A 461,373-nucleotide genomic window follows, 5' to 3' on the forward strand; every position below is an offset into this window, starting at 1 on the left:
GCGCACAGCACCAGCACGGCCGACCTGGCGCGCCTGAACGCCGCCATCACGCGCCTGGAACAGCGCGGCGTGCTGGCGGCGATACGCGCCCGCTACGACGCGCCGTAAGGCGCTCAGCCCTTGCTGGCCGCTTCCAGGATTTCCAGCTTCGTCTCACGGCCATTCTTTTGCACGCCCTGCGCCTTGTCATAGCTTTCGATCAGGGCGCGGTAGGGCGGCACGATGTGGTCCGTCATGATGGCGGCGAAATCCATCGCGTTGGCGCGGTTCCAGGTGCTCATCACTTCAGCCAGCACGGCATACGTGTCGATCGGCACGGCGCCGGCCTGCGCGACGCGCGCCATGGTGATGTCGGTGGCCATCTTCGACCAGTTGCCGGAGGCATCGATGATGGCGAACACCTTGTAGCCGGCCGCCAGCGCGCTGATGGTGGGGAAAGCCATGCACACGCTGGTGAGCGTGCCGGCGATCAGCAGGGTCTTGCGGCCCGTCTTTTCGATGGCTTCGACCCAGGCAGGATTGTCCCAGGCGTTGATCTGGCCCGTGCGCGGGATGTAGACGGCGTCCGGGTTGAAATGGTGGATCTCCGGGATCAAGGGGCCGTTCGGGCCGTCCGGCACGGAAGCGGTGGTGAACGTCGGCATGTTGGCCAGGCGCGACAGCTTGGCCAGCGCCGTCACGTGGCCGCGCAGCACGTGCTGCTCGATGTCGCGCACCAGCTGGAACAAGCCGCTCTGGTGGTCGATCAGCAGCATGACGGCGTCGTCGGGATCGATCATCGGTGGCAAACCTTGGAAATTGGCGGGGGTGCTCATGGTGGTCTCCTGAAAAGCCGTGCCGCGGGATGCGGCACGGGTACTGCACAAATTAATGACACAAACTACGTCGCGATACGGGCGAAGCGGCCGCTGTTGAAATCCTCGAACGCCTGCGCGATTTCCGCTTCGGTGTTCATGACGAAGGGACCATGGCCGACGATGGCCTCATCGATCGGCTCGCCGCTCAGCAGCAGCACCACGGCGTCGCTGTTCGCCTCGACGGTGATGCTGTCGCCGTCGCGCCCGAACAGCGCCATCTGCGCTTCGCGCACCACGCTCTCGCCATTCACCAGCACCGTGCCATGCAAAACGATCAGCGCCGTGCTCCAGCCGGCGTGCACCGGCAGCGCCGTCAGCTTGCCCTGGGCCAGGCGCACATCCCACACCCGCATCGGCGAGAACGTGCGGGCCGGGCCATGCTGGCCGGCGAAGTCGCCGGCGATCACGCGCACGGAACCTGCGCCGTCGGGCAGCGCCACCGCGGGAATCGTCTCGCTGGTGATGGCCTGGTAGCCGGGCGCCGTCATCTTGTTTTTCGCCGGCAGGTTCACCCACAGCTGCACCATTTCCAGCGTGCCGCCCGACTGCGTGAAGGCAGGCGAGTGAAACTCTTCATGCAGGATGCCGGCGCCGGCCGTCATCCACTGCACGTCGCCGGGACCGATCACGCCGCCCTGGCCCGTCGAATCGCGGTGCGCCACTTCGCCCTTGTAGACGATGGTCACCGTCTCGAAGCCGCGGTGCGGGTGCGAACCGACGCCGGGCGGACGCGTGCCGGGCGCAAATTCGGCGGGGCCGGCGTAGTCGAGCAGCAGGAATGGGCTCAGCTGCCTGCCATGGCCGCTGTACGAAAACATCGAGCGCACGGGAAAACCATCGCCGACCCAGTGCTGGCGCGGTGCGCTGTAGATACCTGTGACTGTGTTCATCTCGATCTCCTGTTCGGGTTTGCATTACGATGGAGACAGGTTACGCTTGCAACGATGAAGGCGGTAGACGGTAAAATATGCCATCAGCGTTCCGAAAATAGAACGATAAAGGAGGCGGCATGCAGGATTTGAACGATTTGTATTACTTTGTGCAGGTGGTCGACCATGGCGGCTTCGCGCCGGCCGGGCGCGCGCTGGGCATGCCGAAGTCCAAACTGAGCCGGCGCATCGCGCTGCTGGAAGAGCGCCTGGGCGCGCGCCTGCTGCAGCGCACGACGCGGCATTTTTCCGTCACCGACGTGGGGCAGACGTTTTACGAGCATTGCAAGGCGATGCTGGTGGAAGCGGAGGCGGCGCAGGAAGCGATCGACCTGACGCGGGCCGCGCCGCGCGGCACGGTGCGCCTGTCCTGCCCCATCGCCCTGCTGCATTCCCTGGTCGCGCCCATGCTGGCCGGCTTCATGCGCGACCATCCGCAGGTGACCCTGCTGCTGGAAGCGAGCAACCGCCGCGTCGACCTGGTTGCCGAAGGCATCGACGTGGCCATCCGCGTGCGCCCGCCGCCGCTGCCCGACAGCGATCTGGTGCTGCGCGTGCTGGCCGAACGCAGCCAGTGCATGGTGGGCAGCCCCCTGCTGTTCGGCGACGCCCCCAGGCCAACCGCGCCAGCCGACCTGGCCGACTGGCCCAGCCTGGCCCTGGGCATGCCGCAACAGCACTATCAGTGGGATTTGCACGGCCCCGATGGCGCGCGCGCCCAGCTGCGCCACGTGCCGCGCTTCGTCACGGGCGACATGCTGACCCTGCGCGACGCGGCCGTGGCCGGCGTGGGCGTGGTGCAGCTGCCGACCATGATGATCACCGAACAGGTAGCCAACGGCAGCCTGCTGCCGCTGATGGGACAATGGCGGCCTCAGCGCGAAATCATCCACGCCGTCTTCCCGTCGCGGCGCGGCCTGCTGCCGGCCGTGCGTGCGCTGATCGACTACCTGGCGCACAGCTTCGCCGCGCTGGGGGAGGAGTGACGGTTTTCAGGTACGATGGCGTACTCCCGAATCGTCTGGATACCGCATGCGTTTATTGATTCTGTCGGACCTGCACCATGAGTTATGGCGCGACGAAGCGCCGCAGGGCGACCTCGCGCTCAGCCGCCCCGACGCCGTGATTCTGGCCGGCGACATCGATACGGGTTCACGCGCCGTCGCCTGGGCCGCCACCGCGTTTGCGGGCCTGCCCGTGCTGTACGTGCATGGCAACCACGAAGGCTATGGCCACCACCTCGACAAGGTGCGCCAGGAGTTGCGCGCGGCCTGCGCCGCCACGCCGAACGTGCATTTTCTCGACGCCGACACCCATGTCATCACCGACCCGGCAGGCAACAGGGTGCGCTTCCTGGGCGCCACCCTGTGGACGGATTTCCGCCTGCTGGGCGACGACACGCGGCAAGCGGCCATGCGCGACGCGGAAGCCGTCATGAACGACTACAAGCGCATCCGCCTGGCCAACATGGGCTTTCGCAAGCTGCGCGCGGCCGATACGGCCATGTTCCACGCGCAGCAAAAAGCCTGGCTGGCGCGCGAACTGGCGCAGCCCTTCGATGGCGCAACCGTCGTCGTCAGCCACATGGCGCCGTCGCTGCGCTCGGTCGATGATGCCTACGGCAGCGAGGGCTGCTCGCCCGCCTACGCCTCGCGCCTGGACGACCTGGTCGCGCAGGCGGACCTGTGGGTGCATGGCCACCTCCACGTCTCGCGCGACTACCGCATCGGCCCATGCCGTGTCGTGGCCAACCCCTGCGGCTACAAGACGCGCAGCGGCACGCCGCAAAATCCCCAGTTCAACCCGAACTTCATCGTCGAACTGGGCACAAACTAATCGTCCGGCTTCAGACGCCCCGCCAGCCATTGCTGCAGGCGGTGCTTGCCGGCCCGCCGCGCCGCGCGCGGCGAGGCCTCCGACTGGTGCACGCCGGCGCCGCCGCGCAGCCTGGCGGCCGCCACCAGCGGATTGCGCGGCTTGGACGGGGCTTTCACTTTGATCTTCATGGTTTCTCCTTTCAGCCCTTGATGCAGACGACCTGGCGCAAGGTATGCACCACTTCCACCAGGTCGCTCTGATGCGCCATGACGGCGTCGATATTTTTATAGGCGGCGGGGATTTCGTCGATCACGCCGCCATCCTTGCGGCACTCGATGCCAGCCGTCTGCTCGGCCAGGTCGAAGCGGTTGAAGCGGCGCTTCGCCTCGCTGCGGCTCATGCTGCGCCCCGCCCCGTGCGAGCAGGAGCAGAACGATTCCGGCTTGCCCTTGCCACGCACGATGAAGCTGCGCGCGCCCATGCTGCCGGGGATGATGCCCAGCTCGCCCTGCCGCGCCGAAATGGCGCCCTTGCGCGTCACATATAAATCCTCATTGCCATGCGTTTCGCGCGCGATGTAGTTGTGATGGCAGTTGATCGCTTCGCCATCCAGCCGGAACGGCGGAGCAAACTTCGCCAGCACGTCGAGCACGCGGCGCATCATTTCACTGCGGTTGAGCAGCGCATAATCCTGCGCCCAGTCCACCGCCTCCACGTAGTCGTCGAAGACCGTGGAACCTTCGCTGAAGTACGCCAGGTCGGCGTCCGGCAGCTGCAGCTGGTGGCGCCGCATGTCCTTCTGCGCGGCAGCGATAAAGTAACGGCCGATCACGTTGCCGATGCCGCGCGAACCCGAATGCAGCATGATCCACACGCGCTGTTCCTCGTCCAGGCAGATTTCGATGAAGTGATTGCCGCCGCCCAGGGTGCCTGCCTGGCAGATCCACGTACGCTCGAACTGGCGCAGCATCTTGGCGATGCCGCGGTGGCGCTCGACGATGCGCGCCAGGCGGTCGCCGAGGGGCCGCACGGCGCGCGCCTGGCGCGAGCCTTGCACGCGGCTCCATTCGTGCTGCTCGAAGCCGACGGGTACTTCCGCTTCGATGGCACTGCGCAGGCGCGCCAGGTTGTCGGGCAGGTCGCTGGCCGTCAGGGTCGTGCGCACTGCATTCATGCCGCAGCCGATGTCGACGCCGACGGCGGCCGGGATGATGGCGCCGCGCGTGGGAATCACGCTGCCGACGGTGGCACCGATGCCGGCATGCACGTCGGGCATGGCCGCCACATGCGGATGGACGATGGGCAGGCTGGCGATATTGTGCAGCTGGCGCAGCGCCTGCGCGTCGATATCGTCGGTAAAAATATGCACGGGCACCTGGGCGCCGTGCAATGTCTGATGGATGGGCATAACGTCTTCCTTGGTCTTGTCGTTATGCCGGGGCCCCTATGAAACAAAAAACCCCGGCGAGTTTCCTCACCGGGGTTTTGAAGGACACCGGCTCGGGATCGGCAATGTGCCGATGGCCCCGAGCGTCATGCACGGGGCTAGTGGTCGTACTTGCTGCCAGCCTGCTCGAACATGGGTTTCCTTTCTTTTGTCTGGTTAATCTGAACTGCGGACGATGATTCTGCACCTTATGCTGCAGTGCGTCAACCGCTTTTCATGGCGAAGACGCCAACGTTGTTATTTTGTCGCAGCCGCTTTTTCCTTCGCGATGCGGGCATCGAGCTTGACTTCATTTTTGGCCGCGTAATTGCGGCACGCCTGCGCATCGATGAAAGGATTCGGCGTGACGCCTTCCAGCAATTGCGTCAGCTTCTGGTCGCCGCCCGAGTGGTCGGGGTGGGCCGAGATCAGGATGTCGCACGGCAGCCTGGCGAAGTCCTGCATGACGCGGCGGAAGGCCGGCGTCAGATCCCCATGGCGGTCATCGCCCAGGTAGTGAAAATCGTCGGCCGCCACCGGCGTGAGGCTGGCGCCGAACACCACGTTCAGGCAGTCCTGACGCTCTGCATCCTCGCACGACACCCAGGTCCAGCTGGTGCTGCCCGGCGTATGGCCGGGCGTGTAGCGCGCCGTGATGGTCACCTCGCCCAGTTGCAGGGTTTCGCCATCGGCGATTTCGCGCACGTTCTCCACGGCCGGCATGGGATCGATTTCGCCCGCCTGCGGGTCCATGGCGAGCACCGAGCCCGCGCGCAGCGCCTGCGCACCGAGCGGACTGGCGACCACTTGCGCGCCGCTGTCGCGCGCCAGCGCGGCGATGCCGCCCGAATGGTCGAAATGCGCTTCCGTATTCAGGATGAACTTGATGTCTTCCAGGCGAAAGCCCAGCTCGAGGATATGTTCCTTGATGGCGGCCACCGATTGCGGCAGCGCGCCATCGATGAGGATCAAGCCTTCGCGCGTGTCGATCAGCACCACGCTCAAGCCGCCCACGCCCACGTAATACGTGTCGCCGTGGATGCGCGCCGGCTGCTGCGGGCGGTTCCACTGCGCCGCATATGGCGAGGCGATCGGCTGTGTCAGGGGATCGATGGCGGGCGCGGCGGCATGCGCGGCAAATGGCAGCGCCAGGGCGGCCAGCGCAATGCTGAACAGGGTCTTGGGAAGGCAGAAAGGCGGCATGCGGCTCCAGTAATGAGTGTGCAGTAATCGATGCCACAGAGTAACGTCGCTACCCTCGCGCGGTCAAGCGGACGGGCGCAGCGACTTGCGCTACGATAGAGGTCCATTCACTGCCGCGCACCCTGCCGCCTTCTTGCCATGCGTTTGCTGATCCTGTCCGACCTGCACCTGGAAGTCTGGGGTGATGACACACCCGCCATCAACCTTGCCGCCAGCCGCCCCGACGTGGTGATCCTGGCCGGCGACATCGACACGGGCAGCCATGCCATCGCCTGGGCCGCGCGCACCTTCGGCGCCCTGCCCGTGCTGTACGTGCACGGCAATCACGAAGGTTATGGCCACCAGCTCGAACACATGCAGGACGCCGTGCGCGACGCCTGCGCCAGCGCCAATGCGCACGGTGCCGATATCCGCCTGCTCGACGGCGACGCCGTGACGCTCGATGGCGTGCGCTTCCTCGGCGTCACGCTATGGACGGATTTCCTGCTGTTCGGCGCGGAGCGCCAGGAAGAAGCCATGCAGGCGGCGCAAGCCTACATGCCCGACTACAAGCGCATCAGCACGGGCGGCGATGCGCCGCGCCTGCTGTGCGCCAGCGACACGGCGCAGCTGCACGCGCAGCACCGCTCGTGGCTGGAACGGCAGCTGGCGCAGCCGTTCGATGGCAAGACGGTCGTCATCACGCACATGGCGCCGTCGATGCTGTCGGTGGAAGAGCAATACGCGACGAACCTGGGTTCGCCCGCCTTCGCCTCGCAGCTGGACGAGCTGGTAGCCCAGGCCGACCTGTGGGTGCATGGCCACATGCACGCCTCGCTCGACTACCGCGTCCAGGACTGCCGCGTCGTCTGCAATCCCTGCGGCTACAAGCGCCCCGATGGCACGCCGGAAAACGAGCGTTTTGACACAGGCTTCATCGTCGAAATCGCCGGCACGGTTTAATTTTTCGATAGCGCAGCTGCACCACGCCGCTGGGCAGCTGGCGCGTGCCGTCCAGGCGCCAGCCGCTGCGCGGCAAGCCGTCCTCGAACAGGCGCACGCCCTTGCCCAGCACCACGGGCAGCATGGACAGGGTCAGGCTGTCGACGACGCCCTCGCGCAAGCCCGCGCGGATGATGGCGCCGCCGTCGAGATACACGTGGCGGCAGCCGTCTTCGGCCAGCCCCTCCAGTACTTCACGCACGGCGCCTTCGCGGCGCTGCTCGCCATGGCGCGGCGCGAAGTCGCGGTGGCTCAATACCACCACGCGCTTGCCCGCATACGGCCACGGCTCGAATCCCAGCACGGCGTCATACGTGGTGCGGCCGATCAGCAAGGTATCGACCTGCTCCATCAAGGCCGTGTAGCCGGTGGCGTCGGGCGAGTCGGGCGCCAGCTCGGCCAGCCAGGACAGGTCGCCGTTTTCTCCGGCGATGCAGCCGTCGATGCTGATGCCGAGAAATACGCTGACAACAGTCTTTTTCATGGATGTTCCTTTAGTTAATTCTACAGTGTAGAATTATGCCCATGCAAACCGTAAAACTTCAAGACCTGGAATCTCCCGTGCGCCGCGCCGGACGTCCGCGCCGCGCCGCACCCGCGCTGGACAGCGCCGCCATCCTGCAAGCGGCCTTGGCCCTGCTGGAAGAGCAAGGCGAAGCGTTTTCCATGCGCGCGCTGGCGCAGCGGCTGGGCGTCGACGCCATGGCCCTGTATCACTATTACGCGGGAAAAGAGGAATTATTGCTGGCCCTGATGGCGCAGCGTTTTGCCGCGCTCGATCCGCGCCAGCCGCCGTTTACGCAACGCCAGGGGCCGCAGCGCCGCCTGCTCGCGCTGTGCGCGCTGTACCTGGAACTGGTCAGCGCCACACCGTATTTCGTGCGCCTGATGGCACGCGGACTCGTGACGCAAGCCGATGTGGCTGAGCGCTTTACGGCGCTGTTCGAACTGGCCCTGGACGGCCTTGATCTGCCGCAAAAGATGCGTCTGCGCGGGCGCGACGCGCTCGTCGATTTCCTGCACGGCTATGCGCTGGCGGGCAGGCCGTCCGGCGAAACGCAATGGCACGCGTCGGTCGGCCTGATCCTGGCGGGCATGGCCGCCGGTCACTCGCCGGGCATCAGGCCAGCAGCTTGAGCAGCGCCTGGGCGGCCGCTTCCGACGAGGCGGGATTCTGGCCCGTGACCAGCAAGCCATCGGTGACGGCGTACGGCTGCCAGTCGCCCAGCTTGGAGTAGACGCCGCCGTTTTGCTTGAGCATGTCCTCGACGAGGAAGGGCACGATGGCCGTCAAGCCGACGGCGTCTTCCTCGGTATTCGTAAAGCCCGTCACCTGCTTGCCGCGCACCAGCGGCGAGCCGTCGGCCGCCTTCACGTGGCGCAGCACGCCAGGCGCGTGGCAGACGGCGGCGACGGGCTTGCCGGCGGCGATCATCTGCTCGATCAGCGCGATCGAGTGCGGGTCTTCAGCCAGGTCCCACAGCGGGCCATGGCCGCCCGGGTAGAACACGGCGTCAAAGTCGGCCGCCTTCACGTCGGCCAGCTTGCCCGTGCTGGCCAGCACGGCTTGCGCAGCGGCGTCCTGCTTGAAGCGGCGCGTGGCGTCCGTCTGCGAATCGGGCTCGTCGCTTTTCGGGTCCAGCGGCGGCTGGCCACCGTTGGGCGAAACGACCGTCAGCTGCGCGCCCGCTGCCTGCAAGGCATAGTAGGGCGCGGCGAATTCTTCCAGCCAGAAGCCGGTCTTCTTGCCCGTGTCGCCCAGTTGATCGTGCGAGGTCAGTACCATCAGGATGTTCATGTTGTTTCCTTTTATGTCAGGGTTACAGTGCTGCTTCGAGGATACGGCGGCTGCGCGCGAGGTCGATATCGCGGTGTTCGCCGAGGGAGGTCATGCCATGTGCTTCCAGTTGCGTCAAAACCGCTTGCACCGCTTCCTGGCCCAGCTGATAGGCCGACAAACGGGTCGGGATGCCCAGCCCTTCAAAGAAGGCGCGGGTGCGGGCGATGGCCGCGGCGATACGCTCGTCGTCGCTGCCCTGCGTGATGTTCCAGACACGTTCGCCATATTGCAGCAATTTGCCGCGTTTCTGCTCGCGCTGCACGTCCAGCAGTGCGGGCAGCACCAGGGCCAGGGTGCGCGCATGGTCGATGTCGTACAGGGCCGTCAGTTCGTGGCCGATCATGTGGGTGGCCCAGTCCTGCGGCACGCCGGCGCCGATCAGGCCATTCAGGGCCAGGGTGGCCGTCCACATCAGGTTGGCGCGGGTGGCGTAATCGTCGGGCGAGGCGACCGCCTGCGGCGCGATCTCGATCAAGGTCTGCAGCAAGCCTTCGGCAAAGCGGTCCTGCACCTTCGCCTGCGCCGGATAGGTCAGATACTGTTCCGTGGTGTGGACAAAGGCGTCGACCAGGCCATTAGCCACCTGCGTGGCCGGCAAGGTAAACGTTTTACTGGGGTCGAGCACGGAAAACTGCGGGTACAGCAGCGGGTTGCGAAAACTCAGCTTGTCCTGCGTGGCTTTTTCGTCACCACGCCGCCGCTGTTCATTTCCGACCCCGTGGCCGGCAAGGTCAGCACCGTGCCGAACGGCAGGGCGCGCTGCACGTTGACGCCGCCGCGTTCGGCGATTTCCCACGGCTCGCCGTCGTACAGGGCGGCTGCGGCGACGAACTTGGTGCCGTCGATCACGGAGCCGCCGCCAACGGCCAGCAGGAAGTCCAGCTTCTCGCCGCGCACCTGGGCCACGGCGCGCATCAGGGTTTCATAGCTGGGATTGGGTTCGATGCCGCCAAACTCCCGCACCGTGCGCTGGCCCAGCGCAAGAGCAGTACGCACTTCGGCGAGGGTACCGGTCTTTTCCGCGCTGGCGCCGCCGTACAAGATCAGCACGCGCGCATCGTGCGGCACCAGGGTGGACAAGTTGGCGACGGTATCAAGACCGAAGACGATACGGGTCGGGTTGTGGAAGTCAAAATTCTTCATGCTGCAACTCCTTTTATTATTAGACTGGTCGTCTAGAATACTGTTCAAAAAAACGCGGACGCTCGTCATCCGCGTATCTGGCGCCCTTATTGATCCGGCGGCAGCTGCAACATGGCCAGGGTCGCCCGCCAGGCCGTTCGCAAGGCGCTGGCGTCGCGCCGCAGCTTGGTCAGCATGGCCGCGCCCAGCCACAGCTGGTACAAGGTGGCGGCCATCTGCGCCGGATCGGCCACCGATGGCAGGGAATCGTCCACCCTGCCCCGCGCGATGGCCAGGGCCAGCCTGGCGATGATGCGGCGGGTGCCGTCGAGCAGCGCCACGCGCATCGGTTCGGACATGTCCGCCACTTCGCTGCTGAGCTTGACCACCAGGCAGCGGCAGTCGCAGCCGCTGCCATCGAGGCTCTCGCTGGTCCAGCTGGCCCAGTAATCCATCAGCGACTGCGCCGCGCTCCGGCCGGGCTGCTCCAGCACGCGTTCCATTTCGTCCAGGTAGCGCGTCACGTAGTCTTCCAGCATCGCTACGCCAAACAGTTCCTTGGACTTGAAGTAATGGTAGAACGAGCCCTTGGGCACATCGGCGGCCGACAGGATCTCGTTCAGCCCCACGCCGGCAAAACCCTTGCGCGTGATGATGGCCTTGCCCTGGTCGATAATGTGCTGGCGCACGTCGGTGTATTCAGCTTTCATGCGACGATTGTAGCACAATTAGACCAGTCGTCTAGTTCAAATTGCACCCAGAGAAAAATTCTGGGGTCAGACCCTCAAGGCCGCCAACGCAGAGGCTTGCGCTAACGGGTACGGGGGTCTGACCCCGGTATGCAGCTTAGGCGAACTTCTTGAAATCCGGCTTCCTCTTTTCAAAGAAGGCCGTAAACGCTTCCTTCGCCTCCGCGCCGCCCAGCATGGCGCTGAACAGCTTGTTTTCGTCGGCGATGGCCGCCTTCATCGGCTCCATGCGGCTTTGCTTCATCAGGCGCTTGGTGGCGCGGATCGACGCGGCTGGCAATGCCACCAGCTTGGCGGCCTGGCCTTGCGCGAAGGTCATCAGGTCATACAGGGGCACGACTTTCGACACGAGACCCATTTCCAGCGCTTCGCTGGCGGGGAAGGACTCGCCCAGCATCAGCTTTTCCGCCGCGCGCGGGTAGCCGGCCAGTTGCGTGAGCAGCAGGCTGGAACCGAATTCCGGGCACAGGCCCAGCTGCGTGAACGGCATCGAGAAGCTGGCGTTGTCGGCCGCGTAGACGAGGTCGCAGTGCATCAGCAAGGTCGTGCCGATGCCGATGGCGGGGCCGGAGACGGCAGCCACCACGGGCTTGCTGCTGCCGTACAGGGCGCGCATGAACTGGAACACGGGACGGTCATGGTCGAGCGAGCCATCCTTCGGGCGCGCCGTCTTCATGAAGTCGTCGAGGTCGTTGCCGGCCGTGAAAATCTCGCGCTTGCCGCAGATCAGGATGGCGCGTACTGCATCGTCCGTCTCGGCCGCCACCAGCGCGTCGGCCAGGGTCTGGTACATGGCGCCCGTGATCGCATTCTTGCGTTCCAGGCGGTTGAATTCCAGGGTCAGGATGCCCTCGCTCTTACTGCACAAAATATCCATGTCGTCTCCAAAAGATAAAGGGCGCCGAGGTATCCCCAGCGCCCAAGTTTTGACTAATCTTATCTGACCACTGACGTCACGACGCCTGGCAGAAGCGTAGCGAGCGGCAGCGAGTTGTGGCCGGGACGCGCAACTGTGCGAAGGCACAGTGAGCATCGCAGGCCGCGAATCGCAACGCGCAGTAGCTTATGCCAGGTGTCATCAGACGCGCTCGAAGATGCCTGCTGCACCCATGCCGGCGCCCACGCACATCGTCACCATGCCGTACTTCTGCTTGGTGCGCTGCAGCGCGTGGATCACGGTGGCGGCGCGGATGGCACCGGTGGCGCCCAGCGGGTGGCCCAGGGCGATCGCGCCGCCCATCGGGTTGACCTTCGATGGGTCCAGGCCCAGGTCGCCGATCACGGCCAATGCCTGTGCGGCAAACGCTTCGTTCAGCTCGATCCAGTCCAGCTGGTCTTGCGTGATGCCGGCGGCGGCGCAGGCGGCTGGAATGGCGAATTTCGGACCGATGCCCATGATTTCCGGCGGCACGCCGCGCACGGCGAACGAGGAGAATTTCGCCAGCGGGGTCAGGTTATGCTCACGCAGGATTTTTTCGCTGACGATCAGCAGCGCGCCGGCGCCGTCGGACATCTGCGAGCTGTTGGCGGCCGTGACGCTGCCCTTGGCGGCGAACACGGGCTTCAGTTTTGCCAGCGACTCCATCGACGAATCGGCGCGCGCGCCTTCGTCGGTGTCGACGGTGCGGCGCGATACGTCCACCTGGCCGGTGGCCAGGTTCGGCGTGCGCGTGATGATTTCCACGGGTGTCGTTTCCGCCTTGAAGAAACCGGCTTGCTGCGCGGCGATGGCGCGGCGGTGCGATTCGACGGAGAACGCGTCCTGCTGTTCGCGCGACACTTTCCATTGCTGCGCCACTTTCTCGGCCGTCAGGCCCATGCCGTAGGCCATGCCGATGTTCTCGTCGCTGAACATGTCCAGGTTCATTGATGGATGGTGGCCCATCATCGGCACCATCGACATCGACTCGATGCCGCCGGCGATCATGACGTCGGCTTCGCCCACGCGGATGCGGTCGGCCGCCATGGCGATGGCCGTGATGCCCGAGGCGCAGTAGCGGTTGACAGTGACGCCACCGACGGTTTTCGGCAAGCCGGCCAGCAGCACCGAGTTACGCGCGATATTGAAGCCCTGCTCCGCTTCCGGGAACGAGCAGCCGATGATGGCGTCGGTGATCAATGCCGGGTCCAGGCCAGGCGCTTGCGCCAGGGCCGATTGCAGCACGCGCACCAGCAGGTCGTCCGGGCGGGTGTTTCTGAACATGCCGCGCGGCGCCTTGCCGATCGGGGTGCGGGTTGCAGAGACGATGTACGCGTCTTGAAGTTGTTTGCTCATTTTGTTCTTTCAAAGATGTTGAACGAGGTTCGTGTTCTGTCGAATGTCCTGGGTGGCGGTCTATCGCTTCTGCGACAGATACCAGTCCACCGTCACCTGTGCCGCCAGCGTGCCTTCGGCATCGAAAATATCGACTGCCACGGGAAACGCCACCTTGCCGTCCTGCGCCAGCTGCGCCTTCAAGGCAGCCAGGTCGCCTGGTACCCTGCCTTCGGCGCGCGTCGCGCCCCGGGCCACCTTCTGGTACTGAATGCGCGACTCCTTGGCCACCGGGCGCAAGCCCAGTATCAGCTCGGCGAAGCCGCCAGCCATGGCCGCGCCGGAAGCCGTTTCGGCCAGGGTAAACAAGGCGCCCGCATGCTGCGTGCCCAGGTGATTATGCAGTTTGGGATCGTCCGGCAGCGACACCTTCGAGGTGCCGGCGCCGATCTCGTCGATGCTGATCCCCAGCAGCCGCACGAAGGGCAAGGTGTCCATCATCTGCTGTTTGATACGGTCATACACCATGCTTGGCCTCACGCGCAGCAGTACTTTAAAAACAAGGGACAGGATCGTCATCGACGTTGTGCTTAGTTGCGTACCGGCTTACCGGTCTGCATCATGCCCATGATCCGTTCCTGGGTTTTCGGATGGTTCAACAGCTCCAGGAATGCCTTGCGTTCCATATCCAGCAGCCACTGTTCGCTGACGAAACTGCCCTGGTCCACGTCGCCGCCCGATACGATCTCGGCGATCATCTCGCCCAGCTTGAAATCGTGCGCCGAAATGAAGCCGCCGTCGCGCATGTTGACCAGCTGCGCCTTGATGGTGCCCCAGCCGTAACGGCCCGTCACCTGGATCAGCGAAGGCAGTTGCGGACGGAAGCCCGCGTCGAACATGGCGCGCGCTTCGACCTTGGCCACGTGCAGCAGCTCGTAGGCGTTGAACACGATCACGTCGTCTTCCTTCAGGTAGCCCATTTTTTTCGCTTCCAGCGCCGATTTCGACACGTTGGCGGTGGCCGCATTGGTGAAGCCCGTTTTCAGGAATTGCAGGATATCGTTGCCCTTGGCTTCCTTGTAGGCGCGCTGCGCCGCTTCCTTCAAGCCGCCGCCGGCTGGAATCAGGCCCACGCCCACTTCCACCAGGCCGATATACGACTCGATCGAGGCCACGCGCTTCGATGCGTGCAGGGCCAGCTCGCAACCGCCGCCCAGTGCCAGGCCGGCGACCGCGGCGATCACCGGCACGTTCGCGTATTTCAGCGACATGAAGGTGTTCTGCAGTTCGGCGATGATCGGATCGACGGCTTTCACGCCGCCTTGCATGAAGGCCGGCAGGGCCGATTGCAGGTCGGCGCCGGCCGAGAAGGCGCCGCCTTCGGCCGCGTCGGCGTGCCAGATCACCAGGCCCTTGAAGTTTTTCTCCGCTTCGGCCAATGCCAGTTTCAGGCCGTTGATCACGCCTTCGCCGATCACGTGCATCTTGGTCTTGAACGAGATGATCAGCACATCGTCGCCCGTATGCCAGACGCGCACGGATTCGTCTTCGAAGACGGTGGTGCCGGCGGTCTTGCCGTCGATGGCGCCGCTGCCCAGCACGGGCGCGCGGAACTGCTGGCGGTCGTAGACGGACAGGTTAGAGCGTGGCACGAAGCTGTTCGACACGGCGGAATACGAACCTTCCGGCGTGTGCACGCCGCCTTTTTCAGCGACCGGGCCTTCGAATACCCAGGCAGGCAAAGGCGCGTTGCACAGCGCGTGGCCGGCGTCGATGTCTTCCTTGACCCAGTTGGCCACTTGCAGCCAGTTCGATGCCTGCCACGTTTCAAACGGACCCACGTTCCAGCCGAAGCCCCAACGCATGGCGAAGTCGATGTCGCGCGCATTGTCGGCCACGGTGTCCAGATGGATGGCGATGTAGTGGAAGGCGTCGCGGAAGATCGCCCACAGGAACTGGCCTTGCGGATTCGTCGATTCGCGCAGCGCCTTCATCTTCTTGACCGGATCCTTTTCCTTCAGGATGCGGGCGATGATGTCGGCCGCCTTGGCGCCGCCAGCGACGTATTCACCGGTGGCGAAGTCCAGGCGTTGGATTTCCTTGCCGACCTTCTTGTAGAAGCCCGCGCCGCTCTTCTGGCCCAGCGCGCCTTTTTCCACCAGCTGCGCCAGCACGGCCGGCGTCTTGTAGACGGCGGCGAACGGATCGTTCGGCAGGTAGTCCTGCATGGTCTTGATCACATGGCCCATGGTATCCAGGCCGACCACGTCCGCCGTGCGGAAGGTACCCGACTTGGCGCGGCCCAGCTTGGCGCCGGTCAGGTCATCGACAACGTCCACGGACAGGCCGAATTTTTCCGCTTCATGCACGATGGCCAGGATGCCGAACACGCCCACGCGGTTGGCGATGAAGTTCGGCGTATCCTTGGCGCGGACCACGCCCTTGCCCAGGGTGGTGGTCAGGAAGCCTTCCAGCTGGTCGGCGATTTCTGGCTTGGTGAACGCGGTCGGGATGATCTCGACCAGGTGCATATAGCGCGGCGGGTTGAAGAAGTGCACGCCGCAGTAGCGCGATTTCAGGTCGGCGTCGAAGCCTTCGGCCAGCTTGGTGATCGACAGGCCCGAGGTGTTCGAGGCGAAGATCGCGTTCGGGCCGATGTGCGGGGCCACCTTCTGGTACAGGTCGTGTTTCCAGTCCATGCGCTCGGCGATGGCTTCGATGATCAGGTCGCAACCGGCCAGCAGGTCCAGGTTGTCTTCGTAGTTGGCTACCTGGATCAGCGCGGCGTCATCCTTGTTGCCCAACGGCGCAGGCGACAGCTTCTTCAGGTTCTCGATGGCGCGCAGCACGATGCCATTCTTCGGGCCTTCCTTTGCGGGCAGGTCGAACAGCACGACCGGCACTTTCGCGTTGATGCAGTGGGCGGCGATCTGCGCGCCCATCACGCCGGCGCCGAGGACGGCTACTTTTTTAACGATGAAATTGGTCATATTTTCCTCAAGTCTTAGAACAGGTCTGCGTCGAGTGCCATCAGGTTGGCCGAACCGGAACGCGCCTGACGGATCAGGGTTGCCGTTTCGGGCTGCAAGCGGGCGAAGTAGAAACGTGCGGTAGCCAGTTTGGCGGTGTAGAACTTGTCGCCGCTGGATTCTTTTTCGAGGGCGATCTTGGCCATCTGCGCGAACAGATAGCTGTAGATCATGTGGCCGACGACGCGCAGGTAAGGCACGCAGGCCGCGCCCACTTCGTCCGGATTCTGGAAGGCCTTCATGCCGATTTCCATGGTCAGCTTGGTGACTTTGTCGCCCAGGTCGCCCAGTGGGGTGACGAATTCGCTCATCGCCTCATCGGTGCCATTGTCTTCGACGAAGGCCTTGATCTTTTCGCCGAACTTGCGCAGCTTGGCGCCGTTGTCGCCCAGGATCTTGCGGCCCAACAGGTCCAGCGACTGGATCGTGTTCGTGCCTTCGTAGATCATGTTGATGCGCGCGTCGCGCACATACTGCTCCATGCCCCACTCCGAGATGTAGCCGTGGCCGCCGAACACTTGCATCGCGTCCGAGGTGGCGATCCAGGCGTTATCGGTGATGAATGCCTTGATGACGGGCGTCAGCAGCGCCACTTCGTCGGCAGCGTCCTTGCGCACGTCGGCGTCCGGGTGGTGCAGTTCGCGGTCGATCTGCAGCGCCACGTACGAAGTGAAGGCGCGCGCGCCTTCGGCGTAGGCTTTGCCCGTCAACAGCATGCGGCGCACGTCAGGGTGCACGATGATGCGGTCGGCCGGCAGTTCCGGGTTCTTGATGCCGGACAGCGAACGCATTTGCGTGCGGTCCTTGGCATAGATCAGCGCGTTCTGGTAGGCGATTTCCGTCAGGCCCAGCGACTGCATGCCCACGCCCAGGCGGGCCGCGTTCATGAAGACGAACATGGCGTTGAGGCCCTTGTTCGGCTGGCCGATGATCCAGCCTTTCGCGCCGTCCAGGTTCATCTGGCAGGTCGAGTTGCCGTGGATGCCCATCTTTTCTTCGATGGCGCCGCAGGTGATCGGGTTGCGCTCGCCGACCGTGCCATCCGCGTTCGGCAGGAATTTCGGCACCAGGAACAGCGAAATGCCTTTCGAGCCTTCCGGTGCGTCCGGCACGCGGGCCAGCACCAGGTGCAGGATGTTTTCCGCCATGTCGTGCTCGCCGGCCGAGATGAAGATCTTGTTGCCGGTGATGGTCCAGGAACCGTCCGCCTCAGGCAGCGCTTTCGAGCGCAACAGGCCCAGGTCGGTGCCGCAGTGCGGTTCGGTCAGGCACATGGTGCCCGTCCATTCGCCCGACACCAGCTTCGGCAGGTAGACTTCCTTCTGGTGGTCGGTGCCGTGTTCCTTCAGGCACTCGTAGGCGCCGTGCGACAGGCCAGGGTACATGGACCAGGCCTGGTTAGACGAGTTCAGCATTTCATAGAACGAATTGTTCAGCACGACAGGCAAGCCCTGGCCGCCGTATTCCGGATCGCAAGCCAAGGCAGCCCAGCCGCCTTCGACGTACTGCTTGTAGGCTTCCTTGAAACCTTTCGGCGTGGTCACGCTTTTCGTGACGGGGTCGTGGTGGCAGCCTTCACGGTCGCCGGAGTGGTTCAGCGGGAACAATACTTCGGAGGTGAATTTACCGCCCTCTTCCAGCACCTGGTTGATGATGTCGGCGTCGACGTCGGCGTACGACGGCATTTGCTTCAGTTCTTCTTCCACTTGCAGGAACTCATGCAGGACGAATTGCATATCCCGGATTGGCGCGACGTATTGACCCATAATTTTCTCCTGAAGGCGATTAGCTAAAGTGTTGTACTTGTAGTGCGTGTGCGTTTGTTGCGGATACTGCCTGACGGCTTATTTGCTTGTGACGCAATTCTGGTACGACGCCAGCAGGCGGATAAAGCCCGCTTGCGCCCGTTCGATGCTGCCCGGCACGCGCAGGAAGCGCGCGTCGTGATGCAGGGCCAGGATCAGGCCATACATCTCGTACACCAGCTGCTGGGCGTCCGTGTCCGCTTTCAGGTCGCCCGTGGCGATCGATTGCTCGACACAGCGCAGCAGCGCGCCCTGCCAGGCCCGCACCATGGCCACCAGGGCCTCGCGGATGGGACCGGGACGGTCGTCATACTCGACGGCGCCGCTGATATAGATGCAGCCGGAAGCGATTTCCACGCTGACCCGCTTGACCCAGCGCGCAAACATCGATTGCAGGCGCTGGATGCCGCGCGGCTCTTTCATGCTTGGAAAAAAGACTTCTTGCTCGAAACGATAGTGGTAGAGCTTCAGCACTTCCATCTGCAAGTCTTCGCGCGAGCCGAAGTGGGCAAACACGCCCGACTTGCTCATGTTCATTTTGTCCGCAAGCAGCCCAATGGTCAGGCCTTCCAGGCCGTCGCGGCTGGACAGGTCCAGCGCCACGTCGAGGATGGCTGCACGGGTCAGTTCGCCCTTGCGCATGAATTTGACTGAAGTATTCAAGATGTCCGTTCTAAAAATGATGTTGCCGATTTGGCGGACTGAAGCGAGGGTAAAAAAGCACGCCTCGAAAAAATCCGAACGCTCGTACTATTATCCACTACCACGTAAAAGTCAAACGGGAACTTTAGAGCCGGCGTTCTATTGGTGCAGCGCAGCATTTTTTGGCCGCGTGTTTGGATCGGTTTAAGGCGGCAAAAGCGCCCCGCGCCTTTGCCTTGCAGCAACAAGCACGCCTCAGTCGAGGCCGCCTGCCTTGCTCAGTTGACGGCGGTCGCGCTTGGTCGGCCGCCCCTTGATGGTGCTGCCCGGCTCACGGAACAGCTTGCGCTCCTCGGCCAACTGCTCGCGGCGGGCGATGCTGGCCGGCGTTTCGCCGTACAGCAGGCGCGCCACGCTTGCCGCGCCGCGCTTGTCGGACAGGCCCAGCACGGCCACTTCCCACGTTTCCGCGCCATTGTCGATGGCCAGCTCGTCGCCCACGCGCAGACTGCGCGCCGGTTTCACGCGCTCGCCGCCCACCTTGACCTTGCCCGTGTCGACCGCTTCGCTGGCCAGCGAGCGCGTCTTGAAGAAGCGCGCCGCCCACAGCCATTTGTCCAGCCTGACCGTTGTCATATCACTCATGCATACTTGCCTACTGAAAAAATGCGCATCACCAGCCGGTACGCGAGGAACGCGGCTTCGTAGCCGATGCGCCGGAAGCGGCCGATGTGCTTGAAATCGTCCTGGTGGATCACGATGCCGTCGGCCACGCCCTGCTCGATGTGCTGGCGCAGGCTTTGTGCGAAGGCCACGTCCTTGATCACCACGTTCGCTTCCTGGTTCAAAAACAGGCTCAGCGCGTCAATATTGCTCGACCCCACCGTCGCCCAGTCATCGTCGACGACGGCCACCTTGGCGTGCAGCTGCGTCTTGCGGTATTCGACGATTTTCACGCCGGCGGCCAGCAGCTTCGGATAAAACGAGTGCGCCACGGCATCCTGCATGCGGAATTCGCCCACGCCGATCAGCAACACCACGTCGACGCCCCGCTGGGCCGCCTGGGCCAGGGCGTGGCGCAGCTTGTGCCCGGGCGCGAAATACGGATTGGCCAGCATCACGCTTTTCCTCGCCTGGCCCAGCGCCTGCAGGTAGGCGCGCTGGATGGTGCGGCGGTTGCGCAGGTTGTCGCGCACGACAAAGCCGGCCACGACAGGGTTCTTCGCCAGCTCCTTGCTGACGACGCGCATCTTGCGGTACAGCTTGATACGCCGCACCAGGTTCATCTTGCCCAGACGCGCCCACTGCGCCTGCACCTCTTCATGGATGGCGTCCACCAGCGGGCCCTTGACCTGCACGGCGAAATCCCAGCGCGGCGCTTCCAGGCTGATGTTGTGGTCGTAGTCGCAAAACATGTCGTCGTTGATATTGATGCCGCCCACCAGGGCGATCTCGCCATCGGCCACGCAGATCTTGCGGTGCGTGCGCGTGATGCCGCGCCGGAACCACGGGTTGAAGATACGGTGGTGCACGCCGGCCGCTTCCAGCTGCGCATGCATGGCATTGACCCGGCGGTTGCCCGTGCCGAACCAGTCCGTGATCATGCACACCAGCACGCCGCGCGCGGCCGCCCGCTTCAGCGCGTCGAGCACCAGGGTGCCCGTGGCGTCGTCGGCAAAGATATACGTCTCGAAATACACTTCCGAGCGCGCGCCATCGATGGCCGCAATCAGGGCAGGAAAGTAATCGGTGCCGCAATACAGCAGCTGGATGTCGTTGTGGGCGATGAAGTTGACTGTGCGCATGCCGGCAGTCTACGCGAGTTTCAAAGCAGCAACTATCGGCGCGTGGTCCGACAATTTCGCCCACAGGGTGCCATGCATCACTTGCGCGCCTTCCACGTGGAAACCGCGCACATAGATGCGATCCAGGCGGAACCACGGCAAGGCGGCGGGAAAGGTGCGCGCCGGCACGGGTGTCGGCGTTTTCGTCTGCCGCCGCGCCAGGGTGCGCACGAGGTCGCCCAGGGCCGAGTTCGACGCCCGCTGGTCGAACACTTCCACCACGCCCAGCGCATTGCGCAGCTTGTCGCTGAGCGTATTGCGCCAGTCATTGAAGTCGCCCGCGATGATGACGGGTTCGCCGTTCGGCGCCGATTCCATGACGGCGTCGATCAGCGCCTGCGTCTGCCGGCCCCGTCCCGACTCGAACAGGCCCAGATGGACCACGTAGCAGTGCACCTCGGCCTGCGGCGTCTTGAGCACGCAATGCAGGATGCCGCGCTGCTCGTAGGCATGGTCGGACACGTCGTGGTTGGTTTGCGAGGCGATGGGGAACTTGCTCAGCAAGGCGTTGCCATGGTGGCCATGGTCGTACACGGCATTCATGCCGTAGGCGGAATGGTGCTCGGCGCCGGCAAAGAACTCGTGCTGCGACGCTTCCGGCCAATGCTTGTGGCCGTTTTTCTCGGCGCCAAAGCGGGCCGCATTGCGGTCGTGCTTGCCTTGCACCTCTTGCAGGAACACGACATCGGCATGGAACAGGGCGATCGCCTGCTTCAATGCGTGGACTCTGGGCAAGCCCCGCACGGAAGAGACGCCCTTGTGGATATTATAAGTTGCTACGCGGATTTTCATGCATGGATTCTACTCCCAGACGGGCCCCGCGCGGCGCCTGCGTAGGTGCGCGTGCGCACCTAATGCAGACTTTTTCCGGCGGCCAAGGCTTGCCACGCTCAGGCCAGAAAACTATCGAGGGCGCTGATGCTGCCAACGAGGATGCCGACAAGCCACAACACCCTGACCGCGATGGGTGCGCTGCTCCAGCTGAAGGCGCCCCGTCCACCCGCAAACAGGCGCGGATGCAAGAGAAAGCCCAGCATCAGCAAAGGCAAGCCCGCCTGCGGCAAGGTGGCAGGCGGATGGTCGGGGAAGCATACGGCAGACAGGGCAACAAAGACCCACGACAGAAATAGCGCCCCCAGCATGCGCTTCGATAAAGAAAGTCGAGTCCAATTGAGCATATCAACAAACCTTTCGTCCACACGTGACATCATTAACTAGATAGTAACATCACGGACGATGGCTTGCGATCTGTCAAGCCAGCATGCGTCCCACGCCCGCCGTCACGCTGACGATCAGCGCGGTAATGCCGGCCGCCCAGACGATCTTGACCAGCAAGGGCGCGCCGCGCCAGGCCACCGTGCGCTTGCCCTTGGCAAACGCACCCGGATGCAGCAGCCAGCCGATCGCCATCAGCGGCATGCCGATGGGTGGCGTGCGGCCGGGTACGGTGGAGCTAAACAGCAGGAAGATAAAGCACAGGCAAAAAACGATGCCCAGGGTGCCCAGCAGTTTTTGCTGTGCAGTCAAATGTAACCAGTTCAACATGGCTTGCTTTCTAAAAAAATCAGGTGGGGCGCGCCAGGCCCGTCATGGCCGGCAATTGCAGAATCGCTTCCGCGTTAGATGACGAGAAACAGCGGTCGGCCGCCGCCAGGTAGGGCAGCCACGCGTATTGCAGGTGTTCGCGGGGGCTCAGCGTGATGGCGACGTCGCGCGGCACTTGCACGCTGAACACGTGTTCCGTGTTGCGCGTCACGCCGGGCGCATAGCGGTGGCGCCAGATCGGATAGATCTCGTACACATTCGACAAGTTCCAGTCGCGCAGCACGATATCGCGCCCGTCGGCAACGATGCCGGTTTCCTCGCACAGTTCGCGCGCGGCCGTCTGCAGCAGCGGTTCGTCGACGGCATCGACGGAACCCGTCACCGATTGCCAGAAGCCGGGCTGGCCCGCGCGTTCGATCAGCAAGACGTCAAGGTCAGCCGTATGAATGACGACCAGCACGGAAACAGGGATTTTATGAGTCATATCAACAATGAAAAAGGCGCCACAACAGCGCCTTTTTTTGCATAGTGGATCAAACAGCGGCCACCTGGGCAGCCGCATGCTTCATTACACTACTTTAGGCTCGGCGCTGCGCAAACGGATGTGCAGTTCACGCAATTGCTTCTCGTCCACTTCCGACGGCGCATGGGTCAGCAAGTCTTGCGCGCGCTGGGTTTTCGGGAAGGCGATCACGTCGCGGATCGATTCGGAACCCGTCATCATGGTCACGATACGGTCCAGGCCGAATGCCAGGCCGCCATGCGGTGGCGCGCCGTATTGCAGGGCGTCGAGCAGGAAGCCGAACTTCAGCTGCGCTTCTTCGGCGTCGATCTTCAACGCGCGGAACACTTTCGACTGCACTTCTTCGCGGTGGATACGGATCGAACCGCCGCCCAGTTCCCAGCCGTTCAAGACCATGTCGTAGGCCTTGGCGATGCAGGCGCCCGGATCGCTTTCCAGCATGTCTTCATGGCCGTCTTTCGGTGCCGTGAATGGATGGTGGGTCGCCGTCCAGCGGTCCGCTTCTTCGTCGTGCTCGAACATCGGGAAGTCGACCACCCACAATGGCTTCCACACGTCTTCGAACAGGCCGGCTTTCTTGCCGAACTCGCTGTGACCGATCTTCACGCGCAGCGCGCCGATGGCGTCGTTGACGACTTTCGCCTTGTCGGCGCCGAAGAAGATCAGGTCGCCGTCTTGCGCGCCCGTCTGCTCGAGGATCGTGGCCAGCACGTCGGCAGGCAGGAACTTGACGATCGGCGACTGCAGACCTTCAGGACCCTTGGCTTTCTCGTTGACCTTGATGTAAGCGAGGCCCTTGGCGCCGTAGATGGCGACGAATTGCGTGTAGGCATCGATTTCCGAACGGGGCATGCTGCCGCCTTGCGGTACGCGCAGGGCCACCACACGGCCGCCTTTCATGTTGGCGGCGCCGTTGAAGACCTTGAACTCGACCGACTTCATGACTTCGGTCAAGTCCGTGAAGGCCAGCTTGACGCGCATGTCCGGCTTGTCGGAACCGTACAGGCCCATCGCTTCGGCGAAATCCATCACCGGGAACGGGTTCGGCAGATCGATGTTCAGGGTGTTCTTGAAGACGACGCGGATCATGTCTTCGAACAGATCGCGGATTTCCTGTTCCGTCAGGAACGAGGTTTCGCAATCGATCTGCGTGAATTCAGGCTGGCGGTCGGCGCGCAAGTCTTCGTCGCGGAAGCACTTGGTGATCTGGTAGTAACGGTCGAAGTTAGCGACCATCAACAGTTGCTTGAACAACTGTGGCGATTGCGGCAAGGCGAAGAAGCTGCCCGCGTTCACGCGCGACGGCACCAGGTAATCGCGCGCGCCTTCTGGCGTGGACTTGGTCAGCATCGGCGTTTCGATGTCGATGAAGCCCAGCGCGTCGAGGTACTTGCGCACTTCCATCGTCACCTTGTAGCGCAGGCGCAGGTTGTTCTGCATTTGCGGGCGGCGCAGGTCCAGCACGCGGTGCGTCAGGCGCGTCGTTTCCGACAGGTTGTCGTCGTCCAGCTGGAACGGCACGGGCACGGAAGGGTTCAGCACTTCCAGCTCCGAGCAGACCACTTCGATCTTGCCCGACTTCAGGTTGTTGTTGATCGTGCCTTCGATACGGTTGGTCACGACGCCCGTCACGCGCAGGCAGAATTCGTTGCGCACGGCTTCGGCGACCTTGAACATCTCCGCTTGTTCCGGGTTGCAGACGATTTGCACCAGGCCTTCACGGTCGCGCAAGTCGATGAAAATCAGGCTGCCGTGGTCGCGGCGGCGATGTACCCAGCCGCACAGGCTGACGGTTTGTCCCAGCATGGCTTCGGTAACGAGGCCGCAGTATTCAGTACGCATAGACATAAAATTCTCAGTTCAGGTTAGTGAGTGTTCAATCCGGCCACGTCCCGCATGGGACGCCTGCCTTTATTCTTTGGCTGCCGGGGCCGGTACAGCAACAACTTCCGCAGGCGCCACCACGCCCATCGAGACGATATATTTGAGCGCCGCATCGACGCTCATGTCGAGTTCGACGACATCGCTGCGCTTCATCATCAGGAAAAAGCCTGAGGTCGGGTTCGGCGTCGTCGGCACGTACACGCTGACATAGTCGCCCACCAGGTGGTTCGCCGCATCGCCGCCCGGCACGCCCGTCAGGAAAGCGATGGTCCAGGAGTTCTGGTGCGGATACGGTACCAGCACGGCCTTGCGGAAGGCATTGCCCGACGGGGAAAACAGGGTATCGGACACTTGCTTGACGCTCGAGTACAGGGAATTGACGATGGGTATGCGTTGCAGCAATTTTTCCCACAGTTTCACCACGTAATTGCCGACCAGGTTATTCGTCAGCAAGCCCGTGAAGAACACGATCAGCACCGTCAATACCGTGCCCAGGCCGGGAATGGTGCTCAGTGCGGGAACATTGTGGCCGAACCAGACGCTGGGCTGCGTACTGCCGGGCACCAGCAACAGCGACTGGTCCATCGTGCTGATCACCAGATTCAGCACCCAGGCCGTAATGGCCAGGGGCACCAAAATCAGTAATCCGGTAATAAAGTATTTACGCATCGGTTTCTCGGTAATGGATCGTATCGGCGCGGCGCGCTTTTCAGTCCGCTTTCGGCGCAGCGGCAGCCGGGGCGGGCGCAGGCGCAGCGGCAGGCGCGCCCTCGGCGGCCGGGGCGGGCTTGGCGTTATCGGCCGGGCCCGTCGGAATGGCCGTGGTGGGCGCCGTGCCGCCGCGGAAATCGGTCGCGTACCAGCCAGTGCCCTTCAATTGGAAACCGGCGGCCGTCAATTGTTTCTTGAAACTGGGCTTGCCGCACGACAGGCACACCGTCAGTACTGGATCGGAGATCTTTTGCAAGACATCCTTGGCAAAACCACACTCGTCACAACGGTAAGCGTAAATCGGCATCTCTACTCCGAGAAAATCATCAAAAACCCTGAATTATAAAGCTTTTCCGCCATTCCCAGCGGAAAATGCCCGCCCGCTCGGCCTGTCAGGCTCAGTCCGCCCGGCGGCGCCAGCTCATCCAGCGCTCCTTGCCCGCGAAGACGGCGATGGAATCGTCCACGGCTTCGTCGGCCAGGCAGTCGAAATGCGGCGCCAGCAATTCCTGTAGTTTCTCACGTGAAATACCAAATGGCGGCCCCTTGGCATTATCGTCAAAGAAAAAGTAGCCTGCCAGCATGGCGCCCGGCGCCAGCAACTGCGCCCAGCGGGCCGCCACTTGCGGCCACATGGCGCGCGGCATGGCGCACAGAAACGCCCGTTCATAGATCAGGTCCAAGGGCGCGGCTGGCTGCCAGGCAAAGAAATCCGCTTCCACGACATGCCCTGCCCGCTCGCCCAGCTGTACGCGCGCGGCGGCCACGGCGGCCGGCGCAAAGTCGATGGCCGTGGCATCCCAGCCGTGATCGAGCATGAAAACCAGTTCATACGCGGAGCCGCAGCCGGGAATCAGGCAGCGCAGCGGCGCCGGACTGCCGGCCACGAAGCTGCGCAGGCGGGACGGCACGCCGCCATGGTCCCAGGGCGTGAATTGCTTCTCGAAACGCTCGTCCCAGAAGGCGGGCGAGAGCGGGTCGCGGTTGTGGAAGTCAGCCATCACTTACGTCCTGATCCAGTTAAAACGGCAGTTGATGCCAGCGCATGAACACTTGCAAGCCCAGCGCGCCGAGGGCGAAGGCGCCGACAAAGTACACGATAAAGCTCAGCAAGCGGTTCGTCTGGCGTTGTTCCGCCAGCAAGGTTTTCATCAATTCCACGTCGTTTTCACGCGGTTCGCCATGCACGGTCAAGGCCTGGTGCAACAAGCGCGGCAGTTGCGGGAAGATGTGCGCGTAACGGGGCGCCTCGGCGCGCAAACGCTCCATGAAGCCTTGCGGCCCCACCTGGTTGCTCATCCATTTTTCCAGGTAGGGCTTGGCCGTTTGCCACAGGTCCAGTTCCGGGTCCAGCTGGCGGCCCAGGCCTTCGATATTGAGCAGGGTCTTTTGCAGCAGCACCAGTTGCGGCTGCACTTCCACGTTGAAGCGGCGCGAGGTCTGGAACAGCCGCAGCAACACTTGCCCAAAAGAAATATCTTTCAGCGGACGGTCGAAGATCGGCTCGCAGCAGGCGCGCACGGCCGCTTCCAGTTCATCGACGCGCGTGTCTTTCGGCGCCCAGCCCGATTCGATGTGCGCCTCGGCCACGCGCTTGTAGTCGCGGCGGAAGAAGGCGAGGAAGTTTTGCGACAGATAATCCTTGTCGTAGTCGTTCAAGGTACCCACGATGCCGAAGTCGAGCGCGATGTAGCGGCCGAACGAGTCGGGCGCGATCGATACGAGAATATTACCCGGGTGCATATCTGCATGGAAAAAGCCGTCGCGGAACACTTGCGTGAAGAAAATTTCCACGCCATCGCTGGAGAGCTTGCGCAAATCCACGCCGGCCGCCACCAGGCGGTCCGTCTGCGACACGGGAATACCAACCATGCGCTCCATGACAATGACGCTGCTGGAACAGTAATCCCAGTGCATTTCCGGCACCAGCAGCAAGTCCGAGTTGGCGAAATTGCGGCGCAGCTGGCTGGCGTTGGCCGCCTCGCGCATCAGGTCCAGTTCGTCGTGCAGGTATTTGTCGAACTCGCCCACCACCTCTTTCGGTTTCAGGCGTTTGCTGTCGGCCCACAGGCGGCTGATCCAGTCGGCGGCGATGTGCATCAGGGCCACGTCTTCGTCGATCAGCTTTTTCATGCCTGGACGCAAGACCTTCACGGCCACCGCGCGGCCATCTTTGAGGGTGGCGAAGTGCACCTGGGCAATCGAGGCGGACGCCACCGGTTCGCGCTCGAAGCTGGCAAACAATTGATCCGGGTGCGCACCGAGCGACTTGGTGATTTGCGCGATGGCCAGGTCGGAATCGAAGGGCGGTACCCTGTCTTGCAGGCGCGCCAGTTCTTCGGCGATATCGGGCGGCATCAGGTCGCGCCGGGTCGACAGCACCTGGCCGAACTTGACGAAGATCGGGCCCAGCTCTTCCAGCGCCAGGCGCAGGCGCAAGCCCCGTGGCGACGACAGGTCGCGCCAGAAAATCAGGGTGTCGATCAATTTGGCGGTGCGGGGAACTTGCAGACCAGAAATCGCTATCTCATCCAGGCCGTACTTGATGGAAACACGGATGATTTTAAACAGGCGCAGGAATTTCAATATCATGTAGACAAATCCGGTGAGGAGGACTGCGGCTGAACGGCGGCGGCCGCCTTTTCCAGCCGGGCAAGGCGCTTGGCCAGGCGTTCGACGTCATCGCGTACGCGCGTCACGCCAGCGGAATACTCTTGCAGGGTAGCAGGACGGATCAGCATGGGCTGTTCGTCGAGAAAATATTCGGCCACGTTTTCCGCCAGCTTTTGCTGGCCCGTGCGCACAAAGGCGGCGGCATCTTTCGCACCGGCAACAAGGCGCGTGGCCAGCATGGGGCCGACGATCTTTTCCAGGTCGTGCTCGGCTTCCCAGCGCAAGCCCTGGCTCAATTGCGAAATCGCATTGGCAAACTCGGCATCGCCTTCGATCTTGACGTAGGAAAACGCCCGCTCGCGGTTTTGCAGGATCAGCGGCACATCGGACAATTTGACGCGGATGGTCACATTGGCAACTACGTCCGCCGGTGCCGCTTCCAGCATGCCGGCGCTGTCGACGCGCAGGCGCAAGGCCACGGCGCCCGTGTCGATGCAGGCCAGCTTGCCGGCGTGCACGGCCAGCTGCTGGCGCGCCCACGGCTCCTGCGCCAGTAAATGGTTGATAGTCGCGATGACGGGCGTCATCAGGGAGAGATCGGAAAGTGGTGCCATCGTGTGCCTGCGCGCCAAACGCGCCCCTAAAAATGAAAAACCGCCCGTACAACAACGCGGGCGGTTTCGATCTTACCAGTTCAGCAGGAAATATCTGTCAAGCATCATGCATTCCGCATGGACTTAAGCCATTATTCAGCAAGTTTTGACAATTAATTCAATTGCTGGATGCCTGCCAGGACCCAGCCGCTGTTGCCGCTGACGGGTTTCGACATATTCCACACTTCCGCGAACGGTTCGGCCGCGGCGCCCGGCGCCGAACGGATCAGGCCCGTAAACTTGACGCTGGCCAGGTAATCGTTGACGCTCGTCTCGATACCGAGCAGTTCGGCATCGATGGTGACGACGTCCGTAAAGTCCGGCTGCGCACCCCGTTCCTGGATTTGCATGCGCAGTTCCGCATACACTTCCGGCGACGTGAATTCGCGGATATCGTTGACGTCAGCCTTGTCCCAGGCCGCCTGCAGGCGAATGAAATTGCTTTTCGCGTGGCGCAGGAAGGCATCCTTGTCGAAGTCGCCTGGCACGCCCCATGGCGCGGCAGCCGGTGCCGGCTTGTCCAGGCCGACGCCGGACGAGACGGGTTGCAGCGGCGGCAGCGGCGGGATGCGCGAACCGATGTCGGGCACGTTGCCGGCCGGCGCAGGCTGGTTGCCGAAGCCGGCGAACGGCGCATTGCCGGCGTTGCTGTCGCGCTTGCCGCGCACCATGCGGTAGATGAAGAAGGCCACGCCGGCCAGCAAGGCCACCATCAGCAGGGTGCTGATCATGCTGGCCAGGGCGCCGCCCAGGCCAAAATGCGACAGCAGCGCGCCCAGACCCAGGCCCAGCAGTGCGCCGCCCAGCAAGCCTTTCCAGCGGCTCGGCGCCTTGGCGGCCGGTGCCGGTGCGGGAGCCGGCGCAGGTTGCGCCTGGCGTGGCGCGGCGGCCGGCGCCGGGGTTGGTGCCGGTGCGGGCGCCTGGCGGCCCACGTTTTGCGACTGACGGCCAAACGAACGGCCACCGCCCATGGGACGGGCCAGCGCCTCGCCCAGCATGGATACCGTGGTCGCGGCCAGCATCATGCCGACCATAAATTTCTTCAATTTCATTCCATCTCCTAAAATCACCAACGTTGATGCATTACATCTTGATACCGGTGTGCAAAGCGGCAATGCCTGCCGTCAAATTGTAGTACTGCACGCGCTCCAGGCCCGCCGTTTCCATCATGGTCTTCAAGGTTTCCTGGTCCGGATGCATGCGGATCGATTCGGCCAGGTAGCGATAGCTTTCCGCGTCGCCGGCGATTTTCTGTCCAAACCACGGCAAGACGGAGAACGAATACAGGTCGTACGGCTTTTGCAGGGGCGCCGCCACCTTGGAAAACTCCAGCACCAGCAGCTTGCCGCCCGGCTTCAGCACGCGGCGCATTTCCGCCAGCGCCACGTCCTTGTGCGTCATGTTGCGCAGGCCAAAGGCCACGCTGACGCGGTCGAAATAGTTATCGGGGAATGGCAGTTTTTCCGCGTCACACAATAAGGTGGGGGTGAGCAAGCCGCGATTCAAGAGGCGGTCGCGGCCCACGCGCAACATCGATTCATTGATATCGGTCAACCAGACTTCGCCGGTAGGGCCCGCCTGCTTGGCGAATGCCTTCGACAGGTCGCCCGTGCCGCCGGCGATGTCGAGCACCTTGAAACCGGGGCGCACGCCCGCGTTGGCGATGGTGAACGTCTTCCACAGACGGTGCAGCCCGCCCGACATCAAGTCGTTCATCACGTCGTATTTGGCAGCGACGGAATGGAACACCTTGGCGACTTCGCGCACTTTGTCGTCTTCTGCAACTGTTTTGTATCCGAAATGGGTCGTATTGGTCATGGTAGGCAGTCTGTTTGAACTTGCATGCATTATACAAGCGGCAGGCGCATTTCCCCGTGACGCCGGAGAAGGTATTGCCTTTCCACCGCATTCGAAGCCAGCATTGCTGCCCGCGCATACGCGGCCAGCGCCCCGGGCCGGTCGCCCTGGCGGCGCAGCAGGTCGGCCCGGGCCGCGTGCAGGTAATGCGAGTTGACAAGGCTGGGCACGGCTTCCAGCCGCGCCAGCCACGCCAGGCCGTGTTCGGCGCCATGCGCCATGGCACAGGCAATCACGGCATTGAGCAAGATCATGGGTTCCGGCTTATGCCGCAGCAAGGCGCCGTACAGGGCGTGGATCTGGCGCCAGTCCGTCTGACTGGCCGTGGGAGCCTGGGCGTGCAAGGCGGCAATGGCGGCCTGCAGCTGATATACCCCTGGCGCGCGCGCCGGCAAGGCCTGTTCCAGCAACGCCAGTCCCTCAGCAATGAGGACCGCATCCCACAGGCCGCGGTCCTGCTCTTCCAACGTTAGCAAGTTACCTTCCGGCGACAGGCGGGCAGGACCGCGCGACGCCTGCAGCAGCATCAGGGCCAATAGCCCCTGCACTTCCGGCTGGCCGGACTGCAGGCTGTCAAGCAGCCGCCCCAGGCGCAGCGCTTCCACGCACAGGTCCGCGCGCAGCAGGGTGCCGCCGCCGCTGGCGCAATAGCCTTCGCTGAAGACCAAATAAATCACGTGCATGACTTGTGCCAGCCGGGGCTGCAATTCTTGCTCCGGCGGCAAATCGAAGGGAATGCGCGCTTCGGCGATCTTGCGTTTGGCGCGCAACAGGCGCTGCGACAGGGCCGCTTCCGCCACGCCGAAGGCGCGCGCGATCTCAGCAGTGGACAGGCCACACAGGGTGCGCAAAGCCAGCGCCACCTGCGCCTCGGGCGCCAGCGCGGGATGGCAGCAGATGAACAGCAGGCGCAGGCGGTCGTCCTCGATGGCTTGCGTTTCATCAAGCATGGCGGCCGGCAGGCAGGACAGCACGGCCTCGGCCTCGCTGACGCTCTTGCCCGCGCGGCGCACATGGTCGAGGCCCGCATTGCGCGCCACCGAGCTGAGCCAGGCGGCGGGATTGGACGGGATGCCCGCCTGCGGCCATAGTTCCAGCGCCTTGCGGCACGCTTCCTGCAACACATCTTCCGCCAGGCCCAGGTCGCCGAAGCGCCGCATCAGGCCGGCCAACACCCTGCCCTTTTCCTGGCGAAAGACATGCTCGACGGCCGCAATGGCGTCGCCGCCCATGCTCACGCCATGACGGGCCGCACTTCGATGGTGCCCAGGGATGCCACTGGGCAACGCCCGGCCCAGGCCAGCGCCTCGTCCAGATTGGCGCAGTCCAGCAGATAGTAGCCGCCCAGCTGCTCCTTGGTTTCCGCGAACGGCCCATCCGTGATGACAGGCTTGCCATTGCGCACACGCACGCTGGTGGCGCTGCGCACGGGCGCCAGCTCGGCGCCGCCGCGCAGCACGCCGGCCGCGTCCAGTGCCTGCGTGTAACTTGCGAACTCGGCCATCAGGCTGGCCATCTGCCCTTCCTCCATCGCTTCAAAACGCGCCTCGTCGGCGTAGAGCAGGATCATGTATTCCATAGTCTGTTCTCCAAAGAAAAATGCCCGCAAGCGCGGGCATCCATACGACGAACGGGGCGGCGGCAATCCGACAAGATTACAGCATTATTTTTTTAGCTTAATGTTTATGCCCGCAGCTGGGGCCATGGACGTGGCCGGAAGATTGCTTGACCGTCATGTCGGCCTTGGCGTCGCGGCCGCTGTCGCCCGGGTAGCCGGCCGCCGCCAGCTGGTCAAGGTAGGCTTGCCACAGTTTGTCCTTTTCCGCGCCCAGCTTGTACAGATAGGCCCAGGTGTACAGGCCGGAATTGTGGCCATCGCTGAAAGTGGGCTGCACGGCGTAGTTGCCGACCGGCTCCAGGCTGGTGATACCGACCAGGCGTTTTCCTAACTGCAAGGTTTCCTGGCCCTTGCCATGGCCCTGCACTTCGGCCGACGGCGAATACACCCGCAGGTATTCGAACGGCAGCGCAAATGTGCTGCCGTCGTCGAAAGCCACGTCGAGCACGCGCGACTGGTTGTGCACGGTCAAGCCGGTGGGTTGGGGTGTTGCTGCTTTTTCAGTCATGACAATACTTTATGCGGATAAACGTTGAAGGATGGCGGTGCGCAAGGCCGGCAACAGGGCGCGGCGCGCGGCCAGCACCTCGGGCGCCGTCTCGCGCTGCACCACGGCCCAGCTGGGGTTCGGGAAATGCGCGTCGTCGCGGTAGCGGGGAATCACGTGCCAGTGCACGTGCGGCGTCATGTTGCCGAAACTGGCGACATTCACCTTTTCCGGCGCCATCACTTCCCGCACGGCCAGTTCGACCTGCCACACGACTTCCATCACGTAATTGCGCTCGCCCGGCGTGAGATCCGTCATTTCCTTCACGTGTTTGTTCCAGATCACGCGGCAAAAGCCGGGATATGCAGGGTCGTCGACGGCCACCACGGACAGGCGCTCGCTGCGCCACAGCAAGGCCTCACAGCCCTGCTTGTTGGCAAAGCCATCGAGCAAGTTGCACAGATCACAGGTCGAGGACGTCACACCAGCACCCGTTCGATGCCGCCGTCATTGGCGCGTTTCACGTAATCCGGCATCCAGTTCTCTCCCAGCAAGTGTTTGGCGATCTCGACGACGATGTAGTCGGCCGTCGTGCCCGAATCATCATTGTAGCGCGACAAGCCTTGCAGGCACGACGGGCAGCTGGTGAGGATCTTCACGTCGCCCGTGAAACCGTCGCCGCGCAGCTTGTCAGCGCCCTTGACCATCTCTTCTTCCTTGCGGAAACGCACTTGCGTGGAAATGTCGGGGCGCGTGACGGCCAGCGAACCCGATTCGCCGCAGCAACGGTCATTCTTCTCGATCTTCACGTTGTCTACCGTGCTGATCAGGGAATTGATGGTCTTGCCCGATTCCTGCAGCTTCATCGGATTGTGGCATGGCTCATGGTACATATAGCGCGTGCCGTTCACGCCTTCCAGCTTGACGTTTTTCTCCAGCAAATACTCATGGATATCCATGATGCGGCAGCCGGGGAAAATCTTCTCGAACTGGTAGGTGGCCAGCTGGTCGTAACAGGTGCCGCACGACACGAGCACCGTCTTGATGTCCAGGTAATTGAGCGTGTTGGCCATGCGGTGGAACAGGACGCGGTTATCCGTCATCATCTTCTCGGCCTTGTCGAACTCGCCCGCGCCCCGCTGCGGATAACCGCAGCACAGGTAGCCCGGTGGCAAGACCGTCTGCACGCCCACTTCCCACAGCATCGCCTGCGTGGCCAGGCCCACTTGCGAGAACAAACGTTCCGAACCGCAACCGGGGAAGTAGAACACGGCTTCCGTATCGGCCGTCGTCGTCTTCGGATTGCGGATGATCGGGATGACCTTGTCGTCTTCGATGTCGAGCAGCGCGCGCGCCGATTTCTTCGGCAGGTTGCCCGGCATCTTTTTGTTGATGAAGTGGATCACCTGCGCCTTGACGGGCGGCTTGCCCGTCGACGGCGGCGGCGCCTTGGTTTGCTTCTTGGCAAACTTCTTCAACAGATCATGGCCCAGGCGCTGCGCCTTGTAACCCCAGCCGATCATGACCTGGCGCGTGGCGTTGATGGTCACGGGATCGGTAGCGTTGAGGAACATCATCGTCGCCTTGGTGCCCGGATTGAAGCTCTTCTTCTCCATCTTGCGCAGCAAATTGCGCATGTTCATCGACACGTCGCCGAAGTCGATATTCACGGGGCAAGGCGTGACGCATTTATGGCAGACCGTGCAGTGGTCGGCCACGTCTTCGAACTCTTCCCAATGCTTGATGGAAATACCGCGGCGCGTCTGTTCTTCGTACAGGAAGGCTTCGATCAGGGACGAGGTGGCCAGGATCTTGTCACGCGGCGAATACAGCAAGTTGGCGCGCGGCACGTGGGTCGAGCATACGGGTTTGCACTTGCCGCAACGCAAGCAGTCCTTGACGCTGTCGGCGATGGCGCCGATATCGCTTTGCTGCATGATCAGCGATTCATGGCCCATCAGACCGAACGATGGCGTGTAGGCATTGCGCAAGTCGGCGCCCATGCCTGGCAGATTCAGCAATTTACCCTTGTTGAAACGGCCTTCCGGATCGATGCGCTGCTTGTAGCTGCGGAAGTCGCCGATCTCTTCTTCCGTCAGGAATTCCAGCTTGGTGATGCCGATACCGTGTTCGCCGGAAATGACGCCATTCAGCGAGCGGGCCAGGATCATGATGCGGCCCACGGCTTGGTGGGCGTCCTGCAGCATTTCGTAATTGTCCGAGTTGACGGGCAAGTTCGTGTGCACGTTGCCGTCGCCCGCATGCATGTGCAGCGCGACAAACACGCGACTACGCAGGATGCGCGCGTGGATGGCCGTGGCCTCGTCGAGGATCAGCTTGAAGGCGGCGCCATTGAAGATCTGGCGCAGCTGGGCGCGGATTTCCTGCTTCCACGTGATGCGCACGGTGCGGTCCTGCACCACGTCGAACAGGGTGGCGTTCGGCTGCGTTTCCAGGCGCACATCGAACACGGGCAGCAAGCGCTCCATACCCAGTTCAGCCAGTTCGCCTTTCACATCGACCAGCGGACGGTCCAGCTGGGCCAGCAGATAGGTCCAGCGTGCCGTCACTTGCGCCAGCAACTGCTGCGCCTGCTCGGCGCGGTCGCCCAGCATTTCCGCATCGTCGACGCGGTCATCCGATGCATCGTCGCTCTTGCCTACTGGCAAATTACCCTTGGCAAAGAATTCGCTGAGGGCCTCCGCCAATTGCAGTTTATTCTTGATCGACAGCTCGATATTGATGCGTTCGATGCCATCCGTATATTCGCCCATGCGGTTGAGCGGGATCACGACGTCTTCATTGATCTTGAACGCATTGGTATGCTTGGCGATCGCCGCCGTGCGGGCACGGTCGAGCCAGAATTTCTTGCGCGCTTCCGGGCTGACGGCCACAAAACCTTCACCCACGCGGGTATTGGCGATGCGCACCACTTCCGAGGCCGCTTGCGCGACGGCGTTTTCATCGTCGCCGACGATGTCGCCAAAAAGGGCCATCTTCGGCAACACGCCCCGCTTCGACTTGGTGGCGTAGCCGACGGCGCGCAGGTAGCGCTCGTCCAGGTGTTCGAGACCCGCCAGGCGGATGCTCGTGTATTGCTCGCCTTTCGCCGGCAAGCCGTCCAGGTAATCCTTGATTTCCACGATCGACGGGATCGCGTCGCGCGCCTGGCCGAAGAACTCCAGGCAGACGGTGCGGGCGAACTTCGGCATCTTGTGCAAGATCCAGCGCGCCGACGTGATCAGGCCGTCGCAGCCTTCTTTCTGGATGCCCGGCAAGCCGGCGAGGAATTTATCGGTGACGTCCTTGCCCAGGCCCTCCTTGCGGAACTTGCGGCCAGGAATTTCCAAAATTTCCGTCTTGAACGGCGCGCTCGGTTTCGTCGCGTCGCGCGTGCTGGGGTGGCGCCATTCCAGCTGGAAGCGCGCCAGCGCGATATCGTGGATCTTGCCCAGGTTGTGGTCGAGGCGCGTGACCTCGAGCCAGTCGCCGTTCGGGTCGACCATGCGCCACGAGGCCAGGTTGTCCAGCGCCGTGCCCCACAGTACGGCTTTCTTGCCGCCCGCATTCATGGCAACGTTGCCGCCGATGCAAGATGCATGCGCCGAGGTGGGGTCGACGGCAAACACGAAACCGGCCTTCTCCGCCGCTTCCGACACCTTGTTCGTGATCACGCCCGCGCCCGAATGGATCGTCGCATATTCGTGCGTGAGGCCCGGCAAGACCGTCATTTCCACGGCGCCCAGGGTAATCAGTTTTTCCGTGTTGATGACGGCCGACATCGGCGTCAATGGAATCGCGCCGCCCGTGTAGCCGGTGCCGCCGCCGCGCGGGATGATGGTCAGCCCCAGCTCGATACAGCCTTTGACCAGGCCAGCCATTTCCTCTTCCGTGTCGGGCGTGAGCACGACGAACGGGTATTCCACGCGCCAGTCGGTGGCGTCCGTCACGTGCGACACGCGCGTCATGCCGTCGAAGCGCACATTGTGTTTTTCCGTGTAGCGGCCCAGCACCTTGACCGTGCGCTTGCGCAAATCGTAGGTCTTGCGGAATTCGTCGCCAAAATCGGCCACGGCCTTGCTGGCAGCCTTGAGCAGCAGCTCCACGTTATGGCTGCGCGCCTGCGCCACTTCCGGCGTTTCGCCGCTGGCGGCCACGTCGCCGCCGGCCGCATCGATGGACAGGCGGCGCTTGTCGACTTCGGCCAGGCGGTGATGCAAGGCGTCGATCAAGCCCTGGCGGCGCTTCGGATTGTCGAGCAAGTCATCCTGCAGGTAGGGATTGCGGCGCACGACCCAGATATCGCCCAGCACCTCGTACAGCATGCGGGCCGAACGACCCGTCTGGCGGGCGCCGCGCAACTCGTCGAGCAGGCGCCAGGAGTCCTCCCCCAACAGGCGTATGACGATCTCGCGATCGGAAAACGACGTGTAGTTATACGGGATTTCGCGCAGGCGGCTTGCTGCGGGACCATTCGGCGTTTCTGCCAGTAAAGCTTGGATTTGTGCGGGAGCGTTCATGGAGTGTGGTGACGATGTGGACTGGACCCTAAAGACCCATTTTATCTTATTGCGCCGCACCATGCGGGAACAGCCTTAGGCAGCCTAAGGTTTAAGCACCTCATCCAGTACCATAGCAAATATGGAAAAGTCTTCTTTTGCATGAATAAAAAACCAGTCCCCTGGATTTTTTGACGCAAAAATACCAATAATCTCACTTTGCCGCAAACTATCGAACTGCCCGAAAACGGGGTGAATTGGCGTTGCAGGCCGTCCCATTCAAGCCAGCATCTGACCAATCCGGTGCCATACGCCATCGGGGACGTAGAGCAGCAAGCCCGTCATGGTCAGGTAGCGCGCGCATTTGCCGATGGCCATGTAGGCCACGCTGGGCCAGAACGGCAGCTTGAGCCAGCCGGCCAGGGTGCACAGGGGGTCGCCCACGAGAGGCAGCCAGGCCAGCAGCATGGTCTTGGCGCCATAGCGGGCCAGCCAGCGGAACCAGCGCGTGTCGCGCTCCTTGGCGAACGCCTGCTTGGCCCGGTAGCCCAGCCAGTAGTCGACGATGCCGCCCAGGGTATTGCCCAGGGTGGCGACGCCGATGGCGGCCCAGAACAGCGCGGGATTGGCCTTGATGACGGCAAACACGGCCGGCTCCGAGCCGAGCGGCAAGAGGGTGGCGGAAATAAAGCTGATCAGAAAGACCGATGTCAGCCCGACTTCCGGTGCTGCGATCAGCTGCAGCAGCCAGGCGATTGCGGATTCGATCATGGAACACTTCGCGATGCGGTAAGGCTCTCCATTATAATGAAGAGCAGCCTGGGCGCCGCACACATCGCGCCGGCTGGCAAAGGCAGACCCGCCCGCAGTTCCACAAAGCATTATTGTCGCCAGGCTATCCGCCGCCGCGCCGCCGCTATCGACCGACACGCTCCAGACCCTTTCTGGCCCAGAATCACTTGCTTGCAGACTATGAACATCGACTACCTCAAGAAAATCCTGACCGCCCGCGTCTATGACGTCGCCACCGAAACGCCGCTGGAACTGGCACCTGCCCTGTCGCAGCGCCTGAACAACCAGATTTACTTCAAGCGCGAAGACATGCAAAGCGTGTTCAGCTTCAAGATTCGCGGCGCCTACAACAAGATGTCCAAGCTCAGCGAAGCGGAACGCAAGCGCGGCGTGATCTGCGCCTCGGCCGGCAACCATGCCCAGGGCGTGGCCCTGTCGGCCGCCCGCATGGGTTGCCGCGCCGTCATCGTCATGCCCACTACCACGCCGCTGGTGAAGGTCGAGGCGGTCAAGGGGCGCGGCGGCGTGAACGTGGAAGTGGTGCTGCACGGCGAGTCGTACACGGATGCCTACAATCACGCGCTGACCCTGGAAAAGGAACAGAAGCTGACCTTCGTGCACCCGTTCGACGACCCGGACGTGATCGCGGGCCAGGGCACGATCGGCATGGAAATCCTGCGCCAGCACGCCGGGCCCATCCACGCCATCTTCGCCCCTATCGGCGGCGGCGGCTTGATCGCCGGCATTGCCGCCTACGTGAAACAGATTCGCCCCGACATCAAGATCATCGGCGTGCAAAGCGTCGATTCGAACGCCATGGCCCGCTCGCTGAAGGCGGGCGAACGCGTGACCCTGAACGACGTGGGCCTGTTCGCCGACGGCACGGCCGTGCGCCTGGCCGGCGAGGAAACCTTCCGCCTGGTGCAGGCGTATGTCGATGAAATCATCACGGTCGACACGGACGCCATCTGCGCCGCCATCAAGGATGTGTTTACGGACACGCGCAGCATTCTGGAGCCGTCCGGCGCGCTGGCCATCGCCGGCGCCAAGGCCTACGTGGAACGGGCCAGCCTGACCAAGCACCCCGTCAACAATGAAACCCTGGTCACGATCGCCAGCGGCGCGAACATGAATTTCGACCGTTTGCGTTTTGTGGCGGAACGGGCCGAGCTGGGGGAATTCCGGGAAGCCGTGTTTGCCGTCACCATGCGCGAACAGCGGGGCAGCTTCAAGCGTTTCTGTTCGCTGATCGGCGCGCGCAACGTGACGGAATTCAATTACCGCATCAGCGATGAAAAAGCCGCGCACGTGTTCGTCGGCATCCAGATTGCCGACCGGCATGAATCAAGCGTGCTGGCGAAGACCTTCGAGGAACACGAATTCAAGACCCTGGACCTGACCCACGACGAGCTGGCCAAGTCGCACATCCGCCACCTGGTGGGTGGCAAGAGCCGCCTGGCGCAGGACGAGCTGCTGTACCGCTTCGAATTCCCCGAACGCCCGGGCGCGCTGATGCGCTTCCTCGACAGCATGGCGCCGAATTGGAATATTTCCCTGTGCCATTACCGCAGCCAGGGCGGCGACGTGGGCCGCATCCTGATCGGCCTGCAAGTGCCGCCCGATGAAATGGGAGAATTCGCCCGCTTCCTCGATACCCTGGGGTATCGTTACTGGGATGAAAGCAGCAATCCCGTGTATAAGCTGTTCCTGGGTTAAATTGGCAAGTAACCCTACTGCAAATGCTGGGGTCAGACCCGTCGGGTCTGACCCCGGTCCTGCCCTTGGGTTGAAATAAGCTACCATTCACCCTTCACAGAATTTGTAGCCACGCCACCATGACCACCACCAACGACCTCGCCGAACAATCTCCCCTGGGCAAAAGCTCCGCCTACCGCACCGATTACGCGCCGGAATTGCTGTTTCCGATTCCGCGCCAGGGCAAGCGCGACGAGCTGGAACTGCCCGGTACATTACCGTTTTTCGGCCTCGATATCTGGAATGCCTACGAACTGTCGTGGCTGAACCAGCGCGGCAAGCCGCAGGTGGCGATTGCCAAGGTCAGCGCGCCGGCCGATTCGCCCAACATCATCGAATCGAAATCGTTCAAGCTGTACCTGAACTCGTTCAACCAGACCAAGCTGGACAGCCCGGAAGCCCTGTTGATCTTGCTCAAGCAGGATTTATCGAAGGGCTTCGGCGCGCCCGTGCAAGTGGAGCTGACCTTGCAGGAAGATTTCGGCAAACTGAAAATGGGCGAATTCGACGGCGTGCTGCTCGACCGCCTGGACCTGGAAATCACGCAATACACACCCTCGCCGCAGCTCTTGAAGGCGGCGCTCGATGAAGCGCCGGTGGAAGAAAAACTGGTGTCACATTTGCTCAAATCGAATTGCCTGGTGACGGGACAGCCGGACTGGGGCAGCGTGCAGATCGAATATGCGGGACCGCAGATCGACCAGGAAAGCCTGTTGCGCTACCTGATCGGTTTCCGCGAACACAATGAATTCCACGAGCAATGTGTGGAGCGCATCTTTGTTGATATCTTGCGCCAGTGCAAACCGCAAAAACTGTCCGTGTATGCGCGCTATACGCGCCGCGGCGGCCTCGACATCAATCCCTGGCGCAGCAACTTCAGCACGGGAGCGATGCCGGGCAATCTGCGCAATGCGCGCCAGTAACGCTAGGCAACACCGCGCAACACCCCAAAACCATGCCAACAGGAATGTTGGCTGTGTTTTAAAACAACGTTGCAGTAGTGCCGCAGAGCATGTCAAAGACGCTGAAAAATCGGAAAATCGGCATTCGGCGGCGGAAAAACCGGCGCGCGGCGTGTTTTTAATCAAGAAATAGCCGATGTGCGCCGATGTTATTTTTTTGCTAAAATGATGGCCACATAGGCTATAGCGCCCACTGCGCCCGCGGCGGGCGTATACTGTTGAGAATTGGCGTTACAGGCCGCGAAAACAGGCCTATAATTCGGCTCGCAAGCCCTCTGCGCATTGCACCATTTCATTGAGTGTCATGACTAATCTTAGCAAAATATTATCTCTCGAAAACGTCCTTCTGGACCTGGAAGTCTCCAGCAAGAAGCGCGCTTTCGAGCAAGCCGGCCTGATCTTCGAAAACAATTACGGCATCGCCCGCTCTACCGTCTCGGACAATCTGTTTGCCCGCGAACGCCTGGGCTCAACGGGTCTGGGCCATGGCGTGGCCGTGCCGCATGGCAGGGTCAAGGGCAGCAAGACCTTGAAATCGCCGCTGGGCGCCTTCGTGCGCCTGGCCGAGCCGATTCCGTTCGAATCGCCCGATGGCAAACCCGTCAATCTGCTGTTTTTCCTGCTGATTCCCGATCATGTCACCCAGCAACATCTGGAAATCCTGTCGGAAATCGCCGAAATGTTTTCCGATGACGCCTTCCGCACGGCATTGGCCACGGATCCGGAACCGAAATCCGTGCATTCGCGCATCGTCAATTGGCAACCCAGTCTGCAAGCGGCGGGTTAAACTTCAGGTATTCCTCCACTCCTGAAGAAGACTGCCATGTTGCAAACGCCGCTGACGATACAACGCCTGTACGACGATAATCGTGAAAGTCTGCAACTGGGCTGGTTCGCCGGCTTCCCCGGCGGCGAACGCCTGATCTCGGGCGACGTCTCGTCGGCCGCCGACCAGGTGGGCCACTTGAACCTGATCCATCCGGGCCGCATCCAGGTCTTTGGCCACCAGGAAATCAATTACTACCAGCGCCTGAAGGTCAACACGCGCACCCACGTGATCGGCGAACTGATCGCCGGCGGTCCGCCCGCGCTGATCATCGCGCAAGGGCTGGAAACGCCGCCCGACATCCTCGCCATCTGCGACGAGCAAAACATCCCCCTGTTCTCGACCCCGCTGCCGGCTGCGCAAGTGATCGACTTCCTGCGCGTCTACCTGTCGAAAAAGTTGGCACAACGCATCATCATGCATGGCGTGTTCATGGACGTGCTGGGTGTGGGCGTGCTGATCACGGGCGATTCGGGCCTGGGCAAGAGCGAGCTGGGGCTGGAGCTGATTTCGCGCAGCCACGGCCTGGTGGCCGACGACGCCGTCGAATTCTCGCGCATCGCGCCGAACATGATCGAAGGCCGCTGCCCGCCCCTGCTGCAAAACCTGCTGGAAGTGCGGGGCCTGGGTTTACTCGACATCAAGGCCATCTTTGGCGAAACGGCCGTGCGCCGCAAGATGCGCCTGAAACTGATCGTGCACCTGGTGCGCCGCAACGCGCTGGAGGAAGAAGTCGAGCGCCTGCCCTTCCTGTTCCCCACGGAAGACGTGCTGGGCTTGCCCGTGCGCAAGGTCGTCATCCCCGTCGCCGCCGGCCGCAACATCGCCGTGCTGCTGGAAGCGGCCGTGCGCAACACGATTCTGCAGCTGCGCGGCATCGATACCTTGCAGGAGTTCATGGAGCGGCAACGCCTCGCCATGAGTGGCGATTAACAACGTAGGTCGGATTAGCGGGGCCGCCGAGGTGGGGCAAGGCCCCGCGTAATCCGACGACAATGTTGGCGCGTGCAGCAAAGAAATACCACAGTCCAAATTGCAATAATTTGTAAAGATAATTGCCTCGGGAGCGCAGTGCCGTCCTTTATTGTATGATCGGGCTATGCATATCGTCCTTATCACCGGAATATCCGGCTCCGGTAAATCCGTCGCGCTCAATGTGCTGGAAGATACCGGCTACTATTGTGTCGACAACCTGCCGCCGGCCTTACTGCCGAGCCTGGTACAAACCCTGCTTGACGAAGGCACGCCGCAGCTGGCCGTGGCCGTCGATGCGCGCAGCGCCGAGTCGCTCGTCAGCTTGCCGCACAATGTAGCCCTGTTGCGCGACCAGGGGCATGACGTCAAGGTCATGTTCCTGACAGCCACCACGCATTCGCTGGTGGCGCGCTTCTCGGAAACGCGGCGCAGCCATCCCCTGTCGCACGAATTGCGCCCGAACCAGAATCCGGCCAGCCGCCGCACCCTGATCGAGTGCATCTCGGAAGAACGCGAACGCCTGTCGGCCATCGAGCAGCTGGGCCATGTGATCGATACCTCGGAACTGAGCGCCAACAAGCTGCGTGCCTGGATCAAGGATATCGTCGCCTCCGAACGCGCGCCGCTGACCCTGTTTTTCGAATCGTTCGCCTTCAAGCTGGGCGTGCCGCTCGATGCCGATTTCGTCTTCGATGTGCGGGCCTTGCCCAATCCCTATTACGACCTGGCGCTGCGCCCGCTCGACGGCCGCGACGCGCCCGTGATCGCCTTTCTCGACGCGCAGCCCAGCGCGCTGGAACTGCTGGCCGACATCCGCGCCTTCATCGAGAAATGGCTGCCGTCATTCAAGTCCGACAACCGCAGCTACCTGACGGTGGCTCTCGGTTGCACGGGCGGCCAGCACCGCTCCGTGTACATGGCGGAGCGGCTGGCGCAATACTTCGGCCCCAACGAGCGGGTAGTGCTGCGCCACCGCGAGCGTTCTTAATCAGTCGAGGTGGCGCAGCGGATGCGCTTGCGCCGGCCAGACGGGGGCAAAGAAGCGCGCCACCATGCCGGCATCGACCTCGTCCAGGCTTGATGGGTTCCAGCGCGGCGCATTGTCCTTGTCGACCACCAGCGCGCGCACGCCTTCGAGCACTTCGCCATGTTCGAAATTGTGGCGCACCACGCTGCGTTCCATGCGCAGGCAATCGGCCACGCCCAGATGGGCGCCCCGCTGCAGCAACTCCAGGGTCACGCACATCATCAAGGGCGAACGCAAGCGCATGGCCGCCAGGGCCTTCGCGGCGAACGCGCTGTCGTCCTGCGCCAGCGAGGTCATGATGGCCGCCACCGAACCCGCGCTGAAGTGGCGGTCCAGCGCCGCGCGCGCCGCGGCCAGGGGGAAGCGCCCGCCTCGGCCTGGAAGGGCGCCGCCAGCGCCTTGATGGCGACCGGCAAGGCCTCGCCCGGCGTGGACTCGAACAGGGCCAGCAACGCCCCCATCTGCGCCTCGGGCAGATACACATCGGCCAGGCCCGTGTACAGGGCGTCGGCCGCGTTGATCGTCAAGCCCGTCAAGCCCAGGTACAGGCCCAGCCGGCCCGCCAGGCGGGAAAGAAAGTAACTGCCGCCCACGTCGGGGAACAGGCCGATATTGACTTCCGGCATGGCCATGCGCGTGCGGCCTGTGACGATGCGCAGGCGGTTGCCGGGCCCGGCTTGCGCCACGCCCATGCCGCCGCCCATCACCACGCCGTCCATCACGGCGATATACGGTTTCGGGTAGAAGTGAATCAGATGATTTAAAGCATATTCTTCCGTAAAGAAATCTTCCAGCTGGGCGCTGCCGCCTTGCGGCGTGGCCAGGCCCGCATCGTAAAAGAAACGGATGTCGCCGCCGGCGCACAGGGCTTTCTCGCTGCTGGAGCGGATCACGACGGCATCCACCTGCGGGTCGTCGCGCCAGGCCAGCAAGGCCGCGTTCAGGGCGCGCACCATCTCCAGCGACAGGGAATTCAAGGCTTTCGGGCGGTCGAGCACGATGTGCCCCGTGCGGTGGCGGATGGAGGTCTGGACAAAGTCGCTCATGGCAGGATGGAAAGAAGTGAAAGTGCCAACATTCTAGCGCCTGCGCGGGGAACATTGCGTTCGACAGGGACGGGCGCAAAAAAGGGCGCAATGTGCGCCCTTAGTTGATCACAACCGGTTGAAAGTCGCAGGCCGCTTAGGCGGCGGCGAATTCTTCTTCCGAGTTGTCTGGCAGATGCTTGATCGCCTCTTTACCGTGCCCTTGCACTTTGGTTTTGTATTTCATCACTTGCCTATCGAGCTTGTCGATCAGGGCATCGATCGCGGCATACAGGTCTTGCGCCAGGCTTTCCACATAGACGGTTTTGCCACTCAGACGCAGGTTGACTTCGGCCTTTTGACGTTTTTCTTTCTCTTTGAGGTTATCCACGGTCAGAATCACGGCGATATCGATGACTTGATCGAAATGACGTTTCACGCGCTCCAGCTTCGTTTGTACGTATTCACGGATGGCTGGTGTCACTTCGAGATGATGTCCGCTGATGGTGAGATTCATACACACTCCTAAAGATGATCGGGTTCGTGCGGTCCATCCTATCCGGCCCGCAGAGGAACCGAAAAAACTTACAAACACTTACGCAGGCTCACTGGCGGAATTTTCAATGCTTCCCGGTATTTGGCAACAGTACGTCGCGCAATCACCATGCCTTGTTCCCCCAGCATGTCCGCAATCTTACTGTCGGATAAAGGATTTTTAGGGTCTTCTGCTCCTGTCAGTTGCACGATCAATGCCCGTATCGCCGTCGATGACGCTTCGCCCCCCGCTTCGGTGGCGACGTGGCTACCAAAGAAATATTTCAACTCGAACATGCCGTGCGGGGTCAGCATGTACTTTTGAGTTGTTACCCGCGAGATAGTACTCTCGTGTAAACCCAGTGTATCAGCTATTTCACGGAGCACAAGGGGGCGCATGGCAACGGCCCCATGCGAGAAAAAGTTCTTTTGCCTTTCTACTATCGCCTGCGCCACGCGCAGGATCGTGTCGAAGCGCTGGCGCATATTCTTGATCAGCCACTTGGCTTCCTGCAACTGTGCGCCCATGGCGCCCTCGCCCTTGCCCTGCTTGAGCAGGTTGGCGTACATGGCGTTGACGCGCAGGCGCGGCATGACGTCGTTGTTCAGGGTGACTTGCCAGCCATTGCGCGCGCGCTTGACGACGACGTCGGGCACCACATAGTCGGACACGTCCGAGGCGAACACGGCGCCCGGGTGCGGATTGCACTGGCGAATCACCGTCTGCGCCTCGCGCAAGTCTTCCTCGTCGCAATCGAGGGCTTTCTTCAGCTTGTTGAAATCGCGCTGGGCAAACCAGGCCAGGTGCTTTTCCACGATGACGAGGGCCATGCGCCGCGTCACCATGGCGACGTGCGGCAAGCGCTTGATCTGCAGCGCCAGGCATTCGGACGCATTGCGCGCACCCACGCCCGGCGGATCGAAACTTTGCAGCAGCGACAAGGCCGTGCGCATCTCGTCGGCGTCGATTTCCAGCTCTTCCGGCAGGCGCGCCAGGATGTCGTCGAGCGACTCTTCCAGATAGCCATTGTCGTCGAGCGCGTCGATGATCAGCTCGACCAGCGCGCGGTCGCGCAACTCGAGCACCGTCACGCGCATCTGCTCCATCAGGTGCTCGCGCAGGGTGCAGTGGTGGGCCTCCAATTGCGGACGGGAATCTTCGTCGTCGGGCGCCTTGCCCCGGCTCGCCTCGCTCCAGTCGCTGTCGCCGCCATCCGCGGCGGCCGCGCCGTCGCCCCCTCGCCGTCAAACGTTTCCGCTTCGGCCGGCGCTGCGGGCGCCTCCTGGCCTGGCGGCTGGGGCGGCGCTTCGGCCGGCGCGGCCGTGGAACTCAAGGCCCCGTCGGACAGCAGGCGCAGCGAACGGTCGAGCGGATCGTCGAGGCGCTCGAGCAAGGGATTGTCCGTCAGCAGCTGCTCGAGTTCCTGGTGCAATTCCAGGGTAGACAATTGCAACAGGCGTATCGATTGCTGCAACTGCGGCGTCAGTGCCAGATGCTGCGAAGTGCGCAGCTGCAATGATTGTTTCATTGGCTCACATGCGGAAGTGTTCGCCCAGATAGACCCGGCGTACCGACTCGTTGGCGATGATGTCGTCGGGGCGTCCCGACGCCAGCACCGAACCCTGGTTGATGATGTAGGCACGGTCGCAAATACCCAGCGTCTCGCGCACATTATGATCGGTGATCAGCACGCCGATATTGCGCTCCTTCAAGAAGCGCACGATGCGCTGGATCTCGATGACGGCGATCGGATCGACGCCGGCGAAGGGCTCGTCGAGCAGCACGAAACGGGGATCGGTGGCCAGCGCGCGGGCGATTTCCACGCGGCGGCGCTCGCCGCCCGACAGGGACAGGGCCTGGTTCTCGCGCAACTTTTCAATCTGCAGGTCGGCCAGCAGTTTATCCAGGCGCTCCTCGATCTCGGCCTTCTTCAGGGGACGGCCTTCGACGGTCTGGATTTCCAGCACGGCACGGATATTGTCTTCCACCGTCAGCTTGCGGAACACGGACGCTTCCTGCGGCAGGTACGACAGGCCCATCTGCGCGCGGCGGTGGATCGGCAGGCTGGAAATGTCCACGCCGCTGATATCGATGCTGCCGCCATCGGACGGCACCAGGCCGACGATCATGTAGAACGACGTGGTCTTGCCGGCGCCGTTCGGGCCCAGCAGCCCCACCACTTCGCCGCATTCGACTTGCAGCGACACGTCATGCACGACTTGCCGCTTGCCATAGGTTTTTTGCAGCCCGCGAACGATCAGGGTACTGCCGCAACGAGTATTGTCCATTATTTCGTTCCTGGCGCAGGCGTGGCCGGCGCTTTCTCCGCCGCGGGCGCCTTGGTCTTCGGCTGGATCACCATGCGCACGCTGCCGCCATCGGGGGTGCTGGTGCCGCTGTTGGAATTTTCCATCGCAAACACTTCCTTGCGGCTGTCATACGAGATGAAGGCGCCATTGGCCACGTCGGTCACTTTCGTGCCCTCCAGGCGCGTCAGCTTGGCCCGGGTAAACAGTTTCACCACTTCCGTCTTGTTGTCGTATTCCACGCGCTCCGCTTCGCCTTCGACCCACAGGTCGCCCGCGCCATCGCGCTTCTGGCGGAAGGTGGCCAGCTTGCCGGGATCGGCCCAGAAGGTAATGAACTGGTAGCCTTGCGGGTCTTCCGTGATCAGGGCCCGGCCCGCCTTCATGGTCAGGGTGCCCTTGACCAGCACGACGTCGCCCGTCAGGGTACGGATCTGCTTGACGTCATCGACGTGGCCGCTACGCGCCGTGATGACGGCTTCCTTCTCGGAATCGGCCTTCTCGGCATGCGCCACGCCCATCATGGCCAGAGAAAATACGCTCAACAGCAAGATGTTCTTCATAGTATGGTTTCCTTGTTTCATTCTGTCATTTTGCCGCCGCGGCCGGGCGCGGTTTCGGCGGGAGGACCATGCGCAGCGCATTTTGCACTTCCACCACGCCGGTGGCGTTATTGGCCTTCATGCCGATGCCATTGAGGCGCGAAGTACCCGTCAGGATATCGACCGGCACGTCCGTTTCCATTCTTTCCTCGTCCGGAAACACCGTCAGCGCTTCCGTCCTCACGGTCAGGTTCTGCGCCTTCGGACTGGCCGCGCGATCGATCACGACCTTGCGGTGCAGTTGCAGCCGGGTATTATCCTGGTCGATATGCGCCAGTTCCGCATTCATGTTCAGCGGCGGCATGCCGGGCGTCAGCTTGCGCACGAAGGGCTGGTCGATATCGGACGAATCGTCGAGCGGATAATGCGTGAGCTTGGTGCCCGACACGATATAGCTGGGTTTACCCGTCAAATCCATGCGCACCAGGCTGAAATTGGTGATGAAATAGTCGGGCTCGTCCAGATGCTTGCTGGCCCTGATGTCCTGGCCATTCTTGTTCATCACTTCGAGCAGCCAGAAGCTGCCCAGCGCGACGACAACCGCGCCCAGCACGGTAAAAATCATGCGCCAGCGATGGGCGCCTCTTGGCTTACGCATAGGGCTTCACTCTTTCAAAGGTCACTGGCGGCAAGGCGCGCCTCACTCCAGGAACGGCGCCATGACGCGCGCATAGTTGTCCTGGGCGCGCAGCAGGAATTCGCAGATCTCGCGCACCGCGCCGCGGCCGCCGCCGGCCTGCGTCACATGGTGCGCCAGGCCCTGCGCTTCCGGACGCCCGCCCGGCACGCTGACGGCAAAGCCCACGCGGCGCAGGATGGGCGCATCGATGACGTCGTCGCCGATGTAGCCGCATTGCTCTTCCGTCAAGCCCGTCAGCGCCAGCAGTTCGCGAAACGGCGTCAGCTTGTCGTGACCGCCCTGGTGCACATGGGTAATGCCCAGGTCTTGCGCGCGGCGCGCCGTGATGGCCGAGCGGCGCGCGCTGATGATGGCCGTCTGCACGCCCGATTCCTGCAGCAGCTTGATGCCCAGGCCATCATACACATTAAACGTTTTCATCATTTCGCCATCGGGGCCGAAGTGCAGGCTGCCGTCGGTGAGCACGCCATCGACGTCAAAGATCATCAGTCTGACCTTGGCGGCGCGCGCCAGGTTGTCCGCTACGCTGTCCATCAGATCACCTTCGCTTGCGTCAGATCATGGATATGCAGCGCGCCCACCAGCTTGCCGTCGGCATCGACGACCAGCATCTGATTGATGCGGAACTGTTCCATCACGGCCACGGCGTCGACGGCCAGGCGCTCGGGCGCGATGCTGCGCGGCTGCGCATGCATGACGTCGCGGATCGCCACTTGCGTGAAATCCTGCACGCGCTCGAACATGCGGCGCAAGTCGCCATCCGTAAACACGCCCACGGGGCGGTTGTCCGCATCGACGACGGCCGTCATGCCCATGCCCTTCTTCGTCATCTCTTCCAGCGCCTGCAGCAGCGAAGCTTCCACCGGCACCTGCGGCACCCGTTCACCGCTGCGCATGACGTCATGCACGTGCGTGAGCAGGCGGCGGCCCAGGGCGCCGCCCGGGTGCGAGCGGGCGAAATCTTCTTCCTTGAAGCCGCGCAAGTCGAGCAAGGCCACGGCGATCGCGTCGCCCAGGGCCAGGGTGACGGTGGTGCTGGCCGTCGGCGCCAGGTTCAGCGGACAGGCTTCTTTCTCAACAGAAATATCCAGGTGCACATCGGCCAGCTGCGCCAGGCTGGAGTTCGGCTTGCCCGTCATGGAAATGAGCACGCCGCCCATGCGCTTGACGACGGGCATGATGGCCATCAGCTCGGACGATTCGCCCGAGTACGAGATGGCAATAAAAGCATCGTCCGACGTGACCATGCCCAGGTCGCCATGGGCCGCTTCGGCCGGATGCACGAACAGGGCCGGCGTGCCGGTGGAAGCGAGGGTGGCGGCAATCTTGCGCGCGATATGGCCGGACTTGCCGATGCCGGAAACGACGACACGCCCCTTGCACTGCAGCAACAGCGCCACGGCGCGGCCCACGCTGTCGTCCGTGGCCAGGCGCGCGTGCAGCGCAACGATGGCGTCGGACTCGATCTGCAAGGTGGTGCGGGCCAGCGCGACGGCGCGCTCGGCCGTCGCTTGCATGTCAATTCGATCAAAAGCTTTCAGCATTGTTTTTTCATGGGTTACACTCATGCCCAAAGTATAAACGAATTAGGAAAGCAAAAAACTTGCCAGTCACAACAAACAACGATTTCCATTGACCGCACCGGGCAACCCATGTTTTCCTCGCTTGAACTGACCCTGATGTTACTCGGCAGCGCCGTGCTGGGCGTGGTCGCTTTCAGAATGTTGCATTTGCCGCCCATGCTGGGCTACCTGGCCGTCGGCATCGTCATCGGCCCCCATGCGCTGGGCCTGGCGGCGGAAAACGAAGCCAGCCACACCCTGGCCGAGTTCGGCGTCGTCTTCCTGATGTTTTCCATCGGGCTCGAGTTTTCTTTGCCCAAGTTCCTCGCCATGCGGCGCATCGTCTTCGGCCTAGGCATGGCGCAGGTGGTCACCACCATCATCGCCACCGTCGTCTTCGGCTGGTTCGTCGGGCGCTACCTGTCCGCCTACATCCACCTGAGCTGGCAAGCCGCGTTCGCCCTGGGCGGCGCGCTGGCCATGTCGTCGACGGCCATCGTCTCGAAAATGCTCACGGAGCGGCTGGAACTGGAAAGCGAACACGGCCGCAAGATCATCGGCATTCTGCTGTTCCAGGACCTGGCCGTGGTGCCCCTGCTGATCCTCATTCCCGCCCTCACGCGCGATTCGGACAACCTGGCCGAAACCCTGGCCTGGGCCGGCGGCAAGGCGCTGGTCGTGCTGATCTTGCTGCTGTTCATCGGCCAGAAGATGGTGCGCGGCTGGCTGACCATCGTCGCCAAGCGCCGCTCGCAGGAATTGTTCATGCTCAACCTGCTGCTGATCACCCTGGGCGCGGCCTGGATCACGGAGCGGGCCGGGCTGTCGCTGGCCCTGGGGGCGTTTGTTGCCGGCATGCTCATTTCCGAGACGGAATTCAAGCACCAGGTGGAAGAGGATATCAAGCCCTTCCGCGATGTGCTGCTGGGCCTGTTCTTCATCACCGTCGGCATGCTGCTCAATATCCGCGTGGTGCTGGACAACTGGTGGCTGGTCCTGCTGCTGCTGTGCGGCCCCGTGCTGCTGAAGTTCGCCCTGATCGCGGGCCTGGCCCGGCTGTTCGGGTCCAGCAACGGCGTGGCCTTGCGCACGGGGCTGGGACTGGCGCAGGCGGGCGAGTTCGGCTTCGTGCTGCTGAACCTGGCCGGCGGCATCAAGCTGATGGACCCGTTCGTCGTGCAGGTGGTGCTGGCCTCGATGGTGCTGTCGATGCTGGCGGCGCCCTTTCTCATCGCCAAATCCGATGCCATCGTCATGAAACTGGCGGCCAACGACTGGATGATGCAATCCCTGGCCCTGACCAAGATCGCCACGCGCACGATGGCTTCGCAGAAACACGTGCTGATCGCCGGCTTCGGGCGCAGCGGGCAAAGCCTGGCCACCCTGCTGGCGGAAGAAAAGATCGAATACCACGCGCTGGACCTGGACCCGGAACGGGTGCAGGAAGCGCAGCTGGCCGGCGCCCACGTCTCGTATGGCGACGCGGGCCGGCGCGAAAGCCTGGTGGCGGCCGGCATCTACCGGGCCAGCGCCGTGGTGATCACGTATGCGAATACCCCTTCGGCACTGAAGTTATTGCATTTGCTCAAAGAAATGGCGCCGACCTTGCCCGTCATCGTGCGCAGCCACGACGATACCGATCTCGACCAGTTGAAGAAGGCGGGCGCGGCCGAGGTGGTGCCGGAATTGATGGAAGGCAGCCTGATGCTCGCTTCGCATGCGCTGATCATGATGGGCGTGCCCCTGCGCCGCGTCGTGCACCGGGTGCAGGCGGCGCGCGAGGAGCGCTACGCCTCCCTGCGCGGCTATTTCCACGGTTCCAGCGATGCGGGCGACGATGCGGAACTGGAACGCCTGCATACGGTCACCGTCAGCGAGGATGCGCACTGCGTGGGTTTACCGTTGAGTACGATCGACGTGGCCGGCTGCGGCGCGTTCGTGACGGCCATCCGCCGCGGCCGCGGCAGCCTCGACGTCACCCCCGAGACACAACTGGCCAGCGGCGACGTGGTGGTGCTGCGCGGCACGGCCGACGCCGTGGCCAAAGCGGAAACGTTACTATTGAAATAATCAGCCGGCCTGCGGCTGCCGGCTGACGACCTTGTTGCGGCCATCGGCCTTGGCCTGGTACAGGGCCTGGTCGGCATGCGCCACCAGTTGCTGCGCCACCGATTCGATGGGTAGCAGCGCCGCGTCCGCTTCCAGGCTGGCCACGCCGATCGACACGCTGACCCACGCCTGCGCGCTGCCCGGCAAGTCGAACATGGTGCCGGCGATGCTGGCGCGGATGCGTTCGGCAACGAAGGTCGCGCTGTCGAGATCGGCGTCGATCAGCAGGACGACGAATTCCTCGCCGCCGAAGCGGCCCAGCGCGTCCGAACGGCGCAATTCCGTGCGGATGCGCGTGGCCACTTCGCGCAACACCTCGTCGCCGCCCTGGTGGCCATGCGTGTCATTGACCGATTTAAAATGGTCGATATCGATATACATGCATGAAATGCAATAATTCTGGCGCCGCGCGCGGGCGATTTCTTCCAGCAGCCGGCGGTCGATATAGCGGCGGTTGTAGACGCCCGTCAGGGAATCGGTCAGGCCGATATATTTGAGCATTTCATTGCTGATCACGTTTTCCAGGCAGATGGCGATGATGGACGCCATGTGCTTGATGAAATCCGTGCCCAGCGCGGGCGTAAAGCGCGTCGCGTCGCCGCTGGCCAGGTTCAGGCTGCCAATCAGGCGCTTGTTGCGCAGCAAGGGCACCAGCGCCACGCTGCGCAGGGGAACGTCGATCTGCGGAAAACGCGGGCCGTGCACGGCCGCATCGAAGGCGTCGAGCAGCGGCAGCGGCGGCAAGGCCGCTTCCCCCTCGGCCACAGGCCTTGGTGCGGCAAAACCCAGCTCCGCCACGGCATGCACGAACAGCAACTGCGGAAAAGCGCTGAAATCGACGCCCAGCTTTTCCATCACCAGCACGATATCATCATCCTCGTCGAGCAGGCTCAGGGTGACGCCGTCGAGGTCGGAAATCACGGGCAAGGTGCGGAAGATGGTGCCGATCAACTCGGGAAACGTGGACGCGCTGACGATTTCCAGGTCGAACGCCTGGTGGCGGCACATGATGTCGTGGTTGCGCTCGACCTGTTCCAGCAGGAAAGCCATGCGCGCGCGCAAGGCCTGGTTTTCGGCTTCGAGGCTGGCAATGCGCGGGTCCGGCGGTATTGCTTGATTCATAGAAACCTTAAACCCTTATGTACGGGCGCCATGCTCAAAATGCCAGTTCGAAACCGATGTCCTGTCCCACCACGATACGCTCATCGCCACCTTCCGTGACGATGGCGTTCATGCCGAAGCAGATGGCGCCGTCGAGCTCGGGCTTGGCGCGATAGCCATGCATGACGTCGAGCGGGTCCGGTCCGGGCACGCCCGTGGCCTGGTCCACCGACGGGATCGGGCAACGCGAACACGGCTTGACGGGTTTCAAGGTTGTCGCGCCGAATTGCAGGAATTCGGCGTAGTCTTCCTCGAAGGCGCCGATGTCGCCGATGACCAGGTTGGGGCGGAAGCGGTTCATCGGCAGAGGTTCACGGCCGGCGGCGCGCAGCTTGTCATTGACGTCGGCCAGCGAGGCACTGCCCGCGATCAGCACCGGGTAGCCATCGGCAAACATGGTCGAAGCGGCAACGCCATCCGTCCATTTGGTGCTGGTGGCGCGCACCACGTCCGGGTGAAAGCGCACCAGGCGGCACGGCACGCCGATGGCCTGGCTGAACCAGGTGGCCGTGACCTCGTCGCAATCGTAGGCGCGCACGGTATCGTCCCACACCTGCACCTCCAGCATCGGTGCCAGCTGCGGATGCGGCAAGCCCAGCTCGATTTCCAGACGCAGCATGCCCGGCGCGCGCAATTCCAGCGTGGTGGCCTTGATGGACGGCACGATCAGCGCCATGCGCGGATGTTCGCGCTGGGTCAAAAAGCGGCCCTGCGGGTCCACCACCATCCATTCGCGGTCGAACACGTGCTCGCTCATCAGCCCTGAGCGCGTCAGGACCGCCTCGCGCAAATGGATGCCGGCGCAGGATTTGATCGGATACAGGATGATGTCGGACAGGATAGCCATGGACAGGGGAGAAGGAACAGTGTTGCTGCTTCTGCCAGGAAATTATTCAGAAACGAAGTATGGCAGCAAAGCGGGCAAGCGTAAATCGGCCAGGCCCAGCCGAAGCGGCTGGGCCTGCATGACAAGGATCAATACGTATAGAAAATACGCTGGATTTCTTGCGTGCTGTTGGTTTTGGTCAAGGCCAGCATCAGCAGGATGCGGGCTTTTTGCGGGTTCAGGGTGTCGGACACGACACTGTCGAGTTCATCGTCGTTGGCTTCGCCATTGCGCGCCACGATGCCCTGGCCGACCCGGCTCGAACGCACGATCAGCACGCCCTTCTGGCGCGCTTCCACCAGGGCCGGCTTCATTTGCGCGGCCACGCTGCCATCGCCCACGCCCGCGTGGATGATGCCCTTGGCGCCGGCGGCAATGAAGGCGTCCATGCCGACACGGTTCATATTGGCGTAGCCGTAGACGATGTCCACTTGGGGCAAAGCGTCGAGCTTGCTGATGTCAAATTCCGATTCCAGGGTGTGCTTGCGCGTCGACTGGCGGTAAAGAAGGCCTTGCTGCCCTGGATGTAGCCGAGCATGCCCAGTTCCGGCGACTTGAAGGTGTCCGTCGTCGACGTATTCGTCTTGGTCACTTCGCGCGCCGCGTTGATCTGGTCGTTCAAGGCCACCAGCACGCCCTTGCCCACGGCTTCCTTGCTGCCTGCCAGCATCACGGCGTTGTACAGGTTGATGGGGCCGTCCGCGGAGATGGCGGTCGAGGGACGCATGGCGCCCACCACCACGACCGGCTTGTGGCTTTTCACGGTCAGGTTCAGGAAATACGCCGTTTCTTCGATGGTGTCGGTGCCGTGCGTGACGACCACGCCGTCCACGTCAGCGGAGGCCAGCAGCACGTTGATGCGCTTGGCCAGGGCCAGCCAGTGGCTGTTGCCCATGCTTTCGCTGGCGATCTGGAACACTTGCTCGCCTTTCACATTCGCCACTTTTTTCAGTTCCGGCACGGCCGCGATCAGGCGCTCGACGCCCACGGTGGCCGAGGTGTAGCCGACGGTGGTGGTGCTGTCGGCGCCGCTGCCGGCGATGGTGCCGCCCGTGGCCAGGATCACCACATTCGGCAATTTGACGGCCGCCTGCTGCGCGCGTGCGGGGGACGCGGCAACAAAGCCCATCAGCAAGGTGGCCAGCATCAGCTGTGCACAAGAATGGAATTTGCGTGAAAACATGGTGCTCCTGTTCGGTGATGTGTCAAAGATAACAAAGTCGTGTGCAAATTATATGTCATCAGTGCGGCAAAAAAGTCCCGATTGACGCGTTCTGCGCAAACGTGCGCGCCTTCCCATGCGCTACAGTGGCGCCATGTCCACACTCCTGTCCTTCCGCTCTTGCCTCGTCCTGCCGTTCGTCCTGATGGCGCTGGGCGCCTGCTCCACGCAGGTCGAACTGCGCGCGGCGGCGCAGCAGGAGCAGTGGGGACGTGAAGCCGCTGGCCAGGGCGACTGGGCGCAAGCCATGCGCGGCTACGCGGCCGCGGCCGAGAATGCCGAACTGGGCCATGGCGATGCAGCTTGGCAGGCGCGGCTGCACCACGAAGCGGGTCGCGCCGCCAGCGCCGCCTGCCGCTACGATGCGGCCGCATTTCATTTCCGCCAGGCGATCGCGCTGGCAAAGCAGGCCGGTACATCGAGCGCCCCCAGCGACAAGGCGCTGGAATCGCTACAGGCCGGCAAACCTTGCGCAGTTCCCCCATGAACGTCGCGCGCACCTTGCTGGCAGCATCCACCCTCTTTACCGGCATGGCGTCCGCGTGCGCCGCCGAGCCGGCGCTCCCCTATGGGAAGCGGGCGTCTTCGGCGGCACGGCCGTCACGCCCGCCTATCCAGGCGCCAGCGAGCGCTCGACGCGCAGCCTGGCCCTGCCCTATCTGATTTATCGCGGGAAAGTCTTGCGCGCCGACCGTTCCGGCGTGGGCGCGCGCCTGCTCGACACGGATCGCCTCGATTTCGATATCGGTTTTGCCCTGTCCTTGCCGGCCCGTTCCAGCGACGTGCCCGCCCGGCGCGGCATGCCGGACCTGGGCACCCTGGTGGAATTTGGCCCGCGCCTGAAAATCAAGCTGGCCGCACCGACGCAGCACAGCCGCCTGGGCCTGGAACTGCCCCTGCGCGCCGTCCTCGAAGCGCGCGGCGGCCTGCGCCGCCAGGGCGCCACGTTCGAGCCGCGCCTCGTGTATGCGCTGCAAGGCGAGCAGCAGGCATGGCACCTCGACGCCAGCCTCGGCGCCGTGCTGGGCAATGCCGCCATCAACGATTACTTGTATGGCGTCAGCCCCGCGTTTGCCGCCGATGGGCGCCCCGCGTATGCGGCCAAAAGCGGGCTGATGCTCACGCGCCTGGGCCTGGGCGGTTCGTACCGGCTGCATCAGGACTGGCGCGCCTTTGCCTTTTTGCGCTATGACAACTACACAGGCGCCGCCAACCGCGCCAGTCCCCTGTTGCGCCAGAACAGCGGCACCTCGGCCGGCATCGGCCTGATGTGGACATGGCAACGCTCGGAGAGCCTGGCACGGGGACCGGAAGACTAGCGGCAAGGCGGCTTAAAACTCCGTCGTGGCCGACAGCATGACCGTGCGCGGCGCGCCCAGGCCCAGGCTGGTCCATTGCGGCAGCGCCCAGTACGCCCGGTTGCCGACGTTCGTCACACTGGCGCGCACGGTCAGGGGCCGGCCGGCCGCACGGGTGGCATAGCGGGCGCCCAGGTCAAACACGGTGCGGCCCGGCACGGACAGCGAATTGTCGGCATTGATGTATTGCTTCGATGCCGCCGTCGCATTCGCCGTCAGGGTCACGCCGGGGATGGCGGGCGCATCCCACTCGACGCCCAGCTTCGCTTGCAGCCTGGGCACGCCCGTTGCCTGCTTGCCCTGGTTGGCGCCGCCCACCGTCTTGCTCAAGACCGGATCGACATACGCGACGCCGCCCATCAGGCGCACGTCGCGCAGGGGCGAACCGAAAAAGCCCCAATCGACGCCGCGGTTGCGCTGCTCGCCGCCGAAAGAAAAGACATTGCTGACCGGATCGACATAGCTGCTGGGCCGTTTGATTTCATACACGCTGACCGTGTGCGCGAACTCGCCCAGGTCGGCCTTGAAGCCAAGCTCCGCCTGCTTCGACTTGTATGGCGCAAAGACTTCGCCCGAATTGGCCGCCGTCAGCGGCGCCGTGGCGCCCTGGCTCAAGCCTTCGATGTAATTGCCGTACAGAGAAACCGTGTTGCTCGCCTTGAGCAGCAGGGCGACGGCTGGCGTGGTGGCGCCTTGGTCGTAACGCGAGGTGCGCGCGCCCGTCTTGATGTTGAAGCTATCGCTGAGCACTTCCTGGCGGCGCAAGCCCACCGTCAGTTGCACCTTGTCTTGCGCAAAGGAAAGCGTATCGACCAGGCCAACGCTAGCCAGGCGCAGCTCCGCCTTGGAAATTTGCGGCGCCTCGAAGCGCGTCGCCGGTCCCCAGACGGGGCGATAGATATTCGTGATCCAATCTTTCGCCAAGGTATTGCGGCGTCCGTACTGCTTGTCCGTGTGGTGATAATACGTGGCGTTGACGGCCCATTGATGGCCGATATCGCCCGTGCGCAGCTTGCCCCGCAAGCCCGCTTCCGCCGACTGTTTCTCCACATCAAAACCCAGGTCCGCAAGATTGGTACGGTAATCGCCGGCCGTGTTGAACACCTGGATCAGATAGGCACCCGTCGACCGGTAGTCGGCCCGGCTGGCGCCAACGGCGGCATACGCCAACACCTGCCCGCTCACGTCCAGTTCGCCGCGCAGCATGGCGCCCTTGTCCCTGGTGTCGTAAAACGCCCAGCTGGGATTGAGCAGGGTCTCCGGTTTCGGCGGACGCGGCACGGGCAAGCCGGCGGCCAGGTTGACGCCCCGGTTCAAGCCGTCGGCGCGGTCCTCGCTGCGATACAGGTCGGCGGACAGGCGCGCGCCGTTGCCACGCCAGTCCAGGCCCACGGACACGAGCCGGCTCTTCTTTTGCTGGTGGTCGATGGCACCGTCGCCATCGCGGTAGACGCCGTTGACGCGGATGCCGAACTGTTTATTCTCGCCAAAACGCTGCCCCAGATCAATATGTCCTCCCCATTGCGAGTCCGACATGTACGACGCCGTCACGCGCGCCAGCGGCGTGTCGCCCGCGCGCTTGGGCACGAGGTTGATGCTGCCGCCCACCGAGCCGCCCGGTGGCATGCCGTTGAGCAAGGCCGATGGCCCCTTCAGCACTTCGATGCGCTCGAACATTTCCGGCGAGGTGCGGTAGTACGGCGATATACCGTACAGCCCGCCAAACGCGACGTCGCCGATATTCGAGCTGAAGCCCCGTATCGAGTAGTTTTCGCCGATGATGCCCGTCATGCCGCTGCTGAAGACGGTGGGATCCGTCGCGGCAATCACATCGGTGATGTCGCGCGCCTGCCGGTCTTCGATGAATTTGTCCGTATAGCTGATGGTGTTGAACGGGGTTTCCATGAAATCCTTATCGCCCAGGAAACCCACGCGGCCGCCGGACGCCACCTGCCCGCCGGCATAGGCCTCCGTCACGGTGTTACCTTTGCCCCACACCGTCACGGCCGGCATGGTCGCGGCGGCCTCGGCGGCGACGCTGTGCGCCGGCTCGCGGCGCACCGTGTAGCTGCCATTGCCCTCGCGCACGGCTTGCAAGCCGTGGCCGCGCAGCAATTCGTAAAAACCCTCGGGCACGCTGTAGCTGCCGGACAGGCCGGCGCTGTTTTTCCCTGCAGCAGGCCCGCATCCACCGTCAATTCGATGCCCGCCGCCGCCGCGAAGGTGTTGAGCGCCAGGCCCAGCGTTCCCGCCGGCACGCTGAACGCTTGCCGGGCCTGGCCCGCCCCCGCTTGTGCATAGGCCGGCGGGACCGCCACGCCCAGCGCCCCCACGGTCAAGCCCGTGATGAGCGCCAGTTGCACGGCGGTGGCGATACGGCTCAGGTTCAAGGCGGGAAGGTGGCGTGTCGCCATGCGTGTTGCCATAATTAAGTCCTTTTCAGATGGGATGATTGCTTGTTCTCACCTATCTCCCGAACGAAAAGGCAAAATCCTCAATGCAAATACGAATCATTACCAAAATAACTTACATCACTGGTAACCCTTGAGCACGTCATCGATCACCCGTTTCAGCGACGTCACGCTGGCCGCCGTGATGTACCAGGCATCCGCATCGACGAAGACCACGCGGCCGTTTTTCCAGGCATTGGTCTGGCGCAACAACGGATTGGCCATCTGCTCGGCCGTCATGACGGGACGGTGTTCCATCACGGCCGTGCGGTCCACGACATAGATGATGTCGGGATTGGCTTGCTGGATGAACTCGCTGGATATGGGCTGGCCATGCAAGCCCGCCTCGACGGCCGTGCTGGCCGGTTTGACGCCCAGCGCGTCGAAGACAAAACCGTAGCGCGACTGCACGCCGAACGCGCTGAAGGCGCCGTTGTTGTGCAGCACGATCAGCGCCTTCTCGGGACGGTCCTGCGTCACCTTGCGCGCGGCCGCCACCTGGTCGTCCAGCTCCTGCGCTTTATGACGAGCAATATCCTCCTTGCCGAAGATACGCCCCAGTGTCCCCAAGTGCTGCTTGACCACGTCGATGTGCTTGCTCTCGCTGTTCTGGTAATCGACGTCGAAATGCAAGGTCGGCGCGATCTGGCTCAGTTCCTTGTAGTGATTGGCCTGGATCGAGGTCATCAGCACGAGGTCGGGCTGGAGCGCGTGGATATGCTCGAGATTGGGCTGCACGATGGCGCCCAGGTCGCGGATGGCCTCGTCATCCTTGTAGCGGGTAAGAAAGTGCGGCACGTAATCCTTCACCATGCCGGCCACGGGCACGCCCAGCTGGTCGAGAAAATCGACTTCGTTCATGTCGAGCACGGCCACCCTCTGCGGACGATGTGTGACCACCGTCGTGCCCAGCTTGTGCACGATGGTGATGGGCGCGAACGCCTGCGGTGGCGCAGAGGCGGCGGGCGCTGGCGTGGCCGGCTTGTCGGTACAGCCTTGCAGGACGGCCGCGGCGGCAAGCAGCACGGCCAGCACACGGCGGGATTTGTTGCAGATCATGTCAAGCTCCTGTGGGGGTAAAGTAATTGCAGAGGCAGCCGCGTTCATTGCGCACGATATGGAAATCGATGTCGTACAGCGCGCGCAAGCGCTGTTCCGTCACGACCTCGTGGGCGGGGCCGGAAAAGCGCACGGCGCCGTCCTGCATGGCGACGATGTGGTCCGAATAATTGGCGGCGAAATTGATGTCGTGGATCACCAGGACCACGGTGCGGCCCTGTTCGTCGCACAGGCGGCGCAGCGCGCGCATGATCTGCACGGCGTGCTTCATGTCGAGGTTGTTGAGCGGCTCGTCGAGCAGCAGAATATCCGTCTGCTGGGCAATCGTCATGGCCAGGAAGGCCATCTGGCGCTGGCCGCCGCTCAGCTCGTCGACGTAGGCGGTGCGCAGCGCGTCGAGCGACAGAAAGGCGATGGCGTCGGTGATCGCCTGCCGGTCCTGCGCCGTCAGCGCGCCGCGGCTGTAGGGGAAGCGGCCAAAGGCAACCAGCTCTTCCACCGTCAGGCGCAGATGGAAATCGGGAGCCTGGCGCAGGGTAGCCACCTGGCGCGCATACTCCGGGATCTTGATTGAGGCGATATCGCGCCCGCCTATCGTGATCTCGCCACTATTCGCTTCCTGCAGGCGCGCGATAAGCATCAGCAAGGTCGTCTTGCCGGCACCGTTGGGGCCGATCAAGGACGTCACTTTCCCCTTGGGAAACTGCACGCTGACCTTGGCCAGCACGCGCCTGGCGCCGTAGCTTTTTTCGATATGGTTGACGTGGATCATGCTGTGCCCCGGGTGCGGACCATGAGCGTGAGGAAATACGCGCCACACACCAGGTTGACGAGGATGCCGACCGTGGTCCGGTAATTGAAAACGTGCTCGACCAGCAGCTGGGCGGCGAGGAAGATGGCGATGGCGATGCCGCAGCCCAGCGGCAAGGTGACGCGGTGGCGCGCCGTGCGGGCCAGGGCGTAAGTCGTGTTCGCCACAAAGATGCCCATGAAGGCCGTGGGCCCCAGCAAGCTCGTCGACACGGCCACCAGCACGGCGATCAGCGCCAGCTGCAGCTGCACCATGCGCCGGTAATCGATGCCGAGCGAGATGGCCTGCTCGCGCCCCAGCGCCAGCACGTCGAGCGCCGGCAGGGTCTTCGCCACGGCCACGCAGGCGGCGCCCGCCAGCAGGGCCGAGTACAGCAGTTGCACCGGCTGCGCCTTGTTGAACGAGGCCTGGCTGAATCCTTGCAAGATGGCAAATTCGCCCGGACTGATGCGCAGCTGGATGAACTGGGTGAACGTGCCGATCACCATCGTCAGCACAAAGCCCAGCAACAGCAAAAAATATACGTCGTTCTTGCCATCACGAAACAGCCAGGAATGGATGGCCCAGGAATACGCGAGCATCAGCGCGATGGACACGACGAAATTGCCGTTCTGCCCCAGCAGCACCACGCTGTGCATGCCCATCGCGAGGATCAGCAGCGACTGCAGCAGCACATACACGGCCTCGTAACCCATGACGGCCGGCGTCAGGATGCGGTTGCCGGCGATGGTCTGGAAAACGATCGACGACACGGCCACGCAGACGCCGCCGATGGCGATGGCGGCCAGGCGCGCCAGGCGCTTCGGGATGATGTAATCGAGGTCGAAATTGGCGCCGAGGAAGAGGAAAGCCAGCGCCAGGACAAACACGGCCAGCCAGAGCGTGCGCTGCCTGAGGATGCTGATCATCGCCGCCCCCGGATGATCAGCATGAGGAACAGCACCCCGCCCACGCCGCCCGCCGTCAGGCCGATCGGCACTTCGAACGGGTAGATCAGCAGGCGCCCGGCGATGTCGCAGGCCAGCAGCAGCGAGGCGCCGCACAGGGCGACGATGGGCAGGGTGCGGCCCAGCTTGTCGCCGTAGTGCAAGGCCACCAGATTGGGGATGGCCAGCCCGACAAACGGGATGGCCCCTACCGTGATCACCGTGGCCGCCACCGTGACGGCCACCAGCATCAGGCCCAGCGCCACCGTGGCCGCATAGTTCAGGCCCAGGCTGGTCGCGAGCCCCTCGCCCATGCCCAGCACCGTAAAGCGCTGCGCGTACAGATACGCGAGGGCAACGATGGGCAGGACCAGGTAGATGATTTCATAGTTGCCCTGGACGATTTTCGAGAAATCGCCGAGCAGCCAGCCCTGCATGCTTTGCAGGATGTTGTGGCGGTAGGCATAGAACTCGGCCACGGCGCTGAGCACGCCGCCATACACGAGGCCGATGACGGGGACCAGAATCGTGTTCTTGAAACGGATGCGGCGGATCAAGGCCACATACACGAGGCTGGCGACAAGGCAGAAGACCAGCGCGAACGCCATCTTGCCCGCCGTGCCCGCCGTTGGCGCCACGGTCAGCGCGACGAGGATGCCCAGCTTGGCCGCGTCGAGGCCGCCCGACGTGGCCGGCTCGACGAATTTGTTGCGCACGATGTGCTGCAGGATGATGCCGCAGACGGACAGGCCCACGCCCGTCAGCACCAGCGCCGCCAGGCGGGGCAGGCGGCTGGCCGTCAGGGTCAGCCACGTATCACCTGACAGCGCGCCGGAAGACAACGATGGCGACAGCAGCTGCGCCCACTCCATCTGCCGCGCGCCCACCAGCAGCGAGGCGGCGCACAGCAGCAGGAAGACGAAAAACAGACGCGCCTGTATCAAATCGTCATCCCGTTCATGGCTGCTGTGCGGCGGAGGCGATGCGCCAGCCCTTGGCCGCCCGGCGCTGGGCCAGGAAATGCGCATACAGGCCGTTCTGTGCCCGCAAGGCGGCTGGCGCGCCCTGCTCGCGGATCGTGCCACCATCGAGCACGACGATCCGGTCGGCCATGGCCACCGTCGACAACTGGTGCGCGATGACGATCACCGTGCGCTTGCCGCGCAGCCGCGCCAGCGCCCCGGCGATGGCGGCCTGGTTTTCCGCATCGAGCGCGGCCGTCGCCTCGTCGACCAGCAGAATCGGCGCATCCTTGATCAGCGCGCGGGCGATCGCGATGCGCTGGCGTTCGCCGCCGGACAGGCGCGCGCCGCCCTCGCCCACTGGCGTAGCCAGCCCCTGCGGCAGGCGGGCGATGATTTCGGCCACGCCCGCCTGGCGCGCCGCGTCCAGCACCTCGGCATCGGTGGCGCCCGGCTTGCCGATGCGAATGTTATCGCCGATGCTGCCCTGGAACAGATAGCTGTCCTGGAAGATCTGGCTGATCTGCCCTGCCAATTGTTCGCTGGACATGTGCCGCACGTCGACGCCGCCCACCAGCACCGCGCCCTGGCTGGCGTCAAAGAAGCGCGCGACCAGGCGCACCAGGGTCGTCTTGCCGGAGCCGGAAGCGCCGATCAGCGCCGTCATGCTGCCGGGCGCAATCTGCAGATTGATATCCGTCAGTACGTCGGGCTGGTCCTGTGCATAGCGGAAGTGCACCTTGCGCAGCTCGACCGCGCCATCGCGCGGCGCCTGCGGCCCGCGTGCTTCCGGCAGCGGCTGCACGGCGAAAATATCGCGCGCCGCATCGAGCGGGCCGCGCGCGCCGCGCAGCACTTCGCCGTAGCTGGCCACTTCCTGCAGCGGGTCGACGAAGCGCACCACCAGCAGCAAGGCCACGATGACGGCGATGGCGTCCGGCGCAGCTGCTGCACCGCCCAGCACGCTATCGAGCCATAGCGCGGCGGCGGCCAGCAAGGCGGCGAAGACGGCTTGCACGGCCCAGGCGTTGAGCACGGACGACAAGGCCGACAGATAGATCAGCCGCGTGCCCGCGTGGCGCTGCCCGTCGATCGCTTGCTGCAGGAAGCGCGTGCCGCCGCCGTCGTCGTTACCATGGAAGGCGCGCAAGACGGATTGCGCTTGCGCAAACTCGACCAGGCGCTGGCTGGTCCGGGCAAAATGGCGGTGATAAGCGTCGTCGGCGCGCTGGCCCAGGTGCGCCGTGAGCCACAAGGTACCCGCCAGGAGGGGCAGCGCCAGCAGCGCCATCACGCCCAGCTGCCAGTGCAGCGCAAACAGCGCGGCCAGCAATACCACGGGCGTGACGGCGCCGCAGATCACGGGCGTCAATACGTGGGCGGGCAGCTGCGCCACGTTCATCATGCCCTGCGTGATGACATGGCCCAGTTTTGCCGTGTTCTCCGGCGTGAACCAGCCGACGGGCAGGCGCGCCACGTGGTCGCCCAAGCGCTGGCGCGCCCCTTGCAGCACGGTCACGCCCACGCGCACACCGGCCTTTTCCACCTGGCGCCGCCAGGCCAGCAGACGACCAGCCCGGCCAGCAGCACCAGCAGCCACAGGGCCGCGCCGCCGGCGTCGCCGGCCAGCAAGCGGCCCAGGGCCAGCACCAGTGCCGTGATCGTCAAACCGCTGAGTACGCCATACGCGAGCGCCATGGCAACATAGCGGCGGAACACGGGCGCATCGTCGCCCAGCAGTTGAATGAATGTCTTCAGCATGGGGACTCCACTTCGTCGGAGGATGGCTGATAGCCGCCCAGCGCCCACAATCGCGCATAGCGGCCCTTTTCTGCGAGCAAGCTGGCATGGCTGCCCTGCTCGGCGATGGCGCCGTTCTCGACGACGATGATGTTGTCGGCATGCATGATGGTGTCGAGCCGGTGCGCAATGATGAGCAAGGTGCGGCCGCGGGCAAAGCGCGACAGCGCATCCTGGATCGCCACTTCGTTTTCCGCATCGGCCGCGGCCGTCGCTTCGTCGAGCACCAGCACGTTTGGATCGAGCAGCACGGCGCGGGCGATGCTCACGCGCTGCAGCTCGCCGCCGGACAGTAGCGCATCCTCGCCGATGACGGAATCGTAGCCGCGCGGCAAGGCCAGGATGCGCTCGTGGATGTTCGCCAGGCGCGCCGCGTCTTCGACCTCCCGCAAGCTGGCCGAAGGCCGGCCCAGCCCGATGTTCTCGCGCACGCTGGCGTGGATCAAGCGCACTTCCTGCAGCACGAAACCGATGCGCCGGTACAGCTCGGGCGTGGCGATGTGCCGCAGGTCGACGCCGCCGACGGTGATGCGCCCCTCGGTCGGGTCGAAAAAGCGCAGCAGCAGGCGCGCCAGCGTCGACTTGCCGGAACCGGAGGCGCCGACGATGGCCGTCACCGTGCCGGGGCGCAAGATCAGGTTGATGCCGGACAGCACCTTGTTCTGTCCGTCGTAGGCATAGCCCACGCCTTCCATGCGGATCTCGGTGCCGTTCGGCAACTGCTGCTGGCCGGGCGCCGGCTGCGCCAGCACGGGCGTATCGAGCAAGGCCAGTACACGCTGGGCCGCGCCCGTGGCGTTATTGAGGTCGTGGGTCAGATAATGGAGCAGCAGCATGGGCGCGGAAATGCCCGGCGCCACCAAGGCGAACGGCAGGATATCCACGGGCGCCATCGCTCCCAGCGCCACGAACACGGTGCCGGCAAGCACCACCACGCCCAGCACGGCGACGGGCGCGATCAGCGCATTGGCATTGGCCATCGAACCGACCAGCGGCCGCGTAAACGCGGCAAACGCGTCGGCAAACGCATCGACGGCCGCGCGGTAGCTGCCATGCGCGCGTCCCGTGGCGCCGAAGGCCTTGACCACGGGAATACCGTTGACGAACTCCACCACGGCATTGTTGATGCGCCCCATGCCGGCGACGAATTGCGCCATATTGCCGCTGCTGGCCTGCATGGCGCGGCCGAAGAACAGGAAAAAGCCGGGAAACGGCAGGATGGCGACGAGGGCCAGGCGCCAGTCCATGGCGAACAGATACATGACGGAAATGGCGATGGCGCCCACGGCGCGCCCCGTCGTCGTATAAAAATGCGCGGTGAGGCTGTGCAGGGTGTTGATGTCGTCCTGCATCGCCTGCTTGACCTCGCCCGAGGCCCGGCTGGTGAACCAGCCCAGCGGCACCTGCCCCAGGCGCTGCATGGCTTGCAGGCGCAGCTGATGGGTGAGGCGGTTGTCGGCCAGATGCGCGGCCAACTCGCCCAGCGACATCAGCGCCATGCCGAGGAACAGGCAAGCGACGCTGGCAATGACGATGGGCCAGATATCGCCGTGCGCCTGCGCAGGGGCAAAGGCGATGTGCGCGATCCGCGCGATGCCGGCCAGCGGCACCAGGGTGAGCATGGAACCCGTGCCGGCCAGCACGGCGGCGACGATCAGGCGCCCGCGGATGGGGTGCAGTATCCGGCGGATCGGGCCGGCTTGGCTGCTTTGGCTACTCATGGGAAAGAACGTGCATAAGGTCGATGGATAAGGGTGGCTCTCACCCTATATCCCGAACGAGAATGCAAAACCCTCAATCGGCCCCGCGCAATTGTCAGGCAGCGGCCTGGGGAGTGGCTTGAAGCGTCACCCAGTAGCGCGTGCGCGCCACGATTTGCACGGGCAAGGCCAGCGCCAGGTTGTGCAGCGCGCGGTCCGTATCGCGCAGGGAAAACACGCCGTTGACGCTTAAGCCGGCCACGGCCGGATCGCAGCGCAGCAGGCCGGGGCGGTAGCGGGCCAGTTCCGCGACCAGGGCATCGAGGCGCATGTTGTCGGCCACCAGCACGCCCTTGCTCCAGGCTGCCGCGCTGGCCGGCACGGGAGCGGCAGACTGCACGATGTCGGCCGAAAAGATGGCGCCGTAGCCCGTGGCGACGCCCACGGCGTTGCCGGGCGCATGCGCGAGGCGTATCTCGACGGCGCCCTCGAACACGGCGACGCGCGACGTGTGCTCGTCTTGCCGCAAAGTAAAACGCGTGCCCAGCGCCCGTACCGTGCCGTGGCGGCCCTGCACGCGGAACGGCCGCTGCGCCGGATCGTGGGCCGTGGTGACGAGGATTTCGCCGCTGCGCAGGATCAGCCGGCGCTCGCTGGCGTCGAAGCGCACGTCGATGGCGGAAGCCGAGGCCAGCATGACGCGCGTGCCGTCAGGCAAGATAATCTCGCGGATCTCGCCGGTGGCCGTGCCGTGGCCGGCCGTGGCCACTTGCCAGGCATCCGTGCCGCGCGCCGCATACAGCATGCCGCCCACGGGCAGCAGCACGGCCAGCAGTTTCAGGGCACGGCGGCGGTTCAGGTAGGCGGCCGGTGCCGGTTCCCGCAGCGCGTGCCGGGCCGCATCGCGCGGCACGCTGTGCAGCTTGCCCTCGAACGCCTGCAAACGCTGCCAGGCGAGGTCGTGGTGCGGATGGGCGGCGCACCAGCGGGCACAGGCAGCCCGGTCTTCGTCACTGGCGTCATCGGACCACAGGCGCGCCATCCACTGGGCCGCCTGCTGCACGATGGCGGGCGCAATCACCGCATCCATGGCTCAGGCGTCCGGCGCGTGCAAGGCCTGGTAGCAGGCCAGCAAACCGGCGGCGATGTATTTTTCCACGGACGAGACCGACACCTGCAATTCGGCGGCGATGTCGCGGTAGCTCAGGCCGTCGAGTTTGCACAGCAGCAGGGCCTTGCGCGCCTTGGCGGGCAAGCGGTGCAGCACCGCATCGATTTCCGTCAGCGCCTCGATCACCAGCGCGCGCTCTTCCTCGGACGGCGCCAGCGACTCGGGCACCAGGGCCAGCACTTCCAGGTAGGCCGTCTCGATCTGGCGGCGGCGGTACAGGTCGATGACCATGCCGTTGGCGATCTGCGTCAGGTGGCGGCGCGACTCCCCGGCCGGCGGCACCCTGCCCGTCTTCATCAGGTGCAGGTACACGTCGTGCGCCAGGTCGGCCGCATCGCAGGCATTGCCCAGCTTACGGCGCAGCAAGCCACGCAGCCAGCGGTGGTGATCGGTGTACAGACTGCTGACTTGCTGCTGTAGCGCTAACTCGGCGGTGCTCACGATACCCTTCCTGTGGTCGATGGCCAGCGAGACGGCAGACACATCAATATAAATGAGAATTATTCTCATTGTAAGCGCAGTGATGAGGAAAGCGCAATACGGCAACGGGCAGCAAACGCTGTCAGCCCTGCCGCCGGACGGGCCTGATCAGCCTGAAGGCAGCCCACAGCGCAGGCCTGTAGACGTGCAATGCGGCAATGAGCAACACGCACCACGCGAGCGGTGCAAGCGGCCCCAGGCGCTGGGCAAAAAACGCGTGGCCCGCCGCCAGCAGCGACAAGAAGACGATGCCGGGATAGATGGGACGGCGCGGCAGCGGGCGCCAGACGCGCATGCCCAGTTCCGTCCTGGCGACAAAATACACGAGGAAACCCAGCAGCTGCGCCACGGCAGCCCCCGTGGCGCCGCAGCGCGGCACCAGCACGGCGCCGGCCAGCAGCGTGCCCAGCAAGCCTGCCGCGAAGGCCGCGATCGATAATGCAGGACGGCGGGCCAGATTGATGCCGACGCCGGTCACTTCCGCCAGGGCATACAACAGGGGCTGGCCCACGGTAGCCACCGCCAGGTACGCAACGCCATGGTAGTTGCGAGGCAAGACCCATCCGATCAGCCAGGCCAGGGCGCCGGCCAGGCAAAAACCCACTACCACGATGGCCTGTGCATGGCGGCAAATGGCCGCAATATTCGACAGGTCACCGCCGGCGGCGGCCCATTTGTGCACTTGCGGTACCCAGACTATCGTAAAAATCGATTGCACCAGCCAGGCACCGGCGGCCACGCGCATGGCCAGCGCATAAATGCCGAGCTCGTCAAAGCCGGCAAAGAAACGCAGCAAGCCCATGCCGGCCGACAGCATGGACAAGTAGCCAATGGCGCTCACCAGCAGGGGCCCCGCATCGGCAAGCAGGCGCCGCAGCAGCACCCGGTCCACGGCGGCGCGCCAGGCCTGCACCAGCGATATGCGCGCATGCCACAGCAGCCATAAGGTGACCATCCAGGTGGTGGCCACGACCAAGCTCGCCAGGTGCACGAAATTGCGCTGCGGGTCCCACCACAAAACAGGCAGCAGCACCAGCAGCGACATTTTCGGCAACACCTGCGCCAGGCCGAATACCCAGGCGCGCTCCTGCATGCGAAAGAGCTGCGCGATCAGGCGATTGGCCAGGGCGCTCAGCATGCCGGCTGCAAACAGAATGGCCAATGCAGGTTGCGCCACATCAAATAACAGTTGCGCTACCGGCGCCGCAAACACGAGTATCACGGCCAAGGCCACGGGCGCGAGCAGCACGGCCGGCAGCAAACATGCTTTCAGCAGGCCGCTCCGACTCGTGCTGTAGTGGTATTCATGCAGGAAGGCCTTGTCCAGCCCCAGCGACAGCAACAAACCGGCCACCGTGCACGCGGTCATGAAGAAATCCAGCCTGCCGATGTCGGCAGGCGGAAACAGCCAGGCCACGGCAGGCACGGTGGCAAGGCTGCACAGCAGCGACAAAATGGGGCCGGCTGAAAAACCCGCGAGACGAGTCAGGCGCATCGTTCAGCCGGCCCGGGCATCTCAGCCATGCCTGTCATTGGAGAAGCGATAGGGTACCGTGTCCGAATCGGCCGGCACGCGCCAGTGGTCCGGCGCATCATAGCGATACGCATGGTCCACCGCATTGACGAGGATGGCCGGCGTGCCGCAGTAATTCTGCACGCCATGCCAGACGCGCGGCGGCACGACGAGCAGGCCGGGACGCCTGGTGCCCAGCTTGAATTCGTTGAGCATGCCAAAGGTCGGCGAATCCGCACGCGCGTCATACAGCACCACGCGCATCTGGCCCGCCGCCACGAACAGGCGGTCCGTCGTGATGGCATGCGCATGCCAGGCGCTCAGTCCGCCCGGCTCCAGGGTCGAGGCGAATATCTGGCCGATCTGCGCCGCATCGGGTACCCATTCAGTACGGAAAATCTCAGTCAGGCTGCCGTACGCCGTCAACACAGGCTTGATTTCCTGGAAGATCACGCCATCGATCAAGGACGGCGCCGTCGGCTTCCATTCCTTGGTAATGCTTTCGCCATCCTGTTTCGCGCCAGCCAACAACCAGTTATCTTTCTCAGCCACCAGATCTACCCCTAGAAATTTTTATAAAAATGCTCTTATGTATTGCAACGGTATTATCTATCGCCGCGGCAGGTCCTTCAATCCCCGGCGGCGGCGCAATTCACGTAGAAATGCGCCTTTCCGCCAATACCTGAGCCAATAGATCGGTTGTGGTGGCCATAGCCCCAATAAATAAAAGATTCGTCGTAGCAAAGCTTTCGCGGCAAGCACTGCACACTGGATCGGAGAAATGTAGCGTTCACGACTCAGCTTGCCACAAATTGCTGCGACAGCTTGTAAAATATTCACGGGATTTTGCATGTGCTCCCACCAGAACGCGTGTTCACTGTGCTGCCGCTCAAGGTACGCATTGCTGCGTCTGCCAGACTGGATCAGGATGGCGCCGATACGGGGCTGGGCCAGCATCGGCCGCCCCGCACGATACACGCGGTGCAGCCACGCCTGCGATGGCCAGCAACGCAGCTCCCAAGATGGTTGCCATGGACCAATTTCCAAGGCCAGTTCACGCCGCATCACCCACAAGGTAGCCGGCACGTTCATCCACGGACGATAGGCACTCAGTTCGGCAGTTAGCGCCCCCTCGATGTGATCTCCCGACATGCCGATCCCCAGCCCTTGATCAAAGACCAGGTCGGCACCGGTGCGCTCGAGAAGATCGATACTGGTTTGCAAATGATCGGGCAGCCACAAATCATCGTGATTCAGGAATGCCAGATAGGTGCCACGCGCCAGGCTGACGCCCATATTATTTGGCCCCGTCTGCTCGCCGTAATTGGTCTGCAGATTCACAAAGCGGATACGTGCGTCGGCAAACGCGGCGACCACCTCGGCGGTATCGTCGGTGCAGCAATCGCCGACGACGATCAGTTCCCAATCCTGTACGGTGCCGGCGAGGGCCGACTGAATCGCATAGCCGAGGATATTGCTCCGGTTATACGTGGCCATGACAATGGAAACTAGCGGTTGTTTCTCTGACGCCATAACAGGCCTTTCACATCACAGACAAAAAAATGCCGCCCAAATACATTGAGCGGCATTTCATAATAGACAAATGCAATAGCTTGCTGGCGCTCGCCAGCAAGCATCTCCCCTTAGACGTTGAACAGGAACTATTACCTTAAACAGCGCATATTGATTGGAAAGTGGACGCATAGTCTACATTGCATAGTCACTTCCATATACATTTTTTTTGTTCCGGCCCTCAAAACAACGCTATGCAATGCATTCACTTAAGCTCCGCTGACTAATGAATAGCACCCGACTTCAAGACCATCATTTTTCCGTGCTCAAAGTAACTCAAGAACATCTTTCTACGCGCGTGCAGCCAGCTTACACAGCACGAATAGAGATGGGTTACCTCCTGCTGCTCGGCTGGGAGAACCGCGCCATCACGCCGGCATCGCTTCGGCGCAATCGTGCGGCGCCAGCCGCCGGGTCACGATGGCGCCGCCGTACAGCGGCAGGCACAGACTGGCGACGCCGGCGTCACGCTCGCACCAGGAGCGGACAAAATAGACACCGGCGTCAGGATGCGCCGCATCACGCACGCGCGCCACGCCAGCCGTCGTTGTTGGCTCGAAGCGCAAGCTGCGCAGGTCGGATTGCAATCCCGTTCCCAGCGCCTTGCAATAAGCCTCCTTCTGCACCCACAGACGGTAAAGAAAGCGCTGGCGCAGCGCTGGCGACAGCGCCGCCAGCGCTGCCTGCTCATCGGAATGACATATCAGGTGGACCAGTTCCTCCATCCGTATGTGCTCGCGCGCAGTGTTTTCGATATCGATCCCGACCGGATGCGGCGAGAGCGCGATCAGAGAACGGCCATCCGTGTGCGACACATTGAAGTGACCCGACATACCCACCGCCTCCGGCTTGCCCGCCCAGCCGTAACGCAACACGATCTGCGCCGGGTCCAGGCCGGCATGGCCGGCCAGGAGCAGCCGCAAGATGCTGCGGCAGCGCCGGTAGTGTGCGGCCAGCCGGGCGGTGCGGTAACGCTTGGCCTTGTCCTCCTCGTCCTGGCTTAGCACATGCTGGAAGCGATCCCAGCCTGTGTCGTCCAGGTCCGCCCGCCAGATTTGCGCGACAGTGGCGGCGGCCGGGGCAAAGGTGTTGGGGACGGCCTCAGGCCGCTTGGGCGACATCGGCTTGCTCCGCTTCCGTCCAGCGAGCCACCGTATCCTGCGACACATGGCGGCCACTGTTGCGCTCCCTGGTACCGACGAGCACCGCCATATTTCCATAAGGATGCTTGTTCTCGAACATCAGTTGATGCGCGAGATGCGTCTCATCGAAATCGAAAGTGCGTCCCAGGCAAGGGTCTATCTTGCCGGCGAGGACCAGGTCGTTGAAACCGGCTGCCTGCAGATGGTTGGCAAAATGCGCGCCCTGGAAGCGTTTCTGGCGCATCCACAGGTAGCGCAGGTCGACCGAGGCGTTGTAGCCGCTAGTGCCGGCGCAGATCGTCACCATGCCGCCGGTATCGCACACGAACAGCGAGGTTGGAATGGTCGCCTCGCCCGGATGCTCGACCACCAGCGCTGGCGATCTCTTTTCGCCCACCACATCCCACACCGCCTGGCCAAAGGAGCGCGCGCCGTCCAGCCAGCGCTTGTAGCTATCCTTGTCGGTCCAGTGCGGCATGATGCCCCAGTGCGAAAAATCGTTGCGGTTAATACAACCGATGGCGCCCAGCTTCATGCAGTAGTCGAACTTGTCCGGGCTGGACACCACCGCCACAGGCAGCGCGCCGGCTTCGCGGCAAATCTGGATCGCCATCGAACCGACGCCGCCGGCGCCCCCAGATCAGCGCCACGTCGCCACGCCGGATGGTGTTGGGCATAAAGCCGTGCAGCATGCGGTAGGCCGTGGCACCGACCAGCATGTAGGCGGCCGATTCTTCCCACGACAAGTGCTGGGGCCGCGGCAGGCACTGCTGCGCCTGCACCTTGGTGAACTGGGCAAAACTGCCCCAGTTGAGCTCATAACCCCAGATCTTGAAGCTGGGCGAGTACATCGGATCGATCCCGGCCTGGACGCGCGGACAGTCGGCATTCCAGCTGCCGCAATGCAGCACCACTTCATCGCCCACGCGCGGCCAGGTCACATTGCGGCCGACCCGGTACACGATGCCGGCGCCGTCGCTGCCGCCGATATGGAAGTCGGCCACATCGCCCCCTTCTGGTGGCCGCTGATCACGTCGACCGGCACGCCCTGGGCGGCCCAGACGTTGTTGTAGTTGACGCCGGCCGCCATCACATACACCAGCACCTCGTCATCGCCAATCTCGGGTACCGGCACCACTTCGGGACGCAGGCTATGCTTCGGTTCGGCAAACCGTTCGCGGCGGATGGTAAAGGCATGCATCATCGACGGCACTTCGCCCAGCGGCGGCTGCTCACCGATCGGATAGATCTGTTTCGACATTGCTATCTCCTTGTCTATTATGGATTGAACTGCACTCAAGTGAAACGCTGAACCCGCACGGCCCGCACGGTGTCGCTGTTCGTGCCGTGGATGCTCTGGATCAAGTCGGCTGGACGCGGCTTGGCCATGTGCTGCGGCAAGCCGAACGTTTCGTCGTTGACACGGATATCGAATGGCTTGCCGGCCTTGACCTGCACCGCCACTTCCACCGTTCTATCGCCCATGCCGTAGGCTTCCAGCAGCCATTTCGGATTGGCCTTCTGGCTGAACGGCTGGCCATCCACCCGCGAAGCGAGGACGTCGGTGCCTTCCACCCGCACGGAGAGGACCGGCGCCTGGCGCATGGTGCGAACCTTGAAAATTACCTCGCGTACCCCGCCTTTGACGGTATCGCTCAGGACGTCGATCTGCGGCGCCTGCAGGCCGGCCATCCGCGGCGCCGGACTGGCCCAGTACTTGCGCGAGCCGGCGCCGAACAGTTCCGGCACCTGCTGTTTCTCGCTTATATTGGGAAAGTAGGTCTTGCTCCAGTCGTCGAGCAGATCGTCGCGCGATATCCAGTAGGCCTTGCCGGAACCGCTGTCCCAGGCATAGAACAGGTTGGCCGTGTGCGGATGGTCCGCGTCTGTGCGGGCGGTCAACGAACCGGCCACCAGGAAGAACGCGCAGGCGGCCAGCGGTAGCGCCGGGAGTAAGAAACGGCGCGTCAGCATGCTCAGTAGCGGCGTCATGAGACCGGCCACCAGCGCCAGCATCAGCCCGCTCACCACCGATGCCTGCGGGCTCAGTCCGACATACAGATTGCGCACCGCCGGACCGCACAGCAGCACCGCCGGCACCAGGCCCAGCACCAGCAGCGCAATACGCGCGCCGGCGGTGATGTCCGCGCAGCGGCGCGAGAACAGCAGCCCCAGCACACCCAGCAGCGCCAGCAGCGGCCAGGCAAACATCGCGGTAATACCCGGCATGGCAAAGCTGCTGAGCACCAGCAAGCCCTGCCACAGCAACAGGGCGCCAAAGCCCAGTTCGAGTGGGCGCAGCCAGCGCTTGACGCCGCCCGCCATTACGATATAGCCGGCGATCACCAGGCCGACGAAAGCCAGAAGATACCACTGGCTGTTGTACGGATCGCCCAGCACGCCGTATTCCGGATGCACCAGCGAGACCGCCCCCCACACCAGTTGGCAGGCGATGCCCAGCAAGATGGCCATCACCAGGAACACCGGCATGGCCAGCAGAATGCGGCCGGGGCGCAGGGCGCCGCGCTTGATGCCCATCACCGCAACCACGCACAGCAGCGCCGCCACTACCAGCGTCAGCGGGATCACTGCGGTCGAGGTGTAATGCACAAGGCCGATGCCGGGCAGGTCGAAGTACACGCTGTCGTGCGCCGTCAGTTCTCGCAGCGCGCCGTTGCCAAAGTGCCGCACCAGGGACAACATGGAGTCGCCCTGTTGCTGCAAGGTACGCTGGTCGAGGTTGGCGATGCTGTCGGTATGCAGGTGGTAAGCGGCAGGATTCTCGATGGCAGCGAAGTTCAACCCGGCTATGCCGGCCCGCTTGAACGAGGTCATATCGGTATCGTTCGGCATCTTCTTGTACAGCTCGTAAAGCATGGAGCTGCTCACCTGCTGCGGCACCGCCTGCGCCAAGCCGGCAATCAGCTTGCCGTTGCCGGGGCTGGTCTCGAACATCAGCATGGGACCGCTGTTGCCACGATACTCGAAGTTGAGTACCAGGCCGACGTCCTTGGTCCAGGGATGGCTCGAAACGAACAGCTCGGAACCAAGCAGCCCGGCCTCCTCGCCGTCGCTGAACAGGGCGATCAGATCATTCTGCAATGGCATGCCGGCCTTCACGGCGCGCAGCACTTCCATGATGGCTGCCACAGAAGCGCCGTCATCGGCCGCGCCCGGTCCCGTCGGCACGGAGTCATAGTGGGCCGCCAGCAGCAGCGCCTTGCGCGCAGCAACTCCGGCGCCGGGTATGCGCACCACGATGTTGTGGACCATGCCCACCGCGCCCCAGGGGCGGGTGTTCATCTTGCCGATGCCGGACTGGATCTCCGGTTGCAGGCCGAGCGCCTGCAGCTCGGCAACGATATAGGCGCGCACCTTGGCGTTCTCGGGCGTGCCAACCGCATGCGGTTCATGCGCGATATGCTGCAGATGGGCCATGGCGCGCGCCGCCGAAAACACGGTGGGCGCCACGGTAGCCGGCTGCGGCGCCGGCAACCGCGTGCTGCCCAGACTCAGCGCGACGAGCAGCAGCAGGGCGAGGATGGCACCGATGCCGAGGCCCCAGCCCGCTTTGTCAGCGGCTATGGCTTCGCTTTTCTTGCCGGCCTCGCCGGCCTTGGGGAATAGCACGGAGTTAGATATAGACATGAATACACCTTCCTTGGTTCATTGGGCTGACTGCGTCCGGGCCAGCCGGGGCCACATCGTCCACAGGACGATAGCGGCCGCTGGCAGCGCCGCGAAGTGCAGGTATAGGGTGACGCGGGGATCGACGCCGGCATGCAGCACCGGCGCCCCATTGAGGCTCATATACGCCAGCACGCAGGCCAGCACTTCGAACGGCCGCGGGCTGCGCGAGGCCGCGCCCAGCGCCAGTCCCCAGGCAGCCAGCGAAACGCTGGCTGCCAGCAGCGCGGCCGCCACCGCCGGCGCGGCGGCGGCGAAGCGCAGCACGGCCGGCAGCGTCAGCACGGTGCCCACCAGCACCAGCATCGCCAAGCGCGCCCACAAGATATGGCGACCGGCGTGGGCGGCGCTGAAGACCACCGGCGCGGTGCCGGACTCGCCTTCGCGCAGGGAGGCGTGGGCATACATGTCGAGGCACAGCAGCCAGGCGGCAATGGCGGCGATGCAGGCGGCGTTGGCCGGTCCGGCAATCTGCACCGCGGCCGCTCCCAGCGCCGCCAGCCACCACCACATCTTGCGATGACGCAGGGCCAACTGGATTTCGGATGCCAGCAAAGTGCCGAATACCGAGCGCTGCAGAGGGCGCAGCAGCGCGCCGAGCCAGCGCAGGCGGCTGCCGGAGTCGTCACCCACCGCGCCGCCGGCGACGCTGCTGCGGGCGGCGGCCCGATCGAGGAAGGGCGCACACACGATCACCCCCAGCGCCGACAGCAGCAGCCAGAACAGCCGCCCCGGCAAGACCTGCGGAGTCACCTGCCATTCTGGCCACTCGAAGAGGCGGACCTCGGTGCGGCGGGTGCCGCAGGCCAGGCAGAAACCCTGCTCCAGCGGTTTATCGATCTGCGGCGCGGCGCGCTGGCGCACTTCATGATTGAACACGGCAAGACCGAAAGGATCACCGATCAGGCCAGACTGAGCAGCGGCATCGGAATGGCGGATGTTCTGCGCCGAGGCTGCCAATATTGCCAGCCACACCACGAAGTACAGCACGCTGCCCGCGGTGCGCCGCAACCATGGCACCAGGTCGAACCAGACCGCGAACATCGCCGTCAGCGCCAGGCCCGGCAACTGCAACAACAGCACAGGTTTGAGCAGCTCGACCAGGTCGATCCGCGTATCCTCGGCGCGCACCCACTGCGCCGCCACGCCCACCGCCACGCCCGCTGCCACGACCAGCGCCAGCACCACCAGATGGCTGCACCACTTGGCCAGCAGATAAGTGTGGCGCCGCAGCGGGGTGGCGACCAGCAGTTGCCAGACCCGGCTTTCGATGTCGCGGGTGAGCGTGCCGCGCACCAGGTAAAAGCCGATCAGCGACAGCCAGATCGATGTCATGGACAGCACCATGCCGATCCACGCGCTTGAATACTGGCCGCGGTACTGGCCATTCAAGCCCAGAATCATGTATGGCGCCCCGACAGGAGGGAAACACCACCAGGCGGCCACGGCAACGGCGGCCACGGCCAGCCAGAAGCGCGGCGTGCGCACGCGCGCCAGCAGGTCGGCGCCCACAATGGAGATAAACCGGCGCAAGGCTTCCACGTCAGACCTCCCTGCTTTGCGACAACAGCCAGACGTAGGCGTCCTCCAGGCCCGGCGCCACCGCCAACGCCCCCGGTCCCGGCGATTCGGCGGCGACGATGCGCACCCGCACGCCGTCCGGCAGCCGCATCGAACCGCTGACATGATGGCGGCTGCGCAGCGCTACCAGGTCCTCGGACTTGACGGTCCAGTCCCACACCCGCCCCTCGGCCTGGGCGATCAGCGTTTCCGGCGCGCCCTGATAGCGCAGAACGCCCTGGTGCATCACCGCCAGCGCGGTGGCGCTGGCCTCGATGTCGGACACGATGTGAGTGGACAGAATCACCAGGCGGCGGCCGGCAAGATCGGTCAGCAGGTTGCGGAAGCGCAACCGCTCCTCCGGGTCGAGGCCGACGGTAGGCTCGTCGACGATCAGCAGCTGCGGATCGTTGAGCAGGGCCTGGGCGATGCCGACCCGCTGGCGCATGCCGCCCGAGTAGGAGCCGATGCGCTTGTCGGCGGCGGCCTCGAGTCCGACCGCTTCCAGGCATTGATCCACGCGCGACGCCGTCTGCGCATGCGGCAAGCCCTTGACGGCGGCGAGGTAGCGCAAGAATTCGCGTGCGCTCAGCGAAGGATAGGCGCCGAACTCCTGCGGCAGGTAGCCCAACGCGCAGCGCAGCGCGTCCGGATCGCGAGCGATGTCGACGTCCCCCACAGGATGCGCCCCGAACTGGGACGCTGCAGAGTAGCCAGCATGCGCATCAGCGTCGACTTGCCGGCGCCGTTGGGCCCGAGCAAGCCCAGAATGCCGGGCTCGATGCGCAGGTTAAGATCGGAGACCGCCCGATGGCCGTTGCGGTAACGATAGGTCACCGCTTCCAACTGCAGGCTCGGACACAGCTTTTGGATTTCTATGGATGAATGCAACATGGCTCACTCAATTCAATAAGGAAGATGCGGAAGACACGGCTGCGGAGGCAGCCACCGGTGCGGCTTTCGGCTGGCGTCGCCACTTGTGCGAGATCCACACCATCAGGTCGTCGACATAGGTGAACACCACCGGGATCACCAACAGACTGAGCAGAGTTGAAGTGATCAGCCCGCCGATCACCGCAATCGCCATCGGCGCCCGGAAACTGGGGTCGGCGCTAATGCCCAGCGCCAGCGGCAGCATGCCGGCACCCATCGCCACGCTGGTCATAATGATCGGCTGGACGCGCTTGCGGCAGGCATCGAGCAGGGCACTCGTGCGATCCAGCCCCTGTTCCCGACGGGCGCGTATCGCATACTCGACCAGCAGGATCGAGTTCTTGACCGCTATACCCATCAAGGTCAACAAGCCCAGCAGAGAAGGCATGGAGAGCGCCTGACGCGTCAGCAGCAGCCCCAGGAAGGCACCACCTATCGACAGCGGCAATGCCGCCATGACAGTCACCGGCTGCATGAAGCCCTTGAACAGCAGCACCAGCACCAGGTACACGCACAGGATGCCAATGAGCATGGACAGGCCGAAGCTGGTGAACAGTTCCTGCATCATCTCGACATCGCCCGACTTGCCGCGCTGGACACTCGCGGGGAGGTTCTTAACGCTCGGCAGCTTGTCGACGAGGTCCTGTACCTCGCTGATCGGCCGGCCGTTGAGTTCGACGTGGATCACCACCCGGCGGCTGCGGTCGCGCCGGTCGATACGGGTCGGGCCGCTGTCGATGCGCAGCTCGGCGACCGAGGACAACGGCACGTTGCCCTGCTTGCCCGGCACCGACAGGCGCTCGAGCAGCGACAGGTCTTGGCGCGCCGCCTCTGGGAGCCGTACGCGGATGGGGATCTGCCGCTCCGGCAGGTTGAGCTTGGCCAGCGCCTGGTCGTAGTCGCCGATGGTGGCCACACGCAGCGTCTCGCCGATGGCGGTGGCGTTCACACCGAGGTCGGCAGCCCTGGCGAAATCGGGCGTAACGATGAGTTCAGGCCGCACCAGGCTGATACTCGAATAGATCGCGCCCAGGCCGGGGATGCTGCGGATATCACGCTGGATCGCCAGCGCCGCCGTCTTCAGCGCCTCGGGATCGTCGCCGGTCAGCAGCAGTTCCAGCTCCTCGCCGGCTTCGCCGCTACTGCCGACGGTGGCGCGCACGCCCGGCACGTCGCGCATCAGCTCGCGCAGCAGGATGTTGATTTCGGTCTGCTTGCGCACCCGCTCCTTGCGCGGCTTGAGATTGATGGTCAGGGTAGCCTTGCGCACGTCCTCGCCACCGATGGCGCTGTACACCTGCACCATGTCCGGCGCGATATCCTTGTTCCGCGCGATCAGCAGGCGTGCCCGTTCGGCCGCCGCGCGGGTGCGTTCCAGGGTGGCGCCCGGCGCCAGCTCCAGCGTCACCTTGGTCTGGGTACCGTCGGCCGGCGGAATGAAGCCGCTCGGCAACAGAGGGATCAAGGCCAGCGAGGCGACAAAGAGCAGTGCCGACAGCGCCAGCGTGCGGTGGCGGTGCCGCAGGCACCAGCCCACCGCCGCCAGATAGCGCGGCAGGATTCGGCTCGGCCTGGGCTGTTGCGCCAGCAGCTTGGGCTTGAGCAAATAGGCCGCCATCATAGGCGTCAGCAGGCGCGCCACCAGCAGCGAAGCCGCCACCGCCACCGAGGCGGTCCAGCCGAACTGCTTGAAGTACTGACCGACCACGCCATCCATGAAAGCGGTGGGCAGAAAAACGGCGATCAGGGTGCAGGTGGTGGCCACCACCGCCAGACCGATCTCGTCGGCCGCTTCCAGCGCTGCCTGCAACGGCGTCTTGCCCTGGTACAGGTGACGCATGATGTTTTCGATCTCGACGATGGCATCGTCGACCAAGATGCCGATCACCAGCGCAAGCGACAACAGGGTTATCATGTTGAGTGTAAAACCCAGCATGCTCATCACCAGGAAAGTGGGAATGATGGACAGCGGCAGCGCCGCCGCGGATACCAGCGTGGCGCGGCCATCGCGCAGGAAGAACCAGACCACCAGCACGGTCAGGAAGATGCCCTCGTACAGCAGGGTCATGGAGCCGTCGTAGTTTTCCTGCACCGAATCAACGGCGTTGAAGGCTTCCTTGAAGACGATGTGCGGGTCTTTTTCGCCAGTTGCTCGACTGCCTGGCGCACCGCACGCGCCACGGTGATCTCGCTGGCACCCTTGCTGCGTGTGATGTCGAAGCCGACCACCGGCTTGCCGTCGAGCAGAGTGATGATCGTACGCTCGGCGGTGCCGTCGATCACGCGCGCCACCTGGTCGAGGCGGATGCTGCGACCGTCCGGCAGCGCCATGTCCATGGCGGCAATCTCGGCCGTGCTGCCGACCGTGCCGATGGTGCGCACCGACTGGTTGGCGCCGCTGATATTGGCCTTGCCCCCGAACTTTCGCGCTGCACCCGGCGCAGCTGGCTGGAAATGTCGGCGGCCGAGACGTTGAGCGCCGCCATGCGGATCGGATCGAGTTCGATCAGCACCTCGCGCTCCACGCCGCCAACGCGCGCCACTTTGCCCACGCCGGACACGCCCAGCAGCACCTTCGATACCTGGCTGTCGACAAACCAGGACAGCGCCTCCTCATCCATTTGGGAGGAAGCGACGGTGTAGGTCAGGATGGGCTGGCCGGCCAGGTCGAGTTTGGAAATCACCGGATCGCGGATATCGGCCGGCAGATCGGTGCGCACGCGGCCCACCGCATCGCGCACATCGTTGAGCGCTTCGGCAGGGTCTTTCTCCAGCCGGAACTGGACTGTAGTCTCGACCACGCCATCGCTGATGGTGGTAAAAACATGGCGGACCTGGGATACCGACAGCAGCGAACTTTCGATCTTGCGCGCCACTTCCGCTTCCAGCTGCGGCGGCGAGGCGCCGGGCAGGCTGGTGGTCACGAACACGATGGGAAAGTCGATGTCAGGCTGTTCCTGAATCATCATGCGTTTGAAACTGATCAGGCCAGCCACCGTCAGCAGGATGAACAGCAGGATGGCGGGGATCGGGTTGCGTATCGAAAAGGCGGATAGATTCATCGCGTGCTCCGTTTACCGAGAGACCGAAGTGGTCCGGGCGGGCGCCGACGGCGCCGTCTGGTAGGCCAGCTTGGGCTGGGCCTGTTCGGCGGCCACCTTGACCACGTCTCCGTCGGCCAGGAAACCGGCGCCCTGGTCGACCAGCACCGCATCGGCGCCGACCCCGGCCAGCACCTCGATGCGGTCGCCGACCCGGCGTCCAAGGCTGACCTTGGTTTGGCTGACCTTCTCGTCAGGGCCGACCCTGAACACATAACCGTGGCCATCGCGCATCACGACCGCGCTCTGCTGCACCGTCAGCGCCGACGCGCGGCCAATCTCGAACCGGCCGCGCGCGAACAAACCAGCCTGCACCTCAGGCGAGAGCGGCAGGTCGATGTACACCAGCCCGTTACGGGTGGAAGGATCAAGCGTCGGTCCGACCATGCGCACCGTGCCGGATACGGTCACGCCGTTGGAGACGGTCAACGTCACCTGCTGTCCCGGCTTGATACGGCGCAGATCGCTGCCCGGCACTTCGGCCCGCCATTCGAGCCGGTTCTTGCGAATCAGCTTGAACAATTCCTGGCCCTGCGGCGCCACGCTGCCCAGGGTGGCGCTGCGCGCCGAAATCACACCATCGTCGGACGCCCGTACCGCAGTCTGCTGCAAGCGCACCTGGGCACTCTTGAGCACAGCCTGGGCCGACACTACCCGCGCCTTGCCGCTACGCTCGGCCGTGAGATACTGCGTCATCTGCTGCGCGCTGACCAGGCCGCTGGTGGCCAGCGGTTGGGTGCGCAGGACATTGGACTGCGCCTCGGCCAGCGCCGAGCGCGCTTCCTCGACCGCCGCCTCTTTCTGCTCGACATCGGCTGCCACAGTGGCGGCATCGAAGCGCGCCAGAATCTGCCCGGACTTAACGCTGTCGCCCACATTGACGCTGACTTCAGCCAGGCGCAGGCCGCTCAACTCGCTGCCAATAACCGCCTCCTGCCACGCAAATATGCCGCCGTTGGCCGACAGCGCAACCGGCCAGTCGCTCGGCTGCGGCCTGGCGGTGGTGACCGTCAGCATGGCTTTCTGCTTGACCGCAACTGCCGGTTCGGCGGCGGCTTTGGCATCCTGCGACGACGAGGCCGCGCTCACCCACGCAAGCGCCACGGCACCGGCGGCGGCAATCGCAATGGCGATCTTTTTCTTTGTCATTACAAGCTTCTTCATGGGAATCTTCCTGGAGGGTGAATTAGGAACTGGGCGGCAGCTCGCCGGGCTTGATGGCCACCGGCGGCATGGCGTGCGGGGCAGCGAGAGGCACGGCCTGCCAGCCCCCGCCGAGTGCCTTGTACAGCGCGATCCAGGCCTGCACCCTGTCGAGCCGGACGCCGACGTGCGTCAGGCGCGCAGACAGGCTGTTGCGGCGCGCCTCTTCCAGGTCCAGCAGCCCGCTGGCACCGGCGCGGAATTTCTCGTCGCTGGCCTGGAAATAGCGTTCATACTGGCGCGCGGCAATGTCGGCGTCCGCTTCGCGGCGGGCGGCCGCGTCGAGCCGCACCAGCGCTTCCTCGATTTCGCGCACGGCTTCGCGCACGCGCTGCCGGTACACCCCGGCCTGCTCGTCATAGAAGCCCCGGGCCTCGGCGGCCTCGGCCTTGCGGCGGCCGCCGTCGAACAACGGCAGGCTGAGCGAGGCCGGTCCAAACGACCATGTATCGGCCGAGCCGGACAGGCCGCCGCTGCGCAGCCGGCCAACGCCGATGCTGCCGCCCAACAGCAGACTGGGGTAGCGCTGCGCCTCGGCCACGTTGATCCCGGCCGCCGCTGCCGCCAGCTCGCGTTCGGCCGCGGCGATATCGGGCCGCCGCGCCAGTGCCTGGGCCGGCACCGCATCGACCACGAAGGCCCGCGGGCGCGGCAGCTCGCCATTGCCGGCGACCAGGCGCGCACGCAGGTCCGGCTCGGCCAGCCCAGTCAAGGCCACCAACGCTTTGATATCCATGTCGCACAGAGCGCGCTGGGCCACCAGCCGCTCGCGCGCGGACGCAACGGAAGCGTCGCTGAGGAAGCCCTCGGCGCGGGCCATGTAGCCGGTCTTGAGCGCTTCCCCGGTCAGGCGCGCCACCGATTGGCGCGATTGCAGATCCTGTACCAGAATGTCGTCGCTGACGGTGCAGGCGCGATAATCGACCAGCGTGACAGCCACCTCGGCCGCCAGCGATACGCGCACGGCCTGCCAGTCGGCTAGCCGCGCGCTCCAGCGCGCATCGGCCGCCTCGGCAGCCTTGGCGCGGGCGCCAAACAAGTCGACCTCCCAACTGGCATCGAGACTGCGGTTAAGCGTGGTGGCCACCATCGAGGCGCCGGGAGCGCTCACGCTACGGGCGCGGGCGGCACTGGCGTTCAAGCCCAGCCCCGGCAGACGCGCCGCGCCAGCGGCCTGGTAGACGGCGCGCGCCTGCAGCACGCGCGCCAGCGACTGCGCCAGGGTGGGAGAATCGACCTGCGCCGCCTGCACCAGTTCGGCCACCAGCGGGTCGTCGAACTGCCGCCACCAGGCCAGATCGGCGTCGGCCGGCACCGGAGGCATCCCATCCTGCTGCAGGCTATGCGGCAGCGGAGCCTCGAATCGTGGCGGTGCGGCCAGCGCCGGACTGCGGTAATCCGGCCCGACCGCGCAGCCTGCGGCAGCACATGCCACGAACATGGCACCGGCTAGTCTGGTTGGGTACATCGACACTCTCCTCATCTGATTCTTGCCTGGAGCGGCACCGCAAAGGCGGGGCCGGTACAAGCATTAAATCAAAGTGGTGCATCGATTGGTACTAGCAATTCTGCTAGCCAGAGCTGCTCATGGCGCCAGCTAGCTGGCTTTCCAGGCAGGCGGGCGCTGCTCCACGAAGGCGCGTGGCCCCTCCAGGCAATCGGTGCTGGCGCGGCGGCGCTCCTCCCACTCGTAAGTGGCCTGGAAGGCCTGGTCGAGCGGCAGCGTCGACGATTTCTGCGCCACTTCCTTGATCGCCCGCAGCGACAACGGCGCACTGCGCAGCACGTCATCGACCCAGCGCTGGACGCATGCGTCCAGCTCGGCCATCGGCGCCACCTCGTTGACCAGGCCCAGCTGGTAGGCGCGTTCGGCGCTCAGTCGCCGTCCCGTCATCAGATAGCCCATGGCGGTCTTGGTCGGCAGTTGCCGGGTCAGGCGGAATACGCCGCCAGCCCCCGCGATCAACCCCAGCCGGGCTTCGGGGAGGGCGAACTCCGCATGCTCGGCAGCGACGATAATGTCGCATGCCAGCGCCAGCTCGAAACCGCCGCCCAGCGCATAACCATTGACCCGGGCGATCAAGGGCTTGGACATGGAAAAACGCTCCGTCAGCCGCGGCCAGCCTGTGCCGCCGGCGCTGCCAAAGCTCGATGGCGGAACCCCGGCCTGGTTGCGCCGCACCAGTTCCTTGAGGTCCTGACCGACCGAGAAAGCACGCTCACCGGCCCCGGTGAGCACGCCCAGCCACAGGTTGTCATCCTGCTCGAAATCACCCCAGATGGCCGCCAGTTCGGCATGGGTGCGCAGGTCCAGAGCATTGAGCGCCTGCGGCCGGTCGAGGGTGATGTAGGCCACATGCCCGCGCTTGTCATAGCGCACGCGGGTGGCCTGTCCCAGCTCGTGCATCATATTTCCCATAATTAATACTCCGTCAGCAGTTCATGGACCGGCGCCGGCCGCCGGCCGACGTGTTCGCTATGCAGGAAAGCCGCCAGCCGGCGCGCGCCTTCGTCGATCTGTTGCGGCGTCAAATAACTGCACGAGAGTCGCAATTGCTGGTTGCCTGCGTCATTGAGATGGAAATAGCTCATCGGCGTCCACAGCACGCCATAGTCCCGGGCGCACACCTTGAGCAGCGCGGCGTCGGCCGCCACCGGCAGACGCATGCGCAGGAAGAAGCCGCCGGCCGGCACATGCCAGTGCACGCCGTGAGCAGGATCACCATTCATGCCGACATGGCGCGTCAGCGCGTCCAGCAGCAGGCCAAGGTTGCGGCGGTAGAGCGCTCCCTTGTCTTTGCTGAGGAGGGCCAGCGAACCGTCATGCTCAAGCAGCATGCCCCCGACGATGGCTTGGCAGATTGGCGAGGTGTTAACCGTGACCATGCTTTTCAGGGACGCGAGTTCGTCCGCCATCAGCCGCACCTGGCCGTTACAGTCGCGCACTGCCTGGTCGGCCACCACAAAGCCGATCCGTACGCCCGGCATGCAGATCTTGGCGCAGGTACCGAAATAGATCACGCGCTGGAGACGGTCGAGCGACTTGAGGGTGGGCAGCGCGGTGCCTGGGGCGGCGGTGAAACCGTAGGCGTTGTCTTCCAGCAGCAGGAAATCTTCGCGTTCAGCCAGTTCCAGCAGCCGCTGCCGCGCTGCCAGGTCGAGCACCGTGCCGGATGGGTTGGAAAAGTCCGGCGCCACGTACAGCGCGCGGATGCGTTTGCCTTGGGCGCGCGCGCGGCGGCAGGCGCTCTCCAGCTGTTCCCAGTCGAGGCCGGCGCTCCAGCCGTCGGCGCCCCGGCCTTCGTCGATCGCTACGATGGGCGCGCCCAGCACGCTGGCGGCGCCGACGATGCCGGCAAAGCTGGGATTGACCACCGCCAGCAGGTCGTCGGCGCAGGCGCACAGGGCGCGCAGTACCAGCAGCAACGCTTCCTGGCAGCCAACCGTGACCACCAGCGACTCCGGCGTCACCGCCATGCCCTCGTCGCGCAGCAGGGCGGCGGCGATCAGCTCGTTGATCATACCTTTGCTGGGGCCGTACTGGTAGAGCTGCTTGCGGATCTGGGCCGGGTTGCGGCCCTTGACTGTGGCCAGGTAGTCCGTATACCTGTCCATGTAGCGACCCAGATCGATATCGTCGAACAGGCCGGCAAAGGGTGCGCCCGGCGCGAACGAGATCGCCTGCGGATAGTGATCCATGACCTCGTTGAGGAAGCTGATGGCATCGAGCGCGGGATCGCTCACCGATGCATGCAGGGCGCTGCGTTCGAGGATGACGCCATTCCCGGAAAGTGCTTGAGTGGTGGACATGATGGTTGCTCCTCAGGCTTGACGCACTTTGTCCAGCACATCCTGGCTGTACATGCGATGCGCCTGCTCGAAGGCGAACTCAGCCATGTACTGGCGGAACAGGTCAAGCGGCTCCTCGGCCAGCACCAGCATGCGCTTGTTGGCCATCACGGCCGGGCTGTCGAACGCGGCGACGCTGCGCTCGACAGCGGCATCGAGTTCGGCCGGCTCCACCACCTCGTCGAACAGCAGGCGGCCGTCCGGCTCGGCGGCGTGCACCCTGCGCCCGCCAAGGATGATCTGGCGCGCCATCCGCGTGCCCACCGAACGCGTCAGGCGCAAATTGGCCACGCCGGGAACGATGCCTTCCTGCGCGGCCGGCAAACTGAAGAAGCTGTCCGCGCCGCCGATCACCTTGTCCGACACTAGCAGCAGTTGCGCGCCGCCGCCAATGGCGAAGGTATCCACGGCTGCAATCCACGGCTTGGCCAGTTGCCGTGGCCGCCTATCCTCAGGCACATCGACCAGCAGGCCGCGCAGCATCTTGTTGAGGTAGCCGAGCTCTCGCCGCAGCAGGAAGTCAACCAACGAGATGCGGCCGTTGTGCAGGTTCTTGAGATTGATGCCGGCGCTGAATACGCGGCGGCCGGCGTACTTCGGATGGCTCATGATGCCGCCGCGCAGCACACATACACGCACCGCATCGTCGAGCAGGGCCAGATCGACCGCAGTTTCCATGTCTTCGATCAGCTGCTCGTCCTCGGCGTTGAGGCAGCGCGGGTTGTTGACGGTGAGGTGGGCGGCAAAATCGCGCCGTTCCAGGGTCAGGGTCGGCAAATCGAGCCGGCCGTCGCTGCGGAATTGCGCCAGCAATGCCTGGGCGCGCGCACCCGGATACAGCATGCTCTCGACGAGGTGCCGGCCGCTGGCCGGCGCGGCGAGCACCTCAGAAAAGAAAATGCCCTGGTCGATTTCTCGCGCTTCCTTGTCCCCCTGCGGCGACAGGCGCTCCTGGGTGATTGCCGCTTGATCCGGGACCAGGCCGGGAAACAGCTCCGCAGCCCTATACGCCAGTTCGGCCAGTTGCGGGCGCAGGGTCTTGCCGGCCGTCAGGCGGTCATATACCCAGTCGGCGTGCAGGCGCAGGAAGTTGGTGCGCGCTGCGCGACTGGCGCCGTGGATGGCCTCGGCGGCGGCGCACTGTTCGGCAGAGCGCAGCGGCTTGGCCGGCAACTGCGCCAACAATGCCTCGCCGTCGGCGACATGGCAGGCAAGCGCGCGGGCGTCGGTGTCGGGCACGCGGGTGATGGCCGGTGGCGCATCGCGCCATTGGCGCCATGTATGCCGCATGATGGTCGGGCCGGTGGAAGAGTGCTGGGCGAAGCTCATGGTTGATCCTTGTCGGTGAATGAATGAAGGCATGCCGTAGTGCGCGGGGAAAGTGCCCTCCTTAGTTGACGCACTCGATTGCAGCAACGGGGGCAGGCGCATGCACGACAGCGGCAACCGGCTGCTGCGTGGTGCGCAACAGGCGGTCGCAGGCCGCGAGATGGGTACCGAGGCCGTCGTCATAGCTGAGCGCCGAAGCATCCAGCAGCAAGCGGCGGCGCACTGGCAGGTCGCCGGCGATGGTCGGGCACAGCGTCTTCAGGAAGGCACTGGCGGCCGACTCGACATCGCCCGCGATCTCGTCGACCAGACCCAGCGACTGCGCCAGCGATGCGTTCAACGGCATACCCAGCAGAGCGAAGCGGCGCGACCACGTCACACCGATCTGGTTCGCCAGGCGATGCAGCACCATGCCGGGCAGAATGCTGCCATCGCGGCGGCACAAGCTCATGGACAGCCCCTCGGCAGCGATGCGGTAGTCGGTGGTCAGCATGACCGCGATGCCGAGGTCGTTACAAGAGCCACTGACGGCCAAGATGGTGACGGCGTTGAGGCGTTCGATGCGGCGCAAGGCGCGCTCCCACTGGTTGACCAGCGCCACGTCGGGTTTTCCTCTGGCCGCCTCGGCGGCATCTTCCGGGCGAGCGCTCATCGCCACCAGCAGCGTGGCACCCGTGCCTGCATCTTCCACGCAATCACAGGCGCTGTTAATGCTGTCGACCAGCGATTTGTCCAGGGAGCCGGAGACGTCGAGTTCCAGGCGGACCACGGTGCGGCCTTCGATATGCGAGATGGAGTTGAACTTGAACATGATGATTTCCTTTGCGTAGAGTTGGTCTGAAAAAAACTGTCTAAATTAAATGTATGAAGCAACTTCCTGAAGAAAAATGCGGCTGCGTCTTACCACTGAAGCAGCGCGGTCTCGATAGTCGCGCCCGGCCCCATGGTCATCATCACGGCATAGTCGCCGGGACTCACCAAGCCCTCATCCAGCAAGCGCTGGTAAGAAAACAGGAAGGAGCCGCTCGACATGTTTCCGTAGTCGCGCAGGACGCTCAGCGTATGCCGCACGTCGCGCGCCGTCAGACCGAGGTTGACTTTCACTGAATCGATCACCTTCTTGCCGCCGGAGTGGACGATCCAGTGGGAAATCTCACTGCGGCGCAGGCCGGCTTCGGCCAGCAACTGGTCGATCACCGGCTCGGCATTGGCGCCCACCACATAAGGCACGTCCTGAGCAAGGAAAAAGCTGAACTTGCCGTGACTGTCATCCCAGTCGAAGCGCATGGCATCGATCGCCTCGGCCACCACGCAACTGTTAAAGCCGAGAATGGTGGGCATGTTCGGCACGCGTTGGCGGTCGGCCACCACGGCCAGCGCACCGGCGCCATCGCCGAACAGGCTGTTGACCACAGCGGTCTGCATGGTGCCGTCGATCACATAGGCGGCCGAGCAGATTTCCACGCAAAGCATGATGGCCAGCTTTCCGGGATGGGCCTGGGTCCACGACGTCACCGCGTTCAGACCGTTGAGGCCGGCGTTGCAGCCCATGCCGACGATGTCGAGCCGGGCGCAGTCGCGCCGCAGATTCATGCGCTTGCACAGCAGCGCACTGAGGCCCGGAGTCAGCATGCCCGTGGTGGTGACGCAGCACAGGTAGCGAATGTCTTCCAGACTGGCGCCCACCTGCTGCAGGCAGGCCAACACCGCGCGCTCACCGATTTCCAGCGCCTGGGTGCTGTGCTTCTTCAGCAGCTCCCCCTGGGTTTCGACGACGAGGGTACCGTCCGCCGCCGGCTGCGGCAGCGTCAGGTGGCGGCGTTCGACCGAGCCGCTCAAGAACATCAGGCGGATGCGGCGGTCGTCAATGTTGAAGGCGTCCAGCACGTCCTGCTGGCTGTACGCCGTAGCCGGCGTGGCAGTGCCGACGCCGACGATCTGGGCGTGCGCCGTTTCGAATACGGGCGCGGCCGCCTGCTTGCGGTAAGATGTTTTGGGGTGAAGCTGAATCGGTTCCTGAGTCATGGTCATTTTGATTCCTCTTGTCGATGAACGATGCGATGAGCGATGGGTTAAATGAATGCTGAGCTGTACCTAAAAAGCGTCCGGTACCTCGCTTTCCAGGCGGTACAGCCGGCGCTGCAACAGCGACACCAGCGAAACACACGCCGCCGTCAGTCCGACCGTGAAGAAGAAGAATCCCGTGCCGCGCCCCTTGCCGCTGCCGAACCAGGTGCCGATTGTGTCGAACCAGACGCCGCCGGGCATCAGGGCCGGCTCGAATACGTGATGCGCCAGGTTGCCGCCAGCCAGCGCGCTGAGCGGAATCAGGCTCATTTGCACAGCCTGCTGCAGGGCCGCGAAGCTGCCCTGGCGTTCACGCGGCACCTTGCGCCGCCACACCGCCTGCATGCAGGTTCCGAGGGTTGTGGTGCTGAGCATGACGACAAAGGAGGCGGCGCCCAGCAACAGCACCGACTGCGTGACGCCAGCCACGGCGATCGCCACCCCGGCCAGCAGATTGAACCCCAGCACCAGCGGGGTCCATCGCTTCGGACCGCCCCAGGTCACCATCACGACGCCGCTCAACAGGGCGCCCAGCGCGCCACAGGTGGTGATCAACGCCAGCGAAGCGGTGCTATGCATCGACAGCACCAGCGGCGTCACCAGCACGATCACCATGCCCGCCATGAAGCCGCCCATGCTGGTGTACGCATACAGCAGCGCCATGGCGGGACGCTGGCGCAGGAAGTCGAACGACCAGCCCAGGTCGCGGAAGGCGGAGCGCCTGGATTTGGCCACCGTCGCCTTCTCGACAGACGGCAGCTTGGCAATGGCCAGACTCGACAAGGCGATATAGAACGTCAGGATATCCAGCACCACGATACCCGACAGCCCGATCATGCCCAGCATGCCAGCGGCCAGCAGCGGAGCGGCGATCTGCGACAGCGCGCCGGCCATGCTGAACATGCCGTTGGCGCGGCCGAACTGGCTCTTGTTCACGATGCTGGTGATGGCGGCGTAGGCGGCCGGTCCCTGGAAGGCCATGCCGACCGACAGCAGCGCCTGCACGGCGAACAACTGCCACAGTTCAAAGCGGTCCAGCCAGACCAGCACGCCGATGGTGGACACGCAGCACAGCGCCAGCGCGTCGCAGGCGATCAGGATCTTGCGGCGGTCGAGACGGTCTGCCAGGCTACCGGTCCACGGCAACAGCAGCAGCGCCGGCAGGGTGGAAAACAGTGTCAGTTCGGTGAAGTCCAGCACCGAACCGGTACGTTGGAACAGCCAGACTCCCAGCGCGAACGAAGTCAGCATCGTGCCGAACATCGAGATCGCCTGGCCGAACCAGATCGTGTAAAACACGGGGCTGAGTCGCTCGGCAGGCAGCCTGGCCGGTTTGGTCGGTTTCGCGTCCTGCACAGCGACAGTCTCGCAGCTCCCGGGGGAGCGGATTTCCATGGTGGCGGCGTGAGTCATTTAACATCCTTCAGTAAGGGGAGGATCCATGCGGCAACGGCATCGATATGTGGCCGTTGCAGCAACGTCATGTGATTGCCCGGACCGTCGAGGAAACGGATATCGGGAGCAAAGCGGCGCCAGCGCGTCAGGAGATCGTCTGGGTCGTACTGCCAACCGCCGTCCGGCTTCTCCTGCGGCACGGCCACCAGATGCACGGGGCCCAGGTAGCGGCCGTGCGGCTGATAGTCGGTGTTCAGATTCGTCTCGAACACGCGCACGATGCCTTGCAGGGTGCGCACCGATGTACCGGGAGGCATCAGCCTGACCGCCACCAGCCGGGCCAGCAGCACGGCAAGCTGTTCCTCGTGGTCGCCCCCGGCAAAATCGGCCGCCGTCAAGCCCAGCGTTTGGTTCAGGTTCAGCTCGAAAATCTCGACCAGCCGCAACAGCATGTCGATGCGGCTGTGACGATGCGGCGGCGCGCCCGGCAGCGACGGCGCATCGGTGTCGAGTATCACCAGCGCCGACACGGTTTCCCCGGCCGCCACCAGTTGGCGCGCAACCTCCAGCGCCACCCAGCCGCCGAAGGAATGCCCCAGCAAGCGGTACGGCCCGTGCGGCGCCACCTCGCGGATGGCGGCGACATAGCTGCGCGCCGCGCTCGGCACGTCGATGTGCGGCACCAGCGTGCCGCACAGGCCGCGCGGTTGCAGGCCATAGATCGGCAGTGTCGCGTCCACCGCCTGCGCCAGCGAAGTGAAGGCAGTGATGCTGGCCCCGGCGCCGGGCACGCAGAACAGCGGCGCCACCTGCGGACGACCACTCTGGATCGGGATGCGCGGCGCGTATGCCAGTTCCTCATAGCGCGGTGCGGTATCGGTGACATTGCCCAGTGCAGCGCTCAGCACCGCGCCCAGCCGCTCGATCCATGGCATTTCCATGATCGAGCGGTGGTTGCCGCCCACCGGCCTGACGCTCAGGCGCCGACCGACGGCGGCGCGCCAGCCGAGCGAGGTGTCGGCGCGCTGCTCGTCGGTCGCCGTGAACAATGTAATACCGGCCGGGATAGATGGCCGGGCGTACTGGCGCAGCGCCACGGCAATCGCATGCTGGACCGCCAGATAGCGGCGCAGCATGTCGGCGCCAATCTGCGGCGGCAGCAGACCGGCACCCTGGCAGCGGGCCAGCATGGCCTCGACATTGCCGTCCAGCGCCAACAGTTCGGCGCGCACTTCATCGGACGCGTGCGCCGGCACCCACGCCATGGAGCGCATCCAGGCGTCGAACTCGGCCGGCACGGCGCGGCGGTAGGCGGCGGCGCCATCGGCCGTCACCAGCGCCGCTTCCGGCGGCTCGCTGTAGTCGCAGCGGGTGTCGATCAAGCCGAGGAATTCGACCGTCTGGTCAGCGCCGATAAGCTGATTGGCCATCTCGTAAGCGATGGTGCCGCCCGCCGACCATCCGGCCAGGCGATAGGGTCCCTGCGGCTGCACCGCGCGGATCTGGTGCACATAACTGGCCGCCATCTCTTCCACACTGCACGCCGGCACCTCGCCCGCCACGAAGCCGCTCGCGGCCAGGCCGTACAGCGGCAGTTCGCCGTCGAGCCAGGGCGCCAGGCTGCGCGCGTAGCCGATTTCGCCTTCACCGGGATGCACCAGAAACAGCGGACGCTGCTTGCCACCGGCGCGGATCAGCACCAGGTTGCCGTCCTGTTGGCATACCCCGAGCGCGCCGATGGCCTCTGCCAGTGCCTGCACCGTGGGATGGGCAAACAGCTCTCGCAGCGGCAGCTCGATGCCGAGCGCATCACGCAGGCGGGACGCGAACTGCACCGCCAGCAGGGAGTGGCCGCCCAGTTCAAAGAAGTGGTCAAGACGGCCGACCTGCCGCACGCCCAGTAGCTCCTGCCACAATTGCGCAACCATCTGCTCGACGCGCCCCTGCGGCGGCGCATAAGCGCGGCTGGCGAAAGCGCCGGCATCGGGCGGCGGCAGAGCCTTGCGGTCCACCTTGCCATTGGCATTGAGGGGGAAGGCCGCCAGCACCACAAAGGCGGCCGGCACCATGTAGTCGGCCAGTTGCGCCGCCAGCGCCGAGCGCAGCGCCCCGCCGCTCAGCTGCGCTCCCTGGCGCGCCGTCACATACGCCACCAGGCGCTTGCCGAGATTGGCATCGTCGGTTGCCACCACCAGCGCATCGCGCACGCCGTCGCAGCCGACCAGTTTGGCCTCGATCTCCCCCAGCTCGATACGGAAGCCGCGGATCTTGACCTGGAAGTCGTTACGGCCGAGATATTCGATACGGCCATCCGGCAGCCAGCGACCAAGGTCGCCGGTCTTGTAGACGCGCGCGCGGTCCCTCGTGCTGAACGCGTCAGCCAGGAAGCGCTCGGCGGTCAGTTGCGGGCGCCGCAGGTAGCCGCGCGCCACGCCGATACCGCCAATATGGATCTCTCCGGCCACGCCAGGCGGCACAGGCTGCCCGTGCTGGTCGAGCAGATAGATCTGCATGTTGTCGATCGGCCAGCCGATGTTGGGCGTATCCCCCGCCTCGCGGATCTGGCAGATGGTGGCATCGACCGTGCATTCGGTCGGACCGTACATATTGTAGAAACGGATGTCCGGTGCCGCCTTCAGGGTTTGCCACATCACGGCGTCGATCGGCTCGCCGCCGATCAGCACGCTGACCGGCTGGTACGCAGGGTTGCCGATCAGACCGGCCGACAGCAGCACCGACAGCTGCGACGGCGTGCAATCGAAGGCCTCGATGCGGTGCTGTGCCAGGAAGCGCAGCAGCGCAGGACCATCCGCGCGGATCAGTTCTGGAATCAGCACCACGCAGCGTCCCGACAGCAATTGCAGGATGCCCTTGAGCGACATGTCGAAGGAATACGCGGCGTTGAGCGCCACGTTGGCGTGCGGCGTGCAATAGCGATGCGTGGTGCGCTCGAGCACGTGCCAGAAGTTGACCGGCGAGGCGTGTTCGACCATCACGCCTTTGGCGTTGCCGGTCGATCCCGAAGTGTAGATCACATACGCCAGGTGGCGCGCGGTCAGGCCCAGGGCCTGCGGGTCCGGATTGCTCTCGTCGGCACCTTCCGGCCCAGCTTCGACGGTGTCGTCCAGCAGCAGCGCCGGTACGCGGCTCAGGGTCAAGACCGGCAGCTTGCCGAGCAGTGCGCGGCTGGTCACCAGCGCCGTCGGCGCGCAGTCTTCCAGCACATAGGCCAGTCGCTCCTGTGGATGATTGGGATCAAGCGGGACGTAGGCGCCGCCGGCCTTGAGGATGCCAAGGATGCCGACCAACATCTCGACGCTGCGCTCCACGCACAGCGCCACCAGACTGTCCGGCCGCACGCCCCTGGCGATCAGGGCGTGGGCAAGGCGGTTGGCACGGCAGTTCAGTTCAGCGAAGCTGAGGCTCCGGCCCTCGCAGATCACGGCAGGTGCGGCCGGACGCAGGGCCACCTGCTCTTCGAAGATGGTGGACAGCAAACGGTCGTCGGCATATGCGGTGCGGGTCTGGTTGAAATCGACCAGCACCTGCTGGCGTGCCGCGGCGTCAAGCATGCCCAGGCCGCTCACGCGCCCGGCATCGGCGTGCACGCCGCCACTGATCTCCCGCAGCAGGGTGTGCAACATGGCAGCAAAGCGCTGCACGGTGCTTTCGTCGAACAGCTCGCTCGCATAGGCGATGCCGCCATGAATCGCCTCGCCGCCATCGGCCAGCGTCAGCGACAGGTCAAAGTGCACGCTGCTGTTGTCGACCGGAGTCTGCTCCAGCCGCAGTCCCGGCAACTGTGCGGCGCGGCCGGCCTGTGCGGTGGTCATGTTGAGCATGGCCTGGAAGATCGGACTGTGGCTCATGCTGCGCGGCGGCTTGAGCGCATCCACCACTTGATCGAATGGCAAGTCCTGGTGGGCATAGGCGGCCAGCGTATCGGCCTTGACCTGCGCCAGCAGGGCAGCGACCGTCGGATCGTCCTCGAGCCGTACCCGCACCGCCAGCGTATTCACGAAGAAACCGATCAGGCTTTCCGCTTCCGCGCGCTGGCGGTTGGCCACCGGCACGCCGATCACCACGTCGCCCTGTCCCGACAGGCGCGACAGCAGCACCGCCCACGCGCCCAGCATGGTCATGAACAGGGTCGCGCCGTGGCGCTGCGCCAGCGCGCGCAGACCGGCGGCCACGTCGGCCGGCACCACGAAGGGCACCGCACCGCCGGCATAGCCTTGTACTGCCGGGCGGTTGCGGTCGGTCGGCAGTGTCAGCAGCGCTGGCGCGCCGTCCAGATGCTGCCTCCAGTAGCCGATCTGGGCCTGCAGCGCCGCGCCTTGCAGCCATTCTCTCTGCCAGGCGGCATAGTCGGCGTACTGGATTGCCAGCGCCGGCAACGGGTCGGGCAGACCCTGACTGCAGGCGCCATACAATGCAGCCAGTTCCTCCATCAGCACGCCGAGCGACCAGCCGTCGCCTATGATGTGGTGCAACGTGATCAACAGGATATGTTCCTGTTCGGACAAACGTAGCAAGCAACCGCGCACCAGCGGACCCTGCGCCAAATCGAAGGGCTGGTGCGCCTCGGCCACGCCCATGCTGTCGGCAGTAAACAGGAGTTCGTGGCCCGGCAACGAACTCAGGTCGCGCTCCTCCAGTGCGAAGCCTGTGTCGGCGGGAGCGATGACCTGCACTGCCTGGCCTTCGGCTTTGACGAAAGTGGTGCGCAGCGCCTCGTGGCGGGCAACGATGCGGTCCAGCGCAGCCCTCAGGGCCGGCTTGTCGAGCGCGCCGCTGAGCTTGAGGCCGAACGGAATGTGATAGGCCGCGCCCGCCGTCGCGTCCAGCTGGTCGAGGAACCACAGGCGCTGCTGCGCCCACGACAGCGGCAGCGGTTGGCTGCGATCTGCCCGGACAATGGCCGTCATGGTCGATCGTCCGGCGACATCCACCAGTTGCGCCAGCGCGATGAGAGAAGGATCGTCGAACAGGTCGTGCAGGGCAATCTCCACCTCGAAAGCCTGGCGCAGCCGCGACACCACCTGCACCGCCAGCAGCGAGTGGCCGCCCAGGGCGAAGAAGTGGTCATCGCGGCCGACTTGTTCGATGCCCAGCAATTGCTGCCAGATGGCCGCGATGGCGGCCTCGGTGCCGCCTTGCGGCGCCTGGTATGCCGCCGCTTCGACGGCCGAGCGGTCGGGTACCGGCAAGGCCTTGCGGTCCAGTTTGCCGTTGCTGGTCAGCGGGAAGGCGTCGAGCGTGACGAAGGCGCTGGGAATCATGTAATCGGCCAGATGGGCGCCAAGCTGGGCGCGCAGTTCGCCAGCGACAGGCGCCGCGCCGGACGCGCGCAGGTAGGCCACCAACCGTTTCTCGCCTGGCGCGTCTTCGCGGGCGACGACCAGCGCTTCTGCCACGCCGTCGCATGCCAGCAGGCGCGTCTCGATCTCGCCCAGCTCGATGCGGAAGCCGCGGATCTTGACCTGGAAGTCGTTGCGTCCAAGGTAGTCGATGGAACCGTCCGCCAGCCAGCGCCCAAGGTCCCCGGTCTTGTACAGCCGCGCGCCGGCGGCATCGGCGTAAGGGTCGCGGATGAAGCGTTCCGCCGTCAATTCCGCGCGGTTCAGGTAACCGCGCCCGACCTGCACGCCGGCGATGTGGATCTCGCCCGCCACGCCCACCGGCACCGGCTGCAGGTGACGGTCGAGGATGTAGATGCGCGTATTGGCGATCGGCCGGCCGATCGATACGCTGGCCGCACCGTCACCGGGCACGCAATGCTGCCACGTGACGTCCACCGCGGCTTCGGTCGGGCCATACAGATTGTGCAGCTCGACTTCTGGCCAGGTCCGCAGGAAGCGCTCGCTCAACTGGGGCGGCAGCGCCTCTCCGCTGCAGAACACGCGTTTCAGGCTGCCGCCCCGCCAGTCGCCGCATGCGCTCACAAAGGCTTGCAGCATCGACGGCACGAAGTGCATCGTCGTCACTGCGGCCTGCTCGATCAGCGCCGCCAGATAATCGGGTGACTTGTGGCCTTCCGGGCGGGCGATCACCAGCGTGGCGCCAGACATCAGCGGCCAGAAGAACTCCCACACAGACACGTCAAAGCTGAACGGCGTTTTTTGCAGGACGCGGTCATCGGCACCGAGGCAGAACGCCTGTTGCATCCAGCACAGGCGGTTGACCACCGCGCCATGCTCGTTCATCGCGCCCTTGGGCTGGCCGGTGGAGCCGGAGGTGTAGATCACATAGGCGAGGTGGCCCGCATGCAGGCCGATGGCCTCAGCGTCCGGGTTGGCATCCGATTGTGCCGCGATGGCGCGCGCATCGTCCCCGGCATCGACGACGATGGCCCGCGTTTGGCCGGCATCGAGGCACCCGGCCACCGCGCTGTGCGTCAGCAGGATGGCCGGGGCGCAATCGGCCAGCATGTACGCCAGGCGGTCGGCGGGATAGCCCGGATCGAGCGGCACATAGGCACCGCCGGCCTTGACGATGGCCAGCAGGCCGACCACCATCTCGATGCTGCGCTCCATGCAGATGGCCACGCGCGAATCCGGTTGCACGCCGTGGCTGCGCAGATGGTGCGCCAGCCGGTTGGCGCGGCGATTGAGCGCATCGTAGCTGAGGTGCTGGCCTTCGAAAATCAGCGCGCTCGCCTGCGGACTGCGGCGAACCTGCTCCTCGAAGAATTGATGCAGCAGCTTGTCGTCGGGATAGGCCTGGGTGGTGTCGTTGAAATCTGCCAGTACCTGGCGGCGCTCGGCGGCGCCAAGCAGCGCCACGCGGCTCAGCGCCATGCTGTCGTCGGCAACCATGGCACGCAGCAGGCTGGTGAAATAGCCGGCGATGCGTTCGATGGTGGCGGCGTCGAACAGGTCGCTGGCGTAGCGCAGGTTGCCGACGATGGCGTGCTCCGTCTGCGTCAGGTTGAGGCTGATATCGAACTGGGTGGTGTGATAGGCCTGCTCGACGCCGCTGAGCACCAGATCCCCCAGGGCGCGGCGGCGGCGGCCGGTGCGTTGTCCAGATTGAGCATGACCTGGAACAGCGGGCTGTGGCGCATGCTGCGCGCCGGCTGCACCGCTTCCACGATCTGCTCGAACGGCAGATCCTGATGCTCGTACGCCCCCAGCGTGTGCGCCTTGACTTGCGCCAGCAGCTGCGCCACGCTCGGATCGCCCTCCAGCTTCACCCGCAGCGCCAGCGTGTTGACGAAGAAGCCGATCTGGCCTTCCAGTTCGCTGCGCCGACGGTTGGCCACCGGCGTGCCGACCACCACATCATCCTGGCCCGACAGGCGCGCCAGAAGCGCGGCCCAGCCTGCCAGCAGGGTCATGAACAGCGTCGCGCCGTGCTTCTGGCTCAGCGCCTTCAGACCGGCGGTCAGCGCGGCATCGAAGCGCACCTGCACGCTGCCGCCGGCGTAGCTTTGCCGGGCCGGACGCGGACGGTCGGTCGGCAGTTCCAGCAGCGCCGGCGCGCCTGTCAATTGTTCTTTCCAGAACGCGCTCTGCGCTTGCAGGACATCGCCCTGCAGCCAGCCGCGCTGCCATGCCGCATAGTCGGCATACTGGATCGCCAGCGGCGGCAGCGGATCGGCCTGGCCAGCGCTGAAGGCGGCGTACAGCGTGCTGATCTCGCGCACCAGTATGCCGATCGACCAGCCGTCGGAGATGATGTGATGCTGATTGAGCAGCAGGACATGCTCGTCCGCGGCCAGATGCAGCAACTGGCCGCGTATCAGCGCTCCGGCCGCCAGGTCGAAGGGCTGGATGGCCTCATCGTCGGCCAGGCGGCGCACCGCATCTTCGCGCTCCGGGCCGGCGAGCTGGCTCAAGTCGCGCTCGCCGAGTGCAAAGCCGGCGTCCGCCGTGGCGATGACCTGCACCGGTGTGCCATCGACATCGATGAAACGGGTGCGCAGGCTTTCGTGGCGGCTCACCACGCGGTCAAGCGTTGCCTTGAGGGCCAGCTTGTCCAGCTTGCCCCGCAGACGCAAGGCGGTCGGCATGTGATAGGCCACGCTGGCGGCATGATCGAGGCGGTCGAGGAACCACAGGCGCTGCTGGGCATGGGACAGCGGCAAAGGCTGGCTGCGGTCGGCCAGCGGGATCGCCTCGGTCCGCACACGACGGGCCCGGCCCGCGGCTTGTGCCAGCGCCGACAGGGTGGGACCGGCGAACAGCTCGCGCAGGCTGATATCGAGTTCCATTTCCTGCCGAATGCGCGCCATCAGTTGCACGGCCAGCAGCGAATGGCCGCCCAGCTCGAAAAATGGTCCTGCCGGCCGACCCGTTCCAGATTCAGCAGCGCACACCAGATGGCGGCCAACGCCGCTTCGATCTGGCCTTGCGGCGCCTGATACTCGCGCGCGGCGGCGGCCGAACCGTCCGGCGCCGGCAAGGCCTTGCGGTCGATCTTGTTGGTCGGGGTCAGCGGGAAGGCGCCGAGCACGACGAACGCCACCGGGATCATGTAGTCGGTCAGATGCCGCGCCAGCTCGGCGCGCAATGCGGCCGGCGCCAGACTGGCGCCGTCATGCGCGATCAGGTAGGCCACCAGACGCTTGTCTCCGGGTACATCTTCGCGGGCAATGACGATGGCTTCCCTGACACCGTCGCAGGCCGCCAGGCGGGCTTCGATTTCGCCCAGCTCGATGCGAAAGCCGCGGATCTTGACCTGGAAGTCGTTGCGGCCCAGGTATTCAATGACACCGTCCGTCGTCCAGCGGCCCAGGTCACCTGTCTTGTAGAGACGGGCGCGCGGCTGGCCGGAGAACGGGTCGGCGATGAAGCGCTCGCTGGTCAGTTCCGGGCGGTGCAGATAGCCACGGGCAACGCCATCGCCGCCCACGTGGATCTCGCCGCTGACGCCGACCGGCACCGGTTGCAGCTGCTGATCGAGGATGTAAAGGCAGGTGTTGGCATTCGGACGGCCGATCGGGATGTGCTGGGCCGGCAGGATGCTGCCGCTGTCGTATGCCACGGAAGTGACGGTGACCGTGGTTTCGGTCGGACCGTATGTATTGAGCCAGCGGCATGCGCGCACGCCGGGCTCGGCCAGCCAGGCTGCCAGGTGGCGCTGCTCTGTCTTCTCGCCGCCGGCGATGATCAGGCGCAGGGTCGCAGCGGCACGGCTTCGGCCGGCCTGCACTTCCTGCACCCACTGGTGCCAGAAAGCGGTGGGCAGGTCGCTGACGGTGATGCCGTGCGCGTCGAGCAGGTCGACGAAGGCCATGTCGGGCACGACCATGTCCGCCGGACGCAACACGATTGCGGCGCCCACCGACAGGGTCGGGAAAATCTCGCCCACCGAGGCATCAAAGGCGAACGAGGCAAATTGCAGCACACGGTCGGCCGCGTTCAGGCCGCAGGCCTTGATGTGATGGTCAATGAAATTGAGGACATTGCGGTGTTCGACCATCACGCCCTTGGGCTGGCCGGTGGAGCCCGAGGTATAGATGATGTAAGCCAGATGGTGCGGCATCAGGCCGATGGCCGCCTCGTCGGGGTCGTGGTCCGGCTGCGCGGCGATGCGGCCGGCTTCGTCGGCATCGTCCACCACCACGATCGGCAAACTGGCTGGCGCCACCTGCGCCAGCCAGGTCGTCTGTGCGGCCTGGGTCAGCAGCACCAGCGGTGCGCTGTCCCTGAGCATGTAGGCCAGGCGGTCGGCTGGATAGGCAGGATCGAGCGGCACGTAAGCACCGCCGGCCTTGAGGATGGCCAGCATGCCGACCATCTGGTCGACGCCGCGCTCCATGCATAGGGCGATGCGCTGGTCCGGCCGGACGCCATGGCCGCGCAGGTGATGCGCCAGGCGGTTGGCGCGGCAATTCAATTCGGCGTAGCTAAGTCGGCTGTCAGCGTGCACCAGCGCCAGCGCCTGTGGATTGGCGCCGGCCTGGATTTCGAACAGTTGATGTACCAGCTGGTCTAATGGATAAACGGCGGCCGTGCAGTTGAAGTCCGCCACCACCTGCTGGCGTTGCGCCGCAGTCAGCAATGGCAGGCAAGCCACGCTTTGCTGGTCGTCTGCGGCCATGGCACGCAGCACGGTGGTCAGATGACCGACCATGCGCACGATTGTCGCTTCTTCGAACAGGTCGCTCGCATACTCGATGGCGCCGACGATGGTCCGGCCGGCGTCAGACATCGTCAGACTGAGGTCAAACTGTGTCGTGGAATGCGGCTGTTCGACGCCGGAGATGGTCAGTCCAGGCAAGGTCAACGCACCGCCTTCCGGCGCATTGTTCATGTTCAGCATGACCTGGAACAGCGGGCTGTGCCCCATGCTGCGCACCGGCTGCACCGCTTCCACCACCTGCTCGAACGGCAAGTCCTGGTGGTCGTAGGCGGCCAGCGTGTGCGCCCTGACCTGCGCCAGCAGTTGAGCCACGGTCAGTTCGCCCGCAAACTTGACGCGCAGCGCCAGGGTGTTGGCAAAGAAACCGATCAATCCTTCCAGCTCGGTGCGCTGGCGGTTTGCCACCGGCGTGCCCACCACCACGTCGTCCTGGCCCGACAGGCGCGCCAGCAGCGTCGCCCAGCCGGCGAGCAGGATCATGAACAGCGTGGCGCCGTGCTTCTGGCTCAGCGCCTTCAGGCCGGCCGTGACCTCGGCGTCGAGCACCAGCGGCACGCTGCCGCCGGCATAGCTTTGCCGGGCCGGACGCGGATGGTCGGTCGGCAAATCCAGCAGCGCCGGGGCGCCGCTCAATTGCGCTTTCCAGAATGCAGCCTGCGTTTGCAGCACATCCCCCTGTAGCCAGTCGCGCTGCCAGGCGGCATAGTCGGCGTACTGGATCGCCAGCGGCGGCAGCGGGTCAGCGCGCCCTTGGCTGAATGCTGCGTACAGTGTGCTCACCTCGCGCACCAGCACGCCGATCGACCAGCCGTCCGAAACAATATGGTGCTGGGTGATCAGCAGCACATGATCGTCTTCGGCCAGGCACACCAGGCGGCCACGGATCAGCGGGCCGGTAGCCAGGTCGAACGGCTGCAGCGCTTCCTCGCTGCCGATGGCGGCCAATGCACTGTCGCGTTCAGCGGCGGCCAGGCCGCTCAGATCGCACTCGTTCAGCGCGAAGCCGGCGTCGGCGGCGGCGATCAGTTGCACGGTCTGGCCGTCGAAGCTGGCGAAGGTGGTGCGCAGGCTTTCGTGACGGGCGATGACGCGATCGAGCGTGAACTTCAGCGCGATCTTGTCCAACTTGCCCTGCAGGCGCAGCGCGGACGGCATGTGGTAGGCGGCGCCGGCGGCATGGTCGAGCTGGTCGAGGAACCACAGGCGTTGCTGCGCAAACGACAGCGGCGGTGGCCGGCGGTGGTCCGCCCGCGTGATCGGCGGCGGCGCATCGCCGCGGGTGTCCGCGCCGGCGGCCTTCCTTAGGCGGAGCATCAGCAATTCACGCTTGCGGGCGCTCAGGGTGTTGGCGGTGGATAAGCTCATGACTGGTCTCGTATAGGTTTGATTTCTGGATGGCGTGTCATACCGTGGCGGCGTGTTCTTCGGCCAGCAAGCGCTCCACTTCCTGGTCCGACAGGTGTTCAATGTCGAACGCGGCCAGCTCGATCGCCGCCGACTGGAACCTGTCCAGTTCGGCCTGTACTACCGCCTCGGCCAGGGCTGCCAGCACCGGCGTCTGGAAAATGTTTATCAGCGGCAGGCTGACGCCGACGGCGTCACGCAGCCGCGCCACGAACTGCGTCGCCAGCAGCGAGGTGCCGCCCAGTTCGAAGAAATGATCGTGGCGGCCAACCCGATCGAGCTTGAGCAGTTCCTGCCAGATCGCCGCCATCGCCTCCTCCACCACGCCTTCCGCCGCGGCAAAATCGCGGCTGACCACGGCCGCACGGTCCGGGGCCGGCAGCGCTTTGCGGTCGACCTTGCCGTTCGGCGTGAGCGGGAAGCTCTCCAGCATCACGAACGCGGCCGGAATCATGTAGTCGGCCAGGTGCCGGGCCAGTGCGCCGCGCAGGTCGGCAGCCGACGGCGCGGCGCCCGTCTGGACAGTCAGATAGGCCACCAGACGCTTATCGCCCTCCCCTTCCTCGCGCGCCACCACCAGCGCTTCGCGCACGCCGTCACAAGCGGCCAGGCGCGCCTCCACCTCGCCAGGTTCGATGCGGAAGCCGCGGATCTTGACCTGGAAGTCGTTGCGGCCAATAAAGTCGATGTTGCCGTCCGGCAGCCAGCGCGCCAGGTCCCCAGTCTTGTAAAGCCGCGCTTCCGGCCCGCCGGAGAAGGGATCGACGACGAAGCGCTCCGCCGTCAGCTCAGGACGATTCAGGTAGCCTCGGGCGACGCCGGCGCCGCCGATGCAGATCTCGCCCACTACGCCGAGCGGCACCGCCTGCATGTTCTGGTCAAGGATGTAGATTTGTACATTGTTCATCGGCTTGCCGATCGGCACAGACGAGGAGCACGTGCCGTCGCATCGGTAGATCGTCGAGCACACCGACGCCTCGGTCGGGCCATAGGCGTTGAACAGGGCATGGTGGGCGGACCAGCGTTGCGCCAGTTCCGGTGGACAGGCGTCGCCAGCGACGATCAGGGTCATGCGCGCCAGCTCGGCCGGCTCGCCGCACACGGCCAGCGCCGACGACGGCAAGGTCACGTGGGTGATGCCATGGACACGCAGAGTCGCCAGCAGCGGCTCGCCCGGCAGCATGGCGTCGGCATCGGCCAGGAACAGGCTGGCGCCGCTGGAGAGCGCCATGACGATTTCCGAGATGCTGGCATCAAAACTGAACGAGGCGAACTGCAGCACGCGACTTTCCGGACCGACCTCGAAGGCCGCGCTCTGCGCGTTTGCCAGGTTGCACAGGCCGTCGTGACGGTTCATCACGCCCTTCGGCTTGCCGGTCGAGCCCGAGGTGTAGATGACGTACGCCAGATGCCGCGGCGTCAGGCCGATCGCAGCCGGATCCGGATTGCCATCGTCCTCGGCGGCGATGCGGGCGGCATCGGCTTCATCATCGAGCACAAGGCGCGGCAGGTCGACGTGTGGCAGTGCGGCATTCAGCGCCGATTGGGTCAGCAGGGCCGCCGGCGCGCTGTCGTCGAGCATGTAGGCCAGGCGGTCGGCCGGGTAGGATGGATCGAGGGGTACATAAGCGGCGCCGGCCTTGAGGATGCCGAGCAGCGCCACCACCATCGGCACGCCGCGCTCGACGCAGATGGCGACCCGGTCATCGGGCCGCACGCCGATGGCGCGCAGCCGATGCGCCAGTTGATTGGCCTGGCGGTTCAGGCGGGCATAGCTCAGTTTCTCCTCGCCATGCGCCAGGGCGATCGCTTCCGGCCGGGCCTTGGCCTGGGCTTCGAACAACTGATGGATCAAACCGCTGTGTGGCCAGGTCCGCGCGGTATCGTTGAAATCGACCAGCAGATGGCGGCGCTGTTCGGCGCTGTTCAGCGCCAGCTGGCGCACCGGCTTGCCCTCGTCCTCGACCATGGCGTGCAGCAGGGTGCAGAAGTGGCCAACCATGCGCCGCGCGGTGGCTTCGTCGTACAGGTCGCTGGCATAGCGCAGGCTGCCCACGCAGTCGTCGCCGGTATCGGTCAGCGACAGCGTCAGGTCGCACTGCGTGGTGTCCTGCGTCTGCTCGATCGGGCTCAGGGTCAGACCGGGCAGATCAAACACACTGTGGCCAGGGTTGTTGTGAATGGTCAGCATGACCTGGAACAGCGGGCTGTAGCTGGTGCTGCGCACCGGCTGCAGCGCTTCCACCACCTGTTCGAACGGCAGATCCTGGTGCTCGTAAACGCTCAGGGTATGTGCTTTGACCTGGGCCAGCAACTGCGCCACGGTCGGGTTGTCCGCCAGCCGCACCCTCATCGCCAGGGTGTTGACAAAGAAGCCGATCAAGTTTTCCAGCTCGACGCGCTGGCGGTTGGCCACCGGCGTGCCCACCACCACATCGTCCTGGCCCGACAGGCGCGCCAGCAGCGCCGCCCAGCCTGCCAGCAGGGTCATGAACAGGGTGGCGCCGTGCCTTTGGCTCAGCGCCTTCAAGCCGGCCGTCAGCTCTGCACCCAGCACCAGCGGAACGCTGGCGCCGGCATAACTTTGGCGGGGTGGACGCGGACGGTCGGTCGGCAGCGCCAGCAGCGCTGGCGCGCCCGCCAGTTGTTCCTTCCAGAAAGCGCACTGGGCTTGCGGCACCGCGCCCTGCAACCACGCGTGCCGCCAGGCGGCATAGTCGCCGTACTGGATCGCCAGCGGCGGCAACGGGTCGGCCCGGCCCTGGCTGAAGGCGGTGTACAGCATGCTTATCTCGCGCACCAGCACGCCAAGCGACCAGCCATCGGAAATGATGTGGTGCTGGGTGACCAGCAGCACGTGCTCGTCTTCGGCCAGGCACAGCAACTGGCCGCGGATCAGCGGCCCCCTCACCAGATCAAACGGCTGCGCCACCTCGGCCGCACTGATGCCGTTCAGGGCGAAGTCGCGCTCATGGCCGGACAGCTGGCTCAGATCGCGCTCGCTCAGGGAAAAACCGGCCGTCGCTGCAGCGATCACCTGCCCGGTCCGGCCGTCGACGCTGGAGAAGGTGGTGCGCAGGCTTTCGTGACGGGCCACGATACGGTTTAGCGTGGCCCGCAGTGCGACCTTGTCCAGCTTGCCTTTCAGGCGCAGTGCGGACGGCACATGGTAGGCGACGCTGGCGGCGTGGTCGAGCTGGTCGAGGAACCACAGCCGCTGCTGTGAATCGGAGGCTGGCGTCACGCCGCCCGCCGTCCGCAACGGGATCGGCGCCAGCGCCGGCACCGAAGCCGTGGCGGCAGCCTGCAGACGACGCTCGATTTCGGCGGCCTGCGCCGCCACCGTCGGCGTATCAAACAGCGTGCGCAGGGCCAGTTCCACGCGCAGCGCCGAGCGGATACGGGAAGCCAGTTGCACCGCGATCAGCGAGCTTCCGCCCAGCAGGAAGAAGTTGTCCTCGCTGCCGACCGGCTGGATGCCCAGCAGGTTCTCCCAGATCGCGCACAGTGTTTGTTCGGTCGGCGAGCGCGGCGCCACATACGGCGTCGCCAGTTCGGGACGCTGGTGGTGCGACAGCAGCGGCGCGCGCTCCTCGGCGACGTCCGCATCCGGTGGCCCCGCCTGGTCGGCCAGACTGGAGGCCTCGGCCAGGTCCGGCGTGTCCATGTAGCGCTGCTGCGCCGCGATCCAGTAGCGCTTGCGCTGAAACGGATAGGTCGGCAGCGGAATGCGGCCGCCGGTGGCGTCGCCATACACGGCGTCCCAGTCGATGGCGCAACCGTTGGCCCACAGTTGACCCAGCGCACCAAGCAGCACGTTCACGCCGCTGTCGGCGGCGTCGCGCCGCGGCATCGTCGTGATCGTCACCGCCTGGCGCGGCGTGGCGCCGGCTGCCGCCTCGCGGCGCAGCAGGTTGGCCAGCGTATGCCCGGGACCGATTTCGACAAAGACGTAGGCAGGGTTATCCAGCAGCTTATTCAGGCAGGCCCCGAATTGCACAGTGTGGTGCAGATGGGCGACCCAGTAGTCGGGCGAGGTGGCCTGTTCGGCGCTGATCCAGTCTCCGCTCAGGTTGGAGAGGTAAGGCACACGCGGTGCGTTCAGGCGCACGCCGGCGCAAACGCTGCGGAACTCCTCGAGGATAGGCGCCATCAGGCCGGAATGCGAGCCCGGCCAGCCTGACAGCAACTGGAAATCGCAGCCTTCGCGCTCCAGCTGTGCGGCCAGTTTTTCGGTGGCGGCGGGGGTGCCGGAAATGGTGCACGCCTGGCTGCCGTTGACACAGGCCAGCCACAGGTCATCGCCGAGACGTGCCTGCACCTGTTCCGGCGACATCAGCACCGCCAGCATATTGGCGCTGGGCAGGCTGCCGATCAGCCGGGCGCGGGCGACGACGATGGTCAGCGCGTCGGCCAGCGAGAATACGCCCGCCAGGCAGGCGGCGACGTACTCGCCCAGGCTGTGACCAATCATGGCGCTCGGTGTCAGGCCCCATGCGGCCAGTTGGCGGGCGATGGCGTATTCTACGGTGAACAGGGCCGGCAGGGCCAGTTCGGTGCGGTTCAGCGTGGCGCTGGCCTCCGGCTCGGCTACATCGCCTGTGAACAGCACGGCGCGCAGGTCGCGACCGAGGATAGGCTGCAGGATGGCGGCGCACTCGTCTACCGCATCGCGGAACACTTCTTCGGCGGCGTAGAGAGTGCGGCCCATGTCCACATACTGGGTGCCGCCGCCAGGGAACATGAAGACCAGTTCGGGTTGCTTGCCATCGGCCGCCACCGGCAGCCCGCGGACCGACTGCGCCTGCCTGAGCGCCGTCGCGGCTTCGGCCACATCGGCGGCAGCCACCGCACGGCGATGAGCGAAGTGACGGCGGCCATGCAGCAGCGTCCAGGCGGCGTCGGCCAGGTTGGTGTCCGGCTGTTCATCCAGGAAGCGCGCCAGATTGGCGGTGGCCTGGTCCAGCGCGGCCGGGGTCTTGGCCGACAACAACAGCAACTGCGCCACGCGCGCACTGTCGCGCGGCGCGGCCGGCGGCGCTTGTTCCAGCACCACGTGGGCATTGGTGCCACCCAGGCCGAAAGCGCTGACGCCGGCGCGGCGCGGCTGGCCGGCGCCGCCCCATGGACGCAGCACGGTATTCACGAAGAACGGGCTATTGGCAAAGTCGATGTGCGGATTCGGGGTGTCGCAGTGCAGGCTGGGCGGGATTTCGCCGTGCTTGACGGCCAGCGTGGCCTTGATCAGGCCCGCCACGCCGGCTGCCACGTCCAGATGGCCGACATTGGTCTTCAGCGAACCGATGGCGCAGAACTGGCGGCGCTCGGTCGATGCCGCGAATGCCTGCGTCAGCGCGCTCACCTCGATCGGATCGCCGAGATGAGTGCCGGTGCCGTGCGCCTCAATGTAACCCACGCTGTCGGCGGCAATGCCGGCCACGGCCTGCGCCTCGCTGATCACCGCGGCCTGGCCGTCGATGCTGGGCGCGGCGAAGCTGACCTTGTCGGCGCCGTCGTTGTTGATGGCCGAGCCGCGTATCACCGCATGGATGGTATCGCCGTCGGCACGGGCGGCGCCGAGTCGCTTGAGCACCACCAGGCCCAGGCCATTACCGGTAATGATGCCGGTGGCATCGGCGTCGAAGGCGCGGCAATGGCCGTCGGCCGAGAACACCCCGCCTTCGGTGTGTAGGTAGCCGCGCTTCTCGAAGGTGTGCACCGCGACGCCGCCGGCAAGGGCCATGTCGCACTCGCCGTTCAGCACACTCTGGCAAGCCATGTGCACCGCCACCAGCGAAGTCGAGCAGGCGGTCTGCACCACCACGGCGGGGCCATGGAGGTTCAGCTCGTAAGCGGCACGGCCGCACAGAAAATCTTTCTCGTTGGCCAGCATGAGCTGGCGGCTGCCGACCGTCTGAATCAGTTGAGGATTGGAAAACAGATTTTCCATCAGGTAAGCGCTGAGCGCCGTGCCGGCGAACACGCCAACCGCGCCGGCGTCAGTGCCGGGCGCGTAGCCGGCGTGCTCGAGCGCTTCCCAGCAGCATTCCAGAAACATGCGGTGCTGCGGATCCATGATCTCCGCCTCGCGCGGCGGCATGCCAAAGAACTCGGCATCGAACATGTCGAAGCCGGACACCAGCGACGCTGCCTTGACATAGTCCGGATGGGCGATCAGCGAGGGCGGGACGCCGGCCCGCATCAGGTCCTCGTCAGACACCGGTTCGACCGATTCCACGCCGTTGCGCAGGTTCTGCCAGAAGGTGGCGAGATCATTCGCGCCAGGAAAACGTCCCGTCATGCCGATGATGGCAACGGCGTTGTCGTCGCCGTCATCGCTGCTGTAGTGGCTTTCAAGCTGGTCCATGGTATTTATCCTTATGGTTATCGTTGTATTTGTTGTGCTTACACGGCGCGCTTGACGCGGTTGCCGCGTTGCGCCGCCATCCTGCCTTTGCGCATTTCGGCGCGCGAGACGCTGTCCGGCAGACGGGTGACGACCTCGCTGTCAGAGGCGCCGAGGAAAGCGGCCAACCGGGCCGGGCTTGCATACTTGAAGTAATCGGCGATCGCCAGCCGCTGCGGGTAATGGGTCGATAGCAGACTGTGCAGCTTGACCACCAGCAGCGAATTGCCGCCGTGCTCGAAAAAGTTGTCGTGGATACCGACCGTTGCCTTGTCCAGCTTGAGCACCTCCGCCCAGGTGCCGCACAGCAGCGTCTCCGCTGCGTTGCGCGGCGCCACATAGTCCGCATCGCTGCGGCTTATCTGCGGCGCGGGCAGAGCCTTGCGATCAATCTTGCCATTCGGCGTCAACGGCAAGGCGTCGAGCACCACAAAGGCGCTGGGCAGCATGTAGTCAGCCAGTTGCTGCGCCAGCGCCACGCGCAGGTCGGACGCGACGAGGCTGGCGCCGTCGTGCGCGGTCAGGTAGGCGATCAGGCGCTTCTCGGCCGAACTGGCACCGCCATCGCGGGCGATCACCAGCGCTTCGCGCACGCCGGTACAGGCCAGCAGTCTCGCCTCGATCTCGCCCAGCTCAATGCGAAAACCGCGGATCTTGACCTGATGGTCGTTGCGGCCGACGAATTCGATGTTCCCGTCCGGCAACCAACGCGCCAGGTCGCCGCTCTTGTAGAGGCGCGCGCCGGGCCGCTCGCTGAACGGATCGGTGACGAAGCGCTCGGCCGTCAATTCCTCGCGGTTGAGGTAGCCGCGCGCCACCTGCACCCCGCCGATATGCAGCTCGCCGGTCACACCCTGCGGCACCGGCCGCAGATGGCTGTCCAGCAGGTAGACCGGGGTGTTGGCCAACGGTTTACCGATCGGCATGGTTTCGCCGTGCGCCAGCTCATAGCGGTAGAGGGCGCTGATCACGGTCGCCTCGGTCGGGCCATAGGCGTTGAAGAAGCGGTGACGTGCGCCCCAGTGGTCAGCCAGCGTCGGCGGCAGTGCTTCGCCACCGGTGATGAGGGTCTGCAGGACGCCGAAATCGGCATCGTGCGGTAGCGCAGCCAGCACCGAGGTCGGCATGCTGATGTGGGTGATCGCATGGCGCTGCATGGTGCGCAACAACGGCTCGCCTACCATCAGGTCCTGGCGCGAGGCCAGGAACAGGCTGCCACCAGCGCACAGGGCCATCGTGATTTCCGAGACACAGGCGTCAAAGCTGAACGAAAAGAACTGCAGGACGCGGCTGTCGCCGTCGGTGCCGAAGCGGTCGATCTGCGCCCGGCTGAAGTTCGACACGCCGGCATGACTGAGCATCGCGCCCTTGGGCTGGCCGGTGGAGCCCGAGGTATAGATCACGTACGCCAGGTGGCTGGCGCACAGGCCCAGCGCCACGGGATCGGGATTGGCGACGGCGGCGGCGGCAATGACGGGCTGGTCCTCGCCGTCAAGCACGATCTTGCGCGGCGACGATGCGAACTTGTCCGCCAGCGCGGCCTGGGTCAGCAGGGCAACGGGTGCGCTGTCCGCCAGCATGTAGGCGATGCGGTCCTGTGGATAGGCGGCATCGACCGGAACATAGGCGCCGCCGGCCTTCCAGACGCCGAGCAGCGCGACCATCATGTCGATGCCCCGTTCCATGCAGATGGCGACGCGATCGTCAGGCTGGACGCCGAGCCCAATCAGGTAATGCGCCAACTGGTTGGCGCGGGCATTTAACTGGCCATAGCTCAGCGTCTGGTCCGCATAGCCCAGCGCCAGTGCGCCAGGGGTGCGGGCGGCATGGGCCTCGAATTGCTGGTGGATCAGCTCTCCCGGTGGATAGGCGGCGCTGCTGCCGTTGAACTCCACCAGCAGACGGTGCGCCTCGGCGTCGCCCAGGAAGTGCTGTGTGTCGTGAGCGGCGTCCGGGTCGGCCGCCATCGACTCCAGCACGGCCAGGTAGTAACCGAGGATGCGCTCCGTCTGTATTCCGCCCAGCTTGCCCGGTTTCAGCTCCAGATGCAGGCCGCGCCGCACGTTGTAGTTGATATTGACCCCCAGGTCGAGACCCGTGGCTTCAAATATTTGCTGGTAACCGCCCTCCTGCAAACTGGCCTTCAGATCATCGTACACATGGAAATTGATGAAGTTGAAGACAATTTCGTAGTAAGGCGTGCGGCCGTTGTCCACCTGCAGCTGGACGTAGGGATAGTCGCGATGCTCCAGCACCGACAGCTCGTTGGCGTACGTGGCTTTGATCAGCTCTTTCCAGCTGGAGCGCTCCAGCTTCTGGCGCAGCGGCAGCGTGTTCAGGAACAGGCCCAGCACCTTCTCCCCGTCTTGCTCCTCCGGACGCACGTTGCTCACCAGCCCTGTCGTGACATCGTCTTTGCCAGCCAGCATGGACACCACCCGCAGGTGGGCGCTCAGCAGTACCGTGCGCATCGGCACGGCCAGCGTCGCCGCCAGCGCTTGCAGCTTGCCGCAGACGGCGTCGCTGACCTTCGCGGCGCGGTTGCGGTCCATGCTCGTCGCGTCCTGCGCTTGCTCGGCCGGCGGCAGCGTCGAGTACACATGCCCGTCCAGATAGTGCTTCCAGAACGCGCCTTGCCGCTCCGATCGCAGTGCCTGTTTTTCGCGCAGCGCTGCCATCTTCGGCGTCACGCGCAACGATGGCAGCGCAATGTCCTTGCCTTCGAGCGCAGCGAAGTAGGCATTGAACAGCTCGGTCTGGAACGAGGCCACGCTCCAGCCATCGAGAATCGCATGGTGGAAGCTGAAGGTGTACTGTATCGCCTTGGCGCCGCGCAGGTGCACGAAGATGCGCAGCAGCGGAGCGCTGGCCAGATCGAAAGCGGACTTGCGTTCGGCGTCGATGAATCCGGCCACGATCTGATCCTGCTCAGCCGTGTTCAGCTCGCGCAGGTCGGCCACGATCAGCGGCACTTCCGCATCGCGCCATACCAGCTGCAGCGGCTCGCTATAGCGGCTCAGGTCGAAGCTGGTGCGCAGCACCGGATGTTTTTCCGCCATCGCCGCCAGCACCTGACGCAGTACGCCTTCATCCCAGGCCGGCAGCGTGACATGGTTGCTGAACACATCGTGATACAACCCCGCATCCTGCTCATACTGGTTGTGGAACACCATGCCCATCTGCAGCAGCGTCATCGGATAGGCGTCCTGCACCCGTTCCGGCAGCGACGCGCGGTCCGCTGCGTCGAGGATTTCCATGTCTTGACTGAGCGCGGCGGCGCCGTCGCGCACGGCCAGCGCCTGCGCCAGGGCGCGCACGGTCGGATGCCTGAACAGGTCGACAATGGCCAGTTCGATGCCGTGCGCGCGGGCCGCCGCCACGATGGCGATGCTGCGGATCGAGTCGCCGCCGATGTCGAAGTAGTTATCTTCCACGCCGACTTGCTCCACCTTGAGCACCGTGCTCCATGCCTGGCACAGCGCCTGTTCCACCTGACCTTCCGCGGCGACGTACCTGCCGCGCGCCAGCGCTTGCAGATCGGGCGCCGGCAGCGCCGTGCGATCGAGCTTGCCGTTGCTGGTCAGCGGGAAGGCGTCGAGCGTGACGAAGGCGCTGGGAATCATGTAATCGGCCAGATGGGCGCCAAGCTGGGCGCGCAGTTCACCAGCGACAGGCGCCGCGCCGGACGCGCGCAGGTAGGCCACCAGCCGTTTCTCGCCTGGCGCGTCTTCGCGGGCGACGACCAGCGCTTCTGCCACGCCGTCGCATGCCAGCAGGCGCGTCTCGATCTCGCCCAGCTCGATGCGGAAGCCGCGGATCTTGACCTGGAAGTCGTTGCGTCCGAGGTAGTCGATGGAACCGTCCGCCAGCCAGCGCCCAAGGTCCCCGGTCTTGTACAGCCGCGCGCCTTCCTTGCCGCTGAAGCGATCGGCCACAAAACGCTGGACATTGAGCTCGGGACGGTTCAGATAGCCGCGCGCCACGCCCGCGCCGCCGACATGCAATTCGCCTGTCACGCCGATTGGCGCCGGCTCGCCATGCTGATCGAGGATGTAGATCTGCAGATCGGGAATCGGCACGCCGATCGGGCTGGCGCAGGCCAGTTCCGCATCGGCTGCGCTCACCGGGCGGTAGGTGACGTGCACCGTGGTTTCGGTGATGCCGTACATATTCACCAGTTGCGTGGAGCCATTGCGGGCGTCGCGGTACCAGGGCCGCAGGCTTGCCAGATCGAGCGCCTCGCCGCCAAAGACGACGGTACGCAACTGGTGGACCGCGTCACTGGCCGCCTGGGCGGCGATCAGCTGGCGGAAGGCGCTTGGCGTCTGGTTCAGGACAGTGACGCCCTGTTCGCACAGCAGTTGATAGAAATCCTGTGGCGAGCGGCTCACCAGATACGGCACTATCACCAGCCGGCCGCCGTACAGCAGCGCGCCCCACAACTCCCACACCGAAAAATCAAAGGCAAATGAGTGGAACAGGGTCCAGATGTCGGACGGCTGGAAGCCATACCACTGTTCGGTGGTGGCGAACAGGCGCGTGACGTTGCGGTGTTCGACCATCACACCCTTGGGCAGACCGGTCGATCCCGAGGTATAGATGATGTAGGCCAGATGCTCCGGCGCCAGGCCAGCGATGTCCGGATTGCTGTCAGCTTGCCCGGCAATGGCGACGGCATCGGCACCGTCGATCAGCACCACCCTGGCGTCGCCAAGCGGCAAGCCATCGACCAGCGCGGCCAGCGCGCTCTCGGTCAGCAGGGCGACCGGCGCGCTGTCCTCGATCATGTGGCTCAGACGATCAGCGGGGTAGTCCGGATCGAGCGGCACATAGCCACCGCCGGCCTTGAGCGTGGCCAGGATGCCGATCACCATGCCGATGCCGCGTTCCAGGCAAAGGGCCACGCGCGCATCCGCCCGCACGCCGATGCCGCGCAGGTGATGTGCCAGGCGATTGGCGCGGCGATTCAGTTCGGCGTAGGTCAACGATACATTTTCATACACCAGCGCGATGGCGTCGGGCTGGGCCAGCGCCCGCGCCTCGAACTGCTGGTGAATTAACTGTTGTCTAGGCAATTCGCCCTGTGCATCGTCACGCGACTTCCCATTGAAACCGTACAGCAGTTCATGGCGCTGTGCGGCGGACAGCACCGGCAGACTGGCGACGCGCGCACTGTCATCGGCAGCCATGCCGCGCAGCAGCGTTTCAAGGTGGCCAGCCAGACGGACAATGCTCGCTTCGTCGAACAGGTCGCTGGCGTAGCGCAGGCTGCCGCTCAGGCGGCCGTCGCTTTCGGCCAGCGACAGCGTCAGGTCGAACTGCGCGGTATTTTGCTTGGGCTGCACGCTTTCAATGCTCAGGCCGGGCAGCTGCAAGGTGCCGCCGGGAGCATTGTCCAGACTGAGCATGACCTGGAACAGCGGGCTGTGGCGCATGCTGCGCGCCGGCTGCACCGCTTCCACGATCTGCTCGAACGGCAGATCCTGATGCTCGTACGCCCCCAGCGTGTGCGCCTTGACTTGCGCCAGCAGCTGCGCCACGCTCGGATCGCCCTCCAGCTTCACCCGCAGCGCCAGCGTGTTGACGAAGAAGCCGATCAAGCCCTCCACCTCGGCGCGCTGACGGTTGGCCACCGGCGTGCCGACCACCACATCATCCTGGCCCGACAGGCGCGCCAGCAGCGCGGCCCAGCCTGCCAGCAGGGTCATGAACAGCGTCGCGCCGTGCTTCTGGCTCAGCGCTTTCAAGCCGGCGGTCAGCGCGGCATCGAAGCGCACCTGCACGCTGCCGCCGGCGTAGCTTTGCCGGGCCGGACGCGGACGGTCGGTCGGCAGTTCCAGCAGCGCCGGCGCACCTGTCAATTGTTCCTTCCAGAACGCGCTCTGCGCTTGCAGGACATCGCCCTGCAGCCAGCCGCGCTGCCATGCTGCATAGTCGGCATACTGGATCGCCAGCGGCGGCAGCGGATCGGCCTGGCCAGCGCTGAAGGCGGCGTACAGCGTGCTGATCTCGCGCACCAGCACGCCGATCGACCAGCCGTCGGAGACGATATGATGCTGCGTCAACAGCAATACATGTTCATCCTCGGCCAGATGCAGCAACTGGCAGCGTATCAGCGGGCCGGCGGCCAAGTCGAAAGGCCGCACCGCTTCCTCGTCCGAGAAGCGCTGTACGGCGATCTCGCGTTCGCGCGGCGGCAGATGGCGCAGGTCACGCTGTTCCAGCGCCATGCCGGCACCGGCTACGGCGATGCGCTGCACCGGCGCGCCATCGACATTCACAAAGGTCGTGCGCAGGCTTTCGTGGCGCGCCACGATATGGTCCAGGACGCGTGCCAGCGCAGCCTTGTCGAGCCGTCCCTTGAGGCGCATGGCCGCCGGCATATGATAGGCGCTGCCTGCCGCAGTATCGAACTGGTCGAGGAACCACAAGCGCTGCTGAGCGTAGGACAATGCCAGCGGCTGGCTCCGATCGGCCACGCAGATAGGAGCACGGCCCGGTTCAATCTTACGCACGCTCTGACTTTGCTGCAGACGCTGCAGCATGACAGCGCGTTTCAATTGTTGCAAAGTTTGTTTATCGTTATTCATTTGCAGGCACTTTCAGACAGAATGGCGCGCAGTTCTTCCTCGCTTAGGGCATCAATTTCCTGATCCAGCCCGCCGAGGTCGTTTGCGCTATAAAGGTCCAGTTGCGCGGACACGACCAGTGCTGCGAGGTCGGCCACTACGGGCTGGTCGAATAAACGCCCGATGGAAATGTCCACGTCGTAGATATCGCGCAGGCGTACCGCAAGCTGCACGCCGAGCAGGGAATGGCCACCCAGCTCGAAGAAATGATCGAGGCGGCCGACGCGCTCAACACCGAGCAATTCCTGCCAGAGGCGTGCCAGCGTGGTTTCCACCTCGCCGATCGGGACTTCATATTCGCGGCGGGCAATCGCCGCCTGGTCGGGTACGGGCAACGCTTGGCGATCGAGTTTGCCGTTGGGCGTCTGGGGCAGCGCCGTGAGCAGGACAAAGGCACTCGGCACCATGAATTCGGCCAGATCGTCAGCCAGTGCGCGGCGCAGGCTGGCCGCGCTGACGTCCGCGCCCGACTCGGGCACTACATAGGCCACCAGACGTTTTTCCTGACCGTCATCCCCGCGCGCCACGACCACGGCCTCGCGCACGCCGGGAAAGAGCGCCAGCCGGCTCTCTATCTCGCCCAGCTCGACGCGGAAGCCGCGGATCTTGACCTGGAAATCATCGCGCCCCAGATAGTCGATCGTGCCGTCCGGCAGCCAGCGGCCAAGGTCGCCCGTCTTGTACAGGCGCGCGCCTTCGCGGTCGCTGAACGGATCGGCGACGAAGCGTTCGGCGGTCAGTTCCGGGCGATGCAGATAGCCACGGCCGACGCCGTCGCCGCCGATGTAGATATCGCCCGTCACGCCGAGCGGCAATAGATTGCGCCTGGCGTCGAGGACATAGATCTGCGTGTTGGCGACCGGGCGGCCGATCGGCAGGCTGGCGCGGCGTTCGCGCGGGTCCCAGGTAAAGAACGACACCACGTCTGACGCCTCAGTCGGACCGTAGGTGTTATGGACCAACGGCGGCGACGGCAGGCAGGCCAGCTTCTCGTGCAGCAGTTGGCACTGGATGGGTTCACCGCCGAGGAATACCTGGCGCAGCGGCCCCGCCTGGTCCGGCGAAAAGTAAGGCAGCAGCGGATAGAAGGCGCTGGGCGCGCAATTGACATAGGTGATGCCCTGTTCGCGAATGGTGTTCCATATCTGTTCCGGTGCGTAGGCGCCGGATGACAAATGCAGCTGCCCTCCCACCAGCAGGACGGCAAAGATGTTTTTCTGAGTAAGATCGAAACCGATGGACGACAGCAGCAGTACCTTGTCGTCGGCGCCGATACCGAATTGGGCGATGTACCAGCTCACCAGATTGGTGAACCCGCCCTGATGCACCAGCGTGCCTTTCGGGCGCCCGGTCGAACCGGAGGTGTAGATGGCATAGATCAGATGGTCCGGGCCGGAGTGCAGCCCAAGATCATGATCGTCGTAGCCGGCCAGGTGATCACCTACCTCGTCGAGGCAGAGCAGCGCCACGCCGTCGGCGCCGATGCTGTCGCGCAGATGGCTTTGCGTCAGCAGCACAACGGGATTGGCATCGGCGGCCATGTAGGCCAGGCGGTCCCGCGGATAGGCCGGATCGAACGGCACGAAGGCGGCGCCGGCCTTGAGTGCGGCGAAAATCGCGATCACCAGTTCGGCCGAGCGTTCCATGCAAACGCCCACCAGCACGTCCGGACCGGCGCCGAGCTGGCGTAGATGACGCGCCAGGCGGTTGGCTCGGCCATTGAGCTGCGCATAAGTCAGCGGCTTGCCATCGGCGATCACGGCGACAGCGTCCGGCGTGCGCGCCACCTGCGCTTCGAACAGCTGATGCACCGGCAGATCACGCGGATACGCCACCCGCGTGGCGTTGAATTCCACCAGCAGACGGTGCGCCTCGGCGTCGTCCAGGAAGTGCTCGGCGTCGTGCACGGCGTCCGGGTCGGCCGCCATCGACTCCAGCACGGCCAGGTAGTAGCCGAGGATGCGCTCGGCCTGCGCTCCGCCCAACTTGCCCGGCTTCATTTCACACTCGATGCCGGTGCTGGCGTTGTAGGCGAAATTGGCGACCAGATCGAAGCCGGTCGCCTCGAACGCTTGCTTGTAACCGGCTTGCTGCAGGCCGGCCTTCAGATCATCGTACACATGGAAATTGATGAAGTTGAAGACAATTTCGTAGTAAGGCGTGCGGCCGTTGTCCACCTGCAGCTGGACGTAGGGATAGTCGCGGTGCTCCAGCACCGACAGCTCGTTGGCGTACGTGGCTTTGATCAGCTCTTTCCAGCTGGAGCGCTCCAGCTTCTGGCGCAGCGGCAGCGTGTTCAGGAACAGGCCCAGCACCTTCTCCCCGTCTTGCTCCTCCGGGCGCACGTTGCTCACCAGCCCTGTCGTGACGTCGTCTTTGCCAGCCAGCATGGACACCACCCGCAGGTGGGCGCTCAGCAGTACCGTGCGCATCGGCACGGCCAGCGTCGCCGCCAGCGCTTGCAGCTTGCCGCAGACGGCGTCGCTGACCTTCGCGGCGCGGTTGCGGTCCATGCTCGTCGCGTCCTGCGCTTGCTCGGCCGGCGGCAGCGTCGAGTACACGTGGCCGTCCAGATAGTGCTTCCAGAACGCGCCTTGCCGCTCCGACCGCAGTGCCTGTTTTTCGCGCAGCGCTGCCATCTTCGGCGTCACGCGCAACGATGGCAGCGCAATGTCCTTGCCTTCGAGCGCAGCGAAGTAGGCATTGAACAGCTCGGTCTGGAACGAGGCCACGCTCCAGCCATCGAGAATCGCATGGTGGAAGCTGAAGGTGTACTGTATCGCCTTGGCGCCGCGCAGGTGCACGAAGATGCGCAGCAGCGGAGCGCTGGCCAGATCGAAAGCGGACTTGCGTTCGGCGTCGATGAATCCGGCCACGATCTGATCCTGCTCAGCCGTGTTCAGCTCGCGCAGGTCGGCCACGATCAGCGGCACTTCCGCATCGCGCCATACCAGCTGCAGCGGCTCGCTATAGCGGCTCAGGTCGAAGCTGGTGCGCAGCACCGGATGTTTTTCCGCCATCGCCGCCAGCACCTGACGCAGTACGCCTTCATCCCAGGCCGGCAGCGTGACATGGTTGCTGAACACATCGTGATACAACCCCGCATCCTGCTCATACTGGTTGTGGAACACCATGCCCATCTGCAGCAGCGTCATCGGATAGGCGTCCTGCACCCGTTCCGGCAGCGACGCGCGGTCCGCTGCGTCGAGGATTTCCATGTCTTGACTGAGCGCGGCGGCGCCGTCGCGTACGGCCAGCGCCTGCGCCAGGGCGCGCACGGTCGGATGCCTGAACAGGTCGACAATGGCCAGCTCGATGCCGTGCGCGCGGGCCGCCGCCACGATGGCGATGCTGCGGATCGAGTCGCCGCCGATGTCGAAGTAGTTATCCTCCACGCCGACTTGCTCCACCTTGAGCACCGTGCTCCATGCCTGGCACAGCGCCTGTTCCACCTGACCTTCCGCGGCGACGTACCTGCCGCGCGCCAGCGCTTGCAGATCGGGCGCCGGCAGCGCCGTGCGATCGAGCTTGCCGTTGCTGGTCAGCGGGAAGGCGTCGAGCGTGACGAAGGCGCTGGGAATCATGTAATCGGCCAGATGGGCGCCAAGCTGGGCGCGCAGTTCGCCAGCGACAGGCGCCGCGCCGGACGCGCGCAGGTAGGCCACCAGCCGTTTCTCGCCTGGCGCGTCTTCGCGGGCGACGACCAGCGCTTCTGCCACGCCGTCGCATGCCAGCAGGCGCGTCTCGATCTCGCCCAGCTCGATGCGGAAGCCGCGGATCTTGACCTGGAAGTCATTGCGTCCGAGGTAGTCGATGGAACCGTCCGCCAGCCAGCGCCCAAGGTCCCCGGTCTTGTACAGCCGCGCGCCGGCGGCATCGGCGTAAGGGTCGCGGATGAAGCGTTCCGCCGTCAATTCCGCGCGGTTCAGGTAACCGCGCCCGACCTGCACGCCGGCGATGTGGATCTCGCCCGCCACGCCCACCGGCACCGGCTGCAGGTGACGGTCGAGGATGTAGATGCGCGTATTGGCGATCGGCCGGCCGATCGATACGCTGGCCGCACCGTCACCGGGCACGCAATGCTGCCACGTGACGTCCACCGCGGCTTCGGTCGGGCCATACAGATTGTGCAGCTCGACTTCTGGCCAGGTCCGCAGGAAGCGCTCGCTCAACTGGGGCGGCAGCGCCTCTCCGCTGCAGAACACGCGTTTCAGGCTGCCGCCCCGCCAGTCGCCGCATGCGCTCACAAAGGCTTGCAGCATCGACGGCACGAAGTGCATCGTCGTCACTGCGGCCTGCTCGATCAGCGCCGCCAGATAATCGGGTGACTTGTGGCCTTCCGGGCGGGCGATCACCAGCGTGGCGCCAGACATCAGCGGCCAGAAGAACTCCCACACAGACACGTCAAAGCTGAACGGCGTTTTTTGCAGGACGCGGTCATCGGCACCGAGGCAGAACGCCTGTTGCATCCAGCACAGGCGGTTGACCACCGCGCCATGCTCGTTCATCGCGCCCTTGGGCTGGCCGGTGGAGCCGGAGGTGTAGATCACATAGGCGAGGTGGCCCGCATGCAGGCCGATGGCCTCAGCGTCCGGGTTGGCATCCGATTGTGCCGCGATGGCGCGCGCATCGTCCCCGGCATCGACGACGATGGCCCGCGTTTGGCCGGCATCGAGGCACCCGGCCACCGCGCTGTGCGTCAGCAGGATGGCCGGGGCGCAATCGGCCAGCATGTACGCCAGGCGGTCGGCGGGATAGCCCGGATCGAGCGGCACATAGGCACCGCCGGCCTTGACGATGGCCAGCAGGCCGACCACCATCTCGATGCTGCGCTCCATGCAGATGGCCACGCGCGAATCCGGTTGCACGCCGTGGCTGCGCAGATGGTGCGCCAGCTGGTTGGCGCGGCGATTGAGCGCATCGTAGCTGAGGTGCTGGCCTTCGAAAATCAGCGCGCTCGCCTGCGGACTGCGGCGAACCTGCTCCTCGAAGAATTGATGCAGCAGCTTGTCGTCGGGATAGGCCTGGGTGGTGTCGTTGAAGTCTGCCAGTACCTGGCGGCGCTCGGCGGCGCCGAGCAGCGCCACGCGGCTCAGCGCCATGCTGTCGTCGGCAACCATGGCACGCAGCAGGCTGGTGAAATAGCCGGCGATGCGTTCGATGGTGGCGGCGTCGAACAGGTCGCTGGCGTAGCGCAGGTTGCCGCTCAGGCGGCCGTCGCTTTCAGCCAGCGACAGCGTCAGGTCGAACTGCGCGGTATTGTGTTTCGGCTGCACGCTTTCAATGCTCAGGCCCGGCAGCTGCAAGGTGCCGCCGGGAGCGTTGTCCAGACTGAGCATGACCTGGAACAGCGGGCTGTGGCGCATGCTGCGCGCCGGCTGCACCGCATCGACGACTTGCTCGAACGGCAGATCCTGATGCTCGTACGCCCCCAGCGTGTGCGCCTTGACTTGCGCCAGCAGCTGCGCCACGCTCGGATCGCCCTCCAGCTTCACCCGCAGCGCCAGCGTGTTGACGAAGAAGCCGATCAAGCCCTCCACCTCGGCGCGCTGACGGTTGGCCACCGGCGTGCCGACCACCACATCATCCTGGCCCGACAGGCGCGCCAGCAGCGCGGCCCAGCCTGCCAGCAGGGTCATGAACAGCGTCGCGCCGTGCTTCTGGCTCAGCGCCTTCAGACCGGCGGTCAGCGCGGTATCGAAGCTCACCTGCACGCTGCCGCCGGCGTAGCTTTGCCGGGCCGGACGCGGACGGTCGGTCGGCAGTTCCAGCAGCGCCGGCGCACCTGTCAATTGTTCTTTCCAGAACGCGCTCTGCGCTTGCAGGACATCGCCCTGCAGCCAGCCGCGCTGCCATGCTGCATAGTCGGCATACTGGATCGCCAGCGGCGGCAGCGGATCGGCCTGGCCAGCGCTGAAGGCGGCGTACAGCGTGCTGATCTCGCGCACCAGCACGCCGATCGACCAGCCGTCGGAGACGATATGATGCTGCGTCAACAGCAATACATGTTCATCCTCGGCCAGGTGCAGCAACTGGCAGCGTATCAGCGGGCCGGCGGCCAAGTCGAAAGGCCGCACCGCTTCCTCGTCCGAGAAGCGCTGTACGGCGATCTCGCGTTCGCGCGGCGGCAGATGGCGCAGGTCACGCTGTTCCAGCGCCATACCGGCACCGGCTGCGGCGATGCGCTGCACCGGCGCGCCATCGACATTCACAAAGGTCGTGCGCAGGCTTTCGTGGCGCGCCACGATGCGGTCGAGCGTATCCTTCAGCGCCGTCTGGTTCAAACTTCCCTTGAGCCGCAATTGCGCCGGGATATGGTAGGCGATGCTGGCGGCGCGATCGAGTTCGGTCAGGAACCACAGCCGCTGTTGGGCGTACGACAGCAGCAACGGCTGCTGCCGATCCGCGAATTCGATGCGCGTCTGCTCGCGCGTGGCGGATTGCTTGATGCGTTTTTGCAAACGCTGCATCAGGATAGCCTGCTGCAACTGCTGCAGATCGGTATGTGGCTTATTCATCTGTGGAGGTCTCTTTATTCAGAATTTCCAGCAATTGGCTTTCGGATAAATTGCCAAGGTCGTTTTTCATGCGTTCCATTTCCTCACCCAGGAAAAGCGAAAACTGCAGGGTGGTGATCACCTCGGCCAGCTGGCTCAGCACCGGGCTGCCGAACAAATCCGTCAGGGAAATCTCGATCTGGAAGACCGCGCGCACGCGCCCCATCAACTGCACCGCCATCAGCGAATGGCCGCCCAGCTCGAAGAAGTTGTCCTGGCGTCCCACGCGTTCCAGTCCCAGCAGCTCCTGCCAGATCAGTGCCAGCTCGCATTCGGCATCGGTGACCGGGGCTTCGTGATCGCGCAACGCACTGGCCGCGACATCCGGCAGCGGCAGCGCCTTGCGGTCAATCTTGCCGTTCGCATTGAGCGGAAAAACATCGAGCACGACAAAGCAGCTCGGCACCATGTATTCGGCCAGATGCACACTCAACGCGTGGCGCAGATCGCCTGCTGACGGCAGTGCGCCCGGCTGGGCGGTGAGATAGGCCACCAGCCGCTTCTCTCCCGGCAGGTCTTCACGCAGCATGACCAGCGCTTCGCGCACGCCATCGCAGGCCATCAGCCGCGCCTCGACCTCGCCCAGCTCGATGCGGAAGCCGCGGATCTTGACCTGGAAGTCGTTGCGGCCGATGAATTCGATAGTCCCGTCCGGCAACCAGCGGGCGACATCGCCGGTCTTGTACAGGCGCGCGCCTTCGCGGTCGCTGAACGGATCGGTGACGAAGCGCTCTGCCGTCAAGTCCGGGCGATTCAGGTAGCCCCGCGCGAGTCCGGCGCCGCCGATGTACATTTCGCCCGCCACGCCGACCGGCACGGGCTGCAGGTAGGAATCAACGATGTACACCTGGGCGTTGGCCAGCGGGCCGCCAATCGGCAGGGTATGGGCGTCATCGGCGATGCCCGGGATATCGAAGGCGGTGGCGAAGGTCGTGGTTTCGGTTGGTCCGTAGCAGTGCACGAAATGCTCTGGCGGGCCGCTGCGCAGGACACCCTTGATACGGCTCAGGTCAGTCCTCTCGCCGCCGAACAGTACGTATCGCATGCGCGGCAGCAGCTCGCTCATCGCCTCGGCGTACTGGTTGAACAGCGCGATGGTCATAAAGGCTGCGGTAGCACCTTCAGCCAGCAGCAGGTTCGTGAACCGCACCGGGTCGAGCAGCACGGTCTGCGGCACGATCAGCACCCGCGCACCGTTGAGCAGGCCGCCCCAGACTTCCCAGGTCGAGGCGTCGAAGGCGGGATTGGCGCAGTGAACAATCACATCATCGCGGCCGATCTCGGCAAATGAATTGTTTATTACCAGCTGCACTACATTGCGGTGCTCCACCATCACGCCCTTGGGCATGCCAGTCGAACCGGAGGTATAGATCACATAGGCAAGATGGTGCGCAGCCAGGCCAGCCGCCGCCGCGTCCGGATCGCCTTGGGCTTGGCTGGCGATGGCGTGGGCGTCTGCTTCGCCATCGACGATGATCGCGCGCACGCCAGTCGGCGGCATGCGTTCCGCCAGCGATGCCTGCGTCAGCAACGCCACCGGTCCGCTGTCGGCCAACATGGCCGACAGCCGGTCGGCCGGATAGTTCGATTCAAGCGGCACATAGGCGGCGCCAGCCTTGAGGATGCCGAGCCAGCCGATGACCATGGCGCTGCCGCGCTCCATGCAGATGGCGACCCGGTCATCCGGCTGCACACCCAGCGCAAGCAGATAATGCGCCAGCTGGTTGGCACGCCGATTGAGTTCATCGTAGCTCATGCTCGCGCCTTCGCAGACCAGCGCAATCGCCGCCGGATGCTCCTGTACCCGCTCCTCGAACAACTGGTGCATCAGCTTGTGCTGCGGATACTCGCGGGCGGTATCGTTGAACGACTCCAGCACCTGGATGCGCTGGGCGGCGGTGAGAATCGGCAGGCGGCGCACCGTCGCGCCGTCATTGACCGTCATGGCGAACAGCAGCGTTTCCAGATGCATGGCCAGGCGCTGGATCGTCGACACGTCGAACAGATCGCTGGCATATTCGATGGCACCGCTGATGGTATCGCCGTCATCCCTCAGCATCAGGCTGAGATCGAAGCGGCTGGTCACATGGGCTTGCGCCATATTGCTCACTGTCAGGCCGGGCAGCGCCAGCGTGTCCTCCTGGTCGCCACTGTCCAGATTGATCGCGACCTGGAACAGCGGGCTGTAGCCCATGCTGCGCGCCGGATGCACTATTTCCACCACTTGCTCAAACGGCAGATCCTGATGATCGTAGGCAGCCATCGTGTGGGCCTTGACCTGAGCCAGCAGTTGCGCCACGCTCGGCTCGCCATCCAGCTTGACGCGCAGTGCCAGCGTATTGACGAAGAAGCCGATCAAGTCCTCGACCTCGGTGCGCTGACGATTGGCGACCGGGGTGCCGATCACCACGTCGTCTTGTCCCGACAGGCGCGCCAACAGCGCGGCCCAGCCGGCCAGCAGCGTCATGAACAGCGTGGTCTGATGCTTCTGGCTCAGCACTTTCAAAGCCGCCGTGACGTCGGCGTCAAGGCGCAGCGGCACGCTGCCGCCGGCATAGCTTTTCCGCGCCGGACGCGGATGATCGGTCGGCAGTTCCAGCAGCGCTGGCGCGTCGCTCAGTTGTTCCTTCCAGAACGCTGTCTGCGCCCGCAACGCCTCGCCACGCAGCCAGCCGCGTTGCCAGACTGCGTAGTCGGCATACTGTATCGCCAGCGGCGGCAGCGGATCGTCGCGGCCCTGGGTAAAAGCAGCGTACAGGGTGCTGATTTCGCGCACCAGCACACCCATCGACCAGCCATCGGAAACGATGTGGTGCTGGGTAATCAGTAGGGCGTGCTCATCTTCGGACAAGCGCAGCAACTGGCCGCGGATGAGCGGGCCAGCAGACAGGTCGAACGGCCGCGCCACTTCCATGCTGCTGATGTCGGCCAGCGCAGCATCACGGGCGCGGCCGGACAGGTGGCTCAGGTCATGCTCGCCCAAGGTGAAGCCCGCTGCCGGCGCGGCGATCACTTGCACCGTCTGGCCATCGATCTCGGCAAAGGTGGTACGCAGGCTTTCGTGGCGCGCCACGATGCGGTTCAGCGCGGCTTTCAGCGCGGCCTTATCCAGCGCACCGCGCAGGTGCAGCGCGCCCGGCATATGGTAGGCGGCGCCGGCAGCGTGATCGAGCTGGTCGAGGAACCACAGGCGCTGCTGGGCGAACGACAGCGGCGGAGGCTGGTGCCGGTCGACCGGTGCGATACTGGCGGCGGCGGCGCCGGCATTTTCAGCAGCGGCGGCGAAGTCGCACAAGGTCGGGTGCAGAAACAGCTCCCGCAGGCCCAGCTCGCGGCCAAGCTCCTGGCGCAGGCGCGCCATCATTTGCACGGCCAGCAGCGAGTGTCCGCCCAGTTCGAAGAAATGGTCCAGGCGGCCGATGCGTTCAAGCTTGAGCAGCGCCTGCCAGATGCGGGCCACGCTTTCCTCCATCGCGCCGCGCGGCGCTTCGTAGTCGCGCACCACCACGGCGGAACGGTCCGGCGCCGGTAGCGCCTTGCGGTCAACTTTGCCGTTCGGGGTGAGCGTGAAGGTATCGAGCACCACGAAGGCGGCCGGGAGCATGAAGTCGGCCAGGTGCCGCGCCAGCTCGGCGCGCAAGGCGGCCACATCCAGCGTCACGCCTTCCTGCGCGGTCAGGTAAGCGACCAGCCGCTTGTCGCCGGCAACGTCGTCGCGGGCCATGACCAGCGCCTGCCTGACGCCAGCGCAAGCCGCGAGCCGCGTCTCGATCTCGCCCAGCTCGATACGGAAGCCGCGCAGCTTAACCTGGAAGTCGTTGCGGCCGATGAACTCGATATTGCCGTCTGGCAACCAACGTGCCAGGTCGCCGGTCTTGTACAGGCGCGCGTCCGTCTGATCGGAAAACGGATCGGCGACAAAGCGTTCGGCCGTCAGTTCAACGCGGTTCAGGTAGCCGCGGGCAACGCCTGCACCGCCGATATACATCTCGCCCGCCACACCGACCGGCACCGGCTGCAGGTGACGGTCCAGGATGTAGACCCGCGTATTGGCGATCGGGCGGCCGATCGGCAGTACATGAGCATCGATCACCGATTCGTCGACTTCGAAGGTGACGGTGAAGGCGATCGTCTCGGTCGGACCGTAGGTGTGCACGAGATGGCGTGGCCGGCTGTTGCGAAACACTTGCGCCACCGTCGTCAGGTTGACCTTGTCGCCGCCGAACAGCAGGTAATTGAGACGCGAGAATGACGTCGCCAGCGCCTCCGCGTACTGGTGGAACAGGCCGGCGGTCAATTGCACGATGCTGGCCGCCTCCCTGTCGAGCAGCGCGCCGAAGGCGGCAGGATCGAGCAGATCCTGCTGGCACACCACCAGCAGTTTTGCGCCGTTGAGCAGGGCGCCCCAGACTTCCCAGGTCGATGCGTCGAAGGCGGGATTGGCGCAATAGGCCATGCAATCGGCCGGCGTGATCTCCACGCAAGGTTCGTTGATCACCAGTTGCACCACATTGCGGTGCTCGACCATGACGCCCTTCGGCATGCCGGTGGAACCGGAGGTGTACACCACGTAGGCGAGGTGGCTGGCGCGCAGGCCGATGGCGGCGGCATCGAGATCCGTGTCCGGCTGCGCGGCCAGCACCTGCGCGATGGCCGGTTCATCAGTTGCCAGGATCGGGATAGAGGTGGCTGGCAGCACCGGCGTCAGCGCGGCCTGAACAAGGATGGCCACGGGCGCGCAATCGTCAAGCATGAAGGACAGGCGCTCGGCCGGGTAGCCGGGATCCAGCGGCACATAGGCGGCGCCCGCCTTGAGGATGGCCAGCCAGCCGATCAGCATGGCGCTGCCGCGCTCCATGCAGATAGCGATGCGGTCATCCGGCTGGACACCCTGGGCGCGCAGGTAATGCGCCAACTGGTTGGCCTGGCGATTCAGCGCGCCGTAGCTCAGGGTGACACCCTGGTCCACCAGCGCTGGCGCCTGGGGCCGGGCCAAGGCCTGCGCTTCGAACAATTCGTGGATCAGCTGGTGCTCGGGATAGGCCCGCGCCGTGTCGTTGAACGCCAACAGCAACTGGTCGCGCTGGACCTCGGTGGTCAGCGTCAAGCGGCTGACAGGGCTGGCGTCGTCGGCCACCATGGCGCGCAGCAAGGTGTCCAGGTGCGCAGCCATGCGCTGAATCGTCGACGGGTCGAACAGGTCGCTGGCATATTCAAGGTAGCCGACGAGCGTGGCGCCAGCGGCGCTTTCCTCGTGCGCCAATGCCAGGCTCAGGTCGAAGTGCGTGGTGATGTGGGCCGGATCGAGCATCTCGATCGCCAGATCGGGCAGGTGCAGGGTGCGTTCGCCCGGTGCGTTGTCCAGATTGAGCAGCACCTGGAACAGCTGGCTATGGCTCATGCTGCGCACAGGCTGCACCACTTCCACCACTTGTTCGAACGGTATATCCTGATGGTCATAGGCAGCCAGCGTGTCGGCACTCACCCGGGCCAGCAGCTGCGCCACGCTCAGGTCGTCGTCCACCTGGACGCGCAGCGCCAGCGTGTTGACGAAGAAACCGATCAGGCCTTCGACCTCGGCGCGCTGCCGATTGGCGATCGGCGTGCCCACCACCACATCGTGCTGACCCGACAGACGCGCCAGCAGGATCGACCAGCCCGTCAGCAGGGTCATGAACAGGGTGGCGCCATGTTTCTGGCTCAGCGCTTTCAGGCCGGACGTCAGTTCCGCATCCAGTCTCAGGGGCACTGCGCCGCCGGCGTAACTTTGCTGCGCCGGACGCGGACGGTCGGTCGGCAGCTCCAGCAGTGCCGGCGCGCCCGCCAGCTGTTCCTTCCAGAAGGCGCTTTGCGTCCGCAGAGGTCCATCGCGCAGCCAGTCGCGCTGCCAGGCCGCGTAGTCGGCGTACTGGATTGCCAGCGGCGGCAGCGGATCGGCCGCGCCCCGTTTGAAGGCCGTATAGAGGGCGCTGACTTCGCGCACCAGCACACCGAGCGACCAGCCGTCAGAGATGATGTGGTGCTGGGTGATCAGCAACACGTGTTCGTCCTCGGCCAGGCGCAACAGCTGCCCACGGATCAAGGGGCCGTTGACCAGGTCGAAGGCCCCGATCGCTTCGGCGTCGGAGCGACGCTGCACGGCGTACTCGCGCTCGTGGCCGGACATCTGGCTCAGATCGCACTCGTGCAGGGTGAAGCCGCTGTCCGCGGCGGCGATCGTCTGCACAGTCTGCCCTTCGAAGTCCGCAAAGGTGGTGCGCAGGCTCTCGTGGCGCGCCACGACGCGATCCAGCGCGGCTTTCAGGGCCGGCTTGTCCAGTTTGCCATGCAGGCGCAACGCGGCCGGCATGTGATAGGCCGCGCCGGCGGCCTGGTCAAGCTGATCGAGGAACCACAGGCGTTGCTGTGCATAGGACAAGGCCAGCGGCTGGCTGCGGTCGACCGTGGTGATGAGGTCGGCTACGCTGCGTGGAGCGTCGGCCACCACGGCGGCGAATGCCGCCAGCACGGGATGCTGGAACAGCGTGCGCAGGGTCACTTCGCGTCCCAATACCTGACGCACGCGCGCCGCCAGTTGCGCCGCCTGCAAGGAATGCCCGCCCAGTTCAAAGAACTGGTCGTGGCGGCCGATACGTTCAAGCTTGAGCAGTTCGCGCCAGATGCGGGCCACGGCCTCCTCGACGGCGCCTTGCGGCGCCTGATAGGCACGCGCCGCCACCGCCGACTGATCGGGAGCCGGCAGGGCTTTGCGGTCGATTTTGCCATTCGGGGTGAGCGGAAAGGCCTCCAGCACCACAAAGGCAGCCGGCAGCATGTGTTCGGCCAGATCCCGCGCCAGCGCGGCACGCAGGTCCGCCGCTCCCGGCACGACGCCGGGTCTCGCCGTCAGGTAGGCAACCAGGCGCGGCTCGCCCGCCGCGTCCTCACGCGCCACGACGAGCGCTTCCTGTACCCCCGGGCAAGCGGCCAAGCGCGCTTCGATTTCGCCCGGCTCGATGCGAAAGCCGCGAATCTTGACCTGAAAGTCGTTGCGGCCAATGAAATCGATATTGCCGTCCGGTAGCCAGCGCGCCAGGTCGCCGGTCTGGTACATACGTGCCTCAGGAAGGCCGGAAAACTCATCCGCGACAAAGCGTTCCGCTGTCAGCTCCGGACAATTGAGGTAGCCGCGCGCGACACCGGCACCGCCGATGTAGATCTGACCCGCCACGCCCACCGGCACCGGCCGCAGATGACGGTCCAGGATATAAATGCGGGTGTTGGCCAGCGGACGGCCGATCGGAATCGCGTCGCAGTGGCGGCCGGCAACGTGGCGATAGGCTGTCGTGCACACGGTGGCTTCGGTAGGTCCATAGGCGTTGAACAGACGGTACTTGCCACCCCAGTGGTCAGCTAGCGCCGGCGGCAGGGCCTCGCCGCCGACGATCAGGGCCTGCAGGCTGCCCAGATCGGCGTCGCGCGGCAGGGCCGCCAGTGCGGCCATCGGCATGCTGACGTGGCTGATGTCGCTTTCCTGCAGGGTGCGCGCCAGCGCTTCTCCCGGCAGCAGCGCATCCGGCGAAGCCAGGCATAGCGTGGCGCCGCTGCCCAGCGCCATCACGATTTCGGAGACGCAGACGTCAAAGCTGAACGAGACAAACTGCAATACGCGGCTGTCCGGTCCCACGCCGAAGTCGGCAATGAGGGTGTGCGCCAGGTTGCACAGGCCGGCATGCTGGTTCATCACGCCTTTCGGCTTGCCGGTGGAACCGGAGGTGTAAATGACATACGCCAGGTGCTCGGCGCGCAGGCCGCTGGCGGCAGGATCGGGGTTGGTGTCCGGCAAGGCCGCCAACGTGTCGTCCAGCGCATCGAGCAGCACCACCTGCGCTGCGGGCGCCGGCACCAGCGCCCGCAGCGCCTGTTGCGTCAGCACCACCACGGGCGCGGCATCCTCGACCATGTAAGCCAGGCGCTCGCCTGGATAGGCGGGATCGAGCGGCACATAGGCGGCACCCGCCTTCCAGGTCGCCAGCACGGCGACGATCATGTCGATGCCGCGTTCGACGCAAATGGCGACGCGGTCATCCGGCCGTACGCCGAGGCCACGCAACTGGTGCGCGAGGCGGTTGGCGCGGCGATTCAGCTGATCGTAGCTCACGCTGACGCCTTCCCATGCCAGGGCGGCCGCATGCGGACGGGCGAGGGCCTGCGCTTCGAACAGTTGCTGTATCAGTTCACCTTGCGGGCGGGCCGCCGCATTGGCGTTGAAATCGACCAGCAATTGCCGGCTCTCCCGCGCATCCAGCAGCGGCAGGCGGCTCACCGCCATGCCCTCATCGGCCAGTGCGGCCTCCATCAGCAGCGCAACGCGCGCCTGCATCCGCACCACTTCGTCGTGCGCGAACAGCTGCGAGTTGTAGTTGAAATCGATAATCACCTCCTCGCCGGGATGGTGGTCGCGGATGAGGATGGCCAGCGGCGCATGCTCGTAGCCGTTGTCCATCGGTACCAGCCGCGCCGGCGCGCCGCCGAGCTGGCCGACGGCGTCGAAACCCATATTGGACAAGGTGATGTCGAATAACTGCCGGCGCCCCTGCTGCCCTACTCGCAGGTGGCGGTTGATTTCGGCAATGGGAAAGCGCTGGTGGCGGTAGCAGCGCCGCAATTCGGCGGCCACCTCGTTCATCAGGTCCACGAACGAGCCATTTGGATCGACGCGGATGCCGACCGGGCTGGCTGACGAGAACATACCGACGGTCTTCTTCTGGCGCGCCGATCCCCGGTTGTGCACGGTAACACCGATCACCACCTCCTCGACCTCGTGGACGCGGGCGAAGTAGGCGCCGAGGGCGGCCAGTATCACGTGAGTAATCGCATGGCCATGGCCGGCGGCGAAGGCAGTGTAGCGGTCGAACTGCGCGCGCGGCAATGTCCAGCGCACCTGTTCGCTTGTGGCGAGATCGACCGTGCTCTCGGTCTCGTGGCGCGCGAACAGCGGTTCCGGCAGGCGCGCATAACGTCCGCACCAGAACTGGCGGTCGCGGTCATAACGGGGCGAGTCCAGATAGGCGCAGTCGTCAGCGATAAATTCACTGTAGGACGGGGCCGGGCCGGCTGCCGCCAGCGGGTCCACCAGCAGGCGGTTGTAAACATCGGCTACGGCGTGCAGGAAATTGATCAAACCAGTACCGTCGGTAACCAGGTGATGGTAGCGCTTGAGCCAGTAACAGCAGTCGTCTGTGCGCACCAGTTCCACCTCCCACAGCGCGCCGCGCGCCAGGTCGAATGGGCGGCGGAATGCCTGCGCCAGATAGACGCGTGCCCGGGCATCGGCATCCGGCTGGCCGGAGAAATCGATGACCGGCAGCGCCACATCGACCGTGTCACGGAAGCGCTGTACCGGCAAGCCGTCTTCGTCGTCCAGCACCATGCGCAACGCGTCATTGGCATTGGCGACCTGATTGATCGCCTGGCGCAGCAATGCGGCATCCACAGCACCGCGGATTTGCCATGCCATACCGACGTTATAGATCGGCAAATCCGGATGCAGCGCCTGGTCCAGCCAGATCACCTTCTGCACCGACGAAAGAGGAAACGTTTGTTGGAAATCATTGGGCATGATGCAAACCTTTTCTAAAAGGACCTGTGCCCGGCATGGCCGGCGGCGCAATCCAAATACCTGTATCTGTTGAGATTGGAGGCGCCGCGACTAGCGCGCCAATGAGATGCATTAACGCAAAATAACGGGAAAATTTTTACTAGCAAGTTTGCTAGTGCCGCGCTCACTGAGGGGCGGTGGAAGGCAATGCATGGATTCGGGCTCTTGTCGCTAGAAGTTCTGCTAGGCCGTTGCGGCCGTTTCACTAGCTGGATCGCTAGTTATTTGATTTAGCCAATTTGCATAAAGTAGCTACATCAAACGCAGCAATTTGACAACCGCAGTCAACGTACTAGTGAAATTCAACCATACAGGGGAATGACCATGAGCTCGATGATTCAAATAGGACAGCGCGATAAATTCAGCCGCGTGGAACTGCGCGCCATCCATGTACTGCGCGCCAAAGTGTTCCGTGATCGCATGGGCTGGGCAGTGCCGATCCTGGGTGGCATGGAGATCGACGGCTATGATGCGCTGGAACCTCATTACATGGTCATCCGCGGCGGCGACCAGCGCATCTGCGGCTGCTGGCGCATGCTGCCCACCCTGGGCCCATACATGCTGAAGGACACCTTCCCCGAACTGGTGCAAGGCGCAGCCCTGCCGGAAGAAGAGAACATCTGGGAGCTGAGCCGCTTTGCGATCGAGACCGACGGCGACAACCGCTTTGGCTTTGCCGAGCGCGCCAAAGAAGCGATGCGCGGCATCGTCAACTTTGCCGATACGCAGGGCATCAGCAAATATGTGACAGTAACCACCACCGCCGTCGAACGCCTGCTGCGTCACAGCGGAGTGGAAACCACGCGCATGGGCCCCCCTACAGATCGGTGTAGAAAAGGCAGTTGCTCTGGAGATTCATCTAGGCGCCAAGACACGCACCGCACTGTTTGGACCCGACCATTGATGACATCGACCCATGCGACGGCAACATGCCACCGCTTAACCAGCAGAGTACGATTATGAGCAAGCTTTCCTCGGTGCGCCGCACGGCCGGCGCACCGATCCAGGCCAGACGCGTTGTCCTGTCGTCGCACAGCGCCACGCCAGACGATGGTGGCGACGAGCTGCACTGGATCACCACGCGTGATAAATATCTGATCCGTGACTTTCGCCAGATCATGCGCGAAAATCAGACCGCCTTCTGGCGCCGCTTCGGCGTTTCCCAGACTCGCGGCAGTCGCTTCGAACGCGGCAAGTCGATGCCGCTGCCAGTGCTCATCCTGATGCGACTGTACTTGCTGCGCGTGATCGACGACGCCGACCTGCTGGCGGTGCGCTCGGGCGACGACGATGCCAGCGGTGGCCGACTCTAACCGGGAATATTGACGAGACCAAGGCGAATTGCCTTGATCACCACGTCATTGCGACGGGTAACGCCGAATTTGGTACGAAGATTTCCGATATGAAAATTTACTCCCGCCTCCGAAATGCTCAGAATGCGTCCGATTTCCCACGCCGTTTTACCAGCCACCATCCATTGCAGACAATCGAGCTCGCGCGCGGTCAGTACCGGCGCCTCCTGCGCTACCGGCGCAGCATGCATGTAGCGACGCATGGAGTCGAAAGCGATGTCGCGCAACAGGGTCAGGTTAGCGAGTTGTTGGCTGAGGTCATTCGTGAAACCGGCCCCCGGTGCCTGATCCCGGACACAAGTCAGCATGCCGACTTCGCCGCCGATACCGTGAACCGGCAGGGTCACGCCGGCCTTGAGGCCGTGGCCAGCCGCCTCCTCGTACAACGCGCTTTCCTCGGTGGTCTTGAACGAGTCCGGCACCCAGACGAAGGGCGACATCGATTGAAAACAGTGTCCGACCGTGGGATCGGCGGCGCGCAGATTCTGGCGGTCGTACTCTTCCCGCCATTTGCCAGGGTAATTGCTACGCAGATAGACATTGCCCTGGCTGACTTTGGGCTGGGGGATAACCGCGAACAGGACCTTGTCGAAACCAAGGTTCTGGACCCCGGCCTGCAGCTTCAACACGGCATCGGCCTCACAAGAAGCTCCAGCCAGCCCCTCGTAGAAGCCGGCAAACCCGTTCAACATACCATCGCGCATGTGCGCCTCCCTGAGCAGACATTTATTATTAAAATAATTTTTACTCTCTTTTAACTTTACCATGATACAAATTTCTTAAGTTAAAAAATCAACATAAGTAGACTTACAAACTACACTCACCTTGCCCCCTCGCCGCCAGCATCCTGTACCTGAAGGCCGGCGAAGCGCGGCCGACACACGGAAATCGCTATTTCAGGAATAAAGCGTGTCCTTGGCCGGCGTCCCGGACTTTGCCTGCCAATTCCGGCCAAAAGGGTCAACTTCAGGCTCCTACTTATCAGAACTACTAGTTACGCCCGGCTTGCCTGCGCTAGATAATGTGGCCATTGTTGTTGCCAATAAGTTGACGCCCCATGTCCCAATCCATTCTGTGGCCTGACACCGCCCTCATCGATATCCGTGCCAACCCGGTGCGGGACGCGATCGCAATCTACCTGCTCGAACTGGATATTCCGGCGCCAATAGCCTTGCTGCCGCGTTATTTGTCCTATCTGGGCGATGCTGAAGGCGAGTGCAAGCGCGCCATGCGCCCGACGCAAAGCCAATGGCAATATCTGCAAAGCCGCGTGCTGCGGCGGGTGGTGCTGGGTGCGTATACCGGGCGGGAGCCCGGACAACTCCGTTTCGCGCGCGACAAATGGGGCCGAGCCCGCCTGACCGGCCAAGACACGCTACATTTCAGCCTCGCCCAATGCGCCAGCCACGTGGCCCTGGCGGTGGGCAGCGGAGCTGTGCTCGGCATCGACGTCGAAACCGTATTCCCGATGCATCCCAACTTCATGCACACGGCCCGTACCCATTTCAGCGCCACCGACCTCGAGCAGCTGGAGGCCTGTCCGGAAGCGCGGCGCTACCACCACTTCCTGGAGTTGTGGACGCTGAAGCAAGCGTATCTGAAGGCGGTCGGCCTGGGCATACACAGACCGATGGCGCCTTGCACTTTCTCACGCACCAGTTCGGGCCTGCTGGTATGCCAGGACCGCGAGCCTCTATCCGACCGCGAGCAGCCCAGCGCCTTTCTCAGCCAGCAATGGATGAGTATTTGTCAGCTGGGACTGGCATATAGCACCGGCCTGCCTGTCAGTTTCCGTTACCTCAACGGCAGCAACCTGGCACAAATCTGGCCACACATGCAGCATGGCAACGGTAACGCGTTCTCCCTGGGAACGGCGCGCCCCCTTGTCATCGTAATCCTTACATGAGGTATATATGAAACGCCTTTCTCAGATTGCCGGTCTGTTCGTGCCGTGCCTGCTGCTGTGTCCCGTATCCGGCGCAGCCGACCAGAGCGATGCCGGCATGGCTGCGGTAGTCGTCAGCAGCACCAAGGACCCGGACTGGAAAACCTACCGCGCATTCACGGCCGGACTGGACATCTTCGACGAACAACGCCAGCTGGCACCGGACGCCACGCTGCGTTTCGTGCTGCTGCCCAAGGCCGCCAACGCCTCGCTCAAGGACATCAAGCTGCGCATCGCCGGCGACGAGTTAAGCATTCCGGTGCCGGTCGCGGCCGACGGCACGTTCACCGTGCCGCGCAGCGAAGCGGCCACCAGGAGGACGCCGAATTGCTACTCAACCGCAAACCGGGTACCTTCCGATGGCGGCCAGACGTGCGCACACCCGGCGTGGCGGACAACGCCCGCCGCCTCGGCGACCTGCGGCTCGAATGCGCGGTGCGCTGGGCAGTCGAACAGTACGAGACGCCCTATATGATCCGCAAGCTCATGTACGCTGCCGGCCAGCCCTGCCTGACTTCGCGCATCAAGGTCGACTACTTCGCCCCACGTCGTATCGCCGCCATGTATCTGACCGCGGACGGGCGCCGTACCCAACTACCGCAGAACCTGCTGGAAAACGACGGCAAAGTGTTCGTGCCGCCAGTGCATGACAAGAGCTGGCCTGACGACGCGCTGCTGGAGTTCGAGTACTCTCCGCCGGAGCAGGCGGCAAAGTAGGCCGGCGCCATACGACTGGGGAGATTTGTTGCATGAAACAGCTTCCAATAATTCAGCAGGAGATCGTGCGCCGCGCGTGGGACAAGCTGGACGAAACGTCTTTCGGCTATGTCCCGCTCGGCGAGGCGCCGGATGGCTTCCACGCCTATGCGAAAATGGCGTGCGGCGACGAGTGGTCGCTGATCGCCGCGATGAGGGCGCGCGGAACGCAGGAAGCCAAGCGCCAAACGGACCGTTGATGCCCGAGGCCGGAATCCTCGGCCTTGGGCGCGTTCTATCGACGTCTTGCCGCACGCATCGGCAACGCAAAGACCGTGACGGCGACGGCGCGCAAAATCGCCGTGCTGTTCTATAACGCTATGCACTTCGGGATGAACTACACCGATCCAGGGGCGGATCAATACGAGCAAGAATACAGAGCACGGGTTAGCAAGCAACTGCATCGCCGTGCTGCGCAATTTGGATATCCGTTGCAGGCCCAAGACACGCCGGATTCCGTTGGTGTTTCCTAGGAAGCAGCGGCGTACTGCGCGCGGGATGTGCTGTGAAATACGCCTGGCTTGACCATCATGCGTCAGCATATCGAGGCAAGAGTTAGGGCTTACTCATCATATACACTTTTTTACACCTGCCCAAAATCATAGACACCAGCGTATCCACTTTTCCTTTGTAATGCATTGCAATCTTTCGCAACATCCAGAAATGAAAATGCCCTCATAACAGAGGGCACATGTGGCATTTCCGGGCGAATCAGCAACGTCCTGAAATCGCCGGCAATCGCTGAAACAGCTTAGACGTTGAACAGGAAGTTCAGCACGTCGCCATCCTTGACCACGTATTCCTTGCCTTCGGCGCGCATCTTGCCCGCTTCCTTCGCGCCCGCCTCGCCCTTGTAGGCGATGAAGTCGTCATAGGCGATGGTTTGGGCACGGATGAAGCCGCGTTCGAAGTCGGTGTGGATCACGCCGGCCGCCTGTGGCGCCGTGGCGCCCACGGGGATGGTCCAGGCGCGCACTTCCTTCACGCCCGCCGTGAAGTAGGTTTGCAGGCCCAGCAGCTTGTAGCCGGCGCGGATCAGACGGTCCAGGCCCGGCTCTTCCATGCCCATGTCGGCCAGGAAGGCGCCCTTGTCGGCGTCGTCCAGGTCGGCGATTTCCGCTTCCAGCGCCGCGCAGATGGCGACGATGGGGGCGTTCTGCGATTGCGCATAGGCCGTCAGCTGGTCCAGCAGCGGGTTATTCGTGAAGCCCGAGTCGGAGACGTTGGCCACGAACATGGCCGGCTTGGCCGTGATCAGGCACAAAGGCTTGATCAGTTCCATTTCGTCGGCGTCCAGGCCCATGGCGCGCACCGGCTTGGCGTCGTTCAGGTACGGCATCATGCGTTCCATGATGGCCAGCAGCTTGGCCGCATCCTTGTCGCCCGAGCGGGCTTTCTTGTTTTCGCGGTGGATGGCTTTTTCCACGGTGCCCATGTCGGCCAGCGCCAGTTCGGTCTGGATGACTTCGATATCGTCGAGCGGGTTGATCTTGCCGGCCACGTGGATGACGTTGTCATCTTCGAAGCAGCGCACGACGTTGACGATGGCGTCCGTTTCGCGGATGTGCGACAGGAACTGGTTGCCCAGGCCCTCGCCCTTCGATGCGCCAGCCACCAGGCCGGCGATGTCGACGAATTCCACGATGGCGTTGACCATGCGTTCCGGCTTGACGATGGCGGCCAGCGCATCCATGCGCGGATCCGGCACTTCGACGACGCCGACGTTCGGCTCGATGGTGCAGAACGGATAGTTTTCAGCCGGGATGCCGGCTTTCGTCAGTGCATTGAACAGGGTGGACTTGCCGACGTTCGGCAAGCCGACGATACCGCATTGGAGACTCATGGAAAACCTTTAAATAATCAATATTGCCGGCAAGCGGCTGGTGCAAAACGGCCGTTGCGGGCGTTTTCTGGATAATCTTGCTGTATTCATGCTCTAAGGGTCAATTGTACCTCTATGCACCCTACTCTTCAAAAAAACCGCCCTGGCGACCTTAACTGTCGCCATCCCTGTCATCCGGCTGCGACGCATCGAATTCCAGGATGTCGCCAGGCTGGCATTCGAGCATCTCGCAAATTTTCGACAAGGTATCGAAACGCACGCCGCGCACCTTGCCCGATTTTAAGAGGGACAGGTTCTGCTCCGTGATGCCGATAAAGGCGGCCAGTTCCTTGGATTTCACTTTTTCCTGGCCAGTACCAGATCGAGGCGCACGACGATACCCATCAGATGAACCCGCTGTTTTCATCGGCCAATCTCTGGCCTTCATGCAGGATTTGCGCCAGCGCAAAGAAAACCGAGCACAGCAGCAAAGTCCACAGGTCGCCGCCCGTGATGTCGATAACCAGGCGCAACTGGCGCGTTCCCTCTTCCAGCAAGCCAAACAGCATGCCGCGCACGGTCGGTTCCAGCAAAGTCAGCACCGTTCCCAGCAGCAAGCCGCCGGCAAAGCGGCGAAAGTGCCGCGCCACCTGCGGCGTGAAATACACGCCCTGTTCGAACTGGCGCAACACCAGGGCCAGCTGGCGCACGGCATCGCCCAGCACGCACAAGGCTGGCAAGGCCAGCGCCAGACCCAGTCCCCGCTGCCACAGGGGCATGGCGGCCAGGCGCTCGAATGGCTGGCTCTGCAATTGCAGCAACAGTTCATACATGCCAGCGCCGCCCAGGCTGCCTTGCGCGGCCGGCGCGGGCGCCAGCCAGCCCAGCACCGTCAGCAGCAGGTACAGCAAAAAGAATCCCGAAACGCCGTAGCGCACGCGCCGGCTCAGTAGGGCCGGTCCCGTCTGATTTTTTCATATTTAAAAGTATACGAAAGCGTCAAGTGTCGTTAGAATAAATTATCGTAAAACAATAATTAAATCATGTTTTGCGACCATTTTAACATGTTCGCCCTACCCTATCGACTGGAGACACCATGAAAATCCTGCTTGCCGCACTCGTTTGCAGCACCGCCTTTTTGCTCAGCGGCGCCGCCCGCGCCCATGACTTGAACGCCATGCTGCAACAGGCGCTGGCCGACAAGAGCGTGCCGGCCATGGCGATCCTTGTCATTCGCGACGGCAAGATCGAGGCGCAGGCGCAGGCGGGCGTATGGGCCAATGACGGCCACGACGCCGTGCGTGCCGACGACGTGTGGAATATCGGCTCCGACGGCAAGGCCATGACGGTGACCCTGATCGCGCGGCTGGTGGAACGGGGACTGCTGTCGTGGGACGCGCCGCTGTCAAGCATGCTGCCCGCGCTGAGCGCCGGCATGCGCGCCGAGTACCGCGACGTCAACCTGATGGATCTGCTGTCGCACCGCGCCGGCCTGCCGCCCAATCCGGACGAGACATGGATCAATGCCACCTACACGGACACGCGCCCCTTGCCGCTGCTGCGGCTGGAGTACGCGCAGCGCGCGCTGGCGGACGCGCCCGTGGCCGCGCCGCGCGGCGAATCGCATTACTCGAACAGCGGCGCCATGATCGCCGCCGCCATCGCGGAGCGTGTCACGGGCAAGACGTACGAGGAGTTGATGCAGGCGGAAGTGTTCGGCCCGCTGGGCATGCGGGCCGCCTTCGGCCCCACCGTGCGCGGACAGAACCTGGGCCACAAGGAAGGCAAGCCGATCGCCGGCTTGATGGCCAGCAACCCACTGATGATGGCGCCCGATGGAGAAATTCACCTGAGCATGCAAGACTGGGCCAAGTTTGCGCTCGATCAACTGCATGGCGAGCAGGGCAAGGGCAGGCTGCTGAAACAGGAAACGTATGTCTTGCTGCACACGGCGCAGGGCGACACGCATGCGGCCTTGGGCTGGGGCGTGATGCACTTTCCAGCGCAAGCGCCGCAGCGAGTGCTCACTCACCTTGGCTCGAACGGCTACTGGCACGCACTGATCGCGCTGGCGCCCGGCAGCGGCGACGGCCTGCTGATCGCCGCCAACGCGGGCGACGGCAGCAGCGCCCAGGCCAGCCAGCAGCAGATGGCGAAAACCATCATGGCCGGCTTCGGCAAGGCGGGGAAATAATTACGCGGTGTGCAGCTTCATCGTCGCCGCCTCGAACTTGCCGTCGACGATCAGCGGCATGACCTGCAAGGATTTGTCGATCGCCTGCTCGATCAGTTCCTGGTCTTCGCGGCGCGGGCGGTGCAGCACGAAATCGGCCACCTGCTGCTGCAGGCTCAGGGTGCGCGGGTGGCCGATGCCCAGGCGCAAGCGCCAGTAGTCCTGCGTGCCCAGCGCGGCCGTGATGTCTTTCAAGCCATTGTGGCCGCCGGCCGAGCCGCCCTTTTTCAGGCGCGCGATGCCGGGCATCAAGTCGAGTTCGTCGTGCACGACGAGCACCTCATCGGCGGCGATCTTGAAAAAGCGCGCCAGCGCGCCCACGGACTGGCCCGAGCGGTTCATGAAGGTCAGCGGTTCGAGCAGCCAGACTTCCTTGCCGCCGATGGAGGTCTTGGCCAGCATGGCGTTGTAGCGCGAATCGCGCTGCAGGCGCGTGCCGGGCAAGCTGTTGGCAAGATTGTCCACCAGCCAGAAGCCGGCATTGTGGCGGGTTTGTTCGTATTCGGGTCCCGGGTTGCCGAGGCCGACGATCAGGCGTATGGGCATGGCTGTGTCTGCAATGTAAAAGAAAGCATTATCGGTGAAAACAGGCGGAAAAAACCCGCGCGGCGAACCTGGCGGGTTTTTCCTTGCGACTACCGCATTGCTGCGGCGGCAGAATTACTTCTTGTCAGCAACAACTTCAGCAGCAGCGGCTTCAGCAGCAACGTGGCCAGCCGGTACCGAAGCGGTAGCGATGGTCAGGTTGGCGCCGTGGGTGACAGCGGTCACGCCAGCTGGCAGGACCAGGTCGCCAACGTGCAGCGAGTGGCCGACGTCGATGTTCGACAGGTCAACGTTGATGAATTCTGGCAGTTGGCCTGGCAGGCACGAAACTTCGATTTCGTTGGCTACGTGGCTGATGGTCGCGCCGTGCAGTTTGACTGCCGGGGAAACGTCAGCGTTGATGAAGTGCAGCGCCACTTTCACGTGGATAGCTTGCTTAGCGTCAACGCGCTGGAAGTCAGCGTGCAGAACCAGTTGTTTGTATGCGTGGACTTGGAAGTCGCGCAGCAGAACTTGCTGGGAAACGCCGTCGATTTCCAGATCCAGGATCGACGAGTGGAACACTTCTTTTTCAACGCGTGGTACAGGGCGTTGTGATCCAGCGAGATCAGCACAGGGGCTTCAGCGCCGCCGTAGACGATACCAGGGGTTTGGCCGGAAATGCGCAGGCGGCGGCTCGCTCCGGAACCTTGCAATTCGCGTTTAAATGCGATAACTTTCATGTGAAACTCCAAGAAGAACAAGGCTTGCGCCTTGTGTTATGAGGACTCCCGCGACCAGGAACCCTCGAAAATGGGTGCAAAACACCCCGAAAACTAAAACACTGCGGCGCAACAGGCAAAAGCCGGTCGCGCCGCAGGCATTACGTCTGTTGCTGCTCTTGCCGAATCAGTCGATAAAGAGGGAAATAACCGAGTCACCCTTGATGATGCGCTTGAACGTCTCGGCCAGCAGCGGCGCGCACGTCAATTGACGGATCTTGCCGCAGGCCAGAGCCGCTTCGGACAGGGGGATCGTGTCGGTCACGACCAGCTCATCGAGCGGCGAGGCCGAGATGCGGTCGATCGCCGGGCCCGACAGCACCGCGTGCGTGCAATACGCCACGACTTTTTCGCGCCGCGTTCCTTGAGCACTTCGGCGGCCTTGGTCAGGGTGCCTGCCGTGTCGACCATGTCATCCATGATCACGCAGTTGCGGCCTTCGACTTCACCGATGATGTTCATCACTTCGGACACGTTCGCTTTTGGACGACGCTTGTCGATGATGGCCAGGTCGCAGCCCAGGCGTTTTGCCAGGGCGCGCGCACGTACCACACCGCCGACGTCCGGCGACACCACCAGCAGATCCTGGTAGTTTTTCTTTTGCAGGTCGCCCAGCAAAATTGGCGAAGCGTAGATATTGTCGACTGGGATATCGAAGAAACCTTGAATCTGGTCAGCGTGCAAGTCCATGATCAGGACGCGCTCGACACCGGCTTCTTCCAGCATGTTCGCCACCACCTTGGCCGAAATCGCCACACGCGCGGAGCGTGGACGACGGTCTTGGCGGGCGTAGCCGAAGTAAGGAATCGCGGCGGTGATGCGGCCAGCGGAAGCACGTTTCAAGGCATCAACCATCAGCATGATTTCCATCAGGCTGTCGTTGGTTGGAGCACAGGTGGATTGCAAAACAAAAACATCCTTGCCGCGCACGTTTTCGTTAATCTCGACCATTACTTCGCCGTCGGAGAATTTCGAAACGTTTGCTTTACCGAGAGGGATGCCGAGGTTTTTTGCGACCCCCTCTGCCAACGCTGGATTCGCGTTGCCGGTAAAAACCATCAGGTTTTCGTAAGCCATGGGAGTCCCAAGAGGTGATATAGAAGTCTTGAAAAGCACTAACCGGGCATAGGCCCGGTCAGTCATTGTTTAGAATATGCCGCGTGGAGGCACATCTGCTTTTTCCCGTACTGGACGCCAACTTCGCATCGACAGACTACGGTGAAATGGTGGCAGGGGAAGAAGGATTCGAACCTTCGCATGCTGGAATCAAAATCCAGTGCCTTAACCAGCTTGGCGATTCCCCTACGTTACTGACTGCTTTCCGTCATGTTGGCCAGTATTATACCGACTATTTGACGCTAAGCAAAATCTTTTTTTGCTCTCTACAACATGGTGAGCATCGGGTGGCGATTCAGCGCTTTTGCCTTCCAGGCGATCCAGACTGGTGGCACATTGCTGAGCACCGCATCCGCTTCTTCCTGACTGCCAAACGCACTAAACACACAAGCACCGGAACCAGTCATCCTGGCTTCACCGTAAGCACCCAGCCATTCTACCGCATCTGCTACCGGCTTGAAAAGACTGCATGCCACTTGCTGCAAATCATTCTTTCCAAACCCGCCCGCATCGTTTCCTTCTGCGAGGTACCTGGAAAAGTCCGCTATTGTGACGGGTTCGGTATTTCTCGTCAAGCCTTCCGCGCAAAAAATTGCGGCGGTCGGCACTTGCACGCCCGGCTCGATCACCACATACCAGCATGCGGGCGTGGCGACGGGCTGCAAGGCTTCGCCCACGCCTTCGGCAAAGGCGTTTTCGCCAAAGATGAAAAACGGGATATCGGCGCCCAGCGGCAAGCCGAGCGCCATCAATTCCTCGCGCGTCAAACCGGCCTGCCACAGGCGATTGAGCGCCATCAGCGCCGTGGCCGCGTCGGACGAGCCGCCGCCGAGGCCGCCGCCCATGGGCAGCACCTTGTCGATGGCGATATCGACGCCGCGCGGCAAGGCGCCCGTGCGGCGCAGCACTTCGGCCTGCAGCAGCCTGGCGGCGCGGATGATCAAGTCCTGCTCCTGCGGCACGCCGGCCAGCTCCGTCACGCGGACAATCGCCGTGTCGTCGCGCAGCGCGAAGTGCAGGGTGTCGCCATGGTCGAGCAACTGGAACACCGTCTGCAGCAGATGGTAGCCATCGGCGCGGCGGCCGTTGACGTGCAAAAAGAGGTTCAGCTTGGCGGGAGCCGGGCAGTTATTCAGGGTCGTCAACGTCATTGTGCTTGAGCCGATGGGGCGGGATCGAGGACGATGCGCAGCGAGACGGCATCGGCCTGCGCGCTGGCATTGCGTTCGGCATCGATACGCCGCGGTTGGGGCAAGGCGCCCGGTGTGTTGCCGGCCGCATTTTGCCCTATTTCTTGCCACGACACATAGCGCAAGCGCCAGCCATCTTTGGTCGTCACGCTGTCGTTGGCCGGCGAAGCGATGAAACGCTTGCCGTCGGCGCCCACGGCATAGCCTTGCAGCCAGTCGCGCAAGCCCGACACGGGCAGGGACCAGCCCAGCAGCTGCGCGCTCAGGGTGTCGACGTCGGGCGCGCTGCGCGGCGCCTTGCCGCTTTGCGTCAACACGGCCTCTTGCGGCGTGACGGCGATCGTCGCCAGCGTGCTGCCGACGGGAGAATACAGGGTCACGTCCGTGCGCTGCGCCGTCTGCTGCCAGTTGAAATTGACGGTGGCCGATTCGGGCTTGTCATCCTTCTGGTACACGACGTTCAGGCGGCCCGTCAGCTCCACCTGTTCGCGGTAGGGCGCGACGGTGTTGGCGGATGGCGCGGCGCCGGACGAGAATGGGGAACTCAGGGTCGAGCAGGCCGAGAGGGACAGGCAGACGAGAGCGAGGGGAAGCAGTTTTTTTAACATGGGCACAAGGAAAAACCAGCGCCATGGCGCTGGTTTTTTATAGTTGAGTTAATCGATTCAATCACAGACTGACATTCAGGCGCGCCAGCGTGCTTTTCAGCGCATCGTTTTTCGGGTCCTTGCCTTGCGCCTCGCGCCACAGCTTCTGCGCTTCGGCCTTGTCGCCCTTCTGCCACAGCACTTCGCCCAGGTGGACGGCGATTTCCGGATCGCTGCGCACGGCATAGGCGCGGCGCAGCGCGTTTTCCGCGGCGGCCAGGTTGCCCATGCGGAATTGCACCCAGCCCATGCTGTCCATGATGAACGGGTCGCCCGGCGCCATCTGCAGGGCTTTGTCGATCAGCGCATGGGCTTCCTCGAGGCGCAGACCCCGTTCGGCCAGAGAATAACCGAGCGCGTTGTACGCATGCTGGTTGTCGGGGGCCAGCGCCATCACGCGGCGCAGGCTCGCTTCCATCAGCTCGAATTTGTCCAGGCGCTCGGCCAGCAAGGCGTAGTCGTACAGCAGTTCCGGATTGTCGGGGAAGCGCAGCAAGGCGTTTTCCAGCACCGTGTACGCGCTTTGCACATAGCCGGCGTCGCGCAGGAATTGCGCGTCGACCAGCAGCACCTGCGCCTGGCTTGCCGGATCGTCCGTTTCGATTTCCGTCAGCGCCTTGCGCGCCGCATCGAGATTGCCGCCGCGGGCGATCAGCTGGGCGCGGCGCAAGCGCGCCTCGACATAGCCGGCCGACGCGCTGTTGTCGACCTTGTCCAGCCAGGCGATGGCGCCCGCCGTGTCGCCGCGCGTCTCGGCGATCTGCGACAGTATCATCAGGGCCTTGAACGGATCGCGCGTGTCGCCGGGGGATTTTTCGAGCACGGCCAGGAAGCGCTTGAAGTACTGCTCCGCACCCTTGGTGTCTTCCAGCTGCAGCGCCACGATGCCGAGCGCATACAGGGCGCCCACGTTATCGGGCGCGCTTTTCAGCAGCAGCAGGAACTGCTCGCGCGCCGGTTCCAGCTGCTTCTGTTCGACCAGCAGGCGCGCGTATGCGCCGCGCACTTCGACGGCGTCCGGGTTCTTTTGCAGGAAAGCGGCCAGCACCTTGCCCGCCGCCTCCGGTTCGCCCGTTACCTGCGCCAGGGTCAGCACGGCCAGCTCGGAATTCGGCTTGATGGCCAGCGCCTTGTTCGCTTCGCCGATGGCGCGCTCACGCTCGCCGATCGACAGGGCGCCCTGCGCCAGCACCAGGTGCGCTTCGAACATATCCAGGTAGGGCTGCACCAGGCGCGTCACCATCGAATAGGCGTACAGCTTGTCATTCGAGCGCGACAAAATCTGCTGCATCTGGAACAGGGCCACGCCCCGTGCGCCTTGCGGCGCATTGGCCAGGCGTTCGGCGAAGATCGGTTCCGCTTCCTCGATCTTGTCCGTCAATACGACAAAGCCGAGGAAGAACTGCGTCGCCTCGTCCGAGTCGGGCGCCAGCTCGCGCCACAGCCGGATGGCCGCCAGCGCCTCGCTGCCCTGCTTGGCGGCCAGCGCCATTTCGGAAGCGCGGCGCGCCAGGCGCGGATCGCGCGTCTGCTGCGCCGCCACCATCATCGTCACGTACGGCCCCTGCCACTGGCCGCTCTTGAATTCCATTTCGGCCTTGGTCAGCTTGTACAGCAAATCGCTGCTCAACTCGACCTTGGGCAAACCGTCCGCCTTGGCGTCCGCGCCCTCTTCCTGCGGCGCGGGCGCGGACGCAGGGGCTGGCCGCGGCATCGGCGGGGACGGCAGGCGTCTGTGCCATGGCATGCGTGGCCATCAGGGCGGACAAGGTTACAATGGCGAAAGCGTTTTTCAAAGGCTGATCCTGGCTAAACGGCAAAGTTTGATTCTACGCCCAACGCGGCTATCGCGTACTTCACGTATGTAACGAAATATATACGTCGCGGCGGCGTGGCCTGCCAAAGCCAGCCCTCGGCCCGCAAGCCGCCTGTTTTTTACCCGGTTTTCAACCATTCGAGCCCTATGCCAGAATTGCCAGAAGTCGAAGTCACACGGCGCGGTGTCGCGCCCCACCTCGAAGGGCGCGCCGTGCGCTCCGTCGTGCTGCGCCGCGACGGCCTGCGCTGGCCCTTCCCCCTGCCCTGGGCGAACAATTGTCGGGGCAAACCATCGGCCTGACGGGGCGGCGCGGCAAATACCTGCTGATCCACTTCCGCCACGGCACCCTGATCATCCACCTGGGCATGTCCGGCCATTTGCGCGTGCTGCCGACGGGGACGGAAGCGCAAAAGCACGACCATTTCGACCTCGTCGTGGAGGACGCGGACGGCGGCAGCCAGGTGCTGCGCATGACGGACCCGCGCCGCTTCGGCGCCGTGCTGTGGCACGACGAGGCCGACGGCCCGCTGGACGGCCACGCGCTGCTGCGCGGCCTGGGCACGGAGCCGCTCGAAGGCGGCTTCACGGGGCAGTTGCTGTTCGAGAAAACGCGCAACAAGGGCACCAATATCAAGCAGGTGCTGATGGCGGGCGACATCGTCGTCGGCGTGGGCAATATCTATTGTTCCGAAAGCCTGTTCCGCGCGGGGATCAACCCGAAGACGCCGGCCCGGCGCATCGGTCTGGCCCGCTATGAAAAACTGGCGCAGGCGATCCGCGACGTGCTGGCCGAAGCCATCGTGCAAGGCGGCAGCACCCTGCGCGACTTCATCGGAGTGAACGGCCAGTCCGGCTACTTCCAGCAGACGTATTTCACGTACAACCGCGCGGGCAAGCCCTGCCGCGTCTGCGGCGCGCCTATCCGGCAAATCGTGCAGGGACAGCGTTCCACGTTTTACTGCGTGCATTGTCAAAAGTAAGCACACTCACAGAGGGAGCCAGATGGTCAGAGACCTGGAACAATACAGCGCATGGCGCCAGGACGTGCAGGCCGCCTTGCAGGCATACCGGCAAGCCGCCGGCGCGGCGGGCCTGGTCGACGGCGCCTCCGCGCTGCGCCTGGCGCGCTGTGGCTCCCGTCTGCTCGATGACCGTCTATCCGTCGCCTTCGTGGCGGAATTCTCACGCGGCAAATCCGAGCTGATCAACGCCATCTTCTTTGCCGGCTACGGCCAGCGCATCCTGCCCTCGGGCGCGGGCCGCACCACCATGTGCCCCACCGAACTGCTGTACGACGCGGCCTGGCCGCCATCGATCCGCCTGCTGCCCATCGAGACGCGCGCGCAGAACCTGTCGACCAGCGACTACCGCGAACTCCCCGCCGCCTGGACCGTCCTGCCCCTGAATATCGAGGCGGGCGGCGACATGCAGGAAGCCATCCGCCAGGTCAGCCTGACGAAAAAGTCGGCGTGGAAGAGGCGGCGCGCTACGGCCTGTATGACGCCGGCGATGCGGACGCGCCGGCCATGCTCGACGAGCACGGCCAGGTGGAAATCTCGATGTGGCGCCACGCCATCATCAACTTCCCCATCCGCTGCTGAAACAGGGTCTGGTCATCCTCGACACGCCGGGCTTGAACGCCATCGGCACGGAGCCGGAACTGACATTGAACCTGATCCCGAATGCGCACGCGGTGCTGTTCATCCTGGCGGCCGACACGGGCGTCACGCGCAGCGACATCGAGGTGTGGCGCAACCATATCGGCGCCGGCGCGGGACGCCTGGTGGTGCTCAACAAGATCGACAGCATGTGGGACGAATTGCGCGGCGACGCCGAGATCGCGCAGGCGATCGAACGCCAGCAGGCCAGCGTGGCCCACTTGCTGACGCTGGACGCGGGCCAGGTGTTTCCCGTCTCGGCGCAGAAGGCCCTGGTGGGCAAGATCAACCACGATGCGGCGCTGCTGGAAAAAGCCGCCTGCAGGCGCTGGAGACGGCCCTGTTCGAGGAGCTGATCCCCGCGCGCAAGGACATCATCCGGCGCCAGCTGGCGTTCGACCTGGACGCCATCGAAGCGGCGCAGCAGGTGCAGGCGGCGGCCCGCGCGCGCGGCATCGCCGAACAGCTGCACGAGCTGCACAGCCTGCGCGGCAAGAACCAGAGCGTGATCGCCCACATGATGCGGCGCGTCGACATCGAGAAGAAGGAATTCGACAGCAGCCTGTTCAAGCTGCAAGCCACGCGCGCCGTGTTTACCCGCCTGTCGACGGAACTGTACACAAGCCTGGGCATGGACATCGTGCGCGACGATATCGACGGCGTGCGCGCCGCCATGCAGCGCAGCCGCTTTTTCACGGGCCTGCGCGAGGCCGTGCGCCAGTATTTCGAGCGCATCGGCCAGAACCTCGACCGCTCGGAAGGCAAGACGGCCGAGATCACGGAGATGATGAACGTGATGTACCGCAAATTCGCTTCCGAACATGGCCTGGCGCTGGCCTTGCCGATGCCGTTTTCGCTGGCCCGCTACCGCCAGGAGATCGCCGACATCGAGGCCGTCTACCATAAACAGTTCGGCACGGCGACCCTGCTGACCACCAGCCGGGTCGTGCTGATGGAAAAATTCTTCGACACCATCGCCTCGCGCGTGCGCCGCAGTTTCACCAACGCCAATGACGATGCCAGCGCCTGGCTGAAAGTCATCATGGCGCCCCTTGAGGCGCAGATCGTCGAGTACAAGGAACAGCTGAAACTGCGCTTTGCCTCGATCCAGCGCATCCACGACGCCACGGGCAGCCTGGAACAGAAAATCGCCGGCTTCGAGGCGAGCCTGGCGGCGCTCGAACGCGACAAGGCGCAACTGGCGCAATTGCTGGCGGCCTTGCGCGCAGCCAGCGCCGCATGAACCCTACGCACTGAATACAACACTGGAATCCTGCATGAAACGTCTGCTGCATCCGCTCTCGCCCGCCACGGGCGCGGCACCCTGGAAGACTATATCGACCCGACTTTTTCCGCCACCGTCATCGCCTGGCAAAAGCAGCATGGCCGCCACGCGCTGCCGTGGCAAAACACGCGCGACGCCTACCTGATCTGGCTGTCCGAAATCATGCTGCAGCAAACGCAGGTCACCGCCGTACTCGCTTACTACGCGCGCTTCCTCGAACGCTTTCCCACCCTGCGCGAACTCGCTAGCGCGCCCGTCGAAGACGTGATGGCGCAGTGGAGCGGCCTCGGTTACTACACGCGGGCGCGCAACCTGCACAAGTGCGCGCAGCGCGTGGTGGCCGAATACGACGGCGTGTTCCCCAGCGACCCGCTGCTACTGGCCGAGCTGCCCGGCATCGGCCGCTCGACGGCGGCCGCCATCTCCGCGTTTTCCAGCGGCACGCGCGCGGCCATCATGGACGGCAACGTCAAGCGCGTGTTTGCGCGCACCTTCGGCATCGACGCCTATCCCGGCGAAAAACGGGTCGAGGAAGCCATGTGGCGCCGCGCCGAAGCGCTGCTGCCTGAAACAGGTATCGAAGCCTATACGCAGGGCCTGATGGACTTCGGCGCCACCCTGTGCACGCGCAGCAGCCCCGATTGCGGCCGCTGCCCGCTGCAGCCGCGCTGCGTGGCCTACGCTACCCATCGGGTCAAAGACTTACCTGTACGCAAGCCGAAGAAAACCAGCCCGGAAAAACACGCCGTCATGCTGGCCATCATCGACGATGGCCAGGTGCTGCTGGAGCAGCGCCCCGGCTCGGGCATCTGGGGCGGCCTGCTGTCGCTGCCCGAACTCGATGGCCACGTGCTGGCCGATGCTGACGCACCGCGCGAGATAAGCCAGGAGGCGCTGGCGCGCGCCGTGGCGCCGTTCGGCGCCATCGAAACGCAGGAACGGCTGCTGCCCATCGTGCACGTGTTTACCCACTACAAGCTGCACATCGTCCCCTGCCGCATCACCCTGGCGCGCCGTTTGGCGCTGGCCGGGGAAGCGACGCACGTCTGGTACGACGGCGCGAGGATCGCCGACGCGCCGCTGCCCGCACCGATCAAGAAACTGCTGCTCGACCTGTTCGGCGATGCGCGCACGGCGCAGCGCAGCATGTTCTAGTGCGGCGTTCATTACTGTTCGCGCTGGCGGCGCTGTGTCTGCACGGCACGCAAGCGGCTGACGCGCTGCCGGAGGTACCAGAGGTGAGAATAGGCGTGCTCGCCTACAAGGGCGGCGACGCCGTGCAGCAGGACTGGTCGTACGTGACGCGCCACCTGCAGGCGAGCATTCCCGGCATCCGTTTTACATTGGCCGACTATGACCAGGCGGGATTGACGCGCGCCGTACAGGCGCAGGCCATCGCCTTTGCCATCACCAGCAGCGGCCACTACGTGGCGCTCGAACACAGCGACGGCGCCAGCCGCATCGCCACGCTCGAATCGCCGTGGACGGACTCGCCGCGCCAGGCCATCGGCTCGGCCATCGTCGTGCGCAGCGCGTCGCCGCTGCACGACCTGGCCGACCTGGCGGGCAAGAACGTGATGGCCGTGGCGCCCGACGCGTTTGGCGGCTACCAGATCGCCGCGCGCGAACTGCAGGAAGCGGGCATCGATCCCGCGCACGATTTTGCCAGCCTGCGCTACAGCGGCTTTCCCTCGCAGCAGATCGTCGAGGCCGTGCGCGCGGGCCACATGGATGCCGGCATCGTGCGCACCTGTCTGCTGGAACAGATGGTGGCAAGCGGCGAAGTACGGGCCGAGGAACTGCGCGTCATCACCACGCGTCCGATTCCCGGTTTTCGCTGCGCCAGCTCGTCGCGGCTGTATCCGGACTGGCCCTTCGTGGCCCTGCGCCAGACGCCGCCCGCGCTGGCGAAAAAGTGGCGCAGGCCCTGCTGGCCATGCCGCGCACCGGCGAGGGCTACAGCTGGACGGTGCCCAGCGATTACCAGATCGTCGACGAACTGTTCCGCGAACTGCGCATCGGCCCCTACGCCTACCTGAACAAGCTGACGTTCGAGACGGCCCTGCGCCGCTACTGGGGCTGGATGCTGCTGGTGCTGGCCTTGCTGGTGGCGTGGGCAGTGCACACGGTGCGCGTGGAATACCTGGTCAGCCGGCGCACGGAACAATTGCGCGCGGCCCAGCACCAGCAGCGCGCGCTGGAAGAACAGGCGCGCCAGCGCCAGGCCACGCTCGACCACACGGCGCGCCTGGCCATCCTGGGCGAGATGGCCAGCGCCATCGCGCACGAATTGAACCAGCCGCTGGCGGCCATCGGCAATTTCGCGCGCGGCATGGCGCGCCGCATCACGGCGGGACGGCTGGACGCGGCGCCCTTGCTCGACGGCGCGCAGGAAATCGCCACGCAAAGCGAGCGCGCGGGCGCCATCATCCGGCACATCCGCGCGATGGCGCAAAAGCGTCCCGCGCACAGCACGGCCTTCGCCCTGGCCGACGCTGTGGAGCAAGCGGTATCGCTGTTCCGCGCGGCCCATCCGCAAGCGAGCATCAGCTGGCGTCACGAGGCGGTCAGCGCGGCACCGCGCGTGCTGGCCGACCCGCAGCAGGTGCAGCAGGTGCTGCTCAATTTATTGAAAAATGCGCTCGACGCGCAGGTGGAAAACGACCATCCGCAGCATCCGATCGGCGTGCTGCTGCACCGGGAAAACGGCGCCTGCACGGTGGCCGTGCGCGACGCCGGCTGCGGCCTCGATGCGGCGCAGATGGCGCGCCTGTTCGAACCCTTCTTTACCACCAAGGCCGAAGGCCTGGGACTGGGCATGTCGCTCAGCAAAAGCATCATCGAGTCGTTCGGCGGCAGCCTGTCGGCCCATGCCAACGCCGATGCGCCAGGCTTGACGGTCTGGTTCCGCCTCCCCGAAGATACGCATATGGAAGCAGATAAGGAAACACCATGAATGAAAGCGATGCGATCATCTTTGTCGTCGACGACGACGCCGCCATGCGCCGCTCGCTGGCCTATCTGTTCGATTCGGCCGGCTGGCAAGTGCAGACGTTCGAATCGGCGCGCGACTTCCTGCAGCGCTATGAGGGCCATGTGCCGGGCTGCCTGCTGCTCGACGTGCGCATGCCGCTGATGAGCGGGCTGGAACTGCAGCAGGAGTTGAATAACAGGACCGGACACGCCATATCGCTGCCCGTGATTTTCCTCAGCGGCCACGGCGACCTGGCCATGGCCGTGCAGACGATGAAGGCGGGCGCCTGCGATTTTTGGAAAAGCCGTGCAAGGACCAGGTGCTGCTCGATGCCGTCAGCCGGGCCGTGGCCCGCAGCGTGGAAGAAAGCCGCAGCGCCGCCAGCGCGACTACGGCGCAAACGGCGCTGGCCAGGCTCACCGCGCGCGAGCGCGAAGTGGCGCTGCTGATGGCCGAAGGCAAGGCTTCGAAAGTCATCGCCCGCGAACTCGGTATCAGCGACAAGACGGTGCAGGTGCACCGCCATAACGCGATGGAAAAACTGGGCCTGCATTCAGCAGCCGAGGTGGCCCGGCTGCTGATGGCCGGCGGCGCAATTTAAGCCCGCACGATGCGCGCCGGCAGCCCCTGCCGCACCGACGTGCCCGAGACGGGATCGACGAACACGTTCTTGTCGCCGCGGCTCGGGTCCGTCAATCCCAGGTCGTTCAGGTTGATGCCCGCGCCGATGGCCGGTTCGTCGGGCTGGCGCAGCTTGCCGATGCGGTGGGCGCGCGCGCCGTGCTCCTTGTGGCCGAAACCGTGTTCGACGGCGATCACGCCGCGCTGCACGCCATGGCGCAGCATCACCGTGGCCCTGGCCCTGCCGCCCGGCGTCTCCAGATAAATCTGGTCGCCATTTTCCAGCTTCAGGCGTGCCGCATCGTCGGGATGCACGGCGACGGGGTTGTCCGGATGGATGCCGCGCAAGCGCCGCGCGCCGATGCTGTACGAGTTCTGCAGCGCCGATTTAAAACTGATCAACTCGAACGGCCATTCGCTGGCAGGGTAGGTTTTGCGCACGGGCGTGCCGTCGGCAAACGCCGCCACCCTCCACGCGGGCGTGCCGGGGAAACGCTTGCCGCTCAAGCTGTTCTTGCTCACGCCCAGCCCCTCGTTGTACAGCATCATCGGTTTCAGGTAGCGGTGCGTGGACCAGTCCTGCGGATACGGCGCCTCGTCGGCCACCGGGACAGGCGCCGCGGGCGCCTTGGCATTCGCTGGCGGAGGCAGGCGCAGGCCGAACATCTCGCCATAGCTCTGGTAGCGCCCTCCCCGCGCCAGCATGAAGGCCACCTTGCGCCACTCTTCCGGCTTCAAGGTGCGCTCCAGTTCGGGGCGGATGCGCGCCACGCCGGACAGCGCGATGTCGTCGTCGCTCGCCTCCGGCACGGCCGTCTTGCCCTGCCAGGCGATGTTGGCGCCGCCGCGCAGATACCAGTCTTCCGCGCGCTGCAGGGGAAGCGCTGGCCCTCCATGTCCTGCAGGGCTTCCGGGCCGAAGCCGGGCAAGGCCATCGTTTTTGCCAGCGCGATGAAGAACGATTCCATGCAGATGGTCTGGCCGTCCGGCGTCTTTTGCACGCGCGGTTCGACCACGGGCCAGCGCGCCGTGCTCATTTTGACGGGCATGCCGCCCCAGGCGCCGGCCCAGCCCCAGCTTTCATACAGCAAGGTATCGGGCAGCAGGTAGTCGGCAAACGCGGAGCTTTCATTGATGAAGGGGTCGATGGCGACGATCAGGGGAATCTTCTTCGGATCGGCCAGCTCCTTGCCGATCTGCGCGCGCAGCCCCGTGATGCCGTAGACGGGATTGCAGCTCCACAGGATCAGCGCCTTCAAGGTGTACGGATAGCCGTTCATGGCGCTGGTGAGCCACTCGGTCGCCAGCGCGGGCGCGTTCGGATACCACGGCGCCTTGGCCGGATACGCCTTGCCCGCTTCCTTCTTCAGCTTGAATTCCGAGGTTTTTTCATACGGTACGTTGCGCCCGATGGGCATGCCGGCCGCCTTGATCTCGCCGTCGAAACTCTCGAGGTTGTAGCGCGGGCCAGGGCCCGCATCCTTGAAGCTGCCGCCGTTGACGAGGGTGCCGCCCTTGCGGTTCAAGTTGCCGATCAGGGTATTGAGCATGACCAGCGCATACGCGTTATAAAAGCCGGCGCCCGACATCATGCCGCCGTGCGCATTGACGGCGGCGCGCTTGCCATGGCTGGTCAGTTCCCGCGCCAGGCCTTCGATGATGTCAAGCGGGATGCCGCAGGCGCTGGAATAGTCATCCATGCTGTGGCGCTGCGCTTCTTCGTTGAGCATCGTCATGGCCGTCTTCAGATGCAGCGGAGCGCCGGCCACGTCCAGCGGGCCGTCGAAGAACAGGCGCGCTTCGCCCTTGGCGGCATTGTGCGGCACGATCGCTTGCGTGGCCGCGTCGATCACGCAGAACGCGTCGCCATCCTTGTAGCGCTCCTCTTCCGCCAGTTCCACCGCGCCGATGTCCGACGCGCGCAGATAGCGGCCGTCGCGCGGATGGCCTTTTTCGCTGATGATCAGATGCGTGGCGTTGCACCAGGCGGCTTCGCCCGCCGCTTCCGCCACCTTCAGGTTCGGCTGCACGAGGAAGTTGCGGTCATAGCGTTCGTGCTCGATGATCCAGCGGATCATGGCCATGGCCAGCGCGCCATCCGTACCCGGCTTGATCGGCACCCAGCGGCTGCGGTCGCCCGCGGCCAGGCTGTCCGCGTTCGTCAGCACGGGGTCAACGACGACGTAGCTGAATGCGCGCTTGCCCGAGCGGGCCTTCGCGATCAAGGTGCCCTGGCGCTTGAACGGGTTGCCCGCATTGCCCGGTGCCGTGCCGACGAAAATACAGAACTCCGTGTTTTCCAGGTCCACTTTTGCGTGCGGCATTTTCTTCATGTCGCCGAACATGGCGCCCGAGCCGCTGCGATAGGCGCCGCCGCAATACGAACCGTGATTGACCAGGTTCAAACTGCCGTACGACTGCTTGAAAAAGCGCGTGCCGAACGCCAGGCGGCCATCGTCGGTACTGCACATCAGGCCCACCTGGTTGACTTGCGGACCCAGTTCCGGCTGCGCCGGATCGATCGGTTTTTCCAGCTCGCGCAAGGCGCGCAGACCCTGCACATGGCCTTCGCCGAACAGGTCGCCGCCTTCCGTCACTTCCTTCACCAACTGATCGAAGGCGATCGGCTCCCACTGGCCGCCGCCGCGCGGTCCCACGCGCTTCATGGGCGCCAGCACGCGGAACGGCGACTCCATCTGTTCCAGCACGCCGTTGCCGCGGCCGCAAGCGGTGGAACGTCCCTTCAAGCCCTTTTCCTCGAAACGCGACAGGGAAATGAAGCTGTCGCGTATCGGTGTCTGGTACGGCAGCGCCGGATCGGCCGACAGGGGGCTGTACGGATTGCCCGCCACGCGCAGCACCTTGCCGCTTTTTTATCCAGGCGCACGCGCACGCCGCAAAACGTGGTGCAGCCCATGCACATGGTGTAGCTGACCTGCTGGTCGGGATTGACCGTCAGTTTGCCCGTGGCCGTGTCGACGGAAAACTCGGGCGCCAGCGAATTGCCGTGCAAGCGCTGTACGGGTTTGTCCTTGCCCAGCGCGTGGTCGACCATGCGGCCGGCCGTGGTGGAAAAGCTGGCGGCAAACGCGGCCAGCCCGCCGCCGATGGCGCCGTAGCGCAGCAGCTTGCGGCGTTTTTCTTTTTCGTCTTCAGGGACGTCATTGCGGTCGTCGTTGTGTATTTGATCGTTCATTGTTGACTCCTCAGTGCGTGGCCATGGCGGGACGGCTGCGTGCAGCGACGACGCGTCCGGCCCATGGCAAAAATTCCAGCATCAGCAACAGCAGCGCGATCCACAGGCCCGCCGTGCCGATAATCCCCATCAAGCCGTCGTTCCCCATCGGCAGGTGGTAGTCGTACAGGCCCGCGCCCGTTTTCGGGATGTTCTGGCCGCCGATGAAGATCGTCCAGCGCATCATCCAGGCGCTGTGCAGCGCGATCAGGCCATTGACCAGGCCACTCGTGGCGGGACGCCAGATGGCCAGCGCCATCGGCACGATGGACGACAGCACGGCCCAGACGGCCGTGAACTGCCATTGCGGCATGCCGGCCACCTGGGTAAAGGCCATGCTGTGGCTGGCGCTCACACCGGACAGGCTGACGAACAGCCAGCCGCCGCCCAGGGCCAGCACCAGCGCCAGCGACAGGGCCAGCGCGCGGTTCAAGGACACTTCCAGCGCCTGGTCGCGGCCCGGCAGGAAGCGGTTGAACAGCAGCGCCAGGCCCACCGCCCCGACAAAGGCCGTGGCGGCAAATTGCGCCGGCAGGAAGGGCGTAAACCACAGGGGACGGGCGCGCACCACCATCACTTCCATGCCCGTGTACAGGCCCACCACGAAGGCGGCCAGCAAGGTGAAGGCGGCGGCGGTGACGATGGCCTTGCGCGATGCGGCGCCGCCACGTCCTAGCAGGCGATAGGCAAAGGCCAGGCGGTCCTGACCCTGCCCCCGCGTGGCGAAGTCCACGCGCAGCGCCAGCCACGCGTACAGCATCAGGCAGCCCAGATACAGGGGAATGAAGAACGAGCCCCACGACATCCACGACTGCGGCTGGAAGTAAATATAGAAATGGTAGAAGCGGCCCGGCCCGTGCAAGTCGGCCAGCAGCGCCACGGGCGCCGTCATGCCGCAGACGAGGGACGCCAGCAGCGCGATGCGCCCCAGGCGTTCATACGCCTTGCGGCCGAAGACGAAATACGGCAGGGTCAGCATGAAGCTGCCGTAACTGAGACCGATGAGGAAAAATACTGCACCGCCCACGGCAGCCATGCCGCTTCGCGCGTGACGTTGACAATTTCGGTGATGTGGCTGTCCATGGTTTATTTCCCGTGTTTGCTCGGTTGCCAAAGAGTCGCTTCGCCCTCGACGTGGCCGGCGAAGCGCGTGTCCAGTCCCAGGTAAAACACGTGGGGCTGGGTGCCCTGCTCGGGTTTGAGCACCTTCACCTTGTTCTCGGTCAGCAGCTGGTGCACCATGCTGTCCGGATCATTCAGGTCGCCGAAGATGCGCGCGCCGCCCACGCAGGTTTCCACGCAGGCCGGCAGCAGGCCTTCGTCGACCCTGTGCGCGCAGAACGTGCACTTGTCGGCCTTGCCCGTCTCGTGGTTGATGAAGCGCGCGTCGTATGGGCAGGCCTGCACGCAGTAGGCGCAGCCCACGCAGCGGTCGCCGTCGACGACGACGACGCCATCCTTGCGCTGGAAGGTGGCGCCCACGGGACAGACGGGGATGCAGGGAGGATTGGCGCAGTGGTTGCACAGGCGCGGCAGCATGTAGGTGCCGCAGCGGTTCTCTTCCTTGACTTCATAGGTCGAGACGACGGTGCGGAAGCTGTTTTCCGGCACGGCGTTTTCCATGATGCAGGAGACCGTGCACGCCTGGCAGCCGATGCATTTCTGCACGTCGACCACCATCGCCCAACGCTGCCCGCCCTCGCCCCTGGTGGCGGCCTTGCCGGGCAGCGGCGCGATGGCTGCCCCGACGGTAATGGCGGGCAAGGCGCGCAAGAAACTGCGGCGCGATTCGATCATGACACTCTCCTTGACTATGGGCGGCAAGCCCTTGTTGACTTGCTGCCATGATAGAAAAGAAGGGGCTACAGGGGTATTGGGGTGATCGTGCGGGAACCTAGATGATCATGCCGATTGACAGGATCGACAATGCGGAGTAGGCCGGATTAGCGGGGCCGCCGAGGCGCGCCAGCGCGTAATCCGACAACCTTGCTGGCATGAAGTGTCGTGGTATCGCGCAGACATGTCGGATTACGCTGCGCTAATCCGACCTACGTCAGATTCCCCATGACCGCTTGCATTGGTAGGTCGGGTTAGCCGGCACGGCGTAACCCGACATGAAGGCGGGGATGCAGTCCACGCAGTGACCGTTACAGCTCGTCGAGAGAATACAGCCGGCGGTGCTCGCGGATCGCGTAGCGGTCCGTCATGCCGGCGATGTAGTCGGCGATCTTGCGCGCCTGCTTTGTCACATCATCGCCGCTGACCTGATAATCGGGCGGCAGCAGCGCCGGTTCGGCCATGAAGCTGTCGTACAGTTCGCGCACGATGCGGCTCGCTTTGACGCGCATGCGGTTGACCTGGTAGTGGCGGTACAGGTTCGCGCGCAGGAAGCGCTTCAGCTCCGTCGCATCGCGGCGCATGGCGTCCGAAAAACGGATCAGCGGCGGGCTGGCGCGCACTTCGCTGACATCGCGGGGAGCGGCGTCCGCAATCAGGGCCGTCGACGTGACGATCAGATCGTCGGCCAGGGCCGTGATCAGGCGGCGCAGGGTTTCGTAGATGGCGCGCCGGCCCGACAGGCCTGGAAACGCCTGCTGCACGTCGCGCCACAGGCGGCCGAAGAATGCCACTTCTTCCAGCTGGGCGATGCTGATCAGGCCCGAACGCAGGCCATCGTCGATATCGTGGCTGTTGTAGGCGATTTCATCGGCCAGGTTGGTCAGCTGCGCTTCCAGCGTCGGTTGCGTGCGGTCGATGAAGCGCTGGGCCACGGGCCCGAGTTCGCGCGCATGCGCCAGCGAGCAGTGCTTCAAGATGCCTTCGCGCGTCTCGAACATCAGGTTCAAGCCGTCGAAAGCGCCGTAGTGCTCTTCCAGGGTGTCGACCACGCGCAGGCTTTGCAGGTTGTGCTCGAAACCGCCGTGCGCCTGCATGCACTCATTGAGCACGTCCTGGCCCACGTGGCCGAACGGCGTGTGGCCCAGGTCATGCGCGAGCGCGATGGCTTCGACCAGGTCTTCGTTCAGGCGCAGGTTGCGCGCGATGGAGCGGCCCACCTGTGCCACTTCCAGGCTGTGCGTGAGGCGCGTGCGGAACAGGTCTCCCTCGTGGTTGAGGAAAACCTGGGTCTTGTATTCGAGGCGGCGGAAAGCCGAGGAATGGATGATGCGGTCGCGGTCGCGCTGGAACTGGCTGCGCGAGGCGTGCGCCGCCTCGGAAAAGCGACGTCCCTGCCCCTGTGCCGAATGGGCCGCATAGGGAGCAAGGAAGTCTTCGGGCAGCATGTTATTGCACTCCGGCGGCCAGGGTGGCCAACACCAGTTCGTGCGGCGCGGACGTGATGTTCGGGCTGCCCAGCGGTTTCAACAGGATGAACTTGATGGCGCCGCCCTCGTTCTTCTTGTCCACTTCCATCAATTCCAGCCAACGGTCGACGCCGAGGTCCGGCGCCTTGACCGGCAGGCCGGCGGCGGCCACCAGCGCGCGCACTCGCTCCACTGCCGCCTGGTCGATATAGCCCATGCGGCACGACAGGTCGGCCGCCATCACCATGCCGCAGCCGACGGCTTCGCCGTGCAGCCAGTGGCCGTAGCCCAGGCCCGCCTCGATGGCGTGGCCGAAGGTATGGCCGAAGTTCAGGATGGCGCGCAAGCCGCCTTCGCGCTCGTCCTGGCGCACCACGTCGGCCTTGATTTCGCACGAGCGGGCGATCGCATACGCGAGCGCGCCCTTGTCGCGCGCCATCAGCTTGGCCATGTTCGCCTCGATCCAGTCGAAAAACGCGGCATCGATGATGGCGCCATGCTTGATCACTTCGGCCAGACCGGCCGACAGCTCGCGCGCCGGCAAGGTTTCCAGGGTCGAGGTGTCGGCGATCACGGCGCGCGGCTGGTAGAAGGCGCCGATCATGTTCTTGCCCAGCGGGTGGTTGATGCCCGTCTTGCCGCCGACGGAGGAATCGACCTGCGCCAGCAGGGTGGTCGGTACCTGCACGAAGCCGATGCCGCGCATGTAGCTCGCGGCCGCGTAGCCGGTCAGGTCGCCGATCACGCCGCCGCCCAGCGCCACCAGGGTGGTCTTGCGGTCGCATTTATTGGCCAGCAGCGCATCGAAGATTTGCATCAGGCTGGCCCAGTTTTTATATTCTTCGCCGTCCGGCAGGACGATGCTGATCACTTCGCGGCCATCGCTGGCCAGCGCCGCCTGCAGGCGGCCCAGGTACAGCGGCGCGACGGTGGTATTGGTGACGATGGCCACCTTGTGACCGCTGATATGGCGCAGCAGCGCATCGGCGTCGGCCAGCAGGCCGGGACCGATGGCGATAGGATAACTGCGTTCGTCGAGGTCTACGCTCAACAACATTTTGGATTGCTCGTTCATCGAAGGCTCTGCATGAATGACGCAGTTGGGCGAGGCCTCGCACTCGAGGCTGGCCAGCTGCATCAGGATGGTCTGAACCATCGATTGTACGTTAGGACGGCCCGTGTCGATCACAATGTCGGCCACTTCCATGTAATGGGGCTCGCGCTGCGCCGTCAATTCTTCCAGCTTGCCGCGCGGGTCGGCCGTCTGCAGCAGGGGGCGGTTCTTGTCGTGGCTGGTGCGCGCCAGGATGTTGCTGACGCTGGCGCGCAAGTAGACGACCGTGCCCCGCTCCTTCAGGTAGGCGCGGCTGTCGGCGTTGAGGATGGCGCCGCCGCCCGTGGCCATGACGATGCCTTCCTGGGCGCTCAGGTCGCGGATGACCTCGGCCTCGCGCCGGCGAAAGCTGGCCTCACCCTCGATTTCGAAGATCCACGGGATGGTCGCTCCCGTGCGTGCCTCGATTTCGTGGTCGGAATCGACAAAGCGCAAGCCCAGCTTGCGGGCCAGGATGCGCCCGATTGTGGTCTTGCCTGCGCCCATGAGGCCTACTAAAAACAGATTTTGCATGTGCTGCGACAGTTAATTTGGATTACGACAATCAGTGGCTTGTCCATACGGACTAATGACGCCTGGAGGTGAAACATCCACGCGGTTAAAGTCCGTAGCCAGCCCCGGAAGCAAAGTGTAACCGACATAAGTTGCCTCCGTCCCGGAACTATTGCCGCGAATCGTCAATTCGACGTCCAGCCAGTTGGCTCTGTCGCGCGGATAAGTCAGGGTAACCATCGCCGTTCCCGAGCTGTCCGTCTTGCCGCCGGTCGACAGATTGAGCGGAATGCCCGGGTCGAGACGGCCATTCAGGTTAAGGTCGTTATTCGGATCGAAGGCGCCAGTGCGGTTTCGGTCTTCATTGTCACATGCGTTCGCTGTCCTGACGACTATCCACGACTGGGCAAGCAGGGAATATTGCAAATAACCCTTGTAATAATAGCGGGGCCAGGCAGCGGCCGTGATGATCACGTCCGGCACGGGATTACCGGCGGCATCCGTCACAAACACGCTATACGTCTTGCGGTAGGTGCTGCTGTCGGAGGCGTCGAGCGCGTTGCCGCTGCCGGCGCTGATGAACAGCGATTTTTTCGTCACCGTCAGCTTGACCGTGGCGGCATTGCTCGACACGCCCTGCAGTTGTGCCTTGACAACGACGCCATCGACGCCGGTGGTGCCCTGCCCCGCGATATAGCTGACCGTGGCCACGCCATCGCTGTCAGTGGCAACCAGCGAAGGGGAACTCAGGGAGCCATTGCTGGCATCGGCCTGGATCGAGAAGCTCACCTGCGCATTCTTGACCAGGTTGTTTTCCGCCGTGCCATCGCGCACGATGGCACGCAAGGCGCTGCGCTGCGCCGTGCTGCCGGCCGTGTTGGCGCCGATGACCGCCGGGTCGGCTTGCAGGCTGATCGTGGCCTGGGCCGTCAGTGGCGCAACGAACTCCACTTCCGACTGCACCAAGACGCCGCTGTCTTCGTACTTCGCCGTCAGGGCGGTCAGGCCGGCGCCGCTGGCTTTCACGTAGGCGATGGCATTGCCGCCCACCAGCGCCAGCGGCGCCTGCAATGGTGTGCCGCAGGCGGCATCCTGGTAGATGGCGCCGCGCGACGTGCTGAAACGCACATTGCCCGTTTGTGGCACGCCAGCCACATCGCTATGCACCGTCACCGCATAACAGGTATTCGTGTTCAGGGTCGCTAACACAACATTGCTGCCCGATACGGCATTGATCGTGAAGTTCGATGCATTAATTGCAATTGGCAACACGACGCTGTCACCCTGCGCCTTGACGCTGATGCTGTCGCTGCTGCCCGTCTGGGCGTTATAGCTCAACACCAGCTGGCCGTTGTTGTCGGTCAGCGCTGGACTGGCGCCGCCGCCCTTGACCGTGATGGCATTGCTGCGGGCGCTGAATGTCACCGGCTTGCCAACGAGGGGATTGCCGCTCGAATCGACCAGCTTGACCACCATGTCGGTGCTCGTCTTCAGGTTGACCGTCGAAAAGGCACTGATGACCAGCCGGGTGCCGCTGACGCCGATGTCCGTGCTGGCCGTCTGTGCGCCGGCGCTGGCCGTGACCTTGATCGTGCGCAAGCTGGCGTCGCCACCCGTATTCAGGCTGACCAGCGCCTGTCCCTGGGCATTGGTATTGACCTTCGTCGCACCCAGCGCGCCCGAATCGGCGCTGAACGTCACGCTGGCATTAGGCACGACGGCATTGTTGGCGTCTTTGACAAAAGCGATCATGTTGACGGCGGTACCGCCCGAGGAAGCGAGGGTGCCGCCGGAAGACGTCAGCAGCAAGCTGGCAATGCCGGAGGTGACGGGCACGACTTTGACCACCACGGGGGCCGATTCGATGCCGCCGCTGCTGGCCTTGATGGTAATGTCGCGCAAGCTCGCATCGCCTTTCACGCTGAGTTTTTCCGTCACCGTGCCATTCGCGTCCGTCACGCGGTTGGTGTTGCTGATGGTACCGGAACTGGCCGTGAAGGTCACCGTCTGGCCTGCCATGGCATTATTGCCGGGATTTTTCACCACTGCCGTCAGCACGACTTCCGTGCCGTCCGCGCCCGAAGCCACAATCGTCGTTGCGCCAGCCACCAGTACCACACTGCCGACACCGGCATTCGCGCCATCCTTGACGCCCAGGGTCGGATCGCCGCCACCGCCGCCACACGCGGCCAGTACAGTGCCAATGACCAGCAAAGCCAGCCAATTCGATACCCTACTCCAAGAAATATTGCCAAAAGAAAAATTCCGCATAGTCGCCATCAGTCCGCTTTCGTTTGCATTGTTACTTAAACGTAAAGATGTGACATTAACGTGTTGCTGGCCGATCTGCCACTATTTTCGGCGTAATAAACACCATCAGTTCCGTTTTTCTTGACTGCGGCCCCTGCTGCGGAAAAAAACACCGAGCACGGGGATGTCGCCCAGCAGCGGCACCTTGCTGTCCGTGCCCCGTTCCGACTGCTGGTAGATGCCGCCCAGCACCACCGTGCCGCCGTCTTCCACCATCACCTGCGTGCGCACGTGCTTGGTGTCGATGGCGAAGCCGGAACGGGTTTCCTGGCCCACGCTATCCTTGTTGACGTCCACTTCCAGCACCACGTTGCCGTCCGGCGTGATCTGCGGCGTCACTTCCAGGCGCAAATTCGCCTTGCGAAACGTGATCGACGTGGCGCCGCTGCTGGTGGCCACTTGGTAAGGCAGTTCGATGCCCTGCTCGATCAGCGCCAGCACCTTGTCGGCCGTTACCACGCGGGGGCTGGAAATGATCTTGCCCCTGCCGTCCGCTTCCAGCGCGGACAGTTCCAGGTTCAAAAAACGGTTGGCAGCCGCCGAAAACAGGCTCAGGGCGAAGCTGGCCGGCTGCAAGCCATTGATGCTGGCGGCCGGCAAGTTGACGAACTGCGTGTTCGGCACGAAAGCGCCGGCGCCCGCCACCGTTTGCCCCGTCGCCTCGCCCACGCCCTGATACGTGCCGCCGATGGCCGCCCGTCGCCCGCTGCCGCCCAATGAAAAACCGGGCACCTGGCCCGCCGCCAGGCGCTGGTCCGTAAAACCCAGACGGGCGCCCAGGTTGCGGCTGAAACTGTCGTTCGCCTCGACGATGCGCGCCTCGATCATCACTTGTCGGGTTGGGATATCCGTCTTGTCGATCAGCTGGCGGATCTGTTCCAGGCGCGCCGGCACGTCGGTGACGAACAGCTGATTCGTGCGCGGCTCGATCAGCACGCTGCCACGGCGCGACAGCAGCCGGCTGCGCCCTTCCCCGCGTCCAGGCCGAACACGGTGCGGAACGCTTCGGCCTTCTGGTAGTTGAGCTGGAAGATGTTTGATTGCAAGGGTTCCAGTTCGGCGATCTGCGCGCGCGTTTCGAGCTCCAGTTTTTCGCGCGCGAGGATTTCCTCGCGCGGCGCGATCCACAGCACGTTGCCATTGCGCCGCATGTCCAGGCCCTTGGCCTGCAGCAGCACGTCGAGCGCCTGGTCCCACGGCAAATCGCGCAGGCGCAGGGTCACATTGCCCGCCACGCTGTCGCTGGCGATGATGTTTTGCCCGGACGCGTCGGCCAGGATGTGCAGGGCCGCGCGCACGCCCACGTTCTGGAAATCGACGGATATCTTCTCGCCCGCGTAAGGGCGCGGGGCCGACACGTGCACCACCGCCTCCTGGGCAAGGCCGCAGGCATGCAGACACAGCATGGCGGCCAGGAGCATGCGGCGCGGCCTCATGGCGCCGCCTCCGGCAGGCCGGCCTTCGCCCCCGCCACCTGCAAGGTCAGGCTGCCGCGCCGCTCGCGCCAGGGGCCGTCCGCCTCGCGCAGCAATTCACGGTACTGCACGGCCTGTTCACTGATGTCCGTCACCACGCCGTGGTCTTGCCCCAGATGCTGGCCCACCGCCACCCGGTACACGCGCTGGCCCGCCAGCAGCAGCGCGTTCAGGCGCCCGTCCTGCTGCACGCTGCCGACCATGCGGATGGCCGGCAAGGCGACGCTTTCCAGCGGTTCGCGCACACGGCGGGGGTCGGGCCCCGCCACACCGCCCCGCTGTCCCAGCACGGGCGCGGGCGTCAAGGCATCAAATGGATCGGCCTGGGCGGCAGCATCGTAGGGCTGCGGCGCGACAGCGGCAAGCGGACGCCATGCCGGCACAGCCACGGGCGCGTCCGCCTTGAGCGGCAATGCCGCTTGCGCCGCCCGCTCCCCGCTTCCGGCAGGCGATACGCCTGCAGCACGGCATCGAGGGTCAGCAAGCGATCCTTGCCGAGGGTTAAGGCCAGTTCATGCACAGTGACGATGCGCGGCAGGCGCGCCAGGTCCGCCAGCAGCGCGCCCATGGCGTGATAGCCGCCGCGCAACTGGATGGTGATCGGCAAGGCGACATACGGCGCTTGCGGCCGCGCCACGCCCGGCTTGAACAGTGAAAATTGCAGACCGCGCGACTGGCCGGCGGCGTTAATGTCCGTCAACAGCACCGCCATCGCTTGCTGGTCGGGCAATTGCTGTTCCAGCAGCGCCAGCTCGGCGCCCGCCTGGCGCTGCTGCGCGCGCCACTGCGGCAACTGGCTGGCCCTGGTCTGCGCCGCCAGATAAGCGGCGCGCAGGCGGCCCTCCTCTCCGTGCGCCAGACGCACGGCAGCCATCAGTCCATCGAGCCACGCAAGGTGCAGCAGGGCGGCCACCAGCGTACAGGCCAGGGCAGCGCAAGCGAGGCGCGCCGGTAACGGCCACAGCGACGCGATCTTCAAGCTCAGCATGATCAACCTCCACGACTAAGATTGCCCAGCGGGTGACAAAGCCAGCCGTATCGTCCAGTCCACGGCGCCATCGGCCGCGCCGCGCACTTCCATCACTTCCGGCAGGGACCAGGGCGCGGCCTGCGCCAGCGCCAGCAGCAATGCCGCGACCTTTTCCTGTGAAGCGGCCTGCCCTTGCAGGCGCACCATCACCGTTTCCTGGCGCACGCTATGCAAGGCCACGCCGGCCGGCATCGCCTGGGCCAAGGCTTGCAACATGCGCACCCAGGCATTGCGCTGTTCTTGCAAACGGGCAATAGCCTGCTGGCGCAGCAGCAGGGCCGCCGTTTCACCCTGCACCCGCTTGCCGGTGGCGAGAACGGTATTGACTTGCTGCAGGGCATTGCGCCACCCCTCCTGGCGGTGCAGCTGCGCGTCGAGCTGATGCTGCAGCCAGGCGCCTGCCGCCAAGGCCAGCAGCAATCCCAGCAGCGCCCCGCCGGCCAGTTGCCACAGCAGCAGCTGAATACGCCTGCGGCGTGCCGCCTGGCGATACGGCAAAAGGTTGATGCATGGCACTTCCACCACGGCCTTCATCGGGCGTACCGGTGCATGGCCAGGCCCCAGGCCAACTGATAGCTGAGGCCGCCATCGGGCAGCGCTTGCCATCCCCCTTGTGCAACGGCCGCCTGGCACGCCAGCGCCTCGCTATCCATGATGACTGGCGTCAACCCGGCCGCCTTGGCCGCATCCAGACGGCGCTGCACGCTGGCGCGCCGCGCCGCCACCAACAGCACGTCGATCTCGCTGCCTGTCTGGCCGGCAAGCGGCGGCGCGGGGCCGAGAATGAAAAAATCCAGGCTGGCGTCTTCCAGCGCAAACGGCATGTATTGTCCCGCTTCCAGTTCCACGAGGATTTCCAGCTGTTCCTCCGGCAGCCCGGCGGGCAGGCGGATCGCGTGCGTGATCAGTGCCGTGGCCGGCATGGCCAGCGCCACGCGCGTGCAGCCACTGCCGCTGTCGCGGCATGCCAGGCGCAGGCCGGCAGCCAGACCTGGCAAATCTTCGACATTGCCGTCAAGCATCATTCCGGCAGCCAGCGCGGCGCTGCCGTAATGCCGGCACGACAGTGTTCCCCGCCGGCGTCTCAGCTCGACCACGCGCACGGCATCGTCCGCGATGTCGACGCCCAGCAAGCCGACGCCAAGAAAACTGCTGATGGACATGTTTTTCATAGAGAAACGTCAGCGTGGAAGGAGGTCCTGCCATCCGCAAGCCTAGTCCCGGCGGCGCTGGCTTGTAAACGGATTTCACGCCGGTGTCTGCGGCGCGCGGCGCCTATCTGGCGGGGCCGTGATCTGGCGCAGGATAATTGTTACCAAATCCTGGTTGCCAGCGGGCCGATACACGCTTATATAGAGTATCGGCAAGTTTCGACACTCCCCCGGCAAGCGCCACGGCGCGCTGCCACCCCGGCAAGCTCGCTTATAATTGGCCGGCATAATTAACCGAAAGACATACGACGCATGACATCTTCAAAATCCGCTGGCCCCGCTGGCTCGAAGCCGCCCACCAAGGGCAGCAAACCCAAACGTTTTCTGCTGATGGCCCTGGCATCGCTGCTGGGCCTGGGCATCGTCGGCGTCTTGCTGGTGGTCTTCGGCCTGGCCATGGCCTATCCGAACCTGCCGGCGCTCGATACCTTGACCGATTACAAGCCCAAGATGCCGCTGCGCGTGTTCACGTCCGACAGTGTGCTGATCGGCGAGTTCGGCGAGGAACGGCGCAACATGGTGCACATCAAGGATATTCCCGATGTCATGAAGAAAGCCGTGCTGGCCATCGAAGATGACCGCTTCTATGAACACGGCGGCGTCGATTACCTGGGCATCACGCGCGCGGCCCTGCACAACCTGACGGGCGGCGCCAAGCAAGGCGCCTCGACCATCACGCAGCAGGTGGCGCGCAATTTCTTCCTGTCCAGCGAACAGACCTTGAAACGCAAGGCGTATGAAGTCTTGCTGGCCTGGAAGATCGAGAAAAACCTCAGCAAGGACCAGATCCTCGAAGTGTATATGAACCAGATCTATCTGGGACAGCGCGCCTACGGCTTCGCCTCGGCCGCGCAAATCTATTTCGGCAAGAATATCCAGGACCTGACCGTGGCCGAAGCGGCCATGCTGGCCGGCTTGCCGAAGGCGCCGTCCGCCTACAACCCCGTCGTCAATCCGAAACGCGCGCGCATGCGCCAGCAATACATCCTGCAACGCATGGCGCAGCTGGGCTATATCACGCCAGAGCAATACACGGAAGCCAAGAATGAAGAGCTGAAAGTGAAGACCGACAGCAGCGCCTTCGGCGTGCACGCGGAATACGTGTCGGAAATGGCGCGCCAGCTGGTCTACGAGCAATTCAAGGAAGACACCTACACGCGCGGCCTGAACGTCTACACCACCATTACCAAGGCCGACCAGGACGCCGCCTACATCGCCTTGCGCAAGGGCGTGATGGATTACGAAAAACGCCACGGCTACCGCGGCCCGGAAGCGTATATCGAGATTCCGAAAACCAAGGCCGAAGCCGATGACGCGATCGAGACGGAGCTGGCCGACCACCCGGACAGCGACGACATCATCGCCGCCATGGTGCTGCAAGCCTCGCCCAAATCGCTGCAGGCTGTCACCTCGGCCGGCGAGGAAATCACCATTACCGGCCCCGGCCTGACCTTTGGCGCGGCCTGGCTGTCGGAAAAAGCGGCGCCGAACCGCCGCATCAAGCGCGGCGCCGTGATCCGCGTCATGCAGGAAAACAACGCCTGGGTCCTGACGCAGATGCCGGAAGTGCAATCGGCGTTCGTCTCGGCCAGCACCACGGACGGCGCCATCCGCGCCATGGTGGGCGGCTTCGATTACAACCGCAACAAGTTCAACCACGTCACGCAGGCGTGGCGCCAGCCCGGTTCGGCCTTCAAGCCCTTCATCTATTCCGCTTCGCTGGAACGGGGCCTGTCGCCGGCCACCATCATCAACGATGCGCCGATCTCGTTCGACGCGGGCCAGACGGGCGGCCAGGCGTGGGAACCGAAGAACTACGACAGCAAATACGACGGCCCGATGACCATGCGCAAGGGCTTGATGAAATCGAAGAACATGATTTCCATCCGCATCCTGCACAAGATCGGCGCCAAGTATGGCCAGGAATACGCGACGCGCTTCGGCTTTGACGCGGACAAGAACCCGCCGTACCTGACCCTGGCACTGGGCGCCGGCAACGTCACGCCGCTGCAGATGGCGGGTGCGTATGCCGTGTTCGCCAACGGCGGCTACAAGATCAACCCGTACCTGATCGCCAAGGTGACCGATAGCGACGGCAATATCCTGTCGCAAGCCAAGCCGGACCTGGCCGGCGAGGAAGCCAACCGCGTCATCGACGAGCGCAATGCCTTCATGATGAACAGCATGCTCAACGACGTCGTACGCTTCGGCACGGCAAATAAGGCCATGGCCCTGAAGCGCCCTGACCTGGCAGGCAAGACGGGTACCACCAACGATTCCATCGACGCGTGGTTCGCCGGCTATCAGGCCAAGCTGGTGGGCATCGCCTGGATCGGCTACGACCAGCCGCGCAACCTGGGCAACAGGGAAACGGGCGGCGGCCTGGCCTTGCCGATCTGGATCAGCTACATGGCGAAAGCCCTGAAAAGTATTCCCGTCGAGGAACGCGCCGTGCCGGAAGGCCTGATCCACGTGGGCGACGAGTACTACTATGCGGAAAATCCGCCGGGCACGGGCGTGGGCAGCCTGGAAGGCGCGGCGCGCGGCACGCCGGAGGAAGAAAAGCCAAGGAAGCCGTCAAGAACGAGTTATTCTGACGGCAGCGCATGGAGTAGGTCGGGTTAGGCCGCAGGCCGCAACCCGACACCACGCCGGCGCCACATGTTGTCGGATTACGCGTGGCATTGCCCCGCTCATCCGACCTACGCAAGCAAAAAGGGCAGCCCATGCAGGCTGCCCTTTTTTATTGCCGCGGTGAAAGTTACTTCAGCACCACGGGCGCGCCGGCCTGCTCGCTGGCCATGCTGGACAAGGCCGCAAACAGTTCCGAGCCGTCGCGCGTGTTGATCCACTCGTCGCCCACGCGCTTGTAGTGGAAACCGCCGGAACGGGCGGCCACCCACATTTCACGCATGGGAGCCTGGCTGTTGACGATGATTTTCGTGCCGTTATCGATGAACTCGATTTCCAGCACATTGCCGCTGCGGCTGCATTCGACGTCGAGCACATCTTCATCGTTCAGCCGGTCCAGCGCCGCCTCGATCTGGGTCAGGGTGGCTTCGGCCAGGGCCAGGAATTCCGATTCGCTCATGCTACACTCCAAAGATCTTAATCAAACCGTGATTCTAATCGTGAAGTCATCCTCAGCGTTTTATATCGGCATCGCCATTGTGGTTTCTAGCGTTCTGGCCGGCTGCGGCCAGCCCGGTCCACTGTACCTGCCCAAGCCGCCAGCGGCGAAAGGCGCACCGGCGAAAGGCCCCGTCGAACCGGCCCCCGTGCCGCCGCCACCGGTGATCGTGCCGGCGACCTAAACGGAACGCACCGGGGTGGCGGCATGCGCCGCCCTGGCAGTTTTGACGCGCTTATTCCAGGCAAAATATACGCGAATTAACAGCAGTAGCGCGACGATACAGCCGAACAGGATCGGTTGCGCGAAATTGTGCTTGCCCGCCTTCATCCACCAGAAGTGCAAAATGCCGAGCGGCGCGATCACATAGATCAGCCGGTGCAGCCACTGCCAGCGCTTGCCGCCCAGGCGCTTGACCATGCCGTTCGTGCTCGTCACCGCGAGCGGAATCAGCAACACAAAGGCAATGAAGCCCACCGTGATGAACGGCCGCTTAAGCACATCCTTCCACATTTCCTGCAGATCGAAAAAGTGATCGAACCATAAAAACGTGGTGAAGTGCAGCGCCGCGTAGAAAAACGCGAACAGGCCCAGCATGCGCCGCAGCTTGATCAGCCAATTCCATTGGGTGAAGCGGCGCAAGGGCGTCACCGCCAGGCTGATGCACAGGAAATACAGGGTCCAGTCGCCCGTGCCGCGCGTGATGAATTCCAGCGGCTCCACCAGTTGGCCCGTGTACGTCAGCCAGACCATGCGCGCGAATGGCAGCAGCGCCAGCAAAAAGATCAGGCTTTTCAACAGCGACAACTGCCTGGTCGAGGGATTGATGGCCATGGTCTTTCCTTAAAAGAACTTCTTCAGGTCCATGCCCGCGTACAAGGAAGCGACATCGTTGTAGCCGTTGAACATCAGGGTCTTGCGCTTGCGCGCGAGAAAACCGTCTTCGCCGATGCGCCGTTCGGACGCCTGCGACCAGCGCGGATGATCGACGTTCGGGTTCACGTTGGAATAAAAACCGTATTCGGACGGCGCCGACAGGTTCCAGGACGTGCGCGGCTGTTCCTTGACGAAACGGATCTTGACGATGGATTTGGCCGATTTAAAGCCATATTTCCACGGCAACACCATGCGCACAGGCGCGCCGTTCTGGTTCGGTAAGGTTTCCCCATACATGCCCAGGGTCAGCAGCGCCAGCGGATGGTTCGCTTCGTCGATGCGCAAGCCTTCCGTATAGGGCCACTGCAGCACGCGGCTACCCACGCCCGGCATCTGCTTCTTGTCGGCCAGGGTGATGAATTCCACGTACTTGGCATTGCCCGTCGGTTCGACCTTCTTGATGATTTCCGAAAAGGAATAACCGACCCAGGGAATCACCATCGACCAGCCTTCCACGCAGCGCAGCCGGTAGACGCGCTCTTCCAGCGGCGCCAGCTTCAGCAGCGCGTCGAGGTCCAGGGTCATCGGTTTCTTGACTTCGCCTTCGATGCTGACCGTCCACGGCCGTGTGCGCAGGGTGCCCGCGTTTTGCGCCGGGTCGCTCTTGTCTGTGCCGAATTCGTAGAAATTGTTGTAGCTGGTGGCGTCTTTATAGGCCGTCTGCTTGTCCAGCGCCGAATAGGCGGGATTGAGCTTGGCTGCCAGTTTGGGATTCGTGCCTTGCGCGAACGCTTCGCGGCTGGCCATTTCCAGCAAGGCCGCGCTGGAGATCGAACCCAGCGCCACTTGCTTGATGAAGCTGCGGCGCGATTCAAACACGGCGCGCGGCGTGATTTCGGAAGAATACGGCAACTCGATGCCGTTGGGACTGCGCTGGATCAACATGGCGGCTCCGGAAAAAGGTGATTGGATATACCTTACACCAGTTTTTCCGGGCCGTTCATGACGCTTCTGTCATGCAAAAAACAATTAAAGCTTGCCGTAAGAATGTAATCCAGAAAGGAACATATTCACGCCCAGGAAGGCAAACGTCGTCACCAGCAAGCCCACCAGCGCCCACCACGAGGCGACGCGGCCGCGCAAGCCCGTCATCAAGCGCATGTGCAGCCAGGCTGCATAGTTGAGCCAGACGATCAGCGCCCACGTTTCCTTCGGGTCCCACGACCAGTAGCCGCCCCACGCTTCGGCCGCCCACAGGGCGCCCAGGATGGTCGCCACCGTGAAGAAAGCGAAGCCCACGGAAATAGCCTTGTACATGACGTCGTCGAGCACTTCCAGCGACGGCAGGCGGTCGACCAGATAACCGCTCGATTTGAGCAGGTAGGCCGCCGCCACCATGGCCGACAGGGCGAACGTGCCGTAGCCGATGAAGTTGGCAGGCACGTGGATCTTCATCCACCAGCTTTGCAGTGCCGGCACCAGCGGCTGGATTTCGGCCGCGTCGCGCGTGACCGTGTACCACATCAGGAACACGACGGCCGCCGAAATGACCAGCATGACGAAGGCGCCCAGCTGGCGCGTCGCATAGTGCTGCTCGTAATACAGGTAGAACATGGCCGTGATCAGGGAAAACAGGATGAACACTTCATACAGGTTCGACACGGGAATGTGGCCCACGTCGGCACCGATCAGGTAAGACTCGTACCAGCGCACCAGCATGCCCGTCAGGCCCAGCACCACGCCGGCCCAGCACAGCAGGGAGCCGACGGAGGAGCCGAATTCCGAGCGCGCCACCAGGCCGATCCAGTAGAACAGGGTCGACAGCACGAACAGGGTGCCCATCCACAGGATGGCGGACTGGCTCGACAAGATGTACTTCAGGAAGAATTTCTGGTTCGCCATGTCCAGGTGGCCCGCGTACAGCTCGATGGCGAACAGCGACAGCACGGCCGCCAGCGGGATCAGCCAGCGCACGGGCTTCCAGTACCAGCCCAGCCACGCGAACGTGGGCGCCGCGGCCAGCAGGATGACCTTTTCATAGATATCCATGAAGGCGCCAAAACGCATCAGGCCGAACAGCGAGGCGGCCAGCAAGCCGGCGCCATACAGCCAATCGATCAGGCTCAGGCGCTTGAAAAATCCTGGTTCCTGCGTATATATTTGCTTGTTTGCCAATTCCATCATTTTCTCCATTCCCGGCAACGCTGCAGCGTCCCGGACACAGCGCAGCTTACGCCGATTGCGGCAGCTTTGCCTTCAAAGTCTCAAATTCTTTTTCAAAATCCAGCGTCTTGCGCTGCGTGCTCATGGCCATCAGGGCTTCGCTGCCGCCCTCGCCATCCTTGATCCACACCCACAGGCGGCGCTCGCGGATATAAAACATGGAAAATACGCCGATCACGAGGAACAGGCAACCGAGGTAGACCACGCTCTTGCCCGGCGAACGCGTCACCTGCAGCACGGACGCCTTGATTTCCGTAAAGTCGTCGAGTTGCAGGTACACGGGCGCGCCATAGAAGAAGCTGTCGGACAGCGCATTCGTGGCCAGCTGCAGGAAGCGGCCGTGCTTGTCATCGGCCTCGATGGCTTTCAAGCCATCCTGGGCGCGCGCCGCCTGCCACAAGTCCCACAGGCTGCCATTGAGGATTTTCATGAAGATATCGGCCGCCTTTTCTTGCTCGGCGGCAGGAATTTTCTCCAGGAAACGCGAAATGGCGAGGAAACCGCCCTCTTGTCCATTGCCGGCAAAGATGCCCAGGCTTTTCGCCGCCGATTCCTGCAACTGGCCGCGCAAGGCTTCCGCGTTCGCCTGCGGCATGGCGCGCGCCGCATAGCGGGCGGCCGCCTGCTGGCGCAGCGCGGGATCTTGCAGCGCGGCACGCAAGCGCATCCACTCATTCACGCTGACATTGTCATCGGCGGGAATGCGCAGATAGCTGAACGGGTCGCTGGGGTTGACGCGCATGCCGGCCAGGAACACCGTCGTGCCATCGACCGTGACGGGCTGCATATAGTTCTGGTACTCGCGCGCCTGGCCCGTCTTGTCGCGCAATTTGTATTGCACCGACGGACCCACGTTCTTGAGATCCTTGTTGTTGGCGTTTTTCGCCGCCGATCCCAGGCGTTTATCGAGGCCCACGGAGAATTTCTCGTTGAAACTTTCCGTCTTGTTGACGGCGCGCACGTCCTGGCCCGCGCTGAGGTTTTCCACGTTGAAGGGACGGAAACCCGACCATTCCACCGTGTAGGAATTGCCGTCGCTGCGCTCGAGCGGCGTGCTGCCGCCCACTTCGCCGCCGATATCGAAGCGTTTCGTCGTCTTGCCCGTCATGGGAAAACCAGTCAACTTGAGCTTGCTGCCGCCATCCTCAAAGCTGGACTGGTACAGGGCCAGGCCCTTGTACAGCAGCGGCTGGTTGACCTTGATGGTTGCCGGGAACGTCTCGCCCGTTGCATGGTCGGTGATGACGACATCGCTGGCGAACAGCTTGGGCATGCCCGTGCTGTAGAAATCGATGTGGAATTTCTTCAGCAGGATGGTGATGGGCAGATCCTGGATCAGCACGCCATCGGCCTGGGGAATGATGGCCGTGTTGCTCGACGAGCCTTCCGGAATCATGGTATTGCCGCGGAAAGTAGGATTCGACAGGCTCAAGCGGTGCTGGGCGGGAATATCGGCGATCACGCCGCTGCCGGAAAACGGCGTCTTGCCAAAGAACCATTGCTGTACGCGGATCGGCATTTCCGAATCGAGCAAGCCGCCCACGCAAATGATGACGATGGCGCCATGGGCAAAGATATAGCCCCATTTATTCGCCGCGCCCCGCTTGGCCGCCACCAGGGTGGCGTTGTCCTTCTCGACCACCTTGGCCCCGTAGCCGGCGTCTTTCAGGCGCATCACCATCTGCTGCGCCAGCACGGCGCGCGGCAGCGGTGCCTGCCATTCCAGCTTGTGGTGGAAATTGCGCAGCGATTGCTCGCGCACGGTTTCGCGCCAGCTGCGCATGTCCTTGAGCATCTTCGGCGCATTGCGCACGATGCACAGCGAGGTCGAGGCGACGAGGAAACCCATGATCACGAGGAACCACCAGGCCGAATACACGGAATACAGGCTCAGCTTGTCGAACACGGCGAACCAGAACGGGCCGAACTGGTTGACATAATTGGGCATGGGCTCGTTTTGCTTGAGCACGGTGCCGATGATGGACGCGACGGCGATCAGGGTCAGCAGGCTGATGGCAAAGCGCATCGACGAGACCAGCTCGACGAATTCAGCCAGGCTGCGGCGTTGGGTCTTTAACTCGATTCCGGTCGTGCCTGTGCTCATACGTGGATACTCATACGGGATATGCAATCTTCAAGAAAATGTAGGCATGGAGCAGAGTGTTTCTCCGCGCAAGGCGGCAGCATACTCCTGTTTGGCCCCTGCCATGAAAAAGGGCAGCCTGTGGAAACGGCCGCCCTTGTTCACGCGCGCTGCTGCGCCTGGCAATCTCTTGCCACTATGAAAACTTACTTCAGGCCGGCGATATAGTCGGCCACGGCGGCGATCTCGTCATCCGACATGCGGGCGGCGATGGTGTGCATTTGCGCGCTGTTCTTGCGGGCGTCCGCCTTGGTGCTGCGGAACATCGTCAGCTGGGCCACCGTGTAATCCTGGTGCTGGCCGGCGATGCGCGGATACTGGACGGGAATGCCATTGCCCGTCGCGCCATGACAGCTGGCGCAGGCGGCAACTTGCTTGGAAGCAATGCCACCACGGTAGATTTTCTTGCCCAGGTCGATCGTATCCTTGTTTTTCGCGGCGCCCGGCTTGGACAGCTGCGCGCCCAGGTAGGCGGCGATATTCTTCTTGTCGGCGTCGCTGAGCATCTTGGCGTACGTCGTCATGACGGGCTGGTTGCGCTCCGGCGTGGTGAAGTCGACCAGTTGCTTGTAGATATAGCTTTCGTGCTGACCGGCCAGCTTCGGATTGACCGTGATGGTCGAATTGCCGGCCGCGCCATGGCAGGAGACGCAGGCAGGCAGGCCGCGCGCCGCATCGCCATCGGCGTACAGGGTAGCGCCCTTGGCAGCGTCAGCCTTGACGGCCGGTTTCGGTGCTTCGACCGCGGAGGCAGTTGCCGATACAGCCAGCAAAGCGAGCAGCATGGATTTGATAAACGGTGAAAACGCACGATTCATTCAGGCACCCTGAGACAGTGAGAAATTAGTGGTGGACATTGCCGCGCCCTGGGGATTTTTGCTTTATTTTCAGGGCCGCAAGCCGCATCGCTGCTACGCCGGCAACAATAAACAACCCCTTATTGTACAATAGCTTCTTGGCGTTATCGCTCCCTTATCGCTCCCTTTTGTTGCTTTACTACTCCCATGTCAAAACTCTGGCAAGCCCGCTTCTTTACGACCGTCAACCAATTGCGTGACCTGCCCGATACCACGGTGCCGGAAATCGCCTTTGCCGGCCGCTCCAATGCCGGTAAATCGACCGCCATCAATATCTTGTGTAATCAGAAAGGCTTGGCGTTCGCCTCCAAGACACCTGGCCGTACCCAGCACATCAACTACTTCTCCATCGGCGGCGCCCACGTGGCGCAGCACCGCAAGGATGCCACCATCGTCGAAGAGATCGAATGTCTGCTGGTCGACTTGCCGGGCTACGGCTACGCGGAAGTATCGGGCTCGGCGAAATTGCACTGGCAGCGCCTGCTGGGCGATTACGTGCAGCGCCGCGAGCAATTGGCCGGCTTGATCCTGATCATGGATTCGCGCCGTCCCTTCACCGACCTGGACATCCAGATGCTGGAATGGTTCGCCCCGACGGGCAAACCGATCCACTGCATCCTGACGAAAGTCGATAAGCTGAACCGCAATGAATCGGTCAACGCACTGCGCCAGGCGAAAGCCAAGCTCGACAGCTATGTGGATGAAGACGGCGTCGGCTTCCCGTTCACCGTGCAACTGTTCTCGGCCTTGAAAAGAGTCGGCATCGACGAAGCCAACGACAAGATCATGGAACTGGCCGGCATCAGCGAAGACGGCGCGGCCCAGATGGTTGACCTGATCGACATGGAAGACGACGTCGAGCCGGAGTCGGACAAACCGGCTTGATCGACATCAACACAACGTAAAAAAGGCTGCCCGTTCACACGGTGCAGCCTTTTTTATTGCGGCGCGTTCCTGGCGCCTAGCGCCGTCCCGGTCCTGGCCGCTTCTCGGAAAAGAATTCCTGGCGCAGGAAGGCGCTCAGCTCGGCCGTATCTTCCACACGGGCGCTGAGGTTGACGTTACGTCCCAGGCGCCGCGATTCCCAGACGAAATCGCCGGGCTTTTCGGCACGGATCAGCTGGATCATCTTCTTGATGATGGCCGTTTCGATATCGGGCTCATTGCCCAGTTCCACTTTTTCCTGCTTCAGCCAGTTGCGCTTGAAGTTGCCGTTCCAGCCCTTGAACTTGACTTCCGCGCTGAACGAGGTCTGGTTGACGATGGAAAACACGCCGCCCGAATCCTCGCGGTCGCTGCCGGAATTGCGTCCCTGCGCGCCGGCGATATTCGCCTTGGCCACGCGCATGGCGCGGTCGTTTTCGCTTTCCTCGGCCGGCGGCGCGGGGTTCTGCGCCTCGCGCTGCTTGCGGCGCTGCTCGATCATCGAGCTCATGTCTTCAGCGGGCGGCGGCGGCAGCGGCACTTTCGATACCAGCGGCGGCGTGAATGTTTCCAGTTTCGGCTTGTCGCGCGGCACATCTTTTGTGACCACGCGCTTGCTCGGGGCCGGCGGCGGTTTCACCTTGGCCACTTTCGTGTCCTTCGGCTTGGGCGTGGGTTTCGGCTGCGGCTTCGGTTGCGGCTTGTCTTTCAGCGGCGCGATGTAGACCATCGCGCTTTCCTTCTTCGGCGGCGGAATCTTTTCGATGGTGTCGCTGCGCAGCAGCACATACGCCGCCAGCAGCACATGCAGCAAGACGGACACGCCGAGCGCAACCTTGCGCGTGGTGCTGGTCCTGGACCCGTAGGCCGGTGGCGGCTGGATCACTTGCCCGCAGGTGGGGCAAACATCGGAATCGGCAGCCATCAAATGGGTCGTGTCATGCAAAATGAATCGTGCTTTCTGTGTAGCGAAGAAATAACATTACAGGGCAGCCATAGTGCCAGAGTCCCTTGCTTTTGGGAACACTTCCTCGGCCTTTCCAACCCGAAGCGTACAGGATAGCGACATTCCTTGCAGCGCTGACCAGAGTACCCGAGCCGTCCCTTGACGGTTGTTACCGTATGTATCACCGCCCATACAAAACCGGCGCCGCATTCACTGAGGAACGGGGCGCCGGTAGGGGCCGTGTGGCGGCTCAGGCCTGGTTGTCGAGCGCCACCAGTTGCTCGTCCGTCATCGGCCCCGTGCCGCTGTACTTGTCCAGGAACAAATAGATGACGGGGGTGATGAACAGGGTAATCACTTGCGAAAACAGCAATCCACCGACCACGGCCAGGCCCAGCGGCTGGCGCAGCTCGGCGCCGGCGCCCAGGCCCAGGGCGATCGGCAAGGCGCCCATCAGGGCCGCCGCCGTCGTCATCATGATGGGACGAAAACGCAGGATGCAGGCCTGGCGGATGGCTTCAGGCGGGCTCATGCCTTCATTGCGCTGCGCATGCAGGGCGAAGTCGATCATCATGATGGCGTTTTTCTTGACGATGCCGATCAGCATCAAAATGCCGATGATGGCAATCATGGTCAGGTCCATGCCGAACAGGCGCAGGGTCAGCAGCGCCCCCACGGCCGCCGACGGCAAGCCGGCCAGGATGGTCAGCGGGTGGATATAGCTTTCATACAGCACGCCGAGCAGCACATAGATCACGCCCAGCGCGGCAATGATGAGGATGATCTGGCTCGATTGCGAGCTCTGGAACACGGCCGCGTCGCCGCCATAGCGCGTGATGATGGAGGCCGGCAAGCTCATGTCCTTGGCCATCGCGTCGATCTTGCCTGTGGCGATGCCCAGCGGCACGTCCGGCGCCAGGTTGAAGGCGATGGTCACGGCTTGCAGCTGCCCCTGGTGATTGACGGAGGTGGGACCGATCGTGCGTTCCACATAAGCAATACTCGACAGTTTCACCAGCTCGCCCGACTTGCTGCGCACGGAGACGCGCGTGAGCGCATCGTCATACTGGCGGTCCGCCGTGGCCGCTTCCAGGATCACGTAATAGCTGGCCGCCGAGGAATAGATGGTCGATACTTGCCGCTCGCCAAAGGCGCTGTACAGGGCCGTGCGGATGTCGGACATCTGCACACCCAGCAGATTGGCCTTGTCGCGGTCGATCCGGAGCGACGCCTGCAAGCCCTTGATCTGCGAATCGCTGGTGACGTCGCGGAAGGCCGGGTCGGCGCGCATGCCTGCAATAAACTTTTCCGCCCAGTCATTCAAGGCGTCGGGACTGACGCTTTGCAAAGTGTACTGGTAGCGGCTCTTGCTCTGGCGTCCGCCCAGCTGCAAGTTTTGCACGGGACGGAAATACACGGCCATGCCGGGCACGGCGCTCGTCGCGCGGCGCAGGTTTTCCAGCACCACGGGCATTTCCGGCCGTTCGTTGCGCGGTTTCAGCACCATGAACATGCGGCCCGTGTTGCCGCCGCCGACGAACGACGTGACGTCCTGCACGCTCGGGTCCGCCTTGAGCACGGCCGCCACGCGCGCTTGCAAGTCCTGCAATGCCGCAGATGAGATGTCTTCAGACGCTTCCGTATTCACCTGGATCTGGCCCAGGTCTTCCTCGGGGAAGAAACCTTTGGGAATGGTCGCGTACAGCAGCACCGTCAGCGCAAAGGTGCATACGGCAACGAACAGCACCACGTTGCGGTGCGCCAGGGCCTTGTCGAGCAGATGCACATAGCCGTTGCGCAATTTCGTGAAACCCGCTTCGAAATGGCGGCCGATGAAGGTTTTCTCGCCATGGCTGGGGTCGCTGTCATTGTGCTCGCGCGAATCGGCCGGCAGGAAGCGGCTGGCCAGCATCGGCACCAGGGTCAGCGACACGACGGCGGACACCAGCACGGCCAGCGAGACGACGACGGCAAACTCGTGGAACAGCAAGCCGATCACGCCCGGCATGAAGAAGATGGGAATGAACACGGCCACCAGCGAAACGGAAATCGAGATGATGGTAAAGCCCATCTCTTTCGCCCCTTCCAGGGCCGCGCGTATCGGTTTCTTGCCCATCTCGATATGGCGCACGATGTTTTCCAGCACCACGATGGCATCGTCGACGACGAGGCCGACGGCCAGGGTGATGCCCAGCAGGGACACGTTGTCGAGGCTGTAGCCGAGCCAGTACAGCAGGGCCAGCGCGCCGAGCAGCGAGATCGGCATGGTGACGGCCGGAATGAAGGTGGCTGCCGCGCGGTGCAGGAACAAAAAGATCACGAGCACCACCAGCACCACCGTCAGGGCCAGAGTCAGATTGACGTCGTGGATGGCTTCGCGGATCGACAGCGAACGGTCGTTGACCAGGCTGATCTGTATCGACTGCGGCAATTGCTCCTTGAAACCGGGCAACAGACGGCGCACGCCGTCGACCACTTGCACGGTGTTGGCGTCCGGCTGGCGCTGCACCATCAGGCTGATCGAGCGCTCGCCATTGAAACTGCCGACGGACTTGATCGATTGAAAGCTGTCTTCCACCTCGGCCACGTCTTTCAGACGCACGGGCTGGCCATTGCGGCTGGCAACGATCAGTTCGGCAAAATCGGCCGCTTTCATCATTTGCGGATTGCCCTGGATGGTCAGGGTCTGGCTGGGGCCGTCAAGGATGCCCAGTGGGGAATTCGTGTTCGAGGTGCGCAAGGCAACAGCCAGCTCGTCCATCGTCAGGTTGCGCGCATTCATCAGGTCGGCACGGGCCCGTACGCGCACGGCGAAGCGTTTCTGGCCATTGACGATGACCTGGGCTACGCCGGGCAAGGTCGACAGGCTGGGCGCGATCAGGTTTTCCGCATAATCGTTGAGGTCCGACAAGTTCAGCGAGGGCGACGTCATCTGGATGAACAGCACCGGCGCATCGGCCGGATTGACCTTGCGGTAAGACGGCAAGTCCGTCATTTCCGTCGGCAACTGGCGCTGCGCGCGCAGCAGGGCCGCCTGCACGTCGACGGCCGCCTCGTTGACATTGATGCTGGCGTCAAACTCCAGGGTCAGCGAGGTATTGCCCAGGGTACTCGTGGAGGTAATCAGGCTCAAGCCTGAAATGGTGGAAAACTGCTTTTCCAGCGGCAAGGCCACCGAGGACGCCATGGTTTCCGGGCTGGCACCAGCCAGGTCGGCGCTGACGTTGATGACGGGCGTGTTGTAGCTCGGCAACGCCGCCACGGGAATTTGCAGGTAGGCCAGCACGCCGGCCAGGATGATGGAGAGGGATAGCAGCACCACCATGACGGGGCGGCGGATGCTCAGTTCGGACAGGTTCATGCTGGCTTGCCCTGCGGTGCGGCGGCACCGTCGGCGGCCTTGTGTTTTTCCGCCAGGCGCACCTTGCTACCCGGGCGCAAGTTCTGCTTGCCGTCGACGATGACTTTTTCATCGCCCGCCAAGCCGGTGACGACGGCGCTCGGTCCGAATGCATACACGCGGGCAATCTTGCGCATCCTGGCTGTGTTGTCCGCCTCCATCGCGTACACAAAGGTGCCGGTGGTGCTCGTGATGATGGCGTTTTGCGGAATGACGAGCGCATCCTTGAGGGTGCGCACGGTCAGCTGCGTATTCACGTACTGGCCTGGCCACAGGTCGGTGCCGCCATTGTTGAAGCGGGCCTTGACCTTGATCACGCCGGTGGCGGGATCGACGGCATTGTCGATAAAGTTCAGTCTACCTTCCAACTGCTTGCCGCCCGCGTCCGACAGCAGCGCCTTGACAGGCACCTCGCCCGCCTTCTGCGCCGCCAGCAAGCCCGACAGACTGCTTTCCGGCAAGGTAAAGACCACGTCGATCGGGTCAAGCTGGGTGATGCTGGTCAGCGACGTGGCCGGCTGCACCAGGCTGCCCGGATACACATTGATGGCGCCCACGCGGCCGCTCTGCGGCGCGCGCAAGACGGTGTAGCTGGAGTCGACCTGGGCGGCGCGCAAGGCGGCCTGGTCAGCGGCCAGCAAGGCGCGTGCCGCGTCGAGCTGGCTTTGCAGGGTGTCCACGGCGCCCTGGGCGATGAAATTCTTGCTCAGCAAATCCTGGTTGCGCTTAAGCTGGCGTTCGAGATCGGCTACCGAGGCGCGGTCACGCAGCACCTGCGCCTGCGCCTTATCGACATTCGCGTGCTCGCTGCGGGCGTCCAGCGTGAACATCAGCTCGCCCTGCTTGACGAACTGGCCTTCGCGGATGTGCACCTTGGTAATCGTGCTGGTCGTCTGCGGATGCAGGTCGACGCTGCTGATCGGCGTCACGCTGCCATTGGCTTGCAGCAGCATCGGCACGTCCTGGCGCACGGGCGCTACCACGCTCACCGTCGTCGGCGCCTGCCCGCCCTTGCCCCCTTTGCCATCCTGCCCAGCGGCTGCTTTGCCTGGCTGATGATTGAAATACCAGATGCCGCCACCGATACACAGGGCAGCACCCACGAGGATTGCCAGACTAGTCTTTTTCATTGTTCTGTCACGCTGTCGCAGCGCAGGGCTGCAGGTTGAATGTAGTTGCCAGGGAGGCCTAACGCGCAATATTGTCGCATGGAAATGCTCACTTTCCTGCGTAATACTCTGGCACGATGAGGGTGACTTCCAGTCCACCGTCGACATGATTGGCCAGCAAGACCGTGGCGCCATGCTGCTCGGCGATATTGCGCGCGATGGTCAGGCCCAGGCCCGTGCCGCCCGATTCGCGCGAGCGCGAGGTTTCTATCCGGTAAAACGGTTCGAACACCTTGGCCAGTTGATCGGGCGCAATACCCGGCCCGCCATCGCGGATGCGGATGCGTGCGGCACCGGCGATGCGCTCGACGGTCACCTGCGCGTACTGGCCGTATTTGACGGCATTATCGATCAAGTTCACCAGGCAGCGCCGCATGGCGATCGGGCGCGCCATCAAGGCCATGCCTGCCTGTCCACTGAGGGTGACTTTCTGGCCGGCATCGGCCGCGTCGGAGCAGACGCTATCCAACAGGGAATCGAGATCGAGCGCCTGCATCGCTTCCGTGCTATCCATCGAGCGGGCCAGGTCCAGCCCTTCCTTGACCATGCTCTGCATGGCCGACAGGTCGCCCACCAGGCGGTCATGCAGTTCCGTATCCGCCACTTTCTCCAGACGCAGACGCAGGCGCGTCAGCGGCGTCTGCAAATCGTGCGTGATGGCGGCCAGCATTTGCGTGCGCTGGGAAATGTGCTGGCGGATGCGCGCCTGCATGGCATTGAAGGCGGCGCTGGCCTGGCGGATCTCGCTGGCCCCGGACAGGGTCAGCGGCGGGTGGTTGATGTCATTGCCCAGGTCTTTCGCCGCCTGCGCCAGCTGCTTGAGCGGGCGCATGGTCATGCGCGTGACGAGGTAGGCCAGGATGGCGATGCTGATCAGGAAAGGCAGCAGGGTCATCCAGTCGTTGTGTTCATTGAACGGCGGCTGCTGGCGCGGCGGCAAGACCATCAGGCGCAGCACGTGGCCATCCTGCATGCGCACGTCGAGGTTTTCGCAGGTACCGCCCCATGGCTTGGCGCCGAACTTGCCCGGCGACTGGCGCGGCTTGACGCAGGCGTCCGGGCGTTCGGCCAGCGCGCTGACCTTGAAACCCTCGCCCAGCTTGGCTTGCAGGGCGGTGGAAAATTCCGTCGGCGCGCCGGGCGTATGTTCCGTGTCGGGACGCAATTCCAGACGCACGCTGCCCTTGTTGGCCACCTTCAGGTAGGCGGCGCGCGAGGCCAGCGGCACCACGTCGGCCGCCATCACCAGCTGCTCGGCCCGCTCGACGGCATGGTAATCGCGGTATTGTTCGATGGCGCGCTGGCGTTCGCCCACGGCCAGCCACTGCGTCAGCGCGGCCGAAGCGACGATGCCGATCAGCAAAAACATGAAGACACGGCCCGTCATCGATCCCAGGAAGGCCTTCACGCGTGCGGCTCCACATTGACCTGACCGGCCAGCACGTAGCCGCCGTTGCGCACGGTCTTGATGATCTGCGGCAAACGGGCATCTTCACCGAGCTTTTGCCGCAGGCGGCTGATCTGGATATCGATCGAGCGGTCGAACGGGTCGGCGTCGCGGCCCTGCGTCAGGTTCAGCAGCTGGTCGCGGTTGAGCACGCGGTTCGGGTGTTCCAGGAAGACGCGCAGCAAACGGAATTCCGCGCCCGACAGCATGATCACCAGGCCGCTGGGATTGAGCAGGTGGCGCGCCGTGAGGTCCAGCGTCCAGCCGGAAAAACGGATTTGCTGGGCCTTGTCCGACGGCACGTTCGACGGCATGGCGTGGCTGCGGCGCAGCACGCTGCGTATGCGCGCCAGCAATTCACGGGGCTCGAACGGTTTCGGCAGATAATCGTCGGCGCCCATTTCCAGGCCCAGGATGCGGTCCAGCGGCTCATTGCGCGCCGTCAACATGATCACCGGCACCGTCGATTGGGCGCGCAGCTTGCGGCACAAGGTCAGGCCGTCGTCGCCTGGCAGGTTCAAATCGAGCACGATCAGATCGGGCCGCGTTTCATCGAGGATTTTCCACATGGCCGTGCCATCTGCCGCGCCCAGGGTGCGGTAGGCATTCGTTTCCAGGTAGTCCGCCAGCAAGCTGCGGATATCGCGGTCGTCGTCGACGATGAGAATTGTAGAAGTGGGTTCCATGGTACGAATTATCCCCACTTCCCCTGCCCTTGCACAACGCATTTGTATCGTCTTGTATATAGAAGACCCGAAGAAACATATAGATACAAACTGTCTGGCAGCGGACACTTCGGGGAAACATGGCGCGTCCAACATGGCTTCATGTGCAGCAGCATGCACATCCCTCACTTTTACAAAGGAATCCAGATGAACGCCTCAATGACAACCTTGCGCAAGAATTTGATCATCGCCATGAGCGTACTCGGCATGGGTGCGGCATCGCTGACCGTCCACGCCCAGGAAGCGGCCGCCAGCGCGCCTGCCGCCGGCACCAAGATGCAACATGAAGGCCAGCGCGGCCAGCACCGCGCAAGCAACCCGGCCGAACGCATGGCCAAGTACCAGGCCCGCCTGCACGACAAGCTGAAGCTGACGGCCGCGCAGGAACCGGCCTGGGCCACGTTCACGGCCGCCAGCGCGCCGAAAAAACCGATGGGCGACTGGAAAGCCAAGCGCGAAGCGATGGCCAAGCTGTCGGCGCCGGAGCGCATGGAGCAATGGATCGCCATGTCGAAGGAACGCATCGCCAGCCAGGAAAGCCGCCTGGCCTCGCTGAAAACCTTCTATGCCGTGCTGACGCCGGAGCAAAAGAAAGTGTTTGATGACAGCGTGCCGGGCGGCAAGCATGGCGGCCATCGCGGTGGTCATCATAAAGCAGGCTGAACGTAGGTCGAATTAGGTCCGCAGGACCGTAATCCGACAACGTTGACGTGTGCGGTGGTGTCGGGTTACGCCCTGGCGGGCTAACCCGACCTACCCCGACCTACCCGACCTGCCCGTCCTACTCGTCGAGCTTGCGCAAGGAAGTCAGGAAGGTGGCAGCGTTCTGGAAGCCGATCACACGCGACTGGGCGATCTCCTGCCCCTGCGGGTTGAACATGATGATGCCCGGCGGGCCGAACAGCTGAAAACGTTTCAGCATGGCTTTGTCATCCGCATCATTGGCCGTCACGTCCACCTGCAGCAGCACGGCTTGTCCCATCTTCGCGCGCACGGCGGGATCGACGAAGGTCAGCTTTTCCATCTCGATGCACGACACGCACCAGTCGGCATAAAAGTCCAGCAAGGCTGGCTTGCCATTGAGCTGTGTCAATGCCGCATCGAGCTGCGCCACGGTTTTCACACGCGTAAACGGTTGCGCGTGCACCTGGCCACCACCCAGGTGCGCCAGCGGCGCCAGCGGGTCGCGGCCACCGCTGGCTACGCCAACCAGCTGCATCGCGCCCAGCACGGCAAATACGAGGCCGAAAGCCTTGGCGATCCAGGCGTTCTGCGCGCCGCTCTTGCCCACCAACAGATACATGCCGTAGCCGACGAACAAGACCGTCCAGCCCAGCATCTGCACGGCGCCCGGCAGCACGGGCGAGACCAGCCACCAGGCCACGCCCAGCTGCAGTACGCCAAAGAAGCGCTTGACGGCGTCCATCCACGCGCCGGCGCGGGGCAGCAAGGTACCGGCCGACACGCCGACCAGCAGCAGAGGCACGCTCATGCCCACCGCCATGGCAAACAAGGCGCTGCCGCCGATGACGACGTCGCGCGTCTGGCTGATGTACAGCAAGGCGCCGGCCAGCGGCGCGGCCACGCAGGGTCCCACGATCAGGGCGGAAATGGCGCCCATCACGAACACGCCCGCCAGGCGGCCCGACGATTGCTGGTTCGATACGCTCGTCAGCTTGCCTTGCAGGAAAGCCGGCACTTGCAGCTCATACAAACCGAACATCGACAGCGCCAGGCCCGCCATCAACAGGGCAAAGAAGCCCAGTACCCACGGGTTTTGCAGTTGCGCCGCCAAGCCTTCGCCCGCCAGGCCGGCCGCCACGCCCAGTGCCGTGTAGACGATGGCCATGCCCAGCGCGTACGTCAGCGACAGCAGCAAGCCGCGCGAGCGGCTGACCTTGGCGCCATCGCCGATGATGATCGACGACAAAATCGGCACCATCGGCAGCACGCACGGCGTAAACGCCAGGCCCAGGCCCAGCAGCATGAACAGGGGCACGATGACGAGCAACTTGCCACCCTTTAAGGCCGCTTCGATCTTGCCCATCTCGCTTTGCGCGGGCGCGGCGCTTGCCGCCACGGGGGCCGCCGCGGCCGGCTCGGGCGTGCTGGTGATATCGGCCTGGGGAATGCTCAGCACGGACACGCCGGGCGACGCCTGCGCCTGCGGGCCGTTGACGGCCGCCGTGTCGACTGCCGGCGCGGCCGGCAGGGCGAATTTCGACGGCAGGCCCGCGCCGGGCGCCACGCTCTGGCCGCCGCCCCCGCCCACCAGCTGGGCTGTCGCATCCTGCGGCGCATAGCACAGGCCCTTGTCGGAGCAGCCCTGTCCCGTCGCTTTCAGGGTGAACGCGCCGGCCGCCTCGACGGGAATGGTGATGGTCAGGGTCTTGCGGAAGGTTTCCACGTTCTTCTGGAAGGTGTCGTCGAACTTGACCTTGCCGGCGGGATACACGGGTGCGCCCAGTTTGGCGCCCACGGCCTCGAACTTGAAGCGCTCGTGGTACATATAGTAGCCATCGGCGATCACATAGGTGACGGCGATGGTGGACGGATCCTGCATGCGGGCGGAAAACTTGAAAGCCAGTTCCGGATCGAGGAATTCATCGTCGGCGCGGGCATAACTGGCGCCGAAGACGGCCATGGCCAGCAGCAAACAGGCGGCAAGCCAGATCAGCAGTTGATGTAGTGGAGCGGCGCGCGCGGAGGCGCTGGAGGGGAAACGGGACATGAACTACCTTTTCGACCATTCGACGGAGGACGCGCGGAGCAGGCAGCGCTTGTGCCGGGCCGGCGCGAAAGAAGAATAGTACACCGCAGCAAGGATAGCTGCAGCAGAAAACAAAAAAGCCAGGCTAGGCCTGGCTTTCTCAGATGCAATTACCGGGATTACTCGCCAGCAACTTCAACTGCTTCGGTCGTATCTGGACGATCCATCAGTTCAACGAACGCCATAGGAGCGTTATCGCCGACGCGGAAACCCATTTTCAGGATACGCACATAACCACCGTTACGGTTGGCAAAACGTGGGCCCAGTTCAGCGAACAGCTTGACGACCATTTCGCGGTCGCGCAAGCGGTTGAAGGCCAGACGCTTGTTTGCCAGGGAGTCGGTTTTGCCCAGGGTCAGAATTGGCTCGACAACGCGGCGCAGTTCTTTTGCTTTTGGCAGGGTGGTTTTGATCGCTTCGTGACGCAGCAGCGATACTGTCATGTTGCGCAGCATTGCCAGACGGTGGGACGAGGTACGATTCAGTTTACGGAGGCCGTGACCGTGACGCATGATAAATCCTTTCGGTGAGTGTTTAAATCCAGTTCTTCGATCGGCTGGGCGGGAGACCCCGACTAGCCGCGGACCGGTTTGGTACTACAAAATAAAAGCCTGGGACACCTGTCCCAGGCAGTTTGCTACGACTACGAATTACTTTTCCAGGCCGGCAGGCGGCCAGTTTTCCAGCTTCATGCCCAAGGTCAAGCCGCGCGATGCCAGCACTTCCTTGATTTCGTTCAGGGACTTGCGGCCCAGGTTTGGCGTTTTCAGCAGTTCGTTTTCCGAACGTTGGATCAGGTCGCCGATGTAGTAGATGTTTTCCGCTTTCAGGCAGTTCGCCGAACGCACGGTCAACTCCAGGTCGTCGACTGGACGCAACAGGATAGGATCGACCAGCGGAGCGCGCGATGGCGCTTCGGCGGCAGCTTCCGTGCCTTCCAGGGCAGCGAACACATTCAACTGGTCCACCAGGACGCGGGCCGACTGGCGGATCGCTTCTTCCGGCGAGATGACGCCGTTGGTTTCGATGTTGATGATCAGCTTGTCCAGGTCAGTACGCTGTTCAACGCGGGCCGATTCAACGAAGTACGATACGCGGCGCACTGGCGAGAACGATGCATCGAGGATGATGCGGCCGATGGTCTTGTTCGTGTCTTCCGACAGGCGACGCACGTTACCAGGAACGTAGCCGCGGCCTTTTTCAACCTTGATCTGCATGTCCAGCTTGCCACCAGCGGTCAGGTGGGCGATCACGTGGTCAGGGTTGATCAGTTCGACGTCATGCGGCAGGTCGATGTCGGAGGCCAGGATCGCGCCTTCGCCTTCTTTTTCAGGGTCAGGGTTACCGAATCGCGGTTGTGGACTTTGAAAACCACACCCTTCAAGTTCAGCAACAGATCGACGACGTCTTCTTGCACGCCATCGAGGGAGGAATATTCGTGGACGACGCCGGCGATCGTCACTTCGGTCGGCGCGTAGCCCACCATCGACGACAGCAGAACGCGGCGCAACGCGTTACCCAATGTGTGGCCATAGCCGCGCTCGAACGGTTCCATCACGACCTTGGCGTGACCTGCACCGAGAGCTTCAACATCGATAATACGTGGCTTCAACAAACTGTTTTGCATGAAATGTCCTTTTCAATACCCTCGGCTCATTACACCGATAAGGCTGATGGCATTAGTGAAACGCCCACTTTACAAAAGCAAAGTGGGCGGAGATCTTGCTACTGACTACTATTAACGCGAGTACAGCTCGACGATCAGCGATTCGTTGACGTCGTTAGCGATTTCGTTACGCTCTGGCAGGGACTTGAAGGTACCTTCCATTTTCTTGGCATCAACCGAAACCCAGCTAGGCATGCCAACTTGTTCAGCCAGCGACAGTGCTTCAACGATACGCACTTGCTTTTTCGATTTTTCACGAACAGCGATGATGTCGCCAACTTTGACCGAGTACGAAGCGATGTTCACAACGATACCGTTCACGGTGAACGCTTTGTGGCTGACCAATTGACGCGCTTCAGCGCGGGTCGAGCCAAAGCCCATGCGGTAGCAAACGTTGTCCAGACGCGTTTCCAGCAACTTCAACAGCGTTTCGCCGGTGTTGCCTTTACGACGGTCTGCTTCAGCGAAGTAGCGGCGGAATTGACGTTCCAGCACGCCGTACATGCGCTTGACTTTTTGCTTTTCGCGCAGTTGGTTACCGTAGTCCGAGGTGCGGGCGCCGGATTTGACACCGTGCTGGCCTGGCTTGACGTCCAGTTTGCACTTGCTGTCCAGCGAGCGACGGGCGCTCTTCAGGAACAGGTCTGTACCTTCACGGCGGGAAAGTTTTGCTTTAGGTCCGATATAACGTGCCACGATACTTCCTTTTTTAAATGATAACGCCCCAGCCACATGCATGATCAAACACACTGATGCGGTTAGGCGCTAGTCTGATTTGGTTTCAATCAGACGGTGGCTGAAAACGAAAAACCCGTCAAACAGGATTTGACAGGCAAGAACAGCCGGGCAGTATAACCGTTTCCGGCTCCCTGCTCCAGCGTTTTCACACAACTGTACTGAGTTACAACAGACAGCAAAGCAGCTGGCGCCGAAGCGCCCTCTGCAACACTATCTTAGATACGACGACGTTTCGGTGGACGGCAACCGTTGTGCGGTACCGGCGTCACGTCCTGGATCTCGGTGATCTTGATACCCAGGTTGTTCAGCGCGCGAACGGCGGATTCACGACCAGGACCTGGGCCCTTGATACGCACTTCCAGGTTCTTCACGCCACACTCAACAGCCACTTTACCAGCGGCTTCCGCGGCGACCTGCGCTGCGAACGGGGTCGATTTACGCGAACCCTTGAAGCCTGCACCGCCGGAGGTAGCCCACGACAAGGCATTGCCTTGACGATCGGTGATGGTAATGATGGTGTTATTGAACGAAGCGTGGACATGCGCGATGCCTTCAGCGACGTTCTTTTTAACTTTTTTACGCACGCGTGCTGATGCGGCGTTATTTTGCGACTTAGCCATAATTATTCCCTAGCGGATTATTTTTTCAGCGATTGAGCGGCTTTACGCGGTCCCTTGCGGGTACGTGCGTTCGTACGCGTACGCTGGCCACGGCAAGGCAGACCCTTACGATGACGCATGCCGCGGTAGCAACCCAGATCCATCAAACGCTTGATGTTCATGGACAGTTCACGACGCAGATCGCCTTCGACGATGAATTTACCTACTTCATCGCGCAGTTTTTCCAGTTCGCTGTCATCCAGATCTTTGATCTTTTTGTTGGTTGCTACACCGGTCGATGCACAGATTTTCTCTGCGCGTGGACGGCCCACACCGTAGATGGCCGTCAGGCCGATAACGGTATGCTGATGATTTGGGATATTAACCCCTGCAATACGTGCCATTTGTTATTCCTCGATTAACCTTGACGCTGCTTGTGACGTGGTTCCACGCAGATAACGCGGACTACGCCTTTGCGCTTGATGATCTTGCAGTTGCGGCAGATCCGCTTGACTGATGCGAGAACTTTCATTTTTGGGCTCTTTCTTTCGCTTCTTTGGTTTGATTCAGTGTGTTACTTGGTACGGAACACAATGCGGGCTCGGCTCAGGTCGTACGGCGTTAACTCCACCGTCACCTTGTCTCCAGGGAGAATGCGAATATAATTCATCCGCATTTTACCTGAAATATGCCCGAGCACCACGTGTCCGTTCTCCAGCTTCACTCGAAATGTTGCATTTGGGAGATTCTCAAGAATCTCGCCCTGCATCTGTATGACGTCGTCTTTTGCCATTCGGTATGTTTACCGCGCTTAACGCGTCGGAATTCCGCCCTTGAAATTTGCTTTGCGCAGCAGCGAATCATATTGCTGCGACATCACGTAGTTCTGTACTTGCGCCATGAAATCCATGGTGACAACTACAATAATCAATAAAGAAGTACCGCCGAAATAGAATGGTACTTTCCACTGGGCTTGCATAAATTCCGGCAATAAACACACCAGGGTGATGTAGACTGCGCCGGCAAGTGTCAAGCGTGTCAGGATCTTGTCGATGTAACGGGCTGTCTGCTCGCCTGGACGGATCCCGGGAATGAACGCACCGCTTTTCTTCAAGTTATCCGCTGTTTCCTTGCTGTTAAATACCAGCGCTGTATAGAAGAAACAGAAAAACACGATCGCCACTGCGTACAACAGCGCATGGATAGGCTCACCAGGCCCCATCGATGCTGCCAAATCTTTCAAGAACCGCACCGCAGGGTTAGCGTTGTCGGCGCCCTTTGAAAACCAGTCCACGATAGTGGCCGGGAACAAGATGATCGAAGAAGCAAAGATCGGCGGGATCACGCCGGCCATGTTCAGCTTCAACGGCAAATGGCTGGTTTGACCGCCATAAATCTTGTTGCCTACCTGGCGCTTCGCGTAATTGACCAATATTTTGCGCTGACCACGTTCGACGAATACGACGAAGTACGTTACCAGTGCTACCAGGATCACGATGAAAATCGCGCTGAAGCTGCCGATCGAACCATTCGACACCTGGGTGAACAAGCCACCCAACGCCGACGGCAGACCTGCTGCAATCCCGGCAAAAATGATGATCGAGATGCCATTCCCCAAGCCACGCTCGGTAATTTGCTCACCCAACCACATCAAAAACATTGTTCCGGTCAACAAAGTGACGACCGTCACGAAGCGGAATGCAAGACCAGGTTCCAACACCAGACCAGCTTGCGACTCCAGTGCGACTGCAATGCCTAACGCTTGGAACAGTGCCAGGGCAACCGTGAAATACCGGGTGTACTGGGTGATCTTGCGACGACCTGCTTCGCCTTCTTTTTCAACGCTTCCATCTGCGGTGACACGATCGACAGCAATTGCATGATGATCGAGGCCGAGATATAAGGCATGATACCCAGCGCAAACACTGTAAAACGAGACAAGGCACCGCCCGAGAACATGTTGAACATGCCCAGGACGCCGCCTTCGTGCTCCTTGAACAGCGAGGCTAATTGTGTCGGGTCAATCCCGGGAACCGGGACGTGAGCACCGATACGATAAACCACCAATGCGCCAAGCAAAAACCAGAGCCGTCCCCAAGGGAAACCGGCCGCTGCACTTTTAGCAAGTTGTGGATTAGTCGCCAATTTTCGCTCCGATCAAGCTGTTAGCGGTCAACTCAGGCTACCGAGCCGCCGGCTGCTTCGATGGCGGCTTTCGCGCCAGCGGACACTTTCAAGCCCTTCAAATTCACCGCTTTGGTGATTTCGCCGGACAAGATCACGCGCACGTCACGGGCCAACACGCCCAGAACGCCAGCTTGCTTCAAGACCAGAATGTCGACATCGCCAACAGCCAGGTTGTTCAGATCGGACAGACGCACTTCAGCTTTGAAGGTGGCGTGCATCGATTTGAAACCGCGCTTAGGCAGACGGCGTTGCAGAGGCATCTGACCGCCTTCGAAACCGACTTTATGAAAGCCGCCCGAACGCGATTTCTGACCTTTGTGACCACGACCCGAGGTTTTACCCAGGCCGGAGCCGATACCGCGACCGACGCGACGCTTGTAGTGCTTAGCGCCTTCGGCTGGTGCAATAGTATTCAATTCCATGATTTGCTCCGTTCGTGTAAGCCCGAAGGCTTACCCGACAACTTTAACGAGATACGATACTTTATTGATCATGCCGCGTACGGATGGGGTGTCTTGCAATTCGGAAACCGAATTTACACGACGCAGACCCAGACCGCGCACGGTAGCGCGATGCGATTCGCGCGTACCGATCAAGCCCTTGACCAATTGCACTTTGACTGTGTTTGTCATTTTGTCCACCTTAAGCCAGAATGTCTTCGACCGACTTGCCGCGCTTGGCAGCGATATCGGAAGCAGTGCTCATTTTCGACAGGCCGTCCAGCGTAGCGCGTACCAGGTTGTATGGGTTGTTCGAACCGGTGGATTTCGCCACCACGTCCGTCACGCCCATCACTTCGAAGATAGCGCGCATTGCGCCACCAGCGATAACGCCAGTACCCGGCTTGGCTGGGTTCATCAGGACCTTGGAGGCGCCGTGACGACCAACAACCGTGTGATGCAAGGTACCGTTTTTGAGCGGCACTTTGATCAGGTTGCGACGGGCTTCTTCCATTGCCTTCTGCACGCCCACTGGCACTTCTTTCGATTTGCCCTTGCCCATGCCGACGCGGCCATCGCCATCACCAACTACGGTCAGCGCGGCGAAACCCATGATACGACCACCCTTGACCACTTTGGTCACGCGGTTGATCGCGATCATTTTTTCGCGCATGCCATCATCCGGCTTGTCGCTTTGCATTTTTGCTTGCATTTTTGCCATGATTGATCCTTAGAACTTCAGACCGGCTTCGCGTGCGGCTTCTGCCAACGCTTTCACACGGCCGTGGTAACGGAAACCGGAGCGGTCGAACGCAACTTCGGTAATTCCTGCTTTCAACGCTTTTTCAGCGACGCGCTTGCCGATCAAGGCTGCAGCAGCGGCATTGCCGCCTTTGCCGGATTGGCCTGCCAGTTCAGCGCGAACTTCCGCTTCAGCCGTCGAGGCCGAAACCAGGACTTTAGCGTCCGGGCTGATCAGGTTGGCGTAAATGTGCAGGTTGGTGCGATGCACCGACAAGCGATTTACTTTCAATTCCGCAATCTTGATGCGGGTTTGGCGTCCGCGGCGAAGCCGTGATTCTTTCTTATCCATCGTCAGCCCCTAATTACTTCTTCTTGGTTTCTTTAAGCTTAACCACTTCGTCCGCATAGCGAACGCCCTTGCCTTTATAAGGCTCAGGAGCGCGGTAAGCACGAACTTCAGCGGCTACCTGGCCAACCTGTTGACGGTCGATACCTTTAATCAGGATCTCGGTCGGGGTTGGTGTTGCGCAGGTAACGCCGGTTGGCATGTCATGCACTACAGGGTGCGAAAAACCCAGGGACAGATTCAGCTTGTCGCCTTGAGCTTGCGCCTTGTAACCCACGCCTACCAGGTTCAGCTTTTTCTCGAAACCCTTGGTGACGCCAACAACCATGTTGTTGACCAGTGCGCGCAGCGTGCCGGACATGGCATTGGCTTCGCGGCTGTCGTTCGCCACGTCGAAACTCAGGGTTCCTGCATTGTTTTCCACTTTGACCAGACCGTTGAGGGCCTGGGAAAGTACGCCCAGCGGGCCTTTTACGGTGATCGCTTGTGCGGAGATGGCGACTTCGGCGCCAGCTGGCACTACGATAGGCATTTTAGCTACTCGAGACATGTGTAACTCCTTAAGCCACGTAGCAAATAACTTCGCCGCCGACACCGGTAGCGCGTGCTTTGCGGTCAGTCATGACGCCTTGCGGAGTCGACACGATCGCCACACCCAAGCCATTCATCACAACAGGGATCTCGTCTTTACCCTTGTAGACGCGCAGACCCGGACGGGACACGCGCTCCAAGCGCTCAATAACGGGACGGCCAACATAATACTTCAAACCGATCTTCAGTTCCGCCTTGCCACCAGCTTCGGCAACAGCGAAATCTTCAATGTAACCCTCGTCCTTCAGGACGTTGGCAATCGCAATTTTGACTTTCGACGATGGCATGGCCACGGTCGTTTTTTGCACGCCTTGTGCGTTGCGAATGCGGGTCAGCATATCGGCGATAGGATCGCTCATACTCATTGCATATTCTCCTATTACCAGCTTGCTTTTGTCATACCCGGAATTTCACCACGCATGGCGAATTCACGGAGCTTGATACGACCCAGACCGAATTTACGGAATGTGCCGCGCGGACGACCGGTGATGGCGCAACGGTTACGTTGACGCGTCGGGTTCGAGTTACGTGGCAGCGCCTGCAGTTTCAGGCGAGCTTCGTAGCGCTCTTCTTCCGATTTCGATTGGTCATCGACGATGGCCTTGAGAGCTTCGCGCTTAGGGGCGAATTTCGCCACCAGGTCAGCACGCTTGATCTCACGATTAATCAGTGACAGTTTGGCCATGATCAGTTCCTGAAAGGGAATTTAAAGGCGGCGAGCAAAGCTTTGGCTTCGTCATCGGTCTTAGCGGTTGTCGTGATGCTGATATTCATACCGCGCAACGCGTCAATCTTGTCGTATTCGATTTCAGGGAAAATGATCTGTTCCTTGACACCGATGTTGTAGTTGCCACGACCATCAAATGCACGGCCGTTCACACCACGGAAATCGCGTACGCGCGGCAGAGCCACGGTAATGAAGCGATCCAGGAACTCGTACATGCGAGCGCCGCGCAGGGTGACCATCGTACCGATCGGGTAACCTTCACGGATTTTGAAGCCTGCGATCGCTTTGCGGGACTTGGTGGTCACTGGCTTCTGGCCGGCGATCTTGGTCAAGTCAGCAACTGCGTGCTCGAGAACTTTTTTATCCGCGATAGCCTCACCAACACCCATGTTCAGGGTGATCTTGGTCAGGCGTGGAACTTCCATTACCGACTTGTAACCAAACTTGCTGGTCAGGTCGGCAACGACTTTTTCTTTATAGAATTCTTGGAGACGTGCCATGATTTCTTAAGCCTTCACTACTTCGCCGGAGGATTTAAAGACGCGGACTTTTTTGCCATCCACTTCTTTGAAACCCACGCGATCTGCCTTGCCAGTCGCTGCATTGAACAATGCAACGTTGGACACGTGAATTGGCATGGTCTTATCGACGATACCACCAGTTACGCCAGTCATCGGGTTTGGCTTAGTCGCTTTTTTAGCGATGTTAATGCCGTCAACCACGATATGTTCAGCATCGATACGCTGCTGTACCACACCACGTTTGCCCTTGTCTTTCCCGGTCAGAACGATGACTTCGTCGTTTTTACGAATCTTATCCATTACGACTCCTTACAGGACTTCCGGTGCCAGGGACACGATTTTCATGAACTTCTCAGTGCGCAGTTCGCGCGTGACAGGTCCAAAAATACGGGTACCGATCGGTTCCAGCTTGGCGTTCAACAGAACGGCGGCATTGCCGTCGAACTTCACCAGGGAACCGTCTTGGCGGCGAACACCTTTAGCGGTGCGCACAACCACGGCGTTATAAATTTCACCTTTTTTGACACGGCCACGTGGCGCAGCAACCTTGACGGTTACCTTGATCACATCGCCAATGCCAGCATAACGGCGCTTGGAGCCGCCCAATACCTTGATGCACATTACTTCTTTGGCACCGGTATTGTCAGCCACTTCGAGCCGGCTTTCAGTTTGAATCATAGTATTCTCTTTCCCAACTTAAGCCGAAGAATCCACACAATGTAGACCCACGGTCAGTCTTGGTCCCGCCAGAGCCGCCCTGCTGGGCTTCACTGTTTGGGTGCATGACCTTCATACATCAACTGACCGCGAATGCTACTGTCTGTGGCCAGACACTTTGCGGCGTTACATGAACGAAGCCCGCAAGTATTACATACAATTTGCGGGCCTGCAAGTACTAATTAAAACCCACCGCCGAAACGGTGGTTTTTATTTAAACGGTTGGTGCGGCTTGAACCACACGTGTCACCGTCCATGCCTTCGTTTTGGAGATCGGGCGACCTTCCTGGATCTCGACCGTATCACCGGCCTTGACTTGGTTGGTCTCGTCATGCGCGTGATACTTGTTCGAGCGCATGATGATCTTGCCATACAAAGGATGTTTTACGTGGCGCTCGATCAGAACGGTAACGGTCTTGTCCATCTTGTCCGAAACCACTTTACCGATCAGCGTGCGCTTGAGCGACTGTTTCACTGGTTCGTTCATTTGGCTTCCTTCAGATTCATTACCGTCTTCACACGCGCGATATCGCGGCGTACCTTCTTGAGCTGCGAAGTGTTGCTCAGCTGCTGCGTAGCGATTTGCATGCGCAGGCCGAACTGTGCCTTCAACAGGTCATTCAGCTCTTTTTGCAGAGCTGGCTGGTCCTTGCCGCGGAGTTCAGATGCTTTCATATACAACTCCAATTATTGGCCGACTTGGCGGATGACAAACGTCGTCGCCAGTGGCAGTTTAGCGGCGGCAAGACGGAATGCTTCCCGTGCCAGCGCTTCATCAACGCCATCCATTTCGTACAGTACTTTGCCTGGCTGAATTTCAGCGACGTAGTACTCAGGATTACCCTTACCGTTACCCATACGGACTTCAGCCGGTTTGTTCGAAATCGGTTTGTCCGGGAAAATACGGATCCAGATACGGCCACCGCGCTTGATGTGACGCGTCATTGCACGACGCGCCGCTTCAATTTGACGCGCAGTGATACGACCGCGCGCAACTGCCTTCAGACCGAATTCGCCAAACGACACGGCGGTGCCGCGGCTGTGCGAAATACCGGTATTACGGCCTTTCTGCTCTTTACGATACTTTCTGCGTGCTGGTTGCAGCATGATTATTCTCCTGCTTTCTCAGCTGGTGCTGCTGCGGCGGCCGGTTTAGCGGCGGTACGCACACGTGCACCTGGTGCTGTGGATGGTTTCGCACCGGCACCGGCTGGACGTGGACGGCCAGCTGGCTTGCCATCGTCACGGCGTGGGCCGCGGCTTTTCTTCTCGTCAGCTGGGGTATCGATGACTGGTGCATCGCCGTTCGGCGCGCGGTCACCCTTGTATACCCACACCTTGACACCGATGATGCCGTAGGTGGTCGACGCTTCGCTGGTACCGTAGTCGATATCGGCGCGCAGGGTATGCAGAGGCACGCGGCCTTCGCGGTACCACTCTTTACGCGCGATTTCGATACCGTTCAGACGGCCGGACGACATGATCTTGATACCGAGAGCACCCAGGCGCATTGCATTTTGCATTGCACGCTTCATGGCGCGGCGGAACATGATCCGTTTTTCCAGCTGCTGCGAGATCGAATCGGCGATCAGTTGCGAGTCGATTTCAGGCTTGCGAATTTCTTCGATGTTCACGTGAACAGGTACGCCCATGATCTTGGTCAGCGCCGACTTCAGTACTTCGATGTCTTCGCCTTTTTTACCAATGACCACGCCTGGACGCGAGCTGTAGATCGTGAAGCGCGCGTTCTTGGCTGGGCGCTCGATAACGATGCGGCCAACGGAAGCGTTCTTCAGTTTCTTTTTCAGGTAAGCACGTGCTTTCAAGTCTTCGTTCAGCATGGCAGCGAAATTACCGTTGCCTGCATACCAGCGCGAAGCCCAGTTACGGGTGACCGCCAGACGGAAACCGGTTGGATGAATTTTCTGACCCATCGTGGCTCCTTAGTTACCGACAGTCACGTAAACGTGACAGGATTGTTTCGAAATACGGTCGCCACGGCCTTTTGCACGCGCGGTGAAGCGCTTCAGGACCGGGCCCTTTTCGACGTAGATCGTTTTCACGAACAATTCGTCGATGTCCGCGCCATCATTGTGCTCGGCATTCGCAATAGCGGATTCCAGAACGCGTTTGATGATCGCAGCACCTTTTTTCGGGCTGAATTGCAAGATGTTGAGTGCAGCGTCAACTTTCTTGCCACGGATCAGGTCAGCAACCAGGCGGCCCTTTTGGTCCGACAGGCGCACACCTTTGAGGATAGCTTTAGTTTCCATTATTTCTTAGCCTTTTTGTCAGCTGCATGGCCCTTGAACGTACGGGTCAGTGCGAATTCGCCGAGCTTGTGACCAACCATGTTTTCGGAAACATAAACCGGCACGTGCAGCTTGCCGTTATGCACCGCGATCGTCAGGCCGATAAAGTCAGGCATGATTGTCGAACGACGCGACCAGGTTTTGATTGGCTTTTTGTCTTTGGCTGCTTGCGCGGCTTCAACTTTTTCACCAGGTGGGCGTCACAGAACGGCCCTTTTTTCAATGAACGTGTCATGTGCTACCCCTTATTTCTTGCCGCGGCGCGAGACGATCATGGAAGTAGTACGCTTGTTGCTGCGTGTCTTCTTACCCTTAGTCTGTTGGCCCCAAGGCGAAACTGGATGACGACCAGCTGCTGTTTTACCTTCACCACCACCGTGCGGGTGATCGACCGGGTTCATGACCACACCGCGAACGGTAGGACGAACACCGCGCCAGCGCATCGCGCCAGCTTTACCGATCTTGCGCAGGCTGTGCTCGGCATTGCCGACTTCACCAACCGTTGCACGGCACTCGATGTGCACGCGACGTACTTCACCCGAGCGCAGACGCACTTGAGCGTAGGTACCTTCACGCGCCATCAGCACGACGCCAGCGCCGGCGGTACGTGCCATTTGGGCACCTTTACCTGGCAGCATTTCAACGCAATGCATCACGGTACCGACTGGGATGTTACGGATTGGCAAGCAGTTACCCGATTTGATCGGTGCTTCCGAACCGTTCATCACGCTGTCGCCAACGGCCATGCCTTTGGTTGCGATGATGTAGTGACGTTCGCCGTCGGCGTAGCACAACAGAGCGATATTCGCGGTGCGGTTTGGATCGTATTCGATACGTTCCACTTTCGCTGGAATACCATCTTTGGTGCGCTTGAAGTCGATCAAGCGGTAGTGTTGCTTATGACCACCACCGATATGACGGGTGGTGATGTGACCGTTGTTGTTACGACCAGCGGTCTTGGATTTCTTTTCAACCAGGGCAGCGAACGGACGACCTTTGTACAGGTCGGCATTCACCACCTTCACCATGCCGCGACGGCCTGGCGAGGTTGGTTTCATCTTAACGAGTGCCATTATGCAGCCTCCTCGGAGAAGTTGATTTCCTGGCCAGGCTTCAGGCACACGAAAGCACGCTTGGTATGGTTACGACGACCGTTGAACTTGCCGGTGCGTTTTTGCTTACCTTCGCGGTTTGCAGTTTGCACGGACAGAACTTCAACCTTGAACAGCAGTTCGACCGCTGCCTTGATTTCAGGCTTGGTTGCATCCGGCAGTACGCGGAATACAATTTGCTCGTTCTTTTCCGCGACCATGGTGGCCTTTTCGGAAATCACGGGCGCCAACAGCACCTTCATCAAGCGTTCTTCGCTATGTTTCAAAATCGCGCTCATGCCAGCATCTCCTCAATCTTGGCCAATGCAGCTTTGGTGACCAGGATCTTCTTGTAGAACACCAGGGACATCGGGTCTGCGTGACGTGGCTCAACGACGAGTACGTTAGGCAGGTTGCGCGATGCCAGTTCCAGGTTTTCGTTCAGAACGTCGGTGATGATCAGAACCGAATCAAAGCCCAGGCCGTTCAATTTTTGCGACAGCAGCTTGGTTTTTGGCGCGTCGATCGTCAGATCGTCGATGACGATCAGGCGCTCTTCGCGAGCCAGCTGCGACAGGATCGAGCAGATACCTGCGCGATACATTTTTTTGTTCACTTTGTGGGTGAAGTTTTCGTCAGGCGAGTTCGGGAAAATCCGACCACCGCCGCGCCACAGTGGCGACGACGACATACCAGCACGCGCGCGGCCGGTACCTTTTTGGCGCCATGGCTTTTTCGTCGTGTGGTGAACTTCTTCACGGTCTTTTTGCTTGCGGTTACCACTACGTGCATTCGCTTGATAAGCGATGACGACTTGGTGGATCAGCGCTTCATTGTAGTCACGGCCGAAAATCGTATCGGCTGCAGCAACGTTCGAGGCGGCTTGACCTTGCGCATTCAGAAGCTTGAGTTCCATCGTTTAAGCTCCCTTCTTGGCTTTGGTTTTGATGGCTGGCGAGACAACTACCTGGCCATTTTTCGCACCTGGAATCGCGCCTTTGACCAGCAACAGCTGACGGTCGGCATCGATACGGGCGATCACGAGGTTCTGGATCGTACGGTTAACGTCACCCAGATGACCGGTCATGCGCTTACCAGGGAAAACGCGACCTGGATCTTGTGCCATACCGATGGAACCTGGAACGTTATGCGAACGCGAGTTACCGTGCGTTTGACGGCCGGAAGCGAAGTGGTAACGTTTGATAACGCCTGCATAGCCTTTACCGATGGTAACGCCTTGCACGTCGATCTTTTGACCGACTTCGAACAGGGAAGCAGCGACAACATCGCCAGCTTTCAGTTCAGCGGCTTTGGCAGCGTCGACACGGAACTCTTTCAACAGAGTACCGGCTTCAACACCAGCTTTAGCGTGATGACCAGCAACAGCTTTGGTCACGCGGGAAGCGCGACGTTGACCGAATGCGACCTGAACAGCGGAGTAGCCATCTGTTTCAGGGGTTTTGATTTGCGCAACACGGTTGTTCGATACGTCCAACACGGTGACAGGAATCGAATCCCCTTCATCCGTGAAAATGCGCATCATACCAACCTTGCGACCGAGAAGGCCTAGGCTCATTTTTTCTCCATTCCCACCTGCGATTGGGCGGGGCTTGTTTAACTACAAAGTAACGTAGGACTCAAAAAAGACGAATCCATACCGAAGCCGGCTAGTATATAGCACAAAAACCCTTGACGCAACAAGTTAACACGAGGTATGTCAAAGTGTTGCGCGACGCCCCTGCGGGAGTTGCCGGCGCGCCTGAAAAACGCTGCCGCAAGGCAAGCTCACGGACGCAAAGCACGGCGGCATGCGGTCTCGGGGACACCGGGCGCCAGCAGCGACAAGCGCTGATAGTCGTAGAAACAACAAGGGCGCGTACACCCCGTACGCGCCCCCTCACCTTCATCAATCGGGCTTGGCGCCCCTTGGGCGCGGCTCAGTTCAAACCTTGCACTGCTCGATGCAATGCTTGTAGATCATCTCGCAAATCGGGCTCGAGGCCGAACCGGGCATGCCGCCCGAACACGTGTTCGCCCGGATGGCGCACTCCAGCGTGCAATCATTACCGGCCATGGCATACGAGGCACTGCAGCCGATGGCAAACAGGAATACCGCGATTTTCTTGTACATGCATGTCTCCACTTGTGTGTCTTCAGGAATGAAAGCTCATCGGCGCGACCTCACGTGCAGCAAGGCTCGCCGCCAGGAGCATGGGACTACTTCTGGCAATTGGCCAGGCAATGCTGGTACAGATCCTCGCAGATGGGGCTGCCGCCGAGGTGCGCCCGGCAATTCGCCACTTTTTGCCCGCACTCGCTATAGCACTGCGTCACATCGCCGGCAGCAAACGCATACGAGGCGCTCAGGCCCAGCGCAAACAGAAAAACCATCGTCTTTTTGATCATATTGCATCTCCGTTTATCAGATGGATAAACAACCAGCGCGGCATGCCATCCTCACGCCGCCCCGGACGGATGCCGCGGCGCCCGCCATTACTTAAAAAGCAATGCCAATAGAATACCGTAAACAATACCAACCAACTACCAATTTATGATGCCGCACCCTGCCCGCCCAAAATACAAAAGCCAGCCCGGGCATTTCGCTGTCCGGGCCGGCTGGAAGGTGGCGCATGGCGCCCGGTTAGGCCTTACTCTTGCGGTGCTCCTTTGCCAATCTGATACCAGTCCACCTTGCGCGTCGCCACCATGATGACTGCCAGCACGGCGAACAACAGGATGCTGCCCATCACCAGCGCATTGTTTTCCGAGCTCAGCAAGCCATACAGGGCGCCATACAGCATGGTCAGCCCCACGCCGAAGCCGATGCCGCGCCAGGCGTTGTGCAGCACGTGCGCCAGATAAAAGCTGGTCAGCACGATACAGGCGGCGCTGGCGATCAGGTAGGCGGCCAGGAAGGCGATGTGTTCCGCCAGGCCCACCAGCAGCAGGAAGAAGATCACCAGCGACAGCCCGACCAGCAGATACTGCACCGGGTGGATCGGCAGGCTTTTCAGGATTTCAAAGATGAAGAAGGCGGCAAAGGTCAGCGCCACGAACAACAAGCCATATTTGGTGGCCCGGTCCGATTGCGAATACACGTTCACCGGCTCGATGAAGCCCACGCTGAAGCGGTCGATCTGGCCCAGCGGCGCGCTGTCGGGCACCTTGAATTCACCCTCGATCGTGCTCAGCTGCGTTTGCGCATTGGTGGCCAGCGAGGAGATGCTCCACTCGACCTGAAAACCATCGGCGTTGATTTGGCGGAATTTCGGCGACGGCAGGAAGCGTCCGCCAAACTGCGGATGGGGCCAGTTCGACTTGATGCTGATCTGACTGTTTTTCGCCACCGGCACGAAGTGCTGGCGTTCGATGCCATCGAGGCCCAGGTCAAAGCTGAAATGCACCTGCTGCGGCGCCGCCAGCGGCATGGCGCCCAGCGGCGCATGCAGGCCGCTGCGGAAGGCAAACAGGTCGCTGCCCTGCTCGAACTCGATCTTCTGGCCGCCCCAGTCGATTTTCGGGATGTTGCGGATACCGCGCACGTCCTCGATGGACAGGGCCACGAACGGCGCCCCCAGGGTCACGCGCGAATCCGGCGACTTGCGCGGCAGCTGGCTGCCGGCCGGCACCGTGAAGTCGCCCTTGAACGCGTGCTGGCCGCTGTAGACCAGCACCTGGTGGATGCCGCGGTAGCGGCGGTCCGTGTCGATGTTACCGTTGAGCAGTAAATTGTTCGGGTAGACAAGCAGGCGGCGCTGCACCGTGCGGTGCAACAACTCCGTGCGTACGGGCGCTTTCACTTCCTTGTCATCGCCCTTGGCCACCTCCACGCGCTCTTCATACTGCTCCGTGTAGGGGATCACCAGGATGGGGCCGATGATGGTTTGTTCGCGCACCGAATCGGCGGCGATGCTGTTGACTGCTTCCTGGCGGAATTCCATCCGCTCCTTGATCGTTTCCTGAATCATCAGCAAAGGCAGGCCGATCAGCAGCATCAGGCCGAACACGATCAACGCTTTGACTAACAGAGTTTTTTGCATGGCGCATCCTTGAAGTAAGGGGGCCAGTGTAAAAAAGCTGTATGCGCTGACGATGCAGTCTGTGTGAAGCCGGCAAATAAAATGTGCTACACCAACGGCAGGCACAGGCGCGCGCAGGCGCCGCCGTCCGGATGATTGAGCACCTCGACCGTGCCGCCATGCAAGGAAGCGACCTCGCGCACGAAGGGCAGGCCCAGGCCCGTGCTCTTGCCGGCGGCCGGGCGCGGCAGGGAATAGAAGCGTTCGAAGACGCGTTCCAGCGCATACGCGGGAATGCCTGCACCGCGGTCGCGCACGGCAATTTCCACCTGGCTGCCCTGGCGATGCGCCGTCAGGTCGATGCCGCTGCCAGGCGGCGCAAAGCCGGCCGCGTTGTCGAGCAGGTTGCCCAGCGCCTGGCGCAGCAGCAAGGCATCGCCGGCCACGCTCAACTCGTCGCACTGCAGCCGCAGGCGCACGCCGCGCGCCGCCAGCGTGGCGGCCGCATCCTGCACCACTTGCGCCAGCAGGGGCGCCAGCGCGATGCGCTCGGGGTGTTCCAGGCGCTGCTGCTTTTCCACGCGCACCAGGGCCAGCAGCTTGTCGATCAGCTGCCGTTGGCGCGCATTCTGTTCCAGGATACTAACCAGAAACTGACGGCGTTCGGCCGGCGGCATGTCTTCCTGCAGCAGCTCGGCCGAGGCCTGGATGGCTGCGATCGGGCTTTTCAATTCATGCGCCAGCGTGTGCATCAGCTGCTCCACGTATTCCTTGCCTTCCAGGCGCGTGCGCATCGCTTCCAGCGCCCGCCCCAGGGTGCCGATCTCGTTCTTGCCCAGCGCTGGCAGCGCCACCTTGCGCCCCGCTTCCACGTCGCCGATGTAGTGCATCAGCTTGCCCAGCGCATGGTGCAGCCACCAGGCGAACGCCAGGCCGATCAGCAGCGACAGCAGCAACAGCACGGCGCCGCGCTGCAGGATCTTGCGCTGGCTGCGCTCGACAAACGCTTGCACGCTGGCGTTCGGCTTGGCCACCGTCAGCACACCGATCACCTCATTGCCGTCGCGAATCGGCGCGGCCACGTGCATCACCGTCGACATCTCGTCGTCAGGCCGGCTGCGCGTGCTGCGCGCGCCATACTTGCCCTGCAAGGTCAGATACACGTCATTCCAGCGCGAATAGTCGCGCCCCACATCGCGCCCGCTGGAATCGAACAGCACGATGCCGTGCCGGTCCGTGATGGTGATGCGGTAATCGAGCGTGCGCTTGCGCACGCCATTGATATTGACGTCCACGCCATGGCGCGCGTAATCCTGCATGCGCCCGGCCACGGGCGACTGCGCCAGCGTGCCCGCCTTCACGTCGGGCGCCACCAGACTGGCCAGCAGCTGCGAGGTATCGACCAGGGTGTCTTCCAGGGTCGAGCGCACGCCCGGCTTGACCTGTTCCATGAAGACATTCAGCAGGAACCATGCGGCCAGGCCCACGACCAGGAAGTAGCCGAGCAGGATGCGCAGGCCGATCTTCATGCGCCGGCCAGGCTGTAGCCGAGGCCACGGTGGGTGTGGATGGGGTCGACCTGCGCATCGACGGCACGCAGCTTGGCGCGCAGCGATTTGACGTGCGCATCGACGGTGCGCTCGAGCGTGTCGGGCGCCCCGCTCCACACGCGCTGCATCAGCTGCGCGCGCGACAGCACGTGGCCCGGATGCTCGAGCAGGGTCTTCAGCAACAGGTATTCATAGCGGGTCAGGTCCAGCGGCTGGCCGTGAAACAGCACGCGCGCCTCCAGCGCACGCAGCTCGAAGCGCGCCGGCGCGGCCGCGGCGACAGGCGCGGCTATCGTCATGCCAGTCTCGCGCGGGACTGGCGCGACGCCTGCGCGGCGCAGGATGACGCGGATGCGGGCCACCAGTTCGCGCGGCGAAAACGGTTTAGTGACGTAATCATCGGCGCCGATTTCCAGGCCGACGATACGGTCGATCTCATCGCTGCGGGCCGTCAGGAAGATCACCGGCACCTCGGAAAACTGGCGCAGCCGGCGGCACACTTCCAGCCCGCTCATGTCGGGCAAGCCCACGTCGAGCACCACCAGAACGGGCAAGGGCGCGGCTGCGCCGGGCGTCGGGCGCAACGCGGCCAGGGCGTGCTCGCCCAGCATCACATGGCGCGGCGTAAAGCCGTCCGTGCGCAAGGCATAGGCGATGCTGTCGGCAATCGCCTGTTCATCTTCCACGATCAGGACAGTCTTGGACATGGCGGCGGCACGCATTAATGGACAAGCCCGGAGTATCCCTGAAGCACGCAAGCGGCGTCAATCCGGCGTCAATCGCGTGCGCCGGCGAAAAGCCGCCCATGCCCAAAAAACTTAGAGTATATTTATCACGGCATGACTCCACCGATACACCGTGTTTGACACCCGTCCGAGGAGACTATGAAGAACCATACCATCAGCCTGCTATGCGCTGTCAGCCTGCTGGCCGCCTGCGCGGCGCCAGCGACACTCACCACCTCCAATGAACAGCGCGACGCCTGCAACGCGGCCGAACTCAAAGGCCAGTTTGGCGAAGCGGAACTGGCTTGCGTACAGGCGCTGCGCAGCGCCGAGCAGGCCGGGGCCAGCGCGGACATCCTCTCGCAGCGCCAGTACAACCTGGGCCGCATCAAGCGCTTGCAGGGCAAGAATGCGGAAGCGGAACAACTGTACCGGCAAGCGCTGGCCACGGAAGAAGCAGCGCAGCCGCGCAGCGATGCGCGCATCGGCCGCCGCATGGTGGAACTGGCGTCGGCGCTGGCCGCGCAAGGCAAGTGGCAGGAAGGCACGGGCTATCTGGAACGCGTGCTGCCGCTGCTGCCGAAGCTGTCGCCCGCCTCGCGCACGTATTCGGCGGAAGTGCTGCGCCAGTATGCCAAACAGCTGCAAGGCGGCCCGCAGGCGGCACTGGGCGCGCGCTTCGACGTGGTGGCGGCCAGCTTGCAATAAGCGACTCCCGGGGCCCGGCCTAAGGCTGGGCGACGTGGATGCTGGCCTTGATGTGCTTGAGGTGAGCCACGATGGTGAACGTCATCACCACCATGAGCTCCATTTGCTGACATGCACGACCGACCATGCGCCTAGCTGGTTCGGATAGCGCCACACGCCCCAGAAGGTGCTGATGTTTTCGGCCAGCCAGATGAAGAAGCCGACCAGCACGAAACCGAGCAGCAAGGGCATGCTGCGGTCGCGGTCGAGCGGCCGGAACACCACGGTGGTGCGCGCATACAAGCCCAGCGCGCAGGCAGCCAGATACCAGCGGTAGTCGCCGATGTAATGATGGGTGAAGAAGTTGGCGTAGATCAGCAGCGCGATCAGCACCGCCATCCAGTACGGCGGATGGTGGCGGATCCGCATGTCGAGCAGGCGCCAGGTCTGGATGATGTAGCTGCCGACGGCGGCGTACATGAAGCCGGAAAACAGGGGCACGCCAAACACCTTGGTGTAGGCAAAGTCGGGATAGCTCCACGACTGTATCGTGCCCGACACCTTGAACACCTCCAGCGCGAAGCCGACCGCATGAAACAGGCAGATGGCTTTCAATTCATCCCACGTTTCCAGCCCGCTCCAGACCATCGCGCCCTGGATCGCCAGCGCCGCCAGCAGCAGCACGTCATAGCGCGGCAGGCCGAACAGGCCGGCGCGCGGCACCAGGAAGACGGCGGCAAAAAACAGCCCCACGAACAGACAGGACCTCGCCTCCTTGATGCCGAAATACAGGAACTCGGTCAGCAAGCGCGGCCAGCCGCGCAGGCGATGGCGGGGAACCGCATTGAGCAGGTGGGTATCGAGGGCGTTAAGCATGCGGCAACTTTATCGTCCAGCCGCAGCACTGTAAAGCGATATCCCCCTGTGCCTCGCTGGCAAGGCAAAAAAACCAGGCACGAGGCCTGGTCTTTGACACGCCCGGCATCGCTGCCGGACGGTGGAGGTATCAGCTGACGCCGATCAGAGGAAGGTGTAGCTGGCCGTTACGCCGATACGACGCATCTGGAACGATTCAGCGTAGCCTTTGCGCCATTGAATCGGTGCAGCCTTGTCGAACAGATTGTCGATGTACAGGCTCAGACGCGTGTTCTTGATGCCGCCGTACGACAGGTTGTAGTCGACCGTGGTGTTGCTGCCTACGCGCGAGCAAACACCCATGTTCTCAGCCGAAACCTTGTTGGTAACGCAGTAGGTTGGCGAAGTCTGGTTGTCGTTGCTAAAGCCGCTGGCGTAGTTCAGGGTCATGCCGTGGTCGAACTCGCCGGTCTTCAGGCTGGCGCGCAGCTTGGTTTTCAGACGCGAACCCAGGTCATAGTTACCGGCCAGGTTGGTGTCATAGGCATTGTCGGTCACGCTGAATTCCTGGTATTTCCACAGGTAGCTACCTTCCAGTTTCAAACGAACCTGGCCGATACCTGTGTTGAAACGGCCACCCGCGTCGAAGTCGAAGCCCGAAGCACGGGTCTTGCCACTGTTGACGTATGGGTTGTACAGCAAGCCGATCGCGCCAACGCCGCCGAAGTTGGTGGTATTGCCCGGTGCGTATTTTTTCACCAGTGCCAGGAATTGTGCATCGGAAGCCGAGTTATCGACACGCACCAGCTGTCCGGCTGGCAGGCCAGCTTCGCCGCGCAGGATGTCGGCCACGGCACGGGTACCGATTTCGTCCTTGCGTTCGATATGGTAGTAGTCCAGTGCCACGGTCCAGTTCTTGACCGGTTCGAAAACGAAACCAGCGGTGATCGAACGCGAGGTTTCCGGTTTCAGGTCCTTGTTCGCCGACACGAAGCTAGGCACACCGCCCGAGCAATCGCTGTTGCGGAAGGTATTCGCCTGCGCCTTGTCGACGGTGGTGGCTGCTGGATTGTTCTGCACCAGGTTGTTCAGGGTGCTGGCAGTCGAGCAACGACGTGGATCGCTGACGCTGGTCGCGAACGAGCTGCGGCCCAGGCCATTACCGGTTTCGACGATGTTAGGCGCGCGGAAGCCGCCAGCGGCCGTAGCGCGCAGCAACAACGTGTCGGTGGCGTTGACGCGCAAGCCCAGCTTCGGCGAGAAGTGCACGTCGCTGTTGGTGGACTTGTCGGCACGTACCGCTGCGCTCACTTCCACACGCTTGACCACCGGAATGGTCGCTTCGGCGAACAGCGCGTAGTGATCCATGGTGTCTTTGACTTGCAGGCCGGCGATGCCGACCAGGTCGCCACGCAGCACGTTGTCCGAGCTGGCCATTTCATACTTTTCGCGACGGATATCGGTACCGAATGCCACATTCAAAGGACCGGCAGGCAGTTGCGCCACTTCACCGGACACGGTCGCGTCGATGAAGGTGATCTTCGACTCGCCCTTGGTGGTACGCACCGGGAACATCGATTCCAGCAGCGCGGCATCGTTTTGCTGGCCGAACTTGTAGGTGCCGTTGACGATGGCATTGGTGTAGCCGGTCGCGCTCACGGCACGCGTGGCCTTGTTGGCTTTCGAGTTCATGTAGCCGACCGCGGATTTCCAGTCGAAATTGCCGATGTCGCCGTTCAGGCTCAGCATGACGCGCGTCTGATCGGACTCGGTACGGTTGAAGTTGAAGCCTTCACCGGTATCCATCATGCGGGCACGGTATTCCACCGGTACGCCGTAAGGGTTGTTGGCGTGGCCAACCGGCAATTTTGGATAGAAGTATGGACCGACCATCTTGCCGTTGATCGCGTCGTACCAGGTGCTCGGCGACGTGGTGGCGCTACCGTTGCTGACGTTGAACGGGGCGACGATGTAGTCGTTGCTGGCGCCGGCATTGGTGATCTCGAAGTTGGCGTCGATGTTCTTGCCGATGCGGAAATGCGTGTTGCTGGCCAGCGCATAGCGCTTGGCATTGGTGGTCAGGCCTGTGTATGGCAGGACATCCATCTTGCACAGCTTGTCTTTCGGGTCGATCTTGTCGGCCGGGCAACCTGGCGCGGCGACGATGTTCGTGCTGCTCAGGAAATAGTTGCCGGTTGGCGAGAACGCGCTCAGGGCGTCCCAGGTCGAGCGGCCCGGGGTCTGGCGGTGCCATTCCGGATAGTGGCCGCGCAGGTCGTCAGCGGTGTAACCGTCGTTCTTGTAAGCTTCGTACGTCAGGTAGGTGTTGAAACCGTCCTTGTCGATATCGCCGTAACCGACGATGCCGGACACGTTGCGGCTGCGCTGGTCTTTGAAGCCTTCGGTTTCCTTGTAGTTGCCGGTGATCTTGGCGCCTTCGAAGTTCTTCAGCAGGATGATGTTGATCACGCCAGCGATGGCGTCGGAACCGTAGATTGCCGACGCGCCGTCTTTCAGGATCTCGATGCGCTCGATGGCGGCAGCCGGGATCGCGTCCAGGTTGGTGAAGTTCTGTTGTGCGCCATCGGCCAGGCCGTATTGCGCAATGCGGCGGCCGTTAACCAGCACCAGGGTCGCGACCTTGCCCAGGCCACGCATGCCCACGCCCGAGGAGCCCGTGGCAAAGCTGCCCGAACTGTTGTTCGACGAGTCGATCGAGGTGCTGATGGCAGCGGAGGAATTCAGGATGCCCAGCGCCGTGGTCTGGCCGGTGCGCTCGATGTCGTCGCGGGTCAGAACCTGCAGCGAGCCGGCTGTTTCAGCTTCGGTACGCTTGATGCTGCTGCCGGTGACTTCGACGCGTTGCAGTTTTTCTGCGGGTGCGGCAGCTTCTTGCGCCACAGCGTATGGGGAGAAGGCCAGTGTCAATGCTATTGCCAGTGTGCTTTTCTTCAAACGGGGTGTACTGCTCATCACTAAACTTTTCAAGACTACTCCTCAAATATTGTTTTCGTTTTATAAATCGATGCGTTGCATTGACCATTTTTGTAAAAGGATCACACATTCTCACGCATGTTGCAAATTTCTCACATTTGACGCAGCCGGGAAAGAGAACAATTAACAATTGTTGTTTTAACCCCACTTTATAGGCCGGGTGAGGAAAAGCGAAAAGAAGAAAGAGGGATGAAATGGGATGAGGGAAAGACGGACGCACCGCAAAAGGCGCGACACCAAAGCAATGGGGCCGGGCGCGCTCACGATCATGAACAGGCCCGGCCCCATCATCAGGCAGCGGGACACCCCGCCGGCCTGGAACAGCTGTCAACACCTGGTGCTACGGCGTTGTCAGCTGCCCTTGAAACTCTTATTGCAGTTTGATTTCAACATCAACACCAGCTGGCAGATCCAGCTTCATCAGCGCGTCAACGGTTTTGTCCGTTGGGTCAACGATGTCCATCAGGCGTTGGTGCGTACGGATCTCGAACTGATCGCGCGAAGTTTTGTTGACGTGCGGGGAACGCAGCACGTCAAAACGTTGAATACGGGTAGGCAGTGGTACTGGGCCTTTGACGACAGCGCCGGTGCGCTTCGCGGTTTCAACGATTTCCAGAGCGGACTGGTCGATCAGTTTGTAATCGAAAGCCTTCAGGCGGATACGGATTTTTTGGTTTGGTGCCGACATGATATTTCCTTAAAAGAACGAACCGCGCGGTCTGCACGGCAATGAGGTCATACGGGAATTTCTGACGCAACAACCGTCAGGGTCGACATGATAGCACCAAAATGCTTGCCAACCCCGGCAGTTGAATAAAAAGAAGGGCGCCGGGCGACGACGCGTCTTCTTTTATGCAGGCTTAAGAATTAAGCCAGGATTTTTGCAACAACACCAGCGCCGACGGTACGACCGCCTTCGCGGATAGCGAAGCGCAGACCTTCTTCCATCGCGATCGGGTTGATCAGCTTGACGGTGATCGACACGTTATCGCCTGGCATGACCATTTCTTTGTCTGCTGGCAACTCGATCGAACCGGTCACGTCCGTGGTGCGGAAGTAGAACTGTGGACGATAGTTGTTGAAGAATGGCGTATGACGGCCGCCTTCGTCTTTCGACAGAACATAGATCTCGCCGGTGAAGTGGGCGTGCGGCTTGATCGAGCCTGGCTTGGCCAGCACTTGACCACGTTGCACGTCTTCACGCTTGGTGCCGCGCAGCAGCAGACCAACGTTGTCGCCTGCTTGACCTTGGTCCAGCAGCTTGCGGAACATTTCCACGCCGGTGCAAGTCGTCTTGACGGTATCGGTGATGCCGACGATTTCGATCTCTTCGCCGACCTTGATGATGCCGCGCTCGATACGACCGGTCACCACGGTACCGCGGCCCGAGATCGAGAACACGTCTTCCACTGGCATCAGGAAGGCACCGTCAACAGCGCGCTCTGGCGTTGGGATGTAGGCATCCAGCGCATCGGCCAGACGCAGCACTGCGTCCACGCCCATCTCGCCTTCTTTGCCTTCCAGCGCCATACGTGCCGAACCTTTGATGATAGGCAGGTCGTCGCCTGGGAATTCGTACTTCGACAACAGCTCGCGCACTTCCATTTCAACCAGTTCCAGCAGCTCTGCGTCGTCGACCAGGTCGCACTTGTTCAGGAACACGATGATGTATGGAACGCCAACTTGGCGGGCCAGCAGGATGTGTTCGCGGGTCTGTGGCATTGGGCCGTCAGCTGCGGAGCACACCAGGATCGCGCCGTCCATCTGGGCAGCACCGGTAATCATGTTCTTGATGTAGTCGGCGTGGCCTGGGCAGTCAACGTGCGCGTAGTGACGCGTTTCCGTTTCGTACTCGACGTGGGCGGTGTTGATCGTGATACCGCGCGCTTTTTCTTCTGGAGCCGCATCGATCTGGTCGTATGCTTTGGCTTCGCCGCCGAATTTCTTCGACAGAACCGTTGCGATTGCAGCGGTCAGCGTGGTTTTACCGTGGTCGACGTGGCCGATGGTGCCGACGTTGACGTGCGGCTTGGTCCGTTCGAATTTACCTTTTGCCATTTTATTCTTCCTTAGAACAATGATTTAAATGTAGGGACCGGCATTCTCGTGAAAGCCGGCCCGGAACTTCTATTACTTAGCTTTCGAGCTTACGATTGCTTCAGTCACATGCTTAGGTGCTTCAGCATAGTGCTTGAATTCCATCGTGTAAGTCGCACGACCTTGGGTCGACGAACGCAACGACGTGGCGTAACCGAACATTTCCGACAGAGGCACTTCGGCCTTGATGATCTTGCCGCCACCGCCAGCAATTTCATCCATACCTTGCACCATGCCGCGACGCGACGACAGATCGCCCATCACGGTACCGGCGTAGTCTTCCGGCGTTTCCACTTCCACGGCCATCATCGGCTCCAGGATGACTGGCGATGCTTTGCGGCAGCCATCTTTGAATGCCATCGAAGCGGCCATGCGGAATGCATTTTCGTTCGAGTCAACATCATGGTACGAACCGAAGAACAGCGTGACTTTCACGTCAACGACTGGGTAGCCAGCCATCACGCCCGAAGTCAGCGTGTCGCGCACACCTTTTTCAACTGCAGGGATGTATTCGCGAGGAACGGTACCGCCCTTGATCGCGTCAACGAATTCGAAGCCCTTGCCCGGTTCTTGCGGCTCGATCTTCAAAACCACGTGACCGTATTGACCACGACCACCCGATTGCTTGACGAATTTGCCTTCCGACTCTTCGCACACTTTACGGATCGTTTCGCGGTAAGCCACTTGTGGCTTGCCGACGGTGGCTTCAACGTTGAATTCGCGCTTCATGCGGTCAACGATGATGTCCAGATGCAACTCGCCCATACCGGCGATGATGGTCTGGCCCGATTCTTCATCGGTACGCACGCGGAACGATGGATCTTCTGCTGCCAGACGGTTCAGCGCCAGGCCCATTTTTTCCTGGTCGGCCTTGGTTTTTGGCTCGACTGCCTGCGAAATCACCGGCTCAGGGAAGACCATGCGCTCCAGAACCACGCTGGCTTTTTCGTCGCAAAGCGTATCGCCCGTGGTGGTGTCTTTCAGGCCCACAACGGCGGCGATGTCGCCAGCGCGCATTTCCTTGATCTCTTCGCGTTCATTCGCTTGCATCTGCACGATACGGCCGATACGCTCTTTCTTCTGCTTCACGGAGTTCAACACCGAGTCGCCCGAATTCAGGGTACCCGAGTAGCAACGGATGAAGCACAGCTGACCGACGAACGGGTCGGTTGCGATCTTGAACGCCAATGCCGAGAATTTCTCATTGTCGTCGGCAGCGCGCTCGACTGGCTGCTCGTCGTCATCCAGACCTGGGACAGGCGGAATGTCGATTGGCGATGGCAGGTACTCGATGACCGCGTCCAACATGGCCTGTACGCCCTTGTTTTTAAAGGCGGTACCGCACAACATTGGAACGATTTCGCTGGCGATGGTACGCTGACGCAGAGCAGCCTTGATCTCGGCTTCCGACAGGTCGCCTTCTTCCAGGTACTTGTTCATCAGGTCTTCCGACGCTTCAGCAGCGGCTTCCACCATGTTCTCGCGCCACTTGGCAGCATCGGCGGCCAGGTGTGCAGGAATGTCGCCGTATTCAAACTTCATGCCTTGCGAAGCGTCGTCCCAGATAACCGCTTTCATCTTGACCAGATCGATCACACCGGTGAAGACGTCTTCAGCGCCGATAGGCATCTGAATAGGTACTGGGTTGGCTTTCAGACGCGAACGCATCTGATCGTAGACCTTGAAGAAGTTGGCGCCGGTACGGTCCATCTTGTTCACGAAGGCCAGACGTGGCACTTTGTACTTGTTAGCCTGACGCCATACCGTTTCCGATTGTGGCTGCACGCCGCCGACTGCACAGTAAACCATGCAGGCGCCATCCAACACGCGCATCGAACGTTCCACTTCAATGGTGAAGTCAACGTGGCCTGGGGTGTCGATGATGTTGATGTGGTGCGCTGGGAAGTTGTTTGCCATGCCTTTCCAGAAGCACGTAACAGCAGCCGAGGTAATCGTGATACCGCGCTCTTGCTCCTGAGCCATCCAGTCGGTGGTGGCAGCGCCATCATGGACTTCGCCCAGCTTGTGGTTCACGCCTGTGTAGAACAGGACGCGCTCGGTCGTGGTCGTCTTACCTGCATCGATGTGAGCGGAAATACCGATATTGCGGTAGCGCTCAATGGGGGTCTTGCGGGCCATAATTAATCCTAAATGAATGGACAAAACCGAGCAGCATTTTTTTGCAAAAATGAGCCCGGCCTCGAACAACAGATGCTTGACAGCCGCCTTGCGGTAGCTGGCTTTATATTAGAAGCGGAAATGCGAGAACGCTTTGTTCGCTTCAGCCATACGATGGACTTCGTCGCGTTTTTTCATCGCGCCGCCGCGGCTTTCAGCCGCTTCCATCAGCTCACCGCCGAGGCGTTGTGGCATCGATTTTTCGCTGCGCTTGTTAGCAGCTTCACGCAACCAACGCATGGACAGGGCCATACGACGGACTGGGCGAACTTCGACCGGCACCTGGTAGTTTGCACCACCGACGCGACGGGATTTCACCTCAACCAGCGGCTTGGCGTTGTTGATTGCGGTAGCAAAAACTTCGAGCGGATCTTTGCCCGATTTTGCTGCGATGTGCTCGAAAGCACCGTAGATGATGTTTTCTGCAACCGATTTCTTACCGGACAGCATCAGCACGTTTACAAATTTAGCGACATCAGTGTTGCCGAATTTTGGATCTGGCAAAATTTCGCGCTTGGGTACTTCACGACGACGTGGCATATCAATTCCTTTCAATCTTCAGTTGAGCGCGCGTTCTTCGCACACTCGCGGACGACCATCATAGTCTTCCACTTACTCGACCAGATGCGGTCGACTACATTCACTTAGCTAGTTGCCACTGAGCGAAACTTGGGTTTGCTGCGTACAACTTATTACTTCTTGCCAGCTTTAGCGCGCTTGGTACCGTACTTCGAACGCGATTGCTTACGGTCTTTGACGCCTTGGGTATCCAGGGCACCGCGAACCATGTGGTAACGCACACCCGGCAAATCCTTGACGCGGCCGCCGCGCAACAGCACAACACTATGCTCTTGCAGGTTATGGCCTTCACCGCCAATGTACGAAATGACTTCGAAACCATTGGTCAGGCGAACTTTAGCGACTTTACGCAGAGCCGAGTTAGGCTTCTTTGGAGTCGTGGTGTAAACACGTGTGCAGACGCCACGTTTTTGCGGGCTGTTTTCCAGCGCCGGCGATTTGCTCTTCACGGTCAAAGCGACGCGTGGATTGCGAATCAATTGATTGATGGTTGGCATCGTTATAAATCCAACAAAAAACTACGATTAATAACCCGGGCAAGATGCCCGGCGACTAAAACCTCGTCCCGCTTTCATCTACTGCGCACCGGAGGCGCCCGCAGCCACTCGATAAGGAGCGGCCATGAAATGCCAAGTAATGCGTAAACGATGAGCAGAATAAAATCGAGAACTCGCTAGTTTAGACCTTGTGTTACAGGGGGTCAATCGGTTTACCGCTTTTTGCTATAAAAAAAGGCAAAAATCGCGGGCATTTGTGGCATTTTGACTAATCTTTGGCCGCGACGCGCGGGCGCTGGCACCTCCCGGCGATTGACGATTTGGCATTCTTTCCCTGCGGCCAAGGAGCGCACGGCCGCATTCTTGTATGACCGCAAGACAACAAAAGGATTGATAATAGCGGACATTTTTCGCTGCCTCCCTTTATGCGCTCCTTGCTTCGCCCCGCCAATCTGTTCCTGCTCCTGACGTATGCCTTGCTGACGGCCGTGCCCTTCATCCCCACGCTGCTGGGGCGCGCGCTCGAGCATCCCTGGCAGATGCTCACCTTCGAGCTGCTGGCCTGGCTGGCCGTCTGGAGCGTGTTCCAGCGCCCCGCCTACTTCCACTGGCTGCTGGTGCCCGCCTTCCTGGCCCTGCCGACGGAAATCTACCTGTTCATCTTCTATGGCCAGGGCATTTCCACGCACCACCTGGGCATCATCTTCGAAACCAGCCCCAAGGAAGCGATGGAATTCCTCGGGCAAAAAGTATGGCTGATGGGCGCCGTCATGCTGGGCGTGATCGCCTGGTGCGCCCTGAGTTGGTATGCGGCCACGCGCACGCGCGACCTGGACTGGCGCGGCAAGACGCGCCCGGCCGCCTTCGTGCTGCTGATCCTGCTGGGCGGCTTCTGGTGGTATGGCTACGAATTCGGCTTCGAGGCCAAGGCCGTGCACAGCGCCCCCGCGCCCGCCAAGGCCAGCGGGCCGGCGGCCAGCGGCAAGGCGGGCGCCTCCGGCTTCGGCGACGCCAGTTCGGCCGACGACGACACGGCAGAGGAAGACGAAGAAAGCAGCAAGCCGGAGAACGCCAGCATCGCCGGCGCCGACGAAACGGGCCTGGGCTGGCCCAGCCTGCCCCACTGGGCGCGCCTGCCCTACGCCTTCGACACCGTCAGCAATTCCTGGCCCTTCGGCCTGGCCGTGCGCGGTTTCGACTTCTACAAGGAACGCAAATACCTGGCCGAGCTGGGACAGAAAAGCAGCACCTTCCGTTTCGGCGCGCACCAGCAGCAGCCCGATCCCCATCCGGAAGTGGTGGTCATGGTGATCGGCGAATCGTCGCGCTACGACCGCTGGAGCCTGAACGGCTACGAACGCGACACCAATCCCCTGCTGAAGCAGGAAGCCAACCTGGTGCCGCTGGCCGACGTCATCACGGCCGTTTCCGCCACGCGCCTGTCCGTGCCCGTCATCATCTCGCGCAAACCGGCCACGCAAAGCCTCAAGGATGGCTTCTCGGAAAAATCCTTCCTCACCGCCTACAAGGAAGCGGGCTTCAAGACCTACTGGCTGTCGAATCAGATCTCGTTCGGCCAGTTCGACACGCCCGTCTCCGTGTTTGCCAAGGAAGCGGACGTGGTGCAATTCCTGAACCTGGGCGGCTTTACCAACAGTTCGAACTTCGACCAGATCCTGTTCGATCCGTTCAAGAACGCGCTGGCCGACCCGGCGCCGAAAAAACTCATCGTGCTGCACACCCTGGGCAGCCACTGGAACTACAGCCAGCGCTATCCGAAATCGTTCGACAAGTGGCAGCCGTCGCTGTTCGGCGTCGACAAGCCCGTCTACACGGACACGGCCATCAAGCCGCAGCTGAACAACAGCTACGACAGCTCCATCCTGTACACGGACTGGTTCCTGTCGAACGTGATCGGCATGCTGAAGGACGATGGCCAGCGCACCGCCCTGCGCAGCTCGCTCGTCTATGTGGCCGATCACGGCCAGACCCTGTACGACGGCACCTGCCGCCTGGCCTTCCACGGGCATAACACGCAGTTCGAATTCCACGTGCCCGCCTTCGTCTGGTACTCGCCGCAATTCCAGCAACACTATCCGGACAAGGTGACGCAGCTGCGGCGCCATCAGAAATCGCGCCTGTCGACGGAAAACATGTTCCACACCCTGCTCGACCTGGGCGACATCCGCTTCGCCGGCGAACAACCCGAATGGAGCATCGCCAGCCCCCGCTTCAAGCAGCACAAGCGCTACGTCGACAGCTATGGCTGGACCAACTACGACAACGCCATCATCCGTGGCGATTGCCGCGAAGTGATCGACAAGAGCACGCCGGAAAAGCAGGACAAGTAAGGGCGGCCATCAGGCCCGTTCCAGCACGCCGCCGCACTCGGCCGGTTGCGCCATGTGCGTGCTGAGCCAGTCGAAGACGCGCCCGGCCTTGTCCGCGATACCGGCGTCAAAACCGCGCTGCGCCAGCAGGGCGATGCCGTTCGTGGCCTGCAGCACGCCGGGCGCCAGCAGCAGCGCGCCCGCATCGTCGCGGCGCACGCACCACGGCGCCAGGCAGTCTTCCAGCAAGGGGCCCAGCACCAGGTTGTGCGACGAGACGATCACCAGGTGGCGCGCGGCCAGCGTATGCAGCACGGCGGCGGCCGCCGCCACCGATTCGAGGTGGTTCGTGCCGCGGAAAATCTCGTCGATCAGAAACAGCGCCGGCGCGCCGCCCTCGGCCAGCGCCAGCAATTCGCGCGCGCGACGCAATTCGGCGATGTACAGACTTTCGCCGCCATCGAGAGCATCCTCGTTCTGCATGCTCGCATACAGGGGCAGCATGGGCACCTGGGCCGCCTGCGCGTAGCAAAAGCCGAAGGCGCGCGCACTGATCAGATTGAGGCCCACGCCGCGCAACAGCGTACTTTTACCCACCGCATTCTGCCCCGAAATGAAGGCGCCGCGGCCATTGAGCCGCAGCGACAGCGGCATGGCGCCTTCCAGCAGCGGATGCACCACGGCATCGAGCGACAACTGCCGCGCATCGGTTTCCTGCGCCCAGCAAAACTGCGCGCGGCCGCGCAGGTGGCGCGCCAGGGCCAGGTCCGCTTCCAGGTCCGCCAGCAGCAGGAAACTCTGGCGCAGGAAGGCGCGTTCGCGCCGCACCACGCGCAGGCTGTGAAAGTAGCGCCGGATATTGCCCAGCATGAGCCAGTCGTCATATTCGCTCAGCAGGGGAATCATCTTGACCCAGCGCACTGGCGTGATCTGGCGGTTGATCACGCCGGCAGCCCGTCCACCTTCTCGCAGGTCCGCCGTGAACGGAGTATCGAGCGCGCCCAGGCGGCCATGCACCAGCAGTATCCGCTGCAAGGTAAAGACGCTGCGCTCCCACGGTTTGCAACGGTCGTGAAAGCGCATCTGCAAGGCCATCAGCAAGAGCCAGACGGGCACCGCGACGGCCCAGGCCAGTGGCGCAAACAGCCACGCGGCCAGCAGCGACGCCAACAACGCCAATGTCGGCAGCAGCAGCCAGCGGCTCCACCACGGTGGTGCTGGCGGCGCTGCGCCGCACAGCAGCGCCGCCACCTCCATGTCTGCCGTCCGCAGCGGCTGCATGGCTTGCTCGATCACCGCCTGCTGTGCCGGCGCGGCCAGCAGGGCCGCGATGCGCGCCCGCGAGGCGGCGTCCGCCGTGCCGCCCGCCAGTCGCTGATGCAATCGCTGCTGGCCAAGAATGCTGGTCTGCGTGGCCAGTTGCGCATGGTAGGCATCGAGCAGCATTTCCTCCCACGTCTGGCTATCGAGCTGGGGCGAACCACCCTGGAGCCGTTGCAGCATGGCGATGTCGCTGGCGGCAAATGGATAATCGAATTCCGGCGGCTCGGGCAGGCTGGCGAACTGGCGCAGCCAGCGTTTTAAACTGGCCAACGGGGACGGCTTGGGGGACGAGGCAGGCATCATGCTCCAGAAAGGTGCCAGCATGGCGCCGCGCGCCATCACTGCCAGGCACAGATCAGGTCGATTGCCAGATTATCAAGATCCATACGTGCGCGGACACCCACTGGACGGCGCGGACACGCCGGACAACCGGACACTTTACATTTTCCCCTTGCAAATCAACACCTTGGTTCTGGCACGGAACCTGCATACAGAAGGGCATTGTCCACGAAATGTCCACCATGATCCGCGATACTTCTTCCCAAGATGCCGTAGTGAGCGCCCCACCGGGCCAGCGCCACAAGCAACGCGCCCTGCTGCTGGCCGGCGCCGTCCTCGTCATCGGCGGCGCCGTCGCCGTGTTCTCCGGCTGGCGCAACAGCGAACATTCCGTCAACGCCAGCCGCCTGCGCATCGCCGACGTCACGCGCGGCACCCTGATCCGCGACGCGGCCGTCACGGGCCGCGTGGTCGCCTCGATCAGCCCCACCCTGTATTCGACCACGGTGGCCACCGTCACGCTGAAAGCGAAGGCGGGCGACACGGTGAAAAAGGGCGACATCCTGGCCGTACTGGAGTCGCCGGACCTGTCCGACGCCCTCAAGCGCGAGCAGTCGAGCGTGCAGCAGCTGGAGGCGGAAGTGGCGCGCCAGCAGATCCTGGCCAAGAAGCAGAAACTGCTGGCGCGGCGCGAAGCGGATACGGCGGAGATCGAGCGCCTGTCCGCGCAGCGCACCCTGGAGCGCTACGAAAGCGTGGCGCAGGTGGGCATCATCGCCAAGATCGACTACCAGAAAGCCAGGGATGCACTGAATTCGGCCGATATCCGCAGCAAGCACGCCTCGCAGGCGGCGGGCCTGGAAAGCGAAGACGTGACCCTGGCCCTGAAAACAAAAAGCAATGAACTGGAACGCCAGCGCCTCGTCCGCGACAACGCCCAGCGCAGGGTCGACGAGCTGACCGTGCGCGCCCCCGTCAACGGCTTTATCGGCACCCTGTCGGTGGCCAACCGCAGCGTGGTGCAAGCCAATACGGCCCTGATGACCCTGGTCGACCTGTCGCAGCTGGAAGTCGAGCTCGAGGTGCCGGAAACGTATGTGGCCGACATGGGCCTGGGCATGCGCGCGGAAATCGAAACGGGCGCCATCCGGGCGACCGGCAGGCTGTCGGCGCTGTCGCCCGAAGTGGTGAAGAACCAGGTGCTGGCGCGCGTGCGTTTCGACGGCGCACAGCCGGCCGGCCTGCGCCAGAACCAGCGCGTGGCGGCGCGCCTGCTGATCGATGAAAAACCGGACGTGCTGATGCTGGCGCGCGGCTCCTTCGTCGAAGCCGAGGGCGGCCGTTTCGCCTACGTCGTGCGCGATGGCGTGGCGATCCGCACGCCGATCAAGCTGGGCGCGACCAGCGTGGCGGCCGTGGAAATCCTCGACGGCTTGAAGCTGGGCGACAAGGTGGTCGTCGCCGGCACGGAAAACTTCGAGAACGCGGCACGCGTCTCGCTTAACTGAATCTCACTCATCTCACTCCCACAAGAGGCCCCGCCATGCTGCGCATGCACAACCTGAGCAAAGTCTACCGCACCCACATGATCGAAACCCACGCGCTGCGCGGCTTCGACATCCATGTGCAACAAGGTGAATTCGTCACCGTCACGGGGCCGTCCGGCTCGGGCAAGACGAGCTTTCTGAACATCGCCGGCCTGCTGGAAGAATTCACCGACGGCGAATACGTCCTCGATGGCGTCAACGTCAGGGGCATGGACGACAATGCCCGCTCGCGCCTGCGCAATGAAAAGCTGGGCTTCATCTTCCAGGGTTTTAATCTGATCCCCGACCTGTCGCTGTTCGACAATGTCGACGTGCCGCTGCGCTACCGTGGCTTCAACCGCGCCGAGCGCAAGGAGCGCATCGAGGACGCGCTGGCCAAGGTGGGCCTGGCGTCGCGCATGAAGCATTATCCGGCCGAATTGTCGGGCGGCCAGCAGCAGCGCGTGGCGATCGCGCGCGCGCTGGCCGGCTCGCCCAAGCTGCTGCTGGCCGATGAACCGACGGGCAACCTGGACACGCAGATGGCGCGCGGCGTGATGGAGCTGCTGGAAGACATCAACGCGCAAGGCACCACCATCCTGATGGTCACGCACGATCCCGAACTGGCGCTGCGCAGCCAGCGCAATGTGCACATCATCGACGGCCAGGTGTCGGACCTGGTGCAGCACGGCGCCTCGCTGTCGGCCAGGCCGCAGCACGCCGCGACCGTGTAAGGAGAGACCATGTTCCGCTACTATTTCACGCTGGGCCTGCGCAGCCTGCGCCGCAACCGCGCCCTGACCGCGCTGATGGTGCTGACCCTGGCCGTCGGCGTGGCCGCCAGCGTGTCCACCGTCACCATCCTGCACGCCATGTCGGGCGATCCGCTGCCGCACAAGAGCGACCGTCTGTTCGTGCCGATGATCGACGTCGTCCCCTTGAAAAGTTATGTGCCGGGCGCCAAGCCCAGCTTCGGCCAGTCGCAGCTGGCCTATACCGACGCGAAGAATTTCATGGCCAGCAAGGTGGGCGTGCGCCGCACCGTCATGTACGGCGTGGCCGGCCCGGTCGAGCCGGCACGCACGGATATCGGCGCCTTCCAGGCCCAGGGCCTGGCGCCCACGCGCGATTTCTTCGCCATATTCGAAGTCCCTTTCCTGCATGGCCAGCCATGGAGCGAAGCCGATGACGCCAGCGGTGCCGACGTCATCGTGCTGAGCCGGTCGCTGGCGGAAAAACTGCTGGGTACGGTCAATCCCGTGGGCCGGCGCGTGATGGTACTGGGACAGCCCTATCTGGTCAGCGGCGTGCTCGATCACTGGGATCCCGTGCCGCGCATACACCGCATCATCGGCAGCAAGGGCGCCTTTGGCACGGAAGATGAATTCTTCATTCCATTTGCCAGCGCCATCCGCCATGAAACGCGGCATGACGGCGGCATGGCCTGCAGCGGCGTCGAACGCGGCCCCGGCTTCCAGGGCACCCTGGCGTCGGACTGCACCTGGCTGCAGTTCTGGTTCGAGATGGAAAGCGCGGACCAACGTGGCGAGCTGCAGGCATATCTCGACAGCTATGCTGCCGAGCAGCGCAAGCTGGGCCGCATGCCGCGCCACGCGCCCAACGCACTGTACAACGTCAAGGAATGGATGGTGTTCCTGAACGTGGTCGACAACGACAACAAGCTGGCGGCCTGGCTGGCCTTCGGCTTCCTGCTGCTATGCCTGGTCAATACCATCGGCCTGCTGCTGGCGAAGTTTTCCGTACGCGCCAGTGAAGTGGGGATCCGCCGTGCGCTGGGCGCCACGCGGCGCGACATCTTTCGCCAGTTCCTGATCGAGACGGGCGTCATCGGCCTGGCCGGCGGCGTGCTGGGCCTGCTGCTGGCGTATGCAGCGCTGGCCGTCGTGCGTACGCAATCGAAGGAACTGGGCACCGTGGCACACATGGATATTCCGATGCTGCTGCTGACATTTGCCGTCTCCGTGCTGGCCGCCCTGCTGGCGGGTTTGCTGCCCACCTGGCGCGCTTGCCAGGTGACGCCGGCGATACAACTCAAATCCCAATGACATTTACCGTACCGCAATGAGGTTCAACATGGAAATCCGCCCCATCCTGTCGGCGCTGATGCGCAGCAAAACCGGTGCCGTACTCGTCGCCGTGCAGGTCGCCATCAGTCTGGCCATCCTGGCCAACGCCCTGCATATCGTTAACCTGCGCCAGGCGATCGCCGCCCGCCCCACCGGCGTGGCCGCTGAAAACGACATCTTTTATGTCAACATCCAAAGCATGGACAAAGGCAGCCACCAGCGCCAGCTGGCCGACCAGAAACGCCAGGCCGCCTTGCTGCGCGGCCTGCCCGGCGTGCTTTCGGTGGCGCAGACCTCGCAGGCCGTGCTGTCGCGTTCCGGCAGCAGCACCAATGTCTCCATCAAGCGTGGACAGCCCACGGCCAGCGCCACCACGTCGATGTATTTCACGCCTGACTCGCTGGTCAAGACATACGGACTCAAGCTGGTGGAAGGCCGTGATTTCCATCCCGACGAGGTGCTGGAAATCGATGAAAAAGTCGATGATATCTTTCCCAAGGTGGTCATCGTGACGCTTGCCGCAGCGCAAAAGATCTGGCCTGGCGAAAGCAGCTTTGTCGGCAAGACCCTGCTCAACGGCACCGGTGACGATGACGACGAAATGCGCGTGATCGGCGTGGTGGAGCGGTTGCAGACACAGGTCGGCCAGGTCAGCGCGCACGGCGAGCATTCGCTGATCCTGCCGGCGCGCCTGACGGGTTCGCGCGACTCGCTGCTGTACGCCGTGCGGGCCGAGCCTGGACAGCGCGACCGCCTGATGAAGGAGGCCGAGCAAGCCATCCGCAGCGCCAGCAGCGAGCGCCTGCTGGTACGCACCGATACGCTGGAAAAGCACCGCACGTCACGCTACCGGGCCGACCAGGGTTTGTCCTGGATGCTGATCGCCGTCTCGGCCCTGCTGCTGCTGGTGACGGCCAGCGGCATCGTCGGCATCGCCAGCCTGTGGGTGACGCAGCGCAGGAAGCAGATCGGCGTGCGGCGCGCACTGGGCGCCCGCCGCATCGACATCCTGCGCTACTTCCTGACCGAGAATTTCATGATCACCAGCGTCGGCGTGGCGGCCGGCGTGCTGCTGGCCCTGGCGCTGAATCAGCTGCTGGTCAGCCAGCTGGAAATGGCGCGCCTGCCCTTGCCATATCTGCTGGTTGGCGCGCTGGTGTTCTGGCTGCTGGGCTTGGGCGCCGTGTACGGCCCGGCATGGCGCGCGGCCAGCATTTCGCCGGCCACCGCCACCCGCAGTACCTGAGCCGGCACCTGAGTGATATGCTGCGCGCATGCCTACCGTACTGATTATTGACGACAACGCCGCCGTGGCCATCGCGCTCGACGTGCTGTTTTCCCTGCACGAGATCGACGCCGTGCGCGCCGCCTCGCCCGAGGAAGGCTTGCACCTGCTCGAGCGCCACACCATCGACCTGGTGGTGCAGGACATGAACTTCACGGCCGACACCACGTCGGGCGAGGAAGGCGGCGCGCTGTTCCACGCCATCCGCGCGCGCTACCCCGACCTGCCCGTGATCCTGCTGACGGCATGGACCCAGCTCGACGCGGCCGTCGAACTGATCAAGTCCGGCGCGGCCGACTATCTGGCCAAGCCCTGGGATGACCGGCGCCTGATCGCCAGCGTGCGGAACCTGCTGGAACTGGGACAGGCCAACCGCGCGCTGCGCCAGCGCGTGGTGGCCGAGCAGCGCCAGCGCCACGCCCTGGAACACGACTTCGACTTGCGCGGCATGGTATGGCAAGACCCGGCCACCGAAAGAGTCGTGCACCTGGCGTGCCAGGTGGCGCGCGCCGACGTTCCCGTGCTCATTTCGGGGCCGAACGGCAGCGGCAAGGAACGCATCGCCGCCATCGTGCAAGCCAATTCCCAGGTCGCCGGCGGCCCCTTCGTCGTGCTCAATTGCGGCGCCGTTCCCGTGGAGCTGATCGAGGCGGAACTGTTCGGCGCCGAGGCGGGCGCCTATACCGGCATCACGCGCGCGCGCGACGGCAAGTTCGACGCCGCCGACGGCGGTACCTTGTTCCTCGACGAGATCGGCAACCTGCCGCTGGCCGGACAAATGAAACTGCTGCGCGTGCTGGAAACGGGACGCTTCGAACGCCTCGGCTCGAACCGCGAGCGGCAAGTGAAAGTGCGCGTCATCAGCGCCAGCAACGCCGACCTGCCGGCGATGATCAAGGCCGGCACGTTTCGCGAAGACCTGTTCTACCGCCTGAACGTGATCGAACTGCGCCTGCCGCCGCTGGCCCAGCGCCCGGCCGACATCCTGGTGCTGGCGCGCCACTTCCTGGGCGGTGAAAAAACGCTGGACGCGCAGGCGCAGGCCACCCTGCTGGCACACGCCTGGCCGGGCAATGTGCGCGAACTGAAAAACGTCATGCAGCGCGCCAGCCTGCTGGCGACCGGCCCGGTGATCGGCGCGCAGGAAACGGGCTTGCCGCTGGCTGGTGCCACATCGCCGCGCACGCCGCAGGATGTCGGCGCGACGGAACCGGACCGCGACAGCGTCGCCGCGGCGCTCGCGCGCGCGCATGGCGTGGTGGCGCAGGCCGCGCAGGAACTGGGGCTGTCGCGCCAGGCCCTGTACCGGCGCATGGAGCGCCTGGGCATCGCGCGCGGCTGATGGCAGACCGCCCCATGCGCCTCTCGCTGCTCACGCGCTGGACGGCGCTGATCGTCACCTTGCTGGTGCTGGGCATCGTCATCGCCCTGCTGCTCGCGCACTTCTTGCCAGGCCAGCCGCTGCTGGTACTGGCCGGTACCCTGCTGTGCGTGCTGCCCGTGGCCGTCATTACCATCCGCGCGCAGCTGCAGGCGATGCTGTCGCTGTTTCGCGCCTTGAGCGGCACGGTGGCCAGCTACCAGGACGGCGACTTCGGCTTCAGCTTGCGCTGGCCGCAGAACGATGAACTGGCCGACCTGGTGGCGGCCCACAATGCGCTGGGCGACGTGCTGCGCAAGCAGCGCCTGGACCTGGTGCAGCGCGAACTGCTGCTCGACACCATGGTGCAAAACACGCCGGTGGCCATGCTGCTGGTGGCCGAGGGCAGCGCCATCGTCTACGCCAACCTGGCCGCGCGCCAGCTGCTGCACCACGGCCGCCGGCTCGAGGGGCAGCACTTGACCGACATCGTGCGGCAGGCGGCGCCGGCCCTGGCCGAGGCGCTGGCGCGCCGCAACGACGGCCTGTTTACCAGCGGCGAAGGGGAACAGGAAGAGGTGTATCACCTGGCGCGGCGCAGCTTCAGTCTGAACGGGCGCAAGCACGAGCTGCTGCTGCTGCGCCAGCTGACGCTGGAGCTGCGGCGCCAGGAAGTGCAGACCTGGAAAAAGGTCATCCGCGTCATCAGCCATGAGCTCAACAACTCGCTGGCGCCGCTGGCCTCGCTGGCCCATTCCGGCGCCGAGCTGGTACGCCGCGGCCAGACGGCGCGCCTGCCGCAAATCCTCGCCACCATCGAGGAACGCACGCGCCACCTGGAAACCTTCATCCTCGGCTATGCGCGCTTTGCCAAGCTGCCCGCGCCGCGCCTGGCGCCGTGCGAATGGCAGCCCTTCCTCGACGGCCTGGCATCGCAAGCAGCCTTCACGCTCGACGGCCCGCCGCCCGCGCAGGCGGCCGTGTTCGATGCGGCGCAAATGCAGCAGGCGCTGCTCAACCTGCTCAAGAATGCGTTGGAGTCCGGCTCCAAGCTCCAGCATATCGGCCTGCACGTCAGCCAGGCGCATGGCCAGCTGCGCATCGAAGTGCGCGACCGCGGCCCGGGCATGAGCGGCGCCGTGCTGGAAAACGCGCTGGTGCCGTTTTACTCCACCAAGCGCAGCGGCACGGGGCTGGGCCTGGCCCTGGCGCGCGAAATCGCCGAAGCCCATGGCGGGCGCATCACCCTGGCCAACCGCGAGGACGGCGGCCTGGCGGTGACCTTGATTCTTCCCTTACTGGATAGAAATTAGTTCCTCGTGCAACTATCGTTACATCACAAAATCCCAGACTATTTTTAAGTAAAATATTGATAATAATAGTTTTAATTATCACAACTCCTCGCGTCCTATGCCCGTGTGTTAGAAATAAGCTATTTAAGTTTGCATAATGATATAAAAATAGCTCATTGACAACGAATTATCTTGGCGATAATTTATCACTGCGGTACGGTTTTTTTGAAACATCAATCGTTTTTTCGCGGGGATCAACATGAAATTAAAATCACTCATCGCAGCGGCGGTACTCAGTGCCGCCTCCATCGGCAGCGCCAGTGCCGCCGCCTACACCGTCAACCTCGTCAATACCACGGGCAATCTGTGGACCAGCGGCTTCAACGCCGTGCCCAGTCCGCTCGGCGACTTCACCGATACCTTCACGTTCACACCCAACGCGACCTTCGGTTCCACCGCGCAAGCCTTCCTGGCCAACCTGTCCGTCACGGGCTCGGACAGTTCCTCCATCAGCTTCAGCAGCGCCAACCTGAACGGCATTTCGCTAAGCGGCTTTGGCGGCCCCACCGTCTTTGGCTATGCCCAGGGCGAAATCCTGGCGCCCACGAGCGTCCTGTTCAACGGCCCGCTGGTTCTGACCGTGATGGGCAACACCAAGGGGGCAGCTATGGCGGCGTCTTCAACCTGAACCTGGCGCCCGTTCCCGAACCGGAAACCTATGGCATGCTGCTGGCCGGCCTGGGCATACTCGGCTTCCTGGCGCGACGCCGCAAGCAATCTTGAACGCTCCTCCCCAAAGACGCCGCGGCGTCTTTTTTCATGTGGCTGCTACACTGGCGCCATGACGACCGACTTTATCTCCACCAGCAACACCGCTTTCAGCCACCCGGGCCACCCGCCCGCCACCACCACCGAACACCGCGGCATCCGCTACCTGCACCTGGGCACCAAGTGGGTGCAGGGCGCCATGCGCCTGGATAAACCCGACGCCATCGAGCTCGAATACGTGCAGATGATGATGATGTGGATGCTGTTCAAGACGCAGCCCAAACGCATCGTGCAGCTGGGCCTGGGCAGCGCCGCGCTGACCAAGTTCAGCTACCGCCGCTTTCCCGACGCCACGGTCACGGCCATCGAACTCAATCCGAACGTGATCGCCATCTGCGGCGCCCAGTTCGCGCTGCCGCCCAATGATGATCGCCTCGATGTGCGCGAAATGAATGCGCTCGACTTCGTGCTCGACCCCGCCAACCACGGCACGGTCGACGCGCTGCAAGTGGACCTGTACGACGAAGACGCGCGCGGCCCCGTGCTCGACACGCCCGAGTTCTACCAGGCCTGTTACGACTGCCTGACGGACGACGGCATCATGTGCACGAATGTCTTCGGCGACTTCCCCAACTACGACAAGAATTTGCAGGCGATGGAACTGGTCTTCGACGCCGTCGTCTGGGTGCCGGAAATGGAAGATGAAAACATCGTCGTGCTGGCCTTCAAGAAATCGCCGTCGCTCGACTTCAGCGACTTGTACGAACGCGCCGCCACCATCAGGAAACAGTTCAACCTGCCCGCCAAGAACTGGGTCAACGGCTTGAAGCAGTGGATGCAGGACCAGCAGTAAGGCAGTAGCACGGCATCACGCCGGCAGCAGCGCGCCCAGGCGGCGTGCCAGGCCATCCATGTTCTCGGCCGGCACCTGCGCATAACCGAGCAGGAAACCGTTCCAGCCCGCCCCGTCTCCCGTGCCGTGCGCGGACAGCGCCAGCGCCACGATGCCGTCCCGCGCGGCGCGGCGGCTCAGCGCCAGGTCATCCCATTCCGTGTCGTGAAAACGCAGCGCCAGGTGCATGCCGGCCGTGCCGCCATGGATGGCCGCGCCCGCGCACGCATGGCGCTGCAAGGCCTCGCTCAAGGCGTCACGGCGCTGGCGGTACAGCCTGCGCATGCGGCGCACATGGCGCGCAAACAGGCCGCTGCGCAGGAACTCGGCCAGCGCCAGCTGTTCAGCCACGCGGCCGCGCGCGGCGCCCTGCGCCTGCATCTGCGCGAAGGCCCCGGCCAGCGCGGCCGGCACGACGATAAAGGCGATGCGCAAGGCGGGAAACATGGTCTTGCTGAAGGTGCCCAGGTACACGACGGGCGCGTCGGCCACCAGTCCCTGCATGGCCGCGAGGGGCGGCCCGCCATGGCGAAACTCGCTGTCGTAATCATCCTCGATGATCAGCGCGCCCGCCGCCCGCGCGCGTTCGAGCAGCGCCATGCGGCGCGCGGGACTGAGCACGCTGCCGGTCGGATACTGATGCGACGGCGTCGTGTAGATCAGGCGCGGCGGCGTATCGCGCCAGTCCTCGTCCGTCGGCGCGATGCCATCCATGTCGACGGCGATACCGGTCACCTGCAAGCCGGCACCACGGCCAGCCGCCAGCGCGCCGCCATAACCGGGATGCTCGATCCACAAGGTATCGCCCTGGTCGGCAAAGGCGCGCAGGCAGACATCGAGGCTGCTCTGCGTGCCGTCCGTGATGAACACCTGGCGCGCATCGCAGACGACGCCGCGCGCGGCGCGCAAATGGTCGGCGATGGCCATGCGCAGCTGCGGCTCGCCGGCAGGGTCGCCATAATTGAGCTGGCGCGGCGTCAGCGCGCGCCACGCGCGGTCCAGCATGCGCCGCCACTGCGCCAGCGGAAATTCGTCGAGCGCCGGCACGCCAGGCGCGAACGCGCCCATGGCGTCGGCGGGAAACACCACCGCCGCATTCACATCCTGTCCCGCCACGCCGCGCAAATGCCGGGCGCGGCGCGACAAGCCATCCTGGCCAGCGCTCGCTGGCGATGCCACCGGCACGCCGGCGCCGCCGGCGACGACGGTGCCGCGCCGGTCCGGCAAGACAAACCCTTCGCTGGCCAGTTGCTCGTAGGCGTACAGCACAGTATTGCGCGCCAGCCCCAGTTCTGCCGCCAGCACGCGCGTGGCGGCCAGGCGCGTACCGGGCGCCAGCTGGCCGCTGCGGATGGCGGCACGCAGGCATTCATGCAGCAGGCGCTGGCGCGGCCAGCCCTGCTCGCGGTGCGTGCGCTCGAACGCGCCCAGCAGCAAAGCGAAATCCATGCGCCCCTTTCATCGTGGCTCTATATTATTTGTCAGTTCTGGATCTTTTTTCAGGGCCAGATGCCGATTATAGTGCGGCCTGCTTCTTCAACCAACCGGACCTCCGCCATGACCGCTACCGCCCTGCCTCCCAGCCCCCGTACCCGCGTGCGCCGCGTCGCCGAACTGGCCAGCTATGAGCAAGCCGCCCTGTACGCCATCGTCGATGCCGCCTACCTGTGCCATATCGCCTTCCACGACGACAAGGGCAGCCATTGCATCCCGACCGCCTGCTGGCGCATCGAAGGCCACCTGTACATCCACGGTTCGAACGGCAGCCGCATGCTCAAGCGCTTGCAAGACAGCGACGTCTGCGTGACCATCACCCATCTCGATGGCCTGGTGCTGGCGCGCTCGGCCTTCAATCACACGATGAACTACCGCTCGGCGATGGTGTACGGTCAGTTTGAAAAAGTAAGCGATATCGGCCAGCAGCATGCGGCCATGGACGCGCTGATGGAAAAGCTGGCGCCGGGGCGCCTGGCGCACGTGCGCGGCGGCAGCGCCAAGGAATACGCGGCCACCACCGTGCTGCGCATCGCGCTCGACGAATATGCCGTCAAGCAGCGCCAGGGCGGCCCGCTCGACGATGCGGACGACATGGCGCATGCCGTCTGGACGGGCGAACTGCCGTTTACGCACGGCCGTGGCGCGGCCATTGCCGATGCGCTCAACACCAGCGACATGCCCGCGTATACCGCCGCCTGGGGCACGGAATCCGCTTGACCGGCCAGCGTGCTTGCCCGATGATCGGCATTGATGGCGATCGCCACCAAGTTAGCAACCGATCCAATCACGCATGGAGCATATGATGATGAAGCGAGTATCCCTGGCCGCGGCCCTGACGGTCATGCTGGCCTGTGGCGGCAGCGGCGCGGCGCTGGCCGCCGATGCGGGCGACGCGGCGCTGAAGGCGGCCATTGCCGGCAGTGCGCGCACGCCAGCCAATGCGCTGCGCGACAGCGCCCGCCACCCGTATGAAACACTGACGTTCTTCGGCATCAGGCCGACCATGACGGTGGTGGAACTGGCGCCCGGCGGCGGCTGGTACACGGAGATCCTGGCGCCCTACTTGCGCGACAACGGCAAGCTGATCGCCGCCGGCAACGACCCGCAGTCAAACAGCGAAGGCGCCCGCCGTGGCGCGGCACGCTTCCAGCAAAAACTCGACGCCAACCCGGCCGCCTTCGGCAAGGTGGAAATCGGCGCCTTCGCGCCCCCACCACCTACCGCATCGCGCCCAAGGGCACGGCCGACATGGTGCTCACCTTCCGCAATATCCACAACTGGATACCGATCGGCGAAGCGGGCATGCAGATCCTGTTCAAGGAAGTGTATGACAGCCTGAAACCGGGCGGCGTGTTCGGCGTCGTCGAGCATCGCCTGCCGGCGCACAAGGCGCAGGACGCCACGGCCAGCAGCGGCTACATGCACGAAGCGTATGTGATCAAGCTGGCCGAAGGCGCGGGCTTCAAACTGGCGGCCAAGTCGGACATCAACGCCAATCCGAAAGACACGGCGGACCACCAGGGCGGCGTCTGGGCGCTGCCGCCCACCTACGCCAACAAGGATGTGGACCGGACCAGGTACGCGGCCATCGGCGAGAGCGACCGCATGACCTTGAAGTTCGTCAAGCCATAGTCAATCCAACGGCGGCGTGCCGATCCGGCGCGCCGCCCGAGCACGGATCTAGATCCAGCTACAGGTGGATGCCGTACACGCCGCACAGGCGCTTGACCAGGGTGCAGGAACTGGCATCGCCATCCACCACGCACGCGGTGTAGGCTTCCTCGCAGGTTTCGCGCGATGGCAGGGCATACGCGGAAGAACTGACGGCGCCGGCAAAACCGACGGCGGCGCAAAAGACGAATACAGCTTTTTTCACATTGATCATTTTTATCCCATTCCCAAGAGTTGAGTCGTTATAAAAACCATGGCACAAGCGCCAGCCGCCCGCATTCAGCTATCTCCCAGGCATATGGCGCATGGAAATAGTAGCAGCTTGAAAAGTTAGTAAATGCGCAAACAAGAAATCAAGATAACGTTTCTTTTTCATCCCTTTTCATGGAATAAAAACCGGCCCGCCCCCCTCCCGTCGCGCATTTGCATGGCGACAGGCGAAAAAAACCGCAGCCCAGGCTGCGGTTCTTGTAGCGACCCCTTACTTCTTCGCTTCCTTCGGCTTCACCGGCACCAGGCTCAGGTCCTGGAAGTCGTAGCTGAAATCCGTCTCGGCCGACACGGGCGCCATCTTCACGCGGTCGATGCTGCCATCGGGGTTGAGCGAGAACGTCACGTAGGCATCGGCATTGAAGTTGCGCTCTTTCCAGCGCACGATGAAGGTGTCGTGCTGCCAGTGTTCCAGCTCGCCCGTCAGGTCCGGCGTGCGCGTGAAGCTGAGGATGTGTTTTTTGCCTTCCGGCCTGATCACGACCTTGCCATACCAGGCGTCCTCATACTCGCCGTCGTACGCCGCCAGCGGCAGCGACGGTTGCGATTTCGCCGCGCGCGCGCTCGACGCCTTGCCCTGCTTTTTCACTTCTTCCGCATGCTGGTCCTGCTCCACCTTGGCCACCAGCGCCAGCCAGTCCGACGGCGCCGCCTGCAGGTAATGGTCGAGGATGCGCCATTGCAGCGCCGTCATGGAGCCGCCATTTTCCGCATTGGTGAGGATGGCCACGCCCAGTTTCGCTTCCGGCACCATCACCACGCGCGAATAGAATCCCTGCAGCGCGCCGCCGTGCATGGCGACCTTCATGCCCTTGTAGTCGCGCAGCTGGAAGCCCAGGCCATATGCGCTGAAGTTCGGTTTCGTCGCGGCCAGCGCCGGCTTCGGCTCGGGAATCTTGATCGGCGTTTGCGCCGTCCACATTTCGCGGCCCTGCTTTTCGCTGAACAGGCGCGCTTCCTTGCCGTCCTTGCCCGGCACGCCGGCGATCTTGCCGCCGTCGAGCAGCACCATCATCCACTTGGCGATATCTTCCGCATTCGTGTTGATGCCGACGGCGCCCACGGCGTTCGGCACGGGCATCGACTTGACGGCGGCGATCCTGCCGTCGATCTTGCTGTGCGCGCTGGCGACGTCGGGATTGCCCGCATTCTCGGCCAGGCTGGTGGTGGTGCCCGTCATGCCCAGCGGCGCCAGGATGCGCTCACGCATGGCCTCGCCCCAGCTTTTTCCCGCCTTGTCGGCGATGATCTTGCCGGCCACAATATACAGCAGGTTATCGTAGGCATAGCTGTTGCGAAAACTCGTGGCCGGACGGATGTAGCGCAGCTTCTCGATGATCTCGTCGGTGCTGAACGTGGTGGTGGGCCACCACAGCAAGTCGCCGGCGCCCAGGCCCAGGCCGCTGCGGTGCGTCAGCAGGTCGCGGATGGTCATGGCGCCCGTGACGTAGGAATCGTGCATCTGGAAGCCGGGCAAATGCTTGGTGACGGGATCGTCCCAGGCCAGCTTGCCCTCGTCGACCAGCATGGCCAGCGCGGCGGCCGTGAAACCCTTCGAGTTCGATGCCACCTCGAACATGGTCCGCGCATCGACGGCGGCCGGTTCGCCCAGCTTGCGCACGCCAAAACCCCTGGCGGTGACGACCTTGCCATCCTTGACGATGGCGATCGCCATGCCGGGCACGTCGAATACTTTCAGGGCGGTGGCGACGTCGCGCTCAAGATCGAAGGCCGGCGCAGGCGCGGGCGCTGCGGCAACGACGGGGGCGGCGTCAAATGCCAGCGCCGGCACGCTGACGCCGGAAAACGCCAGCACGATGGCGGCGGCAAGGCGGTTCATGGTATGCATGGTCAGGATGTCCAAAGAAAGGTTCAATGCGCTTGCGCGGCCATCAATTTATCGACGCTTTCCTGCGTCACCGGGTGGTAGCGTTCGCGCGCCTGCGCATACACGTCCTTGGCCCAGGCATGGCCTTGCGGCGTCTTCATCAAGGCGCTGTACAGGGGCACGACGAACTTCTGGCGGCCCACGCTCAGCAGGAATGCCTGCAAGGGCTGGCGCACGTCGTAGCCGGCGTTCACGGAGGCCAGATAGAAGCGGTAGGCGACTTCATTGTTGCCGCTCTTGCCCACGCCGTAGACCTGGTCCAGCTCACGCAATTGCGCCGCGCTGGCCTTATTGTTGATGTCGTTCAGGAAGTGCATCGATTCGATGGCGATCCACTTGTCCATGCCCAGGTCTTTCGTCGCCAGCTCGCCTTTCAGCCAGGCGTCGCGGTGCTGGTCGAGCAGCGCCAGGCGCGGCGAGACCACGCGCTGCGCGCTGGCCGGCACGCCCGTGCCATACAGCCATTCCTCGAGCTCCGCTTCCGGCATGACGTCCGGATGCCGCGCCAGCAGGTTCTTGCGCAGGTAGGCGATGAACTGCTCCGTCGTCACGCTCTGGAACGCATGCTGGTCGAACCAGCCGCGCAGGAAGGGGTCGAACACGGCGCGGCCGGCGCGGCGCTCCATGGTGGCCAGGAACCAGGCGCCCTTAGGGTAGATGATGCCGTCGTCCGTGTACGTTTCCGCCGGGTTGGCGTCGGCGTCGCGCGTGATCAGCGCCGTTTTCGCGGCCGGCAATTCGCGGATCGAGGCGGCCAGTTCTTCCTGGTCGACCTGCACGCCCATCTGCGCCACGTCGCTGCCATACAGCTGCTCGACGATGCGCGTCGTGACGTAGGTGGTGAAGCCTTCGTTGAGCCACATGTGCTTCCACGAGGCGTTGGTGACCAGGTTGCCCGACCACGAGTGGGCCAGTTCATGCGCGATCAGGTCGACCAGGCTGCGGTCGCCCGCGATCATGGTCGGCGTGAGGAAGGTCAGGCGCGGGTTTTCCATGCCGCCGTAGGGGAACGAAGGCGGCAGCACGATCATGTCGTAGCGCCCCCAGCCATAAGGGCCGTACAGCGCCTCGGCCGCCTGGATCATCTTTTCCGTGTCGGCCAGCTCGTATTCGGCCGCCTTGATGCGCGGCGGTTCCGCATACACGGCGGAGCGTGGGCCGAGCTTGCGCACTTCCAGTTCGCCGATGGCGATCGCCAGCAGGTACGAGGGAATCGGCTGCGGCATCCTGAATTTCCAGCCGCCCTTGCCCGTCGCCTTTTCGTCGTTCTCGGCGCTCATCACGACGCGCATGCCGCTTGGCGCCTCGATGCGCGCGCTATAGGTGAAACGCACGGCAGGCGTATCCTGCGACGGCACCCACGAGCGGGCGTTGATGCTTTGCGACTGGCTGAACATGAAAGGCAGCTTGCCCGACATCGTCTGCTGCGGCGTGAGCCACTGCAGCGCGATGGCGTTCGGCGCCGTGTGATAGTAGACGCGCACCTTGCCCGGCTGGCCCGTGGTGGTGATGCGCAGCGCCTGGCCCTTTTCCGCGTCGGCCTTGTCCAGCTGGTACGGCGCCATCTGCCATGCGCCGCGCTTGTCCTGTACCTGCACCTTGGCGATCGACAGATCGCGCGTATCGAGCACCAGCGTGCGCGCCGCCGGGTCGATCCAGTTCAAGGACAGCTCGGCATAGCCGGAGAGCGTCTTTTGCTTGAAGTCGGCTTTCAGGTCCAGCTGCAGGTCGCGCGTGCGCACCTGGTCGTAGCGCGCGTAGCTGAGGGGGTCGGCGTGCGCGGCCAGGGTCACCTGGCAAAGTAGCGCACAGCCCAGCGCGCGCAGGAAGGTCAAAGTTTGCATGGTCGTCTTTTGAATGATTTGCGAAAGCCCCGGTCCGTGTGCGCCGGGGCGTCGCGCAGAATAGCACTTCCGGCGCAGGCCGGCAGAAAAAAGCGCCGGACTGGCCGGCGCTGTTTCCCTATTTTTCTTCTGCCCTGGCTTGCGGCTTGGCCTCGGGCGCCTTCAGCGGCACATTAAAATCCTTCATCAGGTTATGCTTGTCCCGGTCCTGCTTGAACAGCTCCAGGCGCGACGGCGTGATCTTTCGCGGCCAGCTATTGTTGCTGGTGTCGATGTCGGCCGTCTCCCAGTACGGGTCCTGCACCAGGCCCACCATCGGCTCGTCCGTGATGATCACCTTGCTGATCTTGTGCGGCGCGTAGCGCCACACTTCGGCCGGCACGCGCTCGATGATTTTCTTGCCGCTTTTCAGTTCGATTTCCAGGATCAGCGGCATCACCAGGCCGCCGAGATTCGAAAAGTCGACCAGGTACAGATGCTTGCCCATGTTACGCTGTTCCAGCAGCTTTTTCTCCCACGGCTCCAGCGTTTCCTGCTCTTCCGCATAGCTGTTGCGGTCCTTGTTGGTGACCGTGAATTCATCGTGCCGGTTATAGAAATCCTTCAGCGCCGGATCGGCATCCACCTTCTTCGGCAGCGCCTTGTTGCGCTGGTCCGAGATCGAGATGGGCTGCGCCGCCTTCTGCGCCTTCTTCCACGCCTTTTCCGTTTCCGGATTCTTCGTGCTCACGCCATATTCGCTGATGCCGTCGATGCTGATGTCGACGGCGTCGGTGGTATAGAACCAGCCGCGCCAGAACCAGTCCAGGTCCGTGCCGGAAGCGTCTTCCATGGTGCGGAAAAAGTCGGCCGGCGTCGGGCGCTTGAACTTCCAGCGCAAGGCGTACTGCTTGAAGGCGAAGTCGAACAGTTCGCGCCCGAGGATGGTTTCGCGCAGGATGTTGAGGGCCGTGGCCGGCTTGTCGTAGGCGTTCGCCGTGAACTGCAGCAAGGACTCGGAATTGGTCATGATGGGCACCTGGTTCTGGCTGCGCATGTAATCGACGATCTTGCGCGGCTCGCCATTCCAGGACGGGAAATGCTCTTCCCACGCCTGCTCGGCCAGGTACTGCAGGAAGGAATTGAGACCCTCGTCCATCCACGTCCACTGGCGCTCGTCCGAGTTGACGATCATGGGAAAATAATTGTGGCCCACCTCGTGGATGATCACGCCGATCAGGTCATATTTGGCCGTCTTCGAATACGTGAGTTCCCCCGTCTTCTTGTCCTTCACGGGACGCCCGCCATTGAACGCAATCATCGGATACTCCATGCCGCCCACGGCGCCGTTGACGGAGATCGCGTTCGGATACGGATAGTCGAAACTGTACTTGTTGTACTGCTCGATCGCGTGCACGACGGCGCGCGTGCTGTACTGCTGCCACAGCGGATTGCCCTCGTTCGGATAGTAGGACATGGCCATCACGCGCTTGCCGCCGCTGTCCAAACCCTGCGCATCCCAGATGAACTTGCGGCTCGAGGCCCATGCCATGTCGCGCACATTGGCCGCCTTGAAATGCCAGGTCTTCATCCCCGCCGGCTTGCCCTTTTCCGCCGCCAGCGCCTCGGCGGGCGTGATCACCAGCAGCGGCGTCGCGCTGTTTTTCGCCCGTGCCAGGCGCTCGCGCTGCGCCGCGCTCAGGACGCCAGCAGGGTTTTGCAGCTCGCCCGTGGCGGCCACCACGTGGTCGGCCGGCACGGTCAGGTACAGCTCGTAGTCGCCAAACTCCAGCGTGAATTCGCCGGAACCGAGGAACTGCTTGTGCTGCCAGCCGGTGACGTCGTAATACGCGGCCATGCGCGGAAACCACTGCGCGATCTGGAAAATCGCGTTCTTGTCGTCCTCAAAATACTCGTAGCCGGAGCGCTCGACGAGCACCTTCTGGTCATTGATCCGGTACGACCAGTCGATGTTGAACGTGACGCTCTGGCCGGGCGCCAGCGCCACCGGCAAATCGATGCGCAGCATGGTCTGGTTGACCACATACGGCAGCGGCTTGCCGCTGGCCGCTTTCACGGCGGTGAGCTTGAAGCCGCCGTCAAACTCGCGCCCCGCATGGATGGCGCGCAAGTCCTCGAATTTCAGCGCTTCGTCTTCGTTGCCGCTCAGCCAGGCCTGGCGCGACGGCGCGCTCAGGACGCGGCGCTGGTCGGCATCCTGGCGCAAACCATTCTGGTCCAGCTGCAGCCACAGATACGCAAGGCTGTCGGGCGAACGGTTGTGATAGGTGATCTGCTCGCTGGCCGTGATGGCGCGGCGCGCTTCATCGAGCGTGGCGCGGATCACGTAATCGGCGCGCTGCTGCCAGTAGGCGTGGCCGGGCGCGCCGGACGCCGTGCGGTAGCTGTTCGGCGTGGGCAGCAGTTCTTCCAGTTGGCGGAACTTGTCGTCGAAGGGCGCGGCGGCGCACAGGCCGGACAAGGGGGCAAGCAAGGTCAAACACAGGGCAAGCAAGCGGACAAGGACCGGCATGGCGCATTCCATCTGGGAGTCGTGGACAGAACTGCATTCTAAGTCGAGTCTGTTTGCAATCGATCATTGTTGTGCAAGTCCCACACGCAGCACGGCGCCGGCGGCCGGCGGCACTGGCGCAGAAACAGGCATAGGCGTATGATGCGCCTCGAACATTGGGGAGTAGTCGTCCCGCGGTCCTGCCGCGGGAACCTGTATCAACATGATTGGCCCGCAGGCCATGGTGCAGGTGGTTGCAGAACTTGACGAGACCATTGATCCAGGGCGGCCGCATGGGCCGGAGTCGCCCGTGGATCATTGGTTAATTCGTCCGGCCCGCGTACCTCTTGCACTCTCATGGAAGCATTCCTCATCTCCACCGGCATCGTCGGTCTCGCTGAAATCGGCGACAAAACCCAACTGCTGGCCTTTCTGCTGGCCGCCAAATTCCGCAAGCCTTTGCCCATCGTGCTGGCCATCTTCGTCGCCACCGTCGCCAACCACGCGTTCGCCGCCGCCGTCGGCGCCTGGATCACCAGCATGCTGGGGCCCGACGCGCTGCGCTGGGGGCTGGGCGTATCGTTCCTGGCCATGGCCGCCTGGACCCTGATCCCCGACAAGCTCGATGAAGATGAGACGAAACTGGCCAGGTACGGCGTCTTCCTGACCACCCTGATCGCCTTCTTCATGGCGGAAATGGGAGACAAGACGCAGGTGGCCACGGTGGCGCTGGCGGCGCGCTACCACGATATCGTTTCCGTCGTGCTGGGCACCACCTTCGGCATGATGCTGGCCAACGTGCCCGCCGTCTACCTGGGCGACAGGATCGCCAACCGCGTCCCGCTGCGCCTCGTGCATGGCATCGCGGCCCTGATCTTTGCCGTGCTGGGCGTGGCCACCCTGCTGGGTGCGGGCGCGGTTCTGGGATTTTGAGACAGTCCTGGATAATTTCCTATTTACAATATTCATGCTCATAATTACAATGTCGGCAACATGAATACCGGCGCGCCGATCCCGAATGGTCAGCGCGCTTTCTTGAGGAAAGTATGCAGTTGAACAGAAAAGCGGCGGCGCTGTGCCTGGCCGCTTGCGCCAGCCACCTCCCCGCCGCCATAGCGGCACCCTTGCACCGCCACCAGACGGCAACGCCTTCCGCGCCCGAAGTACGCACGCGCGATCTGCTGCTGTTCGGCGCCGGCCTGGTCCTGCTGGCGGGCAGGCGCCGTCCCGGGCAAGAGAAGTGGCAAGACACGACGACGCGACTACAGCAGCAGTAGCACCGCATACTCGCGGCTCTCGTCGCGCAGGGCGATGCTGTTGCCGTCCTGCGCCACGCCATCGAGCGACAACCCCGCAGGCCGTCCCTGCGCCGGCTCCACCGTGATGGCATAGCTGCTGGCGCCGAAGCGGTAATGCAGCTTGAAGCCGTCCCATTCGGCCGGCATGGTCGGCGCCAGACGCAGCACGTTCGCTTCGCGCGTCAAGCCGAGCAGGGATTCGACGATCAGGCGGTATAGCCAGCCCGACGATCCCGTGTACCAGCTCCAGCCGCCGCGTCCCACGTGCGGCGCCACGGCATACACGTCGGCCGTCACCACGTACGGCTCCACCTTGTAGCGCGCCACCGCCTGCGCGTCAACGCCATGACGCACGGGATTGATCATGCGCAGCAGCTCCCACGCCTTTTCGCCATCGCCCATGCGGGCAAACGCCATCGCCGTCCAGATGGCCGCATGCGTGTACTGGCCGCCGTTTTCGCGCACGCCCGGCACATAGCCGCGGATGTAGCCGGGATTGAGATCGGCCTTGTCGAACGGCGGGTCGAGCAGCTGGATCACGCCGGAGTCCCGGCGCACGAGGCGCGCATCGACCTGGCGCATGGCGCCGGCGACCCGCTCCTTGTTGGCGGCGCCCGACAGCACGCCCCAGCTTTGCGAAATCGAATCGATCTGGCATTCCTCGTTCGTGTGCGAGCCCAGTGGCGTGCCGTCGTCGAAATACGCGCGCCGGTACCACTCGCCATCCCACGCGTGTTCCTCGACGTTGGCCGCCAGTTTCACGGCTTCGTCGCGGCAGCACTGGGCGAACGCAGCATCGCCGCGCAGCATGGCCACTTCGGCGAAACGCTGCAGCACTTCGTACAGGAAGAAGGCCAGCCACACGCTCTCGCCCTTGCCGTGTTCGCCCACCTTGTCCATGCCGTCGTTCCAGTCGCAGGAACCGATCAGCGGCAAGCCGTGCACGCCCAGGCGCAAGCCATGGCGGATGGCGCGCACGCAGTGTTCATACAGGTCGGCCGACTCGCCCGAACGCACCGGCAAGTCATAGTAGGAATCCTCTTCCGGCTTGACGGCCCGCCCCTCGATGAAGGGCGCCACTTCCGACAGCACGTTGACGTCGCCCGTGGCGATCACATAGCGGCAGGCGGCCAGCGGCAGCCACAGATAATCGTCGGAGCAGTGCGTGCGCACGCCCCGGTCCGACGGCGGATGCCACCAGTGCTGCACGTCGCCTTCGACAAACTGGTGCGCCGCGCACAGCAGCAGGTGCTTGCGCAGCAGCTGCGGCGCCGTGTGGATCATCGCCATCGCGTCCTGCAACTGGTCGCGGAAACCGTAGGCGCCGCCCGACTGGTAATAGCCGCTGCGCGCCCACAGACGGCAGGCGATGGTCTGGTACATCAGCCAGCCATTGGCGATCACGTCGAGCGACGGGTCTGGCGTCTCGATGCGCACGGCGCCCAGGGTGCTTTCCCAGTGCGCGCGTACCGCGTCGAGCGCCATGCGGGCCGCTTCCTTGCCCGCATGGCGCTGCACCATGGTGCTGGCGTCGGCATTGCGGCGCCCGCCCACGCCGAGCAGGAAGACGATTTCGCGCTCCTGTCCCGGCTGCAGTTCGAACGGCACCTGGATGGCGGCACACTGGTCCAGCCCCGTGCCCGCCTTGCCGGAAAGGCGCACGCGGCGCAGCGCCGCCGGCTGCGCCAAGCTGCCGTTGCGGCCGATGAATTCATTGCGGTCGCAGGTGATGGAACGGATGCTGGCGTCCGTATTGAAAAAGCCGACGCGGCCGGAAAACTCCGTGTTGTAGTTATTGCGCGCAAACAGCGCGCCGCTGATCGTATCGACTTCGGTGGCCACATGCATGCCGGACTTGGCGCGCAGGTCCGCCATCACCCATTCCACGTAACCGGTGACGGACAGGCGGCGCGGCACGCCGCTGTCGTTGCGCACCTTGATGACCGAGTATTTGACGGCCGCATCGAGCGCCACATAGGTGCACAGCTCGGTGGCGATGCCGCCCTCGCTGTGCTCAAAAATGCTGTAGCCGAAACCGTGGCGCGTCACGTAGTCGCCGCTGCCGCGCGCGGGCAGGGACGAGGGCGACCAGAACTGGCCGGTCTGCTCGTCGCGCACATAAAACGCTTCGCCGGACAGGTCGGACACGGGGTCGTTCTGCCATGGCGTGAGGCGGAATTCATGCGCATTCTCGCTCCACGTGTACGCCTGGCCGGCTTCCGACACCACCGTGCCGAATTGCGCATTGGCCAGCACGTTCGACCACGGTGCCGGCGTCTGCTTGCCTTCCGCCGTGGTGATCACGTATTCGCGCCCATCGGGCGTGAAACCGCCCAGGCCATTTTCCAGGATCAGCTCGCGCTGCGGCGCCCGGTACGGCACGCCGCCATGCTCGCGCGCAGGGTCCTGCAGCAGCGGCGGCATGCGCAGCACGGGGCTAGGCGGGCGCTTGACCTGCTCGGCCAGGGTGCCGCGCAAGTCGCTGATGATGGCGCGCGCCACCGATTGCAGCAAGATGCGGTCTTCGTTGGCGATCTGCTCGGCCAGGCGCACGAAGATGCCGCCCGGGCGGTCGATCGCCTGCGCATCGATGCCCGAGGCGATCAAGCCCATGATCTGGTCGTGCAGCAGCTGGCGGTAGCCCGACTGCTCTTCGTACCAGATCACCAGGTCGACGATCAATCCTTTCAGGCGCCAGTAGGCATGCGCCTGCACCATCTGGCGCGCCAGTTCGATATTGGCCGCGTCACGTATCTGCAGCAGCACGATGGGCAGGTCGCCGGAAATGGCATACGCCCACAGGCCGGACTGGCCGCGCTGGTTCTTGATCAGGATGCTCGCTTCGGCGCGCAAAGCCGCATTCGGATAGATCACGGCGTTGGCCAGGCGCGCATACAGCTGCGCGTCCGCTTCGCTGGCGTTCAACTGGCGCAGCACCACCTGGCTGTGCGTCCAGGCCAGTTCGAAGACGCGGTCGGCCAGATGGCGGTCCTGGTATTTGTCGATCAGGTGCAGCGCCGCATCGCGCTGCTCCACCATGCCGGTGACGCTGTCGACGGTGACGGCCTGGTCGGGTTCGAGCGTGATGACGTAGCGGATGGCCACGATGGGGTCGAGCACGGAACCCTGGCCGCCGCTGAGCGGCCCGCTCTCCTGCAGCGCCTGCGGCAGCTGCGCCGTGTTGCCGCGGCCGATGAAGCGCGCGCGGTCCGTCTCGAACGATACCTCGTAGCGCTCGATATCGTGCACGGTCATCACATGCAGCAGCCACGGCATCTGCTCATCCTTCGAGCGGGGCCGGCGCGTGCACAGGATCGCCTTTTCATGCGCGAGGATTTCCGTCTGCACGAACAGCTTGCTGAACGCCGGGTGGGCCGCGTCGGCCGCCGCCGGCGCCATCACCACTTCGGCAAAACTGGTGATCTCGATGCGCCGCTGACGGTTCGAATTATTGCTGATGCGGGTGCGGCGGATTTCGATGTCGTCCTCGGGCGAGACGACGATTTCCGTGTACAGGTCGAGGCCATGGTCGGCGCGGCGGAACTCCGCCCGCCCCTCGGAGAAAATCACCTCGTATTTCTTCGGTTCGGCCAGGGTCGGCTGGTACATGGTGGACCAGACTTCACCGTCGTCGAGGTCGCGCAGGTAGCAGAAATTGCCCCAGTTGTCGCGCGTGCTGTCTTCGCGCCAGCGCGTCACGGACAGGTCTTTCCAGCGGCTGTAGCTGCCGCCCGCATTGCTCACCATGACGTGGTAGCGGCCATTCGACAGCAGCTGCGTTTCCGGCACGGCACTGTTGGCCTGCGTGAGGATGCGCATCGGCATGGCCTGCTCCGGCGCGCCGCTGCGCAGCACCGCCAGTTCGGCCGTGTTCGAGTAAAACGCGCCGGCCTGCGGCGTGCGTTCCTGCAGCACCAGCAAGGCCGATTGCAGCAGCGGATCGGACTCGAAACGGCGCTGCATCGGGCGGTCGTGCAGCAGGTAGCTGAGGGCCAGAAAACCCATGCCCTGGTGGTGCACCATGAAGGAGCGGATGACGGCGCTGCCCTGCCCGCGCGGCAGGCGCGCGGTGGTGAAATCGATGGCCTCAAAAAAGCCGTAGCGGCCCATGTAGCCGGCCGCCTGCATGCGCTGCAGGTTCTGGCACGACGCTTCCGGCTGCACCATCAAGCCCATCATGCTGGCATACGGCGCCACCACCAGATCGTCGGCCAGGCCACGCTTCAGACCCAGGCCCGGCACGCCGAAGGCGCGGTACTGGTAATTCAGGCTGGCGTCGACCGTGTTGTAGCCGGATTCGGAAATCCCCCACGGCACGTCGCGCTGGCGGCCATAGTCGATCTGCGCCTCGATGACGGAGTGGTAGGTCTGGTCGAGCAGGGTGTTCGGGTAGTTCGGCATCACCAGGAGCGGCATCAGGTACTCGAACATCGAACCGCTCCACGACAGCAGCACGGGCTGGCCGGCCACCATGCACAGCTGGCGGCCCAGGGCGAACCAGTGCTCCTGCGGCAGCTGCCCCTGGGCGATGGCGATGAAGCTGGCCAGACGCACTTCGGAGGCCAATAAATCGTAGTAGCTGGGATCCAGGCGCCGTTCGCTGACGTTGTAGCCGATGGCCAGCAGCTTGGTCGACGGGTTGTACAGGAAGCCGTATTCGATCTGCGCGAAGTCGCGCGCCTGGCCCGCCGCGTGGGCGATGTCGCGCATGTGGCGACCCGCCTGTTCGCGGCCCTGCGCCAGCAAGGCGGCCAGCTCGGCAGGCGTGTCTTGCGGCGCTTCCAGGTTGGCCAGTTCGCGCAGGGTCGGCACGCGCAGCCATGCAGGATCGACACCCGCCTGCGCCGCCCACGGCGCCAGTTGCAGCAGCTCGGCCAGCGCCGCGCGGCACTGGCGCGCCAGCGCGCCCGTCCACATGGACAATTCGCCATCCTCGCTGTGCAGGGTCAGCGACAGCAACGCCTCGGCCGCGCCGTTCGCGGCACTCAGGTAGGCATGCCATTCGGCCAGGGTGGCGGGCGCGGCGGGCGCCTGCAGCAGGCCCATGCTCTCGCGCATGGCCTTGCCCTCGCCTTCGGCGGCGATGAATTCCTGCAGCACCTGCGCCGTCGTGCGGATGCCCTGCGCCACCTGCGCGCCGATGATGGGGGCGTCGTACAGTTCCACCAGTCCCGGCTGCAAGGTCAGCAGATGGCCGGCCAGGTTGCCGCTGTCGACCGTCGAGATATACATCGGCTGCAACGCCTTGAGCGTTTGCGTGTCGTACCAGTTATAGAAATGGCCCTGGAAGCGCTCCAGCTCGCCCATGCTGTGCAAGGTGGCGCGGCTGCGCTCGATCAACTGGCCCAGGGTCACATAGCCGAAATCGTAGGCCGTCAGATTGGCCAGCAGCGCCAGGCCGATATTCGTCGGCGAGGTGCGGTGCGCCACCACCAGGTTCGGATGCTCCTGCATGTTATCGGGCGGCAACCAGTGGTCGTCCGGCCCGACGAAGGTATCGAAATACGCCCAGGTCTTGCGCGCCACGCCATGCAGGAAACGTCCCTGCTCGGCAGACAGGCGCGCCACGGCCCGCTCGATGGGACGGCTGATCCACCAGGCGATGGCGGGCGCGGCCAGCCACAGCAGCAGCACCACGGCGGCGGCGGGCAAGGCGGCCGGGCGCCAGTACAGCAAGGCGCCGAAGGTGGCCAGCGCCAGCGCGGGCGAGCACCACATGGCGCGCCAGCTGTCGGCTTGACTGCCGGAAGAGCTGTGCAGGTTCGAGGCGCGCCAGTCGAGCAAGTGCTTGTGCGACACGCCCAGGCGCCACAGCGTGCGTGCGATGGCGTCCAGGCTGATCCACGCTTCGTACGGCAGGAAGACGAGGGTCAGCATGGCGTGCGAAAACTGCACGCCGCAGCGCCGCTCGAAGGCCGCCAGATGCTGGCGCCACAGGGTGTCGCGCGGCTTGCGCAGCAGATCGTACAGGGCCGAAAAGACGGGCGGCAGGAAGATGATGGCCAGTACGGCCGCGCTCCAGAAGGCCACGTGCGGCAGGAAGCCCCACACCAGCAACAGGGACACGGTGGTGGCCGGCGCCACGACGCTGCGGCGCAGGTTGTCGAACAGCTTCCAGCGCGACAGCATCGACAAAGGATTGCGTTCGCGCTTGCCGGCGCGGCCCGGCACCCGGCCCAGCAGCCAGCCGATCAGCTGCCAGTCGCCGCGGATCCAGCGCTGGCGGCGGCTGACGTCGGCGTCGTAGCGGGCCGGATATTCTTCATACAGCTGCGAGTCGCTGAGCAGGCCGGCGCGCAGGTAGCAGCCTTCCAGCAGGTCGTGGCTGAGGATTTTATTGTCGGGCAGGCGCTGGCCCAGCACGCGCTCGAACATGTCGAGGTCATAGATGCCCTTGCCGATGAACGAGCCTTCATAAAACACGTCCTGATACAGGTCGGAGACGGTGCGCGTGTACGGGTCGATGCCCGGTTCGCCGCCGCACAGCAGCTCGTAGCGCGACGCGTTCGCGCTGGGCAGGGCCACGGCCACGCGCGGCTGCAGGATGCCGTAGCCGGCCACCACGCGCGTGCCGGCCGCGTCCAGCACGGGACGGTTCAGCGGATGCATCATGGTGGCGATGAATTCGCGCGCCGCGTCGCGCGGCAGCTGCGTATCGGTGTCGAGCGTGATCACGTATTTGATCGTGCGCAGGCCGCGCAACTCGCCTTCCACCAGCGAGAATCTGTCGCGCGCGCCGCCGCGCAAAAACGCGTGCAGGTCGGACAATTTGCCGCGCTTGCGCTCCTGCCCCATCCACGCATTCTGCTGCGAATTCCACAGGCGCGGACGGTGCAGCAGCAGGAACGGCCCCACATGGCCCAGCTCTTCCGGGTCGGCCGGGTCGCCGTTGTCCTTGAACTCGGCGCCCTCCACGCGGTATTTCTCGTTCAGGCCACGGATGGTCTCCTGCGCCTGGCGCAGCAGGGCTTCGTCGCCGGGCATCGTTTGCGCGGACGCATCGACAAAGTCCGTCAGCAGGCAGAAACGCAGGTTCGGGTCGCGGTTGGCGAGATAGCGCACTTCCAGCGCCTCGCACAGGGCCGCCACGTTATCCTCGCTGTAGATCAGGGTCGGCACCACGACGATGCCGCGCGCATCGGACGGAATGCCGGCCTGGTAATCCATGCGCGGCAGCGGATGCGGCGACGTCATCAAGGTTGCCAGCCAGTTCACCACGGCCACGGCCAGCTGGCTGCTGCCCAGCAGCGCCAGCGCGCCCAGCGCCGCCAGGGGCCAGCCCTGCACGCCATGGCGCACGGCGCGCTCGAGCAGCAAGGCGCTCGTCGCCAGGGTCAGGAACGAGATCGCCCCCAGATAGACGGCCAGCGGCGCGGCGCGCGCCGTATGCTGCAGCGCCTCGATGAAGGGCAGCCTGGCGCCAGCCTGCTTTTCCAATACCAGCACGCCGCGCCCGACCAGGTAAAAGCCGATATGGCCGCGGCGCGCGTCATTGCCGTTGCCGTGCGTGTGCGCCAGCTGCACCACCATTTCGGCCACTTCCACTTCGCTGCGCGCGCTGCGCCTGGCGATGCGTTCGATGGCGTGGCGGTAGCTGTCGCGCGTGGCGAAATCCATCAAGCCATACGTGCCGGCCGGGTCCAGGCGCAGGGTCTGCTCGACCACGCTCATCGTCTCGACGAACTCCTGCCAATCCATGGTGCCGAGAAAACGCAGGCTGCCGATGCTGTTGGCGATCGAGACCTGGTCGGCCGCCTGCTGTCCGATTTCGGACTGGATCTGCTGCTCGATGGTGAGGCCCGACTCGGCCAGCTTGTGCGTCAGCCACGACAGCGCCAGGGTCAGCGAGGAACTCTGTCCCTGCAGGCGGCGCGACAATTCGGCCACGAAGGCGCTGGTCATCGGCGGATTCGAACGGGCCATGTCGGCCACCAGCAGGATCAAGCCGCTGGGATTGCGCTCGGCGATCTCCGTCATCTGGTCGGCCCAGGTATTGGCCAGGTCCCGCTGCATGCGGTCGTCGGCCACGCGCGCGGCGACGCGGCGCAGGTTTTCGATCAGGGCCAGGCGCAGCATGATGGGCACGGCCCACAGTTCACCCAGGGTCAAGGTGGCCACGTCCTGGTACGCCTCGACGAAGTGGCACAGGTTTTCCAGGTCGACGCGGCCATCGCCGTGCGAGATGATTTCCAGCGCGATTTTATACACGCGCGGGCAGCCCGCATCCACGCCGGAACTCAGCCGTGGCAACTCCTTGCTGTAGTTCTTCGGCAAGTGGCGCCGCGTGGTGCGGATCTGCTCTTCGATCAGGTAAAAATTATCCAGCAGCCATTCCGAGGCGGGCGTGACCTGGCGCCCGCTTTTGACGGTCGCCGTCAGCTCATTGACGGTGGCCGTGATCAGGGCCGCATTGTCGGCCAGGCGCGCCAGCAGGCGGTCGCGGCCATGATGCCTGCCCACCGCATGACCGGCGGCCACGTGCTTGCCGTGGGCGGCCATCTGCATGGCGCTGAATAATTCCGAACGCAGGGGCAAGGCATCGTCGCGCGCGGCGTCGAAGGAGTCCGGTGCAAGGGAATGGTCGCGGAAGATTTCTTTGACTTTGGAAACCTGTTCCTTGATCTGCTGCGTGACAACTGCTGTGTACTCTTTCAACTTGGGCCTCGCTAGGTGCGCGCAGGCAACCAGCGGCCACCGTCATGCGGGCCCAGTCTGGAAGAACACGATCGGACACTGGCGAAGACGGAAAGCGAAGCGCCGGAGCGTTGCGACGAATCTCAGGGTATAGGGAGATTTTCTGAACTTCATCGTAGGGGTGCCCTGTGCGCAAGACCGTGCGCTAGCGTACATACTCGACGCATTGGGGAGGTTTCAGTACAGAAATCAGCGCCTTGAATGGCAGAAAGATGCCGACAGGAAATGAATGAAAGAAAAGGCGCGGCGCGCACCGTGCCGATGATGGCACGGTGCAATATTTCATGGAAGAAAGTTCAAGAAGTTCAGGCCGCAATCGCCAGCGGATGGCGCGTCGCCTCCGCCATCGCCATGCCGCCGTTGAGTTGCCACGCCGCGCCGTGGCCGAGGCGGCGCAGGCAGGCGGCGGCGCGTGCGCTGCGGTTGCCGCTGCGGCAGAAAAACACCAGCGGGCGCTGCGGCTGCTGCAGCCAGGCGGCCACCTGCCCCGCCAAGCGGCTCAGCGGTACGCTGCGCACCGCGCAGCCCTCGAAGACCGTGCCGGCGCACGCCGCGTGTTCATACGCCTCGCGCACGTCGACGAGGATGGCGTCGGGATGCTGGCGCAGGAAGGCGGGCAAGGCGGCCGCGTCAAGCTGCAGTGCGCTGGCGGCGGCCTCGCCTTCGCGTGCGGTGCCCACGGTGCCGCAGATGCCGCCGTCGTCGCCTGACGCGCACAGCACCGTGTCTTGCGTCAGCAGCGCCGCATCCAGCAAGGGCGTCAACGCCTCGGGCGCCAGGGTGCCGATGAAGGCGAAATGCTGCCCCAGCAGGTACACATGGGTGTCGCCGCACTCGATGCGGCGCAGGCGTTGCTGGCCCAGCGCCAGCTCACCGTCGATATCGACGTGACCGACTTGTTCGATCTCGAGTTCCTGCAGCAGCGACAGGCGCGCGGCGCCATGGTCCAATGGCGCCGCCGTGTGCACGATGGCGCGCAGGGCCAGGTGCTGGCAGCGGATGAAGGCGGCCAGGCGCGGCACGAGCGCGGCGGCGGGATCGATGACGACGCAACTGGCGCTGGCGGCATCGCTGATCAGCCAGGTGCACTGGCCATCGACGCTCAGCTGGATTATGCCGTCCTGCGCGCCGTCCTGCGGCGATGGCGCCAGCGCCGACGGCAGCAGGCAGCTGCTGCGCAGCGCTGCGCCGCAACGCTCGATGCGCGCGCAGGCGGCGCTAACCGTCGCCGCATCGATCAGGGGGCCGAACGACAGGCGAATGGCCGAGCTGGCACGCCATTGCGGCACGTGCATGGCTTCCAGCACATAACTGGGCAGCGCCTTGGCCGCGGAACACGCGCTGCCCGAGCTGACGCGCACGCGCGCCGCGTCGAACAGGTCCAGCAGCTCTTTCGAGGACAGGCCCGGCACGGAAAAATTGAGCGTCGTCGGCAAGGACAGATCGAACGGCATATTGAACACGATGCCGGGAAAAGCGCGTTCCAGGCTGGCCACCAGCTGCTCGCGGAAAGCGGCCAGGTCGGCGTGGCTGCGGAAGGTCTTGCCATCGTCGAGCGCGGCCAGCACGGCACCCAGCGCGGCGATGCCGGCCATGTTTTCCGTGCCCGAGCGCAGGCCCGCTTCCTGGCCGCCGCCCATCATCAAGGGCGTAAACGGGGCGCCGGCGCGCACATACAGCATGCCGATGCCCTTGGGCGCATACAGCTTGTGGCCGGAAAACGGCGCGTAGTCGATGCGCGTGGCGGCCAGGTTCAGTTTCAGCTTGCCCAGCGCCTGCACGCAATCGACCATCCAGTAAGCGTCGGCACCGCGTTCCTGCAGCAGCTGGGCAATGGCGGACAAATCGCTGACGACACCGGTTTCATTATTCGCCGCCATCGTGCACAGCATGGCCGCCTCGCCGATCAGCGCATCGAGCGCCTGCAGATCGTGGCGCCCCTGCGCATCGACGGGCAGCTTGCGCACGTCCAGGTTCAGGCCCAGTAACCGGTTCCAGTGCGCCAGGCTCTCCGGCACGGCCTTGTGCTCAGTCGCGCCATACAGCAGCAGGCTGCCGATGCGCTTGCCCGCGTCGCGCCGTTCGCGCAGCGCGCACAGGGCCGACAGCACGGCCGTCTGGATGCCCTCGGTGGCGCCGCTGTTGAACATCAATCGGCCGTCGCCCACGCCCAGCAAGCCGCCGGCGCGCCGGCGCACGCCATCCATCATAGCCTTGGCCTGCAAACCCGTGGCATGGGTGCTGCTGGGGTTGCCATAGCCCTGCTCCATCGCTTGCCGGGCGGCGGCAACGGCGGCGGGCAGCACGCAAGTGGTGGCATTGCTGTCGAGGTAGATTTCTTTCATGATGGCAGTCCGAATATTCTATAAAAAAGGCGCAGTTAAAAAGGCGCAGCGCAAGCGGCTGGGACATCTCGATAGTCTACCGGCCTGCCCCCGTGAAGATATGCCAAAAGACACTGCAAACACGATACTATGTAGCATGTTCATGCCATAAAAACCGGAATAATAAAATGAATTCACCAAACGTCTCGCTCGACAAATTCGACTGCGCCATCCTCGCCGCCCTGCAGCAGGACGGCACCCTGTCGATCGCCGCCCTCAGCGAAAAGATCGGTTTGTCCAGCACGCCATGCTGGAAGCGGGTCAAGCGCCTGGAGGAAGAGGGTTATATCGAAAACCGCGTGGCCATCGTTAACCGGCAAAAGGTGGGATTGCCCGTGACCGTCTTCGTCAGCGTGCGCACGGGACAGCACGATGAAAAATGGTTGCGCCGCTTTGCCGCCGCCGTCATCGTCTTGCCCGAGGTACAGGAATTTCACCGCATGAGCGGCGACATCGACTACCTGCTGAAAGTCGTCACCACCGACATCAAGGGCTACGATACCTTCTATAAAAAGCTCATCAAGGCCGCGCAGCTGACGGGCGTGTCGTCCGCCTTTTCCATGGAACAAATCAAGTGCAGCACGGAATTGCCGCTGGAATTGATCGCCCACGGCTTGCCGGCCTGAGGCGTTTTCCGGCCACGCGGGGCCAATGTGGAAAAACGCGTTGCCGCAACGCAACATTAGTGAACGAAAAGCAGCAATGGTGCGGTGGGACGACAGGCTCGGCCGGTATACTGGCCGCTCGCCTGCCCGCTTTTCTGTCTATTGTGCAGGCCATCCTCCAAGGTCTTCCATGTCTCTGCTGCGCCGCCTCTCCATCCAGAAAAAACTCTTGTTCAGCATGGGCTTGTGCCTGCTGCTCTTCATGGCGATCTCGTCTTTCCTCAGCGTGCGCATGAGCAGCGATTACGTGCGCGAGCGCGTCGTCAGCCAGGAATTGCCAGCACAGGTGGGCGAGATCCGCAACGACGTGCTGCGCCAGATCAGCCAACCCCTGTCCGTGGTACAGACCATGGCCAACGATGTTTATCTGCAAGACTGGGAAGACGCCGGCTTGCCCGACAGCGGTATCGCCACCTTCCAGCGCTACGCCACCGTGGTCAAGGAAAAGAACAAGGCCGCCTCGATCAACTGGGCCTCGGCCAGCACGGGCAAGTATTTCACCACCGAAGGCTTGCTGCGCACCCTGGACAAGAACCAGGCGGCCGACCAGTGGTTCTATGGCTTGCTGGCCGGCGACAAGGCCTATACGCTCGACATCGACAAGGCGGACAATTCCAGCGACCTGATGCTGTACCTGAATGCGCGTGGCCGGACGGCGGGCGGCAAGCAGATCGCGGCCGGGCTCGGACTGTCCATCAATGCGCTGGCCGACACCATCCGCAGCTACAAGATCGGGCAGACGGGCCATGTCTACCTGGCGCGCGCCAATGGCGTGCTGCTGGTGCACCGCGACACGGCCCTGGCCGACGGCAAGCATGCACTCAAAGATCTGCCCGGCTTCAGCGATACGCTGAGCAAGAACCTGCTGACGGGCAACAAATACGCGTACGCCGTCTACGACGCGCCCGCGGGACGCCAGTTCGTCGCCGCTTCCTTCGTGCCGGAACTCAATCTGTATGTGATGGCCGAAGTGCCGCAAGCGGAAGTGCTGGGCAATGTCACGCGATCGGCCCTGATCGCCGCCCTGATCGCCGGCCTGGTCGGTGGCGGCATCGCCCTGGCCATCATTTATGTCATCAGCCGCGCCATTGCCGCCCCTGTGGCGCGGGCAGCGGACATGCTCAGCGAAATCGCCAGCGGGAATGGCGACCTGAGCCGCCGCATGCCCGTCGAATCGGAAGACGAGGTCGGCGCGCTGGCGGCTGCCTTCAACCGCTTCGTCGCGTCGCTGAACGTGACGATACGCGAAGTTCGCGACAGTACCGGGGCGATTGCCAGCGCATCGAGCCAGATCGCGTCGGGCAACCTGGACCTGTCGGCGCGCACGGAAGCCCAGGCATCGAGCCTGGAAGAGACGGCGGCAGCCATGGAAGAACTGACGTCGACCGTGAAACAGAATGCGGACAACGCGCGCCAGGCCAATCAACTGGTGGTGTCGGCCTCGAGCCACGCCGTCAAGGGCGGCGAAGTGGTCGGACAAGTCGTGCAGACGATGGGCGCGATTACGGAAAGTTCGCGCAAGATCGCGGACATTATCGGCGTGATCGACGGCATTGCCTTCCAAACCAATATCCTCGCCCTGAACGCGGCCGTCGAGGCGGCCCGCGCGGGCGAACAGGGCCGCGGCTTTGCCGTGGTGGCAACCGAGGTGCGCAACCTGGCGCAACGCTCAGCGGCTGCAGCCAGGGAAATCAAGGACCTGATCGTCGACTCGGGCAGCAAGGTGGAAGCGGGCAGCAAGCTGGTCGACTCGGCCGGCACCACCATGCAGGACATCGTCGGCTCCGTGCAGAGGGTGGCCGACCTGATGGGAGAGATCGCTTCGGCCAGCCAGGAGCAAAGCCAGGGCATCGCGCAAGTCAATGCCACGGTCACGCAGATGGATGACGCTACCCAGCAAAACGCGGCCCTCGTGGAAGAGGCGGCGGCGGCAGCCCAGTCCCTGCAGGATCAGGCGGGCCGGCTGGCGCAGGTGGTCAGCGTCTTCAAGCTGGAAGAAACGGGGCATGCGGCGCCGCAGCAGCCCCGGCAGCCAGCGCACAAGCCCATGCTGCCCACGCCAGCGCGCCCGAAAGCGCCGGCCAGCGATGCGTGGGAAGAATTTTAGAGAATGTTGGAAGACGCTTAAATCGCCGGCGCTTTCACGCTGGCGGCTTGTTTAAAGAAATCATAGATGCCGCTCTCGCTCATGCGGCGGGCATTCGCCAGTTCGCCGCCCTTGGTGGCGTACAGCACCTGGTTGTTGTCGCTCGATACGAGCACGGCAGCCGGGATGCCTTTCTTGAGCGGATTGCCATAGGCATGCGCCACGTCCAGGTTATGGTCGAAGTTGCCCACGTCGACCTTGACGACCTTGAACTGCTGTTGCATCAACTCGGCATTCTTGCCTTCCTTCAAGGCCTTGTCGAGCGCACGGCAATCCTCGCACCAGTTGGCGCCAAAGATCAGCAAGACAGGCACGTGCGCCGCCTTGGCCTCGGCCAGCGCGCGGGCCACGTCGGCCTTGGCGTCGGCCGCCGCGTTGTACGGCAGATGCGGCGTGGCGACCGGGTTGGCCGGTGTGGGGGCGGCGGCAACGGCGGTACCGGCAAGCAGCAGGCTGGCAAAGAATGGGGCGACGAAACGGGAAAGGCGCATGCAGGACTCCTGAAAGAAATCGTGAAGCCAGCTGAACAGCTGCCAGCGGGCGTGATTGTCTAGAATATGCCTGCTTGTAGGAAATATCCACCATTTAATTGCACTGTGCTTATGCGGAAAACGTATAAGCGCGTATCAGCGCCACCGAGGAGACGCCGCTTGAGCACGCCAGATATATTACCCCCAACGCTGTCCGGCGCCGCGCGCATGTTGCACGGCGCCTATCCCGGCGGCATGCCCGATACGGCATATTTCGCCGTGCTGGCCCTGCTGTACGAACACTTTTCCGACCGCAACCTGGCCGAGCTGATGGCCGCCGTCACGGGCAAAGATGCGGCGGTGGTCCTCAATGACATCTATGCCTGCGCCAGCAGCAAGCCGGCGCCGCCCGCCATCGCAGCCGTCAGGACACTGCTGGCGCGGCACGGCTTGCAGGCCGTCTGCGCCGAGGATTAATGCCCACCGGCAGCGAAATGGAACGCATGGGATAATATGGGGCTCACACTGAGCAACGCGGCCCGAACGCGCCCTCCCCATGACGACTTCTTTCCTGGCACGCTGGCTGCCGCAACCGAACAACGGCAGCCGCCGCGAACAATTGCGCGCCTGCGCGGGCGCCATCTGCGGCTTGCTGCTGACGGGCCTGATCTGCCATTTCCTGCTGGCCCCGGACAGCGCCAGCGTCTACCTGATCGCGCCCATGGGCGCCTCGGCCGTGCTGCTGTTCTGCCTGCCGGCCAGCCCGCTGGCGCAACCGTGGTCCGTGGTGGGCGGTAACGTCGTCTCCGGCCTGGTCGGCATGGCCTGCGTCAAATGGCTGGGGTCCAGCGTGGGCGTGGCGGCGCTGGCCGCCTGCCTGGCCATCGGCGCCATGTTTGCCCTGCGCTGTCTGCATCCGCCGGGCGGCGCCGTGGCGCTCACCACCGTCGTCGGCGGCGCCAGCGTGCATGCGGCCGGCTTTGAATTCGTCTTCATCACCGTGCTGTTCAATTCCGCCGTGCTGGTCGCCTGCGCCGTGCTGTACAACAACCTGACGGGACGCCGCTACCCGCACGTCCAGCAACTGGTCACGCCGCATCCGCACGCCACCAAGGATGACGTGCCCAGCAACCGCCTGGGCTTTTCGCCGGACGACCTCGATGCCGTCTTGCGCCAGCACAGCGAAGTGCTCGACATCAGCCGCGACGATCTGCAGGCGATCTTCCTGCAAACGGAAATGCGCGCCTACCAGCGCCGCTTCGGCGTCGTCACCTGCGCCGACATCATGTCGAAAGACGTGCTCAGCGTGGAATTCGGCACGCCGCTCGATGTTGCCTGGCGCACCATGCGCGAGCACGATGTGGGCGCCCTGCCCGTCGTGAACCGGGCGCGCCGCGTCATCGGCATCATCACGCAGACGGATTTCCTGCGCCATGGCGGCCTCGACGATTACCAGGGCATGCGCCAGCGCCTGCGCGGCTTGCTGCAGCGCAGCGGCCTGTCCCACGGCGACAAGCCGGAAGCGGTGGGGCAGCTGATGACGCCGTCGCCGCACACGGCCCGCCTGGGCACGCCCATCATCGACCTCGTGCCGCTGATGGCCGACGCCGGCTACCACCATATTCCCATCCTCGACGATGAAGAGCGCCTGGCCGGCATCATCAGCCAGTCGGACCTGATGGCGGCCCTGTACGAAAGCCGCTTTGCCGAGGCGGCAGCATGACGCCATTCCAGGCACTGCTGACCGGCCCCGACGGCGGCCCGGCGGGCATGGCCGTCAGCGCGCATTTCTTCGGCAGCCAGCTGGCCATCGACGCGCCCGGCCCCACGCTGGACGTGGCGCAGCTGGTCGTCAGCGTGGGCGGTGTCGACGGGCCGGAACTGTTCCTGAACTGGCTCGACGCACAAGGACGGCAAGCGTCGCTCAAGCCGCTGACGGCGGACGACATCGCCATCGTCTTGCGCGCAGCGCCGGCCGCGCTGCAGCCGCAACTGCAGCGCCTGTGGGGCGAGCGCCAGCGCAACCGGCGGCAAGTGTCGGGCTGGCTGGCCGGTTTGACGGGTGCGGCCGTCGTCGCTTCCGCCCTGCTGTGGTGGCAAGGCGGCCATGCCGTCGGTGCGCTGGCGGGACTGATACCGATGTCGACGGAGAAGCAGCTGGGCGAACTGGCCCTGGCGCAAGTGCGCGCGCAAGGCGGCATCGTTGAGAGCGGCGTGGCGCAGCAGACGGTGCAGGACATCGGCCGCAAGCTGACGGCCGGTTCGCGCTACCCGTACCGCTGGCTGGTCAAGCAGGACGACACGGTCAACGCGTTTGCCATGCCGGGCGGCATCATCGTCGTGCATACGGGCTTGCTGCGCCAGGCGGGGGATCCGGGCGAGCTGGCCGGCGTGCTCGCGCATGAAGTGCAGCATGTGGAACAGCGCCATTCGCTGCGGCAGATGATCAGCAGCCTGGGCTGGGGCGCCCTGGTGGGCGTGACCATCGGCGACATCAGCGCCGTGGCCGCCATGCTGGCGCACCAGGCCGGCACCCTGTATTTCAGCCGCGACATGGAGGAAGAGGCGGATCGCCTGGGCTTGCTGGCCTTGCAGCGTGCGCAGATCCGCCCCGACGGCATGCTGCGCTTTTTCCAGCAGCTCGATGACAAGGACCAGGCCGGCGTGCCCGGATGGATTTCCTCGCACCCGCAAACGGCGGCGCGCACGCAGCAGATCGAGAGCCTGATCGCCGCCACGCCCTGCCCGGCCTGCCTTCCCTTGACCAGCAGCCACTGGCAAGCGATGAAAGCGGCCCTGCCGCCTACGGCAAAATAGCAACATTCCCCTCATACAATTTATCCAAACGCACCGGGCAATCGCGTATGCTTACGCCCCGGCTGTTCCTTCGCGAGCGGCCACCCCCGACCTCGCTACGCCTCCGTTCATTCCCTCCTTACAAAGGATCTCGCGCATGAAGCATCGTTTTGCCGCCGGCACCCTCGGCACCCTGGCCATCTCCTTGTTGTTCGCCTACGCCCCCACGGCGCAAGCGGCCCAGCCCGCTGCAAAAACCGCAGCCGTGGCCGTCAGCGCGCCAAAAGCCAAACAGCAGCTGCAAGTGCTGGCCGACCAGTACTACGATGCGCAGGCCCGTTTCGAGCCGATCAATGCCACCGAGAGCGGCGACAACCGTTTTGACGATCAGCTCGGTTCAGCCATCGTGCCCGCCGCGCGCGCAAAGCAGTTCGCCCTGTACCGCCAGTACCAGAAGACCCTGCGCAGCATCGCCCGCGCGCAGCTGTCGCACCAGGACCAGATCAACTACGATATCCTCGACTATGAACTGACGACGGCGCTGAGCTTCGAGCGCTTCCCCGAATATTTGCTGCCGCTCAACCAGATGGACAGCATGCCCGTCACCCTGGCCAATTATGCGGGCGGCGAGGCATCGCAGCCTTTGACCACGGTCAAGGAGTATGACGCTTACCTGAGCCGTATCGGCCAGTTGCCGGGCTGGATAGACCAGGCCATCGCCAACATGAAAGTCGGCATGCAAAAGGGCATCGTGCTGCCGAAGGCGCTGACGCAGTCGGCCCTGCCGCAATTCAAGAAGCTCGTCAGCGCCACGCCGCAGGAGAGCGTGTATTACACGCCCATCAAGAACTTGCCGGCCAGCTTTTCCGACGTGGACAAGGCGCGCCTGACGCAAACCTACACCGTCATCATCGAAGCCAAGCTGATGCCTGCGTTGCAGCGCCTGGCCACCTTCATGGAACGCGATTACCTGCCGGCCGGCCGCACGAGCAGCGGCTGGAGCGCCCTGCCCGATGGCGCGGCCTGGTACCAGGCGCGCGTGGCCAGCAGCACCACGACGGATTTGAAACCGGAGCAGATCCACGCCATCGGCCTGAAGGAAGTGGCGCGCATCCAGGAACAATATGCGATCGTCGGTCCGAAGATGGGCTACAACGGCCCGGCCGCCGGCTTGCCCGTGTGGGTCTCGGAACAGGCGAAATACCGTCCGTTCAAGACGGAGCAGGAAGTGCTCGACGTCTACCGCAAGCTGAACGTGCTGCTCGACAGCAAATTGCCCGCCCTGTTTACCCTGGTGCCGAAGGCACCGCTGGACTTGCGCCTGGAACCTGAACTGAGCCGCGACACAGCCGCCGACCATTACACGGCCCCGGCCGCCGACGGTTCACGTCCGGGCGTGTTCTGGTCCGTCGTCACCGATCCGAAACTGTATGGCGATACGGGCATGACCACCCTGTTCTTGCATGAAGGCAAGCCTGGCCACCATTTCCACCTGGCGCTGGTGCAAGAGATGGACTTGCCGAACTTCCGCCGTTTCGGCGGCAACAATGCCTTCACGGAAGGCTGGGCCCTGTATGCGGAAACCCTGGGCAAGGAAATGGGCCTGTTCGACGATCCGGCCCAGTATTTCGGCCATTTGAACGACGAGATGCTGCGCGCCGTGCGCCTGGTGGTCGATACGGGCTTGCACACCAAGGGCTGGACGCGCGAGCAGACGATCAAGTACATGCGCGACACCCTCGGCTATGACGCCGTGGCGAGAAGCGAAACGGAACGCTACATGGCCTGGCCAGGCCAGGCGCTGGGCTACAAGATCGGTTCGCTGAAAATCGTCGAACTGCGCCAGCGCGCCCAGCAGGCGTTGGGCGACAAGTTCAGCCTGCCGAAGTTCCACGAAGTGGTGCTCGGCGACGGCACCCTGCCCTTGAAACTGCTGGAAGCCAAGGTCGACCGGTGGATCGCGCAGCAGAAGTAAAGCAGTAAGGTAAAGCCCTCCCGCCACAGCGGCAGCGCCAACCGGGGCTGCCGTTTTTTCGTGCCGATGCTTGATCTGGCACAGACCGGCCGCATCTCGTGCACGCCTGCCGGAACGCGTACCAGGCAATGCTGCCTAACTCCCAGACACGCAAGGGAGGCAGCATGCAAAGCGAAGACAGGAACGATGGTGCCATGGCTGGCCCGCCCGCCTGGCAAGCGTCAGCGGAGACGCCCTATCACGGGCATGACGCCATTCTTCACTACACCAGCACGCGCGGCCAGGCCGATGGCCGGCCGCAGCGGCACATTCCCGACGATACCGCGCACGGCCGCCATGCCATGATCAGAGCGCTTGGCTGGCTCAGCATCGGCCTGGGCCTGGCCCAGCTGCTGGCGCCGCGCGGCCTGGCGCGGGCCAGCGGCCTGCGCGGCGTCTCGTCTTTCTGGATACGCGCCATCGGCCTGCGCGAAATGGCGTGCGGCGTGGCCTTGCTGCGCGGCGACACCGCTCCGGCATGGCGCTGGTCGCGCATCGCCGGCGACGCCATGGACCTGTCGCTGCTGGGCGTGGCCATGGCCAGCCGGCGCCATGCACGCGCGCGCCTGGCGGCGACGGCAGCCGTGGTGGCGGGCGTGACGGCCATCGACTATATCGCCAGTGCGCAACTGGCGCCGCGCAAGTTGAGCCAATTACCGGCGCCCGGCGAACAGGGGCTGGCGCTGCAAAAGAGCGTCATCGTCAACCGTTCCGCCGACGATTGCTACCGCGCCTGGCGCGACCTGCAAAACCTGCCCCGCTTCATGCCGGGCCTGAAGTCGGTGCAGCTGATCGATGCGCGCCGCTCGCGCTGGCACAGCGTCGCAGGCGAGTGGATAGGCGAACTGACGCGAGAGCGTCCGGGCCAGGGCATGCGCTGGCGCGCGGCGGAAAACCATGCGGAAACGGGGGCGCTGGAACTGTCGCCCGCACCCGGCGGGCGCGGCACCGTGGTCACCATGCAACTGCACATGCAGCCGCCAGCCGGCAAGGTGGGCGCGGCCGTGGCAGGCCTGTTCAGTCAGGCGCCCGCCTACCAGATCGAAACCACCTTGCGCCGCTTCAAGCAGTGGATGGAAACGGGCGAGGTCAGCACCACCGAGGGCCAGCCGTCGGGCAAGCGCAGCTTCAAGACGCGCTTGCGGCACAAGGCTGGCGGCACGGCCGCTGCCCCTCGGCCGCAAGCAAACGGAGGTGTGTCATGAAAGCCAATTGCTGGCACGGCAAGCGCGACGTGCGGATCGAACAAGTGCCCGATCCCGCCATCCTCAATCCCGGCGACGCCATCGTCAAGGTCAGTTCCACGGCCATCTGCGGCTCCGACCTGCACCTCTACAATGGCGTCGTGCCCAGCATGGAACAAGGCGACATCCTCGGCCATGAATTCATGGGCGAGGTGGTGGAGGTGGGCTCCGCGGTGCGCAAGCGCAAGGTGGGAGAACGGGTGGTGGTGCCGTTTCCCATTGCCTGCGGACGCTGCTTCTTTTGCGAGCAACAGCTGTACTCGGTGTGCGAGAATTCCAATCCCAACGCCTACATGGCGGAAAAGATGTGGGGTCACTCGGGCGCAGGCATCTTTGGCTATTCCCATCTGACGGGCGGCTATGCGGGCGGCCAGGCGGAATACGTGCGTGTGCCGTTTGCCGACGTCGGCCCCATCCAGGTGCCGGACGAGCTCAAGGATGAACAGGTGCTGTTCCTCTCGGACATACTGCCAACCGGCTACATGGCGGCCGAAGCCTGCGCCATCGCGCCGGGCCAGGTAGTGGCCGTGTGGGGCTGCGGCCCCGTGGGACAGTTCGCCATCCAGAGCGCCTTCCTGCTCGGCGCCGAACGCGTCATCGCCATCGACCATTACCCGGAACGCCTGCGCATGGCACGCGAACTGTCCGGTGCGGAAACCCTGCATTTCGATGCGGTGGACGTGCCCGACGCCCTGCGGGAAATGACGGGAGGACGGGGTCCCGATGCCTGCATCGATGCCGTCGGCATGGAAGCGCACGGTTCCGGCGTCAGCTATATCTACGACCGCCTCAAGCAGACGATGAAACTGGAATCGGACCGCCCCACGGCCCTGCGCGAAGCACTGATGGCGTGCCGCAACGGCGGCGTCGTCTCGGTGCCGGGCGCGTATGGCGGCTTCAGCGACAAGATCCCGTTTGGCTCCATCATGAACCGTTCATTGACCATCAAGACGGGGCAAACACACGTGCAGCGCTACATGCAGCCGCTGCTGGAACGGATACAACGGGGTGAACTCGATCCCGGCGCCATCATTTCTCACCACTTGAGCCTGGACGAAGCGCCGCACGGCTATGAGATCTTCCAGAAGAAACAGGAGCAATGCATCAAGGTCGTGCTGCATCCCGGCCCTTGAGCGGCGCAGGCAGGCAGCACCAGCAGCTCAGACGAGCAGCGCGGCACTCATCGAGCGCACTTCCTCGGCCGATTCGGCCAGGATGCTTTGCAGGGTCTCGTTGTCGATAATGAAATCGATGACGGAATCGGCGGGGGTGAGCATTTCCACGTACGTCACCTGCAAGGGCGACGGCACGGGCGACAGTTGCTTGGCCAACAACAAGGTGTCGAGCAGGGAGTCGGGCGGGATGGATAGCAAGCCATCGCGCAAGCCTTCGATGGCTTCGCTCACGGCCAGCGGGATCAGCAGCTTCTTCATGACTTCGCGAGAAATGATTTCTTCGGCGGACTCTATCCAGTGATCGGCATCGTCGTCAAGCAGGCCGGGGAATTCATCGGCACGCGACAACAAGTAAAAACCGCCCACTTCATGCACGATGCCGGCGAACAGCGCCGTGTCGGCATCGACGTGCGTCACGCGGCGGGCAAGGATGTGCGCCAGCGCCGCCACATGGGCAGTGTGCTCCCACAGCTGGGTCGCCTTCTGGCGCAGGACGGGGTCGATGATCTTGCTGCCGAACTGGCGCACCACCATGGCCGCCACCAGCGCGTACAGGTTGCGGTAACCCATGCGCATGACGGCCGCGCGCACGCTGGTCACGGGTGCCGCGTCACCTCGGCTGTACACGGCCGAGTTGGCCAGCGCGACCGTGCGCGCCGCCAGCAGGGGCTCGGCCAGTACCAGTTTGATCGCATGGTCGATATGGCAGTCCGGTTCAGCCAAGGCCAATTGCAATTGCAGTGCGGAATTAACGCTGGTGGGAAACGTTAATTCTCCGCGCACCGCCTGGGAAACAATTAAACCAAACGCCTGTAATTTGTTCATCATACGATCTATCCGCCTCAGATATTATTCCAGTAAACAATTTCACTTTATAGCAGAAACTGCTTTCCAGTCCCGGCCTTTAGAATACAGATGGCATGTCATTCGTCTGCATTGGGGAATCCGGCAATGCCAGGGCATGCAATAGCGATTCATCGCCGATAACAAACAACTTCGGCTGCTGTAATACCTGCAGCAGAAATGGCTGGCCCTCACGCAGGCGTCGGCGATAATCGGCCAGCGTATAGAGATTGGGATTGATTTTACGCCGTAAGGTTCGCTCGGCAGGGGCCAATCCCGTCAACAGATCGCCATAATTGGCTTCCTCTCCCACCAGCAGCAAATCGATGGCGCTGCCAGGCAGGTCCTGTCCCTTCGCCGTGGCCCCCGACACGAATGCCAAGTGCAACTGGGCACGCAAGGGCGCCAGAGTCATGCTGAGCACGCCGACGATGCCGAAGGTTTTCTGCACCAGTCCGCTCAACTCCGGATACACGAGACTTTCCTTGTTGGGCCAGAAACGCCGCACGTTGCCGATCCGCTCCGATGTGATCAGGCCGGACTCATGCAGCCGGCGCAATTCCCGCTGCGCCGACGCGCTGCCCAAGCCCGTCAAGCGCATGATCTCGTTCAAGTGAAAGCCCTCGTTCACGCGGACAAAGAGCAAACCCAGCAGTTTCTGCTGGGCGGGAGTAAACAGGGCTTGGGCAATCATGTGCCAAATCTTAGCATGAATGCACCGGAAATTGGCACGGCAAGCGTGCTTTGCGCTGCTACAACAGAGTGTGGCGGCGTGACGGCATCGTGCACCATCGCCATGGTTGCGCACTCCTGATCGATCGAAAAACCGGCGTGCCATCTCACACTCGCAGTTGTCGACGAACCTTTCTTTCAGGGGAGCGCTTGTATGTCATCAGCAGCGTGGCCGGGTTTGTCGCAGGACAACTCGATACGGCGGCCTTTGAACGCCTTCTATATCAAGACGCAGATAGGGAGCGCCTGTTGTCCGCGCAGCCAGCGCCCAGGTATGCGCATGCGGGGCACACGCTGTATCACTATCTGATATCGCTCGACCTGCGCAATCCGGCAGACGTGCTGAACGCGCAGGGCGCCCTGGCTGAATTTGTGCACGCCGCCGGCATTCCGGTAGCGGTCTCGGAAAAGCCCACCCGGCTGCACGCGCTTTTGCTGGCGGCGCAGCCGAAGTGGCTGGATGTGGATCTGGCCTACGCAGCGGCACTGCTGGACCAGGCGCCACCGCATGCGAACAAAAGTGAACGGACGCAGTGGTTGCGGGCGCAATTGCGCAATTTGTTTCGCTATGCGAAGAAACCTTCCCCGTTGGCTGCAAGCGCCGAACTGGTCCATCGAAGCGCACGGTCCGCTGATATTTCTGGGACAACTCACGGTGGATGGCTATTTTCATGACGAGGCCGCCGTCTATATATTTTACGATGCAAGCAAAAACGCGTGCCGATCGATACTGCAGACTTGCTGATGCCATGGCGTCCCTGGACGCTGCTTTCTGTTTGCGCGCTAAGACCGCAGCAAGAAACATAAAAAATACCATCAGGAGTTTCTCCCTGGTGCCGTTCTGGTCAGCTACCGGCGCCTGGTGCGCGACTACGAGCAGCGCATTGATGTTTCGGAAAATATGATTTACCTGGCCATGGGTTCGTTGCTGCTGCACCGACTAAATTTCCGCTAAGTTATTAAACCGTTTCTGAATGGCATACGCAATAACTTTTCTGATCACCTGGAATTTTCATCAATTAAATTATTGCAAATTCCCGGGCAAATAAAACGAATGACATCCATGCGATTGCAATTAATAGCAAATTGTACGTTGCTTGATAAAATTCAAAACGGCACCCGAAGGTGCCGTTTTTGTCAGCTGGCAGCGTAGATTACGCTTCGTCGCCGTGGTGTTGCTGGGTTTCGATGGCCAGCAGATCGTCGGTAGCGTCACCGGCCAGCGTGGCTTTATCGGTCAGCAGCGGGGCTTGACGCTCTGCCATTCCCACGCGGCCGTCTCCTTGCCTGTGCGGCGGAAGGCCGCAGTCAGGAACATCGCAGTGACGAGCATAAAAAAACGGCACCCGAAGGTGCCGTTTTTGTCAGCTGGCAGCGTAGATTACGCTTCGTCGCCGTGGTGTTGCTGGGTTTCGATATCCTGCAACGCTTCGGCAGCTTCGCCGGCCATCGAGGCTTTCTCGGCCAGCAGCAGCGCTTGACGCTCTTCCACTTCCCACGCTTCTTTCTCTTTGCGTGCGCGGTGGAAGGCCAGGCCCGTACCGCCAGGAATCAGGCGGCCGACGATGACGTTCTCTTTCAGGCCGCGCAGACCATCGCGCTTGCCCATGATCGCCGCTTCGGTCAGCACGCGGGTGGTTTCCTGGAACGATGCGGCCGAGATGAACGAATCGGTCGACAGCGATGCCTTGGTAATACCCAGCAATACGTTCTCGTAGGTCGCAGGAATCTTGTTCTCCGACGTTACGCGATCGTTCTCGTCCAGCAGTTCCGAACGCTCTACCTGCTCGCCAACGATGTAGTTGGTGTCGCCGGCATTGACGATCTGCACACGGCGCAGCATCTGACGCACGATGACTTCGATGTGCTTGTCATTGATCTTCACGCCTTGCAGACGGTACACGTCCTGCACTTCGTCAACGATGTAGCGGGCCAGCGCTTCGATACCCAGCAGGCGCAGGATGTCTTGTGGATCGGCCGGGCCGTCCACGATCATCTCGCCCTTGTTCACGACTTGGCCGTCATGCACCAGCACTTGTTTGTCCTTGGTGATCAAGAACTCATGCTTGTTGCCGTCCATGTCCGTGATTTCCAGACGCTGCTTGCCCTTGGTTTCTTTACCGAACGCAACCGTACCCGTGACTTCCGCCAGCATACCGGCATCTTTCGGCGAGCGCGCTTCGAACAGTTCCGCAACGCGCGGCAGACCACCGGTAATATCGCGCGTTTTTTGCGATTCGGTCGGGATACGTGCCAGCACTTCACCCACCGATACCTGTTGACCGTCCTTCACCATGATCAGCGCGCCGACCTGGAAGCCGATCGCCACCGAGTGTTCGGTGCCGGCAATCTTGACTTCTTCGTTCGCGTCGTTGATCAGCTTGACTTGCGGACGCAGGGTCTTGGTCAGCGAACCGCGACGTTTCGCATCGATCGCCACCAGGGTGGACAGACCGGTCACTTCGTCGACCTGACGGGCCACGGTGACGCCTTCTTCGACGTTCTCGAAACGCACTTGACCGGCGTATTCGGTAATGATCGGACGGGTCAGCGGATCCCACGTTGCCAGGGCCGTACCGGCCTTGATGACCATGCCGTCCTTGACGATCAGGGTCGCGCCGTACGGCACTTTATGACGCTCACGCTCACGGCCATGGTCGTCGGTGATCAGCACTTCGCCGGAACGGGAAATGACGATTTGCGCGCCCTTGCCGTTCGTCACGTAACGCATGGTTGCCGTGAAGCGGATGGTACCGTTCGACTTGGCTTCCACCGACGATGCCACTGCCGCACGCGATGCCGCACCACCGATGTGGAAGGTACGCATGGTCAGCTGGGTACCCGGCTCACCAATCGACTGCGCTGCCACCACACCGACGGCTTCGCCGGCGTTGACCAGCATGCCGCGGCCCAGGTCGCGGCCATAGCACTTGGCGCACAGGCCGAAGCGCGTGTCGCAAGTCAGTGGCGTGCGGACCTTGACTTCATCGATGGACAGACGCTCGATCTCTTCGACCATGTCTTCATCCATCAGGGTGCCGGCGTCATACAGGGTTTCCTGGGTTTCAGGATTGACGACGTCATGCACCACCACGCGGCCGAGGATACGGTCGCGCAACGGTTCGATGACTTCACCACCTTCAACCAGGGCCTTCATGACGGTACCGTTCATGGTGCCGCAATCGTCCTCGATCACCACCAGATCTTGCGTCACGTCGACCAGACGACGCGTCAGGTAACCGGAGTTCGCCGTTTTCAGCGCCGTATCGGCCAGACCTTTACGCGCACCGTGGGTCGAAATGAAGTACTGCAACACGTTCAGACCTTCGCGGAAGTTCGCGGTAATCGGCGTTTCGATAATCGAACCATCCGGTTTCGCCATCAGACCACGCATACCGGCCAACTGGCGAATCTGGGCTGCGGAACCGCGCGCGCCGGAGTCGGCCATCATGTAAATGGCGTTGAACGATTCTTGCGTCGACTGGGTGCCGTCGCGGCGCACTACGTCTTCGACTTTCAGCTGGTCCATCATGGCCTTGCCGACTTCATCCGAGGTCTTGCCCCAGATATCGACGACCTTGTTGTAACGCTCGCCGGCGGTCACGAGACCCGAGGCGTATTGCTGTTCGATCTGCTTGACTTCCGATTCGGCCGTCGCGATCAGGGTGACTTTTTGAGGCGGTACCAGCATGTCGTCGACGCAGATCGAGATACCGGCGCGTGTCGCCAGGCGGAAACCCGATTGCATCAGTTTGTCTGCGAACACCACGGTGGCGCGCAGGCCGCACTTGCGGAACGACGTGTTGATCAGCTTGGAAATTTCTTTCTTTTTCAGCGCGCGGTTCAAGACGGAGAACGGCAGGCCTTTCGGCAGAATTTCCGACAGGATCGCACGGCCGATCGTCGTTTCGTAGCGCGTGACCGTTTTCTCGAATTCGCCCGTTTCGGCGTTTTTCGGGTATTCGGTAATACGCACGGTGACGCGGGTCGTCAGTTCGACTTCCTTGTTGTCGTAGGCGCGGATCACTTCCGACACGTCAGGGAACATCATCCCTTCGTTCTTCGCATTGATCGCTTCGCGGGTCGCGTAGTACAGACCCAGCACGATATCCTGCGACGGCACGATCGACGGTTCGCCGTTCGACGGGAACAGGATGTTGTTCGATGCCAGCATCAGCGTGCGTGCTTCCATCTGCGCTTCGATCGACAGAGGAACGTGGACCGCCATTTGGTCACCGTCAAAGTCGGCGTTGAATGCGGCGCAGACGAGCGGGTGCAGCTGGATGGCCTTGCCTTCAATCAGGACTGGCTCGAACGCCTGGATACCCAGACGGTGCAAGGTCGGTGCGCGGTTCAACATGATCGGATGTTCACGGATCACGTCTTCCAGGATGTCCCACACGACCGGCTCCTGGATCTCGACCAGCTTTTTCGCTGCCTTGATCGTGGTTGCCAGACCCATCAATTCCAGTTTATTGAAAATGAATGGCTTGAACAGTTCCAGCGCCATCAGTTTCGGCAAGCCGCACTGATGCAATTTCAATTGCGGGCCCACGACGATGACCGAACGACCGGAGTAATCGACGCGCTTGCCCAGCAAGTTTTGACGGAAACGGCCGCCCTTGCCCTTGATCATCTCAGCCAAGGACTTCAGCGGACGCTTGTTGGCGCCGGTCATCGCTTTGCCGCGACGGCCGTTGTCCAGCAGCGAATCGACCGCTTCCTGCAGCATGCGCTTTTCGTTGCGCGTGATGATCTCCGGAGCGCGCAGCTCCATCAGGCGTTTCAGACGGTTGTTACGGTTGATGACGCGGCGATACAGATCGTTCAGATCCGAGGTCGCGAAACGGCCACCGTCCAGCGGTACCAGCGGACGCAGTTCCGGCGGCAGCACCGGCAGCACTTCCATGATCATCCAGTCAGGCTTGATGCCCGAACGTTGGAACGCTTCCAGCACTTTCAGGCGCTTCGCGTATTTCTTGATCTTGGCTTCGGATTTCGATTCCTTCAGTTCCACGCGCAAGGTCTCGGCATCGCGGTGGATGTCGATCGAGCGCAGCAGTTCACGGATACCTTCGGCGCCCATGAAGGCGGTGAAGTCGTCGCCGTACTCTTCGTACTTGGCAGCGTAGTCGTCTTCCGACATGATCTGGCACTTCTTCAGCGGGGTCATGCCTGGATCGGTGACGACGTATGCTTCAAAGTACAGCACGCGTTCGATGTCCCGCAGGGTCATGTCCAGGACCATGCCCAGACGCGACGGCAAGGACTTCAGGAACCAGATGTGCGCGGTAGGCGAAGCCAGTTCGATGTGGCCCATGCGCTCGCGGCGCACCTTGGCCAGCGTGACTTCGACGCCGCACTTTTCGCAGATCACGCCGCGGTGTTTCAGGCGCTTGTACTTGCCGCACAGGCATTCGTAATCCTTGATCGGGCCAAAGATCTTGGCGCAGAACAGGCCATCGCGCTCAGGCTTGAAGGTACGGTAGTTGATGGTTTCCGGCTTCTTGACTTCGCCGTAGGACCACGAACGGATTTTCTCAGGCGAAGCGAGACCGATCTTGATTGCATCGAAGGTCTCGTTGGTCTGTACTTGCTTGAATAGATCGAGCAGTGCTTTCATGTATCACTCCAGAGGTGATTAAATTTCTATATTCCTGAGACTACATTGCCCGGCGTGGTTTCCCAGCCGGGCTTTGTGTTTCCCAAACCAAATGACAGGGTGCTGTCGTTTAGTTGCGTTCGAGGTCGATATCGATACCGAGCGAACGGATTTCCTTGACCAGCACGTTGAACGATTCCGGCATGCCGGCGTCGATCACGTGGTCGCCCTTGACGAGGTTCTCGTACACTTTGGTACGGCCATTCACGTCATCGGACTTGACGGTCAACATCTCTTGCAAGACATACGACGCGCCATACGCTTCCAGTGCCCAGACTTCCATCTCACCGAAACGCTGACCACCGAACTGGGCTTTACCGCCCAGTGGCTGTTGCGTCACCAGCGAGTAAGGACCGGTCGAACGCGCATGCATCTTGTCATCGACCAAGTGATGCAGTTTCAGCATGTGCATGACACCGACAGTAACCTTGCGCTCGAACGCTTCACCGGTGCGACCGTCATACATGGTCACCTGGTTTTTCGATGCGGTCATGCCCAGGTTCTTGGCGATGTCGTCCGGATACGCCAGGTCCAGCATGCGGCGGATCTCTTCTTCATTCGCACCGTCGAACACTGGCGTGGCGAACGGAACACCTTTTTCAGGTTTTCCGCCAGCTTCATGATCTCTTCGTCGTCGAAGTCGTTCAGCTCTTCCGCGCGGCCGTTGTCGTTGTAGATCGTCGTCAGGTACTTGCGCACTTGCTCGACCTTGGTTTGCGCCTTCAGCATTTCGCCGATGCGGATACCCAGACCCTTGGCAGCCCAGCCCAAGTGCGTCTCGAGAATCTGACCAACGTTCATCCGCGAAGGAACGCCCAGCGGGTTCAGCACAACGTCGGCTGGCGTGCCGTCGGCCATGTATGGCATGTCTTCCACAGGAACAATACGGGAAACCACACCCTTGTTACCGTGGCGACCTGCCATCTTGTCGCCCGACTGCAGGCGGCGTTTCACGGCCAGGTAGACCTTGACCATTTTTTGCACGCCTGGTTGCAGCTCATCGCCTTGCGTCAGTTTCTTGCGCTTCTCTTCGAAGGCCAGATCGAACTGGTGACGCTTCTCGTTGATCGATTCCTTGATCGCTTCCAGCGCTACCGCCGCATCGTCGTCCGCAGGGCGGATGTCGAACCAGTGGTATTTGTCCAGATCGGCCAGGTATTCCTTGGTGATCTTGGCGCCTTTGGCCAGCTTTTTCGGGCCGCCGTTGACGACTTTGCCGATCAGCATTTTTTCCAGACGCTGGAAGGCATCGCCTTCCACGATACGCATCTGGTCGTTCAAGTCCAGACGGAAGCGTTTCAGTTCGTCATCGATAATTTGCTGGGCACGCTTGTCGCGCACGATGCCTTCACGGGTGAAGACTTGCACGTCGATCACGGTACCGATCATGCCCGAAGGCACGCGCAGCGAGGTGTCTTTCACGTCCGACGCTTTTTCGCCGAAGATCGCGCGCAGCAGCTTCTCTTCCGGGGTCAGCTGGGTTTCGCCTTTTGGCGTCACTTTACCGACCAGGGTGTCGCCTGCCTGCACTTCCGCGCCGATGTAGACGATACCGGACTCATCCAGACGTGCCAGCTGATTTTCAGCCAGGTTCGAGATGTCGCGCGTAATTTCTTCCGCGCCCAGTTTCGTGTCACGGGCCACCACCGACAACTCTTCGATGTGAATCGAAGTGTAGCGGTCGTCCTTGACGACGTTTTCCGAGATCAGGATCGAATCTTCGAAGTTCAGACCATTCCATGGCATGAAGGCCACGGTCATGTTCTGGCCCAGCGCCAATTCACCCAGGTCGGTCGATGCGCCGTCGGCGATCACGTCGCGCTTGGCGACGCGGTCGCCCACTTGCACGATAGGACGCTGGTTGATGTTGGTGTTCTGGTTCGAACGGGTGTACTTGATCAGGTTGTAGATGTCGACGCCCACTTCACCAGCTTGCGCTTCGTCATCGTTGACGCGAATCACGACACGGCCCGCATCGATGTAATCGACGATACCGCCACGCAAGGCTTGCACGGTGGTGCCCGAGTCGACCGCAACGGTGCGTTCGATACCGGTACCGACCAGCGCTTTTTCCGGACGCAAGCAAGGCACGGCCTGGCGTTGCATGTTGGCGCCCATCAATGCACGGTTCGCATCATCGTGTTCGAGGAACGGAATCAGCGAGGCAGCGACGGAAACGATCTGGCCCGGCGCCACGTCCATGTACTGGATGCGCTCTGGGGATACCAGGATGGTTTCGCCGGCTTCACGGGCCGAGACCAGTTCATCGGACAGCATGCCTTCGTCGTTGATGGTCGCATTCGCCTGAGCGATGATGTAGCGGCCTTCTTCGATGGCGGACAGGTAGTCGATCTGATCGGTAATCTTGGAGCCTTCGACCTTGCGGTACGGGGTTTCCAGGAAGCCGTATTCATTCAGGCGGGCGTACAGAGCCAGCGAGTTGATCAGACCAATGTTCGGACCTTCCGGTGTCTCGATCGGGCAGACGCGGCCGTAGTGGGTCGGATGCACGTCGCGCACTTCAAAGCCGGCGCGTTCGCGTGTCAGACCGCCGGGTCCCAGAGCCGATACGCGGCGCTTGTGGGTAATTTCCGACAGAGGATTGGTTTGGTCCATGAACTGCGACAGCTGGGACGAACCGAAGAACTCGCGAATCGCGGCCGAAATCGGCTTCGAGTTGATCAGGTCGTGCGGCATCAGGTTGTCCGCTTCGGCTTGACCGAGGCGTTCCTTGACGGCGCGCTCAACACGCACCAGGCCGGCGCGGAATTGATTCTCGGCCAGTTCGCCCACGCAACGTACGCGACGGTTACCCAGGTGATCGATATCGTCGACTTCGCCGCGGCCATTGCGCAGTTCCACCAGGATCTTGATCACGGCCAGCACGTCTTCGTTCGACAGGGTCATGGCGCCCGTCAGTTCATCGCGGCCAATGCGGCGGTTGAACTTCATGCGGCCCACGGCCGACAGGTCGTAGCGGTCCGAGTTGTAGAACAGGCCATTGAACAGCGCTTCAACGGAGTCTTCCGTTGGCGGTTCGCCTGGACGCATCATGCGGTAGATCGCCACTTTCGCAGCCATCTGGTCGGCGGTGTCGTCGATACGCAGGGTTTGCGAGATGTAGGCGCCCTGATCCAGGTCGTTGGTGTACAACGTTTGGATTTCGGAGATGTTGGCATCGCGCAGGCGGCCCAGCAGGTCTTCCGTCAGCTCATCGTTCGCGGAAGCGACGACTTCGCCGGTGTCGCCATCGACGATATTCTTCGCCAATACGCGGCCCAGCAGGTAGTCTTCCGGTACGGAAATGTGCTTGATGCCGGCAGCTTCGATATCACGCACGTGTTTCGCGTTGATACGCTTGTCTTTCAGCACCAGGGTCTTGCCCGACTTGTCGACGATGTCGAAACGCGCCACTTCGCCGCGCAGGCGCTCGGAGACGAATTCCATTTCCGCGCCTTCGGAGCGCAGGTTGAAATTGTCGAAGACAAAGAAATTGGCCAGGATTTGCTCGTGCGACATGCCGATGGCTTTGAGCAAAATCGTCACTGGCATCTTGCGGCGGCGGTCGACGCGGAAGAACAGGATGTCTTTCGGGTCGAACTCGAAGTCCAGCCACGAACCGCGGTAAGGAATGATACGCGCGGAGAACAGCAGCTTGCCGGACGAGTGAGTCTTGCCGCGGTCGTGCTCGAAGAACACGCCAGGCGAACGGTGCAACTGGGAAACGATAACCCGCTCCGTGCCGTTGATCACGAACGAACCAGTGGTCGTCATGAGCGGCAATTCGCCCATGTAGACTTCCTGTTCCTTCATCTCTTTGACGACGGGCTTGGTTGGCGATTCCTTGTCCAGGATCACCAGGCGCACTTTCGCGCGCAGCGGCGACGCGAACGTCAGGCCACGTTGTTGACATTCTTTGACGTCAAAGGCAGGATCGCCCAGAACGTACGACAAGAATTCGAGACGCGCAAAACCATTGTGCGACACGATAGGGAAAATCGAGGTGAAAGCCGACTGCAGGCCATCATTCTTGCGGCCGGACGGTGCTATGTCCTCTTGCAAGAAGCTATGATAAGACTCGAGCTGGGTCGCCAGCAGGAACGGAACGTGGTGAACGTTGGCGCGCTTCGCGAATGATTTGCGAATGCGTTTCTTCTCAGTAAATGAGTAGTGCATGGACACTCCGTGAGTGACAGAAAGGATAGAAAATTCAGGTTTTGCAAGTGTTCGTTTGCACCGCTGCGTGTGACACAGACGAAACCTCAAGGCTCTGCTTTCCGGCTTGAATCGAATAAAAACTGCTGCTACAACTACATGACAAATACGATGCAGACGACAAAGGAGCCAAAGTCGGATTCCCCCTTGCGAGGGGAAACCTCAGACTTTGACTCGGGCGCTAACTGACGCCAGTACAGATATTACTTCATCGAAGCGGTTGCGCCGGCTTCAACCAGTTTCTTCACTGCAGCTTCAGCGTCAGCTTTCGACACTGCTTCTTTCACAGTTTTTGGTGCGCCATCGACCAGGTCTTTAGCTTCTTTCAAGCCCAGGCCGGTGATTTCGCGAACTGCTTTAATGACGCCAACTTTGTTTGCGCCGAAGGTGTCCAGAACAACGTTGAACTCGGTTTGCTCTTCAGCAGCTGCTGCTGGGCCTGCTGCAGGACCGGCCGAAGCCATCGCTGCTGCGGACACGCCGAATTTTTCTTCGAATGCTTTAACCAGGTCGTTCAGGTCCATTACGGACATGGCGCTAACTGCTTCCAGGATATCGTCTTTGCTAATTGCCATTTTGAAACTCCTAAATTTATTACGTTAGTTACATCAGATTGGTACTGAGAGAAAAAAGCGCGCGCAATTAAGCGGCTGCTGGGGCTTCTTCTGCTGCTGCTTCTGCAGGAGCTTCGGCGCCTTCGCCTTTTTTCGCTGCCAGGGCAGCCAGACCACGTGCAAAGCCCGAAACCGGAGCCAGCATAACGCCCAACAACTGCGAAATGAGGACTTCACGGCTAGGAATGCTCGCCAACGCGGTGACAGCAGCTGTATCCAGCGGCTTGCCTGCGTAGTTACCTGCTTTGATGACCAGTTTGTCGTTGGTTTTAGCGAAGTCAGCGATGACTTTAGCTGCTGCAACGGCATCGGCCGAGATCGAGTAGATCAACGGGCCGGTCATGGCATCTGCCAGGCTGGCGAATGCGGTACCTTCAACGGAGCGACGAGCCAGAGTGTTTTTCAACACACGCAGGTACACGCCTTGGGCACGCGCTTTAGCACGCAGTTGCGTCAAGTGACCAACCTGGATGCCACGATATTCGGCCACGACGATCGTTTGCGCATTTGCTACTTGTGCGGAAACTTCGGCGACGACGGCCTTTTTGTCATTCAGATTGAGACTCACGGTCAACCTCCTTAAATGATGTTCGGCAATCACAACCGAGTGGTTGAGCGCCTTGCATCGGTTCGAACACGGCGTCCGAAGTCAAGAAGTACTAAACTGAGCGGATGGATTCACGCAGCATGAGGACTACAAAACTTGTTCGGGTACACCATCTGCGTTGGGCACTTGCCGTTGCCGGCAAGCCTATTAACCTTCTGCATGTGCGATCGCAGTCGGCCCAACGGTCTTTGATTGTCTGCCTGCCTGGTGCGGACACCGGGCAGACAGCCCAAAGATGCGCCCGCAGCGCCCGAAGGCGCTACAGGACTTGATTCTGTTACTTAAGCTGCCAGGCTAGCCTGGTCAACACGGACGCCAGCGCCCATGGTCGACGACAGCGAAACTTTGCGCAGGTACACGCCTTTGCTCGATGCTGGCTTGGCTTTGTTCAGTGCGTCGATCAGTGCGACCAGATTCGATTTCAGATCTGCGTCAGCGAACGATTTACGGCCGATGGTAGCGTGGATGATACCGGACTTGTCGGTACGGTACTGAACTTGACCGGCTTTCGCGTTTTTCACGGCGGTAGCGACGTCAGGAGTAACAGTGCCGACTTTCGGGTTAGGCATCATGCCGCGTGGGCCCAGGATCTGACCCAGGGTACCAACGATACGCATGGTATCTGGCGAAGCGATAACGATATCGAAAGGCATGTCGCCGGCTTTGATCTGCTCAGCCAGGTCTTCCATACCGACGATGTCGGCGCCAGCTGCCTTGGCAGCTTCCGCTTTTTCGCCCGACGCGAATACTGCCACGCGTACGGTTTTGCCGGTGCCAGCTGGCAGCACGACGGAGCCGCGCACCACTTGGTCGGATTTCTTAGGATCAACGCCCAGTTGTACCGATACGTCGATCGATTCATTGAACTTGGCCGTTGCGCACTCTTTGATCAGAGCGACAGCGTTGTCGAAGGCGTACACTTTGGTACGGTCGACTTTGGCTTTCAAAGCCTTGATACGTTTGGATAACTTAGCCATTATACAACACCTTCCACCGTGATACCGATCGAACGAGCGGAACCAGCGATGGTGCGTACAGCAGCATCCATGTCGGCAGCGGTCAGATCAGGGGTTTTCAATTTAGCGATTTCTTCAGCTTGTGCGCGGGTCAGCGTACCGACTTTGTCGGTATGTGGCTTCGGCGAACCTTTGGTGATTGCAGCAGCTTTTTTGATCAGGTAGGTTGCTGGAGGCGTCTTCATCACGAACGTGAAGGACTTGTCCGCAAACGCGGTGATCACGACTGGAATCGGCATGCCTGGCTCCAGACCTTGGGTCTGTGCATTGAAGGCCTTGCAGAATTCCATGATGTTCAGACCACGTTGACCCAGAGCTGGACCGATTGGTGGGGATGGGTTTGCTTTACCAGCTGGCACTTGCAGCTTGATAAAACCAATGATTTTCTTTGCCATGATGGCTCCTATCTTGGATTGAGTAGTAGCGCCCCGCCGATCCTACCCTGGCGGGGCTCCTCTGACCGGATTTCGCTGAGACCGCTGCGGCGCTCCTGGTGGCGCTGATACAACTTAAACTTTTTCGACCTGGCCGAATTCGAGCTCTACCGGGGTAGCACGGCCGAAGATGGTGACCGAGACGCGCACTTTGGATTTCTCGTAGTTGACTTCTTCGACATTGCCGTTGAAGTCCGTGAACGGACCATCCTTGATGCGCACTTGCTCGCCCACCTCGTACAAGGTTTTGGGACGGGGCTTTTCAACCCCTTCCTGCATCTGGCGCATGATGGCATCGATTTCGCGCGCGGAGATCGGCGTCGGCTTGTTCGACTTGCCACCGATGAAACCGGTAACCTTGCTGGTGTTCTTGACCAAGTGCCAGCTCTCGTCCGTCATTTCCATTTCAACCAGCACATAGCCAGGATAGAAACGACGTTCGGTGACGGATTTCACGCCATTCTTGACTTCGACGACTTCTTCGATCGGCACCAGGATCTGGCCGAACTGGTCTTGCATGCCCGCGCGCTCGATGCGCTCGGTCAGTGCGCGCATGACGCTTTTTTCCATGCCGGAATAAGCATGCACGACATACCAGCGCTTGCTGCTCACTGGCACGCTCAGCGCTGCACCAGTGTCCGCTACCGGAGCGTCGCCCGGAACGGACTCGTCCGCCGCTTCATCATGCACATTTTCGCTCATTATTTTTTCCAACCCAGAATTACGTCATACAACAAAAACTCGAGCAATTTATCCGTGCCCCACAGGAAAATCGCCATGACCAACACAAAGGCAAACACGATCGCAGTAATCTGCGTGGCTTCTTTGCGGGTAGGCCATACGACTTTCTTGGTTTCGCGCACAGCTTCTTTGGCGAAATTGAGAAATTCACGGCCGGTCGTCGAGACATACAAGAGCGCAACAGCAATAACCAAACCAGCCACAAGCGCGCTTGCACGCACCAGAGCTGGTTGGCCTGCCAGGTAATAAAACCCGACTACTCCTGCAATCGCAGCCACTATTGCCAGCGCGACTTTTATCTTGTCACTCGACGTGCTAACGGTTTGCACGGATTGATTTGACATTTTTCTACTTTCGGTGCCCTGCACCTTGACGGTGGCAGGGACGGAGGGCATCGAACCCCCAACCTTCGGTTTTGGAGACCGACGCTCTGCCAATTGAGCTACGTCCCTACGTAAAACTTTCGAGGAGTGCTATTCTACCACCCAGGACGCCCCGGGTGGAAGCATAACATTTCCTTATGCGAGGATTTTTGCAACCACGCCGGCGCCGACGGTACGACCGCCTTCGCGGATAGCGAAGCGCAGACCTTCTTCCATCGCGATCGGGTTGATCAGCTTGACGGTGATCGACACGTTATCGCCTGGCATGACCATTTCTTTGTCTGCTGGCAACTCGATCGAACCGGTCACGTCCGTCGTGCGGAAGTAGAACTGTGGACGATAGTTGTTGAAGAATGGCGTATGACGGCCGCCTTCGTCTTTCGACAAAACATAGATCTCGCCGGTGAAGTGGGCGTGCGGCTTGATCGAGCCTGGCTTGGCCAGCACTTGACCACGTTGCACGTCTTCACGCTTGGTGCCGCGCAGCAGCAGACCAACGTTGTCGCCTGCTTGACCTTGGTCCAGCAGCTTGCGGAACATTTCCACGCCGGTGCAAGTCGTCTTGACGGTATCGGTGATGCCGACGATTTCGATCTCTTCGCCGACCTTGATGATGCCGCGCTCGATACGACCGGTCACCACGGTACCGCGGCCCGAGATCGAGAACACGTCTTCCACTGGCATCAGGAAGGCACCGTCAACAGCGCGCTCTGGCGTTGGGATGTAGGCATCCAGCGCATCGGCCAGACGCAGCACTGCGTCCACGCCCATCTCGCCTTCTTTGCCTTCCAGCGCCATACGTGCCGAACCTTTGATGATAGGCAGGTCGTCGCCTGGGAATTCGTACTTCGACAACAGCTCGCGCACTTCCATTTCAACCAGTTCCAGCAGCTCTGCGTCGTCGACCAGGTCGCACTTGTTCAGGAACACGATGATGTATGGAACGCCAACTTGGCGGGCCAGCAGGATGTGTTCGCGGGTCTGTGGCATTGGGCCGTCAGCTGCGGAGCACACCAGGATCGCGCCGTCCATCTGGGCAGCACCGGTAATCATGTTCTTGATGTAGTCGGCGTGGCCTGGGCAGTCAACGTGCGCGTAGTGACGCGTTTCCGTTTCGTACTCGACGTGGGCGGTGTTGATCGTGATACCGCGCGCTTTTTCTTCTGGAGCCGCATCGATCTGGTCGTATGCTTTGGCTTCGCCGCCGAATTTCTTCGACAGAACCGTTGCGATTGCAGCGGTCAGCGTGGTTTTACCGTGGTCGACGTGGCCGATGGTGCCGACGTTGACGTGCGGCTTGGTCCGTTCGAATTTACCTTTTGCCATTTTGAACTCCTAATGATTTGATTAGATTGCTCAGGCACACGCCCGACGGTCTGGTTTGAATTGCTTCTGTGCTGCCTGCTGCGAATTCTGGTGCCCTTGACGTGGATCGAACACGTGGCCTCTCCCTTACCAAGGGAGTGCTCTACCACTGAGCTACAAGGGCTGTAATTTGTTGCATGCGATGCATCAAGCATCTGAACGGAAACTGGAGCGGGTGAAGGGAATCGAACCCTCGTCGTAAGCTTGGAAGGCTTCTGCTCTACCATTGAGCTACACCCGCGAGGTATCGTTCACATTATCTTCACTTACTTTTGCTACTACCCAGTTTTCCTTGCAAAAACTTGGTGGAGGGGGCTGGATTCGAACCAGCGTACTCATAGAGAACAGATTTACAGTCTGTCGCCTTTAACCACTCGGCCACCCCTCCGCGGGAACCGCAGAGTATGAAGCATCTACTCACAACTGTCAACCTTATTTACCGATGCCTGACTGCTGCATTTGCGTATAAAGAAGAAGTTGGCTGCTTCGGGGCGTGATTATAAGCTCCCGATTTGAGAAAGTGCAAGGGTTGGCGCGAAAAAGTCGACTTTTTTCGCATTTTTTATCATCCCTGCCGCCAAGCCGCATTTTCCCGTCATTCGCCCCGCATTTTCCCCATTTACCGTGCGTCAGGCGGATGCATCCAGGAATTGCCCAGCGGCTTATATTTGCGCAACAACTGCTGATGCAGGCCCGACAATACGGGCAATTTGGGGTTGCGCGGGTCCAGCCGGCGCACGCCGGCGATAAAGGTCAGCGCCTGCTGCCCCATGCGCTCATCCCATCCCTCATGTTCCAGGCATTTCAGCACGGCCACGGCCGCATTGAAGACCACTTGCGGATTGTCGGGCAGGCGCGTGACGGCCTCGCCCATGAGATCGACGGCGCCGCGGAAATCGCCCTCGCCCGCCTTCGCCGCGCCGGCCGCCACCATGTCGGCCACTTCCTGGCGGCTTTGCCGCGCCAGCGCCTTGGCCAGCTCGTCGCGCCCCGCCTGCTCGAAGACGGCCATGGCGCGCGTCATGGCCGCGCTGTCGGGCGCATTGCGCATGACTTCGCGCATCACCTCGGCCGCGCCATCCTCGCGCCCATGCGCCAGGCAGTGGCGCGCCAGCTCGGTTTTCAGCATGTTCGAGCCGCCCACGCTGTGACGGTTGGCGGCCAGGGCCGCGTCCAGCGATTGCTGCAGGCGTTCCGCGTTGCCCGTATGCGCATGCAGCATGGCGCTGCACAAGGCGCTGCACAGTTCCGCATTCTTTTGCCCGCCCATCGACTTGTCGAGGTCGCGGATCACGGCCCCCGCCTGCAAGGGATCGCCCTTGCGCACCAGGGTCTGCACCAGGCGCACATGGTCTTCCGGATCGCGGAATTCCGAATATTTGGCCTTGCTGACCACCAGTTTGAGGGATTTTTCCGCCATCTCGATATCGTCGGCCGCCAGGGCCGCCTCGCCCAGGCGGCGCAAGCGGCGCACGGCGTGCGGCGACAGGGCCACCGCCTCGCTCAGGGCCGCTTGCGCCAATTCCGGCTTGCCTTGCGCCAGATGCGTGCGCGCCAGCCAGTCATAGGCGTCGAGGAAGCGCTTGTTGTTTTCCAGCAGCCCTTCCAGCATGCCCTGCGCCGCCGCGTATTCGCCCAGCAGGAACTGCGTCTTGGCCTGCCCCAGGCGCGCCCAGCCGATGGACTTGCTTTCATACAGGGCTGCGTAGATCGGCTCGGCGTCGGCCGCCTCGCCCAGCAGCAGGTGCAGTTCCGCGCGCAGGCGCAGGAAATCGGTGGCATAGCGGGGGTACAGGCTGGCGCCCTCGGTGCAGGCGGCAATCGCCGCCCGTTCATTACCCACGTCGATCAGTTCATACACGGGCACGAAGGCATTGCGCTTGTCCAGCGCGCGGGCTATGCGCTCGAGCATGTTGTCGGCGGTGAACGGTTTGAGGATGTAATCGGTGGGCAAGAGCTCGACGGCGCTGACCACCTTGGCGAAGCTGCCTTCGCCCGTCACCATGAAAAACATGGTCGACGCGTGCATCAATTTATGGTGGCGCAAGTCTTCCAGCATCTGCTGGCCATCCTGCCCGCCGTCGAGGTCGTATTCGCACAGGATCAAATCATACGATTTGCTGCCCAGCATGCGGATCGCCTGGCCCGAGCTGGCCGCGTCATCGATCTTCGCCAGGCCGCACAGATTGAGCATATTGTGCAGGCTGGCGCGCATGCCCGGATGGGGCTCGATGATCAGTGCGCTGAGGCCCTTGAGTTCTTTCATGTCGTGATGTCCGAAAACTCCGCGGCGCGCCACACTGGTGCGTGGCGCCGGCCAGCATGAGGCTGCCGAGTATATGACGGCGCCGCGCGCAAGGGAATGGGGCCGCGCCGAAAAACGCCACACCAATTGCCGCTCAAGCGTTGGCGCGCTCCGGATGCCACAGTTGCGGCTCGTTGTCGATCAGGTCCAGCAGCGCCGTCACCACTTCCGGATCGAACTGGCTGCCGCTGCGCTGCTCGATGTATTCGCGCACCTGCGGATACGGCCATGGCTCCTTGTACGGCCGCTCATGCAGCAGGGCATCGAAGACGTCGACCACGGCGACGATGCGCGCGGCCAAGGGAATGTCGCGCCCCTTCAGGCCGTTCGGATAGCCGGCGCCATCGAAATGCTCGTGGTGGCCGCCGGCGATCTGCGCGCCATACGTGAGGTAGCTGACGCCGTCGACCATGTTGGCGGCCCGCTCGAGGATGGTGCGCCCGACGCTGGCGTGCAGCTGCATCTGCGTGCGCTCCTCGTCCGTATGCCGGCCCGGTTTGAGCAGCACGGCGTCCGGCGTGGCCACCTTGCCCACGTCGTGCAGGATGCTGGCCAGGCCGATCATGTCGAGCAACTGCGGGCTGAGCTCGTCCGCATACACGCCGCGCTGCTGCATGCGCCGGGCGATGGCGTCGGACAGCTGCTGCACCCGCCGCACGTGGCCGCCCGTGTCGCTGTCGCGGAACTCGGCCAGGTCGGCCAGCGCCACGACGGTCGCTTCCTGCGCCTTGCGCAGCTGGCCGAACATGTACAGGTTGTCGAAGGCGGCCGCGATACGCTGGCAAAACACTTCCAGCAGATCGCGCTGGATCTGCGCCAGCGGCCACGGCGGCGTAACGGAAATGGCCAGCTCGCGGTTGCCTTCCGTGTGGATGAACAGCACGTTGGCCGGATGCTCGAACTGGCTGCGCTTTTCCGCGAACGCCTTGTCGATGGTGGGCGTGAGCGCGTGGTCGGCCGGCATGGCTTCGGCCTCGGCCAGCACGGCATAGGTGCCCGTGGCGGCCACCACCTCGGGCCGCCCGGCGCCGCCCTGCATCAGGCACAGCACGCCATCGGCGCCCACGTCGAGGATGGCGCTAACCTGGTTGAGCACGCCGGAAGCGAATTCGCGCAGGGAATGGATCTGGTACAGATTGGTGGCGCCGGCGAGGATCTTGCCCAGGCCGATACGGCTGCGCTCGAGCATCATCAGGCTCTCATAGGCACGCAAGGCCGAGATAACGGTGGTAAACAGCTTTTGCGTCGTCAGCTCCGTCTTGGCCTTGTAATCGTTGATGTCGTATTCGATGATGACGCGCTGCTCGGGCGCCTGGCCCGGCTGGCCCGTGCGCAGCACGACGCGCACGATGGAGTTGTTCAGGTCGGCGCGGATGCGCTTGGCGAGGATCAGGCCGGCGTCATCCGTTTCCATCACCACGTCGAGCAGCACCAGCGCGATATCGGGCGTGTCGCGCAGGATGTCATACGCTTCGCGGCCGCTGTAGGCGGAAAACAGTTCCAGTTCACGGCCCTTGAAACTGACATTGCGCAGCGCCAGCCGCGTGACCGCATGCACGTCGACGTCGTCATCGACGATCAGGACACGCCACAGGCGCTGGTCGGGCGCGGCCAGCCCGGCAGGGCTGGCCACCGGCTCATCTTCGTCGAGCAGCCAGTTATCATCTGCATCGGCTTTGAGGTCGGTCATGAATACTCCTAAGGGATAAGTTCGATGTGGACGCTGCGTTGACGCATATCAAGCATAATCAGATTAGATGCTGCTTACAACAGGATTCTGCGTGCCGCCTTCGCCAACGGCCGGCGCCGGCGCGGATGCCGACGCACCGCTGCGCGTGGCGCCGCAACTGTCCTGGCCGGGCCCGACGGCCTGGTAACGCACTTCGTACTTGCCCGCGCTGAGCTGCTCCACCGTCAGCTTGTCATTGGCCAGGATGTACAGATAACGCACATTCGAGCGCCGCTCCTGGTCATACAGCTTGACGAACACGGGCGCCGCATTGCCGCTGTTGTCGATGGTCAAGCTCAGTTCATTGCCCTTGTTACCGATCGGGAAGCCATCCACATAACCGGACTGCGCCGGCCAAGGCTCGCCATTCGGCGCCACCAGCGCCGCCGACTCGGCCTGGCTGGTGCCATCGCAGGCGGGCCGGCTGGCTTTCAGGCTCAGCTGGGAGACGGCCAGCACGCGGATCTCGGGCGCCTTCGCCTGCGCGGGTTCGGCCGCATACGGCTTGCCCACCGCCCAGCTATCGATGGCCACGGCCTCTGCCTTGGACGGCGGCAGCAAGGCGCCGGCTCCCGGCGCCGCCGGTTCCGGGCGCGGCTTGGCGCCATCGCGGGCCAGGCCGCTCCAGGCCGACGCCAGCGCGGACGGCATCGGCTGGGACGTATCGAGCATCAGCAAGGCGCCCAGCCAGCCCAGCAGCAAACAAACCAGCAGGCTCAGCCACCAGCGCCAGTTGCGCCAGATGGGTTGCGCCCCGCTCCGCGCCTTGCCCTTCGGCGGCGGCACATCCTGCGCCCAGGCGTGCTCATGCGGCTGGGCATGGCCTTTCGCGCGGCCATCGCGGGTCTTGCCTTCTTCGTGGTGGGTGCTTTCCAGCCATTCGATTTCCCACTCCTCGGCGGCGATCCACTCGTCGTGTTCCTTGCGGCGTTGTGGATCGGACAAGGTGCCATAGGCGCTGTTGAGGATAGCCATGATGCGGGCGGCCTTTTCGTCGCCCGGATTCTTGTCTGGGTGGTATTTCTGGCTGAGGGCTTTGTACGCGGCACGTATGACTTCCTGCGGCGCCAGGCGCGCCACTTTCAGGTTGTCATAGTGTGTATGTATCTTTCCCATCGTTCTATCTTGAAATCGGTGCGCGGCGACGGGTTCTTGCAGGATGGAACCGTGCTGTGTCGGTCATCATATACGATATGACAAGATAATAACCACCGGCGGACAGGAAATTGCAGGGCGGCACTGCCCTGCCTTGATATTGCCAGCGCTTACAGGCGGTGACTGCGGTCACTGGACAACAGCGCTTCCGGCAACGCCACCTGGTGCCCCACCACCAGCACCTTGAACAATTCCCCCATCTCGGCCGGCGACACCAGCTTTTGCACGGCGCTGGCTTGCGGCAGGTAGGTCTTGACCTGTTCCGGATCGGTGCGCAGCAGCAAGTCGCCGATGCCCGCGCCCAGCAGGAAGGATGCCTGGTTCATGTACGCGAGCACATCGAGACCCGCATCCTGCGCCGCCACGGCCATGGCCGTGAAATCGACGTGGGCCGTGATGTCCTGCAAGCCGGGCAGATAAAACGGTTCCGCGTGGGCGTGGTGGCGGTAATGGCACATCAAGGTGCCCGTGGCGCGCAAGTCCAAGTAATACTCGTGCGCGGGAAAACCGTAATCGAACAGCACGGCCGCGCCGCCCTGGCCATTGGTCAGCATGCGCGCCAGCGAGCGCATGAAGCCGCAGGCCACGCCGTGGATCTCGCTGACATAGCCGACCGGCAAGTCATCGGCGTCCGGCACCTGGGCGGCGATCTGCGCGGCCACGTCGGCGTCGGCAGGGCGTTCGACAAAGACGAACTGGCCATCGGCAATGCCGACGTCGAGCTCGCACCAGCCGGCCGGCGTCTTGCTGATCAGGTTGACGGGCATGGCGTCAAGCACTTCATTGCCGAACACGGCGCCTTCAAAACTGTCGGGAAAGCCGTCGAGCCACACCACCTGCGGAAAGGCGGCCAGCGCCAGCTCCTGGCGCGCGCGCAACTCGCCGGACAATTCGACGATCGCATACTGTTCGATAGCGATGCCGGCATTCGCCGCTTCCGTCAGGATATCGAAAGCCAGCTTGCCCGTGCCGGCGCCGAATTCGAGGATGCGCGGGGCCGTTTGCGCCATAATAGCGGCTGCCACATGGGCCAGCGTGGCGCCGAACAGGGGCGAAATCTCCGGCGCGGTTGTAAAATCGCCATCTTTGCCCAGCTTGGCGGCGCCGCCGCTGTAATAACCGAGGTCAGGCGCGTACAGCGCCAGTTCCATGAAGCGGACAAAGGGAATGGCGCCGTCATTGCGCGCGATTTCGGCGGCAATCTGGTGCTGCAAGGCATGGGACGCGGCCAGCGCGTCGCTATCGGGTGCGGGAAGAGACATACCCGCATTGTAGCGAATCGGCGGCGCATGCCGCCAGTGCGGCGTCCACCGAATATCTCAACCATAACAAAGACATGACAGAAGCAACGACAACGCCATTCGACAGCACACCCCGCGTCGCCCTCGTCACGGGCGCGGCGCGGCGCATCGGCCGCGCCATCGCGCTGGGCCTGGCGCGCGACGGCTGGGATATCGCCGTCCATTACCGCGACTCGCGCGACGAAGCGCTCAGCCTGGTGGCGGACATCACGGCGCTGGGCCGCCGCGCGCAGGCATTCCCCTGCGACCTGGCGCAGGAAGACGCCGTGCGCCAGCTATTGCCGCAGGCGCAGGCGGCGCTGGGCCCCGTCACTTGCATCGTCAACAACGCATCGTTGTTTGAATACGACAATGCGGGCGATTTTTCCTTCGCCGCCCTGGACGCCCACATGCACGCCAACCTGGCCGCCCCCATCCTGCTGGCGCAAGCGCTGTACCATGCCACCCCGGCAGGCGGGCAAGCCGTGGTCATCAACTTGCTGGATCAAAAACTGTACAATCTCAATCCTGATTTTTTGTCGTACACCCTGTCCAAGGCGGCGCTGCTGTCGGCGACCACCATGCTGGCCCAGGCGCTGGCGCCGAAAGTGCGCGTGGTGGGCATTGCCCCCGGCATCACCATGGTCTCCGGCGAACAGACGGCAGCGAACTTTGCCAAGGCGCATGAAAATACGCCGCTGGGACGCTCCAGCACGCCCGAGGACGTGGCCGACAGCGTCTGTTACGTGGCCGGCGCGCGCGCGCTGACGGGCACGACCCTGCTGGTCGATGGCGGCCAGCATTTGATCGGCTTGCCGCGCGACGTCATGTTTTTGACCAAATAATCAGCAGCCCTGCCAAACAACCCGCATTCAGCATCCCCGAAAAGGTAAAACTATGTCGTCCGCCCTGTCCCACCCTCGCCTGCTTGACTGCCGCCGGCTGTTCCTGCGCAATTACGAAGTCCTCATCAACATCGGCGTCTACGACTTCGAGAAAAAGGGCGAGCAGCGCGTCCTCATCAACGTCGACCTGTACATTCCCCTGGCCCTGTCGACGCCCAAGGACGACCAGCTGGAAGAGGTGGTCGACTACGACTTCATGCGCGAAACCATCGCCAAGCGCATGGCGCAAGGCCACGTGCAGCTGCAGGAAAGCCTGGTCGACGACGTGCTCGCCGCCATGCTGGCGCACCCGCGCGTACGCGCCGCGCGCGTATCGAGCATGAAACCGGACGTGTATCCCGACTGCGAAGGCGTGGGCGTGGAAGTATTCAAGATCAAGGATGAAGCATGAACAACATGAGCAACACCGCCGTGCTGGAAACGACGACAACGGCCGTGGAATTCCCGGCCAACGTGGAAGCGCAGAAACTGGCGCGCAAGAAGGCGGAAAAGATCGCCCTGGAAAACAACAAGCTGCACAAGCGCCTGTGCCGCCTGGTGGGGCAAGCCATCGGCGACTTCAATATGATCGAAGACGGCGACAAGGTGATGGTGTGCCTGTCCGGCGGCAAGGATAGCTATGCGCTGCTCGATATCCTGATGACCTTGCGCGAACGCGCGCCGATTCATTTCGATATCGTCGCCGTCAACCTGGACCAGAAGCAGCCGAACTTCCCGCCGGACATCCTGCCCGCCTACCTGACGGAACTGGGCGTGGCCTTCCACATCGAAAACCAGGATACCTACAGCATCGTCAAGCGCCTGATTCCAGAAGGCAAGACGACTTGCTCGCTGTGCTCGCGCCTGCGCCGCGGCATCCTGTACCGCGTGGCGGACGAGCTGGGCGCCAACAAGATCGCCCTGGGCCACCACCGCGATGATATTTTGGAAACATTCTTCCTGAATATGTTCTTCGGCGGCAAACTGAAAGGCATGCCGGCCAAGCTGCAATCGGACGACGGCAAGCACATCGTCATCCGCCCGATGGCCTACGTGAAGGAAGAGGACACGCAGCGCTATGCGGAAGTCAAGGGCTTCCCCATCATTCCATGCGACCTGTGCGGTTCGCAGGAAAACCTGCAGCGCAAGCAGATCAAGGGCTTGATGCGCGAATGGGACAAGAAATTCCCCGGCCGCGTGGAAAGCATCTTCTCGGCGCTGTCGAACGTGGCGCCATCGCACCTGATGGACCCGAAACTGTTCGGCTTCAAGGACTTGAAGGCGGACGGCGTGGCCAACCCCATGGGCGACATCGCCTTCGATGAAGAGCCATGCTCGACGCCGACCACGTTCGGCACGATCCCGCTGCAAGCGCTGTAATCCGCTGTTGTAAGCCCCCGTTGTTTTCGCCGCCACCGTCCTGGTGGCGGCATCCCCTCTTTCCCCCTGCGTCCATTTGATGTACCGTAGTCAGCTCTGCCGGTACGCCATGTGTCACGCGCGCATTCCTGCCCGGCGGTCAGCACGCATTCTTCCGACAACCTCACTGGAATGAACCATGACGCCATCCGCGCTCAAGCGCCCCCTGCTGTTCTCCCTGCTGGCCCTCGGGCTCGCCACCGCCACTGCCGCCCCTGCCCCGGCGCCCACCGACCGCCAGGCCGACCGCTGGGATTTGACGGCGCTGTATCAAGACGATGCCGCGTTCGACGCCGATGCGAAACGGCTGTCGGCCCAGCTGCAGCAGCTGGCTGGCTGCAAGGGGCAGTTGAAAGCCTCGCCGGCCCGCCTGAAAAGCTGCCTGGACCTGGTCGCCGATGCGCGCAAGCGCGTCAATACGCTCACCACCTATGCGGCGCAGTACTACGACCAGGATACGGGGGACAGCAAGGGCAACCAGCTGAACCAGCGCGCCGCCCTGCTGGGCAACGACTTCACCCAGGCCAGCACCTTTCTGCAGCCGGAAATCCTCGCCCTGGGCAGCAAGCGCATCAATGCCATGCTGGCGCAAGACAAGGGGCTACAGCTGTATCGCTTTCAGTTGAGTAACATGCTGCGCAGCGCGCCGCACACGCTCGACGCGGCCGGCGAGCAGCTGGTGGCGCAGTTCGGCCTGGCAACAAGCTCGGCCGCCAGCGTCTACCGCACCCTGGCCAATGCGGAAATCCCGTGGCCGACCGTCACACTGTCGGACGGCAAGGAAGTACGCCTCGACCAGGCGGCCTACACAAAATACCGGGGCGACGACAACCGCGCCGACCGCAAGCGGGTGTTCGACGCCTTCTTCGGCAAGTGGAAAGAATACGAACGCACGTTCGGCGAAACCCTGTACGGCCAGCTGAAAACGGATGCCGCGTATGCCAAGGTGCGCCACTACGCCGATTCGCAAAGCGCCGCGCTCGACGCCGACAACTTGCCGCCCGCCGTCTACCAGACCCTGATCGCGCAAACCAACGCCAACCTGCCCACCCTGCACCGCTACTTCAAGCTGCGCGCGCGCATGCTGGGCGTGAAGGACCTGGCGTACTACGACGTGTATGCGCCGCTGCTGAAAAGCGAGCGCACCTTCCCGCTGGCCGAAGGCAAGCAGATGATGCTCGATTCCGTCGCGCCGCTGGGCCCCGACTACGTGAAAGCGTTGACCGCCGCCGTGGACGCGCGCTGGATGGATGTGTATCCGCGTCCGCGCAAGGTGGCGGGCGCCTACATGAATGGCGACGCGTACGACGTGCACCCGTTCGTGCTGCTCAACTACACGGACAATTACGAAGCCGTCAGCACCCTGACGCACGAATGGGGTCACGCCATGCACTCGGTGCTGGCCAACAAGGCGCAGCCGTCGATCTATGCGCCGTACAGCATCTTTGTCGCGGAAATCGCCTCGACGACGAACGAGGCGCTGCTGCTCGACGCGCGCCTGAAGCAGGCCAAGGATGACGACGAGCGCCTGCTGTACCTGGGCGCGGCGCTGGAAAACCTGCGCGGCACCTTCTTCCGCCAGGCCATGTTCGCCGAATTCGAGGCGGCCATCCACGGCAAGGTGGACAAGGGCGAGTCGCTGACGGGCGAAGAGATCACGGCCATCTATGCCGGCATCCTCAAGCGCTACCACGGCGAAGCGCAAGGCGTCATGAGCATCGATCCCGCCTACGCGCTGGAATGGGCCTACGTGCCGCATTTCTATCACGGCTACTATGTGTTCCAGTACGCCACCTCGATCGCGGCGGCGCAGGATTTCGCGCAGCGCATCCTCGACAAGGAACCGGGCGCGCTGGCCGCCTACCTGAAGATGCTCGGCGCAGGCGGCTCGGCCTACCCCTACGATCTGGTGAAGACGGCCGGCGTCGACCTGGCCTCGCCGAAACCGTACCAGGCGCTGGTATCGCGCATGAACGGCATCATGGACCAGATCGAGGCGATTGAAGCGAAGCGGGGGAAGTAAGCCGGGACGAGGCGTAGGAGGCGTAGGTCGGCCTAGCGCAAAGCGCGTAAGCCGACACCACCACGTTCAGCGCCAACAATGTTGTCGGATTACGCGCTTGCGCGCTAATCCGACCTACCATTTTCTGCTTGCTCCGAGGCAAACGCCGCCGCATCGCTCTCGAACATGTCTTCCAGCTCCTCGCGCGCCTGGCGCGTGAGGGACATGACTTTTTGCTGGTCCTGGAAGTGCGGTGCCACTTCCAGCAAGGTCTTGAGGTTATGCCGGCCGAAGATGCCGGCCGCGCGCTGCGCGCGCTCCGCGCTGAAGCCCACCTGCTGCAAGGTCTGTTCACCCAGCAGCAGCGCCGCGGCAAACGTCTCGCGCTCGATCAGGGTCACGCCCCGCTTCATCAATTCATAGTAATGCGTGACGTTGCGCGCGCGCGCCAGTATCGTCAGCTCGGGCAGGCGCAGGCGCACGGCGTCGACCAGGGCCAGGCTGTCGTCCACATTGTCGATGGCGATCACCAGGGCCTTCGCCTTCTCGATGCCGGCCGCCACCAGCAGGTCCACGCGCGTGGCATCGCCATAAAACACCTTGAAGCCGAACTTGCGCAGCAGCTCGATCTGGTCCGGGTCGTGGTCGAGCACCGTCACGCCGATCTTGTTGGCCGCCAGCAGGCGGCCGATGATCTGGCCGAAGCGGCCGAAGCCGGCGATGACGATGGGGTTGTCCTGCGCCTCGATATGGTCGTCGGGACGGCGCTTCTTGTCGCCCTGCAGGCGCGGCGCGACGAATTTGTCGTGCGCCAGCAGCAGCAAGGGCGTGGCCACCATCGACAGGGTCACCACCACGACCAGCAGCGCGGCCGTCTGCGGCGCAAACACATGCGCGGCCTCGGCGGCGGCAAACACGACGAAGGCGAATTCGCCCCCTTGCGACAGCAGCAGCGCAAAGAACAGCTGCTGGCCGCGGGGAATGTCGACAAACTTCGACAGCAGGTACAGCAAGGCGATCTTCACCAGCAGCAGGCCCGCCACCAGGGCCAGGATCAGCCGCGGCTGGGCGCGCAGCACGCCGAAATCGACGGACATGCCCACGGCGATGAAGAACAGGCCCAGCAACAAGCCCTTGAACGGTTCCAGGTCGGAAATGAGCTCATGCCGGTATTCGGAATCGGCCAGCAGCACGCCCGCCATGAAGGTGCCCAGCGCCATCGACAGGCCCACCGATTCCATCAGCACGCAGATGGCGATCACCAGCAGCAGGGCAAACGCCGTGAAGATTTCGCGCAAGTCCGTCCTGGCGATGAAGCGCAGGATGGGGTTGACGAGAAAGCGCCCGCCGATCACCAGGGCGGCCAGCACGGCGGCCAGCTTGGCCACGCGCAGCCAGCCCGGTTCACCGCTGTGCGTGACCAGGCCACCGAGCAGCGGCACCAGCGCGATCATGGGAATGGCGGCGATATCCTGGAACAGCAAGATGGAAAAGCCGGCGGAACCGGCCGGCGTACTCATCAGCTTGCGTTCGCCCAGGGTGGCCAGCACGATGGCCGTCGACGACAGCGACAGCCCCAGCGCACCGACCAGCGCCGTGCGCCAGTCCACGCCGAAGGCCATGGCCACGGCGCACAAGCCCGCGCTGACGACGCCCACCTGCGCCCCGCCCCAGCCGAAGATGGGACGGCGCAGCAGCCACAATCGTTTGGGTTCCAGCTCCAGGCCGATCAGGAACAGCAGCAGCACCACGCCGAATTCGGAAAAGCTGAGGATCACCTCGACATTCTTGATCAGGCCCAATCCCCACGGTCCGATGACGACGCCGGCCACCAGGTAGCCCAGCACGGCACCCATGCCCAGGCGCTTGGCCAGCGGCACCATGATGATGGCGGCGACCAGGTAAAAGAGTATGTTGATGAGAAAGCTGTGGTGTTCCATGCGGATTCCGGGCGGATGTGTGGATGAAACGACATCATGCCTGAAGTGGCGCGCCGGCGTGAAGTGGCTGCCGCGCCACGCCGGCTATTTGCGCGCGGCCACCCGCGCCCGCAGCGCGTCGAACATTGTCGGGATGCTGTCGCGGCTCATACTGTCGACGATCCAGCCCAGGCCCATCGGCACGGGGCCCGGATCCGTGTACACCTGGTACCTGACGGCGGCAGCGCCCGCATCGAGCGGATCCGGCGACAGCTGCCAGTAGCCGCTGGTGTCGGCGATGGTATCCTCCACCTTCAGTCCCTCCATCGGCACCAGCTTCCAGGCCAGGCTGCAGCTGGCGTCGAGCACCTTGGGCGTCATTCTCAGGCGGTACTGCTTGATTTTCCCCATCGGCAGCTTGAGCGTGACGTCGACCAGCGACACGCCGCCGCCGGCGGCCGTCACCTTGATCTTCTCCACGTTCGGCATGAACTGCGGATAGCCGGCGAAATCCTGGATGGCCGCACAGACGGTGGCCACGCTGGCCGGCATGCTGGTCGTGGCGGCAAAGGTCTTGCCGGGCATGCCGGCTTTGCTGACATCGCGCACATCGAGCGCAGGCGTGGCCGCCAGGGTGACCAGCGGATAACAGGCGGAACAGGCGGCCAGTGCGAACAGCAGGGTCTTCATGGTTTTTCCTGTTCGATCTGCGCGCGCAGCGCCGCCACGTCGACGCGCTTGAGGTAGCTTTCGATATTCTTCCACACGGCGTGATAGCCGTAACCGCCATTTTTCAGCTCGTCGATCGCCTTCTCGCGCGGCCAGCCCTGGTACAGCATGCGGTACATGGCGGCCATCATGCCCGTGCGGTCGGCGCCGTGCAGGCAATGCAGCAGCACGGGGCCCTGCTGCTCGGCGGCGCGGATTCTGCGCATGGTCTCGATCACATGCTTGTCGCGGATGGCCCAGGTATTGATGGGAATGCGGATGGCGCGGATGCCGCTGCCATCGAGCACCTGCGTGTCGGAGTGGAAGGAACGCAGGCTGATCACCGTCTTCACGCCCAGCGCCTGCAATTGCGCCACGTCGGCGCTGTCGAGCTTTGCGCTGCGGAACAGGACGGGGGTGACCTGGTGCAGGTTGGACACGTGCGGCAGCGGCGTCGCCCATTCGGTATTGCGCTCGGGCGCCACGGGCGCCTGCGCGCCGGCGGAACCGGCCGCCAGGGCCAGGAATAACAGCAAAAGATGCGGCAAGGGCGATAAGGTCATGACTTCCTCTTGTATGAAAACCACAGCAGCACGCCAGCCAGCAGCAGCGATACCCAGTAGTCGGTCGGCGCCCACCACAGCCAGTGCTTGTGCCAGGCGATGTGGGCCGGATTGAAGTGCGCCACGCCATAGGCGGGATTGAGCACGAACCACAGATAATCCTCGATGATCCAGAACAGCATGATGCAGCCGATGGCGCGGCACTCGAGGCGCAGCGACCATTGCGCCAGGAAGAGCATGGGGAAATGGAAGAACAGGGCAATAAAGGGAAAGACCCAGGCATGGTAGCCCGTCATCGGCCGGCCGCCCCAGAAGATATCGAGCAGCCAGTGGCTTTCGATGCGCCAGGTGGGCAGGTTGGCGGCCCAGCCGGCCGCGCCTTCGATCTGGATTTCCACCTGCGCAAAAAACAGTCCCAGCAGGGCCACCCAGGCCAGCGTCAGGGCGATCTGCCAGGGTTTTGCCACGACGCCCGTCACGCCAGCACCTGCGCCAGCACGTCGCTGGCGGCGCGCGGGCGGCCCAGCGCCAGCGCTTTCGCCCGCATGGCTTGCAACTGCTCCGGATGATCGAGCAACAGGCGCACGCGGTATTCCAGGGTGACGGCATCGAATGCCTTCAGGGCCACGCCCTGCTCCAGCAGATAGTCGGCATTGCGCTCTTCCTGGCCCGGAATCGGCGAGTTGACGATCATGGGCAAGCCCAGGGCCAGGCATTCCGAGGTGGTCAGCCCGCCCGGCTTGGTGATCACCAGGTCGGCGCACGCCATCAGGCGCTCGACTTCGCTGGTAAAGCCTTGCGCCAGCAGGCGGCCCGGATAGCGGCCGGCCAGTGCTTGCAGCGCCGCCAGCGCGGCGGCGTTTTTCCCCGCCAGCACGATCAGCTGGAAGTCGCCATCCAGCGCCAGCAGGCGCGCGGCGATGGTATCGAGGCTGCCCAGTCCCGCCCCGCCGCCCATCAGCAGGATCGTCGTGCGCCGCGGGTCGAGGCCAAACGCCTGCGCGCACCGCGCGCGGTCGGGCGCCTGCGCAAAGGCGGGCATGATGGGGATGCCCGTCACGTGGATGCGTTCGGCGGGAATGCCTTCGTGGCGCATGCGGAACGCCACTTCGTCGGTAGCGGCGAAATAGCCCTGCATCTGCTCATGCACCCACATGCGGTGCAAGTCGAAATCGGTAACCTGCACCCACACGGGGCAAGCCAGCTGCCCCTGGCGCAGCGCGCGCGACAGCAGTTCGGCCGGCAGGAAATGCGTGCAGATGATCGCATCGGGCTGGAAGGCGGCGATCTGCGCCATCAGCGCGCGCGTGTTGAGGCGCTCGACGGCGCGGCGCAGGCGCTGCATCGAACTGTCGCGCGGCGCATCGTGGGTGGCGTGGTACAGATAGCCCCACAGCGCGGGCGCCTTGTTGACCAGCTTGATATAAAAATCCGTGTACAGCTTGCGGAATGCGGGCGTGACGAAATCCATCACGTCGAGATGGCTGGCCAGCGCCGCAGGGCCGGCGCCGTCATCGCGCCCCGCGTATGCCTCGATGGCTTGCGCTGCGCGCATATGGCCGGCGCCGGCCGAGACGCTCAGGAGAAGAATTTTTTCGGTGTTTGCTGCGGCATGCGCTGGTGCTCCACTGGAAGCCCTGATCGGGAAAACAGGCACAATAGCATTTTCCGCGCCGCGCACATTGCAAATTAGCAAGGCACGCGGCTTCCCTTACTTCAGCGCCGGCGCGGCATCCGTGCGCAGCACCGGGTACAGATTCAGCCGCTCGTCCCACGAAGCGTGGCGGCGGGCGAAGAATTCCAGGCGCGCGGCCGGGCTTTTTGCAAACGCGGGGTCGCTGGCCAGCTTTTCGTGGAACTGCGCCGCCAGCGCCGGATCGGCCGCCAGCTGGGCGCGCGCCACGTCTTCGGCCACGTATTCTTCCATGTATTCCTTGCGCTCGAAGGCCGTATTGAAACTGCCCCAGGCCAGCAGGGAATCGGGCGCGCGCGGCTCGAGCAGGGCCACGACCAGGCGCGCCTTGGCCTGGTTGACGGGCACGTACAGCGCGCCCGCGCCGACCACGCGCGCCTCTTTCTGCCACTCACCCTGCACGGCCGCCGTCTGGCGGCCCTCGAACGACTGCGCGCCGAATTTCACCTGCGTGGCGCGGAAGGTTTCGACGGGCAGCGTGCCGGGCGCTGTGGCCAGCACCTGATACGACACGCCATGCTGGCGCAGCTTGGCCGCCACCATCTGCGCCTGCGCGGCGGGCACCAGGTAGCCGGCCTTGGGCGCGGCCAGCTGCAGGTCGGGCACGATCTCGTCGCGCAGCGGCACGTTCCAGATCTGCGGCGTGGTTTCGTCGTAGCGCGTCATCAGCGCGCCCGATACCTCGGACGGCGTGCGCGTGTAGGCGTAGCCGCGAAACGCGATCATGCGGCTCTTGTCCGTCGTTTTATACGTGAGCGGCAAGGTGGTGCCGGCCAGCCGCGCGGCGCGCGCGTCCGCCTCGAGCGCTGTTTGCCGCCACTGCGCGCCATGCTGCGCCACTTGCGACAGCAGCGAGACGATGGTGTTGCGCGTGATGCGCACGCGGGTCGGATAGTCCTTCCACGAATGGGTTTCCACCAGCATGCCGAAGCGGTTGCGCAGCAGGAAATAGCCATGCGAGAAGCGCGGGTTCGGCGCCGAATCGACAAAACCCGATTGCGGATTGTCGTTCTCGGCAAACGAAATATAGAACGGCTTCGGGTCGGAGCCCTGCCTGGCCAGGTCGGCCAGGACCTGATCGCGCAAGGCCGTGCCGGCCACGCGCAGCGCGGCGTCGCCCGCATGCACGGGTTCGACCTGGATCGAGATATCGGGTTCGAACTGGGCGCCGTCCGTCACGTGCAGGTCGACATAGGCCAGCGGATCCCAGGCGTTCACCAGTGCCAGCATGTGCTGCATCTCGGGCGTATCGGCCTTCATGTATTCGCGGTTCAGATTGTAGTTTTGCGCCGTGCTGCGCCAGCCCATTTCCACGGGGCCGCGCTGGTTCGGACGGTTCCACTGGCCGAAGCGCTCATGGCCGTCGACGTTGAAGACGGGCACGAACAGCAGCACCTGCTTGTCCAGCGCGCCGGGCGCCGCCCTGCCCTCCAATACTTCGCGCAGCGCCAGGAAGCCCGCATCCTTGCCGTCAATTTCGCCGGCATGGATGCCGCCCTGCACCAGCAGAACGGGCAGCTGGCGGTGCGCCGCCTCGGCCGGCGTCAGCGCGCCCGTATTGCTGACGGCCAGCGCCAGCATGGGGCGGTTCTCCGGCGTGCGGCCAAATTCGATGCAGCGCACCTGCTTCGGATAGCGCGCCTGGAACTGGCGGCACAGGGCTTCCACTTCCGCATAGCGGCCCGTCTGCTGGAAGGCGGAACGCTCGGCCACCGTCGTCAGGGCGGGAGCGGCGTGCGCGCTGGCGGCAGACACGGTGAACAGGGCGGTGGACAGCAAGGCGTGGCGTAGCATGGGTCAGACTCCATCGAGAGAGGACAAGCGGGCAATTATAGAGGGGCGGTCGGCTAAAAACGCAGCGGAAAATAAAAAAGCCGGAACAGCGTCAGCTGCTCCGGCCTTGCTCTGGCGAGCGTGAATTATGAACCGAAGTGGTAGTTGAATTCGACCCATCCCTGGCGTCCCTGCGGGCTGTAGCTGCCCACCGGATAGTACGGCCAGCCGCCGCTGTCGTCGCGCTTGATCTTGTCGAACACGTTGTTGACGATCAGCGACAAGGTGGCGCGGTCGTTGATGCGGTACACGGTGCTGATGTTGGCCAGCGCCGTCGGCGTCAGGTAGCCGGTACCGGCGGCGTTCGGGATCTTGCTGTAGCGGCTGACCAGCAGGGTGTTCGACCAGTCGCCAGCGCTCCAGTTCACGCTCAGGTTCAGCTTGTCGCGCCAGTCGGAATTGTTCAGCGATTTGAGCTCGTCGATCTCTTCGTCACCGGCAAATTGCTGCGATTTATTGCTCAGCACCTTGGCGTAATTGGCCTTGAAGGCAAAGCGGCCATAGTCCGTCGTGCGCAGCAAATACTTGACGCTGATGTCGATGCCGCTGCTGCTCTGCTTGGCCGCGTTGATCGGATTGACGGTGATGGTCTTGATCTCGCCGGCGCGGTTCAAGGCATTGGCCGCGAAACGCTCGACGCGGCCCAGGGTATCGGCGCAGGTGGGCGAATTGATGTCGAGCTTGCCCAGGCGGCAATCGGCTTCGTCGCGCAGGATCTTGTCGGCGCTCAGGTTCGTCACCAGGTCGTCGATCTTGATGTTCCAGTAATCGACGGAGACGTCGAAATTGGCACTTGGCGACCAGACGGCGCCCACGCCGAACGACTTGCCTTTTTCAGACTGCAGGTCGCGGCTGCCATTCTGCACATAATCGGCGCCCGGCGACTTGTTTGCAAATTCGCAGTTGTCGATGCTCTGGCCCGTGGCGCCGCAGCGGTAGTAATCGGTGGTGCTCGAGTAGTAACCGGTGCCGCGCGCCTTGTAGATGTAGTTCATGTCCGGCGCGCGGAAGCTGGTGGCGTAGTTGGCGCGGAACAGCAGCTCCGGCGCGGGACGCAGTTCCAGGCCGCCGTTATAGGTGAACTTGCCGTCATGGCGGCCGGCAAAGCTGTAGCGGTCGTAGCGGCCGGCCAGGGTGCCGGTCAGCTTTTCATGCAGCGGCAGATTCACTTCCGCCCCCAGCGCATAGCGGGTGCGCGTGCCGGCCGTGATGTCGGACTTGGTGGCGACGTTGAAGTAGCCTTCGTTCAGGCGCGCGTCGGGCACGTTGCTGAAGCCCTGCTTGCCCACTTCGGCGATGGTGGCGATCTTTGCCGCGCCAGCGGGCAGCTGGAACAGGTCGCCGTTGGTGGCCAGGCTCAGGGTATTCGTCCAGGCCTTGTCGTCGCTGTCGGAATTGCCCGTGATGCTGTCGAATTCGGCCGCCGTCACGCGGCGCGACAGGCGGGCCGGATCCGGTGCGTAGACCGGCACGCCGGCGGCATCGGTGCCCAGTTTCGGACCCAGGAAGAAGCTGTCGATATTGGCCAGCGCACGCGGCGTGTGGCTTTCGCTCTTGTACACCGAGGCGTTGTAGTTCGCCTCATATTGCCACGACGACGTGCCGGGAAGGCGGCCCTTGGCGCCCAGCGAGATGGCCGTGGCCAGGTCGTCCCACTTGCGGTTGTAGCGCTCCACGCCGCCCATTTCCTCGGGCGAGATGTAACGCGTCCACGCTTCGTAGCGATCGGTATTCTGGTTGCGGAAATAGCTGCTGCCCGTCGACGACGACGTCCACGTCGGGCCGCGCGTATTGTTCTCGGTCGAGTTCTTGCCGATCAGGAAGTCGGCGAACAAGGTCGTTTCCGGTGACAGCTCATAGTTGGCGCTGCCGAACACGTTCTGGCTGCGGTTCTTGGTTTGCGTGGTCCAGTAAGTGGGGCCCACTTTCGGGCTGGCGCAATAGCTGCCGTTCTTCGCCTGATACTTGACGGTGCTGCCGCCGAACAGGTCGCCGAACTGCGTGCAGGTGTCGCCCAGGTCCACGTAGGTGCCGGAAGTACCCGCCTTTACCACGCGACGCGACGCGATATTCGTCGGCGTGCCCGAGCGGGTGGCCATGAAGTCGCGCTGCAGGCTCGACAGCGGATCGCGCTGGCTCAGCTCCACACTGAACAAGGTATGCAGCTTGTCGAAATTGCCGCCGCCCGTCAGCTGCACGCGCTGGTTGCCTGCGCCGCCGCGCGTGGTGCCGCCCGCCTTGACGTTGATATCGAAACCTTCCGTCTGCTTTTTCAGGATGACGTTGACCACGCCGGCGATCGCGTCGGAACCATAGATGGCCGAGGCGCCGCCGTTGAGGATCTCGATGCGGTCGACGATGCTCGACGGGATATTCGCCAGGTTGGTGAAGTTGACCGTGCCTTCGTAGGCGACGGGGAAGTCGGCCAGGCGGCGGCCATTGAGCAGGATCAGGGTATGGTTCGGACCGAGGCCGCGCAGGCTGATGGTATTGGCCGATGGCGTGAACGTGTTGCCGAAGTCCTCGCCTTGCGTAAAGCCGCTGTTCTGTACCTGGTTGGTCAGCGCATCGAAGACGTTCTTGTACCCTTGCTTGGTGATTTCATCGCCCGTCAGGATGGTGACGGACGATGGTCCCTCCAGGCTGGCGCGGGGAATCCGCGAACCGGTGACCACGACGGCTGGCGGGGTGGCCGCCGGCTGCTGATCCGCCGCGGGCGCGTGCGTCTGCGCGTGCGCCTGCCATGCGGAACCGCCGAGGATGGCCAGTACGGCTACGGTGAGCGGTGGCAACTTGAATTGTATAGGCATCTTTACGCTTCTCAAGGTTAGGGAGAAGGCGAAAGATATCAAGATGCCAGCAATTACAGAACGAATGGATTCATCTTTCTATATATCATAATTGTTATATAGAAATATTTATGAGAAGAAAGATGCCCCACCCTCATCCAGGAAGGGGGCAACATGGGGCTTTATCGGTTCAACACAGCAATTTCCTTGTAGGCCGGGCGCAACAGCCGCGCGGCCGTGTCGGCGGGGCTCTCCATCGAACTCAACAGCCTGATCGCGCCCGTGGCCGGGGTACAGCTGCCGCTGCCGCGGTAGCGCAGCGCCGCCGCCAGCATGGCTTCGGCAGGATCGCCCAGCGCGTGCTGATAATCGTCCGTCACGTCGCAGGTCGGCGCCATGCCATCGGCAAAGTCGCCAAAGCCCTTGGCGTTGACACCCTGGAACTGCACGGCGAAATACGTGGTGCCGCAATTCGGCGTGGGATAGAAACCATACGGCTTGCCGCACGTCGTGCCGCCGATCAGGCTGACCTGCACGTCGACGCCGCGCAAGCCGTTGATGATGGCTTCGCTGGCCGAACAGGTATTGCCCGTCGTCAGCAAGGTCACGCGCTTGAGGCCCAGCGAAGGCAAAGGCGTGCCCTTGGGCAAGGGATTCGGCCCGGCAAAGCCCTGGCTTTGCGTGTGGAATGGCACGGGCGCTTCCGGCCGCGTCTTGTCATTGGCCAGCACCTGCTGGAAGGTCTTGCCGGTGGTGACTTGCGGACCGGCAATCATGTAGGCAATCTCGCTGGCGACATCGAGGTAGCCGCCGCCGTTGTAGCGCACGTCAAGCACCAGGTCGCTGATGCCGGCCGCCTGGAAGCGGCGCATGGTCTCGACCAGCTGGCGTTCGGCCACGTTGTTGTGGGTGTTGAAGGTCAGGTAGCCCACCTTGCCCGTGGGCGTGTCGATGATGCGCTCGTTTTGCACGGCGCTGGTGCTCACTTCCACCGCCTGCAGGTTCGCGGAGATGGGCGAGCCATTGCGGCTGAACGCCAGCGTGTGCGCGCCTTGCGCTGCAGGAAACAGGCCGGCGTTAATGATCTTCACGCTGGCAGCGTCAGGGGCATTGACGAAATCGGTGCCATCGACGGTTTGCAGTTCATCGCCGCGCCGCAAGCCCGCCAGGTCGGCTGGCGAGCCTGGCTCGACGATCGTCACCACGGCCTTGCGCGGCGGCGTGGTGCGCGTCAGCGCCAGCAGCATGCCGTAGCCCAGTTCCACGCCATTGAGCGAGGCTTCCCATTCGGCCGTCGTGTAGGTGAAATGGAAGCGGTCCTTGGGCTTGCCGGACGCCGTCGTGGCCGTTGTTTTCAGCACGTCGAAATACGCGATCGGCGTGGCGAAGCTTTGCGGCAGGTAGGTGGTCGGCACTTCGCGGTACCACAGATACGTTTCATCGATCCAGCTGCGCACCCACGTCAGTTCATCGAGCAAGGTGCCCGGCTTGTCGATGCCGCTGCCGCTGCGCGGCGCCTCGCAGCGGTTCGCCACCGTGGACGAGGCGACCAGCGCCGTCGGGCCCGTCGGCGTCACGGGCGGGACGACGGATGCGCTGTCGCTGCCGCCGCCTCCGCCGCAGGCACTCAACACACATACGAAGGAAACAGCGAGGGAGCCAAGTCGCAGGGCATGCATGAGAAACTTTCTATAGAGAAATTATCGAAAAATTATAATGCGTTTTGCCAGCAAGCGTTGTTTTCTTTGACACAAAAAATGGCGCCCGCAGGCGCCATTGCTACAGCGAGGCGTTCACCCCATCACACGGTGGCCGCCACGGGCGCCGCCACGACGGGCGGCAGCGGCGTGGGCGCGTTGAAGGCGATCAGCAGACTCGCTTCCTTCTCTTTCGCCGCCTTCAGATGACGCTCCTTCACGTGGCCATAGCCGCGGATGTCTTCCGGAATACTGGCGATCGCCACGGCTTGCGCCAGCTTGGCCGTCGTCAGCTTCGGCAGCAGGCCGCCCACCGTCGCGCGGTATTCAAGAATCAGCGCGCGCTCCATCTTGCGCTCGGCCGTATGGCCGAACACGTCGAAGGCCGTGCCGCGCAAGCCCTTGAACTTGGCCAGCACGCCGAACGCCTTCATCATCCACGGGCCGAATTCCTTCTTGATCAAGTGGCCCTGGGCATCCGTTTTCGCCATGATGGGCGGCGCCAGATGGAACTTGAGCTTGATGTCGCCTTCGAACATGGACGCGATCTTCGCCTGGAAGGCGCCGTCCGTGTACAGGCGCGCCACTTCGTACTCGTCCTTGTAGGCCATCAGCTTGTAGAAGTAGCGTGCCACGGCTTCCGTCAGGCGCAAGTGCGGGCCGTTCAGGGCGCTTTCGGCGGCGCGCACCTGGCCGACGAAGTCCAGGTATTGCTGCGCATATGCCCGGTCCTGGTAGGCCGTCAGCAGGGCGACGCGCTTTTCGATGATGTCGTCGAGCGTGTCGATGCGCTTGAATTCCACCACCTTGGCTGGTGTCGTCATGCGCACCAGGCTGGCCGCGTCATGCGCGCCCGCGCGGCCCCAGTTGAAGGCCGCCTTGTTGAACGCCACCGAGACGTTGTTCAAGTCGATGGCCTTCATGATGGCCGCTTCGCTCAATGGCACCTTGCCCTTTTGCCAGGCGTAGCCGAGCATGAACATATTCGTCGCGATGGAGTCGCCCATCAGCGCCGTGGCGATCTGGCCCGCGTCGATGAAGTCGACGTGGTCGCTGCCGCACGCCTTTTCGATTTCCATGCGCGCGGAAGCACCGGGGAATTGCCAGTCCGGGTTCTTCACGAAAGCGGCCGTCGACGAGCTGGTCGAGTTGATCATGGCCCAGCTGCGTCCCTCTCCCATGCGCGACAGGGCATCGCGGCTGGCCGTGACGATCAGGTCGCAGCCGATCACGAGGTCGGCCGCACCGGTGCCGACGCGCGTCGAGTGGATGTCTTCCTGGCGGTCCGCCAGACGCACGTGCGACATGACCGGGCCGCCCTTTTGCGCCAGGCCGCTCATGTCCAGCACGGAACAGCCCTTGCCTTCCACGTGGGCCGCCATGGCCAGGATCTGGCCGACGGTGACGACGCCCGTGCCGCCGATGCCGGTGACGAGGATGCCGAACGGCTCGGCAGTCGATGGAATCATCGGTGTCGGCAAGGCCGGCGCGGCTGGCGCATCCTTGTCGGCGGCAGCCGCCTTCTTCGGCTTTTTCAGGCCGCCGCCTTCCACCGTGACGAAACTGGGGCAGAAACCCGTCGTGCACGAAAAATCCTTGTTGCAGGACGACTGGTTGATCTGGCGCTTGCGCCCCAGTTCCGTTTCCAGCGGTTCCACCGACAGGCAGTTCGATTGCACGGAACAGTCGCCGCAGCCTTCGCAGACGGCTTCGTTGATCACGGCGCGCTTGGCCGGGTCCGGGTATTCATTGCGTTTCCGGCGGCGGCGTTTTCCGAGGCGCAGGTCTGGTCGTAGATCATGGCCGACACGCCGGGCATGTCGCGCAGTTCGCGCTGCACGTCCATCAGTTCCGAACGGTGGCGCACGGTGACGCCTTCCGCCCAGGCGTAATCGTCCGGGTATTTTTCCGGTTCATCCGTGACGACGATGATCGGGCCCACGCCTTCGGCAGCGATCTGGCGCGAAATGATGGCCGGAGACAAAGGCCCGTCGAATTCCTGGCCGCCCGTCATGGCCACCGCATCGTTGAACAGGATTTTATAGGTGATGTTCACCTTGGCCGAAACGGCCGCGCGGATGGCCAGGATGCCCGAGTGGAAATACGTGCCGTCGCCGAGGTTGGTAAACACGTGCTTTTCATTCGTGAACGGCGCCTGCCCCACCCAGGTGACGCCTTCTGCGCCCATGTGGGTAAACGTCGACGTTTCGCGGTCCATCCACAGCACCATGTAGTGGCAGCCGATGCCGGCCAGCGCGCGCGAGCCTTCCGGCACTTTCGTGGAACTGTTGTGCGGGCAGCCGGAGCAGAAGAACGGCGTGCGGTCCTTTTGCGGATCGGGTTTCACGCTGATGGCCTTGAGGACGTTTTCCTTCGCTTCCAGGTAGGCGATGCGTTCCTTCACGCGCTGCTCGACGGGGTGGCCCGCGTAGTAGCGCGAAATACGGCTGGCGATGGCGCGGGCGATCATGGCCGGGTTCAGTTCATACGTGGCCGGCAGCAGCCAGTCGCCGTGACCGGTGCCCTTCTGGTTGCTCCACTCGCCCGTGTCGTCGAACTTGCCGACCACGCGCGGACGCTCGCCGTCTTTGAGGTTGTAGAGTTCTTCCTTCAGCGCGTATTCGAGGATTTGCCGCTTTTCTTCCACCACGAGGATTTCATCGAGGCCCTTGGCGAATTCGTGCACGCCGTCCGCTTCCAGCGGCCAGGTCATGCCGATCTTGTACAGGCGGATGCCGATGTCGGACGCCGTCTGCTCGTCGATGCCCAGGTCGGCCAGCGCCTGGCGCGTGTCCAGGTAGGATTTGCCGGCCGTGATGATGCCGATGCGCGCCTTCGGGCTGTCCCAGATGATTTTATTGAGCTTGTTGGCACGCGCATATGCCAGCGCCGCATACCATTTGTAGCTGTTCATGCGCACTTCTTGTTCCAGCACCGTGTCGGGCCAGCGGATGTTCAAGCCGCCGGCCGGCATCTCGAAGTCGGTCGGCAGGGTGATCTGTACGCGGTCCGGGTCGAAATCGACGGCGGCGCCCGACTCGATGATGTCGGTCACGCATTTCATCGACACCCACAAGCCCGTGTAGCGGCTCATGGCCCATGCATGCAAGCCGTAATCGATGTATTCCTGCACCGACGACGGGTACAGCACGGGGATGCCGCAGGCATTCAGGATATGGTCGGACTGGTGCGCCGTGGACGAGGATTTCGCCGCATGGTCGTCGCCGGCCAGCACCAGCACGCCGCCGTGCTTGGCGGAACCGGCATTATTCGCGTGCTTGAAGACGTCGCCGCAGCGGTCGACGCCGGGGCCCTTGCCGTACCACATGCCGAACACGCCGTCGTATTTCGCGTCTTCGAACAGATTCGTTTGCTGCGTGCCCCAGACGGCCGTAGCGGCCAGGTCTTCGTTCAGGCCCGGGTGGAATTTGACGTGGTGTTCATCGAGGTATTTCTTGGCCTTGATCGCCGTCATGTCGACGGACGTCACAGGCGAACCGCGGTAGCCGGTGATGTAGCCGGCCGTATTCAAGCCGGCCTTGAGGTCGCGCTCGCGCTGCAGCATGGGCAGGCGGATCAACGCTTGCGTGCCCGTCATGAAGGCGCGGCCACGCTCCAAGGTGTATTTGTCGTTCAGGGAAATTTCGGACGCGTGCGCGCCCGGCTCAAGACTCGAGCCCTTGATTGGTGCATTCATTACTTGTCTCCATTATTCTCTGTGCTACGCGTGCAAAGTCGGTTGAACTCACACGTACCGGCCGCGCTTTGTGAGCATGCCGGTGCGGAAAAATGACTTGTTTGTCGTAGACTACCACAGGAAGGCGCGCAGTTCTTTGCTGCGCTGCACTCCCGGGCCGGTACTTTTTTACTACTATTTGTTACAAAGCAACATTACGCCGCGTTCGTATCTTTCAGCACGCCGCGCTTGATCTGGTCCAGCTCGATCGATTCGAACAGGGCGCGGAAGTTGCCTTCGCCGAAGCCCTGGTCGCCCTTGCGCTGGATGATCTCGAAGAAGATCGGGCCGATCACCGTCTGCGTGAAGATTTGCAGCAGCAGTTCGCGTTCGTTTTCCGTGCTGTGGCCATCGATCAGGATGCGCAGGCGGCGCAGTTCTTCCAGCTGCTCGCCGTGGTTCGGCAGGCGGCGGTTGACCAGCTCATAGTAAGTTTCAATCGTATCCTGGAAATCGATACCCGTATCGCGCATGCCTTGCACGGACGCGTAGATATTGTCCGTACCCAGCGCGATGTGCTGGATGCCTTCGCCGTGGTACTGATCCAGGTATTCGGCGATCTGCGACTTGTCATCCGACGATTCATTGATCGGGATACGGATCTTGCCGCATGGCGAAGTCATGGCCTTCGATTTGAGGCCCGTATGCTTGCCTTCGATATCGAAGTAGCGCACTTCGCGGAAGTTGAACAGGTTTTCATAGAAGCTCGCCCATTCCTTCATGCGGCCACGGTGCACATTGTGCGTCAGGTGGTCGATGTAGGTCAGGCCATGGCCGACCGGGTTGGCGACGGCGCCGGGAATGGCGACGAAATCGACGTCATAGATGCTGATGTCGCCAATGCCGCCCGGCGCGGCCGCGTCCGGCTTGTCGGCGCCCTTGCCGCGCCAGCGGTCGACGAAGTACAGCAGCGAATCGCCCACGCCCTTGATGGCGGGAATATTCAGCTCCATCGGCCCCGTCTTATTGTCGAAACCCCAGGCGCCCAGTTCCAGCGCGCGGCGGTAGACGAAGGCCGCGTCGTCGACGCGGATGGCGATGGCGCACACGGACGGGCCGTGATGACGGGCAAAACGCTGCGCGAACGAATCTTGTTCGGCATTGATGATGAAATTGATGTCGCCCTGACGGTACAGGGTCACATCCTTGTGGCGGTGGCGCGCGATGGCCGTGAAGCCCATGTTCTCGAACAGCTTGCCCAATGCTTTTGGGTCTGGTGCTGCATACTCGACGAACTCGAAACCATCGGTACCCATCGGGTTGTCCCAAGGCTGAAATTGCATGATGTCTCCTCCAAGAAGTAGCGCACAGTATAGGCGTGGGTCACGGGCATTAAATGCCAAAGATCTCCCGAACAATCATGATTTGCGCAATAATATTGCGTGAAACAAGAACCACCGGAGGAAGCATGAGCAAAATTACGCTGGATAAAACGGATCGCAAGATCCTCTCCGTCCTGCAGGCCGATGGCCGCCTGTCGAATCAGGACGTGGCCGAGCAGGTCAGCCTGTCGCCGTCGCCATGCTTGCGCCGCGTCAAAAGGCTGGAAGAAGCGGGCGTGATCCGCCAGTACGTGGCCCTGCTGGACCCGGAAAAGATCGGCCTGGGCTTGCTCGCCTACGTCAATGTGCGGCTGGAAAAGCACAGCGACGCCACGGCCCACAGCACGGCGCGCGTGCTGGCACCGAATCTGGTGACGAACACGTCGCCGCGCGCCGACTTCGCCGTGGCCGTGGCGCAATGGCCGGAAGTGGTGGCCTGCTATGCGATGACGGGCGAAATGGATTATCTGTTGCGCGTGCACGTGGAAGACATGGAGCATTTCTCGCGCTTCATGATGGCGACCCTGCTGCGCCACCCGGCCGTGCTGGACGTCAAGTCGAGCTTCGCCTTGCAGCGCATCAAGGATACGACGGCACTGCCCCTGCTGTAATCAGTCGGCAGGCGGCGGGGGGCCGGCGGCGCGGGCTTCTTGCGCCCTGGCAAGCGCTCGAACAGTTTGCTGGCGGCGCGCGCATTCGCCTTGAATGTGTAGTCGAACATGGCGAACTGCTCCTGCACGGCTTCCTGCAGCATGCTGGTCGGATTCGGCGGCAACAGTTTTAGGTAGGCATCGGCTTCGCCATAGTCGCGCTGGATTTCCATGCCCGCCTTCTTGGCGATATGCATCATCGTCTTGTTCGACGACAAACAATGCATGTACAGGGTATCGACATCGTTGTTGCGGCAGTGAATTGCCGCCCGCTCGAACAGTTTCGAACCGACGCCCATGCCGCGCATCGATTTCGACACGGATACGCCAAACTCGGCCACCTGCTCCTTGTCCGTCACCACGCTTTTCGCCGGCGACTGGTCCTTCGGCGCGAACGCCAGATGGCCCACGCCCACCAGTTTGAACAGGCTGTTGTAGACGCCGTAGATCATGTCGCGCGAGAAATCCATCTTTTGCACGTACTGCGCGACGAGTTCATCGGGCAAGGCGCTGCCGAAGCGCAGCAGGCGGTCGCTTTTCTCGAGCGACAGGAAATGCTTCATCATGCGGCGCCGGTCGCGCTCGTGCAACTGCTTGACGAGCACGGTCGGACGCCCGCCTCCGCTACGGCTGAGCCAGCGGCGAAACGGGTTTTGAAACAGCTTGGGTAAGGTCACGTCGACTCCTGGGGGCGGTGCTGCGGCACGTCAGGCCGTTATTGTGCAGTGCAACATCATGGCGCCATTGTAGCCTATCCGCGCCATTCAAGCCTGGGCCAGGAAGGCCGCCACGGCCGCCACCCGCGCCGCATGGATGACTTCAGGGATGCGTTTCGGCTCCGCACAGCCTTGCGCCAGCGCACCCGCATGCACGCCGCGCGCCGCGTCCAGCCCGCCCTGCAGCCGCGCCGCCTGGGGAAAGTCGCCGGTGACCAGTCCGTCGCAGGCGACGGCTTGCAGCAGTTGCACGAAGCGCTGCGGCTTGCGCAATCCGTCGCAGCGTTCGCACAGGGCGACGATGGCTTCGGCGCCCAAGTCCAGCGCGCCATTGATATGGTCCCGCTCGCGCACCGCCATGACGGCCAGTTCGCGGCACTCGTTGGGCACGCGCAGGCGCTCGCTCAACTGCTCGATGGCATCCTTGCTCATATGCAGCGTCAACGCGGCGAAGCGCACGGGCAAGTCAAGGCCTTGCGCGGCGGCATGGTCGATGACCTGCAGCAAGCGCTCGCTCAACGTGATTTCCCCCATGATGCGCGCCAGGGCGCCGCATTCGTGCAGCACCGTCAGCATGCGCGAAGGATGGCTTTCCATCAATCCCTTGGCCACCTCCTGCCACACGCGCTCGGCCACCAGGGCGTCGACTTCGCCGTCCTGCACCATCTCGCGCATCAGTTCCATGGTGGCGGGCGCCACAGTGAAAGTATGAAAGCGGGCGGCAAAGCGGGCCAGGCGCAAGATGCGCACGGGGTCCTCGCCAAAGGCGTCGGAAACGTGGCGGAAGATCTTGTTCTGGATATCCTCGACGCCGCCGAACGGGTCGGTCAACGTCCCATCCTCGGCCCGGGCGATGGCGTTGATGGTCAGATCGCGGCGCACCAGGTCGTCTTCCAGGGTGACGTCGGGCGCCGTGTGGAAGACGAAACCCCGGTAGCCGGGGGCCGTCTTGCGTTCCGTGCGCGCCAAGGCGTATTCTTCCTGCGTCTTCGGGTGCAAAAACACGGGGAAATCCTTGCCGACGGGGCGGAAGCCCTGGCGCAGCATGTCTTCGGGCGTGGCGCCCACAACGACGTGGTCGTGGTCTTTCACGGGCAAGCCCAGCAGTTGGTCGCGCACCGCGCCACCGACCGTGTATATCTTCATAACACTCTTTTCTTAATCAGGCAATTCCGCGTCGTGCTTGGCAGCAATTTCCGTCTCCGCCAGCGCTTCCGTGATCCAGCGCGCGACGGCCGGGTGCGCCTGCACGCGCTCGCAGTAGGCGTTCAGCGCCGGCGCCAGCGACACGCCATAGGTGCGGAAACGCATGACGACGGGGGCAAAGTACGCGTCGGCGATGGAAAAGTCGCCGAACAGAAATTGGTGGTGGCCAAAGCGCGACAGGCACTCTTCCCAGATTTCGCTGATGCGGCCGATGTCCGCCTGCGCGGCGGCCGTGCGGCCACGGCCAGGCAGCTTCGCCTTGATATTCATCGACATGTCCGTGCGCAAGCCGGTAAAGCCCGAATGCATTTCCGCGCAGACACAGCGCGCCATGGCGCGCGCGGCCACGTCTTGCGGCCACATGTGTTTGTCAGGAAACTGCTCGGCCAGGTATTCGCAGATGGCCAGGCTATCCCAGATCGTCATTTCTCCCGCCAGCAGCACGGGCACCCGGCCGCAGGCCGAATACGCGGCGATTTTTGTCGCCGTGTCGCTCTGGTCGAGCAGCACGCGCACTTCCTGGAACGGGATGCCGAAGGCCGTCATGGCCACCCACGGGCGCATCGACCACGACGAGTAATTCTTGTTGCCGATAATCAGGGTCAGGCCCGGCTCGCGCGCGGCGGCCAGGGTTTGCGTCAGGCTGGGGTCAAGGATGGTGGTTTGCATGGTCAGCGATCTTTAATTGGATGATGGCAAATCGGCCGCGACGGCGCTGTTTTTCGGTCCCACGGTGCCCAGGCGCGCCTTCAGCGATTGCGGGCTCTTCTCGAACAGGGCCGCGTAATAGGTGGCGTTGGCCATCACGTTCTTCACGTAGCCGCGCGTTTCCGTGTAGGGAATGATCTCGGCAAAGACGGCGCCTTCCAGCGGACGCGTCATGGTGGCGCGCCAGATGCGCAGGCGCCCCGGCCCCGCGTTGTAGGCGGCGCTGGCCAGCACTTGCGAACCGTCCAGGCCGCCGAGCACCATGTTCAGGTAATTCGTGCCCAGCAAGACGTTGGTGCGCACGTCGCTCAAGGTTTCCGTCACAAAATCGGTGAGACCGATCTTCTTGGCGACATAGCGGGCCGTCGACGGCATGACCTGCATCAAGCCGGACGCGCCCACGTGCGACTGCGCATCCATGATGAAGCGCGATTCCTGGCGGATCAGGCCGTACACCCAGGCCTTATCCAGACCCAGGGTTTGCGTGGCCGGATGCATCACGTCGTCGTGCGGCGTCGGATAGCGTTGCGTATAGTCCACCTCCAGGCGCGTGCGGTCCGAGGTGTTGACCATGCGGTCGAGCACATTGTTCTGGCGCGCAAATTCCGCGGCCGCCAGATGTTGCCTGTCCGTCATCGAACGCAATTCCCAGTTCCACTCGCGCGTGCCTTCGAAGCGCAAGCGCATGTTGAAGAATTTCAAGGCGCGCTGCAGTCCCGGATTGGCGGCCATGGCGGCGATTTCCGTCGGCGTGATGGGCTGGCCCGGCGGCGGCAAGACCAGGTGGTTGCCCAGCTCTTCATTGGCCAGCAAGCCGTAGAAATTCGATTGCTCGGAAATCGTGCGGTACAGGGCATCGGCCTGCGCATTCGGGCGGCCCGGCGTTTCCGCCTGCTGCGCGCGCGCCAGCCAGTAGACCCAGGTCGGGTCCGCGCGCAGGGAGGCCGGCATGGCCTGGATCGCCGTCTTCACCTGGGGCCAGTTGCCTTCACGCAAGGCGATACGCGCCTTCCACTGCATCTGCTCCTGGGTCAACGGTGCGCCATTGGTTTTCTGCCAATACTCGAACGCTTCCGGTGCCAGTGAATACGACGCCTGCAAGGCCAGGCTGGCCCAGCCGATGGCCTGTTCCTGCGCCGTCAGCTGCGCGCTGGCCTTTTGCAGCGCCACCACGCCCAGTTTCAAGGTGCTTTTCGCCATGCGGCCGACGGCCACCAGGTACATCTCGTGGTCGGCGCGACTTAGACCGGGCCCCTTGGCCAGCACCAGCGCCGGCAAATCGATCGCTTGCGCCATCTTCGCGTCGGAGGCACCCAGCAGCAGCGCGATGCGGCGCGCCGGGCCCGTGGCGTTGGTCTGGCCTGCCAGGCGGATCTGCGCCCACAGGTCGTTCGTGTCGAACTGGCCGTTTTGCGCCAATGCGGCGATCAGGCTGCCGCACGCTTCGCCATAGCCGGGCGGCGAGACGAGCAGGTTGCGCGCCTCGGACGCCACGTTCTGGCCCTTGGCGGCGCGCGACATCAGCGCATAGCACTTGAGCTGGGTGTCGTCATCGAGGGCGAATTGCGGATATTGCTCGTCGAACACGACCCAGTCGCGCTTGCGGCCCAGCTCCAGCAGCCAGTCGTTGCGGAAGCGGTCGGCGATGGCGCTGCCCTTGTAGCGGTTCAGGTAATCGCGAAATTGCGCTTCGGTCAGCAGTTTGATGCGCGGTTTCAGCCGATAATAGTCAACATACGAGGGAATCTGGTAATTCGTCAGGCGCCCCGCATAAAAGTCGGCTTTTTCGACGTCATCCTTGCGCGCGGCGTCGCGCAGCAGCAAGAAGGCATCGTCCTCGCTGCGCGTGTCGGGGGCGGCTGGGGATACGGTGGTCGATACCTGGGCCAGGGCGGCCAGGGGAGACAAGGCCGATGCAACACACAGCATCGTGCCGGCAATCCATTTCAGTGGGGAAATCAATGTACGACTCTCAATCTTAACTTGATGGTGATATGAATAGCGACCCTAGAATAACATGCGATCCGGCTGCACGGCCACCCATTGCGCCACAGGAAAAAGCCGGCTTGCGCAAAGCCTTGCTGGCGGCCCGCCGCGCCCTGCCCGACGCCACGCGCACGGGGTGGGATGCGGCCATCGCGCAGCGCCTGCTGGACTGGTGCGCGCAAGAAAACGTCAAGGAACTGGGCGTGTACTGGCCCCTGCACGGCGAGCCGGACTTGCACGGCGCGTATGCGCAGCTGGCCGCGCGCGGCGTGCAATTAAGCTTGCCGGTGGTGTTGGAAAAGCATGCGCCGCTGGCATTTTCCGACTGGACGCCGGGCGAGCCCATGGTGAAGGATGGCATGGGCGTGGCCGTGCCCGCGCAATTGCGCCTGCGTCCGGCACCTGCCACCCTGCTGGTGCCCTGCCTGGGTTTTAACCAGGAACGCTTTCGCCTCGGCTATGGCGGCGGCTATTACGACCGCACCCTGGCGGCCACGCCCCGTCCGCGCACGCTCGGCGTCGCCTATGCCTGCCTGGCGGCAAGTTTTCCCAACGGCGAATACGACATCGCCCTCGATCACATCGTGACCGAGGGCGATCTGTTTTAACGCGTCAGAACGGTTTATTTCACCAGGCGCTGCCACAGTGCCGTCGTGGGCGCCGCCTGGTTCATGCTATAGAAATGCAAGCCTGGCGCGCCGCCTTCCAGCAAACGCTCGCACAAGCCCGTCACCACGTCCAGGCCAAAAGCCTTGATGGACGCGCTGTCGTCGCCGAAACTGGCCAGTTTCAGACGCACCCAGCGTGGAATTTCCGCGCCGCACATGTCCGAAAAGCGCATCAGCTGCGTGTAGTTCGTGATCGGCATGATGCCGGCCACGATGGGCACGTTGATGCCCATCTTCTGCGTCTGCTCGACAAACTGAAAATACGCGTCGGCATTGTAGAAGTACTGGGTGATGGCGGCATTGGCGCCGGCCTGCACCTTGCGCGCGAACGCGTTCAGGTCGTCCTGCGGCGAACGGGCTTGCGGGTGCACTTCCGGATAGGCGGCCACTTCGATATGAAAATGGTCGCCCGTTTCGGCGCGGATGAATTCCACCAGCTCGTTGGCGTAACGGAACTCGCCCGAGGCGCCGTAGCCGCTCGGCAAGTCGCCGCGCAAGGCCACGATGCGGCGCACGCCGGCCGCCTTGAAGTCGGCCAGCACGGCGCGGATCGATGCACGCGAACCGCCCACGCAAGACAGATGGGGTGCGGCCTGTTCGCCGGCCGCCAGGATTTCGCGCACGGTGTCCAGGGTGCCCTGCTGCGTGGTGCCGCCCGCGCCGAACGTCACCGAGAAATACTTCGGATGCAACTCAGACAACTTGACGCGCGTGGCGCGCAGCTTTTCCGCCCCTTCCGGGGTTTTCGGCGGGAAAAACTCAATACTGAAATTATGCTTTTCCATCGTCATTACTCAAAAGTAAGGTCGACAAGGCCCAGGAAATGATGCTGTACAGAATGGCACCGCCCACGGCCGACCAGAAACTGGCGACATGGAAACCATCGATCACCTGCGCCACCAGCCAGAACAGGAAGCCGTTGATGATCAAAATGAACAGGCCCAGCGACAAAAACGTCACGGGCAGGGTCAGCAGGATCAGCAAAGGACGGATCAGCGCATTGACCAGTCCCAGCACGGCGGCGGCCAGCAGCGCGGTCCAGCCGCTGCTCATCGTCACCGAGTGCATCAAATACGGGACGGCAAACAGGGCTGCCGCATTGATAAACCAAATCAGTAGCAAGCGCATTTCTCTAGCCTGTCAAAAGTAGGGTCAGGCCGGCGGCAGGCGCCGGCCCTCAGAGGGTGAGTTACAGCCCCGGACTACCGATTAATAACGGTAGTGTTCTGGCTTATAAGGGCCTTCTTGACGCACGCCAATGTAGTCGGCTTGCTCTTGCGTCAGTTCCGTCAGCTGCGCATTCAACTTTTGAGTTGCAGGCGAGCGACTTTTTCATCCAGGTGTTTTGGCAGGGTGTACACGCCGACCGGGTAGTTGGCCGTGTTCGCGTACAGCTCGATCTGGGCGATCGTCTGGTTGGCGAACGACGAGCTCATCACGTACGACGGGTGGCCCGTGCCGCAACCGAGGTTGACCAGGCGGCCTTCGGCCAGCAGGATGATGCGGCGGCCCGACGGGAAGATGATGTGGTCGACTTGCGGCTTGATGTTTTCCCACTCGTATTGTTTCAACGAAGCGACGTCGATTTCATTGTCAAAGTGACCAATATTGCAGACGATGGCCTGGTCTTTCATGCGCGTCAGGTGATCGTGCGTCAGGATGTGATAGTTGCCCGTGCAGGTGACGAAGATGTCGCCGTGTTCGCAGGCGTAATCCATGGTCACCACGCGGTAGCCTTCCATCGCCGCCTGCAGTGCGCAGATCGGGTCGACTTCCGTCACCCATACTTGCGCCGACAGGGCGCGCATGGCTTGCGCCGAACCTTTACCGACGTCACCGTAACCGGCGATGACGGCCACTTTACCGGCGATCATCACGTCGGTGGCGCGCTTGATGCCGTCAACCAGCGATTCGCGGCAGCCATACAGGTTGTCGAATTTCGATTTCGTGACGGAATCGTTGACGTTGATCGCAGGGAAAGCCAGCTTGCCTTCCTTGTGCATCTGGTACAAACGGTGCACGCCGGTCGTCGTTTCTTCCGTCACGCCGAGGATTTCCGGCAGGCGCTTCGAATACCAGGTCGGGTCGGCCAGCAAGTGCTTCTTGATCGAGTTGAACAGGCAGATTTCTTCTTCCGAACCCGGGTTGGCCAGCACCGACAGGTCGGTTTCCGCGCGCACGCCCAGATGCAGCAGCAGGGTCGCGTCGCCGCCATCGTCGAGGATCATGTTCGAGTAGACAGCCTTGCCGTCCACGTTCGGCCATTCGAAGATGCGGTGCGTGTATTCCCAGTAATCGTCCAGCGACTCGCCCTTGACGGCGAACACGGGCGTGCCGGCGGCAGCGATGGCGGCGGCGGCGTGATCTTGCGTCGAATAAATGTTGCACGATGCCCAACGCACTTGCGCGCCCAGTGCTTCCAGGGTCTGGATCAGCACGGCGGTCTGGATGGTCATGTGGATGGAACCGGTGATGCGCGCGCCCTTCAAAGGCTGCGCCGCCGCGAATTCTTCGCGGATGGCCATCAGGCCAGGCATTTCCGTTTCAGCAATCTTGATTTCTTTGTCGCCCCATGCGGCCAAGGTGATATCGGCGATGGTGTAGTCGTGTTGCGATTTGAGTACGGCGTTCATCACGCCCTCCTTTCAGTTGAAAAAGGTACGTGAGCGCAGTTGCAGGATATTCCGAGCCTGGCGAATTTCTTCGTCGCAACGCTCCTCGGACGGGGGATTTTAACATTGTCAAGGCTGGCGCGCCAGCTTGTTCGCCATACATTGCCACGTAACAACACATAAAAAAAGCGCCCGCAGCCATGAGGCCGGGGCGCTTTTCTTACACATCCGACTAGATTACTTCAGGCCGGCGGCGTCGCGCAGCAGGGCGACCTTGTCCGTGCGCTCCCACGTGAATTCCGGCTCTTCGCGGCCGAAATGGCCGTAGGCGGCGCTCTTCTGATAGATCGGGCGCAGCAGGTCGAGCATTTGTACGATGCCTTTTGGACGCAAATCAAAGTGCGCCAGTACCAGCTTGGCGATTTCCGTGTCGGGAATCACGCCCGTGCCTTCCGTGTAGACGGTGATGTTGATCGGCTTGGCCACGCCGATGGCGTAGCTGACCTGCACCTGGCATTGGCGCGCCAGGCCGGCCGCGACGATGTTTTTCGCCACGTAGCGGGCCGCGTAGGCTGCCGAACGGTCGACTTTCGACGGGTCCTTGCCCGAGAACGCGCCGCCGCCGTGCGGGGCAGCGCCACCGTAGGTATCGACGATGATCTTGCGCCCGGTCAAGCCGCAATCGCCTTGCGGACCGCCGATGACGAAGCGGCCCGTCGGGTTGACGAGGAATTTGGTTTCCGTCAGCCATTCGCGCGGCAAGATGGGCTTGATGATTTCTTCGATGACGGCTTCTTCGATCTGCTTGTGCGAGATTTCCGGCGCATGCTGGGTCGACAGCACGACCGTGTGCACGCCGACGGGGCGGCCGTCGACGTAGCGCAGCGTCACTTGCGATTTCGCATCCGGACGCAGCCATGGCAGACGGCCATCCTTGCGCAGCTGCGACTGGCGCTCGACCAGGCGGTGCGCGTAGTGGATGGCGGCAGGCATCAGCTCGGCCGTTTCATCGCAGGCGTAGCCGAACATCAGGCCCTGATCGCCGGCGCCTTGATCCAGGTCAATCCCCGCACCTTCATCGACGCCTTGCGCGATGTCCGGCGACTGCTTGTCGTAGGCCACCAGCACGGCGCAGCCCTTGTAGTCGATGCCGTATTCCGTGTTGTCGTAGCCGATGCGTTTGATGGTTTCGCGCGCAACTTGAATATAATCCACATTGGCGTGCGTGGTAATCTCGCCAGCCAGCACCACCAGACCCGTGTTGCACAGGGTTTCGGCAGCCACGCGGGCGCTCGGATCCTGGGTCAGGATGGCGTCAAGGATGGCGTCGGAAATTTGATCGGCAACCTTGTCGGGATGGCCTTCCGAAACGGATTCGGAAGTGAAGAGATAGTCGTTTGACATTGCAAGCTCCTGTTTACTATGTGAATGTTCTGTCGCAGTAAAGAGGATTTTGCCTGCGACGCTTTAGCGAGATTTATATTCCGCATCGCAAGTTGTCTATTAACTCAGCGGTTACTGCATACGTGGTATTTTACGCTTCTTAAAAAATTTTGGCACGGCAACACGCCATTCCTGGAAACAGCTTATACATGTTAGTCCCAATTTTCCGCTTCCTGTCCCTCTTTCCCCTGCCCGTCCTGCATGGCCTTGGCGCTGCGCTGGGATGGGTGATTTACGCCATTTCGCCGTCCTACCGGCGCCGCATGCGCGAGAACATGCAAGGTGCGGGGTTTTCGCAACACTTGCACACGGCCGTGGCCGAAGCGGGCAAGAGCGTGCTGGAACTGCCCTTCATCTGGTGCGCGCCGGCCGAACGCGTGGCGCGCCATGCGACGGTGGAAAACTGGGAACTGGTGGAAAAAGCGCTGCAGCATGGCCGCGGCATCGTCTTCCTCACGCCGCACCTGGGCTGCTTTGAAATCGTCGCCCAGCAGATCGCCCTGCGCACGCCGCTCACCGTGATGTACCGCCCGCCCAAGCGCGCCGCCCTGAAACCGCTGATCGAAGGCGCGCGCGCGCGCGAAAACCTGATGCTGGCGCCGGCGAACATGTCGGGCGTGCGCATCTTCGCCAAGTGCCTGAAAAAGGGACAACCGATCGGTCTGCTGCCCGACCAGGTGCCGCAGGAAGGCGAAGGCGTGTGGGCCGATTTCTTCGGCCGCCCCGCCTACACCATGACCCTGCCCGCCAAGCTGGCGCAGATGGGCGGCGCCGAAGTCATCATCACCTACGCGGAACGCCTGCCGGGCGGACGCGGCTATGTCGTGCATTTCGTGCCGTTCACCGAATCCCTCGACAGTACCTCGGCCGAGCAGGCGCGCACCATCAATGCGGCCATGGAACAATTGATCGCGCGCAGCCCCGCGCAATACCTGTGGAGCTACAACCGCTACAAGGTGCCGCGCGGCGCGCAGCCGCCCACGCCGGCGACGCCCGAGGCCGCCAAGGAGCAGGCATGAGACTGCTGATCGCCTTCATGTGGCTGCTGCACTGGCTGCCCCTGCCCATCCTCGGCCGCTTCGGCGTGGCCATCGGCAGCCTGCTGTTCATCGCCATGCCCACGCGGCGCAGGATCGCCCTGACGAATCTGCGCCTGTGCATGCCGGAATTGACGGAAGCCGAGCGCGTGGCGCTGGCGCGCCAGCATTTCCAGGCCTACTCGCGCAGCGTGTGGGAACGCAGCATCCTGTGGTGGTCGTCGGAAGCGCGATTGAACCGCCTGATCAAAAAAGTGCCCGCCTTCCCGGGCCAGCAGATCGCCGCCAAGCCCACCATTTTGCTGTGCCCGCACTTCGTCTGCCTCGACGTGGCCGGCGCCGCCACGGCCATGGAAATTTCCGCTTCGTCGATGTACGTGCAGCAAAAGAATGCCGCCTTCGACCAGGCCTTGCGCAACGGCCGCTCGCGCTTCAAGCCGCCCAAGCTGTTTACGCGCCAGGACGGCATCAAGACGATTCTGCGCGCGCTGCGCGACGGCTTGCCCTACTTTATGTTGCCGGACATGGATTTCGGCGAAAAGGATGCGGAATTCGTGCCCTTCTTCGGCGTGCCGGCCGCCACCCTGACGGCCACGGCGCGCCTGGCGCTGGCCGCCAAGGCGCAGGTGATTCCCGTCATCGCCACTTTTTTGCCCAACTACCAGGGCTGGCAAGTGACCTATTACCCGGCCTGGGACGATTATCCCGGCGACGACATCACGGCCGCCACGCGCCGCATGAACGAGTTCATTGAGGAAAGAGTGCGCGAAGCACCGGCCGAGTATTTCTGGACGCATAAACGCTTCAAGACGCGTCCGGAAGGCGAAGCCTCGTTCTATAACCAGCACAAGTGATACGGCAGAACATGAAACTCCACTTTACCAAGATGCATGGCGCAGGCAATGACTTCATCGTCATCGACGCCATCAATCAGGACATCGACTTTACGCCGGCCCAGTGGCAGCGCCTGGCCGACCGCCGTTTCGGCATCGGCGCCGACCAGATCCTCGTGGTGGAAAAGCCGCGTCTGCCCGGCTGCGACTTCCGCTACCGCATCTACAACAACGATGGCGGCGAAGTGGAACAGTGCGGCAACGGCGCGCGCGCCTTCGTCAAGTTCGTCAGCGAAAAAGGCTTGTCAAACAAGGCCAGCATCCGCGTGGAAACCATGGCCGGCGTCATCGCGCCGCGCCTGGAACCCGATGGCAGTATCACGGTCGACATGGGCGCGCCCGTGCTCGAACCCGCGCTGGTGCCGTTCGACGCCAGCGGCCTGGACGGCGTGGCGGAAGGCAGCGGCACCCTGTGGCCGCTGGACCTGGCGTTGCCGGGCGAGAACGCCCCCGTACTGGTGTCCGTCGTTTCGATGGGCAACCCGCATGCCGTGCAAGTGGTCGACGACGTCGACGCGCAAGACCTGGAACAGTCGGGCCCGCGCATCGAGCACCACCCGCGCTTTCCCCGCCGGGTCAACGCCGGCTACATGCAGGTCGTCGACCGCCAGCACGTGAAACTGCGCGTGTATGAGCGGGGCGCGGGCGAAACGCTCGCCTGCGGCACGGGCGCCTGCGCCGCCGCCGTGGCCGGCATCCTGCGCGGCCGGCTCGATTCCCCCGTGCGCATCAGCGCGCGCGGCGGCGAACTGTCGATCGCCTGGCAAGGCCCCGGCCACCCCGTCCTGATGACGGGCCCGGCCGTGACCGTGTTCGAAGGCACGATCGAGCTGTAGACGGGTGAAGGTCAGAAGCAAAGTCAGGCCGCCAGGAACTGCTGTTCCTGTGCGACACCGAGTTCGGCCAGGTAGCACTTCAGGCGGTACAAACGCTGCCGGTAATTGCCTTCCGGCCCCGCCACGCCGCAATCGACGCGCTCGAACAGGCGCACCACCTGATCGAGCAGCTGGCGCTCCTGCGCCGTGCGGATCAATGCCAGACGCCGCTTGCCGCGGCCATGCGTGGCGCTGATATCGATCAGCAAACAATGCCCCTGGTCGGCCGCATGGATATCGAGCAACAGCGCCTCGGCACGCGACAGATGGAAGCAGCGCGCCAGTTCCAGGCGCGCCGCCAGCAGGGGTGGCTCTGGCCCAGCTGGCGCAGCCGCTCATCGTCGTGCAGGGCGGCGCACTGGCCCCAGTCGCCGGGCTCGCCGCGCGGCGCGATCTTCGCCAGCGCCGCCTCCGCTTCACGGCTGCCTTGCGCCTGCGCCTGCAGCAGCCAGTACGCGGCGCGCACATCGTTGTTGACGCCGTCGCGGCGATTACGCCAGGCATGCATGCCGCATTCGAGCTGGGCCGGGCCATGCCCCAGGTCGGCGGCACGCTCGAGGCAGAAATGCGCTTCGACCACATTGCGCTGGGAAAATTCCGGTTTCGTGTAGATGCGTGAGAGCACGAACCAGGCTTCGGCCAGTCCCTGCTCGCCCGCCTGCGTCAGCCAGCGCACGGCACGCTTGAAATTGGCCGCGCCATTGCGCGTGGCCAGCCGCTGGCCGTGCGCATCCATGCGCGCATAGCCGAGTCCCAGCTCCAGCTGCGCCGTGCGGTCGCCGCCATGCGCGGCCAGCTCGCAGCACTGCCAGCCCTCCGCATCGCCGCCAGGCGCCAATGCCTGGGCGCAACGCGACAGCAACAGCACCTGCTGCGCGTCGAGGGCGATCGTGCGCGCACCGGCCGCCGCCTGGCGCTGCAGCAGCGCGCGCGCCAGCGGCAAGCCTTGCGACAGAAATCCCGCATGATTGCCCTGGCTCCATGCCTGCTCCAGCCAGGCGTGCAGCGGCGCATCGCCATCGGGGGCTGGCTCGCCGGCGAGGCTGGCGTCCGGCCCGGACGCTGCGGATGATCCTTCTTGCAGGGACAACAACCATTGCGCATCGGGCAAGCCGGCGCGCACGGCGGCGTCCAGCGCCACGCGCGCCTTGGCGCGCAAGGCTTCACTGTGGCTGGCGGCGTTGCCCAGCACCAGTTGCGCCAGCACCAGGCCCGCCTGCACCAAGCCCGCATCGAACGCCTGCGCGTAATACGGGATCAGCGCCTTGGCTGCCGGTTGCGCCACGTCGAATGGCACGTGCGTGCCAATCAGCAAGCACGCTTCCTGGCTATCCTCCTGGGCCGCCCGCGCCAGCCAGTGCAAGGCAGTCGGCAGGCTTTGCGGCACCCCCTGTCCAAACAGGTACACCCGTCCCAACGCCAGCTGGCAAGCGACATCGCCAGCCCGTGCGCCCTTGATCAATCCTAATGTTTCGCGATTTGCCATCGATTCTCGATATTGAGTCAATGATTCTAATAATTAGTGGTCAGCCATCTCCAGGCCCATCGGTTCAGGCCCGCCCTTAGTGTAACGTCCTTGTGTCGTAAATCCGCCAAAGCGGCCTCAAGAACTTGATTCAGCGCAACAATGTCCTGGCCAAAACATGCAAATATCACAATACGCCGCTACGGTGGCGATGGGAAAACGCGTGCCATCGGTGCGGGACTGACGGAAACCGCGCGTTACAAAAATACAACAGGGGCATGCAGTTATGCCGCTTTTCACCAATCTTTTCACGCACATTTGACCAATCCCGCACGTCTTGCGCGCCGACGAATTAAGGTTCATTCATCGAAACGCGACAGTTAGCGCATTTCAATCTGCTCGGATCTCGGACGGAACTCACTTTTAATAGGGAATAAGACATGAAAAAATCACTCGTTGCCCTCGCACTCTTCGGCGCCTTTGCCGCAACCGCACAAGCGCAGTCGTCCGTCCAAATCTACGGCACGATCGATGCAGGCCTGGGCAAAGCGACTGGTTCGACCACCGCCGTCACCAAGCGCGACAACAACAAACTGGGTTTCAAGGGTACGGAAGATCTGGGCAATGGCTTGAAAGCTATTTTCCAACTGGAAATTCGCTATGAATCCGATACCGGCACCGTAGAAAACACCTCGGGCGCCAATTCGCGTCCGCTGTTCCAGGGTCAAAGCCGCGTCGGCCTGCAAGGCGACTTCGGTACCGTGCGCCTGGGCCGTGGCCTGACCGCGTTCCAGGAAACGAGCACCGGTTTCGAACCATGGTCGGGCATGCCTACGCCAGCCGGTTTCCAGACCGACCTGACCGTGGCCGGCTACACCAGCGATCCGCTGAGCGCGCCAGGCAACTCGCGTAACCGCTTCTCGAATGCCGTGTTCTACAACTCGCCAGTCATCAGCGGCTTCCAGTTCAACGCCACCGTGGCCGCCAAGGAAGCGAACAACAATAATGCCTTCCTGGCCACCGCACCGAACGCAACGACGAATGCCTCCGGCAACTTCGGCGTGCCAGCCAATGTGGCGCCTGCATCGAATCCATACTCGGTATCCGTGACGTACGCCTCGCCAGGATTTGCCGCCATGGCCGCCTACGAGCGCAATGGCTTGCAAGCCAAGCTGTGGTCGGTCGGTGCGTCGGTCAATCCGATTCCTGAGCTGAAAGTCATGCTGTCGATCCAACACCAGAAAGATGACGACTTCAAGATCATCAATACCGGCACCAAATCGTGGGTACTGGGCGCCAACTACGACGTCGGCCCAGGCAAGGTCCGCGCTGGCTACGGTCAGAAAACGCCGGATGGCGTAGTCAAAACCAAGCAGGCATCGCTGGGCTACGACTACAATCTGTCGAAGCGTACTTACCTGTACGCAGATATTTCGAACAAGAAAGCAGCCAGCACGACCAACTACAACGTTTCGACTACGACCAACTACATCGGTCTGGGCGTACACCACAACTTCTAATGCCTCGCCTGTCACCCTTCGCGGGTGATTGCTGAGCAAGGAATACAAAGCGGCATGGGCAACCATGCCGCTTTTTTCATGGGTGCGCGGAAAATGCACGGGCGCCGTGCCCTTTGCGCCTATGCCGCCGCACTCTCGGTTAGAATGAAGCGTTCAACTTTCACTGACAGATATTCTCAATGACCGCCACACTCGATTCCAGCACCGTCGCCCAGTACCTGAGCGAGCATCCGACGTTCTTCGAAGAGCATACCGCGCTGCTCGGCGAGGTCAAGCTGAGCAGCCCGCTGACGGGACGCACCATCTCGCTGCAGGAGCGGCAGATGGAAGTGATGCGCGACAAGTACAAGGCGCTGGAGTTGCGCATGTCCAAGCTGAGTCGCCTGGCCGAGGAAAATGGCGACATCGCCAGCAAGTTCCACGGCTGGAACCAGGCCATGCTGCAAGTACGCCACGATGCGGACATGCCGCGCGTGCTGGTCGACGCCTTGCAAAGCAATTTCGACGTGCCCTACGTCAGCCTGCGCCTGTGGCAAGTGCTGCCGGAACACGCTGACGGCTGGTTCACGGAAGATGTCACGGCCGACGTGCGCATGTTCGCCAACAGCCTGCAAACGCCGTACTGCGGCAGCAACCGCGATTTCGAAGCCGTGCACTGGTTGCAGGCGGACAAGATCGAATCGACCGTCATGATCGCCCTGCGCGCCCCGAACACCACGGGCACCTTCGGCTTGCTGGTGCTGGGCTCGCCCGACAGCGAACGCTTTACGTCGAGCATGGGCACCGATTTCCTCGTGCATATCGGCGCCACGGCCAGCGCCGCCCTGGCCGCGCTGCGCGCCGGTTCGCCTGCCTGAGTCAGTCATGGGAGAGGCGCGCGGCAAGGCCGAGTGGCTCGACGCCTACCTGGCGCAGCTGGCCACGCAGCGCAAGCTGTCGCCGCATACCCTGGACGCCTACGGGCGCGACCTGCGCGCCCTGCTGGAACTGAGCGGCAATACGCCGTGGACGGCGCTGGCGCACAACGAAGTGCGCCGCTACACGGCCAAGCTGCATGCCGGCGGCCTGGACCCGCGTTCGATCGCCCGCAAGCTGTCGTCGTGGCGCGGCTTCTTCAACTGGCTCAGCGGTGAAACGGCGCTCGACGCCAATCCCGTCGACGGCATCCGCGCCCCCAAGCGGGCCAAGACCTTGCCGAAAGCCCTGTCGGTGGACGACGCCGTGCGCCTCGTGGCGCCCGCGCAACACCAGCAAGGCGCCGCCGAGCCGGAGCAACTGTGCAACCGCGCCATGTTCGAGCTGCTGTATTCGAGCGGCTTGCGCGTCTCCGAACTGACCAGCCTGGACACTCATTACTGCAAGGCCGAGAATGGCCAGCCCGCCTCGCTGGGCTGGCTCGACATGGCCAGCTTCGAAGTCATCGTCACGGGCAAGGGCAGCAAGATGCGCAAGGTGCCGGTCGGCAAGGCAGCCCTCGTCGCCCTGACTGCCTGGCTGGCCGTGCGCCCGTCTGCGGCCGATGGCAGCGCCGCCTTGTTTCTCAGCACGCGCGGCACGCGCATCTCGCCCCGCGTGCTGCAGCTGCGCCTGAAGGCGCATGCGCTGGCGACGGAAATCCCCGCCAACGTGCACCCGCACGTGCTGCGCCACTCGTTCGCCTCGCACGTGCTGCAATCGTCGGGCGACTTGCGCGCCGTGCAGGAAATGCTGGGCCATTCCAGCATCACCTCGACCCAGGTCTACACGGCCCTCGATTTCCAGCATCTGGCGCACGTGTACGACCAGGCGCACCCCCGCGCCAAGGCGAAGTAGACAGCCGCGCCCGTTGGCCGGCCTGATCCATATCAAGCGGATGGGCGCGCATTTGCAAGCTTTTGCAAAATTCCGGCATAATCGTCCGCATTCTTCCGCTTGCGCGGCGGCACCACCGATTACAGCATAGGCATCTCATGGCACTGATTCCAACCACCATCCTCACCGGTTTCCTGGGCGCAGGCAAAACCACCTTGCTCAACCGCATACTGCAGGAAGACCATGGCATGCGCATCGCCGTGATCGAAAACGAGTTTGGCCAGGAAAACATCGACAATGACATCCTGGTGCAGGATAGCAACGAACACATCATCGAGATGAACAACGGCTGCATCTGCTGCACCGTGCGCGGCGACCTGATCGTCGGCCTGTCGGAACTGGCGCGCAAGCGCGACGCCGGCCTGCTGGCGTTCGACCGCGTCGTCATCGAAACGACGGGCCTGGCCAATCCCGGCCCCGTGGCGCAGACCTTCTTTGTCGATGAGGAAGTGGGCAGCCACTACATGCTCGACGCCATCCTCACGGTGGTCGATGCCCGTCATGCCATGAAGCAACTCGATGAATACGAGGAAGCCCAGCGGCAAGTGGGCTTTGCCGACAAGCTGCTGCTGTCGAAAACCGACCTCGTCAGTGAAGACGACGTGGCCGTCCTGACGCGCCGCCTGAAGCGCATCAATCCCCGCGCGCCCATCGCCAAGGTCGATTTCGGCCGCGCGCCGCTGGCCGAGGTGCTCGACATCCGCGGTTTCAACCTGAATGAAAAACTGGAACTGGACCCGGATTTCCTGGAGACAGAGACGGCGCACGTCCACGATCACGACCACGCGCACGGCCACGAGCACGCACATGAACACGGCAATGAGCACGGCAATGAGCACGGCCATGAGCACGCGCATGAGCACAGCGACGCCTGTGCCGCCGATTGCGGCCATGCCGACCATCACCATGCGCAGCACAGCGACGATATCGCCGCCTTTGTTTTCAAGAGCACGCAACCGTTCGACAGCGCCAAGCTCGACGAGTTCCTCGGCGGCCTGGTGCAGGTGTATGGCCCGCGCATGCTGCGCTACAAGGGCGTGCTGCTGATGCAGGGCGCAGAACGCAAGGTGGTCTTCCAGGGCGTGCACCAGCTGATGGGCAGCGACCTGGGCGCCAAATGGGGCGAAAACGAAGTGCGCGGCAGCAAAATGGTGTTTATTGGCAAAAATCTACCAAAAGACATTTTTATTCGCGGACTCGAACAATGTTTGGTATAAACTAGCCGGGTTTTGCAAAATACCCGTTGCAAAGCAGAAACAAAAGGGAAAGTTAAGCACGCTTTCCCGCTGTCCGACATCCATCTTGCTGGCATAAACCAACAAGTAGCCGTCTCTGATCGGCTAGTCAACAAATCGGGATGGCAATATAAGGCAAAGCGTGCCAAAATCAGCGACGAAAACGGCCCATGTCGTTCGCCTGTCATGAAATGCTGGCAAACTGCCGCTGGCCGCATGCCAGGCATGCAAGCGATCCACCCAACACGCCCGTTGACGCGCGCATAGCGCGACAGGCATAGAGCGGTAAAAAGTTATCAACATGGCACCATGGCCGGCCGGTAGTCCTGGCTTTCGCCGGCAAGCCAAGGTCGCACGCAGTACAGCGGGACAGCAATGCCAAGCGGAACCTGTACAGTTGCTCGGTATCGCCGCATCAACTGATCAATTTGAAAACTCTGTCGTATCGAAGGTAAGCGAAGTTATGACCAAAACTAATAAATCGACCCCGGCCGCCAACCAAGACATCCCTCTCATCAGCGAAGACCAAATTCGCGCCATGAGCGAAGATGACTACATGAATCCGGCACAACTGGCATTCTTCAAGGCGCGCCTGCAGCAGCTCGAAAAAGACCTGCTGAAAAACGCCGGCGAAACCACGGAACACTTGCGTGAAACCGTGCTCGTACCGGACCCGGCCGACCGCGCCACCATCGAGGAAGAGCATGCGCTGGAACTGCGCACGCGCGACCGCGAACGCAAATTGCTGAAGAAAGTACAGCAATCGATCGCCAGCATCGACGCCGGCGACTATGGCTGGTGCGAAGAAACGGGCGAGCCTATCGGCATCCCGCGCCTGATCGCCCGTCCGACCGCCACCCTGTCGCTGGAAGCCCAGCAACGGCGCGAACTGAAGCAAAAGCTGTACGGCGACTGATCGTCCCGCCCCTTGCGCGGCCGCCCCGGCGGTCCCGCGATGGCGAATGAAAAAGCACACGACCCCGGTTGCGTGCTTTTTTCGTCCCGCGCCGGCCTACACTGAAGCAAGCACGGCAGTGGCACATGCCGCTTGCAATTGCCTTTTCCATCCCCACGTTTGAACCATGGGCGCGCAATCGCATGGCCTTGCACGCATCGGCACGAATCTTTTGAGGTCACTATGGAACAATTTCACGGCACCACCATCCTCTGCGTCCGGCGCGGCAAGCAAGTCGCCCTGGGCGGCGACGGCCAGGTAACGCTCGGCAACATCGTCATGAAGGGCACGGCCCGTAAAGTGCGTAAGTTGTATCAGGGCAAGGTCCTGGTCGGCTTTGCCGGCGGCACCGCCGACGCTTTTACCCTGCTCGACCGATTTGAAGGCAAGCTGGAAAAACACCAGGGCAATCTGCTGCGCGCCTCCGTCGAACTGGCCAAGGACTGGCGCACCGACCGCGTGCTGCGCCGCCTGGAAGCGATGCTGCTGGTGGCCGACAGCGAGTCGACCCTGGTCATCACGGGCAATGGCGACGTGCTGGAACCGGAAGACGGCATCGGCGCCATCGGCTCGGGCGGCACCTACGCCCAATCCGCCGCCAAGGCGCTGCAGGAAAACACGGACTTGTCGCCGGCCGACGTGGTCAAGAAATCGCTGACCATCGCCGCGGAACTGTGTATTTATACGAATATGTCGCACATTATCGAGACGCTCGACTAAGCGTCCGCGAGCAAAGAATAGAAAGCCAACTATGATCATGAACATGACCCCGTCAGAAATCGTCACCGAACTCGACAAACACGTGGTGGGCCAGGCCAAGGCCAAGCGCGCCGTCGCCATCGCCCTGCGCAACCGCTGGCGCCGCCAGCAGGTGGCCGAACCCCTGCGCCATGAAATCACGCCCAAGAACATCCTCATGATCGGCCCCACGGGCGTCGGCAAGACGGAAATCGCGCGCCGCCTGGCCAAGCTGGCCGAGGCGCCGTTCATCAAGATCGAAGCGACCAAATTTACCGAAGTCGGTTATGTGGGGCGCGACGTCGACACCATCATCCGCGACCTGATCGACATCGGTATCAAGCAGACGCGCGCGCTGGAAATGAAGAAGGTGCGCGCGCGCGCCGAAGATGCGGCCGAAGACCGCGTCATCGACATCCTCGTGCCGCCGGCGCGCGACTTCGGCTTCACGCCGAATACGGCAGCGGCCGTGGACACGGGCAGCGGCGACAGCACGCGCCAGACCTTCCGCAAGCGCTTGCGCCAGGGCGAGCTCGATGACAAGGAAATCGAGATCGAGCTGGCCGAGGCGGGTCCGCAGATGGAAATCATGGCGCCGCCGGGCATGGAGGAAATGACGGAACAGATCAAGTCCATGTTCTCGGGCGTCGGCGGGCAGCGCAAGAAGGCGCGCAAGGTCAAGATCAAGGAAGCCTTGAAACTGCTGGTCGAGGAAGAAGCGGCCAAGCTGCTCAACGAAGATGAGCTGAAACAGAAGGCCATCCAGAACGTCGAGCAGAACGGCATCGTGTTTTTGGACGAAATCGACAAGATCGCCTCGCGCTCGGAATCCGGCGGCGCCGACGTCTCGCGCGCCGGCGTGCAGCGCGACCTGCTGCCGCTGGTCGAGGGCACGACCGTCAACACGAAATATGGCATGATCCGCACGGACCACATCCTGTTCATCGCCTCCGGCGCCTTCCATCTGTCGAAGCCGTCGGACCTGATCCCGGAACTGCAGGGGCGCTTCCCCATCCGCGTGGAGCTGGAATCGCTGTCGATTGCGGACTTCGAGCGCATTCTCACCAGTACCGACGCCTGCCTGACGATGCAGTACGAAGCCTTGCTGGCGACGGAAAACCTGAAACTGCAATTCGCGCCGGAAGGCATCACGCGCCTGGCGGAAATCGCCTACTCGGTCAACGAGCGCACGGAAAACATCGGCGCGCGCCGGCTGCACACGGTGATGGAAAAGCTGCTGGAAGAAGTGTCGTTTACGGCCAGCGAAGGCAGCAGCAGCACGGAAAATGTGCTGGTGATCGATGCCGCGTACGTCAACGAACGCCTGGAAGCGCTGTCGGTCAACGAGGACCTGTCGCGCTACGTGCTGTAAGAAAGAAGGGGGAAACCGATGGCAAACAAGGCCTTGGCGACGCGGCAGAAAATGCAGTTCCGCGTCGAACCCTCGCAAAAACCGCGCAACCCCGTCGCCACGGCCGCCCTGCAGCGCACGGCCGGGGCGCACGTAAAGACCGTTTCCGGCCAGCGCCAGCAGGAAAAACGCCTGCTGGCGAAACTGCTGTTGAAAGTAGAAACGGACAATTAGGCCGCCCGCGGACACCCCGTTCCGGGGCGTCCGCCATCAGGCCACTCTCTGCCGCAGCATCATCCCCTTAGAAACGGTAGGACGCGCCCAGCGAAAACATGTCGACCTTGGTCGTTTGCTTGCTGCTGTACTTGACCGGCACGCGGTCCCAGTCCAGGTGCAGCGACCAGTTCCGGTTCAGCGCATACGCCGCGCCGATGCCGTAGGTCAGGCCGATCTTGTCCTTCTTGTCCGAACCGCCGCCCAGATAATCGACCTTGCCCTGCGTGTACGCGGCACCGGCGCGCCCGCTCAGGGTAAAGGCGTCGAACTGGTAGCCGAGCACGCCCTGTATGCCGAGGCCCGTGAACTTGCCGCGGCCAGCACGCTTGCCGGCGCCCGTGTCGAAGCCGGACTTGACCTCGCCGCCCATGTACCCCACCAGCTCAACCGAAGGCAGGGCCACGCCGCCCTGAAACGGCAGCGCGTCGAAACTGTAACCCAGGTAGGCCTTGCCATTGCGCTTGCTGCTCTTGTCGCAATCGCCTTGTCCGGCGATGCAATCGAGGCCCGTGCTGGCGCGAAAGCCATAGCTGGCGCCCGCATAGATGGAACCTGGCGCCGGTTCGGCGGCGGCGGCATGCAAGGGAGCGATGGCGACCAGCGCCAACAGCGCTGCGGGGAAACGGAAAGATGGAAACATGGATAACCTCTACAAGTGGATGGATTGCCTGGTTGTAGCGCGCTGCGCGAGCCACAAGCGGGAGTGTCATCGCTTTCGCCGAAAAGTACTATCATCTTGTGCAAAGTGCCATTAACGGCTACATTCGGTACCGTCAACCGCTACCAAACTTGCATAAAGGAACTATCGTGAGTTCACCTGAACTGGTTTTGCGCGTGCTGCGCACCCAACTGCGCGCCGCCGGCATCACCTACAAGGTATTGGCCGAGCGCATCGGCATGAGCGAGTCGAGCGTCAAGCGCATGTTTGGCCAGCACGACATGTCGCTGTCGCGCCTGGCCCTGATCTGCAAGGCCTCGGGCATCGCCATGGAGGACGTGCTGCGCGGCGCGGCCGACATCACGCCGCATGCCGACACGCTCACCCTGGTGCAGGAAAAGTCGCTGGTGGCGCATCCGCGCCTGCTGCTGGTGGCGATCTGCTGCCTCGGCCACTGGAGCCTGGAACAGGTGGTGGAAACGTATGCGCTGACGCAGGCCGAATGCATCGGCTGCCTGGCCGAACTGGACCGGCTGGGCTTGATCGAACTCAAGCCGCTGAACCGCTACAGCCTGCGCGTCTCGAACGCCTTCCACTGGCTGGCCGACGGCCCGGTGCAGCTGTACTTCCGCGAACACGTGGTGGCCGATTATTTCAGCGGGCATTTCGACGGCGCCGGTGAAACCCTGATGTGCATCCCGGCGCGCCTGTCGCTGTCGAGCGCACAGGAGCTGGTGCAAAAGATCCGCCAGCTGGCCGAAGAACTGGCGCGCCTGCACCAGAACGACCGCCGCCTGGGGCCGCAGGAACGCGATGGCTTTACCCTGCTGCTGGGCTTTCGCTCATGGGAATTTGCCGCCTTCACGGCCCTGCGCCGCAGCACGGCGCCCGCCGCGCCGGGCGCCCCTTACCAGACAGGGCCCAGGAACAGATAGAGCGTGCTCTCGCCGCCCTTCGATGCGCCCGACGCCACGTACACGGGACCGAAGCGCGTATCGACCGAGATGAAGGCGCTGCTGGCCTGCGTGAACTTGGTGGCTTTCCAGCGCTCGCTCTGATCGAAGCCGCCGCCCATTTCCAGCGAAAAGCCGGCACGCACGGCGCCGCCCAGGGTGCTGGGCAGGGAACCGATGCGGCGTGCCATCACGAAGCGCGCCAGGGCCACGCTGCGCCCCGTCACCGACTCGAACTGCGTGCCGGACAGGCGCAGGAAGCCGCCCAGGCTGAGCGGCGCCTCGCCCGCTGCGCGCGCGCCCATTCGCCATACACGTGGCCGGCCCAGTTGCCGCGCCCAAACGCCTTCAGGCCCGTGATGGCGGAGCGCCCCAGGCCCGATTCGCCCGTACCGGTGGTCGCGGAGCGCGTCCAGGTGGCGTCGAACAGCACGCCGCGCGTGGGGAAACCGGGCGAATCGAGCGTGTCGACGCGGAACTGGACGAACTGGTTGGTGCCCAGCGCCCGCTCCTTGGGGTAGGTCGGGTCGGCGGGGATGCTGACGTCCGCCTTGACTTCGCTGCGCGTGATGCCGAACTGCAGATCGCCCCAGAAACCGAACTGGCGCCCCAGCACCAGGCTGGCGCCCTGGCCGCTGTAGGCGACGCGCGCATTGCGCCGGCCCTTGTCGAACAGGTCGACCGCCTGGGAAGTACTGCAGCGATGGCGCGATATACCACGGGTTGCCGGCGCCCAGCGGCTGCCAGTACTGCACCCCGAAGTTACGCGCGGTGCCGATCTGCACCATGCTGCGCAATTCGCCGCCCCAGCTGTTCAGGTTCGAGCGCACATGCAGCAGCTTCAGGGCAAAGGTATTGCTGTCCCTGAAATCGCTGGCCATTTCCAGGCCCACGCGCAGGCGGCTGCTGGCCCACGGCGCCTCGACCGCCTTGATGGTGACGGCGCGCTGGTCGCCCGCATCGACCACTTCCGTCTCCACGCGCGCCACGTCGCCGCGGCCATACAGCCTGGCCGCCGCCTTGAGCACATCTTCCTGGCTGACGGCCTGCCCTTCCACCAGGCCCGATTGCGCCTGCAGGATGCGCGGATTGATATCGCCTTCGCTCTCCACGGCCAGGCGCGTGAGCGGCAAGGCCACATCCAGCAGCGCCGGCGCCGCCAGGCGCAGCTCCTCGCGCGCCGCATACTGTTCCGGCGGCAGGGCCAGCGGCGCCAGGCGGGCGGCCAGTGCCTGCGCCGCCTGTTCGCCGGCGCGCATGGCGCGCGCATAGTTTTCAAAGTCGAGGAAACTGACGCCCGTCAGGTCCGGCGCCACCAGGATGTCCTGCGGCTGCAGTTCCTTGAGCGAGCGCTGCACGTTCTGCTCCGTGAGGATCTGCAGCATCTGCTGCGCCACGCCGATGGCGCTGCCCAGCTCTTTTTCCGGCGCCAGCGGCGTACCCACGTTGACGGCGATGATGATGTCGGCGCCCATGGCGCGCGCCATGTCGACGGGCAGGTTGCGCACCAGGCCCCCATCGACCACCAGCCGGTTGTTCACGCGCACGGGAGCAAACACGCCCGGCACGGCCAGCGAGGCGCGCATCGACAGGAACAGGGGCGTGTCGACCAGTTCCACCAGCTCGCCATTCACCAGGTCCGAGGCCACCGAGCGGAAAGGCAGCGGCAGCTGGCTGGCGGGACGGTCGCGCATGCCGGCCGGCAGCAGCCGGTTCAAGGCCATTTCCAGCGCCGCATTGCTGGCCGCCGCCGGCGGCGTGGAAATGCCATTGCGGCTGGTGCCGAACTCGATGCGCGACGGCAGCAATAAGTCTTCCTCGCGGCGTCGGAACGCCAGTTCGTCGCGCGGCGGCCGGTCGGCCACCACGCGCGCCCAGTTGGTATCGCGCGCCATCTTTTCCAGGTCCGCCACGGAAGCGCCGGCCGCGTACGCGCCGCCCACCACGCCGCCCATGCTGGTGCCGACCACCATGTCGATCGGCACATGCAGCTCCTGCAGCACTTTCAAGACGCCGATATGCGCGAGGCCGCGCGCGCCGCCGCCCGACAGCACCAGGGCGATGCGCGGACGCGCCGGCACGGGCGCAGGAACAGCCAGGGGAGGAACGGAAGTAGCGGCAGCAGCGGGGACGTCAGCGGCGGCGCCGGCTTGCGGCAAGGCGCACAGCGCCGCCACGCAGCCCGCCAGGACGGCACGGATCGAGAACATGAAGACTCCTGTGGCGATGGCGGCACGGCGCCATCGGCAATATACGATAAAAACGGGGTTAATTCGACGGCGGCGGCACGCTGCCGCTCACCTGCGGCGGCGCCGGCATCACGGTCGCCGGACGCTGCTGCTCCATCGGCAGCGGCGGCGGCACCAGGTTCGTTGCCGGCGCGGGAGCCGGTGCCGGGGTGGCGGACACGGGTCCCGGCAAGGCCAGCGCCTTGTCGTCGGCCACCAGGTCGATGCGCTTGCTCACGCCGCCGTCGCGCAGCAGCACATGGCGCGCATGCACTTCCAGCACCGTCACGCCGGGCACCACCTCGGCGCCCTCGGGCAAGGCCACGGAAGGCTTGCCATCGGTCGAGATGATGGCCACACTGCCGCGGCCCTGGCTGGCGGCGACCACGCCCTTGAGCTGGTAGTTGCTGGCCGTGGCCACGCTGACCTGGCCGCCGAACAGCGAGGCGCCCGCCTCCACGCTGGCATCCTGCACCACCGGATTGGGGGGCGGATTGATGGGGCGCTGCGGCGCCTTGAACAGCTGCATGGCCCAGTAGGCCAGCGACACGGACAGCGCCACGACGGCGAGCAGACTTGTAAATTGAGGCAAACGCTTCATGGCTTCCTTGGGTTTCTTATCTGACGAGCTGATTGATTTCGATAATCGGCATCAGCACGGCCAGCACGATCAGCAACACCACTACGCCCATGGCCAGGATCAGGGCCGGTTCCAGCAGGCCCGCAATGGTGAGCGTGCGGCGTTCCAGGTCCTGCTCCTGCGCGCTGGCGGCGCGTTCCAGCATGGCCGGCAGCTCGCCCGTGATTTCGCCCGCGCGTATCATGTGGATCAACATGGGCGGAAAATGCTTTTGCGCCGACAGCGCGCGCGCCAGGCTCACGCCCTCGCGCACGGCGCCGCTGGCTTCCTGTACCAGTTCCTGCATCGCCACATTCGTGAGCGTGTCGCGGCTGGTGTCGAGCGCGCGCAGGATCGGCACGCCGGACCCCGTGGTGATGGCCAGGGTGCTGGCAAAACGGGCCGTATTCAGGCTGCGCTCGAATTTCCCGTACAGGGGCGCTGTCAGCAGCCATGTATGCCAGCGCCGCTTCAAGGCCGGCTGCTGCAGCGCGCGGCGCCAGGCGAACCAGGCGCCGGCGATGGCGATCGCCACGACGATGCCGTAGTTGCGCACGAAGTCCGACAGCGCCAGCATGATCACGGTGAGCATGGGCAGCTTTTGCTTGGTATTGGCAAACACGGAGACGATCTGCGGCACCACGTAGGTGAGCAGGAAAATGACGATGGAAAACGCCACCACCGTGACGATGGCCGGATAGGTAAACGCCAGCTTGACCTTCTGCACCAGCGCATTGCGCCGTTCGATATAGTCGGCCAGGCGCGAGAGCACGCGCGACAGATGGCCGATCTGCTCGCCCGACGCCACCAGCGCCCGGTAGATTTCCGCGAAATCGCGCGGATGGCGCGCCAGCACGTCGGAAAACGCGGCGCCGCCGATCACTTCCGAGCGGATCGAGGCGATCAGGTCGCGCAGATACGGCCGCTCGGCCTGTTCCAGCAGCGCGGAAAACGCCTGCTCCAGCGGCAGCCCCGCTTCGAGCAAACTGGCCAGCTGGCGCGTGAACAGGGCCAGCTCGGTGCTGGACAGGCGCTCGCCGAAGCCGCGCCGCTTGGTCACGCCGGCGGCGTCCACCTGCGCGGCGATCGGCTCGACGGCCAGCGGCACCAGGCCTTGCACGCGCAATTCGGCGCGCGCGGAACGGGGACTGTCGGCATTGAGCACGCCCTTGCGGGTGGCGCCCTGGGCGTCGACGGCTTCATAGCGGAATGCGGGCATGGTGGCGGGCCTAGTCTTTGGTCACGCGCAGCAACTCGGCCTGCGTGGTGGTGCCGTCGCGCAACCAGCGTTCGCCGTCGTCGCGCATGCTCGTCATGCCGTCCTGCAGGGCGACGGCGCGCACTTCCGCTTCCGACGCGCGGTTGTGGATCTGCGCGCGGATCTGCTCCGTCGTGCGCAGCAATTCATACACGCCCACGCGGCCCTGGTAACCCGTCTGGCCGCAATGCTCGCAGCCGACCGCCTGCCAATACTGGCCATCGAAGGTCTTGCAGGAGCCGCACAGTTTGCGCACCAGGCGCTGCGCCAGCACGCCCAAGAGCGACGACGACAGCAGGAACGGCTCGATGCCCATGTCGAGCAAGCGCGTGACGGCCGCCGACGCGTCGTTGGTGTGCAGGGTCGCCAGCACCAGGTGGCCCGTCAGCGACGCCTGCACGGCGATCTGCGCCGTTTCCAGGTCGCGGATCTCGCCGATCATGATCACGTCCGGGTCTTGCCGCAAAATCGCCCGCAGCGCCTTGGCAAAGGTCATGTCGATGCGCGGATTGACCTGCGTCTGGCCCACGCCGGCCAGGTCGTACTCGATCGGGTCTTCCACCGTCAGGATGTTCGTCGTGGTGGCGTTGAGCATCGACAGCGCCGCGTATAACGTCGTCGTCTTGCCCGAGCCGGTGGGACCCGTGACGAGCACGATGCCGTGCGGCTGCGTGATCAGGCCATCGAACTGCCCCAGCATGGGCGCGCTCATGCCCAGGTGCTGCAGGTCGAGGCGGCCCGCTTCCTTGTCCAGCAAACGCAATACGGCCCGTTCGCCATGCCCCGTGGGCAGGGTCGAGACGCGCACGTCGACGGGTTTGCCGCCCACGCGCAGGGTGATGCGGCCGTCCTGCGGCAAACGCTTTTCCGCGATGTCGAGCTGCGCCATGATCTTGATGCGCGAGATCAGCGAACCGTGGATGGCTTTGCGCGGGCGCACCACGTCGCGCAGGCTGCCGTCGATGCGAAAGCGCACGACGGAGGTCTGCTCGAACGGCTCGATGTGGATATCGGACGCGCCTTCGCGCAGCGCCTGCGTCAGCAGCGCGTTGATCATGCGGATGACGGGCGCGTCGTCGGACGATTCAAGCAAGTCCTCGATGGCCGGCACGTCCTGCAGCAGCTTGGTCAGATCCAGGTCGGCGTCGAATTCATCGGCCATCTGCGACGCATCGCCGCCGCCGCCCGCGTAGGCGCCGGCAATGGCCGCATCGAGTTCGCCGCGCGGCAGCACCGTCAATTGAATCTGGCCGAAACGGCGCGACACTTCGGCAATCGCCGCCGGCGCCGTCGATGCGGCCACCAGCACTTCGACGGGGGCGCCGTCGACGGCGCCGGGCCGCGCCAGCAAGCCGAAATCGCGCGCGTAGGCGTAGGGAAGCAGATTGCTCATGACTGTCCCATCACTTCTGCGGCTGCTGCTGGTATTGCTGCAGCAGCGGCTGCGGCGGCGTGGCGGCGTTGGCCGGCGCGCCTGGCGGCGGCGTCGGCGCCGGCGGCACGGGACGCGTCACCATGCTGCCGCCCACGGGCTGGCCATCCTGCAGGGCCGGCAGCACGGGCGTGCCCAGGTCCTTCAGCATCAGATTGCCCGACGCCGGCACGGCAGCCGTCTCGGCCGAGCGCATGTAGTCGTAGCGGTCGGCCGCCAGGCTGCCGCTCTGCTCCTTGTTGCGCACGATCACAGGGCGCAGGAAGATCATCAGATTCGTTTTCTTGCGCTCGCGCGTCTGGTACTTGAACAGGTTGCCGATCAGGGGGATGTCGCCCAGGCCGCGCACCTTCTCCGCGTTGTCGCCCGTGCTGTCCTCGATCAGGCCGCCGAGCACGATGATCTGGCCATCGTCGGCCAGCACATTGTTTTCGATCACGCGGTTGTTGATGGTGATGCCGCTGACGGCCGTCGACGTGGATTTGTCCACGCTCGACGTCTCATGATAGATGCCCAGCTTGATCGTGCCGCCTTCGGAAATCTGCGGGCGCACCTTCAGGGTCAGGCCCACTTCCTTGCGGTCGATGGTCTGGAACGGGTTCGTGTTGGTGCCGGCCGTGCTGGTGTACTGGCCCGTCAGGATAGGCACGTTCTGGCCCACCTTGATGGTCGCCAGCTCGTTGTCCAGGGTGATCAGGTTCGGCGTCGACAGGATGTTGGCGTTGCCGTCCGATTCCAGCGCATGCGCCACGGCGCCCAGGCCCAGCGCGCCGTTGATCTGCTTGAAGATGCCCAGGGTCAGGCCGCCCGTCGGCAGCACCTTGCCGCCGCCCAGCGCCAGCTTGGCGATATTGTTGTCGGTGCCGCCGGCGAACGACTGCAGCGCGCCCACGCGGTAGCTGCTGCTGCTGTCGCCGGAAAGCCCCAGCCACTGCACGCCGAACTCGGATGCCTTGGCCGACGTCACTTCGACGATCAGCGCCTCGATGTAGACCTGGGCGCGGCGCACGTCGAGCTGGTCGATCACGGCGCGAAGGTTGCGGTAGACGGCCTCGTTGCAGGTCAGGATCAGGGTGTTGGTGGAAGCGTCGGCCTGGATGAAGCCGGCCGCGCCGCCCGACGACAGCTGCTGCGGCCCGTTGTTCAGCGAAGCGCCGCCCGTGGTGCCGCTTTGCGTATTGCCGCCCAGGCCAGTGCTGTTCATGCCGCTGTTGTTCTGGCTGATCTGGTTGTTTGTGCTCTGGCTGCTGGTGCCCTGCTGCGCCGAAGCGGCCGTGCCGTCCGACGTCACCACCGAGCGCAGGGTCTGCGCCAGCTTGGTGGCGTCCGCATTTTTCAGGTACACCACGTGCACGTTGCCCAGCTGCGTGGTGGGCTGGTCCAGCTTCGAGATCAGCGACTTGGCCAGGTTGGCGCGCGCCGCCGACGGCGCGCGCAGCACCAGCGAATTGGTGCGCGGGTCGGCCAGCACGGACACCTTGCCCGTATCGCCGGCCGCGCCGGCGCCCGCATTCCCGCCCTCCATCAGTTTATTGACCATCGAGGCCAGGTCGGAGGCGATGGCGTAGCGCACGGGGATCACGTCCAGGTCCGTCGAGGCGGGCACGTCGAGCGCGGCGATGATCTTCGCCAGGCGCTTGAGGTTATCCGCATAATCGGTGATCACCAGCGAGTTGTTGCCCGGGTTGGCATTGATCGTGTTGTTCGGCGAAATCAGGGGACGCAGCACGGCCAGCAGGTTGGCCGACGATTCGTAGTTCAGGTAAAACACCTGGGTGGCGATCTGGTCGCCCTTCACCTGACTGGCGCCGTTGCCCACCTGGGTCGGCACGGATTGCAGCTTGGCGTCCGCTTCCGGCACCACCTTGGCATAGCCGTCGCCGGAGACCACCGCGTAGCCCTGCAGGCGCAAGGCCGAGGCCAGCAGCCCGAACGCCTGCGTCTTGCTGATCGATTTCTCCGACACCAGGGTGATCGTGCCCTTGACGCGCGGGTCGATGACGAAATTGATGTTGGTGTAATGGCCCACCGCCTTGATCACCGATTCGATGTCGGCGCCGACGAAATTGAGCGCCGCCTCATCGCCGGGCGCGGCCCAGACGGGCGCCGGCATGCCGGCCACGGAACAGCACAGCAAGGCGGCGGCCGACAGGCGGCGCAGCGAGAAGGAGGAGGTAATTGGGCTCACGGATGGTTTTTTCATTGTCTGAACTCTAAGGCGATGATGTTTTTTTCGCTATTGCTACGGCGCTGTCCCAGCAAATTCAACAAACTCGCCAAGGTCTCTTCATATCCTGCTGCGGCCTGGGCCTGGCCGGAAAACTGCATGCGCCCCTGTTGCAGGCTGCCGCTGCCGTCGAGCAGCAGCGGTCCCTTGATGGAGCGCAAGGTCAACGTCGCCTGCTGCCCCTGCCAATCGAAATCGAGTTCGTAGCTGCCCAGCGGACGCAAGGACGACAGGCGCGAGGCCATGTCCGTCATCTGCAGGGTGGTGCGGCCGACGGCGGAAAACTGCCGCTGCTCCAGGGCCAGCTGCAAGGTACTCCACGACAGGCGCATGCTGCCCGTCGGCGCCACGGTGTTTAACGGCGCACCGAGACCGCCCAGGCCATCGGCCGGCAGCAGCAGGGCCGCCGGGCTGACCTGCCAGTGCGACCACGAGCCGCGCAGGTTCACCGGCTGCGACAGCGCCTGCGGATTCTGCAGTTCCACGTCCGCCGATCCCCACAGCACCGAGGGCGAAATGCGCCAGCTGAAACGCCCCGGCAGCAGGGGCGTCACGGCGCCATTCGCGCTGGCCGCCCCGCCGATAAAGGCCGAGCCGCGCCACAGGGTACCTTGCGCGTCGCCCAAGGTCAAACGTCCGCCCGTCTGCTTCTCCACGATACTGGCCACCCAGCTGGCCGGGAAAAACACCAGCAGGGTGACGCAGACGCTGACGATGATGGCCAGCAGCCAGCCAAGCAGGCGCATCATCGTGCCGCGCCCGGGCTCTGGTGCAGGGTCAGGCTGGCGTCGACCAGGCCCGCCACCGCCTTGTCCTGCACCGTCTGCGCCGTGATCTTCGCTTCCTGCACCGCCACGCGGCCTTCGCGGCGCAAGCCGTCCAGCCACAGCATGACGCTGGCGAACGGCACGCCGTTCAACTGCACGCGCGCGTATTCTCCCGTCAGCGACAGCGATTGCGGCGCCAGGCCGCGCGCCTTCAGCGAGGCCTCGAGGCTTTCGCGGCTCATGGGCGCCACCTGCACGGGCGCCTGGCGCGCCAGTTCGCCGGCCTCACGCGCCAGCGCCTGCAGCTGGGCCGCATTCTGGCGCAGCTCGGGCAAGCTCTTTTGCAAGGCGATGCGTCCCGTCCAGGCCGGCTCGAAAAACACGGCGTAGACGAGGGCCAGCCCCGCCACCACGCCGCCGATGCTCAAAAGCTTGCGCTCCTGCTGCGTGCGCTCGGCCCAGAAGGCCAGCACGGCCTGCTGCCGGCCCACCAGCGCGGCGCGCGCCTTGTTCACTGCTGCACTCATGCTTTTGCTCCCGTGGCCGGCGTGATCTTCCACACGCCCGGCGCCGTTTCATTCAAGGCCAGCTTGCGCGCGGCCAGGCCGTCGCGCACCTGTGCCTGGGCGCTGGCGTCGACCATGTCCGGCTTCAGCTTGACGATCAGGGCACGCTCGCGGTATTCCAGCGAGGCCACCACGCCGCGCCCGGCCAGGCCGCCCAGCGCCTCGCCCAGCGCCGCGCTCATGCTGGTGAAGTCATCCATGCTCGCCTGCCCGCCCTGCAGGCGGGCGGCGGCGATATTGCGCCGCATCTGTTCCGCTTCCAGCCCGTACACGGGCGCCTCGTTCGGATACGCAGCCTTGAAGGTTTGCTGCATCGAGGTGCGCACGGTGGCCGCCTCGCGCTTCAAACGCATCCATTCGATATTCATGCCGGCCAGGTTGACGATCACGGCCAGCAGCGCCAGACGGATGGGCCAGCGCCAGCGGCGCCACTCGGTAGCCGATCCCGTGGCCGTGCCCAGGGCAGGGGCCAGGTCCATCCCCGCCCCCTGGCGCCGGCGATCCAGTGCGCCCAGTGGTCGGGCTCCACCGTCACGCCGTGCATGCCGGCGGCCAGCTGTTGATACTGCGCCAGCTCGGCCTGCGCCACGTAGACCGTCAGGGGCACGTCGCCGGCAAACGCGCGCGTCGTCAGCAGCGCCTGCTGCGGCTGGGCCGGCAAGACCAGGCCCAGCCCCTCCTGCGGCGCCTGGCGCAAGGCCAGTTCCAGGCTGTCGCCGGCCGCGTGCAGGGCGGCCGTCACGCTGCCCGGCTGCAAGGGCAGGCACAGCTGCGACGGCAGCAGCGCCACCTTGCGCGCGCCCTGCGCCAGCAAAGCTTTTACCAACACCTCGGCCCAGGCGCGCTGCGCCACGGCCACCGTGCGCATGCCGGCCGCATCGGGCGCGCTGGCGGCCAGCAGGCAATCCTGGGCGTCGCCGAGGATGTGCTCTTCCACCAGTCCCGGCAAGGCCGCGCGCAAACGGGCGCCGGCCAGCGGCGGCGTTTTCAGGCGCAGCAGGGTCACGTCGGCCGCCGCCAGCAGCAGCACCACCTGCTTCGCGCCGGCGATCAGCTGGCCCAGGCTGCCCAGCGGTGCGCTGCCTTGCTGCAGCAGAGTGCCGCCGTCGCCGGCCAGCACGAAGGAGCAGGCGGGCGCGCTATCGGTGGACGCCTTGGCCGGGTGACGGATATACAATATTGTCAAAGTGACTCGCTTTCAGCTGTTAATTTTCCCGCAGCCAGACCAGGCTGGTGGTGCGCTGCGGATCCGTTTTTCGATTGACGAGCGCCACGGCATCCAGGGCGGCGCGGTCCAGCCGCACGCGGATGACGGTGAGAAAGTAGCGGCTCTTCACGTCAAGCTCGACGCCTTCAATCACATTGCCACTAATATTATTCTTGAAGTTTGCAAAATCGACAAACTTTTTACGCGGATTGCTCAAGGTCAGGGCGCTGGCCTCGGACAGCGACATCATCGTCACGGCCGCCAGCACCTCGGCCGGGGCCGTATTCACGTTGATCGGCGTGAGTTCAGGCAGGATGATGACGACATCGCGCAGCTGCTCGATCATCTGCGGCGTATAACCGGGCACGGCCAGCAAATCCTCGACTTGCGTGAACGCCACCGGTTCGCTGCCGCCGCTCGTGGCGGGCTTGGCGGCGGGCGTCTTGCCGTCGCTGCCGCTGCTGCGCGGTTTCGGCTTGGCGCGCAGCACGGCATCGGCCGTCGCTTGCGCCAGGCCGCTGTCGAGCTTCATATTTGACAATAATCGCTGGTAGGCCAGCACCTGCTTCGGATTGACGGTGCCCGTGGCGTCGACCAGGTTGGTAATATTGAAACGCGCCTGCGCATCGAGCGCGCGGCCCGAGACGGTGGCGTCGAATTTTTCCGTATCGACCTTTTCGCGGTCCACATAATCGTCGAGCCGCGCTTCCTCGATCGGCGTGGCCCAGACGCCATCGGCGGCCGTCAGCATGGGATTGTCCTGGCGCAGCCAGAAGCGGGCAAAGTCGACCATGCCGCGCATGGCCCACTGCGTCTGCAGGCGCAGGCGCTGGTTTTCCATCGAGCGCACCTGCACCTGCTGCTGCCAGAACAGGCTGGCGACGACCGTGATGGCCAGCGCCGTCAGCAGCAGGGCCGTGATGACGGCCACGCCGCGCTGGCGCGCGGGGCGAATGAACGGCTTCATCCCGGCCCCAATAAAAAGACTTTGGACAGGCCCGCGTCCTGGCCAGGCATCTGCAAGGTCACTTCCAGGCCCGGCACTTGCGCGGAGATGGTGGCGCCGGCCGTCAGCACGTTCCAGGCGCCATTGTTCCAGCCGCGCATGACCATGCTGTCGACGCCGCGCATCAGGGTCACGTCGGCGCTGGAGGTATCGGTATCGTCGCGCGCCGCCTGCCACAGGGTGTCGAGCACGGCCAGGTCGCGCGTGCCGTTCGACTCGCGCCGCGTCAGCACGCCGCCGCGCAGGCGGTAAGTGACCACTTGCAACTGCTGCGGCTCCTGCTCCGACGCGGCCAGGCGCACCAGGGTCAGGCGGTCGTTTTCCGCCGTCAGGTTGATGCGGCCATTCAGCAGGTTGTTGTTCTGCCCGGCACCGGCCAGGTGGTCGCAATCGCTTTGCATCTGGGCAAACGCCAGCTGCATGCCGCGCGCCTGCTCCAGCTGGCTGGTCAGCACTTCGCGCGAACGCATGATGCTGTCCAGGCCGCGCCAACCCAGCACGGCGACCATGGCCAGGATGCCGATCGCCACGAGCAGCTCGATCAGCGTGAAACCACCAGCGGGGACGGGGCGGCGCGCCATCAGTCGTTAAAGGAAAGCAAGACCAAGCGCACGATGCGCCGGGCCGGATATTGCACGTCGTACACGTTGACGCGCACCTGGCGGATACGGGGATTCGGCGTGGCCACCACTTCCTCTTCACAGATGAGCTTCAGGTCGCCCTGCGGGCAATCGACCGTGCGCTTGCCCGTCTGCGGGAACGTCTTCGCCAGGCGCAGGCGCACCAGGTGGTTTTCCGCCGACCAAGTGGCCATCATGGCGCTGCGCAAGCCATCGCTGTTCTGCGTCAGGCTGCCGACGGCGCGCAGCGAGGCGCCCAGGGCCGTGCCGACGATGACGAGGGCGACCAGGACTTCCAGCAAAGTGAAGCCAAGCTGGCGGCGTTGTCGTGGGAAGGCCATCATTGCTCGACCGTGAAGTGGCCGATGCCGTCGGCGCGGATGGCCACGCTGCGCTCGCCGCTGGCCAGGGTCAGCACGAAAGGCTTGTCGACCGGTTCGCGGCCGAAGATGATGCGCAGCGGCTGGGCCACGCTGCTCGACGGCTGCACGCTGAGCAGCATGGGGGTATTCGCAAACGCGCGCTCGCGCAGCAAATCGTCCTGCGTCACGGGTTGCCACAGCTTTTCATTGAGGACCAGGAAACGGTATTGATTTTCGTCCGCCTCGAACGCCACTTGCCGGCTGCGCACGATGGCTTCATCGCGCGCCAGCTGCAGCAGCAGGGCGATGCGCTCGGCTTCCTTTTGCAGCGCCTGCTGGCCATTCGGCATCGCGTTCAGCGACACCAGGCCCAGGGTAACGCCGATGATGACCATCACCACCAGCAATTCGATCAGCGTGAAGCCGCTGGCACGTGGCCGGGGCAGTGCGCGACCGGTGGTCATGGCAGGCATGCAATGGAAAACTTACAGTTCCCAGGAGCCGATATCGGCATCGTCGCCGCTACCGCCAGGCTGGCCGTCGGCGCCCAGCGAAATGATGTCGACTTCGCCCTTCACGCCCGGCGACAGGAACTGGTACGGGTTGCCCCATGGATCCTTCGGCATCTTTTCCAGGTAGCCGCCCGCCTTCCAGCCATTCGCGGCCGGGCCCGTGGTCGGTTTTTCGATCAGCGCCTGCAAGCCCTGCTCGGTGGTCGGGTAGCGCTGGTTATCCAGGCGGTACAGTTTCAAGGCTTGCATCACGGTGGCGATGTCGACTTTCGCCGCCGCCACTTTCGACTCGCCCGTGCGGGCGATCAGCTTGGGCACCACCAGCGAGGCGAGGATGCCCATGATCACCACCACGACCATGATTTCGATCAAAGTGAAGCCGCGCGCGCGGCGCTGGCGTATCGGATGGTTTGCTGCGTTTTGCATAAGAAAGAGAGAAGAAGGTGAGTAATGAGAGCAGAGTATAAAGCGGAAATATGACAAAGCTTGTCATATGGGGAAAAATTTGTGCGGCGGCCGTCAGGCGGGCAAGACCACTTTGCCGCAAACGGCGCAGCCGGGATCGCGCGCGACGCGCATGCTGCTCCATTCCATGTGCAAACCGTCGAGCAGCAGCAGGCGCCCGGCCAGAGATTCGCCCGCACCCATGATGAGTTTCAAGGCCTCGGCCGCCTGCATGGCGCCCACCACGCCCACCAGCGGCGCGAACACGCCCATGGTCGAGCACGCCTCGTCCGTGAACTGCTGCTCCTGCGGAAACAGGCAGGAATAACAGGGCTGCGTGCCCGTGCGCGGGTCGAACACGCTCACTTGCCCGTCGAAACGGATCACGGCGCCCGACACCAGCGGCACCCTGGCCGCCACGCAGGCGCGGTTGACGGCGTGGCGCGTGGCGAAGTTGTCGGTGCAGTCGAGCACCACCGTGGCGGACAAGACCAGTTCGGCCAGGCGCGCACCGTCCAGACGCTCCTGCAAGGCGATGATGGCTATCTCGGGATTGATGCCGGTCAAGGTTTCGCGCGCCGACAGCACTTTCGGCTGGCCCACGCGCTGCGTGGTGTGGGCGATCTGGCGCTGCAGATTGGTCAGATCGACCGTATCGTCGTCGACCAGGGTCAGCTTGCCGACGCCGCTGGCGGCCAGGTACATTGCGGCCGGCGAACCGAGTCCGCCCGCGCCGATCACCAGCACATGCGCGTCGAGCAAGGCTTGCTGGCCTTCGATGCCGATCTCGTCTAACAGGATGTGGCGCGAATAGCGCAGCAGTTGAGCGTCGTTCATGGCGGCGACTACGGTTTTCGCACGGGAATCTTCTTGTCGTCCGCCTTGATGTCGGAAGCGATTTCCGGCTTGGCGCCGATCTTCTCCACCTTCGGGTCGACCTTGGCCAGCTGTACCGGCAAGCCCTGGAAATGGTTCAAGGCTTGCTGCAGCTGGAAATCGTCCTTGGCGCCGTATTCGAGCGGCTTGCGTTTTTTCGCCGTGGCGATCAGGCGCTGCTCTTCTTCCAGCTGATCCTGCATGCCTTCCATCGTCGGCTTGGCCGCTTCCGGCTTGCCATCGTCGCTGCTCAGGTGTTTTTCCAGGTCCGCCTCGCGCACGCGCAGGCTGTTCCAGCCGTCGCCTTCGGCCGTTTCATCGACCAGCAGGTCGGGCACGATGCCGCGCGCCTGGATGGCGCGGCCTTTCGGCGTGTAGTAGCGGGCCGTCGTCAGCTTGACGGCCGTGTCGGCCGTGATCTGGCGCAAGGTTTGCACGGAACCCTTGCCGAACGTCTGCGTGCCGATGACGGTGGCGCGCTGGTAATCCTGCAAGGCGCCGGCGACGATTTCCGAGGCGGAAGCGGAACCGGCATTGACCAGCACCACCAGCGGCACGGTTTTCAGCGCGGCCGGCAGCTTGGCCAGCGGGTCGGCCTTGGCGCCCGGCGGCGCATAGAATTCGCGGCGGCCATAAAACACCTGTTTCGACTCAGGCAGCTGGCCCTTGGTGGAAACGATCACGGAGTTACCCGGAAGAAATGCTGTCGCCACGCCGATGGCGCCCGGCACGACGCCGCCGGGATCGTTGCGCAAGTCCAGCACCAGGCCCTTGAGCTTGGGGTCTTGGACATACAGCGCGTTGATCTTTTTGACCATGTCGTCCACGGTCGGTTCCTGGAACTGGGCGATGCGCAGCCAGGCATAGCCGGGCGCGACCATCTTGGCCTTCACGCTTTGCACGCGGATTTCCTCGCGCACGATGGGGAAGACCAGCGGCTTGCTTTCGCCCTTGCGCGACATCGTCAGCACCAGCTTGCTGCCAGGCTGGCCGCGCATCTTCTTGATGACCTCTTCCAGTTGCAGGCCTTTCAGCGGAATGTTGTCGAGACGGGTGATCAGGTCGCCCGCCAGGATGCCGGCCTTGGCGGCCGGGCTGTCCTCGATGGGCGAGACGACTTTCACGTAGCCGTCTTCCATGCTCACTTCGATGCCGATGCCGACAAACTTGCCCTGCACGCTTTCGCGCATTTCCTTGAAGGCATTTTTATCCAGGTAGACGGAATGCGGGTCCAGCGACGAGACCATGCCGGAGATGGCTTCCGTCAAGAGTTTCTTGTCTTCCACCTTCTCGACATAATCGGTCTTGATCAGGCCGAAGACGTCGGACAGCTGGCGCAGCTCGTCGAGCGGCAGCGGGGCATTCGTGATTTTCTGCGCCACGGCCGGGTACTGCAGCGACATGCCGATGCCGGCCAGGACGCCCAGACCGATCAGGCCGATACTTTTGACTTTGATACCCATGAATTCTTCGCAATCTACAATTTCGCTGCCGCAGCAATGGTGGGAACTTAAAACTTCACCCAGGTGGCGGGGTCGAAGGCGCGGCCCTGATGACGCAGTTCAAAGTATAGCCCTGATTCCTCGTTGCCGCCGCTGTTGCCCGCGCTGGCAATGGCGTCGCCGCCCTTGACGGCATCGCCCACGCGTTTCAGCAGGGATTGGTTATTGCCATAAATACTCATGTACTGGCCGCCATGGTCGACGATGATCAAATTGCCGAAACCGCGCAGCCAGTCGGAAAACACGACCCGGCCGCCGGCGATGGCGTGGATTTCGCTGCCTTCGCCCGTGCGGATGAACACGCCCTTCCAGCTGGGGCCGTCACCGCGCTTGCTGCCGAAGCGGGCGGCAATCTTGCCCGCCACGGGCGCGCGCAGCTGCCCTTTCATGCTGGCAAAGGCGCCGGCCGGCGCGGCCGGCCCCAGGCTTGGGCGTTCCGGCTCCGGTTCCGGCTTCGGCTCGGGCTTGGGTGCCACCTTGGCCACTTGCGGCGGCTCGTCGTCATCGATCGGTTCCAGCTTCACGGGCGGCGGTGGCGGCGTCTGCGGCTTGATCTTGCCCGATTTGTTTTGTTGCTCTTTCGCAATGCGTTCCCGTTCGGCCTGCGCCTGGGCGGCCTTGGCGCGCGCGGCCAGCAGGCGTTCGCGTTTTTCCGCCGCGATCTTGGCATCGGCGGCCGCTTTTGCGGCGGCGCGCTGTTCGGCCAGCAATTGCTGGCGTTTCTTTTCGGCCGCGGCGGCGGCGGCCTGCTCTTCGATCAGTTTCGCCAGCTTGTCGACCAGGTTGCCCATGCGCTGTTCGTCGCGCTCGACATTGCCCACTTCCTTGCGCTGCGCCACCAGGCGCTGCGACAAACTCGTCAGCAAGGCGGCGCGGCGCGCCTTCTCCTGCACCAGCAAAGCCTTCTGGTCGCGCTCTTCCTGCGCGATTTCTTCCAACTCATCCTTGGCGTTCTGCACGTCCGCCTGGTTTTTCTCCACGGCCAGCAAGTTGGCGCGCAAGGCTTCCAGCAGGCGCGCCTGCGCCTGCGACACATACGCCATCAATTGCAGGTCGCGGTTGATGCGGTTCGGATTGTCGCCCGACAAGAGCAGCTTGATGCGGTCTTCGTTGCCGGCGACATATTGTTCACGCAGCAATTTCGACAGCTGCGTCTTTTGTTTTTCGACGGTGGCCGTCAGCTGCTGGTGCTCCTGCCCCAGCGCCGTCAGCTTCACGCTCGTCTCGCCTTGTTCCTGCGCCAAGTCGCGCAAGGCGCGGTTGGCGTTGGAAATGGCCTCTTCCGACTCGGCCAGGGTATCGGCCGCGTCATCCTTGGCGCTTTCCGTGCGGCTGATGTCGCGCTTGAGCGCCGTCAGCTTTTGTTGCAATCCGGCACGTTGTGCTTCCGCGGCCGCTTTCTGCTTGCTGCGTTCGGTGGGCTTGGCACCCTGTGCGGCACCGCTCGAGAGGAGCAGCGCTGCGCACAGCATGGCGCCGGCGCGCCACGCCGGCAGGGGTCGTTCAGCAGAGGGGGCGATCGCTGTGCCGCGGAAGAAAGACAACAAGTTACTTGGCCTTCCCTTGGTTCGCCACGGCCGCTTGCGCTGCCGCAATCGCCGCCGGGTCGCCCAGGTAGTAATGACGGATCGGTTTCAGGTCGGCATCCAGTTCATACACGAGCGGCTGGCCGTTCGGGATGTTCAGGCCGACGATATCGCTGTCGCTGATGCCATCGAGCATCTTGATCAGCGCGCGCAGGCTGTTGCCGTGGGCCGAGATGATGATCTTCTTGCCAGCGCGGATGGCCGGGGCGATTTCCTCATCCCAGGCCGGCATCACGCGCGCCACGGTGTCTTTCAGGCATTCGGTCAGCGGGATAGCCGCTTTCGGCAAGCCGGCATAGCGCGGGTCGTTGTACGAGGCGCGGTCGTCGTTCGCTTCCAGCGGCGGCGGCGGCGTGTCGTAGCTGCGGCGCCATACCAGTACTTGCTCGTCGCCATACTTGGCGGCCGTCTCGCCCTTGTCCAGGCCTTGCAGGGCGCCATAGTGGCGCTCGTTCAAGCGCCAGTCATTCTTGATCGGCAAATACATCATATCCATCTCGTCGAGCGCCAGCCACAGGGTGCGGATGGCGCGCTTCAGGACGGAAGTGTAGGCCACGTCGAACGTAAAACCTTCCTGCTTGAGGATCTGGCCGGCGGCCTTGGCTTCGTTGACGCCCTTTTCCGTCAGATCGACGTCGGTCCAGCCGGTGAAGCGGTTATCGAGGTTCCAGGTGGACTCGCCGTGACGCATGAAAACGATTTTGTACATAGTTCTATCTTCTCAAGGGGTTCAAATCAAAAAAGCAAAACGTAAAAAGACCTCGTCCAGCTTCTATTTTATAATGCGCGGATTGACTTAAACCATTGGACCCTACGTGAAATTCATTATCGACCACATTTTTCTGTTTGCCATCGTCATTATTTCCGGCGGCGCCCTCCTCTGGCCACTGCTGTCGATGCGCGGCAAGCGCGCGACCGTGCTGGAAGTCACGCAACTGATCAACCGTGGCAAGACCATCATCGTCGACGTGCGCAGCGCGGAAGAATTCGCCACGGGCCACTTGCCTGACGCAAAAAATATTCCGCTGCCGGAACTGGCAAAACGCATGGGCGAGCTGGAAAAATTCAAAACGCGCCCCATTGTAGTGGTTTGCCAGAAAGGTTCGCGTTCGGCAACCGCCGTCGGCCTGCTGGGCAAAGCCGGTTTCGCTGAGGCAACAAGCCTGGAAGGCGGCCTCGACGAATGGAAAAAGCAGGGTTTGCCATTGAAAACCCTGTCGCTGGCGAAGTAAGCCAGCATTTAACTAGAAGGAATCATCATGACCGTCCCCGTAATTGTGTATAGCACCGCCGTGTGCCCGTATTGCGTGCGCGCCGAGCGCCTGTTGGAAGCCAAGGGCGTCGCCGTGCAAAAGATCCGCGTCGACCTCGACCCGGAAGAGCGCATCAAGATGATGGAACGCACGGGCCGCCGCACGGTGCCACAGATCTATGTGGGCGATACCCACGTGGGCGGATTCGACGATTTGTATGCGCTCGATCAAGCTGGCAAGCTCGACCCCTTGTTAAACGGCACGGCAGCCTGATATAAAGCGGGTTCGAGAAATTGCTTGGTTTTTTGTCGTATTGTTTTGATACAATTGCCCTCGCACCTGATCTGGCCGCGCCTACCCGGCGCGGTTTGAATACCGCAAGCACCATATTTGAACGGTGTGCCGTTCTTGTCCCTTACAACGAAAGCGTTCCATGTCTGACGAAAATCTGCAACCAGTCTTCCAAATCCAACGCGTCTACCTGAAAGACATGTCGCTGGAACAACCAAATTCCCCAGCTATTTTCCTGGAACAAGAAGCCCCAGCGATCGAAGTCGCTCTGGACGTGGGCGCTGCGCCTCTGGCCGACGGCATCTTCGAAGCCACCGTGACCATCACCGTCACCGCCAAGGTCGGCGAAAAAGTCGCTTTCCTGGTTGAAGGCAAGCAAGCCGGTATCTTCGAAGCACGCAACATTCCTGCCGATCAACTCGATCCGCTGCTGGGAATCGGCTGCCCGAACATCATCTACCCTTACCTGCGCGCCAACATCGCCGACGTGATCACCCGTGCCGGCTTCCCGCCAGTGCACCTGGCCGAGATCAACTTCGAAGTGTTCTACCAACAACGTCTGCAAGCCATCGCCGACGCTGCCGCCGCTGCTCCAGCAGGCGACGCGACGACGCACTAAGCTGCAGGCAAGACCCCGCCGGCCCCTTGGGGCTGGCCTGACACGGCGGCCTGGCCGCCGTGTTTCGTTAAGGTTCAAAAAATATCATGTTGAAAAGTGCGCTCTTGAGCAAGTTCCGCTGGATGGCCGGCGCCGTGCTGCTGCTGGCCACCGCCGCCAGCCACGCCGTCGATTTCAAGACGGTGGGCGCGACCCCCGTCATCCTGTATGACGCGCCGTCCTCCAAGGGCGGCAAGCTGTACGTGGCGCCACGCGGCATGCCGCTGGAAGTCGTGCTCAGCTACGGCGAATGGGTCAAGGTGCGCGACGCCAGCGGCGAAATGGCCTGGACGGAAGCCAAGGGCCTGTCGGCCAAGCGCAACGTCGTGGCGCGCGCCGCGAACCTCAAGGTTCGCGCCAGCCCCGACGACAATGCTTCGCCCCTGATCCTCGTCGACAAGGGCGTGCTGCTGGAAATGAGCGAACAACCGAGCTCCGGCTGGGTCAAGGTACGCCACAAGGATGGCCAGAGCGGCTACGTCAAGACCAGCGAAGTGTGGGGCCTGTAAGCACCGCCAGATTCATCCGGGCAACGGCCAGCCGCGCCGTGCCCCTCCCCTGCCAGACTGAGGTTGCATGCAAGTTTCCCCTGAAAACACTCCCGATACCGCCGCCAAGGCCGCCCGCCGCATTACCGTGCTGGGCGCAGGCGCCTGGGGCACGGCCGTGGCCATGGCCCTGGCCGGCCGCCACGACGTGCTGCTGTGGGGCCGCAATGGCGAAGCCATGGCCGCCATGGCCGCCAGCGGCGAAAACAGCTATTTACCGGGCTTCCCTTTGCCGCCGCAGCTGCGCATCGGCGCCGATTTCGACGCCGCCGTCGCGCATGCCAGCGGCGAACACGGCCTCCTGATCGCCGCCTGCCCCGTGGCGGGCCTGCGCCCCATGCTGCACCAGCTGAAAGGCAAGGCCATCGGCAAGCTGGTGTGGCTATGCAAGGGATTTGAAGGCGGCACGGGCCTGCTGCCGCACCAGATCGTGCAGGAAGTTCTGGGCGACAATATCCCCGGCGGCGCCCTGTCCGGCCCCTCGTTCGCGCAGGAAGTGGCGCGCGGCTTGCCGTGCGCGCTGACCATCGCTTCGCACAGCGCGCCATTGCGCGGCGCCGTCGTCTCGGCCTTGCATGGCGGCACCATCCGCGTGTATGCGAGCGAAGACCTGGTGGGCGTGGAAGTGGGCGGCGCCGTGAAGAACGTGCTGGCCATTGCCACCGGCGTGGCCGACGGCCTGGGCCTGGGCTTGAATGCGCGCGCCGCGCTGATCACGCGTGGCCTGGCGGAAATCACGCGCCTGGGCACTGCCCTGGGTGGCCAGACGGAAACGTTCATGGGCTTGACGGGCATGGGCGACTTGATTCTGACGTGCACGGGCGACCTGTCGCGCAACCGCCGCGTCGGCCTGGGCTTGGCGCAAGGCAAGGCCCTCGACACCATCGTGGCCGAACTCGGTCACGTGGCCGAAGGCGTACCCTGCGCCAAGGCCGTGCGCGAACTGGCGCGCCGCATGGGCGTCGACATGCCGATCACCAACGCGGTGGCCGGCGTGCTGTTCGATGGGGATTTGCCGCACGTGATGGTGCAGCAGCTGCTGTCGCGCGATCCGCGCGCCGAGGCGGCCTGACAGGAAAACCCTAGCGGCCCGCCTTGTGCATGAGTATGGTGAGCAGCAATAAACTGTCTGCGCGCGCTTCCAGCGCGTGCGCCTGGCCGCCGAGCAAATACAGCATCTGCCCCGGCCCCAGCAGGTGCACGCCGCCATGCGCTTCCACCGCCACCTGCCCTTGCAGGCACAGCAGGGTGATTTCACCGAGGACATGATGCTCGGGCATGGTCTTGCCCTTGGGCATACACATGCGGATCAATTCCAGTTCATCCGTCCTGGCCAGCGCGATGGCGGAAAACTGCGACAGGTCGTCGCCATCCCTGCGCAGCACCTCGATCACCTGTCCTGAACTTGCGTGCTCCAGCGCCATCATGTGCTCCTTCGGCAATTACTCGGGGACTTCCTCGGGCTCTTTCGCGCCGCGCATCCACTCGACCAGCGGCCATGCATCCTTCAAGCCTTCCGCCAGGGTCGGCAGCAGTTTTTCCGGTGCGTTGACGGGCAGCGGCACTTCGGTCCAGACAAAAAAGCTCTTCAGCTTGATGAATTCGATATGTTCGGCGTCCGCCTCGAAGCCCTTGGGCGGGCGCTGCAACTTGCCCTCGTTCTGGATGGTGCCGAAACGGGCCTTTAAACGCTTATTTTTCAGCACTTTGGAAAAACCTGGCGCGTCGTTGAGCATATGCTCGCGCAGCGCCTTCAGGCGGCCAGGCGGCGGCATGTATTCGCCGGCGCCGAACAGCAGATTGCCCTGGCCGTCGATCTGCAGATAATACGTGGGACCGCCCGCCTTGCTGGGACGGCGCATGTCGTTCGGCGCGATGGCGGCCGAAAAGCGCGTTTTATAGGGGCTCTTGTCGTGCGCGAAACGCACGTCGCGGTTGATGCGGAACAATGCCTTCTTCGGATTGCAGTATTTCACGGCCGGATCGAACTTGCCGAGTTCAGCAATGAGTGCAGTCACCAAGGCGAGGAATTCCTCACGCAGGATGTCGTAGCGGGGCTTGTTCATGACAAACCAGGGACGGTTGTTGTTGTCGCTCAGCTCACGTAAAAATTGGGTCAAATCACGCACATGCATGTGTCAAATTCCGATCAACAACTATTTGGAAAGCTCTTTCGGGATGGGGCGCTTGCCCACCATCACGTCGAGTGCCGCTTCGCGATTCTTGCGCAGCACCGTCATTTTAGCTTTTTCGCCGGGCGGCAGTTGGGCGATCAGGTTCAGCATTTCCGTCGTGTCGCCGACAGGCTTGCCTTGCACCGTCAACAGGATGTCGCCAGGCACGATGCCCGCCTTGTCGGCCGGGCCGTTGCGCACCACGCCGGCGATGATGGCGCCGCTGGTGCGCTGCAGGTTGAAGCTTTGCGCCAGCTCGGGCGTGATGTCCTGCGTTTCCACGCCGATCCAGCCGCGCACCACGTGGCCATCCTTGATGATGGCTTCCATCACGGTCTTGGCCGTCGAGACGGGAATGGCGAAGCCGATGCCGACGGAGCCGCCGCTTTGCGAATAAATCGCCGTATTGATGCCGATCAAATTGCCGCGCGTATCGACCAGGGCGCCGCCCGAATTGCCGAAGTTAATCGCCGCATCCGTCTGGATGAAGTTTTCAAAGCTGTTGATGTGCAGGTTGTTGCGGCCCAGGGCGGAAATGATGCCCATGGTCACCGTCTGGCCCACGCCGAACGGATTGCCGATAGCCAGCACCACGTCGCCCACGCGCGCCAGTTCCGACTGGCCCAGCACGATGACGGGCAGCTTGTCGAGGTTGATCTTGATCACGGCCAGGTCCGTTTCCGGATCCAGGCCCACCACCTTGGCGGGCGCCTTGCGGCCATCGGTCAGCACCACTTCGATTTCGTCGGCGCCTTCGACCACGTGGTTGTTGGTCAGCACATAGCCTTCATGGCTGACGATGACGCCCGAGCCTAGGCTGTTTTTCAAGTCTTCGTCATCCTCGCCGTCCGGATCGCGGTCGCCGAAGAAACGTTTAAAGAAGGGGTCGCGCGCCAGCGGATGGGCGCCGCGCTTGGGCACTTGCAGGGTGAGGATGTTGACGACGGCGGGCATGGCGCGCGCCGCCGCGTCGCGGTAGGAACCGGGCGCCAGGCTGCTCGACGCCGTTTCCACCACGGGCACCGGCTTGGCGGGAGAGCCCAGCTGCTGTACCCGGCTGGCCGGGCGCAGCGCGCCATACACAAAGTACAGCGCCAACGCGATCGTCACGGTTTGCGCAAACAATAACCAGAATCGTCGCATACAGTTCTCTGCCCAGGTCAGCCGGCCGGTGCCGGAACGGCTTATTTTGCCAGATTGTTGCTGTTGCGTGCGTTCTGCTGCAGGGAGTCACGGATTTCGCGCAGCAGCACGATGTCTTCCGGCGTGGCCGGTGCCGGGGCTGGCGCGACCGGTTCGCTGCGGCGGGCCTTGTTCATCAGGCGCACCATCTGGAAGATGATAAAGGCAAGAATGACGAAATTGAGCAAGATGGTCAGGAAGTTACCGTAGGCCAGCACGGCGCCCGCCTTTTTCGCTTCCACCAGGGTCATCGTCGTCGCCTGGCCATTCAGGGGCAGGTAGTAATTGGCGAAATCGAGGCCGCCGAAAATGCGGCCGATGGGCGGCATGATCACGTCTTGCACCAGGGAATCGACAATCTTGCCGAAGGCGCCACCGATAATGACACCGACCGCCAGATCGACGACGTTACCCTTCATTGCAAATTCTTTAAATTCTTGCATCATTGCCATGAATTTCTCCTTCGGATATGTATAAAAAACATGCCGATCATACTATTGATTCCCAGTGCCACCAACTTGTGGTTGTCGGCAGGACCATTTCGTGCACAGCCGGACGCATCTAGTTCGAAAGAACTAGCCACCTCCTGCAAAAGTATATAAATTATGGTACAAGCAACGTTTTTGTTTGATTCGTTGTTTGCTTCACTTATAATTTGCGGTTGCCAGAAGTGGCTTTTTCACTTCCGGATAATCAACAAGAAACTGGCACGGGCTGCGCCATAGTCCGAAGTTCCGCAGGGATGTTGCCACTTTACCGTACAAAGATGCGGGTTGCGGCAATCAGTGGGATAGAGCTTCGGCGACGGGTTTTTCGCGGCTGCCACTCATAATAAAGATTCGCATTTTGACTGATTGGGGTTTGCATGAGTAACGAAAAGCAGGTCGATTCAGGCCGTCGCGGCTTGCTCGTCGCCACGTGCGCGGCGGGCAGTGTAGTTGGATTGGCAACCGCGGGAGCCTTGGTAAGCACCTTCCAGCCGTCGGAGCGCGCGAAAGCGGCTGGCGCGCCGGTCGAAGTAGACATCACCACCTTGCAACCCGGCGAAATGCGCACCGTCGAATGGCGCGGCAAGCCGGTCTGGATCCTGAAGCGCACGCCGGAAATGATCGCGTCGCTGAAAAAGACCGACGGCAAAGTCGCCGATGCCAATTCCCAGCGCAATCCCGCCGAATTCACGCCGGAATACTGCATGAACGAGGCGCGCTCGATCAAGCCTGAAATTCTCGTCGCCGTCGGCATCTGCACCCACCTGGGCTGCTCCCCTTCCTCGAAATTTGCCCCCGGCCCGCAACCGTCGCTGCCCGATGACTGGGAAGGCGGCTTCCTCTGCCCATGCCACGGCTCCACCTTCGACATGGCAGGCCGCGTGTTCAAGAACAAGCCGGCACCGGACAACCTGCAAGTGCCGCGCCATATGTACCTGAGCGACACCAAATTGCTGATAGGTAAAGACGAGAAAGGCGAGGCTTGATCATGGCTGCTTTCAAAGAAACGAAGTTCCCGGCAGACGCTCCCGCCGCCGAAAAAGCGCTGGGCTGGGTCGATGACCGCTTTCCCCTGACCAAGCTGTGGAACGACCAATGGGGCAAGTACTACGCCCCGAAAAACTTCAATTTCTGGTACATCTTCGGCTCGCTGGCCATGCTGGTGCTGGTCTTGCAGATCGTCACCGGCATCTTCCTGACCATGCACTACAAACCGGATGCGGCCCTGGCCTTCAATTCCGTCGAGTACATCATGCGCGAAGTACCGTGGGGCTGGCTGGTGCGCTACATGCACTCGACGGGCGCCTCCGCCTTCTTCATCATCGTCTACCTGCACATGACGCGCGGCCTGCTGTACGGCTCGTACCGCAAGCCACGTGAGCTGATCTGGCTGTTCGGTTTCGCCATCTTCCTGTGCCTGATGGCCGAAGCGTTCTTCGGCTATTTGCTGCCATGGGGCCAGATGTCGTACTGGGGCGCGCAAGTGATCGTCAACCTGTTCGGCGCCATCCCCTTCATCGGCCCTGACCTGTCGCTGTGGATCCGCGGCGACTACGTCGTGTCCGACGCGACCCTGAACCGCTTCTTCGCCTTCCACGTGATCGCCATCCCGCTGGTCCTGCTGGGCCTGGTTGCAGCGCACTTGATCGCCCTGCATGAAGTCGGCTCCAGCAATCCGGACGGCATCGAAGTGAAGGAAAACCTGGGCGCCGATGGCCATCCGGTCGATTCGATCCCATCGCATCCGTACTACACCGTGCATGACCTGTTCGGCGTCTCGATCTTCCTCGTCATTTTCAGCGCCGTCGTCTTCTTCGCGCCGGAAATGGGCGGTTACTTCCTGGAATACAACAACTTCCTGCCCGGCGATTCGCTGAAGACCCCGCTGCACATCGCGCCAACCTGGTACTTCACGCCGTTCTACTCGGTGCTGCGCGCCACCACGGCCGACTTCATGTACGTGCTGATGGGTGTCGTGGCCGCCTACGTGGTGTTCATCTGGCTCAAGTCGCGCCTGTCGACGACGGTCAAGTCGATCATCGCCGGCATCGCCATCGTCGCCATCATCGGCATGCTGCCGCAGGTGCTCGATGCGAAATTCTGGGGCGTGGTGTTCTTCGGCGGTTCCGTCGTGATCCTGGCGTTCCTGCCATGGCTCGACCATTCGCCAGTGAAATCGATCCGCTACCGTCCGACCTGGCACAAATACATCTATGCCATCTTCGGCCTGTCGTTCCTGATCCTCGGCTACCTCGGGACCCAGGCGCCAACGGATGCGAAAACCATCGTGTCGCAAGTGTGCACCCTGATTTACTTCAGCTTCTTCCTGCTGATGCCATGGTGGAGTGCCATGGGCAAGTTCAAGACCGTGCCGTCGCGTGTGACGTTTCACCCGCACTAAGCCGCTCTCACGCCACGCTCAAAGGACATACATCATATGAAGATTGCAAAAAAACTGCTCGCCATCCTGGCCTTCGTGCCTGCCATGGCTCTCGCCAGCGAAGGCGGCTTTCCGCTGGACAAGGCACCTGACCGCCAGACCAACATGGCGGCGCTGCAGCATGGCGCCAAATTGTTCGTCAATTATTGTTTGAATTGCCACGCCGCCGTGTCGATGCGCTACAACCGCCTGCGCGACCTGGGCTTGACGGAAGACCAGATCAAGAAGAATCTGTTGTTCTCCGGCGATAAAGTCGGCGACCTGATGACGACTTCCCTGGCACCACAGGACGCCAAGGCCTTCTTTGGCGTCGTACCGCCGGATTTGTCGGTAATTTCGCGCGCGAAATCATCTTCCGCTGGCACTGGCGGCGACTACCTGTATACTTACCTGCGTACGTTCTATAAAGACGACACTCGTCCGACCGGCTGGAACAACATGGTCGTGCCGAATGTTGCCATGCCGCATGTATTATGGGAATTGCAAGGTGTCCAGACTGCCAAGTTCGTGGAAGAGAATGATCCGCACGAAGCTGGCAAGAAGATCCACAAATTTGCCGGCTTCGAGCAGGTCAAGCCAGGTACGTTGAACAAGATCGAGTACGACAATGCGGTAGCCGACCTGGTCGGCTACATGGAGTGGATGGCCGAACCGGCACAGCAGACACGCAAGCGCCTGGGCGTCTGGGTACTGCTGTTCCTGTCGGTCTTTGCTCTGCTGGCATGGCGCCTTAACGCGTCGTTCTGGAAGGAAGTCAAATAAGTGAGGCGCCGGCCATAGGCCGGTTTATGCCTGTTTCTGCGTTGTCCGCATGAGTGGACAAGCGACCTGGGGTGAGCCGTTCGCGGCTTCACCCCCTTTGTTTCTAAGGAACTATAAAAAATGATGGTTCTCTATTCGGGTACAACCTGCCCATTTTCGCAACGCTGCCGCCTGGTCCTGTTTGAAAAAGGCATGGACTTCGAAGTGCGCGACGTCGACCTGTTCAACAAACCGGAAGACATTTCGACCATGAACCCGTATGGCCAGGTGCCGATCCTGGTCGAACGCGAACTGATCCTGTATGAATCGAACATCATCAACGAGTACATCGATGAGCGCTTCCCGCATCCGCAACTGATGCCGGCCGATCCGCTGATGCGTGCCCGCGCGCGCCTGATGCTGTTCAATTTCGAAAAAGAACTGTTCGTGCACGTGCACGTGCTGGAAAGCGAACGCGCCAAGAGCAACGACAAGGCCCACGACAAGGCACGCGCGGAAATCCGCGACCGCCTGACGACACTGGCGCCGCTGTTCCTGAAAAACAAGTACATGCTGGGCGACGAATTCTCGATGCTCGACGTGGCTGTCGCGCCGCTGCTGTGGCGCCTGGACCACTACGGCATCGAACTGTCGAAGACGGCTGCACCGCTGATGAAATACGCCGAACGCATCTTCTCGCGTCCCGCGTATATCGAAGCACTCACTCCTTCGGAAAAAGTGATGCGCCGCTAAAAGATATCCCCATAAAGCTGCTGCGCAGCCGCTCTCGACTTGGCGTTACTCGCCGTACTCAAGTACGGCTGCGTTACTCAAGCCGATATCGGGCTTGCTCGCGACGCTTTCTGGGGCATCTTGGATTCTTTCCAGTTGCTCTGTTTCATTGAACTACCGGTGCGCCCGCCATTTGTTGCCGGCGGCGCTCCCGCCTCACAGTGCCTACCATGTCTGAAATCTCAACCAAACCTTATATGCTGCGCGCCATCTACGAGTGGTGCACCGACAGCGGCTACACGCCTTATCTCGCGGTCAAAGTCGATTCGCGCACCACGGTACCGATGGAATACGTGAAAAAGGGCGAAATCGTGCTCAACATCAGCTTCGGCGCCACCAGCGGCCTGAAGATGGACAACGACGCCATCCGCTTCCACGCCCGCTTTGGCGGCGTCTCGCGCGAAATCTATGTGCCGGTCGACAACGTGATGGCCATCTACGCCAACGAAAACGGCCAGGGCATGGCCTTCGAGCCCGTGCTGGGCAACGATGATCCCGACGCGCAACCGACGGACAGCCCCGCCTCGGCCGACGTCCCGCCGCCCGTGCTCGCCCCCGCCAGCAGCGCTCCGACCCTGTCGTCCGTACCGGCCAGCTCCCCCGAACAACGCGACAACGCCACGCCCGGCGACGACGAGCCGCCAAAAAAAGGCGGCCGCCCGACCCTGACACGCATTAAATAGCGTATAATTCGCAACGCGCAGTTTTTGCCGACTTAGCTCATTTGGTAGAGCAGTTGATTTGTAATCATCAGGTGGCCAGTTCGAAACCGGCAGTCGGCACCAAGAATATCAAGGGCTTACAGAAATGTAAGCCCTTTTCTTTTGGACCAGTAGCAAGCAAGTGACAACGCCAACTTATAGTTGCGCCTCTCTTGATTGCAAACAATCACACCTCACGTACTACTTTCCAGCGTGGCTTCTTGTCGACGTTCCCGGCAAAGATAGGCATCAATCAGTGTGGTTTCCAGGCTGGTGCACGGTGGAACCCTTTTTGCCGCATGACGACATGCAGAAGCACGTTGGCCGACCGCCCCGTCTAGCGGCAAAGCCATCCAGCCGATACGCTGCTGCTTATCGATTTCGTTTGACAATTATCAAAATTACTGTACGTTTATACAGTTAAACTGATTTCATCCACTTTCCGCACATGTTGCATGGGCCAGAGCGTCATGCATGGCAATATGTTGACAGCGATGTACTTTGTGCGTAGATTGATCTCGAATAGCTATCCAAATTGCTCAAAATTGATGCGATGGAGGCTCAAAATTATGCAAAACTTATACTCCGAAAAGAAAGCCGCGCAGGTTGCCGCTTACTTCCTATTCCAAGCCCAAGGCCGCCTTCCTGTACTTAAGCTGATGAAGTTGCTTTATCTAGCAGAGCGGCGCTCATATGAGATGTACGGCGGTCCGATCATTGGCGACAAACTTGTTTCTATGGATCACGGACCTGTTCTGTCTCAAACATTGAATCGCATTAACGGCATGTCCTCATCTGAAGATAATGGGTGGGATGCGTGGATCGCGGATCGTGAGGATCATGCTGTGGCTTTGCGTGACGGAAGTCGGATTCGCTCGCCAGAGCAAGACCTTCTGGAATTATCTGAAGCCGAGTTTGAAGTTCTCGCAGAAACTTGGAAAGATTTTGGTCATTTGAGCAAATATCAGATTCGCGACCTCACTCACAAAATTTGCCCTGAGTGGGAAGATCCTGAAGGCTCATCAGTACCCATCACATTAGAAAAATTGTTCGAAGTACTTAAATTCAATAATGAACAAACACGGTTACTGAAAAAACAATTACGCGAGCAGCAGGCGATCAACGCCGCTTTTACATCGGCGGCATGATGCCCGGCTGGTTACCTCGAGCCAAGGAAACACTACTCATACCATCTGGCCCTGGTGGTTTGTTTCATTTATTTGTAGTACTAAATGACCCAGCGCCCATTGATGGCTATCCTGACAATATGTGCGCGTTGGTATGCGTTTGTTCGACCTATCCGAACGTCCCGTTCGATGCAACTTGCGAGCTTCAGGTCGGAAGCCATCCTTTCGTAGAGCATCACAGTCACATCGCCTACAAGCATACTCGACTGGAGCCTGCGGCAACATTGTCGCAATTGGTGGAGAGCGGGGTATTTCGTGTGCACCGTCCTTGCGGAGACCCGCCTTTTTCAGAGATCAAAGCCGGGCTGAATGCATCGAAGTTCACGAAGGGTGCCTTCAAACGACTACCGATTTAGTTGTGTAGCTAACCTTTTTCTTCCCAGGCGCCTGCAGGATGCTCATCGCGCCCCGAAGTGAGCGCATAGCGTGGGACGCAACGCGGACTATCTCCACCCACACGCCAACAAAACCAACTGAAGTCCTGGCTTTAACCGGCAGCAATGTTGCCAGCATGATGGCAGCCTTCGCCAGATTCGCAATCGCCTTGCTGCACCGCGCAATGACTATCAGCACGTTTAGGCGCAAGATGGGCACGTGCCTGCGCAAAGCAGGCTCCCGATGTCTGGCTTGCCTACCTGGGGAAATATCATGTCCGCACACACTTACAAGCTGATCGAACTGGTGGGAACGTCGACCGAAAGCAGCGATCAGGCGATACGCGATGCCATTGCCAAGGCGGCGCTGACAGTCAAGCACATGGACTGGTATGAGGTGACGGAATCGCGCGGCCATATCGTCGATGGCAAGGTGGCGCATTTCCAGGTCACGCTCAAGGTCGGCTTCCGGCTCGAATAGCGTACTGCGGCGCGTTCAGCGCCGTCCAGGCACTCCCCGGCTCTCCAGCCACTCCCGGCCGCCGGCCTCCAGCGCGGCCTCGATCACCTTTTCCGGCAAGCTGTACACGGTCGCCCAGCTGGCGCGGCCGTCCTGCGTGTTGGCGGGAAAGCTGTGCGTTTCGATGGGCCAATGGTATTTGCGTTTCAGCGCTTTCACGATGGCGGCCAGCGAGACGCGGCCTTGCAGCGGTTCGGCGCCGGACTGGTCGCGGTTCGACAGCAGCACGGCCAGGACCTGGCCGCGGCCCGTGCGTGCGCCGGGGAAGGTGGGGGTTTTGTTTGCCATCGCCTATTCTACCGGGCAATGATGAGGCCAGAGACGATGTGCCGCACCTTTGATCTGACGCAAGCGCCGCAGCGGCTTTCCAGCCACGATGACCATTTCGCCAGGCGTGCCAGCCCCCTTTTGGCAGCCTGGGCTTGATACCAGGGGCACAGGAGAACATCATGCACAGCCTGAACATCCACGCCATGCAATGGCAGCCCGTCGCCGATATTTCCGCCGTCGACCCGCTGCTGCCCGACGACCTGGCCTGCTTTCGCGAACTGCGCGACGTGCTGCAGCGCTATGGCGCGCTCGACCGCTTCGGCATTTCCCTGATCCACCGCCATTTCGACATCGCCGACGACGAAGAGCTGATGGAGTACACGGACGCGGCAACCCGCACCTTGACGGTGAAACCTGTCAAGAAAAGCGACATCGACTGGCAGCACACGACGATTACCAACTGGAAATTGACGGAAGGCGAGGAAGTGGCGCGCATCGGCTGCGGCTGCGCGCGCAATTCGGGCGGCCACCTGGGCTATCACCGGGGTACCTGAGGCTGGCCGATGCCGCCCGCCAGGCGGCGTCGGCCTTTCTTACACTTTGCTTCCACCAGCTCAGTCCGTTTTACGCAAGCGTTTGATTTGAAATGCTTTTTTTGTGTGGCACGCAAGCTGCTTATCACTGTCTACGAGATGAATCCAGGAAAGTCATTCTGGATTCTTTATCCCCCGGATTTTCCGAGACTGACTACGATAAGAGGCTGCGATGAACGTCGATCACACACGAAGCAAGACCCTGGGCTGGCTGGGCGCACTGGCGGCGGCAAGCCTGCTGGCCAGCGGTCAGGCGCAGGCCGGCGCGTACGGTCTGGCCGTCAACGAATTGAACAATTTCCGCATCACCACCAGCGCCGGCGCGCTGTCGCTGGCCGGCGCCAACCGCAACGCCAGCGACAGCGCCTTTTTCCAGGGCGGCGTGGCCGTCAATCCGCGCGCCGTCAATACGGGCCCGGCCGCCAATGCCGACGTGCTGCAAGTGTGTTCGGGCGGCGGCTGCAGCGGCTTGCCGCAAAATAACTACGCACCCAGCCCCAGTTCCACGCTGGAATTCGCGCGCGGCGATGCGCATGCCTTCGGCAACATGCTCAACGGCACCGGCTCGACCGTGAGCGCCGTGGCGGAAGCACAGCGCAACACGGTGGGCGCCGCCACGGCCACGGCTGGCGACACGCTGACCGGCTCCGTCAACCTGACCCTGTCGAGCGCCGGCTTCATCACCTTCAGCTTTATGGGACGGCGCGACCTGCGCACCAGCGTGACGACCATGGGCGACAAGTCGAACGTGTCGATCATGGATATCTTCAATATCTCGTGCAATACCGCCAGTCCCGTCGGCTGCCTGTCGAATGCGAATGCCGACGGCGTGATCTTCCAGTTCGCGCCCGACGGCGATGCCAACAATGGCAGCGACGTCAACGGCAACCATACGGTCGGCAGCCTGGACCCGTTCAGCCTGAACATGACGGCCGGCACCAACGATCCCGCCACCTCGCGCGCCTTCACGAATGGCTTCGCGATGTTTTCCCTGACGTCGAATTTCGCCCTGCCCGCCGGCAGCTATACCTTGAACTTCTCCAAGTCCACGCGCACCGACATCGTCGTCATCGAACCCTTGCAAGTGCCGGAGCCAGGCACCCTGTTCCTGCTGGGCACGGGACTGGCCGGCCTCGCCTTCACGCGCCGCCGCCAGCCGAAATAAACACTGGCACGCTCAAAAACACGCGGCGCCCGCCAAGGCGCCGCGTGTTTTTATGCCAGCCGATGCGTGTTAACCGAGCCGTGCCAGCGCCTGGCGGGCCAGCTGCAATTGCTGCAGATAATAGCGGTGCAGCATGGCGGGGTCGCTCAGGTCGTGTCCCAGTACCAGGCGCAGCTCGCTGGCAGGGCAGTCGGCGGCCTGGATCGGCACCTGGGTCTGCACCTGCGTTCCCAGCTGACGGGCCAGCTGGCGCGCCGCCTGTTCCTGCGCGGGCCGGTATTCGACGCGCGTGCGCGCCACCTGGAAGCTGCCTGCATTGGCCAGGCGCACCACCTGCACGGGCGTGCCGGCCAAGCTGCGCGCCAGCGCGGCGGCCAGGCCGGGCACGCCGTTGCCGTTCACAATTTCCAGGCGCGGATGCGGCGCGCCAGCCACAGGCACAGGCGCGGCGGGCAGCAACGCGCTAGCGGGCAGGCTGCGCACCGCCGCCGGCACGCGCCGCAGCTGGGCCATGCCATCGCTCTGCGTGATCTCCACGCGCGCCATCGCGGGCGCATCCGGTACCGGCGCGGGCGCGGGCGCGGACTGCGGCGCCGCCTCGCCGCGCAAGACGGCCATGTCGCGCCGCACATCGTGTTCCCGCAAGCTGGCCGCCTGGCGCCGCATGACGGCCGCGCGCTCGTGCTGTCCCAGCCGCTCCAGTACCTGCGCCAGGTGCTGCCAGGCCAGCGCATTGAGCGGATCGAGCAGGCATGCCTGTTCCAGCGCAGTCAACGCTTGCGCATCGCGTCCGCTTAAATAATAGGCATGACCGAGATTGCTGAACAGATAGGCCTGCCGCGGCCGCGCCATGCCCGCCTCCTGCGTCAACGCCTGCCACTGGGCAATGGCGGCAGCGTGCTCGCCGCGCTGCGCGTGCAGCACGGCCAGGCCATTGCGCGCGTCCACATGACGCGGCGCATGGCGCAGGGCTTGCTCGTAGGCCGCTTGCGCCGCAGGCAGGTCGCCCCGCTCGAAATGCTGGCGCCCTGCCGCATAGGCGGCATCGGCGTCGGGCCACTGCGGCACCGGTGCATGGGCCAGTTGCGTGGTGCAGGCGGCCAGGCCCAGGCAGGCGCAGGCGGCGGCCAGGCGGGAAATCGTCAAGCGCATGGTGACTCCTTTCAGCGGCTGGCCATGGCCGGCACGAGCACGCGATAGACTTCGATCACGGCCGGCCCCATGAGCACCAGCATCAGGGTGGGAAAGACGCAAAAGATCAGCGGGAACAGCAGTTTCAGGGCGATCTTCGCCGCCGCCTCCTCGGCCAGCAGGCTGCGCTTGCCGCGCAGGTTTTCCGAATGCACGCGCAGCGAGTCGCCCATGCTGGTGCCGAAGCGTTCCGACTGGATCAGCATGGCGACGAGGGTGTCGACGTCTTCCACGCCGCTGCGCAGGGCCAGGTTGCGCAGCGCCTTTTCCTTGGAAAAGCCGGCGCGCATTTCCATCAGCACCAGTTGCAATTCCTGCGCCAGCACCACGCTCTTGATGTGGATTTCGCCCGACACCTTCACCAGCGCGCGCTCCAGGCTCAGGCCCGCTTCCACGCATACGGTCAGCAAGTCGAGCGCGTCGGGGATGTTTTCAAAGATGTCGCGCTGGCGCCGCTTGGCCGTGCTGGCCAGCACCAGGTTGGGCAGGTAATAGCCGACAGTGGCGCTGACGCACAGCAGCAGCAACAGCACGCTGCGCAGCTGCGCCGCCATGGCGCTGGCCGCATACAAACCCAGCACGGTGGGAAACAGCAGGGCCAGCACGGTTTTCGCGGCAAAGTACAGGGCCGGCGCACTGGCCTGGCGCCAGCCCGCGTTCATGAAGCGCGTGCGCAGCGGCGAGCGCTCCCAGCCCTCTTCCGGCAGCGACAGCTTGCTGAACGGCTGCGCCACGCGCACCACGCGCTCCACCCAGCCAGTATCGGCCACCGCCTCGCTGGCGGCCGGCGCCATGGCGCCGAACAGGCGCTGACGCAAGGCGCCGGGAAAGAAGATCAGCCACGCCAGCAGGGCCAGCGCCACCACCACGGCGAAGACGATCAACAAGAACAGCAGTTGTGCACCGCTCATGCCACCTCCGGTTTTATATCCTGATACGTATCACATTGCGCATCCACACCACGCCCAGCGCCACCATGCCAGCCGCGTACCACAGCAGCTTGATGCCGCTGGGATCGGTCCACAGCAGGCGGATGTATTGCGGGTTGACCAGCGCCATGACGCCGATCATCACCACCGGCATCAGCCCCAGCACCCAGGCCGACATGCGCCCCTCGGCCGACAGCACGCGCACCTGGCCCAGCAGTTTTAGCCGGGCGCGGATGATGCGCGCGATGCTGACCAGCACCTCGGCCAGATTGCCGCCCGATTCGCGCTGCACCAGCACGGCAATGACGAGGTAGCGCAAGTCCGTCAGCGGAATGCGCGCGGCCAGGTTTTGCAGCGCCTCGTTCATCGGCACGCCGTAATTGATCTCTTCGTGCGCCATCTTGAATTCGCCGCTGATCGGCTCATTGAGCTCATCGCCCACCATCTGCAGCACATTCGAAAACGAATGCCCGGCGCGCAGCGCGCGGGCCAGGAAATCGGCCGCCTCCGGCAGTTGCGCCTCGATCTTTTTCAGGCGGGCCGCGCGCGCGCGCAGCACCAGCAGGCACGGTGCGCTCACGGCGACGGACAGCAGCAGCAAGGCGCCGGGCAAGGGCATGGACCAGGCAGCCAACAGCAGCAAGGCCGCCAGCAGCAGGGCGCCGCTGCCGCCCAGGAACTGCGCCACCGACCAGGACAAGCCCGATTGCAGCAGCAGCCGGTCCAGCCGCGCCGCCTGCGGCAGGCGCCGCAGCAGGCGCTCCAGGCCAGGCGAACGCGCATAGCGGCGCTGCTTGAGGATGGAGACCCGCTCGCCGCCGCCCTCGCCGCGCGCCGCCATCAGCCGCAAGCGCCGGTTGATGCGCCGCGCCGCGCTGCCGTGCGTGCCCGACCACCACAGCCAGGCGCCTTCCACCATCAGGATGCAGGCGGCGAACAGCAGCACGGCAAAGCCGTAGAAGACCAGGTCCATGATGCGCCCCCTCTATTCGTAGATGCGGTCGGGATCGAAGACGCTGTCCGGCACCGGCGCGCCGAACATGCGCAGGCGCTCCGTAAAGCGGGGACGCACGCCCGTGGCGCAGAAATGGCCCTGCACCTTGCCGTCGGCATCGACGCCCGTCTGCTCGAAGCGGAAGATTTCATGCATGGCGATGATGTCGCCTTCCATGCCCGTCACCTCCTGCAGGCTGACCAGCTTGCGCCCGCCGTCCGTCAGGCGCGACACTTGCATCACCACCGTCACGGCCGAACAGATCTGCTGGCGCGTGGCACGCGGCGTCAGGTTCACATTGGCCATGCCGACCATGTTTTCCAGCCGCGCCAGCGCGTCGCGCGCCGTGTTCGAGTGGATGGTCGCCAGCGATCCCTCATGGCCCGTGTTCATCGCCTGCAGCATGTCGAGCGCCTCGGCGCCGCGCACCTCGCCCAGGATGATGCGGTCGGGCCGCATGCGCAGCGCATTGCGCACCAGCGCCCGCTGCGACACTTCCCCCTTGCCCTCGATATTCGGCGGGCGCGTTTCCAGGCGCACCACGTGCGGCTGGCGCAGCGCCAGTTCGGCCGCATCCTCGATGGTGACGATGCGCTCGCTGCCGGGAATGAAGCCGGACAGCACGTTGAGCAGGGTCGTCTTGCCGCTGCCCGTGCCGCCCGAGATCAGGATGTTGACCTTGGCCTGCCCCAGCGCCTGCAGCACCTGCACCATGGGCGGCGTCAGGCTTTTGTAGTCGAGCAGGTTGGCGATCGTCAAAGGCTGCACGGCAAAGCGCCGGATCGATAAAATCGGGCCGTCGACGGCCAGCGGCGGGATGATGGCGTTGACGCGCGAACCGTCGGGCAGGCGCGCGTCGACCATCGGGCTCGATTCATCGACCCTGCGCCCCACGCGCGAGACGATCTTTTCGATGATCTTCATCAGGTGCGCATTGTCGTGGAAGGTCACGTCCGTCAGCTGCAGCCGCCCGCCCCGCTCCACATACACCTTGTCGCAGGTGTTGACGAGGATATCGGACACGCTGGCGTCGGCCAGCAACGGTTCGAGCGGGCCAAAGCCCAGCATCTCGTGCTGGATGTCGAGCACCAGGCTATGCCGCTCGTGCTGGTTCAGCACGATGCGCTCTTCCTCGATCACGCGCTGCACCAGCAGCGCCAGCTCGTGCTTGAACTGCTCCGCCGTCAGGCGCTTCAGCCGTTCCAGGTCGATACGGTCGAGTATCGTCTGGTGCATGGTTTTCTTCAGTTCCTGGTAGGCGTGCAGCGCCAGCGCGCCTTGTCCATGCGTGGCGGGGCGCACCGTCTCATTTGCCGCCAGGCGTTCGCGTAAAGTCATCTCGGCTCCCATGATGGCCCCCGGCGGGAGCCTTGACATTTGTCCCTGTCCTAAGCCTCGCTGCGACTGAACAGGCGGTCGAACAGGCCGCGGCTTTCCGTCACGCGGCGCGCCGTCACCAGTTCCACCAGTTCGGCCAGGCTGCGCGCCACGGCGCTGGTGCGCGACAGCTGCAGCAGCGGGATACCCTGGTTGACGGAATCGGTGGCGGCAAAGTAATCGTTGGGCACCGTGTGCACCACTTCCGCGCCCAGCGCCTGCTCCAGGTCCGCCAGGCGCAGGCGCCCGCCCTTTTCATAGCGGTTGACGATCAGGCGCAGGCGCTCGCCCGGATAGCCGAGCGAGCGGAAAATATCGAGCAGGCGGCGTCCGTCGCGGATGTCGGGCAAGGCCAGCTGCAGCACCGGATAGATGGTGTCGGCGTTGTCGAGCGCGCGCAGCGACAGCGCATCGATCTGGCGTCCCACGTCGAGCACGATGTAGTCGTAATGCTGGCGCGCCACGGCCAGGATGCGGTCCATGTGCTCGGGCTGCATGTCGACCTTGTGCGCCGGGTCGTCGGCCGCCGCCAGCACGCCGAAGTTCGGCGTCACGTGCACCAGGCACGAGGCGAGGAAGGCGCCGTCCATGCGCGCGATCTGCGCGCAGATGTCGGACAGGGTCATGGCCGGCTTCTGGTCCGAGACATATAAAGTGGCGTCGCCGAACTGGCCGTGCAGGTCGATCAGCAGCACCTTGCAGCCGGCCAGGCTGGCCAGCGCGTAGGAAAAATTCGTCGAGAGAAAAGTGGCGCCGCTGCCGCCCTTGCACGAGATGAAGGCGAGTACCTTACCGTCGCGCATCTGCGTCACGCCGGCCTGGATATCGACCCGGTCCATCGCCTCGTGAAAGGCCTTGTGCACCAGCGGCAGCTGCAGCACTTCGCGCATGCCGGCGCGCATGGCGCGGATGAGCACATCCTGCTGCTGGCCCCGCGTCAGCAGCATCAGCACGGCCAGCGGATACTGGCGCGCCAGGCGCTCGAGCAGGTCGGCCTCGTCGGCATCGATGCCGCTGGCGTCGACGATCACCAGTTCCGGCGCTTCCGGCAGCATGCGCTCGACGGCGTCGCGCAAGCCGGTGCGCCGTTCCAGCAAACGCAGCACGGGCATGCGGGCGGCCCCCTGCGCGGCAATCTCATCGTGCAGGCTGGCGTCGCGGCTAATCATCAAGGCTTTCATCGCACTTCCTCGCTTCTTTCAGGTCTACACAGTCGGCTGCGCCGCCAGGTGGCGCTCAGGGACAAAAACCGGGATTGTCCGGATAACCCAGCGACTCGGCCACCGCCATGGTGGCGCCGCTGGGCAGGCGCACGGCGTTTGCGCCGGAGGGAAACATCGCGCCCAGCAGCGGCAGGATGGGCCGGTACGGCACGCTCTCGCAGCGCGCGCCGTCACCGGGCACGCACAGGCGCGCGCGCACGAAACGGATGCAGCTGGCGCCGTTCGGGTCGTCCAGGCAATTGATGCGGTTGCGCTGCGGACAACCGGGCATCACCGTCACCGGCACGGCCGCCAGCACGGCGCCGCCGGCCTGCGACAGATAATCGATACGCACATACGCGTCGCTGATGCCGCCGCCAAGCGGCAGCACGCCCGGCGCGGCGCGCAGCACGGCGTGCGTGCGCAGGGCCTGCAGCGCACTCGCATTGCTGAAATCGGCGACGGCGGCGCCGCGCGCGGCGCGCCGGGTGATTTCATGCACCATATTCCATAAATATACGGCGCGCGCCACTTCCAGCAGGGCAAACAGGAACAGAAAGAACAGCAGCGCCAGCATGGCGAACTCGACAGCGAAGACGCCGCCCTGGCGCTGCCGCTGGGGGCGCAGGTTAATTAACATAGCGCAATGTCGCGTTGGCGCGCAGCGGGATCGGCGCCAGCTGCGGCAGCCACTTGCGCGTCAGCTCGGGCAGGATATCGACGGGCATGTCCACGGCCACCTTGATGCGCACCTGCAGCGGTGCCATCGGGTAGTTGCCGCAGCTATAAAAGTCATCGTTATAGATGCAATCCACATTGACTTTGCCGGTGCTCATGCCTGGCCACGATTCCAGCATCGCCTGGCGCACCATCTGCCGGGCAAACACGGCGCCCTGCTCCGCCGCATCGGCATTGGCCATCTGCGGCAGCGGCAGGGTCGCCAGGTAGCGCGCCGCATCGTGCGCGCTTTTTGCAGGGCCGTGTACGCCAGCAGCGCGCGGCCGAACAGCAGCACGAAGGGCAACAAACCCATAAAGAACAGCATGATCAGCGCCAGCTCGATGGCGGCGACGCCGTCCTGGCGGCGCGGCGCGCGGCAGGCCGGCCTCATTGCAGCAACTCCGCAGGGCCCACCAGCGTGCCCTCGGCCACCAGGCCGTCAAATTCGGCGCTCAGCATGCCATTGCTGGCCGGCGCCGTCATGAAGAAGCGGCCGATGCCCCGCACCTGCGCCAGCACGTCGCTGCCGGCCGGCAGCGGACAGGCCAGCAGGGGAATATGCAGCAGGCGCCGCTGCGCCACGCCCGTGTTGCCGGTCGGCGCCGTCTGATAAGCCAGCGTCTGGTAAGGCGGCGTGGACGGATAGCCGGACTTGGCGGCCGGCGCGGCCGGGCTAGCCGGATACAGCTTGGGCCAGTCGCTGGTGGCGAACGGCACGTAGCCGCCGGCCGGCTTGACGCTGCTGTACCTGACCGCCTTGGCAAACGACCACAGCGGTCCATAACTGCCGACCGCGGGCGGCGTCGCGTTCGAGTCCGGATCGGCCACGGACAGCAGCGGATTCCCGGTGCTCAGGGCGCTGGGCGCGTCTGGCGTGTTCGTCATCCACCAGTTCGCGGCCGTGTTCGGATAGGCGCGGATATTCGTGTCGGGCGGCGCCGTGAGGGCATGGCAGCCGCTGCCCGCATGCTGGTTGAAGCGCGCGTTGAAGGCCGGCCACAACGTGGCGGGAAACGGCCGGTGCACGTGCACCTGGGCGCTGCCGATGCGCGGGTACAGCACCGTGCCGCTGCATACAAACGGCAACACGCTGGACTCGCCGACCTGCTGCGACGGTCCCACCACGCCCGGCTGGCCCACCGGATTGAGCACGAAGTGTTCGGCCGCCGGGCCGTGCGGATTGAGTTTCAACAGGTTATACGCCACGCCGCGGCGAAAGCCATATTCCAGCAACTCGACGGCCGGCAGCAGTGCCGCGTTCGTGCGCGGACTGGCCGCGCTGGCCGACAGCGCACAGACGGCCAGCGGCGTCAGGTACAAGCTGGTCCGCCCCGCCACGGCGCGCGCGCCCGTGTCCAGGGTGCGCAGCGCGGGCGACCAGGCACCGAGGAACGCCGTCGCCACCCGCCCCAGCGACGGTGCATTGGCCTGCGTATCGACACGCACGAACAGCGCCGTGGCGGCGTCGGGCACGGCGCCCGCCGCATGCCACTCGCTGGCGGGCGCATCGGGCGCGCTGGCGAAGCGGATGCTGGCGTCCGACAGGATGGCGCCCTCCATGCGGCGCCGGTACGCGCTCTTGTCGGCCGCACTGTGCTTGGCTTTGTCCACGGCAGCGAGCAGGCCTTCGGGCGTGCCCACCAGTTCCGCGGCCGCCGCCAGCGCCGCGTTGTCGGCCAGGTTCTGCAATTCCGTCTTGCGGCCGATGACTTGCCCCACGTCGAGCGCCAGGCCGATAAAGCCCAGCACCACGATGAGCAGGATGGAAAAGGCGATCAGCATCGCCCCGCGCTGGCGCCGGCGTCTACTTGCCATTGCCGCCTCCCAGCATGAATTGCACGGGCTGCGGCGCCTGGCCGTTCGGTTCGGCGAACGAGGCGCGGTAGCGCTGCATGACGGCGTGCGCGCTGGGGCCGTCGAGCCCGTCCGCCGGCGTGCGATTGCCCGCGCTGGCCGGATCGCGCACCTGCCGCGCCATGGCCAGGCGCACGGCGTCGCCGAAGCGCGGGTCAAGCTGCGGCGTGCTGCTGTGCGCGCAGGCGGCCAGCTGCATGGCCAGCAGCAGCGCGGCCAGGCGCCGCAGCGGTATCAGGAGCGAGTTCGGCATGGCGTGTCTCCCCGTCTCATTTCAACTCGAAGCCGTTGGCCACGCGCGGTGGCGGCACGGACGGCGGCGCCGGCGGCAAGGCGCCTTCCATCTTGCCGCGCAACATCAAGTCCGCGCGCGAGGGCGGCGCCAGCTGCGCCGTCGGCAGCACGGCGTCGGCCGGCAAGGGCTTCACCAGGTGCGCGGTAATGACGAACAGCAATTCCGTGCGGTCGTGCTGGAAATCCGTGCTGCGAAACAGCGCGCCGAGAACCGGCAGCTCGCTGAGCCACGGCACGCCTGTGATATTGCTCACCTGGTTATTCTTGATCAAGCCGCCGATGGCGTAGCTCTGGCCGTCGTACAGCTGCACCGTGGTCGCGGCGCGGCGCGTGGTGATGACGGGCAGAATCGAGCGTCCGCTGACGCCGGCGGCGGAAATGCCCACGCCCTCGCGCGACAGTTCCGACACTTCCGGCGCCACCTTCAGGTTGATGCGCCCGCCCGACAGCACGGTGGGCGTGAAGCGCAGGCCGACGCCGTATTCGCGCTCTTCCAGCGTGATCTTGTTGTTGTCCTGGCCGACGGGAATGAAGATCTTGCCGCCCGCCAGAAAACTGCCCTCCTGCCCGCTGATCGCCATCACCGTCGGCTCGGCCAGGATGCGCACCAGGCCATCCTGTTTCTGCGCCTCGATGGTCAGCTGCTGGCCGTTCGACTTGCGCACGTCGAGCAAGCCATTCGCCGTGCCGCTCAAGAAATTCGACAGCAGGGTGGTGGCCCAGCTGCCGGACGCGAAGCGCAAGGTGGCGCCCACTTCCAGCCGCTCCAGCAGCGACTTCGACACTTCGGCAATTTGCACGGCCAGCATCACTTGCTGCGGCGCGCTGACGTCGAGCATATTGATGACGCGGCTGTTGGCGCTGGCCGCGCCGCCGGCCGGCGCCGTGGCCGCCACCGGCAAGGCGGCGCCGTCGGCGGGCTTGGGCAGCGCCAGCGGGTGCGTAGCACGGCGCACATACGCATGCGCCAGCTCGACGGCGCGCAGCACGGCGCCCGCATCCTGCACCGTGCCCGACAGCACCAGGGTGTCGGCCACGGCTGTCACGCGGATGGCTTTTTCTTCCGGCATCAGGGCCGCCAGGGTCGTTTGCAGGCCGGCCGGGTCCATGCTGACGCTGACGTTGACCACGCTGCACGCGCCGCTTCTGCCCTGGATGATCATATTCGTGCTGCCCACGTCGACGCCCACCACATACAAGGTGTCGGGCGCCACCAGCATGGCTTGCAGCATGGCCGGATTGCCGACGCTGCGGGCCAGCACGGCCTCGGGCAGGCGCAGCATGCTCGACTTGCCCACTTGCAGCTGCAGGTGGCCGGGGGTAGCCGCTTCGCCGCCGCAGCGGGGCCAGGATCGGCCGCCGCGCCGGCAAGCGGCAACAGCAGGCAGCACAGAGTCAGCAGGGCGCGGTTCATGAGCGTGTCCATGGTTGGCTAAAAACATTCGCGCGACTGGCGCGTTCCGTCGATGACGCCGCTGCACTGGCGCGGCGCTTCCACTGCCGCCTTCACCACGCGCACCGGACGCGGCGCCACGGGCACGGCGGCGGGTGCGGCGGCGGCAGGCACGGGTTCGGCTTCGTGCGGTCCGCCCAGCAAGGTCAGCTTGGTGGCGCCCGCCGTCACGCCCGGCTGAGGGTCGACCTGGTTGCGCAGCACCAGCGACAGGCTGCCCACGCTGCGCGCCAGGTCCAGGTTTTCCGCCTGTTCCGGCGTCACTTCCAGGGTCACGGCATTGACCACGCGCGGCTTGGTCTCGTCGCGCCCCACTTCCTGCGCCACGGCCAGCACGAGGATGCGTTCGAGAACGATCTTGGAAATATTGCGGCTTTGCGGAAACGCGCGGTCGCCCGCATCCTGCTGGGTACTCACGATGATGTCGACATAATTGCCCGGCAAGGCGAAGCCGGCCACGCCGATCACGTCGTTGACGCGCACGGTGATGGCGCGCCGCCCTTCCGTGATCAGGGCCGACAGGCCGCCCAACGTCCCGGCGGGCGCCAGCTTGGCTTCGCTCAGCGGCTCGCCGCGCAGCACGCTCGTTTTCAGCACCCGTCCCGCCAGTTTCGCCGGGTCTTGCAGCGCGCCTTGCGGCAGGCTTTCCGCCGGCCATTCGGCCAGGCGCAGCATCTCGGGCGTCAGGCGCTGGCCCAGGTTGACATCGCTGGCGGCGACGACGATCTTGCCCTTGCCGGCCGGCGTCTGGCGCAGCAGCCAGTGCGAGGCCAGCAGCACGGCCAGCAGACCCAGCACCACGGCCAGACCCATCATCAGGAGGGCGCGCCGGTTTTTCATGCGATACGCTCGCACAGGCTGGCGGCCGGCATGTCACAGCTGGCAAACAGGCTGCTCCAGGCCTGTTCCAGGGCGCCCACCGTCAGGCGCGCTTCGCAGCCGGCAAAGCCCGCGAAGTCGCCTATGCGCGCCAGCAATTCCTGCGGATAGCTGGCCAGCAGGGGCCGTCCCTGCGCGCCATGCAGCTGCAGCAGGTGGTTCAGGGCCGGCTCGTCGATGGCCATGCCGGCCAGGCGGCATTGCTGGCGGAACAGGGCGCGATAGGCGTTCTCGGCCAGCGGCCCCACCTGCACCTTGTAGCCGATGCGGCGCAGCAAGGCGGCGTCAAACAGCTCGCCCGGCGGCACATTCGTGGCCAGCACGAGGGCGTTGTCGAAGGGCACGCTGATCTGCACGCCGCCGGGCAGGCCCAGCTGGTCGCTGCCCCGTGCCAGCGGCTGCATCAGCCGCGTCAGCAATTCTTGCGCGCCCAAGCGCTGGCGGCCCAGGTCGTCGATGATCAGCATGCCGTTGTTGGCCCGCACATGGGGCGGCGCCTGGTAGCAGCCGCCGCTGGCGTCAAGCCGCAGCTCCAGCATGCCGGCGTCGAGCTCGGCGCCCACGTGGATCACGGGACGCTGGCATAGCACCCAGCGGATATCCGTGCTGCGCCGTTCCAGCGCCTGGCGCGCATGGCTGACGTGCTGCGGCGCGGGCGGCAGGTGCTGCGCCGGATCGTACAACTGGATGATGTCCTGGCCGACGACGATGGCGTAGGGCACGGCGACCAGCCCGTGCAGCAATTGCCCCAGTTGCAGCGCCAAGGTCGACTTGCCGCTGCCGGGCGGACCGTACAGCAGCAGCGAGCGCCCCGAATGCAGGGCCGCGCCGACCACGTCGAGCATGCCCGGCCCCGCATGGGCGCCGCCGAGCACGGCGGCCAGGTCGTCGCTGCCCACGCGCTGTTCCTGCGCCAGCCACGACTGGCGCGCCACCATGGCGCGATACGCTTCCAGGGTGACGGGGGCGGCGCCGATATACGCGCAGCGCTCCAGAAAAGCGCTGGCGCGCTGCTTGCCGGCGCCCGTCAGCTGGTACTGCACGTCGATGTCGGATTCGCCGCGCCAGGCCACTTCGGCCATCTGCTCCGTCACCATGAAATCGAGCACCTCGCGCAAGACATTGATCGACAGGCGCAAGCGCGTCGTCAGCGCGGACAGGTGCGTCTTGCCGCCCACAAACATCAGCTTGGCGATCAGTTCGACGACCAGCGGCCGCTCCAGTCCCGTTTCACGCAAGCTCTTCGGCTGCGGCGGCAAGGGCGGCATCAGGTTCGCGTCGGCGGGACGCGGCGCACTGTCGGTACTCATGGAATAATCGACCTCGGTCATGCTGCGTCTCCATGCCAGTTAAGACTGCATTGAACAGAATTCATTCTAGCGAGCGGGGACTGGCGCCCATTGATCAATAGCAATGAATACCAATCAGAAATAATGCCGCCCTTGCACCACCAGGCAGCCCAGGGCAATGGCCAGTCCGTACGGCATGTTGCCCACGCTGGCATGGCTGCCCAATGCGGTCGGCGCCAGGGGAATGCCGGCCATGCGCGCGATCATCGGCCACAGCAGCTGGCGCAGATTGCCGAGGCAGGCGCGCCACTTGCCCTGGTACGTGATCATCAGCACGGCCATCAGGCCGCCCAGGACAAAGGTGGCGAAACAGATCTGCAGCACGGGCCAGGGACCGGCAAAAGCCCCCGCCATGGCGATCAGCTTGACGTCGCCGGCGGCCATGCCGCGCAGCACGTATAAGGGTAAAAACAGGAAAAAGCCCGTCGCCATGCCGCCCAGCCACAACGGCAGCACGCTTTGCGGCCACAGCCACAGGTGCAAGGCCAGCGCGGCGAGGATGCCGGACAACACCACACCATTGGGAATCTTGCGACGGATCAAATCACTGACGGCAGCGGCCGTCACAAAGCACAGCAACAGCAGGTCGCACAAGGCAGTTGCAGGCATGGCATACCTCCCGAAGAAAAACCCGCTGCCGGCCGGCCAGCAGCGGGCACCCGCTTAGGGCGTCAACACCAGGTTCGACGAAATGTCGGTGAGGACGGCCAGCAAGTTAGTCTTGATCAGCAAGAATCCGGCCGTGATGGCGGTGGCCATCAAGGCCGCGATCAGGCCGTATTCGATTGCCGTAATGCCATCCTCATCCTTGACAAACTGCTGTACTGCCGACAGGAAGGTATGCATGACAAGCTCCCAAAAGTGAATCACAAGTCCCTGGCGCAATCGGGTGTGAAACATTGCCCATTCCTGCTAATATGTTTCCTGCCGTAAATTTCTGCGCCATTGCATTGACTATAAAGCGTCCACGTTTTGGCAAATTGACGCGCCACAAGTTTCCATATGGAAATTATCAAACCCTGTTGAAATGACGGCTGGCGCAAGCAACTGTTGCGATCCGGATTGAAAGCCTTCGTCAAGGCAAGTTTTTTACAATGTGCTGCATGAATATCATGTATTTACATGAAATATTGCATACGTTAATTGCCTATTAGGCAAAAAGACATTATCCTGCTTAGCTCTTCTTTGGAAAGGCCTCTCGCCCGGCGGTAAAGAGCGTCATGCCACCAAATAAATCTTGGCTTCTTGTAGACGGACGCGAACATGCTCTTGCTTGATGCAATGCTGGTATGACGACACTTGTGTGACTACTTTCCAGAGAACGACAATGGATTCCCTACTGAAACACATGGTGGACATGACCGGGCACCGCGACCACACGATGCTCGACATTTCCGTGATCTCGGCGGTCCAGGAACTCGCTGCCGCGTCGCAGACCCGTGTGCTGGCCCTGACCACCGTGCGTGGCCAGGTGTTCGTGCGGTCGCGGGCCATCATCGTGGCGGGCAGCGTGGCCCGCATGGAAGAGCATACCGACCCTACCCTGCCCGGCGAACCGCTGTCGGACTACCCGGCGCTGGCCGCCTGCATCAAGCGCCATGAAGCGAGCGCCGACACCCTGTGCGCCGACGGCCGCCACCTGCTGTGGCTGCCCATCTGGATCGGCGACCAGGTCACGACCTGCCTGGAAATCACCAACCCCACGCCGTACACGGGCGCCACGATCCAGGTGATCGGCGGCATCGTCAGCGTGTACCGCAATTTCCAGAACCTGCTCGACTACAGCGAGCGCGATTCGCTCACCGGCCTGTTGAACCGCAAGACCTTCGACGACCAGCTGGCGAAAATCCTGCATAGCCGCGGCGAACCGGAAGCGGACAAGCCGCGCCCCGTCGATGAAGAACGGCGCCACCATACGGACACGGAACGGCAATGGCTGGCCGTGATCGACGTCGATCATTTTAAATTGGTCAACGACAAGTTCGGCCACCTGTATGGCGATGAAGTGCTGATCCTGATCGCCAACCAGCTGCAATCGTCGTTCCGCTCGCAAGACCGCATCTTCCGCTTCGGCGGCGAGGAATTCGTCGTGCTGCTGCGCTCGATCACCCTGGAAAATGCGCAGAAAATCATCGACCGCTTCCGCACCAATGTCGAAGCGCACGACTTCCCGCAAGTGGGCAAAGTCACCGTCAGCGTGGGCTTCGTCAGCATCAACGCCTACGAGGCGCCCGTCATCATCCTCGGCCGCGCCGACCAGGCCTTGTATTACGCGAAAAGCCATGGCCGCAACCTGGCTTGCCATTACGACGAGCTGGTAGCGAAAGGTTTATTAACGACCATCGCCTCGAACGATACGGCGGAATTCTTCTAGGCATCCGCCAGCGAGATAAAACGCATGGGATCGACCTGCCACTTGGCCGCCGACTCATGGCCGACGATCTTGTCGGCGCCGCCAAAGCCGAAGCCGCGCGACAGGTCGACCGTCTCGGGCTTGATGTAGGTCTTGCTCTTCGTACTGAAAAACACATTCACTTTCGGCGCCAGCAGATTGCTTTCGTGCGCCTCGACGACGACGGCCAGGCGGCCCGATTCCAGCATCACCATGGTGCCGACCGGGTAGATGCCCACGCAGCGCATGAAATCCTGCGCGAACACGGGGTTGAAATGGAATTTGCTCCATTCATAAATCTTGCGCAGGGCTTCGGCGGCGGGAATACCCTTGTGATAGCTGCGGTCCGACGTCAGCGCGTCGTACACGTCGACGATGGCGGCCATCTGCGCCAGCTCGCTGATGGCGTCGCCGGCCAGCTGGTCCGGATAGCCGCTGCCGTCGCGCCGCTCGTGGTGGTGCAAGGCGATGTCGAGCGGAATGGCGCCCACCTCGGGCGACTGCAGCAGGATCTCGTAGCCATCGCGCGGATGGCGCTTGATCAGGGCAAATTCCTCGGGCGTGAGGGGGCCGGGCTTGTTCAGCACGCTGTCGGGCACCAGGGCCTTGCCCGTGTCGTGCAGCAAGCCGCCCAGGCCCGCCTGGTGCGTGGTGGCCGCATCGATGCCGCGCGAGCGGCAAAACGCCACCAGCAGCGCGCACACGCTGACGGAATGCAGGAAGGTGTAGTCATCCTTGGTCTTGATTCGCAACAAGCCGACGAGGGCGCCGGGATTGCGCAGGATCGATTCGGTAATATCTTGCACCGTATGCTGCACGCGGTCGAGCTCGACCGCCTTGCCCAGGCGCACGTCGGCCATCACCGTGCGCACCAGGCTCGCGGCCTGCCGACGCACCTGGGTGGCGCGCGCCAGCTCCATGCCCAGCGACACGCGCGTGACCACTTGCGGCGCCGCGGCGATCTGCACCAGTTCGCGCTCGGTGGCGGCCTGCGCCTGCGCCACCGTGGGCGCATCCTGCACGTCGAGGCCCTTGCCGCTGTCGATCACCACGTCGTGGATGCCGGCCTGCATGATCTTGCGGATTTCATCGTCGCTGCGCAACAGGAAACGGTTGCGCACGAACGGATGCGTCATCCAGTCGCAGCTGAGGTCATGAATGTACATGCCCACTTTTAATTGAGACGAATCAACTTTCTTGAGCATGCGGTCATCCCACAAATACGCGGCTGGAGCACCGAAGGCGCTAGAATGAGTATAACAAAATTGTTATTCTGCTGGCCGCGTTCGGCGCTGCGGCGCAACACCCAGTTTTTCCGCTCAACGCACCCTCAACGCACCGCTATTGGGACCCATGGAACTGCGCCAATTACGCTACTTTGTTGCCATCGTCGATCACGGTTCGCTGTCGCGCGCGGCCCTGATCCTGCACGTGGCGCAGCCGGCCCTGACGCAGCAGCTGCGCCAGCTGGAAGAGGAACTGGGCGTGCAGCTGCTGCACCGCTCGGCCCAGGGCGTGCTCAGCACGGACGCGGGCAAGGTGTTCTACGAACATGCGCAGGCGATCCTGAAACAGGTGGCCGACGCCCGCTCGGCCGTCACGCAAAGCGCCACGCGGCCGTCCGGCAATGTGACCCTGGGCTTGCCGCACAGCATCTCCGGCGCCCTGGCCCTGCCCCTGCTGCTGGCCGCGCGCGAACGCTATCCCGAGATCACCCTGCAGCTGACGGAAGAAATCACGGGCAACCTCAATGAACAGCTCAAATCGGGCCGCATCAACCTGGCCGTGCTGTTCGACGATGGCCAGCTCACGCCCTTTGCCTGCTGCCCCTGGTGGAGGAAGAGATGCGTTTCATCTGCCGCAGCGATTCGCCGTTCGCGCCCGCCGGCCAGGCGCTGTCGTTCCCGCAGGCATTGAGCGCCACCCTGATCCTGCCGGGCCTGCAGCATGGCGTGCGCCCCCGCATCGACAGCCGCGCCCGCGAACTGGGCCTGGAGACGGCGAACGTGATCGAGATCAACTCGATCGCCATCCTGAAATCGGCCATCCTGGCCGGCATGGGCGCCACCATCCTGCCCGCCGCGCCCCTGCTGGCCGAACTCGACAGCGGCGCCATGCGCAGCTACGCCATCCACAGCCCCGTGCTGTCGCGCACGGTGGCCCTGTGCGCGTCGAAGAACATTCCCCTGACGAATGCGGGCAACGCCGTGAAAAACCTGGTGCTGCAAGTGGCCGCCGAGCTGTGCGGCAGCGGGCGCTGGGTGGGGGCGCACGTGCTCTCGCCTATGACATAAGTATTTCTTATACCCCCATCGCCAAAGCGTATTTGCCCCCTCTCCTGACTCGTTCTACACTGACCACATTAACTATTTTAAATTTAAAATAGTTATGTGCCGCCCACACGCGGCCGTCCCGTCTGCACAGCGCGCGCCTTACCGGGCGCGCCCCCTGTACAGCCGCTATCTGAAACACCCTTTTGGAGACAGCCATGTCCGTGACCACGGAAAACGGCTCCGCAGCGTTCGCTAGAAACGCCGGTGCCGCGCCATCTACACCGCTTGAACCTTCCCGCTTGACCACCGTCAGCCTCGACGACAAATACACGGCCACATCCGGCGCCATCTTCCTGTCCGGCATCCAGGCCCTCGTGCGCCTGCCCATGATGCAGCGCCTGCGCGACCAGGCTGCCGGATTGAACACGGCCGGCTTCATTTCCGGCTACCGGGGCTCGCCCCTGGGCGGCCTCGATGAAAACCTGTGGAAAGCCAAGAAGCAGCTGGAAGCGCACCATGTGCAGTTCGTGCCCGGCGTCAACGAAGACTTGGCCGCCACGGCCGTCTGGGGTTCGCAGCAGGTGGACTTGATCGGCCCGGCCAAATACGACGGCGTGTTCGCCATGTGGTACGGCAAGGGTCCGGGCGTGGACCGCTGCGGCGATGTCTTCAAGCACATGAACCATGCGGGCACATCCAAACTGGGCGGCGTGCTGCTGGTGGCCGGCGACGACCATGGCGCATACTCATCGACCCTGCCGCACCAGTCCGACCATTTGTTCTCCGCCTCGATGATCCCAGTCTTGTATCCATGCAATGTGCAGGAATACCTGGACCTGGGCATCCACGGCTGGGCCATGTCGCGCTTTTCCGGCTGCACGGTGGCCTTCAAGGCCCTGGCCGACACGGTCGAATCGTCGGCTTCCATCGATGCCGACCCGTTCCGCGTGGAAGTGAAGATTCCGCAGGATTTCGTCATGCCCGAAGGCGGCCTGAACGCGCGCCTGTCGAGCATCCCGCTGGGCCAGCAGGCGCGCAACCAGGAAGCGCTGATGCAGGATTACAAGATCTATGCGGCCCTCGCCTACGCGCGCGAAAACAAACTCAACCACACCACCATAGCCAGCCCGAACGCCAAGCTGGGCATCATCGCCTCCGGCAAATCGTATCTGGACGTGCTGGAAGCGCTGGAAGAGCTGGGCATCGACGAGCAGATGGCGGCCGACGTGGGCATGCGCCTGTTCAAGGTGGCCATGCCATGGCCGCTGGAACCGGACAGCGTACGCGAATTCGCGCAAGGTCTCGATGAAATTCTCGTGGTAGAAGAGAAACGTCAGATCGTCGAATACCAGCTCAAGGAGCAGTTGTACAACTGGCGCGACGACGTGCGTCCGCGCGTGATCGGCAAGTTCGATGAAAAAGGCGAATGGGTGGCGCCGCGCGGCGAATGGCTGCTCACCTCGAAGGCGGATTTTTCCGTCTCGCAAGTGGCGCGTGTCATCGCCAGCCGCATCGCGCGCCTGATTTCCGACCCCGTCACCTGCGACCTGATCAAGGCGAGATTGAGTTTCCTCGACGCCAAGGACGCGGTCCTGAAAAAGGCCGTGAATACGCCGTTCCGCCCCGCGTTCTACTGCTCCGGCTGCCCGCACAATACGTCGACCAAGGTGCCGGACGGCAGCCTGGCCCTGGCCGGCATCGGCTGCCACGTGATGGCGACCTCGATCTATCCGGAAATGAACAAGCTGACCACGCACATGGGCGGCGAAGGCGCGCCGTGGATCGGCCAAGCCGCGTTTTCCGAACTGCCGCACGTGTTCCAGAATCTGGGCGACGGCACCTACTTTCATTCGGGCTACCTGGCCATCCGCGCCGCACAGGCGGCCAAGGTGAATATTACCTACAAGATTCTCTACAACGACGCCGTCGCCATGACGGGCGGCCAGCCCGTGGACGGCTTGATTACCGTGCCGATGATGGCGCAGCAGGTGGCCGCCGAAGGCATCGCCCGCATCGCGCTGGTCACGGAAGATTTATCACGCTACAGCGACCGCAGCAACCTGCCCGCCCACCTGACCTTGCACGACCGCAAGGACATGGATGCCGTGCAGCGCGAATTGCGCGAAGTGCCAGGCGTGTCCGTGCTGATCTACGACCAGACCTGCGCCGCCGAAAAACGCCGGAGAAGGAAAAAAGGCGAGTATCCCGATTTGCCGAAGCGCATGGTCATCAACGACGCCGTCTGCGAAGGTTGCGGCGACTGCGGCGTGCAGTCGAACTGCGTGTCGATCTTGCCGAAAGAGACGGAATTTGGCCGCAAGCGCACCATCGACCAATCGTCATGCAACAAGGATTATTCGTGCGCCAAGGGTTTCTGCCCCAGCTTCGTCACCGTCGAAGGCGGCAGCCTGAAGAAGACCAAGACGGGCGCGGGCAAGCCGGGCGAGACGGACGACTTCGGCCCCCTGCCGGAACCGGTCCTGCCCGCCTGCGAGACACCGTACAACATCCTGATCAACGGTATCGGCGGCACGGGCGTGATCACCGTGGGCGCCCTGATGGGCATGGCCGCCCACCTGGAAGGCAAGGGCGCTTCCGTGCTGGACATGACGGGCATGTCGCAAAAGAACGGTTCCGTCACCTCGCACGTGAAAATCGCCAAGTCCCCCGCCCACATCCGCGCGCAGCGCATCGCCACGGGCGAAGCGGACCTGATTCTGGGCTGCGACATGCTGACGGCCGGCGCACAGGATGCCGTGTCGAAAATGCGCCCGGGCCGCAGCCTGGCCGTCGTCAACCTGCACGAGCAACCGCCGGGCACGTTTGCGCAAAATGCGGACTGGCAATATCCAACGGCGGAAGTGCGCCAGCTGATCGAGGAATCCGTGGGCGGCGCGGACGCGGCCGACTTCATCGACGCGACGAAACTGGCCACCGCGCTGATGGGCGACTCGATCGCCGCCAACCTGTTCATGCTCGGCTACGCCTGGCAAAAGGGCCGTATCCCGCTGACGGAAGCGGCCCTGCTGCGTGCCATCGAACTCAATGGCGTGGGCATCGAGTCGAACAAGAAGAGCTTTTGTGGGGCCGCCGCGCCGCCGTCGACGTGCGCAAGGTGACCCAGATCGCCACGCCGTCGCAGGCGATCATCGTGCAAATGCCGCAAAGCCTCGATAGCGTCATCAAAAAGCGCGTGGAATTCCTCACCGCGTATCAAAACGCCGCGTATGCGGATGGCTACTTGACCCTGGTCAAACAGGTACGCGACCGCGAAAATACCCTGGGACTGGGCCAGAAGCTGTCGACGGCCGTCGCCAAGAGCTATTTCAAGTTGCTGGCCTACAAGGATGAATACGAAGTGGCGCGCCTGTACACGGATGGCCGTTTCGTGGAGCAATTGCAGCAGCAGTTCGAGGGCAACTTCTCCGTGAAATTCAACCTGGCGCCACCGCTGTTCGCCAAGAAAGATGCGAAGGGGCACCTGGTGAAAGCGGAGTTCGGTTCCTGGATGTGGCGCGCCTTCAAGCTGCTGGCCAAAGCAAAAGGCTTGCGCGGCGGCACCTTCGACGTCTTCGGTTATACGGCCGAGCGCAAGATGGAACGGGCCCTGATCGTCGAATACCGCGAACTGCTGGCAGGACTGCTGGTCAACCTGACGGCGGACAACCTCGGTACCTGCGTGGAACTGGCATCCTTACCCGAGAAAATCCGCGGCTTCGGCCACGTCAAGGAAGCGGCCGTCGATACTTACCGCAAGGACAAGGCGAGGTTGTTGGCCGTGCTGGCGGATGGCAGCAAGCACGCAGCGTAAAAGACAACGCAGAGCCTCGGCTCTGCGTTTTTTTATTCCGGGCAGCGCCCCACGGTGGCACCCGGCAACAGCACCGGTTGCCAGATTTCCTGCAGCCGTTCCGGCGGCGTGCCGGCCAGCAAGGATTGCAGCATCTCCACCATCTTGGCGCCGGCGCGGCGCAGGTCGGGCTGGTCGATGGTGGTGACGTTGATGCCGATCAAGGTGTCTTCCACATTGCCCCAGACGATGACGGAGATTTCCTTGCCGATTTCGATACCCGCATCCATCAGCGCGCGCACCACGCCCACGCCGGACAGGTGGTTGTCGACGATGACGGCCGTCGGACGGGGCGAGCAAGCCAGCAATTGCTGCATGGCCTGGTAGCCGCTGCGGCGGTCGAGACTATTGTCGAGCAGATAGGCGGGATCCAGCGGCAAGCCCGCCTGCGCCATGCAGCGGATAAAGCTTTCCTTGCGCTCAAAGGCAAAATGCAGGTCCAGCGGCGCGCTCAGCAGGGCGATGCGCTGGTGACCATGCGCCGCCAGGAAAGACACGGCCAGGTCGATGCCCGTGTCGTTGTCGTAGTCAAAATATGCGTACGGCGCGTCGATGCGCGTGCGGCCGTTCGCCACAAACGGAAAGCCCACCTTCGTCAGGTAGGCGATGCGCTCGTCGACCACCTTGGTGCGGCCCACCACCAGGCCATCGACCTGGCGCCCGCGCACCATGGTTTCATACGAGGGCTGTTCGTTCTGCGGCGAGACGGGCGCGATGATCAGGCTCATCTTCGACGCTTCGACGGCGTCCGACATGCCATTCACGACAGAAAGGAAGACGCTGTCGCCCAGGTCGCTGGGCAGCAGGGGATAGATCATGCCCAGCACATTCGTGCGGCCGACGGCCAGGCTGCGCGCCAGGGGTTGGGCCGGTAGCCGACTTTCTTGGCGGCGGCCAGGACGATTTCACGGGTGCGGGAATTGACTTCCGGATAGCCGTTCAACGCCCTGCTGACTGTCGTTTTCGACATGCCGAGGGCAATTGCGAGGCTCTTGAGATTCATGTTAACTACCTGTCTGTATGGCAAAAGAAACCAACTCTGACCGTCCATTATAGCCCAGAGCGCCAAACAGGCCGCGCATTAGCATGCGCATACATGGTAGAAAAACAACAACATATTGACTATTTAAAAAGCAACGTTTTATAGCCGACCACTTTTAGCAACTGTTCAGCGTGGCATCGAGAATGCCAGACAAACAAGGACTGAAAGCCACAGCGGGTACTCACTTTGGCAAATGTCTGGCCAGGTTCGGCATGCCGCTTCGGCACGCCAAAGCGCGCACGATAAAATTATCAAGAAAACATAATTCACTGGAACTGTGCGAGAATTTGTCCTACTCTTGACTCAGGTAAAGATTACCAGCAGTCATGTCGCGCCCCCGGCTGCATTCGTCCACTGCCGCGCACGCCTGGGCATACTTTCAAAGGTGAACAATGTGGTATCGCTAACGTCCGTCAACAATCTGCAGGCCTCGCTGGCCACGGCACAGCGCCGGGTCGAGCAAGGCCAGAACCAGGTACGGCGCGACAGCGAACAGCTGGCGCAAAGCCGCCAGTCGCTGGCGCGGGAACAGGAAACCTTGAACCAGACGCAACGCAGCAGCCAGCAAGCGCAGGCCGATGCCCCCACCGCCATCAAGGCGCCGCAGCTGGACCAGGCGATCAAGGTGGCCGTGCCGCAGCAAGCCATCCCGGCCGCGCCGAAGAGCACGCCCCAGCTGAACGGCTATGGCCAGACCCTGGGACGCCTGATCGACGTGACGGCGTAAATTACCGAAGCATTTCCTCTTCCAGCATCGCCAGCCACCATTTATTTCCCTGCTTCGGCTGCGTCAGGTCGACCGCCTCGCCCATCTGCGGCGTGGCCAGGTGCACGCCCCGCTTCGCCGCCAGCCCCGTGATGCGGTCGAACGGTTCGTGCCAGGCGTGTAAACCCAGATCGAAGGTGCCGTTGTGCACGGGCATCAGCCACTTGCCGCGCAAGTCCAGGTGCGCTTGCAGGGTTTCTTCCGGCTGCATGTGCACGTCGGGCCACAGCTTGTCGTAGGCGCCCGTCTCGATCATGGTCACGTCGAACGGGCCGTACTTGTCGCCGATCTGCCTGAAACCGTCGAAATAACCGGAGTCGCCGCTGAAAAACACGCGCACTTCGGGCGCGTCGATGACCCACGAGGCCCACAGGGTTTGATTGCCATCAAACAAGCCCCGTCCCGAGAAGTGCTGCGACGGCGTGGCGACGAGTTTCACGCCGGCAATCGTCGTGCCCTGCCACCAGTCGAACTGCTGCACCTTGTCCTTGGGCACGCCCCATTCGACCAGGGTGTCGCCCACGCCCAGCGGCGTCACAAAATGTTCGGTCTTGGCGGCCAGTTGCAGCACGGCGGCATGGTCGAGATGGTCGTAATGGTCATGCGACAGGATGATGGCCTTGATCGGCGGCAAGTCGGCGATGCTGATGGGCGGCTGATGAAAACGCTTCGGTCCCGCCCACTGCACCGGCGAGGCGCGCTCGGAAAACACGGGGTCCGTCAGGAAAAACTCATTGTTCAGTTTCAATAGCAGGGTCGAGTGGCCGAGGCGAAACAGGCTGTTGTCGGGCGCGGCCAGCAGCTGCGCCCGGGTCAAGGCTTGCACGGGCACGGCAGCGCCCGGCACCGTGCTGTCGGGCTTGTCAAAGACAAATGTCCACAGCAGCTTGAGCGTTGCTGCCGTGCCCAGCTTGTGCATTTGCGCGGGATTGCGGAACTTGCCGTCGTGGCGTTGTAAGGATTCAACCGGCGCGGCAGGCGCGGCGCGCAAGGTGCAAGAACTCATGATGATCAGGACTCCCAAGAATAAGATGCGGTACATATGCAGCCCGGTGAATAAAATACAAGGATTAAATTACACTACACAGTGTAGTTCCTATTTCTGGCAAAGTAAACCAGGAGGTGTAAAATATTGTTTTCAAAGGAGATTTTCAGCCATGGCCGCACCGCAACGCCTCACCGACCGCAAGCGCGTCGCCATCGTCGATGCCGCCATCGCCGAGTTCCGCGAGCACGGTTTCGATGCGACCAGCATGGACAAGATCGCCGCCACGGCCGCCGTGTCCAAGCGCACCGTGTACAACCATTTCCCCAGCAAGGACGAACTGTTCGCGGAAATCCTGCAGCGCATGTGGGAGAGCAGCATGGCCCAGCCCGCCGTGCCCTATGTGGCCGACCAGCCCCTGCGCCCGCAAGTGCTGGCCCTGGTCGAGCAGAAAATGGCCTTGCTGTGCGACCCGGCCTTCATCGACCTGGCGCGCGTGATCTTTGGCGAAACCATCCACTCGCCCGAGCGCGCGCAAGCGATGGTGGCGCGCCTGAATGAAAAGGAAACGGGCCTGAATATCTGGATCCGCGCGGCGCAGCAGGACGGACGCATCAAGGCGGGCGAGACGCTGGAAGTGGCGCACCTCTTGATGTCGCCTTTAAAAACCTTTGCCTTCTGGCCGCAGATCACCCTCGGTGAACCGCTGCTGAGCCTAGCCCGCCAGCGCGAAGTGACGGCACTGGCCGTCGATATCTTCCTGTGCTACTACGGCGTGGCAAAACAGACGGCATAGACGGGCGGCAAATGGGCAGACAGCGTCTGCCAATGTTCGCCCTCGTCGCCCGAATACCAGGCGCCGCCCGTGGTCGATGCCATCACCAAACTGCGGCCGTCGTCGGCCAGCGCCAGCCCGTGGCGGTAGATGAGGTCGTAGCAATGCTGCTGCGGCAAGCCCGCGCGCAACACCTCAAAGGTTTTGCCGCCGTCGCGCGTGCGCGTCACGGCCAGCGCGCCATCGATGGGTATGCGCAGCACGTCCGCCTGCGCGGGCACGAACCAGGCCGTGTCGCCATCGCGCGGATGCACGGCCACGGCAAAGCCGAAATGCGACAGCGGCGCCGTCGTCACTTCCTGCCAGTGCCAGCCGGCGTCAAGCGAGCGCCAGATGCCGTTATGGTGCTGGCACCACAGCGCGTCCTGCGTGCCGGCGCTGCGCACGATGCGGTGCGGGTCTTGCACGGCTTCGTTTTCATCGAGTTCGGGCGGCATGTAGTCGGCGCGCATGCCCGTTGCGCTCAAGGCCCAGCTGGCGCCGCCATCAGCCGTTTGCCACACGCCGCCGCAGGACACGCCGACCAGCACTTTATTGCTGTCGCGCGGGTCGACGCAGATGCTGTGGATGCCAGGCACGTCGTAGCCGCCGCCAAACCACTGCGCCCGCTGCGGCACGTTCCACAACGATTCCACCAGCTGCCAGCTATCGCCGCGGTCGCCGGAACGAAACAGGCCGCCAGGTAGCGTCCCTGCCCACAGCACGCCGGGCTGGTCCGCGCCGCCGGCCGCCAGCGACCAGATCTGCCGCAAGGTCCAGTCCAGCGTATCGCTGCTGCCCTCGGGCTTGGCGGGATAGGCGGGCACGGCGACTTCCTGCCACGCGCTACTGCCCCTGTCGAGGCGGTGCAGCTTGGCGCCGAAATGGCCCAGGTTCAGGGCCGCGTACACGGTGCCGTCGCGGCCATCGTGCAGCAGCATGGAGACGGGGTCGCCGGCGAATTGCACCAGCGCCAGCTGCCAGGCGCCGGCCGCATCGACATCGAACTGGAACAGCCCCTTGCGGGTGCCGAGATACGCGCGCTGCGCCATGCCTGGTCCCATGATTAACCTCCGGAAAGTGCCTGCAAGATATACACCTGGCTGTCGGGCCGCAAGGCGTCGTCCAGTTCGCGCCGCTCGCGGCAACGCACGCCGTCGATGAAGACCACGACGTTCGGACGCAGCGCGCCCTGCTCGTCGAGCACGTAGCCGCGCAGGCGCGGCTGCTGGGCAAAGACGCTATCCAAGGCGGCACGCAGGCGTGGCGCCGCCACCTCCACCGTGGGGACGTTCAGGAAACGCGCCAGTTGTTGGGTAAAATGCAAGTGCGCCATGCTGCCTTCGACGTCATCGGCCTGCACCCATTCTAGTCCGATTCGCCGACGATGCAACGGCGATACCGCTAAAATAGCGACAAGCACACAAGGAGGCCAGGCATGACGATTACCCCGGAAGAACTAGCGGTGCTGATGCAGGAAGTGGAAGTGGCCGACCCCATCGATTTTGCCGACCTGCCCTTCAACGAGCAGGAATTGCGCGGCCTGATCGCCAACCACCTGTGCGAGATGGCCGACGCCATGGAAAGCTTCAGCCCGGAAGACCGCAACCTGGCCCTGCTGGCCGTGGCGGCCAAGCTGGTGCTGGAAAACCTGGTGCTGCACGTGCAGCTGCTGCGCCGCCACGGCTTGCCCGTCAGCGACGGCGTGGAAGCGCTGCTGCAGCGTTTGAAGAACCCGGGCAAGCCCTAACTACGGCGCGGCAAGCCGCTATTGCAGGTTGATGGCGGTCAACACCATGCTGCTGCCAGGTAAATCCGTGCCTTGGCGGATGTACAGCACGCCATGCCGCGACAGCGCCAGGCTGCCGCCCATGCGGTAGGTCCAGACGGTCTTGCGGCTGGCCAGGTCGATCGCGTAAGTATTGTTACGCCCGCCAACAAACAGCAGATTGCCCGTGACGATCAGATCGCCGCCAAAATACCCATCAAGGGCCGTATCCAGGGGCCAGCGCCATAGGAGCGCACCGTCAGCGAGCTGGCGCGCTTCGAGCGCCTGGCCGGCCTGGTTGCCCACGTACACGACGCCCCGCGCCACCACTGGCTGCGTGCTGAACTGCCCCTGCACCGTCCAGCGCACGGCGCGGCTATCCACGTCAACCAGGCTCAAGCTGTTATCCGCCGCCTCGCCGGCCAGCGGCCGCTGATTGAGCACCAGCACGCTGCCCGCCTCAGCCAGCACGGGCGCCTGGCGCAGGCTGCTCTTGTTCAAGCCGCCCAGCACCTGGCCCGGCACCGCCACCCTGAAGCGCGTCGTGCCATCGGCGATATTGAACGCCGTCAATGTCCCTGCCGCATGGCTGTACACCGTGCTCGCATTGACGGCGGGTGTCCAGTCATCGACATTGCCCAGCTTGGACAAGCCCAGGCTGGCAGACCAGCGTGTCTGGCCCGTCGCCGCACCGATGGCGCTCACGTCGTTATTCCCGCCCAGGTAGACATTGCCGCCCAAAAGGTGGGCGCCGTCGCCAGGGAAACACCCAGCAGTGCGCCATTCGTATTCGGCGGACGCACGCCGAGCGGCGCGCCACCAGTGAGCGCGTCAAAGACATACGCGGTATCGCTGCCCGCCATGGCCAGCTTGCCGCCCGAAACGGCCGGCGCGCCCAGGTAACCGTCCGACGTGAGCGACTGCGTCCAGCGCGCCTGACTGTCGCTCTCGCTCAGCGCCGTCACCGTCGACGTGGTCACATATTTGCTGCTGCCTTCCACCGGCGCGGCGGATTGCTGGCTGACATACACGAGGCCGTTGGCCGTCACCACGGGACTGCCGACGACCGCGCGCGGAGAGCTGGCGCCCAGCCAGGTCCAGCGGCGCGTGAAGCGGCGGCTGTCGAAGGTGGCCGGCACCAGGCCCGTATGCGCGGCATTGCCATTCACGCCTTCCCAGTCGCCCACGCCGGGCAGGGCGTGCAAGGCGCCCATGCTGCCGGCGAGCGGCGCGACAGTGACCTTGTAATCCATGCTTTCCGTCTTGTACAGGCCTGCCGTGGCGGGCAAGGACAGCTCGATCTTGCCCGTGTACTCGCCGGGAAGCAGGCCAGGCACCGTTTTGAACGTCAGCCGCCAGCTGCCATCGGCCTGCTTTTGGCGGTCGGCCGCCTGCAGCACGAGCGCCGTGCCGCTGGCGGGTTTTTCCTGCGGCTGGGGACGCGCATCGCTCACGCCATCGGCCAGGCGCACTGTCACGCGAATATCATCGCAGGTGGCGCCAGGCTGGGCCGTGCAGCTGCCGCTCACCTCCGCCAGCGTCATGCCCGGTTTTTCCTGCAAGCCAGGCGGCACGCCAACGGCGCTGCCGGAACCGCCGCCACAGGCGGACAAGGTAGTCATGATGGCGAGCGGCAATGCGGCGGCCTGCCACAAGGAAGGGAATAATGTGCGCATGCAATGTCCATGTTGAGGTTTCATTTCCTCCCCAATGGAGGTGTGCTGGAAACCTGGACTGAATGCTATAACATGGGAAACATTGTCAAAATCTAACGGATACTCACAGCAACGCTTTACTTGCGCACGGCCCGTGCCTGCAAGGTGAGGTCGCTCTCGGCCACGGCCACGCAGGGAAGAATATAGCCGTCGAGCCGTTCATCGGGGCTGATGCCGGGCCAGTCCACCGTGTAGCGTATCTTTCCATCGGGCATATGGCACAGGCAGGTGCGGCAAGTGCCGTTGCGGCAGGAACTGAGCAGGCGGATGCCGGCCAGCTCGGCGGCGGCCAGCACGGTGGTGCCCGCTTCGGCCGGGAATTGCCAGCCTTTCGGGACGATGGTGACGGTAAAGGTGGTGACGGTCAGGGGCGCGCTCATGCGCCCAGTTTAACAGTCCGCCAGGGTGGTCCAACTACCGCCCTGCGCATGGCTGCGCAGCACGGCCTCGGCAAAGGCCAGGCCCGCCACGCCATCGGCCACCGTCGGCAGCCAGCTGGCTTCCTTGGGCACGGCAGCTCCCGCCTGCAGGGCACGGATGGCCAAGGCAGCATCGAGGTACAGCTGGGCGAACGCTTCCAGGTACCCTTCCGGATGGCCGGCCGGCACGCGCGTGGCGTGGCGCGCGGCCGCGCTGTCGACCCGGCCCGGGCGCAGCAGCTGGCGGTTGCCGCCCTGCGGCGTGAACCACAGCTCATTAGGTTGTTCCTGGTCGAAGTCCAGCTGCGCCTTGCTGCCGAACAGGCGCAAACGCACCGTGTTTTCGCAACCGGTCGCCACCTGGCTGGCCCACAGGGTGCCCTTGGCACCGTTGGCATAGCGCAGCATCACCTGCACGTGGTCGTCCAGGGTGCGATGTGGAACGAATGTCGACAGTTCCGCCAGCACGGCGTGCGGCGTCAGGCCGCTGACGAACTGCGCCAGGTGATACGCGTGCAGCCCCACGTCGAGCAGGGTACCGCCCGGTCCCGCCTTGTGCGGGTCGTTATGCCAGTTGCCCTCGTTCATGCCACCCGCCGCGATGGCGTCGGCCAGCCAGTCCTGCGAATATTCCACTTGCACGAGGCGCAGCTCGCCGATCTCGCCCGCCTCGACCATCGCTTTCGCGTGGCGCAGCAGCGGATAACCGCTGTAGGTATGCGTGAGCGCAAACAGCAGGTTTTTCCGCTCTGCCAGCGTGGCCAGCGCCTGACCTTCCGCCAGAGAAATCCCCAGCGGCTTGTCGCAGATCACGTGGATGCCCGCTTCCATGAACGCCGTGGCGACGGGCGCATGCAAATGATTCGGCGTGACGATGGCCACCGCCTCGATGCCATCGGCGCGCGCGCTTTCCGCCTGCGCCATGGCGCGGTAATCGCTGTAGCAACGCTCCGGAGAAAGATGCAGCGCGGCGCCGCTGTCGCGCGCGCGCTGCGGGTCGGACGACAGGGCGCCCGCCACCAGTTCGTATTGGTCGTCGATGCGCGCCGCGATGCGGTGCACGGCGCCGATGAATGCGCCCTGCCCGCCCCCTACCATGCCCAGCCGTAAGCGTCGCTGCATGTCGTTTCCTTATTTCAAGCCCAACAAATGGTTGATCTGCCCCTGGTCAACCGCGCTGCCCGCGAAATCGTCGAACGCGCGTTCGGCCACGTGGATGATGTGATCGCGGATGAAGCGCGCCCCTTCGGCCGCGCCATCCTCCGGATGTTTCAAACAACATTCCCATTCCAGCACGGCCCAGCCGGGAAAGTCGTACTGCGCCATCTTCGAGAAAATCGCCTTGAAATCGATCTGCCCGTCGCCGAGCGAGCGGAAGCGTCCGGCCCGGTCTTGCCAGTCGCCATAGCCGCCATACACGCCCTGGCGCCCGTTCGGCCGGAATTCCGCATCTTTTACGTGGAAGGCCTTGATGCGCGCATGATAAATGTCGATGAACGCCAGGTAATCGAGCTGCTGCAGCACGAAGTGACTGGGGTCGTACAGAATCGATGCGCGCGGGTGATCGTGGACGGCGGCCAGGAAGCGCTCGAAGGTCACGCCATCGTGCAAGTCCTCGCCCGGATGCAGTTCATAGCAGAGGTCCACGCCGGCCGCGTCAAACGCGTCGAGGATGGGCAGCCAGCGTTTCGCCAGTTCGGCGAACGCCGTTTCCACCAGCCCGGCGGGGCGCTGCGGCCACGGGTACAGATACGGCCAGGCCAGCGCGCCGGAAAACGTCACGTGCGCCGTCAACCCCAGGCGCTGCGAGGCGGTGGCCGCCCACAGCAGCTGCTGTGTGGCCCAGGCCGTGCGCGCGGCAGGATCACCGCGGACTTGTTCTGGCGCAAAGCCGTCGAACAGCGCGTCATAGGCCGGATGCACGGCGATCAGCTGGCCCTGCAAATGCGTCGACAATTCCGTCACCTGCAAGCCGTGGCGCGCCAGCAAGGCGACCACGTCGTCGCAGTACTGCTGGCTGTTGGCCGCTTGTTCCAGGTCGAACAAGCGCGGCGCCGTCGGCAGCTGCAAGCCCTTGTAGCCCAGGCCGGCCGCCCATTGCGCCAGGTGCTCGAGCGAGTCGAACGGCGGCTCGTCGCCGAGAAACTGGGCCAGGAAAATGGCCGGGCCCTGGATGGTTTTCATGTCAATGTCCTGTTGGAGAAAGCCGGGGTCAGACCCTCAATGCCGCTAACGCAAAGGTCATTGCTGGCGGGCGAGGGGGTCTGACCCCAGAATTTAAAAAGGCGAGTTCGGAAAGTAAAACTGCTTGGCGTTCTCGCGTGTGATCAGCACCGAGGGGATGATCGTGTTGGCCGGCAATTTATCACCTTTCAGGCGCGCTTCCGTCGTCAGCTTGATGGCGTCGTACATGAACTTCGGCGAGTACGACACGTCGGCCACGATCAGCGGGTCGGAACCGTCCATGATCTTTTTCACCGCGCCCTTCGCGCCCGCGCCGCCGAACACCTGCTTGATGTCCGTGCGCTTGGCTTGCGCGATGGCCTTCTGCACGCCGATGGCCATGTCGTCATCGGCGGCCCAGACGGCGTCGATGTGCTTGAAGCGGGTCAGATAATCCTGCATGACCTTGAAGGCATCGTCGCGGTTCCAGTTGCCGTACTTGGCGTCGAGCACCTTGATGTCGGGATGGCCCTTCATCACGGCGGAAAAGGCGTCAAAGCGCTCATTGTCGAGGGTGGTCGGCATGCCGCGCAACACGACGATATTGCCCTTGCCATGTAAACTTTTCGCCAGGTATTCGGCCGGCAGCTTGCCGAAGGCCGTGTTGTCGCCCGCGATGTACGCATCCTGCGACTGCGTGTTCGTCAAGCCGCGGTCCACCACCGTCACGTACACGCCCTTGCTTTTCACCTGCGCCACGGGCTGCGTCAGCGAGGCCGATTCGATGGGGAAGATCACCAGGGTGTTGATCTTGTTCACCGTCAACATATCCTGCAGCTGGTTCGCCTGCTCGGGCGCTGTGGCGGCCGTCTTGACGATGATTTTCAGCCCCGGATGGGCTTTCTCGAGTTCCGCCTTGGCCTGGTTCGCCCACCACACGATGCCCGAGGTAAAACTGTGCGTGGCCGTGGGGATGGCCACGCCGACGACGAGCTTGTCAGCGGCCTGCGCCGGCCCCATCGGCAGCGCCCACGCCTGCATCACCAGCACTGCCATCCCTGCTACCCGTATAAAGCTCTTCATGCTGCTCTCCTCCAAGGTTGTGGGCGCCCGTTGGCCGCCCGTTCAGAACGCCGCTGTGTTTTTATTTGCGGCCTCGCTGCAGGAAGGCGACGGCGATGATCACCACGCCTTGTACTGCGGCATTCAGGTAGACACTGATGATGCTGGTCAAATTCAGGATATTGCTGATCACGGACAGCAGGATGGCGCCGATGACGGTGCCGACGATGCGCCCTTCGCCGCCCTTCAGCGCGGTGCCGCCCACGACGACGGCGGCGATCGCTTCGAGTTCCCACAGCAAGCCCGTCGTCGGCGTGGCCGAGCCCAGGCGCGGCACGTAGAGCACCGTGGCGATGCCCACGCAGACGCCCAGCAGCATGTAGGTGGCGATTTTCACCCTGTCGACATGGATGGCCGCATAGCGCGCCACTTGCTCGTTGGAACCAATCGCCTGCACGTGGCGGCCGAACGTGGTGCGGTTCAATATGATGGCGCCGGCCGCGGCGACGAACAGGAAGATCCAGATCGGGATCGGCGCGCCCAGCACGCTCGTGTAGTAGACGGGGCTGTACAGCTCGGACAGGGTGGCGTCCAGGGTCAGCGCGCCGCCGTCGGCCAGGTACGTCAGCACGGCGCGGAAGATGCCCAGCGTGCCCAGGGTGACGATGAACGGTTCGATATTGCCCTTGCTGATCAACAAGCCGTGCATCAGGCCGAAACCGGCGCCCAAGACCAGGGCCATGGCAATGCCCAGCACCACCATGGTGATCGGCGCCAGGTTGCCCCCAGCGCCTTGCGCCAGCGCATTCATGAAATAGATCATGCAACCGGCGATCAGGGCCGCCATGGAGCCGACCGATAAATCGATGCCGCCCGAGATGATGACGAAGGTCATGCCGACGGCGATGATGCCGATGAAGGCCGTGCGCGTGAGCACGTTCATCAGGTTATCGAGGGTGGCGAAGTCGCCGTTGAGCAAGGTGCCCGCGATGCACAGCGATAACAAGCCCAGCACGGGGCCGAAACCCTTGATGCGCGCGCCGAATCGGGAGATTGGGGATACGGTGGTGTCAGTGCGTGCCGGTTGCATGGGCAATCAACTCCTCTTCGGTCAGGTGGTCAGCAGACAGGGTGGCTTGCAGGGTGCCGGCGCGCATCACGGCGACCCGGTGGCACAGGCCGATCAATTCGATCAGTTCCGATGAAATCACGATTACGGCGCGCCCTTCGGCGGCCAGGCGGTGAATCAAAAAGTAAATGTCGCGCTTGGCGCCCACGTCCACGCCGCGGCTCGGCTCATCGAGCACGACGACGCGGGGGTCCGAATGCAGGTATTTGGCCAGCGCCAGCTTTTGCTGATTGCCGCCGGACAGCATGCGCGCGCGGCTGTCGAGGTCGCCCGTGCGGATATTGAAATCCTCCACGGCCCTGGCCAGCGCCTGCTTCTCGCCCTTCACATCGAGCCACGGCCGCGCATAGCGCTCCATCGTCATCATCGTGAGGTTTTCGCGCAAGCCCAGGTTCACGTGCAAGCCTTTTCCCTTGCGGTCTTCGCTCAGGTAGGTCATGCCGTGCTGCATCGCTTGCTTGGGGCTACGGATATCCACGGGCTGGCCATTCAGATGGATCGTGCCCGCGCTGCGCGGGCGCAAGCCCAGCAGCGCTTCAAACGATTCCGTGCGCCCCGCGCCCACCAGGCCCGCAAAGCCCAGCACTTCGCCCGCACGCACCTCGAACGACAGCGCTTTCGCCCAGCCGGGCACGCTCAAGCCATCGACCTTCAGCAGGATCGGGGCATCGGGCGCCAGCGGCACTTTCGCGGGGAACATGTCGGACAATTCGCGCCCCACCATCAGGTTCGCCATCTGCTGGCGCGTGAGGCTGGCCGTCGGCTCGCGCGTGACGAAACGCCCGTCGCGCATGACGATGACCTCATCCGTATTGCGCTCCACTTCGTCGAGCTTGTGCGAGATATACAAGATGGTGACGCCATCGCTTTTGAGCTGCGCCATCACGGCGAACAAACGCTGGGTTTCCGACGACGTCAGGGTGGCCGTCGGCTCGTCCATGATCAAAAAGCGGGCGCGGCGCGACAGGGCCTTGGCGATTTCCACCAGCTGTTTTTCTGCAACGATCAGGTCGCGTATTTTGGTGTCGGGCGAGACGTCCAGCCCCACCTGTTTCAGGTAGCGCGACGCTTCCTCGCGCATGGCGGCCTCGTCGAGCAGCCAGCCGCGCGTCTTTTCATGGCCGAGGAACATGTTCTGCGCCACCGTCAGGTGTTCGGCCAGGTTGAATTCCTGGTGGATCAGCACGATGCCGGCGGACTCCGCCGCGCGCGAACTGGCAAAGCGCCGGGGCTGGCCATCGATCAGCAGCTGGCCTTCGCTCACGCCCTCGTAGCCGGCGAGGATTTTCATCAGGGTCGACTTGCCGGCGCCATTTTCGCCCAGCAAACCATACACGCGCCCGGGCGACAGGGTAAAACTGACGCCATGCAAGACGCGCACGGGGCCGAAATCCTTGCACACCCCCTCGAAACCGACGGCAACGCTCACTATGCACTCCCTCGCAAGACCAAGTTATGTTCCAGCAGCACGCCCGGCACCTGTGCCGCCGGGTCCGCCAGCCGCTGCAGCAGCAAGCGCGCCGCCGTCTCTCCCAGCTCGCACATCGGCTGCGCGATGGTGGTCAATCCCGGGTCGATCTGCGCGGCGATGGCGATATCGTCGAAGCCGATCACGGCCACGTCCTCGGGCACGCGCTTGTTCAGCTGGCGCAGCGCGCTCAGCACGCCGATGGCCAGGGTGTCGGAGACGGCAAAGATGGCCGTCGGCGCATCGGGCCCCGCCATCATGCGCAAGGTGGCGGCCGTGCCCGCTTCATAGTCGAGGCTTTGCACCGTGTGCACCCACTGCGGCCGCACGGGCAGGCCGGCCCCCGCCAGGGTGTCCAGATAGCCTTGCTGGCGTTGCCGCGCATACAGATAGCGTTCGTCAGAATTGATCAGGCCGATGCGCGTGTGGCCGCGCGACAGCAGGTGCGCGACGGCGTCCGACGCGGCCCGGTGGTTGTCGATGCCGACATAGGGCACGGCCACGGCGGGGTCGAATTCGCAGCACGCCACCCACGGCAGGCTGACGGATTCATGCGACAAGGCATGCTGCACCGTGTCCGGGTCCAGGCAGATGGCGCCATCGGCGCGGTGCATGCGCAGCAGGTCGAAGTAGGAACGCTCGCGGCCCGCATCGGCGCCCGTGTCGCACAGCAAGACGAAGTAGCCGTGCTCACGCGCCACCGTATCGATGCCGCGCACGATCTGCGCATAGAAGGGGTTGCCCACGTCGGGCACCATGGTGAGCAGCATGCGGCTCTCGGCCGTGCGCAGGCTGCGCGCCAGGTGGTTCATGCGGTAGCCGAGCGCGGCCACGGACGCCAGCACCTTGTCGCGCGTGGGCGCCCGCACCCCGGCCTGCTCGTTCATCACGCGCGAGACGGTGGCCACCGACACGCCCGCATGCGCGGCGACGGCGCTGATGGAGACGGTTTCTGTCGGCAAGGAAGACGGGACGGCTGGCGGCATGGGGGTTTCACATAAAATGTAATCGATTACATTTATAGGCCAGTCGGGCGTGCGATGCAAACATTATCGATGCTGCGATGCGCAAAAGATGTGCAAAAAACGGCCCTGTACGGGCCGTTGGACGCTGCAATTTCTGGGGTGGCAAGGCGCTCTGCTGCACGGCAAAACCGGCGCCTCGCAAAGCAGCGACAACTTATTTCATCATCGCGCAAAACGTCTCGGGATTGCCGTCAAGAATGACGCCGCTGGGCAGGCGGTGGCTGCGCTGCTGGGCGCGCAGCAGCGAGGCGGCCAGGGCCGAGTCGCCATCGACGGCGTAGACGAAGACGGGCATGCTCAGACCAGCCGCATCGTCCAGCAGCCTGGGATTGGCGTCCAGGCTGCGCGCGTCCACGTGCACGCCGACGGGCATGCCGATCTGCTGCTGCACGCGCTGCAGCCAGGGCTTGTCCAGCTTGGGCGGACGGGCATTTTTCGCGATATAGCGGCTGACCCGGTTGGTGCCGGCCGCCTGCGCATTGCGCGCGTCAAACACGAGCAGGCCCAGGTAGCCCTGCGGATCGGCGCGGCGCGCACAGGCGAGGTTGTTCGGCACGCCCGAGGTCAAAAACCAGTTGCCATGCTTGATGTTGGCGCGCAACTGCCCCACCAGGGTGGCGATCGGCGCGCACGAGGCCACGACATCCTTGATTTCCGCATTCAGGGTCTTGCCCGGAAAAGCCGTGGCCAGGTCGGCCACATCGCTGACGAAGGGCGGCGTTTCCGGCGTGGCCGCGCCGCGGTTCTTCATGCTGGCGGCGCGCCAGTCGTCGGCCGTCAACTGTTTCACGGTGCGGGGCGATCCCGTGTCGACGACCCGGCCCGTCAGCAGGTCATGGTGCACCACCCAGCTGCCGTCGCCCAGCAGCTGCAAATCCGTCTCGACGCCGTCCCAGGTGCCGAAATACGTGTTGCGCAGCGCGCTCAGCGAGTTTTCCGGCGCATTGCCGGCGCCACGGTGGGCATGCACCTTCATGCCCAGGCAGTCGGCCTGGACGGCCGTGCTGGCCATGCACAGCAGCAAGGCCAGGGCGGCCGCCTTATTTTTTTCCGGGTGATAACCATATTCGAGTCCCTGCAAAATATTGATGCGGATCGCTTCGTTGACGGGGTAGCTGTAGCCCTGCCCCACCGCCACGACGTGCGTGATATTGGCCAGCAAGCCCTTGCCGGCGATTTGCCAGCGCGTGCTGTCGCCGTCGGCCTGGCGGTTCCAGTCCAGCATCTGGCGGAACAGCTCGCTCTTCGTGACATTGTTGTCCAACAGGCTGAAGATGCCCCAGGTGCCCAGGAAGGCGCCGGCCAGCACGCCCGTGGCGATCCAGGCGGAACGGCGGCTCAGCTGGCCATCGGCGCCCGCCTGCTCGCCCCGGCGCGCCGCCAGCACCAGCAAGCCCACGGTGGCGATCAGGTACAGCAGTTTCGAAAAGTGGCCGATGGCGCCCAGCAGCGAGAAAAACAGGGCGACGGGCGGCACGATGGCCGCGCGCGCCGCTTCCTTGCCCTCCGCATAATACTTGCCATGCACTTCGAAGTCGCTGCGGCTGGCGCGGTATTCCACCAGCTTTTCCGCCGTCTGGCGCGCGGCGAACTGGTCGAACAGGCGGCTGAACTCGGCCGGGCTCGCATACGCGTCCTGCACCACGGCGCCCTTCGGCAGCCGCAAGCCCTTGCTCGCTTCGCTGCCGTCGCCGCCGTCCGGCCCGTCTCGCAGCACGGCCTGGATGCCGGGGCGCGCCACGAAGGCGGGGAAGGACAGGCCGGGCGGAATGCGGTCGCCCTTGATAGTCAACCCCTTGCCGGCCGCTTCCGACGCATAGCGGCGCTTGACGGCCAGGCGGAACGAAATCTGGTCGGCCGGATGCCAGTTGGCCGACACGGGCACCTTCTTGCGCACATTGTTGACCACGGCCGCCTTGCGCCGCGCCGGCACGGAATGCGGCTGCCAGCCGTGGCGCGACAGGCTTTGCCGGTAATCGTTCCACGCCGATTCCTGCTGCTGGCGCAAGCCCGCATCGTCGTCGGGAATGATACCCGAATACAATTTCCACTTGTCATGCACTTCGCCGATCGCCTGCTGGTACTTGTCATAGTAGCCGGCCGCGCCGCCGGCGATCTTGCGGACATTAAAATTGATCAACTGCTCCTTGGCCGGCTCCATGCGCTCGTCGAGGTGGCCCACCGAGACGGCCAGGAACGGGAACAGGGCAAGGAAAGCCTTGCCTTCGGGCTTGGCAAACAGGGTGGCATCATCGACCAGGCCCTGCAATTGCAGGCTGCCGCCCACCAGCGAGCGCTGCATCAGGGTGGTGTTGAAGGCCAGGCGGCGAAATTGCGCATCGCGCGTTTCCACCAGCACCGTGACGGTCGTCTTCAGAATGCCGAACACGACCGCGGCCGTGGCGACGCAACAGAAGACGATCTTTTTCCAGCTGGGGCCGCTGCCATTGTTCTTCAGGCGGCGGCGCCACATCAGCTGCAGCACCACCAGCGCGGCGGCGATGCCCGACAGGCTGCGGCCATAGAATTCCACGCCCTCCACGTCGTGCGGCTTGACGTCGCCACCCACCACGTCGAGCAAACGGGCATTGAAGCCCAGCTCGCAGCACAAATAAATGATCGTCAGGACGATCAGGATCAAGGTCTGTCGGATTTGCAGACTGCGCAGACTCGCGGCCATCTTATTTCCTCAGATCGATGACGACGGGCTTGATCTCTTCAGCCTGGAAGATCATCGGCGCCGCAGGGGCAGCCGCCGCGCTGCGCGGGGCCGGCAGGCTGATGGCGGGCGCCGCCGCCCTGGCCGGGGTCTCCTGGCGGCGCGGCTTGGCGCTGGCGCGGCTGCCCGTTTTCGGCGCGGCGGCCGGGGCCGGAGCGGCGGCCGGCGGGGCGGGAATCACGCGGCCGCTGCCGTCGCCAGCCGGGAAAGTCGTAATGACGGGGCCGGTAGCGCGCAAGGCGTCGTCGGCAAACGGCTGGGCGCGCGTATCGACGCCGGGCGGCACGGCCACGCTGGCGTTGAGCAGGCGGTTGTCCGTGTAGATCATGCGCGACAGACGGTTGTAGTTGGGAAAGTCGATATTCAGCGATTTCGCGTCCGCCGCCAGTTCCACGCGGGGGCGGTCCTTGCAATTGCCGACCGTCCACTGCAGCACGTCCGTGCCCTGGAACGCCAGCACTTCATAGCGGTAGGCGCAGCCGCGCTCCTGGGTTTCGACGATCACCACGGTGCGCTCGCCCACGTTCTCCACGCGCGCCACGCGGGCCGTGATCGCGTTGGCCAGCGGCACGACGCGAAACGCCTGCGACAGCTTGATCGAATACTTGCCTTGCGGATCCTTGCGCAAGGTGCCTTCCGTGCCGTCGCGCAGGCGGAAGGTGGACAGCGGCGTGCCGAACAGCTCGGCCGTATCCAGGCCCACCATCACGCCGCCGCGGCCGTTCGGCGTCATGGCGCAGCCCGCCAACAGCATGCCGGCGGCCACGCTCATGGCCAGTGTGCGCCAGTGCGCGGATGCAAAATTCTTATACGTTGTCATGCTCGATAACTTTCTCTTATTTCAGGATTCAGGGATTGATGACGGCCAGCGGATTGCCCGGGCCTGGCGGCGGCAAGACTTTCTGGCGGTCGCGCGACAGCACGGTGAAGGCGCCGAGCGTATCGGGACCGGCGACGATTTCCAGTTGCTCGCGCTGCAGCCAGGTGCGGATCTCCGCCTCCGTGGCGTCGGCACGGAACAACACGCGGAAGCGCACGCCCGTCTCGACGCCGCTGCGCTGTGGAGCACCATTGCGGAATTCCGCATTGCCGACGACAGCCTGGTCTTTCGGCAGGAACAGCCAGGCCGATTGCACCACCATCACGCTGGCGGCCACGGCGGTGACGATCTTCAGCCAGCGATTCGCATTGGCCGCCTTGATTGGCGTCATCTGTGGCGCGGCGGCATCGGCCGAAGCGATCTGCAACTGCTGCAAGCCCTGGCGCAGCAATTGCCGGTAGGCCACGCGACCATCCTTGCCCAACTCGCTCGACAGCGGCGTGCCCGTCAAGGCGTAATCGTCGCCGGGCAAGGCCACGCGGGCGATCACGCCGGGCGCCGCCGTGGCCCCATTGGCGCGGCCATGCGTTTCCAGCCAGCGCGCCGCCTGCAGGCGCTCCTGGCTGAACACGCCCAGGCAGGCGCCCAGGTCCGTCACGGCCACGGTCACGGGCATGTCGCACAGCACCAGGCCCGCGCGCGGGTCGGCGGGCGCGTCGCGCTCCTCGACCACGAGGCCGCAGGCATCCGCATACGACGCATCTGGCGTGACGAGCCAGCCGCGCCAGCGCTGGCGCGTGCTGTCCCAGGCGTCGAGCAGCACGGCGCCAAAGCCGGGGCAACGCGCCAGCAGGTGGATCTGTCCGCCCGCGATGGGCCGCGCGGCCAGGGGCGCCGCGTCGCTGCGGCGCGCAAAGCCTTGCATCACATGTTCCGGTACGGCAATGCCGCGCCAGTCGGGGGTAGTGCCCGCCACGTCCGCGTCCAGCAGCTCGGCGGACGGCGGGGGCGATGGCAGGCGCGCGGCAACGATGGCCAGCGAGGGCGTCAATGCAGTCATGCCGGTGGCCTTTCATCAGGGTTCGGGGAGGTGGACACGGGGTCCATGTGCAGGGATAACGCGGCCACGCACAGAATATCCAAAACTATTTGCGCCGCCTGCATATCGCGCGCACCCAGGGCATCGCCCACGCGCAGCTTGAGCAGGTTCAAGACCCAGCTGCCCAGCAAGGTGGCGCGGTGGGCCGGCTCGACGATCTGCCGTCCCGCGCTGGCGGGATCGCCCTTCTGGCGGTGCACGAGACCTAATTTTCCGCCGTGGTAATGCGCGGATGCGATCTGCTCGGCCAGTTCCTTGACGGGCATGCCGCCACAGCCGCAATGGCGCAGCAGCAAGATCAAATCGCGGGGCAGGGTGGCGATAAACACGCCGGCCGACTCGCGCACTTGCTGCGGCGTGAGCTGGTAGTCGCGCAGCGGCGCCGCATAAGAGTCGGGCGATTGCAAGTCGCAGCCCTCTTGCGCATCGGCATCCTCGTCGTCGCGCTGCTTGCGCAACTGGTCGATGATGAAGCGCTTGAAGTACAGGAACAAGGCGCCGACGTGGTGGGGCGCGGCGTCGCTGTCGCCATGCAGGACTTTTTCAATGAAGAACTGGTGGCGCAAGTCGGCCAGCGAATCGCCGAGCGAGGCCGCCTCGCGCGGGCGGCATGGCGTCAGCGCGGCGATGACGCGCTGGTAAAACTCGCCCAGTTCGGCTTGTGTCAGCCGCTGGCGGCGCGTCCAGAAGTCATGAATGCGTTCAAATTGTTCCGATTGCAAAGCCGGTCCGATCGTGTGTTGGGCGGCACGCGCCACTGGCCGGCGGCGATGCGCACAGGCAAACAAGCAATGCGCTGGCCAGACAAGAGAAACTTGTCAGTAAGGTAAAATGCATTTAGGCAATTTTCTCATATCACAGTCAAAATCGCTAACTTTTGTTACTTTCACGACAATCCCCGAGACCCTGATGCAACGCCTGATTCCCCTGTTTTTCAGCCTGTTCTTTTTACTGCTCAGCAACGTCGTGCACGCCGCCGCGCCGGCGGCTCCCGGCAAGCGCATCGCCCTGGTGATCGGCAACGCGGCCTATCCGCAGCCGCTATTGAATCCTGTGAACGATGCGCGCGCCATGGCCGAGCGCCTGCGCCGCCTGGGCTTTGAGGTGCTGTTGCGCACGGACATCAATGCGCAACAGCTGCAAAAGGCGTCGGCCGAGTTTTCCACGCAGGCGCGCGGTGCCGATATCGCCCTCGTGTTTTACGCAGGCCACGGCGCCCAGGCGGGCGAAGCCAATTATGTGTTGCCGCTGGGCGCCAACATGCATGCACTCAGCGCCGCCGCCATTGCCGCCCAGGGCGTGTCCGTTTCCAGCCTGGCGGGCGATCTGCAGCGCACGGGGGCGCGCGGCGCCGTGCTGATCCTCGACGCTTGCCGGCAGGAATATACGCGCGGCGGCGCCGTGATGGTCCCTGGCGGCGGCAACGCGGCCAGCCACGGCTTTGCCGACACGCAAGCGCCACGGGGCGTGGTGATCGCCTATTCGGCCGGCCCCGGCGCCCTGGCGCGCGATTTCTGGTCGCCCGATTCGCGCAACAGCCCGTACACCAGCGCCCTGCTCGACGCGCTCGACGCCCCGGGTCTGCCGATGAGCGACGTGTTCTCGCAAGTGGCGGCCAGGGTCGCCGCCATGACGCACGACGTGCAAAAGCCGCGCGTGTCATTTGGCGAAACGTCGGCCCGCCTGGTGCTGAACATGGGCAGCGGCAAGGGCATCAGCCCGCCGGCACCGGGCGTGCTGGCCGGCTCTCAAGGACAGGGCGGCGTGCGCGCACCTGCGCCAGCGGTGGAAAAGCCGGCCGCACTCGGTGCCAAGGTGTGGCCAGGCAATGTGCTGCAAGACATCAACTATGAAATCCGCATGCAGATCGCGGCCCGGCCGTTTCCCCGCCAGCAGCTGGAAAAGCGCGCGCGGGGCGGCGATCTGGTGGCGCTGACGGCCCTCGGCTACGGCATCGGCGGCGGCGATGCGGGAATCAAACAGCCGAAGGCGGGCATGCAGTGGCTGGAAAAGGCGGCCGCCAAGGATTTTCCGATTGCCCAGACCTATCTGGCCGAATTGCTGATGGTCAAGGGCGATCCGGCGTCATTGAAACGGGCCGGCGTGCTGCTGGACGCCGCTTCGCAGGCCGGCTACAGCCCCGCCCACGCCTATAAATTCGACCTGGCACGGCGCACGGGCGCGCCGCCGCAGGATGCGGCCCGCCATCTGCAGGATGCCTTCATGGGCTTGATGAAGGATTACCAGGGCGCCGCCAAGGACGTATTACAGCCGCCGAAAAAATAACTCAAAATAATTTTGGATTTCCCTGAACTGCCCCCGTTATCCGTGGGTACATGCAATACAGCATGACAGTGACCAGGGAAATCTTATGCACACATCCAGCCCGGCAGCAACCATTACCACCGGCCAACGGGGCCGCATCCTCGCCTACCAAGCAAGCGGACAAGGTTCCGTCAGCGTGGCCGGCATCCAGCATGCCTTCGACGTGGCCACCCACTGGCGCTCGGACGTGGCGCCCGCCATCAACGCCGTCGTCGACGTGCGCTTCGATGATGCCGGCGACCTCGCCACCGTCACGGCCATTCCCGCCCAGCAACTGGCGCAGGAAGACATGGCCGGTGCCGCCAAGCTGGCGCGCGACAAGGGCCAGCAACTGTGGGGCCGGGCCGTCTCGGCGCTCGGCATCCAGGTGCTGGCCAGCCTTGGCGTGCTGATCGCCGGCGCCTTCATCTTCAACACCATCGGCATCCGTTTGTTCGCCTCCGTCTCGCGCACCTATTGGCAGCTGCTGGGCCTGTCCGCGGACAGCCTGGAGAGCTTTGCCCGCGATGGCGGCAGCGGTTTTACCTCGGCCCAATTTTTCTTCCTGCTGGCCATCGCCGCCTGCTGCGCCACCATGGCCAGCAGCCACCCGAAAGCGGCGCTGGGCAAGTGCGCGCCGCTGCTGTTCATCATCCTCCACAGCAGCTTGCTGTTCATCAAGATCAAGGGCGCCGTGAGCGACGCGGGCAACGCCATGGGCGGCATCATGGGCAACCGCGCGGCCCGCATGGCCGAACAGATGGCCAGCGAAATGCTGGGCCAAGTGTGGCAGGGGCTCTCGTTCGGCATCGGCTTTTACCTGGTGCTGGCCGCGTCCATCGTCCTCGCGGCCTATGGCGTAGGCGAATACAAACGCTTGGGAGGCAAGCACTGAAAACCTACTGCGCAGCCCACTTCCGGGTCGGCGTTGCTCACCGTACATAAAGTACGGTTCCGCTACTCAACCCGGCATTGGGCTTGCTCGCTACGGTTTTCAGCGCTGCCGTGACTTTCACAACCCTAAAAATTAAAACCGTCACTACCTTTTAACTGATCTTAAAGGAAATATCATGCAACGTACCCTGCCCGCCCTGCTCGCCATCGCCATCCTGCTGTCCGCCTGCGGCAAGCCCTCCGAGAATGCAACGCCGGCGGCTTCGGCGCCCGCCACCAGCGTGGCCGACATGGCCGCCAAAGCCCAGGTAAAAGCGGCGGCCGCCAGCCTGCCGCAAGCGGACCCGGGCACGCCAAGCGCCAGCTATGTCGACATCACCAGCGGCAATCAACTGATGTACAGCTACATCGCCCTGTCCGGCGTGCCGCCCGACTATGCGGCCGTGGCGCAGCGCATCTCGCGCGAATATGCGGGCAGCAACGACGCCTTCCGCAAGCAGGAAGTGCTGGACGCGCTGAAACCGCAGATCGACGCCAAGGTCAATGAGGCGAAGACGAAACGCTACCTGCGCTACCAGATCAACGGCCAGGGCGCGCTGTCGCCGTACGCCATGGACAAGGCCGCCTTCCCCGCCAAGTTCGCCGAAGCGGGCACGTATTACTACATGTACGACAACGGCGACTACAAGCTGGCATTTACCAACGGCGACGGCTACTCGCTGCTGAAGGTGGACCAGGACGCGGCGCGCAAGATCGAGGCGGCGCGCAGCGGCTACAAGGATTTCGCCATCATCGTGTACGCCTATGCCCAGGAAGCGGACATGGCCAGCAACCAGGTCAAGGCGCAGATCGTCAAGGTGGCGATCAAGCTGAACGGACAGGAAATTCCCGTCAGCCAGGCGCTGTAGAACGAGCTCGGTTACACTGTTCGCCACATTGCATCGGGATACTGACATGGGCGAACAGACACTGGCGGAACAACAGCTGGCCAAGGGCCGGCAACTGCAGCAGCAAGGCAAGCTGATCGAAGCGATCAACGCCTATCAGGCGGCTTTTAAACAGGACCCGGCCCTGGCCGAAGCCCAGCATTTCCAGGGCCTGGCGATGCTGGAACTGGGCCAGGGCACCATCGGCCTGGGCCTGTTGAAACTGTCGCTCAAGCAACAGCCCGACAACGCCCTGTTCCACTACAACCTCGGCAACGTGCTGCGCGGCACGGACAGCGAGGCGGCGCTGGCCAGCTACGCCACGGCGGCGCGGCTGGCGCCGCACGAGCACGATTTCGCCATCAGCCATGCGGAATTGCTGATGGGAAAACAGCGGCTGATGGAGACCATCGCGGAACTGGAACGTGCCCACGCCCTGCGCCCCCAGCGCTGGCAAACCCTGCAAGGCCTGGCCGAGCTGTATTACCGCACGGGACAGCAGGAACTGGCCTTGGCCCGCTATGCGCAAGGCCTGGCGCTGCACCCGGCGCTGGCGCAAACCTGCCGCATCGGCTTTGCCAGCCCGCAAGCGGAATACGCCGAAACTTTGACGGCGCTCAATGTCGCAGATGACATACACGATTTTATCCGTGAAACCGACCTGCACATCCTCGACGATTTCCTGCCCGATCCGGCCGCCTGGCGCGCCCAGGCGCTGGCGCTGCCGTTCGAGCAGCAGCGCTATGCGGGACAGAACTATCCGGGCAGCCAGACGGCGGGCCAGCCCAGCCAGGCCATCATGGAGCGCATCGCCACGGCGCTGGGCCGCCCCATCCGTTTCATCTCGCCCGACAATGGCTCGTATCGCCTCAGCTATGCGGACGCGATGGCGCGCACGGATATCCACGTGGATAACGAGACGGGCAATAACTTCAATTTCTATGCGGGCGTGCTGTATCTGAACCCGCCCGAGCAATGCCAGGGCGGCACCACGTTCTGGCGCCACCAGCCCAGCGGCTGGTACCGGCGCTTGCCCGAGGCGGACGTGAAAGCGGGCGGCTATGCCAGCTTCAAGGATTTCCAGAAGCGCTGGCTGCCGAACAGTAAAGTGCAGAAATTCAACGACTTGCAGGAACAGCGCGACAGTTGGCAAGCCCTGCTGGAAGTGCCGATGCGCCATAACCGCCTGATCGTCTACAAGGGCCACTACTTTCACTCGATCAGCAATGTGTTTGGCGACACGCCGGAAAATGGCCGGTTGGTGCAGCTGTTTTTCTTTGAGGTGCCGGATTAGGGGTAACGGGCAATTGTCGGATTACGCCCTGCGGGCTAATCCGACCTACTGTCACCGGACCATGCGTAGGTCGGATTAGCGGAACGCGTAATCCGACACAACCACCGCCTCGGATCAATACATGTCGGCGGCCGTGGCGCGTACCGCTTTCAACAACATATCCGCCCCCGGCGACAACAGATGATCCTGCTGGCGGATGATGCCGAAGGCATCCATCTTGCACGGCAGCTCAATCGGCAAAATGCTCAGCACGTTCAGCGATTCATAGTAGTGGGCCACTTCCGTCGGCATCACGTGCAGCGAATCCGTCTGCTGCAGCAAGGACGTGATCAGCAGCAAGGCGGTCGTGTCGACCACGTCGACGGGCGGTTCCAGACTGGCGCGGCGGAACATCATGTCGAAGCGGTGGCGCAGGATGCTGCCTTGCGGCGGCAAGATCCACGGCTGGCCCGCCAGGTCCTTCAATTGCAGATTCTTGCGCGACAGCAGTGGGTGGCCATTGCGCGCCACGGCGCTGGCCGGCTCTTCCGTCAATTCCTCGTAGATGAGTCCGGCGCTGCTTTCCTTTTCCAGGATGCGCCCGATCATGAAATCCAGGGTGCCATGCTGCAGCATGTCCATCAGGGTGTTGCTGTGTTCCAGATGCACGCCGATGCGCATCAGCGGCGCCTGCTGCTTGATGCGGGCAATCGCGCGCGGCAGCAAGGCCATCGCCGGCGTCATGATGACACCCACTTCCACCTGGCCCGTCAGGCCCGACTTCAGGGCGACGATGTCGTCATGCGCCAGCGACAGGCTAGTTAACGCCATGCGCGCGTGGCGTATCATCGTTTCGCCGTAGATGGTCGGCTCCATACCGCGCGGCAACCTGTCGAACAGGCGCACGTCCAGCATCTCTTCCAGGTCCTTGATTTGCTTGGACGCGGCCGGCTGCGTCATGTGCAATTCTTCCGCCGCGCGGTGGATGTTGCGCTGCTCGTCCAGGGCGATCAGCAGCAGCAATTGCCGCGTCTTCAGGCGGGCTCGCAAGAACCAGTTGGGGTTGAGGGTATCCATGAATAAATCATATCATGATCGATATCAGTTTTAACTCAATATCGATATTCCAGATATCGGTTTGTCTCCTTTTTGAGCGTCGTCAAGCAGCGATCACGGTGCCTTGCAGGCGGCGCTGGGATTAGGTGCCGGGCCAGCCGTTTGGTGGATGAATTCGATCGTGCCGTCGGGCTTGTATTTCAGCTCTTCCACGGCCACGGAACGCCGGTATTCCCCGCCGCCTGGCAACTTGTCGTTGTGATAGAAGATGTAGGACTTGCCGTTGAACTCGATGATGGCCTGGTGGATGGTTTTCACGACGGCATTCTTGTCCATGATGGTGCCACGGAAATGCCAGGGGCCCGTCGGCGTGGGTCCCGTCGCATATGCCGTTTCTTCCGGGAAGTTGCGCGAGTACGACAAGTAATACGTGCCCGCATGCTTGTGCATATAGGCCGCTTCCGTGAACGCATCCATGCCGAAGGTCAGGATCGGGCCATCGAGCTCCGTCATGTTGGCTTTGAGCTTGGCGTACTTCAAGACCGTGTTGCCCCAGTAAAGGTAGGCTTGGCCATCCGTGTCGATGAAGACGGCCGGGTCAATGTCGTCCCACGGGATCGCCGTCTGCTGCGTCATGTCGTTCGTGATCAGGGCGCTGCCGCGCGCGTCGACGAAGGGGCCCGTGGGGCTGTCGGACACGGCCACGCCGATGGCCTTGCCGGGGATGGTCTTGTGGTCGACGGTCGAGTAAAAATAGTATTTGCTGCCGCGCTTGACGATGTCGCCCGCCCACGCGTCCTTGGCGGCCCAGGCGAAGGTCGAGTAACGCACGGGCGAGCCGTGGTCGGTCCAGTTGGCCATGTCGCACGAGGAATACACGCGCCACTCGTGCATCCGGTAATCCGTGTCCGTGGCGCTCGCTTCATCGTGGCCCACGTACAGATACACCCTGCCATTGTCGACCAGCGCGGCCGGATCGCCCGTGTAGATATTTTTCACGATGGGGTTGGCCGCCTGCGCGCCGCATGCCGCGCAGGCGAGCACCGCCGCCATGCCGATGGCGGCACGTGTGTGTTGCTGGAACATCGATTAACTCCCTTTGGTGGTTTTCTGGCCCATGGCCATCAGTCTTTGCACGACGCAAAAGACGAACAGCAGGCCGCCGATGACGATCTTGGTCCACCACGAACTGAGCGTGCCGTCGAAGGCGATCAGGGTCTGGATGGTGCCCAGCACCAGCACGCCGGACAGCGCGCCCGCCACGTAGCCATAGCCGCCGCTGAGCAAGGTGCCGCCGATGACGACGGCGGCAATCGCGTCCAGTTCCGTGCCTTGCGCATGCAAGCCATAGCCGGACAGCATGTAGAACGAAAACAGCACGCCGCCCAAGGACGCACAGAATCCGCTGAAGGCGTAAATGAAGACCTTGGTGCGGCCCACGGGCAAGCCCATCATCAGGGCCGACTGCTCGTTGCCGCCGATCGCATACACGGCGCGGCCGAACGGCGTGGCGTGCGCCAGCCAGATGGCCAGCAGCAGGGTCAGCACGGCAATCACGACGCCGGGCGAGACAAAGCCGCCGAGAAAGCCCAGTTGCGTCTGCGACATGGCCACGAACAGCGGATCATCGATGGTGATGGAATTGATGCTGATCAAATAGCACAGGCCCCGCGCCAGAAACATGCCGGCCAGCGTGACGATGAAGGGCTGCAACTTGAAATAATGGATCAGCGCGCCCATGCCGGCGCCAAACACGGCGCCCAGCGCCAGCACGGTAGCGATCACCAGGAGCGGCGGCCAGTGCGCCACGTTCAGCAGCCAGGCGGCGATCATGGTCGACAGGGCCAGCACGGAACCGACAGACAAGTCGATGCCGCCGGAGACGATGACGAAGGTCATGCCGACGGCGATCACCAGCAAAAAGGCGTTATCGATCAACAGGTTAAAGATCACTTGCGTGGACAGCAAGCCCGGGTAGGCGGCGCCGCCCAGGCCCAGCATCACCAGCAGCAGCAAGACCGTGACGAGCGAAGTGAAATACGGGGTGTGCAGCAAGCCCTTCATGCTTTTCTCCGATGCAGCAATTGCTTGAATTCCGACGATTGCGACAGGCAGACGAGGAAGACGACGACGGACTTGACGACCATGTTGACTTCGGGCGGCACACCGAGCGAATAGATCGTGTAGGTCAGGGTCTGGATGATGAGGGCGCCGATCATGCTGCCGACCAAGCTGAACTTGCCGCCGGCCAAGGACGTCCCGCCCAGGGTGACGGCCAGGATGGCGTCCAGTTCCAGCATCAGGCCCGCATTGTTCGCGTCCGCGCTCTTGATGTTCGAGCTGATCATCAAGCCCGACAAGCCCGCGCAGGCGGCGCAAAAGACGTAGACGAAAAAGATCAATGTCGCCGTCCGGATGCCGGCCAGGCGCGCGGCGACGGGGTTGATGCCGACGGCCTGGATGAACAGGCCCAGGGCCGTTTTGCGCATCAGCAAGGCCGTGATGATGAACACGGCCGCCACGAGGAACAGGGAGAACGGCAAGCCGAACAGGTAACCGCTGCCAATGAAAAAGAAGGGCTGATAGTAGACGGTGACGATCTGTCCATCCGTCAGCAATTGCGCCAGGCCACGCCCCGCCACCATCAGGATCAGGGTGGCGACGATGGGCTGCAAACCGAGACCGGCCACCAGCACGCCATTCCAGGCGCCGCACAGCAGGGCCGCGCCCAGGGCCGCCGCCAGGGCCCAGCCCATGGGGATGTTGCTCACGTAGGTCGGCACGCCGTTCTCCATCACCATGGTGCCGCCGATCAGCATGGCCGCCACGGTGCCGGACAGGGCCACGACGGCGCCCACGGAAATGTCGATGCCGCGCGTGGCGATGACGAGGGTCATGCCCAGGGCCGCCAGCATCAGGGGGCGGCGCGGTTGACGATGTCGATCACGCTGCCGTACAAATGGCCGTCGCGAATTTCCAGATGGAAAAAGCCGGGGATGGCGCAGAAGGCCACCAGCAACAGCAGCAACAGCGCGGCCAGGGGCCGGCTCAGGGGGTGGTGTAAAACGGTATGCACAATGGAAGAATCCGTGGTGGCAGCCGCCCGCGCCGCAGGGGCGGCGGGCGACGAAGTGGATACGCTCATGCGGTCTCTCCGGCAATCACTTGCAGCACGGAACTGTCATCGAGCTCGCCGCGCGCATAGTCGCCGCAGGCCTTGCGGTCGCGCATGACGACGATGCGGTCGCTGCAGCGCAGCACTTCGGGCAGTTCGGACGAGATGAACAGGATGGCCATGCCCTTGCGGCACAGTTTGGCCACATAGCTCATGATTTCCTGCTTGGCGCGCACGTCGATGCCGCGCGTCGGTTCGTCGAGAATCAGCATGGCGGGCGATGTCACCAGCCAGCGCGCCAGCAAGGCTTTTGCTGGTTGCCGCCCGACAGGCTGCCGATCGGCGTTTCGATGCTGGCCGTCTTGATGCCGAGCGCCTTCACGTATTCATCGGCCAGCGCCTGCTGGCGTTTGAACGGAATGGCGCGCAGCAAGCCGGTGCGGGCTTGCAAGGCCAGGATGATGTTTTCGCGCACGGACAGCGACAGGATCGCCCCCTCGTGCTTGCGGTCTTCCGAGCAGAAACCGATGTCGCGGGCAATCGCGTCGCGCGGCACGGCGAACTGGCGCGGCTGGCCCTGCATGGTGATCGTGCCCGAATCGGCCTTGTCGGCGCCGAACAGCAAGCGCGCCAGTTCCGTGCGGCCCGAACCGAGCAAGCCGGCCAGGCCCAGCAATTCACCCTGGCGGATGTGGAAATCCATGGGCAGCAAGGCGCCCTTGCGGCCCAGCCCTGTTGCTTCCAGCACGTTCGGACCGAAGCTGGCCGCGCCCGCTTCTTGCGCCAGGTCGAGTTCTTGCGCTTGGGTATCGGCCGCCACGCCGATCATTTTATTGACCAGCGCCAGGCGCGACAGTTCGCTGCACGCGTATTCGCCTTCGCGCTCGCCATTGCGCATGACCGTGATGCGGTCGGAAATGGCATAGGTCTGGTCGAGAAAGTGGGTCACGAACAGGATTGCCATGCCCTGCTCGCGCAAACGGCGCAGCACGGAAAACAGCAGATGGACTTCCGCCTCGTCCAGGCTGGACGTGGGTTCGTCGAGGATCAGCACGCGGGCCGAAATATTCAGCGCGCGCGAAATGGCCACCATTTGCTGGATGGCCAGCGGAAAGCTGGACAATTGCGCCGTGACATCGATATCGATCTGCAACTGTTGCAGCAAGGCACGCGCCTGTTGCTGCATGGAACGCCAGTCGATAGCCCCAAAGCGGCGCGGGTAGCGGCCGATAAAGATGTTTTCCGCCACCGACAGGTTCGGACACAGATTGACTTCCTGGTACACGGTGCTGATGCCGAGCGCCTGCGCGTCCGAGGTGGACGCGGGGGCGATGGGCTTGCCGTCGAGTAAAATCTGGCCGCTGTCGGGCGTGTAGACGCCCGTCAGCACCTTGATCAGGGTCGATTTCCCGGCGCCGTTTTGCCCCATCAACGTGTGCACTTCGCCCGGATACAGGCGCAGGGCAACGTCGCTGAGGGCTTTGACGCCGGGAAAGGATTTGCTGATGCCGCGCAACTCCAGCAAGGGAGCTGGCGCGGCCGTGTGATGCGCTTGCGTATTCATCATGCGGCAAGCTTAGTACTTACGGTTCGGAAATTCCTTGGCGGCCACCTCGGCAGGGAACACGCCTTCCACCGTCGTGATGCGCGCCGGCACGGGCTTGCCGGCCACCACATCGCGGGCGATGGACATCAATTGCGGACCCAGCAGCGGGCTGCACTCGACGGTGACGTTCAGCTTGCCGGCGATCATGGCTTCGAACGCGCCTTTGACGCCATCGATCGAGATGATGATGATGTCCTTGCCCGGTTTCATGCCCGCTTCTTCGATGGCCTGGATGGCGCCGATGGCCATGTCGTCATTGTGTGCGTACAGCACGTTGATCTTCTTGCCTTCCGCCTTCAGGAACGCTTCCATCACTTCCTTGCCCTTGGCGCGCGTAAAGTCGCCCGTTTGCGAACGGATGATCTTCATCTTCGGATTCTTGCCCACCACTTCCAGGAAGCCGGCCTTGCGGTCGATGGCGGGCGCGGAACCGACCGTGCCCTGCAGCTCGACGATATTCAGCGTGGCATCCGGGGTTTTCTTGGCGTGCTCGAGCAGCCACTGGCCGGCGCGGCGGCCCTCTTCCACGAAGTCCGAACCGATGAAGGTCACGTACAGCGATTTATCGGCCACGTTGACGGCGCGGTCCGTCAGGATGACGGGGATCTTGGCGGCCTTGGCTTCGCGCAAGACGGTATCCCAGCCCGATTCCACGACGGGCGAAAAGGCGATCACGTCGACCTTTTGCGCGATGAACGAGCGCAGCGCCTTGACCTGGTTTTCCTGCTTTTGCTGCGCATCGGCAAATTTCAGGGTGACGCCATCTTTCTTGGCCGCCTCCTTGATGGAGACGGTATTGGCGGTGCGCCATTCGCTCTCGGCGCCCACCTGCGAAAAGCCCATGACGAGGGGCTTGGCGGCAAACGCGGAAGGCGTGGCGAAGGTGGTGGCGGAAGCGGCCAGCAGCATGGCGCTGGCGAGGAGGGTGCGGCGGCTCAAGGTCATTCTTGTCTCCAGTTTTTTATTGGAATACCATCACAGCCGGATGCCGGATGGGCGGTTTTTTATGAACCCATGGTAGGAGAAAGCAACATAGCCATCCAATCAATTCTTTTTCGCTTGCGATACCGATTTGCGTATCGGTAGAGGGAGGCCATCCTCCCCTCCCCGTCAGCGCAGCAGGCGCAGCCCGTACAGGCCGCCCGCCACGGAGTCCTTGCCGGCGACAAATTTCACGACCAGCTTGCCCTTGGCGGCCGCTACCAAAGCCGCAGGCACGGCGAGATCCACCGTATGCAGCTCCTGCGGCGCATCGGCCGCCACGGCCACCGTGGCCACTTTCGTGCCGTTGAGCAGCACGTCGAACACGCGGCCCGCATCGAGGGTGGACAGGGTCAGGCGCAGGGTTGCCGCTTCGCTCTTCGGGTCGCTGAGGTCATAGCTGAACCAGCCCGTCGCATGGCGCCAGTGCCGGCCCTTGTAGATGCCGTTCTCGCCCCCTTCGGCCTTGAAAAAATGGTCGGATTCCGGCTGCTGCTGTCCCGGCGCCACCTGGTCGATGGTGAGCGCATCCAATGCCAGGCGCTGCGCTTCCGCCTGGCGCGTCGTGTCCTGCAGCTGCGCCAGTTTCGCGGGCGTGGAGACGGGCCAGTACAGCATGTAGCGCGAGTCGTGCAGGCGGAAAAACGGGATCAGTTTTATCTCCGCCGCATCCTTGCCCTGGATCAAGCCGGGCGCCGTGAACGTCAACGGCTGGCCTTTCACGGGGCGGATTCTCCGCATGAAATCCTTCTGATCGCTGACGAACAGGGACGACGATTCCAGCGGACACACCTGCCCCTGGGCGATATGGCCCATGCGCGAGTCATCGGCAAAATAGTTCAGTTGTTCATACGCGAACGGCTGCGTCCTGGCGGCCAGCACGATGGGGCCGTGCAGCACGGCATAGTAATTCGACTGGTCCGGCATCTGTTCCAGGCGCGTCGTCATCGGCAATGTGACGTCAACCGTGTCGCCCGTTTTCCAGGCGCGCGCAATGGTCACATATTCACCGGGCGCGCCGGACACGCGCAGGGCCTTGCCATTGAGCTTGACGCGCAGCTTGCCCTTGGCTACCCACTGCGGGTAGCGGATCTTCAGGCTGAAGGTTTTATTGCCCGTGAATTGGCCAAGCGTGATGCGCGTCGTGTCGCGGTCAGGGAACTGCGTGCTCTGGATAATCTTGACGCCCTGCTCCTGCCAGTCCAGGGTGGACGCCATGAACAGGTTCACGTACAGGACGTCGGCGTCGTGAGCGTAGATGAATTCGCCATATTTGGCCTGGCTTTCGATGCCGGAACCCACGCAGCACCACATGCCCTTGTCCACCTGCGAATACACGCGGTAGTGGTTCGGGCGCATGGGCGTGAAATACACGAAGCCGCCCGTGCCGGGCCGCTGCGACGACAGGATATGGTTGTACAGGGCGCGCTCGTAGTAATCCGCGTATTGGACCTGCTCGTCTCGGCGGAACAGCTGCTGCGTGAGCTTGAGCATATTGTAGGTATTGCAGGTTTCCGGCCCTTCCACCTCTTCCACCATCGAAGAAAAGTCGTGTTCGTCGTGGAAATGTTCCTTGACGCTGTTGCCGCCGATGGCCACCGTGCGCTTGTCGTGCACGGTTTGCCAAAAGAATTGCGCCGCCTGCTGCCAGTCGCGCCGGCCCGTCAAGGCGCCGATGCGCTCGAAGCCGATGACTTTCGGGATTTGCGTATTCGCATGCAGGCCCGTCAGCTTGTCCTGTTGCGCCGCCAAAGGTTGCAAGACCGCTTGATGCGAGAAGCGCACGGCCAGGTCCAGATACTTTTGCTCGCCCGTCATCGCATAGACGTCGGCCAGCACCTCGTTCATGCCGCCGTGCTCGGCGCGCAGCATGGCCTGCATCTGCGCGTCGGACAAGGAGGCCGAGAGTTTCACGGCCCAGTCCGACAAGGCGATCAGCATGGCCTTCGCCTCGACATTGCCGGCGTACTGGTAGGCGTCGCGCAAGCCGGCGAATACCTTGTGCAGGTTGTACCACGGCACCCATTTACCGTTGACGGAGAAGGTATCGGCCTGCATTTCTCCCTTGGCGATGGCTTGCCAGGCGGCATTGCCGTCAGGAATGCCACCGAGGTAGCCATTGCCATTGGCGTCCTGGCATTGCTTCAGTTCCGCCAGCATGTAGTCGAGGCGCGCGCGCGCCTGGGCGTCGCCCGTGGACGCCACCATCAGGGCCAGCGCAGACAGATAATGCCCGCCCATGTGGCCGTCGAGCCCCGTCGATTCCCAGTTGCCATAGCTGGGCTGGATCTGCGGCAAGCCCGCCTCGCGGCGAAATGGCGCCAGCAGCTTATCCGGGTCGAAGGCCAGCAGATACTGCAAGTCCGTCGTCTGCGCATCGAGAAACGGCCCCGCTCCCAGGCGCACGGACGAGAGGGGAAACAGCTGGGCCGCCTGCAAGCCGGGCGTGGCCAGTCCGCCGGCGGCCAGCGCCAGCATCAACCAGGTTGTTTTCATGGCGGCGCCTAGGGCTTGGCGGCCGGCAATTCACGGCTCTGGTAGCGATTCAAGTCGCGCGGGTCCACCTGCGGCCAGCCGTCCTTGTCCCACGTCATGGGCAATATCTTGAGCTTCTGCAAATAGTTATCCGCCGTCTCGTAGGCGTGCAGCACCAGATAATCCTTGCCGTCAAAGTTATAGGCGCTGTTGTGGCCCAGGCCCGTCCAATCCTTGTCGCCTTTCAAGACCACCGTGCCGCCGCCCTGCGCCATGTCGCGGCCACCCTTGTCCAGATACGGCCCCGTCACGCTCCTGGCACGGCCCACGGCCAGGTGGTAGGTGCTTTTTCCTTCTGGCAGCACAAACCCCAGGAGACGAAGAGAAAGTAATCGTTGCCGCGCTGGAAGATGAACGGCGCCTCGATTTCCTCGGGCGCGGGCTTGAATTCGCCCGTCCGTGGCGGCAGCGGCGCACGGCGCGCCAGCGAATGCCACTCTTGTGGTTCCGCAATGGTTTTCCAGTCCGCGTTGAGTTTCACCAGCTTGATGCCGTTCCAGAACGAACCGAAGGCCATCCACGGCGTACCGGCCGCATCGGTGACGATGTTCGAATCGATGGCGTTCCACTCGTCGCGCTCGGGCACCGATTGCAGCAGCATGCCCTGGTCGACCCAGCGGTAATCGGGCGAGCGGGGATTCAGGGTGGTGTTGACGGTCACGCCGATGCCGGAGGTGTTCTTGCCGAAGCCGGACACGGAGTAGTACAGGTAATATTTGCCGTCATGGAATTGCACGTCGGGCGCCCAGATATGGTCGTCAAACGACGGTGCGGCCGTCTTGGCCCAGGTCGGCTGGCCCGCGAAGACGCGCCCTTCCGGCCGCCAGTCGACCATGTTTTTCGAGCTGTAGAAGGTAATGCCGGGGCCCGTGCTGTACAAATAATACGTGTCGCCTTCCCTGGCCATCACGGGGTCGTGTACGCTGACCTGGGCCGCTTGGGCGGGGATGAAGGCAAGCATGGCCGCCAAGGCCATCATTGTCGAAAAGTGCATCGTGTTCTCCACATGGCCAGCCGGCCCGTCATGCGGGCCGGCTGGATACCTCAAAATCGGCAGGTTTATTCGACCGCCACCACCACGACGGCCTTGGCGGGCACCGACACGGTCAGCTTGCCGCCCTGCGCCTGGGCATTGAACGCCACCGGCTGCACGGCTTGCGGTTGCGCAAAGCTGTTGACGGCATCCATCTTGCCTGCGGTCAGCACGCGGCCGTTCACGCTGGCCACTTGCTTGCCCGCCAGTGCTACGTTGACGTCGACGGCCTTATGCGGGTTCGTGTTGACCAGGGACAAGTACACCTTGCCATCCTTGCCACGGGCGGCCGAAGCGCTCACTTCAGGAATGCTGACCTTGCCCAGGCTGTACTTGCCATTGCCCTGAATGGCGACCGGCAGCGAAGTGGCGTCCTGGAACGGCACGTACATTTCAAACGCGTGATACGTCGGCGTGAGGAAATATTTGTCCTTGTCCGTGATGATCATCGCCTGCAGCACGTTGACCATTTGCGCGATATTCGTCATGCGCACGCGGTCCGCATGGGCGTGGAAGATATTGAAGTTCAGGGCGGCGACGAGCGCGTCGCGCAAGCTGTTTTGCTGGAACAGGAAGCCCGTGTTGGTGCCCGGTTCCACGTCGTACCAGGTGCCCCATTCATCGACGTACAGGCCCGTCTTTTTCGACGGGTCGTTCTTGTCGATGGCGGCGAGATTGTTCTTGATCAAGCTATCGATGCGCAGGGTGCGGCTCAGGGTGGATATCCATTGATCTTCGCCAAAGCCCGTGGCGGCGCCCTTCTTTTCCCAGACACCGGTCGGCACCGTGTAGTAGTGGAAACTGATGGCATCCATCATGTTCGGCTTGATTTCGCGGCTCAGGGTGCTGGACCAGCTGATGTCGTCGTCATTGCCGCCGCTGGCGATGAATTTCGGGCGCGCGCTTTCCGGCGTCTTCATGAAGGTGTGATAGTGCTTGTACAGGTCGGCATAGTACTGCGGGCGCATATTGCCGCCGCAACCCCAGGCTTCATTGCCGATGCCAAAGTAATCGACTTTGTATGGCTGGGCGCGGCCATTCTTGCGACGCAGCTCGGCCAGGGTGGATTTACTGTCCGACGTCATGTATTCGAGCCATTCGGACATTTCCTGCGGCGTGCCCGAACCGAGGTTGCCGTTGATATAGGTCTGTGCGCCCAAGAGCTCGGCCAGGTCGAAGAATTCATGCGTGCCGACGGCGTTCGACTCTTCCACGCCGCCCCAGTTGGTGTTGACCTTCGTCGGGCGCTTCTCGCGCGCGCCGATGCCATCCTTCCAGTGGTATTCATCGGCAAAACAGCCGCCCGGCCAGCGCACCAGCGGCACGTGCAACTGTTTCAGCGCGCCCAGCACGTCATTGCGCCAGCCCTTGGTGTTCGGAATGCTGGACTCCGGCCCCACCCACATGCCTTCGTAGATGCCGGTGCCCAGGTGTTCGGCGAACTGGCCATACACGTTCTTGTTGATCACGGGACCGGGCTTGGCCACATCGATGGTGACCTTGACGGGCGCGGCAAAGGCGCCGCCGACGGCCATGGCCAGGCTGAGGGCCACGATGCTGGTATGGATGAATTTCATGCTGTCTCCTGTTTTTTAGTGAAAAGCAAGGGCCGGGTCAACCCCGGCAAAATCTGGATGTGGCGATGCCTCTCCTGCCGCGGGGTTGGGGCGGCAAGAGCGGTGTTGCAAAAGGGAAAGGGGTAGCTGCGGAAAAACCCGCGCCCGACAAAACGCCCAGGGCTAGGCGCAGGGGCGAAGACAGTACGCTAGTACATCAGTACGATGACTTCCACCCCTGCAACAACGCCCTGGACGTTTTGTCAAACCCAGCCGGCATCGACGATGAATTCCTGACTGGAGCACATCGCGCCGTCATCGGAGGCAAGGAACAACACCATGGCGGCGATGTCCTGCGGCATCAGTTTATTCGGCAGGCACTGGCTTTTCTTGATTTCCGCTTCCGCCGCCTCGTCGACCCACAGGTCGATCTGGCGCTGCGTCATGACCCAGCCGGGCGTGACCGTGTTGACGCGGATATTGTGGGCGCCATAGTCGCGCGCCAGGCCCCGCGTGAGGCCCACGACGGCCGCCTTGGTGGTGGCGTACACAGGGTAGCCGCCCGACTTCATGTGCCAGGAAATCGAGCTGACGTTGATGATGGAACCGCCGCCCTTGCGCTTCATGCCTTCGAAGACGGCCTGGCAGGTGAAGAACATGGGACGTTGATTGATCGCAATGCGCTCGTTCCAGTATTCCAGGGTCACGTCCTGCGCCTGGTGGCGCTGGTCGTTGGCCGCGTTGTTGACGAGGATATCGAAGTCGCCCAGCTTCTGCGCCAGTTCCGCCATGACGGCTTGCAGGGAAGCAATATCCGTGATGTCGCAATGGCGGAACAGTGGCGCCGCCAGGCCCGCTTCAGCCAGGCGGCGGCACAGGGCCTCGCTCGCTTCCACGGCGATGTCGACAAACGCCACCAGCGCGCCCTGGGCGGCAAACTCCGCCACCAGGGATTCGCCGATGCCGCTGCCGCCGCCCGTGATGAACACGCGCTTGCCCTGCAAGCTGCCATATTTCGCCAATTGCTTCATCTTGTCTCCACCTGTTTATTTTTATGTACACGTGCACCGCAGCGTACCGCATTCGATATGCGGCTCGCCGTGTTGTTATTCCTTGCCCAACACGCCGTCCTTGCGGCGCCAGATACTGAGCGGATTATCATCGCGCAGCGACTCCGGCAGCAAGTCCTGCGGCAGGTTCTGGTAAGACACGGGGCGCAGGAAACGGTTGATGGCTGCCGTGCCTACCGACGTGCTGCGGCCGTCCGAGGTGGCCGGGAACGGGCCGCCGTGCACCATGGCCGTCGACACTTCCACCCCCGTCGGGAAACCGTTGGCCAGGATACGGCCCACGCGGCGCTCCAGCACGGGCAGCAGGCGGCGCGCATCGTCCAGGTCGCCCGCATCCATCTGCAGGGTGGCCGTCAGCTGGCCTTCCAGGCTTTCCGTGATCGCCAGCATTTGCTCGATGTCGCGGCACGCCACCAGCAGGGAAGCGGGACCGAACACTTCGTCGCGCAGATCGTGCCTGGCCAAAAACGCCTCGCCCGAGGTGACGAACAGGGCCGCGGCGCCCTTGCCTTCGTCGCCCGTGTTTCGCACCAGCGGCGTGACATCGGCATGCTGCGCCAGCGCGGCCACGCCCTTGGCATAGCTGCTGGCGATGCCGGCCGTCAACATGGTGGCGGCCGGAGCCGGCGCCAGCGCTTCGGCGGCGGCGGCGGCAAACGCCGTGAAGTCAGGGCCTTCCAGACCCAGCACGAGGCCGGGATTGGTGCAGAACTGGCCCACGCCCATCGTCAGCGAGGCGGCAAAACCGCTGGCGATCGCCGCGCCACGAGCGGCCAAAGCTTGCGGCAGCACAAACACGGGGTTGATGCTGCTCATTTCCGCATACACGGGGATCGGCTGCGGGCGTTCGGCCGCCACCTTCATCAGGGCGATGCCGCCCGAACGCGAACCCGTGAAACCGACGGCCTGGATGGCCGGATGGGCGACCAGCGCCTGGCCGATGCCATTGCCCGTGCCCGTCAGCAAGGCGAACACGCCGGCCGGCAGCTGGCAGAGGGCAATCGCCTTGACGATGGCGCGCGCCACCAGCTCGGACGTGCCCGGATGGGCCGAATGGGCTTTCAGCACGACGGGGCAGCCGGCAGCCAGGGCCGAGGCCGTATCGCCGCCGGCGACGGAGAAGGCCAGCGGGAAGTTACTGGCCGCAAACACGGCGACGGGGCCCAGGCCGATCATGCGCAAACGCAAGTCAGGACGCGGCGGCACGCGGTCGGGCAACGCCGAATCGATGCGCGCATCGGTCCACGATCCTTCGCGCAGCAAGCCCGCGAACAGTTTTAATTGACCGACGGTGCGGCCGCGTTCACCTTCCAGGCGCGCGCGCGGCAAGCCGCTTTCCGTCATGGCGCGCACGATCAGCTCGTCGCCCAGTTCACCGATTTGCGCGGCGATGGTGTCCAAAAAGTCGGCACGCTGCGCATCACTGGTGGCGCGGAACGGGTCGAATGCGGCTTGCGCCAGGCGGCAGGCTGTATCGATTTGCGCTACGTCAACCATGTGGAAGGCGGGCGCGATGTGCGCGCGCGCGGCCGGGTCCCACGCTTCGAAGGAGCCGCCATTGCCCTTGACGGCGACGCCGCCGATCAATGCATCACCGGTGATATTGAAACTCATAATGTGCTCACTTTCGCAAATTCGGTTGGGAAGAGGTCGAGGCGGTTGCGCAAGGCAGGGCCAAAGGCCGGCGCTTCGATTTCAAAGGTTTCGCCCGGCGCCACGCTCACGCCATCGGCAAAGCTCAGGGTGGCCGTGCCGAAGAAATGCACGTGCACGTCGCCAGGGCGCTTGAACAGCGGATACTTGAAGTGATGGTGCTCGAGGTTGGCAATCGTGTGCGACATATTGTCTTCGCCGCTGACGAACGCCTTTTCCCAGCGCACCTTGCCGGCCGCATCGAGCACGCGCGAGGCGCCGGCTATATGCGCGGGCAATTCGCCCACCAGCAGGGCCGGGCCCACGCTGCAGACGCGCAGCTTCGAGTGGGCCAGGTACAGATAGTTCTGGCGTTCCGTCACGTGATCCGAGAATTCATTGCCGATGGCGTAGCCGACCCGGTAAGGCTGGCCGTCGTCGCCGATCACGTACAGGCCGGCGATTTCCGGCTCTTCGCCGCCGTCGAGGGCAAAGTCCGGCATGCGCAGGGCTGGCCGCCAGCGCGCACGATGGAGCCGTCGCCTTTATAGAACCACTCGGGCTGGGCGCCGGCCGTGCCGTCGGCCGGCTTGCCGCCTTCCACGCCCAGGCGGAACATTTTCATGGAGTCGCTCAAGGAATCAGCGTCGCCGCCGATCTTCTTGTGCATGGCGTCACGCGCGCCGGCGCTGCCCAAATGGGTCAGGCCCGTGCCCGTCACGTAGCAGTGCGCCTCGTCCGCATGGTCGAGCGGCGCCAGCAAACGGCCGCTGGCGGCCACATCCGCATACGCATGCGTGGCGTTGCCGACGCTGGCGTTCACCAGTTCCGCCAGGCTCACCTTCTTGCGGATGGCGTCTTGCGCCAGCGCATACGTCGTGTTGTAGCCTTCGATAACGCGGATGACGTCGTCTTGCAGCAGGCCGACGAGGCGGCCGCCATGTTCATTCGTAAATTGCAGCAACAGCATGGGATTCTCCGCTTAATGTGAGTGGCGCGGCACGGCGGAACCGCGATTGCCGACCAGGAAGTCGAAATCGCAGCCTTCGTCGGCCTGCAACACGTGTTCGATGTACAGCTGCTGGTAGCCGCTCTTCGGTCCGGGCGCGCTGCCCAGTTCGCGGGCCGCCAGGCGCTCGGCGATTTCCGCGTCGCTGATGTCGAGGTTCAGGCTGCCGGCGTGGCAGTCGAGGGCGATCATGTCGCCATCCCTGACGATACCCAGCGGGCCGCCCGCCATGGCTTCCGGCGCCACGTGCAGGACGACGGTGCCGTAGGCGGTGCCGCTCATGCGCGCGTCCGAGATGCGCACCATGTCGGTGATGCCTTGCGCCAGCAGTTTCGGCGGCAAGCCCATGTTGCCCACTTCGGCCATGCCCGGATAGCCTTTCGGGCCGCAATTTTTCATCACCAGCACGGAATTGGCATCGACGTCGAGGTCCGGATCGAGGATGCGCGATTTATAGTGCTCGAAATCCTCGAACACGACGGCCTTGCCCCGGTGCTGCATCAAATGCGGCGAAGCGGCCGATGGTTTCAGCACGGCGCCGCGTGGCGCCAGGTTGCCGCGCAGCACGCAGATGCCGCCATCGGCCAGCAGCGGGTTGTCCAGCGTGCGCACCACTTCATCGTTGTAGATCGGCGCTTCGACGCAGTTGTCCCAGATCGACTTGCCGTTGACGGTCAAGGCATTCTTGTGCGGCAGCAAGTCACCCTCGCCCAGGCGGCGTATCACGGCCGGCAAGCCGCCCGCGTAGTAAAACTCTTCCATCAGGAAACGGCCCGACGGCAGCAGGTCGACGATGGTCGGCGTGCCGCGGCCCGTTTTCGTCCAGTCTTCCAGCTCCAGCGGCACGCCGATGCGCCCGGCAATGGCTTTCAAATGGATCACGGCATTGGTCGAGCCGCCGATGGCCGCATTGACCTTGATGGCATTTTCAAACGCCTCGCGCGTCAGCACTTTCGACAGGCGCAGGTCTTCGTGCACCATTTCAACGATGCGGATGCCCGACATATGCGCCAGCACGTAGCGGCGCGAATCGACGGCGGGAATGGCCGCGTTGTGCGGCAAGGACGTGCCCAGCGCTTCGGCCATGCTGGCCATGGTCGAGGCCGTACCCATGGTGTTGCAGGTGCCTGCCGAGCGCGACATGCCCGATTCGGCCGACATGAACTGGTGCAGGGTGATCGATCCCGCCTTCATCTGCTCGTGCAACTGCCATACGGCCGTGCCGGAACCGATGTCCTTGCCGTTCAGCTTGCCGTTCAGCATGGGGCCGCCGCTGACGACGATGGTGGGAATGTCGACGCTGGCCGCGCCCATCAGCAACGCCGGCGTCGTCTTGTCGCAGCCGACCAGCAGCACGACGGCGTCCATCGGATTGCCGCGGATCGACTCTTCCACGTCCATCGACGCCAGGTTGCGCGTCAGCATGGCTGTCGGGCGCAGATTCGATTCGCCGTTCGAGAAGACAGGGAATTCCACTGGGAAACCGCCCGCTTCCAGGATGCCGCGCTTGACGTGCTCGGCCAGCTGGCGGAAATGCGCGTTGCAGGGGGTCAGTTCGGACCAGGTATTGCAGATGCCGATGATGGGCTTGCCGTGAAATTCGTGGTCAGGTATGCCCTGGTTTTTCATCCAGCTGCGGTACATGAAGCCGTTCTTGTCCTGCGAGCCGAACCACTCGGCGGAGCGCAGGGCCACCTTCTTTTTGTCTCAGACATGCCATTCTCCTGGTTGTGCCATGCCGGATCTAAGGTCGTCGGCCCGGGCAGCGATGTTGGAATACTAAAGAATCCTGCCATGCCTTTCCAATCAATTTTTAATGCGTTCCGATATCGAAAACGATATCGGCATGCACCAATGAAAACGCCCTGCGGGCGCGTGGCGGCAGGTCGTGGAGGTATTGGGGGTTAGACGATTACTCTACGGAAAACCGGTAGACAGTTTCCGTCCGGTATTCCTCGCCCGGGCGCAAGATGGTGTTCGGGAAATGCGCCTGGTTCGGCGCATCGGGGAAATGCTGGGTTTCCAGGCACAGCGCGCTGCGGTAGCTGATGGCGCGCAGCTTGCCGTACTGGCTGCTGTCGAGGAAATTGCCGGAATAAAACTGGATGCCCGGTTCCTGCGTGTACACCTGCATCACCCGGCCCGATTGCGGATCGCGCACGGTGGCCGCCAGGTTCAGCAGCTGACCGGGTTGTTGATTCAGCACAAAATTATGGTCGTAGCCGCGGCCGATGCGGATCTGTTCATGCGGCAAGTCAATGCTGTCGCCGATGACGGTGCTCTGGCGCAAGTCGAATGGCGTGCCGGTGACGTCCGCCAGCTCGCCCGTGGGAATCGAACCGACATCGACGGGCAGGTAACGGTCCGCATTGACGGACACTTCGTGGCCAAGGATATGGCCCTGCCCTGCCAAGTTGAAATAGCTGTGGTTGGTCAGGTTGACGGGCGTGGCCAGGTCCGTGATGGCATGGTAGCGCAGGCTCAGCGCATTATCGTTGTCCAGCTCATAGGTCAGCGTGACGTCGAGCTTGCCCGGGTAGCCGTCTTCGCCGTGCGGGCTGCTGCGCGTGAACGTGACGCCCACGGCGTCTTCCTTCGTGAACGGTTCGGCCTGCCACATCACCTGGTGATAGCCTTGGTTTCCGCCATGCAAGTGATTCGGTGCGTTGTTGACGGCCAGCTGGTAATCCTTGCCGTCGAGGCTGAAACGGCCTCCGGCAATGCGGTTGCCGTAGCGCCCGATGACGGCGCCCAGGAAAGCGCCGTTGTGCAGATACGGCTCGATGCGCTCGAATCCGAGCACCACGTCGGCAAAGGCACCAGTGCGGTCCGGCACGTGGATTTCGCTGATGATGGCGCCAAAGTCGAGCACTTTCACCTGCATGCCCTGGCGGTTCGTCAGGGTAAACACAGTGACGTGGTCGCCGCCGGGCAGGACGCCGAACGGCGCTTGCGTCACTGAAACAGAATCAACTGGGGTCATGGCGTCGGGTCCAGGGTTTACAGGGTCGATGAGCGGCCAAACACGGGCATGCCCTGCGCATCCCAGCGCAGCGGTTTGACAAACGTGTGGCGGTCCGGGTTCCACAGCGGGTCGCCAACGATTTCCGTGTAGGTGCGGGCATGGTACACCAGCAATACGCCATCGCCATCGGCGGCCGTCGTAAAGCTGTTGTGGCCGGGGCCGTAGATGCCGTGCTCATAGCAGGTGGCAAACACGGGCGCGGGCGACTTCGTCCACGCCGCCGGATCGAGCAGGTCGGCCGTGGCATCGGCCCACAACAAGCCCATCGCGTAGTTTTCATCGGTGGCGCTGGCCGAATAGCTGATGAAGATCTTGCCATTGCGTTTCAGCACGGAGGGTCCCTCGTTGACCCAGAAGCCGCGGATTTCCCAGTCGAATTCCGGCTTGCTCAGCATCACGGGCGGGCCGGCCAGCTGCCACGGCGTAGCCATCGGCGCGATATACAGGTTCGAATTGCCTTCGATGGCGACATCCTTCTGCGCCCACAGGTAGTACAGCACGCCGTCGTGCGTAAAAGTGGTGGCATCCAGGCAGAAGGTGTCGATGCCCGTGTCGATCTGTCCCATGAATTCCCATTCGCCTTCGAGCGGGTTGGCGTTCGTGTTACGGATCGCATACATGCGGTGCTGGAACAGCTTATGCTTGATTTCGCGGCTCGGCGCGGCGGCGAAATACACATACCAGGCGCCCTGGTTGAAGTGCAGCTCGGGCGCCCACACCAGCTCGCTGTACGGCCCCGTATCCGGCTTGTGCCACACGTCGACCGTTTGCGCGTCGGCCAGGCCGGCGATGCTGGCGGCACGGCGCAGTTCGATGCGGTCGTACTGGGGCACGGACGCCGTAAAGTAATAATAGCCGTCGCTGTGGCGGTAGATATGCGGGTCGGCGCGCTGTTCGATCAGCGGTTTCAAGACGTCTGCCATGTTGCTTACTCCATTCAATTATTCTTACGCAGCCACGTAGCCGCGCTTGTGCATTTCGGTTTTCACTCCCGTGTAATAGCTGTCGCTGATGCGGTACTTGAACATCAGCAAGCCCATCAGCAAGTGGAAGAAGCCGGGGATGACCGACAGCATCAGGGCGATGCCGTTCAGGGCGAATTGCGTTTGTTCATGGTTGGGCTGGTAGTCGAAGTACGCGAGCAGCACGCCCACCAGGCCGCCTGCCACCGCCATGCCCGCCTTCTGGCACACGGAAATGCCGCCAAACGCGAAGCCGGAGACGCGCTTGCCCGTCTTGACTTGACCGTAATCGATGGTTTCCGCGATGGCCGACCAGAACACGGGCGCATGCAAGTCCACCACGAAGGACAGCAGGAAATACAGGGCGAAGGCCAGCACGGTGTCGCTCGGCTTCACGAAGAAATAGATCGCCAGGCTGATCAGTGCGACGCCGATCTGCGTGTAGCGGAACAGCTTTACCTTGCAGTAGAACTTGGTGATCCAGGTCGAGGCGATCATGGCCAGGATGGCGGCCACCACGCCCGTGGTCAAAAAGGCGGCCACCGTTTCCGTATTGCCACCCAGATAGTATTTCGCGTAATAAATGGCGACGGAGCCGCGCACCACATAACCGATGGTGCCCGTGACGCACACGCCGCACAGCACCAGCCACTGGTCGTTCTGCAGCAGCACTTTCAACTGTTCCAGCAAGGACTGTTTTTCCACCACGTGCACGACACGCTCGGTGGTGGAAAAATAGCAGAACAGGAACAGGGCCACGCCCATGACGGCCATCACGGCCATGGCCGCCTGGTAGCCGACGGCCGGGTTGCCGCCGCCCCAGCGCTGCGACAGGATAGGCACGACGATGGTCACCATGAAGGCGCCGATCTTGGCGAAGAACAAACGGTAGCCGTTGGCCGACAGGCGGTCCTGCGGGTCGCTGGTGAGGCCGCTGATCAGGGAAATATAGGGGATGCCCACGCCGGCCGTCATGATGGTCATCAGGATATACGTCGAATATGCCCAGATCAGCTTGGCGTCATATTGCCACTCGGGCGTGCTGAAGACGAAGAAGACGCTGACGCCATACGGCACGGCCAGCCACAGCAGATACGGGCGGTAGCGGCCCGAGGCAAAGCTGTAGCGGTCGGTGATCTGGCCCATGACCAGGTCGGCGATGGCGCCGATGACTTTCACGGCCACGAACAGCAGGGCAAGATCCGTGGTTTTCAAGCCATAGATATCGGTATAGAAAAAGGTGATGATCAGCATCATCGACGAGATGACGACATTGAGCGCCATGTCGCCGGCGCCGAAGCCGACCTTTTCAACGGTGGATAATTTTTGCGTCTCCATGCTTTCCGTCCATTCTTTTGATGATGAATCGTGCGTGACTGCCCAACTGACAGGGGCGCTGCCGGCCGAAACCATGGCAACGCCCTTGATTTTTTACTGTGCGATCAACTTACATTTTCCAGCGCAGTGATAACCCTACCGTGCGGTCATAGCGCCGCGTATCGCGCGCATACACGCCCGGCTCGTTCCAGTAATCCTTGAACTTGGTGTCGAGCAAGTTATTCCCATCGAGGGTTACCGTGAACTGCTCGTTGATCTTGTACGACAGCGAACCGTCGAGCTGGGCCGTCGGCGCCACTTTCAAGTCCAGGCCGGGGCCGCCCTGGTTGTAGCTGTCGATGAATTTCGAGCGCCAGTTGTAGGCCAGGCGGCCCGACCACGCATCCTTTTCGTACAGCAGCACCAGGTTGTACGAGTAGCGCGACACGCCCGTGATGGCATGGCTGCCCGTCTCGTCGTCGGTGGTGCCGCTCATGTAGGTGCCGTTCGCCTGCAGGCCCAGGCCACTCAGGATGCCGGGCAAGCCGTCATAAAACTGCTGGTAGCCGATTTCCAGGCCTTGCAGCTTGCCGGCGGCCGTGTTGTACGGACGGTCCACGTCGTAGGTCTTGCCACCGATGGTTTCGCTGGCAATGCGTTGCTGGATATAGCCGTCGAACTTGTGGTGGAACACGGTAGCCGTGACGGACCCGGCTGGCGCGAAATACCATTCCAGCGCGGCATCGACATTGTCGCCCGTCACCGGCTTCAAGTTCGGATTGCCGCCCGCGCCCGTCGCCTTCACCGTTTCCGTCGAGTTGACGAGGGCCACGCCCGGGTTCAGCTGGGAAAAGCCGGGGCGGCTGATGGTGCGGCCCGCGGCGAAGCGGCCGACCAGGTCGGAACGCAGCTTGATTTTCAGGGCCACGCTCGGCAGCACGTCGGTGCTGGCCGTGTCGCTGACGACGGGCGTGTACACGCCATCTTCGGAAGTATTGCCCTGCAGGCTTTGTTCGGTGCGCACGACGCGCACGCCCACGGTGCCGTCGACGGGGTAGGCGCCCAGCTTGAAGGCGACCTTCGCCTTGGTATAGATCGAATACGTCTTTTCCGTATCCTTGAAGAACGAACCCGGATCCATGGCGCGCGCCGCGCTGCTGCCCGTGACGGCTTGGCGCACGGTGCCCGTGTTATTGAGCAGGAAGCTGGCGCACGGCGTGTACCACTGCTTCAAGCCATAGTCGGGGCCGCCGCCGGACATCGATTCCGACAGGCAATTGAGGCCCGGAATCGACGTCACGCTCTGGCGGCTGAACGGAAACGCGGCGCCGGACACGTCCGGTGCTTCCGCATTGCCCTCGAAACTCTTGATCGATTCGGCTTCGCGCTTGACGCCGCGCACGCCGACGCTGATTTCCTTGAAAATGCCGCCGGCGCTCGGCGTGTACGCCAGGTCGGCGCGCACATCGTTCGAGCTGCCCTGGTCCTTGCCGTAGCGGTCGAAGAAGCCCTTCAGATAGTAGTTCGACGGGTCTTGCAAATCGATGCCCGTGTAGTCGACGTGCAGGGTACCGTTCTGGTTGGTATTGATGGTGGCATTCGGCACCTGCGTGATGGCATCGAGGATGGGGTTGCGCCATGTGAACGTGCTTTTGGTCCTGGCCACTTCCGACGTGAAACGCCACTCCGGGTTGATATCCCACAAGCCGCCCACGGCAAACTGGTGCGTCTTCGTCTGGTTCTTGTTCGCCTGCGTCGACATGATGGTGTTGACGTTGGTCGAGGTCAGGGTTTGCAGCTGGTTGCTGCCGGGAATCCTGGTCGCCGACACGGGCGTGCCCCACCAGGGCAAGCCGACGAAGTAATCGGACTCGGCGTCGAGCAGGAAGCGCGTGGCCATGCCTTCGGCATACAGTTCGACGTCGGCGTTCGGGCGCCATTGCAACACGGCATTGGCGGTCGTGCGGCGGCGGTCACCCTTGATCGGCAACAAGCCCACCTGGTCCGGCGCCGTCAGGCCGGGCGAAAAATAACTCTTGTCCACGGGCGCCGTATTGAACGCGCGTTCCTCGTGGTAACGGTGTTGCTGCTGCGACAGGCCCAGCAGCGCGCCCACCTCGCCGATGCCCGTCTTCCAGCGGTTCGCCACCATGCCGCTGACGTTCGGGTCCGTGGCTTTCGATTTGTCGCTGTAGACGGCACGCGTATTCACGCTGGCCGTGAACTCCTTGAAGTCGAACGGACGGTTGGTCCGCACGTCGATGATGCCGGCCACGCCGCCTTCGACCTGGTCGGCGCCCTGCGACTTGTACACGTCCACGCGCTGCAGCATGGTGGCGGGAATGTCGGCCAGGTTGACATAGCGGCCCGTGGTGGTGAACAGCTCGCGGCCGTTGAGCAGGGTCGTGACATCGCGCAAGCCGCGGATCATGACGGCGCTGGCTTCGCCCGAATCGCGGCGGATCTGGATGCCGGAAATGCGCGCCAGGGTCTCGGCCACGTTGTTATCGGGGAATTTGCCGATGTCGTCGGCGACGATGGAATCGATGACCTGGTCCGAGCGCATCTTGATCTGCTGCGAATTTTGCGCCGAGCGGCGCACGCCGCTGACGGTCACGACAGCCACTTCCGCGGCAGGCTCGGCACTGGCATCGGCCGCCACTGCATCCTGCGCCCAGACCGAAGCCGTGCTCAGCAAGCCGATACCGGCCAATGCCGCGACGGCTGCCTTCAACATGAATGGACGAGGGAAAGTGGCCGCGAGCGGGCCGGTGGCGTTGCGCATCATGAATCTCCAGATATTGTATTGATATTTTTTGTGCTGCTTGCATGTCGTGCGCATGCTCGGCGTTTATCTTAGGGGCTGGGCGATAATCTCTCCAATCAATTTTTCCACTGTTTCGATATCAATTTTGATATCGATGGCTGGGTGACTTTGGAGGTTGCAAACCGACAACGGCAGGGGCGTCAGGGACATTTCAGGCGTGATCATGCCTAAAAAAACGGCAGTACACGCTCCAGGACGCGGAGGCATGTATTTAAAGGGGAGGTGGAGCGGTGGAGCGGCTATTGCCGGGTTGCTGAAGCAGACGCTAAAGCAAGGCGACCGCGGAACGCAGCAACGTGCCCAGCTGCGGCAAACCTTGCGCTTCGTAAGTGGCAATCAATTCGGTAGCGGATATGAGGGATTCAATAGATCGCGCAAGGGGGCCGGATACAACACACAGGCATCGAGGACGGCAGTGTAACGGTAGTATCCAGCCATCAGTATCCCAGTTCAAGCTCCTGCGCCTGATCTGCCAAGGCCTGCAAGGCCTGTTGCGAACGCCGTTTGCGCTCATCCTTGTACTGCACCACATCCTCAAAGCGCAGCCGCCTGTGCGTACCCACCTTATGATGAGGAATCTTCCCTGCCTCAAGCAGGCGCACCAGGTAGGGACGTGACATATTCAGGTACATGGCCGCTTCCTGTGTCGTCACGTCATGTTCCTTCGGCATGACCGTCACGGCCTTACCTTGGGCCAAGGTACCTAAGACATCGGCAAACAGGCGCAACACATTCGGCGGCAAACGCAGCAAGGGTGCATCGCCCAAGTCCTGCGCGCCCTCTTCCAGAACAGCAATCTTCACGGCACGAGAATGATCAAGCGCACTCACCAAGCAGCGCTGCGCCGCCTTCGCCAGTTCCAGGTCTTCTTTATTGTCCAGACGATCAAGCACATTCGACATGGCATCCTCCCTACTTTCCATGGAAGCTTACGAACCAAACGCAATAAACGCAACCAAAATAGTATAACAATTTGTGCAGGGACAAGCACGGCACGACGTTTTAATGGCAAGGCGAACAGATACAGGCCGACAGAAAGCCAGCGCCATCAACTGCGACATGGTGGAGAAATGATCTGGAAACGATGAGGAAAATCTTGGTGCGGCTGGCGGGGATCGAACCCACGACCCTTGGCTTCGGAGGCCAATACTCTATCCACTGAGCTACAGCCGCGTAGGGGGAATTTCTGAAGTGATGCGAAGGATACCGTTTTTCTTTACCTACGTCTACGGAAACTGTCGTATCGCTGGCAATTGCATGTCACTGCTCAATTTTTGTGCCTATAATTGTGGGTTTCATAAAGGTTTACATACAGGCATGTAAAAATGCTACCTTACACGGCCATCAGTTTCAAATCTGGACTAAGGACATCATGAGCGACGCACATAACGAACAACAATCAGCGATCAAAACGCCTAAACAATTGCTTGCCGCCGTAGCGGGCTTCTTCCTCGTCACCGTCATCGGCATCATCCTGCTGGTGCAGTTCGTCACGGCGCAAAAACTGACGGGCGCCGGCACGGACAGCCAGTCGCCCGAAGCCATCGATGCCCGCTTGAGCCCGGTGGCCAATGAAGGCTTTACCTTCAAGGATGCCAGCGGCCCGAAAGTGCTGCAAAGCGGCGAAGCCGTCTACACGGCCACCTGCGTGGCTTGCCATGGCGCCGGCGTGGCCGGTGCGCCGAAGTTTGGCGACGCGGCCGGCTGGTCGGCCCGCCTGGCCCAGGGCTACGATACGGTCCTGAAACACGCCATCGAAGGCTTGCGCGCGATGCCTGCCAAGGGCGGCAATCCCGACCTCGACGATGTGGAAGTGGCGCGCGCCGTGGTCTATATCGCCAACGCATCGGGCGGCAAGTTCAAGGAACCGGAAGTGCCGGCACCGGCCGCAGCTGCTGACGGCGCCAGCGTACCAGCCGCCGAGCCTGCCAAGTAAGCAGCGCAGCACCCGTATCGAGGAACCGCCCCCAGGGGCGGTTTTTTTGGCCCGACGTTTGCGTTACATCAGGCCGTAAAAAAGCCGCCCGGCTTGCGCGGGGCGGCTGGCAACTTATGCCTTGAACTAAGTAACCCCCAATAAATTATTGTGATTTCTGACTTCTATAACCGGCGCTCTGCAAGGTGGCCGACGAGGCTTGCTCGCTGCTAGCAGTGCTCGCACTGCGTCGCAGTGAGCGCCTTGCATAGCATCCGATTCTATTCGTCATAAATTCACACTAATTTCCCGAGGATTACTTAGCGTCTTACCACATGATGACGCGGTCTTTCGGCGGCAGATACATCTTGTCACCCGGTTTCACGTCAAAGGCTTGATAGAAACCTGGCTGGTTGCGCATGGTGCCGTTGGCGCGGAACTGGCCTGGCGAATGCGGGTCCGTCTTCAACAAGACCAGTTGCTGCGCTTCACGCATCTTCATGCGCCATACCTGGGCAAAGCCCGCATAGAAACGCTGCTCGCCCGTGAAACCGTCGATGACGGGAGCTTGCTTGCCGTTCAGCGACAATTTATACGCCTTGTAGGCGATCGCCACGCCGGAATTGTCGGCGATGTTCTCGCCCAGGGTCAGCTCGCCGTTGACGAAGTGGCCTTTGACGGGGCTGAAGCTGTTGTACTGCGCCACCAGCTGCTTGGTTTTCTTGGCGAAGTTTTTATGGTCGGCCTTGGTCCACCAGTCGCGCAGATTGCCGTCGCCGTCGTACTGGGCGCCCTGGTCGTCGAAACCGTGGCTGATTTCATGGCCGATCACGCCGCCGATGGCGCCGTAGTTGACGGCGTCGTCCGCCTTGGCGTCGAAGAACGGTGCCTGCAAAATGGCGGCCGGGAAGACGATTTCGTTCAGTTCCGGGTTGTAATAGGCGTTCACGGTCTGCGGCGTCATGCCCCACTCGTCGCGGTCGATAGGCTGGCCCAGCTTGTTCAATTCGCGGTTGTAATTGAGCAGGTGCGAACGCTGGATGTTGCCGATCAAATCATCGGGCGCCACCGTCAGGCCCGAGTAATCGCGCCATTTGTTCGGATAGCCGATCTTGGTGGTGAACTTGGCCAGCTTGATTTGCGCCTGTTTCTTGGTGACAGGACTCATCCAGTCGAGCTTGTCGATGCTTTGCTTGTAGGCCGTCATCAGGTTTTTCACCAGCGCTTCCATGCGCACCTTGCGCTCGGCCGGGAAATACTGCTCGACGTACAGCTGGCCCACGGCTTCGCCCAGCGCGCCTTCGACGGCGCCCACGCCGCGTTTCCAGCGCGGACGCATTTCCGTCACGCCCGTCAGGGTGGTGCCATAGAAGGCGAAGTTTTCATCGACATACGCTTTCGGCAGGTAGCCGGCGTTGGCGTGCAGCAAGTGCCACTGGAAATATGCTTTCCACGTTTCCAGCGGCGTCCTGTTGGCGATCTCGGCAAAACCTTTCAGGTAGCTGGGCTGGCTGACGATCACATAATTGACCTTGCCGGCGATGCCCGTGTCCTTCAGGTAGCGGGCCCAGTCATAGCCTGGCGCCACGCTGGCCAGTTTCGCCAGTTCCACCTTGTTGTAGGTCTTGACGGGATCGCGGTTCTGCACATTGCTCCATTGGGCCTTGGCCAGCTCCGTTTCCAGCGCGAGGATGGCTTTCGCGTTCGCGGCCGCGTTCGCATCGCCCGCCAGGCTCAGCATTTTTTCCACATGGGCCAGGTATTTGGCGCGCGTGTCGGCCTTGCCCTCTTCCAGGTAGTAATCGCGGTCAGGCAAGCCCAGGCCGCTTTGCACGATGTCGGCCACGTATTTGGTGGAATCCTTGGCATCCTGGTGGATGCCGAAATCGTACGGCGAGGTCACGCCCAGCTTGCTGAAGTGGGCGATCACGGCTGGCAATTCCGCCTTGTCCTGCAGCGCGGCGATCTTCGCCAGTTCCGCGTTCAAGGGCGTCAGGCCCAGGCTTTCCAGCTTGGCTTCGTCCATGAAGCTGTTATAGAAATCGCCGATCTTCTGGGCGTTCGAGCCGGCCGCGCGGGCCTTGTCGGCGGTAGCGCCTTCGACGATACCGCGCAGCTGCGTTTGCGTATCGTCGGCCAGCTTGGCAAAGCTGCCCCAGCTCGACTTGTCAGCAGGAATCACGGTTTCCGCCAGCCATTTGCCATTCAAGTGCTGGAACAGGTCGTCCTGCGCGCGCACGGCAGGATCGACGTATTCGATGGCGATGCCGGAGGTCAGCGCGGCCGATGCGGCGGCCGTGGCGGGAGCGGCAGCAGCTTTCTTGGCCGCATCAGCGGCGCCAGCCATGCCGGACACGCCGGCCAGCAAACTCAGGGTCAATGCACTTAACAAATAACGATTCACGGTTGTCCTCTATATTGTATTGTGTGAAATATAAGGGTCAGAAGGCCCAAGGCTTCTGGCCCGGTTTTTGACTGTAGCATACCGACCGAAACGACAGAAAAAACTTTGGCAAGAATACAAAAAAGACCACGCAAGTGGTCCTTTCTGTTGTGACAAGATAACGTTTACATGACGTAGGTCGGCTTAGCCCGGAGGGCGTAAGCCGACAACATGGTGAGCGCCATCGGTATGTCGGATGACACTTACCAGATGATCACGCGGTTTTCCGGCGCGACATACATCTTGTCGCCCGGTTTCACGCCGAACGCTTCATAGAAGCCAGGCTGGTTGACCATGGTGCCGTTCGCGCGGTACTGGCCCGGCGAATGCGGGTCGGTCTTGATCTGCACGATCTGCTGCGCTTCGCGCATCTTGCTGCGCCACACCTGGCCAAAGCCCATGTAGAAGCGCTGGTCGCCCGTCAAGCCGTCCAGCACGGGCGCCGGCTTGCCGCCCAGCGAGATTTTATAGGCTTTGTAGGCAATCGCCACGCCCGAGTTGTCGGCGATGTTTTCGCCCAGGGTCAGCGCGCCGTTGACGTGGTAGCCCGGCAATGGGCTGTAGCCATCGTACTGCTTGGTCAGCGCGTCGGCCTTGGCCGCGAAGTTCTTGCGGTCGGCCGGGGTCCACCAGTCGCGCAGGTTGCCGTCGCCATCGGACTGGCTGCCCTTGTCGTCGAAGCCGTGGCTGATTTCATGGCCGATGACGGCGCCGATGGCGCCATAGTTGACGGCGTCGTCCGCGTTGGCATCAAAAAACGGCGGCTGCAGGATGGAGGCGGGGAAGACGATTTCATTCATCGTCGAGCTGTAATAGGCGTTCACCGTTTGCGGCGTCATGCCCCACTCTTCGCGGTCGATCGGTTTGCCCAGCTTGGCCACCTGGCGCGCGGAACCGAAGTTGGCGGCACGCATCATGTTGCCCACCAGGTCGCCCTGGACGATTTGCAGCTTCGTGTAATCGCGCCATTTGTTCGGATACGCGATCTTCGGCGTGAACTTGGCCAGCTTGGCTTGCGCTTCCTTCTTGGTCTCCGGGCTCATCCAATCCAGGGTGTCGATGCTGTCCTTGTAGGCAGCCAGCACGTTCTTCACCAGTTCCTGCATGTGCGCCTTGCGCTCGGCCGGGAAATATTGCGCGACATACAGCTTACCGACGGCTTCGCCCAGCACGCCTTCGACGGCGCCCACGCCACGCTTCCAGCGCGGCTGGTTTTCCGTCACGCCGCTGAGTACCGTGCCGTAGAAGGCAAAGCTCTCGTCGACGAAGTTTTTCGACAGGTAGCTGGCATAGCTGCGCAGCAACTGCCATTCGAAGTACGCTTTCAGGGTATCCAGGTCGGCAGACGCCAGCACCTTGTTGTAGCCGGCCAGGTAGCTCGGCTGGTTGACGATGACGTAATCGACCTTGTTGGCAATGCCCAGGGCGGCCAGGCCGGACTTCAGGTCGTAGCCCGGGGTCAGGTCGTTCAGTTTATTGATGTCGGTCTTGTTGTAGCGTTTCACGGGGTCGCGGTTCTCGACCTTGGTCCATTGCACTTCGGCCAGCGATGTTTCCAGGGCAACGACCGCCTTGGCGCGGGCGGCGGCGTTCTTGTCGCCCGCCATGGCCAGCATTTTTTCCACGTGCGCCTGGTATTTTTCCTTCACGCCCGCCTGCTTGGCTTCCAGGTAATAGTCGCGGTCGGGCATGCCCAGGCCGCTTTGGCTCACATACGCCGCATATTTGGTCGAGGCACGCGCATCCTGGCCCACGTAGACGGCGTACGGGGTCGACACGCCCGTCTGGCTCAGGTGGGCGATCAGGGCGGGCACGCCCTTCTTGTCGCGCAGCGAGCGGATGCGGTTCAGTTCGCCGGCCAGCGGCTTCGTGCCCAGCGCTTCGAGCTTGGCTTCATCCATGTAGCTGGCGTACAGGTCGGCAATCTTCTGCGCTTCGGAACCGGCCTTCTTGGTCTTGTCCTGTTGCGTGGACTCGATGATGCCGCGCAACTGCGGCGTCGTGTCGTCGCGCAGCTTGGCGAACGAACCCCAGCTCGACTTGTCAGCAGGAATCTCGGCCGTGGCCAGCCACTTGCCGTTCAAATGGGTGAAGAAGTCGTCCTGCACGCGCACGGCGGGGTCGATGTACTGCACGTCGATGCCTGAAACGACGCCAGCGGCGGCAGGCGCCACGGTCGGTGCGGCCACGGCGGATACGGGTTCGGCAGCATGGGCAAACGCAGCCAACAGGGTCAGGGTCAGGGTCAGACTGCTTAAGAGATAGCGATTCACGAATTGTCCTTATGGGGCATGTCAAAAAGACCGGGCAGATAGCTGCGGGCGGATAGCCCGCCGCGCCGGGCGCTACGGGAATGTAGCACGCGGCCATGCCTTTTGGCCATCATTGCCCCGGGAACTGCCCGGGAATTGCCGCGCAGTTCGGCCAGGCTCAAGGGGCTTTCATTGTCCAGGCCGGCGAGCATGGCGTGGGCTGGAGCTTATCCATACAGATACAGCAGGTCGTCGATCAGCGCCCGCTCCTGTTGCGTGAACTGCGTGTCGTTGAACTGTCCGATATCTTCGAGCACACCCCGAATCGGCACTTGCCGTGACGGATCCTGAACGATGTCGATCAACAGGCCGGCATCGGGATACCGCCCCTGCAGATACTTTTCAATCAGCGCTGTGAGCGCGGCGCGTGCCTGCAAATCAGTTAACATTTTTTATCCGCTGCCAAGGAAGAAGCACCAGTCTAAATGAGCTTGAGCCCGCGGATAAAAAAGCCTGCGTCCGTGGACGCAGGCAAAACCACTTCGGGTCGAGAATGCGAGTCCACTATAGGGCCGCCGCACACGCTTTTTTCGACTCTTACAAATGCTTACTCCCCTCAAGACCAACTACACATCGCATACAAAACCGCAACATATGGCAAGCTGACAGCCCCGTTTTCGCGCGTAGACTGGCCCCAGGCACGCTTTTTCCACGGCCGGCCCACGCCGGCAGAGATTCAGGTCTATACTTTCAGGAAAGCGCCGCTCCACGGGGACTGGCGCTTGTGCAAGACACGCTAGCTGCAAAGGTGCAATGATGGGCAAACTCAAAAATACCGGCTTGATCGGCCTGGGCGTGGTGGCCGGCGTCGCCGTGTCGCTGCAATTTTCCGCCATGGCGCAAAAAACCGTCGAGCCGCCCCTGCCGCTGGAAGAGCTGCGCCAGCTGGCCGACGTGTTTGGCCTGATCAAGTCCGACTACGTCGAGCCCGTGGAAGACAAGAAACTGCTGGAAGACGCCATTGCCGGCATGGTCGCCTCGCTCGACCCCCATTCCGCCTACCTCGACAAGAAAGCCTACGCCGAGCTGCGCGAAGGTTCCGAAGGCAAGTTCGTCGGCCTGGGCATCGAAATCGGCCTGAGCGAAGACGGCTACATCAGGATCGTCTCGCCCATCGAGGATTCGCCCGCCTACCGCGCCGGCATCAAGGCCGGCGATTTGATCACCCGTCTGGATGGCCAGCCCGTGAAAGGCGTCAGCCTGGACGACAACGTCAAGCGCATGCGCGGCGAACCGGGCACCAAGGTGTCGCTGACCATTGCCCGCAAGGATGAACCGCAGCCGCTGGCGTTCACCATCACGCGCGAGGAAATCCATCAAAAGAGCGTGAAGGCGAAGATGGTCGAACCCGGCTACGCCTGGCTGCGCGTGTCGCAATTCCAGGAACCGACCGTCGACGACATGGCCGCGCAGATCACGGCGCTATACAAGCAGGACCCGAACATCAAGGGCATGGTGCTGGACCTGCGCAACGATCCGGGCGGCGTGCTGCAGGGCGCCATCGGCGTCTCGGCCGCCTTCCTGCCGAAGGACGCGGCCATCGTCTCGACCAACGGCCAGTTGCCGGACTCGAAACAGGTGTTCTACGGTCGCGCCGAATACTATACCTTCCGCTCGGAAGGCGACGCCCTGGCGAAATTGCCGGCCGCCATCAAGAAAGTGCCGCTGGTGGTGCTCGTCAACACGGGTTCGGCCTCGGCCTCGGAAATCGTCGCTGGCGCCCTGCAGGACTACAAGCGCGCCACCATCATCGGCACGCAAACCTTCGGCAAGGGTTCCGTGCAAACCATCCGCCAGCTGACGGCCGACACGGCCGTCAAGCTGACGACGGCCCGCTACTACACGCCGAACGGCCGCTCGATCCAGGCCAAGGGCATCGTGCCCGACCTGCTGGTCGACGAGAATGCGGACGGCGACGGCTTGAACGGCCTGCGCATCCGCGAAGCGGACCTGACCAAGCACCTGAGCAACGACCGCGACCAAGAAAGTGCCAAGGCCGCGCCCGTCAACGACGAGATGGAAGAGCAATTGCGCATCATCGCCCTGGAAAAGACCCGCAAGCCGCTGGAATTCGGCAGCCAGGACGATTTTCAATTGCACCAGGCGCTGAACCACCTGAAGGGCTTGCCGGTGCAACTGGCCAAGGCAGAACCGGTGGTGGTGCAGGCCGACGTCAAGAAAGAACAGCAGAAGTAAGCAGCAGCGCCAGCAGCACAGAGGGGGCGCCATGCCCCCGGTCACCCGTCCACGCGACAAAAATCAATCTTCCGCCACACTTCCCCCGCCCCCGCAGCACGAAACTCTCTACAGTCGAGCCCGTTTGTGTAAAATTTGCTTCACTTATCGGCGCCGCGCCGATTGCCAAATTTGAAAGTTTAACCATGAAACAAGTCGTCATCAGCGGTACCGGACTGTATACGCCGCCCTTTTCGATCTCCAACGAAGAGCTGGTCACCTGCTTCAATGCCTACGCGGAAAAGTTCAATGCCGACAACGCCGGCGCGATCGCCGCGGGCGAGGTGACGGCGCTGGAGCTGTCGAGCGTGGCCTTCATCGAAAAGGCGTCCGGCATCAAGTCGCGCTTTGTGATGGAAAAGGAAGGCATCCTCGACCCGGCCCGCATGGTGTCGCGCATTGCGGAACGGGGCGATGACGAACTGTCCTTGCAGGCGGAAATGGCCGTCGCCGCCGCCAAAGACGCCCTGGCGCGCGCCGGCCGTACGCCGGCCGACATCGACATGGTGCTGGTAGCGTGCAGCAATATGCAGCGCGCCTACCCGGCCATGGCCGTGGAAGTGCAGGATGCGCTCGGCATCGACGGCTATGGTTTTGACATGAACGTGGCGTGTTCGTCCGCCACTTTCGGCATCCAGCAAGCCGTGGCCGCCGTGCAAAGCGGCCAGGCGCGCGCCGTGCTGGTGTTGAATCCCGAAATCACCAGCGGCCACCTGAACTGGCGCGACCGCGACAGCCATTTCATTTTCGGCGACGCCTGCACCGCCATCATCGTCGAAGCGAAGGACACGGCCGTCTCGCAGCACCAGTTCGAGATCATCGGCACGGAACTCAAAACGCGCTTCTCTAACGCCATCCGCAACAATTTCGGCTTCCTCAACCGTTTTGACGAGTCCGGCGTGGGCAAGGCCGACAAATTGTTCCGCCAGCAAGGGCGCAAAGTCTTCAAGGAAGTGTGCCCGATGGCGGCCGAGATGATCAAGGCGACCCTGGCCAAGGCCGGCGTGGAAGTGGCGCAAGTGCGCCGCTACTGGCTGCACCAGGCTAACCTGAACATGAACCTGCTGATCGCCCGGCTGATCCTGGGCCGCGACGCGGAAGCCAATGAAGCGCCCGTGATCCTCGACACCTACGCCAACACCTCGTCGGCCGGTTCCATCATCGCCTTCCATAAATATCAGGATGACATGGCGGCAGGCAGCACCGGCGTCATCTGCTCGTTCGGCGCCGGCTATTCCATCGGCTGCGTGGTCGTGCGCAAGCTCTGAGCGCATGGGTGTAACATCGCCTGATTCCTGAATTAGGCGATGTTCGTGATGGATAGGCGGGCGTTCGCTTCCTGCTGGACGAAGATATAGCACAGGTTTTTTGCGATAAAGCCGCAGGAAATTTTCCGGCAGGGGCTTTGATGCGTTTATACTTGGTCGCTGAGCAACATCTTTTTCCATCCGCACGTCCCCATAAGGAACCCCACACGCATGCCCCATGACATCAGCCTGATCACCACCATCGCCGCCGCCCTCGGGTTCGGCCTCATCTTCGGCTTCATCGCCGCGCGCCTGAAACTGCCGGCCCTGGTCGGCTATCTGGCCGCCGGCATCATCATCGGACCGGCCACGCCCGGTTTTGTGGCGGATGCGGAAATAGCGGGACAATTGGCGGAAATCGGGGTGATGCTGATGATGTTCGGTGTCGGCCTGCACTTTTCCATCGAAGATTTGTGGGACGTGCGCAAGATTGCGCTGCCCGGCGCCATCCTGCAGATCGGCGTCGCCACGGCGATGGGCATGGGCCTGGCCCACTGGTGGGGCTGGACCCTCGGCGGCGGCCTGATCTTTGGCCTGGCCCTGTCCGTGGCCAGTACCGTGGTGCTGCTGCGCGCGCTGGAAGAACGGGGCATCCTCGACTCGCTCAACGGCCGCATCGCCGTCGGCTGGCTGGTGGTGGAAGACCTCGTCACCGTATTGGTCCTCGTGCTGCTGCCGGCGTTCGCCAGTGTGCTCGGCGGCAAGGTCGCGCCCGATGCCGAGGCCGTCAGCCTGTGGCAAACCCTCGCCGTGACCCTGGGCCAAGTGGCCGGCTTCATCATCTTCATGCTGGTCGTGGGCCGCAAGCTGTTCCCGTGGATACTGTGGCAAGTGGCGCGCACCGGTTCGCGCGAACTGTTTACCCTGTGCGTGATCGCCGCCGCCGTCGGCATCGCCTACGCCTCGACCAAGCTGTTCGGCGTGTCGTTCGCGCTGGGCGCCTTCTTCGCCGGCATGGTGCTGCGCGAGTCCGAACTCAGTCACCGCGCCGCGGAAGAGTCCCTGCCCCTGCGCGACGCGTTCGCCGTGCTGTTCTTCGTGTCCGTCGGCATGCTGTTCGAGCCGACCATCCTCATCGACAAGCCCCTGCAAGTGCTGGCCGTGTGCGCCATCATTATCTTCGGCAAGTCGATCGCCGCCTTCCTGCTCGTGATGGCCCTGCGCTATCCGCCGAAGACGGCCATCATCGTCTCGGCCAGCCTGGCGCAGATCGGCGAATTCTCGTTCATCCTGGCCGCCCTGGGCCTGTCGCTGGGCCTGATGCCGCAGGAAGGCCAAAGCCTGATCCTGGCCGGCGCCATCCTGTCGATCGCCCTCAACCCGCTCGTCTTCAGCATGGCCAAGCCGCTGCTGCGCGTGATCGGCAACAGCGATTTCGCGCGCAAGTTCGAACGCACCACGGACCCGCTGGCCGAGCTGCCGATGACGGTGCCGCAGGAAAAGCTGTCGGGCCAGATCGTCCTCGTCGGCTACGGCCGCGTGGGCCGGCGCATCGCCGCCGCCCTGATGGAACGGGGCATCCACTTTGTCGTGGCAGAGGAAAACCGCGAAATCGTCGACCAGCTGCGCAAGCAGGGCATCCCGGCCGTGGCCGGCAATGCGGGCGAGCCGGCCGTGCTGATCCAGGCGCACATCACGCACGCCACCATGCTCGTCATCGCCACGCCGGACACCTTCCACGTGCGCGCCATGATCGAGACGGCGCGCGCGCTGAACCCGCACATCTTGACGGTGGTGCGCACGCACAGCGAGGAAGAGGCGGAATTGCTGCGCGCGGAAAACGCGGGCAAGGTGTTCATCGGCGAGCACGAACTGGCGAATGGCATGGCCGAGCACGTGCTGCAGAGTTTTGAGACGGCGAAGAAGGGGCATGGCGGACACTAAGCCAGCGCCAGCATCCGTTTCATCCAGCAAGCCTGCCCGCTACCCAGCCGGCAGGCTTTCTTTTACAGGCTGGCGGCCAGTTCCGCCCCTTCCCGTATCGCCCGCTTGGCGTCGAGTTCCGCCGCCAGCGCGGCGCCGCCGATCTTGTGGAAACGGGGACCGCCCGCCACCAGCGGCTTGCCATCCTTGCCGGCTGGCGGCATGAGCTCCGTCAAGCTGTCCTGGCCCGCGCAGATGATCACGTTATCCACCGCCAGCAGGCGCTGCTCGCCGCCCACGGTGATGTGCAAGCCCTGCCCGTCGATCCTGTCGTAGGTCACGCCGGCCAGCATGGCCACGCCGTTGCGCGCCAGCGCCGCCCGGTGCACCCAGCCCGAGGTCTTGCCCAGTCCCGCGCCCACTTTCGACGTCTTGCGCTGCAGCAGGAAGATCTGCCGCACGGGATGCGGCGCGGCGGGCGGCACCAGACCGCCTCCCGTCGCCGCGTTCAAGTCCACGCCCCACTCGCCCGCCCACGTCGCCACCGGTTGCGGCAGCGGGTGCGCCGGGTCATGCAGCAGATACTCTCCCACGTCGAAACCGATGCCGCCCGCGCCGATGATGGCCACGCGCGCGCCCACAGGCTTCTTCGCTTGCAGCACGTCCAGATAGGACAGCACGGTCGGGTAGTCGATGCCGGGAATGGCCGGCAGGCGCACCTTGATGCCGGTGGCGACGATGACGTCGTCGTAGCCGCCGGCCAGCAATTGCTCGCGCGTGACGCGCTGGCCCAGACGCAGCTTGACTTCCAACAGCGCCAGCCGGCGCGCAAAATAGCGGATGGTTTCCGTGAATTCTTCCTTGCCCGGTATCTGCATGGCCACCTTGAACTGGCCGCCCACGCTGTCGCTGCTGTCGAACAGCGTCACCTCATGCCCGCATTCGGCCGCCACGCAGGCGGCGGACAGGCCGGCCGGCCCGGCGCCGACGACGGCCACGCGGCGCGGCACGGCCTTTTTCGCGTACACGAGTTCCGTTTCATGGCAGGCGCGCGGGTTGACCAGGCAGCTGGCGCGCTTGTTGGCGAAGGTGTGGTCGAGGCAGGCCTGGTTGCAGCCGATGCAGGTGTTGATCTCGTCCGCGCGGCCCGCTGCCGCCTTGGCGACAAAATCAGGGTCGGCCAGGAAGGGGCGCGCCATCGACACCAGGTCGCAGTCGCCCCGCTCCAGGATGGCATTGGCCTCGTGCGGCATGTTGATGCGGTTCGACGCCACCACGGGAATGGTGACTTCGCGGCGCAGGCGGCCCGCCACACTGGCAAACGCGGCGCGCGGTACCGAGGTGACGATGGTGGGGACCCTTGCCTCATGCCAGCCGAAGCCCGTATTCAGAATGGTCACGCCCGCCTGTTCCAGCGCCTTGGCCACCGTCACCACGTCGTCCAGGTATTGCCGCCCTCGACCAGGTCGAGCAGCGAATGGCGGTACATGATGATGAAGTTGGGGCCGACGGCGGCGCGGATGCGGCGCACGATCTCCACGGGCAGGCGCATGCGGTTCTCGATCGTGCCGCCCCAGCGGTCCTGGCGCAGATTCGTGCGCGCGCACAGGAACTGGTTCAGCAGATAGCCTTCGCTGCCCATCACTTCGATGCCGTCGTAGCCCGCCTTTTGCGCCAGGCGCGCGCAGCGCACGTAGTCGCAGATGGTGCGCTCTATGCCACGCTCGCTCAAGGGACGGGGGCGGAACGGCGAGATCGGCGATTTTTTTGCCGACGCCGAAACGACGAACGGCTGGTAGCCGTAGCGGCCCGCATGCAGGATCTGCATGACGATCTTGCCGCCCTCCTCGTGCACGGCGCGCGTCACCTTGCGGTGGTTGGGCACGTCGCCGAGGAAATTCAAGGTGCCGCCGAACGGCAGCAGCCAGCCTTGCCGGTTCGGCGAGATGCCGCCCGTGACGATCAGCCCCACGCCGCCGCGCGCCCGTTCGCGGTAAAACGCGGCGAGCTTGCCATAATGATAGAAGCGGTCTTCCAGGCCCGTGTGCATGGATCCCATGATGACGCGGTTGCGCAAGGTGGTAAAACCCAGGTCGAGCGGGGCCAGCAGATGGGGATAGGCAGTCATGGTAATCGGTCCGGTAAGGTGGTTGCAGGCCGTACGGTAGCAAGCATTGCCGCTTGCCGCAGCGACTTTCTCTAGACCGGGAGTTCTAAATCGCCCCGCGCGCCGGCCGGCGATGCGTACAGCTTGTGCCGGGCGGTACTTTCCCGTAGGCTAGGTGGCATGAAGCGACTCCTCCTCTGCCTGCTGATGCTGTGCGCCGTCCCCGCCACCGCGCTGGCGCAGGCGATACGCCTGGACAAGCTGAAGGTCGACGTCCGGCGCATCGAGGTCGGCGGGCAGCGCATGTATGAAGTCGATGCCAGCGGCAGCGTGCTGGCGCCGCCGGCCTCCGTGTGGAAGACCCTGACCACCTACGAGCGCATGAGTGAATTCGTGCCCGACCTCAGTTCCTGCCGCGTGCTGTCGCGCAATGGCAATGAAGTCATCATCGAGCAACAGGGCATGGCGCGCTTCCTGTTCATGAACCATGCGATCCACCTGGTGGTGCGGGCCACGGAAACGCCGTTCACGGCCATCGACATCGCCCTGATCTCGGGCGACATGCGACATTACGAATCGCGCTGGCAACTGTCTCCCGTGCCCGAGACGGGCGGCACGCGCATCGTCTTTTCCAGCCGGCTGATGCCGGGCTTCTATGTGCCCGGCATGCTGGGCACGACCATGATACGCGGCGATATCGAGCGCATGATGGCGGCCGTGCTCACCCGCATCGACAGCCAGTACGCGGACAAGGCCGGATAACCCAGGCCAGGCGCCTTACGCCAGATAGGTATCGCGGTCGCGGATTTCCGCGAAGTTTTCCAGGCTGCCCAGCTTCACCGTGACGGGGTTCAGGCTGGCCTGCGGCTGCATCGAGCGCCAGGCGAACAGCCATTCCTGCTCGGGCGCCTCGGCGCGCGTCTTGGTGAAGGCGGCGCCCAGGGCGGCGCGCTGGCCGTATTCGACCAGGCCATCGATGCCGGCCCAGCTGGGCAAGGTGCGCTGCACGGCGCGGTGCAGGCGTTCGCCGAATTCTTCCGTATTGTGGATGATCAGACAGGCGTCGGCCGGGGCGAACAGGTCGAACAGTTGCTTGTCCCACACTTGCGAAAAGCTCAGGGTCAGGCAGTTGCCCGCCGGCGCCAGGCGGAACTGGCCCAGGCTCAGCGCCAGCTCGAGTTCGCTGCGCTGGCCGTAGCGGTGCAGGGTGGGGGGACGTTTGTAATCGTGCATGCTGGACTCGTTCTTCAATAGTAGGGTAGACCGGCGCGCCGCCTAGCGGGGCGGGCGGATATGGCGCCGGATGCGCTGGGCCGTGGCGGCCAGGTAAATTTCGCGCAGTAAATAAATAAAACAGCCGATCAGGCAAATCACGGCCAGCACAAAGAAGGCCGCGATGTATTTGTCCAGGGTCAGGTTCAGAATATCGCCCAAAAACAGCATGGCGATGATGACGCAGACGAAGAAACCGCACGCCGTGCTCAGCGAAATCGAATAATTGATCAGATGGGTGCGCCGATACAGCGTATCTAGCTCATCCATATAGAAATCGTTGTAGCCGATGTCGAGCCGGTCTTCCAGCACGCGCGTGCGGTCGATGATGCGGCCCAGGCGGTTGGTCAGCACCACCAGCATGGTGCCGATACCGGTCAGCAGGAAAACCGGCGCAATCGCCAGCTGGATGATATGGCCGATGTCGCCGATCTGTATGTTCATGGATAAAAAGTCGTGGGTTCACACCGGCGCCCGACCGTGGCGCCAGCACAGGCCATAGTGTAGCAGGTGGCGCACGCCGGCTGGCCGCTTTGCCAACCGGCGTGTTGCAAGATCATGCGAAGCCGCGCCCCGGTACGAAGCGCTCGGTGGCGCGCACCAGCGCCGAAGCGATGCCGTGCTCGAGCGCGCCATGGCCCGCGTCCGGGATCATCTCCAGCTGGGAACCAGGCCAGGCTTGCTGCAGGCGGTAGGCGGACAGCGGCGGGCAGATGGCGTCGTAGCGGCCCTGCACGATGACGGCCGGCAAATGCGCGATGCGCCCCATGTTGCGGATCAGCTGGTCTTCCTCGAAGAAGCCGAGATTGGCCATGTAATGCGATTCGAGCCGGCCCACGCCCAGGTCCAGCGCATCGTTCGGCGCATCTTCCGGCTGCGGCATCAGGTACACGCGGCGGCCCTCGAAGCGGCTCCAGGCGCGCGCCGCCGGCCAGTACACGGCGGGATCGCTGCTGAGAATGCGCTTCACATAGGCGGCCAGCAGGTCGCCCCGTTCCTCGAGCGGAATGAGGGCGGCGAATTCCGCGTACAGTTCCGGATAGAACCAGCGCACGCCTTCGATGAACCAGTCGATTTCCGCCTGCGTACACAGGAAAATGCCGCGCAGCACGAAACCGAGGCAAGCCGCCGGATGCGCCTGGCCATACGCCAGCGCCAGGGTCGAGCCCCACGAGCCGCCAAACACCAGCCATTGGGCAATACCGAACTGGGCGCGCAAGCGTTCGATGTCCTCGATCAGCAGCTGCGTCGTGTTGTTGCGCCATTCGCCCAGCGGCGTGGACTTGCCGGCGCCGCGCTGGTCGAACAGGATCACGCGGTAACGCTGCGGATCGAAGAAGCGGCGGTGCTGCGGCGACAGGCCCGCGCCGGGCCCGCCATGCAGGAACAGCACGGGAATGCCGTCGGGGTTGCCGCACTCTTCCCAGTAAATGGTGTGGATGTCATCGACGGCCAGCATGCCGTGCCGGTTCGGCATCAGGGCGGGAAACAGGGGGGACAAAGAATCGGGCATGGCGGTCCTTGGAATGGCGGTCAGGGCGCCAGGCACGATTCCTGGCAACTGTTCCAATTATAGTGCGCCGCCGCCGGCTCAGGCCAACAGCAGGGGCAGGCGGTTCGACGACTTGATTTCGCGCATCGACAGGCTGGACTGGATTTCCGCCACGCCGGGCAGACGGCGCAGCACGGTCGAGACGAATTCGCCATACGCTTCCAGGTCGCGCGCCACCACTTGCAGGAAATAATCGGCTTCGCCCGCCACATTGTGGCACGACAAGATCTCGGGAATGGTCGCGATGGCTTGCTCGAACTGCGACGGCTGCTCGCCGCCATGGTTGGCGAACACGACCCGCACGAACGCGACCAGGCCGATACCCAGCTTCTTGCGGTTGAGCAAAGCCTGGTAGCCGGTAATAAACCCTTCCTCTTCCAGGCGGCGCAGACGGCGCCAGACGGGGGTTTCGCTCAGTTTCAAGCGCTCGGCCAGGCGCGCATTCGACAGCCGTCCTTCATCCTGCAACAGCCTGAGTATCTGCAAATCGGTGGCGTCGAGGCTAACTTCTGAAATTTTCATCTAATTTTTGTTTTTATACGAGTGGAATCTACCCAAATACTAGGGCATGCAGGGCAGGAAAAGCAAGCACATTTCATCGCGACAAGAACATAATGGGGCCCGGCGAGCAGGCTGCAGCGTGCGCATGCTCCCGCTTTCTTTTCGACTGAGCCATGTCCGATTCTACCTTCCTGATGTACCTGCTGGCACTGGCCGGCGCCTTTTTATTGCCGGGACCCGACATGGCGCTGGTGCTGGCGACGGGCGCCGCGCGCGGCGTGGCCACGGCGCTGGTGACGGCCGTGGGCATCGCCGGCGCGCGCGCCGTGCACGTGGCGCTGTCGGGCGCGGGCCTGGCGGCGTTGATGGTGACGCATCCGCAAGCCTTGCAGTGGGTCAAATGGGCGGGCGCCGCCTACCTGCTGTACCTGGCGCTACGCCTGCTGCAATCGGCCCTGTCCACCAAAACGGCCCAGGAAACGGCCGCCCCCGCCACGGCGCACAACGCCCGCGCCAGCCTGGTGCGCGGCTTCCTGACGAATCTGCTCAATCCGAAGGCACTGCTGTTTTGCAGCATGTTCCTGCCGCAGTTCGTCGCCGGCGGCGACAGCGTCGGCCTGCAATACCTGCGCCTGGGCGCCATCCTGGTGCTGGTGGGCCTGCTGTTCGACGCCATCTACGCCGTGCTGGCCGCCCGTCTGGCGCGCCGCCTGCGCGGCAAACCTTCGCCTTACGGCAAGTTCGTGCTGCCCACCGTCTTCGTCTTGCTGGCCGGACGGCTGGTGCTGGGCTGATCTGTCAGCGGCGGCGCGCCGCCGGCAAAGAAGGCGGGGTCATCGCGCTGCAGGTTGCGTTCCAGGTCGTTGACCTTGCGAAACTGCCGCAAGGCCGGCGCCATGGCCCGCCCCGCATCCCAGCTGCGCCAGGCATTGGCCGCATCGAACTGCGCCAGCAAGGCGTCGCCCAGGTCCTGGTACACGGCCGCCATCTGCGGTTTTGCCTGCAGCACTTGCAGATACAAGGCCGTCGCTTGCGGCCATTGCCCCAGCTTGGCGCGTAAATTCCCCTCGAACAAGGCCAAGACGGGCTGCGCCAGTCCCGTTTGCTTTCTCAACTCCTGCACGCTGGCCAGCGCGGCCGCGATACCCTCCTGGTCCTTGGCCAGCAATCCCCGCGTCAAATCATGGATGGGTTCGCATTCCTGCATGGCCAGTATCTGCTGGGGCGACAGCTTGTCGACCAGTTCGCCCGTGGAAAAATGATCTTCCAGCATGGTCAAGAAAGCCTCGAAGGGCTGGTCTGCGGCAAAGAGTTTTTCCGCCTCGGCCCGCAACGCAGGGTGGACCTGGGGTCCCGGCGGCGGCAGCAGCGCCGCCTGCGCCAGCACGCGCTCGAGCGGGGACGCATCGGCTGCCAGCGGACGGGGCCGGTAGGCGGCCAGGGAATACGTGGAGGGCGCACCCGCCGTCATGGCGCTGATGCGGAACTGCCGCGTCAGCGTGCCGCCCACCTCCTGGTAATGCAAGGTGAATGCGGCGGGAATGCGCTTGCCATCGGCCAGCATCTTCAGCAGCAGCGGGTGGCCGCCCCAGGTGTAGCGCAGGTACTGGGCAAAGGCCGTGGCGTCGTCGCCGCTGACGGGGCTGCCGGCTATCCCCAGGCGCAGCAGGGGCTGCCCGTCAAGCGACCACAGCACCGCGCCGTCGAGCACCTGGGGCACGAGCGCGCCATGCCGCTTGCCAGCGAGCACGGACAGCGCTTGCTCTTCATACACGGACGGCGTGACGTGGGCTTGCAAGCCGCCCGCCTCAAGCACGCCAGCCATGCCCTTGCGGTGGCCGATCTCGATACGGCGCAAGCCCGCCACGTCGAACAGCGAATACGTGTCGTAGGTCGAAGCCGCCGTATCGATGACGTGCCGGCGGCGCGTGGCGAAATCGAGCACGGACAAGCGCTTGCCATCGCGTACGCTCAGGTAATGCGGGCCCAGCACGACGTCGCTTTCCTGAATATCGCGCGCGGGCAAGCTGGTTTTCACGCCGGGCTGGTTGACGCGCTCGGTAACCACCGTGACGTGGAATGCGACGCTGGCCTGGGCCGCGCTGGCGCCCAGAAGAAGGATGGCGGCCACGCTGGCGCGGCGCAAGGCAGGAACAAGAGTCATGGAGGATGATGCGTTGAAGAAATGCTGATTCTAAGGCAAATCCGGCGCCCCTCTTGTTTTGCTGGCAAGCATAAAAAAAGACAGCCGCAGCTGTCTTTTCTGTTGTATCTCAATACCGGTTACGACATGTGCTGGCCGCCGTTGATCGAGATATTCGCGCCCGTGACGAACGCTGCTTCATCGGAAGCCAGGTAGGCGACCAGGCCGGCCACTTCTTCCGGCTTGCCCAGGCGCGCCATCGGAATTTGCGGGATGATTTTGCTGTCGAGCACTTCCTGCGGAATCGCCATGACCATCTTGGTGCCGATGTAGCCTGGCGAAATGGTGTTGACGGTGACGTTCTTGCGCGCCACTTCCAGCGCCAGGGACTTGGTGAAGCCATGCATGCCGGCTTTCGCGGCCGCATAGTTGGTCTGGCCGAAAGCACCCTTCTGACCGTTCACGGACGAGATATTGATGATGCGGCCCCAGCCGCGTTCCACCATGCCGTCGCAGACGGGCTTGGTCATGTTGAAGACGGAATCGAGGTTGGTGCTCATCACGGCATCCCAGTTCGTCTTGTCCATCTTCTTGAACGTCATGTCGCGCGTGATGCCGGCGTTATTCACCAGCACGTCGACAGGACCGATTTCCGCTTCCACGGCCGCCACGCAGGCCGCGGCCGAATCGTAGTCGGCCACATCGCACGGATACGCCTTGAAGTCGTAGCCCATGTCCTTGGTCGTCGCCAGCCATTCCGCGACCTTCGGATTACCCGGGGAATAGGTCGTCACCACGCGATAGCCGAGCGCCGCCAGCTTGAAACACACCGCTTCGCCCAAACCGCCCATGCCACCAGTTACCAATGCAACTCTTGCCATTTTCATCCCCTCAGTGTCGTTCTATTGCTAAAAAGTTAATAATTTAGTTGAAGCGATCCATACCGCCGATCCATCCAGCGGCCGATTACATCGAACCTGACCGTAGCGAGCGGCAGCGAGTTGTGGCTAAGAAGCGCAACCGTGCTTCCAGCACGGCGAGCATCGCAGGCCGCAAATCGCGACGCGCAGTAGGTCAAGTTCGATTGTCCACCACTAGTCGCGTTCGATCGCCAGAGCCACGCCCATGCCGCCGCCGATGCACAGCGCGGCCAGGCCTTTCTTGGCGTCGCGGCGTATCATTTCGTGGATCAGGGTGACCAGGATGCGCGCGCCCGAGGCGCCGATCGGGTGGCCGATGGCGATCGCGCCGCCGTTCACGTTGATCTTGCTGGTATCCCAGCCCATTTCCTTGTTGACGGCAATCGCTTGCGCGGCAAACGCTTCGTTGATTTCCATCAAGTCCAACTCTTCATGCGTCCAGCCGGCCTTTTTCAGGCACAGACGCGAGGCAGAGACGGGACCCATGCCCATGACGGCCGGGTCCAGGCCCGACGAGGCGTAGGCCTTGATGCGCGCCAGCGGCTTCAAGCCCAGTTCCTTCGCTTGCGAGGCCGACATCATGATCACGGCGGCGGCGCCATCGTTCAGGCCCGAGGCATTGCCGGCCGTAACGGTGCCGTCCTTGGCGAACGCGGGGCGCAGGCCGGCCAGCGATTCCAGGGTCGAGCCGGGCTTGATGTATTCATCGCTGTCGAAGACGACGGTGCCTTTTTTGTTGGCGATTTCCAGCGGCAGGATTTCATCCTTGAACTTGCCCGCCTTTTGCGCCGCTTCCGCCTTCAGTTGCGACTGCAACGCGAATTCATCCTGCTCGGCGCGCGTCACTTCGTATTTCTTGGCGACGTTTTCCGCCGTGATGCCCATGTGGTACTGGTTGTACACGTCCCACAGGCCGTCGACGATCATGGTGTCGATCATCTTGAAGTCGCCCATGCGGAAACCGTCGCGCGAACCGTTCATCGCGTGCGGCGAGGCGCTCATGTTTTCCTGGCCGCCGGCGATGATGATGTTGGCGTCGCCGCACTTGATCGCTTGCGCCGCCAGGTGCGTGGCCTTCAGGCCGCTGCCGCACACCTTGTTGATGGTAAAAGCGGGAATGCTGCTCGGCAAGCCAGCCTTGATGACGGCCTGGCGCGCGGCGTTCTGGCCGACGGCGGCCGTCAGCACCTGGCCCAGGATCGCTTCGCCGATCAGGTTCGGGTCGATGCCGGTTTGTGCCAGCAAGCCCTTGATTACATGCGCGCCCAGTTCGGACGCAGGAATCTTGGCCAGACTGCCACCGAATTTGCCGACTGCGGTACGGCCGGCGGCCACGATTACGACATCATCCATTTATTTCTCCGATATGCAGGCCACGAGGGCCAAGGTCAAGGTGCTAATAGAATCCAATTGGAATCCAGTGAATCCGGGAAGACGCAGCAAGCTGCGTTTCATTCTAGCGCGGCATGCGCCGCAGTTCCAGCGCCGCACCGCAGGCGGCGGCGATGACGGCCTGCTTGCGGTGGCGGCGGGCAACCTGGCGCGGCGGATAGCCGCTGCCGGGCCGCAACACGCTTAGGCCTGGCGCGCAGGACGCGTGTTTTTATTTTTATCATACCCTTCATCGGCGCCGCCGAAAGTGGTTTTTAGAAAATTATTGAAGGGAATAATCAGGGGCACGGGCGTTTGCTTTACCACCTGCAACAGCTCGCCAAATTTTTGCCGCGATGCAGCAAACTCACCCTTTGTCACCGTATCGAATTTCTCCTGGGTTTCTTGGGCAACATCCTTTGCCTGGCGGCCATATGCACCGATGCGTTCGATGGCCAGTTGCGACTGCGTGCGCGACAGCTGCAGCAGCGCTTGCGGATCCTTCACGGACAGCAGCTGATTGCCCGCTACCGTAGCGGCGGCCAGCGCCGCGCGGGCCGCGTCGAGCTGCAAGTCCAGCACGCTGGCGCCGCTGTCGACGGCAGCCTGGGCATACGCTTGCGCGCTGATCAATTGCGCTTCCACCACGGCCTTGCCAGCCAGTGCCCATTGTTCGGAAAATGAAAACATGTCGTTCCTCCCCAAAGAGTAGGCGACGCCATGTTGCGCCGCACAGTACTCAACTGTAAGCGGTGGTTCATTACTGAACCTTGATATTTATCAAGCTTTGCTGTTGGTTTGTTTCCAATTCAACGTTGATCAGGACAACAACTTGATACCGTCGAGCGAGGCCGCGCACTGCTCGCGTATCACGCTGACGAAATCGCGCACGTACGCCTTGTCCTGCAACGGCTCCGGCACGGACACGTACAAATCGCTCCACAAGCCATGCTCGCCCACCGGGCGCGCCACCACATAATCGTAATCGACGTAATTCTTGATGGCCCAGTTCGGCAAGGCGGCGATGCCGCGCCGGCTCGCCACCAGTTGCAGCACGGCCACCGTCAGTTCGGCCGTGCGGCGCTCGAAGACGATGCCGGCCGGCTTCAATACTTCGCGGATCAGGTCGATGCGCTCTTCCGGCACGGGATAGGTGATCAGGGTCTCGCCCGTAAAGTCGGCCGCCATCAGCCGGCGCTGCGCCTGCAGCCGGTGCTTCTGCGCCATCACCACCAGCATTTCAAAGCGGAACAGGGGAAACACGGTGAAGTCGGGGCCGTACGGCGAGCCGATCACGAGATCCGCCTCGCCCGAGCGCAGCAAGTCCGCCGGCTCGCTGTGAAAGCCGGAGACAAGATCGATCTCCACTTCCGGCCAGCGCTGGCGGAACGCATCCATCACGGGCATGAGCCAGTCGAAACAGGTATGGCACTCGAGCGCCACGCGCAGCTGCCCCTTGTCGCCCTGCGACAAACGCGCCACGTCGCGCTCGGCCAACTCGATCTCGGGCAGCAGCTTGTCGGCCAGGGCCAGGAGCCGGCTGCCCGTGGCCGTAAACGCGATCGGCATCGACTTGCGCTCGAACAAGGGTGCGTTATAGCGCTCTTCCAGCAAACGGATCTGGTGCGACAGCGCCGACTGGGTCAGATTCAGCAATTGCGCGGCGCGCACCAGGCTGCCGGAGGAGCGCAGCGCACTCAGGGTGCGCAGGTGGCGGATTTCTAGCATCGGGAAAATGAGGTTGGTGCGTGAATTATTTTCATGTTATTCGGTAAAATGTTTCGTTTTGATTATAGATCAAGTTGCCGCACACTCTAGCGCATTCACATTAAATCTCGATGACATCATGCCCATTCGTACCCACATCCTTGGCTTTCCCCGTATCGGCGCCGCGCGCGAACTGAAATCGGCGCTGGAAAGCCACTGGCGCGGCGAGATGTCCGAGGCGGCCCTGGAAGCGACGGCTCAACAATTGCGCGCACGCCACTGGGCGCAGCAACGCGACGCGGGCCTGGCCTACGTCACCGTGGGCGACTTCGCCTTCTACGACCAGGTGGCCAGCCATATCCAGCTGCTGGGCTGCGAGCCGGCGCGTTTTGATTTCGGCGCGGAACAATCGCCGCTGTCGCGCTATTTCACGATGGCGCGCGGCGGTACCGACCAAGCGGAGCATGCCGGCTGCAGCCACGGCCATGCGCTGGAAATGAGCAAGTGGTTTGACACCAATTACCATTATCTGGTGCCCGAATTGTCGCCGCAGACCCGCTTTTCGCTGGCGTGCGAGCGCCTGCTGGCGGAAGTGGCCGAGGCGCAGGCGCTGGGCCACGAGGTCAAGGCGGCCCTGATCGGCCCCCTCACCTTCCTGTGGCTGGGCAAGGAAAAGACGGCGGGCGAGTCGGCATTCCACCGCCTGGCCCTGCTGGAACAATTGCTGCCCGTTTACGGCGCCCTGCTCGACCGCCTGAAGCAGCAAGGCGTGGCCTGGGTGCAGCTCGACGAACCGATCCTGGGCCTGGACTTGCCCCATGCGTGGCGCAGTGCCTTTGAAAGCGCCTACTGGCAGCTGAACCAGGTGGGCGTCAATATCCTGCTGGCCACGTATTTCTCGCCGCTGGAAGAAAACCTCAGCCTGACGTGCCGCCTGCCCGTGGCCGGCCTGCACGTGGACGGCATCCGCGCGCCGCATGAATTGACCAGCGTGACGGACTGGCTGCCCGCGCATAAAGTCTTGTCGATCGGCATCGTCGATGGCCGCAATATCTGGCGCACCGACCTCGACGCGGCCCTGGCCGTGCTGCAGCCGCTGGCGGCCAAGCGCCACGGCCACCTGTGGCTGGCGCCGTCGTGCTCGCTGCTGCACGTGCCGTTCAGCCTGGAGGCGGAGACGGAGCTCGATGGCGACATCAAGAGCTGGCTGGCGTTTGCCACGGAAAAGCTGGAGGAACTGTCCCTGCTGAAAGGTGCGCTGGAAGGCCGTCCCGACGATACCGCGCTGGCGAGGTCCCGCCGTGCCATCGCCAGCCGCCGCGCCAGCCCCCGCGTGCACCGTGCGGCGGTCGCGCAGCGCCTGCAAGCGCTCACGCCCACCGTGGACCGCCGCGATTCCAGCTTCCCGCAGCGCCAGGCCATGCAGCACGCGCGTTTCCAGTTACCCGATTTCCCGACGACGACCATCGGCTCCTTCCCGCAGAGGCCGGCCATCCGCGCCGAAATCGCCCACGCCGTGGGGCGCCAGGAAGCGCTGGGCCTGGACGTGCTCGTACATGGCGAAGCGGAACGCAAGGACATGGTCGACTACTTCGGCGAACAGCTCGACGGGTTCGCCTTCACGCGCCATGGCTGGGTGCAATCGTACGGCTCGCACTGCGTGAAACCTCCCGTCATCTATGGCGACGTGCAGCGCCCCGCCGCCATGACTGTCAAATGGACGGTGCACGCGCAAAGCCTGACGGGCAAACCGGTGAAGGGCATGCTGACGGGCCCGGTGACGCTCTTGCAATGGTCGTTCGTGCGCGACGACCAGCCGCGCGCCGCCACGGCGCTGCAGATCGCCCTGGCCATCCGCGACGAGGTGGCAGACCTGGAAACGGCCGGCATCGGCATCATCCAGATCGACGAGCCGGCCATCCGCGAAGGCTTGCCGCTGCGCCGCAGCCAGCGGGACGCCTGCCTGGACTGGGCCACGCGCGCCTTCCGCATCGCCGCTTCCGTGGTCAAGGACACGACGCAGATCCACACCCACATATGCCATGCGCAGTTCAACGACGTCCTGCCGCAGATCGCCGCCATGGACGCCGACGTCACCACGATAGAGACGAGCCGCTCCTACATGGAACTGCTGACGGGCTCAGGCCAGTTCCGGTACCCGAACGAAATCGGCCCCGGCGTGTACGGCATCCATTCACCGCGGATTCCCTCGACCGTCGACATGGTGACATTGCTGCAAAAAGCCAGCGGCTTGAAGATGCGGGGCTGGGCGGAAACGGAGGCGGCCTTGAAAAACATGGTGGCGGCGGCACGGCAGATGCGCGCCGCTTAATCCTGGACCAGCGCCGCCAGGGCGCATTCTCGGCGGCTTGCAGGGCGGCGCAGCGGTTTTCCGGGGCGCCGCCCGTTTTTTTGACATGAAGTAGGTGTTGCCCTGCGGAATAGCACGCGCCAGGCCCCTGATGCTGATTTTTTTGCAGTAGAATGCAAGAAATTTACTGCTCCCATTGTTGCCGTACGGAACATCTGGCCTGCCGCAGTTTCACTTTGATAAATGTTTATGTCCAAAAGCCCGTCGCAGAAGCCTATCGAAATCAAGATTTCCACCGTCGTTGCAGTCTCCGCCATTCTGCATAGCGCCGATACGCAGGCACTCGATGCCGCCTTGCGCGACATGACGGGAGGCGTGGCGGACTTTTTCGAGGACGACCTGGCCGTGCTGGACGTGGCGGCCTTGCCGCCCGGCAGCGTCCCCATCGACTGGGCCGCCCTCGTGGCCCTGCTGAAAAAATACCGTTTGAATGCCGTGGCCGTGCGCAATGCGCCGGCCGACATGCATGACGCCATCCTGGCGCAAGGCTTGAGCCTCGACAGCGGCAAGACGCGCGACGATGCGCCGCCCAAGGATGGTCCCAAGGATACCCCCACGGCGGCCGCCCAGGCGGGCGCCGACGCGCAAGTGATGGTGATCGACACGCCCGTGCGGGCCGGCCAGCGCATCTATGCGCGCGGCTGCGACCTGATCATCACCGCCGTCGTCAACAATGGCGCCGAAATCATCGCCGACGGCAGCATCCACGTGTATTCCTCGCTGTACGGCCGCGCGCTGGCCGGCGCCTCGGGCAATCCCCAGGCGCGCATCTTCGCGCTGGCCATGGAACCGGAACTGGTCTCGATCGCCGGCGTGTACCGCACGTTCGAGGATGGTTTCCCCGCGGAAATGGCGCGCGGGCCCGCGCAAATTCGTTTGGCTGGAGACAGAATCGATATACACTCTGTCAATCCGGTCACTCCCGTGAACCGCTCTTAAGCTGCACAATTCAAGAGATATCTGAAAAGGATTATTTGTGGCAAGAATTATTGTTGTGACGTCCGGCAAGGGCGGTGTCGGCAAGACGACCTCTAGCGCCAGTTTTTCCACTGGCCTGGCCATGCGCGGCCACAAGACAGCCGTGCTCGACTTCGACGTGGGCCTGCGCAACCTCGACCTGATCATGGGTTGCGAACGCCGCGTCGTCTACGACCTGATCAATGTGATCAATAAAGAAGCGACCTTGAACCAGGCCCTGATCAAGGACAAGCACTGCGACAACCTGTTCATCCTGCCCGCGTCGCAGACGCGCGACAAGGATGCCTTGTCGGAAGAAGGCGTGGAACGCGTGTTGAACGACCTGATCAACATGGGTTTCGAGTTCATCATCTGCGATTCGCCGGCCGGCATCGAGCATGGCGCGCTGATGGCGCTGACGTTTGCCGACGAAGCCATCATCGTCACCAACCCGGAAGTGTCGTCGGTGCGCGATTCGGACCGCATCCTCGGTATCCTGCAAGCCAAGTCGCGCCGCGCGCAGACGGGCGGCGAACCGGTCAAGGAACATCTGCTGATCACCCGCTACTCGCCGAAACGCGTGGAATCGGATGAAATGCTGTCCTACCAGGACGTGCAGGAAATCCTGCGCATCCCGCTGGTGGGCATCATTCCGGAATCGGAACAAGTACTGGCCGCCTCGAACCAGGGCAATCCTGCCATCCATTTCACGGGCACGGACGTGGCGCAAGCCTATGAAGACGTGGTCTCGCGCTTCCTCGGCGAAGAGGTCGAGTTGCGCTTTACCAACTATGAAAAGCCTGGATTACTCCAGCGCATTTTTGGGGCGAAGTGATATGGCCTTGCTTTCTTTCCTCTTCCCCCCAAGCCGAAGACGGCCACCGCGGCCAAGGAACGCCTGCAGATCATCATCGCCCGCGAACGCAGCGGACGCGATGGTCCGGACTTCCTGCCCGCCCTGCACAAGGAATTGATCGCTGTCATTTCCAAGTACACGAAGGTGAATGCCGACGACATCAAGATATCGCTGGACCGCCAGGGCAACCTGGAAGTGCTCGACGTCAATGTGGTGCTGCCGGACGCGTAAGGTTTACTCCGGCCTGACCGTGAGCAATTCCTGCGCCACCGCGGCGCAGGCGTTCACGTGCTGGTTGCCGATCTGGCGGAATACGGCGTAGCCGATGGCCGCCGCCACTGCCTGGCCGGCGAACGGCACGAAGCGCGCCACCTGCTTGGTGGCAAGCTTGACGCCGCTGCGCTTGAGCAGGTGGAGAATCAGTTCGCGCGACACTAACTTTCCTACCAGCATGCCGCCCATGCCCACCGCCGCGCGGTAGGCCATCATCTTGAACTGCGGGTTCAGGCGCTCGATCTGCTCGGGCGTGAGGCCGAATTCGTGGTTGATATCGTTGATCAGCATGGAAAACAACCCGACATCCGACATCAGGTCGATGCCGGGAATGGGTATGGCCGAGGCGCCGGCCGACATCATGGCGCGCCGCTGCACCAGGCGCCGGCAACGCTCGCGCACTTGCTCGATTTCGGCACGACTGGCCGGTATCAGGGTCCAATCGGTAGTGCTCTTGTCTGGCATGGCCGCTTCTCCGCTAGTAAGGGTAGATGAACAAGTGTAACGTAAAGGGTCAGCCCTCCGATTTCACTGGACACAGTTGCAATCTCTGTTATATTTCACTTGAGCATTCCTTAACATTACGATAAGCAGAGCAGACCGTCTGTTTGTTGCTACACACTCCAGCCCATTATGCGAATTGCCGTACTCGATAGCGACCATAGCCAGGCAGAACTGATCTGCCAGGTGCTCACCGCCGCCGGCCACGCTTGCCACGAGTTTCAGAGTGGCAAGGAAATGCTGGGGCAACTGCGCAAGGACAGTTGCGACATGCTCATCCTCGACTGGCATGTGAGCGATCTGGACGGCGCGGAAGTCTTGCGCCGTGCCCGGGAAAAACTGGCGCCGAAGGCGCCCGTGTTGTTTATGACCAACAGTTCCGGCGAAGACGACGTGGTGGCGGGCATGACGGCCGGCGCCGACGATTACATGATCAAGCCCCTGCGGCGCAGCGAACTGACCTTGCGCACCCAGGCGCTGCTGCGCGTGGCGTACCCGGCCCAGAATGGCGCCGAATACTTGCAATTCGGTCATTACACGTTCGAGACCCGCCCCGGCCGCCTGTTGCGCGATGGCGAAGTGCTGGACGTGACGCACAAGGAATTCGCCCTGGCGCTGCTGTTTTTCCGCAACCTGGGCCGTCCCCTGTCGCGCGCCTACATCCACGAAGCCGTATGGCAGCGCGACACGGCCCTGCCCTCGCGCACCATGGATACGCACGTCTCGCGCGTGCGCAACAAGCTGCAGCTGAAACCGGAACACGGCTACCGGCTCGTGCCCGTCTACAGTTATGGTTATCGACTGGAAAAACTGGGCGGCTGAACGGCGGCAAACGGCTGACCTGCTCAAAGCGCGGGCACAAAGCGTTATAATGTCGCCATAAGTCATCCAACAGCCCTGAAATGCAACTGCTCGCCGTCGGTCTCAACCATACCACCGCCCCAGTGTCGCTCCGCGAACAGCTGGCGTTTGCGCCTGAGCACTTGGGCCAGGCGGTGATGGCGGCGCGCACCTGGTTCCAGCGCATCGACTTGCGCGACAACGACGAGGCGGCCATCCTGTCGACCTGCAATCGCACCGAGCTGTATGCGGCCAGCCATGTGCCCAATCCGCTCGACGCGGGCGCGCATTTCCTGGCAGACTACCACCAGCTCAACTACAGCGAGCTGCGCCCCCACTTGTATATGCTGCCGCAGCACGATGCCGTGCGCCACACCTTCCGCGTCGCCTCCGGGCTCGACTCGATGGTACTGGGCGAAACGCAGATCCTGGGGCAGATCAAGGACGCCATCCGCACGGCCGACGAGGCGGGCGGCCTGGGCACGTATCTGCACCAGTTGTTCCAGCGCAGCTTTTCGGTGGCCAAGGAAGTGCGCAGCAGCACGGAAATCGGCGCCCACAGCGTATCCATGGCGGCCGCCGCCGTGCGCCTGTCGCAGCGCATCTTCGACAAGATCGCCGAACAGAACGTGCTGTTCATCGGCGCCGGCGAAATGATCGAATTGTGCGCCACGCACTTTGCCGCGCAAAACCCGAAAAGCATCACCATTGCCAACCGCACCATGGAACGGGGCGAGGAACTGGCGCACCGTTTCAACGGCAAGGCGATCCGCCTGGCGGATTTGCCCGAGCAGTTGCACCAGTTCGACATCGTCATCTCGTGCACGGCATCGTCCTTGCCGCTGCTGGGCCTGGGCCTGGTCGAGCGCGCCATCAAGGCGCGCCGCCACAAGCCCATGTT

The 461,373-nt window shown here is 63.2% G+C and carries 369 protein-coding genes, 7 tRNA genes, 33 pseudogenes and 2 riboswitches (2 of these 411 cut by a window edge); of the genes and pseudogenes, 111 read left to right on the forward strand and 298 right to left on the reverse strand.

Annotated elements, in window-relative coordinates; translation table 11 throughout:
• Nucleotides 1-108, forward strand: the final stretch of a protein-coding gene (locus ACRHIG_RS00275) for a substrate-binding periplasmic protein (protein WP_475417148.1). It extends 654 nt beyond the left edge of the window; only the last 108 of its 762 coding nucleotides appear in the window; its start codon lies off the left edge, out of view; its stop codon occupies nucleotides 106-108.
• Between the two features lie 5 nt (nucleotides 109-113).
• Here ACRHIG_RS00275 and ACRHIG_RS00280 read toward each other — a convergent pair whose 3' ends face one another.
• On the reverse strand, nucleotides 114-815 hold the full coding sequence (locus ACRHIG_RS00280) for an isochorismatase family protein (RefSeq protein ID WP_475417147.1): 702 nt from the start codon (nucleotides 813-815) through the stop codon (nucleotides 114-116).
• A 65-nt stretch (nucleotides 816-880) separates the two neighbouring features.
• Nucleotides 881-1,747: a pirin family protein gene (locus ACRHIG_RS00285; RefSeq protein ID WP_489629054.1), complete on the reverse strand. Its 867-nt coding sequence runs from the start codon at nucleotides 1,745-1,747 to the stop codon at nucleotides 881-883.
• Between the two features lie 119 nt (nucleotides 1,748-1,866).
• Between ACRHIG_RS00285 and ACRHIG_RS00290 the strand changes: the two genes are divergently transcribed.
• Together ACRHIG_RS00290 and ACRHIG_RS00295 are read left to right on the forward strand one after the other, a co-directional pair.
• The gene (locus ACRHIG_RS00290) at nucleotides 1,867-2,772 is read left to right on the forward strand and encodes a LysR family transcriptional regulator (RefSeq protein ID WP_489629055.1); all 906 of its coding nucleotides are present in this window, start codon (nucleotides 1,867-1,869) and stop codon (nucleotides 2,770-2,772) included.
• 46 nt (nucleotides 2,773-2,818) lie between these two features.
• On the forward strand, nucleotides 2,819-3,622 hold the full coding sequence (locus ACRHIG_RS00295; protein ID WP_489629056.1) for a metallophosphoesterase: 804 nt from the start codon (nucleotides 2,819-2,821) through the stop codon (nucleotides 3,620-3,622).
• Here ACRHIG_RS00295 and ACRHIG_RS00300 read toward each other — a convergent pair.
• The 3 genes from ACRHIG_RS00300 to bla form a co-directional block, all read right to left on the reverse strand.
• A complete protein-coding gene (locus tag ACRHIG_RS00300; protein ID WP_489629057.1) occupies nucleotides 3,619-3,792 on the reverse strand; it encodes a hypothetical protein in 174 nt (57 codons plus the stop codon). The two genes, ACRHIG_RS00295 and ACRHIG_RS00300, sit on opposite strands and share 4 nt — an antisense overlap.
• A gap of 11 nt (nucleotides 3,793-3,803) precedes the next feature.
• On the reverse strand, nucleotides 3,804-5,012 hold the full coding sequence (locus ACRHIG_RS00305; protein WP_489629058.1) for an RtcB family protein: 1,209 nt from the start codon (nucleotides 5,010-5,012) through the stop codon (nucleotides 3,804-3,806).
• Between the two features lie 276 nt (nucleotides 5,013-5,288).
• Nucleotides 5,289-6,233, reverse strand: a complete 945-nt coding sequence (gene bla / locus ACRHIG_RS00310; RefSeq protein ID WP_489629059.1) for a subclass B3 metallo-beta-lactamase — start codon at nucleotides 6,231-6,233, stop codon at nucleotides 5,289-5,291.
• 138 nt (nucleotides 6,234-6,371) lie between these two features.
• Between bla and ACRHIG_RS00315 the strand changes: the two genes are divergently transcribed.
• A complete protein-coding gene (locus ACRHIG_RS00315) occupies nucleotides 6,372-7,175 on the forward strand; it encodes a metallophosphoesterase family protein (RefSeq protein WP_489629060.1) in 804 nt (267 codons plus the stop codon).
• Here the strand turns inward: ACRHIG_RS00315 and ACRHIG_RS00320 are convergent.
• Nucleotides 7,147-7,698, reverse strand: a complete 552-nt coding sequence (locus tag ACRHIG_RS00320) for a dihydrofolate reductase family protein (protein ID WP_489629061.1) — start codon at nucleotides 7,696-7,698, stop codon at nucleotides 7,147-7,149. The genes ACRHIG_RS00315 and ACRHIG_RS00320 overlap by 29 nt on opposite strands.
• A 77-nt stretch (nucleotides 7,699-7,775) precedes the next feature.
• Here ACRHIG_RS00320 and ACRHIG_RS00325 point away from each other — a divergent pair, with 77 nt between their 5' ends.
• A complete protein-coding gene (locus tag ACRHIG_RS00325) occupies nucleotides 7,776-8,351 on the forward strand; it encodes a TetR/AcrR family transcriptional regulator (protein WP_489629062.1) in 576 nt (191 codons plus the stop codon).
• Here the strand turns inward: ACRHIG_RS00325 and ACRHIG_RS00330 are convergent.
• The 29 genes and pseudogenes from ACRHIG_RS00330 to ACRHIG_RS00470 all read right to left on the reverse strand — a co-directional run bounded on the left by ACRHIG_RS00330 (nucleotide 8,335) and on the right by ACRHIG_RS00470 (nucleotide 37,660).
• A complete protein-coding gene (locus ACRHIG_RS00330; RefSeq protein ID WP_489629063.1) occupies nucleotides 8,335-9,012 on the reverse strand; it encodes a type 1 glutamine amidotransferase domain-containing protein in 678 nt (225 codons plus the stop codon). The genes ACRHIG_RS00325 and ACRHIG_RS00330 overlap by 17 nt on opposite strands.
• Before the next feature lie 22 nt (nucleotides 9,013-9,034).
• Nucleotides 9,035-10,197: pseudogene (locus ACRHIG_RS00335) on the reverse strand (iron-containing alcohol dehydrogenase).
• A gap of 86 nt (nucleotides 10,198-10,283) precedes the next feature.
• Nucleotides 10,284-10,886, reverse strand: coding sequence for a TetR/AcrR family transcriptional regulator (locus ACRHIG_RS00340; protein ID WP_489629064.1), 603 nt, complete (start codon nucleotides 10,884-10,886; stop codon nucleotides 10,284-10,286).
• A gap of 136 nt (nucleotides 10,887-11,022) precedes the next feature.
• The gene (locus ACRHIG_RS00345) at nucleotides 11,023-11,802 is read right to left on the reverse strand and encodes an enoyl-CoA hydratase (protein WP_465047129.1); all 780 of its coding nucleotides are present in this window, start codon (nucleotides 11,800-11,802) and stop codon (nucleotides 11,023-11,025) included.
• A gap of 201 nt (nucleotides 11,803-12,003) precedes the next feature.
• Complete coding sequence (locus ACRHIG_RS00350; RefSeq protein WP_099378511.1) at nucleotides 12,004-13,200, reverse strand: acetyl-CoA C-acyltransferase; 1,197 nt, start codon at nucleotides 13,198-13,200, stop codon at nucleotides 12,004-12,006.
• 60 nt (nucleotides 13,201-13,260) lie between these two features.
• Entirely contained in the window at nucleotides 13,261-13,707 is a 447-nt protein-coding gene (locus ACRHIG_RS00355; RefSeq protein ID WP_092802187.1) for a PaaI family thioesterase, read from the reverse strand.
• Between the two features lie 62 nt (nucleotides 13,708-13,769).
• The gene (locus ACRHIG_RS00360; protein WP_489629065.1) at nucleotides 13,770-16,169 is read right to left on the reverse strand and encodes a 3-hydroxyacyl-CoA dehydrogenase/enoyl-CoA hydratase family protein; all 2,400 of its coding nucleotides are present in this window, start codon (nucleotides 16,167-16,169) and stop codon (nucleotides 13,770-13,772) included.
• Between the two features lie 14 nt (nucleotides 16,170-16,183).
• Nucleotides 16,184-17,974 (reverse strand): acyl-CoA dehydrogenase C-terminal domain-containing protein, encoded by a 1,791-nt coding sequence (locus tag ACRHIG_RS00365; protein ID WP_489629066.1) that lies wholly within the window; start codon nucleotides 17,972-17,974, stop codon nucleotides 16,184-16,186.
• Between the two features lie 78 nt (nucleotides 17,975-18,052).
• Nucleotides 18,053-18,655 (reverse strand): TetR/AcrR family transcriptional regulator, encoded by a 603-nt coding sequence (locus ACRHIG_RS00370; RefSeq protein WP_086140281.1) that lies wholly within the window; start codon nucleotides 18,653-18,655, stop codon nucleotides 18,053-18,055.
• A gap of 255 nt (nucleotides 18,656-18,910) precedes the next feature.
• On the reverse strand, nucleotides 18,911-19,300 hold the full coding sequence (locus ACRHIG_RS00375; RefSeq protein WP_489629067.1) for an RNA-binding S4 domain-containing protein: 390 nt from the start codon (nucleotides 19,298-19,300) through the stop codon (nucleotides 18,911-18,913).
• Complete coding sequence (gene clsB / locus ACRHIG_RS00380) at nucleotides 19,297-20,460, reverse strand: cardiolipin synthase ClsB (protein WP_475417131.1); 1,164 nt, start codon at nucleotides 20,458-20,460, stop codon at nucleotides 19,297-19,299. Before clsB ends, ACRHIG_RS00375 begins: the two co-directional genes overlap by 4 nt.
• A gap of 9 nt (nucleotides 20,461-20,469) precedes the next feature.
• Entirely contained in the window at nucleotides 20,470-21,291 is an 822-nt protein-coding gene (locus ACRHIG_RS00385) for an endonuclease/exonuclease/phosphatase family protein (RefSeq protein WP_489629068.1), read from the reverse strand.
• A 98-nt stretch (nucleotides 21,292-21,389) separates the two neighbouring features.
• Nucleotides 21,390-21,641 (reverse strand): hypothetical protein, encoded by a 252-nt coding sequence (locus tag ACRHIG_RS00390; protein ID WP_475417129.1) that lies wholly within the window; start codon nucleotides 21,639-21,641, stop codon nucleotides 21,390-21,392.
• A gap of 109 nt (nucleotides 21,642-21,750) precedes the next feature.
• Complete coding sequence (locus ACRHIG_RS00395; protein WP_046682130.1) at nucleotides 21,751-22,044, reverse strand: hypothetical protein; 294 nt, start codon at nucleotides 22,042-22,044, stop codon at nucleotides 21,751-21,753.
• Nucleotides 22,045-22,063: 19 nt separating this feature from the next.
• Entirely contained in the window at nucleotides 22,064-22,528 is a 465-nt protein-coding gene (gene nudB / locus ACRHIG_RS00400; protein WP_489629069.1) for a dihydroneopterin triphosphate diphosphatase, read from the reverse strand.
• Nucleotides 22,529-22,612: 84 nt separating this feature from the next.
• On the reverse strand, nucleotides 22,613-24,409 hold the full coding sequence (gene aspS / locus ACRHIG_RS00405; protein WP_070221635.1) for an aspartate--tRNA ligase: 1,797 nt from the start codon (nucleotides 24,407-24,409) through the stop codon (nucleotides 22,613-22,615).
• A 69-nt stretch (nucleotides 24,410-24,478) separates the two neighbouring features.
• Nucleotides 24,479-25,120 (reverse strand): DUF502 domain-containing protein, encoded by a 642-nt coding sequence (locus ACRHIG_RS00410; RefSeq protein WP_436497648.1) that lies wholly within the window; start codon nucleotides 25,118-25,120, stop codon nucleotides 24,479-24,481.
• A gap of 40 nt (nucleotides 25,121-25,160) precedes the next feature.
• Nucleotides 25,161-25,469 carry an FmdB family zinc ribbon protein gene (locus tag ACRHIG_RS00415; RefSeq protein ID WP_436497650.1) on the reverse strand — a complete coding sequence of 103 codons (309 nt, stop codon included), beginning with the start codon at nucleotides 25,467-25,469 and terminating at the stop codon, nucleotides 25,161-25,163.
• Between the two features lie 91 nt (nucleotides 25,470-25,560).
• Nucleotides 25,561-26,163: a methyltransferase gene (locus ACRHIG_RS00420; RefSeq protein ID WP_489629070.1), complete on the reverse strand. Its 603-nt coding sequence runs from the start codon at nucleotides 26,161-26,163 to the stop codon at nucleotides 25,561-25,563.
• Nucleotides 26,164-26,182: 19 nt separating this feature from the next.
• Nucleotides 26,183-27,754 carry a ubiquinone biosynthesis regulatory protein kinase UbiB gene (gene ubiB / locus ACRHIG_RS00425; protein WP_475417126.1) on the reverse strand — a complete coding sequence of 524 codons (1,572 nt, stop codon included), beginning with the start codon at nucleotides 27,752-27,754 and terminating at the stop codon, nucleotides 26,183-26,185.
• Complete coding sequence (locus tag ACRHIG_RS00430; protein ID WP_489629071.1) at nucleotides 27,751-28,389, reverse strand: ubiquinone biosynthesis accessory factor UbiJ; 639 nt, start codon at nucleotides 28,387-28,389, stop codon at nucleotides 27,751-27,753. Before ACRHIG_RS00430 ends, ubiB begins: the two co-directional genes overlap by 4 nt.
• Before the next feature lie 152 nt (nucleotides 28,390-28,541).
• On the reverse strand, nucleotides 28,542-29,480 hold the full coding sequence (locus ACRHIG_RS00435) for a Tim44 domain-containing protein (RefSeq protein ID WP_489629072.1): 939 nt from the start codon (nucleotides 29,478-29,480) through the stop codon (nucleotides 28,542-28,544).
• Nucleotides 29,481-29,511: 31 nt separating this feature from the next.
• On the reverse strand, nucleotides 29,512-30,246 hold the full coding sequence (gene ubiE / locus ACRHIG_RS00440; RefSeq protein WP_034753359.1) for a bifunctional demethylmenaquinone methyltransferase/2-methoxy-6-polyprenyl-1,4-benzoquinol methylase UbiE: 735 nt from the start codon (nucleotides 30,244-30,246) through the stop codon (nucleotides 29,512-29,514).
• A gap of 29 nt (nucleotides 30,247-30,275) precedes the next feature.
• A complete protein-coding gene (locus ACRHIG_RS00445; RefSeq protein ID WP_489629073.1) occupies nucleotides 30,276-31,517 on the reverse strand; it encodes an RNA polymerase sigma factor in 1,242 nt (413 codons plus the stop codon).
• Between the two features lie 2 nt (nucleotides 31,518-31,519).
• Nucleotides 31,520-31,864 carry a YciI family protein gene (locus tag ACRHIG_RS00450; protein ID WP_489629074.1) on the reverse strand — a complete coding sequence of 115 codons (345 nt, stop codon included), beginning with the start codon at nucleotides 31,862-31,864 and terminating at the stop codon, nucleotides 31,520-31,522.
• A gap of 97 nt (nucleotides 31,865-31,961) precedes the next feature.
• On the reverse strand, nucleotides 31,962-32,411 hold the full coding sequence (locus tag ACRHIG_RS00455) for a gamma-butyrobetaine hydroxylase family protein (RefSeq protein ID WP_489629075.1): 450 nt from the start codon (nucleotides 32,409-32,411) through the stop codon (nucleotides 31,962-31,964).
• Between the two features lie 9 nt (nucleotides 32,412-32,420).
• Nucleotides 32,421-32,873, reverse strand: a complete 453-nt coding sequence (locus tag ACRHIG_RS00460) for an HIT family protein (RefSeq protein WP_489629076.1) — start codon at nucleotides 32,871-32,873, stop codon at nucleotides 32,421-32,423.
• Entirely contained in the window at nucleotides 32,870-36,910 is a 4,041-nt protein-coding gene (locus tag ACRHIG_RS00465) for a DUF3683 domain-containing protein (RefSeq protein ID WP_475417119.1), read from the reverse strand. Before ACRHIG_RS00465 ends, ACRHIG_RS00460 begins: the two co-directional genes overlap by 4 nt.
• Before the next feature lie 258 nt (nucleotides 36,911-37,168).
• Nucleotides 37,169-37,660: a YqaA family protein gene (locus ACRHIG_RS00470; protein ID WP_046682119.1), complete on the reverse strand. Its 492-nt coding sequence runs from the start codon at nucleotides 37,658-37,660 to the stop codon at nucleotides 37,169-37,171.
• 201 nt (nucleotides 37,661-37,861) lie between these two features.
• On the opposite strand from ACRHIG_RS00470, the gene ilvA reads away from it, so the two are divergent.
• The 5 genes from ilvA (at nucleotide 37,862) to rapZ (ending at nucleotide 43,187) form a co-directional block, all read left to right on the forward strand.
• On the forward strand, nucleotides 37,862-39,397 hold the full coding sequence (gene ilvA / locus ACRHIG_RS00475; RefSeq protein ID WP_034753344.1) for a threonine ammonia-lyase, biosynthetic: 1,536 nt from the start codon (nucleotides 37,862-37,864) through the stop codon (nucleotides 39,395-39,397).
• A gap of 119 nt (nucleotides 39,398-39,516) precedes the next feature.
• Entirely contained in the window at nucleotides 39,517-40,359 is an 843-nt protein-coding gene (gene queF, locus ACRHIG_RS00480) for an NADPH-dependent 7-cyano-7-deazaguanine reductase QueF (protein WP_489629077.1), read from the forward strand.
• Between the two features lie 343 nt (nucleotides 40,360-40,702).
• Nucleotides 40,703-41,185, forward strand: coding sequence for a PTS sugar transporter subunit IIA (locus ACRHIG_RS00485; RefSeq protein WP_034753339.1), 483 nt, complete (start codon nucleotides 40,703-40,705; stop codon nucleotides 41,183-41,185).
• Nucleotides 41,186-41,221: 36 nt separating this feature from the next.
• Nucleotides 41,222-42,157, forward strand: a complete 936-nt coding sequence (gene hprK, locus ACRHIG_RS00490) for an HPr(Ser) kinase/phosphatase (RefSeq protein ID WP_034753337.1) — start codon at nucleotides 41,222-41,224, stop codon at nucleotides 42,155-42,157.
• A 166-nt stretch (nucleotides 42,158-42,323) separates the two neighbouring features.
• Nucleotides 42,324-43,187 carry an RNase adapter RapZ gene (gene rapZ, locus ACRHIG_RS00495; protein ID WP_139092210.1) on the forward strand — a complete coding sequence of 288 codons (864 nt, stop codon included), beginning with the start codon at nucleotides 42,324-42,326 and terminating at the stop codon, nucleotides 43,185-43,187.
• On the opposite strand, the pseudogene ACRHIG_RS00500 reads toward rapZ, so the two are convergent.
• The 8 genes and pseudogenes from ACRHIG_RS00500 to ACRHIG_RS00535 all read right to left on the reverse strand — a co-directional run bounded on the left by ACRHIG_RS00500 (nucleotide 43,188) and on the right by ACRHIG_RS00535 (nucleotide 49,878).
• Nucleotides 43,188-44,272, reverse strand: a pseudogene (locus ACRHIG_RS00500) (3-hydroxyisobutyryl-CoA hydrolase).
• 136 nt (nucleotides 44,273-44,408) lie between these two features.
• Nucleotides 44,409-44,768: a ribosome hibernation-promoting factor, HPF/YfiA family gene (hpf, locus tag ACRHIG_RS00505; protein WP_436497672.1), complete on the reverse strand. Its 360-nt coding sequence runs from the start codon at nucleotides 44,766-44,768 to the stop codon at nucleotides 44,409-44,411.
• 68 nt (nucleotides 44,769-44,836) lie between these two features.
• Nucleotides 44,837-46,314: pseudogene (locus ACRHIG_RS00510) on the reverse strand (RNA polymerase factor sigma-54).
• A gap of 4 nt (nucleotides 46,315-46,318) precedes the next feature.
• A complete protein-coding gene (gene lptB / locus ACRHIG_RS00515) occupies nucleotides 46,319-47,074 on the reverse strand; it encodes an LPS export ABC transporter ATP-binding protein (RefSeq protein ID WP_034753325.1) in 756 nt (251 codons plus the stop codon).
• Entirely contained in the window at nucleotides 47,074-47,655 is a 582-nt protein-coding gene (lptA, locus tag ACRHIG_RS00520) for a lipopolysaccharide transport periplasmic protein LptA (protein WP_489629078.1), read from the reverse strand. The genes lptB and lptA overlap by 1 nt, the downstream gene beginning before the upstream one ends.
• A 25-nt stretch (nucleotides 47,656-47,680) precedes the next feature.
• Nucleotides 47,681-48,292 carry an LPS export ABC transporter periplasmic protein LptC gene (gene lptC / locus ACRHIG_RS00525; RefSeq protein ID WP_489629079.1) on the reverse strand — a complete coding sequence of 204 codons (612 nt, stop codon included), beginning with the start codon at nucleotides 48,290-48,292 and terminating at the stop codon, nucleotides 47,681-47,683.
• A 42-nt stretch (nucleotides 48,293-48,334) separates the two neighbouring features.
• The gene (locus ACRHIG_RS00530; protein ID WP_489629080.1) at nucleotides 48,335-48,868 is read right to left on the reverse strand and encodes a KdsC family phosphatase; all 534 of its coding nucleotides are present in this window, start codon (nucleotides 48,866-48,868) and stop codon (nucleotides 48,335-48,337) included.
• Nucleotides 48,868-49,878: a KpsF/GutQ family sugar-phosphate isomerase gene (locus ACRHIG_RS00535; RefSeq protein ID WP_489629081.1), complete on the reverse strand. Its 1,011-nt coding sequence runs from the start codon at nucleotides 49,876-49,878 to the stop codon at nucleotides 48,868-48,870. Before ACRHIG_RS00535 ends, ACRHIG_RS00530 begins: the two co-directional genes overlap by 1 nt.
• 108 nt (nucleotides 49,879-49,986) lie before the next feature.
• Here ACRHIG_RS00535 and ACRHIG_RS00540 point away from each other — a divergent pair, with 108 nt between their 5' ends.
• Complete coding sequence (locus ACRHIG_RS00540; protein ID WP_475417111.1) at nucleotides 49,987-51,966, forward strand: cation:proton antiporter domain-containing protein; 1,980 nt, start codon at nucleotides 49,987-49,989, stop codon at nucleotides 51,964-51,966.
• Here the strand turns inward: ACRHIG_RS00540 and ACRHIG_RS00545 are convergent, their stop codons facing one another.
• The 3 genes and pseudogenes from ACRHIG_RS00545 to ACRHIG_RS00555 all read right to left on the reverse strand — a co-directional run bounded on the left by ACRHIG_RS00545 (nucleotide 51,967) and on the right by ACRHIG_RS00555 (nucleotide 55,235).
• A complete protein-coding gene (locus tag ACRHIG_RS00545) occupies nucleotides 51,967-53,127 on the reverse strand; it encodes a GGDEF domain-containing protein (RefSeq protein WP_489629082.1) in 1,161 nt (386 codons plus the stop codon). It lies immediately after the preceding gene.
• A 34-nt stretch (nucleotides 53,128-53,161) separates the two neighbouring features.
• A complete protein-coding gene (locus ACRHIG_RS00550; protein ID WP_475417109.1) occupies nucleotides 53,162-54,013 on the reverse strand; it encodes an MOSC domain-containing protein in 852 nt (283 codons plus the stop codon).
• A 128-nt stretch (nucleotides 54,014-54,141) separates the two neighbouring features.
• Nucleotides 54,142-55,235: pseudogene (locus ACRHIG_RS00555) on the reverse strand (type II asparaginase).
• 133 nt (nucleotides 55,236-55,368) lie between these two features.
• On the opposite strand from ACRHIG_RS00555, the gene ACRHIG_RS00560 reads away from it, so the two are divergent.
• Nucleotides 55,369-55,761, forward strand: a complete 393-nt coding sequence (locus ACRHIG_RS00560) for a hypothetical protein (RefSeq protein ID WP_489629083.1) — start codon at nucleotides 55,369-55,371, stop codon at nucleotides 55,759-55,761.
• A 55-nt stretch (nucleotides 55,762-55,816) separates the two neighbouring features.
• Nucleotides 55,817-56,593 carry a MipA/OmpV family protein gene (locus ACRHIG_RS00565; protein WP_489629084.1) on the forward strand — a complete coding sequence of 259 codons (777 nt, stop codon included), beginning with the start codon at nucleotides 55,817-55,819 and terminating at the stop codon, nucleotides 56,591-56,593.
• A gap of 12 nt (nucleotides 56,594-56,605) precedes the next feature.
• Here ACRHIG_RS00565 and ACRHIG_RS00570 read toward each other — a convergent pair whose 3' ends face one another.
• The 37 genes and pseudogenes from ACRHIG_RS00570 to ACRHIG_RS00750 all read right to left on the reverse strand — a co-directional run bounded on the left by ACRHIG_RS00570 (nucleotide 56,606) and on the right by ACRHIG_RS00750 (nucleotide 132,028).
• A complete protein-coding gene (locus ACRHIG_RS00570) occupies nucleotides 56,606-58,720 on the reverse strand; it encodes a TonB-dependent receptor (protein ID WP_489630904.1) in 2,115 nt (704 codons plus the stop codon).
• Nucleotides 58,633-59,058 carry a hypothetical protein gene (locus tag ACRHIG_RS00575; protein ID WP_489629085.1) on the reverse strand — a complete coding sequence of 142 codons (426 nt, stop codon included), beginning with the start codon at nucleotides 59,056-59,058 and terminating at the stop codon, nucleotides 58,633-58,635. The genes ACRHIG_RS00570 and ACRHIG_RS00575 overlap by 88 nt, the downstream gene beginning before the upstream one ends.
• 105 nt (nucleotides 59,059-59,163) lie before the next feature.
• Complete coding sequence (locus ACRHIG_RS00580; RefSeq protein WP_489629086.1) at nucleotides 59,164-60,141, reverse strand: siderophore ABC transporter substrate-binding protein; 978 nt, start codon at nucleotides 60,139-60,141, stop codon at nucleotides 59,164-59,166.
• A gap of 1 nt (nucleotide 60,142) precedes the next feature.
• Entirely contained in the window at nucleotides 60,143-60,913 is a 771-nt protein-coding gene (locus ACRHIG_RS00585; RefSeq protein ID WP_475417103.1) for an iron ABC transporter ATP-binding protein, read from the reverse strand.
• Entirely contained in the window at nucleotides 60,910-61,860 is a 951-nt protein-coding gene (locus ACRHIG_RS00590; RefSeq protein ID WP_489629087.1) for an iron chelate uptake ABC transporter family permease subunit, read from the reverse strand. The genes ACRHIG_RS00585 and ACRHIG_RS00590 overlap by 4 nt, the downstream gene beginning before the upstream one ends.
• Entirely contained in the window at nucleotides 61,857-62,819 is a 963-nt protein-coding gene (locus ACRHIG_RS00595) for an ABC transporter permease (RefSeq protein WP_489630905.1), read from the reverse strand. The genes ACRHIG_RS00590 and ACRHIG_RS00595 overlap by 4 nt, the downstream gene beginning before the upstream one ends.
• A 16-nt stretch (nucleotides 62,820-62,835) precedes the next feature.
• Nucleotides 62,836-64,601, reverse strand: a pseudogene (locus ACRHIG_RS00600) (ABC transporter ATP-binding protein).
• Nucleotides 64,595-66,361 (reverse strand): ABC transporter ATP-binding protein, encoded by a 1,767-nt coding sequence (locus tag ACRHIG_RS00605; protein ID WP_489629088.1) that lies wholly within the window; start codon nucleotides 66,359-66,361, stop codon nucleotides 64,595-64,597. Before ACRHIG_RS00605 ends, ACRHIG_RS00600 begins: the two are co-directional and overlap by 7 nt.
• A 94-nt stretch (nucleotides 66,362-66,455) precedes the next feature.
• Nucleotides 66,456-67,430 (reverse strand): FecR domain-containing protein, encoded by a 975-nt coding sequence (locus tag ACRHIG_RS00610; RefSeq protein ID WP_475417099.1) that lies wholly within the window; start codon nucleotides 67,428-67,430, stop codon nucleotides 66,456-66,458.
• A gap of 3 nt (nucleotides 67,431-67,433) precedes the next feature.
• Nucleotides 67,434-67,952 (reverse strand): sigma-70 family RNA polymerase sigma factor, encoded by a 519-nt coding sequence (locus tag ACRHIG_RS00615; RefSeq protein ID WP_475417098.1) that lies wholly within the window; start codon nucleotides 67,950-67,952, stop codon nucleotides 67,434-67,436.
• Between the two features lie 121 nt (nucleotides 67,953-68,073).
• Nucleotides 68,074-69,486 (reverse strand): lipopolysaccharide biosynthesis protein, encoded by a 1,413-nt coding sequence (locus ACRHIG_RS00620; protein ID WP_489629089.1) that lies wholly within the window; start codon nucleotides 69,484-69,486, stop codon nucleotides 68,074-68,076.
• 21 nt (nucleotides 69,487-69,507) lie between these two features.
• Nucleotides 69,508-70,056, reverse strand: a complete 549-nt coding sequence (locus tag ACRHIG_RS00625; RefSeq protein ID WP_475417096.1) for a dTDP-4-dehydrorhamnose 3,5-epimerase family protein — start codon at nucleotides 70,054-70,056, stop codon at nucleotides 69,508-69,510.
• A gap of 57 nt (nucleotides 70,057-70,113) precedes the next feature.
• Nucleotides 70,114-71,001, reverse strand: coding sequence for a glycosyltransferase family 2 protein (locus ACRHIG_RS00630; protein WP_489629090.1), 888 nt, complete (start codon nucleotides 70,999-71,001; stop codon nucleotides 70,114-70,116).
• 443 nt (nucleotides 71,002-71,444) lie between these two features.
• Nucleotides 71,445-72,197, reverse strand: a complete 753-nt coding sequence (locus tag ACRHIG_RS00635) for a 4'-phosphopantetheinyl transferase family protein (protein WP_489629091.1) — start codon at nucleotides 72,195-72,197, stop codon at nucleotides 71,445-71,447.
• Complete coding sequence (locus tag ACRHIG_RS00640; protein WP_489629092.1) at nucleotides 72,178-72,831, reverse strand: zinc-binding dehydrogenase; 654 nt, start codon at nucleotides 72,829-72,831, stop codon at nucleotides 72,178-72,180. Before ACRHIG_RS00640 ends, ACRHIG_RS00635 begins: the two co-directional genes overlap by 20 nt.
• Nucleotides 72,725-73,222, reverse strand: a complete 498-nt coding sequence (locus ACRHIG_RS00645; protein WP_489629093.1) for an alcohol dehydrogenase catalytic domain-containing protein — start codon at nucleotides 73,220-73,222, stop codon at nucleotides 72,725-72,727. The genes ACRHIG_RS00640 and ACRHIG_RS00645 overlap by 107 nt, the downstream gene beginning before the upstream one ends.
• A complete protein-coding gene (locus tag ACRHIG_RS00650) occupies nucleotides 73,156-73,479 on the reverse strand; it encodes a hypothetical protein (protein ID WP_489629094.1) in 324 nt (107 codons plus the stop codon). The genes ACRHIG_RS00645 and ACRHIG_RS00650 overlap by 67 nt, the downstream gene beginning before the upstream one ends.
• Before the next feature lie 35 nt (nucleotides 73,480-73,514).
• On the reverse strand, nucleotides 73,515-75,866 hold the full coding sequence (locus ACRHIG_RS00655; RefSeq protein ID WP_489629095.1) for a M28 family peptidase: 2,352 nt from the start codon (nucleotides 75,864-75,866) through the stop codon (nucleotides 73,515-73,517).
• An 18-nt stretch (nucleotides 75,867-75,884) separates the two neighbouring features.
• Nucleotides 75,885-77,447, reverse strand: coding sequence for an ABC transporter permease subunit (locus ACRHIG_RS00660; RefSeq protein WP_489629096.1), 1,563 nt, complete (start codon nucleotides 77,445-77,447; stop codon nucleotides 75,885-75,887).
• Nucleotide 77,448: 1 nt separating this feature from the next.
• Nucleotides 77,449-78,144 (reverse strand): ATP-binding cassette domain-containing protein, encoded by a 696-nt coding sequence (locus ACRHIG_RS00665; protein WP_489629097.1) that lies wholly within the window; start codon nucleotides 78,142-78,144, stop codon nucleotides 77,449-77,451.
• Nucleotides 78,054-78,359 (reverse strand): ATP-binding cassette domain-containing protein, encoded by a 306-nt coding sequence (locus ACRHIG_RS00670; protein WP_489629098.1) that lies wholly within the window; start codon nucleotides 78,357-78,359, stop codon nucleotides 78,054-78,056. The genes ACRHIG_RS00665 and ACRHIG_RS00670 overlap by 91 nt, the downstream gene beginning before the upstream one ends.
• Nucleotides 78,360-78,366: 7 nt before the next feature.
• Nucleotides 78,367-81,460: pseudogene (locus tag ACRHIG_RS00675) on the reverse strand (efflux RND transporter permease subunit).
• A gap of 12 nt (nucleotides 81,461-81,472) precedes the next feature.
• Nucleotides 81,473-82,663: an efflux RND transporter periplasmic adaptor subunit gene (locus ACRHIG_RS00680; RefSeq protein ID WP_489629099.1), complete on the reverse strand. Its 1,191-nt coding sequence runs from the start codon at nucleotides 82,661-82,663 to the stop codon at nucleotides 81,473-81,475.
• 22 nt (nucleotides 82,664-82,685) lie between these two features.
• The gene (locus ACRHIG_RS00685; RefSeq protein ID WP_489629100.1) at nucleotides 82,686-84,185 is read right to left on the reverse strand and encodes an efflux transporter outer membrane subunit; all 1,500 of its coding nucleotides are present in this window, start codon (nucleotides 84,183-84,185) and stop codon (nucleotides 82,686-82,688) included.
• 114 nt (nucleotides 84,186-84,299) lie between these two features.
• Nucleotides 84,300-85,109 (reverse strand): enoyl-CoA-hydratase DpgD, encoded by an 810-nt coding sequence (dpgD, locus tag ACRHIG_RS00690; RefSeq protein ID WP_489629101.1) that lies wholly within the window; start codon nucleotides 85,107-85,109, stop codon nucleotides 84,300-84,302.
• 14 nt (nucleotides 85,110-85,123) lie between these two features.
• Nucleotides 85,124-86,512 (reverse strand): aminotransferase-like domain-containing protein, encoded by a 1,389-nt coding sequence (locus tag ACRHIG_RS00695; protein ID WP_489629102.1) that lies wholly within the window; start codon nucleotides 86,510-86,512, stop codon nucleotides 85,124-85,126.
• A 12-nt stretch (nucleotides 86,513-86,524) separates the two neighbouring features.
• Nucleotides 86,525-87,880, reverse strand: coding sequence for a (3,5-dihydroxyphenyl)acetyl-CoA 1,2-dioxygenase DpgC (gene dpgC / locus ACRHIG_RS00700; RefSeq protein WP_489629103.1), 1,356 nt, complete (start codon nucleotides 87,878-87,880; stop codon nucleotides 86,525-86,527).
• A gap of 61 nt (nucleotides 87,881-87,941) precedes the next feature.
• Nucleotides 87,942-88,691 (reverse strand): enoyl-CoA-hydratase DpgB, encoded by a 750-nt coding sequence (dpgB, locus tag ACRHIG_RS00705; protein ID WP_489629104.1) that lies wholly within the window; start codon nucleotides 88,689-88,691, stop codon nucleotides 87,942-87,944.
• A gap of 89 nt (nucleotides 88,692-88,780) precedes the next feature.
• On the reverse strand, nucleotides 88,781-89,911 hold the full coding sequence (gene dpgA / locus ACRHIG_RS00710; protein WP_475418041.1) for a 3,5-dihydroxyphenylacetyl-CoA synthase DpgA: 1,131 nt from the start codon (nucleotides 89,909-89,911) through the stop codon (nucleotides 88,781-88,783).
• A gap of 63 nt (nucleotides 89,912-89,974) precedes the next feature.
• Nucleotides 89,975-91,360 (reverse strand): MFS transporter, encoded by a 1,386-nt coding sequence (locus ACRHIG_RS00715; protein ID WP_489629105.1) that lies wholly within the window; start codon nucleotides 91,358-91,360, stop codon nucleotides 89,975-89,977.
• A complete protein-coding gene (locus ACRHIG_RS00720) occupies nucleotides 91,357-98,328 on the reverse strand; it encodes a non-ribosomal peptide synthetase (RefSeq protein ID WP_489629106.1) in 6,972 nt (2,323 codons plus the stop codon). The genes ACRHIG_RS00715 and ACRHIG_RS00720 overlap by 4 nt, the downstream gene beginning before the upstream one ends.
• Nucleotides 98,268-99,578: a condensation domain-containing protein gene (locus tag ACRHIG_RS00725; protein WP_489630906.1), complete on the reverse strand. Its 1,311-nt coding sequence runs from the start codon at nucleotides 99,576-99,578 to the stop codon at nucleotides 98,268-98,270. Before ACRHIG_RS00725 ends, ACRHIG_RS00720 begins: the two co-directional genes overlap by 61 nt.
• Nucleotides 99,578-102,796 carry a non-ribosomal peptide synthetase gene (locus ACRHIG_RS00730; RefSeq protein ID WP_489629107.1) on the reverse strand — a complete coding sequence of 1,073 codons (3,219 nt, stop codon included), beginning with the start codon at nucleotides 102,794-102,796 and terminating at the stop codon, nucleotides 99,578-99,580. The genes ACRHIG_RS00725 and ACRHIG_RS00730 overlap by 1 nt, the downstream gene beginning before the upstream one ends.
• Before the next feature lie 37 nt (nucleotides 102,797-102,833).
• On the reverse strand, nucleotides 102,834-109,202 hold the full coding sequence (locus tag ACRHIG_RS00735; protein WP_489629108.1) for a type I polyketide synthase: 6,369 nt from the start codon (nucleotides 109,200-109,202) through the stop codon (nucleotides 102,834-102,836).
• A 38-nt stretch (nucleotides 109,203-109,240) separates the two neighbouring features.
• Nucleotides 109,241-115,756, reverse strand: a complete 6,516-nt coding sequence (locus ACRHIG_RS00740) for an amino acid adenylation domain-containing protein (protein WP_489629109.1) — start codon at nucleotides 115,754-115,756, stop codon at nucleotides 109,241-109,243.
• A gap of 71 nt (nucleotides 115,757-115,827) precedes the next feature.
• A complete protein-coding gene (locus ACRHIG_RS00745) occupies nucleotides 115,828-122,388 on the reverse strand; it encodes an amino acid adenylation domain-containing protein (protein WP_489629110.1) in 6,561 nt (2,186 codons plus the stop codon).
• Complete coding sequence (locus tag ACRHIG_RS00750) at nucleotides 122,381-132,028, reverse strand: non-ribosomal peptide synthetase (RefSeq protein ID WP_489629111.1); 9,648 nt, start codon at nucleotides 132,026-132,028, stop codon at nucleotides 122,381-122,383. The genes ACRHIG_RS00745 and ACRHIG_RS00750 overlap by 8 nt, the downstream gene beginning before the upstream one ends.
• Nucleotides 132,029-132,391: 363 nt before the next feature.
• On the opposite strand from ACRHIG_RS00750, the pseudogene ACRHIG_RS00755 reads away from it, so the two are divergent.
• Together ACRHIG_RS00755 and ACRHIG_RS00760 are read left to right on the forward strand one after the other, a co-directional pair.
• Nucleotides 132,392-132,971 (forward strand): annotated as a pseudogene (locus ACRHIG_RS00755) (acyl-homoserine-lactone synthase).
• A 55-nt stretch (nucleotides 132,972-133,026) separates the two neighbouring features.
• Nucleotides 133,027-133,380 carry a helix-turn-helix domain-containing protein gene (locus ACRHIG_RS00760; RefSeq protein ID WP_489629112.1) on the forward strand — a complete coding sequence of 118 codons (354 nt, stop codon included), beginning with the start codon at nucleotides 133,027-133,029 and terminating at the stop codon, nucleotides 133,378-133,380.
• Here ACRHIG_RS00760 and ACRHIG_RS00765 read toward each other — a convergent pair.
• Nucleotides 133,377-134,123 carry a helix-turn-helix transcriptional regulator gene (locus ACRHIG_RS00765; protein WP_489629113.1) on the reverse strand — a complete coding sequence of 249 codons (747 nt, stop codon included), beginning with the start codon at nucleotides 134,121-134,123 and terminating at the stop codon, nucleotides 133,377-133,379. The two genes, ACRHIG_RS00760 and ACRHIG_RS00765, sit on opposite strands and share 4 nt — an antisense overlap.
• 353 nt (nucleotides 134,124-134,476) lie before the next feature.
• On the opposite strand from ACRHIG_RS00765, the gene ACRHIG_RS00770 reads away from it, so the two are divergent.
• From ACRHIG_RS00770 to ACRHIG_RS00790, 5 genes are read left to right on the forward strand one after another with little or no spacing between them, the layout of a single operon-like run.
• Nucleotides 134,477-135,325 (forward strand): 4'-phosphopantetheinyl transferase family protein, encoded by an 849-nt coding sequence (locus ACRHIG_RS00770; RefSeq protein ID WP_489629114.1) that lies wholly within the window; start codon nucleotides 134,477-134,479, stop codon nucleotides 135,323-135,325.
• 7 nt (nucleotides 135,326-135,332) lie between these two features.
• Nucleotides 135,333-135,839, forward strand: coding sequence for a hypothetical protein (locus ACRHIG_RS00775; protein WP_489629115.1), 507 nt, complete (start codon nucleotides 135,333-135,335; stop codon nucleotides 135,837-135,839).
• Nucleotides 135,836-136,081: a hypothetical protein gene (locus ACRHIG_RS00780; RefSeq protein WP_489629116.1), complete on the forward strand. Its 246-nt coding sequence runs from the start codon at nucleotides 135,836-135,838 to the stop codon at nucleotides 136,079-136,081. Before ACRHIG_RS00775 ends, ACRHIG_RS00780 begins: the two co-directional genes overlap by 4 nt.
• A 32-nt stretch (nucleotides 136,082-136,113) precedes the next feature.
• On the forward strand, nucleotides 136,114-136,320 hold the full coding sequence (locus ACRHIG_RS00785) for a hypothetical protein (RefSeq protein WP_489629117.1): 207 nt from the start codon (nucleotides 136,114-136,116) through the stop codon (nucleotides 136,318-136,320).
• A 24-nt stretch (nucleotides 136,321-136,344) separates the two neighbouring features.
• The gene (locus ACRHIG_RS00790) at nucleotides 136,345-136,593 is read left to right on the forward strand and encodes a hypothetical protein (protein WP_489629118.1); all 249 of its coding nucleotides are present in this window, start codon (nucleotides 136,345-136,347) and stop codon (nucleotides 136,591-136,593) included.
• 278 nt (nucleotides 136,594-136,871) lie between these two features.
• Here the strand turns inward: ACRHIG_RS00790 and ychF are convergent, their stop codons facing one another.
• From ychF to ACRHIG_RS00805, 3 genes and pseudogenes are all read right to left on the reverse strand, one after another.
• Nucleotides 136,872-137,963 (reverse strand): redox-regulated ATPase YchF, encoded by a 1,092-nt coding sequence (ychF, locus tag ACRHIG_RS00795; RefSeq protein WP_086145737.1) that lies wholly within the window; start codon nucleotides 137,961-137,963, stop codon nucleotides 136,872-136,874.
• A 151-nt stretch (nucleotides 137,964-138,114) separates the two neighbouring features.
• Nucleotides 138,115-138,347: pseudogene (locus ACRHIG_RS00800) on the reverse strand (helix-turn-helix domain-containing protein).
• The gene (locus tag ACRHIG_RS00805) at nucleotides 138,347-138,880 is read right to left on the reverse strand and encodes a hypothetical protein (RefSeq protein ID WP_489629119.1); all 534 of its coding nucleotides are present in this window, start codon (nucleotides 138,878-138,880) and stop codon (nucleotides 138,347-138,349) included. The pseudogene ACRHIG_RS00800 and the gene ACRHIG_RS00805 overlap by 1 nt, the downstream one beginning before the upstream one ends.
• A gap of 158 nt (nucleotides 138,881-139,038) precedes the next feature.
• On the opposite strand from ACRHIG_RS00805, the gene ACRHIG_RS00810 reads away from it, so the two are divergent.
• Nucleotides 139,039-140,136, forward strand: coding sequence for a serine hydrolase domain-containing protein (locus ACRHIG_RS00810; RefSeq protein ID WP_489629120.1), 1,098 nt, complete (start codon nucleotides 139,039-139,041; stop codon nucleotides 140,134-140,136).
• On the opposite strand, the gene pth is transcribed toward ACRHIG_RS00810, so the two are convergent.
• The 7 genes and pseudogenes from pth to ACRHIG_RS00845 all read right to left on the reverse strand — a co-directional run bounded on the left by pth (nucleotide 140,137) and on the right by ACRHIG_RS00845 (nucleotide 146,149).
• Entirely contained in the window at nucleotides 140,137-140,721 is a 585-nt protein-coding gene (gene pth / locus ACRHIG_RS00815) for an aminoacyl-tRNA hydrolase (RefSeq protein ID WP_489629121.1), read from the reverse strand.
• A gap of 114 nt (nucleotides 140,722-140,835) precedes the next feature.
• Nucleotides 140,836-141,443, reverse strand: a pseudogene (locus ACRHIG_RS00820) (50S ribosomal protein L25/general stress protein Ctc).
• Between the two features lie 166 nt (nucleotides 141,444-141,609).
• Nucleotides 141,610-142,559: pseudogene (locus tag ACRHIG_RS00825) on the reverse strand (ribose-phosphate pyrophosphokinase).
• Between the two features lie 150 nt (nucleotides 142,560-142,709).
• A tRNA-Gln gene (locus tag ACRHIG_RS00830) sits at nucleotides 142,710-142,786 on the reverse strand.
• A 78-nt stretch (nucleotides 142,787-142,864) separates the two neighbouring features.
• Nucleotides 142,865-143,749, reverse strand: coding sequence for a 4-(cytidine 5'-diphospho)-2-C-methyl-D-erythritol kinase (ispE, locus tag ACRHIG_RS00835; protein ID WP_326455963.1), 885 nt, complete (start codon nucleotides 143,747-143,749; stop codon nucleotides 142,865-142,867).
• Nucleotides 143,746-144,396 (reverse strand): outer membrane lipoprotein LolB, encoded by a 651-nt coding sequence (locus ACRHIG_RS00840; RefSeq protein WP_489629122.1) that lies wholly within the window; start codon nucleotides 144,394-144,396, stop codon nucleotides 143,746-143,748. Before ACRHIG_RS00840 ends, ispE begins: the two co-directional genes overlap by 4 nt.
• A 61-nt stretch (nucleotides 144,397-144,457) precedes the next feature.
• Entirely contained in the window at nucleotides 144,458-146,149 is a 1,692-nt protein-coding gene (locus tag ACRHIG_RS00845; protein WP_489629123.1) for a tetratricopeptide repeat protein, read from the reverse strand.
• 249 nt (nucleotides 146,150-146,398) lie between these two features.
• On the opposite strand from ACRHIG_RS00845, the pseudogene mutM reads away from it, so the two are divergent.
• The 7 genes and pseudogenes from mutM (at nucleotide 146,399) to ACRHIG_RS00880 (ending at nucleotide 152,772) form a co-directional block, all read left to right on the forward strand.
• Nucleotides 146,399-147,234, forward strand: a pseudogene (gene mutM, locus ACRHIG_RS00850) (bifunctional DNA-formamidopyrimidine glycosylase/DNA-(apurinic or apyrimidinic site) lyase).
• Between the two features lie 22 nt (nucleotides 147,235-147,256).
• A pseudogene (locus tag ACRHIG_RS00855) lies at nucleotides 147,257-149,155 on the forward strand (dynamin family protein).
• A gap of 81 nt (nucleotides 149,156-149,236) precedes the next feature.
• A complete protein-coding gene (gene mutY / locus ACRHIG_RS00860; protein WP_489630907.1) occupies nucleotides 149,237-150,352 on the forward strand; it encodes an A/G-specific adenine glycosylase in 1,116 nt (371 codons plus the stop codon).
• Complete coding sequence (locus ACRHIG_RS00865; RefSeq protein WP_489629124.1) at nucleotides 150,352-151,236, forward strand: phosphate/phosphite/phosphonate ABC transporter substrate-binding protein; 885 nt, start codon at nucleotides 150,352-150,354, stop codon at nucleotides 151,234-151,236. The genes mutY and ACRHIG_RS00865 overlap by 1 nt, the downstream gene beginning before the upstream one ends.
• A gap of 227 nt (nucleotides 151,237-151,463) precedes the next feature.
• A complete protein-coding gene (locus ACRHIG_RS00870) occupies nucleotides 151,464-152,153 on the forward strand; it encodes a sensor histidine kinase (protein WP_489630908.1) in 690 nt (229 codons plus the stop codon).
• On the forward strand, nucleotides 152,150-152,620 hold the full coding sequence (locus ACRHIG_RS00875; RefSeq protein WP_489629125.1) for a response regulator transcription factor: 471 nt from the start codon (nucleotides 152,150-152,152) through the stop codon (nucleotides 152,618-152,620). Before ACRHIG_RS00870 ends, ACRHIG_RS00875 begins: the two co-directional genes overlap by 4 nt.
• Nucleotides 152,608-152,772, forward strand: a complete 165-nt coding sequence (locus tag ACRHIG_RS00880; RefSeq protein WP_489629126.1) for a LuxR C-terminal-related transcriptional regulator — start codon at nucleotides 152,608-152,610, stop codon at nucleotides 152,770-152,772. Before ACRHIG_RS00875 ends, ACRHIG_RS00880 begins: the two co-directional genes overlap by 13 nt.
• On the opposite strand, the gene ACRHIG_RS00885 is transcribed toward ACRHIG_RS00880, so the two are convergent.
• The 13 genes and pseudogenes from ACRHIG_RS00885 to pilM all read right to left on the reverse strand — a co-directional run bounded on the left by ACRHIG_RS00885 (nucleotide 152,769) and on the right by pilM (nucleotide 166,925).
• Entirely contained in the window at nucleotides 152,769-153,602 is an 834-nt protein-coding gene (locus ACRHIG_RS00885; RefSeq protein ID WP_489629127.1) for a molybdopterin dinucleotide binding domain-containing protein, read from the reverse strand. The genes ACRHIG_RS00880 and ACRHIG_RS00885 overlap by 4 nt on opposite strands.
• A complete protein-coding gene (locus tag ACRHIG_RS00890; RefSeq protein ID WP_489629128.1) occupies nucleotides 153,527-155,644 on the reverse strand; it encodes a molybdopterin-dependent oxidoreductase in 2,118 nt (705 codons plus the stop codon). The genes ACRHIG_RS00885 and ACRHIG_RS00890 overlap by 76 nt, the downstream gene beginning before the upstream one ends.
• Nucleotides 155,536-155,988 (reverse strand): hypothetical protein, encoded by a 453-nt coding sequence (locus ACRHIG_RS00895; RefSeq protein ID WP_489629129.1) that lies wholly within the window; start codon nucleotides 155,986-155,988, stop codon nucleotides 155,536-155,538. Before ACRHIG_RS00895 ends, ACRHIG_RS00890 begins: the two co-directional genes overlap by 109 nt.
• Nucleotides 155,989-155,998: 10 nt before the next feature.
• Entirely contained in the window at nucleotides 155,999-157,063 is a 1,065-nt protein-coding gene (nrfD, locus tag ACRHIG_RS00900; protein ID WP_489629130.1) for an NrfD/PsrC family molybdoenzyme membrane anchor subunit, read from the reverse strand.
• Between the two features lie 50 nt (nucleotides 157,064-157,113).
• A complete protein-coding gene (dsrO, locus tag ACRHIG_RS00905) occupies nucleotides 157,114-157,824 on the reverse strand; it encodes a sulfate reduction electron transfer complex DsrMKJOP subunit DsrO (RefSeq protein WP_475413757.1) in 711 nt (236 codons plus the stop codon).
• Nucleotides 157,825-158,174: 350 nt separating this feature from the next.
• Nucleotides 158,175-159,311, reverse strand: a complete 1,137-nt coding sequence (locus tag ACRHIG_RS00910) for a deoxyguanosinetriphosphate triphosphohydrolase (protein ID WP_489629131.1) — start codon at nucleotides 159,309-159,311, stop codon at nucleotides 158,175-158,177.
• A 1-nt stretch (nucleotide 159,312) separates the two neighbouring features.
• Entirely contained in the window at nucleotides 159,313-160,932 is a 1,620-nt protein-coding gene (aroKB, locus tag ACRHIG_RS00915; protein ID WP_489630909.1) for a bifunctional shikimate kinase/3-dehydroquinate synthase AroKB, read from the reverse strand.
• A gap of 39 nt (nucleotides 160,933-160,971) precedes the next feature.
• Nucleotides 160,972-163,152 (reverse strand): Ig-like domain-containing protein, encoded by a 2,181-nt coding sequence (locus tag ACRHIG_RS00920; RefSeq protein ID WP_489629132.1) that lies wholly within the window; start codon nucleotides 163,150-163,152, stop codon nucleotides 160,972-160,974.
• Between the two features lie 112 nt (nucleotides 163,153-163,264).
• Nucleotides 163,265-164,588: pseudogene (locus ACRHIG_RS00925) on the reverse strand (type IV pilus secretin PilQ); the annotation flags it as partial.
• A gap of 92 nt (nucleotides 164,589-164,680) precedes the next feature.
• A complete protein-coding gene (locus ACRHIG_RS00930; protein WP_489629133.1) occupies nucleotides 164,681-165,112 on the reverse strand; it encodes a pilus assembly protein PilP in 432 nt (143 codons plus the stop codon).
• Nucleotides 165,025-165,711 (reverse strand): type IV pilus inner membrane component PilO, encoded by a 687-nt coding sequence (locus ACRHIG_RS00935; RefSeq protein ID WP_489629134.1) that lies wholly within the window; start codon nucleotides 165,709-165,711, stop codon nucleotides 165,025-165,027. Before ACRHIG_RS00935 ends, ACRHIG_RS00930 begins: the two co-directional genes overlap by 88 nt.
• Before the next feature lie 15 nt (nucleotides 165,712-165,726).
• A complete protein-coding gene (locus ACRHIG_RS00940) occupies nucleotides 165,727-166,287 on the reverse strand; it encodes a PilN domain-containing protein (RefSeq protein ID WP_489629135.1) in 561 nt (186 codons plus the stop codon).
• Nucleotides 166,284-166,925: a pilus assembly protein PilM gene (gene pilM / locus ACRHIG_RS00945; protein WP_489629136.1), complete on the reverse strand. Its 642-nt coding sequence runs from the start codon at nucleotides 166,923-166,925 to the stop codon at nucleotides 166,284-166,286. Before pilM ends, ACRHIG_RS00940 begins: the two co-directional genes overlap by 4 nt.
• A 291-nt stretch (nucleotides 166,926-167,216) precedes the next feature.
• On the opposite strand from pilM, the pseudogene ACRHIG_RS00950 reads away from it, so the two are divergent.
• Nucleotides 167,217-169,561, forward strand: a pseudogene (locus ACRHIG_RS00950) (penicillin-binding protein 1A).
• A 164-nt stretch (nucleotides 169,562-169,725) separates the two neighbouring features.
• Here the strand turns inward: ACRHIG_RS00950 and cyaY are convergent.
• The gene (gene cyaY / locus ACRHIG_RS00955) at nucleotides 169,726-170,055 is read right to left on the reverse strand and encodes an iron donor protein CyaY (protein ID WP_092802037.1); all 330 of its coding nucleotides are present in this window, start codon (nucleotides 170,053-170,055) and stop codon (nucleotides 169,726-169,728) included.
• Between cyaY and lptM the strand changes: the two genes are divergently transcribed.
• Entirely contained in the window at nucleotides 170,054-170,278 is a 225-nt protein-coding gene (gene lptM, locus ACRHIG_RS00960; RefSeq protein ID WP_099409297.1) for an LPS translocon maturation chaperone LptM, read from the forward strand. The genes cyaY and lptM overlap by 2 nt on opposite strands.
• On the opposite strand, the gene msrQ is transcribed toward lptM, so the two are convergent.
• From msrQ to ACRHIG_RS00985, 5 genes are all read right to left on the reverse strand, one after another.
• On the reverse strand, nucleotides 170,275-170,928 hold the full coding sequence (gene msrQ / locus ACRHIG_RS00965) for a protein-methionine-sulfoxide reductase heme-binding subunit MsrQ (RefSeq protein ID WP_475413749.1): 654 nt from the start codon (nucleotides 170,926-170,928) through the stop codon (nucleotides 170,275-170,277). The genes lptM and msrQ overlap by 4 nt on opposite strands.
• Before the next feature lie 9 nt (nucleotides 170,929-170,937).
• On the reverse strand, nucleotides 170,938-171,915 hold the full coding sequence (msrP, locus tag ACRHIG_RS00970) for a protein-methionine-sulfoxide reductase catalytic subunit MsrP (protein ID WP_489629137.1): 978 nt from the start codon (nucleotides 171,913-171,915) through the stop codon (nucleotides 170,938-170,940).
• An 84-nt stretch (nucleotides 171,916-171,999) separates the two neighbouring features.
• Nucleotides 172,000-173,151, reverse strand: a complete 1,152-nt coding sequence (gene ccsB, locus ACRHIG_RS00975; RefSeq protein ID WP_475413771.1) for a c-type cytochrome biogenesis protein CcsB — start codon at nucleotides 173,149-173,151, stop codon at nucleotides 172,000-172,002.
• Nucleotides 173,152-173,200: 49 nt separating this feature from the next.
• Complete coding sequence (locus ACRHIG_RS00980; protein WP_489629138.1) at nucleotides 173,201-175,297, reverse strand: cytochrome c biogenesis protein ResB; 2,097 nt, start codon at nucleotides 175,295-175,297, stop codon at nucleotides 173,201-173,203.
• Nucleotides 175,298-175,482: 185 nt separating this feature from the next.
• Nucleotides 175,483-176,154: a c-type cytochrome gene (locus ACRHIG_RS00985; protein WP_152252303.1), complete on the reverse strand. Its 672-nt coding sequence runs from the start codon at nucleotides 176,152-176,154 to the stop codon at nucleotides 175,483-175,485.
• Nucleotides 176,155-176,340: 186 nt separating this feature from the next.
• Between ACRHIG_RS00985 and yihA the strand changes: the two genes are divergently transcribed.
• Nucleotides 176,341-177,078: a ribosome biogenesis GTP-binding protein YihA/YsxC gene (gene yihA, locus ACRHIG_RS00990; protein WP_070221698.1), complete on the forward strand. Its 738-nt coding sequence runs from the start codon at nucleotides 176,341-176,343 to the stop codon at nucleotides 177,076-177,078.
• A gap of 76 nt (nucleotides 177,079-177,154) precedes the next feature.
• Here the strand turns inward: yihA and ACRHIG_RS00995 are convergent, their stop codons facing one another.
• The 5 genes from ACRHIG_RS00995 to ACRHIG_RS01015 all read right to left on the reverse strand — a co-directional run bounded on the left by ACRHIG_RS00995 (nucleotide 177,155) and on the right by ACRHIG_RS01015 (nucleotide 184,765).
• On the reverse strand, nucleotides 177,155-178,042 hold the full coding sequence (locus ACRHIG_RS00995; RefSeq protein WP_489629139.1) for a hypothetical protein: 888 nt from the start codon (nucleotides 178,040-178,042) through the stop codon (nucleotides 177,155-177,157).
• Nucleotides 178,043-178,313: 271 nt separating this feature from the next.
• Nucleotides 178,314-181,424, reverse strand: coding sequence for an efflux RND transporter permease subunit (locus ACRHIG_RS01000; RefSeq protein ID WP_489629140.1), 3,111 nt, complete (start codon nucleotides 181,422-181,424; stop codon nucleotides 178,314-178,316).
• Complete coding sequence (locus ACRHIG_RS01005; RefSeq protein WP_475413744.1) at nucleotides 181,421-182,593, reverse strand: efflux RND transporter periplasmic adaptor subunit; 1,173 nt, start codon at nucleotides 182,591-182,593, stop codon at nucleotides 181,421-181,423. The genes ACRHIG_RS01000 and ACRHIG_RS01005 overlap by 4 nt, the downstream gene beginning before the upstream one ends.
• A gap of 88 nt (nucleotides 182,594-182,681) precedes the next feature.
• Complete coding sequence (locus tag ACRHIG_RS01010; protein WP_475413743.1) at nucleotides 182,682-184,040, reverse strand: ATP-binding protein; 1,359 nt, start codon at nucleotides 184,038-184,040, stop codon at nucleotides 182,682-182,684.
• Nucleotides 184,037-184,765, reverse strand: a complete 729-nt coding sequence (locus ACRHIG_RS01015) for a response regulator (RefSeq protein ID WP_034753223.1) — start codon at nucleotides 184,763-184,765, stop codon at nucleotides 184,037-184,039. The genes ACRHIG_RS01010 and ACRHIG_RS01015 overlap by 4 nt, the downstream gene beginning before the upstream one ends.
• A gap of 186 nt (nucleotides 184,766-184,951) precedes the next feature.
• Between ACRHIG_RS01015 and ACRHIG_RS01020 the strand changes: the two genes are divergently transcribed.
• Entirely contained in the window at nucleotides 184,952-185,467 is a 516-nt protein-coding gene (locus ACRHIG_RS01020; protein WP_489629141.1) for a Spy/CpxP family protein refolding chaperone, read from the forward strand.
• Between the two features lie 118 nt (nucleotides 185,468-185,585).
• Here ACRHIG_RS01020 and dsbD read toward each other — a convergent pair whose 3' ends face one another.
• The 34 genes and pseudogenes from dsbD to creB all read right to left on the reverse strand — a co-directional run bounded on the left by dsbD (nucleotide 185,586) and on the right by creB (nucleotide 206,529).
• The gene (gene dsbD / locus ACRHIG_RS01025) at nucleotides 185,586-187,535 is read right to left on the reverse strand and encodes a protein-disulfide reductase DsbD (protein ID WP_489629142.1); all 1,950 of its coding nucleotides are present in this window, start codon (nucleotides 187,533-187,535) and stop codon (nucleotides 185,586-185,588) included.
• Between the two features lie 158 nt (nucleotides 187,536-187,693).
• The gene (gene rplQ, locus ACRHIG_RS01030; RefSeq protein ID WP_034753219.1) at nucleotides 187,694-188,086 is read right to left on the reverse strand and encodes a 50S ribosomal protein L17; all 393 of its coding nucleotides are present in this window, start codon (nucleotides 188,084-188,086) and stop codon (nucleotides 187,694-187,696) included.
• 138 nt (nucleotides 188,087-188,224) lie between these two features.
• A pseudogene (locus ACRHIG_RS01035) lies at nucleotides 188,225-189,201 on the reverse strand (DNA-directed RNA polymerase subunit alpha).
• 111 nt (nucleotides 189,202-189,312) lie between these two features.
• Nucleotides 189,313-189,936: a 30S ribosomal protein S4 gene (gene rpsD / locus ACRHIG_RS01040; protein ID WP_038496998.1), complete on the reverse strand. Its 624-nt coding sequence runs from the start codon at nucleotides 189,934-189,936 to the stop codon at nucleotides 189,313-189,315.
• A gap of 257 nt (nucleotides 189,937-190,193) precedes the next feature.
• Entirely contained in the window at nucleotides 190,194-190,598 is a 405-nt protein-coding gene (gene rpsK / locus ACRHIG_RS01045) for a 30S ribosomal protein S11 (RefSeq protein WP_010394475.1), read from the reverse strand.
• A gap of 17 nt (nucleotides 190,599-190,615) precedes the next feature.
• Entirely contained in the window at nucleotides 190,616-190,981 is a 366-nt protein-coding gene (rpsM, locus tag ACRHIG_RS01050) for a 30S ribosomal protein S13 (RefSeq protein WP_046681666.1), read from the reverse strand.
• Between the two features lie 14 nt (nucleotides 190,982-190,995).
• Nucleotides 190,996-191,109, reverse strand: a complete 114-nt coding sequence (gene rpmJ / locus ACRHIG_RS01055; RefSeq protein WP_010394471.1) for a 50S ribosomal protein L36 — start codon at nucleotides 191,107-191,109, stop codon at nucleotides 190,996-190,998.
• Nucleotides 191,110-191,151: 42 nt separating this feature from the next.
• Nucleotides 191,152-191,370: a translation initiation factor IF-1 gene (gene infA, locus ACRHIG_RS01060; protein ID WP_005663428.1), complete on the reverse strand. Its 219-nt coding sequence runs from the start codon at nucleotides 191,368-191,370 to the stop codon at nucleotides 191,152-191,154.
• Between the two features lie 18 nt (nucleotides 191,371-191,388).
• A pseudogene (gene secY / locus ACRHIG_RS01065) lies at nucleotides 191,389-192,722 on the reverse strand (preprotein translocase subunit SecY).
• A gap of 32 nt (nucleotides 192,723-192,754) precedes the next feature.
• Entirely contained in the window at nucleotides 192,755-193,186 is a 432-nt protein-coding gene (gene rplO, locus ACRHIG_RS01070) for a 50S ribosomal protein L15 (protein ID WP_034753211.1), read from the reverse strand.
• A gap of 30 nt (nucleotides 193,187-193,216) precedes the next feature.
• The gene (gene rpmD, locus ACRHIG_RS01075; RefSeq protein WP_010394435.1) at nucleotides 193,217-193,396 is read right to left on the reverse strand and encodes a 50S ribosomal protein L30; all 180 of its coding nucleotides are present in this window, start codon (nucleotides 193,394-193,396) and stop codon (nucleotides 193,217-193,219) included.
• Nucleotides 193,397-193,406: 10 nt separating this feature from the next.
• Nucleotides 193,407-193,925, reverse strand: coding sequence for a 30S ribosomal protein S5 (rpsE, locus tag ACRHIG_RS01080; protein ID WP_010394433.1), 519 nt, complete (start codon nucleotides 193,923-193,925; stop codon nucleotides 193,407-193,409).
• A 9-nt stretch (nucleotides 193,926-193,934) separates the two neighbouring features.
• Nucleotides 193,935-194,297: a 50S ribosomal protein L18 gene (gene rplR / locus ACRHIG_RS01085; protein WP_010394431.1), complete on the reverse strand. Its 363-nt coding sequence runs from the start codon at nucleotides 194,295-194,297 to the stop codon at nucleotides 193,935-193,937.
• 13 nt (nucleotides 194,298-194,310) lie between these two features.
• Nucleotides 194,311-194,844 (reverse strand): 50S ribosomal protein L6, encoded by a 534-nt coding sequence (rplF, locus tag ACRHIG_RS01090; protein ID WP_475413740.1) that lies wholly within the window; start codon nucleotides 194,842-194,844, stop codon nucleotides 194,311-194,313.
• Nucleotides 194,845-194,854: 10 nt separating this feature from the next.
• Complete coding sequence (gene rpsH, locus ACRHIG_RS01095; RefSeq protein ID WP_071325662.1) at nucleotides 194,855-195,250, reverse strand: 30S ribosomal protein S8; 396 nt, start codon at nucleotides 195,248-195,250, stop codon at nucleotides 194,855-194,857.
• A 14-nt stretch (nucleotides 195,251-195,264) separates the two neighbouring features.
• Nucleotides 195,265-195,570, reverse strand: coding sequence for a 30S ribosomal protein S14 (gene rpsN / locus ACRHIG_RS01100; protein WP_010394423.1), 306 nt, complete (start codon nucleotides 195,568-195,570; stop codon nucleotides 195,265-195,267).
• A 2-nt stretch (nucleotides 195,571-195,572) separates the two neighbouring features.
• A complete protein-coding gene (rplE, locus tag ACRHIG_RS01105) occupies nucleotides 195,573-196,112 on the reverse strand; it encodes a 50S ribosomal protein L5 (protein WP_010394421.1) in 540 nt (179 codons plus the stop codon).
• A 6-nt stretch (nucleotides 196,113-196,118) separates the two neighbouring features.
• Entirely contained in the window at nucleotides 196,119-196,433 is a 315-nt protein-coding gene (gene rplX / locus ACRHIG_RS01110; protein WP_010394419.1) for a 50S ribosomal protein L24, read from the reverse strand.
• Between the two features lie 9 nt (nucleotides 196,434-196,442).
• Entirely contained in the window at nucleotides 196,443-196,811 is a 369-nt protein-coding gene (gene rplN, locus ACRHIG_RS01115) for a 50S ribosomal protein L14 (RefSeq protein ID WP_008444317.1), read from the reverse strand.
• 253 nt (nucleotides 196,812-197,064) lie between these two features.
• Nucleotides 197,065-197,337: a 30S ribosomal protein S17 gene (rpsQ, locus tag ACRHIG_RS01120; protein WP_010394415.1), complete on the reverse strand. Its 273-nt coding sequence runs from the start codon at nucleotides 197,335-197,337 to the stop codon at nucleotides 197,065-197,067.
• Nucleotides 197,334-197,525, reverse strand: coding sequence for a 50S ribosomal protein L29 (gene rpmC / locus ACRHIG_RS01125; RefSeq protein ID WP_010394412.1), 192 nt, complete (start codon nucleotides 197,523-197,525; stop codon nucleotides 197,334-197,336). Before rpmC ends, rpsQ begins: the two co-directional genes overlap by 4 nt.
• A 12-nt stretch (nucleotides 197,526-197,537) precedes the next feature.
• Nucleotides 197,538-197,957 (reverse strand): 50S ribosomal protein L16, encoded by a 420-nt coding sequence (rplP, locus tag ACRHIG_RS01130; RefSeq protein ID WP_034753201.1) that lies wholly within the window; start codon nucleotides 197,955-197,957, stop codon nucleotides 197,538-197,540.
• Between the two features lie 2 nt (nucleotides 197,958-197,959).
• A complete protein-coding gene (gene rpsC, locus ACRHIG_RS01135; RefSeq protein WP_092718261.1) occupies nucleotides 197,960-198,784 on the reverse strand; it encodes a 30S ribosomal protein S3 in 825 nt (274 codons plus the stop codon).
• A 9-nt stretch (nucleotides 198,785-198,793) separates the two neighbouring features.
• Nucleotides 198,794-199,126: a 50S ribosomal protein L22 gene (gene rplV, locus ACRHIG_RS01140; protein ID WP_170840583.1), complete on the reverse strand. Its 333-nt coding sequence runs from the start codon at nucleotides 199,124-199,126 to the stop codon at nucleotides 198,794-198,796.
• Nucleotides 199,123-199,397, reverse strand: a pseudogene (gene rpsS / locus ACRHIG_RS01145) (30S ribosomal protein S19). Before rpsS ends, rplV begins: the two are co-directional and overlap by 4 nt.
• Before the next feature lie 10 nt (nucleotides 199,398-199,407).
• A complete protein-coding gene (gene rplB, locus ACRHIG_RS01150) occupies nucleotides 199,408-200,235 on the reverse strand; it encodes a 50S ribosomal protein L2 (RefSeq protein WP_034753198.1) in 828 nt (275 codons plus the stop codon).
• The gene (rplW, locus tag ACRHIG_RS01155; RefSeq protein WP_010394398.1) at nucleotides 200,235-200,552 is read right to left on the reverse strand and encodes a 50S ribosomal protein L23; all 318 of its coding nucleotides are present in this window, start codon (nucleotides 200,550-200,552) and stop codon (nucleotides 200,235-200,237) included. The genes rplB and rplW overlap by 1 nt, the downstream gene beginning before the upstream one ends.
• A complete protein-coding gene (rplD, locus tag ACRHIG_RS01160; RefSeq protein WP_034753197.1) occupies nucleotides 200,549-201,169 on the reverse strand; it encodes a 50S ribosomal protein L4 in 621 nt (206 codons plus the stop codon). Before rplD ends, rplW begins: the two co-directional genes overlap by 4 nt.
• 3 nt (nucleotides 201,170-201,172) lie before the next feature.
• Nucleotides 201,173-201,829, reverse strand: coding sequence for a 50S ribosomal protein L3 (gene rplC / locus ACRHIG_RS01165; protein ID WP_076565200.1), 657 nt, complete (start codon nucleotides 201,827-201,829; stop codon nucleotides 201,173-201,175).
• A gap of 366 nt (nucleotides 201,830-202,195) precedes the next feature.
• A complete protein-coding gene (locus ACRHIG_RS01170; RefSeq protein ID WP_070312495.1) occupies nucleotides 202,196-202,384 on the reverse strand; it encodes a hypothetical protein in 189 nt (62 codons plus the stop codon).
• A gap of 86 nt (nucleotides 202,385-202,470) precedes the next feature.
• A complete protein-coding gene (locus ACRHIG_RS01175) occupies nucleotides 202,471-202,659 on the reverse strand; it encodes a hypothetical protein (protein ID WP_489629143.1) in 189 nt (62 codons plus the stop codon).
• 242 nt (nucleotides 202,660-202,901) lie between these two features.
• Entirely contained in the window at nucleotides 202,902-204,293 is a 1,392-nt protein-coding gene (gene creD, locus ACRHIG_RS01180; protein WP_475413738.1) for a cell envelope integrity protein CreD, read from the reverse strand.
• Nucleotides 204,294-204,379: 86 nt separating this feature from the next.
• Entirely contained in the window at nucleotides 204,380-205,801 is a 1,422-nt protein-coding gene (creC, locus tag ACRHIG_RS01185; RefSeq protein ID WP_489629144.1) for a two-component system sensor histidine kinase CreC, read from the reverse strand.
• Nucleotides 205,798-206,529: a two-component system response regulator CreB gene (gene creB, locus ACRHIG_RS01190; protein WP_489629145.1), complete on the reverse strand. Its 732-nt coding sequence runs from the start codon at nucleotides 206,527-206,529 to the stop codon at nucleotides 205,798-205,800. Before creB ends, creC begins: the two co-directional genes overlap by 4 nt.
• A 177-nt stretch (nucleotides 206,530-206,706) precedes the next feature.
• Between creB and ACRHIG_RS01195 the strand changes: the two genes are divergently transcribed.
• Nucleotides 206,707-207,255: a tetratricopeptide repeat protein gene (locus ACRHIG_RS01195; RefSeq protein ID WP_475413735.1), complete on the forward strand. Its 549-nt coding sequence runs from the start codon at nucleotides 206,707-206,709 to the stop codon at nucleotides 207,253-207,255.
• 19 nt (nucleotides 207,256-207,274) lie between these two features.
• Here ACRHIG_RS01195 and ACRHIG_RS01200 read toward each other — a convergent pair.
• The 7 genes and pseudogenes from ACRHIG_RS01200 to rpsL all read right to left on the reverse strand — a co-directional run bounded on the left by ACRHIG_RS01200 (nucleotide 207,275) and on the right by rpsL (nucleotide 216,434).
• Nucleotides 207,275-208,110 (reverse strand): annotated as a pseudogene (locus tag ACRHIG_RS01200) (DUF817 domain-containing protein).
• Nucleotides 208,111-208,254: 144 nt separating this feature from the next.
• On the reverse strand, nucleotides 208,255-210,990 hold the full coding sequence (locus tag ACRHIG_RS01205; protein ID WP_489629146.1) for a TonB-dependent receptor plug domain-containing protein: 2,736 nt from the start codon (nucleotides 210,988-210,990) through the stop codon (nucleotides 208,255-208,257).
• Between the two features lie 463 nt (nucleotides 210,991-211,453).
• Nucleotides 211,454-211,771 (reverse strand): 30S ribosomal protein S10, encoded by a 318-nt coding sequence (gene rpsJ / locus ACRHIG_RS01210; RefSeq protein WP_010394389.1) that lies wholly within the window; start codon nucleotides 211,769-211,771, stop codon nucleotides 211,454-211,456.
• 179 nt (nucleotides 211,772-211,950) lie between these two features.
• The gene (gene tuf / locus ACRHIG_RS01215) at nucleotides 211,951-213,141 is read right to left on the reverse strand and encodes an elongation factor Tu (RefSeq protein ID WP_100428800.1); all 1,191 of its coding nucleotides are present in this window, start codon (nucleotides 213,139-213,141) and stop codon (nucleotides 211,951-211,953) included.
• A gap of 72 nt (nucleotides 213,142-213,213) precedes the next feature.
• A complete protein-coding gene (fusA, locus tag ACRHIG_RS01220) occupies nucleotides 213,214-215,319 on the reverse strand; it encodes an elongation factor G (protein WP_070223447.1) in 2,106 nt (701 codons plus the stop codon).
• Between the two features lie 108 nt (nucleotides 215,320-215,427).
• Nucleotides 215,428-215,898 (reverse strand): 30S ribosomal protein S7, encoded by a 471-nt coding sequence (rpsG, locus tag ACRHIG_RS01225; RefSeq protein WP_010394377.1) that lies wholly within the window; start codon nucleotides 215,896-215,898, stop codon nucleotides 215,428-215,430.
• A 152-nt stretch (nucleotides 215,899-216,050) separates the two neighbouring features.
• A complete protein-coding gene (gene rpsL, locus ACRHIG_RS01230; RefSeq protein ID WP_010394376.1) occupies nucleotides 216,051-216,434 on the reverse strand; it encodes a 30S ribosomal protein S12 in 384 nt (127 codons plus the stop codon).
• 425 nt (nucleotides 216,435-216,859) lie between these two features.
• Between rpsL and ACRHIG_RS01235 the strand changes: the two genes are divergently transcribed.
• Nucleotides 216,860-218,785 (forward strand): phosphoethanolamine transferase, encoded by a 1,926-nt coding sequence (locus ACRHIG_RS01235; protein WP_489629147.1) that lies wholly within the window; start codon nucleotides 216,860-216,862, stop codon nucleotides 218,783-218,785.
• A gap of 9 nt (nucleotides 218,786-218,794) precedes the next feature.
• Here ACRHIG_RS01235 and ACRHIG_RS01240 read toward each other — a convergent pair whose 3' ends face one another.
• Nucleotides 218,795-220,411, reverse strand: a complete 1,617-nt coding sequence (locus ACRHIG_RS01240) for a MutS-related protein (RefSeq protein ID WP_489629148.1) — start codon at nucleotides 220,409-220,411, stop codon at nucleotides 218,795-218,797.
• Between the two features lie 230 nt (nucleotides 220,412-220,641).
• Here ACRHIG_RS01240 and ACRHIG_RS01245 point away from each other — a divergent pair, with 230 nt between their 5' ends.
• The 8 genes and pseudogenes from ACRHIG_RS01245 (at nucleotide 220,642) to ACRHIG_RS01280 (ending at nucleotide 229,537) form a co-directional block, all read left to right on the forward strand.
• A complete protein-coding gene (locus ACRHIG_RS01245) occupies nucleotides 220,642-221,874 on the forward strand; it encodes an efflux RND transporter periplasmic adaptor subunit (protein ID WP_475413845.1) in 1,233 nt (410 codons plus the stop codon).
• Nucleotides 221,875-221,909: 35 nt separating this feature from the next.
• Nucleotides 221,910-222,626: an ABC transporter ATP-binding protein gene (locus tag ACRHIG_RS01250; RefSeq protein ID WP_489629149.1), complete on the forward strand. Its 717-nt coding sequence runs from the start codon at nucleotides 221,910-221,912 to the stop codon at nucleotides 222,624-222,626.
• A gap of 9 nt (nucleotides 222,627-222,635) precedes the next feature.
• Nucleotides 222,636-223,958 carry an ABC transporter permease gene (locus tag ACRHIG_RS01255; RefSeq protein WP_489629150.1) on the forward strand — a complete coding sequence of 441 codons (1,323 nt, stop codon included), beginning with the start codon at nucleotides 222,636-222,638 and terminating at the stop codon, nucleotides 223,956-223,958.
• 28 nt (nucleotides 223,959-223,986) lie between these two features.
• Nucleotides 223,987-225,225 carry an ABC transporter permease gene (locus tag ACRHIG_RS01260; protein WP_489629151.1) on the forward strand — a complete coding sequence of 413 codons (1,239 nt, stop codon included), beginning with the start codon at nucleotides 223,987-223,989 and terminating at the stop codon, nucleotides 225,223-225,225.
• A 28-nt stretch (nucleotides 225,226-225,253) separates the two neighbouring features.
• The gene (locus ACRHIG_RS01265) at nucleotides 225,254-226,606 is read left to right on the forward strand and encodes a sigma-54-dependent transcriptional regulator (RefSeq protein WP_489629152.1); all 1,353 of its coding nucleotides are present in this window, start codon (nucleotides 225,254-225,256) and stop codon (nucleotides 226,604-226,606) included.
• A 14-nt stretch (nucleotides 226,607-226,620) separates the two neighbouring features.
• The gene (locus ACRHIG_RS01270) at nucleotides 226,621-227,937 is read left to right on the forward strand and encodes a sensor histidine kinase (RefSeq protein ID WP_475413850.1); all 1,317 of its coding nucleotides are present in this window, start codon (nucleotides 226,621-226,623) and stop codon (nucleotides 227,935-227,937) included.
• 238 nt (nucleotides 227,938-228,175) lie between these two features.
• Nucleotides 228,176-228,699: pseudogene (locus ACRHIG_RS01275) on the forward strand (FxDxF family PEP-CTERM protein).
• A 58-nt stretch (nucleotides 228,700-228,757) separates the two neighbouring features.
• Nucleotides 228,758-229,537, forward strand: coding sequence for a spermine/spermidine synthase domain-containing protein (locus ACRHIG_RS01280; protein WP_489629153.1), 780 nt, complete (start codon nucleotides 228,758-228,760; stop codon nucleotides 229,535-229,537).
• 15 nt (nucleotides 229,538-229,552) lie between these two features.
• Here the strand turns inward: ACRHIG_RS01280 and pdxR are convergent, their stop codons facing one another.
• Nucleotides 229,553-231,025: a MocR-like pyridoxine biosynthesis transcription factor PdxR gene (gene pdxR, locus ACRHIG_RS01285; RefSeq protein ID WP_489629154.1), complete on the reverse strand. Its 1,473-nt coding sequence runs from the start codon at nucleotides 231,023-231,025 to the stop codon at nucleotides 229,553-229,555.
• Between the two features lie 108 nt (nucleotides 231,026-231,133).
• Between pdxR and ACRHIG_RS01290 the strand changes: the two genes are divergently transcribed.
• Together ACRHIG_RS01290 and ACRHIG_RS01295 are read left to right on the forward strand one after the other, a co-directional pair.
• Nucleotides 231,134-231,790, forward strand: a complete 657-nt coding sequence (locus tag ACRHIG_RS01290; protein WP_489629155.1) for a pyridoxamine 5'-phosphate oxidase family protein — start codon at nucleotides 231,134-231,136, stop codon at nucleotides 231,788-231,790.
• 85 nt (nucleotides 231,791-231,875) lie between these two features.
• Nucleotides 231,876-232,705 (forward strand): annotated as a pseudogene (locus ACRHIG_RS01295) (class I SAM-dependent methyltransferase).
• A gap of 58 nt (nucleotides 232,706-232,763) precedes the next feature.
• On the opposite strand, the gene ACRHIG_RS01300 reads toward ACRHIG_RS01295, so the two are convergent.
• From ACRHIG_RS01300 to ACRHIG_RS01315, 4 genes are all read right to left on the reverse strand, one after another.
• Entirely contained in the window at nucleotides 232,764-232,949 is a 186-nt protein-coding gene (locus tag ACRHIG_RS01300) for a hypothetical protein (protein ID WP_489629156.1), read from the reverse strand.
• Between the two features lie 276 nt (nucleotides 232,950-233,225).
• Nucleotides 233,226-234,863, reverse strand: a complete 1,638-nt coding sequence (locus ACRHIG_RS01305) for a serine hydrolase (RefSeq protein WP_489629157.1) — start codon at nucleotides 234,861-234,863, stop codon at nucleotides 233,226-233,228.
• A gap of 23 nt (nucleotides 234,864-234,886) precedes the next feature.
• A complete protein-coding gene (locus ACRHIG_RS01310; RefSeq protein ID WP_489629158.1) occupies nucleotides 234,887-236,746 on the reverse strand; it encodes a M1 family metallopeptidase in 1,860 nt (619 codons plus the stop codon).
• Between the two features lie 118 nt (nucleotides 236,747-236,864).
• Nucleotides 236,865-239,258 carry a M1 family metallopeptidase gene (locus tag ACRHIG_RS01315; RefSeq protein ID WP_489629159.1) on the reverse strand — a complete coding sequence of 798 codons (2,394 nt, stop codon included), beginning with the start codon at nucleotides 239,256-239,258 and terminating at the stop codon, nucleotides 236,865-236,867.
• A gap of 145 nt (nucleotides 239,259-239,403) precedes the next feature.
• Nucleotides 239,404-239,573, forward strand: a riboswitch (yybP-ykoY riboswitch).
• Between the two features lie 21 nt (nucleotides 239,574-239,594).
• Between ACRHIG_RS01315 and ACRHIG_RS01320 the strand changes: the two genes are divergently transcribed.
• Together ACRHIG_RS01320 and ACRHIG_RS01325 are read left to right on the forward strand one after the other, a co-directional pair.
• Nucleotides 239,595-240,170 carry a TMEM165/GDT1 family protein gene (locus ACRHIG_RS01320; RefSeq protein ID WP_489629160.1) on the forward strand — a complete coding sequence of 192 codons (576 nt, stop codon included), beginning with the start codon at nucleotides 239,595-239,597 and terminating at the stop codon, nucleotides 240,168-240,170.
• Between the two features lie 113 nt (nucleotides 240,171-240,283).
• Nucleotides 240,284-240,514 carry a hypothetical protein gene (locus ACRHIG_RS01325; protein ID WP_489629161.1) on the forward strand — a complete coding sequence of 77 codons (231 nt, stop codon included), beginning with the start codon at nucleotides 240,284-240,286 and terminating at the stop codon, nucleotides 240,512-240,514.
• On the opposite strand, the gene ACRHIG_RS01330 is transcribed toward ACRHIG_RS01325, so the two are convergent.
• Together ACRHIG_RS01330 and ACRHIG_RS01335 are read right to left on the reverse strand one after the other, a co-directional pair.
• Nucleotides 240,500-249,127 (reverse strand): glycoside hydrolase family 94 protein, encoded by an 8,628-nt coding sequence (locus ACRHIG_RS01330; protein ID WP_489630724.1) that lies wholly within the window; start codon nucleotides 249,125-249,127, stop codon nucleotides 240,500-240,502. The genes ACRHIG_RS01325 and ACRHIG_RS01330 overlap by 15 nt on opposite strands.
• A gap of 407 nt (nucleotides 249,128-249,534) precedes the next feature.
• Nucleotides 249,535-251,574 (reverse strand): aminotransferase class V-fold PLP-dependent enzyme, encoded by a 2,040-nt coding sequence (locus ACRHIG_RS01335; protein ID WP_489629162.1) that lies wholly within the window; start codon nucleotides 251,572-251,574, stop codon nucleotides 249,535-249,537.
• Nucleotides 251,575-251,741: 167 nt separating this feature from the next.
• Here ACRHIG_RS01335 and ACRHIG_RS01340 point away from each other — a divergent pair, with 167 nt between their 5' ends.
• Both ACRHIG_RS01340 and ACRHIG_RS01345 read left to right on the forward strand, forming a co-directional pair.
• Entirely contained in the window at nucleotides 251,742-252,239 is a 498-nt protein-coding gene (locus tag ACRHIG_RS01340) for an Lrp/AsnC family transcriptional regulator (protein ID WP_475413863.1), read from the forward strand.
• Between the two features lie 169 nt (nucleotides 252,240-252,408).
• Nucleotides 252,409-254,385 carry a methyl-accepting chemotaxis protein gene (locus ACRHIG_RS01345; protein ID WP_489629163.1) on the forward strand — a complete coding sequence of 659 codons (1,977 nt, stop codon included), beginning with the start codon at nucleotides 252,409-252,411 and terminating at the stop codon, nucleotides 254,383-254,385.
• Between the two features lie 17 nt (nucleotides 254,386-254,402).
• Here ACRHIG_RS01345 and ACRHIG_RS01350 read toward each other — a convergent pair whose 3' ends face one another.
• Nucleotides 254,403-254,915: a thioredoxin family protein gene (locus tag ACRHIG_RS01350; protein ID WP_489629164.1), complete on the reverse strand. Its 513-nt coding sequence runs from the start codon at nucleotides 254,913-254,915 to the stop codon at nucleotides 254,403-254,405.
• Nucleotides 254,916-255,074: 159 nt separating this feature from the next.
• On the opposite strand from ACRHIG_RS01350, the gene ACRHIG_RS01355 reads away from it, so the two are divergent.
• From ACRHIG_RS01355 to ACRHIG_RS01380, 6 genes are all read left to right on the forward strand, one after another.
• Nucleotides 255,075-255,371, forward strand: a complete 297-nt coding sequence (locus tag ACRHIG_RS01355; protein WP_489629165.1) for a DUF3349 domain-containing protein — start codon at nucleotides 255,075-255,077, stop codon at nucleotides 255,369-255,371.
• Between the two features lie 79 nt (nucleotides 255,372-255,450).
• Nucleotides 255,451-256,617: an HPP family protein gene (locus ACRHIG_RS01360; protein ID WP_475413865.1), complete on the forward strand. Its 1,167-nt coding sequence runs from the start codon at nucleotides 255,451-255,453 to the stop codon at nucleotides 256,615-256,617.
• Nucleotides 256,614-257,711: a M48 family metallopeptidase gene (locus tag ACRHIG_RS01365; protein WP_489629166.1), complete on the forward strand. Its 1,098-nt coding sequence runs from the start codon at nucleotides 256,614-256,616 to the stop codon at nucleotides 257,709-257,711. The genes ACRHIG_RS01360 and ACRHIG_RS01365 overlap by 4 nt, the downstream gene beginning before the upstream one ends.
• A 136-nt stretch (nucleotides 257,712-257,847) precedes the next feature.
• Entirely contained in the window at nucleotides 257,848-259,665 is a 1,818-nt protein-coding gene (locus ACRHIG_RS01370; RefSeq protein WP_489629167.1) for a DUF885 domain-containing protein, read from the forward strand.
• A 164-nt stretch (nucleotides 259,666-259,829) separates the two neighbouring features.
• A complete protein-coding gene (locus ACRHIG_RS01375) occupies nucleotides 259,830-260,909 on the forward strand; it encodes an SRPBCC family protein (RefSeq protein WP_475413868.1) in 1,080 nt (359 codons plus the stop codon).
• Nucleotides 260,906-262,081 (forward strand): zinc-dependent alcohol dehydrogenase, encoded by a 1,176-nt coding sequence (locus ACRHIG_RS01380; RefSeq protein ID WP_475413869.1) that lies wholly within the window; start codon nucleotides 260,906-260,908, stop codon nucleotides 262,079-262,081. Before ACRHIG_RS01375 ends, ACRHIG_RS01380 begins: the two co-directional genes overlap by 4 nt.
• A gap of 27 nt (nucleotides 262,082-262,108) precedes the next feature.
• On the opposite strand, the gene ACRHIG_RS01385 is transcribed toward ACRHIG_RS01380, so the two are convergent.
• Together ACRHIG_RS01385 and ACRHIG_RS01390 are read right to left on the reverse strand one after the other, a co-directional pair.
• Complete coding sequence (locus ACRHIG_RS01385) at nucleotides 262,109-262,948, reverse strand: HDOD domain-containing protein (protein WP_475413873.1); 840 nt, start codon at nucleotides 262,946-262,948, stop codon at nucleotides 262,109-262,111.
• Nucleotides 262,949-263,027: 79 nt separating this feature from the next.
• Entirely contained in the window at nucleotides 263,028-263,660 is a 633-nt protein-coding gene (locus ACRHIG_RS01390) for an ArsR family transcriptional regulator (RefSeq protein ID WP_475413870.1), read from the reverse strand.
• Nucleotides 263,661-263,848: 188 nt separating this feature from the next.
• Between ACRHIG_RS01390 and ACRHIG_RS01395 the strand changes: the two genes are divergently transcribed.
• Together ACRHIG_RS01395 and ACRHIG_RS01400 are read left to right on the forward strand one after the other, a co-directional pair.
• Nucleotides 263,849-264,373, forward strand: a complete 525-nt coding sequence (locus ACRHIG_RS01395) for a hypothetical protein (protein WP_489629168.1) — start codon at nucleotides 263,849-263,851, stop codon at nucleotides 264,371-264,373.
• 166 nt (nucleotides 264,374-264,539) lie between these two features.
• Nucleotides 264,540-264,653: pseudogene (locus tag ACRHIG_RS01400) on the forward strand (IS5/IS1182 family transposase); the annotation flags it as partial.
• A 426-nt stretch (nucleotides 264,654-265,079) separates the two neighbouring features.
• On the opposite strand, the gene rpoC reads toward ACRHIG_RS01400, so the two are convergent.
• From rpoC to ACRHIG_RS01485, 17 genes and pseudogenes are all read right to left on the reverse strand, one after another.
• Complete coding sequence (gene rpoC / locus ACRHIG_RS01405; RefSeq protein WP_230542354.1) at nucleotides 265,080-269,321, reverse strand: DNA-directed RNA polymerase subunit beta'; 4,242 nt, start codon at nucleotides 269,319-269,321, stop codon at nucleotides 265,080-265,082.
• A 109-nt stretch (nucleotides 269,322-269,430) separates the two neighbouring features.
• Nucleotides 269,431-273,536 (reverse strand): annotated as a pseudogene (gene rpoB, locus ACRHIG_RS01410) (DNA-directed RNA polymerase subunit beta).
• A 242-nt stretch (nucleotides 273,537-273,778) separates the two neighbouring features.
• The gene (rplL, locus tag ACRHIG_RS01415; RefSeq protein ID WP_070223390.1) at nucleotides 273,779-274,150 is read right to left on the reverse strand and encodes a 50S ribosomal protein L7/L12; all 372 of its coding nucleotides are present in this window, start codon (nucleotides 274,148-274,150) and stop codon (nucleotides 273,779-273,781) included.
• Nucleotides 274,151-274,217: 67 nt separating this feature from the next.
• Nucleotides 274,218-274,757 (reverse strand): 50S ribosomal protein L10, encoded by a 540-nt coding sequence (rplJ, locus tag ACRHIG_RS01420; RefSeq protein ID WP_034753621.1) that lies wholly within the window; start codon nucleotides 274,755-274,757, stop codon nucleotides 274,218-274,220.
• A 320-nt stretch (nucleotides 274,758-275,077) separates the two neighbouring features.
• A complete protein-coding gene (rplA, locus tag ACRHIG_RS01425) occupies nucleotides 275,078-275,773 on the reverse strand; it encodes a 50S ribosomal protein L1 (RefSeq protein WP_034753134.1) in 696 nt (231 codons plus the stop codon).
• On the reverse strand, nucleotides 275,773-276,207 hold the full coding sequence (rplK, locus tag ACRHIG_RS01430) for a 50S ribosomal protein L11 (RefSeq protein WP_034753131.1): 435 nt from the start codon (nucleotides 276,205-276,207) through the stop codon (nucleotides 275,773-275,775). Before rplK ends, rplA begins: the two co-directional genes overlap by 1 nt.
• Nucleotides 276,208-276,321: 114 nt before the next feature.
• Nucleotides 276,322-276,948, reverse strand: coding sequence for a transcription termination/antitermination protein NusG (nusG, locus tag ACRHIG_RS01435; protein ID WP_076565135.1), 627 nt, complete (start codon nucleotides 276,946-276,948; stop codon nucleotides 276,322-276,324).
• Nucleotides 276,948-277,331, reverse strand: coding sequence for a preprotein translocase subunit SecE (gene secE / locus ACRHIG_RS01440; RefSeq protein WP_010394308.1), 384 nt, complete (start codon nucleotides 277,329-277,331; stop codon nucleotides 276,948-276,950). Before secE ends, nusG begins: the two co-directional genes overlap by 1 nt.
• Before the next feature lie 32 nt (nucleotides 277,332-277,363).
• Nucleotides 277,364-277,439: transfer RNA gene (locus ACRHIG_RS01445), tRNA-Trp, on the reverse strand.
• Nucleotides 277,440-277,505: 66 nt separating this feature from the next.
• Entirely contained in the window at nucleotides 277,506-278,696 is a 1,191-nt protein-coding gene (gene tuf / locus ACRHIG_RS01450; RefSeq protein ID WP_100428800.1) for an elongation factor Tu, read from the reverse strand.
• An 88-nt stretch (nucleotides 278,697-278,784) separates the two neighbouring features.
• Nucleotides 278,785-278,859, reverse strand: a tRNA-Thr gene (locus ACRHIG_RS01455).
• A 43-nt stretch (nucleotides 278,860-278,902) separates the two neighbouring features.
• Nucleotides 278,903-278,976, reverse strand: a tRNA-Gly gene (locus ACRHIG_RS01460).
• Between the two features lie 62 nt (nucleotides 278,977-279,038).
• Nucleotides 279,039-279,123: transfer RNA gene (locus ACRHIG_RS01465), tRNA-Tyr, on the reverse strand.
• Between the two features lie 231 nt (nucleotides 279,124-279,354).
• On the reverse strand, nucleotides 279,355-281,001 hold the full coding sequence (locus ACRHIG_RS01470; protein ID WP_475415907.1) for a response regulator: 1,647 nt from the start codon (nucleotides 280,999-281,001) through the stop codon (nucleotides 279,355-279,357).
• Between the two features lie 133 nt (nucleotides 281,002-281,134).
• Nucleotides 281,135-282,730 carry a DUF3369 domain-containing protein gene (locus tag ACRHIG_RS01475; protein WP_475415906.1) on the reverse strand — a complete coding sequence of 532 codons (1,596 nt, stop codon included), beginning with the start codon at nucleotides 282,728-282,730 and terminating at the stop codon, nucleotides 281,135-281,137.
• A 63-nt stretch (nucleotides 282,731-282,793) separates the two neighbouring features.
• The gene (locus ACRHIG_RS01480; protein WP_475415905.1) at nucleotides 282,794-283,885 is read right to left on the reverse strand and encodes a J domain-containing protein; all 1,092 of its coding nucleotides are present in this window, start codon (nucleotides 283,883-283,885) and stop codon (nucleotides 282,794-282,796) included.
• Nucleotides 283,886-284,034: 149 nt separating this feature from the next.
• On the reverse strand, nucleotides 284,035-285,186 hold the full coding sequence (locus tag ACRHIG_RS01485) for a class I SAM-dependent methyltransferase (protein ID WP_489629169.1): 1,152 nt from the start codon (nucleotides 285,184-285,186) through the stop codon (nucleotides 284,035-284,037).
• 74 nt (nucleotides 285,187-285,260) lie between these two features.
• On the opposite strand from ACRHIG_RS01485, the gene ACRHIG_RS01490 reads away from it, so the two are divergent.
• The 4 genes from ACRHIG_RS01490 to pepF all read left to right on the forward strand — a co-directional run bounded on the left by ACRHIG_RS01490 (nucleotide 285,261) and on the right by pepF (nucleotide 289,530).
• On the forward strand, nucleotides 285,261-286,049 hold the full coding sequence (locus ACRHIG_RS01490; protein ID WP_475415903.1) for an SDR family oxidoreductase: 789 nt from the start codon (nucleotides 285,261-285,263) through the stop codon (nucleotides 286,047-286,049).
• 52 nt (nucleotides 286,050-286,101) lie between these two features.
• Nucleotides 286,102-286,500, forward strand: coding sequence for a dihydroneopterin aldolase (locus ACRHIG_RS01495; protein WP_086140320.1), 399 nt, complete (start codon nucleotides 286,102-286,104; stop codon nucleotides 286,498-286,500).
• Between the two features lie 5 nt (nucleotides 286,501-286,505).
• Nucleotides 286,506-287,468, forward strand: coding sequence for a tRNA 2-thiocytidine(32) synthetase TtcA (ttcA, locus tag ACRHIG_RS01500; RefSeq protein ID WP_475415909.1), 963 nt, complete (start codon nucleotides 286,506-286,508; stop codon nucleotides 287,466-287,468).
• Between the two features lie 178 nt (nucleotides 287,469-287,646).
• Nucleotides 287,647-289,530, forward strand: a complete 1,884-nt coding sequence (gene pepF, locus ACRHIG_RS01505) for an oligoendopeptidase F (protein WP_489629170.1) — start codon at nucleotides 287,647-287,649, stop codon at nucleotides 289,528-289,530.
• 104 nt (nucleotides 289,531-289,634) lie between these two features.
• On the opposite strand, the gene kefC is transcribed toward pepF, so the two are convergent.
• From kefC to hppD, 10 genes and pseudogenes are all read right to left on the reverse strand, one after another.
• The gene (gene kefC / locus ACRHIG_RS01510; protein ID WP_489629171.1) at nucleotides 289,635-291,449 is read right to left on the reverse strand and encodes a glutathione-regulated potassium-efflux system protein KefC; all 1,815 of its coding nucleotides are present in this window, start codon (nucleotides 291,447-291,449) and stop codon (nucleotides 289,635-289,637) included.
• An 84-nt stretch (nucleotides 291,450-291,533) separates the two neighbouring features.
• Nucleotides 291,534-292,118, reverse strand: coding sequence for an SRPBCC family protein (locus ACRHIG_RS01515; RefSeq protein WP_475415900.1), 585 nt, complete (start codon nucleotides 292,116-292,118; stop codon nucleotides 291,534-291,536).
• Nucleotides 292,115-292,699, reverse strand: a complete 585-nt coding sequence (locus tag ACRHIG_RS01520) for a dual specificity protein phosphatase family protein (protein WP_489629172.1) — start codon at nucleotides 292,697-292,699, stop codon at nucleotides 292,115-292,117. The genes ACRHIG_RS01515 and ACRHIG_RS01520 overlap by 4 nt, the downstream gene beginning before the upstream one ends.
• The gene (locus tag ACRHIG_RS01525; RefSeq protein WP_489629173.1) at nucleotides 292,696-293,178 is read right to left on the reverse strand and encodes a hypothetical protein; all 483 of its coding nucleotides are present in this window, start codon (nucleotides 293,176-293,178) and stop codon (nucleotides 292,696-292,698) included. The genes ACRHIG_RS01520 and ACRHIG_RS01525 overlap by 4 nt, the downstream gene beginning before the upstream one ends.
• Nucleotides 293,175-294,254: an MGDG synthase family glycosyltransferase gene (locus ACRHIG_RS01530; protein ID WP_489629174.1), complete on the reverse strand. Its 1,080-nt coding sequence runs from the start codon at nucleotides 294,252-294,254 to the stop codon at nucleotides 293,175-293,177. The genes ACRHIG_RS01525 and ACRHIG_RS01530 overlap by 4 nt, the downstream gene beginning before the upstream one ends.
• Nucleotides 294,255-294,410: 156 nt before the next feature.
• Nucleotides 294,411-296,186 (reverse strand): M14 family metallopeptidase, encoded by a 1,776-nt coding sequence (locus ACRHIG_RS01535; RefSeq protein WP_489629175.1) that lies wholly within the window; start codon nucleotides 296,184-296,186, stop codon nucleotides 294,411-294,413.
• 125 nt (nucleotides 296,187-296,311) lie between these two features.
• Complete coding sequence (locus ACRHIG_RS01540; protein ID WP_475415895.1) at nucleotides 296,312-299,035, reverse strand: TonB-dependent receptor plug domain-containing protein; 2,724 nt, start codon at nucleotides 299,033-299,035, stop codon at nucleotides 296,312-296,314.
• A gap of 161 nt (nucleotides 299,036-299,196) precedes the next feature.
• A complete protein-coding gene (locus ACRHIG_RS01545; RefSeq protein ID WP_475415894.1) occupies nucleotides 299,197-300,648 on the reverse strand; it encodes a S41 family peptidase in 1,452 nt (483 codons plus the stop codon).
• Nucleotides 300,649-300,815: 167 nt separating this feature from the next.
• Nucleotides 300,816-304,408, reverse strand: a pseudogene (locus ACRHIG_RS01550) (indolepyruvate ferredoxin oxidoreductase family protein).
• 194 nt (nucleotides 304,409-304,602) lie between these two features.
• On the reverse strand, nucleotides 304,603-305,730 hold the full coding sequence (hppD, locus tag ACRHIG_RS01555; RefSeq protein WP_475415892.1) for a 4-hydroxyphenylpyruvate dioxygenase: 1,128 nt from the start codon (nucleotides 305,728-305,730) through the stop codon (nucleotides 304,603-304,605).
• Nucleotides 305,731-305,855: 125 nt separating this feature from the next.
• On the opposite strand from hppD, the gene ACRHIG_RS01560 reads away from it, so the two are divergent.
• Nucleotides 305,856-306,380 carry an Lrp/AsnC family transcriptional regulator gene (locus ACRHIG_RS01560; protein WP_034783525.1) on the forward strand — a complete coding sequence of 175 codons (525 nt, stop codon included), beginning with the start codon at nucleotides 305,856-305,858 and terminating at the stop codon, nucleotides 306,378-306,380.
• A gap of 38 nt (nucleotides 306,381-306,418) precedes the next feature.
• On the opposite strand, the pseudogene ACRHIG_RS01565 reads toward ACRHIG_RS01560, so the two are convergent.
• From ACRHIG_RS01565 to ACRHIG_RS01580, 4 genes and pseudogenes are all read right to left on the reverse strand, one after another.
• Nucleotides 306,419-307,081 (reverse strand): annotated as a pseudogene (locus ACRHIG_RS01565) (GNAT family N-acetyltransferase); the annotation flags it as partial.
• A 102-nt stretch (nucleotides 307,082-307,183) separates the two neighbouring features.
• On the reverse strand, nucleotides 307,184-308,281 hold the full coding sequence (locus tag ACRHIG_RS01570) for a tRNA nucleotidyltransferase/poly(A) polymerase-related protein (RefSeq protein WP_489629176.1): 1,098 nt from the start codon (nucleotides 308,279-308,281) through the stop codon (nucleotides 307,184-307,186).
• Nucleotides 308,282-308,293: 12 nt separating this feature from the next.
• Nucleotides 308,294-309,010, reverse strand: a complete 717-nt coding sequence (locus ACRHIG_RS01575; protein WP_489629177.1) for a glutathione S-transferase family protein — start codon at nucleotides 309,008-309,010, stop codon at nucleotides 308,294-308,296.
• 12 nt (nucleotides 309,011-309,022) lie between these two features.
• Nucleotides 309,023-310,978 carry a lytic transglycosylase domain-containing protein gene (locus ACRHIG_RS01580; RefSeq protein WP_489629178.1) on the reverse strand — a complete coding sequence of 652 codons (1,956 nt, stop codon included), beginning with the start codon at nucleotides 310,976-310,978 and terminating at the stop codon, nucleotides 309,023-309,025.
• A 65-nt stretch (nucleotides 310,979-311,043) separates the two neighbouring features.
• On the opposite strand from ACRHIG_RS01580, the gene ACRHIG_RS01585 reads away from it, so the two are divergent.
• The gene (locus tag ACRHIG_RS01585; RefSeq protein ID WP_489629179.1) at nucleotides 311,044-311,643 is read left to right on the forward strand and encodes a 5-formyltetrahydrofolate cyclo-ligase; all 600 of its coding nucleotides are present in this window, start codon (nucleotides 311,044-311,046) and stop codon (nucleotides 311,641-311,643) included.
• Between the two features lie 14 nt (nucleotides 311,644-311,657).
• Here ACRHIG_RS01585 and metF read toward each other — a convergent pair whose 3' ends face one another.
• From metF to metK, 4 genes and pseudogenes are all read right to left on the reverse strand, one after another.
• Nucleotides 311,658-312,488, reverse strand: coding sequence for a methylenetetrahydrofolate reductase [NAD(P)H] (metF, locus tag ACRHIG_RS01590; RefSeq protein WP_475415887.1), 831 nt, complete (start codon nucleotides 312,486-312,488; stop codon nucleotides 311,658-311,660).
• Nucleotides 312,475-312,831 (reverse strand): phage holin family protein, encoded by a 357-nt coding sequence (locus ACRHIG_RS01595; RefSeq protein ID WP_034783534.1) that lies wholly within the window; start codon nucleotides 312,829-312,831, stop codon nucleotides 312,475-312,477. The genes metF and ACRHIG_RS01595 overlap by 14 nt, the downstream gene beginning before the upstream one ends.
• A gap of 81 nt (nucleotides 312,832-312,912) precedes the next feature.
• A pseudogene (gene ahcY, locus ACRHIG_RS01600) lies at nucleotides 312,913-314,336 on the reverse strand (adenosylhomocysteinase).
• 24 nt (nucleotides 314,337-314,360) lie between these two features.
• A riboswitch (S-adenosyl-L-homocysteine riboswitch) is annotated at nucleotides 314,361-314,429 on the reverse strand.
• 123 nt (nucleotides 314,430-314,552) lie between these two features.
• Nucleotides 314,553-315,719: a methionine adenosyltransferase gene (gene metK, locus ACRHIG_RS01605; RefSeq protein WP_436497882.1), complete on the reverse strand. Its 1,167-nt coding sequence runs from the start codon at nucleotides 315,717-315,719 to the stop codon at nucleotides 314,553-314,555.
• A gap of 188 nt (nucleotides 315,720-315,907) precedes the next feature.
• On the opposite strand from metK, the gene ACRHIG_RS01610 reads away from it, so the two are divergent.
• The 3 genes from ACRHIG_RS01610 to dapF are packed head-to-tail and all read left to right on the forward strand — an operon-like array spanning nucleotide 315,908 to nucleotide 318,524.
• Nucleotides 315,908-316,777 carry a lysophospholipid acyltransferase family protein gene (locus ACRHIG_RS01610; protein ID WP_489629180.1) on the forward strand — a complete coding sequence of 290 codons (870 nt, stop codon included), beginning with the start codon at nucleotides 315,908-315,910 and terminating at the stop codon, nucleotides 316,775-316,777.
• Nucleotides 316,774-317,649 (forward strand): LpxL/LpxP family acyltransferase, encoded by an 876-nt coding sequence (locus tag ACRHIG_RS01615; RefSeq protein ID WP_489629181.1) that lies wholly within the window; start codon nucleotides 316,774-316,776, stop codon nucleotides 317,647-317,649. The genes ACRHIG_RS01610 and ACRHIG_RS01615 overlap by 4 nt, the downstream gene beginning before the upstream one ends.
• An 11-nt stretch (nucleotides 317,650-317,660) precedes the next feature.
• Complete coding sequence (gene dapF / locus ACRHIG_RS01620; RefSeq protein WP_475415883.1) at nucleotides 317,661-318,524, forward strand: diaminopimelate epimerase; 864 nt, start codon at nucleotides 317,661-317,663, stop codon at nucleotides 318,522-318,524.
• A gap of 23 nt (nucleotides 318,525-318,547) precedes the next feature.
• On the opposite strand, the gene ACRHIG_RS01625 is transcribed toward dapF, so the two are convergent.
• Together ACRHIG_RS01625 and ACRHIG_RS01630 are read right to left on the reverse strand one after the other, a co-directional pair.
• Nucleotides 318,548-318,772 (reverse strand): hypothetical protein, encoded by a 225-nt coding sequence (locus ACRHIG_RS01625; protein ID WP_489629182.1) that lies wholly within the window; start codon nucleotides 318,770-318,772, stop codon nucleotides 318,548-318,550.
• Entirely contained in the window at nucleotides 318,766-320,049 is a 1,284-nt protein-coding gene (locus ACRHIG_RS01630) for a tetratricopeptide repeat protein (RefSeq protein WP_489629183.1), read from the reverse strand. The genes ACRHIG_RS01625 and ACRHIG_RS01630 overlap by 7 nt, the downstream gene beginning before the upstream one ends.
• A gap of 419 nt (nucleotides 320,050-320,468) precedes the next feature.
• Between ACRHIG_RS01630 and ACRHIG_RS01635 the strand changes: the two genes are divergently transcribed.
• From ACRHIG_RS01635 to ACRHIG_RS01670, 8 genes are all read left to right on the forward strand, one after another.
• The gene (locus ACRHIG_RS01635) at nucleotides 320,469-321,548 is read left to right on the forward strand and encodes a porin (RefSeq protein ID WP_475415881.1); all 1,080 of its coding nucleotides are present in this window, start codon (nucleotides 320,469-320,471) and stop codon (nucleotides 321,546-321,548) included.
• A gap of 179 nt (nucleotides 321,549-321,727) precedes the next feature.
• A complete protein-coding gene (locus tag ACRHIG_RS01640) occupies nucleotides 321,728-322,405 on the forward strand; it encodes a DUF484 family protein (protein WP_475415880.1) in 678 nt (225 codons plus the stop codon).
• A gap of 7 nt (nucleotides 322,406-322,412) precedes the next feature.
• Nucleotides 322,413-323,360 (forward strand): tyrosine recombinase XerC, encoded by a 948-nt coding sequence (locus ACRHIG_RS01645; protein WP_489629184.1) that lies wholly within the window; start codon nucleotides 322,413-322,415, stop codon nucleotides 323,358-323,360.
• A gap of 137 nt (nucleotides 323,361-323,497) precedes the next feature.
• Complete coding sequence (locus ACRHIG_RS01650; protein ID WP_489629185.1) at nucleotides 323,498-324,616, forward strand: CobW family GTP-binding protein; 1,119 nt, start codon at nucleotides 323,498-323,500, stop codon at nucleotides 324,614-324,616.
• 481 nt (nucleotides 324,617-325,097) lie between these two features.
• Nucleotides 325,098-325,550 carry an RNA polymerase-binding protein DksA gene (gene dksA / locus ACRHIG_RS01655; protein WP_034753066.1) on the forward strand — a complete coding sequence of 151 codons (453 nt, stop codon included), beginning with the start codon at nucleotides 325,098-325,100 and terminating at the stop codon, nucleotides 325,548-325,550.
• 222 nt (nucleotides 325,551-325,772) lie between these two features.
• On the forward strand, nucleotides 325,773-326,309 hold the full coding sequence (gene hslV, locus ACRHIG_RS01660; RefSeq protein ID WP_034753065.1) for an ATP-dependent protease subunit HslV: 537 nt from the start codon (nucleotides 325,773-325,775) through the stop codon (nucleotides 326,307-326,309).
• Nucleotides 326,310-326,346: 37 nt separating this feature from the next.
• Nucleotides 326,347-327,699 (forward strand): ATP-dependent protease ATPase subunit HslU, encoded by a 1,353-nt coding sequence (gene hslU, locus ACRHIG_RS01665; RefSeq protein ID WP_489629186.1) that lies wholly within the window; start codon nucleotides 326,347-326,349, stop codon nucleotides 327,697-327,699.
• An 18-nt stretch (nucleotides 327,700-327,717) separates the two neighbouring features.
• Nucleotides 327,718-327,912, forward strand: a complete 195-nt coding sequence (locus ACRHIG_RS01670; protein ID WP_489629187.1) for a hypothetical protein — start codon at nucleotides 327,718-327,720, stop codon at nucleotides 327,910-327,912.
• Between the two features lie 67 nt (nucleotides 327,913-327,979).
• Here ACRHIG_RS01670 and ACRHIG_RS01675 read toward each other — a convergent pair whose 3' ends face one another.
• Nucleotides 327,980-328,594: an outer membrane protein gene (locus ACRHIG_RS01675; protein ID WP_475415876.1), complete on the reverse strand. Its 615-nt coding sequence runs from the start codon at nucleotides 328,592-328,594 to the stop codon at nucleotides 327,980-327,982.
• Nucleotides 328,595-328,761: 167 nt separating this feature from the next.
• On the opposite strand from ACRHIG_RS01675, the gene ACRHIG_RS01680 reads away from it, so the two are divergent.
• The gene (locus ACRHIG_RS01680) at nucleotides 328,762-329,547 is read left to right on the forward strand and encodes a helix-turn-helix domain-containing protein (protein ID WP_489629188.1); all 786 of its coding nucleotides are present in this window, start codon (nucleotides 328,762-328,764) and stop codon (nucleotides 329,545-329,547) included.
• Here the strand turns inward: ACRHIG_RS01680 and ACRHIG_RS01685 are convergent.
• The 17 genes and pseudogenes from ACRHIG_RS01685 to gpmA all read right to left on the reverse strand — a co-directional run bounded on the left by ACRHIG_RS01685 (nucleotide 329,520) and on the right by gpmA (nucleotide 347,486).
• Nucleotides 329,520-331,775, reverse strand: a complete 2,256-nt coding sequence (locus tag ACRHIG_RS01685; RefSeq protein WP_489629189.1) for a patatin-like phospholipase family protein — start codon at nucleotides 331,773-331,775, stop codon at nucleotides 329,520-329,522. The two genes, ACRHIG_RS01680 and ACRHIG_RS01685, sit on opposite strands and share 28 nt — an antisense overlap.
• Before the next feature lie 58 nt (nucleotides 331,776-331,833).
• The gene (locus ACRHIG_RS01690) at nucleotides 331,834-332,394 is read right to left on the reverse strand and encodes a type II secretion system protein N (RefSeq protein WP_489629190.1); all 561 of its coding nucleotides are present in this window, start codon (nucleotides 332,392-332,394) and stop codon (nucleotides 331,834-331,836) included.
• Between the two features lie 16 nt (nucleotides 332,395-332,410).
• Nucleotides 332,411-333,631, reverse strand: a complete 1,221-nt coding sequence (gene gspF / locus ACRHIG_RS01695) for a type II secretion system inner membrane protein GspF (protein WP_489629191.1) — start codon at nucleotides 333,629-333,631, stop codon at nucleotides 332,411-332,413.
• 10 nt (nucleotides 333,632-333,641) lie between these two features.
• Nucleotides 333,642-335,063 carry a type II secretion system ATPase GspE gene (gene gspE / locus ACRHIG_RS01700; protein ID WP_219310307.1) on the reverse strand — a complete coding sequence of 474 codons (1,422 nt, stop codon included), beginning with the start codon at nucleotides 335,061-335,063 and terminating at the stop codon, nucleotides 333,642-333,644.
• A 10-nt stretch (nucleotides 335,064-335,073) separates the two neighbouring features.
• Nucleotides 335,074-337,305: a type II secretion system secretin GspD gene (gspD, locus tag ACRHIG_RS01705; protein ID WP_489629192.1), complete on the reverse strand. Its 2,232-nt coding sequence runs from the start codon at nucleotides 337,303-337,305 to the stop codon at nucleotides 335,074-335,076.
• Nucleotides 337,302-338,078 carry a type II secretion system protein N gene (locus ACRHIG_RS01710; protein ID WP_475415869.1) on the reverse strand — a complete coding sequence of 259 codons (777 nt, stop codon included), beginning with the start codon at nucleotides 338,076-338,078 and terminating at the stop codon, nucleotides 337,302-337,304. The genes gspD and ACRHIG_RS01710 overlap by 4 nt, the downstream gene beginning before the upstream one ends.
• Nucleotides 338,075-338,623 (reverse strand): type II secretion system protein M, encoded by a 549-nt coding sequence (locus tag ACRHIG_RS01715; protein ID WP_489629193.1) that lies wholly within the window; start codon nucleotides 338,621-338,623, stop codon nucleotides 338,075-338,077. Before ACRHIG_RS01715 ends, ACRHIG_RS01710 begins: the two co-directional genes overlap by 4 nt.
• Nucleotides 338,620-339,782 (reverse strand): annotated as a pseudogene (gene gspL / locus ACRHIG_RS01720) (type II secretion system protein GspL). Before gspL ends, ACRHIG_RS01715 begins: the two are co-directional and overlap by 4 nt.
• Before the next feature lie 85 nt (nucleotides 339,783-339,867).
• Nucleotides 339,868-340,836 carry a type II secretion system minor pseudopilin GspK gene (gene gspK, locus ACRHIG_RS01725; protein WP_489629194.1) on the reverse strand — a complete coding sequence of 323 codons (969 nt, stop codon included), beginning with the start codon at nucleotides 340,834-340,836 and terminating at the stop codon, nucleotides 339,868-339,870.
• Nucleotides 340,833-341,456 carry a PulJ/GspJ family protein gene (locus ACRHIG_RS01730; RefSeq protein WP_489629195.1) on the reverse strand — a complete coding sequence of 208 codons (624 nt, stop codon included), beginning with the start codon at nucleotides 341,454-341,456 and terminating at the stop codon, nucleotides 340,833-340,835. The genes gspK and ACRHIG_RS01730 overlap by 4 nt, the downstream gene beginning before the upstream one ends.
• Entirely contained in the window at nucleotides 341,456-341,839 is a 384-nt protein-coding gene (gene gspI, locus ACRHIG_RS01735; RefSeq protein WP_326457732.1) for a type II secretion system minor pseudopilin GspI, read from the reverse strand. The genes ACRHIG_RS01730 and gspI overlap by 1 nt, the downstream gene beginning before the upstream one ends.
• Nucleotides 341,836-342,330: a GspH/FimT family pseudopilin gene (locus ACRHIG_RS01740; protein WP_051991350.1), complete on the reverse strand. Its 495-nt coding sequence runs from the start codon at nucleotides 342,328-342,330 to the stop codon at nucleotides 341,836-341,838. The genes gspI and ACRHIG_RS01740 overlap by 4 nt, the downstream gene beginning before the upstream one ends.
• A gap of 12 nt (nucleotides 342,331-342,342) precedes the next feature.
• Nucleotides 342,343-342,795, reverse strand: a complete 453-nt coding sequence (gene gspG, locus ACRHIG_RS01745; protein WP_035823835.1) for a type II secretion system major pseudopilin GspG — start codon at nucleotides 342,793-342,795, stop codon at nucleotides 342,343-342,345.
• 93 nt (nucleotides 342,796-342,888) lie between these two features.
• Nucleotides 342,889-343,650 (reverse strand): HesA/MoeB/ThiF family protein, encoded by a 762-nt coding sequence (locus ACRHIG_RS01750; protein WP_475415863.1) that lies wholly within the window; start codon nucleotides 343,648-343,650, stop codon nucleotides 342,889-342,891.
• An 8-nt stretch (nucleotides 343,651-343,658) separates the two neighbouring features.
• Nucleotides 343,659-345,152: a S41 family peptidase gene (locus ACRHIG_RS01755; RefSeq protein WP_489629196.1), complete on the reverse strand. Its 1,494-nt coding sequence runs from the start codon at nucleotides 345,150-345,152 to the stop codon at nucleotides 343,659-343,661.
• A 47-nt stretch (nucleotides 345,153-345,199) separates the two neighbouring features.
• Nucleotides 345,200-346,663: a murein hydrolase activator EnvC family protein gene (locus ACRHIG_RS01760; RefSeq protein WP_489630725.1), complete on the reverse strand. Its 1,464-nt coding sequence runs from the start codon at nucleotides 346,661-346,663 to the stop codon at nucleotides 345,200-345,202.
• A 76-nt stretch (nucleotides 346,664-346,739) separates the two neighbouring features.
• Nucleotides 346,740-347,486: a 2,3-diphosphoglycerate-dependent phosphoglycerate mutase gene (gpmA, locus tag ACRHIG_RS01765; RefSeq protein WP_070313039.1), complete on the reverse strand. Its 747-nt coding sequence runs from the start codon at nucleotides 347,484-347,486 to the stop codon at nucleotides 346,740-346,742.
• Between the two features lie 106 nt (nucleotides 347,487-347,592).
• Here gpmA and ACRHIG_RS01770 point away from each other — a divergent pair, with 106 nt between their 5' ends.
• The 5 genes from ACRHIG_RS01770 (at nucleotide 347,593) to ACRHIG_RS01790 (ending at nucleotide 350,599) form a co-directional block, all read left to right on the forward strand.
• Nucleotides 347,593-348,009 (forward strand): rhodanese-like domain-containing protein, encoded by a 417-nt coding sequence (locus ACRHIG_RS01770; protein ID WP_070220898.1) that lies wholly within the window; start codon nucleotides 347,593-347,595, stop codon nucleotides 348,007-348,009.
• A gap of 27 nt (nucleotides 348,010-348,036) precedes the next feature.
• Nucleotides 348,037-348,303, forward strand: a complete 267-nt coding sequence (gene grxC / locus ACRHIG_RS01775; RefSeq protein ID WP_070220900.1) for a glutaredoxin 3 — start codon at nucleotides 348,037-348,039, stop codon at nucleotides 348,301-348,303.
• Nucleotides 348,304-348,463: 160 nt separating this feature from the next.
• A complete protein-coding gene (secB, locus tag ACRHIG_RS01780) occupies nucleotides 348,464-348,940 on the forward strand; it encodes a protein-export chaperone SecB (protein ID WP_076565035.1) in 477 nt (158 codons plus the stop codon).
• 86 nt (nucleotides 348,941-349,026) lie between these two features.
• Complete coding sequence (locus ACRHIG_RS01785; protein WP_489629197.1) at nucleotides 349,027-349,488, forward strand: SH3 domain-containing protein; 462 nt, start codon at nucleotides 349,027-349,029, stop codon at nucleotides 349,486-349,488.
• Between the two features lie 67 nt (nucleotides 349,489-349,555).
• Complete coding sequence (locus ACRHIG_RS01790) at nucleotides 349,556-350,599, forward strand: NAD(P)H-dependent glycerol-3-phosphate dehydrogenase (protein WP_489629198.1); 1,044 nt, start codon at nucleotides 349,556-349,558, stop codon at nucleotides 350,597-350,599.
• Nucleotides 350,600-350,609: 10 nt separating this feature from the next.
• On the opposite strand, the gene ACRHIG_RS01795 is transcribed toward ACRHIG_RS01790, so the two are convergent.
• The 4 genes from ACRHIG_RS01795 to mscL are packed head-to-tail and all read right to left on the reverse strand — an operon-like array spanning nucleotide 350,610 to nucleotide 353,335.
• Entirely contained in the window at nucleotides 350,610-350,951 is a 342-nt protein-coding gene (locus ACRHIG_RS01795; protein WP_489629199.1) for a cupin domain-containing protein, read from the reverse strand.
• 18 nt (nucleotides 350,952-350,969) lie between these two features.
• Nucleotides 350,970-351,662, reverse strand: coding sequence for a DUF2461 domain-containing protein (locus ACRHIG_RS01800; RefSeq protein WP_489629200.1), 693 nt, complete (start codon nucleotides 351,660-351,662; stop codon nucleotides 350,970-350,972).
• 21 nt (nucleotides 351,663-351,683) lie between these two features.
• Entirely contained in the window at nucleotides 351,684-352,844 is a 1,161-nt protein-coding gene (locus tag ACRHIG_RS01805; RefSeq protein WP_071650259.1) for a Do family serine endopeptidase, read from the reverse strand.
• A gap of 41 nt (nucleotides 352,845-352,885) precedes the next feature.
• Complete coding sequence (gene mscL, locus ACRHIG_RS01810; protein WP_489629201.1) at nucleotides 352,886-353,335, reverse strand: large conductance mechanosensitive channel protein MscL; 450 nt, start codon at nucleotides 353,333-353,335, stop codon at nucleotides 352,886-352,888.
• A 413-nt stretch (nucleotides 353,336-353,748) separates the two neighbouring features.
• Between mscL and petA the strand changes: the two genes are divergently transcribed.
• The 8 genes from petA (at nucleotide 353,749) to ACRHIG_RS01850 (ending at nucleotide 360,087) form a co-directional block, all read left to right on the forward strand.
• The gene (petA, locus tag ACRHIG_RS01815) at nucleotides 353,749-354,357 is read left to right on the forward strand and encodes a ubiquinol-cytochrome c reductase iron-sulfur subunit (RefSeq protein WP_034753009.1); all 609 of its coding nucleotides are present in this window, start codon (nucleotides 353,749-353,751) and stop codon (nucleotides 354,355-354,357) included.
• 2 nt (nucleotides 354,358-354,359) lie between these two features.
• Nucleotides 354,360-355,772 (forward strand): cytochrome b, encoded by a 1,413-nt coding sequence (locus ACRHIG_RS01820; protein ID WP_475415856.1) that lies wholly within the window; start codon nucleotides 354,360-354,362, stop codon nucleotides 355,770-355,772.
• 36 nt (nucleotides 355,773-355,808) lie between these two features.
• Nucleotides 355,809-356,573, forward strand: a complete 765-nt coding sequence (locus ACRHIG_RS01825; protein ID WP_326457741.1) for a cytochrome c1 — start codon at nucleotides 355,809-355,811, stop codon at nucleotides 356,571-356,573.
• Nucleotides 356,574-356,693: 120 nt separating this feature from the next.
• A complete protein-coding gene (locus ACRHIG_RS01830) occupies nucleotides 356,694-357,305 on the forward strand; it encodes a glutathione S-transferase N-terminal domain-containing protein (RefSeq protein WP_010394154.1) in 612 nt (203 codons plus the stop codon).
• Nucleotides 357,306-357,514: 209 nt separating this feature from the next.
• A complete protein-coding gene (locus tag ACRHIG_RS01835; RefSeq protein WP_086147887.1) occupies nucleotides 357,515-358,027 on the forward strand; it encodes a ClpXP protease specificity-enhancing factor in 513 nt (170 codons plus the stop codon).
• Between the two features lie 26 nt (nucleotides 358,028-358,053).
• Nucleotides 358,054-358,129 (forward strand) — tRNA-Thr (locus tag ACRHIG_RS01840).
• A gap of 485 nt (nucleotides 358,130-358,614) precedes the next feature.
• Nucleotides 358,615-359,193: a Panacea domain-containing protein gene (locus ACRHIG_RS01845; RefSeq protein ID WP_489629202.1), complete on the forward strand. Its 579-nt coding sequence runs from the start codon at nucleotides 358,615-358,617 to the stop codon at nucleotides 359,191-359,193.
• Between the two features lie 687 nt (nucleotides 359,194-359,880).
• On the forward strand, nucleotides 359,881-360,087 hold the full coding sequence (locus ACRHIG_RS01850) for a dodecin (RefSeq protein WP_034753599.1): 207 nt from the start codon (nucleotides 359,881-359,883) through the stop codon (nucleotides 360,085-360,087).
• Nucleotides 360,088-360,102: 15 nt separating this feature from the next.
• Here ACRHIG_RS01850 and ACRHIG_RS01855 read toward each other — a convergent pair whose 3' ends face one another.
• A complete protein-coding gene (locus ACRHIG_RS01855; protein ID WP_489629203.1) occupies nucleotides 360,103-360,414 on the reverse strand; it encodes a hypothetical protein in 312 nt (103 codons plus the stop codon).
• A 161-nt stretch (nucleotides 360,415-360,575) separates the two neighbouring features.
• On the opposite strand from ACRHIG_RS01855, the gene ACRHIG_RS01860 reads away from it, so the two are divergent.
• Nucleotides 360,576-360,950 carry a hypothetical protein gene (locus ACRHIG_RS01860; protein WP_475417034.1) on the forward strand — a complete coding sequence of 125 codons (375 nt, stop codon included), beginning with the start codon at nucleotides 360,576-360,578 and terminating at the stop codon, nucleotides 360,948-360,950.
• A 211-nt stretch (nucleotides 360,951-361,161) separates the two neighbouring features.
• On the forward strand, nucleotides 361,162-362,154 hold the full coding sequence (locus tag ACRHIG_RS01865; protein ID WP_489629204.1) for an EDSAP-1 family PEP-CTERM protein: 993 nt from the start codon (nucleotides 361,162-361,164) through the stop codon (nucleotides 362,152-362,154).
• Nucleotides 362,155-362,223: 69 nt separating this feature from the next.
• Here the strand turns inward: ACRHIG_RS01865 and ACRHIG_RS01870 are convergent, their stop codons facing one another.
• The 14 genes from ACRHIG_RS01870 to ACRHIG_RS01935 all read right to left on the reverse strand — a co-directional run bounded on the left by ACRHIG_RS01870 (nucleotide 362,224) and on the right by ACRHIG_RS01935 (nucleotide 375,242).
• Nucleotides 362,224-363,306 carry a LytR C-terminal domain-containing protein gene (locus ACRHIG_RS01870; RefSeq protein WP_475417036.1) on the reverse strand — a complete coding sequence of 361 codons (1,083 nt, stop codon included), beginning with the start codon at nucleotides 363,304-363,306 and terminating at the stop codon, nucleotides 362,224-362,226.
• An 11-nt stretch (nucleotides 363,307-363,317) separates the two neighbouring features.
• The gene (locus ACRHIG_RS01875) at nucleotides 363,318-364,256 is read right to left on the reverse strand and encodes a type II secretion system F family protein (RefSeq protein ID WP_489629205.1); all 939 of its coding nucleotides are present in this window, start codon (nucleotides 364,254-364,256) and stop codon (nucleotides 363,318-363,320) included.
• A gap of 13 nt (nucleotides 364,257-364,269) precedes the next feature.
• Complete coding sequence (locus tag ACRHIG_RS01880; protein ID WP_475417038.1) at nucleotides 364,270-365,247, reverse strand: type II secretion system F family protein; 978 nt, start codon at nucleotides 365,245-365,247, stop codon at nucleotides 364,270-364,272.
• A 12-nt stretch (nucleotides 365,248-365,259) separates the two neighbouring features.
• Nucleotides 365,260-366,606 (reverse strand): TadA family conjugal transfer-associated ATPase, encoded by a 1,347-nt coding sequence (locus tag ACRHIG_RS01885; protein WP_489629206.1) that lies wholly within the window; start codon nucleotides 366,604-366,606, stop codon nucleotides 365,260-365,262.
• A gap of 50 nt (nucleotides 366,607-366,656) precedes the next feature.
• Nucleotides 366,657-367,826, reverse strand: a complete 1,170-nt coding sequence (locus ACRHIG_RS01890; RefSeq protein ID WP_475417040.1) for a CpaE/TadZ family protein — start codon at nucleotides 367,824-367,826, stop codon at nucleotides 366,657-366,659.
• Nucleotides 367,827-367,881: 55 nt separating this feature from the next.
• Nucleotides 367,882-368,487, reverse strand: coding sequence for a TadE/TadG family type IV pilus assembly protein (locus tag ACRHIG_RS01895; protein ID WP_475417041.1), 606 nt, complete (start codon nucleotides 368,485-368,487; stop codon nucleotides 367,882-367,884).
• Complete coding sequence (locus ACRHIG_RS01900) at nucleotides 368,477-368,767, reverse strand: hypothetical protein (protein WP_489629207.1); 291 nt, start codon at nucleotides 368,765-368,767, stop codon at nucleotides 368,477-368,479. The genes ACRHIG_RS01895 and ACRHIG_RS01900 overlap by 11 nt, the downstream gene beginning before the upstream one ends.
• A 187-nt stretch (nucleotides 368,768-368,954) precedes the next feature.
• Entirely contained in the window at nucleotides 368,955-370,382 is a 1,428-nt protein-coding gene (locus tag ACRHIG_RS01905; protein WP_489629208.1) for a pilus assembly protein TadG-related protein, read from the reverse strand.
• Nucleotides 370,372-370,674, reverse strand: coding sequence for a hypothetical protein (locus ACRHIG_RS01910; protein WP_475417044.1), 303 nt, complete (start codon nucleotides 370,672-370,674; stop codon nucleotides 370,372-370,374). The genes ACRHIG_RS01905 and ACRHIG_RS01910 overlap by 11 nt, the downstream gene beginning before the upstream one ends.
• Nucleotides 370,675-370,690: 16 nt before the next feature.
• Nucleotides 370,691-372,106, reverse strand: a complete 1,416-nt coding sequence (locus ACRHIG_RS01915; protein ID WP_489629209.1) for a type II and III secretion system protein family protein — start codon at nucleotides 372,104-372,106, stop codon at nucleotides 370,691-370,693.
• Between the two features lie 41 nt (nucleotides 372,107-372,147).
• Nucleotides 372,148-373,008: a Flp pilus assembly protein CpaB gene (cpaB, locus tag ACRHIG_RS01920; RefSeq protein ID WP_489629210.1), complete on the reverse strand. Its 861-nt coding sequence runs from the start codon at nucleotides 373,006-373,008 to the stop codon at nucleotides 372,148-372,150.
• Nucleotides 373,005-374,378 carry an ATP-binding protein gene (locus ACRHIG_RS01925; RefSeq protein WP_475417047.1) on the reverse strand — a complete coding sequence of 458 codons (1,374 nt, stop codon included), beginning with the start codon at nucleotides 374,376-374,378 and terminating at the stop codon, nucleotides 373,005-373,007. The genes cpaB and ACRHIG_RS01925 overlap by 4 nt, the downstream gene beginning before the upstream one ends.
• Before the next feature lie 93 nt (nucleotides 374,379-374,471).
• Nucleotides 374,472-375,005 carry an A24 family peptidase gene (locus tag ACRHIG_RS01930; protein WP_475417048.1) on the reverse strand — a complete coding sequence of 178 codons (534 nt, stop codon included), beginning with the start codon at nucleotides 375,003-375,005 and terminating at the stop codon, nucleotides 374,472-374,474.
• Nucleotides 375,006-375,059: 54 nt separating this feature from the next.
• Nucleotides 375,060-375,242 carry a Flp family type IVb pilin gene (locus ACRHIG_RS01935; protein ID WP_034752975.1) on the reverse strand — a complete coding sequence of 61 codons (183 nt, stop codon included), beginning with the start codon at nucleotides 375,240-375,242 and terminating at the stop codon, nucleotides 375,060-375,062.
• A gap of 481 nt (nucleotides 375,243-375,723) precedes the next feature.
• On the opposite strand from ACRHIG_RS01935, the gene ACRHIG_RS01940 reads away from it, so the two are divergent.
• Nucleotides 375,724-376,770 (forward strand): GGDEF domain-containing protein, encoded by a 1,047-nt coding sequence (locus tag ACRHIG_RS01940; protein ID WP_070219064.1) that lies wholly within the window; start codon nucleotides 375,724-375,726, stop codon nucleotides 376,768-376,770.
• Here ACRHIG_RS01940 and ACRHIG_RS01945 read toward each other — a convergent pair.
• A complete protein-coding gene (locus ACRHIG_RS01945; protein WP_489629211.1) occupies nucleotides 376,767-377,993 on the reverse strand; it encodes an HD-GYP domain-containing protein in 1,227 nt (408 codons plus the stop codon). The genes ACRHIG_RS01940 and ACRHIG_RS01945 overlap by 4 nt on opposite strands.
• A 148-nt stretch (nucleotides 377,994-378,141) precedes the next feature.
• On the opposite strand from ACRHIG_RS01945, the pseudogene ACRHIG_RS01950 reads away from it, so the two are divergent.
• Both ACRHIG_RS01950 and ACRHIG_RS01955 read left to right on the forward strand, forming a co-directional pair.
• Nucleotides 378,142-379,082, forward strand: a pseudogene (locus ACRHIG_RS01950) (LysR substrate-binding domain-containing protein).
• A 194-nt stretch (nucleotides 379,083-379,276) separates the two neighbouring features.
• Nucleotides 379,277-382,872, forward strand: a pseudogene (locus tag ACRHIG_RS01955) (indolepyruvate ferredoxin oxidoreductase family protein).
• 32 nt (nucleotides 382,873-382,904) lie between these two features.
• On the opposite strand, the pseudogene ACRHIG_RS01960 reads toward ACRHIG_RS01955, so the two are convergent.
• A pseudogene (locus ACRHIG_RS01960) lies at nucleotides 382,905-383,914 on the reverse strand (substrate-binding domain-containing protein).
• A 433-nt stretch (nucleotides 383,915-384,347) separates the two neighbouring features.
• On the opposite strand from ACRHIG_RS01960, the gene ACRHIG_RS01965 reads away from it, so the two are divergent.
• Nucleotides 384,348-384,680: a hypothetical protein gene (locus ACRHIG_RS01965; RefSeq protein ID WP_489629212.1), complete on the forward strand. Its 333-nt coding sequence runs from the start codon at nucleotides 384,348-384,350 to the stop codon at nucleotides 384,678-384,680.
• A gap of 1 nt (nucleotide 384,681) precedes the next feature.
• Here ACRHIG_RS01965 and ACRHIG_RS01970 read toward each other — a convergent pair whose 3' ends face one another.
• Entirely contained in the window at nucleotides 384,682-385,725 is a 1,044-nt protein-coding gene (locus ACRHIG_RS01970; RefSeq protein WP_489629213.1) for an MBL fold metallo-hydrolase, read from the reverse strand.
• A 151-nt stretch (nucleotides 385,726-385,876) separates the two neighbouring features.
• On the opposite strand from ACRHIG_RS01970, the gene ACRHIG_RS01975 reads away from it, so the two are divergent.
• Nucleotides 385,877-386,500 carry a TetR/AcrR family transcriptional regulator gene (locus ACRHIG_RS01975; RefSeq protein ID WP_489629214.1) on the forward strand — a complete coding sequence of 208 codons (624 nt, stop codon included), beginning with the start codon at nucleotides 385,877-385,879 and terminating at the stop codon, nucleotides 386,498-386,500.
• Here the strand turns inward: ACRHIG_RS01975 and ACRHIG_RS01980 are convergent.
• On the reverse strand, nucleotides 386,473-387,570 hold the full coding sequence (locus ACRHIG_RS01980) for a WD40/YVTN/BNR-like repeat-containing protein (protein ID WP_489630726.1): 1,098 nt from the start codon (nucleotides 387,568-387,570) through the stop codon (nucleotides 386,473-386,475). The two genes, ACRHIG_RS01975 and ACRHIG_RS01980, sit on opposite strands and share 28 nt — an antisense overlap.
• Before the next feature lie 14 nt (nucleotides 387,571-387,584).
• Entirely contained in the window at nucleotides 387,585-387,854 is a 270-nt protein-coding gene (locus tag ACRHIG_RS01985; RefSeq protein WP_489630727.1) for a MoaD/ThiS family protein, read from the reverse strand.
• A gap of 102 nt (nucleotides 387,855-387,956) precedes the next feature.
• On the opposite strand from ACRHIG_RS01985, the gene ACRHIG_RS01990 reads away from it, so the two are divergent.
• A complete protein-coding gene (locus ACRHIG_RS01990) occupies nucleotides 387,957-388,268 on the forward strand; it encodes a hypothetical protein (RefSeq protein WP_070219056.1) in 312 nt (103 codons plus the stop codon).
• Nucleotides 388,269-388,286: 18 nt separating this feature from the next.
• On the opposite strand, the gene ACRHIG_RS01995 is transcribed toward ACRHIG_RS01990, so the two are convergent.
• The 13 genes from ACRHIG_RS01995 to ACRHIG_RS02055 form a co-directional block, all read right to left on the reverse strand.
• Entirely contained in the window at nucleotides 388,287-388,991 is a 705-nt protein-coding gene (locus ACRHIG_RS01995) for an outer membrane protein assembly factor BamB family protein (protein WP_489629215.1), read from the reverse strand.
• The gene (locus ACRHIG_RS02000) at nucleotides 388,988-389,962 is read right to left on the reverse strand and encodes a hypothetical protein (protein ID WP_489629216.1); all 975 of its coding nucleotides are present in this window, start codon (nucleotides 389,960-389,962) and stop codon (nucleotides 388,988-388,990) included. The genes ACRHIG_RS01995 and ACRHIG_RS02000 overlap by 4 nt, the downstream gene beginning before the upstream one ends.
• Nucleotides 389,963-390,078: 116 nt before the next feature.
• A complete protein-coding gene (locus ACRHIG_RS02005; RefSeq protein WP_489629217.1) occupies nucleotides 390,079-390,381 on the reverse strand; it encodes a 2Fe-2S iron-sulfur cluster-binding protein in 303 nt (100 codons plus the stop codon).
• 9 nt (nucleotides 390,382-390,390) lie between these two features.
• Nucleotides 390,391-391,542: a Gfo/Idh/MocA family protein gene (locus ACRHIG_RS02010; RefSeq protein WP_489629218.1), complete on the reverse strand. Its 1,152-nt coding sequence runs from the start codon at nucleotides 391,540-391,542 to the stop codon at nucleotides 390,391-390,393.
• A gap of 9 nt (nucleotides 391,543-391,551) precedes the next feature.
• The gene (locus ACRHIG_RS02015) at nucleotides 391,552-392,604 is read right to left on the reverse strand and encodes a sugar phosphate isomerase/epimerase family protein (RefSeq protein WP_489629219.1); all 1,053 of its coding nucleotides are present in this window, start codon (nucleotides 392,602-392,604) and stop codon (nucleotides 391,552-391,554) included.
• 93 nt (nucleotides 392,605-392,697) lie between these two features.
• On the reverse strand, nucleotides 392,698-393,666 hold the full coding sequence (locus tag ACRHIG_RS02020) for a substrate-binding domain-containing protein (protein WP_489629220.1): 969 nt from the start codon (nucleotides 393,664-393,666) through the stop codon (nucleotides 392,698-392,700).
• A gap of 61 nt (nucleotides 393,667-393,727) precedes the next feature.
• Nucleotides 393,728-394,735 (reverse strand): ABC transporter permease, encoded by a 1,008-nt coding sequence (locus ACRHIG_RS02025; protein WP_489629221.1) that lies wholly within the window; start codon nucleotides 394,733-394,735, stop codon nucleotides 393,728-393,730.
• Nucleotides 394,716-396,203 carry a sugar ABC transporter ATP-binding protein gene (locus ACRHIG_RS02030; protein ID WP_489629222.1) on the reverse strand — a complete coding sequence of 496 codons (1,488 nt, stop codon included), beginning with the start codon at nucleotides 396,201-396,203 and terminating at the stop codon, nucleotides 394,716-394,718. Before ACRHIG_RS02030 ends, ACRHIG_RS02025 begins: the two co-directional genes overlap by 20 nt.
• Complete coding sequence (locus ACRHIG_RS02035) at nucleotides 396,203-397,228, reverse strand: LacI family DNA-binding transcriptional regulator (RefSeq protein ID WP_489629223.1); 1,026 nt, start codon at nucleotides 397,226-397,228, stop codon at nucleotides 396,203-396,205. Before ACRHIG_RS02035 ends, ACRHIG_RS02030 begins: the two co-directional genes overlap by 1 nt.
• A gap of 193 nt (nucleotides 397,229-397,421) precedes the next feature.
• Complete coding sequence (locus ACRHIG_RS02040) at nucleotides 397,422-399,947, reverse strand: glycerophosphodiester phosphodiesterase (RefSeq protein ID WP_489629224.1); 2,526 nt, start codon at nucleotides 399,945-399,947, stop codon at nucleotides 397,422-397,424.
• A 1-nt stretch (nucleotide 399,948) separates the two neighbouring features.
• Complete coding sequence (locus tag ACRHIG_RS02045; RefSeq protein WP_489629225.1) at nucleotides 399,949-400,758, reverse strand: hypothetical protein; 810 nt, start codon at nucleotides 400,756-400,758, stop codon at nucleotides 399,949-399,951.
• A gap of 76 nt (nucleotides 400,759-400,834) precedes the next feature.
• Nucleotides 400,835-401,866 (reverse strand): hypothetical protein, encoded by a 1,032-nt coding sequence (locus tag ACRHIG_RS02050; RefSeq protein ID WP_489629226.1) that lies wholly within the window; start codon nucleotides 401,864-401,866, stop codon nucleotides 400,835-400,837.
• The gene (locus tag ACRHIG_RS02055) at nucleotides 401,863-402,627 is read right to left on the reverse strand and encodes a hypothetical protein (RefSeq protein WP_489629227.1); all 765 of its coding nucleotides are present in this window, start codon (nucleotides 402,625-402,627) and stop codon (nucleotides 401,863-401,865) included. The genes ACRHIG_RS02050 and ACRHIG_RS02055 overlap by 4 nt, the downstream gene beginning before the upstream one ends.
• A gap of 187 nt (nucleotides 402,628-402,814) precedes the next feature.
• Between ACRHIG_RS02055 and ACRHIG_RS02060 the strand changes: the two genes are divergently transcribed.
• The 4 genes from ACRHIG_RS02060 to ACRHIG_RS02075 all read left to right on the forward strand — a co-directional run bounded on the left by ACRHIG_RS02060 (nucleotide 402,815) and on the right by ACRHIG_RS02075 (nucleotide 407,323).
• Nucleotides 402,815-404,191: a caspase family protein gene (locus ACRHIG_RS02060; RefSeq protein WP_489629228.1), complete on the forward strand. Its 1,377-nt coding sequence runs from the start codon at nucleotides 402,815-402,817 to the stop codon at nucleotides 404,189-404,191.
• Nucleotides 404,192-404,276: 85 nt separating this feature from the next.
• Nucleotides 404,277-405,104: a hypothetical protein gene (locus tag ACRHIG_RS02065; protein ID WP_489629229.1), complete on the forward strand. Its 828-nt coding sequence runs from the start codon at nucleotides 404,277-404,279 to the stop codon at nucleotides 405,102-405,104.
• 175 nt (nucleotides 405,105-405,279) lie between these two features.
• The gene (locus ACRHIG_RS02070) at nucleotides 405,280-406,011 is read left to right on the forward strand and encodes a hypothetical protein (protein ID WP_489629230.1); all 732 of its coding nucleotides are present in this window, start codon (nucleotides 405,280-405,282) and stop codon (nucleotides 406,009-406,011) included.
• A 46-nt stretch (nucleotides 406,012-406,057) separates the two neighbouring features.
• Entirely contained in the window at nucleotides 406,058-407,323 is a 1,266-nt protein-coding gene (locus ACRHIG_RS02075) for a DUF6445 family protein (RefSeq protein ID WP_489629231.1), read from the forward strand.
• A 114-nt stretch (nucleotides 407,324-407,437) separates the two neighbouring features.
• Here the strand turns inward: ACRHIG_RS02075 and ACRHIG_RS02080 are convergent, their stop codons facing one another.
• From ACRHIG_RS02080 to ACRHIG_RS02180, 21 genes and pseudogenes are all read right to left on the reverse strand, one after another.
• Nucleotides 407,438-408,379: a LysR family transcriptional regulator gene (locus ACRHIG_RS02080; RefSeq protein WP_035823672.1), complete on the reverse strand. Its 942-nt coding sequence runs from the start codon at nucleotides 408,377-408,379 to the stop codon at nucleotides 407,438-407,440.
• Between the two features lie 93 nt (nucleotides 408,380-408,472).
• Nucleotides 408,473-409,444, reverse strand: coding sequence for a glycoside hydrolase family 43 protein (locus ACRHIG_RS02085; protein WP_489629232.1), 972 nt, complete (start codon nucleotides 409,442-409,444; stop codon nucleotides 408,473-408,475).
• Nucleotides 409,445-409,447: 3 nt separating this feature from the next.
• Nucleotides 409,448-410,422 (reverse strand): galactofuranose ABC transporter, permease protein YjfF, encoded by a 975-nt coding sequence (gene yjfF, locus ACRHIG_RS02090; RefSeq protein ID WP_489629233.1) that lies wholly within the window; start codon nucleotides 410,420-410,422, stop codon nucleotides 409,448-409,450.
• Nucleotides 410,419-411,503 (reverse strand): annotated as a pseudogene (locus tag ACRHIG_RS02095) (ABC transporter permease). The gene yjfF and the pseudogene ACRHIG_RS02095 overlap by 4 nt, the downstream one beginning before the upstream one ends.
• A complete protein-coding gene (locus tag ACRHIG_RS02100) occupies nucleotides 411,500-411,778 on the reverse strand; it encodes a hypothetical protein (protein ID WP_489629234.1) in 279 nt (92 codons plus the stop codon). The pseudogene ACRHIG_RS02095 and the gene ACRHIG_RS02100 overlap by 4 nt, the downstream one beginning before the upstream one ends.
• Entirely contained in the window at nucleotides 411,757-413,040 is a 1,284-nt protein-coding gene (locus tag ACRHIG_RS02105; protein ID WP_489629235.1) for a sugar ABC transporter ATP-binding protein, read from the reverse strand. The genes ACRHIG_RS02100 and ACRHIG_RS02105 overlap by 22 nt, the downstream gene beginning before the upstream one ends.
• A gap of 9 nt (nucleotides 413,041-413,049) precedes the next feature.
• Nucleotides 413,050-414,024, reverse strand: a complete 975-nt coding sequence (locus ACRHIG_RS02110; RefSeq protein WP_475417081.1) for an ABC transporter substrate-binding protein — start codon at nucleotides 414,022-414,024, stop codon at nucleotides 413,050-413,052.
• 165 nt (nucleotides 414,025-414,189) lie between these two features.
• Nucleotides 414,190-416,556, reverse strand: coding sequence for a beta-L-arabinofuranosidase domain-containing protein (locus ACRHIG_RS02115; protein ID WP_489629236.1), 2,367 nt, complete (start codon nucleotides 416,554-416,556; stop codon nucleotides 414,190-414,192).
• 8 nt (nucleotides 416,557-416,564) lie between these two features.
• A complete protein-coding gene (locus ACRHIG_RS02120) occupies nucleotides 416,565-416,864 on the reverse strand; it encodes a family 43 glycosylhydrolase (protein ID WP_489629237.1) in 300 nt (99 codons plus the stop codon).
• Nucleotides 416,843-417,589 (reverse strand): family 43 glycosylhydrolase, encoded by a 747-nt coding sequence (locus ACRHIG_RS02125; RefSeq protein ID WP_489629238.1) that lies wholly within the window; start codon nucleotides 417,587-417,589, stop codon nucleotides 416,843-416,845. The genes ACRHIG_RS02120 and ACRHIG_RS02125 overlap by 22 nt, the downstream gene beginning before the upstream one ends.
• A gap of 65 nt (nucleotides 417,590-417,654) precedes the next feature.
• Nucleotides 417,655-419,205, reverse strand: a complete 1,551-nt coding sequence (locus ACRHIG_RS02130; RefSeq protein ID WP_489629239.1) for an alpha-N-arabinofuranosidase — start codon at nucleotides 419,203-419,205, stop codon at nucleotides 417,655-417,657.
• 242 nt (nucleotides 419,206-419,447) lie between these two features.
• Nucleotides 419,448-420,215, reverse strand: coding sequence for an SDR family NAD(P)-dependent oxidoreductase (locus tag ACRHIG_RS02135; RefSeq protein WP_489629240.1), 768 nt, complete (start codon nucleotides 420,213-420,215; stop codon nucleotides 419,448-419,450).
• Between the two features lie 75 nt (nucleotides 420,216-420,290).
• Nucleotides 420,291-421,868: an aldehyde dehydrogenase (NADP(+)) gene (locus ACRHIG_RS02140; RefSeq protein ID WP_489629241.1), complete on the reverse strand. Its 1,578-nt coding sequence runs from the start codon at nucleotides 421,866-421,868 to the stop codon at nucleotides 420,291-420,293.
• Nucleotides 421,865-422,856: pseudogene (araD1, locus tag ACRHIG_RS02145) on the reverse strand (AraD1 family protein). The gene ACRHIG_RS02140 and the pseudogene araD1 overlap by 4 nt, the downstream one beginning before the upstream one ends.
• 12 nt (nucleotides 422,857-422,868) lie before the next feature.
• Nucleotides 422,869-424,590, reverse strand: coding sequence for an IlvD/Edd family dehydratase (locus ACRHIG_RS02150; RefSeq protein ID WP_489629242.1), 1,722 nt, complete (start codon nucleotides 424,588-424,590; stop codon nucleotides 422,869-422,871).
• 217 nt (nucleotides 424,591-424,807) lie between these two features.
• Nucleotides 424,808-425,878: an aldose epimerase family protein gene (locus ACRHIG_RS02155; RefSeq protein WP_489629243.1), complete on the reverse strand. Its 1,071-nt coding sequence runs from the start codon at nucleotides 425,876-425,878 to the stop codon at nucleotides 424,808-424,810.
• Between the two features lie 17 nt (nucleotides 425,879-425,895).
• Nucleotides 425,896-426,843: a glycoside hydrolase family 43 protein gene (locus ACRHIG_RS02160; RefSeq protein WP_475417090.1), complete on the reverse strand. Its 948-nt coding sequence runs from the start codon at nucleotides 426,841-426,843 to the stop codon at nucleotides 425,896-425,898.
• Between the two features lie 24 nt (nucleotides 426,844-426,867).
• Complete coding sequence (locus tag ACRHIG_RS02165; protein ID WP_475417091.1) at nucleotides 426,868-428,220, reverse strand: MFS transporter; 1,353 nt, start codon at nucleotides 428,218-428,220, stop codon at nucleotides 426,868-426,870.
• A gap of 109 nt (nucleotides 428,221-428,329) precedes the next feature.
• On the reverse strand, nucleotides 428,330-430,984 hold the full coding sequence (locus ACRHIG_RS02170; protein WP_489629244.1) for a TonB-dependent receptor: 2,655 nt from the start codon (nucleotides 430,982-430,984) through the stop codon (nucleotides 428,330-428,332).
• Nucleotides 430,985-431,463: 479 nt separating this feature from the next.
• A complete protein-coding gene (locus tag ACRHIG_RS02175) occupies nucleotides 431,464-431,928 on the reverse strand; it encodes a helix-turn-helix domain-containing protein (protein ID WP_489629245.1) in 465 nt (154 codons plus the stop codon).
• 195 nt (nucleotides 431,929-432,123) lie between these two features.
• Nucleotides 432,124-432,199 (reverse strand) — tRNA-Arg (locus ACRHIG_RS02180).
• A gap of 199 nt (nucleotides 432,200-432,398) precedes the next feature.
• Between ACRHIG_RS02180 and ACRHIG_RS02185 the strand changes: the two genes are divergently transcribed.
• Nucleotides 432,399-432,962, forward strand: coding sequence for a c-type cytochrome (locus ACRHIG_RS02185; protein WP_489629246.1), 564 nt, complete (start codon nucleotides 432,399-432,401; stop codon nucleotides 432,960-432,962).
• A gap of 307 nt (nucleotides 432,963-433,269) precedes the next feature.
• Here ACRHIG_RS02185 and ACRHIG_RS02190 read toward each other — a convergent pair whose 3' ends face one another.
• The 4 genes from ACRHIG_RS02190 to ACRHIG_RS02205 form a co-directional block, all read right to left on the reverse strand.
• Nucleotides 433,270-435,345 (reverse strand): M13 family metallopeptidase, encoded by a 2,076-nt coding sequence (locus tag ACRHIG_RS02190; RefSeq protein WP_489629247.1) that lies wholly within the window; start codon nucleotides 435,343-435,345, stop codon nucleotides 433,270-433,272.
• Between the two features lie 242 nt (nucleotides 435,346-435,587).
• On the reverse strand, nucleotides 435,588-437,657 hold the full coding sequence (locus ACRHIG_RS02195; RefSeq protein ID WP_489629248.1) for a M13 family metallopeptidase: 2,070 nt from the start codon (nucleotides 437,655-437,657) through the stop codon (nucleotides 435,588-435,590).
• A complete protein-coding gene (locus tag ACRHIG_RS02200; RefSeq protein ID WP_489629249.1) occupies nucleotides 437,654-437,848 on the reverse strand; it encodes a hypothetical protein in 195 nt (64 codons plus the stop codon). The genes ACRHIG_RS02195 and ACRHIG_RS02200 overlap by 4 nt, the downstream gene beginning before the upstream one ends.
• A 15-nt stretch (nucleotides 437,849-437,863) precedes the next feature.
• Nucleotides 437,864-438,085 (reverse strand): hypothetical protein, encoded by a 222-nt coding sequence (locus tag ACRHIG_RS02205; RefSeq protein WP_489629250.1) that lies wholly within the window; start codon nucleotides 438,083-438,085, stop codon nucleotides 437,864-437,866.
• 364 nt (nucleotides 438,086-438,449) lie between these two features.
• Between ACRHIG_RS02205 and ACRHIG_RS02210 the strand changes: the two genes are divergently transcribed.
• The 3 genes from ACRHIG_RS02210 (at nucleotide 438,450) to ACRHIG_RS02220 (ending at nucleotide 443,122) form a co-directional block, all read left to right on the forward strand.
• Nucleotides 438,450-439,892: a S41 family peptidase gene (locus ACRHIG_RS02210; protein WP_489629251.1), complete on the forward strand. Its 1,443-nt coding sequence runs from the start codon at nucleotides 438,450-438,452 to the stop codon at nucleotides 439,890-439,892.
• 185 nt (nucleotides 439,893-440,077) lie between these two features.
• The gene (locus ACRHIG_RS02215; protein WP_489629252.1) at nucleotides 440,078-441,199 is read left to right on the forward strand and encodes a beta-ketoacyl-ACP synthase III; all 1,122 of its coding nucleotides are present in this window, start codon (nucleotides 440,078-440,080) and stop codon (nucleotides 441,197-441,199) included.
• Nucleotides 441,200-441,409: 210 nt separating this feature from the next.
• A complete protein-coding gene (locus ACRHIG_RS02220) occupies nucleotides 441,410-443,122 on the forward strand; it encodes a cation:proton antiporter domain-containing protein (RefSeq protein WP_489629253.1) in 1,713 nt (570 codons plus the stop codon).
• A gap of 62 nt (nucleotides 443,123-443,184) precedes the next feature.
• On the opposite strand, the pseudogene ACRHIG_RS02225 reads toward ACRHIG_RS02220, so the two are convergent.
• Nucleotides 443,185-445,229, reverse strand: a pseudogene (locus ACRHIG_RS02225) (oxidoreductase).
• A 159-nt stretch (nucleotides 445,230-445,388) separates the two neighbouring features.
• On the opposite strand from ACRHIG_RS02225, the gene ACRHIG_RS02230 reads away from it, so the two are divergent.
• Nucleotides 445,389-445,970 carry an SRPBCC family protein gene (locus ACRHIG_RS02230; RefSeq protein ID WP_489629254.1) on the forward strand — a complete coding sequence of 194 codons (582 nt, stop codon included), beginning with the start codon at nucleotides 445,389-445,391 and terminating at the stop codon, nucleotides 445,968-445,970.
• Nucleotides 445,971-445,985: 15 nt separating this feature from the next.
• Here ACRHIG_RS02230 and ACRHIG_RS02235 read toward each other — a convergent pair whose 3' ends face one another.
• The 4 genes from ACRHIG_RS02235 to ACRHIG_RS02250 form a co-directional block, all read right to left on the reverse strand.
• Nucleotides 445,986-446,441: a hypothetical protein gene (locus ACRHIG_RS02235; protein WP_034752899.1), complete on the reverse strand. Its 456-nt coding sequence runs from the start codon at nucleotides 446,439-446,441 to the stop codon at nucleotides 445,986-445,988.
• Between the two features lie 42 nt (nucleotides 446,442-446,483).
• Nucleotides 446,484-446,924, reverse strand: coding sequence for a DUF2721 domain-containing protein (locus ACRHIG_RS02240; RefSeq protein ID WP_034783716.1), 441 nt, complete (start codon nucleotides 446,922-446,924; stop codon nucleotides 446,484-446,486).
• A gap of 112 nt (nucleotides 446,925-447,036) precedes the next feature.
• Nucleotides 447,037-447,993 carry a prolyl aminopeptidase gene (gene pip, locus ACRHIG_RS02245; protein ID WP_475416960.1) on the reverse strand — a complete coding sequence of 319 codons (957 nt, stop codon included), beginning with the start codon at nucleotides 447,991-447,993 and terminating at the stop codon, nucleotides 447,037-447,039.
• Between the two features lie 78 nt (nucleotides 447,994-448,071).
• Nucleotides 448,072-448,554, reverse strand: a complete 483-nt coding sequence (locus tag ACRHIG_RS02250) for an Lrp/AsnC family transcriptional regulator (protein WP_034752896.1) — start codon at nucleotides 448,552-448,554, stop codon at nucleotides 448,072-448,074.
• 152 nt (nucleotides 448,555-448,706) lie between these two features.
• On the opposite strand from ACRHIG_RS02250, the gene ACRHIG_RS02255 reads away from it, so the two are divergent.
• Nucleotides 448,707-449,327, forward strand: coding sequence for a LysE family translocator (locus ACRHIG_RS02255; protein ID WP_489629255.1), 621 nt, complete (start codon nucleotides 448,707-448,709; stop codon nucleotides 449,325-449,327).
• On the opposite strand, the gene ACRHIG_RS02260 is transcribed toward ACRHIG_RS02255, so the two are convergent.
• The 5 genes from ACRHIG_RS02260 to ACRHIG_RS02280 form a co-directional block, all read right to left on the reverse strand.
• Complete coding sequence (locus tag ACRHIG_RS02260; RefSeq protein WP_489629256.1) at nucleotides 449,264-450,697, reverse strand: hypothetical protein; 1,434 nt, start codon at nucleotides 450,695-450,697, stop codon at nucleotides 449,264-449,266. The genes ACRHIG_RS02255 and ACRHIG_RS02260 overlap by 64 nt on opposite strands.
• A 119-nt stretch (nucleotides 450,698-450,816) precedes the next feature.
• Nucleotides 450,817-451,557, reverse strand: coding sequence for an acetoacetyl-CoA reductase (phbB, locus tag ACRHIG_RS02265; protein WP_086137253.1), 741 nt, complete (start codon nucleotides 451,555-451,557; stop codon nucleotides 450,817-450,819).
• 213 nt (nucleotides 451,558-451,770) lie between these two features.
• Nucleotides 451,771-452,949: an acetyl-CoA C-acetyltransferase gene (locus tag ACRHIG_RS02270; protein ID WP_034783723.1), complete on the reverse strand. Its 1,179-nt coding sequence runs from the start codon at nucleotides 452,947-452,949 to the stop codon at nucleotides 451,771-451,773.
• A gap of 222 nt (nucleotides 452,950-453,171) precedes the next feature.
• Entirely contained in the window at nucleotides 453,172-453,657 is a 486-nt protein-coding gene (locus ACRHIG_RS02275; RefSeq protein WP_489629257.1) for a phasin family protein, read from the reverse strand.
• Between the two features lie 129 nt (nucleotides 453,658-453,786).
• Nucleotides 453,787-454,695, reverse strand: coding sequence for a LysR family transcriptional regulator (locus tag ACRHIG_RS02280; protein ID WP_475416956.1), 909 nt, complete (start codon nucleotides 454,693-454,695; stop codon nucleotides 453,787-453,789).
• Between the two features lie 118 nt (nucleotides 454,696-454,813).
• Here ACRHIG_RS02280 and ACRHIG_RS02285 point away from each other — a divergent pair, with 118 nt between their 5' ends.
• From ACRHIG_RS02285 to minE, 4 genes and pseudogenes are all read left to right on the forward strand, one after another.
• The gene (locus ACRHIG_RS02285) at nucleotides 454,814-457,006 is read left to right on the forward strand and encodes a 5-methyltetrahydropteroyltriglutamate--homocysteine S-methyltransferase (RefSeq protein ID WP_489629258.1); all 2,193 of its coding nucleotides are present in this window, start codon (nucleotides 454,814-454,816) and stop codon (nucleotides 457,004-457,006) included.
• 228 nt (nucleotides 457,007-457,234) lie between these two features.
• A complete protein-coding gene (gene minC / locus ACRHIG_RS02290) occupies nucleotides 457,235-457,984 on the forward strand; it encodes a septum site-determining protein MinC (RefSeq protein WP_489629259.1) in 750 nt (249 codons plus the stop codon).
• Nucleotides 457,985-458,021: 37 nt separating this feature from the next.
• Complete coding sequence (gene minD, locus ACRHIG_RS02295) at nucleotides 458,022-458,837, forward strand: septum site-determining protein MinD (protein WP_034752889.1); 816 nt, start codon at nucleotides 458,022-458,024, stop codon at nucleotides 458,835-458,837.
• 1 nt (nucleotide 458,838) lies between these two features.
• Nucleotides 458,839-459,089 (forward strand): annotated as a pseudogene (gene minE / locus ACRHIG_RS02300) (cell division topological specificity factor MinE).
• A 3-nt stretch (nucleotides 459,090-459,092) separates the two neighbouring features.
• Here minE and ACRHIG_RS02305 read toward each other — a convergent pair.
• The gene (locus tag ACRHIG_RS02305; protein ID WP_489629260.1) at nucleotides 459,093-459,596 is read right to left on the reverse strand and encodes a hypothetical protein; all 504 of its coding nucleotides are present in this window, start codon (nucleotides 459,594-459,596) and stop codon (nucleotides 459,093-459,095) included.
• A 168-nt stretch (nucleotides 459,597-459,764) separates the two neighbouring features.
• Between ACRHIG_RS02305 and ACRHIG_RS02310 the strand changes: the two genes are divergently transcribed.
• Together ACRHIG_RS02310 and hemA are read left to right on the forward strand one after the other, a co-directional pair.
• Nucleotides 459,765-460,454: a response regulator transcription factor gene (locus ACRHIG_RS02310; protein ID WP_046681910.1), complete on the forward strand. Its 690-nt coding sequence runs from the start codon at nucleotides 459,765-459,767 to the stop codon at nucleotides 460,452-460,454.
• Nucleotides 460,455-460,534: 80 nt separating this feature from the next.
• Nucleotides 460,535-461,373 carry the 5' portion of a glutamyl-tRNA reductase gene (gene hemA / locus ACRHIG_RS02315; protein WP_070313089.1) on the forward strand. Its footprint extends 436 nt past the window's final position, so the window shows 839 of its 1,275 coding nt (coding positions 1-839); its start codon is at nucleotides 460,535-460,537; its stop codon lies off the right edge, out of view.

The organism is Janthinobacterium sp. C22 (assembly GCF_057919405.1).

Bases quoted from the DNA above. Each gene is read 5' to 3' on its own strand.
- rplD (WP_034753197.1), bottom strand. From the start codon at position 201,169: ATGGAACTCAAGCTTCTGAATGCGCAAGGTCAAGCCGCCTCGAACGTT.
- ACRHIG_RS01535 (WP_489629175.1), bottom strand. From the start codon at position 296,186: ATGCTACGCCACGCCTTGCTGTCCACCGCCCTGTTCACCGTGTCTGCC.
- rpsK (WP_010394475.1), bottom strand. From the start codon at position 190,598: ATGGCTAAGTCGCAAAATAACGCCGCATCAGCACGCGTGCGTAAAAAA.
- ACRHIG_RS00685 (WP_489629100.1), bottom strand. From the start codon at position 84,185: ATGAGGAGAGTGTCGATGTACCCAACCAGACTAGCCGGTGCCATGTTC.
- ACRHIG_RS01685 (WP_489629189.1), bottom strand. From the start codon at position 331,775: ATGTTCTCGATCCGTGCCGTCCTGGCGGGCTGCGTGGCGGCGCTGTGC.
- ACRHIG_RS01175 (WP_489629143.1), bottom strand. From the start codon at position 202,659: ATGATCAAAAAGACGATGGTTTTTCTGTTTGCGCTGGGCCTGAGCGCC.
- creC (WP_489629144.1), bottom strand. From the start codon at position 205,801: ATGAAGATCGGCCTGCGCATCCTGCTCGGCTACTTCCTGGTCGTGGGC.
- ACRHIG_RS01250 (WP_489629149.1), top strand. From the start codon at position 221,910: ATGCTGCGCATGCACAACCTGAGCAAAGTCTACCGCACCCACATGATC.
- ACRHIG_RS01345 (WP_489629163.1), top strand. From the start codon at position 252,409: ATGTCTCTGCTGCGCCGCCTCTCCATCCAGAAAAAACTCTTGTTCAGC.
- ACRHIG_RS00315 (WP_489629060.1), top strand. From the start codon at position 6,372: ATGCGTTTGCTGATCCTGTCCGACCTGCACCTGGAAGTCTGGGGTGAT.
- ACRHIG_RS00320 (WP_489629061.1), bottom strand. From the start codon at position 7,698: ATGAAAAAGACTGTTGTCAGCGTATTTCTCGGCATCAGCATCGACGGC.
- ACRHIG_RS02040 (WP_489629224.1), bottom strand. From the start codon at position 399,947: ATGGCCGCGAGTCTGCGCAGTCTGCAAATCCGACAGACCTTGATCCTG.
- ACRHIG_RS00385 (WP_489629068.1), bottom strand. From the start codon at position 21,291: ATGAAAATCCGCGTAGCAACTTATAATATCCACAAGGGCGTCTCTTCC.
- ACRHIG_RS00780 (WP_489629116.1), top strand. From the start codon at position 135,836: ATGATCCGCAAGCTCATGTACGCTGCCGGCCAGCCCTGCCTGACTTCG.
- ACRHIG_RS02155 (WP_489629243.1), bottom strand. From the start codon at position 425,878: ATGACCCCAGTTGATTCTGTTTCAGTGACGCAAGCGCCGTTCGGCGTC.
- ACRHIG_RS00285 (WP_489629054.1), bottom strand. From the start codon at position 1,747: ATGAACACAGTCACAGGTATCTACAGCGCACCGCGCCAGCACTGGGTC.
- ACRHIG_RS00550 (WP_475417109.1), bottom strand. From the start codon at position 54,013: ATGGCTATCCTGTCCGACATCATCCTGTATCCGATCAAATCCTGCGCC.
- ACRHIG_RS00410 (WP_436497648.1), bottom strand. From the start codon at position 25,120: ATGCGTAAATACTTTATTACCGGATTACTGATTTTGGTGCCCCTGGCC.
- ACRHIG_RS01315 (WP_489629159.1), bottom strand. From the start codon at position 239,258: ATGCCGGTCCTTGTCCGCTTGCTTGCCCTGTGTTTGACCTTGCTTGCC.
- ACRHIG_RS01640 (WP_475415880.1), top strand. From the start codon at position 321,728: ATGACCGCCACACTCGATTCCAGCACCGTCGCCCAGTACCTGAGCGAG.
- rplO (WP_034753211.1), bottom strand. From the start codon at position 193,186: ATGGAATTGAATACTATTGCACCAGCCGAAGGCGCTAAGCACTACAAG.
- ACRHIG_RS01350 (WP_489629164.1), bottom strand. From the start codon at position 254,915: ATGCGCCTTTCCCGTTTCGTCGCCCCATTCTTTGCCAGCCTGCTGCTT.
- ACRHIG_RS01675 (WP_475415876.1), bottom strand. From the start codon at position 328,594: ATGTTTCCATCTTTCCGTTTCCCCGCAGCGCTGTTGGCGCTGGTCGCC.
- ACRHIG_RS01690 (WP_489629190.1), bottom strand. From the start codon at position 332,394: ATGAAGCGTTTGCCTCAATTTACAAGTCTGCTCGCCGTCGTGGCGCTG.
- ACRHIG_RS02260 (WP_489629256.1), bottom strand. From the start codon at position 450,697: ATGACTCTTGTTCCTGCCTTGCGCCGCGCCAGCGTGGCCGCCATCCTT.
- secB (WP_076565035.1), top strand. From the start codon at position 348,464: ATGTCTGACGAAAATCTGCAACCAGTCTTCCAAATCCAACGCGTCTAC.
- ACRHIG_RS02005 (WP_489629217.1), bottom strand. From the start codon at position 390,381: ATGAGCGCGCCCCTGACCGTCACCACCTTTACCGTCACCATCGTCCCG.
- ACRHIG_RS00725 (WP_489630906.1), bottom strand. From the start codon at position 99,578: ATGGCGCGCATTCGGCAGGAAATGGAACTCGATATCAGCCTGCGCGAG.
- msrQ (WP_475413749.1), bottom strand. From the start codon at position 170,928: ATGGCCATCAATCCCTCGACCAGGCAGTTGTCGCTGTTGAAAAGCCTG.
- ACRHIG_RS02045 (WP_489629225.1), bottom strand. From the start codon at position 400,758: ATGAGCGTGGCCGCCGGCATGCTGTTGGCGGGCTGCGCCATGACGCCG.
- ACRHIG_RS00330 (WP_489629063.1), bottom strand. From the start codon at position 9,012: ATGAACATCCTGATGGTACTGACCTCGCACGATCAACTGGGCGACACG.
- ACRHIG_RS00290 (WP_489629055.1), top strand. From the start codon at position 1,867: ATGCAGGATTTGAACGATTTGTATTACTTTGTGCAGGTGGTCGACCAT.
- ACRHIG_RS01985 (WP_489630727.1), bottom strand. From the start codon at position 387,854: ATGGCGCACTTGCATTTTACCCAACAACTGGCGCGTTTCCTGAACGTC.
- pip (WP_475416960.1), bottom strand. From the start codon at position 447,993: ATGCCCGATTCTTTGTCCCCCCTGTTTCCCGCCCTGATGCCGAACCGG.
- ACRHIG_RS00935 (WP_489629134.1), bottom strand. From the start codon at position 165,711: ATGCTGAGCTTGAAGATCGCGTCGCTGTGGCCGTTACCGGCGCGCCTC.
- yjfF (WP_489629233.1), bottom strand. From the start codon at position 410,422: ATGAAGGGCTTGCTGCACACCCCGTATTTCACTTCGCTCGTCACGGTC.
- ACRHIG_RS00345 (WP_465047129.1), bottom strand. From the start codon at position 11,802: ATGGATATTTTGTGCAGTAAGAGCGAGGGCATCCTGACCCTGGAATTC.
- ACRHIG_RS00745 (WP_489629110.1), bottom strand. From the start codon at position 122,388: ATGAATAAGCCACATACCGATCTGCAGCAGTTGCAGCAGGCTATCCTG.
- ACRHIG_RS00585 (WP_475417103.1), bottom strand. From the start codon at position 60,913: ATGATCCACGTCAACCATATCGAAAAAAGCTACGGCGCCAGGCGCGTG.
- ACRHIG_RS00360 (WP_489629065.1), bottom strand. From the start codon at position 16,169: ATGACCAATTTCATCGTTAAAAAAGTAGCCGTCCTCGGCGCCGGCGTG.
- ACRHIG_RS01005 (WP_475413744.1), bottom strand. From the start codon at position 182,593: ATGAAAAAGACTAGTCTGGCAATCCTCGTGGGTGCTGCCCTGTGTATC.
- ACRHIG_RS01580 (WP_489629178.1), bottom strand. From the start codon at position 310,978: ATGCTGTGTGTTGCATCGGCCTTGTCTCCCCTGGCCGCCCTGGCCCAG.
- ACRHIG_RS01905 (WP_489629208.1), bottom strand. From the start codon at position 370,382: ATGGCAAGTAGACGCCGGCGCCAGCGCGGGGCGATGCTGATCGCCTTT.
- rplX (WP_010394419.1), bottom strand. From the start codon at position 196,433: ATGGATAAGATTCGTAAAAACGACGAAGTCATCGTTCTGACCGGGAAA.
- ACRHIG_RS00450 (WP_489629074.1), bottom strand. From the start codon at position 31,864: ATGGAATACATGATCCTGCTCTACGCCGACGAGGCGCGTTTTGAAGCG.
- ACRHIG_RS02130 (WP_489629239.1), bottom strand. From the start codon at position 419,205: ATGAAATTCATCCATACCAGCATCGTGGCCCTCAGCCTGGCCATGGCC.
- rpsC (WP_092718261.1), bottom strand. From the start codon at position 198,784: ATGGGTCAGAAAATTCATCCAACCGGTTTCCGTCTGGCGGTCACCCGT.
- ACRHIG_RS01595 (WP_034783534.1), bottom strand. From the start codon at position 312,831: ATGCGCTTGCTACTGATTTGGTTTATCAATGCGGCAGCCCTGTTTGCC.
- ACRHIG_RS01235 (WP_489629147.1), top strand. From the start codon at position 216,860: ATGCGCTCCTTGCTTCGCCCCGCCAATCTGTTCCTGCTCCTGACGTAT.
- ACRHIG_RS02305 (WP_489629260.1), bottom strand. From the start codon at position 459,596: ATGCCAGACAAGAGCACTACCGATTGGACCCTGATACCGGCCAGTCGT.
- rpsJ (WP_010394389.1), bottom strand. From the start codon at position 211,771: ATGTCGGCACCAAACCAAAAAATCCGTATCCGCCTGAAGGCTTTCGAT.
- ACRHIG_RS01270 (WP_475413850.1), top strand. From the start codon at position 226,621: ATGCGCCTCTCGCTGCTCACGCGCTGGACGGCGCTGATCGTCACCTTG.
- ACRHIG_RS02125 (WP_489629238.1), bottom strand. From the start codon at position 417,589: ATGCACTTTTCGACAATGATGGCCTTGGCGGCCATGCTTGCCTTCATC.
- cpaB (WP_489629210.1), bottom strand. From the start codon at position 373,008: ATGAAAAACCGGCGCGCCCTCCTGATGATGGGTCTGGCCGTGGTGCTG.
- lptM (WP_099409297.1), top strand. From the start codon at position 170,054: ATGCTACACTCCAAAGATCTTAATCAAACCGTGATTCTAATCGTGAAG.
- lptC (WP_489629079.1), bottom strand. From the start codon at position 48,292: ATGCGTAAGCCAAGAGGCGCCCATCGCTGGCGCATGATTTTTACCGTG.
- rplA (WP_034753134.1), bottom strand. From the start codon at position 275,773: ATGGCTAAGTTATCCAAACGTATCAAGGCTTTGAAAGCCAAAGTCGAC.
- ACRHIG_RS01730 (WP_489629195.1), bottom strand. From the start codon at position 341,456: ATGGCGCGCCGCCCCGTCCCCGCTGGTGGTTTCACGCTGATCGAGCTG.
- ACRHIG_RS02215 (WP_489629252.1), top strand. From the start codon at position 440,078: ATGAAACAAGTCGTCATCAGCGGTACCGGACTGTATACGCCGCCCTTT.
- ACRHIG_RS00295 (WP_489629056.1), top strand. From the start codon at position 2,819: ATGCGTTTATTGATTCTGTCGGACCTGCACCATGAGTTATGGCGCGAC.
- ACRHIG_RS00575 (WP_489629085.1), bottom strand. From the start codon at position 59,058: ATGGCAACACGCATGGCGACACGCCACCTTCCCGCCTTGAACCTGAGC.
- ACRHIG_RS02050 (WP_489629226.1), bottom strand. From the start codon at position 401,866: ATGACTGCATTGACGCCCTCGCTGGCCATCGTTGCCGCGCGCCTGCCA.
- rpsG (WP_010394377.1), bottom strand. From the start codon at position 215,898: ATGCCACGTCGTCGTGAAGTACCCAAGCGCGAAATTTTGCCAGATCCA.
- msrP (WP_489629137.1), bottom strand. From the start codon at position 171,915: ATGTTGATCCAGCGCAGTCCCAACGGCATCGAGTTGCCGTATTCTTCC.
- ACRHIG_RS01835 (WP_086147887.1), top strand. From the start codon at position 357,515: ATGTCTGAAATCTCAACCAAACCTTATATGCTGCGCGCCATCTACGAG.
- gspK (WP_489629194.1), bottom strand. From the start codon at position 340,836: ATGAAGCCGTTCATTCGCCCCGCGCGCCAGCGCGGCGTGGCCGTCATC.
- ACRHIG_RS00630 (WP_489629090.1), bottom strand. From the start codon at position 71,001: ATGGCCACGTATAACCGGAGCAATATCCTCGGCTATGCGATTCAGTCG.
- hppD (WP_475415892.1), bottom strand. From the start codon at position 305,730: ATGCAATTTCAGCCTTGGGACAACCCGATGGGTACCGATGGTTTCGAG.
- ACRHIG_RS01940 (WP_070219064.1), top strand. From the start codon at position 375,724: ATGGATTCCCTACTGAAACACATGGTGGACATGACCGGGCACCGCGAC.
- dpgA (WP_475418041.1), bottom strand. From the start codon at position 89,911: ATGACCATGACTCAGGAACCGATTCAGCTTCACCCCAAAACATCTTAC.
- ACRHIG_RS02135 (WP_489629240.1), bottom strand. From the start codon at position 420,215: ATGAAGCAATTGGCGAAATATGGCAGCTTGCAGGGCAAGCGCGTGTTC.
- ACRHIG_RS01515 (WP_475415900.1), bottom strand. From the start codon at position 292,118: ATGAAGACCCTGCTGTTCGCACTGGCCGCCTGTTCCGCCTGTTATCCG.
- ACRHIG_RS00770 (WP_489629114.1), top strand. From the start codon at position 134,477: ATGTCCCAATCCATTCTGTGGCCTGACACCGCCCTCATCGATATCCGT.
- metF (WP_475415887.1), bottom strand. From the start codon at position 312,488: ATGGAAAAGCATAATTTCAGTATTGAGTTTTTCCCGCCGAAAACCCCG.
- ACRHIG_RS00535 (WP_489629081.1), bottom strand. From the start codon at position 49,878: ATGCTGAAAGCTTTTGATCGAATTGACATGCAAGCGACGGCCGAGCGC.
- ACRHIG_RS01520 (WP_489629172.1), bottom strand. From the start codon at position 292,699: ATGACCTTATCGCCCTTGCCGCATCTTTTGCTGTTATTCCTGGCCCTG.
- ACRHIG_RS02235 (WP_034752899.1), bottom strand. From the start codon at position 446,441: ATGCACGATTACAAACGTCCCCCCACCCTGCACCGCTACGGCCAGCGC.
- ACRHIG_RS01975 (WP_489629214.1), top strand. From the start codon at position 385,877: ATGGCCGCACCGCAACGCCTCACCGACCGCAAGCGCGTCGCCATCGTC.
- ACRHIG_RS01610 (WP_489629180.1), top strand. From the start codon at position 315,908: ATGTTAGTCCCAATTTTCCGCTTCCTGTCCCTCTTTCCCCTGCCCGTC.
- rpsL (WP_010394376.1), bottom strand. From the start codon at position 216,434: ATGCCAACCATCAATCAATTGATTCGCAATCCACGCGTCGCTTTGACC.
- ACRHIG_RS00560 (WP_489629083.1), top strand. From the start codon at position 55,369: ATGTCCACACTCCTGTCCTTCCGCTCTTGCCTCGTCCTGCCGTTCGTC.
- kefC (WP_489629171.1), bottom strand. From the start codon at position 291,449: ATGGAACACCACAGCTTTCTCATCAACATACTCTTTTACCTGGTCGCC.
- ACRHIG_RS01750 (WP_475415863.1), bottom strand. From the start codon at position 343,650: ATGAACGACGCTCAACTGCTGCGCTATTCGCGCCACATCCTGTTAGAC.
- ACRHIG_RS01490 (WP_475415903.1), top strand. From the start codon at position 285,261: ATGACAGAAGCAACGACAACGCCATTCGACAGCACACCCCGCGTCGCC.
- ACRHIG_RS02280 (WP_475416956.1), bottom strand. From the start codon at position 454,695: ATGCTAGAAATCCGCCACCTGCGCACCCTGAGTGCGCTGCGCTCCTCC.
- ACRHIG_RS01790 (WP_489629198.1), top strand. From the start codon at position 349,556: ATGCAAGTTTCCCCTGAAAACACTCCCGATACCGCCGCCAAGGCCGCC.
- ACRHIG_RS00340 (WP_489629064.1), bottom strand. From the start codon at position 10,886: ATGAAAGCTGAATACACCGACGTGCGCCAGCACATTATCGACCAGGGC.
- hslU (WP_489629186.1), top strand. From the start codon at position 326,347: ATGAACATGACCCCGTCAGAAATCGTCACCGAACTCGACAAACACGTG.
- ACRHIG_RS02310 (WP_046681910.1), top strand. From the start codon at position 459,765: ATGCGAATTGCCGTACTCGATAGCGACCATAGCCAGGCAGAACTGATC.
- ACRHIG_RS01875 (WP_489629205.1), bottom strand. From the start codon at position 364,256: ATGAGCGGTGCACAACTGCTGTTCTTGTTGATCGTCTTCGCCGTGGTG.
- ACRHIG_RS00750 (WP_489629111.1), bottom strand. From the start codon at position 132,028: ATGCCCAATGATTTCCAACAAACGTTTCCTCTTTCGTCGGTGCAGAAG.
- tuf (WP_100428800.1), bottom strand. From the start codon at position 278,696: ATGGCAAAAGGTAAATTCGAACGGACCAAGCCGCACGTCAACGTCGGC.
- petA (WP_034753009.1), top strand. From the start codon at position 353,749: ATGAGTAACGAAAAGCAGGTCGATTCAGGCCGTCGCGGCTTGCTCGTC.
- ACRHIG_RS00875 (WP_489629125.1), top strand. From the start codon at position 152,150: ATGAATGAAAGCGATGCGATCATCTTTGTCGTCGACGACGACGCCGCC.
- grxC (WP_070220900.1), top strand. From the start codon at position 348,037: ATGACCGTCCCCGTAATTGTGTATAGCACCGCCGTGTGCCCGTATTGC.
- ACRHIG_RS01170 (WP_070312495.1), bottom strand. From the start codon at position 202,384: ATGTACAAGAAAATCGCGGTATTCCTGTTTGCCATCGGCTGCAGTGCC.
- gpmA (WP_070313039.1), bottom strand. From the start codon at position 347,486: ATGTACAAAATCGTTTTCATGCGTCACGGCGAGTCCACCTGGAACCTC.
- clsB (WP_475417131.1), bottom strand. From the start codon at position 20,460: ATGCGCACAGTCAACTTCATCGCCCACAACGACATCCAGCTGCTGTAT.
- ACRHIG_RS00370 (WP_086140281.1), bottom strand. From the start codon at position 18,655: ATGCGCAAGGGCGAACTGACCCGTGCAGCCATCCTCGACGTGGCGCTG.
- ACRHIG_RS02160 (WP_475417090.1), bottom strand. From the start codon at position 426,843: ATGGCAGACGTCTTGAAACCGCTGATCGAACAGCGCGCCGACCCGCAT.
- ACRHIG_RS00670 (WP_489629098.1), bottom strand. From the start codon at position 78,359: ATGTTGCATTCATCCATAGAAATCCAAAAGCTGTGTCCGAGCCTGCAG.
- ACRHIG_RS02220 (WP_489629253.1), top strand. From the start codon at position 441,410: ATGCCCCATGACATCAGCCTGATCACCACCATCGCCGCCGCCCTCGGG.
- ACRHIG_RS02240 (WP_034783716.1), bottom strand. From the start codon at position 446,924: ATGAACATACAGATCGGCGACATCGGCCATATCATCCAGCTGGCGATT.
- ACRHIG_RS01865 (WP_489629204.1), top strand. From the start codon at position 361,162: ATGAACGTCGATCACACACGAAGCAAGACCCTGGGCTGGCTGGGCGCA.
- rpmJ (WP_010394471.1), bottom strand. From the start codon at position 191,109: ATGAAAGTTCTCGCATCAGTCAAGCGGATCTGCCGCAACTGCAAGATC.
- ACRHIG_RS02140 (WP_489629241.1), bottom strand. From the start codon at position 421,868: ATGAGTTTCAATATCACCGGTGATGCATTGATCGGCGGCGTCGCCGTC.
- minC (WP_489629259.1), top strand. From the start codon at position 457,235: ATGTCCAAAAGCCCGTCGCAGAAGCCTATCGAAATCAAGATTTCCACC.
- ACRHIG_RS01800 (WP_489629200.1), bottom strand. From the start codon at position 351,662: ATGCATGTGCGTGATTTGACCCAATTTTTACGTGAGCTGAGCGACAAC.
- ACRHIG_RS00980 (WP_489629138.1), bottom strand. From the start codon at position 175,297: ATGAGCACAGGCACGACCGGAATCGAGTTAAAGACCCAACGCCGCAGC.
- ACRHIG_RS00435 (WP_489629072.1), bottom strand. From the start codon at position 29,480: ATGAAATTGAAGAAATTTATGGTCGGCATGATGCTGGCCGCGACCACG.
- ACRHIG_RS01990 (WP_070219056.1), top strand. From the start codon at position 387,957: ATGACGATTACCCCGGAAGAACTAGCGGTGCTGATGCAGGAAGTGGAA.
- ACRHIG_RS01385 (WP_475413873.1), bottom strand. From the start codon at position 262,948: ATGAACAAATTACAGGCGTTTGGTTTAATTGTTTCCCAGGCGGTGCGC.
- ACRHIG_RS01560 (WP_034783525.1), top strand. From the start codon at position 305,856: ATGAGCAAAATTACGCTGGATAAAACGGATCGCAAGATCCTCTCCGTC.
- rpsM (WP_046681666.1), bottom strand. From the start codon at position 190,981: ATGGCACGTATTGCAGGGGTTAATATCCCAAATCATCAGCATACCGTT.
- ACRHIG_RS00895 (WP_489629129.1), bottom strand. From the start codon at position 155,988: ATGAACGATCAAATACACAACGACGACCGCAATGACGTCCCTGAAGAC.
- ACRHIG_RS00760 (WP_489629112.1), top strand. From the start codon at position 133,027: ATGAGCAAGCTTTCCTCGGTGCGCCGCACGGCCGGCGCACCGATCCAG.
- rplC (WP_076565200.1), bottom strand. From the start codon at position 201,829: ATGAGCCTAGGCCTTCTCGGTCGCAAGGTTGGTATGATGCGCATTTTC.
- ACRHIG_RS00445 (WP_489629073.1), bottom strand. From the start codon at position 31,517: ATGGGCGGCGACGCCATTGCGGCCGTCGAGCATGTCTTTCGCCAGGAA.
- ACRHIG_RS00485 (WP_034753339.1), top strand. From the start codon at position 40,703: ATGACTAATCTTAGCAAAATATTATCTCTCGAAAACGTCCTTCTGGAC.
- ACRHIG_RS01240 (WP_489629148.1), bottom strand. From the start codon at position 220,411: ATGCTGGCACCTTTCTGGAGCATGATGCCTGCCTCGTCCCCCAAGCCG.
- hpf (WP_436497672.1), bottom strand. From the start codon at position 44,768: ATGAATCTCACCATCAGCGGACATCATCTCGAAGTGACACCAGCCATC.
- ACRHIG_RS01970 (WP_489629213.1), bottom strand. From the start codon at position 385,725: ATGAGTTCTTGCACCTTGCGCGCCGCGCCTGCCGCGCCGGTTGAATCC.
- ACRHIG_RS01760 (WP_489630725.1), bottom strand. From the start codon at position 346,663: ATGCTGTGCGCAGCGCTGCTCCTCTCGAGCGGTGCCGCACAGGGTGCC.
- ACRHIG_RS00695 (WP_489629102.1), bottom strand. From the start codon at position 86,512: ATGTCCACCACTCAAGCACTTTCCGGGAATGGCGTCATCCTCGAACGC.
- ACRHIG_RS01805 (WP_071650259.1), bottom strand. From the start codon at position 352,844: ATGCGACGATTCTGGTTATTGTTTGCGCAAACCGTGACGATCGCGTTG.
- ACRHIG_RS01015 (WP_034753223.1), bottom strand. From the start codon at position 184,765: ATGGAACCCACTTCTACAATTCTCATCGTCGACGACGACCGCGATATC.
- ACRHIG_RS00605 (WP_489629088.1), bottom strand. From the start codon at position 66,361: ATGAGTAGCCAAAGCAGCCAAGCCGGCCCGATCCGCCGGATACTGCAC.
- ACRHIG_RS01570 (WP_489629176.1), bottom strand. From the start codon at position 308,281: ATGAAGATATACACGGTCGGTGGCGCGGTGCGCGACCAACTGCTGGGC.
- ACRHIG_RS02085 (WP_489629232.1), bottom strand. From the start codon at position 409,444: ATGTTCCAGCAACACACACGTGCCGCCATCGGCATGGCGGCGGTGCTC.
- ACRHIG_RS00355 (WP_092802187.1), bottom strand. From the start codon at position 13,707: ATGGTGTATGACCGTATCAAACAGCAGATGATGGACACCTTGCCCTTC.
- ACRHIG_RS00280 (WP_475417147.1), bottom strand. From the start codon at position 815: ATGAGCACCCCCGCCAATTTCCAAGGTTTGCCACCGATGATCGATCCC.
- ACRHIG_RS01325 (WP_489629161.1), top strand. From the start codon at position 240,284: ATGCAGTTGAACAGAAAAGCGGCGGCGCTGTGCCTGGCCGCTTGCGCC.
- fusA (WP_070223447.1), bottom strand. From the start codon at position 215,319: ATGGCCCGCAAGACCCCCATTGAGCGCTACCGCAATATCGGTATTTCC.
- ACRHIG_RS01470 (WP_475415907.1), bottom strand. From the start codon at position 281,001: ATGAAAGAACTCAAGGGCCTCAGCGCACTGATCATCGAGCCCCATCCG.
- pepF (WP_489629170.1), top strand. From the start codon at position 287,647: ATGACGCCATCCGCGCTCAAGCGCCCCCTGCTGTTCTCCCTGCTGGCC.
- ACRHIG_RS01020 (WP_489629141.1), top strand. From the start codon at position 184,952: ATGAACGCCTCAATGACAACCTTGCGCAAGAATTTGATCATCGCCATG.
- cyaY (WP_092802037.1), bottom strand. From the start codon at position 170,055: ATGAGCGAATCGGAATTCCTGGCCCTGGCCGAAGCCACCCTGACCCAG.
- gspF (WP_489629191.1), bottom strand. From the start codon at position 333,631: ATGCCCGCATTCCGCTATGAAGCCGTCGACGCCCAGGGCGCCACCCGC.
- creD (WP_475413738.1), bottom strand. From the start codon at position 204,293: ATGCAAAAAACTCTGTTAGTCAAAGCGTTGATCGTGTTCGGCCTGATG.
- ACRHIG_RS00455 (WP_489629075.1), bottom strand. From the start codon at position 32,411: ATGACTGAAAAAGCAGCAACACCCCAACCCACCGGCTTGACCGTGCAC.
- ubiE (WP_034753359.1), bottom strand. From the start codon at position 30,246: ATGACCAATACGACCCATTTCGGATACAAAACAGTTGCAGAAGACGAC.
- rpsE (WP_010394433.1), bottom strand. From the start codon at position 193,925: ATGGCAAAAATGCAAGCAAAAATGCAAAGCGACAAGCCGGATGATGGC.
- rplQ (WP_034753219.1), bottom strand. From the start codon at position 188,086: ATGCGTCACGGTCACGGCCTCCGTAAACTGAATCGTACCTCGTCCCAC.
- ACRHIG_RS02165 (WP_475417091.1), bottom strand. From the start codon at position 428,220: ATGGAGACGCAAAAATTATCCACCGTTGAAAAGGTCGGCTTCGGCGCC.
- ACRHIG_RS01710 (WP_475415869.1), bottom strand. From the start codon at position 338,078: ATGATGCGCCTGCTTGGCTGGCTGCTGGCCATCATCGTCAGCGTCTGC.
- ACRHIG_RS02115 (WP_489629236.1), bottom strand. From the start codon at position 416,556: ATGAAAACAACCTGGTTGATGCTGGCGCTGGCCGCCGGCGGACTGGCC.
- metK (WP_436497882.1), bottom strand. From the start codon at position 315,719: ATGTCAAACGACTATCTCTTCACTTCCGAATCCGTTTCGGAAGGCCAT.
- ACRHIG_RS00590 (WP_489629087.1), bottom strand. From the start codon at position 61,860: ATGATCAGCATCCTCAGGCAGCGCACGCTCTGGCTGGCCGTGTTTGTC.
- aroKB (WP_489630909.1), bottom strand. From the start codon at position 160,932: ATGGGCGCAGGCAAGACCACAATCGGGCGCATCCTGGCCCGCAAGCTG.
- rplW (WP_010394398.1), bottom strand. From the start codon at position 200,552: ATGAGCGCGATTTTGAAACATAGCGAAGAACGCTTGATGAAGGTGCTG.
- ACRHIG_RS01380 (WP_475413869.1), top strand. From the start codon at position 260,906: ATGAAAGCCAATTGCTGGCACGGCAAGCGCGACGTGCGGATCGAACAA.
- ACRHIG_RS02035 (WP_489629223.1), bottom strand. From the start codon at position 397,228: ATGCCGCCAGCCGTCCCGTCTTCCTTGCCGACAGAAACCGTCTCCATC.
- ACRHIG_RS01870 (WP_475417036.1), bottom strand. From the start codon at position 363,306: ATGCGCTTGACGATTTCCCGCCTGGCCGCCGCCTGCGCCTGCCTGGGC.
- ACRHIG_RS00305 (WP_489629058.1), bottom strand. From the start codon at position 5,012: ATGCCCATCCATCAGACATTGCACGGCGCCCAGGTGCCCGTGCATATT.
- ccsB (WP_475413771.1), bottom strand. From the start codon at position 173,151: ATGGAATTGGCAAACAAGCAAATATATACGCAGGAACCAGGATTTTTC.
- ACRHIG_RS00540 (WP_475417111.1), top strand. From the start codon at position 49,987: ATGTTTTCCTCGCTTGAACTGACCCTGATGTTACTCGGCAGCGCCGTG.
- ACRHIG_RS01890 (WP_475417040.1), bottom strand. From the start codon at position 367,826: ATGAAAGCCTTGATGATTAGCCGCGACGCCAGCCTGCACGATGAGATT.
- ACRHIG_RS01260 (WP_489629151.1), top strand. From the start codon at position 223,987: ATGGAAATCCGCCCCATCCTGTCGGCGCTGATGCGCAGCAAAACCGGT.
- ACRHIG_RS01310 (WP_489629158.1), bottom strand. From the start codon at position 236,746: ATGCAAACTTTGACCTTCCTGCGCGCGCTGGGCTGTGCGCTACTTTGC.
- ACRHIG_RS02175 (WP_489629245.1), bottom strand. From the start codon at position 431,928: ATGTCGAATGTGCTTGATCGTCTGGACAATAAAGAAGACCTGGAACTG.
- ACRHIG_RS00840 (WP_489629122.1), bottom strand. From the start codon at position 144,396: ATGTTAAAAAAACTGCTTCCCCTCGCTCTCGTCTGCCTGTCCCTCTCG.
- ACRHIG_RS00845 (WP_489629123.1), bottom strand. From the start codon at position 146,149: ATGCCGCGGCCAGCCCCTGCGTCCGCGCCCGCGCCGCAGGAAGAGGGC.
- gspI (WP_326457732.1), bottom strand. From the start codon at position 341,839: ATGATGGCCTTCCCACGACAACGCCGCCAGCTTGGCTTCACTTTGCTG.
- rplR (WP_010394431.1), bottom strand. From the start codon at position 194,297: ATGGATAAGAAAGAATCACGGCTTCGCCGCGGACGCCAAACCCGCATC.
- ACRHIG_RS01375 (WP_475413868.1), top strand. From the start codon at position 259,830: ATGCAAAGCGAAGACAGGAACGATGGTGCCATGGCTGGCCCGCCCGCC.
- ACRHIG_RS01860 (WP_475417034.1), top strand. From the start codon at position 360,576: ATGCACAGCCTGAACATCCACGCCATGCAATGGCAGCCCGTCGCCGAT.
- gspE (WP_219310307.1), bottom strand. From the start codon at position 335,063: ATGAGCAATCTGCTTCCCTACGCCTACGCGCGCGATTTCGGCTTGCTG.
- queF (WP_489629077.1), top strand. From the start codon at position 39,517: ATGACCACCACCAACGACCTCGCCGAACAATCTCCCCTGGGCAAAAGC.
- ACRHIG_RS00395 (WP_046682130.1), bottom strand. From the start codon at position 22,044: ATGTTGAACTGGTTACATTTGACTGCACAGCAAAAACTGCTGGGCACC.
- ACRHIG_RS02285 (WP_489629258.1), top strand. From the start codon at position 454,814: ATGCCCATTCGTACCCACATCCTTGGCTTTCCCCGTATCGGCGCCGCG.
- phbB (WP_086137253.1), bottom strand. From the start codon at position 451,557: ATGGCAAGAGTTGCATTGGTAACTGGTGGCATGGGCGGTTTGGGCGAA.
- ACRHIG_RS00415 (WP_436497650.1), bottom strand. From the start codon at position 25,469: ATGCCGATTTACGCTTACCGTTGTGACGAGTGTGGTTTTGCCAAGGAT.
- pilM (WP_489629136.1), bottom strand. From the start codon at position 166,925: ATGAAAAACATGTCCATCAGCAGTTTTCTTGGCGTCGGCTTGCTGGGC.
- ACRHIG_RS02275 (WP_489629257.1), bottom strand. From the start codon at position 453,657: ATGTTTTCATTTTCCGAACAATGGGCACTGGCTGGCAAGGCCGTGGTG.
- ACRHIG_RS01715 (WP_489629193.1), bottom strand. From the start codon at position 338,623: ATGAGTGCAGCAGTGAACAAGGCGCGCGCCGCGCTGGTGGGCCGGCAG.
- ACRHIG_RS01340 (WP_475413863.1), top strand. From the start codon at position 251,742: ATGAATTCACCAAACGTCTCGCTCGACAAATTCGACTGCGCCATCCTC.
- ACRHIG_RS01390 (WP_475413870.1), bottom strand. From the start codon at position 263,660: ATGATTGCCCAAGCCCTGTTTACTCCCGCCCAGCAGAAACTGCTGGGT.
- ACRHIG_RS00870 (WP_489630908.1), top strand. From the start codon at position 151,464: ATGGCCAGCGCCATCGCGCACGAATTGAACCAGCCGCTGGCGGCCATC.
- ACRHIG_RS02250 (WP_034752896.1), bottom strand. From the start codon at position 448,554: ATGAAAATTTCAGAAGTTAGCCTCGACGCCACCGATTTGCAGATACTC.
- dpgB (WP_489629104.1), bottom strand. From the start codon at position 88,691: ATGTTCAAGTTCAACTCCATCTCGCATATCGAAGGCCGCACCGTGGTC.
- ACRHIG_RS00910 (WP_489629131.1), bottom strand. From the start codon at position 159,311: ATGCTGCCCGAAGACTTCCTTGCTCCCTATGCGGCCCATTCGGCACAG.
- ACRHIG_RS02070 (WP_489629230.1), top strand. From the start codon at position 405,280: ATGCAACGTACCCTGCCCGCCCTGCTCGCCATCGCCATCCTGCTGTCC.
- ACRHIG_RS01895 (WP_475417041.1), bottom strand. From the start codon at position 368,487: ATGTTAATTAACCTGCGCCCCCAGCGGCAGCGCCAGGGCGGCGTCTTC.
- ACRHIG_RS02110 (WP_475417081.1), bottom strand. From the start codon at position 414,024: ATGACCTTGAGCCGCCGCACCCTCCTCGCCAGCGCCATGCTGCTGGCC.
- ACRHIG_RS00580 (WP_489629086.1), bottom strand. From the start codon at position 60,141: ATGATCTGCAACAAATCCCGCCGTGTGCTGGCCGTGCTGCTTGCCGCC.
- ACRHIG_RS01980 (WP_489630726.1), bottom strand. From the start codon at position 387,570: ATGGCGCAGCGCGCGTATCTCGGCACCCGCAAGGGGCTGTTCCAGTTC.
- dpgC (WP_489629103.1), bottom strand. From the start codon at position 87,880: ATGAGCTTCGCCCAGCACTCTTCCACCGGCCCGACCATCATGCGGCAT.
- ACRHIG_RS01820 (WP_475415856.1), top strand. From the start codon at position 354,360: ATGGCTGCTTTCAAAGAAACGAAGTTCCCGGCAGACGCTCCCGCCGCC.
- dpgD (WP_489629101.1), bottom strand. From the start codon at position 85,109: ATGCACGAGCTGGGACAGGCCACCCGCGTGCGCTATGACAAGCGCGGG.
- ACRHIG_RS00375 (WP_489629067.1), bottom strand. From the start codon at position 19,300: ATGAGTGATATGACAACGGTCAGGCTGGACAAATGGCTGTGGGCGGCG.
- ACRHIG_RS02025 (WP_489629221.1), bottom strand. From the start codon at position 394,735: ATGCAACCGGCACGCACTGACACCACCGTATCCCCAATCTCCCGATTC.
- lptB (WP_034753325.1), bottom strand. From the start codon at position 47,074: ATGGACAATACTCGTTGCGGCAGTACCCTGATCGTTCGCGGGCTGCAA.
- ACRHIG_RS01615 (WP_489629181.1), top strand. From the start codon at position 316,774: ATGAGACTGCTGATCGCCTTCATGTGGCTGCTGCACTGGCTGCCCCTG.
- creB (WP_489629145.1), bottom strand. From the start codon at position 206,529: ATGTCCAAGACTGTCCTGATCGTGGAAGATGAACAGGCGATTGCCGAC.
- rpsQ (WP_010394415.1), bottom strand. From the start codon at position 197,337: ATGAACGAACCAGTGAAACAGTCGCTCAAGCGCACGCTGATCGGTAAA.
- ACRHIG_RS00735 (WP_489629108.1), bottom strand. From the start codon at position 109,202: ATGGACCAGCTTGAAAGCCACTACAGCAGCGATGACGGCGACGACAAC.
- ACRHIG_RS00650 (WP_489629094.1), bottom strand. From the start codon at position 73,479: ATGTCGAAACAGATCTATCCGATCGGTGAGCAGCCGCCGCTGGGCGAA.
- rplF (WP_475413740.1), bottom strand. From the start codon at position 194,844: ATGTCTCGAGTAGCTAAAATGCCTATCGTAGTGCCAGCTGGCGCCGAA.
- rpmD (WP_010394435.1), bottom strand. From the start codon at position 193,396: ATGACAAACACAGTCAAAGTGCAATTGGTCAAGGGCTTGATCGGTACG.
- ACRHIG_RS01885 (WP_489629206.1), bottom strand. From the start codon at position 366,606: ATGACTTTACGCGAACGCCTGGCGGCAAATGAGACGGTGCGCCCCGCC.
- ACRHIG_RS01855 (WP_489629203.1), bottom strand. From the start codon at position 360,414: ATGGCAAACAAAACCCCCACCTTCCCCGGCGCACGCACGGGCCGCGGC.
- pth (WP_489629121.1), bottom strand. From the start codon at position 140,721: ATGCCCATACGCCTGATCGTCGGCCTCGGCAACCCGGGACCCGAATAC.
- ACRHIG_RS00940 (WP_489629135.1), bottom strand. From the start codon at position 166,287: ATGAAGGCCGTGGTGGAAGTGCCATGCATCAACCTTTTGCCGTATCGC.
- ACRHIG_RS02255 (WP_489629255.1), top strand. From the start codon at position 448,707: ATGTCCGATTCTACCTTCCTGATGTACCTGCTGGCACTGGCCGGCGCC.
- ACRHIG_RS02230 (WP_489629254.1), top strand. From the start codon at position 445,389: ATGAAGCGACTCCTCCTCTGCCTGCTGATGCTGTGCGCCGTCCCCGCC.
- ACRHIG_RS01265 (WP_489629152.1), top strand. From the start codon at position 225,254: ATGCCTACCGTACTGATTATTGACGACAACGCCGCCGTGGCCATCGCG.
- ACRHIG_RS01825 (WP_326457741.1), top strand. From the start codon at position 355,809: ATGAAGATTGCAAAAAAACTGCTCGCCATCCTGGCCTTCGTGCCTGCC.
- ACRHIG_RS01360 (WP_475413865.1), top strand. From the start codon at position 255,451: ATGACGACTTCTTTCCTGGCACGCTGGCTGCCGCAACCGAACAACGGC.
- dsbD (WP_489629142.1), bottom strand. From the start codon at position 187,535: ATGTCCCGTTTCCCCTCCAGCGCCTCCGCGCGCGCCGCTCCACTACAT.
- ACRHIG_RS01670 (WP_489629187.1), top strand. From the start codon at position 327,718: ATGGCAAACAAGGCCTTGGCGACGCGGCAGAAAATGCAGTTCCGCGTC.
- ACRHIG_RS00610 (WP_475417099.1), bottom strand. From the start codon at position 67,430: ATGGATGCGGTGATTGCGCCCGCCATCGTGCAGCAGGCGGCCCAGTGG.
- bla (WP_489629059.1), bottom strand. From the start codon at position 6,233: ATGCCGCCTTTCTGCCTTCCCAAGACCCTGTTCAGCATTGCGCTGGCC.
- rpmC (WP_010394412.1), bottom strand. From the start codon at position 197,525: ATGAAAGCATCTGAACTCCGCGGCAAGGACCAGCCAGCTCTGCAAAAA.
- ACRHIG_RS01530 (WP_489629174.1), bottom strand. From the start codon at position 294,254: ATGCGCGCAGCGCAAGCCATCGAGGCATACGCGGGGCGCGATGACGGC.
- ACRHIG_RS00765 (WP_489629113.1), bottom strand. From the start codon at position 134,123: ATGCGCGATGGTATGTTGAACGGGTTTGCCGGCTTCTACGAGGGGCTG.
- gspG (WP_035823835.1), bottom strand. From the start codon at position 342,795: ATGCAAAACGCAGCAAACCATCCGATACGCCAGCGCCGCGCGCGCGGC.
- dksA (WP_034753066.1), top strand. From the start codon at position 325,098: ATGACCAAAACTAATAAATCGACCCCGGCCGCCAACCAAGACATCCCT.
- ACRHIG_RS01255 (WP_489629150.1), top strand. From the start codon at position 222,636: ATGTTCCGCTACTATTTCACGCTGGGCCTGCGCAGCCTGCGCCGCAAC.
- rpsN (WP_010394423.1), bottom strand. From the start codon at position 195,570: ATGGCCAAACTGTCACTGATTAATCGTGAGATCAAGCGTGCTGACCTG.
- ACRHIG_RS01195 (WP_475413735.1), top strand. From the start codon at position 206,707: ATGAAGAACCATACCATCAGCCTGCTATGCGCTGTCAGCCTGCTGGCC.
- ACRHIG_RS01945 (WP_489629211.1), bottom strand. From the start codon at position 377,993: ATGCTCAAGAAAGTTGATTCGTCTCAATTAAAAGTGGGCATGTACATT.
- ACRHIG_RS02065 (WP_489629229.1), top strand. From the start codon at position 404,277: ATGCACACATCCAGCCCGGCAGCAACCATTACCACCGGCCAACGGGGC.
- ACRHIG_RS00465 (WP_475417119.1), bottom strand. From the start codon at position 36,910: ATGAACGCTCCCGCACAAATCCAAGCTTTACTGGCAGAAACGCCGAAT.
- ACRHIG_RS00350 (WP_099378511.1), bottom strand. From the start codon at position 13,200: ATGAGCAAACAACTTCAAGACGCGTACATCGTCTCTGCAACCCGCACC.
- ACRHIG_RS00300 (WP_489629057.1), bottom strand. From the start codon at position 3,792: ATGAAGATCAAAGTGAAAGCCCCGTCCAAGCCGCGCAATCCGCTGGTG.
- yihA (WP_070221698.1), top strand. From the start codon at position 176,341: ATGTCAAAACTCTGGCAAGCCCGCTTCTTTACGACCGTCAACCAATTG.
- rplK (WP_034753131.1), bottom strand. From the start codon at position 276,207: ATGGCAAAGAAAATCATTGGTTTTATCAAGCTGCAAGTGCCAGCTGGT.
- ACRHIG_RS01795 (WP_489629199.1), bottom strand. From the start codon at position 350,951: ATGGCGCTGGAGCACGCAAGTTCAGGACAGGTGATCGAGGTGCTGCGC.
- ACRHIG_RS00420 (WP_489629070.1), bottom strand. From the start codon at position 26,163: ATGGCTGACTTCCACAACCGCGACCCGCTCTCGCCCGCCTTCTGGGAC.
- ychF (WP_086145737.1), bottom strand. From the start codon at position 137,963: ATGAGTCTCCAATGCGGTATCGTCGGCTTGCCGAACGTCGGCAAGTCC.
- ACRHIG_RS00985 (WP_152252303.1), bottom strand. From the start codon at position 176,154: ATGAATCGTGCGTTTTCACCGTTTATCAAATCCATGCTGCTCGCTTTG.
- ACRHIG_RS01495 (WP_086140320.1), top strand. From the start codon at position 286,102: ATGTCGTCCGCCCTGTCCCACCCTCGCCTGCTTGACTGCCGCCGGCTG.
- rplP (WP_034753201.1), bottom strand. From the start codon at position 197,957: ATGCTGCAACCAGCACGCAGAAAGTATCGTAAAGAGCAGAAAGGCCGT.
- ACRHIG_RS01755 (WP_489629196.1), bottom strand. From the start codon at position 345,152: ATGGGTATCAAAGTCAAAAGTATCGGCCTGATCGGTCTGGGCGTCCTG.
- aspS (WP_070221635.1), bottom strand. From the start codon at position 24,409: ATGCGTACTGAATACTGCGGCCTCGTTACCGAAGCCATGCTGGGACAA.
- ACRHIG_RS01785 (WP_489629197.1), top strand. From the start codon at position 349,027: ATGTTGAAAAGTGCGCTCTTGAGCAAGTTCCGCTGGATGGCCGGCGCC.
- ACRHIG_RS01000 (WP_489629140.1), bottom strand. From the start codon at position 181,424: ATGAACCTGTCCGAACTGAGCATCCGCCGCCCCGTCATGGTGGTGCTG.
- rplB (WP_034753198.1), bottom strand. From the start codon at position 200,235: ATGGCACTCGTTAAGATGAAACCAACCTCGCCAGGCCGTCGCGGCATG.
- rpsH (WP_071325662.1), bottom strand. From the start codon at position 195,250: ATGAGTATGAGCGATCCTATCGCCGATATGCTGACCCGCATTCGCAAC.
- hslV (WP_034753065.1), top strand. From the start codon at position 325,773: ATGGAACAATTTCACGGCACCACCATCCTCTGCGTCCGGCGCGGCAAG.
- ttcA (WP_475415909.1), top strand. From the start codon at position 286,506: ATGAGCAACACCGCCGTGCTGGAAACGACGACAACGGCCGTGGAATTC.
- ACRHIG_RS02205 (WP_489629250.1), bottom strand. From the start codon at position 438,085: ATGTTAACTGATTTGCAGGCACGCGCCGCGCTCACAGCGCTGATTGAA.
- ACRHIG_RS01335 (WP_489629162.1), bottom strand. From the start codon at position 251,574: ATGAAAGAAATCTACCTCGACAGCAATGCCACCACTTGCGTGCTGCCC.
- ACRHIG_RS00430 (WP_489629071.1), bottom strand. From the start codon at position 28,389: ATGGCACCACTTTCCGATCTCTCCCTGATGACGCCCGTCATCGCGACT.
- ACRHIG_RS02270 (WP_034783723.1), bottom strand. From the start codon at position 452,949: ATGGATGATGTCGTAATCGTGGCCGCCGGCCGTACCGCAGTCGGCAAA.
- secE (WP_010394308.1), bottom strand. From the start codon at position 277,331: ATGTCAAATCAATCCGTGCAAACCGTTAGCACGTCGAGTGACAAGATA.
- ACRHIG_RS00545 (WP_489629082.1), bottom strand. From the start codon at position 53,127: ATGAATCAAGCAATACCGCCGGACCCGCGCATTGCCAGCCTCGAAGCC.
- ACRHIG_RS02210 (WP_489629251.1), top strand. From the start codon at position 438,450: ATGATGGGCAAACTCAAAAATACCGGCTTGATCGGCCTGGGCGTGGTG.
- infA (WP_005663428.1), bottom strand. From the start codon at position 191,370: ATGGCAAAAGACGACGTCATACAGATGCAGGGCGAGATTCTTGAGAAT.
- ACRHIG_RS01475 (WP_475415906.1), bottom strand. From the start codon at position 282,730: ATGACCGACCTCAAAGCCGATGCAGATGATAACTGGCTGCTCGACGAA.
- mscL (WP_489629201.1), bottom strand. From the start codon at position 353,335: ATGGCAATGATGCAAGAATTTAAAGAATTTGCAATGAAGGGTAACGTC.
- ACRHIG_RS00655 (WP_489629095.1), bottom strand. From the start codon at position 75,866: ATGTCTATATCTAACTCCGTGCTATTCCCCAAGGCCGGCGAGGCCGGC.
- ACRHIG_RS02075 (WP_489629231.1), top strand. From the start codon at position 406,058: ATGGGCGAACAGACACTGGCGGAACAACAGCTGGCCAAGGGCCGGCAA.
- ACRHIG_RS01540 (WP_475415895.1), bottom strand. From the start codon at position 299,035: ATGCCTATACAATTCAAGTTGCCACCGCTCACCGTAGCCGTACTGGCC.
- ACRHIG_RS01845 (WP_489629202.1), top strand. From the start codon at position 358,615: ATGCAAAACTTATACTCCGAAAAGAAAGCCGCGCAGGTTGCCGCTTAC.
- ACRHIG_RS01910 (WP_475417044.1), bottom strand. From the start codon at position 370,674: ATGCCGAACTCGCTCCTGATACCGCTGCGGCGCCTGGCCGCGCTGCTG.
- ACRHIG_RS01850 (WP_034753599.1), top strand. From the start codon at position 359,881: ATGTCCGCACACACTTACAAGCTGATCGAACTGGTGGGAACGTCGACC.
- ACRHIG_RS01585 (WP_489629179.1), top strand. From the start codon at position 311,044: ATGAATAGCGACCCTAGAATAACATGCGATCCGGCTGCACGGCCACCC.
- rplE (WP_010394421.1), bottom strand. From the start codon at position 196,112: ATGGCACGTCTCCAAGAATTCTATAAAGAAAAAGTCGTTGCCGACCTG.
- ispE (WP_326455963.1), bottom strand. From the start codon at position 143,749: ATGACGTTGACGACCCTGAATAACTGCCCGGCTCCCGCCAAGCTGAAC.
- lptA (WP_489629078.1), bottom strand. From the start codon at position 47,655: ATGAAGAACATCTTGCTGTTGAGCGTATTTTCTCTGGCCATGATGGGC.
- ACRHIG_RS00620 (WP_489629089.1), bottom strand. From the start codon at position 69,486: ATGCGCCTGACTCGTCTCGCGGGTTTTTCAGCCGGCCCCATTTTGTCG.
- ACRHIG_RS02015 (WP_489629219.1), bottom strand. From the start codon at position 392,604: ATGAAAACCATCCAGGGCCCGGCCATTTTCCTGGCCCAGTTTCTCGGC.
- ACRHIG_RS01480 (WP_475415905.1), bottom strand. From the start codon at position 283,885: ATGGGAAAGATACATACACACTATGACAACCTGAAAGTGGCGCGCCTG.
- hprK (WP_034753337.1), top strand. From the start codon at position 41,222: ATGTTGCAAACGCCGCTGACGATACAACGCCTGTACGACGATAATCGT.
- ACRHIG_RS00640 (WP_489629092.1), bottom strand. From the start codon at position 72,831: ATGGCGATCCAGATTTGCCGCGAAGCCGGCGCGCTGCCTGTGGCGGTG.
- nusG (WP_076565135.1), bottom strand. From the start codon at position 276,948: ATGAGCGAAAATGTGCATGATGAAGCGGCGGACGAGTCCGTTCCGGGC.
- ACRHIG_RS01900 (WP_489629207.1), bottom strand. From the start codon at position 368,767: ATGGCCAATGCCGATGCGGCGGAGCAGGGCGCCGTGTTTGCCCGGCAG.
- ACRHIG_RS00995 (WP_489629139.1), bottom strand. From the start codon at position 178,042: ATGGCTGCCGATTCCGATGTTTGCCCCACCTGCGGGCAAGTGATCCAG.
- ACRHIG_RS00715 (WP_489629105.1), bottom strand. From the start codon at position 91,360: ATGACTCACGCCGCCACCATGGAAATCCGCTCCCCCGGGAGCTGCGAG.
- ACRHIG_RS02060 (WP_489629228.1), top strand. From the start codon at position 402,815: ATGCAACGCCTGATTCCCCTGTTTTTCAGCCTGTTCTTTTTACTGCTC.
- nrfD (WP_489629130.1), bottom strand. From the start codon at position 157,063: ATGGCTGCCGTGGGCGGTGCAGTATTTTTCCTCATCGGTCTCAGTTAC.
- tuf (WP_100428800.1), bottom strand. From the start codon at position 213,141: ATGGCAAAAGGTAAATTCGAACGGACCAAGCCGCACGTCAACGTCGGC.
- rplN (WP_008444317.1), bottom strand. From the start codon at position 196,811: ATGATTCAAACTGAAAGCCGGCTCGAAGTGGCTGACAATACCGGTGCC.
- ACRHIG_RS01320 (WP_489629160.1), top strand. From the start codon at position 239,595: ATGGAAGCATTCCTCATCTCCACCGGCATCGTCGGTCTCGCTGAAATC.
- nudB (WP_489629069.1), bottom strand. From the start codon at position 22,528: ATGACTCATAAAATCCCTGTTTCCGTGCTGGTCGTCATTCATACGGCT.
- ACRHIG_RS02000 (WP_489629216.1), bottom strand. From the start codon at position 389,962: ATGCGCACATTATTCCCTTCCTTGTGGCAGGCCGCCGCATTGCCGCTC.
- ACRHIG_RS01575 (WP_489629177.1), bottom strand. From the start codon at position 309,010: ATGCAAACCACCATCCTTGACCCCAGCCTGACGCAAACCCTGGCCGCC.
- ACRHIG_RS02200 (WP_489629249.1), bottom strand. From the start codon at position 437,848: ATGCTCGCCGGCCTGGACAATGAAAGCCCCTTGAGCCTGGCCGAACTG.
- ACRHIG_RS02010 (WP_489629218.1), bottom strand. From the start codon at position 391,542: ATGCAGCGACGCTTACGGCTGGGCATGGTAGGGGGCGGGCAGGGCGCA.
- ACRHIG_RS01635 (WP_475415881.1), top strand. From the start codon at position 320,469: ATGAAAAAATCACTCGTTGCCCTCGCACTCTTCGGCGCCTTTGCCGCA.
- ACRHIG_RS01290 (WP_489629155.1), top strand. From the start codon at position 231,134: ATGACCGCTACCGCCCTGCCTCCCAGCCCCCGTACCCGCGTGCGCCGC.
- ACRHIG_RS01645 (WP_489629184.1), top strand. From the start codon at position 322,413: ATGGGAGAGGCGCGCGGCAAGGCCGAGTGGCTCGACGCCTACCTGGCG.
- rapZ (WP_139092210.1), top strand. From the start codon at position 42,324: ATGCATATCGTCCTTATCACCGGAATATCCGGCTCCGGTAAATCCGTC.
- ACRHIG_RS01935 (WP_034752975.1), bottom strand. From the start codon at position 375,242: ATGCATACCTTCCTGTCGGCAGTACAGCAGTTTGTCAAGGATGAGGAT.
- rpoC (WP_230542354.1), bottom strand. From the start codon at position 269,321: ATGAAAGCACTGCTCGATCTATTCAAGCAAGTACAGACCAACGAGACC.
- ACRHIG_RS02080 (WP_035823672.1), bottom strand. From the start codon at position 408,379: ATGGATACCCTCAACCCCAACTGGTTCTTGCGAGCCCGCCTGAAGACG.
- ACRHIG_RS02185 (WP_489629246.1), top strand. From the start codon at position 432,399: ATGAGCGACGCACATAACGAACAACAATCAGCGATCAAAACGCCTAAA.
- ACRHIG_RS00530 (WP_489629080.1), bottom strand. From the start codon at position 48,868: ATGGACAGCGTAGCGGACAACCTGGCGCGCGCCGCCAAGGTCAGACTG.
- ACRHIG_RS01485 (WP_489629169.1), bottom strand. From the start codon at position 285,186: ATGTCTCTTCCCGCACCCGATAGCGACGCGCTGGCCGCGTCCCATGCC.
- ACRHIG_RS00365 (WP_489629066.1), bottom strand. From the start codon at position 17,974: ATGGGTCAATACGTCGCGCCAATCCGGGATATGCAATTCGTCCTGCAT.
- ACRHIG_RS01630 (WP_489629183.1), bottom strand. From the start codon at position 320,049: ATGGCAAATCGCGAAACATTAGGATTGATCAAGGGCGCACGGGCTGGC.
- ubiB (WP_475417126.1), bottom strand. From the start codon at position 27,754: ATGATATTGAAATTCCTGCGCCTGTTTAAAATCATCCGTGTTTCCATC.
- ACRHIG_RS01305 (WP_489629157.1), bottom strand. From the start codon at position 234,863: ATGCATACCATGAACCGCCTTGCCGCCGCCATCGTGCTGGCGTTTTCC.
- ACRHIG_RS02105 (WP_489629235.1), bottom strand. From the start codon at position 413,040: ATGATGAATACGCAAGCGCATCACACGGCCGCGCCAGCTCCCTTGCTG.
- ACRHIG_RS00680 (WP_489629099.1), bottom strand. From the start codon at position 82,663: ATGAAGAAGCTTGTAATGACAAAGAAAAAGATCGCCATTGCGATTGCC.
- ACRHIG_RS00775 (WP_489629115.1), top strand. From the start codon at position 135,333: ATGAAACGCCTTTCTCAGATTGCCGGTCTGTTCGTGCCGTGCCTGCTG.
- ACRHIG_RS00810 (WP_489629120.1), top strand. From the start codon at position 139,039: ATGAAAATCCTGCTTGCCGCACTCGTTTGCAGCACCGCCTTTTTGCTC.
- ACRHIG_RS01650 (WP_489629185.1), top strand. From the start codon at position 323,498: ATGGCACTGATTCCAACCACCATCCTCACCGGTTTCCTGGGCGCAGGC.
- ACRHIG_RS00390 (WP_475417129.1), bottom strand. From the start codon at position 21,641: ATGCTGGGGGCGCTATTTCTGTCGTGGGTCTTTGTTGCCCTGTCTGCC.
- ACRHIG_RS01370 (WP_489629167.1), top strand. From the start codon at position 257,848: ATGAAGCATCGTTTTGCCGCCGGCACCCTCGGCACCCTGGCCATCTCC.
- ACRHIG_RS01925 (WP_475417047.1), bottom strand. From the start codon at position 374,378: ATGACCGAGGTCGATTATTCCATGAGTACCGACAGTGCGCCGCGTCCC.
- gspD (WP_489629192.1), bottom strand. From the start codon at position 337,305: ATGAAAAAACCATCCGTGAGCCCAATTACCTCCTCCTTCTCGCTGCGC.
- ACRHIG_RS01280 (WP_489629153.1), top strand. From the start codon at position 228,758: ATGACGACCGACTTTATCTCCACCAGCAACACCGCTTTCAGCCACCCG.
- rplL (WP_070223390.1), bottom strand. From the start codon at position 274,150: ATGGCAATTAGCAAAGACGATATCCTGGAAGCAGTTAGCGCCATGTCC.
- ACRHIG_RS02020 (WP_489629220.1), bottom strand. From the start codon at position 393,666: ATGAAGAGCTTTATACGGGTAGCAGGGATGGCAGTGCTGGTGATGCAG.
- ilvA (WP_034753344.1), top strand. From the start codon at position 37,862: ATGAACATCGACTACCTCAAGAAAATCCTGACCGCCCGCGTCTATGAC.
- dapF (WP_475415883.1), top strand. From the start codon at position 317,661: ATGAAACTCCACTTTACCAAGATGCATGGCGCAGGCAATGACTTCATC.
- ACRHIG_RS02170 (WP_489629244.1), bottom strand. From the start codon at position 430,984: ATGCGCAACGCCACCGGCCCGCTCGCGGCCACTTTCCCTCGTCCATTC.
- pdxR (WP_489629154.1), bottom strand. From the start codon at position 231,025: ATGGATTTCGCTTTGCTGCTGGGCGCGTTCGAGCGCACGCACCGCGAG.
- ACRHIG_RS01830 (WP_010394154.1), top strand. From the start codon at position 356,694: ATGATGGTTCTCTATTCGGGTACAACCTGCCCATTTTCGCAACGCTGC.
- ACRHIG_RS00635 (WP_489629091.1), bottom strand. From the start codon at position 72,197: ATGTCGCCCAAGCGGCCTGAGGCCGTCCCCAACACCTTTGCCCCGGCC.
- ACRHIG_RS01365 (WP_489629166.1), top strand. From the start codon at position 256,614: ATGACGCCATTCCAGGCACTGCTGACCGGCCCCGACGGCGGCCCGGCG.
- ACRHIG_RS01930 (WP_475417048.1), bottom strand. From the start codon at position 375,005: ATGCCTGCAACTGCCTTGTGCGACCTGCTGTTGCTGTGCTTTGTGACG.
- ACRHIG_RS00785 (WP_489629117.1), top strand. From the start codon at position 136,114: ATGAAACAGCTTCCAATAATTCAGCAGGAGATCGTGCGCCGCGCGTGG.
- ACRHIG_RS00730 (WP_489629107.1), bottom strand. From the start codon at position 102,796: ATGAGCTTATCCACCGCCAACACCCTGAGCGCCCGCAAGCGTGAATTG.
- ACRHIG_RS01740 (WP_051991350.1), bottom strand. From the start codon at position 342,330: ATGCCTGCCATGACCACCGGTCGCGCACTGCCCCGGCCACGTGCCAGC.
- dsrO (WP_475413757.1), bottom strand. From the start codon at position 157,824: ATGATCGAATCGCGCCGCAGTTTCTTGCGCGCCTTGCCCGCCATTACC.
- ACRHIG_RS01880 (WP_475417038.1), bottom strand. From the start codon at position 365,247: ATGGACCTGGTCTTCTACGGCTTTGCCGTGCTGCTGTTCGCCGCCTGC.
- ACRHIG_RS00470 (WP_046682119.1), bottom strand. From the start codon at position 37,660: ATGATCGAATCCGCAATCGCCTGGCTGCTGCAGCTGATCGCAGCACCG.